This window comes from Streptomyces sp. NPDC012825 (genome assembly GCF_042900925.1).
Classification (GTDB): domain Bacteria; phylum Actinomycetota; class Actinomycetes; order Streptomycetales; family Streptomycetaceae; genus Streptomyces.
Map to the genome: position 1 here is coordinate 663,208 of NZ_JBIBBZ010000001.1, position 419,589 is coordinate 1,082,796.

Below are 419,589 nucleotides of genomic sequence, written 5' to 3' on the forward strand. Positions count from 1 at the left end.
GCTGCTGGCGACGGACATGGGCAGCACGATCGCCAACACGTTCAAGGCGAAGATCGAGAGCGTCATCAAGTGACATTTCGCCTTCACGGCGATTCAGGGCAGGCCGCACCGCTGTACATCGCAGCGGTGGTCGGCCTGCTCTTTCTCGCGTTGATGTTCTTCGCTTTCGGGCAGGCGGACATCAGGCGCAACGAGACACAGACGGCCGCGGACGCCGCGGCGCTGGCTGCTGCCATGGATTCCCGGGACGGGCTGGAGGAAGACCTCCACCTGAACGTTCTCGACCCGGACTGGCTCAAGAATCTCGTCAATGGGGTCGTACGGAGCCCGGAAGCCGGGTGTGCCAAGGCCTCGCGCTTTGCCGCGGAGAACGACGCCCAGAATATTGGCTGTGCCCCTCTCGCGGACGGGCGCTGGGGCGTCACGGTAAAGGTCAAGTCGGAGAAACCGGTGGGCAAAAGCATCGTCGAGGGGACCGAGGGCCAGCATGCGGAGGCCACGGCGACAGCCGTGGTCGAGTCCCGGTGCGTCTTCGAGCCCAATGAGCCCACCGAGAAACCTCCTACGGGCGGCGAGGACGAGGACCCCGAGGAGGAAGAAGAGAAGCCTTCTCCGGGCCAGTTCTCCTGTGACGGCGAGAAGTGGGTCATCGACCCGATGAGACTGGACCTCCTTCCGGACATGGCGGACCTGTTCGACGTCCGTCTGGCCGAGGACTGACCGCGAACGAACGCAAAGGAATCACCACTCATGAGCATTCGGCATGTGAGGACGACGCGCCGCGCCGGCGCCGCCGCCCTGTTGGCGGCGGCCCTGACCTTCTCGCTCGCGGCCTGCGGAGGCCAGGACGGAAAGGGACAGGAAAAGGAGAACTCCTCCTCGGCTTCGACCCCCGGGAAGGAGCAGCCGACCAAGAGTGACGAGGGCAAGACCTATCCGGACACCAGCACGGTCCTTGCCACCTTCAAGGGGGAGAAAAGCCTTGAGATGGTGGTCTACGAAGCGAAGCGTGACTCCGGCGGCTTCCTCACGATTACCGGGGAGTTCAAGAACACTGGTGGGGCGGACTACAGCACGCCTGTTCAGTGGAACGGCCCGGAGCAGGAGGTTGCTATGACAGGTAGCTCCCTCGCGGCGATGACCCTGACGGACGCCAAGGGGAAGAAGCGCTACTACGTACTGCGTGACACGGACAACCGTCCGCTGACCACCACGAAGTACTCCTCACCGATCAAGGCCGGGAGCTCGCTCCCCTTCTTCGCCCAGTTCCCGTCCCCCCCGAACACCACCACCGAAGTCGGCCTCACCTTCCCCGGTTTCACCACCGGCACGATTGAGATCTCCTGATGACCGTGACCCTGACCCGTAGCCGGCGGACCGCCGCGCGCGCGGCCGGTGTCGCTCTCACCGGAACGCTCGCGTTCGGTCTCTTCACGCCGTCCGCGGCGGCGGACGACAACCCGTACCCGTCGGCGTCCAGCGTGCCCAGCGTGGAGATCGACGCGAACGACCCCGATCTCAAGATCCCCGACGGCGCCCGGCTCGCCCCGCCCAAGGTGCTCGACATCAAGTCCATCGTCGAGGACCTGGAGGGCACCGAGCGCCGCGAGGACACGAACACGGACATCAAGTTCGCGCTCCAGGCGGAGGTCCTCTTCGGCAAGGACAGCGCGAAGCTGTCCGCCGTCGCCAACGCGCGCATCGCCGCCATCGCCGCCGAGATCAGGAAGCAGGACGCCAAGAGGGTCCGTGTCTTCGGCTTCACCGACGACCTCGGTTCCTCGGCCCACGGCGACGTGCTCTCCAAGCAGCGTGCCCAGGCCGTGCACACCGTCCTCGAACAGCAGCTCGCCGCCGCGGGGATCACGTACGAGATCCGTGGCTACGGCGAGCAGTACCCGATCGCCAGCAACAGCACGGAGGAGGGCCGCAAGAAGAACCGCCGTGTGGAGGTCTCCTTCCTGCGCGCCCAGGGCTCATAGCCGTAACCCCGTACGAGCGGGGCCGCACCGGAACGACCCCGGTGCGGCCCCGCCGGCCGGCTCACACGGAGAGCGTGAGCCGGACTCCGGGCTCCAGCCCCCAGCGCGCCATCGCCCCGGCCTCCGCCTCCAGCACGTGCCGGGCCCGCAGACTGATCCGCCCCATGCGGCCCGGCTTCATCGTCTTCACGGCGACGACCCTCAACTTCCGGTCCAGATAGGCGACGTCGATCGCGAAGCGCATCCGGAAGGTGTGCACACCGTTGCACGGGGTGATCAGCAGCGCCCCCTCGACGCCGTCCCGCCCGAGCAGCCCGCGACGCCGGGCTCCGTACGAGGCGGCCACCTCCAGGGGTATCGCCCCGTCCCGGCCCGGGACCTCCAAAGTGCCTCTGCCGTCACGCCATTTCCCCATGACCCGAGACCGTAGCGCCCCCACCCCGGCCCCGCGCCGGTTGCCCCGCATCACCCCACCTCGTGCCCCACCCCACCATCCACCCCAGAACAGTGGGCCCCTGGGCCCATGCCCGGTGCCCGCGTTCCCCCTAGGGTCGACCCCGTGGACGTCACGCTGATCGCCCTCGCCGCCCTGTGGGGCGCCGCCACCGGCCTGCTCGTGCCGCGCGCCGCGTACCGGCTCTCCGTGGAACCCGAGGAGGCGTGGCGCGACGCCTGCCCGCAGGGCCACGCCCTGTCGGGCCCGGCCCGTGGCTGGCTCGGTGGAACGCGGTGCCGGGCGTGCGCATCAACCGTTCCGGCCGCGACCGCCCCGCCCCGCACTACCCCGCCCCATACCGCCCCACCCCGCCCCACGCCGCCTCACACCGCCCCACCCCGTACCGCCCCACCCCGCCCCGTCCCGCTCCGCCCCGCGCCCGCCGTCCCGCTCGTCCTCGCCGCGGCCTGTGCCGCGCTCGCCGCGTCGGCCGGATTCCGGCCGGAACTGGGGGTGTGGTTGCTCTGCGCGCCCTTCGCCGCACTCCTCGCCACGGTCGACCTGCGCGTCCACCGGCTGCCCGACCAGCTCACGCTGTCGCTCGCCGTACTGGTCCCCCTGCTGCTCGGGGCGGCCGCGCCGCTGCCCGGCGCGGCGGGCTCGTTCGGGCACGCGCTGCTCGGCGGACTCGTGCTCGGCGCCGCGTACTTCCTGCTCTTCGTGATCAACCCGAACGGCCTGGGCTTCGGCGACGTCAAGCTCGCGCTCCCGCTGGGCGCCCTCCTCGGCTGGTACGGCTGGACCGTCCTCTTCGCGGGCGCCTTCGCCGGGTTCCTGCTGGGCGGGGCGTACGGGCTCGGTCTCGTCCTGTTCCGCGGGGCGGACCGCAAGTCCGCGATCCCGTTCGGGCCGTTCATGATCGGCGGCGCCCTGCTCGGCCTGCTGCTGGGAGCGCCGGCCGCGGCCCCCGTCTAGGGCCTGTCCGGCGGATCAGGCCCCAGGACCACCCACCCGCACACATGCCCGACGATCCACGAAAGAGGGGCACTTCACCCCCTTCGGGAAAAACCTCGCGAAAGGCGTTTCCAGGAAAGCGTAAAAGCGGCGGGACGCGGGCGCCCGGCAGGAGCATTCTGAACAGATGACGACGACGCCGAGCGTGACGCCGGGTGTGCAGTTGGTCAGTGACCTCGTCGCCCGGATCCCGGAGTTCCGTGAGGCCTACGAGACCCATGTGCTGCACCAGGGCGGTGTGTTGCCGCACGTGTTCTTCTGGGAGGTCGTCCAGGACACCGTCCGCTCCTTCCTCGGCGAGGACCCGGCAGCGCCCGACTGGCGCCGCACGCTCGCCTTCCTGGAGGAGGAGAGCCGGCGCGGGGTCCTCGGGGTCGACGAGGTCATCGTCACCTCCTTCCTGGGCGACCTGCCCTCCCCGCACGAGCCCGGACACGCCCTCGTCCACCGGCTCGGCCCCGTCATGGCCGGCAGGTTCGCCCGCATGAGACCCCTCGGCTGACCGCCCGCGACTCCGCCGCCCCCTCTCCCCCTCCTCCCAACAACCCCTGTTTCCAAAGGGTTTGGGTATCGTTCCGTGGACACGCCAGGGGTGACACGCTCCGGCGTGGACCGGGGGCGAGGGGGCGGGGGGAAGCGTGCTGAGTGACGAGGACGTCCTGGCGGCCGTGCGGCGCCGTCTCCAGGAGCGCGGGAAGGCCGGGCGGGCGCTCCCGGAGGGAGCGGACATCACCCGGCACCTCCTGCTCGCGGGGAAGGTCCTGCGCTGCGTGGAGACCCGCACGGAGAAGGAGCGGTTCCACCGGGGCTTCATCGACCTGTCGGACCGGCCGGTGTACGCCTCCGGCCTCCAGTGGCACCGGATACCGCCGCCCGAGGACCCCACGATCGGGACGACCCTGAGACTGGTGCGGCGCGGTTCGGTGGAAGACCGGACCTGCGACTGCGGCAACGGCCTGGTGGCCTGCGAGCGCTGCAAGGGGGACGGCGAGCTGTCGTGCGCCCCGGCCAGGGCCTGCGGAGAGTGCCACGGGATCGCCGCCTGCCTGTGGTGCGACGGCACCGGTCGCCGCAGCCGCCGGCCGCACGACCGGGGGACCGCGGGTCACGCGGGCAGGGAGGGACGCGTCACGTGCGGCCGGTGCGGCACCAGGGAAGCGGCGTGCGCCGGATGCGGCGGACGCGGCAGGACCACCTGCACCCGGTGCGGCGGGTCGGGGTCCCGCGCCTGCCCCGACTGCGACCGGGCGGGCACCGTGCCCCACCGGCGCTGCGGCGGCACCGCGAGGACCGTGACGTGGACCGAGGGCGTCGTCACCCGGCGCCCGGTCGTCGAGAAGGTCGCCGTCTCCTCTCCCGCCCTGCCGTACGGGGCGTGGAGGAGCGCCCGCGGACACGGAGACTGGACCGACGTCCGCGTGGTCGGTCGGCGGGATTCCCTGGCCCGCGACGTCGACCGGGAGGTGGCCGGGATCCTGGAGCCGCTGCTCCTCCCGCGCGAGGGGGAGGTGGGCCGCCGGATCACCCTGCGCCACCTCTCCCTGGCACGCGTCACCCTGGCCTCGCACCCCCACCGGGTGTTCTTCGTCGTCCCCGCCCCCGAGGGACCGCACGTCGCCGTGTGGCCCTCCGGGAAGCGGGTCCGGCTGATCGCCGCCGTCGCGTCGGCGGCCCTGCTGGCCCTCGTCGTCGTGTACCGCCTCCTGGCCTGAGCCCGGACCGACCGGGAACGTTCCGCCCGGACCCGCCCGCGATAATCGAACGCATGCCCCCACCCCGTCCCGGCCGCCCCGACCGTCCCGCCCTCCTCGCCCTCGGCGGCTACGCCGCCACCCGGGTGATCGGTCTCGTCGTCCTCGCGATCTCCGCCGCCGCGGCCGGCGAGGACGGGCTGCACCGGCTCAAGGGCCGCTGGGACTCCGTCTGGTACGTGCGGATCGCCGAGCACGGCTACGGGTACGAGACCGTCCTCCCCAACGGCGACGTCCACTCCGACCTGGCCTTCTTCCCGCTCCTCCCGGCCCTGGAGCGCGGCCTCTCCGCCGTCCTCCCCCTCGACGCCGCCGGTGCCGGGCTCCTCGTCTCCTGGACCGCCGGCCTCGTCGCGGCCCTGGGCGTCTTCCGGTGCGGCGCCCACGCCTTCGGGCCGAGGACCGGGGTCGTGCTCGCCGTCCTGTGGGGCGTGTACCCGACCGCGTTCGTCCAGTCCATGGCGTACACGGAGACCCTCTTCACCGCCCTCGCCGCCTGGTCCCTGTACGCGGTCCTGCGCGACCGCTGGATCCTCGCCGGCCTCCTCTGCGCCGCCGCCGGGCTCACCCGCCCCACCGCCGCCGCCCTGATCGCCGCCCTCGGCGTCACCGCCCTCGCCGCCCTCGTACGGGACCGCCGCCTGCCCGCCCGCACGGTGGCCGGCGTGCTGATCGCGCCCCTGGGCTGGCTCGGGTACGTCGTCCACGTCGGTGTACGGGAGGGCAGCCCCACCGCCTACTTCGAGGTCCAGGCCGCCTGGGGCAACTCCATCGACGGCGGCCTCGCGCTCGCCCGGTTCGTCGTGGGCCTGCCCTGGCCCGCCGCCCTCGGCCTGGCCGCCGCGCTCGCCCTGCTCGCCCGGCTCGTCGTCCTGTGCGTACGGCAGCGGCAGCCCCTGCCCCTGCTCGTGTACACGATCGGCGTCGTCCTGGTCTCCCTCGTCGGCGCCGCCTACTTCGGCTCACGGCCGCGTCTGATGATGCCCGCCTTCGGGCTGCTGCTCCCGCCCGCCGCCGCCCTCGCGCGCCTCCGGCCCCGCACCGCCGTCCCGGTCCTCGCCGGCCTCGCCCTCGCCTCCGCCGTGTACGGGGCCTTCACCCTGCTCGGGTCGGGCCCGCCCTGAGGCCGGCCTCCCCGCGTACGCGTACCCCCCGCGTCAACGTCACGCCCCCGCCCCCGCGTCCCCCCTGGGAGGGACGGAACCCCGCCGCCACGCCGGGGCGTAAACCCGCCACGGGGCCCCGCGGCCCTTGTCCCGCCCGGGATCCGAGGGATTCCGGGCGGGGCTTCGGACGTGCGTGGCGCGCGGGACGACTAATGAAGGGTTATGGTGGAAACCCCCCCTCGGGCCGGTCCGTATCCCCCCCACGGACCGGCCCGTTTTCTTTCCGGGGGAAGCTCCGGGCGTCAGCCCCGGCCGGCCCAGATGTTCGTGCCCGCCGTGTCCACCGCGAACGAGTCGATCTCCGTCAGCTCCTCGTCCGTCAGGGGAGCGCCGGCGAGCGCGGCCACGTTCTCCTCCAGCTGGGCGACGCTGGACGCGCCGATCAGGGCCGAGGTCATCCGCGGGTCCCGCAGCACCCACGACAGCGCGAGCTGCGCCAGGGACTGGCCGCGCCGCTCCGCGATGTCCGCGAGGCCGCGCAGGCGCCGCAGCACCTCGCCGGAGAGCAGGTTCGGGTCGAGGGACTTGCCCTGGGTGGCCCGGGACCCCTCGGGGATGCCCTTCAGGTACTTGTTGGTGAGCAGGCCCTGCGCCAGCGGCACGAAGGAGATGCAGCCCATGCCGGCCGCCTCCAGGGTGTCGAGGAGGCCGTCCTCCTCGGTCCAGCGGTTGATCATCGAGTACGAGGGCTGGTGGATCAGGGCCGGGACGCCCATCTCCCTCAGGATCCGCGCGGCCTCGGCGGTCTGCTCACTGGTGTACGAGGAGACGCCGACGTACAGCGCCTTGCCCTGCTGGACGGCGGAGGCCAGGGCCCCCATCGTCTCCTCCAGGGGGGTCTCCGGGTCGAAGCGGTGCGAGTAGAAGATGTCGACGTGATCGAGGCCCATCCGGTCCAGGGAGGCGTCGAGCGAGGACAGCAGGTACTTGCGGGAGCCCCACTCGCCGTACGGCCCCGGGTGCATCAGATAGCCGGCCTTGGTCGAGACGACCAGTTCGTCCCGGTAGGGGGCGAAGTCCTGGGCGAAGAGCTTGCCGAAGTTCAGCTCGGCCGAGCCGGGCGGCGGCCCGTAGTTGTTCGCCAGGTCGAAGTGGGTGACGCCCAGGTCGAAGGCACGGCGCAGGATCGCGCGCTGGGAGTCCAGCGTGCGGTCGTCGCCGAAGTTGTGCCAGAGGCCGAGCGAGACCGCCGGCAGCTTCAGGCCGCTGCGGCCCGTGCGGCGGTACTCCATGGTGTCGTAACGGTCCGCGGCGGCGCGGTACAGGGAGGAATCAGTCACGTATCTCTGCTTATCACGGACTTGTGACCGTCCCGGGCTGGGAGCCCGCAGTCCCGGCGCAGTACTGTGGCCGCCTGCGGACCGCCGATGCCTGGGGTCCGTCGCTGCACAGAGGGGTAAAGAACGGTGAACCTGCGCGACCTGGTGTACGGGCTCTACGCACGCCGGGTGGAGGGCCGTCTCGACCACGCCCAGGTGCCCAAGCACATCGGGGTCATCCTCGACGGGAACCGGCGCTGGGCCAAGGCGTCCGGCGGGACCCCCGAGCAGGGACACAAGGCGGGCGCGGACAAGATCCAGGAGCTGCTCGGCTGGTGCGCCGAGACCGACGTCGAGGTCGTCACGCTCTGGATGCTCTCCACGGACAACCTGAACCGGCCCGAGGAGCAGCTCGTCCCGCTGCTCGGGATCATCGAGAACGCCGTGCGCGCGCTGGCCGCCGACGGGCGCTGGCGGGTCCACCACGCCGGCACGATGGACCTGCTGCCCGCCCGCACCCAGTCCGTGCTCAAGGAGGCCCAGGAGGCCACCCGGGGCAACACGGGGATACTCGTGAACGTCGCCGTGGGCTACGGCGGGCGCCAGGAGATCGCCGACGCGGTCCGCTCGCTGCTCCTGGAGCACGCCGAGCGCGGCACCAGCTTCGAGGAGCTCGCCGAGATCGTCGACGTCGAGCACATCTCGGAGCACCTCTACACGCGCGGCCAGCCCGACCCCGACCTGGTGATCCGCACCAGCGGCGAGCAGCGGCTCTCCGGGTTCATGCTCTGGCAGAGCGCCCACTCGGAGTACTACTTCTGCGAGGTCCACTGGCCGGCCTTCCGCAAGGTCGACTTCCTGCGGGCCCTGCGCGACTACGCCGCCCGGCACCGGCGCTACGGGACCTGACGCACCACCCGGCACCCCGGTCGGAACCGATCACCTCGTGTTCACGAACACGTCGTCATATGCCATGGCATGGCCGAGGTCGTTCGAGGGCATATCCCTGGTGAAGTGAGCGGCACGGAGACCGCCACCCGGGAGGCCCCTTGCACCAGGACGACCGTGCGGGACACGCACGGGAGAAGCGGAGGGCCGTGGTTCGGCCCGTGCATCGTGGCCCGAACCCGGTCCCATCCCGCAGCGACACCGGTTCCGTCGCGCCCCGACCTCGCAAGGGTCTTCAGAGGGGGTCTGTCCTTCCGTGGTGACCAGCACGAAGCGCCGCCTTTCCGACCGGCGCACCTATGTTCTCGACACCAGCGTCCTGCTGGCCGACCCCAACGCCGTGTCCCGTTTCGAGGAGCACGAAGTGGTGCTCCCGATCGTCGTGGTCACGGAGCTGGAGGCCAAGCGGCACCATCCGGAGCTCGGCTACTTCGCCCGGCAGGCCCTGCGCCTGCTCGACGACTTCCGGGTCCGGTACGGACGCCTCGACGCCCCGCTCCCCGTCGGGGACCTGGGCGGCACCCTGCGTGTCGAACTCAACCACTCCGATCCCGGCGTCCTGCCCGCCGGCTACCGGTTGGGGGACAACGACTCACGGATCCTCGCGGTCGCGCGCAACCTCCAGGCCGAGGGGTACGACGTCACGGTCGTCTCCAAGGACCTGCCGCTGCGCATCAAGGCCTCCTCGGTCGGGCTCCTCGCCGAGGAGTACCGGGCCGAGCTCGCCATCACGGACGCCAACGGCTGGACCGGGATGTCCGACCTCGCCCTCTCCGCCGACCAGGTGGACCTGCTCTACGACCAGGAGACGCTGTACGTGCCGGAGGCCGCCGAGCTCCCGGTCCACACGGGCCTGGTGCTCCAGTCCGAGCGCGGCAAGGCGCTCGGCCGGGTCACCGCCGAGGGGAACGTACGGCTCGTCCGGGGCGACCGGGAGGCCTTCGGGCTGCGCGGCCGCAGCGCCGAGCAGCGGATCGCGCTCGACCTGCTCCTCGACCCGGACGTCGGCATCATCTCCATGGGCGGCCGGGCCGGCACCGGCAAGTCCGCGCTGGCCCTCTGCGCGGGCCTGGAGGCGGTCCTGGAGCGCCGCCAGCACCAGAAGGTGATGGTCTTCCGTCCGCTGTACGCGGTCGGCGGCCAGGAGCTCGGCTACCTGCCGGGCAGCGAGGCCGAGAAGATGAGCCCGTGGGCGCAGGCCGTCTTCGACACGCTGTCCTCGGTCGCGAGCCGCGAGGTCGTCGAGGAGGTGCTCGGCCGGGGGATGCTGGAGGTCCTGCCGCTCACCCACATCCGGGGCCGCTCCCTCCACGACGCCTTCGTCATCGTGGACGAGGCCCAGTCCCTGGAGCGGAACGTCCTGCTGACCGTTCTGTCCCGGATCGGGGCGAATTCGCGGGTCGTGCTCACCCATGACGTCGCCCAGCGCGACAACCTCCGGGTGGGCCGGTACGACGGAGTCGTCGCCGTGGTCGAGAAACTGAAGGGGCATCCGCTCTTCGCCCACGTCACCCTCACCCGATCCGAGCGCTCCCCGATCGCCGCGCTCGTGACGGAGATGCTGGAGGACGTTCAGATCTGACCGTTTCGTACGTTTCCGTACGCGTACGGCAGTTGGCGCCGCCCGGTGGAGCGCAGGAGCTTAGCCGGGCGGCGCCGCCGTGTCCGCCACATCCGGCAAAACACCTGCCCCTTTCGCGATGTGAGCTTTCACACGCAACACAGAATTGCCTTGCGGCATCACCGTCCGGCAGAGTCTTGCTTCCGTCAGGCCCCGCATACGGCACCCGTGCACCCTCTGGGGAGCGCACCACGACAACTCAACAGCCGTCCGCCGTATGCCGCCCACAGCACCACGGGCCCGTGTCTCCTGTGACCCCGTACGTCGGAGACCAGTGCCAGGGGCAAGATTTCGCCCGCGTGGTCACCTGTGCGGACGATGCTGGAAGGAAACCGTGTGAGCCGGATCTCGGTCCGGGGATTCGCGGTGGCTTCGGCCACTGCGGTCACCACCGTCGGCGCCGTCGTCGGCGTCGCCTCGGGCAACGCCGCGCAGCCCGCCGACGACAACTTCGAGGCCACCGCCGCCGACACCACGCTGCTCGCGGACATCCCCGCGGGCGAGCAGGCGCAGGTGCAGGTCTCGTCCCTCGCGGAGCAGGCCTCCGTCCAGGCCGCCGCCGCCGACACGGCCGCGAAGAAGTCCGCGGAGGAGGCGGCCCGCGTCCGCGCCGCCAAGGACGCCGAGGCCAAGAAGGAAGCGGCCGTCAAGGCCGAGGAGGAGGCCAGGGCCAAGGCCCGGGCCGAGAAGGAGCGCAAGGAGAAGGAGGAGGCCGAGCGCGCCAGCCGGTCCGCCGCCCGCGACATCGCCTCCTTCGCCGCCCAGGGCTCCTACACCGTCGCCGAGGTCAAGGCGATCGCCCGCCAGATCGTGCCGGCCGCGCAGTTCCAGTGCTTCAGCAACATCGTGGACCACGAGTCCAGCTGGAACTACCGCGCCACCAACGCCTCCTCGGGCGCCTACGGTCTCGTCCAGGCCCTGCCGGGCCACAAGATGAGCTCGGCCGGGGCCGACTGGCAGACCAACCCCGCCACCCAGATCAAGTGGGGCCTCAACTACATGGACGACCGCTACGGCAGCCCGTGCGGTGCCTGGTCCTTCTGGCAGGCCAACCGCTGGTACTAGTACCGGCCGTCCCGCCCCGGGAGCCCCCCACCGTTCCGCGGTGGGGGGCTCCCGTGCGTGGACGTGTAGGTTCGGGGTCCACGGGCACCCGGGAACAACCGGGAAGAGCGGGCGGGGGAAGAGGGAAGAACATGTCGAGAGTGCCAGGGTGGCTGAACCGGCTGGGGGAGGGCCTGAGCCGTGCCGGCCGGCGCCTCGACGAGCGACGGGCCGAGGCGGAGCGGGACGACGCGCTCGACCTGCCGTACGGAGGACCCGACGGCCGTCCCCGCACGGCCGCCCCCGCACGGTCCGGGGTCGACCCGGACACCGCCGCGCCCCTCCCCGACGCGGAGGACGGCGCGTCCGAGGAGCCCGGTCTCTCCGTCCCCGCGCCCCCCTCGTACGCGCCGGCCGTCGCCGCGCCGCCCGACCCCTCCGCCGCGATCCCCTGGGGCATGCGCGTGGCCGCCGAGGCGGGCTGGCGCCTGCTCGTCCTCGCCGGGACGGTCTGGGTCCTGATGAAGGTGATCAGCTCCGTACAGCTGGTCGTCCTCGCGTTCGTCGCCGCGCTCCTCGTCACCGCCCTGCTCCAGCCCACCGTGGCCATGCTGCGCCGCAGGGGCCTGCCCCGGGGCCTCGCCACCGCCGTCACCGCCATCTCCGGCTTCGTCGTGATGGGCCTGGTCGGCTGGTTCGTGGTCTGGCAGGTCATGGACAACATCGACAACCTGTCCGACCAGGTCAAGGACGGCATCGAGGAGCTCAAGCGCTGGCTCCTCAACAGCCCCTTCCACGTGACCGAGCAGCAGATCAACGGCATCGCCAAGAACCTCAGCGACTCCGTCGGCACCAACGCCGAACAGATCACCCAGGTCGGCCTCCAGGGCGTCACGGTCGTCGTCGAGACGATGACCGGCATCCTCCTCGCCATGTTCTCGACGCTCTTCCTGCTGTACGACGGCAAGAAGGTCTGGGAGTGGACGCTCAAGCTGGTGCCCGCCCAGGCCCGCCCCGGCGTCGCGGGCGCCGGGCCGCGCGCCTGGCGCACCCTCACCGCCTACGTGCGGGGCACGGTCCTCGTCGCCCTCATCGACGCCGTCTTCATCGGCATCGGCCTCTACTTCCTCGACGTGCCGATGGCCGTGCCGCTCGCCGTCTTCATCTTCCTCTTCGCCTTCATCCCGATGGTCGGCGCCGTGGTCTCCGGCGCCCTCGCGGTCGTCGTCGCCCTCGTCACCAACGGGGTGTTCACCGCCCTCATGGTGCTCGTCGTCGTCCTCGCCGTGCAGCAGATCGAGGGCCACGTCCTCCAGCCGTTCATCCTCGGCCGCGCCGTGCGGGTCCACCCGCTGGCCGTCGTCCTCGCGGTCGCCGCCGGCGGCCTGACCGCCGGCATCGGCGGCGCCGTCGTCGCCGTCCCGCTGGTCGCCGTCACCAACACGGCGGTCGGCTACCTGCGCGCGTACAGCACCGAACAGGCCCTGCGCAGCACACCGGAGCCGCGCGGGGCGACCGCGTACGAAGTGGCCCCGACGCCGGCCCCCGGCTCGGCGCAGGGCAAGGGGGAGGACATGTGATATCGGAACCGGAGCTGGTGGGCGGTGCGGACTTCCAGAGGTCCGAGGTGCTCACCGAGGCCCCGCCGCCCCGGCCGCCCCGGACCCGCCGCCCCTGGCTGTGGGCGCTCGGCGGCGCGGTCGCGGCCTCGGCGGTCTGGGGCGGCGGGCTCTCCGCGCACGACCGGGGGAGGCCGGTGGCGGGGCCGGACCTCGGCGGGTACGAGGAGGTGGACGACCTCTGCGAGAAGGCGAAGCTGAAGGCGCTCGCCGGGGCCCTGGGCAGACGGACCGGCAACGGAGAGGCGCCGGTGATGGACGAACCGGCGCTGCACCGCCGGTCCTGCTCGGTGGCCTTCGGTCCGGTGGAGACGGGACACCACGGCAGCGTCTCGTACACCCTGCACAAGGTGACGGACCCGGGGCCGGAGTTCGGGGCGTGGGGGAAGTACGACGATCTCGCCACCCCGGTCGAAGGAGTCGGCGAGAAGGCGCTCTTCGACGACCGCGGGGGCGAGGGCGGTGAACTCAGGGTGCTCGACGGGCAGGTCGAGATCGAGCTGCGCCTCTACCGGCAGTACGTCACCGACGAGAACGGCGACGTGATCCAGGAGGCCGAGCCGGCCGACCTCTCCGGGATCGACGTCCTCATGACCCAGGACGTGCTCGCCCTGATGGCCGAGCTGAAGAGATAGACGACCGAAGGGCCCCGGGGCGGAAAGCCCCGGGGCCCTTCTCGTGCGCGACGACGGTCAGGCCTGCTCGGCGAGGACCGCTTCCGCGTCGAGGGTCGCGCCGACCGCCTGGATCACGGCGGCGATCTTCACGGCCTCCTGGATGGTGGCGCGGTCGAGACCGGACTGGCGCAGGACCTGCTCGTGCGAGTCCAGGCACTGGCCGCAGCCGTTGATCGCGGAGACGGCCAGCGACCACAGCTCGAAGTCGACCTTCTCCACGCCCGGGTTGCCGATGACGTTCATCCGCAGACCGGCGCGCAGCGTCCCGTACTCGGGGTCCGACAGGAGGTGCCGGGTCCGGTAGAAGACGTTGTTCATCGCCATGATCGCGGCGGCGGACTTGGCGGCCTGGTACGCCTCGGGCTTCAGGTTCTCCCGGGCCTCCGGCTCCAGCTCCCGGAGCACCTTCGGCGAGCGCGAGGCGATCGCGCAGGCCAGGACGGTGCCCCACAGCTGCTGCTGCGGGAGGTCGCTGTTGCCGATGACCGAGCCCAGGTTGAGCTTCAGGTCCTTGGCGTAGTCCGGCACGGCTGCCTTGAGTTCATCGAGAGCCATGGCGGATCACTCGCCCGAGAGGAGCTTGACGGGGTCGAGCGTGGTCTCGCCCTTGCTCCAGTTGCACGGGCACAGCTCGTCGGTCTGCAGGGCGTCCAGCACCCGCAGGACCTCCTTGGGGTTACGGCCGACGGAGCCGGCGGTCACCATGGTGAACTGGATCTCGTTGTTCGGGTCCACGATGAAGACGGCGCGCTGGGCGAAGCCGTCCTCGCCCTCGACGCCGCAGTCGCGCATCAGGTCGTGCTTGGAGTCCGCGAGCATCGGGAAGGGCAGGTCGCGCAGGTCGTCGTGGTCCTTGCGCCAGGCGTGGTGCACGAACTCGGAGTCGCCGGAGACGCCGAGGATCTGGGCGTCGCGGTCCGCGAACTCGTCGTTCAGCTTGCCGAACGCGGCGATCTCGGTCGGGCAGACGAAGGTGAAGTCCTTCGGCCAGAAGAACACCACGCGCCACTTGCCCTCGTAGGACTTGTGGTCGATCTGCTCGAACTCCTTGCCGCTCTCCAGCGACACGCAGGCGGTCAGGTCGTAGGTGGGGAACTGGTCACCGACAGTGAGCACGCGCTCTCCTTGCAGCAGGGAAGCGTCCTTTTTGGGGGGCTTCCGTGGGGGTTGGACGGATCGCCAGCATGGCACGGAGTGCATTGATCAGTGAAATAGCTAGAGTGGGTCGGGTTGATCGAAGGTGGTTATCAGTGGCATCCCCGTACAGCCCCCCGCACGGCCCGCACCGCACCAAGCAGCCGAGCCTCTCCCAGCTCAGAGCGTTCACGGCGGTCGCCGAGCATCTGCACTTCCGCGACGCGGCGGCCTCCATCGGCATGAGCCAGCCCGCCCTCTCGGGCGCGGTTTCGGCACTCGAAGAGGCACTCGGTGTCCAGCTCCTCGAGCGTACGACGCGGAAGGTGCTGCTCTCGCCCGCGGGGGAGCGGCTCGCGGCCCGCGCGCGGACGGTCCTCGACGCGGTGGCCGAGCTGATGGAGGAGGCGGAGGCGGCCCGCGCCCCGTTCACCGGGGTGCTGCGGCTCGGGGTGATCCCGACCGTCGCCCCCTATCTGCTGCCCACCGTCCTGCGCCTGGCCCACCGGCGCTACCCGGACCTCGACCTCCAGGTCCACGAGGAGCAGACCTCCTCGCTCCTGGAGGGGCTCGCGGCCGGACGGCTCGACCTGCTGCTGCTCGCCGTGCCGCTCGGGGTGCCGGGTGTCACCGAACTCCCCCTGTTCGACGAGGACTTCGTCCTGGTCACCCCGGCCGGGCATCCGCTGGCCGGGCGGGAGGACATCCCGCGCGAGGAGCTCAAGGAGCTGCGGCTGCTCCTCCTGGACGAGGGGCACTGCCTGCGCGACCAGGCCCTCGACATCTGCCGCGAGGCCGGGCGCTCGGACGGCGCCGAGGTCACCACCACCGCGGCCGGCCTCGCCACCCTGGTCCAGCTCGTCGCCGGGGGGCTCGGCGTGACCCTGCTGCCGCGCACCGCCGTCACGGTCGAGACCGCCCGCAACTCCGCCCTGTGGACCGGTCTCTTCGCCGAACCGGCCCCCTCGCGCCGGATCGCCCTCGCGATGCGGACGGGCGCGGCCCGGCAGGCCGAGTTCCAGGAGCTGGCGGAGGCGCTGCGGGGGGCGATGAGGGGACTGTCGGTACGGGTGGTGGGCGACGGCTCCTGAGACCCCCCGGTGTCAGGAACCGCCGCCCGCTTCCCCGTGCGCCCGGCCCGTATCCGTACACACGGCCTACGGGTTACTCCGTGCGCAGCCCGTCCGTGCGCATCAGCCGCCACAGGGCCGGCATGCTCAGCAGCGTCACCAGCGCGATCAAAGCGGTGCCGATGCCGAGGACGGGCAGGAACACCCACCAGTCCTGGACCCGTTGCCCGCCCATCCTCAGCAGGACGACCCCGAGGCCGAGCCCGCCGGCCACGGCGAGGGCCAGGCCGAGGGCGATCGGCACCGCCGTCTGCCACAGCACCGACAGGGCCAGGGTGGAGCGCCGGGTGCCGAAGGCGACGAGCGAGGAGAGCAGCCGCTTGCGGTCCCTGAGCTGCTCCAGGGTCGTGACCAGGAGCGAGGCCGCCACCAGGAGCATGGTCAGGGTGGAGCCGACGAGGATGCCGGTGCGGACGCTGGAGAAGGCCGCGTCGCGCTCGGTGTCCTCGACGTCCTTCACCCAGGCGGTCGGGTCGATCGCCGCCGCCGTGTTCCGCACGCGGTCGGCGGCGTCGGGTACGGCGGGGTCGAGCCGGATCATGTTCTGCGCGGAGGACTCGCCGAGCCGAGCGGTGTCGATCGCCGACGGGGTGGCGAGGACGCCGTACTGGTACATGCCCGTCGGGTCGGGGCGGGAGTCCACGACCTTCGCGTCGGCGGGGAGCCTCCACAGCGGCAGCGGCTTCCGTTCGCCCTCCGGCGGGTGCGGGTCGCGCAGGGCGACCGTGGCGCCCGCCCGCGCGACCCGGGTGGTCCGCGCGTCGTCCACGCTGCCCTGCGCGCCGTGGGCGAGGGCGACGAAGACGTCGCCGTCCCGGCAGGAGGGCAGGGTGGCGAACTCCCGGAGGGAGGAGCAGTCGCCGATCCTGAGCGAGGTCATCGGGGCGAAGTCCCCGCCCTTCTCCAGCGGGCCGGGCCGCCACACGTGCGACTCGATGACGGACATCGCCTCGGCGACGCCCTCGGTCCGCGCGAAGCGGGCGCTGATGTCGCGGGCCTCGTCGACGGTCCTGTCGCGGAACCCGGCGGCGATCCGGGTGCGGGACGAGTCCGCGCCGGTCGGCAGCGTGAAGTCCTTCTCCATCGCCTGGAAGAGCATCTGGAGCGCGATGGCGCCGGTGGCCGCGACGACGACGCCGCTGACCGCGCGGGCCGCCGTGCCGCTGCTCAGCTGGAGCCTGCGGACGGCGAGCTGCCAGGCCACGGGACCGCCGCGCAGCCGCTTCACCCCGGCCTCGACCAGCCACGGCAGGAGGGTGGTCAGGCCGATCAGGAAGAGGACGGTGCCGGCCACGACGGGCACGGTGTCGATGCCGGTCCCGGTCACCGGGACCCGGCCCGTGAGCGGGACGAGCAGGGCGGCGCCGGCCGCGAGGAGCAGCAGCCGCCACCCCAGCCGGCGGCGGCGCGGCGCGGCGGACCGGACGACGCCGAGCGGCTCGATCGTCACCCCGCGCAGCGCGACGAGGGTGACCACGACCGAGGCGACCGGGACGGCGGCGAGGGCGAGGGCGGCGAGCGCGGGCATCGGCACGACGTCGGAGGGGAAGGCGTTGACGTCCCAGACGGTGAAGGAGCCGGCGAACCGCCGGGCGACGGCGAAGAGTCCGGCGCCGACCAGGAGGCCGAGGAACGCGCCCGCGAGGGACTCGCCGGCCGCGATCCGCCGGGTCGTGGCGGCGTCCGCGCCGACCAGCCGGAGCGCCGCGAGTCTCCGGTCGCGCTGCTCGCCGCCGAAGCGGACGGCGGTCGCGACGAAGACGAGCACGGGCAGGAGCAGGACGACGCAGGCGACGACCACGAGGAGGACGAGGAAGGCGTTCATCGGCTCCTCGGGCACCGACCAGCCGAAGCGCTCGCCGCGCCCGTCGGGCTCGCCGGTGTCGAGGAAGTCGACGTGGGCGACGTACCGCAGGTCGGCCGGGCCGATGAGCCCGTCCTTGCCGAGGGTGCCGGCCACCTCGTAGGGGAGCCGTTCCCCGAGCAGGGCGCCCTCGGGGGAGTCGAGCAGCTCGCGGAGCGCGGGGGAGACCAGCATCTCGCCGGTCCGGGGGAACGCGGTCGCGCCCGGGGGGACCGGGGGCGCGTCGCCGTCGGGCTGCAGCAGCAGTCCGGAGACGACGTCGTCCCGGTAGGTGGTGGGCCGGTCGAAGTAGCGAAAGGTGTGGGGTCCGGGGGCGGTGACCTCCCGGCTCCCGTCGACGGCGCGGACCGACTCCCGCACCTCCCGCTGGAAGAGCATGTTCGGCAGGGAGGCGGCGAGCAGCAGCAGCGCCACGCCGAAGCCGACGCCGGTCGCGGTCAGCAGGGTGCGCAGGAGGCCGGGACGGCCGCCGGTGACGGCGAACCGGGCGCCGAGCGCCAGGTCGCGGACCCGGGCGGGGAGCCTCATGCCGCCCACTCCGCGTCCCGCACCCGGCCGTCGCGCACGACGATCTCGCGGTCCGCGTAGGCGGCGACCCTGGCCTCGTGGGTGACGAGGACGACGGCGGCGCCGGTGTCCCGGGAGGTCTCGGTGAGCAGGTTCATGACCCGCTCGCCGTTGAGGGAGTCGAGGGCGCCGGTCGGCTCGTCGGCGAAGATCACCCGGGGGGCGGTGACGAGCGCGCGGGCGACGGCGACGCGCTGGCCCTGGCCGCCGGATATCTCGCCGGGGCGCTTGGCCGCGACGGCGTCGACCTCCAGGCGGGCGAGCCACTCGGCGGCCCTGGCCTCGGCGGCCTTCCGCTTCTCGCCGTCGAGGCGGAGCGGGAGGGCCACGTTCTCCACGCAGGTCAGCTCGGGGACGAGCTGACCGAACTGGAAGACGAAGCCGAAGTCGGTGCGGCGCAGGGCGCTGCGCTCGCGGTCGGAGAGCGCGGTGAGCTCGCGCCCGTCGTAGACGACGGTGCCGGCGTCGGGGCGGACGATCCCGGCCAGGCAGTGCAGCAGCGTGGACTTGCCGGAGCCGGAGGGGCCCATGACGGCGACGACCTCGCCGGCCCGCAGCGAGAAGTCGGCGCCCGCGAGCGCCGGGGTCGGCCCGTAGGCCTTGTCGAGGCCGGTCGCCCCGAGGAGCGGTACGGAGGTCACGGGCGGGTCCTCCCGTCCGCGCGGTCCCGGGGGTGCGCGGTCATCGGCGGATCTCCTCGGCGAGCCGGTCGAGCCGGGCGGCGGTCAGTTCCAGCCAGCGCAGGTCCGCCTCCAGGTGGAAGAGGGCGTGGTCGCAGATGAGCTGGTCGGCGAGGTCGCCGTCCCTCTTGCGCCGGGTGAGCTCGCGCATCAGGCGCAGGTGCTCGGCGCGCTGGGCGTCGAGGATCCCGTCGGCCCCGCGCCCGGTCAGCAGGGCGAGGACGACCTTGGTGTAGAGCGTGGACTGGAGGTACGGCTCCGGCTTCTCGGGGGTGGCGAGCCACCGGGCGACGTCGGTGACGCCGGCCTCGGTGACGGCGTACCGCTTCCGCTCGGGGCCGCCGCCCGCCTCGACGCCGTCGACGACCACGAGGCCGTTCCTCAGGAGCCGGGACATGGTCGAGTAGACCTGGCCGTAGTGGAGCGGCCGGTCGTGGCCGAATCTCTCGTCGAAGGCGCGCTTGAGGTCGTAGCCGTGGCGCGGGCCGGACTCCAGGAGTCCGAGGAGGGTGTGACCGATGGACATGCGATCACTGTACACGGCGTGTATACGCACGATGTATAGCGCGCCGACGGCAAGTGGAATGCACCCTTCAGGCAACCGTTCGATGGATTTGCGCGTCGGTTCCTCTGGACGCGGGTGCTCATTCTCACGTCCCAAAAAGACGTGATCGGTCTCCTTTGTCCGTCCTGTCGGTGTTAGCTTGCTGAGCTGATCCGGCGCGCGCGGGTATACGCCGGAGTGCCGGGACACACGACGAGCGGAGCGACGGTACACATGGGCCGACCTGACACGGGCAAGGCGAAGAAGAGCGGCATACGCCGCCTCTTCTCCTGGAAGAAGCTCCTGGGCACCTTCTTCGTGTGCTGCCTGATCGGCATGGGCGCCCTGTACGTCGTCTACCTCCTGGTCCCGGTGCCGACGGCCAACGCCGAAGCGACGATGCAGAGCAACATCTACAAGTACTCCAACGGCAAGATCCTCGCCCGCACCGGCGAGATCAACCGCGAGATCGTCGGCCTCGACAAGATCCCCGAGAAGGTCCAGCAGGCGTTCGTCGCCGCCGAGAACAAGAGCTTCTACCGGGACAACGGCGTCGACATCAAGGGCACCACCCGCGCCGCCTGGTCCACCGTCACCGGCAAGGGCAAACAGGGCGGTTCGACCATCACCCAGCAGTACGTCAAGAACTACTACCTGAGCCAGGACCAGACGGCGACCCGCAAGCTCAAGGAAATGGTCATCGCGCTCAAGGTCGACGAGAACATGAGCAAGAACGAGATCCTCGCCGGCTACATGAACACCAGCTACTACGGGCGCAGCGCCTACGGCGTCCAGGCCGCCGCCCGCTCGTACTACGGCGTCGACGCCTCCCGGCTCACCACCGCCCAGGGCGCCTACCTCGCCTCCCTGCTCCAGGCCCCCAACCAGTACGACTGGACCTCCGCGAACGCCACCGGCCGCAGGCTCGTCGAGGAGCGCTGGAACTACGTCCTCGACAACATGGTCGAGGAGGGCTGGCTCTCGTCGTCCGAGCGCGCCGGCATGAATTTCCCCGTGCCGCAGAAGCCCAGGCCCCTGCCCGGCATGGAGGGCCAGACCGGCTACATCGTCGAGGCCGCCAACCAGGAGCTGATGCGCCGGGGCGTCAGCGAGGAGGACATCAGGGCCGGCGGCTGGACGATCACCCTCGGCATCGACGAGAAGAAGCAGAAGGCCCTCGTCGCCGCCGTGAACGAGGAACTGGAGTCCGAGCTCGACCGCAAGGGCGACGAGAAGCACGCCGTCGTCCAGGCCGGCGCCACCTCCGTCGACCCGAAGACCGGCGCGGTCGTCGCGATGTACGGCGGCGTCGGCGCCACCGAGCACTGGATCTCCAACGCGACCCGCCGCGACTACCAGCCCGCCTCCACCTTCAAGCCGATCGTCCTCGCCTCCGCCGTCGAGAACGACTCGGAGACCCAGGACGGGCGGCGGATCGGCCTCGGCACGGTCTACGACGGCACCAGCAAGCGCAAGGTCGTGGGCAGCGACATCCCCTTCAGTCCGGAGAACGAGAGCGACCGGAGCTACGGCCCCGTCACCGTCCAGAAGGCCACCAACAGCTCGATCAACTCGGTCTACGCCCAGATGATCGTCGACGTCGGCCCGGCCAAGGTGAAGAGGACCGCCCTGGCCCTCGGCATGAAGGACGGCGAGGACTTCCCCGAGGCCCCCGCCATCTCCCTCGGCGTCATGAACGCCTCGACCCTGGACATGGCCGGCGTCTACGCCACGCTCGACAACCACGGCAAGCTGGTCACCCCGACCCTGGTGAAGTCCGCCGAGCACCGGGACCGCACGGTCCGGTCCTCGAACCCGATCGGCGAGCAGGTCATCACCCGCGAGGCCGCCGACACCGCCACCAAGGCCATGACGGGCGTCGTGCGCAGCGGCTCCGGCACCCGCGCCGCCGGGAACTACGCGGCCGCCGGCAAGACCGGCACCTCCGAGAACAACCGCTCCGCCTGGTTCGTCGGCTACACCCCCGAACTCGTCACCGCCGTCGCCCTCTTCGGCGAGGACGCCAAGGGCGAACAGGTCACCCTGACCAACACCATCAACGAGGGCCGCGCCAACGGCGGCGGCAAGCCCGCCCTGATCTGGGGCGAGTACACGGACCGCGCCCTGAACGGCGGCTCCGACGCGCAGTTCGACCTGGAGACCGACAGGACGGACTGGACCGAGCCGGACCCGGAGCCCACCACGACCACCGAGGCGCCCGAGAAGCCGACGGAGGAGCCGACCACGGCCACGCCGAGCGCCACGCCCACGCCGACGACCGAGCCCGCCACCACGCCGCCGACCCGGACGACCGACCCGGCCACCACCTCGCCGACGCCCACCGAGGAGCCGACGACGGAGGAGCCGTCCCCGCCGCCCTCGATCGACCCGCCCGACGGCGGCGGCACCGACCCCGGACCGGGCGAGGACGAGACCGGCAGGCCCGTCCGCCCGACGGCGGAGCGGTAGCCGTACGGAGCAGCACGGAGACGCGCGGAAGGCCGGACCCCTCGCCGGGGTCCGGCCTTCCGTACGTCCGGGGCGGCCCGCTCAGGTACGGGTCGCCAGCTCGAACCAGACCACCTTGCCGCCCGAGAGCCGGGTCGCCCCCCAGCGCCGGGCCAGCCGGTTCACCAGGAAGAGGCCGCGCCCGCCCTCGTCCGTGTCCCGCGCCCGCCGCTGCCGGGGCAGCTGCGGGGAGTCGTCGCCGACCTCGCAGCGCAGCACGTCCGTACGGAGCAGCCGCAGGGTCACCGGCCGCTCCGCGTACCGCACGGCGTTCGTCACGACCTCGCTGATCAGCAGCTCCACCGAGTCCGTGAGGTCCTCCAGGTCCCAGCGGGCCAGCGCCCGCCGGGCGAGCCGCCGGGCACGGCCCGGGGCCGCGTCCTCCGGATCCAGGAACCAGTACGCCACGTCGCTCGGCGCGATCCCGTCGAACCGGGCCGCGAGCAGCGCGATGTCGTCGTCCCGGTCGCCCGGACCCAGCATGTCCAGGACGTCGTCGCAGAGCGCCTCCAGCGGGGGCGAGTGGTCGGGCCCGGTCAGCTGCGCGGTCGCCGCCAGGCGCTCCCGCAACTGCTCGATCCCCGTCCACACGTCCCGCAGCCGCGACTCCACCAGGCCGTCGGTGTAGAGCAGCAGCGTGGCACCGGCCGGGGCGTCCAGCTCGACCGCCTCGAAGTCCACCCCGCCCACCCCGATCGGGGCGCCCGGCGGCACCCGCAGGACCTCCGCGCGCCCGCCCAGGTGGAGCAGTATCGGCGGCGGATGGCCGGCGTTCGCCACCGTGATCCGGTGCGAGACCGGGTCGTACACCGCGTACAGGCAGGTGGCCATCCGGTTCTCGCCGAGCCGCTGCGCCTGCTCGTCCAGGTGGTGCAGGACCTCCTGCGGCGGCAGGTCGAGCCCGGCCAGGGTCTGCGCGGTGGTGCGCAGCTGGCCCATGATCGCCGCCGACGTCATGGAGTGGCCCATGACGTCGCCCACGACCAGGGCGACCCGGCTGCCGGGCAGCGGGATCGCGTCGTACCAGTCGCCGCCCACCCGGGCCGTCTCGGCCGCCGGCAGGTAGCGCGAGGCGAGCCGGACCCCGGTCGGCTGCGGCAGCGAGTCCGGCAGCATCGTCCGCTGGAGCTCGTCCGCGATGTACGCCTCCCGGCCGTACAGGACGGCCTTGTCGATGCCGAGCGCGGTGTGCGTGGCCAGCTGCGCCGCCACCAGCAGGTCGTTCGGCTCGAAACCGGCCCGCTCCGGACGGCGCAGGAACACGGCCGCGCCGATCACCCGGCGCCGGCCGCGCAGCGGAGCCAGTATCGCCCGCAGCCCGCCGGGCAGCGGACGGTCCGTGCCGAGCAGCTCGGTCAGCGCCTCCCGGGCGGCGGCGGAGTCGCCGAAGACCGGCCGCACCCCGCGCAGCACCTCGGCGAGCGCCCCTCCGGACCGCACCTCGCAGAGTTCGGCCGCGGGGGTCGGATCCGGTTCGGGCACGAGGACGAGCTCCTCGGACTCCGGGTCCGTTAACCGCAGCCGGTCCGTCCGGCGCAGCCGCAGCACGAACGGCGCCACCGGCCGCTCGTCGCCCACCGGCAGGGGATCGCGCAGATAGACCAGGATCTCGTCGGAGAAGGTCGGCACGGTCGCCCGGCACAGGCCGAGCACGATCTCGTCCAGGTCGATGCCGCGGGCGATGCGGCGGGTCGCCGCCCCGACAAACCGCAGCCGCTCGCCCTCGCGCCGCACCGAGGTGCCCCCGCCGCCGGACGGCTGCGGGGAGACGGCGACGGCCACGGCGCCCGGGCCACCGGCCCCGAGGGGCGCGGCGGGCGCCGCCGGGGACTCCGTACCGGGAACCGGCGACCCGCCCGGCTGCGCGGGCACGTCGGGCAGGCCGGCCGCCGCCTCCTGGCGGGGGCGCGCGCGTTCCTGCGACCGGGCAGCCGGGGGCCGGCGGCCTTCGTGGGAGGTGGGATGCTCCGTCACGCGTGGGATTCCGTCCGTCCGGGCCGGTGGTGCGATGCACTCGCTCTTCTCGCCGATGCCGCGCCTCCGACGGGGATAAACCCCTCGTACGCAGCGGATGCGGACGCTCCGCGAGTCGCGGCGACGACGGGAGTGGGAACACCCGGGCGGACGTCCGGCACTGCTCTCCCCCTCGTGGGCGACTGGCGGTCAGTTCCAGTGTGCTGTTCGGTCGCTGACGTACTGTTCGGTAGGTCCGACGTGCCGCTCGTTCCGTCTCCGACGTGCGGAGGACGATCCTACGTTTGAACCCCGGGGGTGCATCAAGGGTCTCACGGCCCGGTGTGCGCCGGGGTGCGGTCCCAGTCCGCCGGCAGGTCCGGAACCCGCCACGCCGGATCGGGCCGCCAGTGCTCCCAGCCGTCCGAGAACGGCGCCCCCCACGCCCGGATCCGCTCCACCGCGAGCCGCCCGGCGGCCCGCACCTCCGCCGCCTGCTCCGGGCCCATCAGACCGGACCGCCCGGCCTGCGCGAACTCGTCCTCGTCCCGCCACAGCCAGCTGCGGTCGGGGTAGACGGAGATGTCGAGGAAGTGGTCCTCGGAGTCGACGCCGCCGGACCAGCGGGTCCGCGGCTCCTCCAGGTTCACGTACCAGCTCCGGAAGCGCCAGCCGCGCTCCCAGAACAGCCATACCGACCACGGCTCGCCGGGCCGGGCCAGCTTCAGGACTCCGCTGCCCGCCCAGCGGGCCCGCTCGGTGGTCCGGGGGGCGGTGTAGCGGGTGGCGAGCGGCTCGTCGTGCACGGAGGTGCCGTCGGCGAGCACGGGCCGGACGCACTCGGTGCCGGGCGCCATCCAGACCGCGAGCAGCTCGGGCGTGTCCCGGACGACCGTCACCGGCCGGCAGATGTGCACGGCCCCGGTGCCGTTGCCGCGGTAGCGCCAGAGGACGTGGTCCCCCGGCGCCCAGTGCTGAGAGGCGTCCGATCCTGTCATGCGCAGATCTTAGGGGCGCGCTCCCACGACCGCTGCGGCGCGGGTCACGGACGAGCCGGTGCCCGGGTGATCACGGGTGCGTCATCCGCAGCACGTCCAGCGCCTCGTCCAGCTGTTCCACCGTGAGGTCGCCCCGCTCGACGTAGCCGGACTCCAGGACCACCTCGCGGATGGTCTTCCGCTCCGCGAGGGACCTCTTGGCGACCTTGGCCGCCTCCTCGTAGCCGATGTACTTGTTCAGCGGGGTCACCACGGACGGCGAGGACTCGGCGTACTCGCGGGCGCGTTCGACGTTGGCCGTGATCCCGTCGACCGTGCGGTCCGCGAGCAGCCGGGAGGCGTTGGCCAGAAGCCGTACGGACTCCAGCAGGTTCTTGGCCATCACCGGCAGCATCACGTTGAGCTCGAAGTTCCCCGCCGCGCCCGCCACCGCGACCGTGGTGTCGTTTCCGGTCACCTGCGCGGCGACCATCAGGACCGCCTCGGGGATCACCGGGTTCACCTTGCCCGGCATGATCGAGGAGCCGGGCTGGAGGTCCGGGAGGTTGATCTCGGCCAGGCCCGTGCGCGGCCCGCTGGCCATCCAGCGCAGATCGTTGGAGATCTTGGTGAGGGAGACGGCGATGGTCCTGAGCTGCCCGGACGTCTCCACCAGGCCGTCGCGGGCGCCCTGCGCCTCGAAGTGGTCGCGGGCCTCGGTCAGCGGCAGTCCGGTGGTCCGGGCGACCTCCGCGATGACGGCGGCCGAGAAGCCGGCCGGGGTGTTGATGCCGGTGCCCACCGCTGTGCCGCCGAGGGGGAGTTCCGCGAGCCGGAGGAGCGCGCCGCGCAGCCGCTCGACCCCGTACCTCACCTGGGCCGCGTAGCCGCCGAACTCCTGGCCGAGGGTGACCGGGGTGGCGTCCATCAGATGCGTGCGGCCCGACTTCACGACCTTCGCGAATTCGGCCGATTTTCGCTCCAGGGCGGCGGCCAGGTGCTCCAGGGCGGGGATCAGGTCGTGGGCGACGGCGCCGGTCGCCGCGATGTGGATGGAGGACGGGAAGACGTCGTTGGAGGACTGCGAGGCGTTCACGTGGTCGTTGGGGTGCACCTCCCGGCCCTCCGGGAGCCGCTCGGTGGCGAGGGTGGCGATCACCTCGTTGGCGTTCATGTTGGACGAGGTGCCCGAGCCGGTCTGGAAGACGTCCACGGGGAAGTGCTCGTCCCAGCGCCCCTCCGCGACCTCCTCCGCCGCCGCGGCGATCGCCTCCGCGCGGTCCGCGTCGATCACCCCGAGCCGGGCGTTGACCTGGGCGGCGGCGGCCTTGATCCGGGCCAGGGCCTCGATGTGGGCGCGCTCCAGGCGCTGGCCCGAGACCGGGAAGTTCTCCACCGCCCGCTGGGTCTGGGCCCGCCACTTGGCGTGCGCGGGGACCCGCACCTCGCCCATGGAGTCGTGCTCGATCCGGAAGTCCCCGGCCTTCTCGCTGTCGTTCATCTTCTTCAACCTCCCGTAAAAGGTGAGCAGTTGTCTTGTTCGATGTATTCCCAAGGCGCGTACCGGCCAGTAAAAACCGTGGGTAACCCCACTTCCAGGAGGCGCAATGACGCGCACCAGGTACAGGTTCCGCAGGGCCGCCGCAGCCGTCGCCACGGCCGCCGCGCTCCTCGGAACGATGATCGCGGCCACCGCCCCCGCCGGCGCGGCCGACACGACGGCCACCGCCGCCACCGCTTCCGTACCCCTCCCGCCCGCCCTGGAGGCGATCCGGGCGGCCGAGGCCACCAAGATCTACGGAAGCCCCGAGGAACGCCCGCTCGACCGGCGCAGGACCGGCCTGATCTCGCTCGGCGACAGCGAGATCTCCGGCGAGGGCGTCGGCAGCTACGAGTCCCCGACCAACGGCCCGGACAACTGGTGCCACCGCTCGCCCGAGGCCGCCGTCCACCGCACCGGAATCCCCGCGGACCTCACGTTCAACGTCTCCTGCTCCGGCGCGTACACCGGAAACATCAGGATCGGCGGCACCCCGCAGTACGCCGACGAACTCGTCCAGAGCGACAGCCTCGCCATCAAGGCCCGCAACACCCGCATCAAGATGGTCCTGCTCGTCGCCGGGGCCAACGACGACCTCCAGTTCGGCCCCGTCATGACCGACTGCGTCACCCGCTACCTGCTCAGCCAGGGCACCTGCGAGCCCAAGTACGCCCCCGGCTGGCAGGCCCGCGTCGACGCGCTCGTCCCCAAGGTCGAGCAGACCGTCCGCGACCTCAGGGCCGTCATGCGCGACGCCGGATACGCCGACGGCGACTACAGGCTCGTCCTCATGGGCTACCCGAGCCCGATCGGACCCGACTTCCGCGACAACCCGAACTTCCCCGGCAAGCTGGCCTGCGGCGGCCTGGGCTACGACTCCGACACCGTCTGGGGCCGCGACACCGCCGTCCCCGCCTTCGAGCGCGGCATGCGGAAGGCCGCCGCCTCCACCGGCGCCACCTACCTCGACAACTCCCGCCTCTTCCACGGCCACGAGGTCTGCACGGAGGACCCCTGGGCCCGGGGCCTCTACATCGACCTCTCCAAGCCCGGCCTCCCGGACGAGAACTCGGTCCGGCAGTCCTTCCACCCCAACGCGCGCGGGCACGCGGCCTTCGCCTCCTGCCTCACCCAGCTCCACGCCTCGGGCCTGCGCGAGGCGAGCTGCGCCGACGTGAACTCCACCGGGAGGCCCACCCTCTTCCCGCTCGCCTGGGACGACGCCTACCGCCCGCTGAGGAACCAGGCGACCGGCAACTGCCTGGACGTCGACGCCGCGAGCAGCGCCAACGGCACCAGGGTCCTCGGCTGGGACTGCCACGACGGGCGGAACCAGACCTGGTGGTACGACTCCACCCGGCAGACCGTCCACACCGGCCTCACCCAGGACCGCTGCCTGGACGTGCCCGACCTCCAGTACCGCGCCGGCACGGGCCTGGTCCTCTGGAACTGCCACGGCGGCGCCAACCAGAGGTTCGTCCGCGACGGCGCCACCCTCCGGCCCGCCGCCGCGACCGGCATGTGCCTCACCCAGGGCGCGGCGAAGGAGCAGATCAGGCTCCGGGCCTGCGACGGCTCCGCGAACCAGAAGTTCGCGTAGCTCCCCTTCCGCGGGGAGGGCCGTGGTCCCCGTCCGGTACGGGACGGGGGCCACGGCCGCGGCTCAGGGCGCCTTCAGGGTCGTACGGGCCAGCTCGTACGCCGGGAGCATCGCCCGGTGCTCCTCGGTGTCCAGTCCGCCGAGGTGGACGACGACCACCCCCTCCGGGGTGGCGACGGCGAAGGCGCGCTCCTCCTTCTCCTCGTCGAGGAGTGCGCTCCGCACCGTGTAGGTCGCCTCGACGGCGGGCAGCGCGCCCGCCGTCGTCTCCCGGTACGAGACGCCCGAGGCCTTCTTCTCCGCCTTCACGAAGCCTTCGAGCGCGGCCCGCGCGGGCGAGGGGGCGGAGCCCTTCTCCGCCGTCCACACCCGCAGGAAGCCGAGGTGCCCGGCCGGCTTGGCGTCCACCTCGCAGCGGGCGGTGGCCGGGCCCTGGCGGGTGAGCGCCGCGAACTCGGGGTCCTCGGGGTTCCTGATCGCCTTCGGCTCCCAGGCCTTCGCGAGGGAGAAGGAGACCGGCAGCGCGCAGGCCGTCCCCGGCCCGCCGAGGGAGGCCGCCGCGACGGGCGCGTCCGGCGCCCCGGTGGCCGACGGCGTCCCGGTGGCCGGGGGCTTCGTGCCGGCGGGCCGGTCGGGCACGGCCACCGTCACGGGGCCGCCGCAGCCGGTCAGCAGCGGCCCCGCAGCGAGGAGTACGGGGAGCAGGACCCGTATCGGAAGTCTCATGATCGGCAGACTAGCCCCGGCCCCGCCCCGCGCGGACGTCAGGAGAGCTTGCCGCCGTAGTCCGGGAGCTTGAAGGCGCGCTCGGCGTGGCCGCCGACCAGGTCGGTGGTGTTGTTGCCGATGTTCGCGATGATCGTGTAGCCCTTGGCCTCGATCTCCGCGCGCTTCTCCGTCTTGTACGCGCCGACCCCGGCGAACAGGTCGGGCAGCGAGCGCACGTACAGGCCGTCGACCGGGTAACCGGCCTTCTTCAGGTTCCAGTCGGTGAGGGAGTGGACGATCCCGGGGCGGGCGGTGACGAAGAAGACGTCCACCCCGCGCGCGTGGGCGTCCCGGGCGAGGTCGCGGACCTCGGGGACGGCCGGGGTGGGCAGCTCCCAGAACGGGTGGAAGTCCGTCTCCAGGGAGCTGTTGTCGATGTCGAGGACGAGGGCCTGCTTCTCGCGCCCGGCGTCCTTCGCGCGCTCCTCGACGTACGGACGTGCCTCGGCGACGACGGCCGCCACGTCACGGCGCCAGGTGCCGTGGTCGACGCCGGCGAGCGCGGCGGTCGACACCACGTGGCCGTCCGGGTCGGAGGCGACGGAGGCGGTGGCCGCGGAGGCGGCGGGCGCGGGCCCGACGACGAGGAGGGCGGAGAGGGCGAGCGCGGCGGTGGAACCGGCGGCGGCACGCCGGTGGAGGGGGGTGGAGGGCATGGGGGGCTCCCGAGAGGTCGACCGACTCAGTGGTTGACATGCTCACGGCCCATACTGACGGGTAGGCGACGGGAGGGCTACCGGTCGGTAGCGGGTTTCTGAGCACCCGTGGCCGAAGGGCGGGTTCCACTTCCGGCGGGGCGACGCGCGGGCGCGCGCGGAGTGCCGTACGGGGTGACGTGCGTCCCGTTGTGGACGCGGACCGGCCCGCCGGATGATCGGAGGACCGAACCGGAGGGAGCGCCATGCGGTACGCCGAGGAGCCGAGCGCACACTGTGACATCCACGTCGGGGCGGCCGTGCCGCGGGTCTGGGAGCTGGTGACCGACATCCTGCTGCCCGTCAGGTTCAGCCCGGAACTGTGCCGCGCCGCCTGGCTCGACGGGGCGGAAGGGCCCCGGGTGGGCGCGCGCTTCGAGGGCCACAACCACCACCGGCTGCTCGGCGAGTGGCGGACCGTCTCCCACGTCACCGAGCTGGACGGTACGGGCGAGCGGCGGGTGTTCGCCTGGGCGGTCACGGACGCCGACGGCCGCTACGGCGGCCCGGCCCCGGACCCGGCGCGGCCCATGGCGGCCTGGCGCTACGAACTCGCGCCCGGGGCCGGCGGCACCCGGCTCCGCCAGTCGGTCCGCCTCGGCCCGGCCCGCAGCGGCGTCTCCCTGGCCCTCGACCGGTGGCCGGACCGCGAGGAGCGGATCGTCGCCGCCCGCGTCGAGGAGCTGCGGGCGGGGATGGAGGCGACCCTCGCGGGCATCAAGTCCCTCGCCGAGAGGGGCGCGTGACCCCTTCCGTACGGGAAGAGCCCCCGCCCCGGTGACGGCCGGGGGCGGGGGCTCTTCGGCGCACTGCCGCGGGATCAGGCCAGACCGGGACCGCGCACCGGGATGTGCGTGAACGTCGGCTCCGGCGCCGGATTCTGGAAGAAGTCGTTCCCCTTGTCGTCGACGACGATGAACGCCGGGAAGTCCTCGACCTCGATCCTCCAGACCGCCTCCATGCCGAGCTCCTCGTACTCGACGACCTCGACCTTCTTGATGCAGTCCTGCGCCAGGCGCGCCGCCGGGCCGCCGATCGAGCCGAGGTAGAAGCCGCCGTGGCTGCCGCACGCGTCCGTGACCTGCTTGGAGCGGTTGCCCTTGGCCAGCATGACCTTCGAGCCGCCCGCCGCCTGGAACTGCTCCACGTACGAGTCCATGCGGCCGGCCGTCGTCGGGCCGAAGGACCCGGAGGCGTACCCCTCGGGGGTCTTCGCCGGGCCCGCGTAGTACACCGGGTGGTCCTTCAGGTACTGCGGCATCTCCTCGCCCGCGTCCAGGCGCTCCTTGATCTTGGCGTGCGCGATGTCGCGCGCCACGACCAGCGGGCCGGTCAGCGAGAGGCGGGTCTTGACCGGGTACTTGGTCAGCTCGGCGAGGATCTCGTCCATCGGCTGGTTGAGGTCGATCCGCACGACGTCGGAGGCCTCGTCGAGGTGCTCGTCGGTGGTCTCCGGCAGGAACCGCGCCGGGTCCGTCTCCAGCTGCTCCAGGAAGACGCCCTCGGCGGTGATCTTCGCGACGGCCTGGCGGTCGGCCGAGCAGGAGACGGCGATGGCGACGGGCAGCGAGGCGCCGTGGCGCGGCAGGCGCACCACGCGCACGTCGTGGCAGAAGTACTTGCCGCCGAACTGCGCCCCGATGCCGATCCGCTGCGTCAGCTCGAAGACCTTCTCCTCCAGCTCCTTGTCGCGGAAGCCGTGGCCGGTCTCGGCCGAGCCCTCGGTGGGCAGCTCGTCCAGGTAGTGCGCGGAGGCGTACTTCGCGGTCTTCAGGGCGAACTCGGCGCTGGTGCCGCCGACGACGATCGCCAGGTGGTACGGCGGGCAGGCGGCCGTGCCGAGCGAACGGATCTTCTCCTCCAGGAACTTCATCATGGAGGCCTCGTTGAGGACCGCCTTGGTCTCCTGGTAGAGGAACGACTTGTTGGCCGAGCCGCCGCCCTTGGCCATGAAGAGGAACTTGTACGCGCCGCCGTCGGTCGCGTACAGCTCGATCTGCGCGGGCAGGTTCGAGCCGGTGTTCTTCTCCTCCCACATGGTCACCGGGGCCATCTGCGAGTACCGCAGGTTGAGCTTGGTGTACGCGTCGTAGACGCCCTTGGACAGGGCCTCCTCGTCGCGGCCGGAGGTCAGCACGTTCTGGCCGCGCTTGCCCATGACGATCGCGGTGCCGGTGTCCTGGCACATGGGGAGGACGCCGGCGGCGGCGATGTTCGCGTTCTTGAGGAGGTCGAGCGCGACGAACTTGTCGTTGGCCGACGCCTCCGGGTCGTCGATGATCCGGCGCAGCTGGGCCAGGTGGGCCGGGCGCAGGAAGTGCTGGATGTCGTGGATCGCCTCGGCGGCCAGCCGCCGCAGCGCCTCGGGCTCGACCTTGAGGAACGTACGCCCGTCGGCCTCGAAGGTGGAGACGCCTTCGGCGGTCACCAGGCGGTAGGGCGTGGTGTCCTCTCCCAGGGGGAGCAGATCGGAGTACGAAAACTCTGGCATGACGGCGGTCATTCCTCACTCGGCGGGCGGCGGCGCCGCCTCCGTTGGCAACGCGCCCTCCAGCGTAGAACGCGCCCGTTCCGACGAGCCTGTGAGGTAAGGCTCACTTGGATCCGGCCGTGTCCCGCCGCGGCTTCGTCCACAGGTCCCGGCCCGCCCCCTGGTCGCGATCTATCGCGTTTCGCTAGGCTGGCTCCGTGGACCTCGAAAAGCAGCCCGAACCCGAGAAGCAGCCGCAGCCGCAGCGGTCGGCCGCCCCCGCCGAGACCGCCCCCGCGGCGCCCGCCTTCGCCGATCCGCAGGGCTCGCTGCGGGCCTCGGACGCGGACCGGGACCGGATCGCCGACATCCTCGGCGAGGCCCTGGCCGAGGGCAGGCTGGACGCCGAGGAGCACTCGGACCGGATCGACGCGGTCTACCGGGCCAAGACGGTCGGGGAGCTGGAGCCGATCGTCCGCGACCTGCCGGCCGCCCGGACCTCCCGGCCCGCGCCCGACCCGGCCTACGCCTACGGGCCCGACGACCGGGACGGCCCCCCGGAGAACCTCGTCGCGGTCTTCTCCAGCACCACCCGCAAGGGCCGCTGGCGGGTGAGCCGCCGGACGAACGCCTTCGCGCTCTTCGGCAACATCGAGATCGACCTGACCGAGGCGATCTTCGCCCAGCGCCTGACCACCATCAACGCCACCTCGATCTTCGGCAACGTCGAGGTGCGGGTCCCGGAGAACATCAGCCTGCGCGGCAACGGCAGCGGGGTCTTCGGGAACTTCGAGGTCGTGACCCTGGAGGGCGTCGACCCGCAGGCCCCGGTCGTCGTCATCAACGGCTACTCGGTCTTCGGGAACGTCGAGGCGCGGCCCAAGCGCGGCAAGTGGATCACGGACCTCCAGGGCAGGATGCGCAAACACCTCGGCCACTGACGGGCGTTCGCGGGCGGCGGGGCGCTCCGGGGCGGATGACCGGAATCCGCCGCCGGCCCTCCGCAGTCCGGAACGGCACGGCACCCAGTGCATAGGCGCGCGCACAGCGGGTAAGGCTCGTGGCATCGCCTCTCGCTCGCGAAGCCGTCGTCAGTCGTCAGGAGTAGACCGTGCTGCAACTGCCGCATCAGCCCCTCCAGGCCGTCGCCGTCCCCCCCGCCCGCACCCCGGCCCGGGAGGACGCGGGCGGCCCGTGGCACGCGGAGGCGGTGTGCCGTCGTGACGAGGCGGGACTCTTCTTCGCCCCCTCCAAGGAGCCGACGGCCGCGCGCCTCGCCCGCGAGGAGGCCGCCAAGCAGGTCTGCGCGCGCTGCCCGGTGATGGTGGAGTGCCGCGAGCACGCACTGCTCCAGCCCGAGCCGTACGGGGTGTGGGGCGGGCTCACGGCGGCGGAGCGCCGCGTCGTCCTCGCCCGGCGCCGGCGGCGCGAGGTGGAGCTGAGGAAGGCCGCCGCGACGGAGCGGATCGCCCAGGCGGGCTGACGCGAGGAGCGGAGCCGGGCGCCGGGCGGGACAGCAGGACCGGAGCCGGGCACGGAGACCTCCGCCGGTCCGTACGGGAAGGGGCGCCCCCACCGCACATGGGGGCGCCCCTCTTCGTACCGTCCGCGGGTCCGGCCCGCCCGGTCCCGGCCTACTTGGCGCGGTCGAAGTCGATCTTGCTGTACGCGCGCAGCTTCGAGAGCCGGTGCGTGGAGTCGATCTGGCGGATCGTGCCGGACTTCGAGCGCATGACGAGGGACTGCGTGGTCGCCGTCTCGGCGCGGTAGCGCACCCCGCGCAGCAGCTCGCCGTCGGTGATGCCGGTCGCGACGAAGAAGACGTTGTCGCCGCTGACCAGGTCGTCCGTGGAGAGCACCCGGTCCAGGTCGTGGCCCGCGTCGAGGGCCTTCTGGCGCTCGGCGTCGTCCTTCGGCCACAGCTTGCCCTGGATCACGCCGCCGAGGCACTTGATCGCGCAGGCGGAGATGATGCCCTCGGGGGTGCCGCCGATGCCCATGAGCATGTCGACGCCGGTGCCCTCGCGGACGGCCATGATCGAACCGGCGACGTCGCCGTCCGAGATGAACTTGATCCGGGCCCCGGTCTCGCGGATCTCCTTGACGATGCCCTCGTGGCGGGGGCGGTCCAGGATGACGACCGTGATGTCCTCGGGCGAGGAGTTCTTCGCCTTGGCGACCCGGCGGATGTTGACCGAGACGGGGGCGTTGATGTCGACGAAGTCGGCGGCCTCCGGGCCGGTGACCAGCTTGTCCATGTAGAAGACCGCGGACGGGTCGAACATGGTGCCGCGGTCGGCGGCGGCCAGGACGGCGATCGCGTTCGGCATGCCCTTGGCGTTGAGCGTGGTGCCGTCGATCGGGTCGACGGCGATGTCGACCTCGGCGCCGGTGCCGTCGCCGACCCGCTCGCCGTTGAAGAGCATCGGGGCTTCGTCCTTCTCGCCCTCGCCGATGACGACGACGCCGTCCATCGAGACGGTGGAGATCAGGGTCCGCATGGCGTTGACCGCCGCGCCGTCCGCGCCGATCTTGTCGCCCCGGCCGACCCAGCGTCCGGCGGCCATGGCGGCGGCCTCGGTGACGCGCACCAGTTCGAGGGCGAGGTTGCGGTCGGGGGCCTCGGGAGAGACCTCCAGCTCGGGCGGGAGGGTGTGCTCGGTCATCGGGGCGCACCTTTCTGTACGGCGACGGCCGCAAAATAAGAGGGTCCCGTGACTCTATCGTCAGGTCGACAAAATGAGCAGAGGGGCCCACGTATGAGCACGGGACCGTGATGCGACCATGGGGGGCGTGGCAGGTATGCGAGGCAGGCAGACGGTACGCGGGATGTTCCAGTCCCTCGGTGTGATCATGGTCGCCGCGGGCGTGATGTATCTCTTCATCCCGCACGACGAGCACGCGGACCCGGTGAAGGCGAAGGACTACCGGGTCGAGCTCCTGACGGCCCAGCGGGCGGCGCCGTATCCGGTGCTGGCGCCCGAGGGCCTCGAGAAGGGCTGGAAGGCGACGGTCGTCTCGTACAAGCGGGAGGACGCCGACGCCTGGCAGCTCGGCTTCCTCTCCCCGGACACCCAGTACGTGGCGATCCACCAGTCGACGGCGGAGCCCCGCGAGTTCGTGCCCGACGTGACGCGGAAGGCGAAGGACACCGGGAGGACCCAGACGGTGGACGGCGTGGTCTGGCACCGCTGGGAGGGGCCGAAGTACGACGCGCTCGTGCGGACGGAGGGCGGCGCGACGACGGTGGTGACCGGCACGGCGTCCTTCGAGCGGCTGGCCGAGATGGCGGGCTCGCTCCGGTCGTCGCAGAAGGCCTGAGGGGCACGCGACGGCGTACGGGAAGGGCCCCGCACTCCACGAGTGCGGGGCCCTTCCCGTGCCCGTACGGGCCGTGGTCACCGGTCTCAGACGGTGGTGACGACCTCGTCGAAGGAGAGGCGCGGGGAGCGCGGGAACCAGGCGTCCTCGCCCGGCCTGCCGATGTTGACGACCATCAGCGGGGTGTGGTCGGCGTCGAGGAACTCCTTCTGGACGCCGGCGAAGTCCAGGCCGGTCATCGGGCCGGCGGCCAGGCCGGCGGCGCGGACGCCGACGATGAAGTACGCGGCCTGGAGGGCGGCGTTCAGCACGGCGGACTGCTCGCGGACGGGGCGCTCGGCGAAGAACATGTCCTTGGCCTGCGGGAAGTGCGGGAGCAGGGCCGGCAGGTCCTCGTGGAACTCGTTGTCCGCGGAGAGGATCGCGACGAGCGGGGCGGCGGCGGTCTTCGGCCGGTTGCCCTCGGCCATGTGCTTGACCAGGCGCTCGCGGGCCTCGGGGGAGCGGACCAGGGTGATGCGCAGCGGGGTCTGGTTGAAGGCGGTGGGGCCGTACTTCACCAGGTCGTAGATCGCCTGCACCTGCTCGTCGGTCACCGGCTCGTCGGTGAACGTGTTGGCGGTGCGGGCCTCGCGGAAGAGGAGGTCCTGGGCGGCGGGATCAAGGGCGAGAGACATGCTGCGTACCTTCCGGACTGCACAAAACTGCACAAGGTGGGGGCCGCCCGTGCGGAGTTCGAGCGACGTCCTCGACAGTACGCCTCCGATTGGTGAAAATTCAACTATCCAATTCGGATAGTGATCCGCTTCACTCGTGAGTCTACGCCGGGACGGCCGCGCCCCGGAAGGTCACTCCTCGTTCGGGCCTTCCTCGCCGTCCGCGTCCGCCGCGAGCGCGGCGTCCAGGCGGGCCCGGGCGCCCTCCAGACGGAGCCGGCACACCTTCGCCAGCTCCTCGCCCCGCTCCCAGAGGGCGAGGGAGTCCTCCAGGGTGGTCCCGCCCGCCTCCAGCCGCCGGACGACCTCGATCAGCTCGTCCCGCGCCTGCTCGTACCCGAGCGCCGCCCCGTCCGCGCCCTTGTCCGTGTTCGTAGCCGCTGCCATGTCCGTCCTTCCGTCGTTCCGTCGTTCCGTCGTTCCGTCGAGGTGATGGGGTGGTCGGTGACGAGGCCTCCGGGGGCCGCTCAGCCGGCGTCCGCCACGCGCCGCACCGCGAACTCGCCCTCCGCGACCCGGGCCCGCAGCTCCTCGTCCCCGGCGACCTCGCCGGGGGAGCGGACCACCGTCCCGTCCGCCCGCTGGAGCACCGCGTACCCCCGCTCCAGGGTCGCGGCGGGCGACAGCGCCCGGACCCGCGCCCGGGTGTGCGAGAGCTCCGAGTCGGCCCGGTCGAGGAGGTGGCCGAGCACCCGCCGGCTCCGGGCGAGCAGCGCGGACACCTCGTCCTCGCGCACCTCGACCATGCGCACCGGCTGCTCCATGACGGGCCGCGCGAGCGCGTGCGCCAGACCGCGCTCCTCCCGGTCCAGGAGCCCCTGCACGGTCCGCAGCGCCCGGTCCCGCAGACCGCGCACCCGGTCGAGCTCCTCGCCGACGTCCGGGACGACCTTCTTGGCCGCGTCCGTCGGCGTCGAGGCCCGCAGGTCGGCCACCAGGTCGAGCAGGGGCGAGTCCGGCTCGTGCCCGATCGCGGAGACCACCGGCGTACGGCAGTCGGCCACGGTCCGGACGAGCTGCTCGTCCGAGAACGGCAGCAGGTCCTCGACGCTGCCGCCGCCCCGGGCCACGACGATCACGTCCACGTCCTCGTCCGCGTCGAGCTCCCGGACCGCCCGGACGACCTGCGGGACGGCCTTCACGCCCTGCACCGCGACGTTCCGCACCTCGAAGGCGACGGCGGGCCAGCGGCGGCGCGCGTTCTCCAGGACGTCCCGCTCCGCCGCCGACGCCCGGCCGCAGACCAGACCGATCCGGCGCGGCAGGAACGGCAGCGGCTTCTTCCGGTCGAGCGCGAACAGCCCCTCGGCCGCCAGGGACCGCTTCAGCTGCTCCAGGCGGGCGAGCAGCTCCCCGATCCCGACCGGCTTGATCTCGGCGGCCCGCAGCGACAGCTGACCGCGCGGCGCGTACCACTCGGGCTTGGCGTGCACGACGACCCTCGCGCCCTCCGACACGAGGTCCGCGACCGCGTCGAAGACCTGCCGGTAGCAGGTGACGCCGATCGAGACGTCGTGCGAGGGGTCCCGCAGCGTCAGGAAGACGACCCCGGCACCGGGACGCCGCGACAGCTGCGTGATCTGCCCCTCGACCCAGATCGCCCCGAGCCGGTCGATCCATCCCCCGATCATCCGGGAGACCTCACCGACGGGCAGCGGCGTTTCGGCGGACGTAGTCAGAGCCATGGACCGAGCGTAACGGCGCGGTACGACAACGTCAGGACGGCGTACGGCGGCGGCCCGGGCGCGGGGAGGGGCCCCGGGCCGGGCGCGGGGGCGGGCCCCGGGTCCCGTACGGCCCCGCCCGTGCTCACCGCGTCCGCGACGCCCCCTGGACGGCCAGCACCACCAGGCCGACGCCCAGCCAGACCACGCCCACCACCTGGGCCGCCGCCGAGGCCTCGACGATCACCGCGACCAGGATCGCCGCGCCGACGACCGGCGCCACCACGTGCTTCAGCACGTTCGGCGGCCCCTCCCCCCGACGGACGGCGAACCAGCCCACCACGCTCGCGTGCAGCAGGACGAAGGCGGTGAGCGCGCCGATGTCGACCACCGACACCAGGTGGTCCAGGCCGTCGTCCCGCCGCGCCGCCCACACCGCCGCGACCATCGTCACGGCGGCGGACACCAGCAGCGCCACGCGCGGCACGCCGCCGTCCGTACGGGCGAGCAGGTGCGGCAGCCGCCGGTCGCGGCCCATCGCGAAGAGCAACCGTCCGCCGGCCGCCTGTCCCGCGAGCGCCGCGAAGGCCGCGCCGATCGCCTTGGAGGCGGCCACCAGGTCGTGCAGCCAGCCGCCGACCGAGGCGTCCACGGCGTCGTAGAAGGCGGAGCCCTGCTTGCCGGGGTCGGCGGCGAGCTCGGCGGACGAGACCGGTTCGAGCAGCGCCACCAGCCAGGTCTGCGCCACGAAGAGCGTGCCCGCGAGCGCCAGGCAGAACAGCAGCGCCCGCGCCACCTTCGCCGAACCCCCGGTGACCTCCTCCGCGAAGGAGGCGATCGCGTCGAAGCCCAGGTAGGAGAGGACGGCGACCGAGACCGCGCCGATCACCGCCGCGAGCGAGAACGACGCGTCACCGGTCAGCGGCGACCACCAGTCCCGCTGCGCCCCGTCCCGTACGAGCACCACCGCGGCCGACGCGACGAAGACGAGGAGCACGGCGATCTCCAGGGCGAGCACCGCGAAGCCGACGCGGGCCGCCGCCCGCACCCCCCACAGGTTGAGCAGGGTGGTGAGGACCACGGCGATCCCGGTCCACACCCACCGGTCGACCTCCGGGACGAGCGCCTCCATGGCGATGCCCGCGAAGAGGTAGGCGACGGCGGGGATCAGCAGGTAGTCGAGCATCGCCATCCACCCGGCGACGAAGCCCGGCCCCTCCCCGAGGCCCTTGCGCGCGTACGTGAAGACGGAGCCGGCCTGCGGCGCGACCCGCACCATCTGGGCGTAGCTGAACGCCGTGAACGCCATGGCGACCGTCGCCACCACGTACACGAGCGCGACCGCGCCGTGCGACCTGGCGTCGAGCGTCCCGAAGACGCCGACCGGAGCCATGGGCGCGATGAAGAGCAGCCCGTAGACGACCAGGTCGCGGAACCCGAGGTTCCGCCGGAGCCCCGTGTGGTCCGCACCGCCGCCACCGTCGCCGTTCCCGCCCGCCGCCACCTGCGATTCCTCGGCCATGAGGCCAGTTTCGGCCACGGGGGCGGTCGAATCGCCGAACGACGCGGCGGTACGGCCGGGCGGGGCACGGCACCGGCGCGGAGACCGACCGCACGCCCGCCGACACGGGAGGGCGGAGGCGCGGCCTTACGATGGGACGCATGACTGCAACGCCCGCGTCGACGCCCGATCCCGCCCCCGCGACGAACCGCCCGAAGCGTGTCCTGCTCGCCGCTCCCCGCGGCTACTGCGCGGGCGTGGACCGTGCCGTGATCGCGGTGGAGAAGGCCCTGGAGCAGTACGGGGCCCCGATCTACGTCCGGCACGAGATCGTCCACAACAAGTACGTCGTCCAGACCCTGGAGCGGAAGGGCGCGATCTTCGTCGACCAGGCGACCGAGGTGCCGCCGGGCAACATCGTGATGTTCTCCGCGCACGGCGTCGCCCCGACCGTCCACGAGGAGGCCCGGCAGGGCCGGCTCGCGACCATCGACGCCACCTGCCCGCTGGTCACCAAGGTCCACAAGGAGGCCGTCCGGTTCGCCAGGGAGGACTTCGACATCCTCCTCATCGGCCACGAGGGCCACGAGGAGGTCATCGGCACCTCCGGCGAGGCCCCGGACCACATCCAGCTGGTCGACGGCCCCGAGGACGTCGCCAAGATCGAGGTCCGCGACCCCTCCCGGGTCGTCTGGCTCTCCCAGACCACGCTGTCGGTGGACGAGACGATGGAGACGGTCGACGCGCTGAAGGAGAAGTTCCCGCAGCTGATCTCCCCGCCGTCCGACGACATCTGCTACGCCACGCAGAACCGCCAGACCGCGATCAAGGAGCTGGCCGGCCAGGCCGACCTCGTGATCGTCGTCGGCTCGAAGAACTCCTCCAACTCGATCCGCATGGTCGAGGTCGCCAAGCAGGCCGGCGTGCCCGCCGCGTACCTCGTGGACTTCGCGAGCGAGATCGACGAGGCCTGGCTGGAGGGCGTGACCAGCGTCGGCCTCTCCTCCGGCGCCTCCGTCCCGGACGTCCTGGTGCAGGAGGTCCTGGAGTGGCTGGCCGAGCGGGGGTACGCGGACGTCGAGATCGTCAAGACGGCCGACGAGTCCCTGACCTTCTCGCTCCCCAAGGAGCTCCGCGACAAGGACCTGCGGGCCGTGGCCGAGAGGCTCGGCGCGGGCGCGGCGGCCTCCGGGGAGTGACGGCCGGACCGGCCGGGTGTGGCCCGGTCGGGGAGTAACCCGGCGCCCCAGCCCTTACGGTGGGTCCATGAACGTCTTCGGAGTGGACATCGGCGGCTCGGGCATCAAGGGCGCTCCCGTGGACCTGGAGCGCGGCACGCTCACCGAGGAGCGCCACAAGGTACTGACCCCGCAGCCCGCCACACCCGACGGTGTGGCGGGCTGCGTCGCGGAGGTCGTGGCGCACTTCGGCTGGACGGGCCCGGTGGGGGTGACCTTCCCGGGCGTGGTGACGGGCTCCACGATCCGTACGGCGGCCAACGTGGACAAGTCCTGGATCGACGTCGACGCGGGCGCGCTGATCGGCGAACGGATCGGGGGCCTCCCCGTGACCGTCCTGAACGACGCGGACGCGGCGGGGGTCGCGGAGATGACCTTCGGCGCGGGCCGGGGCCGCAGGGGCACGGTGATCATGCTGACCCTCGGCACGGGCATCGGCTCGGCCCTGTTCGTCGACGGCCGGCTCGTCCCGAACACGGAGCTGGGTCATCTGGAGCTCAAGGGTCACGACGCGGAGAAGCGGGCCTCGACGAAGGCCAAGGAGGACGAGGACCTCAGCTGGGAGCACTGGGCGACCCACCGGGTGCAGAAGTACCTGGCGCACGTGGAGATGCTGTTCTCGCCGGAGCTCTTCATCATCGGCGGCGGCGTCAGCCGCAAGGCGGACAAGTTCCTGCCGCTGATCGAGGGGATCCGGGCGGAGATCGTCCCGGCGGAGCTCCAGAACAACGCGGGGATCGTGGGGGCGGCGATGGCGGCGGCCGGGGAGTGAGGGAAGGGGCCCGGGGCCCGGGGGCTCACCGGGCCTTGGCGGCCTTGGCTGCGGCCTTGGCGGCCTTGGAGCTTTTGACGACGGGGGCGGCGGACCCGGTGGTCCCGGTGGTGGCGGTCCGGTTCCGCTGCTGCCGCCGTCCCGTGTCCCGCACCTTCCGGACGACGGCGACGAGGCCGGCGACCAGGGTGCCGCCGTACAGCCACCCGGCGTGCACGGCGAGGGCGGTCACGACGGCCATGGCCTGACCGCCGAGACCGCCGGTGCCGCCCGCGACGGGGACGACGCCGACGGCGAAGGCGATGGGGACGCCGATGGGGGCGGCGACCAGGTCGGCGGTACGGACCCAGAGCGCGGTCAGGGCGCTGACCGGCAGGAACAGCAGCCCGTAGACGACGGGGGAGCCGTCGAGGAGCAGCAGGTCGAGGACGCCGATCGCCAGCATGACGGCGGAGGCGAAGAGCCCGGCGCCGAGCCCGGTGAGACGGGGCGCGGGCAGCCGCCGCAGGGCGAGGACGACGGGGGGCACGGGCCGGCCGCCGGGCCGCCGGGCGGGGGCGGACCCCGGAGCGCGGCCGGGGGCGCGGCCGGGAACGCCGGGCGCGGCGGCCCGCTCGACGCGGGCGCCGCCGGGGGTCCGCCCGGTTCTGCCGGTCACGCGGTGCACGGCGGCGCCCTCCACGGACGGGCCGGAGGGCGCGGCGGGCGGCGGGGCGGCGGCCGGCGAACCGGACTTTCTCGGCCGCCGACGCCCCTGAGGCTGACTTGTCCTGTGCTGCTCCACCCGACCAACGTAGGTCGGGAAGGGGCGGGAACCGGGTCCGGGACACGCCCTTTGGGTGACCTTGCCCCCGAGATCGACCGAAGGTCGGCGTCACTGGCCGGTTCGGCCCGCCCGTAAACTGGGGGATCGGCCCACCATCCACACTTCAGGAAGTCGCCACCGTGTCGCTCACGATCGGAATCGTCGGTCTGCCGAATGTCGGCAAGTCGACCCTGTTCAACGCCCTGACCAAGAACGACGTGCTGGCGGCCAACTACCCGTTCGCCACGATCGAGCCCAACGTGGGCGTCGTCGGCGTCCCCGACGCCCGTCTGACCAAGCTCGCGGAGATCTTCAACTCGCAGCGCGTCCTCCCGGCGACGGTCGACTTCGTCGACATCGCGGGCATCGTGCGCGGCGCGAGCGAGGGCGAGGGCCTGGGCAACAAGTTCCTGGCGAACATCCGCGAGTCGGACGCGATCTGCCAGGTCATCCGCGCCTTCAAGGACGAGAACGTCGTGCACGTCGACGGCAAGGTCTCGCCGAAGGACGACATCGAGACGATCAACACGGAGCTGATCCTCGCGGACCTCCAGACGATCGAGAAGGTGCTGCCGCGCCTCCAGAAGGAGTCCCGGATCAAGAAGGACGTGGCGCCGAAGGTCGCCGCGGTCGAGGCGGCGCAGGCGATCCTGGAGAAGGGCGACACCCTCTTCTCGCAGGGCATCGTGCAGGGCTCGGAGAAGGCGGAGCTCCTCCACGACCTGCACCTGCTCACCACGAAGCCGTTCCTCTACGTCTTCAACGTGGACGAGGACGAGCTGACCGACGACGCCTTCAAGGCCGAGCAGAGCGCCCTGGTCGCCCCGGCGGAGGCGATCTTCCTGAACGCCAAGCTGGAGCAGGACCTCGCCGAGCTCGACGAGGAGGACGCCATGGAGCTCCTCCAGTCCGTCGGTGCCGAGGAGCCCGGCCTCGCCACCCTCGCCCGCGTCGGCTTCGACACCCTCGGCCTCCAGACCTACCTGACGGCCGGCCCCAAGGAGTCCCGCGCCTGGACGATCAAGAAGGGCGCCACGGCTCCCGAGGCGGCCGGCGTCATCCACACCGACTTCCAGAAGGGCTTCATCAAGGCCGAGGTCATCTCCTTCACCGACCTCGTCGAAACGGGCTCGGTCGCCGACGCCCGCGCGGCGGGCAAGGCGCGCATGGAGGGCAAGGAGTATGTGATGCAGGACGGGGACGTGGTGGAGTTCCGGTTCAACGTCTGACACGTCCGGCGGAAGGCCGTCCGACCTGCGAGGGAGTGGGTCGGGCGGCCTTTGTGATCCGTACGGAGACCATGGCGGCTTGAAACTCGCCCCCGGTACGTGAAAGCCGCTGGTGGTGCCGGCGGATCTTCGGCCGAGGCCCCCCGTGGGGCATGCTGTCGCGGTGAGTGAATCCTCGGACAGGTGACAGGTTTGGCTGAACGGTCTGGACCCGCGTGGAAAGGCGGCGGCCGAGTCGCTGCGTGCCCGATTCGAAGCACTGGGCACAGCCGATACCGGTGACTGGGCCAAGCCGGAGATCTGTGAGGAACTTCCACACCTCGCGCGGTTCATGTTGCTGCGAAGTCGGATCCGTCCGTTCGGTCCGCAGGGCAGCGGTGAGCAGCCGACGCATGCCCGTGAGGAAGTCCTGGGCAGGGCTCCGTCGCAGGTCAGGGCCGGTCTGCGGGTCGAAGCGTTCGGGCGGGTCTTCCTGGCACACCCGTGCCAGGCATCTTCGTGGCACCCGGGAAGCGGTGACACACGAGCCGGTGCGCGTGAAGCTGAGGTCCGCCGTCGTGCGCCGGACCCCTTTCCCCGGCCGCCCGGCACCCACGAACACGAACTCGCAGGAGAGAGCATGCGCGCATCGCCGCCCTCCACGGAACGGACGGACCTCCGGCGGTCCGAGGGGGGCTTCGGGGAGGCCGTTCGGCTCACCGTGCCCGTCGCCATGGCGTACATCCCGCTGGGAGTGGCGTTCGGCGTGCTGCTGACCGCGAGCGGCATCAACTGGTACTGGGCTCCGCTCTCCACCCTGCTGATCTACGCGGGATCCATGGAGTTCCTCGCCGTCGGCTTCATGGTGGCCGGACTGCCGCTCTACCAGGTCGCGTTCACCACGCTGGTCGTGAACTTCCGGCACGTCTTCTACGGCCTGTCCTTCCCCATCGACCGGCTGCGCGGACGGGCCCGGAAGGCGTACGGCGTCTTCGCCCTGACCGACGAGACGTACGGCATCACCTCCGCGGGCCCCGGCACGCACCTCACCGGCCGGCAGATCACCGTCCTCCAAGTGGTCAGCCACGTCTGGTGGTTCCTCGGCGCGCTGCTCGGCGCCCTGCTCGGCCAGGTGATCCCGGAGAGCGTCAAGGGCTTCGACTTCGCCCTCACCGCCATGTTCCTGACCCTCGCGGTCAACGCGGTGCGCGCCCGCAGGAGCGCGACCCTCGTCCTGCTCGCCCTGGGCGCCGGGGTGGTCGGCCACCTCGTGGACCGGTACGTGATCGGGGAGTCGTTCCTCGTCGTCAGCCTGCTGCTCTACGTCGCCGTCGTCAGCGCCACGTACCGGAAGGACGGGAGCGGGGGCGCCGAAGAGAACGAGGAGAACGAGGAGAACGAGGAGTGCGTGAAGTGAACATCCTCTCCGACGCGCACACGTTCGCCGTCGTCGGCGTGATCGCCCTGGTGACCCTGGCCCTCCGGGCCGCCCCGTTCGTCGTCCTGGGCAAGTCGGCCGCGAACGGCTACCTGCGCCACCTCGGCGAGAAGATGCCGACCGGGGTGATGGTCCTCCTCGTGATGTACACCCTCGAGGACCTCGACGTGACCGTCCACCCCTTCGGGCTGCCGAAGCTGGTCCCGCTCGCCCTGGCGGCGGTCATGTACGTGAAGACGGACAACGCCCTGCTGTCGATCGGCGGCGGTGTCGCGCTGCACATGGTTCTCGTCAACGGGCTGGTCTGACCCGGGGGCAGCCCTGCCCGGCCTCCACCCACCGTCCGCCCGTTGGACGCGCGTTGCGCCGTCGTGGTCCGTGTCCGACACTGCCGTGCGGCGCGGACGAACGGCATCGGCCGGGGTGCGCCGCCAGACGGGGCGGCGACTCGTACGTCCCGGGGCCGCGAACGCCGGCGAGGCCGGTCCGCACCGCCCTGTGCGGCGCCGCGACGTGTGGGGGAGCTGTCCACGTGCTGACTCCGTTCGGTCTCACGGAAGGGGCCGACCGGCTCTACCGGTTCGTCCTCGCCCGGCCGGGGTGCGACGCGGCGGGGGCCGCGGGGGAGTTCGACGGTTCGGCGCACGCGCTGGACGAGGCGCTCCAGGAGCTGACGCGGCGGGAACTGCTCCTCTCGGACGGGCCGGACCACACCCGGCTGTACGTCGTGAACCCCAAGACCGCCCTGGACACGCTGCTCGCCTTTCAGCAGGCCGAGATAGCCGAACGGAACCGCACGCTGGCCCGCAGCCAGGCCGCCGCCGAGATGCTGCTCGCCCAGTACGCCGCGCGGCACGGCGGCGACGAGGAGCCGGAGGTCGAGCAGCTCCGCGGCGTCGAGGCGGTACGGGCCCGGATGACCGACCTGGTGCCCACCATGCGCGAGGAGTCCCTGGCCTTCGTGCCCGGCGGCGCCCAGACCCCGGAGGTCCTCGCGGCGAGCGAGGCGACCAGCGCGGAGCCGCTGGCGCGCGGGGTGCGGATGCGCTCGGTGTACCTGGACTCGATCCGCAACGCCCCGGGCACCCTGGAGCACGCCCGGTGGCTCACCGAACGCGGCGCGGAGGTCCGCACCGTACCGGCACTGCCCATGCGCCTGTGGATCAAGGACCAGGAACTGGCGATGGTGCCGATCGACCCGGCCGACAGCGCGGCGGGCGCGGTGCTGCTGCGCCAGCCCGGCGCGGTGGCGGCGTTCCTCGCGCTGTTCGAGGCGGTGTGGGCGTCGGCGGTCCCGTTCGGCGAGGCCCCCCGGCGCAGCCTGGAGGACCCCGGCTCGCAGCCCCGCGAGCTGCTGCGCCTCCTGGCCCGTGGTTACACGGACGAGGCCGCGGCCCGCCGCCTGGGCATCTCCCTGCGCAGCGAACGGCGCCTCATCTCGGAGCTGATGGAGAGACTGGGCGCCCGGAGCCGCTTCCAGCTGGGCCAGCGCGCGGTCGAGAGCGGTTACATCTGACTACCCCTGTACTCCCGCATGCCTGTACGTCCTCCGCCCCGTTTCCGCCCGTCCCCGCTGTCGTGGGCCGGTGGGAGAATGCGGGGACGGTGAAGGGGGCGGGGCGCGTGGGGCGTGGTGAGCGGGACGCGATCGCGCGGGGGACGCGGCTGTGCGAGGCGGCGCGGGCGGTGGTCGGGGATCACCGCGGGGCCGTCGAGGCGGTGCGCGCGGCGCTGGAGCCGCTCCACGACGCGGAGGTCGCGCGGGAGCTCGCCGCCCTGCCGGCGGCCCGGATCCAGGACGCCACCGAGGGCCGGGTGCGCCTGGGGGACGTCGAGAGGAGCGGCCTGACCACGGTCGGGCAGGTCCTCGAAGCGGGGCCGTACCGGCTGCGGCAGATCCCCGGCGTCGGCCGGCACACCGCCGACCGGATCCTCGCCGCCGCCCGCCGCCTCGCCGACGCGGTGCACGAGACCGTCGCCGTCCACATCGACGTGGACCGGCCAGAACCGCGCACCACCGCGCTCGTGGCCGCCCTGCACGTCCTCGTGGAGGCGGGCCCGGAGGCGCGGCGTGCCGCCGACACGGCCGCCGGTCTCGTGGCGCGGCTCGGCCCGCTGATCGAGGACGCCCGGCCCGCCGCCGGGCGGTTCGGGATGCTCCTGACCGGCCGGGAGGGGAGGGCCCGCGCGCTGGCGGCGGTCGGGGAACTCCGGTCGGCGGTGGCGGAGGCGGACCGGGCGGGGACGCCCGGACTGCTCGCCCAGGCCTCCGTCGACCTGCTCCGGGGGCCCGCGAGCGACGCCGCCGCCTGGGTCGACTTCGAGCTGCGCTCCGCCGAGTACTACGGCCTGCTCGCCGAGCTCTCCGAACGGGCGCCCGACCCGGCCGCCTCCGAGGGCTTCCTGCCGGACGAGATCGCCGAGCGGGTGCGGGCCCAGCGCCTCGACGACTCCCACCGGCGCGTCTCGCTGCGCGGCTACCAGGCCTTCGGCGCGCGGTTCGTCCTCGCCCGGCGCCGGGTGATCCTCGGCGACGAGATGGGGCTCGGCAAGACCGTCCAGGCCGTCGCCGTCCTGGCGCACCTGGCCGCCGGGGGCCGGACCCGGTTCCTGGTCGTCTGCCCGGCGAGCGTCCTGGTCAACTGGACGCGCGAGGTCGCGGCCCGCAGCGCCCTGCACACCGTGCTCCTCCACGGACCCGACCGGCACGAGGCGTTCGCCCACTGGAAGGAGTACGGCGGGGTCGGGGTGACCACCTTCGACGCGCTGCGCGGCTTCCCCGTCCCGGACGCCGACGAGGTCGGGATGCTCGTCGTCGACGAGGCCCACGCCGTCAAGAACCCGAAGACCCTCAGGTCCCGGGCGGTCGCCGCCTGGGCCGAACGCTGCGAGCGGGTCCTCCTCATGACCGGCACCCCGATGGAGAACCGCGTCTCCGAGTTCCGCAACCTCGTCCGCGTCCTCGACCCCGCGCTCGCCGACTCCCTAGAGGAGCGGGCCCCCGGAGAGCGCGACGTCCCCGGCGAGCACGCCGTCCCCGGCGCCCCCGCCGGCTCGGTCGCCTTCCGCCGGGCCGTCGCCCCCGTCTACCTGCGCCGCAACCAGGCCGACGTCCTCACCGAACTGCCCAGCCTCCAGCACACGGACGAGTGGGAGGAGCCGAGCCCGTCGGACGAGGACGCCTACCGCGAGGCGGTGCGCGCCGGGAACTTCATGGCCATGCGCAGAGCGGCGTACGCGCACCCCGAGAAGTCGGCCAAAATGGAGCGGCTCCGGGAGATCGTCCGCGAGGCCGCCGAGAACGGGCGGAAAACGGTCGTCTTCTCCGACTTCCGGGACGTCCTGGGCGCGGTGGCGGACGCGCTCGCCGCCGACGCGCCGCACGGCGCCCCCGTGTTCGGGCCGCTCACCGGGAGCGTCGCGCCCGACCGGCGCCAGCGGGTCGTCGACGACTTCACGGCCGCCCCCGGACCGGCCGTGCTCCTCGCGCAGATCCGGGCCGCGGGCATCGGCCTCAACCTCCAGGCCGCCTCCGTCGTGGTCCTCTGCGAGCCCCAGGTCACACCGGCCGTCGAGCACCAGGCCGTGGCCCGCGCCCACCGCATGGGCCAGGTCAGGCCGGTCCGCGTGCACCGGCTCCTCACCACCGGCGGGATCGACGAGCGCCTGGTGCGGATCCTGGCGAACAAGACCCGGCTCTTCGACGCGTACGCCCGCCGCAGCGCCGTGGCGGAGGCCACCCCGGACGCGGTCGACGCGGCGGACAGCGGGATCGCCCGCCGGATCGTCGAGGAGGAGCAGACCCGCCTCGGGACGGGCGACGGCACCGGGGCGGGCGAGGGCGCCGGTGCGGAGAAGAGTGCCGGGGCGGGTGACGGCACCGAAGCGGACCACGGCACCGAAGCAGACGACGGCACCGAGACGGGCGACGACACCGAGACGGACGCCGGCGCCGGTGCGACGCGCCCGCTCACCCCCTGAACACCAGGCGAACCGCCGTACACCCCCTGTGGGAAACACCACGTCCGGATTCGGCCGCCCCGGGCGGTACGGGGCAACTCCGCGTCGCGGACGACCCTCTTCCCCCACGTATCCTCGACTGCCGGGGAAAACGGGGGTGCGGGAACGCGGAGGTGCGAAGGTGGAGTTCCGGCTGCTCGGCTCCGTCGCGATGGTGACGGAGGACGGGGACGTGGCCCTGGGACCCGCCAAGCGGTCCAGCCTCCTCGCCATGCTCCTGCTGCGCCCCAACAGCGCGGTGAACGTGGGGCAGTTGACCGACGCCCTGTGGGAGGAGGAGCCGCCCACCCACGCCAAGACCGTCCTCCAGGGGCACGTCTCGCGGCTGCGGGCCCTGCTCGCGGAGCACGGGGCCGAGGCGTACGGGGTCGAGCTCGCCACCCAGGGCTCGGCGTACGTGCTGCGGATGCCCGAGTCGCTGGTGGACGTGCACCGGTTCGAGGAGCTCGTGGGGCTCGCCGGGGTGCAGCGGCAGCCCGCCGACGCGGTCCGGATGCTGCGGGAGGCGCTGTCGTACTGGCAGGGGCCCGCGCTCACCGGAACCGTCCACAGCCGCCCCCTGGAGGCCGCCGCCACCGGGCTCGAAGAGCTGCGGCTCGCCACCGTGGAGGCGCTGGCGCAGGCGTACGGGCAGCTCGGCGAGCACGCCAGGGCCGCCGCCGTCCTGCGCACCGAGGCCGTCGCCCACCCCCTGCGCGAGTCCCTCGCGGCCGCCCTGATGCTGGCCCTCGGCCGCTCCGGGCGCCAGTCGGACGCGATCGACTGGTACCACCGCACCCGGCGGCTGCTCGCCGAGGAGCTCGGCGTCGACCCCGGCGAGACGCTCGCCGAGGCGTACGCGACGCTGCTCCGTTCCGCGGAGCCCGCCCCCGTGGCCCGGCCCGTCGCCCCGCCCGCCGAGGTCCCGGCGCCGGAGGGCCTGCCCCGGCCGCCGCGCGGCTTCACCGGACGCGGCGCCGAACTGGCCGCGCTAGACCGGGCGGTACGGGGCGGGGACGGACCCGTCTGCCTCGTCACCGGCCCCGCGGGCGTCGGCAAGACCGCCTTCGCCGTCCACTGGGCGTACGAGCGGCGCGCCGACTTCCCCGACGGGCGGCTCTTCGCCGACCTGAAGGGCTTCAGCGAGACCCCCGCGCCCGAGACCGCGGGCGTCCTGCGCGAGTTCCTGCTCGCGCTCGGCGTCCCGGACCGGCGGATCCCGGAGGGCGTCGAGGCGCGGGGCGCCCTCTTCCGCTCCCTCACCGCCGGACGCCGGCTGCTCGTCGTCCTCGACAACGCCCGCTCCTCCGGGCAGGTCAGACCGCTGCTGCCGGGCGGCGACCACTGCGCCACCCTCGTCACCAGCCGCGACCGGCTCGGCGGCCTCGTCGCCTCCGACGCCGCCCGGCCGGTGCCGCTCGGCCACCTGCCGGAGGCCGACGCCGCCGCCCTGCTCGCCACCGTCCTCGGCGAGGACCGGGTCGCGGCCGAGCCCGCCGCCGCCGCGCGGCTCGCCGGACTCTGCGACGGGCTGCCGCTCGCGCTGCGGGTGACGGCGGCCCGGCTCGCCGAGCGGCCCGCCTGGACCCTCGACGCGATGGTCGGTGAACTCGCCGACGAACAGGGGCGGTTGACCCTGCTCGACATCGAGGACCGGGGGGTCTCCGCCGCGCTGCGCCTCACCGTGCAGCAGCTCCCCGACTCCGCCGCCCGGCTGTTCCGCGCGCTCGGCCTGCACACCGGCGCCGACCTGGACCGGTTCGCGGCGGGCGCGCTCGCCGGGACCTCGCCCGCGCAGGCCTCCGCCGACCTGGACCGGCTCGCCGCCGCGCACCTGCTCACCGAGGCCGTCCCCGGCCGCTGGACCCCGCACGACCTCGTACGCCTCTACGCCCGCCACCTCGCCCCGCGGGCCGACCCCGAGGGGCTGCCCCGCCTCCTCGACCACTACCTCTACACCGGCCTCGCGGCCGACGCCGCCGCCGAACCGGGCTCCCAGCCCTGCTACGCGCTGCCCGCCGACGCCCGACGCCCCGCCGCCACCAGGGAGTTCGAGGACCGTACGGCGGCCCTGGACTGGTACGCGGCCGAGCGCGCCGCCCTGGAGGGCGCGGTCGCCGCCGCGGCCGCCCTCGGCCTGCACGACCGGGCCTGGCGGCTCGCCCTGGTGCAGTGGCCGCTGATGCTCGTGCGGATCGGGGACGGCTGGACCCCGCTCCTGGAGGCCGGACTCGCCTCCGCCCGGCAGGCCGGCGACGTCGACGCCCAGTCCCGGACCCGGGCGCTGCTCGGCTGGATCCTGCACGCGGAGGGCCGGAACGCCGAGGCGCTCGTCCACCTGGAGAAGGCACCCGGCCTGGCCGCCCGCGCGGGCGACCCGATCAGCGAGGCCATCGCCCACGTCAACCACGCCGCCGTCCTGGACGCCACCGGGGAGCACGAGCGGGCCGGACTGCTCATGCTGCACGCGGTCTCGCTCGCCGACCGCACGGGCCACCCCTCCACCCAGGTCCTCGCCCTCCAGCACCTGGCGGGCCACTGCCTGAAGGCCCAGGAGTACGAGGCGGCCCTCGCGCACATCCTGCGCGCGGAGGGACTGGCCGCCCCCGACGCGGTGGTCGTACGGGCCGAGCTCCAGAGCGCCCGGGGCGAGGCGCTGGCCGGGATCGGGCGCCTCGAAGAGGCCACCGACCAGCTGGAACGCGCGATCGTGTCCTTCGAGAAGGCCGGTTTCCCGGAGGGTTCGGCGCGGGCCGCGGCCCGCCTCTCGCGCCTGTCAGCGGATCGTTAGCGGCACGCAAGCGGGACGGCAGTACGGGACGGGAAGCTGGATGCAGCACCGATCGACGAACCGGTGCGCACGCACCGAAAGGGTGCACCGGCGCGGGAGCACGTACCGCGCGCCGACCGACCGCTTCCCGGGGGAGAACCACCATGCGTCACCACCGCAAGAACACCGTCCTGGCCGTCGCCGCCGTCGCCGCCCTCTCACTGGGCCTGACCGCCTGCGGCGGCTCCGACACCGGCGCCAAGGACGCCGGGAGCGCGGACTCCGCCCCGCGGGCCGCCGCCGGCGCGGGCGACGCCGGGACCTCCGCCGAGGGCGACCCGACCAGCCCGACCGGCGGCTCCACGTCCGGCGGCTCCACGTCCGGGGACTCCACGTCCGGCGGGGCCACCGCCGGCGGTTCCACGGGCGGCGGCAAGGGCACGACCGCGTCCACCGCCTCCACCGCCTCCACCGGCTCCACCACCGGCGGCAAGACCGCCGCCCAGGCTCCGGCCTGCGCCCACGGCGACGTCAGGATCACGGCGGCGAAGGCGGACGAGGTCCCGACCGAGCACATCGTCCTCACCGCCACCAACGTCTCCGGCCGCACCTGCACCCTGCTGAAGCACCCGCTGCTCGCCTTCGGCCCGATCCAGACGGCCAAGGACGTCCCGGCCGTCGCGAAGAGCAGGCCGGCCGTGCCGATCGTGGTGAAGAACGGCGAGCCCGCCTACGCCAACGTGCGGATCTCCCTCGGCGGCGTCCACGAGGACAACAAGGTGGTGAAGGAGTTCACCGTGAACCTCTTCGCCTCCGACGGCCCGGCCGAGGGCAGCATCGTCGTCAAGGCCCCGGCCGGCGGCCTCGCGGTCGACGAGGCCGTGGCGAAGACCGGCTACTGGACCTACGAGCTGCGCAACGGCGCCGACGACTTCTGACCGGCGCGGGGCCCGGGACTCTCGGAGCACCGGGCCCGTCTTCGCCCCCGCCCCGCACAGCGGCACCACCGTGAGCCCGGGGCGCGGCGGGGCCGCGCCGAGGAACTGGGTGCCGTCCCCGAGGGTCACCTCGGGTGCGCACGGCATCGGAGGCGGCGCCTCCGCGTAACGCCACAAGGAATTCACACGTGACGCGAGTGACGGGAGGGAGACCGGCCCGCTCGCGAAGTCCAGGTCCCGCGGGCCCCGGCACCGCGGACAACGCCAGGTGAGCGCGGACACCGGCGAGGAGACACGGCGGCGGGGGCACGCGCAGGCGGTCATGGGCTCCGGGACGGCAGCCGTGTGGCGCGGACGTCACGGGACGGCGGACACCCTTGTGCGATTCCTATGGATCGGCCAACCTTTCGCTCGACAGCCGGACATGCGAAACGGCGCGGACGCCTCATGCCGTCTTGTCATGTACCTGTCGCACCCCCACAGCAGCGCACCACCAATGAGGAGGACCCCTCACATGTCAGTGATGCGTGACTCACGTCGCAGAATCGCCACCGCCGCCGCCGTGGCCGTCGCCGCCCTCACCCTCGGCCCGCTCTCCGCCCTCCCGGCCACCGCCGCCCCGGCCGCCCCGGAAGGCGTCGTCGAGAACGCCGGGGCCGAGGGAACCGTCCCGGGCAGCTACATCGTCACCCTCGACGAGTCCGCCCCGGCGGAGAGCGCAGAGGGCCGCGCGATCCCCGCCAGGTTCGGCGCGAAGATCAAGCGCACGTACACCTCGGCGGTCAACGGCTACGCGATCGAGCTCTCCGAGGCGCAGGCGAAGAAGCTCGCGGCCGACCCGGCCGTCCGGTCCGTCGTCCAGGACCGCGTCTTCACCGTCGACGCGACGCAGCCCTCCCCGCCGTCCTGGGGCCTCGACCGGATCGACCAGAAGGCCCTCCCGCTGAACCAGGGCTACACCTACCCGGACGGCGCGGGCCAGGGCGTCACGGCGTACATCATCGACACCGGCGTCCGCATCAGCCACGGCGACTTCGGCGGCCGCGCCTTCAACGGCTTCGACGCCATCGACAACGACAACGTCTCCCAGGACGGCCACGGCCACGGCACCCACGTCGCCGGCACCGTCGCGGGCACCTCGTACGGCGTCGCCAAGAAGGCGAAGATCGTCGGCGTCCGCGTCCTCAACAACCAGGGCTCCGGCACCACCGCCCAGGTCGTCGCCGGCATCGACTGGGTGACGCAGAACGCCGTCAAGCCGGCCGTCGCCAACATGAGCCTCGGCGGCGGCGTCGACTCCGTCCTCGACGAGGCCGTCCGCAGGTCGATCGCCTCCGGCATCACCTACGCGGTCGCGGCGGGCAACGACGGCGCCAACGCCTCCAACTACTCGCCGGCGCGCGTCGCGGAGGCCATCACGGTCGGCGCCACCACCAACACCGACGCCCGCGCCAGCTACTCCAACTACGGTTCGGTCCTGGACCTCTTCGCGCCGGGCTCCTCCATCACCTCGTCCTGGAACACCGGTGACTCCGCCACCAACACCATCTCCGGCACGTCGATGGCGACCCCGCACGTCGCCGGCGCCGCCGCGCTCCACCTCGCCGCCAACCCGACGGCGACCCCGGCCCAGGTCTCCGCGGCCCTGACGACCGCCGCCACCCCGAACGTCGTCACCAACCCGGGCACCGGCTCCCCGAACAGGCTCCTGTACGTCGGTGACGGCGGCACCACCCCGCCGCCCCCCGGCAAGAACTTCGAGAACACCACGGACCACGCCGTCGCCGACAACGCGACCGCCGAGTCCCCGATCGCCGTCACCGGCGTCACCGGCAACGCCCCCGCCACCCTCAAGGTGCCGGTGAACATCGTCCACACCTACGTCGGCGACCTCCAGGTCCAGCTGATCGCCCCCGACGGCTCGGCGTACACGCTGAAGGCCTTCGGCACCGGCGGCAGCGCGGACAACATCAACACCACGTACACCGTGAACGCCTCCTCGGAGGTCGCCAACGGCACCTGGAAGCTGCGGGTCACGGACAACGCGACCTACGACACCGGGAAGATCGACTCCTGGGGTCTGCAGTTCTGACCCGAGCACCGCATGACGGGGGGCGGTCGCCTGCGGGCGGCCGCCCCTCCCGCCGTGCGGCGGCCGTTCCCCCGCCCGCCGTGCGGCCGCCCCTCCCGCCCCGCAAACACGCGCGACGGCCCCCCGCCCGACCGCGTACGATGCGCGCTCGTTCGTCTGTTCGCATCACCGCCCCGCAGGAGCAACCAGCCGTGGACCCGACCCAGCCGGCCCCGCCGCCCCCGCCGTCCCCCGGGGGTCCGCAGCCGCAGGGGTGGCCCGCCCCGGGCCCGTACACCTCCCCGGGCATGCCGTACGCGGCCGGCCCTTACGGCCCGCCCGGCGGCCCCGGCCCCGGTCCCTACGGGCAGCCCCCGCGGACCACCAACGGACTCGCCGTCGGCTCCCTCGTCTCCGGCATCGTCTGCTGCCTCCCGCCCCTCGGCCTGATCCTGGGCCTCGTGGCCCTCCCGCAGATCAGGAAGAGGGGCCAGGCGGGCAAGGGGTTCGCGATCGCGGGCATCGCGCTCTCCGTCCTCAGCTGCCTGCTCCTCGTCCTCGGCCTGGTGACCGGCGGCTTCTCCTCGGCGTGGGGCGGCTTCAAGGAGGGCTTCGACGAGGCCTCCCGCTCCAAGTCCCCGTTCTCGCTGCGCACCGGCCAGTGCTTCACCGACCACGGCAAGCGGAAGGACTACACGACGGAGGTCACCGTCGTCGACTGCGCGCGCCCGCACGACGGCGAGGTCACCGGCGGCTTCGAGCTGGCCGGCTTCGACGCGTGGCCCGGCGAGGACGCGATCGACGCGATCGCGAAGCAGCGCTGCGAGGCGGCCAACCTGGCGTACGCCATGGACACCTGGGCGATCCCGCAGGACGTCTGGCTCTTCTACTACCTGCCCAGCGACCGGAGCTGGAAGCTCGGCGACCGGACCGTGACCTGCGCGCTCGCCACCGAGAAGAAACCGTTCAGCGGCTCGCTGCGCTCCGACGCCACGACCCTGAGCGGCGACCAGACGTACTTCCTGAACTCCGTGAACCCGATCGAGACGGCCGTCCACCGGGAGCCGGACCCCGAGGAGGAGGACTTCGAGGCCGACAGGGCCTGGGCCGGCAGGGTCCTGACGGCGATCGAGGTGGCGCACACGGGCCTCGGACGGCGCTCCTGGCCCGGCATCTCCGCGGAGCCGGTCGCGGCGTTCCGGAAGGACCTCGCCGAGGCCTCGAAGCGGTGGCGCGAGCTGGCGACGGCGACCGACGCCGACGCGTACTGGGAGGCGTACGACGCGGCCTGCGACTCCCTGCCCGGCAGTGCGGGCGCGCGGGCCGCGCTCGGTCTGACGGTCACCCCGCCGGGGGGCCCGGACACCTCGGCCTGAGACGCGGTCCGCGCGTCCGCCCTTCCGCGCCCGGCCGCCGTTCGACGGCCGGGCACGGAAGGGGCGGGGGTCAGCGCCGGGTCAGGCCCCGGTCGACGGCGGTGATCAGCTCGCCGTCCGGGGTGTCCCCGTCGAGGGACCAGACCATCGCGCCGCCGAGACCGTTCTTCCGGACGTAGGCCGCCTTGGTGCGCAGCACGGTGGGGTCGTCGTAGGTCCACAGGGTGGTGCCGTCGAAGAGCCAGGCGTGCCCGTTCCGCTCGCCCCGGTGGAGCTCGTACGTCCCCGACTCCGCGAGCCGCTTCAGGAACTTGTAGTCCTCGGAGCCCGCCGTCCAGGTGGCGGGGGCGGGACCGGTCGCGGGCCTGCCGAGGCCGTCGCCGCCGCCGGTCACGCCGGTCCAGCCCTGGCCGTAGAAGGGCATGCCGACCACGAGCTTGCGGGCGGGGGCGCCGCGCCGCAGCCAGGCCTTCACGGTCTGGTCGACGCTGAAGTCGTCCTTCGCGTACAGCGCGGACTGCTGGGCCGTCCTCGCCTCGCCGGAGACGTGGAAGTCGTAGCCCTGGAGGTTCACGAAGTCGAAGTCCCGCATGATCTTCGCGACCTCGAAGCCCGCGTCGATCTTGGCGGGGGCGGTGGGCACGTACGCGCTCAGCTCGTAGTGCCTCCGCTTCTTCAGCGAGCGCCCGTACGCGTCGAGCTGGACGCGGAACTCCCGTACGAGCTTGGTGAAGTTGGGCTTGTCCTCGGGACGGATCACGTTCCCCGGGGCGCCGTCCGAGCCGGGCCACTCCCAGTCGAGGTCGACGCCGTCGAAGATCCCGGCGGCCGCCCCGGCGCCGCCCCGGGCGCCGTCCACGGGGAGGTTCCCCTTGATGTACGTGTCGACGCAGGAGGCGACGAGGGCCTTGCGGCCGGCGTCCGTGCGCACCGCGTCGGAGAAGTGCGCGGAGCCGCTCCAGCCGCCCAGCGAGATCATGACCTTGAGGCCGGGGTGCTTCGCCTTCAGCTCGCGCAGCTCGTTGAAGTTCCCGGCCAGGCGCTGGTCGGCGGTGTCGCCGGCGCCGTCCACGGAGGTCGCGGCGTCGACGGGGCGCACGTAGTCGGCCCAGGGGTCGGAGCCGGGGGCGTTGCCCATGAGGCACTTGCCGTCCGCGCCGATCACGCCGAAGGCGTAGTTGATGTGGCTGAGCTTGGCGGCCGTGCCGCTCGTGTCCAGGTCCTTGACCTGGAAGTTCCTTCCGTAGACGCCCCATTGGGTGAAGTAGCCGATCCGCTTGAGGTCCTGCCCGTGGGCGGGCCGGTGGGCGGATCCGCGCGGGGCCTGGTGCGCGTCGGCGGCGGGGGCCGGGGTGGCGAGGAGACCGAGGGTGACGGCGGTGGCCGCGCCGAAGGTCAGCTTGGTCATGGCTCTGGGACGCATGGGCTCATTCCTGTACGGGGCGGGATGGAGCGTGCGGTGGAGCGGGGAGGACGCGCGGGGCGCGCAGGCAGGAACGTATTGGTCTGTACCAATACGGGTCAAGGGGTCCGGCCGCATCCGCCGGAGGGTGACCGCGCGTAGAACGGGTGACGGCCAGGCGTTCATCACTTCGAGTGAAACCCTGGCCCACGCTTGCGGTCCGCCACCCACGGTTGCCAGTCTGTAGCTGACAGTCAACCTGAGGGGAGCGTCCAGTGACGTTCGGTGAGCAGCCCGCCTACCTGCGCGTGGCGGGCGATCTGCGGGAGAAGATCGCCAACGGCTCGCTTCCGCCCCATACCCGCCTTCCCTCGCAGGCACGCATCCGCGAGGAGTACGGGGTGTCGGACACCGTCGCACTGGAGGCCCGCAAGGTACTGATGGCCGAGGGGCTCGTGGAGGGCCGCTCGGGCTCGGGGACGTACGTGCGGGAGCGCCCGGTGCCGCGCCGGATCGCCCGCTCGGGCTACCGCCCGGCCTCCGGTGCCAGCCCCTTCCGGCAGGAGCAGGCGGCCGAAGGGGCCCGCGGCACCTGGGAGTCGAACAGCGGGCAGGAGTCCGCGAGCGCGGAGGTGGCCGAGCGGCTCGGCATCGAGCCGGGGGAGCGGGTGATGCGCACGCGGTACGTGTACCGGGACGGCGGCGAGCCCATGATGGTCTCCACCTCCTGGGAGCCCCTCGCCGTCACCGGCCGGACACCGGTCATGCTGCCCGAGGAGGGGCCCCTGGGCGGCTGCGGGGTCGTCGAGCGGATGGCCGCCATCGACGTCGTCGTGGACAACGTGGTGGAGGAGGTCGGCGCCCGCCCCGGCCTCGCCGAGGAACTCCTGGCGCTCGGCGGGGTGCCGGGCCACGTGGTGATGGTGGTGGAGCGCACCTACTACGCCTCGGGCCGGGCCGTCGAGACGGCGGACGTCGTGGTCCCGGCCGACCGCTACCGGATCGCGTACCACCTGCCGGTGAGATGAGGCGGGGCGGAACGAGGCGGGGCGAGGGGGCGACCCCGGACGGCGGCCGTCGCGTCCGTTCGGCGGAGCCCCGCGTCCGCCCGGCGTGACCGCGAGTTAACGGCGCGTCAGGCCGCGTAACCCCCCGGCAACCGCGCGCCGACCCCGGCCGTCACGACCGGCTCCTACCTTCCTCGTCCGTACCCGCATCCGGCCGGACGACAGGAACCCCCATGACGGACACGGTCACCACGCCCGCCCCCCTCCCGGACCCGGCCGAGGCGCCGGGGGAGGCCCCGCCGTCCCGCGGCGCGCCCCGCCGCGGCTACGCGAAACTCGCCGCGGACGAGAGCCGCGAGGACTACTCGCTGCGCTACGCCCCGCACTCCTTCCGCCGCTGGTCCCCCGCCACCGTCGCGGGCACCGCCCTCGGCGGCATCGCCTACCTCGCCGACTTCGCGATCGGCGCCTCGATCGTGTTCACCTACGGCTTCGGCAGCGGCCTCGCCTCGATCCTCACCGCCGCCGCCCTCATCTTCCTCACCGGCATCCCCATCGCCCGCGCCTGCGCGACGTACGGCCTGGACATGGACCTCGTCACGCGCGGCGCCGGCTTCGGCTACTTCGGCTCCACCCTCACCTCGCTCATCTACGCCTCCTTCACCTTCATCTTCTTCGCGCTCGAAGGCTCGATCATGGCCCAGGCCATGCACCAGGCCGTGGGCCTGCCGGTCGAGATCGGCTACCTGGTCACGACCCTGATCGTCATCCCGATCGTCTTCCGCGGCATGGGCGCCCTCGCCAAGGTGCAGGCCTGGACCCAGCCGGTCTGGATCGTCGGCATGGTGCTGCCCTTCGTCGTCCTCGCCTTCGAGGCCCCCGGCGCCTGGGGCGCCTTCACCTCCTTCGGCGGCACGGAGGGCGCCGGTGCGGGCTTCTCCTGGATCGGCTTCGGGCTCGGCACCGGCGTCGCGCTCTCCCTGATCGCCCAGATCGGCGAACAGGCCGACTACCTGCGCTTCATGCCCGCGAAGACGGAGGCGAACAGACGCCGCTGGAACCTCGCCGTACTCGCCGCCGGACCCGGCTGGGTCGTCATCGGCGCCGCCAAGCAGCTCGGCGGCGCCCTCCTCGCCTTCGTCGCCCTGGAGGCCGTCGGCAAGACCCACGCCCTGGAGCCGATCGCCCCCCAGATCGAGGCGCTCAAGCCCTGGCTCGGCACGTTCGCCCTGCCCGCCGCCGCGCTCTTCGTGATCGTCTCCCAGGTCAAGATCAACGTCACCAACGCCTACAGCGGCTCGCTGTCCTGGTCGAACTTCTTCTCCCGCGTCACCCACCGCCACCCCGGCCGCGTCTGGTACATCTTCCTCAACCTCGCCATCGCGCTGACGCTGATGGAGATGAACATGTTCGCGGCCCTGAACAAGCTGCTCGGGTTCTACTCCAACGTCGGCATCGCCTGGATCGCGGCCGTCGCCGCCGACCTCGTCGTCAACAAGCGGCTCGGCTGGAGCCCGCCGTACATCGAGTTCAAGCGCGCCTACCTGTACGCGGTGAACCCGGCGGGCTTCGGCGCCATGGTGATCGCCTCCGTCGTCTCGATCCTCGCCTTCTTCGGGCTCTTCGGCACCTACGCGCAGGCGTTCTCCACCTTCGTCGCCGCCGGTCTCGCGCTCGTCCTCTGCCCGCTGATCGCGTGGGCCACCCGGGGCCGTTACTACCTGGCCCGCCCCAACACGGTGAACGGTCCCGGCGCCGAGATGCCCGACGAGCGGGCGACCCATACCTGCGCGGTGTGCGAGACGGCCTACGAGCTGCCCGACATCGCCGACTGCCCCGTCCAGGCGGGACCGATCTGCTCCCTCTGCTGCTCGCTCGACGCCGCGTGCGGAGACGTCTGCAAGGACCCCGGGGGCGCGGGCGCCCCCGTCCTGATGCCGGTGCCCGCCGTCCCGAAGGCGGTGTCCGGCGCTCCGGGGACGGTATTCGGCGCCCCGGAGGCGGTACCCCGCGTTCCGGGTGCGGTGCCCGGGGCCTGACTTCGGCCTCCCTCCGTCGGTAACCGGCCGAACCGTGCCTCTTTGTGCAAACCCGTATCCGCTGTGTGAAGGTCAGGCGTAAGCTCCGGCATATGCGGATTGCGGTTTCCCGGAGATCCACGACGACGACCGGACCGGCGGAGGGAGAAGCTCGATGACCGACAGCGGCCCTGTCCTCCCCTGGCTCGTCATCCGGCAGGACGACAACGGCAACCGCTACCGGGTGGGGCGGTACGCGACCCGGGACGAGGCGCAGAAGATGGCGGACACCCTCGACGACCGCGGCCACAAGCAGCTCTACTGGGTCGAGCGCGTCGGCAGCCCGGCCCTCTGAGCCCCCGCCCGCGGACCCCGGGGCGCGGGCTACGCTCGCGCCCATGACGGAACGCACCACCGGACCCGCCACGTCCCGCGACTCCCGCCCCGGGGGCGCCCCCGACCGCCACCCCGTCCCCGTGGTCGTCGTCGCCGGCGCCCTCTACGACCGGGGGCGCCTGCTCGCCGCCCGGCGCAGCGCCCCCGCCGACCTCGCCGGCCGCTGGGAACTGCCCGGCGGCAAGGTCGAACCGGGCGAGGGGCCGGAGGAGGCCCTGGTCAGGGAACTCCGGGAGGAGCTCGGCGTGGAGGTCGAGCCGGGGGAGCGCATCCCCGGCGAATGGCCGCTGAAGCCCGGGTACGTCCTGCGGGTGTGGACCGCCCGTCTCCTCTCCGGCGAGCCGCGCCCTTTGGAGGACCACGACGAACTGCGCTGGCTGACCCGGCCGGAGGTCGACTCGGTCGACTGGCTCGACCAGGACCGCCCCGCCGTCGCCGAGGCCGCGCGGAGACTCCCGGAGCGCTGAGGCTTCCGGAGCGCCGAGGCCCCCCGGTCGGCCCCTTCTCGCCGGTGCGCCCTCCGGCGATACGCTCCCCGGCCGCGCGCCCTCCGGTGGCGCGTACGCCCGGCTCCCTACGCCGTTCGTGCCACCGTGCGCCGGTGACCGCCCCCGGCGGGATAACTTGTCCCGAATGGTGGGTATGTCCTCATTGGTACCTCGTGAGGGGACGTGGGCCTTCCTGCTGACGCACGGCTGGGGAAGTGATCGGGTGTGATCTACACCGACGGCGACCGCGCCGAGTGGGACTTCCCGGCCGAGGCGAACGCCGTGCGCATCGCCCGCCACGCGGTGCGCGAGACCCTCCGCTCCTGGGAACTCGACGGTCTCCTCGGCGACGTGACCGTCCTGCTGGTCAGCGAGCTGGTGACCAACTCCCTGCGGTACGCCTCCGGCCCCATCGGGGTCCGCCTGGTCCGCGTCCATCCGGACGGCGCCGACCCGGCACGGGCGTCGGCCCTGCTCGTGGAGGTCTCCGATCCGCTTCCGGATCCGCCGACCGCGAAGGCCCCCGGACCCGACGACGAAGGGGGCCGCGGCCTGGGCCTCGTGGCCTGCGCCGCGCGCCGCTGGGGGATCCGCGGCGGGACGGCCGGCAAAACCGTATGGTTCGAGCTGGCTCTCCCTGGTGAGTAAAGAGGGTGGGACGACGATCACCGGTACTCGGCACGGAACGAACGAGACCACCCTGTGATCGTGAACGTCGTGCCGTCCGGGCCTGCCGTACTGAATACTGCGGGCATGGCCGGTCCGGTGCGGTGAGCTGGAGGGGACGGTCGCGTGAGCGAGATACCTGAGACGTCGAGCGGTGGCGTCGTGTGGCAGAGCAGCCCGCCCGGATCCATCTACGACTACATCCGGGTGGCCTCCTTCTCGATCGGGCCCGACGGGCTCGTCGAGCAGTGGAGCCGGAGGGCCGTGGACCTCTTCGGCGTCACCGCCGAGGAGGCCAGGGGCAAGGACCCGGTGGAGGTCTTCATCCCCGCCGACCTGCGCGAGCGCGGGCACCGGCGGGTCAGGGAGATCCTCGACGGCAAGGAGTGGACGGGCCTGGTCCCCTTCCGCGTCCCCGGCGAGGAACAGCCCCACGGCATGGCCGAGATGTACGTCATGCCGACCGAGACCGAGACCGGCGAACGGGCCGCGCTGTGCATCGTCGTCGACGTGCGCGCCCTCCGCCGCATCGAGACCGACCTCGCCGCCTCACAGGCGATATTCGGCCAATCCCCGTTCGGCTTCCTCCTCTTCGACACCGACCTCACCGTGCGGCGGGCCAACCGGCGCTTCGCCACCGTCTTCGGCGGCGAGGCCGACGACCACCGGGGCCGCACCGTCCACGACTACCTGGGCCACGCCGAGGCCGAGCGGATGACCACCGCCCTCCGGAAGGTCCTGGAGACCGGCGAGTCCGTCACCGATCTGAGGATCCTCGGCGCCGCCCCCGGCGCCAGGGACCGCCGTCACTGGTCCATCAACCTCTACCGCGTGCACAGCGGCTCCGGCCGCCCGATCGGCGTCGCGGGCCTCGGCATCGACGTCACCCGCCGCCACAACGCGGCCAGGGAGGCCGCCAGCGCCCGCCGCAACCTCGCCCTCCTCAACCAGGCCGGCGCCCGCATCGGCAACTCCCTCGACCTGGAGGCCACCGCCCGCGAACTCCTCGACGTCGCCGTCCCCGGCTTCTGCGACCTCGCCTCCGTCGACCTCTACCAGGGCCTCCTGACCGGCGACGAGGCGCCGCCGGGCCGGTGGGGCAGCTCCCACGACGTCGGCTACGGAGCCGGCAGCGCCGAACTGCGCCGGGTCGCCTCCGCCAGCGCCGTCTCCGACACCCCCCGCAGGACCGACGGGGGACGCGCCCCGGACCCCGACCGTCCGGAAACCGACCCCATCGAGGTCGGCGCCGTCCACCGCTACCCCTTCAACTCCCCGTACGCCGGGGCCCTGCGCACCGGCCGGATCCGCACCGTGCGGGGCGACGACGGCGACCTCGCCCGGCACACCCTGGTCGTCCCCATGACCGCCCACGACACCGTCGTCGGCCTCGTGCAGTTCTCCCGCGCCAAGGGCAGCGAACCCTTCGGGGAGCGCGACCGGGCCCTCGCCGCCGAACTCGCCTCCCGGGCCGCCGTCTGCATCGACAACGCCCGCCTCTACCGCCGCGAGCACGAACGGGCCCTGATCCTCCAGCGCAGCCTGCTCCCGCCCGGCGACCCCGAGGCCGCGGGACTCGACATCGCCTGTCGCTACCTGCCCGGCACCGACGCCACCGAGGTCGGCGGCGACTGGTTCGACGTCATCGAACTCCCCGGCCACCGCACCGCCCTCGTCATCGGCGACGTCATGGGCCGCGGCCTGCGCGCCGCCGTCGCCATGGGCGAACTGCGCACCGCCGTGCGGACCCTCGCCCAGCTCGACCTGGAACCGGCCGAGGTCCTCTCCCACCTGGACGAGATCGCCCGCGGCCTCGGCGCCCCCATCGGCACCCAGCAGTCCCGCGCGCACAAGAACCGCGGCCCCGAACTCTCCGAGGTCTACCTCGCCACCTGCGTCTACGCCGTCTACGACCCGGTCACCCGCCGCTGCACCTTCGCCAACGCCGGCCACCTCCCGCCGGTGCTCGTCCCGCCCGGCGAGGAGGCCCGGCTGCTCGACGTACCCCCCGGGATGCCGCTCGGGGTCGGCGGCGAGCCCTTCGAGGAGGTCGAGGTCGAGATCCCCGAGGGCGCCCTCCTCGCCCTCTACACCGACGGCCTCGTGGAGTCCCGCGACCACCCCCTGGACGAGGGCCTCAGCGCCTTCCGGCGCGCCCTCACCGACCCGTCCCGCCCCCTGGAGGACGTCTGCGACCGGGTCCTCACCAGCCTGAACACCGGGCACGGCGAGGACGACATCGCCCTCCTCATGGCCCGGATCCAGGGACTGCCCGGCGAGGCCGTCGGCGACTGGCGGCTGCCCAGGGAGCCCCGCTCGGTCGGCCGGGCCCGCGAACTCGCCCGCGCCCAGCTCGCCGCCTGGGACCTCGAACCGCTCGTCGACACCGTCGAACTGCTCGTCAGCGAACTCGTCACCAACGCCCTGCGCTACGGCGAGGGGGAGATCCGGCTGCGCCTGCTGCGCGACCGCACCCTCGTCTGCGAGGTCTGGGACGCGGGCCTGGTCCAGCCGCGCCGCCGCCGGGCCAAGGACACCGACGAGGGCGGCCGCGGACTCCAGCTCGTCGGCCTGCTCAGCTCCTCCTGGGGCTCGCGCCGCACCCCGCGCGGCAAGACCGTCTGGTTCGAACTGGCCCTGCCGGACGGGGAGGGGACGGCGGAACCCACGGTGGAGCAACTGCTCAGCATGTTCTGAGCGGTACGGGTACGGGGGCGGCGCCCGGTCACTTCTTGAGCGCGGCCAGCCGGGCCTCGATCTCGGCGTCGTCCCCGAGCGCGTCCAGCTGCTCGAACTGCGCGTCCAGGGAGGAGGCCGCCAGCTCCTGCTTGCCGAGGGCCCGCGCCTCCTCCCGGCGCACCTTGTCCTCGAAGCGGCTCAGCTCGCTGGTCGGGTCGAGCACGTCGACGCTCTTCACGGCGTCCGTCATCGTGTTTTGCGCCTGCGCCGACTTCGCGCGGGCCACCAGCTCGTCGCGCTTCGCCTCCAGCTCGCCGAGCTTGGCCCTCATCCGGTCGAGGCCGGTCCTCAGCTTCGCCACCACCTCGGTCTGCGCGGCGATCGTCGGCTCCGCCGTCCGCGCCTCCTTCTCCGACTGGAGCTGGCGGCCGAGGGCCACCTTCGCCAGGTTGTCGAAGCGGTCCGCCTCCGCCGCCCGCCCGCCGCCCCGCAGCTCGTCCGCCTTCCGGCTGGCGGCGAGCGCCTTGCCGCCCCACTCCTTCGCCGCCTCCACGTCCTCCCGGTGGTCCTGCTCCATCAGCCGGAGGTTGCCGATGGTCGCGGCCACCGCCTCCTCCGCGTCCGCGATGTTGTTCGCGTAGTCGCGGATCAGCTGGTCCAGCATCTTCCGCGGGTCCTCCGCCTGGTCCAGCAGGGCGTTGATGTTGGCCTTCGCCAGCTGGGTGACCCGGCCGAGGACGGTCTGCTTGCTCATGGGGCTTCTCCTTGGATCGTCGAGGGGACGGACGGGAAGGGTGCGGGGACGGCCCGGCGTCAGAAGCGCCCGCCGCCGCCCAGCCGGCCGCGCGTGCCGCTGCCGCCGAAGCTGCCGGGCCCGCCGCCGAAGCCTCCGCCCCCGAACCCCCCGCCTCCGCCCCCGAACCCTCCGCGCCCGCCGCCCCCGCCGAAGAGGCCGCCGAGGATGATGCCGCCGAGCACCGCGCCGCCGAGCCCGCCGCCGGAGCCTCCTCCCGCCCCCGGCATCCCGCCCGTGCCGGCCGGGTTCCCGTAGGCGCGGACGTCCCGCTCGGCGAGGTCCTGCGCCTGCCGGGCGAGCGCGTCCGCCTGCTTGGCCTCCGCGAGGGCGGACCGCGGGTCGTCGCCGTCCGCGAGGAACTGCGCCCTCTCCCAGCGGCGCCCGGCCTCGGCCAGCCGCGTCCGGGCCTCGCTGCCCACCGCGCCCCGGTGGGTGGTGACGTAGTCGGACGCCGCCCCGATCGCCGAACGGGCCGTCAGCATCGCCTGGTCGAGGAGCGCGCGGGCGCGCCGTACGCCCGACTCGCGCTCCCGTGCGCCCTCCAGGGCCTCGTCGAGGACCGCGTCTGCCTCCTCGACCCGGCGCAGGGCGCCGATCGGGTCGTACCGCCCGGCCTCCACGCTCCGCCGCACCTCGGCCACCACCGCCTCGGCGCGGGCGATCCGGCCCTGGAGGTCGGCCGTGGACACCCCGGCGGCGGTTCCCTTCAGGAGGCCCCGGGCGTCCGCGAGGTCCGCGTCCGTCTCCGCGAGCACCCCCGGCAGCCGGCCCACGGCCTCGGCCAGCTCCCGCGCCCGCCGGTCCACCGCCTCGATCAGCCGGGCCGCCTGGTCCACGGCCCCCTCGGCGGCCCGTACGTGCACGGCCGCCCCGCCGTTGTCACCGGCGTCGATCCGCCGCCGCGCCTCCTCGACCCGGTCCTCCGCGAAGGCCAGCCGGTCCTTCGCCTGCGCGACGTCACCGGCGACGGGCGAGGCCGCCGTCTCCGCGTACCGCTCGCGCATGGCGGTCAGCGCCGCCTCGGCCGTGCCCGTCCGGGCCGTCTGCTCCCGGAGCGCGGCCCCGACCGCGGCCAGCGCCCCGGGGGCGTTCCGCTCCAGGGCGCGGAGCCGGTCGAAGGACTCGGTCTCGGCGTCGAGCCGCGCGTCCGCCTCCCCGCAGCGGCGCAGGATCTCCTCCAGCATCGACCGGCGGGTCGCGTCGTCCTCGGGGAAGGCGTCGTCGAGCTTCTGCCGCAGCCGGAACGACGCCGTCAGCTGCTCCTGGGCGAAGGCGACGGCCTCGGTGAAGGGCCGTACCGCCTCCTCGCCGAACTGCGCCGACGCGAAGCCCAGCTCCTCCTGGCTGGTGCGGACGGCGTCGTCGGCGGCGACCAGGGTCCGGCGGGCCTCCCCGTCCAGCTCGTCCAGGCCCGGCGGCGCGGGCTCCTCCGGCGGCCCCCAGCCCTGTCCGTTCGCGGGGGTGGTGCGGGTCCCGGTCCGCCGGCGCCGCTTGGCGTACGCGTAGGCCGCCACCGCCCCGGCGCCGCCGACGAGCACCACGGGCAGGATCAGGTCGGAGCCGGAGGGGCCGTCGCCGGCCGCGCCGCCGGGGTCGGCGGGTCCGGGGGTGATCGGTGGAGCGGTGACGGGCCGGCCCGCGAGGACGGCGCCGTAGCCGTCCGCCGCGCCGACGGCGGCGCCGGCCCAGTCGTTCTGCCGCAGCGCCGGTTCGATCGCGGTCCGCGCGACCTCGTCGAGCCGCGCCTGCGTGAGACCGGAGCCGGGGTCGGCGGAGTAGCCGTACTGCCGGTCGTGGGTGGCGACGGCGAGCAGGAGGTCGTCGGCGCCGAAGCCGTTGCGCTCGGCGGTGGCGTCGGCCCAGCTCTGGCCCGGGCGCCCGGAGAAGTCCCGTACGTAGACGACGAAGAGCTGGACGCGCTCCTGCTCGTAGAGCCGGTCGAGGGCCTGCTCCACGGAGGCGCGGCGGTCGCCCAGCGCGCCCACCCGGTCGGTGATCTGCCCGTCCCGGGACAGGACGACGGGGTCGTCGGCACGGGCGCCGTGTGCGGCGGGGACGACGAGCCACCACGCCGCCACCAGGACCGCGAGAAGGAATCGGGCGGCTGTTCGCGTCACAAACGTGAGGCTATGGCCGGGTATGTCCGCCCGCGACCGGACCGGGACCGTCCGGAGGTCGCCCGCACTCGGCCGCCGGGCCGTTGCCCGGGCCGCCCGTTGGGCCGCCCGAGTGGTGTTTTCCGGCCATGCCGCCGTGTCGGTATGGCCGGATTCCCTTCTTCCCTTTCAGTGGATGAGCAGTAGGTGTGATCATCCCCAAATGGAATGAATCCGGACGAAGGGGTACAAGACATGTCCCAGATCGGCACCCCTCACGGGGGGACATGCCCCACGAGCCCCCGCACCCGGACGCTCCGCACCGTCGCCACCCTCACCAGCGCCGTCCTCGCCGTCTCCGTCCTCGCCGGATGCAGCGCGGACGACGAGGCCGACGGAACCCCGGTCGCGGCCCAGGACAACGCGCCCGCCCCGCGCGACCGGGTCGCCGACGGAGGCACCCTGCGCTGGGCCGTCGACGCGGCCCCCGCCACCCTCAACGCCTTCCAGGCCGACGCGGACGCCGCCACCTCCCGCATCGCCGGAGCCGTCCTCCCCGCCCTCTACACCCTCGACCAGCGGGGCCGGCCGCAGCGGAACCCCGACTACCTGGAGTCCGCGCAGGTCATCGAGACCGAGCCCAAGCAGGTCGTCCTCTACAAGCTCAACCAGCAGGCCGTGTGGAGCGACGGGCGCGAGATCGGGGCCCCCGACTTCGTCGCCCAGTGGCGGGCCCTGAGCGGCCGCGACACCGCGTACTGGACCGCCCGGAACTCCGGCTACGAGCGGATCGAGAAGATCGAGCGGGGCAAGAACGACCTGGAGGTGCGGGTCACCTTCGCCAAGCCCTACGCCGACTGGCAGTCCCTCTTCACCCCTCTCTACCCGAAGCAGGTGATGGGGTCGCCGGACGCCTTCAACGACGGCGCGCGCACCACGCTCAAGGCCACCGCGGGACCGTTCCTGCTGAAGTCGGTCGGCGCCGAGGGCGGGGACGTCACCCTCGTCCGCAACCCCCGCTGGTGGGGGCAGCCCGCCAAGCTCGACACCGTCGTCCTCAAGGCCGTCCCCCGGGCCGACCGGGCGGAGGCCCTCGCCGCGGGCACGCTCGACCTGGCCGAGATCGACCGCTCCACGGCCGAGCGGATCTCCCTGGCGGTCCGCGACGCCCGCGCCGGACGGAACGGCGCCCAGGCCGCCCTCGCCCACGGCCCCGGCTCCTCGATCACCCCCGCCAAGGCCCTGAAGTCCTGGGCCCTCGCCCACGGATCCGACGAGGAGAAGGCCGAGGAGGTACGGGCCGCCCGCGAGGAGAACCAGGAGGCGATCGCCCGGTACGCGAGCGCGCAGGACACCCTGGCGAAGTACGTGGTCCGCAAGTCCCTGGAGCCCGCCTACACCCAGCTCTCGCTGAACGGCGAGTCCGGACCGCTCTCCGACGAGCGGGTGCGGCGCGCGGTGGCCCGCGCCATCGACCGCCGGGAACTGGCCGAATCCGTACTCAAGCCCCTCGGCCTCCCGGCGGAGCCCCCCGGCAGCCACCTGGCGCTCGCCGGCCAGGCGGCGTACAAGGACGGCAGCGACGCCCTCGGCGGCCAGGACACCCAGGAGGCGCGGGCGCTCCTCGCCGACGCCGGCTGGGTCCCCGGCGGGGCCGAACAGCCCGCCGGCACCAAGGCGGGCAGCGAGGCGGAGAAGGAGACGGGAGAGAAGGAGACGGGGGCGAAGGCCGAGGAGGCCGGGAAGCCCGAGAAGCCCGAGAAGCCCGAGAAGGGCACCCCGACCGCCGACGCCGAGAAGCCCGCCGGCGCAGAGAAGGGCGACGACGCCAAGAAGAGCGACGACGCCTCCGGGGACACCCCCTCCGACGAGGGCCTCTACATCGTCGGCGACGACAAGCCGGGCGAGCGCCGGGCCGTCCCCGCCCCCATCGCCCCCGCCCCCGTCGCCGGCGGCCCCGTGAGCGGTGTCCACGTCCTCGCCCCGGCCTCCGCCGCCGCCCGCCAGAGCGCCGCCCTCCGGGCCCGCGCCGAAGCCCTCGACACCCGCGCCGAAGCCCCCGGCGTCCCCGACGCCCGCGCCGAGGCCCTCGCCCGGGCCGAGGCGCTCGACACCGGTACGGGCGCCGCCGCCCGGCAGGCCGCCCGGCCCGACCGGGGGGTGGCCGGGGCCTACGCCCCGCGCGGCACCGCCGCGCCCGCCGCCGTCCCCGACGCGAACCAGACCCTCGGCAAGGACGGCAAGGCGCTCAGCCTCCGCTTCGTCCTGCCGTCCGGACCGGGCTCCGAGCCGCTGCGGACGGTGGGGGACCGGATCGTCCGGATGCTCGACGCGGTCGGGATCCGCACCGAGGTCGCCAAGGTCTCCGACGAGAGCTTCTTCAAGGACCACATCGCCTCGGGCGACTACGACCTGGCCCTCTACTCCTGGCCCGCCTCCGCCTTCCCCGCGACCGACGCCCGGCCGATCTTCGCCAAGCCCGAGCCGGCCTCGGACGGCTCGCTCATGGTCGAGCAGAACTACTCCCGGGTCGGCACCGACCGCATCGACCAGCTCTTCGACCAGGCGGCGGGCACGCTCGACGAGGAGGAGGCCCTGGAGCTGGTGCGCCAGGCCGACGCCCGGATCTGGGCCGCGGCCGGTTCCATCCCCCTCTACCAGCGCCCGCAGCTCGTCGCCGCCAGGGCCGATCTGGTGAACGCGGGGGCCTGGGGCTTCGCCGCCCCCCGCTACCAGGACATCGGCTTCGGGAAGAAGGAGACCCCCAAGGGACCCGAGGGGACCCGCTAGGGCCTGTCCGGCGGATCACGGCCGGAAGCGCGGCACGAAACCGCCGAAACTCCTGAAAGCACTGAAAGCGCAGGTCACAACCTCAGAACCAGCTCAACTTCCTTGCCCGCCGGTCACCCCGGCGGGCAGGATCGCGTCGGCCCCTTGACCCGGCCGCACGACCTTCCCCACACCCTTGAAACCTCCCAGTAGACCCTCTCGGATCCCGGGCGGGGAAGCCTCTTGCGCGGCAGCCCCGTACCATGGGAGACAGCCGTGGCGCGTCCGCCCGGCGGGCGTAAGAGGAACTGACGCCGATTCCCACGATCCGAGAGAAGCGCAAGCCACCCATGCCCACGCGCCACGACATCCGCAACGTCGCCATCGTCGCCCACGTCGACCACGGCAAGACGACCATCGTCGACGCCATGCTCAAGCAGGCCGGTGCCTTCGCCGCCCACCAGCAGCTCGACGACCGCATGATGGACTCGAACGACCTGGAGCGTGAGAAGGGCATCACGATCCTCGCCAAGAACACGGCGGTGAAGTACCACCCCAAGGACGGCGGGGCCCCGATCACGATCAACATCATCGACACCCCCGGCCACGCCGACTTCGGCGGCGAGGTCGAGCGCGGTCTGTCGATGGTGGACGCGGTCGTCCTCCTCGTGGACGCCTCCGAGGGCCCGCTCCCGCAGACCCGCTTCGTGCTGCGCAAGGCGCTCCAGCAGCGCAAGCCCGTCATCCTCTGCATCAACAAGACGGACCGCCCGGACTCCCGGATCGACGAGGTCGTCAACGAGACCTACGACCTGTTCCTGGACCTGGACGCGGACGAGGACCAGATCGAGTTCCCGATCGTCTACGCCTGCGGCCGTGACGGCGTCGCCTCGCTGACCAAGCCGGAGAACGGCACGGTCCCCGCGGACAGCGACAACCTGGAGCCGTTCTTCTCCGCCATCCTGGAGCACGTCCCGGCCCCGGTGTACGACGAGGAGGCCCCGCTCCAGGCCCACGTCACCAACCTGGACGCCGACAACTTCCTCGGCCGCATCGCGCTGCTCCGCGTCGAGCAGGGCGAGCTGCGCAAGGGCCAGACGGTCGCGTGGATCAAGCGGGACGGCACGATCTCCAACGTCCGCATCACCGAGCTGATGATGACCGAGGCGCTCACCCGCAAGCCGGCCGAGGTCGCCGGCCCCGGTGACATCTGCGCCGTCGCCGGCATCCCCGACATCATGATCGGCGAGACCCTGGCCGACCCGGAGAACCCGATCGCGCTGCCGCTGATCACGGTCGACCAGCCGGCCATCTCCATGACCATCGGCACCAACACCTCGCCGCTCGTCGGCCGCGGCGGCACGGGCAAGGGCGCGGACGCCAAGTCCGCGGTCAAGCAGCGCAAGGTCACCGCCCGCCAGGTCAAGGACCGTCTGGACCGCGAGCTCATCGGCAACGTCTCGCTCCGCGTCCTCGACACCGAGCGCCCGGACGCCTGGGAGGTCCAGGGCCGCGGTGAGCTCGCGCTCGCCATCCTGGTCGAGCAGATGCGCCGCGAGGGCTTCGAGCTGACCATCGGCAAGCCGCAGGTCGTCACGAAGCTCGTCGACGGCAAGGTCCACGAGCCCGTCGAGCGCCTCACGGTCGACGTCCCCGAGGAGCACATGGGCGCGGTCACGCAGCTCATGGGCGTCCGCAAGGGCCGCATGGACAACATGTCGAACCACGGCTCCGGCTGGGTCCGCATGGAGTTCGTCGTCCCGTCCCGCGGCCTCATCGGCTTCCGTACGGAGTTCCTCACCAACACCCGCGGCACGGGCATCGCCCACTCGATCCACGAGGGCCACGAGCCGTGGTTCGGCACGCTGACGACCCGTAACAACGGTTCGCTCGTCGCCGACCGCGCCGGCGCCGTCACCGCCTTCGCGATGACCAACCTCCAGGAGCGCGGCGTCCTGTTCACCGACCCCGGCACCGAGGTGTACGAGGGCATGATCGTCGGCGAGAACTCGCGCTCCGACGACATGGACGTGAACATCACCAAGGAGAAGAAGCTCACCAACATGCGCTCCTCCTCGGCCGACTCCTTCGAGGCGATCGTCCCGCCGCGCAAGCTCTCCCTGGAGCAGTCCCTGGAGTTCTGCCGCGACGACGAGTGCGTCGAGGTGACCCCGGAGGCCGTGCGCATCCGCAAGGTGATCCTGGACCAGAACGCGCGTGGCCGCGCGTCCTCCCGCGCCAAGAACGGCTGATCCGCCAAGAACGGCTGATCCGGGACCGGTTGGACCGGTCCCGTCCGTACGACCCGAGCCCCGTCGTGACACCGGCGGGGCTCAGTCGTGCCCTCCGCCGGACGGGCCGCCCGGGAGCGTCGTGGAAGGTGTCCTCCGGGCCCCGCCGTCAAGTCGTATTCAGCGACCCCGCGTCCGGATAGCGGTCATCGCTCTCCGGAACGTGTATTAACAGTCCGTTTCGGGGGTGTCTGTCTGGACTCATTTTGTCCGGATTTCGGTACCTCGGGGTGGGGTGATGTTGTCAAAACGAGACCACTTAAGTGTGGTTTACGGCCCGGACGTACTTAATAGTTGGCTCCATTGAGCTCGGGTCAATGGGTCACGCACTGTGGGGAGTGCCGACTCACGAGCACACTCGGGGCACTTGAGTGCATAGCCGTCAGGGGTGTCGGCGAAACTCGGAGTGCCCCTCTTGTAGTGACAAAGTGGACTCATGAGGAGGAACCCATGCGCGGTGCCAAGAGCGCCAAGTGGGTAACGGGCGCGATCATCGTCGCCCTGGCTGCGACCGCCTGTGGCGGGGGTAACGGCGGCGGTAGCGACGCCAAGGGCGAGGTTGACCCGAACGGGATCTTCTCGGTCGAGGTCGGCGAGCCGGAGAAGCTCCTGCACCCGGCCGACACGATGGAGTCCAACGGCTCGATCGTTCTCTCCGGTCTGTTCTCGCAGCTCGTGGACTACACCGCCGACGGCAAGCTCACCATGGTGAACGCCGAGTCGGTCGAGTCCAAGGACAGCAAGCTCTGGACCGTCAAGCTCAAGAAGGGCTGGACCTTCCACGACGGCACCCCGGTGACCGCCAAGTCCTACGTGGACGCGTGGAACTGGGCCGCCAACGTCAACAACCAGCAGGGCAACGCCTCCTGGTTCTCCGACATCAAGGGCTCCGAGGCCCTGCTGCCGGAGAAGGAGGGCGCCAAGCCCACCGCCGACAAGCTCACCGGTCTGAAGGTCGTCGACGAGAACACCTTCACCATCGAGCTCAAGGGCCCGGTCCCGTACTTCGCCTACAAGCTCGGCTACGAGGTCTTCTCGCCGCTGCCGGCGTCCTTCTACAAGGACCCCAAGGCCGCGGGTCTGAAGCCGGTCGGCAACGGTCCCTACAAGTTCGAGAGCTGGGACCGCAAGAAGCAGATCAAGATCGTCCGGTACGACGGCTACAAGGGCGACAACAAGGCGAAGAACGGCGGTGTGGTCTTCAAGAACTACACCGGCCTGGAGCCCGCCTACGAGGACCTGAAGTCCGGCAACCTCGACGTCCTCCGTCAGGTCGGCCCGAAGGACCTCCCGGTCTACCACGACGACCTCGGCGACCGTGCCGTGGACGCCGACCAGTCGGCGATCCAGTCCATCGCGGTCGCGTTCTACGCCGACCAGTGGAAGAAGCCGAAGAAGGTCGACCCGAAGGTCGTCCAGGGCCTGTCGATGGCGATCGACCGCGCCACCATCACGAAGACCGTGCTCCAGGGCACCCGTGAGCCGGCGACCGGCTGGGTCGCCAAGGGCGTCCTCGGCTTCCAGGCGAACGCGGCGGGCGACGTCACCAAGTTCGACCCGGCCAAGGCCAAGGAGCTCATCAAGGCCGGCGGCGGCGTCCCCGGCAACAAGATCTCCATCCAGTTCAACGCCGACGGCGGCCACAAGGAGTGGGTGGACGCGGTCTGCAACAGCATCACCCAGTCGACCGGCGTGCAGTGCGTCGGCGACAGCAAGGCGGACTTCCAGGCGGACCTCGCGGCCCGCAAGTCGAAGCAGGTCAAGTCCCTGTACCGCGCGGCCTGGACGCTCGACTACCCGGTGAACGCCAACTTCCTCCGTGACCTGTTCCAGACGGGCGCGTCCGGCAACCAGGGCGACTTCAGCAACCCGGCGCTCGACGCGAAGATCAAGGCGGCCGACTCCGCGGCCTCCCTCGACGAGTCCGTGAAGGCCTACCAGGAGGTGGAGAAGGAGCTCGTCAACCTGATGCCCTCCATCCCGCTCTGGTACTACAAGGTCAACGCGGGCTACTCGGAGAACGTGAACGGCGTCCGCTACGCGCAGGACGGCGACCCGATCCTCGAAGAGATCACCGTCAACAAGAAGTAATCGCCCAAGCGTAGTCCGCCAGCCGCGAGGCGAGGGGCCGGAGCCGGGCACACACCGCCCGCCCGGCCCCCCGCACCGGCGATACGCAGTGGCTGGGGGGCCCTTCCACGGCACCCGCGCACCCACCGGGAGCGCGGCCGCCGGGGGAGGGCTCCGTAGTGCTGCGGCTGTCACATCTCAACGGAGGCATGATGGGGCGCTATGTCGTACGACGACTGCTCCAGATGATCCCGGTATTCATCGGGACGACCCTGCTGATCTTCCTCATGGTCTACAGCCTGCCCGGCGACCCCGTGGCGGGTCTGTTCGGGGACAAGGCCGCCAACCCGGCGACCGTGGCCAAGATCAGACACGAACTGGGGCTGGATCAGCCGATCCTGCAGCAGTACGCCAATTACATGTGGAACATCGTCGCCCACTTCGACTTCGGCAACCAGATCCGCAACGGTCGCCCGGTCACCGAGGTGCTGGGCGACGCGTTCCCGGTCACGCTGCAGCTCGCGGCCCTGGCCTTCGCCTTCGAGCTGATCTTCGGCCTCACCCTCGGTGTCGTCGCGGGTCTGCGCGCCGGCCGCCTGGCGGACAACGTCATCCTGATCTTCACCCTGTTGATCATCTCGGTGCCGGTCTTCGTCCTGGCCTTCATCATCAAGATGGTCTTCGCCTTCCAGCTCGGCTGGATCGCGCCGAACGTGAGCAACGACCAGCTGCTCTCCGAGATGATCGCCCCCGCGATCGTCCTCGGCAGCCTGTCGCTCGCCTACGTGGCCCGTCTGACCCGTACCTCCATGGCGGAGAACCTGCGCGCGGACTACATGCGCACGGCCGTGGCCAAGGGGCTGCCGAAGCGCCGGATCATCGGCGTGCACCTGATGCGCAACTCGATGATCCCGGTCGTCACCTTCCTCGGCACCGACATCGGTGCCCTGATGGGCGGCGCGGTCGTCACCGAGGGCATCTTCAACGTCAAGGGTGTCGGTGGCGTCATCTACGAGTCGATCATCCGCCGCGAAGGCACCACTCTCGTCGGCCTCGTGACGGTCCTGGTCCTCGTCTACCTGGCCACCAGCCTGCTCATCGACCTGCTGTACGCGGTTCTGGACCCGAGGATCCGTTATGCCTGACGTGACCAAGACCGTCGACACCGCCGTCGAGGACGCCGTCGCACCGCCCTCCGCCGCGGAGCCGGCCAAGGGTGCCGGTCCCGCCAAGGAGAAGGCCCGCAGCCTCTGGGGCGACGCCTGGGCCGACCTGCGCCGCAACCCGTACTTCCTGGTCTCCTCGGTGCTGATCCTCATCCTGCTGATCATCACCGCCTTCCCCGGCTGGTTCACGGGGGCCTCGCCCACCAGGGGCGACCTCGTCAACCACTACCTGGGCAAGCCCGAGCTCGGGAAGATCGGCTCCGAGGGCTGGCTGGGCTACGACGGCCAGGGCCGCTCGGTGTACTCCCGGCTGATCCACGGCACCCGTGCCTCGGTCATCGTGGGCGTCTGCGTCACCGCGATCGTCACCCTCATCGGTGGCATCATGGGCATGATCGCCGGCTACTTCGGCGGTGTCGTCGACGCGCTGCTCTCCCGGCTCACCGACATCTTCTTCGGCATCCCGTTCCTGCTCGGCGCCATGGTCGTCCTGCAGTCCTTCACCGAGCGCACCGTGTGGGTCGTGGTCTTCGCCCTCGCGTTCCTCGGCTGGACCCAGATCACCCGCGTCATGCGCGGTGCCGTGATCACGGTCAAGCAGGCGGACTACGTCCACGCGGCGAAGGCGCTCGGCGCGGGCACCGGCAGGATCCTCTTCCGGCACATCCTGCCCAACGCCATGGCCCCGGTGATCGTCGTCGCCACCATCGCGCTCGGCGGCTACATCTCCGCCGAGGCGACCCTCTCGTACCTGGGCCTGGGCCTGTCCGCGCCCACCATCTCGTGGGGTGTCGACATCTCCGCCGGTGTCCAGCAGATCCGTACGGCGCAGCACATCCTGCTGTACCCGTCGATCATGCTGAGCCTCACCGTTCTGGCGTTCATCATGCTCGGCGAAGCCGTCCGCAACGCCCTCGACCCCAAGCTGCGCTGAGGAGGGCGTAAAAGATGAGCATCATCGACAAGACCGCGGCCGTCCCCGCGCCGCGCGACGGGGCCGGCACCGGCCCGCTGCTCGAAGTCCGCGACCTGCACGTGGAGTTCCACACCCGTGACGGTGTGGCCAAGGCGGTCAACGGCGTCAACTACTCGGTGAACGCCGGCGAGACCCTCGCCGTCCTCGGCGAGTCCGGCTCCGGCAAGTCCGTCACCGCGCAGGCCATCATGGGCATCCTCGACATGCCCCCCGGCAAGATCCCCAAGGGCGAGATCCTCTTCCGCGGCCAGGACATGCTGAAGATGGCCGAGGAGGAGCGCCGGAAGATCCGCGGCCGCAAGATCGCGATGATCTTCCAGGACGCGCTGTCCTCCCTGAACCCGGTCCTCAACGTCGGCTACCAGCTCGGCGAGATGTTCCGGGTCCACCAGGGCCTGTCCAAGAAGGACGCGAAGCTCAAGGCCATCGAGCTGATGGACAAGGTCAAGATCCCGGCCGCCAAGGCCCGGGTCTCCGACTACCCCCACCAGTTCTCCGGCGGCATGCGCCAGCGCATCATGATCGCCATGGCGCTCGCCCTGGAGCCGGACCTGATCATCGCCGACGAGCCCACCACGGCTCTCGACGTGACCGTCCAGGCCCAGGTCATGGACCTCCTCGCGGAGCTCCAGCAGGAATACAACATGGGCCTGATCCTGATCACCCACGACCTCGGCGTCGTCGCCGACGTCGCGGACAAGATCGCCGTGATGTACGCCGGCCGGATCGTCGAGCAGGCGCCCGTGCACGAGCTGTACAAGCGCCCGGCCCACCCGTACACCCGCGGTCTCCTCGACTCGATCCCGCGCCTGGACCAGAAGGGCCAGGAGCTCTACGCGATCAAGGGCCTGCCGCCCAACCTGCTCCGCGTGCCCACCGGCTGCGCCTTCAACCCGCGCTGCCCCAGGGCCGAGGACATCTGCCGCACGGAGATCCCGGCCCTGGTGCCGGTCACCGAGCAGGACGGCACGGACCTTCCGGGCCGCAAGAGCGCCTGCCACTTCTGGAAGGAGACGATCCATGGCTGACCTCAGCAAGAACGAAGAGGCCGTGGCCGCCGCCAACGAAGAGGCCCTGGTCGCCGCCATCGACGCCCCCGTGGGCCGCGGCGAGCCGATCCTCCAGGTGCGCGGTCTGAAGAAGCACTTCCCGCTGACGCAGGGCATCCTCTTCAAGAAGCAGGTCGGCGCGGTCAAGGCCGTGGACGGGGTCTCCTTCGACCTCTACCAGGGCGAGACCCTCGGCATCGTGGGCGAGTCCGGCTGCGGCAAGTCCACGGTCGCCAAGCTCCTGATGAACCTGGAGCGGGCCACCGCGGGAGAGGTCTTCTACAAGGGCCAGGACATCACCAAGCTGTCCGGGCGCGCCCTGAAGGCGGTCCGGCGCAACATCCAGATGGTGTTCCAGGACCCGTACACCTCGCTCAACCCGCGCATGACGGTCGGCGACATCATCGGCGAGCCCTTCGACATCCACCCCGAGGTGGCCCCGAAGGGCGACCGGCGCCGCAAGGTGCAGGAGCTCCTGGACGTCGTCGGTCTGAACCCGGAGTACATCAACCGCTACCCGCACCAGTTCTCCGGCGGACAGCGCCAGCGCATCGGCATCGCCCGCGGCCTGGCGCTCAACCCCGAGATCATCATCTGCGACGAGCCGGTCTCGGCCCTGGACGTCTCCGTCCAGGCCCAGGTCATCAACCTGATGGAGAAGCTCCAGGACGAGTTCAACCTCTCCTACCTCTTCATCGCGCACGACCTGTCGATCGTCCGGCACATCTCGGACCGCGTCGGCGTCATGTACCTCGGCAAGATGGCCGAGATCGGTACGGACGCGGAGATCTACGAGCACCCGACGCACCCGTACACCCAGGCGCTGCTCTCCGCGGTGCCGGTGCCGGACCCGGAGGCCCGCGCGCACCGCGAGCGGATCATCCTCACCGGTGACGTGCCCTCGCCGGCGAACCCGCCGTCGGGCTGCAGCTTCCGCACCCGCTGCTGGAAGGCGCAGGAGCGCTGCGCCCAGGAGGTGCCGCTCCTCGCGGTGCCGACCGCGTTCCAGGGCCAGGACACCCCGGCCGCCCACTTCTCGGCGTGCCACTTCGCCGAGGAGAAGCAGGTCGTCCCGGCGCACTGACACCCCACGCGGTTCCGCACGGCCGGCTCCCGGCGCCCCACGGCGCCGGGAGCCGGCCGTTCTCGTGCGCCCCCGCCGTCGCACTGATGGGCGCCGACAACATGCAGGCCTCCTGATGCAGGGTGATATTGGGTCTCTCAGTGCGAATCGGGACATACGGGAGGCACTCCATGCGCGGAGCCACGCACGCCAAGTGGGCCGCTCTGGCCACCGCCGTCGCCCTCGCGGCGACCGCCTGCGGAGGCGGCGGCGACAACGGCGGCGGGGCCGACGGCGTCGTGTCCTCCTCGTGGGGCGACCCGCAGAACCCGCTGGAGCCCGCCAACACCAACGAGGTCCAGGGCGGCAAGGTCCTGGACATGATCTTCCGGGGCCTCAAGCGCTACGACCCCAAGACCGGCGAGGCCAAGGACATGCTCGCCGAGAAGATCGAGACCACCGACTCGACCAACTTCACCGTCACCGTCAAGGACGGCTGGACCTTCTCCAACGGCGAGAAGGTCACCGCCAAGTCCTTCGTCGACGCCTGGAACTACGGCGCCCACCTGAAGAACAACCAGAAGAACGCCTACTTCTTCGGCCAGATCGAGGGCTACGACCAGGTCCACCCCGAGAAGGGCGAGCCCACCGCCGAGACCATGTCCGGCCTCAAGGTCACCGGCGACCGCACCTTCACGGTCAAGCTCACCCAGAAGTTCTCCACCTGGCCCGTCACCCTCGGCTACGCGGCTTTCGCCCCGCTGCCCCAGACCTTCTTCAGCGACCACGCCGGCTGGCTCTCGAAGCCCGTCGGCAACGGCCCGTACAACATCGACTCCTACTCCAAGGGGTCCCAGATGGTCCTGAAGAAGTGGGACGCCTACCCCGGACCCGACAAGGCGCAGAACGGCGGCGTGACCCTCAAGGTCTACACCGACAACAACACCGCCTACACCGACCTGATCGCCGGCAACCTCGACCTCGTCGACGACGTCCCCGCCGCCCAGCTCAAGAACGTCGAGGCCGACCTCGGCGACCGGTACATCAACGTGCCCGCCGGCATCATCCAGACCCTCTCCTTCCCGTTCTACGACGCGAACTGGAACAAGCCGAACCAGGCGAAGCTCCGCCAGGGCCTGTCACGGGCGATCGACCGCGACCAGATCACCGAGACGATCTTCCAGAAGACCCGCACCCCCGCCGTCGACTGGACCTCGCCCGTCCTCGGCGAGGACGGCGGCTACAAGGACGTCTGCGGCGACCTCTGCACGTACGACGCCGCCGAGGCGAAGAAGCTGGTCGCCGAGGGCGGCGGCATCCCCGGCGGCACCATGAAGATCTCGTACAACGCCGACACCGGCAGCCACAAGGAGTGGGTGGACGCGGTCTGCAACTCCATCAACCGCGCCCTCGGCAACGACCGCGCCTGCGTCGGCAACCCCGTCGGCACCTTCGCCGACTACCGCAACCAGGTCACCACGCAGAAGCTCACCGGCCCGTTCCGCGCCGGCTGGCAGATGGACTACCCGCTCATCCAGAACTTCCTCCAGCCGCTGTACTACACCAACGCCTCGTCCAACGACGGCAAGTGGACGAACCCCGAGTTCGACAAGCTGGTGAACCAGGCCAACGCCGAGGCCGACACCGCCAAGGCCGTCGGACTCTTCCAGCAGGCCGAGGAAGTCCTCCGCGACGACATGGGCGCCATCCCGCTCTGGTACCAGAACGGCAGCGCCGGCTACTCGGAGCGCGTGAGCAACGTGACCCTGAACCCCTTCAGCGTCCCGGTCTACGACCAGATCAAGGTCGACTGACGCGCGGAGGGTGTCCGACGGCGCACGGCCCGGCCCGCGGACCCCCGCGCCGGGCCGTACGCCTTCCTCCCCTCCGAAGCACGTCCGCACCGGAGCCAACCCCCGGAGTCCCTCATGGGTCGATACGTGATCCGGCGACTGCTGCAGATGATCCCGGTCTTCTTCGGCGCCACGCTGCTGATCTTCCTGATGGTGAACGTGATGGGCGACCCCGTCGCCGGACTGTGCGGCGACCGCCAGTGCGACCCGGCGACCGCCGCCCAGCTCAAGAAGGAGTTCGGCCTCGACAAGCCGGTCTGGCAGCAGTACCTGACCTACATGGGCAACGTCTTCACCGGCGACTTCGGCACGGCCTTCAACGGCCAGGAGGTCACCGAGCTGATGGCCAACGCCTTCCCGGTCACCATCCGCCTCACCATCGTCGCGATCCTCTTCGAGATCGTCATCGGCATCAGCCTCGGCGTCCTCACCGGCCTCAAGCGCGGCCGGCCCGTCGACACCACCGTGCTGCTGCTCACCCTGGTCGTCATCTCCGTCCCGACCTTCGTCACCGGCCTGCTCGTCCAGCTCCTCTTCGGCGTCAAGTGGAAGTGGATCGACCCCTCGGTCTCCTCCGCCGCACCCTTCGACGAACTGATCGTCCCCGGCCTGGTCCTCGCCTCCGTGTCGCTCGCCTACGTCACCCGGCTCACCCGGACCTCGATCGCCGAGAACAAGCGCGCCGACTACGTCCGCACCGCCGTCGCCAAGGGCCTGCCCCGCCGCCGGGTCATCACCCGGCACCTGCTGCGCAACAGCCTCATCCCCGTGGTCACCTTCATCGGCACCGACATCGGCGCCCTCATGGGCGGCGCCATCGTCACCGAGCGGATCTTCAACATCCACGGGGTCGGCTACCAGCTCTACCAGGGCATCCTGCGCCAGAACACCCAGACCGTGGTCGGCTTCGTGACCGTCCTCGTCCTGGTCTTCCTGGTGGCCAACCTGCTCGTCGACCTCCTGTACGCCGTCCTTGACCCGAGGATCCGCTATGCCTGAGATGCCCGAGCACCACGACGAGGGGTCGGCCATCGCCTCGACCGGGGCCGGAGGCGCCACCGACCTCGCCATGTCCGAGGCCGAGACCCTGGAACAGGGTCGATCAGCCGCCTCCGGCGGACGGGTCCCCGGCGGACCCGACGGCATCGGGCCCGACAGGAAGGCCCGCTCCCTCTGGTCCGACGCCTGGCACGACCTGCGCCGGAACCCGATCTTCATCGTCTCCGGCCTGATCATCCTCTTCCTGGTGGTCATCGCCATCTGGCCGCAGCTCATCGCGAGCGGCAACCCGCTCGACTGCGACCTCTCCAAGGCCCAGGAGGGCTCCCAGCCCGGCCACCCCTTCGGCTTCAACGGCCAGGGCTGCGACGTCTACACCCGTACGGTCTACGGGGCCAGGGCCTCCATCCAGGTCGGCGTCCTCGCCACCCTCGGCGTCACCCTCCTCGGCTCGGTCCTCGGCGGCCTCGCCGGCTTCTACGGCGGCGCCTGGGACGGCTTCCTCTCCCGGATCACCGACATCTTCTTCGCCATCCCCGTCGTCCTCGGCGGCCTGGTCCTCCTCTCCGTCGTCAGCAACAACAGCGTCTGGCCCGTCATCGGCTTCATGGTGCTGCTCGGCTGGCCGCAGATCTCCCGCATCGCCCGCGGCTCCGTCATCACCGCCAAGCAGAACGACTACGTCCAGGCCGCCCGCGCGCTCGGCGCCTCCAACTCCCGGATGCTGCTCCGGCACATCACGCCCAACGCCGTGGCCCCCGTGATCGTCGTCGCCACCATCGCCCTCGGCACGTACATCTCCCTGGAGGCCACGCTCTCCTTCCTCGGCGTCGGCCTCAAGCCCCCCACCGTCTCCTGGGGCATCGACATCTCCTCGGCCTCGCAGTACATCCGCAACGCCCCGCACATGCTGCTCTGGCCGGCCGGCGCGCTCGCCGTCACGGTGCTCGCCTTCATCATGCTCGGCGACGCCGTCCGCGACGCCCTCGACCCCAAGCTGAGGTAGGGATCCATGCTGCTCGAAGTACGCGACCTGCACGTGGAGTTCCACACCCGCGACGGGGTGGCCAAGGCGGTCAACGGCGTCGACTACTCCGTCGACGCGGGGGAGACCCTCGCCGTCCTCGGCGAGTCCGGCTCCGGCAAGTCCGTCACCGCCCAGGCCGTCATGGGCATCCTCGACATCCCCCCGGGGAGGATCACGCAGGGCGAGATCCTCTTCCAGGGCCAGGACCTCCTGAAGCTCAAGGAGGACGAGCGGCGCAAGGTCCGGGGCGCCCGGATGGCGATGGTCTTCCAGGACGCGCTGTCCTCCCTCAACCCCGTCCTCAGCGTCGGCGACCAGCTCGGCGAGATGTTCCAGGTCCACCAGGGCATGTCCCGCAAGGACTCCAGGACCAAGGCCGTCGAGCTGATGGACCGGGTCCGCATCCCCGCCGCCAAGGAACGCGTCGGCCAGTACCCCCACCAGTTCTCCGGCGGCATGCGCCAGCGCGTCATGATCGCCATGGCGCTCGCCCTCGAACCCGAGCTGATCATCGCCGACGAGCCCACCACCGCCCTCGACGTCACCGTCCAGGCCCAGGTCATGGACCTCCTCGCCGAGCTCCGGCGCGAGCTGAACATGGGCCTCATCCTCATCACCCACGACCTCGGCGTCGTCGCCGACGTGGCCGACAAGATCGCCGTCATGTACGCGGGCCGGATCGTCGAACAGGCCCCCGTCCACGAGATCTACAAGGCCCCCGCCCACCCCTACACCAAGGGCCTCCTCGAATCGATCCCGCGCCTGGACCAGAAGGGCCAGGAGCTCTACGCGATCAAGGGCCTGCCGCCCAACCTGCTGCACATCCCGCCCGGCTGCGCCTTCAACCCGCGCTGCCCGATGGCCCAGGACGTCTGCCGGACCGACGAGCCCCCGCTGTACGAGGTGACCGAGTCCCCGGTGCCGCGCGCCAGCGCCTGCCACTTCTGGAAGGAGTGCCTCCATGGCTGAGGCGATTCTCGAAGTCCGGGACCTCCACAAGCACTACCCGCTCACCCAGGGCGTCCTCCTCAAGAAGCAGGTCGGCGCCGTCAGGGCCGTCGACGGCGTCGACTTCGACCTCGTCGCCGGCGAGACCCTCGGCATCGTCGGCGAGTCCGGCTGCGGCAAGTCGACCGTCGCGAAGATGCTGGTCAACCTGGAACGGCCCACCTCCGGCACCATCCGCTACAAGGGCGAGGACATCACCAAGCTCTCCGCGCGCGCCCTGAAGGCGGTCCGGCGCAACATCCAGATGGTCTTCCAGGACCCGTACACCTCGCTCAACCCGCGCATGACCGTCGGCGACATCATCGGCGAGCCGTACGAGATCCACCCCGAGGTGGCGCCCAAGGGCGACCGGCGCCGCAAGGTCCAGGACCTCCTGGACGTCGTCGGCCTCAACCCCGAGTACATCAACCGCTACCCGCACCAGTTCTCCGGCGGCCAGCGCCAGCGCATCGGCATCGCCCGCGGCCTCGCCCTCCAGCCCGAGGTCATCGTCGCGGACGAACCGGTCTCGGCCCTCGACGTCTCCGTCCAGGCCCAGGTCGTCAACCTGATGGAGAGGCTCCAGGACGAGTTCTCCCTGTCGTACGTGTTCATCGCCCACGACCTGTCCATCGTGCGGCACATCTCCGACCGGGTCGGCGTCATGTACCTCGGCCGGATCGTCGAGATCGGCACCGACGCGCAGATCTACGACCACCCCACCCATCCCTACACGCAGGCGCTGCTCTCCGCCGTCCCCGTCCCCGACCCCGGGGCGCGCGCCCACCGCGAGCGGATCATCCTCACCGGAGACGTGCCCTCCCCGGCCAACATCCCCTCCGGCTGCCGCTTCCGCACCCGCTGCTGGAAGGCGCGGGAGCGCTGTGCCCAGGAGGTCCCCCTCCTGGCGGTCCCGGCCGTCTTCCGCCTCACCGACGGCCCGGCCCGCCACGACTCGGCCTGCCACTTCGCGGAGGAGAAGCACGTGGTGGCGGAGGAGCACCGGGCGGTCCTGGAGAAGCCGGAGAGCGGCGCCGGGACCCCGCCCCCGAGCGGAAGTCACCTCCTCCGCCCGGACGAGAACCCGCCCCCCGGCGCCCCTTAACACCGGGGCAACCCGCCCGACTCGGCTCCGATATACGGACGCGCCAGGCTGCACACCGTACGGCCGTGCGGGTGCCGTGGGCCGGCCGGAGCACGCCATGCGCTCCGGCCGGCCGCCCGCCCCCGCCGGTGGCTCAGGGGCGTTCGAGGCCGAGGGACCGCCTCAGGAAGTCCACCTGGAGCAGGAGCAGGTTCTCCGCCACCTGTTCCTGCGGCGTCATGTGCGTGACCCCCGACAGCGGCAGCACCTCGTGCGGCCGGCCCGCCGCGAGCAGCGCGGAGGAGAGCCGCAGTGCGTGCCCCACCACCACGTTGTCGTCCGCGAGCCCGTGCACGACCATCATCGGCCGCACCGGCACCTCCGGCGACGACAGCCCGTCGTCGGTGAGCAGCGACTGCGCCGCGTACACCTCCGGGTCGTCCTGCGGGGTGCCGAGGTACCGCTCCGTGTAGTGCGTGTCGTACAGCCGCCAGTCCGTCACCGGCGCCCCGACGACGGCCGCGTGGAAGACGTCCGGCCGCCGCAGCACCGCCCGCGCCGCCAGGTAGCCGCCGTACGACCAGCCCCGGACCGCCACCCGCCCCAGGTCGAGCGGGAAGCGCCCGGCGAGCGCGTGCAGCGCCTCCACCTGGTCGTCGAGCGTCGGCGTCAGGTCGCGCAGGATCGCCTTCTCCCAGGCGGGGGAGCGGCCCGGCGTGCCGCGCCCGTCCGCCACGACCACCGCGAAGCCCTGGTCGGCGAACCACTGGGACGTCAGGTGCGGGTTGTGCGCGGCGGTCACCCGCTGCCCGTGCGGGCCGCCGTACGGGTCCATCAGGACCGGCAGCGGCCCGTCGTCCTCCGCGTACCCCGAGGGCAGGAGCACCGCGCACGGGATCCGCCGGGCCCCGGCCTCCGTGAGCCGGGGCCGGGCGGTGATCACCGGCCGCTGCGCGTACGAGGCGACCGTCGCGACCCGTTCGCCGTCCCGCAGCACCCGCGCCGTGCTCCCCGGCTCCTCCGGGCGCGCCGACACCAGGACGGTCACCGCTCCCGCGCGCACCGCGCCGTGCACGCCCACGCCCCCGGAGAGCCGCTCGGCGCCCTCCTCCGTCACCCGGTAGACGTGGACCTCGCCGGTCTCCGGCGCCCGCGCCGCGGCGCCCGCCGAGGCCGACACGAGCACGTCGCCGGGGCCGACGTCGAGCACCGCCCGGACGTGCAGCCGCCCGTCGGTGAGGACCCGGTCCCCGACGGCCAGGACCCGCGCCCCGCCGTCGCCCGTGTCCACGTCCGAGCCCCCGTCCGCGACGTCCGCGATCCGTACGAGCCGCCCGTCCGCGCTCCACGCCGGCACCCCCGGAAGCAGCTCCAGCCACGCCGGGTCCTCCTCCACGAGCACGGTCGAGACCGCCCCGGTCGCCGGGTCCACCGCCAGGTGCGCCTGCTCCCGCTGCCCCCGCGTCTGGACGAGCAGCAGCGGAGCCCCGGCCGCCGACCAGTGCGCCCGCGCCAGGTACGGGTACCGCTCCCGGTCCCACTCCACCTCGGTGCGCGACCCGTCGAGGCCCAGGACGAACAGCCGCACCTCCGCGTTGTCCGTCCCCGCCGCCGGGTACCCCACCCGCTGCGGCTCCCGCTCCGGGTGCGCCGGGTCCGCGATCCACCAGGACCGCACCGCCCGGTCGTCCACCCGCGCCACGAGCAGCCGGTCCGAGTCCGGGGACCACCAGTGGCCGCGGTACCGCCCCATCTCCTCCGAGGCGATGAATTCGGCCAATCCGTAGGAGACGTGCGGGCCCTCCGGAACGGCCAGCGCCCGGTCGTCCGCGCCGTCCGCGCCCACCACCCGCAGCGCGCCCTCCGCGACGTACGCCACGAGCCGCCCGTCCGGCGAGGGACGCGGGTCGATCACCGGGCCCGGCACCGGCAGCTCCCGCGCCGTCCCGGCCCGCAGCTCCGCCGCGAACAGCCGCCCCGACAGGGCGAACGCCGCCAACTCCACGGCCCCGTCCACCGCGTACGCCACGATCCCGGCCGAGCCCTCCCGGCTCCGCTCCCGGCGCGCCCGCTCCTGCGGGGACAACTCCTCCTCCGCGCCCGCGAGCAGCACCTCCGGGTCGGCGGCCACGCGCTCCGCGGGAGCGCCGTCCCGGGGCAGGTCGAGCACCCAGAGCCGGTGCGAACGGTCCGTGCCGGAGGCGGACCTGACGAACACCACGCGCTCCCCGTCCGGGGAGACCGAGAAACCGCGCGGGACCCCCAGGCCGAACCGCTGGGTCCTGGCGTGCTGGCGGGGGAAGGAGAGCCCGGCCGAGGGTGGGGCCGGCTGCTGTCGAGACGAGGTCATGAGGCCGAAACTAGCGCTGTGCGCCCCCCTCGTGCCTCCGTCCGCCGATCGATGCGATGGCACGGATAGTTATGATCCGTAGCGCTGGGTGGGTAGGCATCCGTCTGGCACATGCGTTCTGCTCCTTGCCGGAACCGCCTGGAACAAACCGACCGAAGAAGTCCGACCGAAGAAGTGTGGAGGTGAACCGCCGTGGCACTCTCGATCTCCGTGGTGGTGCTGCTGGCGATCGTCGTCTTCCTTCTGATCCGGAAATCCGGGTTGAAGGCGGGACACGCGGCGATCTGTGCGCTCCTGGGCTTCTACCTGGCGAGCTCGTCCATCGCCCCGTCCATCAGCACCCTCACGACGAACGTGGCGGGCATGATCGGCGGCCTCAAGTTCTGAGCCTCCCGCGTGCGGCGGTCCTCCTCCCGGTCCGGCGTCCCGGGGTCTCGTAGGGTGGGGGCATGTCCGATCTCCCCGCCCGCCGTCTGCTGCTGGTGCACGCGCACCCGGACGACGAGTCGATCAACAACGGCGTCACCATGGTCAGGTACGCGGCCGAGGGCGCCCTCGTCACCCTCGTCACCTGCACGCTCGGCGAGGAGGGCGAGGTCATCCCGCCCGGCCTCGCCCACCTGGCCCCGGACCGCGAGGACCGGCTCGGCCCGCACCGCGTCGGCGAACTCGCCGCCGCGATGGCCGAGCTGGGCGTCACCGACCACCGCTTCCTCGGCGGCCCGGGACGCTTCCGCGACTCGGGGATGATGGGCGTCGAGCAGAACGGTCGGGAAGGCGCCTTCTGGAACACGGACGTCGACGCCGCCGCCCCGCACCTCGTCGAGGTGATCCGCGAGACCCGCCCGCAGGTCCTGGTCACCTACGACCCCGACGGCGGCTACGGCCACCCCGACCACATCCAGGCCCACCGGGTCGCCACCCGCGCCGCCGAACTGGCCGCCGACCCGGCCTTCCGCCCCGACCTCGGCCCGGCCCACACGATCGCCAAGGTGTACTGGAACCGCGTCCCGCGCCCCGTCGTCGAGGCCGGCTTCGCCCGGCTGCGCGCCGAGGGCTCCGCCTTCCCGGCGGTCGCGGAGACCGACGACGTACCCGGTGTCGTCGACGAGGACCGGATCACCGCCGAGATCGCCGCGACCCCGGAGCAGGCGGCCCGCAAGCGCGCCGCGATGGCCGCGCACGCCACCCAAGTCGCGGTCGACGGGCCCTTCTTCGCCCTCTCCAACGACCTGGGGCAGCCGATCCTCACCACCGAGTACTACGAGCTGGTCCGGGGCGTCCACGGCGCCCCCGAGGGCGAGCGCGAGACGGACCTCTTCGCGGGGGTGACCGCGTGAGCCCCTCCCCGCCGAACCCGCCCCGGCGCGAGCGCGCGTCCTCCTCGGGCCGCCCCGCCGCCACGGGCGGACCCCCGCGGTCCGGCTCCGGGCGGTCCGGCTCCGCGTCGCTGGGTTCCGGATCGTCCGGTTCTTCCCGGCCCGGGACCGGATCCGGCTCCGGATCCGACGGCTTCATCGTCTCCCGCAACGCCCGGTACGCCCTGTACGTCCTCCTGCTCGTCCTCGGCGCCCTCGTCGGGGCCGCCGGGGCCCTCGTCCAGGCCGCCTGGCTCCCCGCCGGCCTGCTCCTCGCGCTCCTCGCCACCGCCGGCCTCTTCTACGGCGGCCTGCGCGCCACCGGCACCCAGATCGGCGTGGCCGCGGCGGGCGGCGGCTGGCTCCTCGCCGTCGTCCTGCTCAGCTTCGGACGTCCCGAGGGCGACGGGGTGTTCGGCGGGGGCGTCGGCGAGCTTCTCTTCCTCTTCGGGGGCATGGGCGTCGCTGTGATGTGCGCCACGCTGTCCCGGCTGCCGCGACCGCCCCGGTGAGCAGGAGGACTTGAGGCCGGGACGTCCCGACTTGAGCCGGATTGCCCGTCGTCGGGGGCCCGGGGGTCGGGTGCGCGACGGCGGCGGCCAGTATGGTGGTGCGCGCCGCCGAACCGCCCGGGACACACGAGCATCAGCAAGAGCGGGCGGTGGAGCCAACCGGGAGATCCTGCTTTGAGTCGTGAAACTGGTCGAGAGACTGACAGTTCGTCCTCCGGCGCCCAGGGGCGCGGTGGAGCCGCATACCCCTCGGGTACCCCGCCGTACGGATCCCGCCAGTATCCGTCGCTCCACCCCACGCAGGACGCGCCGGAGGAGACCGGCGCCGCGTCCGCACCGCCGGAGGAGCCCAAGACCGAGACGACGCTGACGACCCGGATCCGGATCAACATCCCGGGTTCGCGTCCGATCCCGCCGGTCGTGGTCCGCAAGACGGTCAACGAGGCGCCCGCCCCGGAGGCCGAGCCGGAGCCCGCCCCCGCCGTGGAGCCGGAGCCCGAGCCGGTGGCGGCCCCGGAGCCGCCGACGGCCGAGGAGACCGGCCCGAAGGCGAAGGAGCCGAGCGACTGGTTCGCGCCGCGCAAGGCCGGGGCCCCCGCGCCCGCCCCCGCGCCGTCCCCGGCCCCCGCGCCGGGCCCGAAGCGCACGGCGCCCGGCCCGGACGCCCCGGGCACGGGCTTCGCGGGCTCCGCGACCTCGGGCGTCCCGACGGTCGGCGGCGCCCCGTCGAGCCGCCCGGTCACCCCGGCCGGCCCCGTCCCGGGCAACCCGCTGTACGAGACCGGCACGCCGGCGAGCGGCACGCCGCAGTACGACGGGACCCCGGCGGCAGGTGTCCCGCGGTACGACGGGACCCCGGCCGGCGGCACGCCGCTGTACGACGGGACGCCCACGGGTGGCACGCCGCTGTACGACGGGACCCCGGCCGGCGGCACCCCCGCCCACCCGGGTCCGGCGGCGCCGACCGGTCCGACCACCGGCCCGGCCACCGGCATCGCCTCGCTCGGCGGCCCCGGCACCGGCCCCGTCGGCGCGGGCCAGGGCCCCTTCCAGGGCCCGGGACAGGCACAGGGCCGGGTCCAGGGCCAGGGACAGATGCAGGGACCGATCCAGGGCCAGGGACCGATCCAGGGCCAGGGACCGATCCAGGGCCAGGGGCAGGCGCAGGGCCGGGGACCGGCCCAGGGCGCCGGCTCCCCGTTCCCCGGCGGCGCCCCCCGCATGTCCGACGACACCGCGATCCTGACGCCCCAGCAGCCCGCCCCGGCGCCCGGCCCCCGCCGTGGTCCCGGCCAGGGCGGTCCGGCGGCCGGGGGTGCGGGCCACGTCTCCGGCGACACGCTCACCAGCGGCATCCCCGTGGTCCCGCCGACGGCGGCCCGCCCGAACCCCGCCCCGCGCACCGAGGAGCGGCCGGCCCCGCCCCCCGCCCCGGCCGCGCGCCAGGCGCCCCCGGCCGGCCGGGCCCCGGCGAAGAAGGGCCGCTCCAAGCTGGTCCTCGTCGGCGCCGGAGTCGTCGGCCTCCTCGGCGTCGCCTACGGCGCGGGGCTGCTGCTCAACCACTCCGACGTCCCCAAGGGCACCACGGTGCTCGGCGTGGACATCGGCGGCGGCACGAAGGAGGAGGGCGTCAACAAGCTGGAGGCGACGCTCGGCAAGCGCGCCCACGCCCCGCTCCAGCTCTCCGTCGGCGGCAAGAAGGTCCAGCTGTCCCCGGACAAGGCCGGTCTGTCCCTCGACAGCCAGGAGACCGTCCGCGGCGCCGCCGGCAGCGACTACAACCCCGTCTCGGTCATCGGCTCCCTCTTCGGCGGCGAGCGGGTCGCCAAGCCGGTCTTCCCGGTCGACGAGGAGAAGCTGGCCGTCGCCCTGACCGACCTGGCGGGCACCTCCGGCTCCGCGACCGAGGGCACGATCCTCTTCGCGCCGGACAAGGTGACCCCGGTCGAGGGCAAGCCCGGCAAGGGCCTGGACGTCCGGCGCTCGATCTACTCGGTCCGGGACGCCTTCCGCGCCCAGGTCGAGACGGGGCAGTCCAAGCTGGTCGAGCTGCCGGTGACGACCCGTCGGCCGACGGTCACCAAGGCCGAGCTGGACCGGGCGATGAAGGAGTTCGCGGAGCCCGCGATGTCCGACCGGATCACGATCAGGGCGGGCGGCAAGGAGATCCAGTTCGGCCCGGCGCGGTCGCTGCCGCAGATCCTCTCCATGAAGGCCGTCGACGGCCGGCTGGTCGAGGTCTACGACAAGAAGGCGATCGAGCGGCTCCTGGACGGCGCCTTCGAGGGCGTCATGATCACCAAGGGCGACGGCACCAAGCACGAGGTCTCCGCCGACGACGTGGCCTTCGTGATGCGCGACGCGCTGATGGGCAAGACGCCGGCCGAGCGCACGAAGACGATCGACCTGTCCGGCGAGGGCTGACGGCCCCGGGGAACGAACGGACACGGGGGCGGGTGGTCGAACGACCACCCGCCCCCGCCGTACACCCCCTAGTTCAGCCGCGCCCGCGCCGCGAGGGCCCGCCGCCGGATGGTGGTCGCCGCCTCCGGGTCCACCGCGTCCATCACCCGCGCGTACGCCTCCATCTCCACCGCGCCCGTCAGGAAGTCCCCGCGCCGGACGAGCAGCTCGGCGCGCTCGTAGCGGAGCCTCGCCGGGTGGGAGGGGAGGAGCAGGGCGAGTTCCACCGCCCACAGGGCGACGCCGGAGCGCTCGGGGCGGGAGGACGCCCAGGCGCGGATGTTGTTGAGGACGCGCAGCACGATCGCCCCGGGCTCGGCCGGCCGGAGCATCGAGCGGTCGAGCGCCTCGCCGGTCGCGCTCGCCACCAGGAGCTCGGCGTCCGCGCCCGTCATGGCGCGCCCGCCCGCGAACGGGTCCACGAGGTCCAGGTCGGCCGGGTCGCCGAAGCCGACGACGAAGTGGCCGGGCAGCCCGAGCCCGTACACGGGCGCCCCGGCCCGGCGGGCGACCTCCATCCAGACGACCGAGAGCAGGATCGGCAGCCCGCGACGGCGCCGGAGCACCTCGTGGAGCAGCGAGGACTCCAGGCGCTGGTAGTCGGCGGGCACGCCCTCGAACCCCTCGCGGCGGCCCAGGAGCGCGGCGAGGGCGGCGGCCCAGCCGCCGGTGAAGCGAGTGGCGTACGGGACGAGCCCGGCGAGGCGGTCGAGCTCGATCTCGGCCGCGTCGAGGTCGTGGCGGGTGACGGAGGGGTCGGCCACCGCCCCGATGAGCAGACAGAGCCGCGCGAGATCGGGCCGCTCGCCCCGCGCCTCCTCCGCGAACTCCCGCCGCCAGTCGGGCGACCCGGGGAACTCGGGGGACCCGCTCGCCGAGCGGCCCTCCGAGCCGCCCGCCGAACCGTCCGCCGAGCCGCTCTTCGGTCTGTCCGTCGAGCCGCCCTCCGGAGCGGGCTCCGGGCCGCGCTCCGACCCAGGCTCCGGACCGCCCTCCGGGCCGCACCCCGACCCGTCCTCCGGAGCAGGTTCCGACCCGCCCCCCGGATCGCCGTGAGGTCCTTCCTCCGTCACGCCTCCGCCCATCGGTAGTGGTGGTAGTGGTGGTGGGGCGCGAAGCCCATCCCGTCGTACAGCGTCCGCGCGCCGTCGTTGTCCGCCTCCACCTGGAGCCAGGCCGCCGACGCGCCCTCGTCGAGGGCCCGGCGGGCGAGCGCGGTCATCACGGACGTGGCCAGGCCCCGGCGCCGGTGGGCCGGGTCGACCTCGACGGCCATGAAGCCGGCCCAGCGCCCGTCGACGACGCAGCGGCCGATGGCCGCCGGCATCCCGTCCGTGCCCGCCACGGACGCGAACCACACGCCCGGGCCGGAGGCGAGGACCGCCCGCACCGCCGGACCCGGCTCCTCGAAGCGCCGGTACCGGCGCAGCCACGCCTCGTCGGCGGTGCGGGAGAGACGGACGGCGGAGACGTCGGCGTCCAGGTCCCCGATCGGGGCGAGCGCCGCGATCCGCACCTCGGCGGACACCTCCCGCCGCCAGCCGAGCCGTTCGAGCTCGGCGCAGAGCAGCTCCTGGGTGCCCTCGGCGCCTGTCGCGGCCTGGACGTACGCGGGCAGCTTCCGGTCCGCGTACCACTCCCGCGCGTACGCCAGCGCCCCGGCGACCGGCAGCCCCGGATCACCGAGCGGCAGCACGGAGTTGGCCCTCCGGGTGAACCCGTCGGAGGCCCGCAGCGTCCAGCCCCCCAGCGCCTCGCTCTCGACCGGCTCCCACGCGCGCGCGGTGGCCCGCGCCAGCTCCGGGAAGGTGGCCGACGGGCCCCGCCGGCGGGCCGGGGCGGCGGGCACGACCTTCCCCGCGACCAGGGAGGATTCCGCGATCCGGACGGTATCTCCGCTCCTTCGTGTGATCAGCAGCACGCCGTCGTCCCATGATGTGAGAACCCCGACCGCGTCGGTGAACATGCCGCCCGCCTCGCCCGAGTCGGTCACGCACCGAACGGAGACACGTTTTCCCACGTCAGCGCTGGTGACACGGATCTCAAGGCGTCCGCCGCCGGTGAATTCCACTGCTTCTCCACCCCTCCTGTTCGGATCGCCCCCGAGAACGGAGATACTAGGTGCGGGCATCGACGACGCCGCGCTCCCGCGCAGACCAGCCCTATCGAGGAGGAACGACAGCGTGACCTACGTCATCGCGCAGCCTTGTGTCGACGTGAAGGACAAGGCGTGCATCGAGGAGTGCCCCGTCGACTGCATCTACGAGGGCAAGCGGTCCTTGTACATCCACCCGGACGAATGCGTCGACTGCGGGGCCTGTGAGCCGGTCTGCCCGGTCGAGGCGATCTTCTACGAGGACGACACCCCGGAGGAGTGGAAGGACTACTACAAGGCGAACGTCGAGTTCTTCGACGAGCTCGGTTCGCCCGGTGGCGCCTCCAAGCTCGGCGAGATCGAGCGGGACCACCCCTTCATCGCCGCCCTGCCGCCGCAGAACGGCTGATCGACCGCATCCGGTCCCGCACGGCGTTCGACGCCGTGCGGGGCCGACGCGTTTCCCGAGACGGCCGGTCCGAGTCCGTCGATCCGTACGCACTGGTACGAGGAAGTGAGCCAACCCGTGAGCGCAGTCTCTTCGCGCCTCCCCGTCTTCCCCTGGGACAAGCTGGAGCCGTACAAGAAGACGGCCCTGGCGCACCCGGACGGGATCGTGGACCTGTCCGTCGGCACCCCCGTCGACCCGGTCCCCGCCGTGGTCCAGGAGGCCCTGGTGGCGGCGGCGGACTCGCCGGGCTATCCGACGGTGTGGGGGACCCCGGAGCTGCGGGACGCGCTCACCGGCTGGTGCGAGCGGCGCCTCGGCGCGGTCGGGTTCGCCCACGAGAACGTGCTCCCGGTGGTCGGCTCCAAGGAGCTGGTGGCCTGGCTGCCGACGCAGCTCGGGCTCGGCGCCGGGGACGCGGTCGCCCACCCGCGGCTCGCCTACCCGACGTACGAGGTCGGCGCGCGGCTCTGCGGCGCGACCCCCGTCGTGTACGACGACCCGACCGGGCTGGACCCGGCCGGCCTGAAGCTGCTCTGGCTCAACTCCCCGTCCAACCCCACCGGGAAGGTCCTCCCGAAGGAGGAGCTGACCCGGATCGTGGCCTGGGCGCGCGAGCACGGCGTCCTGGTCTTCTCCGACGAGTGCTACCTGGAGCTGGGCTGGGAGGCCGACCCGGTCTCCGTGCTGCACCCGGACGTCAACGGCGGTTCGTACGAGGGGATCGTCGCCGTCCACTCGCTCTCCAAGCGCTCCAACCTGGCCGGTTACCGGGCCGCGTTCGTCGCGGGCGACCCGGACGTGCTCGGCGAGCTGCTCCGGATCCGCAAGCACGGCGGCATGATGACCGCGACCCCGGTGCAGGCCGCGACGGTCGCGGCGCTCGGCGACGACGCGCACGTGGCCGAGCAGCGCGAGCGGTACGCGGCCCGGCGGGCGGCGCTGCGGACGGCCCTGGAGGCGCACGGCTTCCGGATCGAGCACAGCGAGGCCAGCCTGTACCTGTGGGCGACCCGGGACGAGCCCTGCTGGGAGACGGTGGCGTACCTGGCGGAGAAGGGCGTCCTGGTGGCGCCCGGCGACTTCTACGGCGAGGCCGGGGAGCGGTTCGTACGGGTGGCGTTCACCGCGACGGACGAGCGGGTCGAGGCGGCCGTCAAGCGCCTGGGCTGACCCGGTACGCACACGGAAGGGCCCGGGGAGCGGTACGCGCTCCCCGGGCCCTTCCGGCGTTCCGTGCGGAGGTCAGCCGCCGAGGGGCAGGCCGCCCAGGGTCTGGCCGGTCGGCAGGCCGCCGAGGCCGCCGCCCAGGGCGCCGCCGGTCGGGCCCTCGGCGCTCTCGGCGGCCGCGCCGGCCGCCTTGCCGACGACCTCGCCCGCCGCGCCGCCGGCGGTGTCGCCGGCGACCTTCTCGGCGACCGGGCCGGCGGCCTCGCCGGCCTGGCCGACGACGCCGGAGGTGGACCGCGAGGCGCCGTCGAGGGTGGTGCCCGCTTCGGCGACGTCCACGGCCGTCAGGCTGCCGAGGGCGCCGGTCGGCGCGAGGCTGTGGTCGAGGGCGCTCGCGGAGCCGGCCGCACCGACCACGGGGGCTGCTCCGGCCGCGAGGAGGAGGGCGGCGCGGGCGATCCGGCGGGTCAGGGGGAGGGACATGGTGCTCCTTCGACGAGGTGCGACGTGTGCGTTCGGACGCAGTGACAACCGGCCCCGGGGCGGGGGAGGTTGCGGCGGTCGAAGGTAAAGAATTGGCAACGCGTCGTAGGGGCGGGCGGGGAGCAAAGCGGACGAACACGTCATTGCGCAGGTCCCTGCCGAACCGTCACTCCCCTTGCGCCACAAGGGAAACGGGGGCCCCGGAGAACCGTCCCGAAGCCCCGCCGGACTCCTCGCGCCCCGGCCCGGGACCGTGCCACGGGCGAGTGACGGGGAGAACGGCTGTGCAGCGGGGTTTTCGCTACTCCGCCAGCCGCACGCGGACGGACGCGCCGTCCGCCGCCGGGGCGCCCGAGACCTCCGACCAGCCGCCGAGGGCCTCGCCCGCGCGCCAGACCCGGTCCCGGTAGGAGACCTCCGCGATGCGCAGGGACTCCGACCGGGCCACCGCCCACTGCGCCAGCTCCCAGCCGCGCCGCTCGTCCGCGCCGGACCCCGCGCCCGCCACCGGCCGCACCGGCACCACGAGGACCGTCGGCCCCGGCCCCGGCGCCGACCGGCCCGCGCCCGGACCGCCGGCCACCGCCGTCGGGGCCGCCCTCTCGCCGAAGGCCCGTACCAGCTCCGCGCGCACCCGCCGGGGATCGCCCGGACGGCCCTTCTCCGGGTTCGCCGTGCAGGAGAGCCCGGCCGGCGTCCGGCCCGTCAGGGCCGCGGCGAGCAGCGCGGCGTCCGGCTCGTGCTTCGCGTACGCCTGCGGGAAGCCGCTCTTCTGCACCTTCTGCGCTGCCACCGTCAGCGGCAGCCGCGAGTACCCCGGGACCTTCTCCAGGCCCTCGTAGAACCTCCCCGCCGAGTACACCGGGTCCATGATCTGCGCCGGAGTGCCCCAGCCCATCGAAGGGCGCTGCTGGAAGAGGCCGAGCGAGTCCCGGTCGCCGTGCCGGATGTTCCGCAGCGCCGACTCCTGGAGCGCCGTCGCCAGCGCGATCGTCACCGCCCGCTCCGGCAGCCCCCGGGTGGTGCCCACGGCCGAGATCGTCGCCGCGTTGGACGCCTGGTCCGGGGTGAACTCGTACCGGTGGTCGCCGCTGCCCACGGCGCACCGGGGAGTGCCCTTGCTGCCCGTCACCTGGTGGAGGCCGACGTACGAGGCGAGGCCGATGAGCACGGCGAAGGCGACCCCGGAACGGGCGAGGCGGCCACGGCGGGCGGGACGGATGGGCTCGGACACGGGGCCCACCGTACTGGAGGCCGGGTTAGGGTCGGCATATGGCTGACATCACCCCGCTCGACGCCCTCCTCGACCTGTCCCAGGACGGGGCCGCCCTCACCGCCGCCCTCGTCGACCTCCCGTCCGTCAGCGGGACCGAGAAGCCGCTCGCCGACGCGGTCGAGCGGGCCCTGCGCGCCCTGCCGCACCTCACCGTCGACCGGTACGGCAACAACGTCGTCGCCCGCACGACGCTCGGCCGCGCGGAGCGGGTCGTCCTCGCCGGCCACATCGACACCGTCCCCATCGCGGACAACGTGCCCTCGCGCCTCGACGAGGACGGCGTCCTGTGGGGCTGCGGCACCTCCGACATGAAGTCCGGCGTCGCCGTGCAGCTCCGGATCGCCGCCACCGTCCCCGAGCCCAACCGCGACCTCACCTTCGTCTTCTACGACAACGAGGAGGTCGCCGCCGACCTCAACGGCCTCGGGAAGATCGCCGCCGCGCACCCGGAGTGGCTGGAGGGCGACTTCGCGGTCCTCCTCGAACCCTCCGACGGCCAGGTCGAGGGCGGCTGCCAGGGCACCCTCCGCGTCGTCCTGCACACCGCCGGCGAGCGCGCCCACTCCGCCCGCTCCTGGATGGGCTCCAACGCCGTCCACGCCGCCGCCCCCATCCTCGCCCGCCTCGCCGCGTACGAGCCGCGCAAGCCGGTCATCGACGGCCTGGAGTACCACGAGGGCCTCAACGCCGTGGCGATCCAGGGCGGCGTCGCCACCAACGTCATCCCCGACGCCTGCACGGTCACCGTCAACTACCGGTACGCGCCCGACCGCTCCCCGGCCGAGGCCCTGGCCCACGTCCGCGAGGTCTTCGCCGACTGCGACATCGCCGAGCTGGTCGTGGACGACGAGAGCCCCGGCGCCCTGCCCGGCCTCTCCCACCCCGCCGCGGAGGCCTTCATGAAGGCCGTCGGCGGCAGCGCGCACCCCAAGTTCGGCTGGACCGACGTCTCCCGCTTCAGCGCCCTCGGCGTCCCCGCCGTCAACTACGGACCCGGCGATCCCATGTACGCGCACAAGCGGGACGAGCACGTCGTCGTCGAGCGGATCCACCACTGCGAGGCCCGGCTCCGCGACTGGCTGACCGCCCGACTTCCGTAATTTCGCGTTTCGTCACCTGTGTCGTCCTACCCTGACCGGACCAGAAGATCAGTTGGCGGTCCACGGCGGACCGCCGAGCGGCGGAGGGAGCAGGCCATGGGCATTCCCGAGGGAGTGGCGAAGCCCGAGGAGCAGCGTCAGGGCCCGGTGCTCAGGCGCAGGGACCAGGTCCAGCCGGGCACGGCGGACCAGCGGCTGCTCGACACGGAGGGCGACTCGGAGTGGGTGCACACCGACCCCTGGCGCGTCATGCGCATCCAGTCCGAGTTCGTCGAGGGGTTCGGCGCCCTCGCCGAACTGCCGAGCGCGATCAGCGTCTTCGGTTCGGCGCGCACCAAGCCGGACTCGCCCGAGTACGAGGCGGGCGTGCGGCTCGGCCGGGCGCTGGTCGAGGCGGGCTTCGCGGTCATCACGGGCGGCGGCCCCGGCGCCATGGAGGCGGCCAACAAGGGGGCCAGCGAGGCCAAGGGCGTCTCGGTGGGACTCGGCATCGAGCTCCCCTTCGAGCAGGGCCTCAACCCGTACGTCGACATCGGCATGAACTTCCGGTACTTCTTCGTCCGGAAGACGATGTTCGTGAAGTACGCCCAGGGGTTCGTCGTCCTGCCCGGCGGGCTCGGCACCCTGGACGAGCTCTTCGAGGCGCTCACCCTGGTGCAGACCCGCAAGGTCACCCGCTTTCCGATCGTCCTGTTCGGGACGGAGTACTGGAAGGGCCTCGTCGACTGGCTGCGCGACTCGGTCGTCGCGGGCGGCAAGGCCGCGGAGCAGGACCTGCTGCTCTTCCACGTCACGGACGACGTGGAGGAGGCGGTGGCGCTGGTGAGCAAGGAGACCGGCAAGTAGGAACCCGGCCGGTGGGGGCGCCGGGCCCCGGCGCCCCCACCCGCGTCCTACGCGAGCCCGCGCCGCGCCACGGCCGGCGGGCGGTGGCCGGCGATCGACGCCACCATGTCCAGGACCTGCTTCGTCTCCGCGACCTCGTGCACCCGGTAGACCCGGGCCCCCAGCCACGCGGACACCGCCGTCGTCGCCAGCGTGCCGAGCAGCCGCTCCCGCACCGGGCGGTCGAGCGTCTCGCCCACGAAGTCCTTGTTCGACAGGGACACGAGCACCGGCCAGCCGGTCTCCGCCATCTCACCGAGCCGCCGGGTCGCCTCCAGGCTGTGCCGGGTGTTCTTCCCGAAGTCGTGCCCCGGGTCGATCATGATCCCGTCCCGGCGCACCCCCAGCGCGGCCGCCCGCTCCGCGAGCCCCACCGTCACCCGGAGGACGTCGGCCATCACGTCCTCGTACTCCACCCGGTGCGGCCGGGTCCGCGGCTCCGCGCCCCCCGCGTGGGTGCAGACGAGCCCCGCCCCGTACGTCGCCGCCACCTCCGCGAGCCGCGGATCGACCCCGCCCCACGCGTCGTTCAGGACGTCCGCCCCGGCCTCGCAGACCGCCTCGCCGACCTCCGCCCGCCAGGTGTCCACGCTGATCACCACGTCCGGGTGGCGCCTGCGGACCTCGGCGACGAAACCGACCGTGCGCCGCGCCTCCTCCTCGGCCGTCACCTCCTCGCCGGGACCGGCCTTCACCCCGCCGATGTCGACGATCGCCGCCCCCTCGGCCACGGCCCGCTCGACCCGGGCGAGCGCGGGTTCGTCCAGGAAGGTCGAGCCCCGGTCGTAGAAGGAGTCCGGGGTCCGGTTCACGATCGCCATCACCACCGGCTCGTGCGGCCCGAATTCACGCCGTCCCAAGCGCAGCATCCCTTGTGCCCTCCCTCGCGTCCGTTCGCCTGCGACCCTAACCGTCGGTGACGCATGGCACGATCGGCACCGGACGGTTTCCACTCCGGGAAGAGGCACGCGGGTGTTCTGGTTTCTGCTCATCACGATGGTCGTGGTCGTCGCCGCGGTGACCCTGGCCGTGGTCGGCGGCGGGGAGAGCGAGGTGCTCCCCGAGGCGGCGCCCGAGCAGCTCGTCGACCCCCTGCCGGCCGCCCGGCCGGTCGACCGCGCCGACGTCGAGGCGCTCCGCCTCCCGGTCGCCGTCCGGGGCTACCGGATGGCGGACGTGGACGACGTCCTGGTCCGCCTCGGCGCGGAACTCGCCGAACGGGACGCCCGGATCGCCGAGCTGGAGGAGGCGCTCACGGGCGGGGGAGGGGGCCCGGGTCCCGGCCCGGCCTTGGGCTCCGGACCCGGTTTCGGCCCGGCCCCGGGCTCCGGCCCCGCCCCCGGTTCCGGTTCCGCCCCCGTTCCCGGTTCCGGCGACGCCGAGGACGGCCGCTCGTGACCGCCGGCGGCACGCTCACCGGCCCGGACGGCCTCGCGCGCTGTCCCTGGGGCCTGTCGACCGAGGACTACGTGGCGTACCACGACGAGGAGTGGGGCCGCCCGGTCCACGGCGACGACGCGCTCTTCGAGCGGCTCTGCCTGGAGGCCTTCCAGTCGGGCCTGTCCTGGATCACGATCCTGCGCCGCCGCGAGGGCTTCCGGCGCGCCTTCGCGGATTTCGGGATCGCCGCCGTCGCCGCCTTCGGCGACGCGGACCGCGAGCGGCTCCTCCTGGACGCGGGCATCATCCGCAACCGGGCCAAGATCGACGCCACCCTCGCCAACGCGAAGCTGCTCGCCGGCTGGGAGCCGGGCGAACTCGACGCCCTGATCTGGTCGCACGCCCCCGACCCGGCGACCCGCCCGGTCCCGCGCACCCTCGCCGACGTCCCGGCGGTCACCGACGAGTCCACGGCCCTCTCCAAGGCCCTCAAGAAGCGCGGCGTCCGCTTCGTCGGCCCCACCACGGCCTACGCCCTCATGCAGGCCTGCGGCCTCGTCGACGACCACCTGGAGGGGTGCGCGGCCCGGGGCGGCCGCGCGACCGCCCCGGTGAAGGCCCCGGTGGAGACCGTCTAGCGGCCCAGGTACCTCGGCTTCTCCTTGGCGACGAAGGCGCGGACCGCGATGGTGTGGTCCTCCGACGCGCCCGCCAGGGTCTGGAGCTCCTCCTCCTTGTCCAGGGCCTCGGAGAGCGAGCGGCCGGTGCCGTACGCCAGGGACTCCTTCAGGGCCGCGTACGCCACCGTCGGGCCGTCCGCGAGGGCGCGGGCCGTCCTCGCGGCCTCGGCGGCGAGGTCGGCGGCCGGGACGAGGCGGTTCGCGATGCCCAGCTCGTACGCCTCGCGCGCGCCGACCGAGCGCGGGAAGAGCAGCAGGTCGGAGGCGCGGCTCGCGCCGATCAGGCGCGGCAGCGTCCAGGACACGCCCGAGTCGGCGGTGAGCGCCACGCCCGCGAAGGAGGTGTTGAAGGAGGCCGTCTCCGCGACCACCCGGTAGTCCGCCGCGAGCGCGAAGCCGAAGCCGGCCCCCGCCGCGACCCCGTTCACGCCCGCGACCACCGGCTTCCGCATTCCGGCGAACGCCCTGACGATCGGGTTGTAGTGGTCGCGGACCGTGTTCATGGTGTCGCGCGTGCCGGACTCCTGGTCCGCCAGGAGCAGCCCCACGTGCTCCTTCAGGTCCTGCCCGACGCAGAACGCCCGGTCCCCGGCCGCCGTGAGCAGCACCGCCCGTACGGCGGGGTCCGACGCGGCCGTCTCCGCCGCGTCCCGGAGCGCGACCTTGGTGGCCACGTTCAGGGCGTTCATGGCCTCGGGCCGGTTGAGGGTGATGGTGGCGAGCCCGTCGCTCACCTCGTACAGCACCGTGTCGGCCATGGGTTTCCTCCGCCTCGTCGCGTGGTTGACCAGCACAGCATGGCGGAGATCACCCCCGTCGCACATGTGAGCTGCGTCAAAGAACAGGGGTGTCCGGACGGACTCCGGGCGGCGAAGTATCGCAGGCCGACCGCCGAAATGTGGGGTTATGAGAGAGCGCGTTGCGCAAGCGATGCCATTCGATGTTGGTCATCGGGTCCTGCCATGCGGGATAATGACCTGGAAGCAATGTGTTCGAAGCCGGTCACGCGTGCTCCACACCAAGGAGCTGCCCGGTTGTCGATGGGCTGGTTTCAGGAAGGGGAACAAGCATGGCGGCCATGAAGCCGCGGACGGGTGACGGCCCGCTCGAGGTGACCAAGGAGGGGCGGGGCATCGTCATGCGCGTTCCGCTCGAAGGCGGCGGTCGGCTTGTCGTCGAGCTGACCCCGGACGAGGCCGAGGCGCTGGGCGACGCCCTCAAGAAGGTCGTCGGCTGACCCTCTTCTCCAGGATTTCCACCGCCGCCCCGGTACGGCCCGCCGCACCGGGGCGGCGGTGTCTCCGGAGGCCGTACGGCTCCGTCACCGGCGGGGCCGGTCAGCCGCGGCGCACCGCGCACAGCAGTCCGTCGCCCACCGGCAGCAGCGAGGCCACCAGGGCCTGGCTCTCCCGCACCGTCCGGAGCAGCTCCCGGACCCGCTGGACCTCCGCCGGCTGCGCCGACGAGTCGATCGTCCGCCCGTCCGCGAAGACGCCCTCGAAGCAGACCAGACCCCCAGGTCGCAGCAGGCGCAACGATTCAGCGAGGTAGTCCAGGTACTCGAGCCGGTCGCCGTCGCAGAACACGAGGTCGTACCCGCCGTCCGCGAGCCGGGGGAGCACGTCCAGGGCGCGGCCGGGGATGAACCGGGCCCGGTTTCCCGCGAAGCCCGCCGCCCGGAAGGCCGTCTTGGCCAGCTGCTGCCGCTCCGGCTGGAGGTCCACCGTCGTCAGGACCCCGTCCGGCCGCATCCCGAGCAGCAGGTAGATGCCCGACACGCCCGTACCGGTACCGATCTCCGCCACCGCCTTGGCGTCCGCCGTCGCGGCGAGCAGGCGCAGCGCCCCGCCGGTGCCCGGCGACACCGAGGGGAGCCCTGCCTCGTCGGCCCGCTCACGGGCCCAGCGCAGTGCTTCGTCCTCGGCGACAAAGGCGTCGGCGAACGCCCAGCTCGTCTGCCGGTTGGCGGTAATGGCCCTCTCCTGTCCCCTTAGTTGACGCAACGGTGACTGTATCCGCTGCCGCCGGGAACCCGCAGATGGGACCGGGCGTTCACCTGGGGAGGGACGCGACGGAGGCAGCCGGGCGAGCCGGTTCCAAATTCGCGTAAAGATTCTTATCCGGAACTAACGGGCGAGGTGGCTATGGTAGGGGCTCCACTGGACACCACCAGAGCCGACAGGGGAGGTGCGGCTGCGCCTGGGGATCGGGGAGGAGCGCTTCGGCGTCTTCTCAGGTCGGCGGGTGAGCCGAAATCCGTGACCGACACCGCTGACCGTTCCCGCACCGCGGACTCCGCACCCACCACGGCGAGCTTCGCATCGGATGCGGAATCGCAGGCGTGGACCCCTCCCACCTGGGAGGAGATCGTCAGCACGCACAGTGGCCGGGTCTACCGCCTCGCCTACCGCCTCACGGGCAACCAGCACGACGCCGAGGACCTGACCCAGGAGGTCTTCGTCCGCGTCTTCCGCTCGCTGTCGACGTACACGCCGGGCACCTTCGAGGGCTGGCTCCACCGCATCACCACCAACCTCTTCCTCGACATGGTCCGCCGCAAGCAGCGCATCCGCTTCGACGCGCTCGCCGACGACGCCGCCGAGCGGCTCCCCAGCCGCGAGCCCTCGCCGCAGCAGGCCTTCAACGACACGCACTTCGACGCCGACGTGCAGCAGGCCCTCGACACCCTCGCGCCCGAGTTCCGCGCGGCCGTCGTCCTCTGCGACATCGAAGGACTGTCGTACGAGGAGATCGCGGCGACCCTCGGCGTGAAGCTCGGCACCGTCCGCAGCCGGATCCACCGCGGGCGCTCCCACCTGCGCAAGGCGCTCAAGCACCGCTCGCCGGAGGCCCGGGCGGAGCGTGCGTTCGCCTCCGTCGGATGGGAGGCGGGCACAGCGTGAGCGGCACACTCCCCACGTCACCGACCCCCGCGGAGCACCACCTCGGGGACCGGCTCGCCGCGCTCGTCGACGGCGAGCTGGGCCACGACGCCCGTGAGCGGGTCCTCGCCCACCTGGCGACCTGCGCCCGCTGCAAGGCCGAGGCCGACGCGCAGCGCACCCTCAAGAGCGTCTTCGCCTCCTCCGCGCCCCCGCCGCCCTCCGAGGGCCTCCTCGCGCGCCTCCAGGGCCTTCCCGGAAGCCCCGGCGAACCGCCGGGGGATCCGGGGGGCTTCGGGGGGCCGGGAGGCCTCAGGGGTTCCGGGGGCCCCAAAAGCCCCTTCGAGGAACTCCTCGGCACCCGGGGGGTGAAGTCGGACGGCTTCGCCACGGCGGTCGTCACCCCGCGCCCCGGGGGACCCGCCACGGGCTTCCGCATACACGAGGTCGGTGACCGCTCCCCGGGCTCCGGCGGACGCGGCCGGCGCTTCGCCTTCGCGGCCGCCAGCGCCGTCTCGTTCGCGGCCATCGCGCTCGGCGGCACGCTGCCGCTGGACGCGTCGGTGAGCGCGGCCGGGCGCGGCTCCCAGGGCACGGGCAGCGCGGTCACCCCGCTCCGCACCACCACCGCGGGCGGCGGCACCGGCACGCCCTTCGCGCGCGGCGCGCGCTCCGGGGAACGCACGGGCGCCCAGGCGGTCGTCGCCGCCCAGCCGCTCGCCGCGATCACCCCGGCGACGGTTCCGCAGGGTCCGGTGACGGCGCTGGTGCCGTTGACGGCCGTGCACTCCTTCGTCCCGCCCCGGGCGGCCGTGGGCCTCTCGTACCCGCCTTCCCGCCCCGTACTCCCTCTCTTCTCCCCGTTCGTCCGGCCGTCGGGCCCGGTCCTCCCGTCGGCCCCGGCCCCCGGGCCCGGTCCGGGGCCGACGACCGCACCGCTCGGCTCCCCCCGTTGACCCGCGACCTGGTTGAATCCAGGGACAGTGGCGCCCGACCCAGGGGCGCGGACGGGTCAGCGGTTGCGGGGAGAGCATGAACAACGGGAAGCCGAACTGGTGGAGCCGTCCTTCGAGCACACCGGAGACGGCGCGGATACCCGCGCCGTCTCCGTCCGGTGAGGGCGACGGCGACTTCCCCCTGCCCGCACCGCAACCGCCCGCGCTCCCGGAGCCGCCCGCCACCGCCCCGCTCGACGCGGCCCCGGCCGCCGCGCAGGCCCCGTCGCGGACCGCCGAGCCCGCCGGAACGGGCACCCGGGACTCCGAGCAGGCCGGGACCGGCCCTCAGGGCTCCCCACCGGACGCCGAGGCCGACTCCCAGGACCCCGCGCCCTCCGTCGTCCTCACCAAGGGCGAGCCGCAGGACCGGGCCCCGGACCAGGTCCCGTCCCCGGACCACGTCCCGCACCCGGCCCCGGACCACGTCCCGGACCACGCCCCGGCCCCCGCGCCGCAGGCACAGGCCCCGGCCGCCGCCCGGCCGCTGCACGCCCCCGACGAGTACCGGACGCCGCCCTACGGCGAGCCCGGACCGTGGGCGCCCGCGCCGCCCGTACAGCGGCCCCCGGCCCCCGTACCGCCCCAGCAGGGCCCCGTACCGCCGCACCCGCGGGGTCCCGCGCCCTGGGGGCAGTACGACCCCTGGGGCGTCGGCGGGCCCGTGCCCGCGCCCGCGCCCGCCAAGAGGTCCCGCAAGGGGCTCGCCGTGGCGGGGGCGCTCGTCTTCGCCCTGATCACCGGCGTCATCGGCGGCGGGATCGGCGCGTACGTCGAGCGCAACGGCGGCATCGCCGCCGTCGAACTGCCCCAGGCCGACGCCGAGAACACCGGCCGCGCCCCCGACAGCGTGGCCGGGATCGCCGCCAGCGCCCTGCCCGGCGTGGTCACCCTGCACGTCAAGGGCAGCGGCTCGGCCGGCACCGGCACCGGCTTCGTCCTGGACACCCGGGGCCACATCCTCACCAACAACCACGTCGTGGACGGCGCCCGGTCCTCCGCGGACATCTCGGTGACCTTCTCCAGCGGCGAGACCGCCCGCGCCAGGCTCGTCGGCAAGGACACCGGCTACGACCTGGCCGTCGTCCAGGTCACCGGCGTCTCCGGCCTCAAGGCCCTGCCGCTCGGCAACTCCGACAACGTGCGCGTCGGCGACCCCGTCGTCGCCATCGGCGCCCCCTTCGACCTCTCCAACACCGTGACCTCCGGCATCATCAGCGCCAAGGAGCGCCCGATCACCGCCGGCGGCGAGAAGGGCGACGGCAGCGACATCAGCTACGTCGACGCGCTCCAGACCGACGCCCCCATCAACCCCGGCAACTCCGGCGGCCCGCTCCTCGACTCCAGGGCCCGGGTCATCGGCATCAACAGCGCGATCCGCGCGGCCGGCGGCTCCGGCGACGGCGAGGGCGACGGCGCGAGCCAGCCCGGCTCCATCGGCCTCGGCTTCGCCATACCGATCAACCAGGGCAAGCGGGTCGCCGAGGAGCTCATCAACACCGGCAGGGCGACCCACCCCGTCATAGGCGTGAGCCTCGACATGCAGTACAACGGCGACGGCGCTCGCGTCGGCGAGAAGGGCAAGGACGGCACCGCCTCCGTCACGCCCGGCGGCCCGGCCGCCAAGGCGGGGCTCCGGCCCGGCGACGTCATCACCAAGGTCGACGGCCAGCGGGTGCACAACGGCGAGGAGCTCATCGTGAAGATCCGCGCCCACCGCCCGGGCGACCGCCTGGAGCTCACTCTGAGCCGCGACGGCAAAGAGCTGACAAAGACGTTGACGCTCGGTTCCTCGCAGGGCACCTGAGCGCCATGCGGCGGACACCGCGAGGTACCCGCCCGGCAGTTTCGGCGGGTACCGTGGAGCGGGCCCCGGACCGGCGTGAAGGAGCTACTAGGTGTTCAGCGACATAGGCGCACTCGAGCTGGTGACGCTCGTGGTCCTCGCCGTGCTCGTCTTCGGGCCGGACAAGCTCCCGAAGGTGATCCAGGACGTCTCGCGCTTCATCCGGAAGGTCCGCGAGTTCTCCGACGGCGCGAAGAACGACATCCGCAGCGAGCTGGGACCCGAGTTCAAGGACTTCGAGTTCGAGGACCTCAACCCCAAGACGTTCCTCCGCAAGCAGCTGGAGAGCAACGAGGACCTCAGGGAGCTCAAGGACCTGCGCGGCACCTTCGACCTCAAGAAGGAGATCAACGAGGTCGCCGACGCGGTCCACGGCCGCGAGACCCTGCCCGCCGTCAACGGCTCGGCCACCGGCGCGGCGCCGGTCGACGGCTCCCCGGCGGGCACCCCCGACCTGCTCAGGAAGCGGGACGAGCCGGGCGCCGGCGAGCGCCCTCCGTACGACTCCGACGCGACCTGACGACGGGCTGGTCACCGCCCCGGCGCGTCCCGGTGGCTATCCTCGCTCTGTTGACGGAACGAGGAGGCGGCCGAGATGGAGACCACGAGCCGGGTGGAGGGCACGCCCGTGGCCCGGCGGACCGACGAGGGCTACCTGCGGGCGCCCTTCGCCTGGTACGGCCTCGACGAGGCGTTCACCGGGCCGCGCCGGCTGATGCAGGTCGGCACGGCGGCGGACGGCAGTGTGCAGCACGGATCGACCGGGCACGGTGACGTGCCGTCGATAAAGTCGGACGCGAGCGGCGCGGAGAAGGAGCGTTTCGCCGTCGTCGTGACGGTCGCGGCGAGCCCCGTCCGGCGGACCGGCGACGGGACGGGCGTCCTCGACGCCACCACGGTCTCCTCCGCCGCCTGGCTGGCCGGCTCCGGACTGCTCGTCCACACCTGGCCGGCCTCGCTCGACCACGTGACCCGGGACAACTGGCTGGACCAGCAGACCGAGACGGCCTTCGAGCTCGCCGACGACCTCGACGGGCCCGCCTGGACGACGCTCTCGCTGCCCGTGGACGGGGTGCCGGTGCCGTTCCACTACCGCGAGTCCGAGTTCGGCTGGGTCCTGGCCGGCTCGGCGGCGGGCGTGCACCTGGGGGCGTACGGGCGGGGGATGAGCGCGTACGGGCTCGGGTTCGCGCAGATCAAGGACCTCGACGCATACGCCTGAGGACGGCGGAAGGGCGCCCCGGCGGACCGGGGCGCCCTTCTTCGTGGTCCGCTCAGAACTTGTTGCGCGGCGTGATGCCCAGGCTCATGCCCGACAGGCCGCGCTGACGGCCGCCCAGCTTGCCCGCGATCGCGCGGAGCGCCGCGCCCGCCGGGGAGTCCGGGTCGGACAGGACGACCGGCTTCCCGTCGTCACCGCCCTCGCGCAGCCGCACGTCGATCGGGATCGAGCCGAGGACCGGGACCGTCGCGCCCGTGGTCTGCGTCAGACCGTCCGCGACCCTCTGGCCGCCGCCGGTGCCGAACACGTCCACCATCTCGTCGCAGTGCGGACACGGCAGGCCCGCCATGTTCTCCACGACGCCGACGATCTTCTGGTGCGTCTGGACGGCGATCGAGCCGGCCCGCTCGGCGACCTCGGCCGCCGCCTGCTGCGGGGTCGTGACGACCAGGATCTCCGCGTTCGGCACGAGCTGCGCGACCGAGATCGCGATGTCGCCGGTGCCCGGGGGCAGGTCGAGCAGGAGGACGTCCAGGTCGCCCCAGTACACGTCCGCGAGGAACTGCTGGAGCGCGCGGTGCAGCATCGGGCCGCGCCACACCACCGGCGCGTTGCCCGGGGTGAACATGCCGATCGAGATGACCTTCACGCCGTTCGCCGACGGCGGCATGATCATGTTCTCGACCTGGGTCGGACGCCCGTCCGCGCCCAGCATCCGGGGCACGCTGTGGCCGTAGATGTCGGCGTCCACGACACCGACCTTCAGCCCGTCGGCGGCCATCGCGGCCGCCAGGTTCACGGTCACGGAGGACTTGCCGACACCGCCCTTGCCGGACGCCACCGCGTACACCCGGGTCAGCGAGCCGGGCTTCGCGAAGGGCACCTCGCGCTCGGCGCCCGAGCCGCGCAGCGCCGCCGCCAGCTCCTTGCGCTGCTCGTCGCCCATCACGTCGAGCGACACGTCGACGGCGGTGACGCCCTCGACCCGGGACACGGCCTCGGTCACCCGCTGGGTGATGGTGTCGCGCATGGGGCAGCCGGCGACGGTCAGGTAGACCGTGACGGCGACCCTGCCGTCCGGTTCGATCTCCACCGACTTGACCATGCCGAGTTCAGTGATCGGCTTGTTGATCTCAGGGTCGTTCACCGTCGCCAGTGCTTCGAGCACCGCGTCTTCCGTAGCCATACCGACGATGGTACGGCGCCGACCACCGGCCCGTGGAAGGGCTGTCAACGGTCGGGTACGTCACTTCCCCCGGCGCTGCCGGACGGGAAGGGGTTCCGGCGCTCCTCCATCTCCTTGAGGAGGTCCTGGAGCTCCGAGCGGATCCAGTCGCGCGTGGCGACCTCGCCGAGGCCCATGCGCAGCGCCGCGATCTCCCGCGTCAGGTACTCGGTGTCCGCGATCGACCGCTCGTTCTGCTTCCGGTCCTGTTCGAGGTTGACCCGGTCCCGGTCGTCCTGCCGGTTCTGCGCGAGCAGGATCAGCGGGGCCGCGTACGAGGCCTGGAGGGACAGCGCGAGCGTCAGGAAGATGAACGGGTACTCGTCGAACTTCAGCGGCCCCGGCGCGAAGATGTTCCACAGCACCCAGACGACGATCGTCAGCGTCATCCAGACCAGGAACCTGCCCGTCCCCAGGAAGCGGGCGATCCGCTCCGAGAGGCGCCCGAAGGCCTCCGGGTCGTACTCCGGCAGCAGTCTGGCCCGACGCTCCCTCGGCAGGTCCAGCCGGATCCGGGGCACGGCCCGCTCGCGCTCCCGGTCCTGCGTGCGTTCAGCGGCCATGCCCCGCCCCCTCCTCCTCGTGGAACTCGGTCTCGCGCCAGTCGTCCGGCAGCAGGTGGTCCAGCACGTCGTCGACGGTCACCGCGCCGAGCAGGGAGCCGCTCTCGTCCACGACGGGCGCGGCGACCATGTTGTACGCGGCGAGGTAGCTGGTGACGGCCGGCAGCGGGGTGTCCGGGCCGAGCGGCGGCAGGTCGCTGTCCACGATCGAGCTGACCAGGGTGAACGGCGGGTCCCGGAGGAGCCGCTGGAAGTGCACCGTGCCCAGGTACTTCCCGGTCGGCGTCTCGTCCGGCGGCCGGCACACGTACACCTGCGCGGCGAGCGCCGGGGACAGGTCCTGCTGGCGGACCCGGGCCAGCGCGTCCGCGACGGTCGCGTCCGGCCGCAGCACGATCGGCTCCGTCGTCATCAGACCGCCCGCCGTGCGCTCCTCGTACGCCAGGAGGCGGCGCACGTCCGCCGCGTCGTCCGGCCGCATCAGGGTCAGCAGCCGCTCCTGCTCCTCCTCGGGCAGCTCGGACAGCAGGTCGGCCGCGTCGTCCGGGTCCATCGCCTCCAGGACGTCGGCCGCGCGCTCCTCCTTCAGCTTGCCGAGGATCTCGATCTGGTCGTCCTCGGGCAGCTCCTCCAGGACGTCCGCGAGCCGGTCGTCGTCGAGGGCCGCGGCCACCTCGGCGCGCCGCTTGGGGGAGAGGTGGTGCAGCGCGTTGGCCAGGTCGGCCGGGCGCAGCTTCTCGAAGGTGGCGAGGAGGTTCTCGGCGCCCTGGCCGTGCTCCTCCAGGGAGAAGCCGGTGACGGCCGACCACTCGACGGTCAGCGTCTCGCCCCGGCGGCTCAGCACCCCGCCCTTGCCCTTGCGGACGAAGACCTTGTCGATCTCCCAGTCGCGGCGGGCGGGCAGCTGCTGGATGGCGACGTCGAGGACGGTGACCTCCTCGCCCTCCCGCCCTTCGCTCCCCACGAGCCGCACCCGCCGGTCCAGGAGCTCGCCGAGGACGAGCCGCTCGGTGGGGCGCTGCTCGAAGCGGCGCATGTTGACCACGCCGGTGGTGATGACCTGCCCGGACTCGACGCCGGTGATCCGGGTCATGGGCACGAAGACCCGGCGGCGGCTGAGCACCTCCACGACCATGCCGAGCAGGCGCGGCGGGCGGCGGCCGACCCGGAGCATGGCCACCAGGTCGCTGACCCGGCCGACCTGGTCGCCGACGGGGTCGAAGACGGGGACCCCCGCCAGGTGGGAGACGAAGATCCGGGGGGCGCCTGCCGCCATGCCACGCGCCTCCTCGGTGCCGCACGATTCGAGTCCTCGCAGCGCCCCGCCGGTGATCGCGGAGCTCTACCGGTTCAGGCTAGCCCGTGCCGTTCCGACCCGCTTCGGCAGTGCCTCCGTACGGCTGCCTGCGGGGGCCGCCGGCCGGCCCGGGTACGCTGCGGTCTGCTGTTACCCCGGTACCGGAGCCGGAACCCCCGGTACCGGCAGCGGCACCGGACCCCGCCCCTCCGCCCGGCCGGGGCCCGGCGCCCGTACGCCCGCACGATCACGAGAGGCAGCGCAGATGACCGTCCGCACCCCGGCATCGCGTATCCGCGGGGCCGTCGTGCCCCTGGCGCTCTGCGCCGGACTGACGGCGGGGCTCACGGCCTGCGCCGCCGACCCGGACGAGGGGACCAACGGGGTCGGGAGGCTCGCCGCCCCCGACATCGAGCGCGAGGCGCGGACGGTGGCGGACCGGGCGAGGGCGGTGCGCCTGGCCGGCACCCTGGTCAGCAAGGGGGGCACCTTCAAGCTCAACATGCGCCTCAAGCGGGACGGCGCCAGCGGCTCGGTGACGACGCGGAACGGCACCTTCGAGCTGACGCGGGTCGGCGACACGCTCTACCTGAAGGCCGACGCCGGCTTCTGGTCCCACGACAAGGGCGACGACGAGCCGACGCGGGCGGACGTCGAGGCCGCCGAGAAGCTCGACGGCAAGTACGTGAAGGTGCCGCAGGACGACCCCTCGTACAAGCAGCTGCGCGGCTTCACCGACATGCGGCCGCTGCTCGACGGCCTCATCGGACTGCACGGCGAGAAGGTCAAGGGCGACCGCACGCGGATCGGCGCGGTCCGCACGATCAAGGTCAAGGGCGGCGCGGGGGGCGAGGGCGGCGTCCTCGACGTGTCCCTGGACGGCTCCCCGTACCCCGTGCAGTTCGCGCGCGGCGGCGGCGGGGGCGTGGTGACGCTCTCCGACTGGAACAAGGACTTCCCGCTGGCCGCGCCGACGAAGGACGAGACCGTGGACTACGGCAAGCAGCTCCCCCGCACCTGAGGAGCTCCTGCTCAGCGGCGCTTGCGGCGCTTCAGGAGCAGGCGCGGGAGCGCGGCCGGCACGGGACGGCGGGTCGTCGCCGCCGTGGGCAGCGGTACGGCCGCCAGCGAGCCGTCCGGCAGCTCCGCGGCGACCTCGCGCGGGTCGAGCCGCACCACCCGGCACTCGCGCGCCCAGCGCTCCGGCATCGCCTCGCCGTCGGGCGCGTTGAGCCGCTTGCCCTTCAGCTCGGCGACGGCCGCGTCCCACTCCTCCGTACCGGCGGGCAGCTCGCGCACGGCGGCCGTCCAGGCGACGATCCGGCCGCCCTTGTCCTTGCTGCGGACGGTCACCTCGGCCGTCCCGCCGTCCACCAGGCCCGGCAGCGGCTGCTCACCGGGGCCGTCGCCGACGACGAGCGCGGCGCCGTCGTGCCAGACGTGCCAGAGCGCGCGGGCGGGCCCGGTGCCGCGCACCCACACCAGGCCGGACTTCTTGGTGGCCTCCTCGACGAGGGCGGGCCCGAGCGACTGATCGGTCATGCCCGCAGCCTATCCACCCGGGCCGCCGCTACAGCCAGCCGTTGCGCTTGAGGGTGCGGTGGATGGTGAGGCAGACCACGACGATGCCGGTGAGCACCATCGGGTAGCCGTACCTCCAGTGCAGCTCCGGCATGTGGTCGAAGTTCATGCCGTACACCCCGCAGACCGCCGTGGGGACGGCGACGATCGCCGCCCACGAGGTGATCTTGCGCATGTCCTCGTTCTGCGCGACGGTCGCCTGCGCCAGGTTGGCCTGGAGGATCGAGTTGAGCAGCTCGTCGAAGCCGACGACCTGCTCCTGGACGCGGGCGAGGTGGTCCGCGACGTCCCGGAAGTACTTCTGGATGTCCGGGTCCACGAGCCGCATCGGCCGCTCGCTGAGCAGCTGCATCGGCCGCAGGAGCGGGGTGACGGCCCGCTTGAACTCCAGGACCTCGCGCTTGAGCTGGTAGATCCGGCCGGTGTCCGTACCGCGCGTGGAGCCCTTCACGGCCGGCGAGAAGACGTCGATCTCCAGCTGGTCGATGTCCAGCTCGACGGAGTCGGCGACCGCGATGTAGCCGTCGACGACGTGGTCCGCGATGGCGTGCAGGACGGCCGAGGGGCCCTTGGAGAGCAGCTCGGGCTCGCCCTGGAGGCGGTGGCGGAGGTTGCGCAGGGAGCCCTGGCCGCCGTGCCGGACGGTGATGACGAAGTCGGGGCCGGTGAAGCACATGACCTCGCCCGTCTCGACGACCTCGCTGGTCGCGGTGAGCTCGGTGTGCTCGACGTAGTGGATCGTCTTGAAGACGGTGAAGAGGGTGTCGTCGTACCGCTCCAGCTTGGGCCGCTGGTGGGCGTGGACGGCGTCCTCGACGGCGAGCGGGTGCAGCCCGAACTCGGCGGCGATCCCGGCGAATTCGGCCTCGGTCGGCTCGTGCAGGCCGATCCAGGCGAAGCCGCCCTTCTCCCGTACGCGCCGCATCGCGCCGCGCGGGGTGAGGCACTCGTCGTCCTCGACCCGGCGCCCGTCGCGGTAGACGGCGCAGTCGACGACGGCGGTGGACGCCGAGTGGTCGCGGGTGGGGTCGTACGCGGTGTACGTGGTGGGGGTCTTGCGCAGGGGGTGCCGCAGGCTCGGACGGACGGCGGCACGCAGGTCACGGATCATCGACATGGGCATGCTCCTTCACGGAGAGGCCGTCGGCGAGCGTGGCACAGCCCGGAATGGGGACGTGGAGCTACGTCGTCCACAAAGCGGGCGGCACCGGGGGATCGCGGTGACGGCGTTCGCTACAGACATTCGCTACGGACAAGCGAGGGCGAAATGCTCTTCCGTCGTGCGAGATGCCGGAGAAGGGGGTCGCGCGGTCCGTGCGGATCGGGGGATCGCACGGTCCTGGAGTCGCGTACCCGGGATCACCGGGAGGAAAAGCGCACCGGGCTCGGGTGCGGGGCGGAAGAGCCGCTGGTACTGCCCGACCGACTTCGGTCCATCGCAGCCCCACCTCCTCCGGCCGGTCCCCCGTGGGGGATGACGTGTGACGAGTGGTCGGGGATCCAACGCTCCCGGCCAGCGGCCAAGACTATCAGCCGACAGAGGGTCAATCCCTTTCTTTGCCCGTTCCATACGCGCTTTATGCTCAACTCATGGGAGAAGTTCTTGCTCTGGTCGAGGCCCGGTTGCGCACGGCCCTCGGGGAACCGGACGCGCGCGCCGCGGTGACGTTTCTCGGCACGGACCGGATCGAGGTGCTCCGCTTCGTCGACGGCGATCTCGTGCGGTACGCGACCCTCGGGATGTCCGCGCAGCCGATGGCCGATCCGACCGCCGTGCTCGCCGATCCGGTGAAGGGCCCGCGCGCGGAACTCGTCCTCACCGTACGGGCCGGCTCGGCCGACACCGACAAGGTGCTGCGCCCGCTCGCCGTGCTCGCCGCCGCCCCGCAGGTCGAGGGCGTGGTGGTGGCCCCCGGTGCCTCGCTCGACGTGGGCGAGCCGCTCTGGCCGGGCGCTCCCTTCAGCTCGGTGCTCGTCGCCGAGTCGGGCGGCTTGGTGGAGGACCTGGAGCTGGACGGGCCCCTGGATCCGGTGCGGTTCCTGCCGCTGCTGCCGATGACCCCGAACGAGGCGGCGTGGAAGCGGGTGCACGGGGCGCAGGCCCTGGAGGAGCGCTGGCTGGGGCGGGGGACGGACCTGCGCGATCCCCTGCGCAGGTCCGTGGAGCTGGACTGAGGAGCTGGACGCGAGGGAGCCCCTCGCGCGGCAACCCCGGTCCTCCGTCCGCCGGTTGGCGGCGGCGTCCGGGGCACCCTCCCGCCCGTACGGCCGTATGGATGTAAATGACACCTATACGGGGAGGTGATGTGCGGGTATAGCGGAAGGGATGTGCGAGTGGGCGGCCCGTGTCGGACGGGTGATCGTTCGGGGTCGTCCTTGACGCGGGACGGAAGGGGTAGGACCGTTGAGCCCTATGAGGGGCGAACCCAGTTGTCCGAAGTGCGGTGGCCGGGTCAGAGCGCCCGGCCTCTTCGCCGACTCCTGGCAGTGTGACGTGCACGGCTCGGTGCACCCGCTCCAGCCCGTCGTCCCGCCCAGCGTCGAGGCCCTCGGCGTCGTGGTGCACCGCTCCCGGGTGCCCGTGTGGATGCCGTGGCCCCTGCCCGTCGGCTGGCTCTTCACCGGGGTCGCGTACGCGGGCGACGACCGCAGCGGCGGGCGCGCGACCGCCGTCGCCTGCTCCGGTCCCGGCCCGCTCGGCGGCATCGGGGAGCTGCTCCTGGTCGCCGAGGAGCTCGGCGTCGGCCTCGGCGCCCGGTACGCCGGCATCGACGGGCTCGACCCCGGCTCCGGCATGGCCATCGAGAAGCCGCCCCAGACGAAGGTGCTCGCCGCCGGGCGCCCCACCCCGCTCTGGCACGTCAACGGCGCCCCGCACGACCGCGCGGTCTTCGCGGGCGAGGCGCGCGGCCTGTGGCTGTGGGCGATCGTCTGGCCCGAGCAGTCGGGCCTCCTGATGTACGACGAGCTGGTCCTGACGGACCTGCGGGACGCCGGCGCCGAGGTCGAACTGCTGCCGTGCGGGGCGCTCACGCCGAGACTGCTGGGCTGAGGCGGTAGGGCCGGTGGCCTTGTGGGGCCGGTGGCTCTCCCGGGCTTGCGGCCTTTCCGGGCCGGTGGCTCTCCCGGGCTTGCGGCCCTGCCGGGCCGGTGGCCTTTCCGGGTCGATCGCCTGCCGTCCCGCGCTTGCGGCCCTGCCGCCCCGAGGCGTCGCCGGCCCACGCCTGTCGAGTCGGGGTCGTCGCGCCCAGGCCCCTCCGGCGGGTCGCGGTCCGGAGCGCGACCCGCCTCCGTCCCCGCCGCGCCCCCGGGACCGGCGCGTTCCTTCCGTACGGCGTGTTCGATTCGCCCGTTATGCTGGAGCGTCCCCCGTCCGCCCGAGCCCCCGGAGTACCGCGTCGTGCGCATCGATCTGCACACCCACTCCACGGCCTCCGACGGCACGGACTCCCCGGCCGAACTCGTCCGGAACGCGGCCGCCGCCGGGCTCGACGTCGTCGCCCTCACGGATCACGACACCACCCGCGGCCACGCCGAGGCGGTCGCCGCCCTGCCCGAGGGGCTGACCCTCGTCACCGGGGCCGAACTTTCCTGCCGGCTCGACGGCATCGGCCTGCACATGCTCGCGTACCTCTTCGACTCGGAGGAGCCCGCGCTCCTCGCCGAGCGCGAACTCGTCCGCGACGACCGCGTGCCCCGCGCCCGCGCCATGGTCGACAAGCTCCGGGACCTCGGCGTCCCCGTCACCTGGGAGCAGGTCGCCCGGATCGCCGGCGACGGCTCCGTGGGCCGCCCGCACGTCGCCGAGGCGCTCGTCGAACTCGGGGTCGTGCCCGACGTGTCCGGCGCCTTCACGCCCGAGTGGCTCGCCGACGGCGGCCGGGCGCACGTCGGCAAGCACGAGCTGGACCCCGTCGAGGCGATCCGCCTCGTCAAGGCGGCCGGCGGCGTCACCGTCTTCGCGCACCCCCTCGCCGTCAAGCGCGGCCGGGTGCTCCCGGAGGCCGCGATCGCCCGGCTCGCCGAAGCCGGTCTCGACGGCATCGAGGTCGACCACATGGACCACGACGAGGCGACGCGGGCGCGGCTGCGCGGCCTCGCGAAGGAGCTCGGTCTGCTGACCACCGGCTCCAGCGACTACCACGGCAGCCGCAAGACCTGCCGCCTCGGCGAGTACACCACCGACCCCGAGATCTACGGCGAGATCACCCGCCGCGCGGCGGGGGCCTTCCCGGTCCCCGGCGCCGGGGGACCCGTCACCGCCTAGGCCCCGGGCCTCCGGCCCCGTACCCGCACGGAACCCGCGCGCCCGCGCGCGTCCGCGCGCGTCCGCGCGGTCCGTTCCGCGGCGCCGTCCGCAGGCCTCCCCGCTCCGGGTCCACCCCCGCACGGCCGCGCGCCGTGCGCGGGGCGGCACTCCTCCTGCCCCGGTGACGGAATCCAACGTTCCGGATCCCGTGGGCGACACCCCGCCGTTCCACCTCTCCCGCAAGGCACCCCACCGTGTTCGACGTCGCCGTCTTCGGCTCGCTGTTCCTGACCCTCTTCGTGATCATGGATCCCCCCGGGATCACCCCGATCTTCCTCGCCCTCACCTCCGGCCGCGCCGCCAAGATGCAGCGCCGGATGGCCTGGCAGGCCGTCGCCGTCGCCTTCGGCGTCATCACCGTCTTCGGCATCCTGGGCCAGCAGATCCTGGCGTACCTGCACGTCTCCGTCCCCGCCCTGATGATCGCGGGCGGACTGCTCCTGCTGCTCATCGCGCTCGACCTGCTCACCGGCAAGACCGACGAGCCCAAGCAGACCAAGGACGTCAACGTCGCCCTCGTCCCGCTCGGCATGCCGCTGCTCGCCGGGCCCGGCGCGATCGTCTCGGTCATCCTCGCCGTGCAGCACGCCGACGGCGCGGCCGCGCAGGTCTCCGTCTGGGCCGCCATCGCCGCCATGCACGTCGTCCTCTGGCTGACCATGCGGTACTCGCTCGTGATCATCCGGATCATCAAGGACGGCGGCGTGGTCCTGGTGACCCGGCTGGCCGGCATGATGCTCTCCGCCATCGCGGTGCAGCAGATCATCAACGGCGTCACCCAGGTGATCCGGGGGTCCTGAGCCCTCTCGGACGGGTCCGGACGCCACTGCGCCCCCGTACGGATTCCGCTGTCGCGGAGTCCGTGCGGGGGCGCGGTGCGTGGGGTGGACCGGGCCTGTTACGAGGCCGAGGTCTCGGCGGGGCGGATCCAGATGCGCTGGCCGATCGAGGCGGCCTGCTGCACGATCCGATTGACGGAGGCGGCGTCCACGACCGTCCGGTCGACGGGCGTGCCGTCGACGTCGTCGAGTCGCAGGATTTCGAAGCGCACGGGCTTCTCCCTTCGTCTGAGTTGATCCTCCTGGTGGAGAACTGCGTTACGTACCTCTACAACGACATGCATCCTGCAAACATTCCTTACGCTAAGGAAAATTTTCGGATGACTAAATACTGGCGAGTAAGGGGGTGTGGCGGCCGAACCGGCGGCGGCGGACAATGAGCCGCGTATGAACGACGCAGACACCACTCAGGTGACCGAGACCGACACCCGCCTGCGCGCACTCGACGCACGCCTGGAACGCACCAACGAGCTCCTCCGGCGGATGCTGGCCGAGGTCGCCAAGACCCCTTCCACCCACGCCATCTTCGTCGACGCGGGTTACGTCCATGCTGCGGCCGGGTTGCTGGTCGTCGGCACCGAGGACCGGCGCTCCTTCGACCTCGACGCGGAAGGGCTCATCGAGGCCTTCATCGACAAGGCCCGCACGATCTTCGCGGACAGCCGGCTGCTCCGCGTCTACTGGTACGACGGCGCCCGCCGCCGCATCCACACCCCCGAGCAGCAGGCCATCGCCGAGCTGCCCGACGTCAAGGTCCGCCTCGGCAACCTCAACGCCAACAACCAGCAGAAGGGCGTCGACTCCCTCATCCGCACGGACCTGGAGTCCCTCGCCCGCCACCGCGCCATCAGCGACGCCGCCCTCGTCGGCGGCGACGAGGACCTCGTCTCCGCCGTCGAGGCCGCCCAGGGCTACGGCGCCCGCGTCCACCTCTGGGGCATCGAGGCCGCCGAGGGCCGCAACCAGGCCGAGGCCCTCCTCTGGGAGGTCGACAGCCAGCGCACCTTCGACCTGGACTTCTGCCGCCCGTACGTCACCCGCCGCCCCGTCACCACGTACGAGAACGAGGGCGAGCCGCCGCCCTCCCGCGAGGAGGTGCGCTTCGTCGGCGCGCAGATCGCGGCGACCTGGCTCGCCGAGCGCGGCCGGGACCGGCTCGCCGAGCTCCTGCCCGGCGCGCCCTACCTGCCCGGGACGGTCGACCAGGACCTGCTGGTCGAGGCGGAGCGCCTGCTGAGCCGCTCCCTGCGCGGCCACGCCGCGCTCCGGCGCTCCCTGCGGGACGGCTTCTGGCAGCACCTCAAGGCGCAGTACTGACCTCCGGGGGCGCGACCGCGCGCTCCCAGAAGCCGAGGAGGCGGGCCGTCAGCTCCTCGGGGTGCGACACGTTGGGGGAGTGGCCCGCGCCCGCCACCACCGTGTGGTGCGCGCCGGTGCGGGCCGCCGCCGCGGCGAGGTCCACCGTCGACCAGACCATCTCGTCCGTCCCGTACGCGAAGTGCAGCGGCGTCCGCAGCGCGAGCAGCTCCTCCGTACCGTCCCGGCGGTCGAGCAGCAGCCGCCCGGCGCCCCTCAGCTGGGCGATCCGGGTGCGCGTCCAGCGCCGCAGCAGGAAGTCCGCGAGCCCCGGCACGTCGGACGTGTCCGGCTCCTCGCCCCGGCTGTCCAGCCAGCACATCGCCCGCCACACCCGCTCCTTCGACAGCACCGCGAGCCCGGCCCGCAGCGCCCGCACCCGGATCCGCTGCGGCCGGGAGACCCGGCCGACGCCCGACGAGAGCAGGGTGAGCGAACGGAAGGCGTCCGGCGCGACCGCCACCGCGGCCCGGGCCACCAGCCCGCCGAACGAGTGGCCCACCAGGTGCACGGGTCCGTCCCCGAGCGCCGCGGCCTGCGCCACCGCGTCGAGCGCGAGCGCCCGGCGGCGGTAGGCGGCCCGGCCACGGGGGCCCGGGGAGTCGTACTGCCCGCGCCCGTCCACGGCCACGGCCCGGTACCCGGCCCCGGTCAGCGGCCCCAGGAGGGCCAGGAAGTCCTCCTTGCTGCCGGTGTACCCCGGCAGCAGCAGCACCGTGCCCCGCCGTCGCCCCTCGGGCTCCGCGTCGAGCACGGCGAACGGCCCGCGCACGGTGTCGAGACGGCGGGCGCGGGTGCGGGGCGGCAGGACCAGGGACCTGGGCTTACTCATACCGGGACTGTAGTCCGGGGGCGGCGGGACGGCGCGGCCCGGGGAACACCGCCGCGGCCCGCCCCCGGGAAGGGGACGGGCCGCGGCGGTGGTACGGGACGGGCTCAGCTCTCGGCCGGGGCCGCCGTCTTCTTGGTGGTGCGGCGGCGCGGAGCCGCCTTCTTCGGTTCCTCGGCCACGGCCTCGGCCGCCGGCTCCGCGACGGCCTTCTTCACCGTACGGCGACGGGCCGGAGCCTTCGGCGCCTGCGGCTCGGAGGCCTCGGGCGCCTCGGCGGCGACCGCCTTCTTGGCCGCGCGGCGACGGGGAGCCTTCGGGGCCTCCTCGGCGACGGGGGCGGCCTCGGCGACGGGGGCGGCCTCGGCGACGGCCTCGGCCACCGGCTCGGCCACGGCCTTCTTCGCCGTGCGGCGACGCGGGGCGGCCTTCTTGGGGGCCTCCTCGGCGACCGGCTCGGCGACCGGCTCCGCGACGGGAGCGGCGGCCTTCTCGGCGGAGACCTCGGCCACCGGCTCGACGGCCGGGGCGGTGGCCTTGCGGACGGCACGGCGGCGGCGCGGGGCGGGCTCGGGAGCCTCCTCGGCCACCGGCGCCGGGGTCGCGGCCGGTACGACGATGATCGCGGCCTCGGCGGACGCCGGGGAACCGGCGGCCCGGCTGGCGGCGCGGCGGCGGCGCGGGGCCGGCGCCTCCTCGACGGCCGGAGCCGCGACCGGCTCGGCCACCGGCTCGGCGGCCGGGGTCTCGGCGGTCACCGGCGAACCGGCGGGCCTCCGGGCCGTACGGCGGCGACGCGGGGCCGGAACCTCGGCCGGGGCCTCGGCGGCGACGGGCTCGGCCACCGGGGCGGCGACGGGCTCGACGGTCCGGACGGCCGTCCCGACGGCCTCGGGGGCCTGCGGGGCCTCGACGGCCTTGTCGGCCGCACGGCGGCGCGGGGCCCGCTTCGGCTCCTCGGCCTTCGGCGCCGCGACGGCGACCGGCTCCTCGGCCTTCGGCGCCGCGACGGCCGACTGCGCCCGCAGGGCGGCCGCGGCGGTCTCGGGCGTCTGGAAGGAGACGGTCTCCTCGACCGGGCGCACCCGGGCACGGCGCCGGCGCACGACCGGAGCGGGCTCCTGGACGGCGGGGGCCGCGGGCGTACGGACCGCCGGAGCGGACTGGACGGCCCGGACCGCCTCCGGGCGGGCGGCGCGGGTACGGCGACGGGGGGCCTTCGGCTCCTCCTCGGCCCTCGGGGCCTCGGCCTTCCGCTCCTCGGCCTTCGGGGTCTCGGCCTCGGGCGTCTCGGTGACGGCCGGAGCCGGGGCCTCGGTCTTCGGCGTCTCGACGGCCCTCGGCGCCTCGGCGACGGCGACCGGAGCCGCCTGGGCGACCGGAGCCGTCCGCTCGACCGGCGCGGCGCCCTGGACGCCGACCCGGGTGCGACGGCGGCGGCGCGGAGTGCGCGGACCGGACTCGGTCCGGGCCTCGTCACCGTCACCCGCCGGCACGGCGACCGGAGCCGTCCGGGCGGACCGCTCGGCACGCTCCGGCGCCGCCGGGGCGTCGACGGCGTCGTCGCCGCCGCGGGTGCGCCGGCGCTGGCGCGGGGTCCGGGTGCGCTCCGGGCGCTCCTCGGTCCGCTCCGCCGCCTTCGGGCCGCGGCCACGGCGCCCGCCGGGCTCGCCCAGGTCCTCCAGCTCCTCCGCGCCCAGACCCGCGCGGGTCCGCTCGGTGCGGGGCAGGATGCCCTTGGTGCCCGCCGGGATGTCCAGCTCCTCGTACAGGTGCGGGGAGCTGGAGTAGGTCTCGACCGGCTCGTGGAAGTCCAGGCCGAGCGCCTTGTTGATCAGCTGCCAGCGCGGGATGTCGTCCCAGTCGACCAGGGTCACCGCCGTACCCTTCGCGCCCGCGCGGCCGGTGCGGCCCACACGGTGGAGGAACGTCTTCTCGTCCTCCGGCGACTGGTAGTTGATGACGTGGGTGACGCCCTCGACGTCGATGCCGCGCGCGGCGACGTCGGTGCAGACGAGCACGTCGACCTTGCCGTTGCGGAAGGCGCGCAGCGCCTGCTCGCGGGCGCCCTGGCCCAGGTCGCCGTGGACGGCGCCGGAGGCGAAGCCGCGGCGCTCCAGCTGCTCGGCGATGTCGGCCGCCGTGCGCTTCGTACGGCAGAAGATCATCGCGAGCCCGCGGCCGTTGGCCTGCAGGATGCGGGAGACCATCTCCGGCTTGTCCATCGAGTGCGCGCGGAAGACGTGCTGCTTGATGTTGGCGACGGTGACGCCCTCGCCGTCGGGCGAGGTGGCGCGGATGTGCGTCGGCTGCGACATGTAGCGGCGGGCCAGGCCGATGACCGCGCCCGGCATGGTGGCCGAGAACAGCATGGTCTGGCGCTTCGCCGGAAGCATGTTCATGATCTTCTCGACGTCGGGCAGGAAGCCCAGGTCGAGCATCTCGTCGGCCTCGTCCAGGACGAGGACCCGGACGTGGGAGAGGTCGAGCTTGCGCTGGCCGGCCAGGTCGAGCAGGCGGCCGGGGGTGCCGACGACCACGTCGACGCCCTTCTGGAGCGCCTCGACCTGCGGCTCGTACGCCCGGCCGCCGTAGATGGCGAGCACGCGCACGTTGCGCACCTTGCCGGCGGTCAGCAGGTCGTTGGTGACCTGGGTGCACAGCTCGCGGGTGGGCACGACGACGAGCGCCTGCGGGGCGTCGGTCAGCTGCTCGGGCTTCGCCCGGCCGGCCTCGACGTCCATGGGGACGGTCACCCGCTCCAGGATCGGCAGGCCGAAGCCGAGGGTCTTGCCCGTGCCGGTCTTGGCCTGGCCGATGACGTCGGTGCCGGTGAGGGCGACCGGGAGGGTCATCTCCTGGATGGGGAAGGGGTTCACGATGCCGACGGCCTCCAGGGCCTCGGCCGTCTCGGGAAGGATTCCGAGCTCTCGGAAAGTCGTAGTCAGGGTGCTGCCTCTTCTGTGAGACGCGGCGCGAGGCGAACGAAGGGGGTCGTACCGTGCCGGATCACCGTCGGCGCGATCGGGAAGACCGCCGCCGGGTGGCACGGGACCACTGCCGTCGCTCGAGCGTCGTACCGCTGAGGGTGACCCTTCCGCGGGTCCGCCGGAAGGGCTGTCGGGCCGGAGCCGATCGGGCCACCGACCGGGCATCCTCATTCATGAGTCGGCCCACCGGATACGTCCGAACGTACGAAAGCATGTCCGCATACTCGGCAGGCGCCTTACCACTGTACCCCGGAATCGCGCATGTGTGTCGGGGGAAAACGTGATGAGGGCACGGTCACACTGACTGACCAGGACCTTCCCGGGCCCTACGGGCGGGCTATTGTGCGCTCCATGGAGACGCCTGACAACGCCACACCCACCGGGATCGCCGCCGAGGACTGGGCGACGGCATCCGCCGAGCCGCAGTACCGAGCCGCCGTGATCGACCTCCTCGGCGCCCTCGCCTACGGGGAGCTGGCGGCCTTCGAGCGGCTCGCCGAGGACGCCAAGCTGGCGCCGACCCTCGCGGACAAGGCGGAGCTGGCGAAGATGGCCTCGGCCGAGTTCCACCACTTCGAGCAGCTCCGGAACCGCCTCGCGGCCGTCGACGCGGAGCCGACGGCGGCCATGGAGCCCTTCGCGAAGGCGCTCGACGACTTCCACCGCCAGACCGCGCCGTCGGACTGGCTGGAGGGCCTGGTCAAGGCGTACGTGGGCGACTCGATCGCCAGCGACTTCTACCGGGAGGTCGCGGCCCGGCTCGACTCCGACACGCGCGGCCTGGTGCTCTCCGTGCTCGACGACACCGGCCACGGCAACTTCGCCGTGGAGAAGGTCCGCGCCGCGATCGACGCCGACCCGCGCGTCGGCGGCCGGCTCGCGCTCTGGGCGCGCCGGCTGATGGGCGAGGCGCTCTCCCAGGCCCAGCGCGTGGTGGCCGAGCGGGACGCGCTCTCCACCATGCTGGTCGGCGGCGTCGCGGACGGCTTCGACCTCGCGGAGGTCGGCCGGATGTTCTCCCGGATCACCGAGGCGCACACCAAGCGGATGGCCGCGCTGGGCCTCGCCGCCTGATCGTGCGGGGCGGCGGCGCTCAGACCGTCGCTGATCGGCGCAGTCGGTGCGCGGCGCGGGGGCGGGGGCGGACCAGGAGCGACAGCACGACCGCCGCCACCGCCACGGCGCCCACCAGGGTCGCGAAGGGGTGACCGGGGCCGAGCGCCCCGTGGGTGACGAACGCGCCGAACACCCCGCCGAGCACGCCGGTGACGAGGACGAGCCCCCGGCCGGGGAGGCGATCGGGCAGCCGGTGCACGGCGGCCCACGCCAGGACGAGACCGAACAGGGCGGAGCCGAGGGCTTCCAGGTACATCGGGGGATCACCTCGCGAGGGGTGCGGGGCGGGTGGTGCGGTCGAGGTCGTACCTACCCGTGGCGTTCGGCGCGCAATCCTCCCGTACCACCCGACGTGGGCATACGGGCACACGGACACACGGAAGGGCCCGGCGGACCGAGGACGGTCCGCCGGGCCCTTCCCGTCACTCCCGGGCTCAGATCGCGCCGAACCCCACGCGGCGGACGGCGGGCTCGCCGAGCTCCACGTACGCGATCCTGTCGGCCGGAACGAGGACCTTGCGGCCCTTCTCGTCCGAGAGGCTGAGCAGCTGCGTCTTGCCGGCCAGCGCGTCGGCAACCGCGCGCTCGACCTCCTCGGCGGACTGCCCGCTCTCCAGAACGATCTCCCGGGGCGCATGCTGCACGCCGATCTTGACCTCCACGGCTATGTCCCTCCGAACGGTCAGCGTTGCGCGATTCATCCGCGCCGTACGCTGCACACATTAGCCCGGTGAGGGGAGGCGCACGGTGCGGTCGCCGCACGCCAGGAGCGAACACGCGCCGGGAGGCGGGGTCAGTGGCCCTCGGCGCTCAGCAGGCCGTCGGCCGGGTGGAGCGGGAAGCCCGCGATGCCGCGCCAGGCGAGCGAGGTGAGCAGCTCCACCGCCTTGTCGCGGGGGATGGGGGACTCGCTCGACAGCCAGTAGCGGGCCACGACCTGGGAGACGCCGCCGAGGCCCACGGCGAGCAGCATCGACTCGTCCTTGGACAGGCCGGTGTCCTCGGCGATCACCTGGGAGATCGCCTCGGCGCACTGGAGGCTGACCCGGTCCACGCGCTCGCGCACGGCCGGCTCGTTGGTCAGGTCCGACTCGAAGACCAGCCGGAACGCGCCGCCCTCGTCCTCGACGTAGGCGAAGTACGCGTCCATGGTCGCCGCGACCCGGAGCTTGTTGTCCGTCGTGGAGGCCAGGGCGGTGCGCACCGCCAGGAGGAGGGACTCGCAGTGCTGGTCCAGGAGGGCCAGGTAGAGCTCCAGCTTCCCCGGGAAGTGCTGGTACAGCACCGGCTTGCTGACGCCCGCCCGCTCGGCGATGTCGTCCATGGCGGCGGAGTGGTACCCCTGGGCGACGAAGACCTCCTGGGCCGCGCCGAGCAGCTGGTTCCGTCGGGCACGTCGCGGCAGGCGCGTGCCCCGAGGGCGTGCTGCCTCTGTCTGCTCGATGGCGCTCACGCGGCCTCCCAAGTTTCGATCCATGCGCGCTGTAGCGACGCGCCGCCATCGTACTTTTGGGTAACCCGGCTGTGCGCGGTGCGGACGCAGAATTTCACGGACCGGACACCGGGGTCGACAGCCGGTTCAGGATTGAACCGAACGAATCGGTGACGCGGGCGGTCCGGCGACGGCCGCCTCCGTGTCCGTACGCGCTTCCGCCCGGGTGTGCGTCCGGGCGTTTCAGCGGTAGTCGTCCTCGTCCAGGGCGACGACGCGGGCCTGCTCGGACGCGTCGGCCTCGTTCGCCGACTCGCGCTCGACGTGGGTCAGCGGCTCGTCCTCGCTCGGCCGGAGCTCGGTGTGCTGCTCGGCGGCGTCGGCCTCCGGCGTCTCCTCGTGCAACTCGACGACCTCCTCCTCGGCGAACGTGTCCGGCTCGGTCGGATCGACAGTCATGCGGCTCCCTCCGGTAGACGGATCGAGGTCCTGCCCCACGGCTTCCCTTCGAGCCTAGGAGTACACGCGCCCCGCCGCACACGGACTTGTGACCGCACCCACACGCGGGGGCGCGTGATCGTCTCGTAATATTGCGGCCATGTCCTCGACCGAGCTGCCGGAAACCCGGACCGCCGCCGCACCACCCGCGTCGCGGTCCCGCACCGTACGGGTCGCCGACGGCGAGGAGCTCCGCTCCGTCGCCCTGCCCGGCCTCGGCCTGATCGTCCGCGCCCGGCCCGGCAACCGGCCGGGACTGCCGCCCGCGCTGTACGTCCACGGCCTCGGCGGCTCCTCGCAGAACTGGTCCGCCCTGATGCCGCTGCTCGCGGACACGGTCGACGGCGAGGCCGTCGACCTGCCCGGCTTCGGCGTCTCCCCGCCGCCCGCGGACGGCGACTACTCGGTCACCGGGCACGCCCGCGCCGTCATCCGGCTCCTCGACTCCGAGCGGCGCGGACCGGTCCACCTCTTCGGCAACTCGCTGGGCGGCGCCGTCGCCACCCGCGTCGCCGCCGTCCGGCCCGACCTGGTCCGCACCCTCACCCTGATCTCGCCGGCCCTGCCCGAGCTGCGCGCCCAGCGCAGCGCCTGGCCCACCGCGCTGCTCGCGCTGCCCGGCGTCTCCTCCTTCTTCGCCCGGCTCACCCGGGACTGGACGGCCGAGCAGCGGGTCCGCGGGGTCATGGCGCTCTGTTACGGCGACCCCGGCCAGGTGACCGACGAGGGCTTCCTGCACGCGGTCGAGGAGATGGAGCGGCGCCTGGAGCTCCCGTACTTCTGGGACGCGATGGCCCGCTCCTCGCGCGGCATCGTCGACGCGTACACCCTCGGCGGGCAGCACGGGCTGTGGCGGCAGGCCGAGCGGGTCCTCGCCCCGACGCTGCTGGTCTACGGCGCGCGCGACCGGCTCGTCTCGTTCCGGATGGCCCGGAGGGCGGCCACCGCCTTCCGCGGCTCGCGCCTGCTGACCCTGCCCGACGCGGGGCACGTGGCGATGATGGAGTACCCCGAGACGGTCGCCCAGGCCGTCCGGGAACTGATCGCCGATCACGGCGGGAGCTGATCCGGGGCGTGGGACGACACAGCCGCAAGGGCGCCGCGCCCTCACCGGCCGACACCGGCCGGGCGCGGGACGAGGGGCAGCGGGGACGGACCGGGGCGGAGCCGGACGCGACCGGACCGGCCCCCGGCACGGGCCGCCGCCGCAGGACCGCGGCCGCGACCGACGAAGGACAGGACCCGACGGGCACACCGGCCGCCGGGACACCGGTGTGCGGATCGCCTCCGTACGGTGCTTCCGCACGGGGGCCCGCGGCGTACGGCACGCCGACGCACGGGACTCCCGCGCACGGAACCCCGGCGCACGGTACGCCCGCCCACGGCACACCCGCGCGAGGCGTCCCGGTCCACAAGACCTCCGCGCAGGGGACTCCGGCTCACGGGACCCCGGCACATGGAACCCCCGCCCACGGCACCCCCGTTCGCCGGGCGGGTGCCGTGCGCGGTGGGCATCCGCAGCACGAAGAGGGTGGGGCGCGTCCCGCTCCGTACGGCGGTCGGCGCGGTCGGACGCTGACCGCCGAGCCCGAACGGGCCGACGAGCAGGAGCCGTTCGTCCCCGGGCCCCGTCACGAGGACGGGCCCGGAGCCGAGGGCGCGGCCGGCCGGGGCGGACTCGGCCGCACCCTCACCGGGGTCGCGGCCGCCGCCGTCGCCACCGTCCTCGCCGTCGTCGTCGCCGGACAGGTCACCGACAGGGACGTGCCCGCGCTCACCCCGCGCGCCGCCGGGGAACCGGCCGAGCGGACCGTGGACGACTCCTCCGCCTCCCGCTCCGAGGGCCGGACCACCCCGACGCTCCCCGCGCTCCCCGCGCTGCCCTCGAAGGCCCCGGCGCCCACGTACGAGCAGCTGATGACCCGGCAGTTCCCCATCGACCCCCGGCTGAAGGGGGCCGGCGCCTTCGAGGCCGTCCGGGGCTTCCAGAAGGCGCCCGGGAAGGGGCGGCTCGTCCGCTACCGCGTCGACGTCGAGAAGGGGATCGGGCTCGACCCGGAGCTCTTCGCCGACGCCGTGCAGAAGACCCTCAACGACCCGCGCAGCTGGGCCGGCGACGGCGCGATGACGTTCGAGCGGATCGCCGCCGGGGAGGCGGAGTTCGTCATCACGCTCGCCAGCCCCGGCACCACCGCCGACTGGTGCCGCAAGTCCGGGCTCGACACGACGGTCGACAACGTGTCCTGCGACTCCGCCTCCACGGAGCGCGTGATGATCAACGCGTTCCGCTGGGCCAGGGGCTCCAGCACCTTCGGGCCCAAGGCCATGCACGCCTACCGCCAGATGCTCATCAACCACGAGGTCGGCCACCGCCTCGGGCACAACCACGTGTCCTGCCGCACCCCCGGCGCGCTCGCCCCCGTGATGCAGCAGCAGACCAAGTCCCTGGACATCGACGGCATTCGCTGCCGACCCAACCCGTGGGTGTACCCCGGGAGTTGAGACACCCCCCGGTCGGCGGCCGCCCCATGGTCGATCACATGCCGAGACGCTTGTCTCAAAAGCAGTGCGAAACGCGTTGACATCGCTCGCGTGTTCGTCCATATTTCTCGGCATGTCGACCCGTCACGCCGTCTCCGAGTGCGCCGCCATCGAGCTGGCGCTCATCGGCGTGTCCGGACATGCAGTGTCCGACGTTCTCTGTCGCTGACCGCTGCCCGAGCGCAGATCGGCCCCTTCGCGTCTCCCCGCACCGGCCGATGCCCTTCCGCGCCCGGGCTCCCGTCCCCGTGGGCGCGGCTCCCCCCTGTGTCAGGAACGCTCGGCGACTTCCCGTGAACGCCGTCTCTCGCCGCTGCCCGCGTGGAACTCCCTTTCCCGTCACCGCAGTTGTTCCGAGAGGTCTTTCCCGATGCGTCAACCGTCCGTCATTTCCCGCCGCGTGGCAGCGGCCGCCGTCAGTGTCGTCCTGGCCTCGGGCGCCGCCGCCTGCGCGGGACCCGAGGACGCCGGCGCCGGGAACGGCACCTCCGGCAAGGGCTCGGCCGCACCGAAGAAGGGCGGCACGCTCACCGTCCTCAACGCCGAGGCCCAGACCGACTTCGACCCCGCCCGCCTCTACACCTCCGGCGGCGGCAACGTCCCCTCCCTCGTCTTCCGCACGCTCACCACCCGCAACCGCGAGGCGGGCGCCGCCGGCACCCAGGTCGTCCCCGACCTGGCCACCGACACCGGCCGTCCCAACAAGGACGCCACCGAGTGGACGTACACCCTCAAGGACGGGCTGAAGTTCGAGGACGGCACGCCCATCACCAGCGCCGACGTCAAGTACGGCATCGAGCGCTCCTTCGCCGCCGAGCTCTCCGGCGGCGCCCCCTATCTGCGTGACTGGCTGGTCGGCGGCGACACCTACCAGGGCCCCTACAAGGACCCCGAGGGCCTCGCGTCGATCGTCACCCCCGACCCGAAGACCATCGTCTTCAAGCTGAGGAAGCCCGAGGGCGAGTTCCCCTTCGTCGCCACCCAGACGCAGTTCGCCCCCGTCCCCAAGGCCAAGGACAAGGGCGCGAAGTACGAGGAGCACCCCGTCTCCTCCGGTCCGTACAAGGTCGTCGAGAACGAGAACGACGGCGAGCGGCTCGTCCTGGAGCGCAACGAGCACTGGGACCCCGGGACCGACGAGGAGCGCAAGGCCTACCCGGACAAGATCGACGTCCGGTCCGGGCTCGACGAGGCCGTCATCAACCAGCGCCTCGCCGCCTCCTCCGGCGCCGACGCCGCCGCCGTCACCACCGACACCAACCTGGGCCCCGCCGAACTCGCCCAGATCGGCTCCGACAAGGCGCTCGCCGCCCGCGTCGGCACCGGCCACTTCGGCTTCACCAACTACATCGCCTTCAACCCGAAGGTGAAGCCCTTCGACAACCCGAAGGTCCGCCAGGCCGTCGCGTACGCGGTCAACCGCACCAGCGTCGTCAACGCCGCCGGCGGCTCCTCGCTCGCCGAGCCCGCCACCACCTTCCTGCCCGAGCAGAAGGCCTTCGGCTTCACGCCGTACGACCACTTCCCGGCCGGGAAGACGGGCGACCCGGAGAAGGCGAAGCAGCTGCTCAAGGAGGCCGGTTTCCCCAAGGGGCTCACCGTCACCCTGCTGCACTCCACCGCCCAGAACCGGGCTACCAGCCCCGAGATCGCCACCGCCGTCCAGGAGGCCCTCGGCAAGGCGGGCATCACCGTCGAGCTCGACGGCCAGGAGCCCAACTCCTTCAACGAGAAGCGCTGGAGCGTCAAGGACGCCCCCGGCTTCTTCCTCTCCCGCTGGGGCGCCGACTGGCCGGCCGGCGGCCCGTTCCTCGCGCCGATCTTCGACGGGCGCCAGATCGTCACCAACGGCTCCAACTACAACCACGCGCAGCTCGACGACCCGGCGGTCAACAAGGAGATCGACGAGATCAACAAGCTGACCGACCTGAAGGCCGCCGCCCCGCGCTGGGGCGCCCTCGACCGGAAGATCGGCGAGCAGGCGCTCGACGTGCCGCTCTTCCACCCGGTCTACAAGCGCCTCGTCGGCAAGGACGTCAAGAACGTCGTCATCAGCGACTGGACCGGAGTCCTCGACGTCTCGCAGGTCGCGGTCAAGTGACCACCCCGACCGACGCGCCGGCGCCCGTGGCGGGAATCCCCGCCACGGGCGCCGCCCGGCAGGTGTGGCGCCGGCTGCGCACCCGCCCGGCCGCCCTCGCCTCCCTCGCCGTCCTGCTCCTGCTCGTCCTCCTCGCCCTCGCCGCGCCGCTGCTCGCCGCCCTGGAGGGCCAGGACGCGTACGCGTACCACGACGACCTCGTGGACTCGGCGCGCGGCGGCGTCCCGTACGGCTCCTTCGGCGGCGCGAGCGCCGACCACTGGCTCGGCGTCGAACCGGGCACCGGCCGCGACCTGTTCGTCCGGCTCCTGTACGGCGCCCGGATCTCGCTGCTCGTCGGCATCGGCGCCACCGCCGTCCAGATCCTGATCGGCGTCCTCGTCGGCCTCGCCGCCGGACTCGGCAACCGCTGGGTCGACACCGTCCTCGGCCGCGCCACCGACGTCCTCGTCGCCCTCCCGATGCTGGTCCTCGCCATCTCGCTGACCGCCGTCGTCCCCCGCGACTTCCCCCGGCCGCTGCTCCTGATCCTCGTCATCGGGTTCCTCGGCTGGGCCGGCACCTCCCGGATCGTGCGCGCCCAGACGCTCACCCTCAAGAGCCTCGACTTCGTCGCCGCCTCCCGCCTCGCCGGCTCCGGACGGTGGCGGACCGCACGCCGGGAGCTGCTGCCCTCGCTCGCCGCCCCCGTCATCACCTACGCGGCGATCCTCGTCCCCACCAACATCGTCGTCGAGGCGTCCCTCTCCTTCCTCGGCGTCGGCGTCACCCCGCCCACCCCGTCCTGGGGACAGATGCTGTCGACCGCGCAGACCTGGTTCCGCGCCGACCCGGCGTACGTCCTGCTGCCCGCCGGACTGCTCTTCACCACCGTGCTCGCCTCCACCGTCCTCGGCGACGCGGTCCGCACGGCCCTCGACCCGCGCGAGGCGAGCCGGCTGCGCGTGGGCACCCGTAAGGAGTCCTCCCGATGACCCGCTTCGTCCTCAAGCGGCTCGCGGGTGCCGCGCTCGTCCTCCTGGCGCTCTCGGTCCTCGTGTACGCGCTCTTCTACGTGGCCCCCGGCGACCCCGCCCGGCTGGCCTGCGGCGAGCGCTGCAACCCCCAGCAGATCGCCCAGGTGCGCGAGCAACTCGGCCTGGATCAGAGCGTGTTCGCGCAGTACCTGCACTTCCTCCAGGGCGTGTTCACCGGTCGCGACTACTCCACCGGGACCTCCGTCGTGCACTGCGACGCGCCCTGCCTCGGCCTGTCGTACCAGAGCGACCAGCAGGTCACCCGGCTCGTCCTGGAGCGCCTGCCCGCCACCGCCTCCCTCGCCCTCGGCGCCATGGTCGTCTGGCTCCTCGTCGGCGTCGGCACCGGACTGCTCTCGGCGCTGCGCCGGGGCGGCATCACCGAGCGCGTCCTCACCGTGCTCACCCTCGCCGGCACCGGCACGCCCGTCTTCATCCTGGGCCTGCTCCTCCTCATGGCCGTCTGCGCCCACCTCCGGTGGCTGCCCTTCCCCAGCTACGTGCCGCTGGGCGAGGACCCCGAGCAGTGGGCCTGGAACATGCTGCTGCCCTGGATCACCCTCGGCTTCTTCGAATCCGCCAAGTACGCCCGCCTCACCCGCGCCTCCACCCTGGAGACGCTCGCCGAGGACCACATCCGGACCTTCCGCGCCTACGGGGTGGGGGAGCGGTCCGTCGTCACCCGGCACGCCCTGCGCGGCGCCGTCCCGCCGGTGATCGCGATCAGCGCCGTCGACCTCGGCTCGATGTTCGGCGGGGCCGTGCTCACCGAGTCCCTCTTCGGCATCCCCGGCCTCGGCAAGACCCTCATCGACGGGGTCCGCCAGATCGACCTGCCCGTGGTGGTCGGCGTGGTCATGGTGATGGGCACGGCCGTCGTCCTCGCCAACGTCCTCGCGGACCTGCTGTACGCGGCCGCCGACCGAAGGGTGGTCCTGACGTGACGACCGCGACCGCTTCCGGACCGGCCCCGTCCGCGACCGAAGCCCCTCTGGTCGACGTGCGGGACCTGTCCGTCTCGTTCGACCGCGACGGCGGCTCCGTACGCGCCGTCGACGGGCTCTCCCTCACCCTCGCCGAGGGCCGCGCGCTCGCCCTCGTCGGGGAGTCCGGCAGCGGCAAGTCCACCGTCGCCGGCGCCCTCCTCGGCCTCCACCGGGGAACCGGCGCGCGGGTCACCGGCTCCGTGCGCGTCGGCGGCATCGACGTCGCCACCGCCGGCCCCGGCGACCTGCGGCGCCTGCGCGGCGGCGTCGCCGCCATGGTCTTCCAGGACCCGCTGTCCTCCCTCGACCCCTACTACGCCGTCGGCGACCAGATCGCCGAGGTGTACCGGATCCACGCCGGGGGCTCGCGGAAGGCCGCCCGCGCCCGCGCCGTGGACGTCCTCGACCGGGTCGGCATCCCCGACGCGGCCCGCCGCTCCCGCGCCCGCCCGCACGAGTTCAGCGGCGGCATGCGGCAGCGCGCCCTCATCGCGATGGCCCTCGCCTGCGAGCCCCGGCTCCTCGTCGCCGACGAGCCGACCACCGCCCTCGACGTCACCGTGCAGGCCCAGATCCTCGACCTGCTGCACGAGCTGCGCCGCGAGACCGGCACCGCGCTGCTCCTGGTCACCCACGACGTGGGCGTGGCCGCCGAGAGCGTCGACGAGGTGCTCGTCATGCGCGACGGGCGCGAGGTCGAGCGCGGCCCCGTCGCCGGCCTCCTGGGCGCGCCCTCGGAGCCGTACACGCGGAAGCTGCTCTCCGCCGTGCCCCGGCTCGACGGGCCGCTCAGGGAACCGTCGCGGGAGCGGGAGGTGCTCCTCGAAGCGGACGGTCTGCGGCGGGAGTTCGGGCGCGGCAGGCGGGCCGTGACCGCCGTCGACGACATCTCCCTCACCGTCCGCGCGGGCGAGACCCTCGGCGTCGTCGGGGAGTCCGGCAGCGGCAAGACCACCCTCGGCCGGATGCTGGTCCGGCTCCTCGACCCGACCGCCGGCCGGCTGCGCTACCGGGGCGCGGAGATCGGCGCCCTGCCGGAGCGGGAGCTGCGCCCGTACCGCCGCGAGCTCCAGATGGTCTTCCAGGACCCCGTCGCCTCCCTCAACCCGCGCCGCTCCGTCGGCGAGTCGATCGCCGACCCGCTCCGGACGGCGGGGGAGCGCGACGAGCGGCGGATCCGGGACCGGGTGCGGGAGCTGCTCGACCGGGTGGGGCTCGACCCCGACCGGTACGAGGCCCATCCGCACGAGTTCAGCGGCGGCCAGCGCCAGCGCGTCGGCATCGCCCGCGCCCTCGCCGCCGAGCCCCGCCTGATCGTCTGCGACGAACCCGTCTCCGCGCTCGACGTCACCACCCAGGCCCAGGTGACCGCGCTGCTCGCCGAGCTCCAGGCCGAACTCGGCCTCGGACTCGTCTTCGTCGCCCACGACCTCGCGGTCGTCCGCCGGGTCAGCGACCGGGTCGCCGTCATGCGCGGCGGCCGGATCGTCGAACAGGGCACGGTCGAGGAGGTGTACGGGACGCCCCGGGACCCGTACACCCGGCAGCTGCTCGCCGCCGTCCCCTCGCTCGACCCGGTCCTCGCGGCGGCGCGCCGGGAACAGCGCCGCGAGCGGCTAGGGAAGCAGGGCCAGGAGCTGGCCGTCGCCTGACCCTCCGTGATCGTTCCGCCGCATACCGCGACAGAACGCGACCGGGGGGGGAAAGTTACGAGCATTCACCCCTTCCGGTGGTGCGACGGACAACCGTCCGTCGCGCCACCGACTTCTTTGTTTACGTTCTTCCCGCTGGGAGTCACCGGACCAACGGTGGCCGCCGTCAAGGGAGATCGGGGGTGCGCTCGTGCGGATCGGACTGCTCACGGAGGGTGTCCACCCGTACGCCACCGGTGAGTCCGGGGTCTGGTGCGAGCGGCTCGTGCGCGGTCTCGCACAGCACCGGTTCGACCTGTACGCCGTCGGCCGCCCGTCCCCCGCCGGCGCCCCTCCGCCGCTGCCCCCCAACGCCCGGCTCGTCCGCGCCGCCGACCCCGGGGACGCCTCCGCCGGTCTCCTCGAACGGGCCGCGTCCGGCACGGCCCGTGCCGCCCGCCGCGCCTACGGCCGCCGTGACCGACACCGCTTCACCGGGGCGTACGAGCGCCTCGCCACCGGCCTCTGCGCGGAGGAGGGCGCCGCCGACGGCACGGACGCCTTCGCCGAGGGGCTCTACGCGCTCGCCGAACTCGCCCGCGAGCGCGGCGGACTGCCCGGCGCGCTCCGCTCCGACGACGCCGTCCGCGCCCTCGAAGCCGCCTGCCGCGCGCCCGGCGCGCGCCGGGGCGCGGCCGCCGCCGGACTCCCCGACCACCTCGCCCTCGCCGAGCACCTGGAGCGGGTCCTGCGCCCCCTCTCCCTCGACTGGTACGAGGAGGACGCCCTCGGCGCGGCCGACCTCTGCCACGCCGCCGCCGGAGGCACCACCGCCCTCCCCGGACTCCTGGCCGCACACTTCTTCGGGACCCCGCTCCTGGTCACCGAGTACGGCGTCCCGCTCCGCGCCCACTACCTCTCGGCCGCCGGCGCCGACCGCTCCGCACCCCTGCGCGCCCTGCTCGCCTCCCTCCACGGGCGGCTCACCGCCGAGGTCTACCGGCGGGCCGCCCTGCTCACCCCCGGCAACGCCCACACCCGCCGCTGGCAGGAGAAGTGCGGCGCCGACCGGGACCGCGTCCGCACCGTCCACCCCGGCATGGCGGCCGGCCGCTTCGACGGGGTCGGCGAGGACGAGGAGAGCGGCGACCCCACCACCCTGGTCTGGGTCGGCCGCGCCGAACCCGCCAAGGACCTCGTCGCCCTGCTGCACGCCTTCGCCGACCTCAGGGCCCGGCAGCCCGACGCCCGGCTGCGGATCGTCACCGTCCCCGCGCGGGACCCGGGCGCCGAGGCGTACCTCGCCCACTGCGAGGCGTTCGCCGCGCAGCTCTTCCCCGACGAGGCCGCCGGGGCGCACGCCGTCGGCGAGAACCCCGTCTCCTTCGAGGAGCTCGGCGGCCCGGAGGCGCCCACCCTGGAGGAGACGTACGCCTCCGCCGCGGTCGTCGTGCTCTCCAGCGTCGTCGAGGGCTTCCCGGCCGGTCTCGTCGAGGCGATGTTCTGCGCGCGGGCCACCGTCTCGACCGACGTCGGCGCGGTCGTCGAGATCATCGGCGGCACCGGGCTCGTCGTGCCCCCGCGCAACCCCCGGGCGCTCGCCGACGCCTGCCTCGCGCTGCTGCGCGACCCCGGGCGCCGGCACCGGCTCGGCGCCGCCGCCCGCGCCCGCGCGCTCGAACTCTTCACCGTCGAACAGAACCTGGCCGCCTTCCGCGGCATCTACCTCGAACTCCTCTCCCGCGCGCCGGTGCGCCACCGCCCCGGCGACGGAGCCCTCTTCGCCCACCCCGCCGAGGCGCACGTGCCGGGCAGCTGGCACCCCGGGGCCGTGACCGCGGGAGCCCCCGATGCCTGAAGGAGACGACCCCATGCGCGGCTCCGCCGCCCCGCCGAGCCCCGGAGCCCGGGACGCCCGGGCCGAGATCCTCCTCGGCGCGCCCGCCCTCACGGCGGGCACCGTCGAGGACCCCCCGTCCGGGATAGTCCGGGCCCCGGGGGCGGCCACGGCGACACCCCTGCGGCCCGACCCGACCGCCCCCGCCCCCCGAGAGGACCGGGAGGAACGGTCCGCCGAACCGCCGCGGCCCCCGACCGGGCACGGGAACGAGCACGCGCACGAGCACGCGTACGGGAACGAAGGCGCGTACGAGCACGCGCACGGGCCGTCGGTGGACCGGGACGCGCCGGACGCCGCCCCGGACACGGCGCCCGTGCCCGAGGCGGCCGCTCCCACCCCCCGCCCCCGGCACGGCACCGCCGACCCCGTGCGCGTGCTCGTGCACCGGCACCGGGAGCTGTGCGAACGGGCCGTCGACGCCCTCGAAGTGGCCGCCGGACTCGAAGCGCGGGGATTCACCGACCGGACCGCCGCGCGCTACCGGCACCGGGACGTGTTCTCGCTCGCCGAGGAGCTGTACGCACGCGTGCCGCGCGGCACGGAGGAGACGGGGGCCGCCGCCGGGGCCCGGCCCGAACCCGTCGCCCCCTGGGCGCTCGCCGTCCTCGCGCCCGGCGCCGCCGCCGCGCTCGCCGGGCTCGGCCTCGCCCTCACCCACGGGCCCGTGCGCGCCGCCGTCGGCGCCGCCGGGGCCCTCGGTCTCGGCGGGGCGCTGCTCCTCGCCGTCCGGCGCGGCCCCCTCCGCGCGCCCGGCGGGCGGACCGCGCCCGCCGCCCGACTCTGGACCCTCTGGCTCCTGGCGTACGCGGCCGGCGGTGACGGACTCCTCGCGGAGGCGCTCACCGGCGGCCCCGACGGGGCCTGGGACCTCACCCCGGGGCCCCTCCTCGGTCTCGCGCTCGCCGTCGCCCCCGCCGCCTGGTGCGCCCACCTCTTCGCCCGTCGGGCCCGCCGCCGGATCGCCGGCAGCCGGGGCCTCGCCGACTTCGCCGCCGCCGTCCGGCCGCTGCTCCTCGGCACCCTGACCCTCCAACTCCTCGCCCTCACCGCCCTCCTCGTCCCCACCGGGGCCGGCCCCGGGGCCCTCGCCCTCGGCGCGCTCCTCCTGCTCGCCCGCCTCCTCACCGTCCACGGCCACCCCGAGACGGCCTCGGCCGCCCTCGCCGCGGCCTGCGCCGCCGAGGCGCTCGCCCTCGCGAGCGTCCTCTCCTCCCGCCTCCCCGCCCCCGGCTTCGACGCGCTCGCCGTCCCGGTGCGCACCCTCGTCGACGCCTGGGGTCCCGGGGCCGTCCCCACCCTCGTCTGCGGCGCCGCCGCGCTCGGCCTCCTGGCCCACGCGACCGGCTCCCTCACCCGGGCCTCGGCCCACGCCGCCCCGTGAACCCCCCGCGCACCCGCGGAGCCGACACCGCGGGCGCACCCCGCCACCCCTCTCATCACCCCGCAAGGAGAACGAAGACCATGACCCCGCAATCCCGAGAAACGGCCGGTCGGCACGAAGGGGCCGCGCGATGAGGGTCCTCCTGCTCGGAGCCAACGGCTTCATCGGCCGCTTCGTCGCCGACCGGCTGCTCGCCGACCCGGCCGTCCACCTCACCGCCCTGGGCCGGGGCGACGACGCCGACGTGCGGTTCGACCTCGCGTCCGGCAGCCCCGGCGCGCTCACCCGCTTCCTCGACGCCGTCCACCCCGGAGTCGTCGTCAACTGCGCCGGCGCCACCCGCGGCGGCGCCCGCGACCTGACCCGGCACAACACCGTCGCCGTCGCCACCGTCTGCGAGGCCCTGCGCCGCAGCGGCTGCGGCGCCCGGCTCGTCCAGGTCGGCTGCGCCTCGGAGTACGGGCCGAGCCAGCCCGGCTCCTCCACCGCCGAGGACGCCGTGCCCCGCCCCGGCGGCCCGTACGGCGTGTCCAAGCTGGCCGCGACCGAACTCGTCCTCGGCTCGGGCCTCGACGCCGTCGTCCTGCGGGTCTTCTCGCCCGTGGGCCCCGGCACCCCCGCCGGCTCCCCGCTCGGCCGCCTCGCCGAGGCGATGCGCCGGGCCATGCAGGCGGGGGACGGCGAGCTCAAGCTCAGCGGCCTCGGCGTGCAGCGGGACTTCGTCGACGTGCGGGACGTGGCCCGGGCCGTCCACGCGGCCTCGCTCTCCGCCGCCCAGGGCGTCGTCAACATCGGCACCGGCCGCGCGGTCCGGCTCCGCGACGCCGCCGCCGTCCTGGCCCGGGTCGCCGGCTACTCCGGCAACCTCAACGAGCTGGACGCCCCGCACGGCATCCCGCAGCGTCCGATGATCGGCGCCCCCCGCACCGAGGGGACCATCGCCGACCAGCTCGCCTCCGCCCCCTACCCGTACCCCGACGGCTGCGGGCCCTGGCAGCAGGCCGACGTGCGCACCGCCCGCGACCGGCTCGGCTGGCGGCCCCGGATCAACCTGGAGGAGTCGCTCGCCGACATCTGGATGGAGGCGGCGTGTCGCATCTGACGGGCGCCACGGCCACCGGAGCGGTCCAGGCCCTGGGGGTGGGCGTCCCCGGCTACGCCCACCCGCTGCTCGCCCCCGTCGAGTGGGCCGAGCTGACCCGCCCCGGCACCCCCCTGCACTGGGCCGTGCTCAACGTCGCGGACGGGCCGGGCAGCCGCCCCGACCCGCACTGCCTGGAGGCGGCCGGGAAGCTCCGCAACGCCGGGGTCAGGGTCCTCGGGCACCTGGACGCCGCCCGCGGCTCCCGGCCCTTCGGGGAACTCGTCACGGACGCCCACCGCTTCCTCGACTGGTACCGGGTGGACGGCTACTACCTGGACCGCTGCCCCGCCGACCGGGCCGACCTGGCCGGGGTGCGGCGGGTCTGCGCGACCCTGGAGGCCGTCCTCGGCGGCGAGGCCCACCTCGTCCTCGGCCACGGCACCCACCCCCACCCCGGGTACGCCGAGGCCGCCGACCAGTTGGTGACCTTCTCCGGGGCCTGGACGGACTACCGCTGGTCGCAGGTGGCCGAGTGGACCGCCGCGTACACGGAGGCGAAGTTCGTCCACCTCGTGCACGGCGTCCCGCGGACCCACCTCGACGAGGCCCTGCGGATCGCCCGCTGGCAGGGCGCCGGGACGATCTTCTTCACCGACCGTCCCGGCCGCTCGGAACAAAACGACCCATTCCACTCGCTGCCCGGCTACTGGGACGAAATCGTCTCGCGGATCGGACCGGGTGTCTCGGAATGAGAAGGGGCGTGGCAGTGTTACGGGGAGAACAACCGTACTGACATACCGACCACCGGAGTCCCCGTGTCGCTGCCACCCCTGGTCGAGCCGGCCGCCGAGCTCACCGTAGACGAGGTCCGCAGGTACTCCCGCCACCTGATCATCCCGGACGTCGGGATGGACGGGCAGAAGCGGCTGAAGAACGCCAAGGTGCTGTGCGTCGGCGCCGGCGGCCTCGGCTCGCCGGCGCTGATGTACCTGGCCGCCGCCGGCGTGGGCACGCTCGGCATCGTGGAGTTCGACGAGGTCGACGAGTCGAACCTCCAGCGCCAGATCATCCACAGCCAGGCCGACATCGGCCGCTCCAAGGCCGCCTCGGCGCGGGACAGCGTGCTCGGCATCAACCCGTACGTGAACGTGGTCCTGCACGAGGAGCGGCTGGAAGCCGAGAACGTGCTGGAGATCTTCGGCCAGTACGACCTGATCGTCGACGGCACGGACAACTTCGCGACCCGCTACCTGGTGAACGACGCCTGCGTGCTGCTGAACAAGCCGTACGTGTGGGGCTCGATCTACCGCTTCGACGGCCAGGCCTCGGTCTTCTGGTCCGAGTACGGCCCCTGCTACCGCTGCCTCTACCCGGAGCCCCCGCCGCCGGGCATGGTCCCGTCCTGCGCCGAGGGCGGCGTCCTGGGCGTGCTCTGCGCGTCCATCGGCTCCATCCAGGTCACCGAGGCCATCAAGGTCCTCGCCGGCGTGGGCGACCCGCTGGTCGGCCGCCTGATGATCTACGACGCCCTGGAGATGCAGTACCGCCAGGTCAAGGTCCGCAAGGACCCGAACTGCGCGGTCTGCGGCGAGAACCCGACCGTCACCGAGCTCATCGACTACGAGGCCTTCTGCGGCGTCGTGTCCGAGGAGGCCCAGGAGGCGGCGGCCGGCGCGACGATCACTCCCAAGCAGCTCAAGGAGTGGATCGACGACGGCGAGAACATCGACATCATCGACGTCCGCGAGCCGAACGAGTACGAGATCGTCTCGATCCCCGGCGCCCGCCTGGTCCCCAAGAACGAGTTCCTGATGGGCACCGCCCTCCAGGACCTCCCGCAGGACCGGCGGATCGTCCTGCACTGCAAGACGGGCGTCCGCAGTGCGGAGGTCCTCGCCGTGCTCAAGTCCGCGGGCTTCGCGGACGCGGTGCACGTCGGCGGCGGCGTGATCGGCTGGGTCCACCAGATCGAGCCCGAGAAGCCGGTCTACTAGGCGGATCCGCGCGGCCGGACACGGCAGCGGCCGGGGGCCGTCGACCAGGAGGATCCTCCTGGTCGACGGCCCCTTCGGCATTTCCGGACGGGGCGGCGCGAGAATTCCCGGGTTTGAGCCGGAGGATCCGAGAGAGACGGAGTGCAGGGCCGGTCGGACAGCCGGACCCGATGACCCCGGAAATCGCATTCGTTTCAGGAGGATTCTCGTGACCACCCCCGAAAACAACGTGTGGAACTACGGATCCGCCTCCGGCTACGACGCGGGAACGGACCTGACGGACTACCGCGTCGAGGCGACCGACGGCCACATCGGGAAGGTCGACAAGCACTCCAACGACGTCGACTCGCAGTACCTCGTGGTCGACACCGGTGTCTGGATCTTCGGCAAGGAGGTCCTGCTGCCGGCGGGCACGGTGAAGCACATCGACACGGCCAACAAGACCGTGTACGTCGCCCGCACGAAGGACGAGATCAAGAGCGCCCCCGAGTTCGACAAGGAAAAGCACCTCGGCAACCCGGGCTACCACGACGAGGTGGGCGGCTACTACCACGGCCACGGTCCGCGGATCTGACCCCCGGGCCCGAGGCCCGCATTTCCCCGGAATGCCTGCCGGCCGGAAACCGTGACGGTTTCCGGCCGGTGGGCATCGTGCTTTTCGAGATCTTTTTCGGCGGGCGCTTCGCGGTCCCCTATTTGCAGACGGTCCCGGACTTCGGCACCGTCCCGTCGAGCAGGTACGCGTCCACCGCCTTCTTCACGCACGCGCTGCCGCCGTTGTAGGCGCCGTGCCCCTCGCCCTCGTACGTCAGCTCCACGCCGACGCCCTTGCCGAGCGCGTTCACCATGGCCCGGGCGCCCTCGTACGGCGTGGCCGGGTCGCCGGTGTTGCCGACCACCAGGACCGGCGCCGAGCCGGGCGCGGAGACGTCCGGGTGCTCCCAGGCGCCCGGCACCGGCCACTGCGAGCAGCCCGCGAGCGACCAGCCCATGAAGTCGCCGAAGACGGGGGAGGCCTCACGGAACCCGCCGAGCCGCTCCTTCGCCTGGCCGAGGGTGTAGCGCTCCTTGAAGTCCACGCAGTTAATGGCGGCGTTGGCGGCCTGGATGTTGCTGTACGAGCCGTTCTGGCTCCGCCCGTTCATCGAGTCGGAGAGGGAGAGGAGCAGCGCCCCGTCGCCGCCGTCGGCCGCGTCGAGCCCCTGCTCCAGATAGGTCCAGAACTCCTTCGAGTACAGGGCCTGCGCGATGCCGTTGGTGGCCTGCGTCTGGGTCAGCTCGCGGTCCCCGATGCCGGGGATCGGCTTCTTGTCGAGGGACGCCAGGAGGTCGGTGACGAAGGTCTCGATCTCGGCGACGCTGGAGCCGGGCAGCGTGCACTCGTCGCCCCGGTCCACGCAGTCCTGGGCGAAGTTGTCCAGGGCCAGCTGGAAGCCCTTCGCCTGGCCGAGGGCGCCCTCCTCGACACCCGCCTCCGGGTCGACGACGGCGTCGAAGACGGCCCGGCCGACGTTCTTCGGGAAGAGGTGGGCGTAGACCCCGCCCAGCTCCGTGCCGTACGAGATGCCGAAGTAGTGCAGCTTCCCGTCGCCGAGGACCTGGCGCATCAGGTCCATGTCCCGGGCGGCGTTCTCGGTGCCGACGTGCGGCAGGGAGGGGCCCGAGTCCTTCTCGCAGCCGCCCGCGTACCTCTTCTGCGCGTCGGACAGCGTCCGCTCCTCGGCCGTGTCGTCGGGCGTGAAGTCGAGGGCGTAGTACGCGTCGAGCTCCTTGTCGCCGAGGCACTCGACGGGGTCGCTGCGGCCCACCCCGCGCGGGTCGAAGGAGACCAGGTCGTAGCGGCCGCGCAGGGTCTCGTAGTCCTCGGCGAAGCCGGGCAGACCGGTGACGCCGGAGCCGCCGGGGCCGCCGAAGTTGAAGACGAGCGAGCCGATCCGGCGCGAGGCGTCCCGGGCGCGGGCCCGGATGAGGGCCAGCTCGATGGTCTCGCCCCCCGGCTCCGCCCAGTCGAGCGGCGTCTGGAGGAAGGAGCACTCCCAGGCGCCGCCGCCGGGCAGCGCGGACGGCGCGGGCCCGCCGCCCTCGGCCGCGGACGGCGGTGGACAGGGCGCCCAGGAAAGCTTCTGCGCCGTCAGCGCGGGACGCCCGCTGGGCCCCGACTCCTTCGGCGGCTCCGTGGCGTCGCTCCCGCCGTCCGAGCACCCGGCGGCGAGCAGCACGGCGGAGACGGCGAGCAGAGCGGCGCGGTGGGCTGCGGAGGTCGGCATGGATCCATGGTGGGCCGTCGGCCGCGCGTTCGCGCGGGAGGGGAGCCAAGCGGGTGGTCCGGGCGTGTCGGACCGTCCGCCGCGGCCCCTACAGCTCCTCGCGCTTCGTCAGCCAGTTGAAGCAGAGCCAGCCCGGCAGGACCGGCAGCCACAGGGTGAGCAGGCGGTAGAGGAGCACCGCCGGGGTCGCCACCTCGATCGGGAGGTGCCCCACCGTCACCAGACCGCCGATCAGCGCGCCCTCGACCGCGCCGACACCGCCCGGCGTCGGCGCCGCCGAGCCGAGCGCGTTGCCCGCGAGGAAGACGACGGCCACGCTCGCGTAGCTGATCGACTGGCTGTCGTGGCCGAAGGCCCGGATCGAGGCGTCCAGGCAGAGCACGAACGCGCCCGTCAGCAGCAGCATCCCGCTGATGCCGGTCAGCAGCTTCACCGGCCGCTGGAGCACGTCCAGCATGCGCGGCACCACGCCCGCGAAGAGCGAGCGCAGCCGGGTCGACACGAACTTGCGCATGAACGGGATCGCCGTCACCACCAGGACGAGCACCGCGACCGTGAGCAGTCCGGCGATGACCGTCCTCGACGGGGTGAAGGACCGCGACTTCTCCGTCCCCGTCAGATAGCCGAAGGCCAGCAGGAGCAGGATGTGCGCCCCGAGCCCGAAGAGCTGCGAGGCGCCGACGCTGGCCACCGCGAGCCCCGGGCGGACTCCCGACCGCTGGAGGAAGCGGGTGTTCAGGGCGACGCCGCCGACCGCCGCCGGGGCGACGATCTTCACGAACGAGCCGGCGATCTGCGCGACCACCGTCCGCCAGAACCCGACCCGCTCGGGCACGAAGCCCAGCAGGCTCATCGCCGCCGCGACGTAGCTCAGCGCCGAGAACAGCACCGCCGCCGCCACCCACCGCCAGTCCGCCTGGCTGATCGTCGACAGCGGGGTGCTGGCGATCTGCGAGAGCAGGAAGTACGCGGCGACCGCGCCCGCGATCAGGCTGACCAGGGTCCGCGGCTTGATCCGCTCCAGGCGCACCGGCTCCACCGGGGCCTGCGGGCGGATCAGGAGCACCTGCTGCCGGATCTGGGCGAGCAGGTCCTCCTCGCGGGCCTCGTCCAGGGCCGTGTCCAGGGCCCGCTTCTCGGCCTTCTTGTCCGCCTTCTTCTCGGCCTTCTCGGCCTTGGCACCGGCCTTGGCCCCCGCTTTGGCTCCGGCCTTGGTCCCGGCCTTGGCACCTGCTCCGGCACCCGCCTTGCTCCCGGCCGCGGCCCCGGCCCCGGGCGCGGTCAGCACGGCCGTGTCGTCCACGACCGTGCCGTCCGCGAGGGCGGCGGCCTCGGCCTTGGCGAGCTCCCGCTCGCGCTTGGCCGCCGCGGAGGCCTCCAGGACGGCCTCCCGCTCCCGCGCCGACCGCTCCCGCGCCAGCCTCCGCAGCGTCGCGCGCGTGGAGCGGCTCAGCGCGATCGGCTGGAGCAGCGGCAGACAGTTCGCGACGGTGTCCGGGCCGAGCACCTCGACGGCCGCGGCGACCGCCCGCTCGGCCCCGACCCGCAGGCCGAGGGTGGTGAGCAGCTGCGCGACGTCCATCCGCAGGACCAGGTCGCCGGCCGCGATCTCGCCGCCCCGCAGATCGGTGAGGACCACCCTGCCGGAACGATCCACCAGAATGGCGTCCCCGGTGAGCCTGCGGTGCGCGATCCGGCGCGACTGGAGCGCCTTGACCTGCCACCAGGCGCTGCGGACCAGGTCGTCGGTGATCTCGTGGTCGTCCAGCGCGTCCAGGCTCCGGCCGCCGATGTGCTCGTACACGAGCATCACGGCGTCCGGGCCGAGCTCCGAGGTGGCGATCAGCTTCGGCGCGTTCGCCCCGGCGGCGATCGCCGCGTACGCGAGGAGCGCCTCCTGCTCCAGGGCCTGGCGCAGCGAGACGATGGAGCGGCGGGTGGTGATCGTCCGCAGGCTGATCCGCCGCCACGCGCGGTAGAAGAAGCCGTGCGCCTGCTGTTCCCGGTCGACGACGGTGACGTCGAGCGGCGGGCCGTCCTCCAGGGTCACGATGTACCGGCGGCCCCGGTCCCCGCTGTCGACGGCGTCGGGCACGCCCTCCGCGCGCAGCGCCGTCACCGGCCGGAAGCCGACCCGGCGCAGACCGGCGAGCAGGGTCTGCCCGGTGGGCCGCACGTTCGGGGAGCCGACCGCGTACAGCGTGCCGTACGCCACCGTCCAGCCGATGAGGACGGTCAGGACGATCGAGAGCGCCGTGGTGTACCCGGCCACCAGCATCGTGAACGCGTCGAGCAGCAGCACCGCCCAGAGCGACACCCGCCAGCGGGGCCTGCGGGCCATCCCGACCGCGGTCATGTACGCGATCACCGGGGCGAGGTAGTTGTGCACCGGGTCGGTCAGGCCGCCCCCGGACTGCGGCTGGGTCAGCGCGTCCCGGATCGCGCCGGGCGCGGCCTCGGCGACCCAGAGGTCGGTGGCGAGGGTGACGCCGTGCGCGAGGACGGCGGCGAGGACGCCGTCCGCGATCCGCAGCCCGTCGCGCTTGACCAGCCGCTCGATGGCGAAGGCGACCGGGACGAGGAGGACGGCGATGGAGGAGACGAGGCCGGCGATCTTGACGAAGAGGTCGGGGGCGCCGCCGGCGCCCGCGTTGATGTCCTTCTCCAGGCCGGAGGTGGTGAAGTGGGCGAACGCGGCGACGGCCAGCACGAGCCCGATCGCGAGCAGGCCGCCCAGCAGCCGCATCAGGTCGGAGGGCCGGTGGACCCGGGCCGCGAGCAGCGGCTCGTCGCCGGAGACCCGCTCGGGCACGTCGGCCCTGCCCTCCCCGGGAGACTGCCTGTCCTGCCCCATCACCCTGTCCGTCCCTGCCCGCGCGCCGTGTCGCTCTCGTTCTCGTTCCCGTACGCGTTCTTCCGCGTGTCGCTCTTGTCGCTCTTGTCGCTCTTGATCTCGTATCACCAGTCACCGCCCGCACGATGGTGGCACGAAGAGCCCCCGGACGGAGGCATCAGGGCCATGTCGGTGGAGTGAGGCAGGATGGGGTGGACGGGCCCGGAGGGGCCCGTGGGACGGGACGGACGAGGCGGGAGGGGCCCGTGGGGGAGGCCGGAGAGGTGCCGGAGGGGACGGCCGGGGAGCTGCCCGCGTACGCGGAGCGGGTGCTCGACGTCGCGGACGCGATCCCGCCGGGCCGCGTGATGAGCTACGGCGACATCGCCGAGTGGCTGGGCGAGGGCGGGCCGCGCCAGGTCGGCCGGGTGATGGCCCTGTACGGCGGGGCGGCGCCCTGGTGGCGCGTGGTCCGCGCGGACGGCACGCTGCTGCCCGGCGCCGAGCTCCGGGCCCTCGCCCACTACCGCGAGGAGGGCACACCGCTGCGGCAGGCGGGCCCGGCGTCCGAGGGGCACGTGCCCAGGGTCGACATGCGGCGGGCACGCTGGGACGGGGTGCCGGTCCCGGGTGCGGAGGCCGGGGCGGACGACGGGACGGACGCCGGTGCGGGTCCCGGCGGGGGTGCCGGAACTCACACGTGAGGCCATCGGCCCAGGAGGCGCGGGCCGGGCGGCGCGGACGGGCCATGCGGGGTGCGGGAAGCGGTGCGGAGTACGGCTCGCCGCCGCCCGGCTTCGCGTAACGTCGTCGTTCGCGTCTTCCGGGGCGGCCACGGCACACGGCCGCCTCACCCGCACCACCACACCCACCAGGACCGGCGATCCACGTGAGCTCCTCCTCCACCACCCGGCGTACGCCGCCGCACCAGGGACAGCCGCACCCGGGTCCGGGGCGGCAGCGGACCCCGGGCGCGTACCGACTGGTGCGCACCGCGCCGGCCCCGCTGGATCCCCCTCGACTGGACGCGACCCAGCGGGAAGTGGTTGAGCACGACGGCGGACCGCTCCTCGTCCTCGCCGGACCCGGCACCGGCAAGACGACCACCCTGGTCGAGGCGGTCGCGGCCCGCGTGGAGAAGGGCGCCGACCCCGAGCGCCTCCTCGTCCTCACCTTCAGCCGCAGGGCCGCCGTCGAACTCCGCGACCGGATGGCGGCCCGGCTCGGCGGCCGCCGCCCCCCGCAGGCGACGACCTTCCACTCGTACTGCTACGCCCTGATCCGCGCCCACCAGGACGCCGGGCTCTTCGCGGAACCGCTCCGGCTGCTCTCCGGACCCGAACAGGACCTCGCGGTGCGCGAGCTGCTCGCCGGTCAGATCGACCTGGAGAAGAGCGGCCTCGGCGGCATCCGCTGGCCCGACGAACTGCGCGCCTGCCTCACCACCCGGGGCTTCGCCGACGAGGTCCGGGCCGTCCTCGCGCGCTCGCGGGAGCTGGGCCTCGAACCGGACGCGCTCGCCCGCTTCGCCGACCGGGTCGGCCGCCCCGACTGGAAGGCGGCGGCCGGCTTCCTCGCCGAGTACCTCGACGTCCTCGACCTCCAGGGCGTCCTCGACTACACGGAGCTGGTCCACCGGGCCGTGCTGCTCGCCGGGAGCGTCACCCTGCCCCGGTACGACGCGGTGTACGTCGACGAGTACCAGGACACCGACCCGGCGCAGGTCCGGCTCCTCCACGTGCTCGCGGGCGGCGGCCGGAGCACGGTCGTCGCCTTCGGCGACCCGGACCAGTCCATCTACGCGTTCCGGGGCGCCGACGTGAACGGCATCCTCGACTTCCCCGACTCCTTCGGCGGCGCCGGGATCCGCGCCCTCGGCACCTCCCGGCGCTCCGGCGCGCGGCTCCTCGCCGCGACCCGGGAGCTCGCCCGGCGGATGCCCGTGCCCCGGCTCCCCGCCGACCGGGTCCGCGCCCACCGGGAGCTGACGGCGGTACGGGACGGGGGCCTGGCGGAGGCGTACACCTACCCGACGGCCTCGGCGGAGTCCGAGAACATCGCCGACCTGCTGCGCCGCGCGCACCTGGAGGACGGCGTCCCCTGGCAGGACATGGCCGTCCTCACCCGCGCCGGCGCCTCCCTGCCCGCCCTGCGCCGCGCCCTCACCTCGGCGGGCGTCCCGGTCGAGACGGACGCGGCGGACACCCCCCTCCGCCACGAACCGGCGGTGGCACCCCTGCTGCTCGCCCTCCGGGCGGTGTCGGGGGCGGGGGCGCCTGCCGGGGCGGGGACGCAAGGCCCGGGAGCCGACGCCACCGCGGAGTCCGTACAGGGCGATTCACCCGTAGACGCCTTGGATGTCCCCCTTGTGGGGGACTCCGGAGGTGACGCGGCTCCGGACGGGATCGGATCTGACGGGTCGTCAGGCAGGCGTGCGGGCGCAGGTGCAGACGCAGGTACAGGCGCAGACGCAGGTACGGGCGCAGGTGCAGGCGCTGACACCGGCGCCGCTCCCGGCCGCCACGGCGACGGCGGGTGGCTCGACACCGAGACCGCGCTCGCGCTGCTCGCCTCGCCGCTCGCAGGGGTCGACCCGGCCGACCTGCGCCGCCTCGGGCGGGCCCTGCGCGACGAGGAGCGGGCCGCCGGGAACAAGGTGCCGCCGCCCTCCGACGTGCTGCTCGCCCGCGCGCTCGCCGAGCCCGAGCGGCTCGTCGCGCACGACCCCGCGCACACCCACGGCGTGCAGCGGCTCGGCCGGCTCCTCCGGGACACCCGGACGCTGCTCGCCGCCGGCGGCACCGCCGAGGAGGCCCTCTGGGAACTCTGGAAGGGCACCCCCTGGTCCGGCCGCCTGGAGCGCGCGGCCCTGCGCGGCGGTCCCGCCGGGCGGAACGCCGACCGCGACCTCGACGCCGTCTGCGCCCTCTTCGAGACCGCCGCCCGCGCCGAGGAGCGCGTCGGCGGCCGGGGCGTCGTCAACTTCCTCGAGGAACTCGACGCCCAGGACATCGCCGCCGACACCCTCACCCGCCGCCACACCCGCCCGGACGCCGTCCGCCTCATGACCGCGCACCGCTCCAAGGGCCTGGAGTGGGGCCTCGTCGTCGTCGCCGGGGTCCAGGAGGGCCTCTGGCCCGACCTGCGCCGCCGCGGCTCCCTCCTCGAAGCCGACCGCATCGGCCGCGACGGCCTGGCCGAGCCCCTCACCCCCGGCGCTCTCCTCGCCGAGGAGCGCCGCCTCTTCTACGTCGCCGCCACGCGCGCGCGTGACCGGCTCGTCGTCACCGCCGTGAAGGCCGCCGCCGAGGACGGGGACCAGCCGTCCCGCTTCCTCACCGAGTTCGGCGCCGAACCGAAGGACGTGCCCGGCCGTCCCCGCCGCCCCCTCGTGGTCTCCGCCCTGGTCGCCGAGCTGCGCGCCACCACCGTCGACCCGGACGCCTCGCCCGCGCTCCGCGACGCCGCCGCCCACCGCCTCGCCCGGCTCGCCGCCCTCACCGACGACGAAGGCCAGCCGCTGGTCCCGGCCGCGCACCCGGACCGCTGGTGGGGCCTGTTCGAGCCGACCCGCGCCACGACCCCGCTCCGCGACCGCGACCGGCCCGTCGCGCTCTCGCCCAGCTCCCTCGACAACCTCGTCAGCACCTGCTCCCTCCAGTGGTTCCTGGGCCGCGAGGTCAAGGCCGACGCCCCCGCCACCGCCGCCCAGGGCTTCGGCAACGTCGTCCACGTCCTCGCCGACGAGGTCGCCTCCGGCCGCACCCCCGCCGACCTCGACGTCCTCATGGCCCGCCTGGACTCCGTCTGGGACGCCCTCGCCTTCGACGCCCCCTGGAAGTCGGCCCAGGAGAAGCAGAACGCGCGCGCGGCGCTCGAACGCTTCCTGAGCTGGCACGTCATGGACCGTGCCGGCCGCACCCCCGCCGCCTCCGAGCACGACTTCGACGTGACCCTGGAGGCGGGGGAGTACGAGGTCCGCATCAGGGGCTCCATGGACCGCGTCGAGACCGACGCGCAGGGCCGCGCCTACGTCGTCGACTTCAAGACCGGCAAGTCGGCCCCCACCCGGGACGAGGTCGCCCGCCACCCGCAGCTCGCCGTCTACCAGCTCGCCGTTCGCGAGGGCGCCCTCGACGAGGTCCTCGACGGACGCCGCCCGGAGCCGGGCGGCGCCGAACTCGTCCAACTGCGGCAGGCCGCACCGAAGAAGGAGGGCGGCGACGCCCTGCCGAAGGTCCAGGCCCAGGAGCCCCTGTCCGGGGAGTGGGTCGGGGAGCTGCTCGCCGGCGCCGCCGGCCGGGTCCTCGACGAGCGCTTCACCCCCACCACCGGCCAGCACTGCGCGACCTGCTCCTTCCGCGCCTCGTGCAGCGCCAGGCCGGAGGGCCGGCACGTCATCGAGTAGCGGGGCCCGGCCCGGCGAGCGGCCACGCGCGTGACGTCCCACCGCCACCGGCGACCTGCCACGCGCACGCGCGCGTGACGCCCCGTGGGAAAGAGAGTTCGGTCACGCGCGCGCGGGCCCCGTCCCCGGAACTCCCGGTGGAGAAGGGCCGGGACGCCCGGCCCGGGAGCCCGCACCCGGACCGCGCTGTCCGACCGCCCCGCTAGCCTCTTCCGGTGACCGCACGCATCGCCGACCCCGAGGAGCTCAAGGAGCTGCTCGGCATCCCGTTCACCCCGGAGCAGACGGCCTGCATCACCGCGCCGCTCGCCCCGCAGGTCGTCGTGGCCGGCGCCGGCTCCGGCAAGACGACGGTGATGGCCGCCCGCGTGGTCTGGCTCGTCGGCACGGGACAGGTCGCCCCCGAGCAGGTCCTCGGCCTCACCTTCACCAACAAGGCCGCCGGCGAACTCGCCGAGCGCGTCCGCACCGCCCTCGTCCGCGCCGGCGTCACCGACCCCGACGTCGTCGACCCCGACAATCCACCGGGCGAGCCCCGCATCTCCACCTACCACGCCTTCGCCGGGCAGCTCCTCACCGACCACGGCCTCCGCATCGGCCTGGAGCCCACCTCCCGGCTCCTCGCCGACGCCACCCGCTACCAGCTCGCCGCGCGCGTGCTCCGGGAGGCCCCCGGCCCGTACCCGGCGCTCACCCGCTCCTTCCCGACCCTCATCACCGACCTGCTCGCCCTCGACGCCGAGCTGGCCGAGCACCTCGTCCCGCCCGACCGGCTCCGCGCGTACGACTCCGACCTGCTCACGACCCTCGCCGGGGCCAGGCTCGGCAACGCCGAGCTGCGCAAGGTCCCCGAGGCCGCCGCCGCCCGCCGCGAACTCCTCGACCTCGTCGTCCGCTACCGCGCCGCCAAGCGCTCCCGCGACCTGCTCGACTTCGGCGACCAGATCGCCCGCTCCGCCGAACTCGCCACCACCCGGCCCGAGGTCGGCACGATCCTGCGCGACGAGTTCCGGGTCGTCCTCCTCGACGAGTACCAGGACACCTCCGTCGCCCAGCGGCTGCTGCTCTCCGGCCTCTTCGGTCAGGGCACCGGGCACGCCGTGACCGCCGTCGGCGACCCCTGCCAGGCCATCTACGGCTGGCGCGGCGCCTCCGTCGCCAACCTGGACGACTTCCCCGAGCACTTCCCCCACCGCGACGGCAGCCCCGCGAGCCGCTACGCGCTCTCCGAGAACCGGCGCAGCGGCGGCCGCCTCCTCGACCTCGCCAACGGCCTCGCCGCCCCCCTGCGCGCCATGCACGCGGGCGTGGAGGCGCTGCGGCCCGCGCCCGGCGCCGAGAACGACGGCACCGTGCGGATCGCCCTGCTGTCCACCCACGCCGAGGAGATCGACTGGCTCGCGGACTCCCTCGCCCACCTCGTCCGCACCGGCCGCGAGCCCGGCGAGATCGCCGTCCTGTGCCGCACCGCCACCGACTTCCCCGCGATCCACGCGGCGCTCGTCGCCCGGGACGTGCCCGTCGAGGTCGTCGGCCTCTCCGGCCTCCTCCACCTGCCCGAGATCGCCGACCTCGTCGCCGTCTGCGAGGTCCTCCAGGACCCGGGCGCCAACGCCTCCCTGGTACGGCTCCTCACCGGACCCCGCTGGCGGATCGGCCCCCGCGACCTCGCCCTCCTCGGCCGCCGCGCCCGCCTCCTGGTCCACCGGGGGAGCGAGGAGACCGACCCCGAGCAGCGGCTCGCCGCCGCCGTCGAGGGCGTCGACCCGGCCGAGGTGATCTCCCTCGCCGACGCGCTCGACACCTTCCTCGACTCCGGCGGCACCCCCGACGACGGCCTCGCGTTCTCCGCCGAGGCCAGGGTCCGCTTCGCCCGCCTCGCCGCCGAACTGCGCTCCCTGCGCACCTCGCTCGCCGACCCCCTCATGGACGTGCTGCACCGGGTCCTCACCACGACCGGCCTGGAGGTCGAGCTCTCCGCCTCCCCGCACGCCCTCGCCGCCCGCCGCCGCGAGACCCTCGGCCACTTCCTCGACGTCGCCGCCGGCTTCGCCTCCCTCGACGGCGAGGCCACCCTCCTCGCCTTCCTCGGCTTCCTGCGCACGGCCGTCCAGTTCGAGAAGGGCCTCGACAGCGCCCTGCCCGGCGGCGAGAACACCGTCAAGGTCCTCACCGCCCACAAGTCCAAGGGCCTGGAGTGGGACGTCGTCGCCGTCCCCGGCCTGGTCGCCGGCCAGTTCCCCAGCGCACGCGCGCGCGAGGCCTGGACCTCCCAGCCGCAGGTCCTCCCGCACGCCCTGCGCGGCGACGCCGCCACGCTCCCGGCGATCGACACCTGGGACGCCAAGTCCCTCGCCGCCTTCAAGACCGACATGCGCGAACACCAGCACACCGAGGAACTGCGCCTGGGATACGTCACCTTCACCCGCCCCCGCTCCCTCCTCCTCGGCTCCGGCCACTGGTGGGGCCCGAGCCAGAAGAAGCCCCGCGGCCCCTCGGACTTCCTCCTGGACCTGTACGAGCACTGCGCGGCCGGCCACGGCGAGATCGAGGCCTGGGCGGACGAGCCGGAGGAGGACGCGGAGAACCCGACCCTGGCGTCCGCCGACCGGGACGAGGCGTGGCCGCTGCCGCTGGACCGGGAGTCCTTCGAGCGCCGCCGGAAAGCCGCCGCGCTCGTCCGGGACCGGTTGTGGACGGTCGTTCCGCAGGGGGGAGCGGAGGAGCACCACCCCACGAGCGCGGCACCCGACCCCCGGGACCCGCACCCCGAGGACCTCTGGCCGGACGAGGAGGAGCCCGTCTGGGACGAGGACGAGGAGTCCCTCCCCGAGGACACCCACACGGACGCGGTCCCGGCGCCGCGGAACCCGGAGCCGGGGGAGCCCGGGGCGACCGGGGCCCCGGAGCCGGGGGAGCCGGAGGCACCCGGAGCACCCGAGGCACCCGGAGCACCCGAGGCACCCGAGGCACCCGAAGGATCAGGCGCCCCGGAAGACCCCGACGCCCCGGAGCGCCCCGGCACCCTCACCCCCGAGGACGCCAGGACCATCGCCTCCTGGGACCGCGACCTCACCTCCCTCACCACCGAGCTCCGCCGCGCCCGCGCCACCACCCGGGACGTCCTGCTGCCCGCGTACCTCTCCGCCTCCCAGGTGCTCCACCTCGCCGCCGACCCCGACGGCTTCGCGCGCGAGCTGGCCCGGCCCCTGCCCAAGCCGCCGCAGCCCGCCGCCCGCCGGGGCACCCGCTTCCACGCGTGGGTGGAGTCCCGCCACGAGGAGCTGCCGCTGCCGTTCCTCGGCCCGGAGGAGCTGCCGGGCGGCGAGGAGTTCGCGGGCGAGCCCGAGATCCTCGACGAACGGGACCTGGAGGAGCTGAAGGAGGCCTTCGCCCGCACCCCGTACGCCCGCCGCACCCCGTACCGCGTCGAGGTCCCCGTCCACCTCACCCTCGCGGGCCGGGTCGTCCGGGGCCGGATCGACGCCGTCTACCGGGACCCGGAGACCGGCGCGTACGAGATCGTCGACTGGAAGACCAGCCGGACCCGCAGCGCCGACCCGCTCCAGCTCGCGATCTACCGGCTCGCCTGGGCCGAGCAGCACGGCCTCGCGCCCGAGGAGGTGGCCGCCGCCTTCGTGTACGTCCGTACGGGCGAGGTCGCCCGGCCCGCCCGGCTGCCCGGCCGGACCGGCCTGGAGGCGATCCTGCTGGGCGGGGCACCCCCGGACGCCGGATAGGCTCGTATGCATGAGCGAGACCCCGGACAGCGCCGTCCACGCAGTGCGCGCGTACATCGAGCGGCACCGCGCCGCCTTCCTCGACGACCTCGCCGAGTGGCTGCGCGTCCCGTCCGTCTCGGCGCAGCCGGAGCGGGCCGACGACGTGCGGCGCAGCGCCGACTGGCTCGCCGCCAAGCTCACGGAGACCGGGTTCACGACGGTCGAGGTCTGGGAGACCGCCGGCGCCCCCGCCGTGTTCGCGGAGTGGCCCTCGGACGACCCGGACGCCCCGACCGTCCTCGTCTACGGCCACCACGACGTGCAGCCCGCCGCCCGCGAGGACGGATGGCACACGGACCCGTTCGAGCCGACCGTGGTCGACGGCCGGATGTACGCGCGCGGGGCGGCCGACGACAAGGGCCAGGTGTTCTTCCACACCCTCGGCGTCCGCGCCCACCTCGCCGCCACCGGCCGCACGGCCCCCGCCGTCCACCTCAAGCTCCTGATCGAGGGCGAGGAGGAGTCCGGCTCCCCGCACTTCCGCGAACTGGTCGAGGCCCGCGCCGGACGGCTCGCCGCCGACGCCGTGATCGTCTCCGACACCGGCATGTGGTCCGAGACCACCCCCACCGTCTGCACCGGCATGCGCGGGGTCGCGGACTGCGAGATCGAGCTGTACGGCCCCGACCAGGACATCCACTCCGGCTCCTTCGGCGGCGCCGTGCCGAACCCGGCCACCGTCGCCGGCCGGATCGTCGCCGCCCTCCACGACGCCGACGAGCGCGTGGCGGTCCCCGGCTTCTACGACGGGGTCACCGAGCTGACCGACACCGAGCGGGCCCTCGTCGCCGAGCTGCCCTTCGACGAGGCGGCCTGGCTGCGCACCGCCAAGTCGCACGGCACCCTGGGCGAGGCCGGCTTCTCCACCCTGGAGCGGGTCTGGGCCCGCCCCACCGCCGAGGTCAACGGCATCGGCGGCGGCTACCAGGGCCCCGGCGGCAAGACGATCGTCCCCGCCTCCGCCCACCTCAAGCTCTCCTTCCGGCTCGTCGCCGGCCAGGACCCGGCCAGGATCCAGCTCGCGGTACGGGACTGGCTCGCCGGACTCGTCCCGGCCGGGATCCGGTACGAGATCGTCTTCGGCGCCCCGACCCGCCCCTGCCTCACCCCCCTCGGCCACCCCGCCCTGAAGGCGGTGGCCGGGGCCATGAGCCGGGCCTTCGACGGCGCCGAGGTCCGCTACACCCGCGAGGGCGGCTCGGGTCCGGCCGCCGACCTCCAGGACGTCCTGGGGGCACCCGTCCTGTTCCTCGGCATCTCCGTCCCGTCCGACGGCTGGCACGCCCCGAACGAGAAGGTCGAGCTCGACCTCCTCATGAAGGGCGTCGAGACGACCGCTCATCTCTGGGGCGACCTGCCCGCCGCCCTCCGGGCCGCCGAGCGCTGAACCCACCACACCGAACCGGGGGAGTTGGAAGCAACCTGTGAGCACCTTGAAGAACGCGCCGGCCCCGAACAACCCGCCGGCCCCGGAGAACACCCCGGCGCCCGGGTCCGAGCCCGCGACGGGGCCCACGCCCGGGTCCGAGCCCGTGACCGCGCCCGAGACCGGCTCCACGCCCACGCCCGGGTCCGAGCCCGCGACGGGGTCCACGCCCACGCCCGGGTTCGCCCCCGCGGACCGCCCGATCTCGCTCACCGCCCCGAGCGGCATCGACCGCGCCGCCCACCACCGCCTCGACGAGGCGTGGCTCGCGGCGGCCTGGAGCCACCCCACGACCCGGGTCTTCGTGGTCTCCGGCGGCCAGGTGCTGATCGACGACCGGCCCGACGGCACCACCGAACTCGTCATGACCCCGGCGTTCGAGGCCCCGGTCACCGAGACCCACCGCTACTTCCTCGGCACGGACGCCGACGGGGTGTCCTACTTCGCGCTCCAGAAGGACACCCTGCCCGGCCGCATGGACCAGTCCGCCCGCCCCGCGGGGCTGCGGGAGGCCGGGCTGCTGCTCTCCGACCGGGACACCGCCCTGATGGTGCACGCCGTGGCCCTGGAGAACTGGCAGCGCCTCCACCGCTTCTGCTCGCGCTGCGGCGAGCGCACGGTCATCGCCGCGGCCGGGCACATCCGCCGCTGCCAGGCCTGCGGCGCCGAGCACTACCCGCGCACCGACCCCGCGGTGATCATGCTCGTCACGGACGAGCACGACCGGGCCCTGCTCGGCCGCCAGGTCCACTGGCCGGAGGGCCGCTTCTCGACCCTCGCCGGCTTCGTCGAGCCGGGCGAGTCCATCGAGCAGTCCGTGGTCCGCGAGGTCTTCGAGGAGGCGGGCGTCACGGTCGGCGAGGTCGAGTACGTCGCCAGCCAGCCGTGGCCCTTCCCGTCCAGCCTGATGCTGGGCTTCTTCGCCCGCGCCACCTCCTCGGAGATCACCGTGGACGGCGAGGAGATCCACGAGGCCCGCTGGTTCTCCCGCGAGGAACTGGCCGCGGCCTTCGAGACCGGCGAGGTCCTCCCCCCGTACGGCATCTCGATCGCCTCCCGCCTGATCGAGCGCTGGTACGGCAGGCCGCTCCCGAAGCCGGGCGACGTGATCTGACCGGCAGGAGCCGGCCCGATCCCCGGGGCGCCCTTCCTCTCCGCCCCCTCGGAACGCGAGAACGCCCCCTCCGGTCGGACATGACCGAAGGGGGCGCGGCGACCACGGCGGTCTCAGCGACCGCGGCGACCACGGCGGTCTCAGCGACCGCGGCGACCACGGCGGTCTCAGCGACCGCGGTGACCGAAAATCGCTCAGACGCCGATCTTCTGCTTGACCTGCGCGAGGCTGGGGTTCGTCAGGGTGGAGCCGTCCGGGAAGAGCACGGTCGGCACCGTCTGGTTGCCGCCGTTGGCCTTCTCGACGAACGCCGCCGAGTCCGGGTCCTGCTCGATGTTGATCTCCGTGTACGCGATGCCCTCGCGTTCCATCTGGCTCTTCAGCCGACGGCAGTAGCCGCACCACGTGGTGCTGTACATCGTCACAGTGCCCTGCATGGCCAGGCGCTCCTCTGCTTCTTCGCTCGCGTTCGCGGACGGGTCCGAGAAGGAGAACGTACGCCCTGCCCGTCCCATTCCCGGAACCGGTTCCGGACGCGGTTCGCCGCCCCGGAATTCGTATGACCGGCGTCTCCCGCCTGTGGACAACCCGCCGCACCCACCCCACGGGACCTGGCAGCATGGCGGGGTGACAGCAGCAACGCACTCCACTCTCTTCCCCCAGGTGCCGGAGACGGCCGACGCGGTGCTCGACGGGCTCGACCCCGAGCAGCGCGAGGTCGCGCTCGCCCTGAGCGGCCCGGTGTGCGTCCTTGCGGGAGCCGGCACGGGCAAGACGCGGGCCATCACGCACAGGATCGCGTACGGGGTCCGGGCGGGCGTGCTCCAGCCCGCCGGCGTCCTCGCCGTCACCTTCACCAACCGCGCCGCGGGCGAGATGCGCGGCCGGCTCCGGCAGCTCGGCGCGGGCGGCGTCCAGGCCCGCACCTTCCACTCCGCGGCCCTCCGCCAGCTCCAGTTCTTCTGGCCGAAAGCGGTCGGTGGCGAGCTGCCCCGGCTCCTGGAGCGCAAGGTCCAGCTGGTCGCCGAGGCCGCGGCCCGCTGCCGGATCCGGCTCGACCGGAACGAGCTGCGGGACGTCACCGGCGAGATCGAGTGGGCCAAGGTCACCCAGACCGTCCCCGCCGACTATCCGGCGGTCGTCGCCAAGGCCCTGAGGGACGCCCCCCGCGACCCGGCGGAGATCGGCCAGATCTACGCCACGTACGAGCAGCTGAAGCGCGACCGCTCGGTGATCGACTTCGAGGACGTGCTGCTCCTCACCGTCGGCATCCTCCAGGACCGGCACGACATCGCCGACCAGGTCCGCCGCCAGTACCAGCACTTCGTGGTCGACGAGTACCAGGACGTCTCCCCGCTCCAGCAGCGGCTGCTCGACCTGTGGGTCGGCGACCGGGACAACCTCTGCGTGGTCGGCGACGCCGGCCAGACGATCTACTCCTTCACCGGCGCCACCCCCGACCACCTGCTGAACTTCCGCGCCCGGCACCCCGGCGCCACCGTGGTCAAACTGGTCCGTGACTACCGTTCCACCCCCCAGGTCGTCCACCTGGCCAACGGACTGCTCTCCCAGGCCCGCGGCCGGGCCGTCGAGCACCGCCTGGAGCTGGTCTCCCAGCGCGACCCCGGCCCCGAGCCGGTCTACGCGGAGTACGCCGACGAGCCCGCCGAGGCCGAGGGCACCGCCCGCCGCGTCCGCGACCTGATCGCCGCCGGCGTCCCGGCCGGCGAGATCGCCGTCCTCTACCGGATCAACGCCCAGTCCGAGGTCTACGAGCAGGCCCTCGCCGACGTCGGGGTGCCCTACCAGCTCCGCGGCGCCGAGCGCTTCTTCGAGCGCCAGGAGGTGCGGGAGGCGGGCATCGCCCTGCGCGGCGCGGCCCGCGCCGGGGGCAACGACTCCCTCCTCGACGACGCCGAGGGCCTGCCCGCGCAGGTCAGGGCGGTCCTCTCCACCAAGGGCTGGACCACCGAGCCGCCCGCCGGCTCCGGCGCCGTCCGCGACCGCTGGGAGTCCCTCGCCGCCCTCGTCCGGCTCGCCGAGGACTTCGTCCGCGCCAGGCCCGGCGCCACCCTCTCCGACCTGGTCGCCGAACTCGACGAGCGGGCCGCCGCCCAGCACGCCCCGACCGTCCAGGGCGTCACCCTCGCCTCGCTGCACGCGGCCAAGGGCCTCGAATGGGACGCCGTCTTCCTCGTCGGCCTCACCGAGGGCATGATGCCGATCACCTACGCCAAGACCGACGAGCAGGTCGAGGAGGAGCGGCGCCTGCTGTACGTGGGCGTCACCCGCGCCCGGGTCCACCTCACGCTCTCCTGGGCCCTCTCCCGCTCCCCGGGCGGCCGGCCCTCCCGGCGCCCCACCCGCTTCCTCAAGGGCCTGCGCCCCGGTTCCGGCTCCCTCGGCGCCGCCGGCCACGGCGGAGGTCCGGGCTCCGTCGAGCGGAGGAGCGCCACCGCCCGGCGCGGGCCGCGCGGCCCCGTCCGCTGCCGGGTCTGCGGCACGACCCTGACCGAGGCGGGCGCGATGAAGCTGATGCGCTGCGAGGACTGCCCCTCGGACATGGACGAGGGACTGTACGAGCGGCTCCGCGACTGGCGCGCCGAGCGGGCGCGGGAGCTCGGTCAGCCCGCCTATTGCGTCTTCACCGACAAGACGCTCATGGCGATCGCCGAGCGGGTCCCCGGCACCGGCGGAGAGCTCGCCTCGATCGCCGGCGTCGGCACCCGCAAGCTGAACCGCTTCGGAGCCGACGTCCTGGCCATCTGCGCAGGTGAGGAGGGAGGGACGGAGGCCGACGGGGTCTGAGGAAAACTCGTCGGAAAAATAGTTTGCGCCCGCCCCGTCAAGCCCCATAAGTTCTTAACCACGGAAACGGCGGCTTCTTTGAAGCCCCGGCTTCGTGCTGTACTTGTCCAAATAAACATGAGGGTCCGGCTCGCACCCGAGCCCTCCGAGACGCCGAGAGGAGGCGATTCCAGTGATCAGCTACACCATTCAGACCAGCACCGCCAGCTTCGTCAGCACCGCCAAAATGACCGATCGCTCGGTCGTCTCCGCCTGCTCGCTCGGCCTCTCCGCCTCGGCGTTCATCGGCACCGGTCTGCCTACCACCGGTCTCTCCGGCCTCGGCATGCCCGCCGCCGTAGAGCTTCGGGCCTCCGTGGCCCCGCGCAATGAGCGACCGACCGAGGCACTGGAAGCAGGAGCAGCAGGCAAGGCCAAGGCCTATGCCTTTGCGGCGACCAGTGCCGGCACCCAGCAGCAGACGACGCACCACACGATGTGGGCCTTCCGTGGGCTCGAACCCTGGAGTGATCCAGCCTGATCCAGGATCAGGCAGGCGCCTTCAGGGCCGCGGAACCCCACCCGGGATCCGCGGCCCTTCTGTTTGTCCCCGAACAGGGACGACAGGGAGAAGGGGCCTCGGGACAGAAACACCCGGTACCAGCCGAAATCCCGGCCAACAGGCCGGAACGACCAGACGAGGAAAGAACACCGTGCAACTCGAAGCGCACGCCCCGTCCGTACCGCCTTCCGACTCGATCCCCCAGCCCGGCCTCACGGAGGACCCCGCTTTGACCCCCCTCGCCCCCCTCACCGCGCTCACCGCGCTCACCGCGCTCGACGACGCCATCGAGAACCTCGGCGTTCCCGTCCCCTGCCGCTCCTACGACCCCGAGGTCTTCTTCGCGGAGTCCCCGGCCGACGTGGAGTACGCGAAGTCCCTCTGCCGGACCTGTCCGCTCATGGCCGCCTGCCTCGCCGGCGCCAAGGAGCGGCGCGAGCCGTGGGGTGTCTGGGGCGGTGAGCTCTTCGTCCAGGGCGTGGTCGTCGCCCGCAAGCGGCCGCGTGGCCGTCCGCGCAAGAACCCGGTCGCGGCATGAACGCCACCGGAACCATCGACCGCCCCCACACGCACGATCCCCAGAAGCAGGCCCCGATGACCTCTTCCACCAGCGAGCCCGCGGGCTCCGCGACCTCAGTCTTCTCCCCCGCCGCCGCGCCCGTGGCGCGTCAGAACAGGACCCGTGAAATGCAACTCATCCCAGAAGCCCTGGCTCGTGCCCATATGCACGACCGACAGCGTGAGGCCGAAGCGGAACGCCAGGCCGTGCGCCTGGTCGCCGCCCGGCGCATGCAGCGCCGCGCCGAGCGCGTCTCGCTGCGCGCCCGCCGCGCGCTCGCCATGGCCGTCATGCACTGAGAACCCGCGCCCTCCGGGGCGCCGTCGCGGGGGCCGGTCCGTCGGGACCGGCCCCCGCGGTGCGTTGCGCGGGACCGCGGACGCCCCGCCGGGCTATCGTCGCGAGGGTGAACGACGCCGGTGCCCCCGAGGAGCCCCTCACCTGCGCGCGCTGCGGCAGGACCGCCGACACCCTGCCACTGACCTGGACCTGCTCCGTGGAGGACGGGCGACGGGTGTACTTCTGCGAGGACTGCTCCCGGGACAACCTCCGCGCCATCGAGGGCAGGCTCGACTCCTCCTGGTGGTGACGGTTCCTAGTCCGCCTCCGGCTCCGGCTTCGCATCCGGTTCCTAGTCCGCCTCCGGCTCCGGCTCCGGCTCCGGCTTCGCATCCGGTTCCGTCTCCGTCTCCGGCTGTGCGAAGCCCGGGAGCCACTCGCTCAGTTCGTCGCGCAGGCGGACCGCCGCGTTCAGCTGGCACAGCACCCCGATGGTGCTCAGCGTCACCCGGTGTATCAGCAGGTACGAGGGCGGCAGGTTCAGCTGCTTGCCCAACTGGTGCGCGGGGGAGCGGGGATCGGCGATGCGCGCCGCCTGGGCGCGCATCCAGGAGCGGGTGAAGACGAAGGTCTCCGCCTCGGCCGGCTCGATGATCGGCACCAGGTACTCCAGGACCGCGTCCGGGTCGAGCGAGACGGTCTCCTTGACGAAACCCTCCGCGCGCAGCAGGTCGTAGACCGCCTCGGCCTCACCGGCGAGCGTCATCCGCAGACAGGTGCCGATCACCTCGGGCAGCCCGCCCGGCAGCCGGTCCACGGTGCCGAAGTCGAGGACGCCGAGCCGCCAGCCCTCCGGCCCCTCGTCCTCCCCGGCCCCGGGCAGCAGCCGGAAGTTCCCCGGGTGCGGATCGGCGTGCAGCAGACCGGTGCGCGCCGGGCCGGAGAAGAGGAAGCGGGCGAGGAGCTGGCCCGCCCGGTCCCGCTGCTCACGGGTGCCGTCCGCGATCACCTCCGCGAGCGGAAGGCCCTCCATCCACTCGGTCACCAGGATCTGTTCCGACTGGTGCACCACCGCCGGGACCACCACGTCCGGGTCGTCCGCGAACTCCTCCGCGTGCTTCCGCTGGGCCGCCGCCTCCAAGCCGTAGTCCAGCTCCTCGGAGACCCGGTCCCGCATCTCGGTGATCAGCGGCTTGATGTCCATGCCCGGGATCAGGGGACCGAGCAGCCGGGCGAAACGGCTCAGCTGCGTCAGGTCCGAGAGCAGCGCCTCCCCGGCGCCCGGGTACTGCACCTTGACCGCGACCTCGCGCCCGTCGTGCCACACGGCCCGGTGCACCTGCCCGATCGAGGCCGCGGCCGCCGGTTTGTCCTCGAACTCCAGGAACAGCCCGCGCCAGTCGGCGCCCAGACGCTCCTCCAGGACCGCGTGCACCGTCCGCGTCGGCATCGGCGGCGCCGCGTCCTGCAGCTTCGTCAGGGCCGCCCGGTACGGTCCGGCGACCTCCTCCGGCAGGGCCGACTCGAAGACGGAGAGGGCCTGCCCGAACTTCATGGCCCCTCCCTTCAACTCGCCGAGCACCTTGAAGAGTTGATCGGCCGTGCGCTGCTGGAGCTCGCGGGCGACGATCTCCGCGGACCTGCCGCCGATCCGCTTGCCCAGGCCCCAGGTGGCCCGGCCCGCGAAGCCCAGGGGCAACGCGGCCAACTTGGCGGTCCGGGTGACCGCCTTCCGGGGAAGATCAGACATGCGCCCCTCCAAAACCCAGACTGCCGTGTCGCGCGGGACCGTTACCCCGCCATTGTGTCGTGCGCGTCCTCCGCTGCCGAGGCGCGCTCCCCCTTCCCTCCGTGAGCGGCCCCGCAGGGGCAGGCCGGATGGGGTCTCAGCCGCTCCGCCCGCCACTCCAGGAACGGCAGCGACGCCTCCCAGCGGGTGCCCGTGCTGGCCGGCAGGTCCCCGTCCAGAAAGGCGAGGGCGTGCGCGGCGGCCAGCCCCGCCACCGCGGTGGCCAGCCCCAGGTCGCAGGCCGGCAGCGGATGCGGGGCGCCGGAGCGCCACTGGGCGAGCAGCCGGGGCCGGACCGGCTCACGGTCCGTCCGCTCCTCCTGGAGACAGCGGGCGCAGGCCGTGCCGCCCGGCAGCACGAGCGGGCCGACCGTCCCCGTCGCCTCGACGACCCCGGCGTACAGATGGGGGGTGCCGGTGGAGATCCACGGCTCGGCCGGGAGGGGATCGGGGACGTAGGCGCCGAGCCCGTCCCGGGGCGTCACCACCACGAGTGAAAGCCCGACCCCACCGCTTCCTTCACCCGCGGCACCGTTTCCCGCGCCGGCCCCACCGCTCGCTTCACCCGCGCCACCGTTTCCCGAGCCGGGCCGACCGTTCCTTCCGCGCGGCCCGCCCCGTGACCACTGGCCGACCAGGCGTCGGGCGGCCGTCGCCCGGCGCTCGCCGACGGCCTCGGCCGGCAGGCCGCCCGGTGCCGTCTCCCAGGGTTCGACCCGGCCGGAGTCCAGCACCTCGACCCGGCCCACGCCCGCCGCGGCGAGCAGGGCCGCCACCGTCGCCCCCACCCGCCCCGCGCCCCGGACCTGGACGCGCAGGGCCCGGCGGGCCCTCAGGACCCCCGCCGCCCGCTCCGGCTCGGGATGGACCACGGACAGGGAGGCCAGGTCGGCCCGGAGCGGATCGAGGGCCCTGCCCGCCGCTCCGGAGGCCGGTCCCGCCCTCCCGGGCCGCCCCGTCGTGGAATCCGTGAGCAGCCCGGCCGACTCCAGATGCCCGAGGAGCACCTCCAGGCGTCCGTCCGGCAGACCGAGCGTCCGCGCCTCGGCCCGCAGCAGCTCGACCCCGCGCGTCCCGTCGAGCAGCCCGAGTACCGCCTCCGTCTCCGGACCGACCGGGTCGAGCACCACGGCGTGGGCCGGAGTGACCCCGAACTGGACGCACCGCAGACTCCGCCAGGCCCGCCGCAGCGCCGGTTTCACCATCGGATGCATTTCCCGCCCCCGTCCGCCCTACGTCATGATCCACATGCCGCGATCCAGACACCGCGATCCGGACGCCGTGATCCGCATTCATGATCGACAACGGCTTTTCCGTCGTCCACGAGTGAGAATGCCCAGAAGCTCCGACCGGTGCAGAAAGTTGTCCACAGGCCGGGGGATTAGTCATTCAAATGGGGCGCGGTCCGGCCGGACCGTTCCCGGAACCGCCCGGGCAACGGGTAACGTCGTGGCCGTGCCCGCCGACCCACGACGCAGCGTGACCAGCAAGCAGCCCCACGACGCCGGGACGAGCGCGGTCGAGGTACGCAGGAGCGCGCGGCGGAGCAGGACCGTTTCGGCCTACCGCGAGGGCGACCGGACCGTCGTGCTCATCCCCGCCCGCATGTCGGAGGCGGAGGAGCGGCGCTGGGTCGGCGTCATGCTGGACAAGCTCGCCGCCAAGGAGAACCGGGGCGTCCTCGGCGACCGCGAACTCGCCGAACGGGCCCGACGCCTCTCCGACCAGTACTTCGACGGCCGGGCCCGCCCCGCCTCGGTCCGCTGGGTGACCAACCAGAACACCCGCTGGGGCTCCTGCACCCCCTCCGAGGGCAGCATCCGCCTCTCCCACCGGCTCCGGGGCATGCCCGAGTACGTCGTCGACTACGTCCTCCTGCACGAGCTGGCCCATCTGCTCGTCCCCGGCCACGGCCCCCGCTTCTGGCGGCTCCTGGAGTCCTACCCCCGCACCGAACGGGCCCGGGGCTACCTGGAGGGAGTGGCCGCCGCCGAACGCCTCCCGAACCTTTCGAACCGCCCGGACCGCCCGGACCGTCCGGACGACCCGGACTGCCCGAGCGATCCGGACGCTCGCGAGGAGTGACGGCGCCGCCACGCCACGGGGCGCGGATTTCCCGATTCCGTACCGAAAACGACCTGGCCTGTCTCAATGTCGTACGCAGCGGTTAGCCTGGCGCGAGCATTCGCCATTCGGGATGGGGGACGGTCGTTACGCATGGCCAGGGAATTCCAACGCGGCCACAAGGCCAAGATCAGTGATCTGACCGCGGGGACCGATCTGTACGTGGGCGTGCAGATCGCGGCGCCCGGACTGACTTTCGACATCAGTTGCTTCGGCCTCGACGCCGACGAGCGGCTCTCGGACGACCGCTACTTCGTCTTCTTCAACCAGCCGAAGTCGCCCGAGGAGTCCATCCAGCTCCTCGGCGCCCAGGCCGGTGACACCGAGTCCTTCCGCGTCACCCTCGACCGCGTCCCCGCGCACATCCACAAGCTGTCCTTCACCGCCACGATCGACGGCGACGGCCAGATGTCCCAGATCGGCCCCGGCCACCTGCGGATCGTGGCGGGCGGCGAGGAGGTCGCCCGGTACGCGTTCACCGGCGCGGAGTTCTCCACCGAGCGCGCGGTGATGCTCGGCGACTTCTACCTCAAGGACGTCTGGCGGTTCGCCGCCGTCGGCCAGGGCTTCGACGGAGGCCTGGAGGCGCTCCTGCGGAACTTCGGCGGCGAGGTCGCCGAGGAGGAGCCCGCCGCCCCGCAGCAGCAGGCGGCCGCCCCCGGCTTCGCCCCGCCGCCCCAGGCCGCGGCGCCCCCGGCCTTCGGCGCCCCCGCCGCCCCGGCTCCGGCCCCGGCGCCCGCGTTCGGCGCCCCGGCGGCCCCGCCCGCCCCGGCCCCCGCGCCCGTCCCCCCGGCCCCGCCGGTCCACACGGCGCCCACGATGGTCGCGCCCATGGCCCCGGCCCCCGTGCCCCCGCCGGCCCCGGCCCCCGCGCCGTACGGATACCCCCAGCCGCCCCAGCACGGGCAGGTGCCGGGCCAGTACCCCGGCCAGGGCCAGCCGCCGCAGTCCCCGCCGTACGGCCAGACTCCGCCTCCGTACGGGCAGACGCCCCCCTACGGGCAGACCCCGCCCCCGTACGGCCAGCAGCACGCGGGCGTGCCCCAGGGCGTCCCCGCCGCCGGCGCGGGCCTCGCCGCCGCGCTCGCGCCGTACAAGGAGACCGCCACCGGCTCCCGCTGGACCCCGCAGAACCAGCAGCTCATGCGGGTCGACCTCGCCATGGGCGGCACGCCCGTCCTGGCCCGGCAGGGCTCCATGGTCATGTACCAGGGCAAGGTCGACTTCGGCTACAAGGGCGCGGGCTTCGCCGGCCGGATCGTCGGCAACGCCACCGGCCAGGAGATGCAGCTGATGCGCTGCACCGGCCGCGGCCAGGTCTTCCTCGCCGAGGAGGGCGCCCAGCTGCACCCGATCGAGCTCCAGGGCGACGGCATCTGCGTCTCCGCCGAGAACGTCCTCGCGTTCGACGAGACCCTCCAGTACGAGGTCCGCCGCATCGAGGGCCACGGCATCCCCGGCGGCGCCCTGTTCACCATGCAGTTCCAGGGCAGCGGCACGGTCGTCGTAAAGACCCGCGGCATCCCCGTGGTCCTCCCGGTCACACCCACGACCTTCGCCGACTGCAACGCCGTCGTCGCCTGGTCGTCCGCGTCCCAGGTCGTCCTCTCCAGCCAGGTGCGCCTGCGCCGCAACGCCTACCCGGGCCACAGCGGAGAGACCGTGAACCTGCAGTTCCGGGGCGCCCCCGGCAACTTCGTCGTCGTCCAGCCCTACGAGGTCTGAGGGAGCCCGAAGCCATGAACCAGCAACTCGCGGGCTACGCCCCGACCCCCGTCGCGGCCCGGATGGAGAACCACGGCAGCACCATGCTCAAGGTCGCCATGGCGACCGGCCAGGACCTTTACGCCCGGACCGGCTCGATGGTCGCCTACGAGGGCTTCATCACCTACGAGCCCAACCCGCCCGCCGTCCGTCAGTACGCACAGCAGTGGGTCACGGGCGAGGGCGCGCCGATCATGAAGTGCTCCGGCGACGGACTGCTCTACCTCGCCGACTACGGCGCCGACGTCGTCGTGATCAACCTCGACAACGACTCCCTGTCGGTCAACGGCACCAACCTCCTCGCCTTCGACGCCCACCTCCAGTGGGGCGTCGAGCGGGTCAAGGGCCTCGCCAAGTTCGCCGGCCAGGGCCTGTTCAACGTGACGATCTCCGGCACCGGCTGGGTCGCGCTGACCTCGCGCGGCACCCCGATCGTCGTCGACTGCGGCCGCGGCGAGGACGAGACGTACGTCGACCCCGACGCGCTCGTCGCCTGGTCGCCCGCGCTCAAGGTCAAGGGCAAGCGCAGCTTCAAGGCCTCCTCCCTCATCGGACGGGGCAGCGGCGAGGCGTACCAGATGGCCTTCTCGGGCCAGGGCATCGTCGTCGTACAGCCGAGCGAGGACAGCACCGACCGCCTGCGGGTCCGGGGCTGAGGGGGAGCGAGAACACACCATGCAGAGCCCGCTTTTCAACCACGCCGAACAGCAGAGCCAGGAGCGGTACGTCATCCAGAACCCGCAGCTCCTGCGGGTCAGCCTGACCGGGCAGGACGACGTCCTCGCCCGCAAGGGCGCCATGGTCGCCTACCAGGGGCTCATCGACTTCGACGGTGAGTACCAGACGGCGAACCAGCGCAGGGCCCGCGCCCGCACCGGTGAGGGCCTCGACCTGATGCGCTGCTCCGGGCAGGGCACGGTCTACTTCGCCAACCTCGCCCAGCACGTCCACGTCGTGGAGGTCGAGCAGGAGGGCCTCACCGTCGACAGCGCCTACGTCCTGGCGCTCGACTCGACCCTCCACACCGAGGTCATCGCCGTCGACAGCCAGTACGGCATCTCCGGCTCCGGCAAGTACCAGCTCAACATCTCCGGCCGCGGCAAGGTCGCCCTGATGACCTCGGGGCAGCCGCTGATGATGCAGGTCACGCCCGACAAGTACGTCAGCGTCGACGCGGACGCGATCGTCGCCTGGTCCACCGGACTGCGCGTCCAGATGCAGGCGCAGACGCACAACTCCAGCGTCCGCCGCCGACGCGGCGACACCGGCGAGGGCTGGGAGCTCAGCTTCCTCGGACAGGGCTTCGCCCTCGTCCAGCCCAGCGAGGTCATGCCCCCGCAGCACGCGGCCGTCGGCCAGGGCATCGCCGCCCAGTACGGCGCCGGACAGCACGGCGCCCACGGCCAGAACCAGACCAACGCCTGGAACTAGGCAGGGGTACGGAGAAGGGGGCGGGCGCCACGACCGGCGCCCGCCCCCTTCCGCCGTCCTCACAGCCGCGCCAGCGTGCCCTCCAGGAGGCGGACCACCGAGGTGTCCGCCACGCCCGCCACGTCCTCGTACGCGAACCAGCGCAGGTCGAGCGACTCCTCGCTGATCCGCTCCACCGCCTCGGCCGGTGCCAGGGCCGCGTACTGCACGTCCAGGTGCCAGTGGCAGGGCGCCGGGATCGGATGCCGGTCGAGCCGCACCGGGCCGCCCGGCAGCAGCACGAGCCCCGGGATCCCGGACTCCTCCGTCGCCTCCCGCAGCGCGGCGGCCTCGACCGTCGCGTCGCCCGGCTCGCAGTGGCCGCCCATCTGCAACCACATGCCCAGCTTCTTGTGCAGGGTCAGCAGGACCCTGCCCCGCACGGGGTCGACCACCAGCGCGCTGGACGTCAGGTGTCCGGCCGAGCAGGGCTTGTACATGCCGTCCGGGTGCGCGTCCAGGTGGTCCAGATAGACCTGCCGCAGCTCCTCCTGGCCCCCGTACTCCTTCAGTACGAGGACCGCGTCGTCGTGCAGGGTCACTCCTTGCCGTCCCCGCCGCCGGCCCCGCCCTTGTTCCCGTCCTCGTCCCCGTCCTTCGGGGCGCCGCCCTTCGCCGCCTCGCCGAGCATCTTGTCCAGCTCGGAGAAGTCGAGGTGCTCGCGGTGCACGAAGCCGTCCGGGTCGTCCAGGTCGGTCGCCGTCGGCAGCATGTCCGGGTGCTCCCACAGACCGTCCCGGCCGTCGACCCCGCGCGCGTCGGTGAGCGAGGCCCACAGGCGCGCCGCGTCCCGCAGCCGCCGCGGACGCAGTTCGAGACCGATCAGGGTCGCGAAGGTCTGCTCGGCGGGGCCGCCCGAGGCCCGGCGCCGGCGCAGCGTCTCGCGCAGCGCGTCCGCCGAGGTCAGACGCGACTTGGCGGCCTCGTGGACCACCGCGTCCACCCAGCCCTCGACCAGCGCGAGCGCCGTCTCCAGACGGGCCAGGGCCGCCTTCTGCTCCGGGGTGTCCTCCGGCTGGAACATGCCCTGCTGGAGCGCCTCCTGAAGCTGCTCGGGGTGCGTCGGGTCGAGCTGGCCCACCGCCTCCTCCAGCTTCGAGGTGTCGACCTTGATCCCGCGCGCGTACCCCTCGACCGCGCCGAACAGGTGCGCCCGCAGCCACGGCACGTGCGCGAAGAGGCGCTGGTGGGCCGCCTCGCGCAGCGCCAGGTAGAGCCGCACCTCGTCCGAGGGCACGCCCAGGTCCTTGCCGAAGGCCTCGATGTTCAGCGGCAGCAGCGCGGCGCGCCCGGCCGGGCCCAGCGGCAGGCCGACGTCGGTCGAGCCGACGACCTCACCGGCGAGCGCGCCCACGGCCTGCCCGATCTGCTGGCCGAACATGGCGCCGCCCATGGAGCGCATCATGCCGATCAGCGGGCCCGCCATGGCCTGCATCTCCTCCGGCAGGACGTCGCCCATCGCCGTGCCGACCCGCTCGGCGACCGGGTCCACGAGCTGCTGCCACGCCGGCAGCGTCGCCTCGACCCACTCGGCGCGGCTCCACGCCACGGCGACGTTCGCACCCGAGGGCAGCGAGGTCGCCTGGTCCAGCCACAGGTCGGCCAGGCGCAGGGCCTCCTGGACCGCGGACTTCTCGGCCGGGCCCACGCTGGCGTCCTTGGTGCCGTCGGACGTGCCCTGGGCGACCACCTGGCGCGCGATCTGCTTGGCCATGTCCCAGTTCACGGGACCGCCCTCGTAGCTCAGCATCTGCCCGAGCTGCTGGAAGGCCGCGCCCAGGTCGTTGGGGTTCAGCGAACCGAACATCGCCGCGAACGGATTGTCCGCGCCTCCCGGGCCGCCCGGCCCGCCCATGCCCGGCAGTGCGCCGAAACCGAACGGGTTCGCCCCGAACGGGTTGCCGCCCTGGCCACCGGACCCCTGGCCACCTCCGGCGGGGTCCTTCTTCTTGCCCTCGTCGCCGTCCTCCGGCTCCTCCGGCGGAAGGCCGAATCCGAATGGGGTGTCACTCACAGGTTTCCTCGGCTCGTAGGGCCGCCGGCCTCCTGCCGACGGCGACTGCCCGACCAGAGCCTGCCCACGACAGGCTCCGCACACCACCAGCGTAGACATCCGGGCCGGAAACGGGCTCGGTGCTCCGCCGGGGCGTGCCCTGCGGCAGGATGGACGCCACCTGGTCCGTACGCCGTGCGGCATACGTACTGAAGACAACCGCTGGAGACGCCCGGTGAGTTCCCCAGATCCACAGGTTCGCGGAGCGCGAAACCACTCGGCCCGGTCCACCGCGCGCGGCCCCGTCGTCGCGGTCACCGGCGCCGCTTCCGGCATCGGTGACCTGCTGACCAGGCGCCTCGCCGCCTCCGAGGAGGTCAAGCGGGTCGTCGCCATCGACGAGCGCCGGGGCGAGGTCCCCGAGGCGCAGTGGCACGTCCTCGACGTGCGCGATCCGGCCATCGCCGAGAAGCTGCGCGGCGCCGACGTCGTCGTGCACCTCGCCGTCGACCTCGACCTGGAGACCGACCCCGCGGCCCGGACGGCCTACAACGTGCGCGGCACGCAGACCGTCCTGACCGCCGCCGCGGCCGCCGGCGTCCACCGGGTGGTGCTCTGCACCTCCGCGATGGTCTACGGCGCCCTGCCCGACAACGACATCCCGCTCTCCGAGGACGCCGAGCTGAAGGCCACGGCGGAGGCCACCGGCGTCGGCGACCTGCTGGAGATCGAGCGCCTGGGCCGCCGGGCGCCCCGCGCGCACCCCGGCCTCCACGTCACCGTGGTCCGCCCGGCCGTCCTCGTCGGCGGTACGGACACGGCGCTGACCCGCTACTTCGAGTCGCCCCGGCTGCTCGTCGTCGCCGGATCCCGGCCCACCTGGCAGTTCTGCCACGTCGAGGACCTGGTGAGCGCCCTGGAGTACGCGGCCCTGGGGAAGGTCGACGGGGAGTTCGCGGTCGGCTGCGAGGGCTGGCTGGAGCAGGAGGAGGTCGAGGAGCTCTCCGGGATCCGGCGCATGGAGCTGCCCTCCGCCGTCGCCCTCGGCACGGCTGCCCGCCTCCACCGGATCGGCCTCACCCCGTCCCCGGCGGGCGACCTCGCGTACACCATGCACCCCTGGGTGGTGAGCGTCGGACGCCTGCACGACGCCGGCTGGCGGCCGAAGTGGACGAACGAGGAGGTCCTCGCCGCGCTCCTGGAGGAGGTCGAGGGCCGCCACACGGTCGCCGGGCGCCGCCTGGGCCGCAAGGACGCGACGGCGGCCGGCGCGGCCGGCGCGACGGTGGCGCTGCTCGGCACGGCGGCGCTCGTACGGCAGATGCGGAAGCGGCGCGGGATCTGACCCCTTTCGTCCCCGCCGTGCGGCCGACTGTAGGACCCTCCTACGGAGGGTCCGGAGCGCCGGTCGAAACCTCTCTTCCGGGTTGTCGGCGGCGTACGGCACGATGGGGACATGGCACTGACGTTTGACCACCCCGGCGAGCGGGCCGCGGCCGACCCCATCAAGCTCCTCGCGATCCGGGAGACCCCGCTCTCCGTCGACGAGGTCTTCCGGGCGGTCGGGGACGACGCCTCCGGCGGCACGACCCTCTTCGTCGGCACCGTGCGCAACCACGACGGCGGCGCGGACGTCGACGCGCTCGGCTACTCCTGCCACCCCACGGCCGGGGCGGAGCTGCGCCGCGTCGCCGAGAAGGTCGTCGCGAACCACCCGGTCCGCGCCCTGGCCGCCGTCCACCGCGTGGGCGACCTGGCGGTCGGCGACATCGCGGTCGTCGTGGCCGTCTCCTGCCCCCACCGCGCGGAGGCCTTCCAGGCCTGCCGCATGCTGATCGACGACCTCAAGCACGAAGTACCCATTTGGAAGCACCAGAGCTTCTCGGACGGAACCGAGGAGTGGGTCGGTGCCTGCTAGGGAGGGCGGGGAGGCAAGGCGACGCGCCGACACGGCGTAGCCGAACGCCCGATTTGCGTAACCGACCCCCGCGCGCGAGCGTTGACGGCACGGATGAAACAGTCTGCTGATCAACTCACTGGGGATGGGAGGTCGGAATGGCGGCGCTGGCCTGGTTGCTGATTCCGCTTTTCGCAGTCGTCGGCGCGGCGATATGGGGAAGCTGGGCTTCGAGGAACAAGACCATAGGCGACGTGGCCGAACTCGCCGGCTACGCCCGCTTCCGCGACGCGATGGAACGCGCCCATCCCACACGCGCCGAATCCGCGCTCGCCGAACCCGCTCCCCACGAGCGCGAACCGGCCGCCGCGGCCACCGCCGTCACCCCGTCCTCCTCCGGCTGACACGGCTGTCACGGGCCGCCTCGTACGGACCCGCCCCGGGGGTGCGCCCACAGGCGAGTCCCGTACTGTCGTTCCATGCCACGCCGCACCGCGACGATGCTCGCCTCCACCCTGGTCCTGATCTGCCTGCTCATCGCCGGCGTTCTGATCCCGGTGCCGTACGCGGAGATGAGCCCCGGACCGACGGTCAACACCCTCGGTGAGGCCAGGGGGGAGCCCGTGCTCCAGATCTCCGGGCGCAAGACGTACCCGACCGACGGCCACCTCAACATGACGACGGTCCGCGTCACCAGCGCGGACTACAGGATGAACGCCGTCGAGGCCGTCTACGGATGGCTCGCCCACGACAACGTGGTGGTGCCGCACGACACGCTCTACCCGGACGGCAAGACCGAGGAGCAGTCGAGCCAGGAGAACGCCGAGGAGTTCAGCCAGTCCCAGGAGAGCGCCAAGGTCGCGGCCCTCGGCGAGCTGGGCGTCCCGGTGGTCTCCCGGGTCGTCGTCGGCACGGTGGTCAAGGGCGCCCCCGCCGAGGGCAAGCTGCACGCCGGGGACGTCATCAAGGCCGTCGACGGAGTGCCGATCACCGAGCAGAGCGCCGTCGCCGCGCAGGTGACGAAGCGGAAGCCCGGCCAGAAGGTCGAGTTCACGATCGTCCCCGCCAAGGAGGCGGCCGCCGCCGAGAAGGCGGGCAAGGAGCCGACCGTCACGCGGAAGGTGGTCATCACGACCACCACCTCCGAGGAGGGCGACCGGGCCGTCGTCGGCATCCAGGCCGGCACCGACCACGTCTTCCCGTTCACGATCGACATCAAGCTGGCCGACGTCGGCGGCCCCAGCGCCGGGCTGATGTTCGCGCTCGGCATCGTCGACAAGCTCACCCCGGACAGCCTCACGGGCGGCCGGTTCATCGCCGGCACCGGCACCATCGACGACAAGGGCGAGGTCGGCCCGATCGGCGGCATCGAGATGAAGCTGGTCGGCGCGCGCGACGCGGGCGCGGAGTACTTCCTCACCCCGGCCGACAACTGCGCCGCGGCGGCCTCCGACACCCCCGACGGCCTCACCCTCGTCAAGGTGGACACCATCGACGACGCCACGAAGTCCCTGGAGAAGCTCCGCAAGGGCGACACGGCGTCCCTGCCGCGCTGCGCGAAGGGCTGAGACCACGCGGAAGCCGAGGGGGCGCCCGACCGGACCGGTCGGGCGCCCCCTCGGCTTCCGCGTGGGTCCTCAGCTCTCGAAGGTGGCCGCGAGCGCCTCGGCGAGGCCCGGCACCAGGTCCGGTCCGGTCAGGACCTCCGTCGGCGAGTCCTTCTCGCGCAGCCGGATCGCCGCCTCGCGCGCCCCGCCCCGCAGCACCGCCACGGTCATCCGGACCTCCTGGCGGTCGGGGTGCCCGGCCACCCACTTGGCGAGCTGCTTCTCGCTCAGCCCCTGCGGCACCTGGGCCTCCGCCGACGGGGGCAGCATGAGCCGCTCCACCGTCATGGCGCAGCCGGTGACGGCGTCGGGCCAGGCGATCGTGCCGAGGAACTCGTCGAGCGGCTTCCCGCGCGGCAGCTTGTCCTGCTCGATCGGGGTGTAGGAGGCGGCCTCGTCGCCCAGGCCGAGCTGGGAGGCGAGCTTGGGTTCCCGGGCGCGCAGCCGGGCGGTGTCGACCAGGGCGAACAGGCGGGCGGGCTGGTCCCAGCCGAGACCCGACGCGTACTCGTCGATCTCGAGAACCGCGCGGGTGAGGGGGCTCGCGGCCATCGCCGGGCCGGAGGGGGAAACGTTGGACATGACCAATATCCTGCCTCCTCTTTCCCCGAAGCCGGGAACTAGGTAAAGCCTCGGTAAGTTGCATCAGTGGGCCCTACGATCGCGGGGCCTGCTTTCGGACCCACCAGCAGCATCGACACGCATCGACACCGAGACGCATCAACATCGAGGGGCGCACGTTGGCTTTCCAGATGCCGGACCGCGGCGGAGGCCCGTCAGGGCCAAGGATGAGAGTCGGCCGGCCGTCCCGGCGGGCCCGTACCCTGCTCATGACACTCGGGGTACTGGCCGTCCTGGCCATGGCGTTCGTGATGTTCGCCGGGTTCTGGACGGACTGGCTCTGGTACCGCTCGGTCCACTACTCCTCCGTGTTCACCACCACCCTGTGGACCAAGATCGGCCTCTTCGCGGTCTTCGGCCTCCTGATGGGGCTCGCCGTCGGCCTCAACATCTGGCTGGCGTACCGGCTGCGGCCGCCGCTCAGCGCGATGTCGCTCGAGCAGCAGAGCCTCGACCGGTACCGGATGGGCCTCGCCCCCTTCAAGAAGTGGGTGCTGCTCGCGGTCACGGCCCTGGTGGCCCTGATCGCCGGCGCCTCCGCCTCCGGCCAGTGGCGCACCTGGCTGATGTGGGTCAACGGCGTGAAGTTCGGCCAGAAGGACCCGCAGTTCGGGCTCGACGTGGCGTTCTACGCCTTCGACCTGCCCTGGTACCGCTTCCTCCTCGCGTTCGGCTTCGCCGCCGCCGTCATCTCGCTGATCGCCGCCGCGCTCACGCACTACCTGTACGGCGGACTGCGGATCACCAGCCCGGGCGCCCGCGCCACCGCCGCGGCCACGGGCCACCTCTCGGTGCTGCTCGGCGTCTTCGTGTCGCTGAAGGCCGTGGCGTACTGGCTCGACCGGTACGGCCTGGCCGTGAAGTCCAGCGACTTCAAGGCCACCGGCAACTGGACGGGCCTGCGGTACGTCGACGCCAACGCCTACCTGCCGGCGAAGACCATCCTCTTCTGCATCGCCGCGATCTGCGCCGTGCTGTTCTTCGCGACGCTCTGGCGCCGCACCTGGCAGCTGCCGGTGATCGGCTTCGGCCTGATGGTGCTCTCCGCGGTCCTGATCGGCGGCCTGTACCCGGCGATCGTGCAGAAGTTCCAGGTCCAGCCGAACGAGCAGGCCAAGGAAGCGCCGTACATCCAGAAGAACATCGACGCGACCCGCAAGGCGTACGCGATCGACGGGACGAAGCCGGAGAACTACTCGGGCAAGTCGACGGTCAAGGCCAAGGACAGGCTGCGGGCCGACGCCGACACGGCGGCGAGCTACCGCCTCCTCGACCCGAACATCGTCTCGCCCACGTTCCAGCAGCTGGAGCAGAAGCGGAAGTACTACCAGTTCCCGACCACCCTGGACGTGGACCGCTACCAGGGCAAGGACACCGTCATCGGTCTCCGCGAGCTCAACATCCGCGGCATCCCGAAGCGGAACTGGATCAACGACCACTTCACCTACACCCACGGCTACGGCGCGATCATGGCCGCGGGCACGCAGACGGACGCCAACGGCTCCCCGGTCTTCACCGAGTCCGGCCTGCCGACCACCGGTCAGCTCCCGAAGTACGAGCAGCGGATCTACTACGGCGAGAAGACCGACCAGTACTCGATCGTGGGCGGGCCCCAGCGGGAGCTCGACTACGAGGAGAACGGCGAGAAGACCACCAGCTACAAGGAGAAGAGCGGCGTCAGCCTCTCCAGCACCTTCAACCGCGCCGCGTACGCGGTGGCCTTCAGCGAGCCGCAGATCCTCTACTCGGGGGCCATCGGCGACGGTTCGCGGATCCTCTACAACCGCACGCCCAAGGACCGCGTCGAGGCGGTCGCGCCCTGGCTGACCATCGACGGCGACGCCTACCCGGCGGTCGTCGACGGCCGGATCCAGTGGATCATCGACGCGTACACGACGACCAACGGCTACCCGTACGCCTCGCGCACCACGCTCGGCGACACCACGGCCGACTCGCTGACCGTCGGCAACCAGCAGCGCACGGTCGTCGCCCAGCAGAACCAGGTCAACTACATCCGCAACTCGGTGAAGGCCACCGTCGACGCCTACGACGGCACGGTGAAGCTCTACCAGTGGGACACCGGGGACCCGGTCCTCAAGACCTGGATGAAGGCCTTCCCGGACACGGTCAAGGCGAAGTCCGAGATCGAGCCCGACCTCCTGGAGCACCTGCGCTACCCGCAGGACATGTTCAAGGTCCAGCGCGAGCTGCTGACCCGCTACCACGTCACCGACCCGGCCCAGTTCTACAGCGGCTCGGACGCCTGGCAGGTGCCGGACGACCCGACCAACAAGGAGGGCAACGCGGTCCCGCCGTACTACCTGAGCATGAAGATGCCCGGGGACACGGAGCAGCGCTTCTCGCTGACGACGACGTTCACGCCGAACGGGCGGCCCAACCTGGGCGGCTTCATGGCGGTCGACGCCGACGCCACCAGCGAGGAGTACGGCCGGCTGAGGCTGCTGAGGGTCACCCAGGACGTGCCGGGCCCGGCCCAGGTGCAGAGCAAGCTCAACGGCCTGCCGTCCGTGGCCCAGTTCGTCCGGGACATGAGGGGCGCCGACTCCGACATCCAGTACGGCAACCTGCTGACCGTGCCGCTCGACGGCGGGTTCCTGTACGTGGAGCCGGTGTACGCCCAGGGACGGAACGCGCTCTACCCGCTCCTGAAGAAGGTCGCGGTCTCGTACGTGGACGCGGACCAGCCCGAGGGCGACACGACCAAGGACACCACGGTGTTCGAGGACAACCTCACCAAGGCGCTCAACGCGGTCTTCGGGGTGGACGCGCCGACGCAGCCGACGCCGGAGCAGCCGGGCACCACGCCTCCGCCGCCGACGTCGAACGACGAGGCGCTGAAGCAGGCGATCGCCGACGCCCAGAAGGCGTACGACGCGGGCGAGGCGGCCCTGCAGAAGGGCGACTGGACCGCGTACGGCAAGGCGCAGGAGGACCTCCAGGCGGCCCTCGTGAAGGCCGCCGACGCCGGGGCGAAGCTCAAGACCCCGGGAGCAGGCGGTTGACCTGAGGTTTTCCACCTCCGCGTCGTGATACTGTTACGTCACCGACGCGGGGTGGAGCAGCTCGGTAGCTCGCTGGGCTCATAACCCAGAGGTCGCAGGTTCAAATCCTGTCCCCGCTACTCTGTGGCAAACGAGGGCCCGGATCCATAAGGATCCGGGCCTTTGTCGTGTGTCGGCGTGCCAGGGGGTACGGAAGAGCGGTAGGGAAGGGGCGAGTTGGCGTGAGTCGTGTTTGACTTGTCTCTCTGTGGGCATGTCGACAAAACGCTGAGTTACCTCACTGGCTGCGATTTACCAGGTGTGCTCGGGTGGCGGGTGGTGCGACGATGGTATTTATGGGGGACAGGGCAACTCTGTTGGAAACAGGGCGGTTTGTGCAGCGGCATGCCAGGAATGCCGCGGACGAGATCATCGAGGCGGTGGGGGTCGCCGACGCGGTCCTCGGCACCACGGCCGTGGCCGATGCCGACACCGAGAACGAGACCGAGACCGAGGCCCGGCACCGCCGTGCCGCCGAGCGCGGCGACCTCGCCTCGATGAGCGCCCTCGGCGCCATGCTGCTGCGCCGCGGCGACCTCGACGGCGCCGAGCCCCATCTGCGCGCCGCCACCGCCGAGGGGGACCGGGCCGCCGCCAACAACCTGGGCGTCCTGCTGCACCAGCGCGGCTACGCCGACGAGGCCGCCGGCTGGTGGCGGGTCGCCGCCGTCGCCGGCTCCGCCCCCGCCGCCCACGCGCTCGGCCGCCACCACCGCGAGCGCGGCGACGAGCCCGCCGCCGAGTACTGGCTGCGCCAGGCCGCCGAGCAGGGCCACGCCCTCGGCGCGTACGCCCTCGCCGACCTCCTGGAGCACCGCGGCGACGTCGGCGCCGAGCGCTGGCTGCGCGCCGCCGCCGAGCAGGGGCACCGCGAGGCCGCCTACCGGCTCGCCATGGCCCTGGAGCGGCGCGCCACCGACACGCCCCGCGGCCCGCACGCCACCGGTACCCGGCTTCCGGTCCCCGGCGCGGCCAGGAACGCGGCCAGGAGCGCCGCCGGGGTGTCCCCCGGCGTCCTGCCGGGCGGTCCGGCCGGTCCGGCCGTCGAGCCCGTGGGGGAACTCGCGGAGGCCGAGCAGTGGTTCCGGCAGGCCGCCGCGCGCGGCCACCGGCGGGCCGCGCTCCACCTCGGCGCCATCCTGGAGCAGCGCGGCGAGCTGAAGGAGGCCGGCCGCTGGTACCTCAGCTCCGCCAAGGAGGGCGAGGCCAGGGCCGCCTGCGCGCTCGGCTTCCTGCTGCGCGACGCGGGCGACGAGGAGAGCGCCGCCGTGTGGTGGCTGCGCGCCGCCCAGGACGGCGACGGCAACGCCGCCAACGCCCTGGGGGCCCTGCACGCGGCCCGGGGCGAGCAGCAGACCGCCGAGCGCTGGTACCGGGCCGCCACGGACGCCGGCGACGTCAACGGCGCCTACAACCTCGGGCTGCTCTGCGCCGCCCAGGACCGCATCCCGCAGGCCGAGCAGTGGTACCGGCGGGCCGCCTACGCGGGCCACCGCGAGGCCGCCAACGCGCTCGCCGTGCTGCTCCTCCAGGCCGGCGACGCGAACGGCGCCGAGCCCTGGTTCTCCAAGGCCGCCGAGGCCGGCAGCGTGGACGCCGCCTTCAACCTGGGCATCCTGCACGCCGGCCGCGGCGACGACCGCACGGCCCTCGTCTGGTACGAGCGGGCCGCCGCCGCCGGGCACACCGAGGCCGCCCTCCAGGTCGGCATCGCCGCCCTGCGCGACGGCGACGAGCTGACCGCCGAGCGGCACCTGCGGTGCGCGGCGGGCGGCGGCAGCGCCGAGGCCGCCTTCCGGCTCGCCTCGGTGCTCGACGCGCGCCGCCCCGAGCCCGGCCCCGCCGTGCTCGGCGCGTCCCGCGAGGAGAAGAGCGAGTGCGAGGAGTGGTACGAGCGGGCCGCCCGGCAGGGCCACCGGCGCGCCCAGGTGCGGGTCGGGATGCTCGCCGCCGCACGCGGTGACCTGGCGGAGGCCGACCGCTGGTACCGCGAGGCGGCCGAGGCGGGCAGCCGCAACGGCGCCTTCAACCTTGGCCTGCTCCTCGCCCGCGAGGGCAGCGAGCGCGAGGCCTCCCTCTGGTGGACCCGGGCCGCCCGGGCCGGCCACGGCCGCGCCGCGCTCCGGCTCGCGCTGCTCGCGGCGCGCCGGGGCGAGCTCACCGAGGGGCGCCGCTGGTGCGCCCACGCGGTGGAGCTGGGCCCCGCGGAGGTCGCCGAGCGGGCGGCGCGGCTGAGCGAGGCGCTGCACCAGGAGCTCACGGCGTGACGGCCGGGCCGGGCGCGGCTGGTGTTAACGGATTTGCGCCGGTGACGAAGGACCCGTAAGGTTGGGTTCACCGACGCGGGGTGGAGCAGCTCGGTAGCTCGCTGGGCTCATAACCCAGAGGTCGCAGGTTCAAATCCTGTCCCCGCTACTCAGTAGCAAACGAAGGCCCGGATCCGATGCACTCGGATCCGGGCCTTCGTCGTACCGGTGCACGGCCGTACCGGTGCGCGAAGAAGGGCCCCCGCCGGAGCGTGGGCCCTTTCCGTGCGTCTCAGGCCGTCGTGGCGCAGCTCGGGCAGATGCCCCGGTACGTGACCTCGACCTCGGAGATCGTGAAGCCGAAGCGCTCGCCGTCCGGCAGGTCCGCCAGGGGGTCGCCGCCCGGGTGCACGTCGCGGATCGCGCCGCACCGGCCGCAGACCAGGTGCTGGTGCGGGCGGTGGGCGTTCGGGTCGTACCGCTTGGCGCGTCCGTCGGTGGCCACCTCGATGACCTCGCCGAGGGTGACCATCTCGCCCAGCGTGTTGTAGACGGTGGCGCGCGAGATCTCGGGCAGCCGCGTCACGGCACGCGCGTGGACCTCGTCGGCGGTCAGGTGCACGTGGTCCCCGTCGAGGACTTCGGCCACGACGCGCCGCTGTGCGGTCATGCGCCAGCCGCGTCCGCGCAGTCGTTCCAACAGGTCGCTCATGAGGGTCAGCCTAACAGTCGGTGACAAGATCGCGAACAAGTGTGACTTTGGATCTGAGCTTGACTTGGACTTTGTCCAATGTAGGATCGTGCTCGGCACTGGCCGCGGCCCACGAGGGGCGGGCCGGAGACAGGACACAGGCATGACGCAGGAGGCGCACGTGACGCAGGGACCGCTCACCACGGAGGCCGGGGCTCCGGTCGCCGACAACCAGAACAGCGAGACCGCGGGCGTCGGCGGGCCGGTCCTCGTCCAGGACCAGCACCTCCTGGAGAAGCTCGCCCGCTTCAACCGCGAGCGCATCCCGGAGCGCGTGGTCCACGCGCGCGGGGCGGGCGCCTACGGCACCTTCACCGTGACCCGCGACGTCTCGCGGTGGACGCGCGCCGCCTTCCTCTCCGAGGTCGGCAAGGAGACCGAGACCTTCCTGCGCTTCTCCACTGTCGCGGGCAGCCTCGGCGCGGCCGACGCGGTCCGCGACCCGCGCGGCTGGGCGCTGAAGTTCTACACCGAGGAGGGCAACTACGACCTCGTCGGCAACAACACCCCGGTGTTCTTCGTCAGGGACGCCGTCAAGTTCCCCGACTTCATCCACACCCAGAAGCGCGACCCGTACACCGGCTCCCAGGAGGCGGACAACGTCTGGGACTTCTGGGGCCTCTCCCCGGAGTCGACGCACCAGGTCACCTGGCTCTTCGGCGACCGCGGCATCCCCGCCTCGTACCGCCGCATGAACGGCTACGGCTCGCACACGTACCAGTGGAACAACGAGGCCGGCGAGGTCTTCTGGGTCAAGTACCACTTCAAGACCGACCAGGGCATCAAGAACCTCACGCAGGCCGAGGCCAACCGGCTCGCCGGCGAGGACCCCGACTCGCACCAGCGCGACCTGCGCGAGGCCATCGAGCGCGGCGACTTCCCGAGCTGGACCGTGCAGGTCCAGATCATGCCCGCGGCCGAGGCGGCGGCCTACCGCTTCAACCCGTTCGACCTCACCAAGGTGTGGCCGCACGCGGACTACCCGCCGATCGAGATCGGCAAGCTGGAGCTCAACCGCAACCCGGAGAACGTCTTCGCCGAGGTCGAGCAGTCGATCTTCAGCCCCGCGCACTTCGTGCCGGGCATCGGCCCGTCCCCCGACAAGATGCTCCAGGGCCGCCTCTTCGCCTACGGCGACGCCCACCGCTACCGGGTCGGCGTCAACGCCGACCACCTGCCGGTGAACCGCCCGCGCGCCACCGAGGCGCGCACGCACGGGCGCGACGGCCTCCTCTACGACGGGCGCCACGGCGGCGCGAAGAACTACGAGCCGAACAGCTTCGGCGGTCCGCACCAGACCGGCCGTCCGCTGTGGCAGCCGGTCCCGGTGGCGGGCGTCACCGGCGACCACGCCGCCCCGCTCCACGCCGAGGACGACGACTTCACGCAGGCGGGCGACCTCTACCGCCTGATGTCCGAGGACGAGAAGGGCCGCCTCGTGGAGAACCTGGCGGGCTTCATCGCCAAGGTCTCGCGGGACGACATCGCCGAGCGGGCGATCGACAACTTCCGCAAGGCGGACGGTGACTTCGGCAAGCGGCTGGAGACCGCGGTCCAGGCCCTGCGCGGCTGACGGCGGCCTGCCGAGGAGAGGGGGCCGGTCCCGCCCGTACGCGTACGGGCGGGACCGGCCCTCGCGCACGTGCTCAGGCGGCGGCGGCACCGGCGCTGTGCACCGGGATCCAGCAGCGGACGATGTCGCGCACGGAGACGATCCCGACCGGCCCGTGGTCGTCCAGGACGACCAGGTGGCGGAAGCCGCCGCGGGTCATGGCCTCGGCCGCCTCCGCCAGGGTCCAGGTGGGCGCGGCGAAGACGACGTCCCGGGTGGTGTGGGCGTCGGCGGTCTCGTGGTCGGGGTCGCGGTCGGCGCCGACGGCGTCGAGGATGTCGCGCTCGGTGAGGATGCCGATGCCGCCGGAATCCCCGTCCTGGACGACGGCGGCGCCGACGCGGCGCGCCGACATCAGTCGTGCCGCCTGGCGGAGGGTGTGGGCCGGGCCGATGGTGAGGGTCACGGGACTCATGGCGTCGCGGACGAGCATGGAAGGGACCACCTCCGGTTCGAGAACTTTTTCACAAGTTCACAAGTGGGGGGAGTCTCAGAGTGGCACCGGGGGAGGAGGCCGACAAGGGGGCGCGCGAAGCGTCCCCGGGAGCGCCCGGCGCGCCCGGGGCCCCCTGAGGGCCGGTCAGCCCTCCCCGGCCTCCCGCTGGTTCAGGTACGCGAGCAGTTCGCCGTGGAGCAGCCCGTTGGACGCCGCCGCGTTCCCGCTGTGCGGCCCGTGCCGCCCGTCCAGACCCGTGTACGTGCCGCCGGCCTCCTGGACCACGATCGACACCGCCGCCATGTCCCACAGCGACAGCTCCGGCTCCGCGCAGATGTCCACGGAGCCCTCCGCGACCATCATGTACGGCCAGAAGTCGCCGTACGCCCGCGTCCGCCAGCACGCGCGCGTGAGGTCGAGGAAGCCGTCGAGGCGGCCCCGCTCCTCCCAGCCGCTCAGCGAGGAGTACGCGAACGAGGCGTCCGTCAGGGAGGCGACCTTCGAGACCCCGATCCGGGTCGCCGAGGCCAGGCTGCGGCCCGTGTACGCCCCGAGGCCCTTCGCCGCCCACCAGCGGCGGCCCAGCGCCGGGGCCGACACCACCCCCACCACCGGCTGGAACCCGGTCTCCCCGGCCTCCATCAGCGCGATCAGGGTCGCCCAGACCGGCACCCCGCGCACGTAGTTCTTCGTCCCGTCGATCGGGTCGATCACCCAGCGGCGCGGACCCGAGCCCTCCACGCCGTACTCCTCGCCCAGGATCGCGTCGCGCGGCCTGGCCCGCTGGAGCTGACCGCGGATCAGCTCCTCCGCCGCCTTGTCGGCCTCGCTCACCGGAGTCATGTCCGGCTTCGTCTCGACCTTCAGGTCGAGCGCCTGGAAGCGGTCCATGGTGGCCGCGTCGGCGGCATCGGCGAGGACGTGGGCGAGACGCAGGTCATCGTGGTAATCGGCCATGGTCGGCACTCTATCCCCGGGTGATCGCGGCCGGCCGAACCGTCCGCGGACGCCCGGCTCCTTGACAGGGCGCGCACGCCTGTCGACGCTGTGTACGGGACCGCGCACGGAACGTGCCGGTCCCGCACCGAAACGTACGGCCCGGGAGGCGCCGATGCCGACTGCCCGCGAGGCCCTGCTCGACGCGGCGCTCGCCGCGCTCACGCACCGGCCGTGGTCCGCCGTGCGGATGGCCGACCTCGCCGCCGCCGCCCTGGTCTCCCGGCAGACCCTCTACAACGAGTTCGGCAGCAAGGACGGGCTCGCCCGCGCGCTCGTGCGCAGGGAGGCCGACGCCTACCTCCAGGGCGCCCGGAAGCTGCTCGCCGCCCCGGGCCCGCCCGGCCGGACCCTCGCCGCCCTCACCGAGTGGATCGTGGTCCGGGCCGCCGCCCGGCCGGTCCTGCGGGCCCTGCTCACCGGCGCCTGGGACGCGCGGCTCCCGGCGCCCCGCCCGGCCCGGCCGGGCGCCCGGCCCGCGGCCGTCCCCGCCCAGCGCCGCGCCGACGCCGGGCCGCCCGCGCCGGGGGAGCTGGTGGCGGCCGTCGTGGCCTGCGCGGACGAACGGTGGGCGGCCGGCTGCGAACTCGCCGTCAGGATCGCGCTCAGCCACGTCGTCGCGCCCCCGGTGCCCGGCGGGACGGGCGAGGGGACCCGGCGCGCGGGAGGTCAGTGCGCGGAGCCGGAGAGCTGGAGCCCGATGACGCCCGCGATCACCAGGGTGATCGAGACGATCTTGAGCGCGGAGACCGCGTCCCCCAGGAAGACCATGCCGTAGATCGCGGTCCCGGCCGCGCCGATCCCCGTCCACACCGCGTACGCCGGACCCACGTCGAGCTTCCGCAGCGCCAGCGTGAGCAGACCGAAACTGCCCAGGGCGAAGGACGCGAAGGCGATCGTCGGCCACAGGCGCGTGAACCCGTGCGAGAGCTTGAGGCAGACCGCGAAGCCCGTTTCCAGGAACCCGGCCACCACCACCAGCAGCCACGCCATCGTCAGTGCCTCCCACGCCGTCGGTGACCGCTTCGTCGCACTCGGTGCGATTATGCACTTACCCGTACCGAACGGACGCAAAGGCGGCGCGGCTCAGTCCCCCTCGCGTCGCTCCCTGGCCGCCAGGAGCCGCCGCAGCGAGACGAGGCGCGCCGGATCGGCGTGCCCCTCCGCCACGTACGCGTCGAGGGCGCAGTCCGGCTCGTCGTGGCTGCACGCGCGCGGGCAGTTCTCCGTACCCGGCACGAGGTCGGGGAAGGCGAGGATCACCCGGGCCGGGTCGACGTGGTTCAGGCCGAAGGAGCGCACGCCCGGGGTGTCGATCACCCAGCCGCCCTCCTCGTCGTCGAGCGGCAGGGCGAGCGCCGACGTCGTGGTGTGCCGGCCGCGGCCCGTGACCGCGTTCACCACACCGGTGGTGCGCCGCCGCTCCGGCGGCACCAGGGCGTTGACGAGGGTCGTCTTGCCGACGCCGGAGTGCCCCACGAACGCGGTGGTCCGGCCCTTGAGGTGCTCGCGCACCCGCTCGGCGGCGGCCCCGTCGACGAACTCGTCCCGGGTGGTCACCACGTACGGCACGCCCAGCGCCCCGTACATCTCCAGGAGCGCGTCCGGCGACGCCAGGTCCGACTTGGTGAGGACGAGCAGCGGGGAGAGGCCGCCGTCGTACGCGGCGACCAGACAGCGGTCGATCAGCCGGGGCCGCGGCTCGGGGTCGGCGAGCGCGGTGACGATCGCCAGCTGGTCGGCGTTGGCCACGACCACCCGCTCGTACGGGTCGTCGTCGTCGGCCGTGCGGCGGAGCACCGAGGAGCGCTCCCCGATCCGTACGATCCGGGCCAGCGTGTCCTTCTCGCCGGAGAGGTCGCCGACGATCGAGACCCGGTCGCCGACCACGGCGGCCTTGCGGCCCAGCTCGCGCGCCTTCATCGTCGTCACGGTCCGGTCGCCGACCAGACAGGTCAGCCGGCCCCGGTCGACGGTGAGGACCATGCCCTCGACGGCGTCCTCGTGCTTCGGCCGGATGCTGGTCCGGGGACGGGTCCCCTTGCGGTTGGGCCGCTGGCGGATGTCGTCCTCGTCGGTGTGCTTGCCGTAACGCCGCATCGCTCAGACCCCGAGCATTTCGGTCCACATCGTCGGGAAGTCGGGCAAGGTCTTGGCCGTCGTCGCCACGTCCTCGATCTCCACGCCCTCGACCGCCAGGCCGATGACCGCGCCCGCCGTCGCCATCCGGTGGTCGTGGTACGTGCGGAAGACACCGCCGTGCAGCGGGCGCGGGCGGATGTGCAGACCGTCCTCGGTCTCCGTCACGTCCCCGCCCAGCTCGTTGATCTCCTTGGTGAGCGCCGCGAGCCGGTCCGTCTCGTGCAGCCGCAGATGGGCGACCCCGCGCAGGGTGGACGGGGAGTCGGCGAGGGCCGCGACCGCCGCGATGCCCGGGGTCAGCTCGCCGACCTCGCCGAGATCCACGTCGATGCCGTGGATCCGGCCCGTGCCGGTGAAGGTCAGACCCCTCTCCGTCAGCTCGCAGGAACCACCCATCCCGGTGAAGATCTCCCGCAGCGCGTCACCGGGCTGGGTGGTCCGCGCGGGCCAGTCCGGGACCGTCACCCGGCCGCCGGTCACCAGGGCGGCCGCCAGGAACGGCTGCGCGTTCGACAGGTCGGGCTCCACGACCAGGTCCCGGCCGCGCAGCGCGGAGGGCGTCACCCGCCACACGTCCGGCTCGCCGCCGTGCTCCGGCTCGTCGACCCGGGCGCCGACCGCGCGCAGCATGTCGACCGTCATCCGGATGTGCGGCATCGAGGGCAGCCGCGACCCCACGTGCCGCACCTCCACGCCCTGGTTGAAGCGCGGCGCGGAGAGCAGCAGGGCGCTGACGAACTGGGAGGACGAGGAGGCGTCGATCTCGACCGTGCCGCCGTCCAGACCTCCCGTGCCGTGCACGGTCATCGGCAGCGCGCCCCGGCCCTCGTCGTCGATCCGGGCGCCGAGCACGCGCAGCGCGTCGATCACGCCGTGCAGCGGACGCTCGTGGGAGCGGGGGTCGCCGTCGAAGCGCACCGGCCCCTCGGCGAGCGCCGCGACCGGCGGCAGGAAGCGCATGACCGTGCCGGCGTTGCCGACGTCGACGGCCGCGGGGCCGCGCAGCGGCGCGGGGATGATCCGCCAGGCCTCGCCGGACCCGTCGGGACCCACGCCCTCGTCGATCCGCACGCCGAGGGTGCGGAGCGCCTCGGCCATCAGGAGGGTGTCCCGGGAGCGCAGCGGGCGGCGCAGCCAGCCGGGCTCGGCGGCGAGCGCGGCGAGGACCAGGGCACGGTTCGTGACCGACTTCGACCCGGGCACGGTGACGGTCGCGTCGACGGCGCCGCGCGCGTACGGAGCGGGCCAGAGGTCGGTGGACGGGTCGGTGTGCGGGGAAGCTGCTGCGGTCATGCCCTCACTGTACGGGGGAGTCAGAAGCCCAGGAGCCAGCGCCCGCCGCCGATCAGACAGCAGATCGACACCGTGTGGAAGAAGACCAGCCACACCCCGGCGGGCACGTGGGTGAGCCGCGCGAGCTGGTCCGCGTCCGAGTCCGGGGTGCCGCCCCGGCGCCGCTTCGCCTGGAGCTCGAAGGCCGGCCGGACACCGCCCAGAAGGAGGAACCAGACCGCCGCGCAGGCGAAGGTCCCCTGCACGTCGGGACCGGTGAACAGGGAGACGAGGAGGAACGCGGCGCCCGTCGACAGGACGGTGAGGATCCCGTACGCGTTGCGGACCATCACCAGCATCGCGAGGAGCAGCGCGGTCGCCGCCCACAGCAGCAGCGTGGTCCGGTGGGTGCCGAGCAGGGCCGCGCCGCCGAGGCCGAGCAGCGGGGCCGCCGGATAGCCGGCGGCCAGGGTGAGGACTATCCCGAGACCGGTCGGGCGGCCCCTCGACACGGTCAGGCCGCTGGTGTCCGAGTGCAGCCGGATCGCTTCGAGGCGGCGGCCGGTGGCCAGGGCGACGATGCCGTGCCCGCCCTCGTGGGCGATGGTGATCGCGTTGCGGGCCGGCAGCCAGAGCCGCCGGAACAGCACCAGGGAGAGCGCGCAGCCGGCGGTGAACCAGACGATCCACTCGTCCGGGGCGGGCTGGGTGCCGAGGACGTCGTTCATTCGGCGGAAGGCTCCTCGGTCGCGGGCGGGATCGTGGCAGTGTGGCACGTATGTGCGGACGCTTTGCATCGAGTCGACGGCCCGAGGACCTCGTGGAGACCTTCGGGGTGGAGCAGTGGGACCCGGAGGAGACCCTGGCCCCCGACTGGAACGTGGCCCCCACCAAACGGGTCTGGGCCGTTCTGGAGCGTCCTCTGAAGGACGCGGATTCCAAGGAGCCGGTTCGCCAGCTCCGCACCCTGAAGTGGGGACTCGTCCCGTCCTGGTCGAAGAACCCGGACGGCGCCGCCCGGATGATCAACGCACGGGCCGAGACCCTCCACGAGAAGCCCTCCTTCAAGCGGGCCTTCGCCTCCCGCCGGTGCGTCATTCCCGCCGACGGCTACTACGAATGGGTGACCGGGACGGCGGAGCGGGACCTGGAGGTCGAGGGGAAGAAGAAGCGGCCGCGGAAGCAGCCGTACTTCGTGACCCCGGCGGACGGCTCGGTCTTCGCGATGGCGGGCCTGTACGAGTTCTGGCGCGACCGGACCCTCCCCGACGACCACCCCTCCTCCTGGTGGGTCACCTGCTCGGTGATCACCACGGAGGCGGAGACCGGACCGCTGGGCGCGGCCCCGGCCGAGGGCCCCCGCTCGCTCGCCGACATCCACCCCCGGATGCCGCTGATGCTGACGGAGGACCGCTGGGACGCCTGGCTCACCCCGGAGAACACCGACCTCGAAGAGCTGCGCGGACTGCTCTCCCCGCCGCCGGAGGGCCTGATGCGGGCCTACCCGGTGCCGACGGCCGTCAGCAACGTCCGCAACAACGGGCCCGAACTCCTGACGGAGCTGGAGGGCCCGGAGGAGGGCACGCTCTTCTGAACCGCCGTCCGCGCGGCAAGATGAGGGCGTGACCGATGAAGCGACCGACGGAGCGACGCGCCGCGAGACCGTCCCCACCGACGCCGGGGACGCCCGCGTCACCTGGTACGAGCCGGACGCGGGCCCGGAGCCGTGGACCGTCCTCGCCCTCGGCCACGGCGCCGGCGGCGGGATCGGGGCCCGCGACCTCCGGGCCCTGGCCGGGGCCCTGCCCGCCCGGGGCGTGACCGTCGCCCTCGTCGAACAGCCCTGGCGGGTCGCTGGCAAGAAGCTCGCACCCGCCCCGAAGACCCTCGACACCGCCTGGCGAGGCCTCTGGCCCGCCCTCGCGAAGCCCGGCCTCCCCGTGGTCGCGGGCGGCCGCAGCGCCGGCGCCCGGGTCGCCTGCCGCACCGGCCGCGACCTCGGCGCGACGGCCGTCCTCGCGCTGAGCTTCCCCCTGCACCCGCCGGGGAAGCCGGAGAGGTCCCGCGCCGGCGAACTCCTCGGCACCGGCCTGCCCACCCTCGTGGTCCAGGGCGGCAACGACCCCTTCGGCCGCCCCGAGGAGTTCCCGGACGGCCCGTACCGCCTCGTCGAGGTCCCGTACGGGGACCACGGCTTCGCGCTGCCCAAGCGCGCCCCCCTCGGCGGGGACGAGGCGCTCGGGCTCCTCGTGGACGGCGTCGCCGAGTGGCTCGACACCCTGCGCTGACGCCTCGTCCGCCACGCCCCCGCGCCGGGAATGCCGGACGGGTGGACGCTGTTGTTCCGTACGTCGTACGACAGCAGACAAGAGCAGGGAGAGGAAGTCCGTCGCATGGGTTCGACCATCTGCCCGGAGCGCGCGCAGGGCGCTGACCTCGACTGGACGGTGCTGCCCGCGCCCAAGGGCGCCTCGATTCGGGCGGCGGGCGGAGCGGTTCCTCGTCTATCCTCCGAAACGAGCGGGTCCGCCCCCGGGCTCGCCACCACGCTGGAGGAGGTGGGTCCGGTCACTGGGACCGACACAGGGACCGACGACGGCCCCGAGGAGACGACCGAGGAGCGCAACGCGCGCTTCGAGCGGGACGCCCTCGGCTACCTCGACCAGATGTACTCGGCCGCGCTGCGCATGACGCGCAACCCCGCGGACGCGGAGGACCTGGTGCAGGAGACCTACGCCAAGGCGTACGGGTCCTTCCACCAGTTCCGCGAGGGCACGAACCTCAAGGCGTGGATGTACCGCATCCTCACCAACACCTTCATCAACTCGTACCGCAAGAAGCAGCGCGAACCCCAGCGCAGCGCCGCCGAGGAGATCGAGGACTGGCAGCTCGCCCGCGCCGAGTCGCACATGTCGACCGGCCTGCGCTCCGCCGAGTCCCAGGCCCTCGACCACCTTCCCGACTCCGACGTGAAGGAAGCGCTGCAGGCGATCCCCGAGGAGTTCCGCATCGCCGTCTACCTCGCCGATGTCGAGGGCTTTGCGTACAAGGAGATCGCGGACATCATGGGGACACCCATCGGTACGGTGATGTCCCGGCTGCACCGGGGCCGCCGCCAGCTGCGCGGCATGCTCGAGGACTACGCCCGCGACCGCGGGCTGGTTCCCGCGGGCGCCGGAGAGTCGTCGAACGATCTGAAAGGCTCGGGCTCATGAGCTGCGGAGAGCCGCACGAGACGGACTGCTCGGAGGTCCTGGACCATCTCTACGAGTTCCTCGACCACGAGATGCCCGACAGCGACTGCACCAAGTTCGAGGTGCACTTCGAGGAGTGCTCCCCGTGCCTGGAGAAGTACGGCCTGGAGCAGGCCGTGAAGAAGCTCGTCAAGCGCTGCTGCGGCAGTGACGACGTCCCCACCGACCTGCGGGCCAAGGTCATGGGCCGGATCGAGCTGATCCGCGCCGGGCAGCTGGACCCCGAGCAGTCCGAGCAGCTCGGACAGGACGAGCGGGCCGGGCAGGACGAGCGACCCGGCAGGTCCGGGCAGGACGTCACGGCGAGCGCGCCCGCGACGCCCGCCCCGCAGGAGTAGCACCCGCCCCGTACCCCGGCCGGAGGCCGCCGCGACACGATCGCGGCGGCCTCCGGCGTAAGCCGGCCTGTATCACCCGATGGTGCGAATCGGTCCCGGCGCGCCGTCGCGGGCCGCCCGACTCGCTAGCGTGACGGGGATGACGGGTGTGAAGGTCGTCCCCCCGGCGGCCCGCGTGTACATCGGCTGCGCCCTGCTCGCCGCGGGCGCGTGCGTCCTGCCCGCGCTGCGCCCCGGCGCGCCCTGGACGACGATCGCGCTCCTCGCCGCCCTGTACGCGCTCTGCGAGCTGCCCGCCCGCTGCCCCCTCACGAGCCGCGCGCTCGGCGGCTCCGTCCCCCTGGGCACCGGCTCCTTCTTCCCCGTCCTCCTCGCCGCCGCGCTGCTCCTGCCGCCCGCCGCCGCCGCGCTCACCGCCGTGCCCGGCAGCCTCCTGGCCCGTGTCGAGGAGCCCCCGGCCGCGCCGCGCCGCGCCTGGCGGGCCGCCGCCGCGGCCCTCGCCGTCTGGGCCGCCGCCCACGCCGCCGGGGCCCTGGGCGGCCCGGCCGCCCTCGGACACGGCCGGGGCGCCCCCGACCTCCCGTACGCGCTGCTGCCCGCCGGCGTCGCCTCCCTCGTCCTCTGCCTGGTCCTCACCGCCCTCGACGGCGGCATCCGCGCCACCGTCGGCGGACTGCCCGCGCGGGCCGCCTGGCGCGGACAGTTCGGCCGGGCGCTCGCCCCGCACACCGTGCACGGTCTCGCCGGCCTGATGATGGCCGTCCTGTGGCGCAGCGCGTACGGGCCGGTCGCGGGGCTCTTCGTGCTCCTGCCCATGTACATCTCCTGCTGGGTCTTCGCCCAGTACCACCGCGAACACGCCGCCCACCGGGCCACCATCCGCGCCCTCGTCCAGGCCGTCGACATCAAGGACCGCTACACCCGGGGCCACAGCGAGCGCGTCGGCCACGCCTCCGTCCTCATCGCCCGCGAACTCGGCATGCCCGAGGACCGGCTCGACGCCGTCCGCTTCGCCGGCATCCTGCACGACGTGGGGAAGCTGGGCGTGCCCACCCGGGTGCTCCGCAAGGACGGGCCCCTCACCCCCGAGGAGCGCCGGGTCATCGAACTGCACCCCGAGTACGGACACGAGATCGTCCGGGGCATCGGGTTCCTCGGCGAGGCCCGGTCCGCGATCCTCCACCACCACGAACGCATGGACGGCAGCGGCTACCCCTACGGGCTGCGCGGGGAGCAGATCCCCGAGTTCGCCCGGATGGTCGCCGTCGCCGACGCCTTCGACGCCATGACCTCCAACCGCTCCTACAGCCGGGCCCGGCCGGTGCCGGTCGCCGTCGCCGAACTGGAGCGGTGCGCCGGCGCCCACTTCGACCCCCGGATGGTCGGCGCCCTGGTCCGGGCCCTGGACCGGTACGGCTGGCGGCCCGCCGTCACCGCCGACGAGACCCCGCCCGGCGGGACCGTCCCCAGGGCCCGGGAGGCGTCCACCCCGTCCTCCACCCCGTCCGGGGAGCGTCCATGAGGCCCGGCGCGGTCCTCGACCTCTTCCGGAGAGCGTCCGTGAGGCCCGATACGGTCCTCCGCCTCCTCCGGAGAGCACGCGTGAGACCCCCTGCCGTCCTCCGCCCCCTCCTTCGGGGAGGGCGCGTGAGGGCCGGCACCGTGACCGTCGGCGCCGTCCGCGCGGCCGCCCTGCTCCTCGGTCTCACCGCCCTCGGCGCCACCCTCCGGCACGGCGTCGAGCAGCCCGGCAACGCCCTCGCCTTCGGCACCCTCGTCGCCCTCGGCGAACTGGCCCGCTGGGGCGCCGCCCCCGGCGAGCGGGAACCCGCGCCGCTCGCCGCCGCCGGAGCCCTCGCGTACGCCCTGCTCGGGCAGAGCGCCGGGAACGCCACCACCCACGGCGTCCTCCAGACCGTCGCCGTCGTCAGCGCCGCGGGCCTCGCCGGGATCCTCCCCCACCTCGCCCGGGGCCGCGGCCCGGACCCCGACCACCTCGCCCGCCGCGTCCTCGCCGTCGGCTTCGCCGCGCTCTGCTTCCAGCCCCTCTACAACTCCGGCGCCGTCGTCCGGCACCTCGGCGAGGGCCCCCCGTACGCCCTCTTCCTCGGGCTCCTGCTCGTCCTCACCGCCCTGTGCGACGCCGTCCTCGCCGCCCTCGTGCTCCACGCCCGCACGGTCCCCCGTAGCGCCCTGCGGCGCACGGGAGGTACCCCCATCCCGTACGGACCCCTCCTCCGCGACGAGCTGCGCGCCCTCCTCGGCATCGGCTCCGCCGTCTGCGCCACCGGCGCGGTCATGGCCCTCGGCGTCGCCGCCGCCGGGCTGTGGGCCCTGCCCGTGCTCGCCGTCCCCCTCCTGCTCACCCAGGTCTCCCACCGGCGGTACGAGGCCGTGCGCACCGTCAACCGGCAGACCATCGCCTCCCTCGCGCGGGCGACCGAGGTCGCCGGCTGCACCCCGCCCGGCCACGCCCGCCGGGTCGCCGTCCTCAGCGCGGCCGTCGGACGCGAGCTGGGCCTCTCCGGGGCCGAGCTGACCGTCCTCGAACACGCGGCGCTCATGCACGACATCGGCCAACTCTCCCTGGCCGACCCGGTCGAGGGCGGCGCCACCGCCCTCCTGCCGGCCGAGGAGCAGCGCCGGATCGCCCTCCTGGGCGGCGAGGTCGTCCGCAGGACCGGGGTCCCGCCGGCCGTCGCCGTGATCGTCGAGCGGCAGGCCGACCCGTACCGCGAGCAGCCGCTGCCCGCCCGGATCGTCCGGACCGTGAACGCCTACGACGACCTGACGAGTGCCGGGCCGGGAACCGGGGCAGGAGGGGGAGCGGGAGCCGCGCTCGACGCCCTGGAGCGGCTCCGGCTCGGCACCGCCCGCGACCACCACCCGGACGTGGTCGAGTGCCTGGCCAGGGTCCTGGCCCGGGGCGGGACCCCGGGATGACCCCGGTCGTCCCTGGGTAACCCATGGGTAATGAGCGCGCGTCCGACCGGGCATGGTTGGATGCGAACAAGAGGGTGAAGCGACCGGCAGGCGGGAATCGTGAAGATCTTCGGGAAGGTACGGCATCGGCCCTCCGCCTCGTGGCGGCAGGCCACCGACCGCGCGTTCACGCTGATCGGCGACGGCCGGTACGAGGACGCGGGCGCGCTCCTGACGCGCGCGGCGGACCTGGAGCCCTGGCTCTCCGAGTCCTGGTTCAACCTGGCGCTGCTGCACAAGTTCCGGCACGACTGGGAGCAGGCCCGCGCCGCCGGGCTGCGCGCGGTCGCCCTGCTCGACAAGGAGACCGGCGCTCCCGACTGGTGGAACGTCGGCATCGCCGCCACCGCGCTCCAGGACTGGCCGCTGGCCCGCCGCGCCTGGCAGGCGTACGGACTGCGGGTGCCCGGGGCCGCCTCCGGCACGGGCGAGCCCGCCGGCATGGACCTGGGCAGCGCCGCCGTCCGGCTCTCGCCCGAGGGCGAGGCCGAGGTCGTGTGGGGCCGCCGGCTCGACCCGGCCCGGATGGAGGTCCTCTCCATCCCGCTGCCGTCCTCCGGGCGCCGCTGGGGCGAGGTCGTCCTCCACGACGGCGTGCCGAACGGCGAGCGGACCACCACCGCCGGGCCCTCCTACCCGGTCTTCGACGAGATCGAGCTGTGGGCGCCCTCGCCCGTCCCCACCTGGGTGGTCCTCCTGGAGGCCGCCACCGAGGCCGACCGGGACGCCCTGGAGCAGCTGGCCGCGGAGGCGGGCTTCGCCGCCGAGGACTGGTCGTCCTCCGTGCGGCTGCTCTGCCGCGCCTGTTCGGAGTCGACCATGCCGAGCGCCGAGGGCGAGGGCGAGCACTCCGACCCGCACGACCACAGCGAGCCGGGTCACCCCGGGCCGCTCGGCCACCGCTCGCCCGGCGAGCTGTGGGTGCCGGAGCGGGAGTGCGGCATCGCGGCCCCGGCCGGGCTCGTGCGCGGGCTCCTCGACGGCTGGGTGGCGGACAGCCCGGACAGCCGCGAGTGGCGGGATCTCGAAGAGGTCTGCTGAGCGGGTCCCGCCCTTCCCCGTAGGCTGTCCTCCGACGGAATCGGGTTTTCAGGAAGGCGCGGCCGGACATGGCGCAGCAGGAGACGGACGAGCAGACGCAGATCAACGACGGCTTCGTCGTGGACACGGAGGACTGCGAGGCGCGCGAACTCGCCCACCGTGAACGCGGCAAGGCCCGACCGATCACGGTCGTCGGCAACCCCGTGCTGCACAGGGAGTGCAAGGACGTCACCGCGTTCGACGACGAGCTCGCGGCCCTGATCGACGACATGTTCGCCAGCCAGAAGGCCGCCGAGGGCGTGGGCCTGGCCGCGAACCAGATCGGCGTGGACCTCAAGGTCTTCGTCTACGACTGCCCGGACGACGAGGGCGTCCGGCACACCGGCGTCGTGATCAACCCGGTCCTCCAGGAGCTCCCGGCGGACCGCCGCGTCCTGGACGAGTCCAACGAGGGCTGCCTCTCCGTGCCGACCGCCTACGCCGAGCTGGCCCGCCCGGACTACGCCGAGGTCCACGGCCGGGACGCGCAGGGCAACCCGATCAAGGTGCGCGGCACCGGCTACTTCGCCCGCTGCCTCCAGCACGAGACGGACCACCTGTACGGCCGCCTCTACATCGACCGCCTCTCCAAGCGTGACCGCAAGGACGCCCTGCGCCAGATGGAGGAGGGCACCCCGCGCTACGAGACGGTCCCGAACGACTGATCCACGTACGTCCTAGAAGTCCTCGTCCAGGTCCACCGAGCCCTCGACCGCCACCTGGTAGGCGGACGGGCGGCGCTCGAAGAAGTTGGTCAGTTCCTGGACGCCCTGGAGCTCCATGAAGGAGAACGGGTTCTCCGAGCCGTACACCGGGGCGAACCCGAGGCGCTGGAGGCGCTGGTCGGCGACGCACTGGAGGTACTCGCGCATCGACTCGGTGTTCATGCCCGGCAGGCCGTCGCCGCACAGGTCGCGGCCGAACTGGAGCTCCGCCTCCACGGCCTCCCGCAGCATGTCGGTGACCTGCCGCTGGAGCTCGTCGTCGAAGAGGTCCGGCTCCTCCTTGCGGACGGTGTCCACGACCTCGAAGGCGAAGTTCATGTGCATCGTCTCGTCGCGGAAGACCCAGTTGGTACCGGTCGCCAGGCCGTGCAGCAGGCCCCGGGACCGGAACCAGTACACGTAGGCGAAGGCGCCGTAGAAGAACAGGCCCTCGATGCAGGCGGCGAAGCAGATCAGGTTCAGCAGGAAGCGGCGGCGGTCGGCCTTGGTCTCCAGGCGCTCGATCTTCTCGACCGAGTCCATCCAGCGGAAGCAGAACTGCGCCTTCTCGCGGATGGAGGGGATCTCCTCGACGGCGTCGAACGCGGCGGCGCGGTCGTCCGGGTCGGGCAGGTAGGTGTCGAGCAGCGTCAGGTAGAACTGGACGTGCACGGCCTCCTCGAAGAGCTGCCGCGAGAGGTAGAGGCGCGCTTCGGGGGAGTTGATGTGCTTGTAGAGCGTCAGGACCAGGTTGTTCGACACGATCGAGTCGCCCGTCGCGAAGAAGGCGACCAGGCGGCCGATCATGTGCTGCTCACCGGGGGTGAGCTTGGCGAGGTCGGCGACGTCCGAGTGGAGGTCGACCTCCTCGACGGTCCAGGTGTTCTTGATGGCGTCCCGGTAGCGCTCGTAGAAGTCCGGGTAGCGCATGGGACGGAGGGTGAGTTCGAAGCCCGGGTCGAGGAGGTTCTTGGAGTCAGGGGTGTCGGCACGCAGTGCCGTCGTTGAGGGGCGGCGGTCGGGCGACGGGAGGGCGGAGCTCATTACTGGCAGGCCTCGCAGGACTCGGGGTTTTCCAGGGAGCAGGCGACCGCGTCGGGGTCGGCGGCCTGCTGGACGGGGATGGGCGCGGCGGCGGCCGTCGACGCCTGGGCGGCGCGGGCGATCCGGGTGGCCGGGCGGGAGCGCAGGTAGTACGTCGTCTTCAGGCCCTGCTTCCAGGCGTACGCGTACATCGACGACAGCTTGCCGATGGTGGGCGTCTCCAGGAACAGGTTCAGCGACTGCGACTGGTCCAGGAACGGGGTGCGGGCGGCGGCCATGTCGATCAGGCCGCGCTGCGGGATCTCCCAGGCCGTGCGGTACAGGTCGCGCACCTCGGCCGGCACCCAGGTGAAGCCCTGCACCGAGCCGTTGGAGTCGCGCAGCGCCTCGCGGGTCTGCGCGTCCCACACGCCGAGCCTCTTCAGCTCGTCGACCAGGTACGAGTTGACCTGGAGGAACTCGCCCGACAGCGTCTCGCGCTTGAACAGGTTGGAGACCTGCGGCTCGATGCACTCGTACACGCCGGCGATCGAGGCGATCGTCGCGGTCGGCGCGATGGCGAGGAGGAGGCTGTTGCGCATGCCGACGGCGGCGATCCGCTCGCGCAGGGCCGTCCAGCGCTCCGGCCAGTTCGGCTCGACGTCGTAGTGGTCGGGGTGCAGCACGCCACGGGCCGCGCGGGTCTTCTCCCAGGCCGGGAGCGGGCCGTTGCGCTCGGCCAGGTCGGCGGAGGCCTCGTACGCGGCCAGCATGATCCGCTCGGCGATGCGGGTGGAGAGCGCCCGTGCCTCGGGGGAGTCGAAGGGCAGCTTCAGCTGGAAGAAGACGTCCTGGAGGCCCATGGCGCCCAGACCGACCGGACGCCAGCGGGAGTTGGAGCGGCCCGCCTGCTCGGTCGGGTAGAAGTTGATGTCCACGACCCGGTCGAGGAAGGTGACGGCCGTGCGGACGGTCGCGTCCAGACGCTCCCAGTCGATGTCCGAACCGACCACGAACGCGCCGAGGTTGACCGAGCCCAGGTTGCAGACCGCGGTCTCGCCGTCGTCGGTGACCTCCAGGATCTCGGTGCAGAGGTTGGAGGAGTGGACGGTGTGGCCGGGCTCGGCGGTCTGGTTGGCCGTCCGGTTGGAGGCGTCCTTGAAGGTCATCCAGCCGTTGCCGGTCTGGGCCAGGGTCCGCATCATCCGGCCGTACAGGTCGCGGGCCGGCATCGTCTTGCGGGCCAGGCCGGCCGCCTCGGCCCCGCGGTAGGCGGCGTCGAACTCGTCGCCCCACAGGTCCACCAGCTCGGGCACGTCCGAGGGGGAGAACAGCGACCAGTCGGCGTCGGCGTTCACGCGGCGCATGAACTCGTCCGGGATCCAGTGCGCCAGGTTCAGGTTGTGCGTGCGGCGCTGGTCCTCGCCCGTGTTGTCGCGGAGCTCCAGGAACTCCTCGATGTCCGCGTGCCAGGTCTCCAGGTAGACGGCGGCGGCGCCCTTGCGGCGGCCGCCCTGGTTCACGGCGGCGACGGAGGCGTCGAGGGTCTTCAGGAACGGCACGATGCCGTTGGAGTGCCCGTTGGTGCCCCGGATCAGCGAACCGCGGGCGCGGATGCGGGAGTACGAGAGGCCGATGCCGCCCGCGTGCTTGGAGAGGCGCGCGACCTGGTGGTAGCGGTCGTAGATGGAGTCCAGCTCGTCCTGCGGGGAGTCCAGGAGGTAGCAGGAGGACATCTGCGGGTGGCGGGTGCCGGAGTTGAAGAGCGTGGGGGAGGACGGCAGGTAGTCCAGCCGGCTCATCAGGCCGTACAGCGCGGTCACTTCGTCGAGCGCGCGGACGCTCTCGTCCTCGGCCAGGCCGCAGGCGACGCGCAGCATGAAGTGCTGCGGGGTCTCGATCACCTTGCGGGTGATCGGGTGGCGCAGCAGGTAGCGCGAGTAGAGGGTCCGCAGGCCGAAGTAGCCGAAGCGGTCGTCGCCGGCCCGGTCGATCGTGGCGTCGAGGCGGTCGGCGTGCAGTGCGGCGAACCCGGCGGTGCGGTCGGCGATCAGGCCCTCGCGGTGGCCGACGGCCACCGAGGAGGAGAAGTTCACCGAGCCCTGGGAGGCGGCCTCGTCCGCGATGGTGATCGTGAGGAGCCGGGCGGCGAGCCGGGAGTACGCCGGGTCCTCGGCGATCAGTCCGGCGGCCGCCTCGGTGGCCAGCTCGCGCAGCTCCGCCTCGTCCGCGGCGGCGCTACGGCCGCGGAGCGCGGCGGCGGCGACCTTGCCGGGGTCGGTGTCGGGGAGATCGGCGGTGAGGTCGGTCAGGGTCCGCAGCAGTACGGTCCCGGGGCCGTCGCTCTCGACCGCGGAAGCCTCGGCCGAAGCCGGATCGGCGGGCGCGATGGTCACGTGGGGGCTCTCCCTCGCTCGGCTCGGGGCCTCGGCGGGGGAAGGGCGGACGGGCGGGCGTCCACGCACGACGCACCGCGTCCACCGGCCCACTCCGCGAGGCCCGGACGTCTGTGGCACCCGGAACGGAAGGACCGGGCGCACCGTCGGCAGGTGTTCGGACTCACCTCGGACGAAACCGCACGAAGTACACCGTTGCGGGACAGTTCCGGATTCGCGCCGGATTCCCCTGCGTCGACAGCGAGGACGAGCATACATGTGGGGGGTGCCGCTCATGGCACCCCCCACATGTTGTGTCGCCCCCCGGAGGGGAGTTGGGCTCAGAACTCCAGGGAATAGGTGCGCAGAGAGTGATCGGGGATCGGCTCCCAGTCCCGGTGCGGAGTGCGGACGAAGCCCGTCCGCTCGTAGAGCCGGTGCGCCGCGACCATCCCGGCGGCCGTGGAGAGCACGATCCGGGCGCATCCCGGGAGGGCCCGGGCCCGGTCGACGCAGGTCCGTACGAGCGCTTCCCCGACGCCCCGGCCGCGGGCCTCCCGGGCGACCACGAGCATCCGGAACTCGGCCTCGCCGGGCACGGCGATGTCGGCCCACGGGGTGCCGCCCCGGGCGAACGTCACGCCGCCGATGATCCGGCCCGCCGCGTCCCGGGTGTCCTCCGCGACGAGGACCTCGCTCTCGCGGGCCCGCCGCGCGGTGTCCCGCAGCACCCCCAGATAGAAGTCGTCGGCCCCGTGTGCCAGCAGTCCGTCGTCCAGATAGGTGCGCCCGGTCAGTTCGCCGAGCACCTCGTACTCCTCGGGCCGTACCGCCCTGATCGTGAAGTCCATGGGGGAAGTGTGCCCGCCGGGGACGCGGCGGGGCCCGGGACCTCCTGGTGGAGGACCCGGGCCCTTTTCCGTGCGGGTGGCGTCAGTGGGTGGGCGCGGTGACCTTCTCCATCTCGACCTGTACGCCGGGGTCGCCGGCGTCGGCCGTGTAGTCCGACGGGGAGGTCTCGTCGATGCCCTCGGGGGCCTTGAGGGCCTTGAGGACGAAGGTGAGGACGACGGTGACCACGACGTTGAGGACGAAGGCGGTGAGACCGATGTAGCCGATCTCGCCGATGCCGGGGATCTCGGCGGAGGAGCCGCCGAAGTGCTTCTGGGTCGGGCTGGCGACGCCGTAGGCGGCGAGCGTGCCGTAGGCCATGCCGACCGCCCAGCCGGCGAGCAGCGCCCAGCGGTGGAACCAGCGGGTGAACAGGCCGCCGACCAGGGCCGGGAAGGTCTGGAGGATCCAGATGCCGCCCAGGAGCTGGAAGTTGATGGCGACCGTCTTGTCCATGGTGAGGACGAAGGCGAGGGCGCCGACCTTCACCAGGAGCGAGACGATCTTGGAGACCTTGGTCTCCTGCGCCGGGGTCGCGTCCTTCTTGATGAAGTCCTTGTAGATGTTCCTCGTGAAGAGGTTGGCCGCGGCGATGGACATGATCGCGGCCGGGACGAGCGCGCCGATGCCGATCGCGGCGAACGCGACGCCCGCGAACCAGTCCGGGAACATGGTCTCGAAGAGCTGCGGGATGGCGAGCTGGCCGTTCTTCACCTGGATCCCGGCGGCGATCGCCATGAAGCCCAGCAGCGCGAGCAGGCCCAGCATCAGCGAGTACAGCGGCAGGATCGTGGTGTTGCGGCGGATGACCTCGCGGCTCCGGGACGACAGCGTCGCCGTGATGGAGTGCGGGTACATGAAGAGCGCGAGCGCCGAGCCGAGCGCGAGCGTCGCGTACGTCCACTGGCCGGCCTCGCCGGGCACGAGCGCGCCGCGCGGCTTTCCGGTCGCCGGGTTGGTCTGCGCGTACGCCTCGCCCGCCTTGGCGAAGATCTCGTCGAAGCCGCCCAGCTTGATCGGGATGTAGATGATCGCCACCGCGATGACGATGTAGATCAGGGTGTCCTTGACGAAGGCGATGAGCGCGGGGGCGCGCAGGCCCGAGGAGTACGTGTAGGCCGCGAGGACGCCGAAGGCGATGAGCAGCGGCAGGTCCTTGACGAACCAGTGCGTGGTCTCGCCGCCGCCGACGCCCATCACGTCCAGGACGGCCTGGATGCCGACCAGCTGGAGCGCGATGTACGGCATGGTGGCGAGGATGCCAGTGACCGCCACCGCCAGCGACAGGGCCTTGGAGCCGAAGCGGCCCCGGACGAAGTCGGAGGTGGTCACGTACCCGTGCTTGTGCGAGACCGACCACAGGCGGGGCAGGAAGGTGAAGATCAGCGGGTAGACCAGAATCGTGTACGGCACCGCGAAGAAGCCCGCCGCGCCCGCCGCGTAGATGGCCGCCGGGACGGCGACGAAGGTGTACGCGGTGTAGAGGTCGCCGCCGAGCAGGAACCAGGTCACCCAGGTGCCGAAGGACCGGCCGCCCAGGCCCCACTCGTCGAGACTCTGCTCGTTCTCGGCCTTGCGCCAGCGCGCGGCCAGGAAGCCCATGACCGTCACGGCCACGAAGAAGAAGACGAAGACGCCCAGCGCCACGCCGTTCACGCCGTCCTTCATCGCGCGTCACCCCCCTTGCGGGACCGCTGGTCCCGCTGCCACAGCTTGTACGCGATCATGGTGAGCGCGGTGGAGACCAGCACCCAGAGCATCTGGTACCAGTAGAAGAAGGGGATGCCGGCGAAGAGGGGCTCGACCTTCGCGTAGGAGCCCACCCAGAGCATCGCCGCGAACGGGGCGACGAGACAGAGCGCGATCACCACCCGCGCGGGGGTGATGGTCGGTTGTTTCCCTTGTGTCACTTCTGACATGGCGATTCCGTCCCCTCACTGATCACCTCGGTAATGCTGGGGAAATCTAGGGGACGCGTCCGTCTCATGGAACCCCCGTCCGCATAACGGATGTGTTTTGTCGGAAGCGGTCCTCCTCGGTCGCCCGCGGCGCCGCCGGGCGGGAATACGACATTCCCGGAAACGCGAAACGGCCGCACCCGCCGGGGGGTACGGCCGTCGCGCGCGATTCCGCGCGGTCGCTCAGTCGTGGGGGCGCCGGAGACGGGCCACGAACTTGTACCGGTCGCCGCGGTAGACGGACCGCACCCACTCCACCGGCTCGCCCTGCGCGTCCAGCGAGTGGCGGGAGAGCATCAGCATCGGCAGGCCCACGTCCGTACCGAGCAGTCCGGCCTCGCGCGGGGTGGCGAGGGAGGTCTCGATGGTCTCCTCGGCCTCGGCGAGGTGCACGTCGTAGACCTCGGCGAGGGCGGTGTAGAGCGAGGTGTACTTGACGAGCGAGCGGCGCAGGGCCGGGAAGCGCTTCGCCGACAGATGGGTGGTCTCGATCGCCATCGGCTCCCCGCTGGCGAGCCGCAGGCGCTCGATGCGGAGCACCCGGCCGCCGGCCGAGATGTCGAGCAGCCCGGCGAGGGTGTCGTCGGCGGTGACGTAGCCGATGTCGAGGAGCTGCGAGGTGGGCTCCAGGCCCTGGGCGCGCATGTCCTCGGTGTACGAGGTGAGTTGCAGCGCCTGGGAGACCTTGGGCTTGGCGACGAAGGTGCCCTTGCCCTGGATGCGCTCCAGGCGTCCCTCGACGACCAGCTCCTGGAGGGCCTGGCGCACGGTGGTGCGGGAGGTGTCGAACTCGGCGGCCAGCGTCCGCTCCGGCGGGACCGGCGTGCCGGGCGGCAGGGTCTCGGTCATGTCGAGCAAGTGCCGCTTCAGCCGGTAGTACTTGGGCACGCGCGCGGTACGGGTGGGCGTCCCGCTCTCTGTCTCCGTGCTGCCCGCGTCCGTGGCCATGGCCTGCCTTCCCGACTCCTGTGCTGTTGCCGTCACCGGCTCCTCCGTCTGTCGCGGCTCACATGGTGGCACGCTTCGGTGCCGCCACGGTTTCTCCTGCCGATCCGTGCCGCTTCGGTGGGGCGTGGGTGAGGCGTCGGCGAGGAGGAGACGTCCCCCTGCTTCTTATACACCGTGATATCCCCCGTTGGTCTAGGCCATTCCGGTCGAGAGGTGAGAGGCTTCTTCCGGCGGAACGGAGGGGATCCTGCGGTCCGCCGGGGCGCGCGCGGCGTGTTCGGGAGGGCGGCGACTGGCGTGAATCCGGCGGTCGTGGCCGGACCTCGACCAGGTGTCGGTCCGATAACGGACGCCCATACCCGTCTTGCGCACCCTTGACACCCAAAAAGGTCTAGGCCAAGCTCCGAGTACTGGTCTAAACCATTAAAGACCAGGTCCCAGCCCCACGAGCATTACCCGACGTATGTCTTCGCGCGGTGGGCAGGGGGGTTGCAGGCATCCCTGAGGAGGGTGGCGTGAAGCGCAAGCTCATCGCGGCGATCGGCGTCGCGGGCATGATGGTCTCCATCGCTGCATGTGGTTCCGACAGCGACAAGGCCGACGACGGCGGCAAGGGCACGGCCGGGGGCGACAAGACCCTGACCGTCTGGGTGATGGACGGTTCCGCCCCGGACGCCTGGATGACCGAGCTGAACAAGGCCTTCGAGGCCAAGCACCCGGGCGTCAAGGTCAAGGTCGAGAAGCAGGTCTGGAACGGCATCCAGGAGAAGGTCACCACCGCCCTCTCCGAGGACACCCCGCCGGACGTCCTGGAGCTCGGCAACACCCAGACCGCCGGTTACGCGGTCACCGGTGGCCTCGCCGACCTGACCGCCGACAAGGCCACGCTCGGCTACGACGGCTGGAACAAGGGCATGGTCGCCTCCAACGAGTTGGACGGCAAGCTCTACTCCGCCCCGTGGTACGCCGCCAGCCGTGTCGTCATCTACGACAAGGCCGCCTACAAGAAGGCCGGCGTCACCCCGCCGAAGACCCGCGCCGAGTGGATCGCGGGCCTGAAGAAGCTCAAGGCCGCCGACCCGAAGTCGCAGGCGATCTACCTGCCCGGCCAGTCCTGGTACGTCCTCGCCGGCCTCATCTGGGACGAGGGCAGCGACCTCGCGGTCAAGGACGGCGACAAGTGGAAGGGCAACCTGTCCTCCCCCGAGGCCGTCAACGCCATGAACTTCTACAAGGAGCTGGCGTCCTACTCCACCGCTCCGAAGGACAAGGACGAGGCGACCCCGCAGCAGTCCACCGACGTCGTTCCCAAGGGCGGCGTGTCGTCCTGGATCGGTCTCGGCTGGGAGGCCGGCGGCGCGATCGACGCCATCAAGAAGGCCGGCAAGACGGCCGACTTCGGCTACTTCCCGATCCCGGGCAAGACGGCCGACAAGCCGGGCTCCGTCTTCCTCGGCGGCTCCAACCTCGCCATCGCCGAGCGCTCCCAGAACAAGGAGCTCGCGAAGGAGTGGCTGGCCCTCGCCGCCGGCAAGGAGTACATGACGAAGTACGCCGCCGCCACCGAGGGCGCGCTGCTTCCGAACACCGACGCCGCGCAGTTCAAGCCGGCCGCCAGCTCCTTCGCCGAGGCCATGGCCGCCTCCTCCGTCTCCGGCAAGGTCACCCCGGTGACCCCGGGCTGGGCGAACGTCGAGACCGCCCCCAACCCGATCAAGGACTACATGAGCAAGGTCCTGAAGGGCGAGGACGCCAAGGCCGCCGCCGAGGCCGCCGACAAGGTCATCAACGAGCGCATCAACCAGCAGTGATCCGCGACCCCGGTGGTGCGGCCGTGCGACACCGGCCGCACCACCGGGGTTCCGCAGCGACCAGTGGCCCGCTCCCCAGGGCCGCGACCCGGTGGGCGCGGGAGCCCCAAGACCGCGAGGAATAAGACCATGACCGTGGACTCCCCGGGGACGGCGGCCGCCGTCACCCAGGACGCGCCCGGAAGGGCGGCAGGGACGTCTCAGACTCCCCCGCCGGCCTCTTCCGGCCCGAAGGAAGTCCTTCAGCCCTCGCGCGGGAGACGCTCCCTCCCCAGCGGGCTGCTGCCGTACCTGCTCGTCGCACCGGCCCTGCTCACGATGGCCGGACTGCTCCTCTACCCGCTGATCCGCAATGTGATCCTCTCCTTCCAGTCGCTCAACCGGAAGGAGTTCATCACCCGCGAGACGGTGTGGACGGGCTTCGACAACTACACCAACCTGCTGGGCGACTCGCAGTTCTGGACCGTCGCCCTCCGCTCCGCCGTCTTCACCGCCGTCAACGTCGTGCTCATCATGGTCATAGGCACCGGCATCGGCCTGCTCCTCGACCGCCTGGGCAAGAAGATGCGGCTGGTGCTCTCGCTGTCCCTCGTCCTCGCGTGGGCCATGCCGATCGTCGCCTCCGTGACCGTCTTCCGCTGGCTCTTCGACGAGCAGTTCGGCGTCGCCAACTGGATGATGCGCACGCTCGGCTTCTCCGGCTACGAGCAGCACAACTGGTTCGAGACCGGCTTCTCGACCCTCACCATCTCCCTGATCCTGCTGGTATGGGGCTCCATCCCCTTCGTCGCCCTCAACATGTACGCCGCCCTGACGACCGTCGGCACCGAGCTGTACGAGGCGGCCAAGATGGACGGCGCGAGCGGCTGGCGGACCTTCTGGGCCGTGGTCTTCCCGAACCTGAAGTCCTTCTTCATGATCACCACGTTCCTGGAGATCATCTGGATCTTCAAGGCGTTCACGCAGGTCTACGCGATGAACCTGGGCGGCCCCAACCGCGCCTCGGAGACCCTCCCCGTCTTCGCCTACATCGAGGGCGTCGGCCAGTTCCACTACGGCGTCGCCGCGGCCATCTCGGTCCTCACGATCGTGATGCTCGTCGCGATCATGTCCTTCTACTTCCGCCTGATCCTGAAGGAGGAGGACGAGCTGTGAGCGCCACCGCCCCCGCCCCCGCCCCGCAGAACGCCGCCGCCCCGCTGGGCGTCCCGGCCTCCGCCCCGCAGAAGCTGCGCACCCGCAAGAAGCTCACGGCCGGCGCGGTCGTCAAGAACGTCACCGCGCTCGTCGTCGCGGCCGTCTTCGTCTTCCCCGTCTACTGGATGTTCTCGTCCTCGCTGAAGCCGCAGCACGAGATCCTGACGAAGGACCCGGTCTTCCTCTTCAAGCCGACCCTGGAGAACTACGGCACCTCCACCGGCGTCGACCTGTTCTGGACCTACGTCCGCAACAGCCTCACCGTCACCCTCGGCGCCGTGCTCCTCGCCCTCCTGGTCGCCCTCGCCGCGAGCTTCGCGCTCGCCAGGATGAGGTTCAGGGGCCGCAAGGGCATCATCCTCGTCGTGATGATGGCGCAGATGGCCCCCTGGGAGGTCATGGTCATCGCGATGTACATGATCTCGCGCGAGAACGACCTGCTGAACAGCATCCCGATGCTCACCGCGATCTACTTCGTGATGGTCCTGCCCTTCACCATCTGGACCCTGCGCGGCTTCATCGCCGCCGTCCCGGTGGAGCTGGAGGAGGCCGCCCAGATCGACGGCTGCACCCGCGGCCAGGCGTTCCGCAAGGTCATCTTCCCGCTGCTCGCCCCGGGTCTGATGTCGACCTCGATCTTCGGCTTCATCACGGCCTGGAACGAGTTCGCGATGATCCTCATGCTCAACAAGGACCGGGAGTCGCAGACCCTGACCCGCTGGCTGACCGAGTTCCAGACCGCCTTCGGCAGTGACTGGGGCGCCACCATGGCCGCCTCGACCCTCTTCGCGCTCCCCGTGCTGATCGTCTTCATCTTCGTCCAGCGCAAGGCCGTCGGCGGCATGACCGCCGGCGCGGTGAAGGGATAACGGATCCCCATGACGACACTGGTACACGGCTCGGACACCCTGACCCGCGACGCGCTCACGGTCCTCCAGCCCGGCTTCGTCGGCACCACCGCCCCCGACTGGCTGCTCCGCCGCATCGGCGAGGGCCTGTCGTCGGTCGGCCTCTTCGGCCGGAACATCGTCACCCCCGAGCAGCTCACCGCGCTCACCGCGCAGCTGAGGGCCGAGCGGGACGACGTCCTCGTCGCCATCGACGAGGAGGGCGGCGACGTCACCCGCCTGGAGGTCAAGCAGGGCTCGTCCTTCCCCGGCAACTACGCCCTCGGCAGCGTCGACGACGTCGAGCTCACCCGGGCCGTGGCCCGCGAGCTCGGCCGCCGGCTGGCGCGGTGCGGGGTGGACCTCAACTGGGCCCCCTCCGCCGACGTCAACTCCAACGCCGAGAACCCGGTCATCGGCGTCCGGTCCTTCGGGCCGGACCCGGACCTGGTCGCCCGGCACACCGTGGCGTACGTCGACGGCCTCCAGGGCGTCGGGGTCGCGGCCTGCACGAAGCACTTCCCCGGGCACGGCGACACCAACGTCGACTCGCACGACGCGCTGCCCCGTATCGATGTGGACCTCGCCACACTGCACGCTCGTGAGCTGGTGCCTTTCCGCGCGGCCGTCGCCGCGGGTACCAAAGCGGTCATGAGCGCGCATATCCTTCTGTCCGCGCTCGACCCGCACCGTCCGGCCACCCTGAGCCCCCAGATCCTCACCGGTCTGCTGCGCCAGGAGCTGGGCTTCGAGGGGCTGATCGTCACCGACGGCATGGAGATGCAGGCCGTCTCGGCGACGTACGGCATCGAGCGCGGATCCGTCCTCGCCATCGCCGCGGGCGCCGACGCCATCTGCGTCGGCGGCGGGCTGTGCGACGAGGACACCGTGCTGCGACTGCGCGACGCGCTCGTCAACGCGGTGCGGACCGGTGAACTGCCCGAGGAGCGGCTGGCCGACGCCGCGGCGCGCGTGCGCGCCCTGGCGACCTGGACCCAGGCGCACCGGGCCAGGGGGGCTTCGGTGCCGGGCGCGGCAGTGCAGGAGGGGACCGCGCCCGGCGCCGAGATCGGTCTCGTCGCCGCCCGCCGGGCCCTGCGGGTGACCCGCGGGGAGCGTCCGTACACCCCGATCACCGGCGCCCCCTACGTGGCCGCCTTCACCCCGGTCGCGAACTTCGCCGTCGGCGACGAGACCCCCTGGGGGATCGCCGCGGAGCTGGAGCGCCTGCTGCCCGGCACGGAGACCGGCTCGTACGACGAGACCTCCGCGGACTCCGTCCTCGCCGCCGCCGGGGAGCGACGCGTCGTGGCGGTCGTACGGGACCTCCACCGGCACCAGTGGATGATCCGGGCCCTCGACGGCCTGCTCGCGGCCCGCCCCGACACCGTCGTGGTCGAGATGGGCCTCAACGAGGCGGAGCCCCGCGGGGCCCTGCACATCGCCACGCACGGCGCGGCCCGGGTCTGCGGCCGAGCCGCCGCCGAGGCCGTCGTCGGAACCGGCGCCTGACGGCCGCCCGTACGCCTCGTACGGGAAGGGGCCCGGCACCCGTCTTCGGGTGCCGGGCCCCTTCGCGCCGTCGCCGGGGGTTCGGGGCGGTTCAGATGCCCTGCCAGGCGGGCTTGGCGGCGAAGGTGTGGCGGAAGTAGTCCGCGAGCTTCAGCTTGGAGGCGGCGGCCTCGTCCACGACGACCGTGGCGTGCGGGTGCAGCTGGAGCGCGGAGGCCGGCACGAGCGCCGCCACCGGGCCCTCGACGGTCTGCGCCACGGCCTCGGCCTTGCCCTCGCCGGTGGCGAGCAGCACCAGGTGGCGGGCCTCCAGGATGGTGCCGATGCCCTGGGTGATGACGTGGTGCGGCACCTGCTCGATGTCGTCGTCGAAGAAGCGCGCGTTGTCCACCCGGGTCTGCTCGGTGAGCGTCTTGATCCGGGTCCGGGAGGCGAGCGAGGAGCACGGCTCGTTGAAGCCGATGTGCCCGTCGGTGCCGATGCCGAGGATCTGCAGGTCCACGCCGCCGGCGTCGCGCAGGGCCCGGTCGTAGTCCTCGCAGGCCGCCTGCACGTCCTCGGCGGAGCCGTCGGGGCCCATGAAGGCCTCGGGGGAGAGCCCGAGCGGCTCGACGACCTGCCGGAGCACGGTGGAGCGGTACGACTCCGGGTGCCCGGCGGGAAGGCCGACGTACTCGTCCAGCTGGGCGATCCGGGCCCGCGAGGCGTCCACCGACCCGGCCCGGACCCGGGCGGTCAGGGCGTCGTAGATGGGCAGCGGAGTCGAGCCGGTGGCCACGCCGAGCAGCGCGTCGGGCTTGCGGCGCAGGAGGTCGGCGATGCCGTCCGCGATGAGCTCTCCGCCCGCCTCGGCGTCCTTGACGATGACAACTTCCACGCTGTGCCTGCCGATCTGGTGAGGGGCTGGGAAGGGGTCCGGTGGTATAGACCAATCTAGGGTCAAATCTAGCAGAGGAGAGGCTCCCCTCCCATGCCGTTCCGCCCCCCGGACGGCCCCGCTCCCATCGTCTGCCGCCCCTGCCCCCTCAGCCACTCGGGCCCCGGGCGCGCGGCCCGGGGGAGCGGGTCGTGCCCCGAGGCGGGTGGGGAAGGACGGGCCGCTCCCGTGCCCGCGACGGGGTGACGGCGGAGGGGCTCGCGGCCGTGGCGGAGGCGGCGATGCGCGCCTGGCCGACGGAGAGGGCGGGGGAGAAGGGAGAAGCGGGGGAGCAGGGCCCGGGCGGGGGAGCAGTACCTCGGCGGCGGTCCCGGCGCCGTCCCGGCGAGGGGCCCGGAAACACCCGCGGGCCGCGGCGCCCGGCGGGACCCTCAGCCCGCCCGGCACCGCAGCCCGGAGTTGCTCGGCCGGGGGTGTGCGGTCCCTCGGCCGTGTGGGAGGTCTCGACGCAGTCAGGGCAGAGAGCGTCGGGTACCTCGTTCCACCCTCCTGTGCGGGGAGGATGGAGGCTCGTTGCGTTCATTGTGGACTAGACCATTCTTGTCTGTCCATCCACGGGAACGCGGTCCTTCTCGGCCCATACTCCAACACGCGGCCCCGGAGATCCAGGTTCACCGCCCCTGAATTCCGCGGGTACGCTCGCACCGTGCCCTCCATGAACGACCTCGTACGCCAGCACACCGCCCTGAGCGACTCCGACCTCGAGTGGCTCCACCTGCTGGTGTCGGAGTGGCAGCTGCTCTCCGACCTCTCCTTCGCCGACCTCGTCCTCTGGGTCCCCACCCTCGACGGCACGCGGTACGTCTCCGTCGCGCAGATGCGGCCGAACACCGGTCCCACCTCCTACCAGGACGACATGGTCGGCCACCTGGTCCCGCGCGGCCGGCGCCCGCTGCTCGACGCCGCCCTCGACGAGGGGCGGATCGTGCGCGAGGGCGACCCGGAGTGGCGCGAGGAGGTCCCGGTGCGGGTCGAGTCGATCCCGGTGCGGCGCGAGGGCCGGGTCCTCGGCGTCATCGCCCGCAACACCAACCTGCTGACCGTCCGCACCCCCTCCCGCCTGGAGCTCACCTACCTCCAGTCGGCCTCCGACCTCGCCCAGATGATCGCCGCCGGAACGTTTCCCTTCTCCGGCGAGCAGGTCGACATGGACTCCTCGCCCCGTGCCGGCGACGGCCTCGTCCGCCTGGACGCGGAGGGTGTCGTCCAGTACGCCTCGCCCAACGCCCTCTCCGCCTACCACCGCCTCGGCCTCGCCGCCGACCTCGTCGGCCAGCACCTCGGCCAGATCACCGCCGAACTCGCGCCCTCGCGCGGCCCGGTGGACGAGGCCCTGGTCACCCTGGCCTCCGGCTACGCGCCGCGCGAGTTCGAGGTCGAGGGCAACGGCGGGGTGATCCAGCTGCGGGCGATCCCGCTCAAGCCCAAGGGCACCCGCATCGGTTCGCTCGTCCTGCTCCGGGACGTCACCGAACTGCGCCGCCGGGAGCGCGAGTTGATCACCAAGGACGCCACCATCCGGGAGATCCACCACCGGGTGAAGAACAACCTCCAGACGGTGGCCGCCCTGCTCCGCCTCCAGGCCCGCCGAATGGACTCCGACCGGGGCCGCGAGGCCCTCAACGAGGCCGTGCGGCGCGTCGGTTCGATCGCCATCGTCCATGAGACGCTGTCCCAGAACCTGGACGAGCGGGTGGAGTTCGACGAGATCGCCGACCGCGTCATCGCGATGGTCGCCGAGATCTCTCCGGGCAAGGTCACCTGCCGGCGCAACGGCCGCTTCGGGATCCTCGACGCCGAGGTCGCCACCCCGCTCTCCATGGTCCTGACCGAGGTCCTGCAGAACGCCCTGGAGCACGCCTTCGCGCAGGGGGAGCAGGGTACGGTCGAGGTCTCCGCCGTCCGCGGCGAGGCCCGGACCGACGCCCGTCTCCTCATCACGGTCAAGGACGACGGCTGCGGCCTGCCCGAGGGCTTCGACCCGCAGCGGGCCGGAAACCTCGGCCTTCAGATCGTACGGACCCTGGTGGAGGGGGAGTTGGGCGGAACCTTCGACATGCTGCCGGGCGACGGGCGCGGCACGAAGGTGGTCCTCGACATTCCCGTACAGCCCCAGAAGTGATCTCTCCGCCGGAACGCCGCCGGAACGCCGGCGGAGCACGCGGGGGACATGGCAGCGAGCCCCGGACCGAAGGAAATCGGTCCGGGGCTCGAATGCTGTGGGTTACTGCTGCGCGCTGCGACTCGAGGGCGGTGATTGCACACGCGATGTGTGCGCCGCTCGCCTGAGGCTGTAAGTGGGGCGTCAGGCGCTGGCGTTGCGCGCCCGGTTGCGAGCGGCACGGCGCTTCATCGCGCGGCGCTCGTCCTCGCTGAGGCCACCCCAGACGCCGGAGTCCTGGCCGGACTCGAGCGCCCACTGCAGGCACTGCTCCATGACGGGGCAGCGGCGGCAGACGGCCTTGGCTTCCTCGATCTGCAGCAGCGCAGGACCGGTGTTGCCGATGGGGAAGAACAGCTCGGGGTCTTCCTCACGACAAACGGCGTTGTGACGCCAGTCCATGGCTGCTACCTCTCTTGGTATTACGTGCAGGTTGCTTGTGAATGTGAACGCTTTCACGAATCCCTCCGCAAGGGAAGGGCCGACTGCCAGATGAACTGGTGTGGTCCTTGGACTGAGGAGGGGTTCTGGCTTTCAGTGGAGGCCGGTCTTGCGGGCCGTCCCGATCGCCAAGAAGAGACTCGCAAACCTCGGCAGCGGATACAACCCCTTCTGGAAAGTTTTTTTTGATTCCTCGGTGTCGGCTAGGTCACAGCCGTACTTCTTAGGGGTGGATGCGCGCCTAAACGTTCGAGTGAAAGGACTTTGGCCCCTTCCACTCACACAATCACACGCAGTGCACGGCGAACGCCTGTGAACGTCACGCTCGTACGCAGTCCGAGGTGGTCTCCGTCCATCTGGAGGGGGAGAGGGACCTTCGAATGCAAGGTGAAGTCGGTCAGATCGTGCAGGGAAACCGCGTGCCTGCCGCGCGGCCCGCGCTCCGGGGACGAAGTGAGCAACTGGGTGGCATACCGGGCGACCGCGGGGGTAGAGAGACGCCTCAGCCCGAGCACGTCCAGCGCGGTCTCGAAGGAGGCCTCCGGGGACGCGTACACGGGACGATTGCCCAGGTAGGTCCAGGGAGAGGTGTTGCAGATTATGGAGAGGACCAGGTCCTCGACCGGCTCCGCGCCCGGGCGCTCCAGGGTGATGGTGCCGTGTCGGCGGTTCGTCTCCCCCAGGAACTGGCGCACCACCTGGCGCAGATAGAGGGCGTGCGTGGATCTCTTCCCGCGCTCCCGCTGCTGTTCGACCCGGCCGATGACGCTCGCGTCGAAACCGAGGCCGGCGCAGAAGGTGAACCAGCGGGACGGCACCGACTCGTCCTCCGTGCCCGGCGTCCCGGAGGCGAGACCGAGGCTCACCGTGCGTGTCCGCTCCTCACGCAGCGCGTCGAGCAGGGCGCCGGTCGCCTCCACGGCGTCGTTCGGCAGTCCGAGGGCACGGGCGAAGACGTTGGTCGACCCGCCGGGGACGATCGCGAGGTCCGGCAGCCGGTCCGGATCGGGCCCGCCGTGCAGCAGGCCGTTGACCACCTCGTTGACCGTGCCGTCCCCGCCGAGGGCCACGACCAGGTCGACGTTCCCGCCCTCGGCGGCCCGTCGTCCCAGGTCATGCGCGTGTCCGCGGTACTCGGTGGTGACCGCCTCCAGCTTCATCTCGCTGGCGAGCGCGTGGATGAGGACGTCACGGGTGCGGGCACTGGTGGTGGTGGCTGCCGGGTTGACCACGAGAAGTGCGCGCATGGTCGCCAGCGTACCTACCCGGCGGTACCGGGCCCAGTCCGGTCCATTTCCCGGCATCCGACCCGGTTCGCCCGACAGGGCGGCACCTGGCCGAGTCCGGCCCCGACCCCGTCCACCCGGCGGCGCCCGGTCCGACCCGCCCCCGCCGTCGCGTCGGCCGGGCCGACCGCCCCCGGCCCCGGCGGTCCCGGAGGCCTCACCGTTACCCTGCCTTCCATGAGCAGTGCGGAGCAGACCCCCGTCAGCAGCGGTACGGAGCAGACCCCCCGTCCCACCCGTCTCGCCGCCGCGGCGGCCGTGGCCGGCATCGAGGCGCTCGGACTCGTCGCCGGGGGTGTGTACATGCTGGTGGACGCCCTGACCGGAACGTCCGGCGACCTCACCGGTGCGGTGACGGGCGCCGTGACGCTCGTCGTGCTCGGCCTGATCCCGCTGGCCGCCGCCCGCGGCCTGTGGCTGCGCCGCTCCTGGAGCCGAGGCCCGGCCGTCGTCATGCAGATCCTGGCCCTGCCGGTCGCCTGGCAGATGCTCCAGGCGAACAGCGCGATGATCCCGGCGGGCGCCGTCCTCGGCGTCCTGGCCGTCACCGGGCTCGTCCTCCTCGTGAACCCGGCCACGACCGCGGCGCTCGGCATCCGGCGCCCCGGCCAGGACACCCCGTGAACGTCGTTCTGCGAAACAGGCGGAGCCGGGTCCTACTCCTCCACCAGGAGCTTCTCCCGCAGCTGGGCGAGCGTCCGGGCGAGCAGCCGGGAGACGTGCATCTGCGAGATGCCCACCTCCTGCGCGATCTGCGACTGGGTCATGTTCCCGAAGAAGCGAAGCAGCAGGATCCGCTTCTCCCGGGGCGGCAGGTCCTCCAGGAGCGGCTTGAGCGACTCGCGGTACTCGACCCCCTCCAGGGCCTCGTCCTCCGCGCCCAGCGTGTCCGCCACCGCCGGCGACTCGTCGTCGGTGTCCGGGACGTCCAGGGAGAGCGTCGAGTAGGCGTTCGCCGACTCCAGGCCCTCCAGGACCTCCTCCTCCGAGATCCCTAGCCGCTCGGCCAGCTCGTGCACGGTCGGGGAGCGGCCGTGCTGCTGGGAGAGTTCCGCCGTCGCCGTGGTCAGCGAGAGCCGCAGCTCCTGGAGCCGGCGGGGCACCCGCACCGCCCAGCCCTTGTCCCGGAAGTGGCGCTTGATCTCGCCGACGACCGTGGGGGTCGCGTACGTCGAGAACTCGACCCCGCGCTCCGGGTCGAACCGGTCCACCGACTTGATCAGGCCGATCGTCGCCACCTGCGTCAGGTCGTCCAGCGGCTCGCCGCGGTTGCGGAAGCGCCGGGCCAGGTGCTCCACCAGTGGCAGGTGCATCCGCACCAGCCGGTTGCGCAGCTCCGCCTTCTCGGGGGAGCCCTCCGGCAGCTCGCGCAGCTCGACGAAGAGGGCGCGGGCGCCGTTCCGGTCGTGCGGGACCGGGACGGGGAGAGGCTCCGGCGCCTCGTCGGCACCGTCGCCGCCCCGGACCCCGGCCTCGGCCTGGTCACCGGCCTCGGCCTTGCCCTCGTCCCCGCCCTTGTCCTCGCCTTCAGTCCCGGTCCCGGTCCCGGCCTCGGACCCGCCCCCGGCTCCGGCCTTTCCGGACCCGTCGACCCGGTCGATCCCGCCGGCCCCGTCGGCATCGGGCCTCCGGACCCCGGGAGGCCGGGCGGGGCCCTCGGGGGCGCCCGGGGTCCCGCCGCCCTCGTGCTGCTGCTCGTGCTCGCTCATCTGGTCCGCCCGCTCCGTAGCGACCTCATGCGGCCGCGCCTTCTGCCCGGGGATGCCGGCCGTCGCGTCCCCGCTCCTCACGCCGGGCCTGGCCCCGCGCCGCGCTGTTTGTACAGGCTGATCGAGACCGTGCGGTCGTCGGCCACCGACGACTCCACCTTCCCGGCCAGCGCCGACAGCACCGTCCAGGCGAAGGTGTCCCGTTCGGGAGCGCGGCCGTCCGTCGTCGGAGCGGAGACCGTCACGTCCAGCGAGTCGTCGACCAGCCGGAAGACACAGCTGAGGACGGACCCCGGTACGGCCTGCTGGAGCAGGATGGCGCAGGCCTCGTCGACCGCGATCCGCAAGTCCTCGATCTCGTCGAGGGTGAAGTCCAAGCGCGCCGCGAGGCCGGCCGTGGCCGTACGCAGCACGGACAGATAGGCACCCGCAGCGGGCAGCCGGACTTCCACGAAGTCCTGGGTCCCGGGCTCGCCTGCGATCTGGGACACCCTCACCTCCAAGGTGGCACAAACTCGTTCGGGGCCCGGGGGAGAGGCCCCCGAACCGGGCGGTACGCAGGGAACTGCGCAGTCCGCCGTGACGCTATCGCGATCCTTCCCGCCGTGTCGCCGTGCGTTCCCCGACCCCTCGTCACGGCCCGTCACCCATGGTAGGCCCATGGATGCGGACGGTGGACGGAGGCCTGTGGACAACGGAACCGAGCGACCGGCGGAGGGGTGACGTACCCAAGCGGGAGCCCGTCGAACCGCGCGCCGTGGAACCGTCAGACGATCGCACCGTCCACGAAGCACCAGCGCCACCGCTCGCCCGGCTCGAAGGTCCGCATCACCGGGTGCCCGGTCGAGGAGAAGTGCGCCGTCGCGTGGCGTCCCGCCGAGGAGTCGCAGCAGCCCACGTGCCCGCAGGTCAGGCAGAGCCGCAGCTGGACCGGATGCGTACCGTCCGCCAGGCACTCGGGACAGGTGTCGGCCAGCGGCGCCGGTTCGGGGCGCGGCATTTCGGCAAGGTGCGGGCACTCGCTCATGATGGCCAGGTTACGTTGCGGTACGGGACGAGAGGGTGGGCGGACGGCATGGACGCGCTGCAACTGGTGGGGCTGGTGGCGGCGAGCGCCGCGATCGCGGGCGCGGCCCGCCGGACACCGGTGCCCGCCCCGCTGCTCCTGGTCGCCGCCGGCCTCGTCGCCTCGTACGTCCCGGGCGTCCCCGACTACACGCTCGACCCGCACATCGTGCTGCCGCTGATCCTGCCCCCGCTCCTCTACACGGCCGCCGTCGACTCCTCCTACCTCGACCTGCGGGCCAACGCCCGGCCCGTCGCCCTGCTCTCCGTCGGGTACGTCCTCTTCGCCACCGTGGCCGTCGGCTGGCTCGCGTACGTCCTCGTGCCCGACCTGCCGCTCACCGCAGCCCTCGTGCTCGGCGCGGTGATCGCCCCGCCGGACGCGGTCGCCGCCACCGCCATCGCCCGCAGACTGGGCCTGCCGAACCGGATCACCACGATCCTCCAGGGCGAGTCCCTGGTGAACGACGCGACCGCGATCACCGCCTACAAGGTCGCCCTCGCGGCGGCCGTCGGGGAGGGCGTCAGCTGGGCCGGCGGGGTGGGCGAGTTCGCGCTCGCGGCCGTCGGAGGCATCGGCGTCGGCCTGGTCCTCATGGTCCCCATCCACTGGCTCCGCCTCCACCTGCGGGACTCCCTGCTCCAGAACACCCTCTCCCTCCTCATCCCCTTCGTCGCCTACGCGGCCGCCGAGGAGGTCGGCGCCTCCGGGGTCCTCGCCGTCGTCGTGGTCGGCCTCTTCCTCGGTCACCGCGCCTGGCAGGTCGACTTCGCGACGCGGCTCCAGGAGGAGGCAGTCCGGAAGATGGTCGCCTTCGTCCTGGAGTCCGCCGTCTTCGCCCTGATCGGCCTCCAGCTCCCGTACGTCGTCCAGGGTCTCGGCCGGTACGGCGTCGGCGAGGCGGCCGGGTACGCGGTCGGCGTCTTCGTCGCCGTCGTCCTCGTCCGCTTCGTCTGGGTCTACCCGGCGACCTTCCTGCCCCGGTGGCTCTCCGCCCGCGTCCGGGAGCGGGAGCCGGGGGTGGACTGGAAGGCACCGCTCGTCGTCGGCTGGGCCGGCATGCGCGGAGTGGTCTCGCTCGCCATCGCCTTCTCCATCCCCGTCGTCGCCGACGGCGAGGAGTTCCCGGCCCGCAACCTCGTCCTCTTCCTCACCTTCACCACCGTGATCGGCACCCTGGTGGTGCAGGGGCTCACCCTGCCGCCCCTCATCCGGCTCCTGAAGCTCCCCGGGCGCGACCGGTACGCCGAGACGCTGGCCGAGGCACAGGCGCAGAGCGAGGCCTCGCGGGCCGCCGAGGAACACCTCGACGCGCTCCTCGCGGACGAGCGCAACGCCCTGCCGCAGCCCCTCGCCGACCGGCTGCGCACCGTCCTCGAACGGCGCCGCAACGCGGTCTGGGAGCGGCTCGGCTCGGTCAACGAGACCACCGGGGAGACCGCCGACGACACCTACCGGCGCCTCTCGCGGGAGATGATCGACGCCGAGCGGGAGGTCTTCGTGCGGCTCCGCGACGCGCGCCGGATCGACGACGAGATGATGCGCGCCCTGCTCCGCCGCCTCGACCTGGAGGAGGCGGCCGCCTACCGCGAGGAGACGGACGGCTGAACCCCGTCCGGGGCGCCCGTGACCACCGCCGCGATCCGGGTGCCCGCGGGGAACGCGCCCTCCTCCGCCAGGGTCACGAGCCCATGCAGCATTTTGGCCACATACAGTCGCTCGATGGCGAGTTCATGCCGTTCTTCGAAATCCCGTGTGAACGCCTCCAGAGCCGGGGACACGCGCGCGTAGCCCCCGCCGTGGAAGCGCTCGTCCAGGGACCAGTCGCCGCGCGGGCCGCCGAACGCCGCCTCCTGGAGGGCACGGACCTCCCCGCCCAGGAAGCCCCCCTTGAGGACCGGGAAGCCGAGGGCCCGCTGCCCGGGGGCGAGACCGGCCGCGAGACCGGCCAGGGTGCCGCCCGTGCCGCAGGCCACGGCGACCGCGTCCGCCGTCCCCGCGAGCTCCCGGCCCAGCTCCGCGCAGCCGTGCGCGGCGAGCGCGTTGCTGCCGCCCTCCGGGACGACGTACGCGCCCGCGGGGGCGCGCTCCAGGAGCGCCGCGAGGACGGCGGGGTCGTCCTTCGCGCGGTACGTGGCCCGGTCCACGAACTCCAGACGCATCCCGTCCGCCGCGCACCGCGCCAGGGAGGGGTTGAGCGGGCGTCCGGCCAGCTCGTCGCCCCGGACCACCCCGACCGTGGGGAAGCCGAGCAGCCGGCCGGCCGCGGCCGTCGCCCGCAGGTGGTTGGAGTACGCCCCGCCGAAGGTGAGCACGGGCCGCCCGGCCGCCGCCTCCAGGTTGAGCGCGAGCTTGCGCCACTTGTTGCCCGGCAGGTCGGGGTGGATGAGGTCCTCGCGCTTCAGGAGCAGGGCGAGGCCGCGCCGGGCGAAACGTTCGTCCTCCACCGGCTCCAGGGGCGAGGGGAGCCGGGGCCGCAGCCGGGAGAGGTCGAACGCGTTCACCCGGCCATTGTGTCGCCCCGGCCCTCCGCCCCCGCCGCCCGGCCCCGTCCGCCCCGGCTACCGCGTCACCGCATCCGCTCGGCGATCCGCTCCCGCATGGAGGCCATCGTGAAGCCTCTGGGATCCGACTTCCCCGGTTGCCACTCCAGGTGGCCGATGACCGACCGGTGCGTCCAGCCGTGCACCCGGCACACAGCCGCGGCCGCCTTCGCGACGGCCTCCAGCTGGACTTTCGGCCACGGGTCCACGCCGTCCCCGAGGTTCTCGCACTCGAAGCCGTAGAAGTGCCGGTTGCCGTCCGTGGTGGCCTCGTTGTCGGGCGGCAGACCCCGTTCGGCGATGACCGCCCGGAGCACCTCGTCGTCGCCGAGCCCGGCGTGGTTGGCGCGCCCGTAGCCGACGAGGTGGACCCTGCCGTCCTTGGCGATCACGCCGTGGCAGAGCGGCCCCGGCAGGCCCGCGTAGCCGTCCCGGCAGATGCGGACGGTGCCGGCGGTGCCCCGGGTCACGGTGTGGTGGATCATCACGCCGTGCACCGGGCCCCAGGGGCCCTTGTGGTTGCGGTTGTGGGTGGACCAGTCGCCGACCTGGACGACCGTGAGGCCCTCGTCGCGCAGCGCGGTGAGGAACCTGTTCGCGGACATGGGGGCAGCCATGACGACTCCTTCCGGGGGACGGGATGGACCTCCGGAGTACCGGAGCGCGTCGCTCCGCCGCCATCCGTTCGGACCGTGTGCGAGCGGATCCGGACAGGAGGGCGCCGGGGCTCGACCGTGCGGCTGGAAAACCGGTGACATGCCTCGAAGATCTTCGAACAGTCCCACTCGATTGTGTAATGGCGCCGACACGCTGCGTACTGAAAGGCTTCTCACGCAACTCAGTCATACGAGAGGGAGTTCCATGTCCGTAGGTTCGGTTGGCGACGAGGTCCGCGCGGAGCAGCAGGCGCCGCAGCAGAGTCTCGGCACCGCCGCCGCGCGGAACCTCGCCACGACCACCAAGTCGGCCCCGCAGATGCAGGAGATCACCTCCCGGTGGCTGCTGCGCGCGCTGCCGTGGGTCCAGGTGCAGGGCGGCACGTACCGGGTGAACCGGAGGCTCAGCTACTCCGTGGGGGACGGGCGCGTCACCTTCGTCCAGACGGGCCAGCACGTCGCGGTGATCCCCGCCGAACTCGGCGAACTCCCCGCCCTGCGCGGCTACGAGGACGAGGACGCGCTGTCCGAGCTCGCGTCCCGCTGCACCCAGCGGGAGTACGCGGCGGGCGAGATCCTCGCCGTCGCGGGCACCCCCACCGACCGGGTGTACCTCCTCGCCCACGGCCGGATCGAGCAGATCGGCGAGGGACCGTACGGCGACGAGGCCGTCCTCGGCGTCCTCGCCGACGGCGCCTACCTCGGCGACTCCTCCCTGATCCGCGAGGACGCCACCTGGGAGTGGACCGCCAGGGCCGCCACCGCCTGCACGGTCCTGGAGCTCACCCGGGCCGACGTGCGGAACCTCGCGGACCGGGCCGGCTCGCTCGCCACCCACCTCGCGACCGTCGCCGCCCTGCCCGAGCAGCGCACCAACAAGTACGGCGAGGCCGCCATCGACCTCTCCGCCGGCCACGTCGGCGAGGCCGTCGTACCGCACACGTACGTCGACTACGACGCCTCGCCCCGCGAGTACGAACTGAGCGTCGCCCAGACGGTCCTGAAGGTCCACAGCCGCGTCGCCGACCTCTACAACCAGCCGATGAACCAGACCGAGCAGCAGTTGCGGCTCACGGTCGAGGCGCTCCGCGAGCGCCAGGAGCACGAGCTCGTCAACAACAAGGAGTTCGGCCTCCTCTCCAACTGCGACTACGAGCAGCGGATCCAGCCCCACGACGGCGTTCCCGGCCCGGACGACATGGACGAGCTGCTCTCCCGCCGCCGGGGCTCCAAGCTCTTCCTCGCCCACCCGCGCGCCATCGCCGCCTTCGGCCGCGAGCTCAACAAGCGCGGTCTGGTGCCCGAGACCATCGACGTCAACGGCAACCGCATCCCGACCTGGCGCGGCGTGCCGATCTACCCGTGCAACAAGATCCCGGTCTCGGACGCCCGCACCACCTCGATCATCTGCATGCGCACCGGCGAGGCCGACCAGGGCGTGATCGGCCTGCACCAGACCGGCATCCCCGACGAGATCGAGCCCAGCCTCTCCGTGCGCTTCATGGGCATCGACGAGCAGGCGATCATCTCCTACCTGGTCACCGCCTACTACTCGGCGGCGGTCCTCGTCCCGGACGCGCTCGGCGTCCTGGAGAACGTCGAGGTCAGCCGCTGGCGCTGAGTCCGCGACGCCCGGGGGCGGGGGAGTGGACCCTCCCGCCCCCGGGCGTCCCCGGCCCGCCGCGGCGGACCACCGCCGCACAGGACGCGAAGGAAGTGACCGTGACCATGACCAGCGCGGACGCCGCCACCGGCGGCCAGGGGGCCGCGGCGCTCCTGGACCGGACGCGGACGGCCGTCCAGCCCCAGCTCCGCTCGACCGTCGAGACCCTGCCCGGTTCCATACGCCGGGTGGCGATGTACCACTTCGGCTGGGAGCACGCCGACGGCTCCCCGGCCGCCGGGCAGGCGGGCAAGGCCGTCCGCCCCGCCCTCGTCCTCGCCGCGGCCCGCGCGCTCGGCGCCGAGGAGGCCCGCGCCGTGAAGGCCGCGGCCGCGGTGGAGCTCGCGCACAACTTCACCCTGCTCCACGACGACATCGTCGACGGGGACCCGACCCGGCGCCACCGGCCCACCGCCTGGAAGGTCTTCGGCGTCCCGGACGCGCTGATGGCGGGCGACGCGATGAGCGCGCTCGCCCTGCGGCTGCTCGCCGAGGACCCGCACCCCGCGTCGGCGGCCGCCTCCGCGCGTCTCGCCGCCTGCGTCATCGAGCTCTGCGCGGGACAGCAGGCGGACTGCGCCTTCGAGCGGCGCGGCCCGCGCGAGGTCTCCCTCGACGAGTGCACGGCCATGGCGACCGCCAAGACCGGCGCGCTGCTCGGCTGCGCCTGCGCCCTCGGCGCGCTCTACGCGGGCGCGGGCGGGGAAGAGGTCGCGGCGATGGACGCCTTCGGCCGGGAGGCGGGCCTCGCCTTCCAGCTGATCGACGACCTCATCGGCATCTGGGGGGACCCGGAGCGCACGGGCAAGCCGGCCGGGGCCGACCTGGCCGCCCGCAAGAAGTCGCTGCCCGTGGTGGCGGCGCTCACCTCCGGGACCCCGGCGGGGGAGGAGCTGGCCGAGCTGTACTCCCGTCCGGCCCTCGACGCGGCGGGGGTGCGGGCGGCGGCGGACGCGGTGGAGCGGGCCGGCGGGCGCGACTGGGCGCAGGCCCAGGCGGCCGAGCGCATGGGCCGTGCCGTCGAGTACCTGGCGCGGGCGGTCCCGGACCCGGTGGCCGCGGGGGACCTGCTCGCCCTGGCGGAGTTCGTCACCCGGCGCACGCGCTGAGCCCCGCTCCGGCGCAGGGGCCTCCGGCTCCGGAGGGGGTCAGACCTCGGGGACGACGCGGTTGACCACGGTCTCGATCAGGTCGTCCAGGTCCCGCTCGCCGTGGAGGCCGGGGACGGTGAAGTGGTCGAGCAGCAGCCCGGTGAGGGCGAAGTAGAGCAGCCGGACCGTGTCCGCGTCCCCGGGCATCCCGGAGTCCAGGTGCAGCCGGACGTTCTCGTCCAGGTCGGAGCGGAGCACCCTGGTGAGCTGCGTCCGCAGCTCCGGGCGGCGCACGGCCTCCAGGCGCAGTTCGAAGAGCCCCAGGTAGCAGGTGCGCTCGGCCGCCATGCGCCGGGCGAGCCGGCGCATCAGCTCGACCATCAGCTCCCTGCTGGGCGCGGGCCGCATGGCGGTGCCGATGGCGCCGGGCTCCGGGGTGAGCCGTACGAAGATCCGGTCGCCGACCTGGGAGAGCAGCTGGTCCCGGTCGGTGAAGTAGTTGGACGAGGTGCCCGTGGGGACCCCGGCCCGGGCGTCGACCGCCCGGAAGGTCAGACCGCGGGCGCCTTCGTCCGCCAGTACCTCGATCGCCGCGTCGAGCAGGGCCGTACGGCGTTCCGGGTTTCTCGCCACGTGGGGCTCCCTCCGTGCTGAGCGCGTTCGCCCCGACGACAGGGCTTGCGCAACCACTACAGGTGAAGCACTATAACTGTCGTGGTTGCGGAAGCGGCCACGTCCGAGCCCCCGAAGGAAGAGGACCGGTTTGCGCAAGCTCACCTACTACATCGCCTGCACCATCGACGGCTTCATCGGCGACCCCGAGGGCGACGCCACCTCCATGTTCAAGTACACCGACGGGGAGTACGCCCGGTGGATGGGGGCCGAGTACCCGGAGACGATCCCCACGCAGGGCCGGGAGCATTTCGGCATCGACGGCCCCAACAAGCACTTCGACACCGTGATCCAGGGGGCGGGGTCGTACCGGCTCGCCCTGGACATCGGGGTCACCAGCCCCTACAACCACCTGCGCGAACTCGTCGCCACCCGCTCCCTGGCCGAGTCGCCCCATCCGAACGTCGAGCTGATCTCCGACGACCTCGTCGGCCGCGTCCGCGCACTCAAGGCCGAGGACGGCCCGCTGGACATCTGGCTCTGCGGCGGCTCCACCGTCGCCGGCGAACTCGTCGACGAGATCGACGAACTGATCATCAAGACCTACCCGCAGGTGTACGGCACCGGCATGCCGATGTTCGGCGCCGGTTTCGAACCCCGGGACTTCGAGCTGGAGGACGTCCGCGCCTTCGACAACGGCGTGCTCGTCCGCCGGTACTCCAGGAAGCGGTAGCGCCCGCGTACGGAGGCGTGCGTGGCCGCGGCGTCCTACCCTGGAGGCATGGGTGACGAGGCGTCCCGCACGACACGGGACCCGCTGGCCGAGCGCCCCTGCCCGGCCTGCGGCGGACCGCGAGCCGTACTGGCCACCCGGCACAAGGTCCTCGGGGCCTGGGTGCCGGAGTGGGAGGTGCAGCCCTGCCGCGATCCGGAGTGTCCGCTCCACGAGGAGCGCGGGGCGACCGGGGAGGACGGGGCGACCGGGGAGGGCGAGGGCCGCGCGGGCGCGGAAGCCGCGACACCGCACGCGACCGGCAAGGACGGCGAGATCGGGAGAAGTCCGGCTCCTGGGTGACCGGACGCGCGGGGGAGCCGGTCGTGCCGCTACAGTCCGCGCATGTCATCGGAGTCGACAGAAGTCTGGACCGGCTGGTACCGGGACCGCAGCGGCGCGGAAGCGATCGTCATCACGGCCGACGGGCGCCGCGTCGCCGCCCGGATCAGGGGGACCGAGTACGCGGGCGAGGGCTTCGCCGCACTCGCCGCCGCCGACGGCCGGATCCTCACCGGATGCGTCCTGGAGTGGGACCTTCCGCTCCCCGTCGTCGTGGACGGCGCCTCCCAGCGGGCCACGCTGAGCTGTCTGCTGACGCTCGGCGAGCGGCCCGACCTCAGCCTGACGCTGCACTACGGCGGCGCCGCCTTCGAGGCGTGCGTCGCGGGTGGCGACTTCGAGGGGGCCCTCGACCGGGTCCGGCGCCAGCTGCCGCCCGGCACGGACTTCGGCCGCGGCCTCCTCCAGCCGGCCTGACGGGCCGGAGGCCCCGGGGCGGGACCCCGGGGAACGAGGACGGCGGCGCCCGGGGAGGGACGCCGCCGCCGTATCCGTACCCGCCTCGTCAGCTCTTGAAGGCCGAGGCGAGGCCGTAGCGCCACAACTGGTCGACGCGCGACCGCTCCTGCGCGTTCGGCTGGGCGTTCTGGCAGGACGTGCCGGGGCCGCCGCCCGACATCAGCTCGCTGCACGGACCGCTGTAGTGGTCCGGGAGGCCGAGGACGTGCCCGGTCTCGTGGGCGGTCACCCGGGTGGAGTTGTACTGCTGGTTCTGCCGGTAGTCGAGGAAGATGTAGCCGCTGCCGTGACCGTTGGTGCTGGCGTACGAGCCGCGGGAGTCGTTGCCCTCGTAGTACTGGAAGTCGGGGTTGCTGCCTTCGACGAGACGGACGTTCACCACCGAGCTGTTCCATATCTGGGTCGAGCGGGCGATCTGGGTGCGGAAGGTCGGCGCGTTGGCGGCGCTGTAGACGACGGTCACGGCGGTCGCGCCGGGGACGGCGGCCCGCTTCTTCGCCACCGACTTCACGACGGCCTCGAAGAAGGCCTGGTTGGCCTTGGCCTCCTCGGCCGAACCGGCGTACGCCACGGCGGCGTTGCCGGCGGACACGGCCCGGTCGTCGGGCGCGGCGGCGGCCGGGGCCGTGCCGAGGGAGGCGGCGAGGCCGACGCCGAGGACGGAGGTCAACGCGGAGGTGAGGACCTTGGGACGACGCATGGGGGGCTCCTCCTGGTGTGGGGTTGGGGAGAGTCTGGAGGGAGCCGGGACGCGCGGGGATGATGTCAACCGCCGATAGCCCCGCCGCATCACCCCTCTCCGCCCCGCCAACGACCTTGGAATGAAAGGCGATCGAGGGGTTCCGGGTATCTGGTGCGTCTCAGGGAGCCGCCCTACCCTCGGGGCATGGAGCTGGAGGTGAGACATCTGCGCGCGCTCTGCGCCATCGCGGACGCGGGCAGCCTGCACAAGGCGGCACGGCAACTGGGCATGAGCCAGCCCTCGTTGACCACTCAGCTGCGCCGGATCGAGAACTCCCTGGGCGCCGAGCTCTTCTCGCGCGGCCGCACCGGCTGCCGCCCCACCCCGCTCGGCCGCTCGCTGCTCAACCGGGCCCGCCCCCTGGTCGCGGACATGGCCGCGCTCGTCACCGAGACCCGGGCCGCGGCCGCCCGCGCCGGCGGCCCCGGGCTCCGCGTCGGCTCCACCGCCAGCCGGGCGCTCCCGGGCTGGCTGCGCCGGCTCCGCCAGCGGCTGCCCGGCACCGAGGTCGGCCTGCGGGTGGACGTCTCCGCCCACGCGCTGCTCCGCATGGTCGCCGCCGGCCAGCTCGACGTGGCCTTCGTGCACGAGGTGGAGGGCTGTCCCCTACGGGTCCCCGAGGGCCTCACGGGCCGGGTCCTGGTCGCCCGCGAACCCCAGTTCGTCTCCATGGCCCGCGACCACCCGGCCGCCGCCCGGCCCGTCGTGGACCTCGCCGACCTCGCCGACGACCACTGGATGGTCGACCCGACCGTGGACGGCGAGTGGGACGGCCTGCGCCGGGTCCTGCACGCCGCCGGCATCGACCCGCCGCTGCTGCACGGCGACTACCACACGGCCGCCTCGCTCATCGCCCTCGGCGAGGCCGTCGCCCCCTGCCAGCCGACCTCGGGCCCGCGCGAGGACATGGCCGTCCGCCCCCTGCGCGGCGACCCCCTGGCCGTCCGCCTCCTGCTGTACGCCCGCCCGGGCGTCCCCCTGGACACCCTGTACGCGGAACTCGCCGCCGCCTACCGCGAGGCGGCCCTGCGCGCGGCCCCGTACCGCGAGTGGTTACGGGGCCAGGGGACGGCGGCGGACCTGTCGGTGGGCCCGTGCCTGACGGCGGTGTGAGCGACGGGACCCGGAACGCCCGAAGGGGCACGACCGGCGAACGGTCGTGCCCCTTCGGAGCGGGGACGGAAGGTCAGGCCTTCTTGGTCTCCTAGTAATGGGCTGGGTCGGTGACCTGCGGGGATCTTCCCTGTGGGGCGCTGACCTGGCCTTTTGCTGATGGCTGGCGATGGGGTGCGACGGTCTTGATCGGGCGTCCTGCGGACTGTGTGCGGACTGCGCGGGCCCGAGCGAGGCCGCCACTGCGTTCCGCATGGCCCATCGGCGGGGAAGCCCTCCGTCGCCTACCGGTCTACCGTCCGGTGTTCCCCCCAGCGCAGCCCGATGCAGGAGACGGATTTGACGGGCCCTGCCCGGCGGCTTCCATCACGAGCTCGGCGGTTTGCTCGCGGATGGTGAAATCAACCAGGAGGCGCTTACGGTCCCGTCCGGTTCCCAACCGTATCCTTCTAGTTGTTCTGCCTCCTTATGGCGGCCCAAAGAGTTCAGTACACGTGCTGCACAACCAATTCGTTCGCGCGATGTGTCGATGGTGCTGATTGATCGAAGCCATGTGAGAACTTCGGACGTCTGATTGGTGCGCAGCTGGAGCGTCACGGCCCTGGAGGCCCCGCCTTCTTTGCCGTTTTCTGCGCTCTGCTTGAACCAGGAAAGCGCTTCTTTGGAACGCTCTTTTCTTTCTAGGAGGCAGGCCACATCAAATTGGGCTCGCGATACTCCAATGATTGCTAGTGGAAGCAGTAGTTCAATTGCCTCATCGTCCTTATGCTCTTGATGTAGGAGCTCCGCGAGCTCGCAGGTCACCCGAGGGTTCCCTGCTGAATGAGCATGTAGGAAGTCGATGGCTGTGGAACCCCGCCCCAGGGCGCGCATTAGTTCAGAGTATTCTTTAGATGCCGATTCATTGCCGTTTTCGATCATCTCCTCCAATAGTGCCGCACACTCATCTCCGCGTTGATCTCTGAGCATAATCCGCTTCAGTGCTAGAGGGGCTAGGTGTGCCCCCACGCCGTTTGTTCGCCCCAACTCCTTGAGATATTCGAGTGCGGATTCCATCCCGCCAGATGCTAGCCTTTCGTTTATTAGCTCGTACATGGAGTAGAAGTTTCCCTTGCGTGCGGATTCCTCGAGTACTTTCAGGCCCTTTGCTGGCCGCCCATAGGTGATGAGGAGTCTACCCAGTTCGTGTGCGGGGCTATTCTTTTCGCACCAGGCCAGGACTGATTCGTCGGAGGTATGGTGCCCGACTTCGTCTAGCGCTTGCTGAAACCACTCGTCAGGATCTCCGTCGTACTCCCACTCCGTCATGTAATTTTTGCAGTCGCTGAGCGCGAAGATGTCGCCATCACGGGCCGCGCGCATCCAGTACCGTTTGGCGGATTCCCAGTCTGCTTCCTCGCGGGAAACCAAAGTCTGTGCGGCAAATTTGAGTGCATGGCTGGCTCCGAGAGAGTACGCTTTTTCGTGCCATTCGACGGCTTCCTGTGCCCTATCTCTAATTGCAAAGAAGTCGGCGATCTCGAGAGCTGCATCACTGCTTCCGGCGTCAGCCGACTTTTTGTAGAATTCGACGGCTGTTCGGTAGAAGCAATGAGATTCCGCCGATCTTCCGATTCCCAAGGCTTCGGTCGGGGATGCGTGGTGCATCAAGAGGTCCCATAGTCCCGGCGGAGGTGCTGCTCGGTGCTGGTTTGCTCGCCCCAGCTGATCCAAGGGATCTGCTAGGCGATAGCGCACCGACTTCTCCGCCTTCCCTTTGTGTCGCGGCCTGATGCGTGTCAATGGACCGCGGATCCCACGTTGAGGTTTCGCCGCGTAGGCCAGGGCATCTTCCAGCCAGTCGTCGGGGAGGTGGTCGAATTGAAGGTCCGTCAGATATTCGTAAGCGGCAGCTTCGATCAGCTCCAACGGTAGGTGTTCACCAAATCCAAGGCGGCGGATATCAATCGCTGCGTCGATTACAGCCCTGGCCGGAGGTGGTGCTGTCTGGTAGCGCTGAATCAGTTCCGGCACTCCTGCCAGATACTGGGTCACCTGGAGTTGCTCCGCGTGTTCCAGAGCCTGAGCGATGCGGGCATCGCGCGCAGCAGCCTCTTTGAGGTTGTCCAAGTCGCCTGATTCGAAGGTGACCGGAACTCGCACGGAGCTCCCGTTCAGGATGTGTCGGGCATGAGGGTGTGAATCTCTGTGACCGTCAGCCGGTTCTGATGTCAACTGCTCCCAGTACTTGGGCCAGAGCGTTACCAGTATCAGGACGGGATGCCGCTCGGGCGAGTGCACGATCCGCCGAAGTGCAGCCGCTACTCGCTCGCCCTCTGCCGGATCGGCAGTGAGGAGGAAGCGCTGGGCTTCGTTCAGCCACACCACCGTGTACGGACCGATCTTCTCTAGCTCCACTGCTAGATCGCCGTGCGGGGCTGAGTCCAGCGCTTGCCAGAGACGCCAGTTTGAAGGCAGGTGCTGAATCGCCTCCCAGAGGGTTCGGGTCTTTCCTGTTGAGGACTCGCCTACAAGCGTGATGATCACGCTCTGATCCGAAAGCGTGCGATCGACCCTCTCTCGCACCTGCCGGTCATGATCGCGCACCACGTAGGTCGGCAGTGCTGGCGCATTCTTGTCTTCGGCGATGGTGATGGATTGGTGCACTTCGAGGGCATAGGGGTCGAGCTCGCTCAGGGGCTTGCCCGGCGGCTCGGCGAGCAGCGCCTTCACCCACGCTGTCCGGACGCGTTCAATCGTGTCTGTGGCGTCCCAGCGGGCCTCGCGGGCGAGGACCGCAGCGACGGAGACAACATTCGCTTGTTGTGGAGGAAATTCGCTCGAGCCGATGATCCTGTGCACGGTGTCCTTCGAAGGGGAGCCGGGGAACAGTTCATCGGGGTCGGCGGCGATCAGATCGGCGATCCGTGCCACTGGAGGAGTTCTGGCTTCCACGTAGAGGCGGTAGAGGAGCAACTTCAGTTCACGTAACGGACCTGGTGCGACTCGTGGGGGTGGAATCCGTCGCTGCCCACCGCCGCTCGACCCGCCGTACCCTCCGCTGTCTCGGCTCATCGCACCATCATCTCGCCTCTGCCTCGCCCGGGCAGGGCTTCTCCAAGACGGAACTCCCTCTGTGTACCTCGCCGTCGCAACTCATCGTGTGTCCTCTGAAGCCGCGCAGATTAGAACGCGATCGGGCAGGAGACGCCCGGCGGACACTCACTAGGAGACGTAGGTGCGTGACAAGAAGCAGGGCGAGTGCAGGGTTCGTGGCGGCCAGCAGCCGGTTCGTCCCGAACGAAGCAGTGTGCTGGATGCGGCAATCAGCGGTGCTGTGACCGCCCTTGCGAGCGGGCTCGTAGGCTTCCTCGTGGAAGCGGTGAGGGGCGTGCTGGGGTAATAAACAACCGCGAGCCCTGGGGCGGAGCTGTCCCCACTTCTAGCGGCGCTGGCCCCGAATCTCGATAGCCAGGGCGCCGAGGGCTTCCTTCTCGGGGCCGTAGATGGTGCGGATGTTGGTGAGTTGCTGGTCGCGGGTGGCGGTCGGGTTGACGTTGGACGGACCCTCGCCGTCGAGGAGGGCCTCGAAGTTGGGGTACTCGGCGACCCGGAGGACTTCGACGTCGCAGGTCTCGTCGGTGTCCTTGATGCGGAAGCGGATGGTGTCGCCGGCGGCGAGGTCCGCGAGGTGCGGGTACTTGACCCGCACCTCGATGGTCTTGGTGCCCGCAGCGACGGGTTCGAAGTACTGGCGGTAGAGGTTGAGCTCGCGGACGCGAGTGGTGCGGTCGGTCATCGGGAGGGGACGCTCCTGAGGGGGTGATTAGGGCGGCTGACCCTCGGCAGCCGAGGATGATTAGCGGAGTGCCTCTATTGCCAGCCGTCGAGCGAGACTTCCGGGCCGCCCGCGAGGTACTGCTGAAGAGCGCTTGAGGTGGTGTCCACGAAGTTCTCGGGAATGGCGTCGGCGTCGACCCAGCGGACCTGGGAGTGCTTGCGGGGTTCGCGGTTCTCGGGTTCGCCGGTCCATTCGTGGGCGGCGAACACGACCGTGAGGAAGCCGTTGGGGGCTTCGACGCCCCAGGCGCCGTGAATGATGTGGGCGACCTTGAGGGACTCGGGCTTCACGGTGAGGCCGGTCTCCTCGTAGAGCTCGCGGACTGCGGTCTCGGTGATTGGTTCACCCGGTTCGCTCTTGCCGACGGGGAGGTCCCACATGCCCTGGGCGAACTTGGCGTTTTCGCTGCGCTGGAGGAGGACGACGCGGTTGGTGGCCTTGTCGTGGACGATTACGGCGGCGACCAGCAGGGTCATGGATTCCAGGGCTGGCTTGAGAGCCTTCGGCTGGTCGTTGGTCTGCTGGGGCACGGTGTTCCCTTCGGCGGGCGGGTTGTTGGGCATGTTAGGCGAGGGCCTCGCGGGCGCGGCGTGCTAGATCGGCGGCGCCGGGGACGCAGCGGCGCTGGTAGACCGCGAGAGTAGAGCGGATCGACGTGATCGCCTTGCGGGTGCGGTCGGAGGTCATGCCCTCCATGAGGACCAGGGCCTGGGTCCAGGCGGCGACGGCCTCGTCGGCGCGGGCTTGGGCGGCGAGGCTGTCGCCGAGGTCGGCGTGGGTGAGGGCGTGGACGCGCTTGTACTTCTCGGGGTCCCAGCGGGTGAGGGCGTCCCGGTGCTGTTGTTCGGTGCCGATGTGGTCGGCGAGGTCGGTCAGGGTGCGGGCGGTGTGGCTGGCCACGGTGCCGGCGGCTGGGCCGCTTACGCGGGAATAGCTGGGCTGAGGGCCGTCGTCCCGTAGGAGGGCGTCTTCAGCGGCGAGGAGCGCTCGTGCGGCCGACGGGTTCTCGTTCGTGGCGGCGTAGGCGCGGGCATGGGTGATGTAGAGGAGGGCCTCGGTTTGGCCGTCGACGTGGCCCAGACCGCGCCGCAGGGCGCCTTCGACGAGGTCAACGCAGTGGTGGGGCTGCTTGAGGCTCAGGGCCTGGTGGGCGAGGGCGCGCATCATCCAGGCGGCGTGGCCGTGGGGATCGGCTTCGCAGGCGAGCTTGTAGCCGACCTGGTAGTAGCGCTGGGCAGCGCCTTCCTGGCCGAGGTCGTGGTGCTTCCACCCTGCGAGGTAGGCGAGTTCGGCGACGGCGCCGAAGGCGGCCCGGCGTAAGGCTTCGCTGGGGAAGCGTCCGCGCAGCATGGGGGCGGCGGTGTCGGCGAGGTACGCGGTGACGGTGGTCAGGCCGTGCCCGCCGCCAAGTCGTTCGTCGGCGGCGCTGAAGGCAGCGGTGATCTGGCGTACGACGTCCACGTCCTCTGCGCCGACCAGGGACGTGCCGGTGCGGGCACGGAGCACGCGGGTGGTGGCCTCGTGGTCGTATCCGAGCGGCATGGCGACGCCGGCGGTGGTGAAGGCCGCGATGGCGAGGAAGCGGCGGCGCTCGACGTCGGCACGACCCAGGTCGGTGACTGCGAGGACGGGGTCGGCTTCCGCTGGCGCTTCGTCATCGCTGGACTGGAGGCCGATCTCGGTCTGGGTGACCGTGCGCCCCGCTCGGCGGGACAGCGCCTCGGCCAAGTACTGGCCTACCCGGCCCGACGGGGCGCGGGTGCCGTTCACCCAGTGCGAGACGGCCGACTTGTTGGTCTGGAGGATCTCGCCGTTCTCGGCGGCGATGCGCCGCACGTCTCTGGCAAGGGCCTCGTAGGTGCAGCCGACCGCGCCGATGACGTCGCGCAGAGGGAAGTTGGGTTCTCGCTGCGCCGCCACGACCGCCTCCGCCCTGGAGCTGTAAACCGCGTATACCGCTTCAACTGCCTTCCACCGTACCCACTGAGCGTGACCACCGGTTCACTTATCGGCAGCCGCCCGGAACGGCGCGACCGTGATCCAGGCTCCCCCTTGGTCCGGGCGGCACCCCGAAGTTCCGTACGCCCACACCGGGCTCGGGCATTCCTGTGCCCGGACCCGGCCGATCAGAGACGGAGACACGGTGACCACCATCGACACCACGGCCATCACGGTCGAACTGCCCGAGGCGTTCGATCCGCGCTGGAGCCGCCTGCCCGGCATCCAGGTCGACGGCCGGCGCATCACGATCGACCCGGCCGAGTACTTCTTCCGCTTCGAGTCCAACACCTGGCTCGTCGCCGGCTGGGAACTGGTCAAGGCCCAGCTCCTGGACGTGGACGAGACGACCGAGAGCGCGGTCGAGCAGCTCGCGCTCGACTTCATCAAGCAGCACAGCGAGTCCACCTCCGACGCCGCCCGCGTCCTGACCACCGCGTACGAGGTGTACGCCTACCTCTTCCGCGACGAGCACCTGGCCGGCCTCGGCCTGCCGCAGATCACCGCCGACCACCTGCGGATGCTCCGCGAGGCCGCCACGCTCATGGCGCTCAACAAGGTCGAGCTGGACGGGCACATCTCCAACGTCGGTCCGTGCTGGTTCTTCCCCGCCGCCACCTCCGTCGTCTTCGACCTGGACGACGAGACGGGCGGGATGCTCGACGAGGTCTACCACGGCGGCTGGTTCAACGAGCACCGCCGGATCGAGTCCATCAAGGCCCACACGGCGCTCGGCGGCCGACTCGTGCACGGCTGCCAGTCCGTGCCGGACCAGTCCGGCGGCGTGGTCGCGTCCTACGGTGCCTCGATGGCCAACTTCCGTGACGACCTGGCCGCGTTCAAGGCGGGCTGGATCGAGCAGGTCTACGCCCACCGCGTGAACCCCGCCGCGTAACCCCACCCGATCAGGCTCCGGGGCGGGCCAGCATCCCTCGCCCGCCCCGGACGCCACCACCCCTCCCCGGAGCCCCACGTGACCACGAACTCCAGCGCCGAACTCCTCGACAACCTGCTCACCGCGACCGGCCAGACCACCGCCGTACGGGAGGAGGTACGCGTGTGGTCCATGTCCGGAGTCGAGCGCGTCACCTTCCCCGACGGCTCCACCGCCGTCTTCAAGTACGCCAAGAAGCCCTTCGACAGCGAGGACCAGGCCCTCCACCTGGCCCACACCCTCGGCGTACCCGTCCCCCAAGTCCACGCCTCCGCCGTCCTGGACGGATGGCTCGGCATGCTCATGGAGGACCTCGGACCGTCCGCCCGCGAGGCCGACGACCTCGACGGCGTCGCCGCGGCCGTGGTCCTGCACGGCACCCGTACGGCTCCGCCCTTGCCCGTTCTCGACCAGAACCGACTGCGCACGCTGCCCGCCCGGGCGCTGGAGCATCTCGAACGGCTGCGCAAGGCCGACCGGTGGCAGGACGCCGACGACGTCGAGGACGCGCTCGACCGTATCGCCCAGGCCGCTGAGGCCCGCTCGGCCGGAGCGACACTGGAACCGTTCGGCTGGGTGCACTCCGAATTCCACCCCACCAGCCTCCACATCGGAGAGCACGGCTGGCGGCTGCTCGACTTCGCCCGCGCCTTCACCGGCCCCGGCCTGCTCGACCTCGCCAGCTGGCACGGCACCATCGAGCCCCCGCACCCCGTCCGCCTGCGCGTCTTCCTGGAGCAGTACGTCACCGCCGGCGGCACACCCGACGCCCTCGCCCCACGCGGCGGGCTCACCGCCGAGAACTGGGCCCTGGGCTGGCACCGCATGTGGGCCGTCGAATGGTTCATGGAACAGTCCATCCACTGGATCAACGACCCGGCCACCGACCCCGCCTACCTCAAGGCCGTCCGCCGCCACCTCACCGACGTCCTCCACCTCCTGGAGGTCTAACGTGCTCGCCCAGGCATCCCCCTGGCACGCCCACGCCTCCCAGCGCACCGCCGCCGGACCCGCCGAACCCCTCTCCGTACCCGCCCGGATGGAATGGACCACGAGACCCGGCCAAGGTCCCGGAGCCGACGTCCTTGGCCCCGACCTGCGCGGCAAACGACTCCTGGAACTCGGCTGCGGCCCCGGCCACAACGCCGCCCACCTCGCCACCCGCCACGGCGCCCACGTCACCGGCGTCGACCTGGTCGGCCTCCAGGTCCGCCGCGCCCGCTCCTACTACGGACGGCTGAACAACCTCACCTTCGTCGCCGGCCACGCCCTGCACTACCTGCACGCATCCGACGAGCAGTTCGACGCGACCTACTCCGTCTTCGGCGCCGTCGGCCTCGTTGCCCCCGAGCTCCTGCTCCCGGCCATCGCCCAGCGCCTTACGCCCGGCCGGGTGCTCGCCTTCTCCGTCCCGCACCCGCAGCGTGGCGGCCGCAGCCCCTCGGGCGACGACCGGCCTCGTCGCGACCACGTCACTCTTCCCGATCGCACCCGGCTCCCCATTGCTCGCTGGGAGTTCTCCACGGACCGGTGGGAGAGGCACCTCAGCCGGGCGGGCTTCTGGCTCACTTCGGCCCAGGAGTTTCACGACCCCCGCATGGGCCACTGGCCCACCACCCTGCTGATCCGCGCCCGCAAGCTCTGACCAGCCATTCGCCCCGGCTTCCCCCTGGAGGAACCGATGCGCCCGCCCTACCTGCTCCTCGACATCGATGGCGTCCTCATTCCCTTCCCCGACGCAGCGGGCTCGGCCCCGGCCACCCACGCCCGCCACGATGTCGTCCCCGCCGGCCGCAGCGCCGCCAACCCGGTCACCGTCTGGCTCAACCCCGACCACGGCCGCCTTCTCATGGACGTGATCCGCACCGGCCTGGTCACTCCCGTCTGGTGCACCAGCTGGCGCCAGGACGCCACCACCCTCATCGGGCCCCTTCTCGACCTCCCGGCCCTGCCGCACGTCGACCTGCCACGTCCCCAGATCACCACCAGCCACCCCAACGGCTACCTCTGGAAGCGCGACCACGTCGACGCCTGGCTGGGCGACGCCCCCGCCGTCTGGATGGACGACGACTTCACCAGCCTCGACCACGCCTGGGCGGCGGAGCGCACCGCCAAGGGAACGCCGACTCTCCTCGTTCAACCCGACCCGCACCTCGGGTTGCAGCCCGAGCACCTGACTGAGGTCACGACGTGGGTCGCGCAGTTACCCGTAGCCCGAGCCGCCTGACGACTGTTGCCCTCGCTGCCATGGACAGCGAGGGCAACAGGGTGCGTAACGGGCGGCCCGAACCGACCTCGACTGGTGGGCTAGCGTATTCGGTCCTCCTCGTCATGAGTCACGCCACGTCAGGCCGTCGACTCGTTGAGGCGGTACTCCTCGGAGGGCATCGAGTCCCATTCGGTATTCGCGCCGTCGCGCGTCACCATGAACAACGGGCGCGATCGGAGGACCGGCCCGACTAGTTGCCCGCGCATGACAACCCCGGGATCATCCGGTCCTGCGTAGCCCTCGGGCGTGTAGCGGAAGTACACGTCCATTGCCTCGGCATACGCGATTGCGTCGCTCTCCAGCTCCGACAGGTCTCGCCCGACCAGCGGGATTCCGTCGTATGCGACCTGGGGACCGTACACGGCGTCGGCAGCGATGCAGAACAGCCCCACATCCCGGCTCACATAGGCCGTGACGGCAGACGGAGAAGGAGCCGCCCCGTGACGGTGGACCTCGACCTTCCAGGTCGGCGAGAAAATCGCGTGGTGCGGTGCACAATCGCTGACCCTCGTCTGGCCAAGTGTCTCAGCCGCCTCGACCACTTCGTCGACGGTCATACCGAACCGGAGCGGTCCCACGCCGACAGCCTGCGCATAGGACCACTCGTCCCGTCCGGCGACTCCGAAATCGGCTTCGGCCTTGAACGCCATAGTTGCCCCTCTAGAGACACCTGAGAACTCACCGGCGCCCATCATGCCAATCGGCGACCAGCAGACTGCCGGGTGCGGCCGAGCGCGAGGCCCGCAAGCCCGTCGAGCTGCCGCACATGGTCACCCACGACCTGCGGCACTTCTACGCCTCCGCGCTCATCGCCGGCGGCGCGAGCGTCAAGCAGGTCCAGCTCGTCCTCGGGCACGCGTCCGCCGTCATCACGCTGCGGATCTACGCGCACCTGTGGCCGGGGGAAGAAGACCGCACCCGGGCCGTCATGGACGCCGTGCTCGGCGGCCTGCGGACCGGGTGCGGACAGCTAAGCGGCGCGACCCGCGAAAGTGCAGGTCAGGCCGCCTAGAAGGAGATCAGGCCTTCTTCGTCTCCCAGAAGATGCGGTCGATCTCGGCGATGAGCTCCAGCGCCTTCTCGCCCGTCTTCGGGTCCGTCGACGCCTTGGCGGCCGAGAGGGCCTTCAGGGTGTCGTTGACCAGCTGGTTGAGCTCGGGGTACTTCTCGAAGTGCGGGGCCTTGAAGTAGTCGCTCCAGAGCACCGAGACGTGGTGCTTGGCGAGCTCCGCGCGCTGCTCCTTGATGACCGTGGCGCGGGCCCGGAAGTGCGGGTCCTCGTTGGCCTGGTACTTCTCCTGGACAGCCTTGACGGACTCGGCCTCGATGCGGGCCTGGGCCGGGTCGTACACGCCGCACGGGAGGTCGCAGTGGGCGCTGACCTTCACCTTGGGGGCAAACAGGCGGGAGAGCATTGAGCCGTCCTTCCTCGTGATCGTCTTCTCAGGTGGGACATTACTCGGTGAGAAGGGCGTTTTCGCGGGCGCCCCCTGGGGCTTAGGTCAAAAGTCCAGGGTCACCATGGGACTCGTGTACGAGTGGACGAGTGGATCGAAGGGCTCGTGCGCGGGCGGATCGGGAGGTGCCGGATGAGCGGGTCGGGGCGGGAACGGGCGGGGGAGGCCGGTGCTCCGTTCGGGATCGCCGAGGTGACGGGCGTGTCGATGGTGCCCACGCTGCTGCACGGGGACCGGCTGCTCGTGCACTACGGCGGGCGGCTGCGGCCCGGGAGCGTGGCCGTGCTGCGCCATCCGCTCCAGCAGGACCTGCTCGTCGTGAAGCGTCTGGTCGAGCGGCGCGACGGCGGCTGGTGGGTGCTCGGCGACAACCCGGACGCCGAGGGGGACAGCCGGGTCTTCGGAGCCGTACCGCCCGAACTCGTGCTCGGGCGGGTCCGGGCGCGGTACCGGCCGGTGACGCCCGGGCGTCAGCGCTCGGCCGGGGTGGTGCTCTCCTGGCTCGTCTCGTGCGTCAGGCCCGTGCGGTCCGTGTGCTCGGCCTCCAGGCGCTTGCGGGCCCGGTAGGCGGCCACGTTGGCGCGGGTCGCGCAGCGGTCCGAGCAGTAGCGGCGGGAGCGGTTGGTGGAGGTGTCCAGGTAGGCGTTGCGGCACGGCGGCGCCTGGCACAGGCCGAGCCGGTCCGCGCCGAACTCGGTCAGGTGGAAGGCGAGGCCCATCGCGCAGATGGCCGCGTACCCCGTCGTCGCGTTCGAGGAGTGGTCCGCGAGGTGCATGTGCCAGCGGGGGCGGCCCTCCTCGTCCAGGACGTCGTGGCCCGAGATCTGGGGGCTGACCGGGAACTCCAGGAGCAGGGAGTTCAGGAGGTCCACGGCGCCCGTGTGGTCGCCCTCGTCGGCCGCGGTGAAGACCGCCCGCAGCCGGGTCCGGATCGCGCGGAAGCGGGGCAGGTCCGCCTCGGTGACCCGCCGGGCCATCTGGGAGGCCGAGCCGAAGAGCTCCCGCACCACCTCGACCGAGGTGAGGGAGTCCTTGCCACGGGCCGGTTCCTCGGTGTTGACCAGACGCACGGCGAAATCCGAGTAATGGGCCAGTTCCACTTGTAGTCCTTACTTCGGCGGGCTAGTGTCTCGGTCGAAGGGGGTAACGGCTGTTTCCCCTTCGAGGGTATTACGAAGTGGGGAGGGCGCGACGATGACCGGAACCGACTGGGCGGCCTGGCAGCAGAGCTGGGACCGTCAGCAGGAGTGGTACATGCCGGACCGCGAGGAGCGGTTCCGCGTGATGCTCGACATGGTCGAGGCGCTGGTGGGGCCGGAGCCCCGCGTCCTCGACCTCGCGTGCGGTACGGGAAGTATCACGGATCGGCTCCTCAAGAGGTTCCCGAAGGCGACCAGTACCGGTGTCGATCTGGACCCCGCGCTGCTCGCCATCGCCGAGGGGTACTTCGCCGGGGACGAGCGCGTCGCCTTCGTGACCGCCGACCTCAAGGACCCCGCCTGGACCGCGGACCTGCCGTACGACGCGTACGATGCCGTCCTCACCGCCACCGCCCTGCACTGGCTCCACGCCGAGCCCCTCACCGCGCTCTACGGGCAGCTCGCCGGGCTCGTCCGGGACGGCGGGGTCCTCATGAACGCCGATCACATGGTCGACGGGACCACTCCCCGGATCAACGCCGCCGAGCGGGCCCGGCGACACGCCCGGATGGACCGGGAGAAGGCCGCCGGGGTCCTCGACTGGGCCGACTGGTGGGCCCTCGCCGCGAAGGACCCCGTCCTCGCCGGACCCACCGCCCGCCGCTTCGAGATCTACGGCGAGCACGCCGACGGCGACACGCCCTCCCCGGGCTGGCACGCCGACACCCTGCGCGCCGCCGGCTTCGGCGAGGCCCGGCCCGTCTGGGCCTCGCCCTCCGACACCCTGCTCCTCGCCGTGAAGTAGCCGGGGCGGAGACGGACGAAGGGGCGGTACGGGAGATCCCCGTACCGCCCCTTCCCGTGCGTCCTACAGCACCTTGGACAGGAACGCCTTCGTCCGGTCGTGCTGCGGGTTGCCCAGGACGTCGCGCGGGTTGCCCGACTCGACCACCACGCCGCCGTCCATGAAGACCAGCGAGTCGCCGACCTCGCGGGCGAAGCCCATCTCGTGCGTGACGACGACCATCGTCATGCCCGACTCGGCCAGGTCCCGCATGACGTCGAGGACGTCACCCACCAGCTCCGGGTCGAGCGCCGAGGTCGGCTCGTCGAAGAGCATCAGCTTCGGCTCCATCGCCAGCGCGCGGGCGATCGCCACGCGCTGCTGCTGGCCGCCGGAGAGCTGCGAGGGGTAGTTGCCCATCTTGTCCCGCAGGCCGACCCGGTCGAGCAGGCGCTCGGCGCGCTCGCGCGCCACCGCCTTCGTCTCGCCCTTCACCTGGACGGGCGCCTCCATGACGTTGGCCAGGGCCGTCATGTGCGGGAAGAGGTTGAAGCGCTGGAAGACCATGCCGATGTCGCGGCGCTGGAGCGCGACCTCGCTGTCCTTCAGCTCGTAGAGCTTGTCGCCCTTCTGGCGGTAGCCCACCAGGTGCCCGTCGACCGAGAGCCGGCCGGCGTCGATGCGCTCCAGGTGGTTGATGCAGCGCAGGAAGGTCGACTTGCCGGAGCCGGACGGGCCGACCAGGCAGAAGACCTCGCCGTTGCGGACCTCCAGGTCGATGCCGCGGAGGATGTGGGCGGCGCCGTAGGACTTGTGGACGCCCTCCGCCTTGACCATGGGCTCGCCGGTCATCCGGACACCGCCGATCGCTTGAAGGTGCTCAGGTTCGCCTTGACCCGCTGCCAGGGGGTGGGCGGCAGGTTGCGGGTCGAACCGCGGGAGAAGCGGCGCTCCAGGTAGTACTGGCCGACGCTGAACACGCTGGTCAGGGCCAGGTACCAGATGGAGGCGACGAACAGCATCTCCATCACGGCGCCGGCCGTGTTGCCGATGTTCGACGAGGCCCGCAGGAGTTCGGTGTACTGCACGGCCGAGACCAGCGACGAGGTCTTCAGCATGTTGATGAACTCGTTGCCCGTCGGCGGCACGATCACCCGCATGGCCTGCGGGAGGACGATCCGCCCCATGGTCTTCGTCTGGGACATGCCGAGCGCGTGCGCCGCCTCGGTCTGGCCCTCGTCGACCGACTGGATGCCGGCCCGGACGATCTCCGCCATGTAGGCGCCCTCGTTCAGGCCGAGACCGAGCAGGGCCACCATGAACGGCGTCATGACGTCCACGGTCTCGTTCTTGTAGATCGGCCCGAGGTCGATGTACTGGAAGATCAGCGACAGGTTGAACCAGACGAGCAGCTGCACGTAGACCGGCGTGCCGCGGAAGAACCAGATGTAGAGCCAGGCCACCGCGCCGGTGACCGGGTTCTTGGAGAGCCGCATCACGGCGAAGAGGACGCCGAGGACGAGGCCGAGCGCCATCGAGGCGACGCTGATGAGGATGGTGTTCCACAGGCCGCTGATGATCGACGGATCGAACACCTTGTCCCACACCGTGTCCCAGATGATGTTGCCCTGGGAGAAGGCGTAGACCAGCCAGCCGAGGAGGACCACGACCACCACGGCGCTGACCCAGCGGCCGTAGTGCCGTACGGGGACGGCCTTGATCGCCTCGTACGGGGCGGACCCCGAGGGGCCGGACCCGGCCGGAGCGGCGGCCGGGTCCTTGTGGATCTTGTCAGTCATGACGACTGCCCTTCAGTGGTGCGACGAGGTCACTTGCCGGCGTTGACGGTGGCCGACGTGACCGCGCTGTCCTCGACGTCCCACTTCTTCAGGACCTCGGCATAGGAGCCGTCCTTGATGATGGCGTCGAGCGCTTCCTTGACGGCGTCGCGCAGCTGGGTCTCGTCCTTGGAGACGCCGATGCCGAAGAGGCCGACGTCGCTCTGGCTGCCGACGACCTCGAAGTCGTTGCCGCCGCCCGAGGTCTTCGCGATGTACGCGGCCACCGGGTAGTCGTTCAGGTCGGCGACCGCGCCGCCGGCCTTGACGCGGGTCTGCGCCTCGGCGTCGGTGTCGAAGGCCTGGATGGTCAGCTTCTTGGCGCCGCACTTGGTGGCCTGCGCCTTGAAGGTGTCCTCGTAGATCGTGCCGCGCTGGACGGCCACGGTCTTGCCGCAGAGGTCGTCGAGCGAGTTGATGCCCTGCGGGTTGCCCTTCTTGACCAGGAGGGAGACGCCGGAGCTGAAGTAGTCGACGAAGTCGATGCCCTTGCCGATCTTCTTCCCGTTGTCGTCCAGGCCCTCCTGGCGCTTCTTGTTGTCCGTCATCGAGGACATGATCAGGTCCTGGCGACCGCTGTAGATCGAGGTGATCAGGCCGTCGAAGGTGCCCGAGACGAAGTCCAGCCTGACGCCCAGCTGCTTGCTGAGGGCCTGCGCGATGTCGGGGTCGACGCCGACGATCTTGCCGCCCTCGGTGAACTCCATGGGGGCGTACGAGGCGTCCGTGCCGACCTTGATGACGCCGGACTTCTGGATGTCGGCCGGGAGCTTCGAGAAGAGCGGCGCGGTGGTGGCGGGCTTCTGGGAGGACGAGGTGCCCTCCGCCGAGCCGCCCTCGGTCTGGTCGCCACAGGCGGTCAGCAGCATGGAGCCGGCGACCGCGATGGCGGCGACCGCGGCAAGACGGGAGGTGCGGGTCTTGGCGGCGGTCGTACAGCGCGTGGAGCGTGCGGTCATGGTCGGGTTCCTCCGGCGTATCAGGGAGATGCCAGGTGGCCACGTACGCATCTTCGAGTGTCGCGGCCTCGTGTGATTACGGCATCTTGCCATTCGGACTGCCTCAAACCGACGGCCACGGATGTCAAAATCGGGTAACGGGTGACCCGTGAATCACGACAGACCGCTCCATCAAGGCCGGACCTTCTGCGGAATCCCTTCCCCGTCACCGAAAAATATCCGGTTGATCTCGCCATTCGGACGACACCAAGGGTGCCAATCAGGTGCCCTGGGCACCTATACGGACATCGTGTGACGTGTCATCACCCGTACGTGCCCGGATGCTCTCGGTATGAGTCGTGTCACCGAACGGTCATGGACTCGTCTGCGGTGCCGTCCGTCCGGTAAGAAGGATCCTTACACCCCTCATCCGGGGCTCAGGGCGCGTTGTGCGGCGCGCCCGAGCGGCTGCCCGACAAGGCGGCCGCGGTGCCTCCCCACCCCTCCTCAACCGGGAGCGGCCACCCTCAAATGAAACAGACTCAAGGGGTCAACCCAATGGCAGCGGAGATCGTCAACCCTCGAAACGACAGCGGTACGGAGGCTCCCGAGGAGCCCTTCGACCCTGTCTTCGCCCTCCACCGGGGCGGCAAGATGGCCGTGCAGGCCACCGTCCCCGTCCGGGACAAGGACGACCTGTCCCTCGCGTACACGCCCGGCGTCGCCAAGGTGTGCACCGCGATCGCCGAGCAGCCCGAGCTGGTCAACGACTACACCTGGAAGTCCCAGGTCGTCGCGGTCGTGACCGACGGCACGGCGGTGCTCGGCCTCGGCGACATCGGCCCGGAGGCCTCCCTCCCGGTCATGGAGGGGAAGGCCATCCTCTTCAAGCAGTTCGGCGGCGTGGACGCGGTCCCGATCGCCCTCGCCACCACCGACGCCGACGAGATCGTCGAGACCGTCGTCCGGCTCGCCCCCTCCTTCGGCGGCGTGAACCTGGAGGACATCTCGGCCCCGCGGTGCTTCGAGATCGAGCGCAAGCTCCAGGAGCGCCTCGACATCCCGGTCTTCCACGACGACCAGCACGGCACCGCGATCGTCACGCTCGCGGCCCTGCGCAACGCGGCGAAGCTGACCGACCGGAACCTCGGCAACCTGCGCGCGGTCATCTCCGGCGCCGGCGCGGCCGGAGTCGCGATCGCGAAGTTCCTCCTGGAGGCCGGCCTCGGCGACGTCGCCGTCGCCGACCGCAAGGGCATCGTCAGCCGCGACCGCGAGGACCTCACGGACGTCAAGCGCGAGCTGGCCGAGATCACCAACAAGGCCGGTCTGACCGGCTCCCTGGAGAGCGCCCTCGCCGGCGCCGACGTCTTCATCGGCGTCTCCGGAGGTACGGTCCCCGAGGCGGCCGTCGCCGCCATGGCCCCGAACGCCTTCGTGTTCGCGATGGCCAACCCGAATCCCGAGGTCCACCCCGACGTCGCGCACAAGTACGCGGCCGTCGTGGCGACCGGCCGTTCGGACTACCCGAACCAGATCAACAACGTCCTCGCGTTCCCCGGCATCTTCGCCGGCGCGCTCCAGGTCCGGGCCTCCCGGATCACCGAGGGCATGAAGATCGCCGCGGCCAACGCGCTCGCGGACGTGGTCGGCGACCAGCTCGCCGCCGACTACGTGATCCCATCGCCGTTCGACGAGCGGGTCGCCCCGGCCGTCACGGCCGCGGTCGCCGCCGCCGCCCGCGCCGAGGGCGTCGCCCGCCGCTGACGCGCCTCCGGTAACGCCGAAGGGCCCCGTTCCGCACGCCGGGACGGGGCCCTTCGGCGTACGGGGAGGGGGGTGCGGGGCTTGTACGGGCGCGTCCCGGTGGGTTCGGTGGCTCGTACGGGAACGGGCCGGGGGTCCGGTGGCCCGTAGGGGAACGGGGCCGGGGTTCCGGTGACCCGTACGGGAACGGGCCGGGGGTCCCGTGGCGCGTACGGGAACGGTCCCGGTGTCCAGGAATCGCCGGGCGACACGGGTCACACCGGGGTGTGGTTCCCCCGCCCGCCCGCGCGCCCTAGGGTCGGGGCCATGTTCGCTGCCTACGCCGCCCGAATCGACCGTGACCAGCCGCTGAACGGCCTCGAGTTGGGCGAACGCCCCGAACCCGAGGCGCGGGCCGGATGGACCACCGTGACCGTCAAGGCCGCCTCGCTCAACCACCACGACCTGTGGTCGCTGCGCGGAGTGGGCCTGCCCGAGGAGAAGCTGCCGATGATCCTCGGCTGCGACGCCGCCGGGATCGACGAGGACGGCAACGAGGTCGTCCTCCACTCCGTGATCGGCCAGACGGGTCACGGAGTCGGCCCGGACGAACCCCGCTCCATCCTCACCGAGCGCTACCAGGGCACCTTCGCCGAGCGCGTCACCGTGCCCCGCTGGAACGTGCTGCCCAAGCCGAAGGAGCTCTCCTTCGAGGAGGCCGCCTGCCTGCCCACCGCATGGCTGACCGCGTACCGCATGCTCTTCACCAACGCCGGCGTACGCCCCGGGGACTCGGTCCTCGTGCAGGGCGCCGGCGGCGGCGTGGCCACCGCCGCGATCGCCCTCGGCAAGGCGGCCGGCCTGCGGGTCTTCGCCACCAGCCGCGACGAGGAGAAGCGCAAGCGGGCCGTCGAACTGGGCGCCGTCGAGGCGTACGAGCCGGGCGCGCGGCTCCCGGGGCGCGTGGACGCGGTCATCGAGACCGTGGGCGCCGCGACCTGGTCCCACTCGGTCAAGTCGCTGCGGCCGGGCGGCACGCTCGTCATCTCGGGCGCCACCAGCGGCGACCGCCCCTCGCACGCCGAGCTGACCCGGATCTTCTTCCTGGAGCTGAAGGTCGTCGGCTCCACGATGGGCTCCAAGGACGAGCTGGAGGACCTGCTGTCCTTCTGCGCGGCCACCGGCGTCCGGCCGGTCGTCGACGAGGTCCTGCCGCTCGACCGGGCGCGGGAGGGCTTCGAGAAGATGGCCGCCGGCGACCTCTTCGGAAAGATCGTCCTGACGACCTCCTGACGACCCCTTGATGACTCGTCAGTCATGCTGATGGGATCTCCGGCACGCGCACCCCGAAGACACCGTCGTGCCGGAGGTCCTCCATGCCGCGAACCACCCCGCGAACCACCTGGCGAACCGCTCTGCTCACGAGCGCCGTCGTCGCCGCCCTGCTCGCCCCGACAGCCGCCCGCGCGGAGACCGGGGGCGGGGCCGGACGCACGGGCACCGGCATCCCCGCCCTCACCGACGAGCACGGCCGCGTCCTCACCCTGCGCGGCTGGAACGTCGAGGACAAGGCGAACCGGGGCGACGCCGCCCTCTCCGCCGTCACCGAGAAGCACTTCCGCGACATGCGGGCCAAGGGCTTCAACTTCGCCCGCCTCCTGGTCTTCTGGGACGACCTGGAGCCCCGCCCCGGCCGGTACAGCCAGGCCTACCTGCGGAAGATCGAACGGATCCTGGACTGGGCGGAGAAGCACGGTGTCAAGGTCCTCCTCGACGCCCACCAGGACGTCTTCGGGCCCGCGTTCGGCCACCGGGGCATCCCCGCGTGGGCGACCAGGACCGACGGGCTGCCCTTCACCCCGCGCCCGGACGACTGGTTCTCCGAGTACTTCGAGCCCGCCGTCCAGCGGGCCTTCACCCACCTGTACGAGGACGAGGACCTGAGGCGCGCCCAGGCCCGCATGTGGCGGGTGCTCGCCGACCGCTTCGACGACCACCCGGCCGTCCTCGGCTACGACCTGATCAACGAGCCGATGGGGGAGGTCCGGGAGGGCGAGGACCTGGCGACGGCGGCCCGGCGCATCGAACGGGACCAGCTCACCCCGCTCTACAACCGGCTCGCCGACGCCGTCCGCTCGGTCGACCGGGACGCCTGGCTCTTCGTCGAACCGACCCCCGTCGTCGGCGAGGGCGTGCCCACCGGGCTCGGCCGGATCCACGACCCGAAGGTCGTCTACGCCCCGCACTTCTACAACACCGGCATGGAGGCGGGCGCCGACTACGACCCGGCCGCCGGCTGGATCGAGAGCTACGAACGGGCCGTCACCCTCTATCCCGAGCGGTACGGGGTGCCCGTGGTGGTGGGGGAGTGGGGCCCGCTCAACAACTCCCTCCCGAACATGAACCGCTTCTACCGCGACGCCATGTCCTCCCTCGGCCGCTACGGCTCCGGCTGGGCCGGTTACGTGTGGTGCTACGGCGGGGGCTACTGCGCGGTCGACGGCACCGGCGCCTTCCGCACCAACAAGGAGCTGACCGCCGAGCCGTACGCGGAGGCGGTCGCGGGCCGGGTCCGCTCCGCCGCGTACGACCCCGGGACCGGGGTCTACCGCCTCTCGTACGACGCCGCCGGGCGCCGGGGCCCCCGGGTCACCGAGCTCTCCCTGCCGCCCGGCGACTGGCGGGTGACGGCCCGGGGCGCGGCCCTCGTCCTCCGCGAGGCCCGGGGCAGGGCCCGGGTCCTCGCGGCCCCGGGCGCCCGGGTGACGGTCACGGTCACCCGCCGCTGACGCACCCGGGCCGCGTCGTCCCTCCGCTCACGCCTTCCGCTCGGGGTGCAGCAGGTCCGTGATGCGGTGGGCCGCCGTCGCGAGGTGGCGGCGGGTCTCGGTCAGCTGCTCCCGGGTCACCCCGTGGTCGCGGGCGGCGTCCCGGATCTCGTCGCGGAAGCGGTCGAGGAGCCGGTCGAGGTCGCGGGCCGGATCGCCCCAACCCTCCACGTCCCGCGCCCACTCCGGCGCCCCGTCGGCCGGCACCTCGTCGGCCGGGATTCCGTCGGCCGGGGACGCCGAGAACGGCGGCTCCCGGTCGGCGGCGCCGGCGGCCTTCGGGTGGGTCGTGCCCGTCACCAGGTCCCCGAGCTGGGCCGTGATGCCGGAGATCCCCTCCCAGACCCCCTTGGGCCAGTCGCCCCGCGCGAAGCGGTCCTGGACCTCCTCCTGGACCTGCTGGGCGATCCGCTGGAACTCCTTCGCCTGGCGGCGCGCCGACCGGGCCTCCGCGCGGGCCTCGCGGGCCTGCTGCTTCCACTCCTGCCCGACCCGGCGCAGCTCCTCCTTGGCGTCGGCGAACGAGGGGGACTCCGCCGTCCGGGTCCGGCCCGCCGCCGCGCGCATCTCGCTGCGGACCCGGCCGGCCGCGCCGCGCACGTCGTCGCGGATCTCCGCCGCCAGCTCCGACACCGACTCGCGGATCTCCCGCTCCAGGTCGTCCAGCTCGGCGCCGCGCCCGGCCAGTTCGGCGCGGCCCGCGTCGGTGATCGAGTAGACCTTCCGGCCCCCCTCGCTGGCGTGGGTGACGAGTCCCTCGGCCTCCAGCTTGGCCAGGCGGGGGTAGACCGTGCCGGCCGAGGGCGCGTAGAGGCCCTGGAAGCGCTCCTCCAGGAGTCTGATCACCTCGTAGCCGTGGCGCGGGGCCTCGTCGAGCAGCTTGAGCAGATAGAGGCGCAGGCGGCCGTGGGCGAAGACGGGCGGCATGTCAGAGCACCTTTCCGGTCGCGGAGGGGGCGGGGGAGGGGCCGGCGCCGGTGTCCTCGTCCGCCTCGGGGCGGCGGAGCAGGGCGATGGAGCCGGAGACGGTGGTGGCCCTGAGCGTGCCGCGGCCCGGGCCGAGGGTGCCGGTGACGGTCCTGGCGCCCCACTGGCCCCCCACCCGCAGGTCCTCGAAGGCGTTCGACACGGAGCCGCTCGTGGTGCTCGCCTCGACCCGGGCATCGGCCGGGTGCGGGAGCCGGATGGCGACCTCGCCGGAGACGCTGGTGAGCCGGATGTCGGCGGGCGGGCCCTCGGGACCGGCCGGGGCGAGGTCGACGACCATGTCGCCGCTGACCGTCTCGGCCCGCACGGAGACGCCGGCGCCCTCGATCACCGTCACGTCCCCGGTCATCGAGTTGACCCGCAGGGCGCCCGTGACCGACTGGGCCTCCAGGCTCCCCGAGACGCTCTCGGCGCGGACCGGGCCGGAGAGCCCCAGAAGGGTGGTGTCGCCGCTGACGCCGCGCACCTCCGTACGCCCCCTGACGCCGGAGACGACGGCCTCGGCGCCGACCACGCCCACCTCGACGTCGGCCCCCGCGGGGACGGCGACGGAGACGACGGCCCGGCGCCGGTACTCCTTGCGGTCGAACAGCTTGAGGACGTGCTTCCACTGGAGGTCCTCGTAGCCCACGGTCAGGGTGGAGCCCTCCTGCGACACGATCAGCGGCGGGCCCTCGATCTCGGAGATCTCCACGCGGGCGGAACTCTCGTCCGTCCCCACCACGTTCACCGTGCCGTTGACGACGCGGATCCGCAGGCGCGTCACGGGGTCGGCCGGTGCCAGTTTCGTCGGCTCGGCGACGGACCACTCTGCCATGGTGCTGACCTCCCGTATCGGCAACGCAACATATCGCGTCTCTCGCAGAACACGATATATCGCGGTCCGATGAAGTCAACCCCGACTCTTCCCTGAGAAGCGAGGTGCGAACGCCCCCTTATCTGGACAAATTGGCCTAGCGTAGGGCCATGAACGCGACATCCGGACCGAACCCCGTCGGGGCGCTGCTGCTCTGCCGCGCCGAACTCCCCGCGGTCCGGCCGCCCGCCCGACTGCTCGGGGAACACCTGCTCCTCGCCCCCGCCGGCACCGGCTGGAGCGTCCTCGTACCGGAGGGGAAGCCCTGGCTCCACGGCGGGGAACCCGTCGAACAGGTCGTCACCGGCTGGGCCACCGCCCTCGCCGTCTCCGCCGCCACCTGGCCCGTCGTCGCACTGTGGTGGGACCGCGACCGGGCCGGACTCACCCTCGCCGCCGGCTTCCGCCGCACGGTCGGCTACACCTGGCTCGCGGACGGCACCCCCGTCGGCGAGGACGAGGCCATGCGCACCTTCGCCGCCCGGCTCGCCCTCGACCCCGTCCTCGACGTGCAGGCCCTCGAACCGCTCACCGGGCCCGACCCGGAGGCCGACGCCCACAGCCGGCTCGTCGGGATCGTCGCGGTCCTCGCCCGCGCCGGTCTCGCCCTGCCCACCGGCCTCACCCCCGGCGACAACGCCGACCGGCTCCGCTCCGTCGCCCTCGCACAGGGCGCCGAACAGATCGAACGGACCGGCTGGCGGGACGCCGTGCGCGCCGAGCTCGACGTGGTGGAGGAGGGGCCCCTCGGCCCGTACGTGCGCGGCACGCGGGCGCGTGTCCTGGCCGGGGCGCAGCTCGCGGCGGGGGTGCCGCTGCTGCTCTGGGGCGCCGGCCGGCGCAGCGGCGGCTGGGCGACCGCCGGGGCCCTGCTCGTCGCGCACGGCGCGCTCGGACTCGCCTACGACCGGCTGCGGGAGCGGTGACCGTACGCCCGGAGCGTCGTCCTACTCGTCCTCGTCCTCGTCGTCCAGCCGGGCCAGCCAGGTCGCGAGGCGCTCGACCGGCACCTCGAAGTCGGGGTTGAGGTCGACGAACGTCCGCAGCTGCTCGGCGAGCCACTCGAAGGTGACCTCCTCCTCGCCGCGCCGCTTCTCCAGTTCCTCGATGCCACGGTCGGTGAAGTACATGCGATCAGGATAGGCCGTGTCCCCCGCGCCCCCGCCGCCCGCCCGGGCCCGGGGAACGCCGGAGGCCCGGCACCCCTGGTGGGGTGCCGGGCCTCCGCCCGTCACGCGCGCGCGGTACGGGATCAGGCGTCGAAGACCTCGTTGACCAGCTGCTGCTGCTCCGCCTGGTGGCGCTTGGCCGAGCCGACCGCCGGGGAGGAGGAGTGCGGACGCGAGATCCGGCGCAGGCGCTCGCCCGCCGGGATGTCCGCGCCGACCGCCAGGTCGAGGTGGTCGATCAGGTTGAGCGCGATGAACGGCCAGGCACCCTGGTTCGCCGGCTCCTCCTGGGCCCACAGGTACTTCTCGGCGTTCGGGTACTTGGCGATCTCGGCCTGGAGCTCGGCACCCGGCAGCGGGTACAGGCGCTCCACCCGGATGATCGCCGTGTCCGTGACGCCGCGCTTCTGCCGCTCGGCCTCCAGGTCGTAGTAGACCTTGCCCGCGCAGAAGACGACCTTGCGGACGTCGGCCGGGGCGACCGTCTCGTCGCCGATCACCGGGCGGAAGCCGCCGGTGGTGAACTCCTCCACCTTGGACGCCGCGGCCTTCAGACGCAGCATCGACTTCGGGGTGAAGACGATGAGCGGCTTGTGGTGCGGGTTGTGCACCTGCCAGCGCAGGAGGTGGAAGTAGTTCGACGGCAGCGTCGGCATGGCGACCGTCATGTTGTCCTGGGCGCACATCTGGAGGAAGCGCTCCGGGCGCGCGGACGAGTGGTCCGGGCCCTGGCCCTCGTAGCCGTGCGGCAGGAGCAGCGTGACGCCGGAGGTCTGGCCCCACTTCTGCTCGGCCGAGGAGATGAACTCGTCGACGACGGTCTGCGCGCCGTTGACGAAGTCGCCGAACTGGGCCTCCCAGACCACCAGGGCGTCCGGACGGGCCAGCGAGTAGCCGTACTCGAAGCCCATCGCCGCGTACTCGCTGAGCAGCGAGTCGTAGACGTTGTAGTGGGCCTGGTCCTCGGCCAGGTAGAGCAGCGGGGTGTAGTCCTCGCCGGTCTCCTGGTCCACCAGGACCGCGTGGCGCTGGCCGAAGGTGCCGCGGCGGGAGTCCTGGCCGGAGAGCCGGACCGGGGTGCCCTCCATCAGCAGGGAGCCGATGGCGAGGGTCTCGCCGAAGCCCCAGTCGATGGTGCCGTCGTCGATGGACGCGGTGCGGCGCTGCATCTGCGGCAGCAGACGCGGGTGGACCGTGATCCGGTCCGGGACGTTGACCTGGGACTCGGCGATCCGCTTCACGACCTCCTGGGAGACCGCGGTGGTGACGGCGACCGGGAACTCGGCCTGGGCGTCCGGGACGTGCACCGAGGACGACGTGGCGGTGGTGGCCTCGCGGACCTCCGCGAACACCTTCTCCAGCTGGCCCTGGAAGTCCTGGAGCGACTGCTCCGCCTCTTCGAGGGTGATGTCCCCGCGACCGATGAGCGACTCGGTGTACAGCTTGCGCACCGAACGCTTCTTGTCGATCAGGTTGTACATCTGCGGGTTGGTGAACGAGGGGTTGTCGCCCTCGTTGTGACCGCGGCGGCGGTAGCAGATGAGGTCGATCACGACGTCCTTGTTGAACGTCTGGCGGAACTCGAAGGCGAGCCGCGCGACGCGGACCACGGCCTCCGGGTCGTCGCCGTTCACGTGGAAGATCGGCGCCTCGATCATGCGGGCCACGTCGGTCGCGTACATCGAGGAACGCGAGGACTCCGGGGCGGCGGTGAAGCCGACCTGGTTGTTGATGACGACGTGGACCGTGCCGCCGGTGCGGTAGCCCCGCAGCTGCGACATGTTCAGCGTCTCGGCGACGACGCCCTGGCCGGCGAAGGCCGCGTCGCCGTGGAGGGCGATCGGCAGGACGGTGAAGTCCGTGCCGCCCTTGTTGATGACGTCCTGCTTGGCGCGGACGACACCCTCCAGGACCGGGTCGACCGCCTCCAGGTGCGAGGGGTTGGCGGTGAGCGAGACCTTGATCTGCTCGCCGTCCAGACCGGTGAAGGTGCCCTCGGCGCCCAGGTGGTACTTGACGTCGCCGGAGCCGTGCATCGACTTCGGGTCGAGGTTGCCCTCGAACTCGCGGAAGATCTGCGCGTACGACTTGCCGACGATGTTCGCCAGGACGTTCAGGCGGCCGCGGTGGGCCATGCCGATGACGACCTCGTCGAGGCGCGACTCGGCGGCCGAGTCGATGACCGCGTCGAGCAGCGGGATGACGGACTCGCCGCCCTCCAGGGAGAAGCGCTTCTGGCCGACGTACTTCGTCTGCAGGAAGGTCTCGAAGGCCTCGGCCGCGTTCAGGCGGCGCAGGATCCGCAGCTGCTCCTCGCGCTCCACGCGGGAGTGCGGGCGCTCGACGCGGTCCTGGATCCACTTGCGCTGCTTCGGGTCCTGGATGTGCATGAACTCGACGCCGGTGGTGCGGCAGTACGAGTCGCGCAGCACGCCGAGGATGTCGCGGAGCTTCATCATCGACTTGCCGGCGAAGCCGCCGACCGCGAACTCGCGCTCCAGGTCCCACAGGGTGAGGCCGTGCTCGGTGATGTCCAGGTCGGGGTGCTTGCGCTGCTTGTACTCCAGCGGGTCGGTGTCGGCCATGACGTGGCCGCGGACCCGGTAGGAGTGGATCAGCTCGAAGACGCGCGCGGCCTTGGTGACGTCGTCGTCGTGGGAGGCGTCGATGTCGCGGAGCCAGCGGACCGGCTCGTAGGGGATGCGCAGGGCCTTGAAGATCTCGTCGTAGAAGCCCTCCTCGCCGAGGAGCAGGTTCGCGACGATCCGCAGGAACTCGCCGGAGGCGGCGCCCTGGATGACCCGGTGGTCGTAGGTCGAGGTCAGGGTCATGACCTTCGAGATGCCCAGCTTGTTCAGGGTGTCCTGGGAGGTGCCCTGGAACTCGGCCGGGTAGTCCATCGAACCGACGCCCATGATGACCGACTGACCGGGCATCAGGCGCGGCACGGAGTGGACCGTGCCGAGGCCGCCGGGGTTGGTCAGGGAGACGGTGACGCCGGAGAAGTCCTCCATCGTCAGCTTGCCCACGCGGGCGCGCTTGACGATGTCCTCGTACGCCTGCCAGAACTCGAAGAAGTTGAGCGTCTCGGCCTTCTTGATGCCCGCGACGACGAGCTGGCGGTCGCCGTTGGGCTTCACCAGGTCGATCGCGAGGCCGAAGTTCACGTGCTCCGGCTTGACCAGGGTCGGCTTGCCGTCCTTCTCCGCGAAGGAGTGGTTCATGGCCGGCATGGCCTTGATGGCCTGCACCATCGCGTAGCCGATGAGGTGGGTGAAGGAGATCTTCCCGCCCCGGGCGCGCTTCAGGTGGTTGTTGATCACGATCCGGTTGTCGAAGAGCAGCTTCACCGGGACGGCGCGGACGGACGTGGCCGTCGGCACCTCCAGGGAGGCGTTCATGTTCTTCGCGACCGCGGCGGCGGGGCCGCGCAGCGTGATCAGCTCGGGGCCGGCCGGGGCCTCGGAGGCCGGAGCGGCCTTCTCGGCGGCGGGCTTCGCGGCGGCCGGCCCGGCCTGGGCGGCCGGCTTGGCCGCAGGAGCCGCGGGGGCCGCCTTCGCCGGGGCCGGGGCGGCAGCGGCCGGAGCCGGCTTCTGGGCGGCGGGAGCCGGAGCAGGGGCGGGCACGGAGGCCGGAGCGGCAGACGCGGCCTGTGCGGGGCCCGTCTGCGTCGCGGCGGGAGCGCTCGGCGTGCTCTGCGGGCTCTGAGTGGGCGCCGGGGCGGCCGGGGTCTCCGACGCTCCGGGCTTGTAGTCGGCGAAGAAGTCCCACCAGGCACGATCGACCGAATTCGGGTCCTGGAGGTACTGCTGGTAGATCTCGTCGACGAGCCACTCATTGGCACCGAAGGCGGTCGCAGGGTTCTGGCCCTGCCCGTCTTGGTCGGTCGGGGAGCTCGGGGTACTGGGGGACTGAGACGACACGGCGGCAACCGCCCTCTTCCGCTTCACAAGGTGATGGACAGCGGAAATAAAGGCTACGCCTGTCCGGCCGGGAGGTGCAGGCCGGGCACTCCAACGTCGCGCAAGTCACACTTGACGCGGTGTTTCGGAGCCGTGAATGGCGGGAAACAACCGTGGTTTCGCTGGTGTGAGGGTACGGAGAAGCATCGGCACGGCCCTCTTCGGCCGCACCCCTGATCGCTCCCCGCTCACGTGCGCGCAGCTCCTGCCCACGTACACGCAGAACGTGTTCTTCCGGTTCGAACCCTACGTCAATCCGATGGTGGACGACTGCCCGGAAGAGTGACTCTGATGCGGCAGCCGCGTGATGATTCGGCCACACCGATCTCGCCGCCGTGCAGATCGACGGCCCAGCGGGCGATCGCGAGCCCGAGCCCCGTCCCGCCGTCGCTGCCCGGACCCCGCCGGCGCGAGGCCGAACCCCGGTTGAACCGCTGGAACACCTTGTGCCGCTCCGACTCCGGGATGCCGGGGCCCTCGTCCTCGACCTCCAGCTCGAGGGAGTCCGGGTACGGGCCGCGCCGGGCCCGCACGGTGACCCGGCCGTGCGGCGGGGAGTGCTTCACCGCGTTGTCGATCAGGTTCGCCATCACCTGGTGCAGCCGCTCCACGTCCGCGTGGGCGACCAGCTCGGGAGGCGACACGTCCAGGTGCAGGTGCACGTCCGTACGGTTGTGCAGGCCCGAGGTGGACGACAGGCCGCGCTGGGACGCGGCGAGGTTCGCCTCCCGCAGGACCCCCGAGAGGTACGGCCAGACCTCGAAACGGCTGCCCCGCAGGGCCACGACACCGTTGTCGAGGCGTGACAGGTCGAGGAGCGTCTCCACGAGCCGGCCCAGCCGCTCGGTCTGCTTCAGGGCCGACCGCATCGTCTCGGGATCGGCCTGCGACACCCCGTCCACGACGTTCTCCAGAACGGCCCGCAGCGCGGCGATCGGGGTCCGCAGCTCGTGCGAGACGTTGGCCACCAGTTCCTTGCGGTGCCGGTCCACGGCCTCCAGGTCGTCCGCCATGCGGTTGATGGTCGAGGCGAGGTCGCCCAGCTCGTCCCGCCGGTCCGCGCCCCGGACCCGGCGGCTGAGGTCGCCGCGCGAGATCGCCCCGGCCACCGTGGTCATCTCGTCCAGCGGCGCGGTCAGGGACTGCGCCACGAACTGGGTGATGAGCAGGGTCGCGATCATCGCGAAGATCGTGATGTACCGGAACTCGGTGGACGTGCGGATCGCCACCAGGGCGAGGCAGGAGGTCAGCAGGACCGCCCCGACGACGAGCGCGCCGAGCTTGGTCTTGACGGAGACCGCGATACGGCGCCGGCGCCTGCAACGGGGTCGGCCGGGGCCGTCGGCTCCGCCGGGGCCGTCGGGCCCGCCGGGGCCCATCGGCTCTCCCGGCCTCCCCGGTCCTCCCGGCTCTCCCGGCCTTCCCCCCTCGTCCGGCCCTCCGGGCCTGCGGGGGCTCATGGCGCCGGGGTCTCCAGCGCGTAGCCGACGCCGTGGACCGTGCGGATCCGCTCGGCTCCGATCTTCCGGCGCAGCGCCTTGATGTGGCTGTCCACGGTCCGGGTGCCCGAGGCGTCCGCCCAGTCCCACACCTCGGCGAGCAGCTGTTCGCGGGAGAGGACCGCGCGGGGGGTGCTCGCCAGACAGACGAGGAGGTCGAACTCGGTCGGGGTCAGGTGCACGTCCTCGGTCCGGACCCGGACCCGCCGCTGGGCGTGGTCGATCTCCAGCTCGCCCAGGCGCAGGATGCCGCTGCGCGGGGTGACCGCCGCCAGCGCGGCCCGCTCGACCCGGCGCAGGAGCACGTGCACCCGGGCGGCCAGCTCGCGCATCGAGAACGGCTTCGTCATGTAGTCGTCCGCGCCGACGCCGAGGCCGACCAGCATGTCGGTCTCGTCGTCGCGGGCGGTCAGCATGAGGACCGGGACGGGCCGCTGCGCCTGGACCCGGCGGCACACCTCCAGGCCGTCGAAGCCGGGCAGCATGATGTCCAGGACCATCAGGTCGGGCTGCCAGGCCTCGGCCGCGTCCACGGCGGCGGGACCGTCGGTGGCGGTCTGCACGAGGAAGCCCTCGGCGCGCAGCCGGGCGGAGATCGCCTCGACGATCGTGGCGTCGTCCTCGACCACCAGGACGCGCCGCTGGGCCCCCGGAGTGGCCGCCGCACCGTGGTGAGTGGTGTGTGTCTGCTCCATTGCCCCGCCTCGCGTCGCCGATGTCGGTGCAGCAGCCTAGAGGTACCGGTGGTGTCCCGGCTATCCAGGAGTCAGCCGGGGCGGACCGCGAGGTGGACCGCGTCCGGGACGCCCCGGGCAACGGGCACCTCTTCCGTCCGTACCCCGCTGAATCCGGCATTCCGCAGGGTTGCTTCGAAATCCGCGGAGGGCCGCGCGGACCACACGGCGAGGACCCCGCCGGGGTTCAGGCGGGCGGCGCAGGCCGCCAACCCCCGGGCGGAGTAAAGGGATTGGTTGTCCTCGGTGACGGTCCAGTCGGGGCCGTTGTCGATGTCGAGGCAGAGGGCGTCGTAGGTGTCGGCGGAGGTGTGGACGTGCTCGACCAGGTCCGTGTGCAGGATCACGGTCCGGGGGTCGGCGAGCGCGGCGCCCGAGAGCGCGGCGAGCGGGCCGCGCCGGTGCCAGTCGATGATCGCCTCCTCGCGCTCGGCGACCACGATCCGGCCCCAGCGGGGGTCGGCGGCGGCGTGCGCGAGGGAGAAGCCGACGCCGAGCCCGCCGACGAGGACGGAGGCGCCGGCCCGGCGCTCCTCGGGGAGCGCGGCGAGGGCCGCGTCGATCAGGAGCCGCTCGGAGCGCCCGTCGGAGGTGTCCATCAGGAAGGTGCCGTTGGCGATGATCTCGTAGTGCTCGTCACGGCGCCGCAGGACGACCTCTCCGTGGGGGCCTTCGCGTCGGTCGAGGGTCACGGGTCCTGACATCGCCGGTCGCTCCGCTCTCGTCGTCTCGTCGGGTGCTTCCCGCCATCCTCGTCGGACGGCGGTGACGAGGACAAACCCGTTACGGGAACGGGCAGTCGTGCCCCGGGCCCCCTCCCGGGAGGCCCCTCCCGGACCCCCCTCGTCCGGCCCCACCGCGGCACCGCCCCGACCCCGGGAGGCCACGGGCCGGGCACCCGGGGCGACGTCGGAGGCGTCCGGAACCCCTCGCGAGGGGTCCCCTCCGGTTCGCGGCGCGGGACCCCGCCGGTCGGGACGGTCTCAGGGGCTCGTGGGCGGGCCGCCCTCCGGGAGGGCGGCGAAGACGCGCCGCAGGGCGGGCGGGCGGTCGCCGTCGCCCGTGACGACCACGCGGTGGCGGTAGGTCACCTCGTACTGGAAGCCGTCGGCGATCGGCCGTCCGGTCGGCCGCGCCGGGACGAGGGCGAACGCGGGGTCCTCCAGGGCCGCGCGCAGCTCGGCGGCCTCGGCGGCGGTCTGCCGGCCGGTCCGGGGCGGCTTGCCGCCGGAGTGGACCGTCCATTCGCCGTCGCGGTGGACGACGAGCCGGTTCCGCACCCCGGCGAAACCACCGGTGACGACCACCTGGACGAGGACCTCACCGGGCCGGGGGTCCTGCCGGGTGGCGTCCGGAGCGGTGGGGGAGGCGGGGGTGCCCGGTGGGGTGGCGGGGCCGGGAGTGCCCGGCGTGATCGACCCGGTCGTGGGGCCGGGGGTGTCCGGTCCGGTCGTGGTGTCAGGGGTGCCCGGTCCGGTCGTGGACCCGGGGGCGCCCGGCGCCGGAGGGGCCCCGGTCCCCGCGTCCGCCCCGCAGCCGGCCGCGCCGCCCGCGAGGGCCGCCGCGAGCAGTACGGCCCCGCATCGCCTTCCCCACACGCCTCTCCTCATGGGAGGAGCATGCCCGGCGGGGCGGCCCGGCGCAGCCGGACTGCCGGATTCCGCCGCTGTCCGGGGTCGGAGCGTCCGAGGTGTCCGGGGTGTTCCGGGGCGTCCGGGCGTCCCGGCGTCCAGAGCCCCCGAAGCTCAAGCCTCCCCCCGTACGATCCCGGTCAGCGGCCCCCGGTGTTCCCAGTCCAGTGCTTCGTAGAGCTGTCGGCCGTCCCTGGTCGCGGCGAGGATTCCGGTCGCGGCGCCCGTCTGGGCGGCGGCGGCCTCCAGGGTGAGCACGACGTTCGCGCCGAGGCCCCGGCGCCGGTGCGCCGCGTCCGTCTCGATCTGGTCGGCGACGGCGGTGGCGCCGGTCGGGGCGATCTGCCCCCGGGCGGCGAGGGTGCCGTCCGGGGCGAGGATCCGGACCCGGACGACGCCGTCCCGGGCCTCGACGGTCCGGGCGTACCCCTCGGGCGGCGCGGGGCGGACGCCGGGGTCCAGGCGCTTGACCATCATGAAGCCGGGGTCGTCGGGGATCGTCCACCCCTCGGTGATCCACGGCGCCACCTCCTCGGCGTCCGCCATCACCTTGAGCCAGCTGTACGGCTCGGTGAGCCGCTCGCAGAGGGCGCCGACGGTGGCCGCGTCGGGCGCGGGCAGCACGTGCCGCAGGACGTGCCGGGGGAGGCCCACGTCGATCCGGTACCCCCAGGGCCGGCCGACGGCGGCGGGGGTGCCCCGGGAGACGGTCCAGCCCTTCACCCATGCCGATGTAATAGCTCGTATGTCCATGAGAGTATTACATCGGCCGTTCGGGGGTGGCGGGGGTGTGATCGCTCAGAGCGAACAGGCGTCCGGGAACATTCATGGGCTCACAAGCATTGAGTCGGTACAGCTCAACTTGACTGCCGAAGGGGAGATCATGGCTTCTGAGTCCATGGCGTCCGCGCCGCTCGCTCTGCCTGTGCTGCCGCTCGACGACGAGGTCGTGCTGCCCGGAATGGTGGTGCCGCTGGACCTGTCCGACAACGACGTACGGGCCGCCGTCGAGGCCGCCCAGGCCGCCGCACGGCCCGGAGAGGGCAAGCCGCGGGTGCTGCTCGTGCCCCGGGTCGACGGCACCTACGCCGGGACCGGCGTCCTCGGGACCGTCGAGCAGGTGGGACGCCTGTCCGACGGCGACCCGGGCGCGCTCGTGCGCGGCCGCGGCCGTGTCCGCATCGGTGCCGGTACGACCGGCCCCGGCGCCGCCCTGTGGGTCGAGGGCACCGCCGTCGAGGAGACCCTGCCCGACCCGCTGCCCGGCTCCGTGACCGAGCTGGTCAAGGAGTACAAGGCGCTGGCCACCAGCTGGCTCAAGAAGCGCGGCGCCTGGCAGGTCGTCGACCGCGTCCAGCAGATCGACGGCGTCGGCGCCCTCGCCGACAACTCCGGGTACTCGCCCTTCCTGACCGTCGCCCAGCGCGTCGAACTCCTGGAGACCGCCGACCCGGTCGCCCGGCTCCGCCTGGCCACCGCCCAGCTCCGCGAGCACCTCGCCGAGCAGGAGGTCGCCGAGACCATCGCCAAGGACGTCCAGGAGGGCGTCGACAAGCAGCAGCGCGAGTTCCTGCTCCGCCGCCAGCTCGAAGCCGTCCGCAAGGAGCTGCGCGAGCTCAACGGCGAGTCGGAGGGCGACGAGTCCGACGACTACCGCGCCCGCGTGGAGGCCGCCGACCTGCCCGAGAAGGTGCGGGAGGCCGCCCTCAAGGAGGTCGAGAAGCTGGAGCGCTCCAGCGACCAGTCCCCGGAGGGCTCCTGGATCCGCACCTGGCTCGACACGATCCTCGAACTGCCCTGGAACGAGCGGACCGAGGACCGCTACGACATCCGGGGCGCCCGCGCGGTGCTCGACGCCGAGCACGCGGGCCTGGACGACGTGAAGGAGCGGATCACCGAGTACCTGGCGGTGCGCAAGCGGCGCGCCGACCGCGGTCTCGGCGTGGTCGGCGGACGCCGGGGCGGGGCCGTCCTCGCCCTCGTCGGCCCGCCCGGCGTCGGCAAGACCTCCCTCGGCGAGTCCGTCGCCCACGCGATGGGCCGCGAGTTCGTCCGGGTCGCCCTCGGCGGCGTCCGCGACGAGGCGGAGATCCGCGGCCACCGCCGCACCTACGTCGGCGCCCTGCCCGGCCGGATCGTCCGCGCGATCAAGGAGGCCGGGTCCATGAACCCGGTGGTCCTGCTCGACGAGATCGACAAGGTCGGCTCCGACTTCCGCGGCGACCCCGCGGCGGCGCTCCTCGAAGTCCTCGACCCGGCGCAGAACCACACCTTCCGCGACCACTACCTGGAGGTCGAGCTCGACCTCTCCGACGTGGTCTTCCTGGCCACCGCGAACGTCCTGGAGTCCATCCCGGAGGCCCTCCTCGACCGCATGGAACTGGTGCGGCTCGACGGCTACACCGAGGACGAGAAGGTCGTCATCGCCCGCGACCACCTGCTGCCCCGGCAGCTGGAGCGGGCCGGTCTGGAGCCCGGCGAGGTCGTCCTGGAGGAGGCGTCGCTGCGGAAGCTGGCCGGCGAGTACACCCGCGAGGCGGGCGTGCGCACCCTGGAGCGGTCGGTCTCCCGGCTGCTGCGGAAGGTCGCGGCCCAGCACGAACTGGGCGACCGCGAGCTGCCGTTCACGGTCCGCCCGGAGGACCTGCGGGAGCTGATCGGGCGTCCGCACCACGTGCCCGAGTCGGCGCAGGACCCGGCCGAGCGCCGGACGTCCGTGCCGGGCGTCGCCACCGGCCTCGCCGTGACCGGCGCGGGCGGTGACGTCCTCTTCGTGGAGGCCTCCCTGGCCGACCCGGAGACCGGCGCCGCCGGCCTCACCCTCACCGGCCAGCTGGGCGACGTGATGAAGGAGTCGGCGCAGATCGCGCTCTCCTTCCTCCGCTCGCACGGCGCGGAGCTGGAGCTGCCGGTCACCGGCCTCAAGGACCGGGGCGTGCACATCCACTTCCCGGCGGGCGCGGTCCCCAAGGACGGGCCGAGCGCGGGCGTCACCATGACGACCGCCCTCGCCTCCCTGCTGAGCGGCCGGCTCGTCCGCACGGACGTGGCCATGACGGGCGAGGTCTCCCTCACCGGCCGGGTCCTGCCGATCGGCGGCGTGAAGCAGAAGCTGCTCGCCGCGCACCGGGCGGGCATCACCACGGTCGTGATCCCCAAGCGGAACGAGGCCGACCTGGACGACGTCCCGGCCGAGATCCTGGAGAAGCTGGAGGTCCACCCGGTGACGGACGTCCGGCAGGTCCTGGAGATCGCCCTCGCCCCGGCGGAGGTGCCGGTGGGCGCGGCGGCGTAACCCCTCGTCAGGAGCGGGGCGTTCCCTCGGGGACGCCCCGCTCCGGCACGTCCGCGCACCGGCCCGGGGGCGGGTCCGCGGTGTCGGTCCCGGCTGTCATGATCGTACGCATGAACGAAGACGCCTTCTGGGCTCTCATCGACGAGTTGAGCAGCCGCCCCGGCACCCGGGACGAGCGGCTGGAGTGGCTGGAGGGGGAGCTGCTGCGGCGCCCGGCCGACGAGAGCGTGGCGTTCCAGGTGCGCCTGGAGAAGGCGTGCGGGGCGGCCGACACGCACGCGCTGTGGAGGGCGGCGGACCGGATCGAGGGCGGCAACTGCACGGACGACGGCTTCCACTGCTTCACGCTCTGGCTGGTGGGCCAGGGGCGGAAGGCGTACGAGGCGGTGCTCGCCGACCCGGACGCGCTGGCCGACCTGCCCGAGGTGCGGGCGCTCGCGGGACGGCACCACGACGACTGGGACGACGACGAGTGGCCCGAGTGGGAGGAGCTCGACTACGTCGCCCAGGACGCGTACGACGAGCTGACCGGCCAGGAGGACGACGACGGGGAGGAGTTCCTCGACGCGGTCGAAGAGGCCGAGGAAGCCGAAGAGGACGAAGGGGCGGGCGGGGAAGAGGGGGAAGAGGGCGAGGAGCGCGGGGCGTCCGGGCCGGAGGGGTTGGCCCCGCCCCGGCTCACCGCCCTCTTCCCGCTCGGGCCGTCCGGCTCCTGAGGAGCGTCCCGCCGGCCCGGCACCGGCCGGCGGGACGCTCCCCGGGCGCCGCCCGGCCCCGTCGGGCCGGGCCGCGCCACCGGTGACGCGTGGGGGTGCGTCAGGAGCCGGACGTGGTCCGGCGGCGGCCCAGGAGCAGGCTGCCCGCCGCGAAGGCGGCGAGGGCGCCCGCGCCCGCGAGGGCCGGCGTCAGGGGGGAGGAGGTCCCGGCGGCCTCGGCGGAGAGCGCCGGGGGCCGCTCGTCGCCGCCGTGGCCCGCGTGGCTCACGGTGGACAGGGCGGCGCCCGCCGCGATCTTCGCCTCGGTCGGGGCCTGCGCCTTCGTGCCGGTCGCCGCGGCCGTCCGGGCCGTACCGCCGAAGGTGACGTCCGAGCAGCTGTAGAAGGCCTCGGGGCTGTCGCTGCGCTGCCACACCTTGTAGACGATGTGGCGGCCGGTGCGGGCCGGCAGGGTGCCGGTGAAGTCGTAGTAGCCGTCGGTGGCGGTGCGGGTGGTGTGGTACACCGCGACCGGTGTGGCGTCCAGGTCCGACCACTTCAGGGGCTGGGTCGGGTCGAAGCCGGCCCTGGTGATGTAGACCGTCATGGTGCCCGAGTGGGCCGCCGTCGCCCGGACCTTGAAGTCGAACGACCCGGCGGCGACCGCCGTCGCCGGCCAGTCGGTGCGCGCCCAGTCCAGGGCCCGGTACTTCTCGCGGTTCGCCGAGCAGAGCTTCCCGTCCGGGATGAGGGTCCGGTGCTGCCCGTCCGCGTTGGCGATGTTGACCTCGTTCCAGTCGTAGAGCGGCTGGGTGCCGGAGTCGGCGACGAGGTCCTTGCACACCTGTGACCTGGGCGTCTCGGGGCCCTCGGCGTAACAGGCGGCCACCCGGCTCACCGGGTTGAAGACGGCCCCGTGGGCACTGGCCGCCGTGGGGGTGAGGCCGACGAGCGCGGCGGCGGACAGGGCCGCGGCGCCGGCGGCGGTACGGCGGACGGAGGGCAGGGAGGGCATGCGGGGGCTCTCTCTCGTGCGTGGGGGGAGTACGGAACGAGCAACGCGCGCGGGACGCACGGAAGTTGAAACCCGGGCGACCGCCGTAGAGCCTCGCATTGGTCCATACCAATGAGCAAGGGGGTGGAGGAAAAAGACGGCGGAAAGCGGGAGGGGGAAGGCCGGAGCGGCCCCCGGGAGCGCGCCGCGCGCTCCCGGGGGCCGCCGGGAAGAAGGGGTGACGGGGAGGGGCGTCAGCCGTTCGCGAGCGCCTGCACGCGCGAGAGGTCCCCGTTGAAGTGGTTGTGGTCGCCGACCGTCGGGCCGGAGGAGGTGTACTGCCACATCGTGTAGTACGCCCAGCCGGCCGGGAGTTCGCCCACGGTGGAGGCGTACCGCGCGACCCACAGCGGGTTGGTGGCGCCGAAGCCCGAGTAGTTGCCGGTGCACTGGGTCCACCAGCTCGTCGCCGTGTAGATGACGGCGTCCCGCCCGGTCCGGGTCTTGTACCGGTTCAGGAAGTCGCGGATCCAGGCCACCATCCCGGCCTGGGTCTTGCCGTAGCAGGTCGCGCCGTACGGGTTCCACTCGATGTCGAGCACGCCCGGCAGGGTCCTGCCGTCCTTCGACCAGCCGCCGCCGTTGTCGACGAAGTAGTCGGCCTGGGCCGCGCCGGTCGTCGTGTCCGGGGTGGCGAAGTGGTACGAGCCCCGGATCATGCCGACGTTGTACGAGCCGGTGTACTGCTGCGCGAAGGAGGTGTTCTTGTAGTACGTGCCCTCCGTGGCCTTGACGTAGGCCCACCGGACACCGCTGTTCCACAGCGTGGACCAGGCGACGTTCCCCTGGTGGCTGGAGACGTCCACGCCCTCCGTCTGGACCGCCTGGACCGACGCGCCGCCGGACGCGTCGCCGCGCCCGTCGTGCGCGAGGACGCCCGCGCCCATGTGGGCGGTGCCGCGGGCGGGCGCCTGCCGGGCGCCCGCGTCCGGCGCGGCACCGGCGGGGCCGGCGAGGGGGAGGAGGAGTGCCAGGGCCGCCAGGGCGGCGCCGGCGAGGGTCGTTCCGGATCTGTGCACACGCATCGCGTGCCTCCGAAAGGCTCGTGGGGAGAGGGATGACATGTTGTGGTGTGGACATGTCAGATGTGTTGGGGGAGACGACGCTACGCACGTAGACCCGCCGGTGGAAGAGGGCCCGGCCGCCGCCGTTGGTCTATGCCTGCGAAATACTGGAAGAGCTGCGGAAACGGCCGCGACGGGAAGAAACTTTCAGCGGCCGAAAGACCACCGGTGCGGCGGAGGCGCGCCACCGGGGAACGCGTGGGAGGCGCTGACGTGCACGGAAGCGGTACGGGACGTGAGGGCGGGGTGGCCCCGGTGGCTCCCGGCGCGGGCGGGGGCGCCCCGCGGGTCCCCGGTGAGGGTGAAGTCCTTCCGCGGGTCCCTGGTGAGGACGGGACCACCCCGGCGGCCCCCGGTGGGGGTGGAGGCGCCACGCGGGCCCCCGGCGAGGGCGGAGTCATTCCGTCGGCCCCCGGCGTGGGCGGTGCCGTCCCGCCCGTTCCCGGTGAGGACGGGATCGTCCCGGCGGCCCCCGGTGAGGGAGGGTTCGTTCCGTCCGTCCCCGTGGACCGCGAGTTCCTCGCCCTCGAACGCGAGCTGGCCGTCTTCCTGCGCCGCGCCCGCGCCCAGTCCGGCGAGATGGCCCGCGAGGTCCACCCCGAGCTGGAGCCCGCCGCCTACGGCCTCTTCGTGCGCCTCGACGACGCCGGACCCCAGCGGGCCACCGAACTCGCCGGGTACTTCGGCGTCGGCAAGGCGACCATGAGCCGCCAGCTCCGGGCCCTGGAGGACCTCGGGCTCGTCGCCCGCGACCCCGACCCCGCCGACGGCCGCGCCTCCCTCGTCCGCCTCACCGAGGAGGGCCGGAACCGCTTCCGCCGCGTCCGCGACGCCCGGCGCGAGCGCTACGTCCGCAAGCTCGCCGACTGGGACCGCGCGGAGGTCGCCGAGCTGGCCCGGCTCCTGAACCACTTCAACGTACGGTCGGAGGGCTGAGGGGTCCGCAGCCCGGAATCCCCTACGCCCCCGGCTCCACGTACGCCGCCGTCGCGTCGTCGTGCAGTTTCCAGCGCCGTACGCCCCCCGCCGCCGCGTCCGCGGTCTCCCGCTCCCGCACCCGCCGGAGCAGGCCGAGCGCGCCCTCCGTGCGCAGGACGCCGAGGCAGTCCGCCCAGTCGCCCGCGCCGAACAGGTCCACCCAGCGGCTCGCCCCGTCCGTGAGCGCCGCCAGGGCCCGCACCTCCGCGCGCGGGACCGTCCCGGTCACCGCCAGCCCCGCGACCGCCGGATCGGCCGCAGCCGTGAAGAAGCCGCCCTCCCGGTTCCGCAGCCGGTCCGTCGCCGCCACGGACCGCAGCACCTCGGCCGGCACCCGGTCGAGCCGGTCGTCCAGGACCGCCCGCACCGCCCCGTCCGGCCCCTCCAGGAGGAGGACCGAGTCGGAGAGGACGAGGTGCTCGACCACCGCCCCGTCCCAGCGGGCGAGCACCACGGTCGCCTGGGGCGTGCGTACGTGAGAAAGGTCACAGGTCCCTCGATGGGCTTCCGCGGTGCGCCGGATTGCCGCGGAGAGGATCTCGGACAGGGACATGTCCGGACGGGAAGCGGACAGTTCGGTCAAAGCCCCGCCGAGGCGGGCGGTGAACCACGGCACCCCGTGCACACAGCCGTCGTCGCCGACGGGCGGCGTCACGCCGTCGAGGAGGACCAGCGTCCCCCTGCCCCCCGCCGCGGACAGGACGGTGGTCACCCAGTCCTCATTGGGGCGTTCGGGGCTGCCGGGGAGGGAGGCGACGTCGCTGCGCATGGGCCCAGTGTGCCCGGGTCCGCACCCGGTCCCACCGAACCCTTCACCGGACCCGCGGAGGACGCGAAAAGGCCTGTACCAACGGGACGGACGCGACCGGAGGAGCGGAACGGACGCCACCGCGGAGCTGCGGGCGGGCATCCTGCCAAAGCCCGCGCGGAAGATCCAACCGGGGCCGCTCCAGGGCCCCGGGACCCCGTCCGGGGAAGTTGTTCGCCAACTCCGGAGTGTTGTTCACTCGTTCGGGTGGCGGAGCGGCCGATGCCCGTCCCCTTCCCGGAAGCGCTGGAATGGTCGGAAGCCGTATCGGGGGTGGGGGCGCTCCATGTGACCGGCCGTCACCTCTGCTTTGTGGCTGGACGAGTCAAGAATGCGAGCACCGGTGCAGATGAAGCGGCCTCGGAGCAAGAACGGCACGCGGAGCCAGGGCCCCGGTGTCCCGCCGGCCCAGGACGGCACCGCCGCGGCCCCCGCCGGAGGCACGGCCGCCGACCACGCCCGGACCCCGTCGTCCGCCCCGACGCAGCCGTCCGCCCCCGCCGGCGGCACGCCCGCCCCGGCCGGCCGCGCCAAGCGCGTCCGCAACCGCCTCGTCGTCGGCGTCGCCCTCGTGGGCGTCACCGTCCTCGCCGCCGGCGCCCCCGCGATCCTCACCGCCTCCGCCGGGCTCACCGACTCCCAGCGCCTGGTCACCCTCGCCGAACTCGACCGGCAGGCCGTCACCCTCGCCCACTCCCTCGCCGACGAGCGCGACGAGGTCGTCGCGTACATCGCCGCCGGCCGCGACGCCCAGACCGGCGACGCGAAGAAGAAGCGCCGGGTCACCCCCGTGCGCTCCGCCCGCGTCGACCGGCAGATCGACGAGATCCGCCCCGCCGCCTCCCCCGAGCTCCGCCGCGACCTCGCCGGCGTCCCCTCCGTCCGCCGCGCCGCCCTCACCGGCGAGGGCACGGCCCTGGAGGCCCACAAGGCGTACTCCGACGTCATCGACAAGCTCCAGGCCCTCGCCGACGAGCTGGCCGACCGCACCCCGGCCCGCGCCGCCGACCCCTCGCTCACCGGGGCCACCCGCGCCCCCGCCGCCCTCGGCCGCGCCGTCGAACAGGCCTCCGCCACCCGGGGCCTGCTCCTCGCCGCGCTCGCCGTGCCGCAGCCCGAGCCCACCGGCGAGTTCCGCTACGACGCCACGACCGGCACCTACGTCCCCGAGGAGCCGAAGGGCGCGGAGGAGGCCGACCGGACCCGCGACCGCCTCACCGCCGCCGCCCAGCAGGCCCGCGTCCGCGAACTCGCCGCCCTCGGCGACTTCGACCAGGCCGCCGGGGCCGCCGCCCGCGACTCCCTCGCCGGCACCGTCACCGGACCCGACGTCAAGAGCGCCGAACGCTCCCTCGCCTCCCTCACCGACCAGCCCCGGCTGACCGAGGCCGAGCGCGGGACCGACCCGGCCGCCCTGGAGGCCGCGCTCTCCGCCCGCGTCGAGCAGATGCGCGGCGTCGAGTCCACCCTCGCCGCCCAGCGCGTCGCACGCCTCTCCGCGCTCCGCGACGACGACGTCACCGCCCTCGAACTGCGCCTCGCCTTCCTCGGCGGCTGTTTCCTCCTCGCCGTCGGCGTCTCCACCTACGTCGCCCGCAGCCTCACCCGGCCGCTCGCCGTGCTCCGCATCGGCGCCGCCCGGCTCGCCGCCGCCCCCGACCCGGCCGCCGAGGAACCGGTCCGCTTCACCGGCCGCAACGACGAGTTCGCGCAGACCGTCCGCTCCCTCAACACCCTGCACGGCAAGCTCGCCGGGCTCGCCGCGCGCACCGGGCACCTCACCGCCGAGCGGGCCGGCCTGGCCGCCGGCAAGGAGGCCCTCGCCGCCGAGCTCGCCGCCCAGCGCGCCGAGCTCCAGGGACAGGTCGCCCTCCTCACCGCCGACCTCGAAAAGCTCCGCGGCACCGTCCGGCACACCTTCGTCAACCTCTCCCTGCGCAACCTCGGCCTCGTCGAGCGGCAGCTCGGCGTCATCGAGAAGCTGGAGGAGCGCGAGCAGGACCCGGACCGCCTCGGCACCCTCTTCAAGCTCGACCACATGGCGACCGTCATGCGCCGCCACAGCGAGAACCTCCTCGTCCTCGCCGGCCACGAGCACGTCCACGGCCACGCCGGGGCCGTCCCGCTGGTCGACGTGCTGCGCGCCGCCGTCAGCGAGATCGAGCGGTACGAGCGGGTCACCATCCAGTCCCTGCCGCCGCACGCCCAGGTCGCCGGCTTCGCCGCGGACGACCTGAGCCACCTGGTCGCGGAGCTCCTGGAGAACGCCACCTCCTTCTCGCCGCCCGACGCCGAGGTCCAGCTCTCCGGCTGGCTCCTGGAGACCGGCGAGGTGATGCTCTCCGTGCAGGACGCGGGCATCGGCGTCACCCCCGCCCGCCTCGCCGAGCTGAACGCCCGCCTGGCCGAGGCCGACCCCGACGCCTTCGGGGGCGAGGGGCTCGGCATGCGGGTCGTCGCCCTGCTCGCCGCCCGCCACGGCGTCCGCGTCGAACTGCGCGAGCAGCAGCCGGGCGGCACGGCGGCCGTCGTGGTCCTGCCGCTGCCCCTGCTGCCCACCGCCCCGCCGGCCGCCGTGACGGAGCCCGTACGGGTCGCGGGCACGGCCCCCGCGATCCAGCTGCCCGGCTCGGTCGCGGAGGCCAACTCCAACACCCTGCCCTCCCGCACCCGCGACCCCCTGGTGGAGGCGGCGGAACGCGCGCTCGCGGAGGCGGAGCCCTCCGGGGGGCGGCCGGAGGAGCCGCACGGACCGGAAGGCACGGCGGAGGAGCCGCACGAGCCGCACCAGCCGGAGGAGCCGCACCAGCCGCAGGCCGTCTCCGGGGAGCCGTACGACTCGGAAGCGCGCCGGGCGGTGCGCGAGCCGTACGCCCCCGAGCCGGAGCCCGCGCCCTCGGAGTCGTACGAGCGTGAAGAGGCCCCCGCCCCGCTGTCCGTCTCCGAGACCACGCTCCAGGTCCGGCTGCCCGTCCCGCCGCAGGAGCCGGACGCCCACGAGCGCGCCGCCGACGAGGACACCGGCACCGGTGCCGGGACCGCCGCCGGACCCGACGCCGTCCGCCCCGTCCCGGCGGAGCCCGCCGCCCCCGAACCGGCCGCCGACCAGCCGCCGGTTCCCGGGCCGCGCCCCGCGCAGTGGGAGCGGATCACCGACAAGGGCCTGCCCAAGCGCACCCCCCAGGTGGTGCGCCAGGCCGGACCCGCCGCCGCTCCCCGCCGGGGCGGCGTGGACGCCGAGGCCCTGCGCCGCAGGCTCGGCGGCTTCCACCGGGGCGCCGAGGCCGGCCGCCGGGACGTGGAGGCCGAGATGGGCACGACGGGGACGGACACCACGGGGATAGCGAACGCAAGGACTGCACGTACAGAGGAGAAGACGGGGGACACAGTCGAGGAGGCACGCAGTTGACCGCGACGGGAACGTTCGGACTGAGTACGGAAGCCCGCAACCTGCAATGGCTGCTGGGGAATCTGGTCGAGGAGGTGCCGGGGGTCCGCTCGGTGGCCGTAGTGTCCTCGGACGGCCTGATGCTGCTGTCCTCCGACCCGGAGACCCAGCAGGACACCCCGGACGCCGACGAGGCCGGCCGCCCCGCGGGGCCGCGCGGCTCCAGCGCCGACCTGGCCACCATCGTCTCCGGCATCGGCAGCCTCACCGTCGGCGCCGCGCGCCTGATGGACGGCGGCGGGGTCAAGCAGACCATGGTCGCGATGGACGAGGGCAGCGTCTTCGTCATGTCGATCAGCGACGGCTCGCTGCTCGGCGTGCACGCCACGCCCGACTGCGACATGAGCGTCGTGGCGTACCACATGGCGCTCTTCGTGGGCCGCGCCGGACACGTCCTCACCCCCGAGGTCCGCAGCGAGCTGCGCAAGACGCTGGAGGGCCCCCGGTGACGGCCGTGTCCTCGGCGGCGCCGGCCCCGCACGCCTTCAAGCTGCCGGTACGCGGAGAGGGGCGCCGCCCCGCGCGCGTGCGCCCCTACTCGCTGACCGGCGGCCGGACCCGCTTCGGCCACGTCCTGCTCGTCGAGACCTTCGTGGCGGCGCTCGAAGCGCCCGCCGCCCGCAAGGTCCTGACGGACGGCGGGCCCGGCGCCCGCGGTCTGATGCCGGAGATGCGGGCCATCGTCGAGATCTGCCGCCGGATGCGGACGGTGGCGGAGATCTCGGCGCTCCTCAAGATGCCGTTGGGGGTCGTCCGGGTGCTGCTCAGCGACCTGGCCGACCAGGGAAAGATCCGTGTGTACGGGACCGGTCACGGCACCGGCCAGCCCGACCGCGCGCTCCTCGAAAGGGTGCTGAGTGGACTCCGTCGTCTCTGACGCCTCCGCCGTCTCCGGGACCGTCCCCGGAGGCGTCGCCGAAGCCGCCCCCGAAACACGGGCGGCCGTCGGCATCCCCGCGCAGCCCCGCCCGGATCCGCTCGCACCGGACACCGAGGACGGCGCGCAGGACTGGCAGCTCGACCACAGCAAGGCCCCGACGGCGACGAAGATCGTCGTCGCGGGCGGGTTCGGCGTGGGCAAGACCACCTTCGTCCGCGCGGTCTCGGAGATCACCCCGCTCCAGACCGAGGCCCTCATGACCCGGGCGAGCGAGGAGACCGACGACCTCACCGCCACGCCGGACAAGCTCACCACCACGGTGGCGATGGACTTCGGCCGGATCACGCTCGACAACGACCTGGTGCTCTACGTCTTCGGCACGCCGGGACAGCAGCGCTTCTGGTTCATGTGGGACGACCTGGTGCGCGGCGCGATCGGCGCGATCGTGCTCGCCGACACCCGGCGGCTCACCGACTGCTTCCCGGCCCTCGACTACTTCGAGAGCTGCGGACTCCCGTACATCGTGGCGGTCAACCACTTCGAGGGCAGCGAGTCGTTCGAGGCGGAGGACGTCAGGGAGGCGCTGACCGTGCCCCCGCACGTCCCCGTGGTGATCATGGACGCGCGCAAGCGCTACAGCGTCGTCGAGACCCTGCTGGCCATGGTCGCGCACGCCCTGGACGCCACCCCCGAATAGCCCGCCCCCTCACGCACGCCACGCCAGGAGCACCACCCATGCGGAAGATACTCATAGTCGGGGCCGGACAGTCCGGCCTCCAGCTCGCCCTCGGACTGCAGTCGCGGGGGTACGAGGTCACCCTCATGTCGAACCGGACGGCGGACGAGATCCGCGCCGGCCGGGTCATGTCCACCCAGTGCATGTTCGACACCGCCCTCCAGCACGAGCGGGACCTCGGACTCAACTTCTGGGAGACCCAGGCCCCCCGGATCGAGGGCCTCGGCGTCTCGGTCGCGGGCCCCGACTCCTCCCGCCTCATCGACTGGGTCGGCAGGCTCGACGGGTACGCCCAGTCCGTCGACCAGCGGGTGAAGATGGCCGGCTGGATGGAGACCTTCGCCCAGCGCGGCGGCCAGCTCGTCATCCACGGCGCGGCCGTCGGCGACCTCGACTACTTCTCCCGCAACTACGACCTGGTGCTCGTCGCGGCCGGCAAGGGCGAGCTGGTCTCCATGTTCGAGCGGGACGCCTCCCGCTCCCCGTACACCGAGCCGCAGCGGGCGCTCGCCGTCGCGTACGTCCACGGCCTCGGCCCGCGCCCCGAGCACCCGGACTTCGACGCGGTCCGCTGCAACGTCGTCCCGGGCGTCGGCGAGCTCTTCGTCATGCCGACCCTCACCACCGGCGGCCGCGCCGACATCCTCTTCTGGGAGGGGATCCCCGGCGGCCCGCTCGACGTCTTCAAGGGCGTCAAGGACCCCTCGGAGCACCTGGCGCTGACGCTGGAGCTGATGGAGCGCTTCACGCCGTGGGAGTACGCGCGGGCCACCAGGGTCGAACTGACCGACGCGGGCGGCACCCTCGCCGGCCGCTACGCCCCGACCGTCCGCAACCCGATCGGCCGGCTCCCCGGCGGCGGCCTGGTCCTCGGCGTCGCGGACGTCGTCGTCGCCAACGACCCGGTCACGGGCCAGGGCTCCAACTCGGCCTCCAAGTGCGCGGCGGCGTACCTCGCGTCGATCGTCGAACAGGGCGACGGCCCCTTCGACGAGGCCTGGATGCGCGCCACCTTCGACCGCTACTGGCAGACGGCCCGGCACGTCACCAAGTGGACGAACGCCATGCTGTCCCCGCCCCCGGAGCACGTCCTGAACCTCCTCGGCGCGGCCGGCCAACTCCAGCCCGCCGCCGACCGCTTCGCCAACGGCTTCGACGACCCCTCCGACTTCGAGAACTTCTTCTACGACCCGGAGAAGACGGGCGCGTACCTGGCTTCGCTGACGCGGGGCTGACGGAAGGACGGACCGGCCGCCGCCACGACCGCCGAAAACCGGTCGTGGCGGCGGCCCGTTCCGTTCGATCATGTGGGCATGTCCCTCTCCGACACCCTCGCCCGCGTGGACGCGGACCTGGCCGCCGGTCGTGTGCCGATGGCGCGGCAGCGGCTGCGCGGGCTCGTCTCGTCCTTTCCGTACGACCTGACCCTGCGCCGCCGGCTCGCCGAGGTGTACCGGCTGTACGGGGACGCGGCGGAGGCCGGGCGCTGGATGTACCTCGAAGAGGACCGGCGGGAGGACGAGACGGCCGCGTTCGAGGAGCGGTACGGGTCCGCCGCGCGGCGGATGAAGGCTCTCGCCTGGTGGGGGCCCGAGGCGCTGGCCGCCACGGCCTTCGCCGAGGGGCGGCTCGCGGCGGTGCGGACGGCTCGCGCCGGGGAGCTGGGGCGACCGGTCGACTGGGACGATCCCGCCTCGTACGAGGAGCGCTGGGACGAGGGGCTCCCGCCGGACGAGCGGAGCTGGACGCTCGCCGGTGTGCTCGTGGGCGGCGCCTGTGTCGTGGGGGTCCTCCTCAACCTGGGGGTCTGGGTGGTCGGGCTCGTCGCGATCGCCGACTGAGCCGTTCAGGCGCGGTCGAAGCCCTCGTCCTCGCCCGCTCTCGCGTCCTCCGGAAGGTTCGGTGGCGTGTACGAGGTCAGGGCCGTGCCGGCCGGGTCCGGGCGTACGGCTCCGAGCAGGGGGTTCGCCGCGATCGGGGAGACCTTCACCTTCGCGCCGGGGCGCGGTGCCTGGACCACCAGGCCCTCGCCGAGGTAGACCGCCACGTGCGTGGCGCCCGGGAAGTAGACCACCAGGTCCCCGGGGCGCAGTTCCGCGAGGGACACCCGGGGGAGCGTCGCCCACTGTTCCTGGCTGGTGCGGGGGATCTCGCGGCCCGCCGCCGCCCACGCCCGCTGCGTCAGTCCCGAGCAGTCGTACGCGTCCGGGCCCTCGGCCCCCCACTCGTACGGTTTGCCGATCTGCCCCACCGCGAACCGCAGGGCCTCCGCGCCCGCCCGGGACGGGGTGCGCGGGCCGTCCAGGACTCCGGAGCCCAGCAGTTCGCTCTGCGCTCCCGCGGTCTGTGTCCGCTCCAGCTCCGTGAGCCGGGTGAGCTGGGCCGGGGAGAGGCCGGCGAGCGTCTTCTCGACCTCCTTCAGTCTCGTCCGGACCTCGTCGCGCCGGGTGCGCTGTTCGGCGGCCAGGCGTCGCTGTTGGTCCACGGCCTTGCGGGAGGCACCCGCGAGGGCGTCGGCCCGCCGGGCGGCCCCCGCGAGCCGGGAGACGGCGCCGGCCCGGTCCCGCCCCTCCCGGGCCGCCAGCCGCTCCCGGTCCATGGCCGTCCGCGGGTCCGGGGCGAAGAGCACGTCCAGGTACGAGGAGAGCTCCGACCTTCCCCGGTACTGCTCCCGGGCGATCCGCCCGGCCTCGGCGCGCTCCCGGTCGAGGGCCGCCCGCGCGGCGGTGAGCCGGGTCGCGAGCCCCTTCGCGTCGGCGGTCCGGAGCTTCAGGGCCTCCTCGGCCGCGTTGTACCGCTCGGTCGCCTCCTCGGCCTGCCGGTAGAGGGCGCGCAGGCGGGTGAGCAGGCCGGTGACCGAGGTTCCGCCGGGGGGTGCGAGGGCGGCCGCGTCGTCGGGGTCCGTGTCTTCCGGGGCGGCCGGAGGGGGCGGAGTGGTCGGTGCCGTCGGTGCGGGGGTGTCGGGGGCCTGCGGGTCCACCGGGCCCACCGGCTCCCGTTCCGGGTCCGGCCGGGCGACCGGAGGCTCCGGGGGCGGGTCCGCCGGGGCGGCGCCCGCCGGGAACGGTCCCGTGAGCGCCGCCAGCGCGGCGAGCGCTCCCGTGCAGACCGTGCGCAGCAGTCCTCGTGACACGTCACCACCTCCACGGGGATGATGACGGTTCAATTCGTGCGATTACCGCATGAAAGGGGGCGAGTCCGGTGTCCTCACCCGGTCGGACTCATCCGGTCGGACTCATCCGGTCGGACCAGGGTCCCCGGACCTCCCGTCCGGCTTCGACCACGGCCACCGCAGCTCGCGTCGCTCCCGGCCCCCGGGGGCGTACTCGTACACCCAGCCGCGCTGGAGGCCGAGCCGCTTCGTGTACCCGGCGGGCTCGCGCCGGTAGGCGTACACCGTCGGCGGGTTCCCGTCGTGCGCCGGGACCGGGACCTCGTACCACTTCGGCGGGTGGCCCGTCGGGCCGAGGAGGATCGGCAGGACCCGGCCGTCCAGGGGCCCGCCGCGGAAGGGGGTGTTCTCGCTTCTCACCCCTCCAGTCTCCCCCGCCGCCCCCGTCCCCGGCTCACAGCAGGTGCGCGGCCTCGCTCACCACCGGGATCGCCCGGCGGGCCAGGTCCGCCACCGGCCCCTCGGACGTCTCCTGGGCGAGCAGCCGCCGGACGACCCCCATCGTCTCCTCGTCGCCCGCCGCCGTCGCGGTGAGCAGGGCGACCAGGTGGTCCACCATCCAGTCGCGCAGCTCCGCCGCCGGCGGCTGCTTCTCCTCGCCCAGCCAGATGAGCGAGGCGGCCTCCACGGCGGCGATCCACGTCCGCACCAGCATCCCGAGCCGGAGGCCCGGCCGCTCCACCTCCAGGTGGAGGAGGATCTGCTCGGCGGCGGCCCGCCGCACCTCGTCCACGATCGCGGTGGTCTGCGGGGTCTCGACGACGCTGCCGCCGCGCAGCAGGGCACTGAATCCCGCGTCGTACTCGTCGACGAAGGCCAGGTAGCGGTCGAGCACCCGGCCGAGCCGCTCCGTGGGCGGCCCGTCGAGCGGCTCGGCGAAGCAGCGGTTCAGGGCGTCGGCGGAGGAGCGCAGGGCGGCCTCGTACAACTGCTGCTTGCCGCCCGGGAAGTAGCGGTAGACGAGGGGCCGCGAGACGCCGGCCGCCTCGGCGACGTCGTCGAGCGAGACGTCCTCCGGCGTCCGGTGGGCGAAGAGCCCCAGGGCCGCTTCGAGGAGCTGGCCGCGCCGCTCCTCGACGCTGAGCCTGCGGTAGGCGGGCGTGGCGGGACTCGTCATGCTCCGCAGCGTAACCGCGCGCCCTTCCGGCCGGGAGCGCGGTCCGATTCCCTCACGCCGGCGACCCCGGCGCCCGCCCGCACGGCCTCCCGCCCCCGGCGCGGCTCCGTACGACCGACCCCCCTCGGACTCCGTACGAGTTATTGACGGGTCGTCAACAGCGTGTGAGCCTGCTGGGACCGGACCCGAGCCAGGTCGGAAGAAGGAGTACGTCCATGTCGACGCACGACCTCTACGCGAACGCCCCCGACGGAGCCGTCTGGGACGTGCCGGCCGCCGGCGCCGCCCGCTTCTCCTGGGACTACGACGACGGCCGCGACCGCCTCCTCGCCCTCTACCAGAAGGGCAAGGACAAGCAGTGGGACGGCGCCACCCGCATCGACTGGGACCTGGAGGTCGACCCGTACGACCCGCTCGGCACCCCGGACGAGGCCCTGGACCTGTACGGCACCCGGTACTGGGACCGGATGACGGAGAAGGACAGGGGCGAGCTGCGCCGCCACTACTCCTCCTGGCAGTTCAGCCAGTTCCTCCACGGCGAGCAGGGCGCCATGATCTGCGCCGCCCGGATCGTCGAGTCCGTCCCCGACCTCGACGCCAAGTTCTACTCGGCCACCCAGACCATGGACGAGGCCCGGCACGCCGAGATCTACGGCCGCTTCCTCCACGAGAAGGTCGGGATGCTCTACCCGATCGACGACAACCTCAAGGGCCTCCTCGACGACACCCTGCGCGACTCCCGCTGGGACATGCCCTACCTCGGCATGCAGGTCCTCATCGAGGGCCTCGCCCTCGCCGCCTTCGGCATGATCCGCGACACCACCGACAAGCCGCTGCCGAAGCAGATCCTCGCGTACGTGATGCAGGACGAGGCCCGGCACGTGGCCTTCGGCCGGATGGCCCTGCGCGACCACTACCGGCAGCTCTCGGACGCCGAACTCCGCGAGCGCGAGGAGTTCGTCATCGAGGGCTGCCACCTGATGCGCGACCGGCTGCGCGCCACCGACGTCCTGGTGAACTTCGGCGTCCCGCGCAAGGAGGCCGCGGAGCTGACCGAGCGCAGCGAGTTCCTCCGGCTCTTCCGCAAGCTGCTCTTCGGCCGGATCGTCCCCTGCGTCAAGGACATCGGCCTGTGGGGGCCGCGCCTCCAGAAGGCCTACCTGGACATGGGCGTCTTCGACCTCGGCGACTCCAACCTGGACCTGCTGATGGCCCAGGACGAGGAGGTGGCGGAACGCCTCGACGCGGAGCGCTTCGCGCGGGAGGAGCGGGACCGGGTGGCGGAGGTGGCGGGGGCGATCGAGGCGGGGGCGGAGTAGGGACCTCAGGGGGCGGGCGGACGTAGCTTCCCGGGCCGGGTGGACGTAGCTTCCCGGGCGGGCCGGGTGGACGTAGCTTCCCGGGCGGGCCGGGTGGAGGGGCGGCCGCGTGAAGGCCCCGCCGCCTACCCCCTCCCCTCCGTCTCCAGCCGCAGCGCCTCCTCCATCACCGCCTTCGCGACCGGCGCCGCGCTCCCGCCCCCGCTGATGTCCGTGCGGGAGGCCTCCGCGTCCTCGACGACCACCGCCACCGCCACCGCCGGCCGGGCGGAGCCCTCGCCCTGCGCCCAGGCGATGAACCAGGCGTACGGGGTGCCGGTGTTGCCGAAGCCGTGCTGGGCCGTGCCGGTCTTGCCGCCGACCCGGGCCCCCGGGATCGCCGCGTTCGTCCCCGTCCCCTCCTCCACGGCCCGCACCATCAGTTCCTGGAGCCGGAGCGCCGTCGAGGGGTTCATCGCCTGCCGGTGGCTCCGGCGGGCGGTCCGCTCCACGGTCGCGCCGCCGGAGGTCGTCGTGCGGTCGACGAGGTGCGGGCGGGCGATCTCCCCGTTGTTGGCGACCGCCGCCGCCACCATCGCCATCTGGAGCGGGGTCGCCGTCGTGTCGAACTGCCCGATCGACGACAGGGCCAGCTGGTCCGGGCTCATCTCCCGGTCGAAGGTGGACCTCGCCACCCACGACGGCACCCGGAGCGCCGTGTCGTTGAAGCCGAACCGCTCCACCGCGTCGACCATCCCCGTCAGGCCCACCTCCACCCCGAGCCCGGCCATCACCGTGTTGCACGACCACTGGAGGGCGTACGCGAGGGAGGCGTCGCCGCACCCCTTCGCCTCGTTCGGCAGCACCTGCCGGGTGCCGGGCAGCACGAACGGGTCCGGGGTGTCCGTCGGCGCGTCCACGTCCCGCACCACACCCGCGTCCAGGGCCGCCGCGGCCGTCACGATCTTGAACGTGGAGCCCGGCGGGTACGCCTGCCGCAGCGCCCGGTTCAGCATCGGCCGGCCCGGCGCCGAGTTCAGCCGCTTCCAGGCCTCCGCGACCCCCGGGCCCGTCCCGGACAGCACCCCCGGGTCGTACGAGGGCGAGCTGACGAGCGCCAGGATCCGGCCGGTGGCCGGCTCGACCGCCACCACCGCGCCCCGCTTCCCGGCCAGCCCCCGGAAGGCGATCTCCTGCATCGACGCCCGGATCGTGGTGAGCACGTCGCCGCCGGGCTCCCGGCCCCGGGTGAGACCGTTCAGGAACGGCAGCGGCGCCAGCATCGGGTCCGTGCCCGCGAGGACCGCGTCCTCGGCGCCCTCGACGAGCGTCGTGCCGTACGTCTGGGAGGCGTAGCCGGTCAGCGGCGCGTACAACGGCCCCTGTCGGTAGGTCCGTTCCCAGCGCAGCTGCTGTCCGCTGTCCCGGGAGCCCGTCACCGGCCTCCCGTCGACGACGATCTCGCCGCGCGGCTGCGCGTACCGGCCGATCGCGATCCGACGGTTGGCCGGATCGTCGTTCAGGGACCCGGCCTCGACGACCATCACGCGGCCCGCGTTCACGAGCAGCGCGGCCAGGAGCAGGAGGCAGAGCGCGGCGGCGCGCCGGATGTGGCGGGTCACCGGGCCGCCCCGGGGGCGTACGCGGTCGCGGGGCCGGTCACGCGGCGCCCTCCTTGACCCGCACGGGCTCCCCGGCGCCGGCCGGCTCCGGTCGCGGGGCGCGCGCCGAGTCGCTGACCCGGACGAGGAGGGCGACGATCACCCAGTTGGTCACTACGGACGAACCTCCCTGGGCCAGGAACGGCATCGCCATACCGGTCAGCGGGATGAGCCCCATCACCCCGCCCGCGATCACGAAGACCTGGAGCGCCACGATCGAGGCGAGCCCGATCGCGAGGAGCCGCCCGAAGGGGTCGCGCAGCAGGAGGCCGGCGCGGTAGCCACGGCCGACGAACAGCGCGTACAGCAGGAAGAGCGCGGACAGGCCGACGAGTCCCAGCTCCTCGCCGGCCGTCGCCAGGATGAAGTCGGACTTGGCGGCGAAGCCGATGAGCACGGAGTGGCCGAGGCCGAGCCCGGTGCCGAGCATCCCGCCGGCCGCGAAGGCGAACAGGGACTGGGCGAGCTGCCCCGGCCCCTCGCCCGCCCGGATCGAGGCGAAGGGGTCGAGCCAGTCCTGCACCCGGCCGTGGACGTGCGGTTCGAGCGAGCCGACCAGGAAGGCGCCTGCGGAGGCGAGCACCAGGCCGACCGCGACCCAGCCGGTCCGGCCGGTCGCCACGTACAGCATGATCACGAAGAGGCCGAAGAAGAGCAGTGAGGTGCCGAGGTCCCGCTCCAGGACGAGGACGCCGACGCTCAGCAGCCAGATCGCCACCACGGGCCCGAGGACCCGCCCCGGGGGGAGCTGGATCCGCCAGATCCGGCGGCCGGTGTACGCGAGGGCGTTGCGGTTGGCGGCGAGGTACGCGGCGAAGAAGACCGCGAGCAGGATCTTGGCGAACTCGCCCGGCTGGAAGGAGAGCCCGCCGAGCCTGATCCAGATCCTGGCGCCGTTCACGGCGGGGAAGAAGATCGGAAGGAGCATCAGGCCGAGGGCGGCGGCCACGCAGACGTACGCGTACCCCTGGAGGGTGCGGTGGTCGCGCAGCAGCAGCACCACCAGGATGAAGAGCGTCACCCCGAGCGCCGACCAGACCAGCTGGGTGGCCGCCGCCCGGTCGTACGGCGTCTCCAGGTCGAGCCGGTGGATCAGGGCCAGGCCCAGGCCGTTGAGCAGGACGGCGATCGGCAGCAGCAGCGGATCGGCGTACGGGGCGCCGAAGCGGACCGCGAGGTGGGCGACGAGCGCGAGCAGGCCGAGCCCGGCCCCGTAGCGGGCGGCGTCCGGCGGTACGGCGCCGCCGCGGGCGAGACCGACCGCGGCGTAGCCGTAGACGGAGATGAGGACGGCGCAGACGAGGAGGGAGAGTTCCACGCCGCGGCGCTTCGGGACGCGTACGCCGGGCGGGGGCGCGTCCGCTCGCGGTGCGGTCATGGGCGCAACGTAGCAAGCGGTATGCGCTATGTCCCTTTTGTGTGACGGTGTGCCGTGTGATGGTGTGCCGCGTTCCGGCGTGCCGCCGCGCTCCTTCGACGGCCTCCCGGCTCTCTGCGGCCCTTCTCCTCAGCCGTTCTCCTCCGGTGGGGGATTCGGCGAGGAATTCGGCGAGGGATCCGACAAGGGTCCGGGCAGGGGCTCGTACGCGGGGAGCCGCAGCCGGGCCTCGGCACCCCCGCCGGGCGCCCCGGCGAAGGTCAGCTCGGCGCCGATCACCTCCGCCTGCCCCGCCGCGATGGTGAGCCCCAGCCCGTGCCCCTTGCTCCCGCTCTCGGTGCGGAACCGCTGCGGCCCGGACTCCAGCAGGTACGCCGGGTACCCCGGCCCGTGGTCCCGCACGGTCACCACGGGCCCGTCCACCGTGACCACGACCGGGGGCGCCCCGTGCTTGTGCGCGTTGGCCACCAGGTTGCCGAGGACCCGCTCCAGACGCCGCCGGTCCGTCTCCACGGTGGCGTCCCGGACGATCCGCACCTCCGTCTCCGTGCCCGAGGCACGGACCACGCGTTCGGCCAGCGGGGCCAGTTCGTGCGCCGCCAGGTCCACGGTCTCGTTGCGGGCGTCGAGCCGCGAGATCTCCAGCAGGTCCTCGGTGAGCCCGCGCATCGCCCGCACCCGGTCCCGTACGAGCTCCGAGGGGCGTCCCTCGGGCAGCAGTTCGGCGGCGGCCGTGAGCCCGGTCAGGGGGGTGCGCAGCTCGTGCGCCACGTCGGCGGTGAACCGCTGCTCGCTCTGCAGCTTCCGCTGGAGCGAGGAGGCCATGGTGTCGAGCGCGCCGGAGACGGTCGCCACCTCGTCCTGGGGCCGAGTGGGGTCCTTCGTCCTCGGGTCGTCCACGCGCGCGTCGAGGTCGCCGGCGCTGATCCGGCGGGCCACCCGCGCGGTGAGGTGGAGCCGGCGCGTGACCCGGGTGACGGCGAAGACGCCCACGAGCAGGGTCGCCCCGATCGCCAGGACGGAGGAGCCGAGCAGCGAACGGCCGAGCGCGTCGATCGTCTCGGCGCTCTGCGAGTGGTCGAGGCGCACGGCGAGGGCCCGGCCGTCGGCGGGGCCCGCCGCCCACATCGCCGGCCGGCCCCCGCGGTCGGCGACCACCGTGCCGCGCTCGCCGCGCAGGGCGAGCGCCCGCAGGGGGGCCGGGAGGCCGGGCGGGTCGACGCCCGCGAACCGGGGGAGCGGCTCGCCCTCCTCGTACAGGTCGGTGACCTCGCCGAGCCGGACCAGCGCCTTCTCCCGGGCGTCGTCCACGGTCTGCCGGGTCACGGACACGTGGACGAGGGCGCCGAGCAGCGCGGCGAGGGCGCAGCACATCACCGCGATGAACACGGCGGCCTTCCAGGTGAGCGTCGCGGTCCAGGCGGGCCGCCGGAACACCCTCACGGGGCCTCCTCCGGAGGGGGTACGGGGAGCGCGGGGGGTACGGGGGAAGGCGCCGGGCCCGCGCCGGAGGGCCGGCTGCCCGGCGGTCGGCCCTCCGGCGGCCCGCCGGGCGGTCTCGCCCGGACGATCTCGTCCCGGGTGGGCAGCATGCTGCCCTGCCGCTCGTCCCAGGACCAGGCGGTGCGGTACTCGTACCCGGGGATGCCGGCCGAACCGACCCGCATGATCAGGTCCCGGCCGGCCAGCTCCACGCTGATGACCTGGTCGACGGTGGACATGATCCGGGTCAGCCCGCCCTCCTCGGCGCGGTAGACCCGTACGGCGACCTGCTGCTCGGGCATCCGGATCCCGACGATCAGCTCCTCCCGGCCGTCGCCGGTGAGGTCGCGGTAGTACGGCCGCATGACCGGACAGGCGGCGGGCGCGCGCACGCAGGCCTCGACCGCCCGGGCGGTCTCCTCGTACAGCCCGTCCGCGCCGCTGCGCGCGTCGGGACGGGCGCGCACCTCGGCGCGGACGACCTCCACCGCGTCGGCGGAGCGGACGTCGCCGCCGGTCACCCGGATCCCGGGGACGCGCTGGATGTCGGACTCGCCGTAGTCGATCGGCGGATTCGTGGCGGGCGGCAGGTCGGGCCAGAGCCGTACGGGTCCCACGGCGGGGCTCGTGGGTCCGGCGCTCTCCAGGCCGCCCGTACCGGCGCTGCCGCACCCGGCGAGCGCGAGGACGCCCAGGGCGCCGACGGCGGCGTGCACTCCGCGCGGTCCCACGTGGCCACCTGCTCCTCGGTCGTCGACGGGCTGCTCCCCCCTAGACCTTATGCGGAACACCTTGTGGAGGTTATGGAGGCCGAAGTCCCTTTTGCCCCTCCGGCCCGGCGAGGGCCTCGCGGGCACCCCTCAGTACGCCCCCCGCTCCATCCGGGCGAGGGCGGCCCGGCACAGGGTGAGGAGCTTCTCGTCGAGGTGGACGTCGTGCGAGCCCGAGGCGCCCTCGCGGGCGTTGTGGCGGCGTCCGCGGGTCAGCTCGGTGAGGACGGCCGACCGGGCCGAGGCGGCGGCGGGGCCCATCTCCGCCAGGCACTCCGCGATGTCCACGCGCGCGTGCCGGTTCTCCTCCCAGACGGCGAGCAGCACCGGGAGGGTCTCCGCCGTCTCGCCGGTCGTCCGCCACAGGGCCGCGGCGGCGCGGACCCGCACCCACGGGTCCCGCGAGGCGAGGGCAGGCCGCAGGGCCGGGGCCGCCGGGGCGGCGGCGGGACCGATCTCGCCGAGGACCCGGGCGGCGGCGCACCGGTCCGCGTCCGGCACGCCCGGCCGCAGCCACCGCTCCAGGACCGGCAGCACCTCCGCCGCGTCCTCCTCCGCCGCCCACAGGGCGCGCGCCGCCGCCGTGGAGACGGCGGCCGAACCGTCGGCCAGGAGCTCCCGCAGCTCCGGCACGGCCTCCCGGGCGGCGGGCCCGAAGGCCGCGAGGGTGCGCAGGGCGGCCTCCCGCACCCGGTCGCGCCGGTTCGCGGGCGCGCCGCGCAGCACCCGCAGCACCTCGGGGAGGGCCTGGGCGCCCCGCACGGCGGCCAGGGCGTGGAGCAGCGGGGCCGCCCGGTCGTACAGCCGCTCGTCCAGCCCGACCCGGGCGAGCCGGCGCCGGAGCGCGGGGGCGAGCGTCGCCGCCGAGGGCCCGAGGCCGTCCGTGGCGTACAGCAGCTCCCGCCGCACCTCGTCCTCCTCCAGGGCGCGGGCGAGCAGCGGCACCGCGCGGATGTCCCCGGCGCGGGCGAGGGCGATCAGCGCCCCGTCCCGGCCGGACCGCCCGACGGCGCCGTACCCGCCGGCCGGTCCCGGGGGAGCGGCGGCCAGGCGCGCCACGAGCGCGTCGGCGGCGGGCGCGCCCAGCTCGAAGAGCCGCTCCAGGAAGGAGGTGGCGGCCTCCCGGAGCCGGGGCTCGGGATCGTGGAGCTGGTCGCCGACGAGCCGGACGACCTCCTCGTACCGCCCGCGCCAGACCCGTATCAGACTTCCGCACAGCCAGATCGCGTCCGAACGCTGTCCCCAGTCGGGGCTGCAGAGCTGGGCGAGGACCAGCGCGATCCGGTCGTCGACGCGGTCGTCGAGCGCGGTGTGCAGCGTCCGCAGCAGCTCCTCGGTCCAGGGGGCCGGCCGTCCGGCCGCGTGCTCCTCCAGGAGCTCCCGCACCTGCCCGATGAGCGTCGGGGCCGCGCCCCGGGGGGTGCCGGACCCCGTCCCTGCGGTGGACGCGGTCCTGATCTCCTCCAGCAGCGCCGTCACCCACGGCACGACGTCGTCGGGGATCTCGCCCGGCGCGCAGCGCGCCCGCTGCGCGAGGGCCGCGAGCCGGAGCCCCGGGTCCTGCGCGGCCCGGGCCAGCCAGCCGAGCCAGTCGACGGTCTCGGCGCGCAGCGACGCGTGCCGCAGGGCGAGCTGCCCGACGGCGGCCACGAGGGCGAGCCGCACCTCGGTGTCCCGCTCGACGGTGAGCCGCTCCCGCAGCAGGGTCAGCACCCGGGCGGGCTCGGGGTGCAGCGAGGCGAGCGCGCACGGCGCGGCGAGCCGCACCTCGGGGTCGGGGTCCGTGACGAGGCCGAGGAAGACGTCGGCCCCGGCGGCGATGGCGGCGGCGGCCATGGCGTAATTGGCGGCGGGAATGAACTCGCCGTTCTCGCCCGGGTGTTCGCCCATCTCCTCCTCCTCCTCGCCGTCCAGCTCGATCCCGCCGATGCTGGTGAGGAGTTCGACGAGGGGGCCCCGGTCCTGGACGCCGGGGTCGGCGACGAGTTCGAGGAGGAAGGGGATGCAGGCGAGGGTCGAGTCGTAGACGTCGCCCTGGTGGTGCACCGCCCCGTACATGCCGTCGAGGGCCGTCTCCCGCTCGGCGGGATCGGCGGAGGCGAGTCCGCGGAGCAGCTCCGGCACGTCGTCCGCGGGGCCGTACGCATGCCCCAGCGAGGCCCAGTCGACCTCCTCGATCCCCGTCAGCATGGCCATGCCGCCTTCCCCGTGAGCGCTGTACCAGGCAGCAAGTGTGCACCACAGGACGGACAACGAGGCCGTACCGCCGACACCCGCCCCGCGAGGGGCCCGCCTTCCGGTCTCTTTGCGCCATGTACGCTGCGGAACAAGGCAGTTGCCCTGTGTGCCCGCCTCTCCGGCCCCACCGCCCGCCTCCCGGGCGCGGCTTCCTCCCCACCTCTCCGACCGGACCGCCGTCACCCGCGCGGACGGCCGGTGTCCACGACCCGCGGCGCGCGGGGCGGTGCCGGGAACCCTCCGTACCGCTCCATACGTGGCGCGATGTCGTCCCTGACGGAAACGGGCCCTCGGCACCGGACGGAGAACGGCCGCACGCCCGGCGACCGGCCGCCGTCGGACGGCTGTTCGGCGGCCGTTCGGCCGAAGTGGCGCGGTCCCGGCGGAAGTTCACTTGACTCGCTCTCCGCGGGACGGGTCATGATCGGACCATGACTTCCGCATCCTTCGACCCCAGGGCACTCCTCGCCGAGAGCCGCCTCGGCGTCCTCGCGACCATCAAGGCGGACGGGCGTCCGCAGCTGTCCCCCGTCCAGCCCTCCTACGACGGGTCGGCGGGCGTCATCCGCGTGTCGACCACCGCCGGCGCGGCCAAGGCGGCGAACCTGCGGCGGGACCCCCGGGCCACCCTCGAGGTCACCGGCCCCGACGGCATGACCTGGGCCACCGCCGAGGGCGTCGCCACCCTCACCGGACCGGGGACCGACCCCCACGGGCCGGAGGTCGAGGCGCTGGTGGACTACTACCGGGCCGCCGCCGGCGAACACCCGGACTGGGACGAGTACCGGGCGGCGATGGTCTCCGACCGCCGGGTGCTCATCACCATGACCGTCGACCACGTGTACGGCGCCGACATCCGCTGACGGGGTACGGCGGGTACGGCGGGTACGGCGGGACTGCGGCCGCCCGGGAACGGCGTACCCCTCGGCACGGCCCCGCACGGCCCCGCACGGCCCCGCGCCGCTCAGCCGGCGCGGGCCGGCAGCAGGCCGCGGACGAGCTCGGTCACCTCTTCGGCGTGGGCGTCGAGGAAGAAGTGGCCGCCGGGGAAGACGTGCGTCCGGAAGGCGCCCGAGGTGTGCTCGCCCCAGGCCCCGACCTCCTCGACGGTCGCCTCGCGGTCCCCGTCGCCCGCCAGGCCGACGACCGGGCAGGTCAGCGGCCGGCCGGCGGTGTCCTCGTACGAGGCGAGGGCGCGGTAGTCCCCGCGCAGCGCGGGCAGGACCAGCTCCAGCAGCTCGGGCTCGTCGAACACCGCGCTGTCCGTCCCGCCCAACCTCTTGACTCGGTCCACGAGTTCGGCGTCATCGAGCGGCGCGGGCCGGTCCCGCCACCGGGCGGCGGCGGGCGCGCGGCGCCCCGACACGACCAGGAGGTCCGGCTCGCCGCCGGGCAGCCGGGCCAGTCGCACGGCGACCTCGTACGCCAGGGAGGCCCCCATGCTGTGCCCGAGCAGCGCCCGGGGACGGCCGTCCGGCGGGCCCAGCGCCTCCGCGATCAGATCGGCGAGGCGGTGGAGGTCCTCCACCGGCGCCTCGCGCAGCCGGTCGAGGCGCCCCGGGTACTGCACGGCCGACACGTCGACGGCGGGGGTGAGCGCCAGGGCGAGGGGCCGCCAGTAGGCGGCGGAACCCCCGGCGTGGGGGAAGCACACCAGCTCACCCCCCGCACCGCCTCCGGCCGGCGCCCCCGCCCCCACCGGGAACCGCCGCAGCCAGACGTCACGCGTCCGTCCCATCCCGCCCCACCCCACCGCACTCCGAGCACCCCCGGCCACCCCGGCCGCCGACAAGGCATCGTAGGAGCACTCCGACCGGGACGTCCCCCGAACCGGCCGGTGCCGCACACTCCGGGATACTCCGGTCATGGACACGGCGAACGGCGGCCCGGAGCTCGATCCGCGATGGGCCGCTCCGGACGACAACGTGTGCGGCGTGCTGCACGGTTGCCGTGACGCCTCCGTCGTGGCCGCCCGCTTCGTCGGCGCGGGATGGAGTTCCCGCTCGTCGTCCTGGCACGGCTACGAGCTGGAGACCGACTGGTGCCGGATCGAGGTCGAGCCGGCCGGCGAGCGGGACGTCCTGCTCAACGGCGTCGTCGACCCCGACCGCGTCGACGAGTTGGGACGGCTCCTCGACCGGCTCGGGCTCCCCTGCGAGCTGGAATTCGAGGACGGGGACGACACCTTGCTGTGCGAGAGTCGGGGCCGACCGTCCGGGTGAACAGGGGGAGGGCGTTCCGATGGAACCGCTCGTGCACGTGACCGCCGACGATCCGCGCTTCGGCGCGGTGGCCATCGCACTCGACCACGCGGCCGGGACACTGACCGTGAGCGGCGGCGGACTGCCCACGGTCGAGGTGCGCCGTGCCCCCGGAACGCCCCCGGAGAGCCACATGCCGATCGGCACCCGCGACCCCGAGCGGCTCACCCTGACCGTCGACGGCGCCGAGGAGACCCTGCGCCCCGCCAAGGGGTTCCTGACCCGGCGCTCGTACCGGGTGGAGGCCGTCTCCGCGACGCGGGGGCACACGTACCTGCTGGTGCCGGACTCCCTCGGCACCAGCGGACTGCTGCGGGACGGCCGGCGGCTCGGCGTCTTCACGTCGTCCGGCGACGGGCACGTGTCGGCCGACTGGGACACGGCGGACTGGGACACGGCGGACGCCTCCGGCCCCTCCCCGGAGCCGTACGACGCGTCCCTGGGCTACGCCCTGGCCGCCGCCTTCGGCACGGGCGCCGAACCGATGTGGAGACTCACCCTGGACGCCGTCCTCGACCTGTGGCCGTGACCACGGTCGCGGAGGACCCGTGCGGACGGGTCTGCCCGCGCTGACGAACCGGGCCGCCGGGACGGAGCGAGCCCGGTGTCCACCAGCGACACCGACGGCACCGGCCGCCCGGCACCGCGCACGGCGATGGGCGTACGGCGGCCGGGACACCGTGGTGTGTGTCACTGTCCGCACGGCACGCGCGCCCGTACGGCGCGAAAGCGCGCGGGCGCGGTGGTGCCGGACGGGGAACGGGCTCGGTACGGAGGGAGGGGGCCCGTACCAGCGAAGAGACGCGTCGCCGCCCGCCCGGGCCGGCGGCGGCCGGGCCGACGACCGGGGCCGGACGGGGCGACGGCCGGTGGACCGGCCCCCCGGATCGACCCAGGAGCCGTAGGTGTCGCTTGGGATATATTCGCCGACCAGCACCAGAGTCGGTGTGCCGGTAGGGGAGAGAGCGTCGCGTGCAGGTCGTAGATGTAGCCCAAAGGACGTCGGCGGCTCCCGGACCGCCCAACGTTCCCGCGTCACCCGGCGCCCCCGCGTCGGGGGCCGCGCCCAAGGGCGCGGGGATGCGGCTGGACATCCAGGGCCTCCGCGCCGTCGCGGTGGGCCTCGTGGTGCTGTCGCACGCGGGCGTCGACCGGCTGGCCGGCGGCTACGTCGGTGTGGACGTGTTCTTCGTCATCTCCGGCTTCCTGATCACCTCGCTGATGCTTCGCGAGGTCGAGTCGACCGGCCGAATATCACTGCGGCGGTTCTACGCCCGGCGGGCCCTGCGCCTGCTTCCGGCGTCCACCGTGGTGGTCCTGGCCACCCTGGCCGGCGCCTGGCTCTGCCTCGGACCGCTGCGATTCGTCGAGTACACCGAGGACGCCTTCGCGAGCGCCCTCTACTTCGTGAACCTGCACCTGGCGGACGCCGGGACCCAGTACCTCAACGCCGACGCCCCGCCCTCCCCGTTCCAGCACTTCTGGTCGCTGGCCGTGGAGGAGCAGTTCTACCTGGTGTGGCCGGTGCTGATGCTCCTGGTCGTGCGCTGGCTGGCACGCCGCCGGCTGGCCCTCGCCGTCCTGCTCGCCGCCGTCTGCGCAGGATCGTTCCTCCTCAATCTGGACTGGATCGAGACGTCCTCCTCCTGGGCGTACTTCGGATCCCCCGCCCGTGCGTGGGAGCTCGGGGCCGGCGCCCTGCTCGCGCTGGCGGCCAACCGGATCGCCCGACTGCCCGGCCCGGTGGCGGCGCTGCTCGGATGGACGGGCCTGGCGGCGATCGCGTACGCGGCGCTGGCCTTCGACGAGTCCACGCCCTTCCCCGGCTGGTACGCCGTGGTGCCGGTGTTCGGCGCGGTGGCCGTACTGGCGGCGGGCATGAAGGACGGCGGACCGCGGTACGGCGCCGTCGCGCTGCTGGGCCTGAGGCCCGCGGTGTGGATCGGAGGGCTCTCGTACAGCTGGTACCTCTGGCACTGGCCGCTCATCGTGATCCTGCCCGCGGAGCTCGGTGAGGACCGGATCCTGGTCAAGATCCTCGCGGCGGTCCTCGCGCTGAACCTGGCCTGGCTGACCCTGAGGTTCGTGGAGGACCCGGTCCGGTTCCACCGCGCCTTCAAGGGCCCGTCGTGGCGGGGCCTGTCGCTCGGGCTCGCGCTGTCGGTGGGATCGGCGGTGATCGCCCTGCTCGCCGCCCAGATCCCGCTGAAGATCGCCACCGGCCCCGACGGCCCCGACCTGCGGCAGGCGCTCGCCGCGGCGGAGCAGCCGGAGCGGGCGCTGGCCGAACTGCTGGACACCGCGCCCACCGAGCTCCCCGGCAACCTGAACCCGAGGATCGACCAGATCACCGTCGCCCCGGACTCGCCGTTCCTGAACGGCTGTCACGCCTCGCCCGACACGGTGGAACCGAAGACGCCCTGTGAATACGGCGACAAGGACGGCGACCGGCTGGTCGTCCTCTTCGGCGACTCGCACATGACGCAGTGGCTCCCCGCCATGCAGGCGCTGGCCGACAAGTACCACTGGCGGCTCGCGTCCCTCACCAAGGCGCACTGCAAGCCGGGCAAGGTCACCACGGTCCACGTCGGCCGCGGCGGTCCGTACGAACAGTGCAACCAGTGGCGTGCCAAGGCCGTCGAGTACATCGCCTCCCTCGAGCCCGACCTGGTCCTCACGTCCTTCGCGGTGCACAACCCGCTGTACGACACCAAGCTGGACCAGCGGACCGAGTGGACCCGCGGGCTCGTCGAGGGCTACGAGGACCTGCGGAAGAGCGGCACGCGCGTGGCGGCGCTGACGGACGTCCCGTACCTGGCGCAGCACGCCCTCGACTGCGCCATCGGCCACCCGCTCGACCTCCCGGCCTGCGAGCGCACCACCAAGGACGCGGACCCCGCCCCGCTCGTCACCCAGGCCGTCCGGGACGCCGGGAAGAAGACCGGCGTCGACGTCATCGAGACACGCCCCTGGCTCTGCTCCTCGAACGGGAAGTGCCCCCTGGTGGTGGGCGACACCCTGGTCTACCGCGACCGGCACCACATCTCCGAGGGCTTCGCCCTCAAACTCGCCCCGGTCCTCGAACGAACCCTGGCCGACCACTACGGACCGGAACTGGGCCTGAACGACTGACCCGAAACCGGCGACCGCACGACAGCCGGGCCGGCCTTCGGGCCGGCCCGGTGGCATGTCGTCGCCGGGAACCCCTCGAAGCGCCTGTTTCAACGGAAACACGAAGCCTTCGACATCGCGGACCGCTGCGTCCCGGCCGGCAACGGCGTGGAGGTACTGCTGAGCCGGTACGCGAAGTGCCTCGACGACCGCCGGGCTCTTACCAACAGGCGCATCGACGTACTCCTGAACAAGTACGACCGAGTGTCCGTCACATTTTCCGTGAGCGTCCCACAGATGTCCCGCGCGGGCCGGTTTCGAGAGGTCTGGAACGCCTCGCCCGGTAGGCGGGTTGAGGTGGAAGCGCAGGTCGCAGGCGTTTCGATGAGCGAAAGCCGTGAAGTGCAACGGCCACACGGGCCGTGTGCGTTCCGGCATCGAAAAAGAAGCCTCTGACCTGCATTTCTTCAGGTCAGAGGCTTCTCTGGCACTTCTCGCGAAGTGCCCCCGGCAGGATTCGAACCTGCGCACACGGCTCCGGAGGCCGTTGCTCTATCCCCTGAGCTACGGGGGCGTCCGCCGTGTTCGGCGGCGACGGGTAGAACCCTACCAGCTCCCGGGGCGTGCCTGTGAACAGGTATTTCCGGGGTGTCACCGGGGGTCGTGTCCCCCGCACGGGTCAGAAGTGGGTAAAAGCCGGACGCGGTCGTCGGGGGCGGCCTACTCTCGTTCGTGTGTCAGGCGCGTCCGGCCGGGTGCTCGTTGTCGACGACAACAAGGTGATCCGGCAGTTGATCAGGGTCAATCTCGAACTCGAGGGGTTCGAGGTCGTGACCGCGGCCGATGGTGCCGAGTGTCTGGATGTCGTGCATCGGGTTCGGCCCGATGTCGTCACCCTCGACGTCGTCATGCCCCGTCTCGACGGGATCAGGACGGCCGAGCGGCTGCGGGCCGACCCGCGGACCCGCGATCTGCCGGTGGCCATCATCAGCGCCTGCGGCGAGGTCGCCGACGGGGCCGTCCCCGGGGTCGACGCCTTCCTCGCCAAGCCCTTCGAACCCGCCGAGCTCGTCCGTGTCGTACGGCAGCTGATGCGCCGCGAGCGGCGGGAGCGTCCCGACGCGGCCGGGCCGGACACCGGAGAGGAACCGGCCGCGGTCCGCGGGGCGAAGCCGGTCGCCGTGGCCGACGCGCCCCAGGACGGGTTCCGTGAGAGGGCCCCGGAGGGGGACTGGGACGGCGCCCGCGACAGCCTTCGTGACGGTGCCCGCGACGGTCTTCTCGGTGGTGCCGTCGAAGGGCTCGGCGAGCCCCTTTCCGACTGATTCCCCACCCCGGGACACGGCGCGCGACCGTACCCCGTTGCCCGCATGGCGAAACCGGTTCGCGTCGGTACCCCCCTCCTCCCCTACGCTTGTCCCGTGACCCCCGCGGACCTCTCCCTCACCGTGCTGCACGCCGTGCGCCGCGCGGTCGACGACGGTGCTCTGCGGGTCGACGTGCCTTCCCGGGCGAAGGTCGAGCGGGCCCGGCCCGGAGGAGCGGGGGAGTACGCCAGCAACATCGCCCTCGCCCTCGCCCGGCCCGCCGGGCGCAGCGCCCTCGACGTCGCCGGGATCCTCGAAGAGCGGCTCCGCGGCGTTCCCGGGCTCCGGGCCGTCGAGATCACCGGGCCCGGGTTCCTGAACTTCACCCTGCGGGGCGACGGCGACGCCGATCTCGTACGGGAGATCCTGGCCGCCGGGACGTCGTACGGGCACGGTGCCGCCCTCGCCGGGACCGTCGTCCGTCTCGCCGGGAGCGACGAGCCCCGTGCCGTCGTCGTGGTCGAGACCCTCGGCCGGCTGCTGCGTTCCCAGGGCGCCGACGTCGAGGTCGGCGCGGACGGGGGCGAGCGGGTTCACGTGCATCCCGGGATGTGCGATCCCGGCGGCGACGCCGTCCGGTGGGCCTTCCTGCGGGCCGCCCCCCACGACCGGCCCCTCGACCCCGCCCTCTTCCTCGTCCCGCACGAGCGCAACCCGCTCTTCCGCGTCCGGTACGCGTACTCCCGCACCCGCCGGCTGCTCGTCAACGCACGGCAGCTCGGGTTCTCCCCCGAACAGGGGGAGTGCGACGACCCCCTACTCCCCGCGCTCCTCCGCGACCACCCCCTCGCGCTCCTCTCCGCCGCCCGCCACCGCGCCCCCGACCGGGTCGCCCGGCACCTCGAAGCCGTTGCCGACGCCTTGCTCGCGTTCCAGCACACCGTCCTGCCCCTCGGCGACGAGAAACCCTCGGCCGCCCACCGCTCCCGGCTCGCGCTCGCCGAAGCCGCCGGGACGGTGCTCGCCGGTGGCCTCTCCGTGCTCGGCATCAGCGCACCCGATCGGATCTGAAAGAGCAGACGCAGACATGAGCCGTTCCGCCCACCCCGCAGGGCCCCGCCACGCCGACGTCCTCCCCGAGGGCCACTACTCCGCCCCGCCCGCCGACCTCAACGCCCTCGACCCCAAGGTGTGGTCCCGGACCGTCGGGAGGGACGAGCGCGGGGTCGCCACCGTCGGCGGGATCAGCGTGACCGACCTCGCCGAGGAGTTCGGCACCCCCGCCTACTTCCTCGACGAGACCGACTTCCGTACCCGCTGCCGCGCCTGGGCCGAGGCCTTCGGGCCGGACGCCGACGTCTTCTACGCCGGAAAGGCCTTCCTCTCCCGTGCCGTCGTGCGCTGGCTCGAGGAGGAGGGGCTCAACCTCGACGTGTGCTCCGGCGGCGAGCTCACCACCGCCCTCTCCGCCGGCATGCCCGCCGAGCGCATCGCCTTCCACGGCAACAACAAGAGCGAGGAGGAGATCGAGAAGGCCGTGCGCGCCGGCGTCGGGCGGATCGTGCTCGACTCCTTCCAGGAGATCGTCCGCGTCGCGCACGTCGCGCAGTCCCTCGGCAAGCGCCAGCGCGTGCAGATCCGCGTCACCGTCGGCGTCGAGGCCCACACCCACGAGTTCATCGCCACCGCCCACGAGGACCAGAAGTTCGGCATCGCCCTCGCCGGCGGGCAGGCCGCCGAGGCCGTGCGCCGGGCGCTGAAGCTCGACGGGCTCGAACTCGTCGGCGTCCACTCGCACATCGGCTCGCAGATCTTCGACATGGCCGGCTTCGAGGTCTCCGCCCGCCGCGTCGTCCAGCTCCTCACCGAGGTGCGCGACGAGCACGGCGTCGAGCTGCCCGAGATCGACCTCGGCGGCGGCCTCGGCATCGCGTACACCTCCGAGGACGACCCGCGCGAGCCGCACGAGATCGCCAAGGCGCTCCACGAGATCGTGGGGAGGGAGTGCGAGGCCGCCGGGCTGCGGACCCCCCGCATCTCCGTCGAGCCCGGGCGGGCCATCGTCGGCCCCACCGCCTTCACCCTCTACCGGGTCGGCACGATCAAGCCGCTCGACGGGCTGCGGACGTACGTGAGCGTCGACGGCGGCATGTCGGACAACATCCGCACCGCCCTGTACGACGCCGAGTACAGCGTCGCCCTCGTCTCCCGGACCAGCGACGCCGAGCCGATGCTCTCCCGCGTCGTCGGCAAGCACTGCGAGAGCGGCGACATCGTCGTACGGGACGCCTTCCTGCCCTCCGACCTGGCGCCCGGCGACCTCCTCGCCGTGCCGGCCACCGGCGCGTACTGCCGCTCCATGGCCAGCAACTACAACCACGCGCTCCGCCCGCCCGTCGTCGCCGTCCGCGACGGCGAGGCGCGTGTCATCGTCCGCCGCGAGACGGAGGAAGATCTCCTGCGTCTGGACGTCGGGTGATGAAATAGTCGGGTGATGGAATCGATGTCTCACGATCCGGACGAGGGGCGGAAACCCCCGTCCGGTGAGTGAGACTGGTCCTCACCGTAGGGACCGTAGAGATACGAACGTAGAAATACGAAGTAGTACGAGAAACGAGGTCGGATGATGCGTACGCGTCCGCTGAAGGTGGCGCTGCTGGGCTGTGGAGTGGTCGGCTCAGAGGTGGCGCGCATCATGACGACGCACGCCGACGACCTCGCCGCGCGCATCGGCGCCCCGGTCGAGCTCGCCGGCGTGGCGGTCCGCCGGCCCGACAAGGTCCGCGAGGGCATCGCCCCGGAGCTGATCACCACCGACGCCACCGCCCTGGTCGAACGGGGTGACATCGACGTGGTCGTCGAGGTCATCGGCGGCGTCGAGCCGGCCCGCACCCTCATCACCACCGCCTTCGAGCACGGCTCCTCCGTCGTCTCCGCCAACAAGGCGCTGCTCGCCCAGGACGGCGCGGCCCTCTACGAGGCCGCCGGGCGGCACGGCCAGGACCTGTACTACGAGGCGGCCGTCGCCGGCGCCATCCCGCTGATCCGCCCGCTGCGCGAGTCCCTCGCCGGCGACAAGATCAACCGGGTGATGGGCATCGTCAACGGCACGACGAACTTCATCCTCGACAAGATGGACACCTCCGGCGCCGGCTACTCCGAGGCGCTCGACGAGGCCACCGCCCTCGGGTACGCCGAGGCCGACCCGACCGCCGACGTCGAGGGCTTCGACGCCGCCGCCAAGGCCGCCATCCTCGCCGGGATCGCCTTCCACACGCGCGTGCGCCTCGACGACGTCTACCGCGAGGGCATGACCGAGGTCACCGCCGCCGACTTCGCCTCCGCCAAGGAGATGGGCTGCACCATCAAGCTGCTCGCCATCTGCGAGCGGGCCGCCGACGGCGGGTCCGTCACCGCGCGCGTGCACCCCGCGATGATCCCGCTCAGCCACCCGCTGGCCTCCGTCCGCGAGGCGTACAACGCGGTCTTCGTCGAGGCGGAGGCCGCCGGGCGGCTCATGTTCTACGGCCCCGGCGCCGGCGGTTCGCCGACCGCCTCGGCCGTGCTCGGCGACCTCGTCGCCGTGTGCCGCAACAAGCTCAACGAGGCCAACGGCCCCGGGGAGTCCGCGTACACCCAGCTGCCCGTCAGCTCCATGGGCGAGGTCGTCACGCGGTACCACATCAGTCTCGACGTGGCCGACAAACCGGGCGTCCTCGCCCAGGTCGCGACGGTCTTCGCCGAGCACGGCGTATCCATCGACACGGTGCGCCAGCACGGTCGACAGGACGGAGACGGCGAGGCCTCCCTCGTCGTCGTCACCCACCGCGCGCCCGACGCCGCCCTCTCCGGGACCGTCGAGGCGCTGCGCAAGCTCGACACCGTGCGCGGTGTCGCCAGCATCATGCGTGTTGAAGGGGAGTAAGGACCCATGACCAGCAAGGGCACCCACCAGTGGCGCGGCATCATCGAGGAGTACCGGGACCGCCTTCCGGTCACGGACGCGACGCCGGTCGTCACGCTCCGTGAGGGCGGTACGCCGCTCGTTCCGGCTCAGGTCCTCTCCGAGCGCACGGGCTGCGAGGTGCACCTCAAGGTCGAGGGCGCCAACCCCACCGGCTCCTTCAAGGACCGGGGCATGACCATGGCCATCACCCGGGCCAAGGAGGAGGGCGCGCAGGCCGTCATCTGCGCCTCCACCGGCAACACCTCCGCCTCCGCCGCCGCCTACGCGGTGCGCGCCGGCATGGTGTCCGCCGTCCTCGTGCCCCAGGGCAAGATCGCGCTCGGCAAGATGGGCCAGGCCCTCGTGCACGGCGCGAAGATCCTCCAGGTCGACGGCAACTTCGACGACTGCCTCACCCTGGCCCGCTCCCTCTCCGAGAACTACCCGGTGGCGCTGGTCAATTCGGTCAACCCGGTCCGCATCGAGGGCCAGAAGACCGCCGCGTTCGAGATCGTGGACATGCTGGGCGACGCCCCCGACATCCACGTCCTGCCGGTCGGCAACGCGGGCAACATCACCGCGTACTGGAAGGGGTACCGCGAGTACGCCGAGGACGGCCTCGCCACCCGCCGCCCCCGCATGTGGGGCTTCCAGGCCTCCGGTTCCGCCCCGCTCGTGCGCGGCGAGGTCGTCAAGGACCCGTCGACGATCGCCACCGCGATCCGCATCGGCAACCCGGCCTCGTGGGACTACGCGATCGCCGCGCGCGACGACTCGGGCGGCTTCATCGACGAGGTGACGGACCGTGAGATCCTGCGCGCCTACCGCCTGTTGGCCGCGCAGGAGGGCGTCTTCGTCGAGCCCGCCTCGGCCGCCTCGGTCGCCGGTCTGCTGAAGGCCGCCGAGCAGGGCAAGGTCGACCCCGGTCAGCGGATCGTCTGCACCGTCACCGGCAACGGCCTCAAGGACCCCGACTGGGCCGTCGCCGGCGCGCCGCAGCCGGTCACCGTCCCGGTCGACGCCGCGGCCGCCGCCGAGCGCCTCGGCCTGGCCTGATCCCCCTGCCTCCCGTACGGGGGCGTCTCCTTCGCCGGAGCGTCCCCCGTACGGGAAGGCGCGCTGATCGAAACCCGATCAGGAACGCACAGAGGGGCACAGGTTGGCCCGCGACACGCATCGTGCGCCTCCTGTGCGCCCTATGTCGCCGCAGAACCTTCCTTCGATAGGCTGTACCGACCCGCCCCGACGCATATGCGCGGTGTTGTTGCCGTTGTCGCCCCCCGTGGCCGAAACGGCCCGCCGGGTCCCGGCGTACTTCTCTTGAAATACCCGTTGAAATACCCGTTGTCGCAATCAAGGAGAGTCATCGAGCGATGGCCGGTCCAGCGTTCCGCGCCGCCGCCGTACGGGTGCGCGTCCCCGCCACCAGCGCCAACCTCGGCCCGGGCTTCGACGCCTTCGGCCTGTCGCTGGGGCTCTACGACGACGTGGTCGTCCGGGTCGCCGACTCCGGGCTGCACGTCGACATCGCCGGAGAGGGCGCCGAGACGCTCCCGCGCGACGAGAGCCACCTGCTCGTACGCTCCCTGCGCACGGCCTTCGACCTGCTCGGCGGGCAGCCGCGCGGCCTGGAGGTCGTCTGTGCCAACCGCATCCCGCACGGACGCGGCCTCGGCTCCTCCTCCGCCGCCATCTGCGCCGGCATCGTCGCCGCCCGCGCCGTGACCATAGGCGGTGACGCGAAGCTCGACGAGGCCGCCCTCCTGGAGCTGGCCACCGAGATCGAGGGCCACCCCGACAACGTCGCCGCCTGTCTCCTCGGCGGATTCACCCTCGCCTGGACCGAGTCCGGCGCCGCGCGGGCCATCAGGATGGACCCCTCCGATTCCATCGTTCCGGTGGTTTTCGTCCCCGGGAAGCCCGTACTGACCGAGACCGCCCGCGGCCTCCTGCCGCGCACCGTCCCGCACGTGGACGCCGCCGCCAACGCCGGCCGCGCCGCCCTCCTCGTCGAGGCCCTCACCCGCCGCCCCGAACTGCTGCTCGCGGCCACCGAGGACCGGCTGCACCAGGAGTACCGCGCCCCCGCGATGCCCGAGAGCGTCGCCCTGGTGCACCGGCTGCGCGCGGACGGCGTCCCCGCGGTCGTCTCCGGCGCGGGCCCCACGGTGCTCGCCCTCGCGGAGCGGGGGACCGCCGACAAGGTCGCCCTGCTCGCGGGCGAGGGATGGGCCGCGAACCGGCTCGACCTCGACGCGTCCGGCGCGTGCGTCCTGCCGCTGGCGCCCTAGGTGACCGGGCCGGGGCGCCGGGCGGCGCCCCGGACGGGAGATTGCCGGTGAGGGAGAGGGGGAATGTTTGTTGGAGCCGGTAGTGTTAATCTCAAGTCTGCACCCGACCTCTTTGTGGAGCGGTGCGGAGTGTCCCCTCAGGGACCACCCATTCTTCCGGGAGCCTCCCCAACTGCCTGAGCAGCCCGCCTGAGCAGTTTCGAGCACGCTCCGGAACCGGCACGACACCCCTCGCTCTTCTCCGTGAGGGCCGAGCAGGGGGCCTCGGGCCGGACCCACAGCACGTTCCTCTCTTCCGCCGCACCCGGCGGGACCACCGCCCCGGACTCGGTCCACACACCAGGACCCTGCCGGACAGCACAACCGGTCGCCGAGCCAGATGGCCGACGTCCGCTCCAGGGAAGGACCCTTCGTGAGCGACACCACCGATCTGATGGGCGTGACTGCCGACAACAGTGTCGACAACGCCGCGCCCGCCGCAGGTGCTGCCACCGGCGGCACCGCACGGCGCCGCCGCTCCGGCACCGGCCTCGAGGGCATGGTCCTGGCCGAGCTGCAGCAGGTCGCGTCCGGCCTCGGCATCAGGGGCACCGCGCGCATGCGCAAGAGCCAGCTGATCGAGGTCATCAAGGAGGCGCAGGCCGGCGGGGGCTCCGCCGCCCCGGCCAAGACCGCCGACGCCGCCGAGACCAAGCCGAAGCGCCGCGCCACCTCCAAGGCCCGTACGGGCGAGACCGCCGTCGAGTCGGCCGTCGAGGCCGCCGCCAAGGCGGAGCCGGTCGAGAAGATCGCCGGCCAGCAGCAGATCGACATCCCGGGCCAGCCCTCGCCCAAGACCCCGTCGGAGCAGGGCGCCGGCGACGACCAGCCGGCCGGTGAGCGCCGCCGTCGCCGCGCCACCGCCCCCGCCGGTTCGCCGGACGCCGCGACCGCGGGCGAGACCGCGCAGGCCGTCAGGACCGAGGCCCGTACGGAAGCCCGTACCGAGGCCCGCGAGGGCAGGGCCGAGGCGCAGACCGACACCCGGACCGACGGCGCCGCCGACGGCGCCGAGGGCCGCGGCCGCCGGGACCGCGGTGACCGCCGCGACCGCCGGGACCGCCAGCGCGACCGCAAGGGCGACGACCAGCAGGGCGGCGGCGGCCAGGGCGGCCAGCGCAAGGACCGTCAGGACCGCCAGGAGCGCCAGGGTCAGGGCCAGGGCGGCGGCCAGGGCCAGCAGGGCGGCCAGCAGGCCGGTCCGCAGGACGACTACGACGACGAGGGCGGCCGCCGGGGCCGTCGCGGCCGCTACCGCGACCGCCGCGGGCGCCGCGGCCGCGACGACTTCCAGGCCGGCGAGCCGCAGGTCGCGGACGACGACGTCCTGATCCCCGTCGCGGGCATCCTCGACATCCTCGACAACTACGCGTTCATCCGGACCTCCGGCTACCTGCCCGGCCCGAACGACGTGTACGTCTCCCTCGCCCAGGTCCGCAAGAACGGCCTGCGCAAGGGCGACCACGTCACCGGTGCCGTGCGCCAGCCGAAGGAGGGCGAGCGCCGCGAGAAGTTCAACGCGCTGGTCCGTCTGGACTCCGCGAACGGCATGGCCGCCGACTCCGGCCGCGGCCGCCCGGAGTTCAACAAGCTGACCCCGCTCTACCCGCAGGACCGGCTCCGCCTGGAGACCGACCCGGGCGTGCTGACCACGCGGATCATCGACCTCGTCGCACCGATCGGCAAGGGCCAGCGCGGTCTGATCGTGGCCCCGCCGAAGACCGGCAAGACCATGATCATGCAGGCCATCGCCAACGCGATCACGGTCAACAACCCCGAGTGCCACCTGATGGTCGTCCTGGTCGACGAGCGTCCGGAAGAGGTCACCGACATGCAGCGGTCGGTCAAGGGCGAGGTCATCTCCTCGACCTTCGACCGTCCGGCCGAGGACCACACCACCGTCGCCGAGCTGGCCATCGAGCGCGCCAAGCGCCTCGTGGAGCTGGGGCACGACGTGGTCGTCCTGCTCGACTCGATCACCCGTCTGGGCCGCGCGTACAACCTCGCCGCCCCGGCCTCCGGCCGCATCCTGTCCGGTGGTGTCGACTCGACCGCGCTCTACCCGCCGAAGCGCTTCTTCGGCGCCGCGCGCAACATCGAGGACGGCGGCTCGCTGACCATCCTGGCCACCGCGCTGGTCGACACCGGCTCGCGCATGGACGAGGTGATCTTCGAGGAGTTCAAGGGCACCGGCAACATGGAGCTCAAGCTCGACCGGAAGCTCGCCGACAAGCGCATCTTCCCGGCCGTCGACGTCGACGCCTCGGGCACGCGCAAGGAGGAGATCCTCCTCGGCAGCGACGAGCTCGCCGTCACCTGGAAGCTGCGCCGCGTGCTGCACGCGCTCGACCAGCAGCAGGCGATCGAGCTGCTCCTCGACAAGATGAAGCAGACGAAGTCGAACGGCGAGTTCCTCCTCCAGATCCAGAAGACCACCCCCGGAGCGAACAACAACGACTGACGCGGTCCGCGAGACCCACGTCACACGGCGGGGACGGACCCCGGTCCGTCCCCGCCGTGACCTGCGCCGACCACCGCGCCCACCGTGTCCGCACGGTGGGCGCGTCGTCTTTTCCCATCCGAAGCCCGCGGATCCGCGCGCAACCCTTTCGGACGCACCGCCGTCACAGAAGGTGAATCCAGGGCCGAAGGACGGGCGATGACCGAGCAGACGAACAGCGGCCGACGCCGCAAGGTGACGTTCCTCCTCACGGGGACCCTCGTGGTCCTCCTCCTCGGCGGGGCCGGAGCCGGCTACGCCTCCTACCTGAAACTCGACCACAACATCCAGGGCGTCGACATCAACGCCCAGCTCGGCCCCCAGCGCCCCGCCGACGTCGACGACGGCTCCCTGGACATCCTCGTCCTCGGCTCCGACTCGCGCTCCGGCGACAACGGCGCCTACGGCAAGGACGAGGGCGGCGCCCGCTCCGACACCGCGATGGTCGTCCACGTCCACCAGGGCCACAAGAAGGCGAGCGTCGTCTCCATACCCCGCGACACCCTCGTCACGAGACCGGACTGCACCGACGCCCACGGCGCCGACGTCCCCGGCCGGCGCCGCGCCATGTTCAACACGGCGTACGAGGCCGGCGGCCCCGCCTGCGCCGTGAAGACCGTCGAGACGCTGTCCGGCATCCGCATGGACCACTACGTCGAGGTCGACTTCACCGGCTTCAAGAAGCTCATAGACGAGCTCGGCGGCGTCGAGATCACCACCACCGCGCCCATCCGGGACGGCAAGAGCCACCTCGACCTCGCGCCGGGCACCCACACCCTCGACGGCGAGCAGTCCCTCGGCCTCGTCCGCACCCGCAAGAGCGTCGGCGACGGCAGCGACCTCGGCCGCATCCAGCTCCAGCAGGCCTTCATGAAGGCCTTCGTCGAGCAGGTCGGGGACGTCGGGGTCCTGAGCGACCCCTCGAAGCTCCTGGGCCTCGCCGACGCCGCCACCAAGGCCATCACCCCCGACTCCGAACTCGACTCGGTCCAGGAGCTGATGGGCTTCGCCGGAGGCCTCTCCGGCATCGAGGCCCGGAACGTCCACATGGTCACCCTGCCCGTCGCGTACGACCGGATCGACCCCAACCGGGTCGTCCCCCTGGAGAAGCAGTCCGGGCAGGTCTGGGAGGCCCTCAAAGACGACCTGCCCGTCCCCGCCTCCGCGACGAAGGACACGGCCACCGGGGCGGCCGGCGGCATCGTGGGGTAGGCCGGGAATACCTCGGGCCCGACCCCGGTTTGGGAGATGCGGCCGGTCCTGGCAGACTGGTACGTCGGCCCCGGTTCACGCATGCCGCAACCCGCGGTAGCGACCCGGTGCCCTCCCGAACATAGGAGACACCTTGAAGCGCGAGATCCACCCCGAGTACGTCGAGACCCAGGTCAGCTGCACCTGTGGCGCGTCGTTCACCACCCGCAGCACCCTCGCCGACGGCACCATCCGTGCCGAGGTCTGCTCCGAGTGCCACCCGTTCTACACGGGCAAGCAGAAGATCCTCGACACCGGCGGCCGCGTCGCCCGCTTCGAGGCCCGCTTCGGCAAGGCCGCCGGCTCCGCCAGCAAGTAGCGAGCCCCTGCGCCGGTCCACGGTCGCCCCGCGCGGGTGGCCGGGACCGGCGCTTTGGCGTCCCCGTAGCAACTGACGAAAACCAGGAGCCCCCGATGTTCGAGGCGGTCGAGGAACTGGTCGGCGAGCACGCCGACCTCGAGAAGAAGCTGGCGGACCCCTCGGTCCACGCCGACCAGGCGAACGCGCGCAGGCTGAACAAGCGCTACGCCGAGCTGACCCCGATCGTCGGCACCTACCGCTCCTGGAAGCAGACCGGTGACGACATCGAGACCGCCCGCGAGCTGGCGCACGACGACCCCGACTTCGCCGCCGAGGTCAAGCAGCTGGAGAAGGACCGGGAGGAGCTGACCGACAGGCTCCGCCTGCTCCTCGTCCCGCGCGACCCCAGCGACGACAAGGACGTCATCCTGGAGATCAAGGCCGGCGCCGGCGGCGACGAGTCCGCGCTCTTCGCCGGCGACCTGCTCCGCATGTACCTCCGGTACGCCGAGCGCGTCGGCTGGAAGACCGAGATCATCGACGCCACCGAGTCCGAGCTGGGCGGCTACAAGGACGTCCAGGTCGCCGTGAAGACCAAGGGCGGCAACGGCGCCACCGAGCCCGGCCAGGGCGTCTGGGCCCGCCTCAAGTACGAGGGCGGGGTGCACCGCGTCCAGCGCGTGCCCGCCACCGAGTCCCAGGGCCGCATCCACACCTCCGCCGCCGGCGTGCTCGTCACGCCCGAGGCCGAGGAGGTCGAGGTCGAGGTCCACGCCAACGACCTGCGCATCGACGTCTACCGCTCGTCCGGCCCCGGCGGCCAGTCGGTCAACACCACCGACTCCGCCGTCCGCATCACCCACCTGCCGACCGGCATCGTCGCCTCCTGCCAGAACGAGAAGAGCCAGCTCCAGAACAAGGAGCAGGCCATGCGCATCCTGCGCTCCCGGCTCCTCGCCGCCGCCCAGGAGAAGGCCGAGGCCGAGGCCGCCGACGCCCGCCGCAGCCAGGTCCGCACCGTCGACCGCTCCGAGAAGATCCGGACGTACAACTTCCCGGAGAACCGCCTCTCGGACCACCGCGTCGGCTTCAAGGCGTACAACCTGGACCAGGTGCTCGACGGCGAACTGGACGCGGTGATCCAGGCCTGCGTCGACGCCGACTCGGCGGCGAAGCTCGCCGCGGCGTAAGGCACCCGCAAGGCCGTACGGAGTCCCGGAGCCGCCCGGGACCCCGTGCGGCTTCCCCCAAGCCCCACCCCGCACCACGGAGGACCAGCGTGCAGTCACTTTCTGGGGGGCGACCCCCAGGCCCCCGCAGTCTGCTGCTTGCCGAGGTGGCCCAGGCCACCCAGCGGCTGGCCGACGCCGGCGTCCCCTCCCCGCGCTTCGACGCCGAGGAGCTCGCCGCGTTCGTGCACGGCGTCAAGCGGGGGGAGCTGCACAACGTCAAGGACGCGGACTTCGACGCCCGCTACTGGGAGACGGTCGCCCGCCGCGAGGCCCGCGAACCCCTCCAGCACATCACCGGACGGGCCTTCTTCCGCTACCTGGAGCTCCAGGTGGGCCCCGGCGTCTTCGTGCCGCGCCCCGAGACCGAGTCGGTCGTCGGCTGGGCCATAGACGCCGTGCGCGCCATGGACGTCGTCGAGCCGCTCATCGTCGACCTGTGCACCGGCTCCGGGGCCATCGCCCTCGCCATGGCCCAGGAGGTGCCGCGCTCCCGCGTGCACGCCGTCGAGCTCTCCGACGACGCCCTCGTCTGGACCCGGAAGAACGCCGAGGGCTCCCGCGTCACCGTCCACCGGGGCAACGCGCTGACCGCCCTGCCCGACCTGGACGGCCAGGTCGACCTGGTCATCTCCAACCCGCCGTACATCCCGCTCACCGAGTGGGAGTACGTGGCGCCCGAGGCCCGCGACCACGACCCGGAGATGGCCCTCTTCTCCGGCGAGGACGGCCTCGACACCATCCGCGGCATCGAGCGCACCGCCCACCGCCTGCTCCGCCCCGGCGGCCTCGTCGTCATCGAGCACGCGGACACCCAGGGCGGCCAGGTGCCGTGGATCTTCAACGAGGAGGCCGGCTGGGCGGACGCCGCCGACCACCCCGACCTGAACAACCGGCCGCGCTTCGCGACCGCCCGCAAGGCGATGCCGTGAGCGGCACGACCAGCATGACGAACCACGCGTACGAGGAGGCCGGGAACTGATGGCACGGCGATACGACTGCAACGAGGCGACCGACCGACTGACGGGCCTGCGCGAGGCCGCGTCCGCCGTCCGCCGGGGCGAGCTGGTCGTGCTGCCCACCGACACCGTGTACGGGATCGGGGCGGACGCCTTCAGCAGCGAGGCCGTGGCCGACCTGCTGGCCGCCAAGGGGCGCGGCCGCAACATGCCCACGCCCGTGCTCATCGGCTCCCCGAACACCCTCCACGGCCTGGTCACCGACTTCTCCGAGCAGGCCTGGGAGCTCGTCGACGCCTTCTGGCCCGGCGCGCTCACCCTGGTCGCCCGGCACCAGCCGTCCCTCCAGTGGGACCTCGGCGACACCCGGGGCACCGTCGCCGTCCGGATGCCGCTGCACCCGGTCGCGATCGAGCTGCTCACCGAGGTCGGCCCGATGGCCGTCTCCTCGGCCAACCTCACCGGCCACCCGTCGCCGGAGGACTGCGACGCCGCGCAGAACATGCTCGGCGACTCCGTCTCCGTCTACCTCGACGGCGGCCCGACGCCCGGGAACGTCCCCTCGTCCATCGTCGACGTGACCGGCCCGGTGCCGGTGCTGCTGCGGCAGGGAGCGCTCTCCGCGGAGGAGCTCCGGAAGGTCGTACCCGACCTCGAGGTGGCCAGTTGACCGCCCCTGAGGGGCGTGGCATAGCGGGGCACGACGACAGCGACACCTTCCGCATCCTCCACGTCAGCACCGGCAACGTCTGCCGCTCGCCGATCACCGAGCGGCTGACCCGCCACGCCCTGTGCGACCGGCTCGGGGACCCCCTCGGCGGCGGCCTGATCGTGGAGAGCGCGGGCACCTGGGGCCACGAGGGCGCCCCGATGGAGGCCAACGCGGAACTCGTCCTCGCCGACTTCGGCGCGGACCACACCGGCTTCGTGGGCCGCGAGCTCCTCGACGAGCACGTCATCCGCGCCGACCTCGTCCTGACGGCGACCCGGGACCACCGGGCGCAGGTCATCTCGATGGGCCACTCGGCGGGGCTGCGCACCTTCACCCTGAAGGAGTTCACCCGCCTGGTCCGCGCCATCGACCCGGCCACGCTCCCGGACCCCCGCGACGAGGGCATGGTCGAACGCGCCCGCGCCCTGGTCCGCGCGGCCGCGGCTCTACGCGGGTGGCTCCTGGCCCCGTCCCCGGACGCGGACGAGGTCAACGACCCGTACGGCGCCCCCATCACGTTCTTCCGCTCGATCGGCGACGAGATCAACCAGGCGCTGGACCCGGTGGTGACGGCGCTGACGGGGGTGACGGCGCGGCGCTGACTCCCGGCGGGCGAGGTGGGGGGTGGTTTGTCTACATTGGTGCTGACACCCCTCCACGCCCGGAGTCAGCCATGCCGGTCACCGCGCCCTCCGACGACGCCCTCGACGTCCTGCGCCGGCAGGACCCGGAGGTCGCCGACGTGCTGGTCGGCGAGGAGCGGCGGCAGGCCGACGGTCTCCAGCTGAGCGCGGCGGAGAACTTCACCTCGCCCGCCGTCCTCGCCGCCCTCGGCTCCCGACTCGCCGACAAGTACGCCGAGGGCTACCCCGGCGCCCGGCACCACGGCGGCTGCGAGTACGCCGACGCCGCCGAGCGGATCGCCGTGCAGCGGGCCACCGCGCTCTTCGGAGCCGACCACGCGAACGTCCAGGCCCACTCCGGCTCCTCGGCCGTCCTGGCGGCGTACGCGGCCCTTCTCAGGCCCGGTGACACGGTCCTCGCCATGGGCCTGGAGCACGGCGGGCACCTCACCCACGGTTCGCCCGCCAACTTCTCCGGCCGCTGGTTCGACTTCGTCCCCTACGGCGTCGACGCCGAGACCGGGCTCGTCGACTACGAGCAGGTCGCCGCCCTCGCCCGCCACCACCGCCCCAAGGCGATCGTCTGCGGCTCCATCGCCCACCCCCGCCACCTCGACCACGCCCTCTTCCGCGAGATCGCCGACGAGACCGGCGCCTACCTGATCGCCGACGCGGCCCACGGCATCGGCCTGGTCGCCGGGGGAGCGGCCCCGAGCCCCGTCCCGTACGCCGACGTCGTCTGCGCCACCACCCACAAGGTGCTGCGCGGCCCGCGCGGCGGGATGATCCTGTGCGGGGAGGAACTCGCGGGCCGGATCGACCGGGCGGTGTTCCCGTTCAGCCAGGGCGGCGCCCAGATGCACACGATCGCGGCCAAGGCCGTGGCCTTCGGCGAGGCCGGGACGCCCGCGTTCACCGCGTACGCCCACCGGGTGGTCGAGCACGCCCGGGTGCTGGCCGCCGCCCTCGCCGCCGAGGGCTTCGCGGTGACCACCGGCGGCACCGACACCCACCTCGTCACCGCCGACCCCGCCCCCCTCGGCGTCGACGGGCGCACCGCGCGCGCCCGGCTCGCCGCCGCCGGCATCGTGCTCGACGCCTGCGCCCTGCCGCACGGGGAGGGGCGCGGGATCCGGCTCGGCACGGCCGCCGTCACCACCCAGGGCATGGGCACCCCCGAAATGGCCGGGATCGCCGGTCTGTTCACGGCCGCGCTCCGCGCCGACCCCGGGGAGACGGCCCGGGTACGGGCGGACGTACGCGCGCTGACCGGCCGGTTTCCGCCGTACGCGCACTGAGCGGAACTCCGGCGCAACCGTCCGGACGGCCCGCGTGTCTCTGAGCACATGGACGGCACGGCTAGGGTGTGGGGCTGAGATGGCCAGCGATTCCTGTGGGGCAGCCCGTGCGTGATTACCTGCTGACGCTCTGCGTCACGGCCGCGGTGACCTACCTGCTCACCGGTCCGGTGCGCAAGTTCGCCATCGCGACCGGGGCGATGCCGGAGATCCGCGCCCGCGACGTGCACCGAGAACCGACTCCGCGGCTCGGTGGCATCGCCATGTTCTTCGGCCTGTGCGCGGGCCTGCTCGTCGCCGCCCACCTGCAGAACCTCGGCAGCGTCTTCGAGTTGTCCAACGAGCCCCGCGCGCTGCTCTCCGGCGCCGCGCTGATCTGGCTGATCGGCGTCCTGGACGACAAGTTCGAGCTCGACGCGCTCATCAAGCTGGGTGCGCAGATGATCTCGGCGGGCGTGATGGTCGCGCAGGGCCTGACGATCCTGTGGCTGCCGATCCCCGGCATCGGCACGGTCGCCCTCACCCCCGGGCAGGGCACGCTCCTCACGGTCGCCCTGGTGGTCCTCACCATCAACGCGGTGAACTTCGTCGACGGCCTCGACGGCCTCGCCGCCGGCATGGTCTGCATCGCCGCCGCGGCCTTCTTCCTGTACGCCTACCGCCTCTGGTACGGCTACACGATCGAGGCCGCCGCCCCCGCGACCCTCTTCGCCGCCATCCTCATGGGCATGTGCCTGGGCTTCCTGCCGCACAACATGCACCCGGCGCGGATCTTCATGGGCGACTCCGGCTCGATGCTGATCGGCCTGATCCTGGCGGCCTCCGCCATCTCGATCACCGGCCAGGTCGACCCGGACATCCTGCGGCTCTTCGAGGGCTCGACCCGTGAGGCCACCCACGCCGCCCTGCCCGTCTTCATCCCGCTCCTGCTGCCGCTGACGATCATCGCGATCCCGATGGCGGACCTGGTCCTGGCGATCGTGCGCCGCACCTGGAAGGGCCAGTCGCCGTTCGCGGCCGACCGCGGCCACCTGCACCACCGGCTCCTGGAGATCGGGCACTCGCACAGCCGCGCGGTGCTGATCATGTACTTCTGGTCGGCCCTGATCGCCTTCGGGACGCTGGCGTACTCGGTCCACTCGACCTCGATGTGGATCGTCCTCGGGGTCGTCGCGCTCAGCGCGATCGGCCTGGTGCTGCTCCTGCTGCCGCGGTTCAGGCCGCGCGCGCCCCGCTGGGCCGAGTCCGTGGTGCCGCCCCGCTACCGGCGGCGCAAGCCGGCCCCCGCCGCGGAGGCGGAGCCGGAGACGGCCCCCGGGACGGCCGCGGAGCCGGCCGCGGTACGGGAGGACGAGCGGGTCCCGGTGCCCGCCGGCATCAACGGCGCCACCGCCATCGGCAACCGCGCGCGCTTCACCGACCGGCGGAAGGCCGGAACGCCGAGTTGACGAAAGCCGCGGCGGCGGCCATTACCAGACAAGACGCCCCGCCGTCGTGCACACACGCGCGGTGTAACCCTCATGTGTGACAACTGGCACACCTTATGGGTAAAGACCTATTCAAATAGTTTGTGATACCGTTCACGAGACCCGGCGACAGTGCCGAAAGACCGTAGTGCGACGGTCCGTTGGCCCCGAGACCCACCTCGGACCGGGCTTACGCTCGTCCATGACGACACCATCGCCCCCTCCATCAAGCGGAGACACCGCCATGCCGTCCAACGACGCACGCATCCTGCTGCACGCCGCCGTACCCACCGCTGCCGTCGGCGCCATCGCCACGGTCGTCGGCGGGGTGGTCGCCGGTGGCGAGGGTGCGCTCGGCGCTGTCGCCGGCACGCTGGTCGTGGTCCTCTTCATGGGCATCGGGCTGGTGGTCCTCCAGCGGACGGCGAAGTCCCTGCCGCACCTGTTCCAGGCCATGGGGCTCTTGCTCTACGTGGCCCAGCTGCTGCTGCTCTTCACTTTCCTGGCCCTGTTCAAGAACACCACGCTGTTCGACTTCAAGGCCTTCGCCTTCACCCTGCTCGCGACGACCGTGGTGTGGGTCGGGGCACAGGCGCGGGCCTACATGAAGGCCAAGATCATGTATGTCGAGCCCGAGAAGTCGGGGTCGAAGTCGTGAAGGGTAGGGCCGGGATAAAGCCGCCTTCGGCTTCCTGCTATCGTCCGGTGCCAACTGCGGCACTGCGGGCGCGGGCATCCGAGACGCCTGTCCCAGCGCGAGGCTCGATGCCTGACCGCCGCCCCCTTATCCGTAAGACCAGTCCAGTGCCGACCCGCGGCTGCGTGCCGCGCCGACACAACGAGGTTGCCGTACCTATGCGCCACGCTGAAGGAGCCCGCGGTGAGTGCTGACCAGACGCTTGCCTTCGACCCGGATTGCCACATCTTCACCGGATGTGGCTTCCCGGCGCCGGGCCTGCACACGTTCATGTACGAGCCCATCTTCTCCGTGGGCGGTTTCGACTTCACCAAGCCGATGCTGCTCGCGATCCTGGGTTCGATCGTGGTCGTCGGGTTCTTCTGGGCCGCCTTCAACAAGCCCAAGCTGATCCCCGGCAAGCTCCAGATGGTCGGCGAGGCCGGATACGACTTCGTGCGTCGCGGCATCGTCTACGAGATCATCGGCAAGAAGGACGGCGAGAAGTACGTCCCCTTCATGGTGTCGCTGTTCTTCTTCGTCTGGATCATGAACCTCTGGTCGATCGTTCCGCTCGCCCAGTTCCCGGTCACCTCGCTGATCGCCTTCCCGGCCGGTCTCGCGCTGATCGTGTACGTCATGTGGATCTCGCTCACCTTCAAGAAGCACGGCTTCGTGGGCGGCTGGAAGAACATCGTCGGCTACGACAAGTCGCTCGGCGCGATCCTCCCGATGGTCGTCGTCCTCGAGTTCTTCTCGAACCTCCTCATCCGGCCCTTCACGCACGCGGTCCGACTGTTCGCGAACATGTTCGCCGGTCACCTGCTCATCGTGATGTTCTCCCTGGCCACCTGGTACCTCATGAACGGCCTGGGCTTCGTCTACGCCGGCGCCTCGTTCGTGATGGTCCTCGTGATGACCGCCTTCGAGCTCTTCATCCAGGCCGTCCAGGCGTACGTCTTCGTGCTCCTGGCCTGCAGCTACGTCCAGGGCGCGCTCTCCGAGCACCACTGAGTCCGGCCCTGACCCGGCAGCACACCCCCAACCAACAGTCGTCCGGTGGCCAACCCCCACCGGGTCCTTGAAAGAGAAGGAAGAACCGGCATGTCCGCTCTCGAGACTCTCGCCGCCGTCAACGGAAACGTCGCCTCCATCGGCTACGGCCTCGCGGCCATCGGCCCCGGCGTCGGCGTCGGCATCATCTTCGGTAACGGCACCCAGGCCCTCGCCCGTCAGCCCGAGGCTGCCGGCCTGATCCGTACCAACCAGATCATGGGTTTCGCCTTCTGTGAGGCGCTCGCCCTCATCGGCATCGTCATGGGCTTCGTCTACAAGTAAGCCGGACCGACAGCCCCACTTTTACGGAAGGCACTGATGTGAACGCTCTGCTTCTTGCGGCAGCGGCGGAGGAGCAGCCTCCGCTCATCCCGCATCTCGACGAGCTCGTCATCGGCCTGATCGCCTTCGTCATCGTCTTCGGGTTCCTCGCCAAGAAGCTCCTCCCGAACATCAACAAGGTTCTGGACGAGCGCCGCGAGGCCATCGAGGGTGGCATCGAGAAGGCCGAGTCGGCCCAGATCGAGGCTCAGAGTGTGCTGGAGCAGTACAAGGCCCAGCTCGCCGAGGCCCGCCACGAGGCCGCGCGTCTTCGCCAGGAGGCGACGGAGCAGGGCACCGCGATCATCCAGGAGATGAAGGCGGAGGGCCAGCGCCAGCGCGAGGAGATCATCGCGGCCGGCCACACGCAGATCGAGGCGGACCGCAAGGCCGCGTCGGCGTCGCTGCGCCAGGACGTGGGCAAGCTCGCCACCGATCTGGCCGGCAAGCTGGTCGGCGAGTCCCTCCAGGACACCGCCCGCCAGAGCCGCACGATCGACCGCTTCCTCGACGAGCTCGAGGAGAAGGCAGAGGCCGTCCGATGAACGGAGCGAGCCGTGAGGCACTGGCCGCCGCACGCGGGTCCCTCGACGCGCTGACCGACAACACCCCGGTCGACGCGACGAGGCTCGCGAACGAGCTCGCCGCCGTCACCGCGCTGCTCGACCGCGAGGTGTCGCTGCGCAGGGTCCTGACCGACCCCGCCCAGCCGGGTGAGGCCAAGGCCGCACTCGCGCAGCGACTCCTGACCGGTCAGGTGGGCGGCGAGACCGCCGACCTGGTCTCCGGGATGGTCCGTTCCCGCTGGTCGCGCTCGCGCGACCTGGTCGACGCGACCGAGGAGCTGGCGAACACCGCCGACCTCACCGCGGCGCAGAAGGCGGGCGCGCTCGACGACGTCGAGGACGAGCTGTTCCGCTTCGCCCGGATCGTGTCCTCCAGCAACGAGCTCCGCTCGGCGCTGACGGACAAGGCCGCCACGGGCACCGCCAAGAGCACGCTGCTCCGCAGCCTGCTGGGCGGCAAGGTCCACGCGACCACCGAGCGCCTGGTCGTCCGTCTGGTGACCCAGCCCCGGGGACGTAGCCTGGAAGCGGGACTCGAGTCCCTGTCCAAGCTCGCCGCGGCGCGCCGGGACCGGATGGTCGCGGTCGTCACCTCGGCGGTGCCGCTGTCGGACCGGCAGAAGCAGCGCCTCGGTGCCGTCCTCGCCAAGCTGTACGGCCGCGAGATGCACCTGAACCTGGACGTGGACCCCGCGGTCCTCGGCGGGATCACGGTGCGGGTCGGCGACGAGGTCATCAACGGCACCATCGCGGAGCGCCTCGACGAGGCGACCCGTCGACTGGCCGGCTGACGCGGTCACCACAGCAGAACAGCATCACAGCATCACCAGCGGCCCGGTTGGGCCGTGCAGAGATTGCAGAAGATTCCTGGGGGTCGGCCCCCAGACCCCTTAAGAAACTTCGGGCCCAACAAGGAGAGCAGGGAACCCAGATGGCGGAGCTCACGATCCGGCCGGAGGAGATCCGGGACGCACTGGAGAACTTCGTCCAGTCGTACCAGCCGGACGCGGCCTCGCGCGAGGAGGTCGGCACGGTCAGCCTGGCCGGCGACGGCATCGCGAAGGTCGAGGGTCTTCCCTCGGCCATGGCGAACGAGCTGCTGAAGTTCGAGGACGGCACCCTCGGTCTCGCGCTGAACCTCGAAGAGCGCGAGATCGGTGCGATCGTCCTCGGCGAGTTCAGCGGCATCGAGGAGGGACAGTCGGTGCAGCGCACCGGCGAGGTCCTCTCCGTCGGTGTCGGCGAGGGATACCTCGGCCGCGTTGTCGACCCGCTCGGCAACCCGATCGACGGTCTCGGCGAGATCGCGACCGAGGGCCGCCGCGCCCTCGAGCTGCAGGCCCCGGGCGTGATGGCCCGTAAGTCGGTGCACGAGCCGATGGAGACCGGCTACAAGGCCGTCGACGCCATGACGCCGGTCGGCCGCGGTCAGCGCCAGCTGATCATCGGCGACCGTCAGACCGGCAAGACCGCGCTGTGCGTCGACACGATCATCAACCAGCGCGACAACTGGCGCTCGGGCGACGTGAACAAGCAGGTCCGCTGCATCTACGTCGCCGTCGGCCAGAAGGGCTCGACCATCGCGTCCGTCCGCGGCGCCCTGGAAGAGGCCGGCGCGCTCGAGTACACGACGATCGTCGCCGCCCCGGCGTCCGACCCGGCCGGCTTCAAGTACCTGGCGCCGTACACCGGTTCCGCCATCGGTCAGCACTGGATGTACCAGGGCAAGCACGTCCTGATCGTCTTCGACGACCTGTCGAAGCAGGCCGACGCCTACCGCGCCGTGTCGCTGCTGCTGCGCCGCCCGCCGGGCCGTGAGGCCTACCCGGGTGACGTCTTCTACCTGCACTCGCGTCTCCTGGAGCGCTGCGCGAAGCTCTCGGACGAGCTGGGTGCCGGCTCGATGACCGGTCTGCCGATCGTCGAGACGAAGGCCAACGACGTCTCGGCGTTCATCCCGACCAACGTCATCTCCATCACCGACGGCCAGTGCTTCCTGGAGTCCGACCTGTTCAACGCCGGCCAGCGCCCGGCCCTGAACGTCGGTATCTCGGTCTCCCGAGTCGGTGGCTCCGCCCAGCACCCGGCGATGAAGCAGATCGCCGGCCGCCTCCGCGTGGACCTCGCCCAGTTCCGCGAGCTGGAGGCCTTCGCGGCCTTCGGTTCCGACCTGGACGCGGCCTCGAAGGCGCAGCTGGAGCGCGGTCAGCGGATGGTCGAGCTGCTCAAGCAGGCTCAGTACCAGCCGATGCCCACGGAGAACCAGGTCGTCTCGGTCTGGGCCGGCACCACCGGCAAGATGGACGACGTCCCGGTCGCCGACATCCGTCGCTTCGAGGCCGAGCTCCTGGCGTACCTGCGCCAGAACCACTCCGGTCTCATGACCTCCATCCGCGAGGGCAAGAAGATGTCCGACGACACCCTGACGGCCGTCGCCGACGCCATCGCGGAGTTCAAGAAGCAGTTCGAGACCTCTGACGGCAAGCTGCTCGGCGAGGACGCCCCTGCCGCCGTCAACGTCTCGAAGTGACGACGGAAGGGACCTGACTCATGGGAGCGCAGCTCCGGGTCTACAAGCGTCGCATCAAATCCGTCACCGCGACGAAGAAGATCACCAAGGCGATGGAGATGATCGCCGCCTCGCGTGTCGTCAAGGCGCAGCGCAAGGTGCAGGCGTCGACTCCGTACGCGACCGAGCTCACCCGCGCGGTCACGGCGGTGGCCACGGGTGCGAACGACAAGCACCCGCTGACCACCGAGTCGGAGAACCCGAGCCGTGCCGCGGTCCTGCTCCTCTCGAGCGACCGCGGTCTGGCCGGCGCCTTCAACTCCAACGCCATCAAGGCGGCGGAGAAGCTCATCAAGGAGCTGGAGGGCAAGGGCCGCGCGGTCGACGTCTACGTCGTCGGCCGCCGCGGTGTCGCGCACTTCAACTTCCGTGAGCGGAAGCTGAGCGACACGTGGACCGGCTTCACGGACGAGCCCACGTACGCGGACGCCAAGAAGATCGCGGCTCCGCTGATCAAGGCGATCGAGAAGGACACGGCCGAGGGCGGTGTGGACGAGCTCCACATCATCTACACCGAGTTCGTCTCGATGATGACCCAGACGGCCATCGAGGCCCGGCTGCTGCCCCTCAGCCTCGACGAGGTGGCGAAGGAGGCCGGCGAGACGGACACCCTCCGTCCGCTGTACGACTTCGAGCCGTCGGCGGAGGACGTCCTCGACGCCCTCCTGCCGCGCTACGTCGAGAGCCGGATCTACAACGCGCTGCTCCAGTCGGCCGCCTCCAAGCACGCCGCCACGCGCCGCGCGATGAAGTCGGCGACCGACAACGCGGGAGACCTGATCAACAACCTCTCCCGACTTGCCAACGCGGCCCGCCAGGCCGAAATCACCCAGGAAATCAGCGAGATCGTCGGTGGCACCGCAGCCCTGGCCGACGCGACCGCGGGGAGTGACAAGTAATGACGACCACTGTTGAGACGGCCGCCGCCACGGGCCGCGTCGCCCGGGTCATCGGCCCGGTCGTCGACGTGGAGTTCCCCGTCGACGCGATGCCGGAGATCTACAACGCCCTGCACGTCCAGGTCGCCGACCCGGCCGAGGAGGGCAAGCTCAAGACGCTGACCCTCGAGGTCGCGCAGCACCTCGGTGAGGGCCTCGTCCGCACCATCTCGATGCAGCCCACCGACGGCCTGGTCCGCCAGGCCCCCGTGGTCGACACCGGCGACGGCATCACCGTGCCCGTCGGCGACGTCACCAAGGGTCGCGTGTTCAACACGCTGGGTCAGATCCTGAACGAGCCCGAGGCCGAGTCCGAGGTCGGTGAGCGCTGGTCCATCCACCGCAAGGCCCCGGCGTTCGCGGACCTCGAGTCGAAGACCGAGATGTTCGAGACCGGCCTGAAGGTCGTCGACCTCCTCACCCCGTACGTCAAGGGTGGAAAGATCGGTCTGTTCGGTGGCGCCGGTGTCGGCAAGACCGTTCTGATCCAGGAAATGATCATGCGTGTGGCCAAGCTGCACGAGGGCGTTTCCGTCTTCGCCGGTGTCGGCGAGCGCACGCGTGAGGGCAACGACCTCATCGCGGAGATGGAGGAGTCCGGCGTTCTGGACAAGACCGCCCTGGTCTTCGGCCAGATGGACGAGCCCCCGGGCACCCGTCTGCGCGTGGCCCTCGCCGGTCTGACCATGGCGGAGTACTTCCGCGATGTGCAGAAGCAGGACGTGCTGTTCTTCATCGACAACATCTTCCGCTTCACCCAGGCCGGTTCCGAGGTCTCGACCCTGCTCGGCCGCATGCCCTCCGCGGTGGGCTACCAGCCGAACCTGGCCGACGAGATGGGTCTCCTCCAGGAACGCATCACCTCGACCCGTGGTCACTCGATCACCTCGATGCAGGCGATCTACGTCCCCGCCGACGACCTCACCGACCCGGCGCCGGCGACCACCTTCGCCCACCTCGACGCGACGACGGTTCTCTCCCGTCCGATCTCCGAGAAGGGCATCTACCCGGCCGTGGACCCGCTGGACTCCACGTCCCGGATCCTGGACCCGCGCTACATCGCGCAGGAGCACTACGACGCCGCCACGCGCGTCAAGGGGATCCTGCAGAAGTACAAGGACCTCCAGGACATCATCGCGATCCTCGGCATCGACGAGCTCAGCGAGGAGGACAAGCTCGTCGTCCACCGCGCGCGCCGCGTCGAGCGCTTCCTGTCGCAGAACACCCACGCCGCCAAGCAGTTCACCGGTGTGGACGGTTCGGACGTTCCGCTCGACGAGTCGATCGCCGCGTTCAACGCGATCTGCGACGGTGAGTTCGACCACTTCCCGGAGCAGGCCTTCTTCATGTGTGGTGGTCTCGAGGACCTCAAGAAGAACGCCAAGGAGCTCGGCGTCTCCTGAGCCCCGTGCTCGCCTCGAGGGGGGCGGGATCCGTCCCGCCCCCCTCTCCACGCCCCTTAGAATCGACCCCAACACCCGGCACGACCGCCGGGTGGTGACCCGAGGAGCCACCCTTGGCCGCTGAGCTGCACGTCGAGCTGGTCGCCGCGGACCGGAGTGTCTGGTCCGGCGAGGCCACCCTGGTCATCGCGCGTACCACCTCCGGCGACATCGGCGTCATGCCCGGCCACCAGCCGCTGCTCGGTGTGCTGGAGTCGGGCCCGGTGACCATCCGTACGAGCGAGGGCGAGACCGTCGTCGCCGCCGTCCACGGCGGATTCATCTCGTTCGCCGACGACAAGCTGTCCCTGCTCGCGGAGGTCTGCGAGCTGGCGGACGAGATCGACGCCCAGCGCGCCGAGCGCGCCCTGGAGCGCGCGAAGTCGGACTCCGACGCCGCCGCCGAGCGGCGCGCCGATGTCCGGCTGCGCGCGGTGGCGGGCCGCTGACGGTCCGCGCGGAGTAGTGCCCTCAGCCGCGGCACGGCTGGAATTTTCCAGACCGTGCCGCGGCTGAGGCGATGCAGGTGCAGGTTGTATTCGGTTCGGCCGGCTGGTCCGGCTACGGGACGCGGCGAGGAGGTCGGTGAAGATGTTCCTCGCTCTGCTCGTGTGCGGCCTGGTCGTCGCACTGGTGGTGATCGGGCTCTTCGTCTTCGGCTTGCGCCGGAGACTGATCCAGAAGGCCGGGGGGACGTTCGACTGTTCCCTGCGCTGGAACGTTCCCGACGAGCCGGATCCGGCCGGCAAGGGCTGGGTGTACGGCGTCGCCCGCTACAGCGGTGACGAGATCGCCTGGTTCCGCGTCTTCTCGTACGCGCCCCGCCCGCGCCGGGTCCTGGAGCGCTCCTCCATCGTGGCCCTGGAGCGCCGGACGCCGGCGGGCGAGGAGGAGCTCGCGCTGCTCTCGGACGCGGTGATCCAGCCCTGCATGTACGAGGGCGTCCGCCTGGAGCTCGCGATGAGCGAGGACGCCCGGACGGGCTTCATGGCCTGGCTGGAGGCGGCGCCTCCCGGGCAACGGGTGAATGTCGCCTGAATTCCTTGCCCGTCGAACGGGGGTCCCCCGGACGAAGTCCGGGGGAGGGTGAACGTCGCGTAGGCCTGTGACACGACGGAAGCGGGGGACGGCGTGCTGCGCCGTCCCCCGCTTCTTCGTTCCCTCGTGGGCTAGCTCAGGCCGCTGTTGATCGCGCCGACCAGCTCGCCGTTGGTGGTGTCACCGCTGAACTCCCAGAAGAAGGCTCCGCCCAGGCCCTGGGACTTGGCCCAGGACATCTTGGACGTGACCGTGGCCGGGGTGTCGTAGCTCCACCAGTTGGTGCCGCAGTGGGCGTACGCGGTGCCGGCGATGGTGCCGGTGACCGGGCAGGAGTTCTTGAGGACCTTGTAGTCCTCGATGCCCGCCTCGTACGTGCCGGGCGCCGCGCCGGTCGCCGTGCCGCCGGGGGCGGACTGGGTGACGCCGGTCCAGCCGCGTCCGTAGAAGCCGATGCCGAGCAGCAGCTTGCTGGCCGGGACGCCCTTCGCCTTGAACTTGGCGATCGCGTCGGCGGAGTTGAAGCCCGCCTGCGGGATGCCGGCGTACGAGGTCAGCGGGGAGTGCGGGGCGGTCGGGCCCTTGGCCTCCCAGGCGCCGAAGAAGTCGTACGTCATGACGTTGAGCCAGTCGTAGTACGGGGCGGCGCCGCCGTAGTCGGCGGCGTCGATCTTGCCGCCCGCGGAGCCGTCGGCCGTGACGGCCGCGGTGACCAGGTTGTTGGCGCCGAACTTGGCGCGCATGGCCTGCATCATGTTCTTGAAGGCCGCCGGGCCGCTGGTGTCACAGGTCAGACCGCAGGCGTTGGGGTACTCCCAGTCCAGGTCGATGCCGTCGAAGACGTCGGCCCAGCGCGGGTCCTCGACCAGGTCGTAGCAGGACTGGGCGAAGGCGGCCGGGTTCTGCGCGGCCTGGCCGAAGCCGCCGGACCAGGTCCAGCCGCCGAAGGACCAGAGGACCTTGATGTTCGGGTAGGCCTTCTTCAGCTTGCGGAGCTGGTTGAAGTTGCCGCGCAGCGGCTGGTCCCAGGTGTCGGCGACGCCGTCGACCGACTGGTCGGCGGTGTAGGCCTTGTCGTAGTCGGCGTAGGAGTCGCCGATGGTGCACTTGCCGCCCTGGACGTTGCCGAAGGCGTAGTTGATGTGGGTGATCTTCGACGCGGAGCCCGAGGTCACGATGTTCTTCACGTGGTAGTTGCGCCCGTAGACGCCCCAGTTGGTGAAGTAGCCCAGCTTGACCGCGTTCGGAGGCGGCGGGACGTCCGGGCCGCCGGTGGTGCGGACCGAGACGGGGCCGGCGGCGGGGCCGGTCTGGTCGATGGTGTCGCGGGCGACGACCGTGTAGCTGTAGTCGGTGCCGGCGGTCAGGCCCGTGTCGGTGTGGGTGAGGGCCGTGGTGGTGGCGACCTTCGTGCCGTTGCGCAGCACGTCGTAGTTCTTGACGCCCTTGTCGTCGGTGGCCGCAGTCCAGGTGAGCTTCACCGAGGTGTTGGTGACGTTCGAGGCGACCGGGGTGCCGGGTGCGGAGGGGGCCTTGTCGCCCGGCTCGGGCTGGGTGGAGCCGTCGCACGGGGCGCCGTTGATCTTACAGCCGCTGGGCGCGCCGGAACCCGCGCCGTTGTAGCCGAAGGAAAGGGAGGCGCCGGGGGCCAGGGTGCCGTTCCAGCCGACGTTCTTGGCGGTCCAGTGGGTGCCGGAGCTGGTGACGGAGGCGTCCCACGCGGAGGTGACCGAGGTGCCGGTGGGGTAGTCCCACTCGACGGTCCAGGAGGTCAGGGTGGTGGTGCCGGTGTTCTTGATGGTCCAGCTGGCGCCGAAGCCGGAGCCCCAGTCCTGGGTCTTGGTGTAGGTGGCCGTGGCCGAGGTGGCCGCTTCGGCGGGGGTGGCGAGGCCGACCATGGCGGCCAGCGGCAGGACGAGGGCGGTCAGACCGGCAGCGGCCCGGTGTCTGAACCCTGCTCTGCGCGTCGGTGCTTGAGTGCTCAACGGTGCTCCTCAAGTTGCGGACGGGGTGGGGGTGGTCCGTGGAGATGCGCGCGCCCCGCGAGCGTAGGAAGGTCTGGACCAATCGTCAAGAGGTCCAGACCAAAGTCGGCGTGCTCTCCTACACGCCCAACTCCTGTGCGAGCACCGCCGCTTGGACCCGGCTCCGCAGCCCCAGCTTCCCGAGCACCTTGCTGACGTGCGTCTTCACCGTCGCCTCCGCCATGTCGAGCCGTACTGCGACCTCCGCGTTCGACAGGCCCCGGCCGAGCGCCGACAGGACCTCGCGCTCCCGGGGCGTCAGGGCGTCCAGGACGGCGGGGTCCGTCCCCCGCTCCGCCGGGGAGGGCCGTCCGGACGCGGCGAACTCCGCGATGAGCCGCCGCGTCACCGCCGGGGCGATCAGCCCCTCGCCGCGCGCCACCGTCCGTACCGCCTCGATCAGTTCCCGGGCGTCCGCGTTCTTCAGGAGGAAGCCCGCGGCCCCCGCCCGCAGCGCCCCGAAGACGTACGCGTCCAGGTCGAAGGTGGTCAGGACGAGCACGTCCGCGAGGCCCTCCGCGACCACGATCCCGGTCGCCGTCACCCCGTCCATCCGGGGCATCTGCACGTCCATCAGGACCAGGTCGGGGCGCAGCTCGCGCGCCAGCTCCACCGCCCGCTCCCCGTCGGCCGCCTCCCCGACCACCTCGACGTCCGGCGCGCTGCCCAGGATGAGCACCAGCCCCGCCCGCACCGCGCTCTGGTCCTCGGCGACCACCACCCGCACCGTCATGCCCGCTCCCCGGCGACTGCCGTCCACGTCGTCATGCCTCTCCCTCGGCGACCGCCGTCCGCACCGTCACGCGCCCGCTTCCCGTCGGCTTCCGGTCGCGTCCTCACGCGCGGCCCTCGTCGCTCGCGTCCACGGGCAGCTCGGCCCGTACCCGCCACCGTCTCCGTCCCCCGCCGTCCGTCACCGGGCCCGCCTCGAAGGCCCCGCCGAGCAGGGCCGTCCGCTCCCGCATCCCCACCAGGCCCGCCCCCGAGCCGGGCGCGGTCGGCCCCGGACGCTCCCCGTGCGGACTGGTCACCTCGACCGCGAGGGCGCCCGGTTCCCGGGCGAGGAGCACCCGGACCTCGCCCGGCGCCGCGTGCTTGAGCGCGTTCGTCAGCGACTCCTGCACGATCCTGTACGCCGCCAGCTCCACCGGCGCGGGGAGCCCCGGCCCCTCCTCCCGGGTGTCGTCGAGGACGAAGGACAGACCGCTCGCCCCGCCGTTCGCCCCGGCCCGGGCGACCAGCGCGTCCAGGGCGGCGAGCGTCGGCGCGGCCGCCGGCTCCGCCCCCTCGCCGCTCTCCCGCAGCAGCCCGATGAGCCGGCGCATCTCCGACAGGCCCGCCACGCTGTTCTCCCGGATCACGGTCAGCGCCCGCAGGGTCGTGTCCGGCTCGTCGAGCGAGAGCGCGGCGGTCGAGTGGATCGCGATCGCGGACAGGTGGTTGGCGACCACGTCGTGCAGCTCCCTCGCCATCCGGGCCCGCTCCGCCGCCACCGCCTGCGTCCGGTCCATCTCGGCGAGCAGCGCCGTCTGTTCGGCCCGCAGCCGGGCCGCCTCCGCCGCCTCCCGGTGGTTGCGCACGGCGGCGCCGGTCAGGGCGGGCATGAAGGAGACCATGCCCGTGAGCACCCCGACGACCAGGGCGATCGCGTTCTGCCACCAGACGAGGAAGCCGACGGTCACCGCGACCGTGACCAGCCCGGTCGAGTACGGGATCCGGCGCGCGGAGGCGGGGTTCCCGTACACGACGGCCGCGTAGACCACGTCCGTGAACATCAGGATCGTGACCAGGTTCCCGTGGGTGAACTGGTCGGCGACGACCGCGGCCGTGGCGGCGGTCAGCGCCGTCCGCGGCAGCGTCCGGCGCATCACCTCCGCCGCGGCCGTCACCGCGAGCGGGATCAGCGGCGCCCACGGCTGCCCCAAGAGGCGGCCGTCCGTCGTGTAGAGGCCGAAGGACCACAGGAGCAGCCCGCAGGCGAGCCCCAGGGAGCCCATGAGCAGGTCGAAGCGGTGCGGGCGGAGGAGCGTCACCGGGAGGCGGGGCGTCACGTACTCATCCAACACGGCCGTACTCGCCCGGGCCTCCTCGTCCGGGCCGATCCGCCCCTCCGTCGAAGGATGTAGACGGGATTCGTCACCGGCGACGACGAAACCGGCCCGGGCCGGCGGGACGCTGAGGGGAACCGAAAGGGGAACCCTCGTGATCGTCACGCTGATCGTCGTCTGCGAGGTCGGCTTCTGGGTCCTGCTGGCCGCCGGTCTCGCCGTCCGCTACCTGCTGAGGATGCCCCGGACGGGCCTGGCCCTGCTCCTGTGCGAACCGCTTCTGGAGGTCCTGCTCCTCGCCGTCACCGCGATCGACCTCGAGAACGGCGCGGACCCCGGTTGGCGGCACGGCCTCGCCGCCCTGTACATCGGCTACACCGTCGGCCACGGCCACCGGACCGTGAAGTGGCTCGACGGCCACGCCGCCCACCGCCTCGGCGGCGCCCCGCCGCCCCCGAAGCCCCCGCGGTACGGCATGGCCCGCGCCCGCCACGAGGGCGCGGTCTGGCTCGGCTCGGTGACCGCCGCCGCCGTCGCCTCGGTCCTGCTGCTCCTGGCGACCTGGTACGTCGGCGACGACGGGAACACCGAGAGCCTGCGCGGCTGGATCCTCGTCGCCTGGCGGGCGGCCGGCATCCACGGCCTGATCGCGCTCAGCTACGCGCTCTGGCCGAAGAAGGCCCCGCCGGAAGCCCGGGAGAAGTCCCCGGAGGAAACCCCGGAGAAGGCCCCCGAGCAGGCCTCAGCGGTCCCCGCCCGGGACCCAGAGGACGTCCCCGACCTCCTTGTTGGCCGTGCGCGCGAGGATGAAGAGCAGGTCCGATAGCCGGTTGAGGTACGTGGCGGTCAGCGGGTTCATCGTCTCGCCGTGCACCTCCAGGGCCGCCCAGGTGGAGCGCTCCGCCCGCCGGACCACCGTGCACGCCTGGTGCAGCAGCGCCGCCCCGGGCGTGCCGCCCGGCAGGATGAAGGAGCGCAGCTTCTCCAGCTCCTCCAGGAAGCGGTCGCAGTCGGCCTCCAGCTTGTCGACGTAGGACTGCTCCACCCGCAGCGGCGGGTACTCCGGGTCCTCCACGACGGGGGTGGAGAGGTCCGCGCCGACGTCGAAGAGGTCGTTCTGGACGCGGACCAGGACCTTCACGACCTCCTCGTCGAGCTTCCCGAGGGCGATCGCCGTACCGATCACGGCGTTCGCCTCGTTGGCGTCGGCGTAGGCCGAGATCCGCAGATCCGTCTTGGCGGTCCGGCTCATGTCGCCGAGCGCCGTGGTGCCCTTGTCGCCGGTACGGGTGTAGATGCGCGTCAGATTGACCATGCCGCCAGCGTAGTCAGGCGCCCGCGCTCCGGAACGCCCGTGTGCCGATCGTCACCGCGGGCCGCACCAGGTCATGACGTACGCCGTACGAGTCCGCACGGCCGCGCCCGCCGCCTGTCGCGAGTGTGACGTCCGTCAAAGAGGGCGTGACGCGCATTACTTAGCGGTCACATGGCGGCCCCGGACCGCTAATCTCCGCCGGAGAGCCAGAAGTGAACAGGCGTGGAGGGGTGGAACATCGTGGCCAGGAAGCTCGCCGTCATCGGGGCCGGACTCATGGGGTCCGGCATCGCGCAGGTCTCGGCACAGGCGGGCTGGGACGTCGTCCTGCGGGACGTCACCGACGCCGCCCTGACCCGCGGCACCGACGGCATCCGAGCGTCGTACGAGCGCTTCGTCGCCAAGGGCACGCTGGACGCCGCCGACGCGGAGGCCGCGTTCGGGCGGATCACCGCCACCACCGAGCTCGAGGCCGTCGCGGACGCCGACGTGATCGTCGAGGCCGTCTTCGAGGACCTCGACGTCAAGCACGAGATCTTCCGCTCGCTCGACAAGGTCGCCAAGGACGGCGCCGTCCTCGCCTCCAACACCTCCGCGATCCCGATCACCAAGATCGCCGCGGTGACCGCGCGCCCCGAGGCCGTCGTCGGCACCCACTTCTTCTCCCCGGTCCCGATGATGCGGCTCTGCGAACTGGTGCGCGGCTACAAGACCAGCGACGCCACCCTCGCCGCCGCCCGCGAGTTCGCCGAGTCCGTCGGCAAGACCTGCATCGTCGTCAACCGCGACGTCGCCGGCTTCGTCACCACCCGGCTCATCGCCGCCCTCGTCGTCGAGGCCGCCAAGCTCCAGGAGTCGGGCGTCGCCACCGCCGAGGACATCGACACCGCCTGCAAGCTCGGCTTCGGCCACGCCATGGGCCCGCTCGCCACCGCCGACCTCACCGGCATCGACATCCTGGTGAACGCGGCGAACAACATCTACACCGAGTCCCAGGACGAGAAGTTCGCGCCGCCGGAGCTGATGCGCCGGATGGTGGACGCGGGTGACATCGGCCGCAAGAGCGGGCAGGGCTACTACACGTACTGAGCGGTCGGGGCTGTCGGGGCCTCCATTCGTACGGGCACACGGGCCCACGGAGCGGGTGCCGGCCCCGGCCCGCCCGCCCCGCCTCACTCCGTGGGGTGAATTTCGGTACCGGATCGCTGACAAGGCGCAACGCTTCTGCCGACGCGGCAGTCAGTTGTTGCGAAGACGGAGCACTCTCGGGGAGCGCATATGCACATCAGGGGCGACCACGTCGAGCTGGTCGTCGGGGGCCGCCTCGACGTCCGCAGCGCGGCGGACGCCCGTACGGTCCTGCACTCGGCCGTCGACGACGGAGTCGGCGACCTGGTGCTCGACCTGACAGGGCTCGACTCCTGGGACGCGACCGGGCTCGGCGTCATCATGGGCGCCCACCGGCGGGCCGGCCGCTGCGGCCGGCGCCTGGTCCTGCGCGGGGTGCCGCCCCAGATGCAGCGCCTCCTCGTCGCCACCCGGCTGCACCGCATCCTCGCCATCGAGGGCGGCCTCGCCCTGGAGTCGCTGCCCCGGGTCTGACGCCCCGCTCCCCGGGGAAGACCCCGGGCGGACCGGCGAACCGGACCGGCGGCGCGAACCGGGCGTCACGCCCGATCCTCACGAGACCATGACGTCTTGGTCTCGGGTCCACCCCGACTGTTCCCGGCCGTCCGGCCACGGTCTAGGGTTTCGGCCGTCCGCACATTGGCCGTCCGCACGAGGACGCGACCCACCCGGCGGGCCCGCACACCGCTTCTTGGGGGCTAGGACCATGGACCCGATCAACCCTGGGTCGCAGGAGTACGGTCACGACACCGAGGGCGAGGAGGCCCGCCAGGGCCGTGGCGTGCCCGCACCCGCGTCCACGCCCGCGCGTGCCCGCGTCGTCCGGCTCGTCTCCGGCGGCCTCCTCCTCACCGTCAACCCCGTCGACGGCAGCGAGATCGAACCCTGCCCGCCCGGATACGAGCCGGAGGCGCCCCGCCCCCGCACCCCCGAGGAGCGCGCCGAGGCCGCCCGCGCCGCCGCCCCGCCCGTACCGCCCGGCCCGGCGGCCCCCGCCCTGCCGCTGCTCGAACGCCGGGAGGAGCGCGAGCGGCTCGTCGCGATCCTCGGCCGGGGCCGCTCCGCCCGGCTGCTCGGCGTCCCCGGCTCCGGCCGCACCGCCCTCCTCGACGCGGTCGCCGCCGACTGCGCCGGCCTCGCCCCCGACGGCGTCGTCCGCCTCTCCGGCCGCCACCGCACCGCCGGCGAACTCCTCCACGAGCTCTTCACCGCCGTCCGGCACGCCCCCGGCCACCGCCCCGACCGGCCCGAACTCCTCGAACGGCTCCGCGACGTCGGCGCCGTGGTCGTCGTCGACGACCTGGAGTTCGGCGGCGCCGCCCTCGACGAACTCCTCGCCGCCGCCCCCGAGTGCGCCTTTCTGCTCGCCGTCACCCCCGACACCCCCGCGCCCTCGGCCGGCGCCCACCTGGAGGAGGTCCTCCTCGCCGGCCTCGGCCGCGGCGCCGCCCTCGAACTCCTGGAGAGCGCCGTCGGCCGCACCCTCACCGACGAGGAGGCCAACTGGGCCGGCGACCTGTGGTTCGAGTCCGAGGGCCTGCCCCTCCGCTTCGTCCAGGCCGGCGCCCTGCTCCGCCAGCGCGACCGACTGCGCGTCACCCCCGCCGAGTTCGACGCCTTCGGCGCCCTCGAAGAGGCCTTCGGGCCCACCGACCCCGAAGCGGCGGCGAAGGCCGCGGCCGCCGCCTTCGACGGCGTCACCGACCCCGACGTCGAACTGCGCGAGATACCCCTGCCCAGCCTCGGCGAGGGCGCCGCCCCCGCCGCCCTCCTCGCCTCCCGGCTCAGCCGCTCCGCCCAGACCGCCCTGCGCTTCGCCGTCGCCCTCGGCGGCGAGGTCCCGCACCAGGCCCACCTGCCGGCCCTGGTCGGCGACACCCGCGCCGACGCCGCCCTCGGCGAACTCCTGGCCTGCGGCCTGCTCTCCCCGTCCGGCCCCCGCCACCGGCTCGCCGCCGGGGTCCTCACCCAGCTCCTCGCCCAGGGGTACGAGCACGAGGCCGCCGACCGCGCCCACACCGCCGCCCAGCACTACGCCTGGTGGGCCGCCCACCCCTCCGTCACCCCCGAGCGGGCCGCCGCCGAGGCCGACGCCCTGCTCGCCGCCCTCACCCCCCTCCTCTCCGCCCCCGGCAACGCCCACGGCACCGCCGGCAGCACCACCGGCGGCACCGCTCACGGCGACGGTGCCGAGACCGCCGCCGAGTACCGGGCCACCGCCGTCCTCCTCGCCCGCGCCGCCGCCCCCGCCTTCGCCGCCGGACTCCACTGGGGTGCCTGGGAGCGGACCCTGCGCGCCGGACAGGAGGCCGCCCGGCTGACCGGGGACGTCGCGGAGGAGGCCTACTTCCACCACGAACTCGGCGTCCTCGCGATCTGCGCGGGCAACCTGGAGCGGGCCCGCGCCGAACTGGAGGCCTCCATCGGCATGCGCGGGGTGCTCGCCGACAAGCGCGGCACCGTCGCCGGCCGCCGGGCGCTCGCCCTCGTCGCCGACCTCTCCCGGGAGCACACCGCCCCGGCCGCGCTCCGCGCCGAGGAACCCCTCTCCCCGCCGCGCGGCACCCCGGCCGCCCGCCCCGCCGCCCTCCCGGGCCCGGAGCCGGTCACGGCCCCGCTGCCCGGCGGCCCCGTACGCGGCCCGGCCCCCGCCTTCCCCGGCTTCTCCGCCTCCGCCTCCGCCGGCAAGGGCCCGGCACCCGCCGCGCGCCCCGAACCCGCCCGGGGCGACGGCCGCCCCGGCCTCGGGGCCGGCATCCTCCACGGCGCCCGCCGCAACCTCGTCGCCGTCGGCGCGGGCGCACTCCTCGTCGCCGTCCTCGGCACCGTCGTGACCCTCGGCGCCACCTCCGGCAACGGCGAGGACCCGGCCCCGCAGCGCGTCACCTCCGACAGCACCCCCACCCAGGGCGTCCCCGACGACGAGACCGACGCCGGCGAGACGCCCGAGGACGCCGCACCGGGGGAGACGGAAGCGCCCGCCGGCTCCGGCGCCCCGAGCCCCGCCGGCTCCGGCGACGCCCCGCCGCCCTCCTCCACGAGCCCCGGCGCCACCGACGGCCCGTCCTCCTCCTCGCCGTCCTCGGACGGCCCGTCGTCCACGACGTCCCCGACGGAGACGGCACGGCCCACCGCCCCGTCGACGGGGCCGACCACGACGGGCGGCCCGCGTCCGACGACGACGTCCCCGGAGCCGAGTTCCTCCACGCCGTCGACGCCGACCGGGCCCCCGTCGGAGTCGCCGAGCGACACCCCGTCCGAGAGCCCCAGCCCCTCCACCACGGCCAGCTCCCCGGCGGAGGGGGACGACGACCCCAGCAACTCCGCCTCCGCCCCCCTCGGCGGCCCGCCCGCCCCCGCGGACTCCACCGCCACGGGGACTCCCGCCTGACTCCGTGACGGCATGAGGACGGAGACGGGGCCGGCCCCCGGGTGCGGTGAACACACCCGGGGGCCGGCCCCGTCTCCGTACCGCCGCTCCTAGAACAGGCGCAGCTTGTCGTCCTCGATGCCGCGCAGGGCGTTGTAGTCGAGGACCACGCAGCCGATGCCGCGGTCCGTCGCGAGGACCCGCGCCTGCGGCTTGATCTCCTGCGCCGCGAAGACGCCCCTCACCGGCGCCAGGTGCGGGTCGCGGTTGAGCAGTTCCAGGTAGCGGGTCAGCTGCTCGACGCCGTCGATCTCGCCGCGCCGCTTGATCTCCACCGCGACCGTCGCGCCGTCCGAGTCCCGGCACAGGATGTCCACGGGGCCGATCGCGGTCGGGTACTCGCGGCGGATCAGGGAGTAGCCCTCGCCGAGGGTCTCGATGCGGTCGGCGAGCAGCTCCTGGAGGTGCGCCTCCACTCCGTCCTTGATGAGGCCCGGGTCCACGCCCAGCTCGTGCGAGGAGTCGTGGAGGATCTCCTCCATCGTGATGATCAGTTTCTCGCCCGCTTTGTTGATCACGGTCCAGACGCCGGCCTCGGCGTCGGCACCCTCCTTGAGGGTGCACGGCGGGGACATCCAGTTGAGCGGTTTGTACGCCCGGTCGTCCGCGTGGATGGAGACGCTGCCGTCTGCCTTGACCAGGATGAGACGGGGCGCGGAGGGCAGGTGGGCGGTGAGCCGGCCCGCGTAGTCGACGGAACAGCGGGCGATGACGAGACGCATGGTCGGCAACGCTACAAGACGGGCGCTCCTCCGCGCGATCCGGGCGGTGGCCGGACCCCGGACAGGGATCTTCATGAGCCGAACACCCGTCGGTTATCAGCCGGTTGTGTTCCCCGTCTTCTGGTGCGGTCAGGACTGCGCGCTTACCGTGGAAGCCGGAGGTCGTCGTCCGTGCACGCTGCGTGCGCGCGGCCCGGTCTTCGCCCCTGCCCGCAAGACCCCGTCCGCGGGGTCGAGAGGAGAACCCATGTCGCTCGACGTCTCACCGGCACTGTTGGAACAGGCCGAGCGAGGCGAGGTCGACGAAGCCGACTTCGTCGACTGCGTCCGGACCTCCCTGCCCTACGCATGGGAGATGATCAGCTCTCTGGTGGCCCAGCTGAAGGTCGACGGCGGAGAGTTCGCCGACAACCAGACGCCGCCGCCGAACGAGCAGGCACGCGGCCAGCTGCTGCGCGCACTCGCGAGCGACGCCATTCGCGGCGCCCTGCAGCGGCACTTCGGCGTGCGTCTCGCCTTCCAGAACTGCCACCGGGTGGCGGTCTTCCCGCTGGACCCGGCGGTGGACGACCGGCTCGCCCGCTTCACCTCCGTCCGGGGACAGCTCCTGAACCAGTCCCCGGAACTGCGCGACTGCTGAAACCTGCTGCTGCCGCTCCCCGTCGCGGGAGAAGGGGGCCGGTGCGCGTCGACGCGCACCGGCGCGAAGGGATGCCGGAGCGGCAGCACGGTCACCGGACGGGCGGAACCGCGCCGCCTCACACCAGGAGCGGCAGGACCTCCGCACCGAGGCGCCGGACGTTCTCCTCGGTCGCCGCGAGGTCGCCCGACCCCTCGGCGAGCAGGGCGAAGCGCGTGATGCCCGTGCGCTCCGCCGTCGCCGCCAGCCGGTCCGCCGCGACCCGGGGCGTGCCCACCGGGTGCAGCCCGCACAGCAGCTCCGTGTACGCCACGGGGTCCCGCATCGACCGGTGCCGGCCGTCCACCGTCACATGGGCGTCGAGCCCCTGCCTCAGCCAGCCGGGCATCGTCTTCACCAGCGCCTCGACCGCGTCCTCGCGCCGGTCCGCCAGCTGGGCCACGCCCGCCGACACGTGGTGGGAGCCGATCCGGGCGGTCTCCTCCGGGTCCCGCCCGGACTCCCGCGACCAGCGCGCCCAGGCCGCGACCATCTCGGCCTTGTCCTCGTCGCCGCAGTGCATCCCGAGCAGCATCGGCAGCCCGCGCTCGGCCGCCAGCCGCACGCTCTTCGGCGAGGTGCACGCCACCACCACCTCCGGGGCCGCGTCCCCGCCGATCAGCTCGTCCGGCCGGGGCACCACCGGCACCTCCCGGAAGGAGAACCGTTCCCCCTCGGCGCCGACGCGCGGCTCGGTCAGCCAGCGCAGCAGCAGGTCGAGCGAGGCGGGGAACCCCTCCTCGTACGCCTCCAGGCCCGCGCCGAACACCTCCAGGTCGACCCACGGCCCGCCCCGGCCCACCCCGAGGGTGAACCTGCCGCCCGAGGTGAGGTGCAGCAGCGCCGCCTGCTCGCCCAGGGCGACCGGGTGGACGGTCGGCAGCACGCTCACCGCCGTGCCGACCCGCAGCCGCCGGGTGCGGCCGAGGAGCAGCGCCGCCAGGGTCACGGCCGAGGGACAGACCCCGTACGGCACGAAGTGGTGCTCGGCGAGCCAGGCGGAGTCGAGCCCCGCCTCCTCGGCCACCTCGGCGGTCCGCACCGCACGGTGCAGCGCCTCACTCTGTCCCTGGCCCGGGAACTGGGCGGCCAGAACGAACGTACCCACGCGCATCGCCTTGTGCCTCCTTGCGGCCGACGCGGATCTCCCCCTCGTACTGGCACCAACGCCTGACACGTGCCAAAGGCAACGGCCGTTCATGAAGTTCCTGCGATTTTCGACCGGGCCCCGGTCCACCGGGCCCGGGGCACCGCGTGGCGGCCCGTAGGCTGGAGGGAACCGTCCGTGTTCCCCGATCCCGTGAGGTGTGCCCGTGTCCCCGCGTCACAACCGCGCCCGAGGCCGCGAGAAGCCCGCGTCGCAGGACGACCACGGCGACCGGTACGGCGGGGCGCAGCGCACCGAGAGCTGGCAGGGCGAGGAGTGGTGCGTCCGCCTCGTCGCCGGGGCCAGCACGCCCGGCAAGCGCTACCGCTGCCCGGGCTGCGACCAGGAGATCCCGTCCGGCGCCCCGCACGTGGTCGCCTGGCCGGAGTACGGGGGAGTGGACGACCGGCGCCACTGGCACAAGGCCTGCTGGAACGCGAAGGACCGCCGCACCAGCCGGGTGCAGCGGTCCCGCAACGCGCCGAGGTACTGAAGGGGCGTCCGCCTACACGTCCCGGCTGTTCAGCAGGGCGTAGGCGCCGGCGAGCGCCACCGCCGCCGTGCCGCCCATGATCAGCAGCGGCTCCCAGCCCGCCGGGCCGTCCTCGCCGAACGGCGGCCGCGAGCTGTACAGCGCGATCATCTGCGAGGGGATCGCATACGTGAACAGCCACGTCTGCACGGACTTCAGCGCCTCGGAGAACATGAACAGGGCCGCCACGAGCGGCAGGAGCAGCAGGCCGATCATCACCGTGATCGCGCCCGCCGAGTGCCGGACGACCGTGCCGATCGCCAGCGACAGCAGGCCGAGCACGGCCAGGTAGGCGCCCGCGCCGACCGTCGAGCGCAGCCACTCGCCCCCGGTCGGCTCCGCCGCGTCCACCATGGCGACCTGCGCGAGCGCGACCAGCGTCGCCACCACCGTGGTGACCGTGAAGACCAGCAGGAAGAAGACGATCGCCTTCGCCGTCAGGACCCGGGCCCGGCTCGGGCAGGCCGTCAGCGTCGTGCGGATCATGCCCGTGCCGTACTCGGACGCGATCGTGAGCACCCCGAGCGTGATCACGCAGATCGACGCCGGCAGCATCCCGAAGAAACCGAAGGCGAGCGCCGTCTCGTCGCCCATCTGCTCCTCGGAGGCCGAGGCGATGGCCGCCACGCCCAGGCCGATGGTCAGCATCAGCAGGATCATGACGCCGAGCGTCCACACCGTCGAGCGCACCGAGCGGATCTTCGTCCACTCGGAGGCGAGGGCGTCCCCGAGGTGCGCCCGGCGGACCGGGATGGGGGAGACGTAGGCGTGCGGCGCCGGGGCGTGCCGCGGGTGGGCGGGGGCGGTCATCGGGCGTCCTCGGGTGTGTCGCTCGGCTGGGGGGTGACCGGCGGGGCGTACGGGCCGGGCGCGGGCGCGTGGCCGGGTGCGCCGGGCGCCTGCGGCGCCGCCGTGGCGTACGGGTTCTGTCCGGGCGGCGGCGGGGCGTACCAGCCCTGCTGCGGCACGTCCTGGGCCACCGGCCGCGGCGGCACCCCGTACCCCGGCTGTCCGGGCTGGAGCGGCGGCTGGAGGTGGGCCAGCCGGTCGTCGGTGGAGCGGTAGTCCACGGCGCCCTGCGTCAGGCGCATGTACGCCTCCTCCAGGGACGCCTGGTGCGGGGACAGCTCCCAGAGCCGTACGTCCGCGCCGTGCGCCAGGTCGCTGATCCTCGGCAGCGGCAGGCCCGTCACCCGCAGCGCCCCGTCCGGCTCGGAGAGGACCTGGCCGCCGGCCTCCGTCAGGACCGTCGTCAGCTTCTCGCGCTGCGCCGGCTCGGTCCCCGGCGTCCGCACCCGGGCGAAGTCGGCGGAGTTCGCCGAGATGAAGTCCTTGACGCTCATGTCCGCGAGCAGCTGCCCCCGGCCGATCACGATCAGGTGGTCGGCCGTCAGCGCCATCTCGCTCATGAGGTGGCTGGAGACGAAGACCGTCCGGCCCTCCGCGGCCAGCTTCTTCATCAGGTTCCGCACCCAGAGGATGCCCTCGGGGTCCAGACCGTTGACGGGCTCGTCGAAGAGCAGCACCTGCGGGTCGCCGAGGAGCGCCGCCGCGATGCCGAGCCGCTGGCCCATGCCGAGCGAGAAGCCCTTCGAGCGCCGCTTGGCCACGTCCTGGAGGCCGACCACGCCGAGGACCTCGTCGACCCGCTGCGCCGGGATGCCGGCGAGCTGGGCGAGCGAGAGGAGGTGGCTGCGCGCGCTCCGGCCGCCGTGCACGGCCTTGGCGTCGAGGAGCGCGCCCACCTGCCGGGGCGCGTTCGGCAGCTGCCGGAAGGGGTGGCCGCCGATCGTCACATGGCCCGCGGAGGGTTGGTCGAGCCCGAGGATCATCCGCATCGTCGTCGACTTCCCGGAGCCGTTGGGCCCCAGGAAGCCGGTCACCACGCCGGGCCTCACCCGGAAGGAAAGGTCGTACACGGCCGTCTTGGCGCCGTAGCGCTTCGTCAGGCCGACTGCCTCGATCATTCTGCAGCCCCATCGACAGGTCGGTCGCATCCGTGCCGGGGCGCGGCGTCCGTCGGCCGGAGCCCCCCGTATGAGCTAGGAGCTTATCCAGCCGTTGACGGTTCCGGCGAAAAGCGGGGGGAACGGACCGGGGATCAGGCGTCCCGCCTCCGCATCACCAGGTAGCCGCCGAGCAGCGCCGCCGCCACCCAGAGCAGCATGATCCCGAGCCCGCCCCACGGGCCGTACGGGGCCTTGTCCGAGCCCAGGGCGCCCGGCACGACCTGCATGACCTTCGATCCGGCCTGGTCCGGGAAGTAGCGGGCCACCTCCTTGGCCTTCGGCACGATCACCAGGATCCGGGAGACCAGCAGGAAGAAGGGCACCAGGATGCCGAGCGAGAGCATCGACGAGCGCAGCATCGCCGCCACCCCCATGGAGAAGACCGAGATCAGCCCCATGTAGAGCCCGCCGCCGATCACCGCCCGCAGCACGTTGTCCGCGCCGATCGTCGTCCGGTGCTCGCCGAGCAGCGCCTGCCCCAGGAAGAAGGCGAGGAAGCTCGTCGCCAGGCTCACCAGGAGCGCGAGCGCGCCCGCCACCGCGATCTTCGAGAAGAGGAAGGTCCCCCGCCGCGGCACGGCCGCCAGCGAGGTGCGGATCATGCCGGAGGAGTACTCGGTCCCCACCACCAGGACCCCGAAGATCACCATCGCCAGCTGGCCCAGGATCATCCCGGAGAAGCTGACCGCGGTCGGGTCGAAGGTGAGCCGTTCGGCCTCGCTCAGGCTGTCGAAGCCGCTCGCCGTGAGCGCGGACAGACCCGCGCCCGTCCCCACCGTGACGAGCAGCGCGCTCGCCAGCGTCCAGACGGTCGACGACACCGTCCGGATCTTGGTCCACTCGGAGCGGAGGACCGCGGATGCCACTGCCATCGTTCAGGCTCCCTCGGAGGTCGGGCCCCACCGGGGGCCGGGCGCCGCGACGCCGCCGTGTACGTCGCCGCCGTGGACGTCGGTGCCGTGCGCGTGGTACTCCACCGCGCCCGCCGTCATCCGCATGAAGGCCTCTTCGAGCGAGGCGCGCTGGGAGCTCAGCTCGTGCAGCACGAGCCCGTTCTCCGCCGCCAGCTCGCCCAGCTCCTCCGTCGTCGCCCCGTCCACCTCCAGGGCGCCGCCGTCCGCCTCGGCCACGACGAAGCCGTGGGCGCGCAGCACGTCCCGCAGCCGCTCCCGCCGCGGCGAACGCAGCCGCGCATAACTCCGCGAATTCCGCTGGATGAAATCCGCCATCGACGTGTCGGCCAGCAGCTTTCCCTGTCCGATCACGATCAGGTGATCCGCCGTCAGCGCCATTTCACTCATCAGATGGCTGGAAACGAAGATCGTCCGGCCTTCGGCCGCCAACGTCTTCATGAGATTGCGGATCCAGTGAATTCCCTCGGGGTCCAGACCATTGACGGGTTCGTCGAACATCAGGATCTCGGGATCACCGAGGAGCGCCGAGGCGATGCCGAGCCGCTGCCCCATGCCGAGGGAGAAACCCTTCGACTTCTTCCGCGCGACCGGCGTCAGACCCACCAGGGCGAGCACCTCGTCCACCCGGCTCGCCGGGATGCGGTTCGACTGCGCCAGGCAGAGCAGGTTGTCGTACGCCGAACGGCCGCCGTGCATCGCCTTGGCGTCGAGCAGCGCCCCGATGTGCTTCAGCGGCTCGCGCAGCTCCCGGTAGTGCCGGCCGTCGATCCGGACCGTCCCGCTCGTCGGGTTGTCCAGGTCCAGCATCATCCGCATCGTCGTCGACTTGCCCGCCCCGTTCGGCCCGAGGAAGCCGGTCACCACGCCCGGCCGCACCCGGAAGGAGAGGTGGTCGACCGCGGTCTTCGTCCCGTAACGCTTGGTCAGGCCCTCCAGCTCGATCATGCGTCCAAGCTAAGGGCGCGCAAAACCCCCCGCCACCGGAGTGACGGGGGGTTCCGCGAGACGTCGCCGGGCCGTCGCCCGGACGCCCGTTACCGCGTCTGCTGGGCCGGGACGCCGCTCTGGCGCTCGTCGTCGATCGGGGAGCCGGCCGCCGCCACCGCGGCACCGGTCAGCGTCGCCAGCATCTCGCGGACGTTGGTCAGCTGCGCGTTGATCGAGTCCCGGCGGTTCGTCAGGGCCGCCAGCTCGCGCTCCGATTCGCTGCGGATGCGGTCGGCCTTGGCGTTCGCGTCGGCCACGATGTCCTCGGCCTGGCGCTGCGCGGTCTCCACCGTCTGGCGGGCCCGGCGCTCCGCGTCCGTACGCAGCTTCTCGGCCTCCAGGCGGAGCTGCTCGGCCCGGTGCTCGATCTCCGCCAGGCGCTTCTCGGCCTTTGCCTGACGCGAGGCCAGGTCCCGCTCCGACTGCTCCCGGCGCTTCGCCAGGTTGGTCTCGAAGTCCGCGGCGGCCTGGGCGGCCTTGGCACGGGTCTCCTCGAAGAGGGCGTCCGCCTCCTCGCGCTTCGACTGCGCGTCCTTCTGCGCCTCGGCGCGCAGCGAGTTGGCCTCGCCCTGCGCCTTCTCGACGATCCGGACGCCCTCGTCCTCGGCCTTGGCCTTGCGGTCGGCCGCGAACGACTCCGCGTCGTTGCGCACCTGCTGGGCGGCCGACTCGGCCAGCTCGCGGTGCTGCTCGGCGGCGCGACGGGCCTCCTCACGCAGGTCCTTCGCCTCCTCCTCGGCGAGCCGGAGGATCTTCTCGACCCGGGCGCCGAGCCCCGCGTACGACGGCTCGGCGTCGGTGACCTGTGCCTGGGCGTTCTGCGTCTCGAGGTGGAGCTCCTCGATGCGCTTCTCCAGAGAGGTGATGCGCGAAAGAGCACTGTCGCGGTCGGCCACGAGCTTGGTAATGCGGTCGTCCACCTGACCGCGGTCGTAACCGCGCCGCACGAGCTCGAAGCCGAAGGGGGAGGAAGTGTCGCTCATGGGGTTCCTGTCGAATGAGACCGGTGAGGTGTTAGAGGGAATCCTAGGGGCCGAAGCGGCGTGTCATCGAGCGTATGCCTGTTTGGCCGGGAGAATGTCCAGCCTTTTGAGTGGCTACCCGTCCTGGGACTTGCCACTCGTCCGGGTGGAACCGGCCGAGGCCCCCGCCCTGGTGCCCGCCGACCCGGAGGACTTCCCACCGCCCGGGGTCTCGAAAGACTCCAACGCCTCCAGGACGTCCTGGACACGGGAGATCTCGGTGTTGATGTCCTTGCGCCGGCGCACGAGCACCTCCAGCTCGCGCTTGCCCTCCGCGATCGTCTCCGCCGCCTCGGCCTCCGCCTCGGCCCTGATCCGCTCGGCCTCCGCCTTGATCGCCTCGGCCTCCGCGACGAGCGACGCCTTCTTCTGCCCGGCCTCCTTGAGGAGCGCGTCGGCCTTCCGGACCGCGGCGATCCGGACCTTGCTCGCCTCCGAACTCGCCTCGGAGAGCGTCTCCTTCGCCTTCTCCTCGGCCTCGGCGCGCTGCTCCGTCGCCGCCTTCACCAGCTTGTCGACCCGCTCGCCGGCCGTCCTCATCTGCTCGGCCGTCTCGCGCCGCGCCCGCTCGTGCAGCTCCTCGATCTCGCCCTCGATCCGGCCCCGCAGCTCCTCGGCCCGCTCCCTTATGGCCGTCGCGTCGCTGCGCGCCCCGACCAGGAGCTCGTCCGCGTCCGTACGGGCCTTCTCCACCAGGGAGTTGCCCTCGACGGTCGCCCCGGCGACGATCCGCTCGGCCTCCTTGCGGGCCGCGCCGACCATCAGGTCCGCCTGCGACTCGGCCTCGGTGGTGGCGCGCAGCGCCTCCTCCTGTGCCTTGGCGACGAGCTGGTCCGCCTGCTCGGCCGCGTCCGAACGCTTCTTGGCCCCGGCCTCCCGCGCCTCGTCCAGGAGCCGGTCCGCCTCCTCGCGGGCCTCCGCGCGCATCCGCTCGGCCGCCGCCTCGGCGTCCGCCTTCAGGCGCTCCGAACCGGTGCGGATCTCCTCGGCCTCCCGCCGCGCGGAGCCGAGCGCGGCCTCCGCCTCGGCGCGCGCCTCCGCCACGACCGACTCGGCCAGTTCGGCCGCCTCGCGGGTGAGGCGCTCGGCCTCGCCCGTGGCCTCGGCGACGAGCGCGTCGGCCTGCTCGGCGGCGTCACTGCGCCGCTTGTCGGCGGCCCTGCGGGCCTCGTCGAGGACCTGCTCGCCGTCCGCGAGCGCGGCGGCCCGCAGCGCCTGGGCGTGTGCCTCGCCGTCGGTCCTGATCTGCTCGGCCTCGGCGCGGATGCGCAGGGCGTCCTGCTCCGTCGTCTCCATGAGCTCGACCGCCTCGGCGGTGAGCCGCTCGGCCCCGGCCGTCGCCTCCGCGGTGACCCGCTCGGCCAGTTCGGCCGCCTCGCGGGTGAGGCGCTCGGCCTCGCCCGTGGCCTCGGCGACGAGCGCGTCGGCCTGCTCGGCGGCGTCACTGCGCCGCTTGTCGGCGGCCCTGCGGGCCTCGTCGAGGACCTGCTCGCCGTCCGCGAGCGCGGCGGCCCGCAGCGCCTCCGCGTGCGCCTCGCCGTCCGCCCTCACCCGCTCGGCCTCGGCCCGCAGGCGCTGCGCGTCCTGCTCGGCCGTCTCCATGAGCTCGACCGCCTCGGCGGTGAGCCGGTCCGCCTCGGCCCGCGCCTCGCCGACCACCGTCTCGGCCCGCTCCGCGGCCTCCGAACGGATCCGGTTCGCGTCGTCCCGGGCGTCCGCCCGCGTGCGCGCCGCGTCCTGCTCGGCCGAGGCGAGCGCGTCCGTCACCTCGGTCCGCACCCGCTGCGCGTACTCGGCGGTGTCCGACCGCAGCTTCTCCGACTCGGCGAGCGCGTCCGTGACCGTCCGCTCGGCCAGCGCCTTCGCGGCCTCGGACTCCTCCTGGGCACGCGCCCGCGTGCGGGCCGCGTCCTCGGTCGCCCGCTCCCGCTCCTCGTACGCGTCGGCGCGGACCCGGTCCGCCTCCTCCCGGGCCTCGGTGCGGGTCCGCTCGGCCGCGTGCTCGGCCGCCGACCGCAGTCCGGCGATCTCCTCCTCGGCCTGCTCGCGCAGACCGGCCACCGAGTCCCGCACCTCCTGGGCGGTCCGCTCGGCCGCCGCGACCATCTCGGTCGCCCGCGCGTCCGCCTCCTCGACCAGGCGCTGCGCCTCGGCCTGCGCGTCCTCGACCCGCTTGCGGGCGGCGGCGAGCAGCTCCTCGGACTGCGCCCGGGCCAGCTCGCGCTCCCGGCCGGCCTCGGAACGGGCCGACTCCAGCGTCTCCTCGGCCTCCCGGCGGCGCCGGACGGCCTCCTCCTGCGCGGCGGCCAGCGCCTCGGCGGCCTCGGCGGCCACCCGCTCGGCGGCGGCCGCGGCCTCCGCCCGCACCCGGTCGGCGGTCTCCTGGGCCTCCGACCGCAGCCGCTCGGCCTCGTCGGACGCCTCGGTGCGCAGCCGTACGGCCGAGGCCTCGGCCTCGGCGCGCGCGGCGCCCGCGTCCGACGCCGCCTCGGTCCGCAGCCGCTGGGCCTCCTGCTCGGCCTGCTCCCGGAGCGCACGGATGCGCTCGGCGGCCTCGGTCCGCAGCCGCTCCGTCTCCTCGGCGGCCTCGCGCCGGATCCGCTCGCCCTCGGCGCGCGCGTCGGCCAGCTCCTCCCCGGCGGCCGCCACCTTCGCCCCGGCCTCGGTGTGCAGCCGGGTCAGCTCCTCGGCGGCTTCCACGCGCCGCGCCTCGGCGGCCCGCTCGGCGTCCGCGCGCAGCGTCGCCGCGGCCTCCTCGGCCGCGGTCCGCACCGACTCGGCCTGCTCCTCGGCCTCGGCGCGCAGCCGCTCGGCCTCGGCGCGGGTGCGCTCCAGGGTCTCCTCGGCCTGGGCCCGGAGCGTCTGGGCGCGCTCCATCGCCTCGGACTTGACCTTCTCGCTCTCCGCGCCGGCCTTCGTCCGCAGTTCCTCGGCGTCCTTACGGGCCTTGGACAGCAGCTCCTCGGCGGTCCCGGCCGCCTCCTCGATCTGCTGGAGGGCCTCGCGGCGCGCCTCGCCGCGGATCCGCTCGCCCTCGTCGACGGCCTCGCCGCGCAGCTGCTCGGCCTCGCCGCGCAGCCGCCGCGCCTCCTCCTGGAGCTCGACGGTCTTGGCGCGGTACTCCTTGGTGTCGTCCTTGGCCGAACCGAGCAGCTCGTCCGCCTGCTCCCCGGCCCGGGCGCGCAGCCGGTCGGCCTCGGTCTCGGCCTCGCGGCGGACCCGCTCGGCCTCCTCGGCGGCCTTGCGGGTGGTCTCCCGGGCGTCCTCGGACGCCTTGGTGAGGATCTCCTCGGCGCTCCGGGCGGCCTTGGCGAGCGCGGCGGCGGAGTCCTCGGCGGCGGCCGTACGGGCCTTCTCGGAGGCCTCCGCGACCAGCTTCTCGGCCTCGGCGGTCGCCTCGCGCAGCTTCTCCTCGGCCTCCGCCTTGAGGGTCTCGGCCTCCTTGGTGGCCTCGCCGACGAGCCGGGCGATCTCCGCCTTGGCCGTACGGGTGCGCTGCTCGTTGACCGACTCGGCGGAGGACAGCTGCCGGGCGGCGGCCTCCTTGGCCTCGGTGAGCGCCTTCTCGGCCTCGGCGCGGGAGGTCCTGAGCCTCTCCTCGGCCTCCTCCATCCGCTGCTCGGCGGCGCGGGACAGCTCGGTGGCCCGGCGGCGGGCCTGGTCGGTCTCGGCGGCGGTGGAGGAGCGGAGCTGCTCGGCGTGGCTGGTGGCCTCCTGCGCCTGCCCCGCGGCGTTGGCGAGGAGCCGCTCGGCGTCCTTGCGGGCGCGCAGCAGGATCGCCTCGGCCTCGGCACGGGCGGCCTCCGCCTCGGCGCCGACGCGGCGGCCGGTCTCCTCGGCGAGCCGGGTGGCCTCGGCGCGGGCGGTGGCGAGCGCCTGCTCGGCCTCCGCGCGGGACTCCTCCATCAGCCGGCGGGCCTGGGACTCCGTACGGGCGCGCAGCTGCTCGGCCCAGGCCACGTTCTCGTTGACGTGCGCCTCGACGGTCTGGCGGCGCTCGTTCAGCTCCTGGTCGAGCTGCTGGCGGCGCTGGACGGCCTCGTTGTGCAGCTCGGCCTGGAGCCGCGCCTGGTGCTCGGCGTGCTCCTGGAGGATGCGCTGGGTCTGGGCGCGGGCCTCGCGCAGCTCGCGCTCGGCGTCCTGGCGGAGCTGCTCGGCCTGCGCCTGGGCGTTGCGCAGCATCTGCTCGGCCTGGTAGCCGATGTCGGCGCTGTCGTACGCGGGCCGGGACGCGATGGTGCGGCGCGCCTCGTGGAGCTTGGCGCGCAAGACCTCGACCTGGTAACCGAGGTCCTCGGCGTGCTGGACGGCCTTCTCGCGCTCGGTCTTCAGCCGGTCCATCTCGGCTTCGAACCGGGCGAGATGGTCGTCTTCAGCTCGGTGGCTCTCCTGGCGTTCGTAGCCCCGCACTGCGCGGTCCATCCTTCCCCGAGCTCTCAACGCGTTCGAGCAGGGAAGACCCCAACCCTGGTCGCAACACTCACGAGCGCCGTCCCCTCGGCCGGGGACGGGCCCCCGGGGAATCGTGGCAGATCGGACGACCCCGACATCCCGACTTGGGTGCCACGCGGAGCGGCCCCGACCGGCCCCGGCCCGGAGCCGCCCACTCTACCGGGCCGGGAATCCGGAGGTCAGTGCTCCGCTGAGGAGTGGTCAGCCGACGGCTCGGCCGAGGTGACCAGTTCCGTGAGGACGCCGTGGCAGTCCTTGGGGTGCAGGAAGGTGATCCGGGAGCCCATGGAGCCGGTCCGCGGCTCGTCGTAGAGGACCCGGACGCCCTTGCCGCGGATGGCGTCGGCGTCGCCGTCGACGTCGGCGGTGCCGAAGGCGATGTGGTGCACCCCCTCGCCGTTCTTGGCGAGCCACTTGCCCACCGCCGAGTCCTCCCGGGTCGGCTCCAGGAGCTGGAGGTAGGAGGCCCCGCCGTCCGAGGTGTCGTTGATCTTGAGCATGGCCTCGCGGACGCCCTGCTCCTCGTTGACCTCGGTGTGGAAGACCTCGAAGCCGTAGGTCGCGCGGTAGAACTCGACGGTGGCGTCGAGGTTGGAACAGGCGATCCCGATGTGGTCGATTCGCGTCAGCATGGCTCCAGTGCAACCCCGGCGGGGTGGTTACGCAACGTGCGCGCCGTCACACCGTCGGGCCGATGACCGGGCGCCGCGCGCCTCAGTACATTGGCGGTAAACCCTCGTTCACTTCTCATCCCAAGGGGCCGTGCCTCATGTCTGGAACGACCGGTACCACCTCAGTGATCGTCGCGGGCGCCCGCACGCCCATGGGTCGCCTGCTCGGCTCGCTCAAGTCCTTCTCGGGCGCCGAGCTCGGCGGCTTCGCCATCAAGGCCGCCCTCGACCGGGCCGGCATCGGCGGCGACCAGGTGCAGTACGTGATCATGGGCCAGGTGCTCCAGGCGGGTGCCGGTCAGATCCCCGCCCGCCAGGCCGCCGTCAAGGCCGGCATCCCGATGAACGTCCCGGCCCTCACCGTCAACAAGGTGTGCCTCTCCGGGCTCGACGCCATCGCCCTGGCCGACCAGCTGATCCGCGCCGGCGAGTTCGACGTGGTCGTCGCCGGCGGCCAGGAGTCGATGACCAACGCCCCGCACCTGCTCCCGAAGTCCCGCGAGGGCTTCAAGTACGGCGCGATCGAGATGCTCGACGCCATGGCGCACGACGGCCTCACCGACTCCTTCGAGGGCATCGCCATGGGCGAGTCCACCGAGCGGCACAACACCCGCCTGGGCATCGAGCGCCCCGCGCAGGACGAGATCGCGGCCCTCTCGCACCAGCGCGCCGCCGCCGCCCAGAAGAACGGCGTCTTCGAGGCCGAGATCACCCCGGTCGAGATCCCGCAGCGCAAGGGCGACCCGGTGATCTTCGCCAAGGACGAGGGCATCCGCGCCGAGACCACCGCCGAGTCCCTCGGCAAGCTCCGCCCGGCCTTCACCAAGGACGGCACGATCACCGCCGGCACCTCCTCGCAGATCTCCGACGGCGCCGCCGCCGTCGTCGTGATGAGCAAGGCCAAGGCCCAGGAGCTGGGTCTGGAGTGGATCGCGGAGATCGGCGCCCACGGCAACGTGGCCGGTCCGGACAACTCCCTCCAGTCGCAGCCGTCCAACGCGATCCTGCACGCCCTCAAGAAGGAGGGCCTGAGCGTCGACGACCTCGACCTGATCGAGATCAACGAGGCCTTCGCCGCGGTCGCCGTCCAGTCGATGAAGGACCTCGGCATCACCACCGACAAGGTGAACGTCAACGGCGGTGCCATCGCGCTCGGCCACCCGATCGGCATGTCCGGCGCCCGGCTCGTGCTCCACCTCGCCCTGGAGCTCAAGCGGCGCGGCGGCGGCGTCGGCGCGGCGGCCCTGTGCGGCGGCGGCGGCCAGGGCGACGCCCTGATCGTCCGTGTTCCCGGCGTCTCCGGCGTCTCCGGCAAGTAAGCACCCAGGCAAGGAGTTCCGCACATGGTGGACGTCCCCGCACTCGTCGCCCAGGCGCGCGAGGGCAGGCCCCGGGCCGTGGCCCGGCTGATCTCGCTCGTGGAGGGGGCGTCCCCGCAGCTGCGCGAGGTGATGGCGGCGCTGGCGCCGCTCACCGGCGGCGCGTACGTGGTGGGCCTGACCGGCTCGCCCGGCGTCGGCAAGTCCACCTCGACGTCCGCGCTCGTCACCGCCTACCGGCGGGCGGGGAAGCGGGTCGGCGTCCTGGCCGTCGACCCGTCCTCCCCGTTCAGCGGCGGGGCGCTGCTCGGCGACCGGGTCCGGATGTCGGACCACGCCTCCGACCCGGGCGTCTACATCCGCTCCATGGCCACCCGCGGCCACCTGGGCGGTCTCGCCTGGTCCGCCCCGCAGGCCATCCGCGTCCTGGACGCGGCCGGCTGCGAGGTGATCCTCGTGGAGACCGTCGGCGTCGGGCAGTCGGAGGTGGAGATCGCCTCCCAGGCCGACACCTCCGTGGTCCTGCTCGCCCCGGGCATGGGCGACGGCATCCAGGCCGCGAAGGCGGGCATCCTGGAGATCGGCGACGTGTACGTGGTGAACAAGGCCGACCGGGACGGCGCGGACGCCACGGCCCGCGAGCTCAACCACATGCTGGGCCTCGGCGAGGCGCGCGGCCCGGGCGACTGGCGGCCGCCGATCGTCAAGACGGTCGCGGCCCGCGGCGAGGGCGTCGACGAGGTCGTGGAGGCCCTGGAGAAGCACCGCGCCTGGATGGAGGAGCACGGGGTCCTGGCGGAGCGCCGCCGGGCCCGCGCGTCGCGCGAGGTCGAGACCATCGCGGTCACGGCCCTGCGCGAGCGGATCGGGGACCTGCGCGGCGACCGGCGGCTCGACGCGCTCGCGGAGCGGATCACGGCCGGCGGCCTCGACCCGTACGCGGCCGCCGACGAGCTGGTGGCGGAGCTGACGGGCAACTGAGCGGCACGCACGAGGAAGGGCCTCCCCGGGTCGCCGGGGAGGCCCTTTCGCGTACGGCCGGGTGCTACGGCTTGCCGCGCCGTCCGCGCAGCTGCTCCGCGATCGGCTTCAGGGACTCGTGGAGGTCGCCGAGCGCCTCCGGGGTGAGCTGGTCGATGAAGTGCCTGCGCACCGAGTCGACGTGGTGCGGGGCGACCTTGCGCATGGTCTCCATGCCCTGGTCGGTGAGGACGGCGTACAGGCCGCGCCGGTCGGACTCGCAGTTCTCGCGCCGGACCAGGCCGGCGTTCTCCATCCGGGTGATCTGGTGGGAGAGGCGGCTCTTCGACTGGAGGGTGGCCGCGGCGAGGTCGCTCATGCGCAGCCGGCGCTCGGCCGACTCCGAGAGGTTCACCAGGATCTCGTAGTCGTTCATCGTCAGGCCGAAGGGCTGGAGGTCCTTCTCCAACTGGTGCGTCAGCATCCTCTGGACGTCCAGGAAGGTGCGCCAGGCACACTGCTCGCCGTCGGTGAGCCACGGGGTGGCCGTCTCGGTCTCCATATGTGGATTCTACCTAAGAAGTTGAATTCTTGACGAAGTCTGGGAGCGTGACGCCGCGCACCCGGGGCCCCACCCGGCCGCCGTCCCCGCCGCACCACCGGCGCAGACGTTCGAGGGCGTCACACTCCGCAGACTACCGCTCACAGCCCGAAGCGACGCTGGAGGTCCCCCAGCTGGCCGGGAAGACGCGGTACCGAGGCCTGCTGCCCGTGGCCTGAACCGTACCCGCCGTGACCGCCCGGGACACCCGCCTGGGCCGGGGGCGCGCCGGTGTCCCGCTCCGCCATCAGCAGCTCCGTGGACTGGAGCAGCACCGTGCCCGCCCCCACGAACTCGAACTGGTGCTCCTCGCCCGAGGTGCCGCCCAGGCCCGTCAGGGCCCGTACGCCGCCCATCACGCCCGTCAGGTAGCCGTGGTCGTAGTGGTGGCAGGGCGAGGGGCAGTCCGCCCAGCCGACCAGCGCCTGCGGGTCCACCCGCAGCGGCGGCTCCATGAAGACCACCGGACCGTTCGACGCGGCCACGAACCTGCCCGTCCCGATCAGCGTCACGAAGCCCGGCACGATCGACTGCTTCAGCGCCAGGGTCGGCTGGTAGGCCAGCAGGTTCCCGGACCGGATCGTCAGGTTGCCCTCGTCCAGGTCGAAGGAGTTCACGTCGAAGGCCCGGTCCGCGAGCAGCATCTTGCCGCTGCCCTCCGCCACCACCCAGTCGCTCGCGTGCAGCGGCGAGTGGAAGGACGTCCGCACCAGCCGGTCGAGCCGCCCGTGCCCGATGCCGTTGAACTCGATCCGCCCGTAGTAGGCGATCATCTTGCCCTTCTGGAGGAACCACTGGGATCCCTTCAGCTCGACGCAAAATGTGTACGGATTGACGTTGTCGTCCGACGGCAGGGTGTGCGGGTCGTGGATGACAGGGGTGCTCACAGCTTCTCCTCCGAGGCCTGGACGTACACCGCGCCGCTGCCGCTCAGCTCCAGCTGGAACGCCTCGCCCGAGCCGCGCCCCACCATGTCGCGCCAGCCGAGCGCGGTGGAGAGCTTGTTGCGCACGTCGCCGTGGTGGGCCACGTACGCCTGCGGGTCGACGTGGACCGGGCGGCCCGGGACGATCGGCAGCTCGATCACGCCGCCGTGCGCCATCACGGCCACCGAGCCGTGGCCCTTCAGGGTGGTGGTGAAGAGGCCCTGGCCGGTCACCTGGCCGCGGACCATGCCCATGACCCCGCCCTGCGAGCCCATGAACATCGTGCCCTGCTCCAGCGTCCCGTCGAAGGCGAGCAGCCGGTCGGCCTCCACGTACAGGGTGTCGCCCGTCAGCGCGATCACCTGGATGTGGTGGCCGCCGTGCCCGAACATCACCGTGCCGCTGCCCTCCACCGTCATCAGCGGGGTCGCCTCGCCGGCCACCCGGCGGCCGATCATCGACATCAGGCCGCCCTGGCCGCCCGCCGTGTTCGGCGTGAAAGTGACGTCGCCCCGGTACGCCAGCATCGCGCCGCGCTGGCTGAACAGCCGCTGCCCCGGGACGACGGTCGCCTCGACCATCTTCGAGTTGATCTCGCGGAACGGCATCAGACGTCGCCCCCGATCGTGTTCCGCTCGCTGGGCTGGACGTACACCAGGCCGTCCCCCTCGAAGCGGATCTGGAAGGCCTCGCCGCCGCCCTCGCCCAGGAAGGTGCGGAAGGTCACACCCGACTGGAAGTGCTGCTGGAGGTTGCCCTGGTGGGCTATGTACGCGCCGGGGTCGACCTGGAGCGGGTACTGCGGGGTCACCCGCAGCACCACCGCCGGGCCGTCCGACATGAGCGCCGCCTGGCCCGTCCCCTCCACCGTCGTGGTGAAGAGGCCGTTGCCGGTGGCCCCGCCGCGCAGGCCCGTGAAGGTGGTGCCGGTGCGCAGCCCCGCGTCGGCGCAGAGCAGGTTGCTCGCCTCCACCCACAGCTTGTCGCCGTGCAGGGAGACGAGGTTGATCTCGGAGGCCCGGTCGGCGAACCAGCAGGTCCCCTGCCCGCGGACCTCCATCACCTCCATCTGCTCACCCGTGAGCCGGCGGGTCACCATGCCGCGCAGGCCCTCACCGCCGCCGCTCATCTTCTTGAACGCCATCTGGCCGTCGTAGGCGACCATCGAGCCGTTCTTCGCCTTCACGGCGTCGCCGGTCAGGGAGACGGCGAGCACCTTGCTGCCTTGCAGTCGGAACGTTGCCACGGCCCGAAGGTACTGGGGACCCGCCTAAAGGAACAGCAAAGTCGCCGTGCACAATGGACGGGCCCTTGTGCATCCGTTCACAAGATCGCGTCACGAGATCGCGTCACAAGACCGAACGAAGGTGATCCCCTCCGTGGACATCAAGACCGCCTCCTCCCTCCACCGGCTCCGGCTCGTCTCCGCGCCGGAGGCCGTCTCGTTCCTGCTCCTGCTCGTCTGCTCGGTGCTCAAGCGGACGACGGAGTTCAACGCGGTGCCGGTCATGGGAGCGATCCACGGCATCCTGTTCGTCCTGTACGTCCTCTTCTGGCTGGACGCCTGGAACCGGACCAGGTGGAGCTTCGGGACCGCCGCCCTGTACTTCGTCCTCTCGGTCCTGCCCCTGGGCGGCTTCTACGCCGAGCGGAAGCTGAAGCGCGAGGCCGAGGACGCGGTCATCGCGTCCCGCGCCCGCCGCGAGGGCACGGTGAACGCGTGATCGTCGCCTTCTCCGTCACCCCCCTCGGCGTGGGCGAGGACGTCGGCGAGTACGTCGCCGACGCCGTCCGGGTCGTCCGGGAGTCCGGCCTGCCGAACCGCACCGACGCGATGTTCACCTCGATCGAGGGCGACTGGGACGAGGTCATGGACGTCGTCAAGCGCGCCGTCGCCGCCGTCGAGGCCCGCGCGCCCCGCGTCTCCCTCGTCCTCAAGGCCGACGTCCGCCCCGGCGTGACGGACGGCCTGAGCAGCAAGGTCGCCACCGTCGAGCGGCACCTGGAGGGCTGAGCGCCCCCGTTCCCGTACGAAGCCCCCGCCCCGGGTCCTCCGGGCGGGGGCTTCTCCGCACCGTCCCGGGGCGGGGGTCACCCCGCCCCGGGCTGCGACACCGCGAGCCCCAGCGGGGTCCGCTCGTACAGCACCTGGTGGCCGTAGCGCCGGGAGGCGAGCAGTCCCGCGTCCCGCAGCACCGCCAGGTGCGCGGAGACGGTGGAGGGCGCCCGGCCGAGGAGGTGGGCGAGGGCCGTGGTCCCCATCGGCTCCGTCAGGGCGCACAGCACGTCCGCCCGCACCGGGCCGAGCAGCCGCCCCAGGGCCTCCGGGGTGCGGTCCCGGGCGTCCGTCCACAGCCCGCCGATCCCGCGCGCCGGGTACACCACCGTCGGCTGCCACGGCGGGTCGAACCCGCTCACCACCTCGGGCCAGGTGAACACCGACGGCATCAGGACGAGCCCCTGACCGTCCAGCGGCCGCACGTGCTCCCCGTGGTGGTCCACCCGGAGCGTGGCCGTCTCCGCCGCCCACTCGAAGGACGGGTGCAGCTCGCCCAGGAGCCGTTCGAGCCCGCCCTCCGCGAGCCGCCGCGAGTGGTACGCCACGTCCGCCTCCAGGAGCGCCCGCAGCCGCGGCCAGTCGGGCGCGACCAGCGCCTCCCACGCGGCCCGCAGCAGCTCGGCGAGCCGCTCCGCCGCGCCGGCCGGGTCCGCGAGCATCCGCCGCCCCTCCTCGGTCTCCACCGCCCCCGGGGTCGCGGCGAGCGCCCGCTCGAAGTCGTGCAGGACGAGCGCCGGATCGGTCCTCCGTACGGCCTCGATCTCCTCCTCGAAGGAGGCGGCGGGTCCCAGCGGCGGCGGGTACAGGAAGTCCGGGCTGTGCCCGCGCGCCGGCATCAGCAGGTGCAGCGGCCCCAGGTCGAGTTCCCGCGCGGCGCCCGCGATCCGCCGCATCCAGGGCAGGTGGTACCCCTGCTGCCGGGGCCGCGCGAGGACCCGCACGGCGGAGTGCGTCTCCCACAGCGGCGAGACGGCGAACCGGATCCGCAGCGGATCGGCCTCCCCGAAACGCAGGTGGTACGGCACGTCCCCTCCGGAAGATTCGCCTGGACCCGAAAGTCTAGGCGTCCCGGCCCCCCGACGGCAGGCTGCGCCCATGCCGAAACCCGACGCCCCGGACACCCAGGACACCCCAGGCCCTTCCGCGCCGACGGGGAAGTCCGCGCTCCTGTCGGCGGGGGAGCCGCCCCCGCCCGCCCACCGGCCGGAGGCCGCCCCCGGGCCCCCGCCCGCTCCCGACGGCGGTCCGGCCCCGAGGAGCGACGCGTCCGGCCCCGGCTACTCGGCCGTCTTCCGGGTGCGGGAGTTCCGGTTCGTGTTCGTGGCGCACCTGTTCTCCCTCCTCGGGGTCGTCGTCAGCGAGCTCGCGCTGACCGTGCTCGTCTACGACCTCACCCGCTCCCCGCTCCTCTCCTCCCTCACCTTCGCCCTCGGCTTCCTCCCCTACCTGCTCGGCGGCACCCTCCTCGCCGGTCTCACCGACCGCCTCCCGCCCCGCCGGATCCTCGTCGGCTGCGACCTCGTCTGCGCCGCCTGCGTCGTCCTGATGACCGTCCCCGCCACCCCCGTCGCCGCCCTGCTCGCGCTGCGCTGCGCCGTCGCCGTCGTCTCGCCCGTCTTCCACGGCACCCGTACGGCGACCCTCGCCGACGTCCTCGGCGAGGGCGACCTCTTCGTGCTCGGCCGCTCCCTCCTGAGGATCGTCTCCCAGAGCGCCCTGCTCGCCGGGTTCGCCGCCGGCGGCGTCCTGCTCACCGTCGTCCCGCCGCGCGGCGCCCTCGTCGTCACCGCCGCCACCTTCCTCGCCTCGGCGCTGCTGCTCCGCCTCGGCACCGTCCGCCGCCCCGCCCGGGGCGCCGGGGACACGGCGGGCGGCCTCGCCGGCACCTGGGCCGTCCTCCGCGACCGGCGCGTGCGCGCCCTCATGGTGATGTTCTGGGTGCCGCCGCTCTTCGCCGTCGTACCGGAGGCGCTCGCCGCCCCCTACGCCGACGAGATCGGCGTCTCCACCGCCGCCCTCGGCCTCCTCATGTGCGCGCTGCCCGTCGGCACCGTCACGGGCGAGCTGCTCGCCGGCTCCCTCCTCTCCGCCGCGGCCCGCTCCCGGATCGTGGTGCCGCTCGCCGTCACCGGCGTCCTGCCCTACCTGCTGTACGCCGTCGAGCCCGGCGTCGTCCTCGCGGCCGCCGCGCTCTTCCTGGCCGGCGCCACCGGCGCGTACACCCTCGGCCTCGACGCCCGGTTCGTCGCCGCCGTGCCCGAGGAGCGGCGGGGGAGGGCCATGACCCTGATGACGGCGGGCATGATGACCGTCCAGGGCGTCGGGATGGCGGGGGCCGGGCTCGCGGCCGAGTTCCTGCCCGTGCACACGGTCGTCGCGGGCACCGGGATCGTCGGCACGCTCTGCCTCCTCGCCGCCGCCGCGGAACTGCGGGCGGCCGGGGCGACCGAGGGACGAGACGGGGCTGACCGCCATGTTCCCCATGGGTAAGGTCGACGCGTGCCGAAGCCGCTCAGTCTCCCCTTCGACCCCATCGCCCGCGCCGACGAACTCTGGCAGAAACGCTGGGGCCCGGTCCCCTCGATGGCCGCGATCACCTCGATCATGCGCGCCCACCAGATCCTCCTCGCGGAGGTCGACGCCGTCGTCAAGCCGTACGGCCTGACCTTCGCGCGCTACGAGGCCCTGGTCCTGCTCACCTTCTCCAAGGAGGGCGAGCTGCCGATGTCGAAGATCGGCGAGCGGCTGATGGTGCACCCCACCTCGGTGACGAACACGGTCGACCGGCTCGTGCGGTCCGGCCTCGTCGCCAAGCGCCCCAACCCCAACGACGGCCGCGGCACCCTCGCCACCATCACCGCCAAGGGGCGCGAGGTGGTCGAGGCCGCGACCCGCGACCTGATGGAGATGGACTTCGGCCTCGGCGCGTACGACGCCGAGGAGTGCGCCGAGATCTTCGCGATGCTCCGCCCGCTCAGGGTGGCGGCGGACGACTTCGACGAGGCCTGACCCGCGCGAAGATCGCCCGGAACGTGCGGTTACGCTCGACGGCATGAAATCCAGCGTGCTGACCCGCTACCGCGTCATGGCGTACGTGACCGCGGTCATGCTCCTCATCCTGTGCGCGTGCATGGTGGCCAAGTACGGCTTCCACACGGGCGAGGACCTCACCTTCGCGGTCTCCCAGGCCCACGGCGTCCTCTACATCGTCTACCTGGTCTTCGCCTTCGACCTGGGTTCCAAGGCGCGCTGGCCGTTCGGGAAGCTGCTGTGGGTGCTGGTCTCCGGGACCATCCCGTTCGCCGCCTTCTTCGTCGAGCGCAAGGTCGTCCGCGAGACGCTTCCGCTGGTCAGCGGCGCGCAGCCGGCTCCCGCCAAGGTCTGACACCCCCCCCCGCGCCACACCGGCGCGGGGTCTGCCATCGACATTTACTAGGACGTCCTAGTAAATTCGGAGCATGGACGCTGACGCCATCGAGGAAGGCCGCCGTCGCTGGCAGGCCCGTTACGACAAGGCCCGCAAGCGGGACGCCGACTTCACCACGCTCTCCGGCGACGCCGTCGAGCCCGTCTACGGGCCCCGGCCCGGGGACGCCTACGAGGGGTTCGAGCGCATCGGCTGGCCCGGTGAGTACCCCTTCACCCGGGGACTGCACCCCACCGGCTACCGCGGCCGGACCTGGACCATCCGCCAGTTCGCCGGCTTCGGCAACGCCGAGCAGACCAACGAGCGGTACAAGATGATCCTGGCCGCCGGCGGCGGCGGCCTCTCCGTCGCCTTCGACATGCCCACCCTCATGGGCCGCGACTCCGACGACCCCCGCTCCCTCGGCGAGGTCGGCCACTGCGGCGTCGCCATCGACTCCGCCGCCGACATGGAGGTCCTCTTCAGGGACATCCCGCTCGGCGACGTCACGACGTCCATGACGATCTCCGGGCCCGCCGTCCCGGCCTTCTGCATGTACCTCGTCGCCGCCGAGCGCCAGGGCGTCGACCCGGCCGTGCTCAACGGCACGCTCCAGACCGACATCTTCAAGGAGTACATCGCGCAGAAGGAGTGGCTCTTCGAGCCCGAGCCCCACCTGCGCCTCATCGGCGACCTCATGGAGCACTGCGCGGCGAAGATCCCCGCGTACAAGCCGCTCTCCGTCTCCGGCTACCACATCCGCGAGGCCGGGGCGACGGCCGCGCAGGAGCTGGCGTACACCCTCGCCGACGGCTTCGGCTACGTGGAGCTCGGCCTCTCCCGCGGCCTGGACGTCGACGTCTTCGCCCCCGGCCTCTCCTTCTTCTTCGACGCCCACCTCGACTTCTTCGAGGAGATCGCCAAGTTCCGCGCCGCCCGCCGGATCTGGGCCCGCTGGATGAAGGAGGTGTACGGCGCGAAGACCGACAAGGCGCAGTGGCTCCGCTTCCACACCCAGACCGCCGGCGTCTCCCTCACCGCCCAGCAGCCGTACAACAACGTCGTGCGGACCGCGGTCGAGGCCCTCTCCGCCGTCCTCGGCGGCACCAACTCCCTCCACACCAACGCCCTCGACGAGACCCTCGCGCTCCCCAGCGAGCAGGCCGCCGAGATCGCGCTGCGCACCCAGCAGGTGCTCATGGAGGAGACCGGCGTCGCCAACGTCGCGGACCCGCTGGGCGGTTCCTGGTACGTCGAGCAGCTCACCGACCGCATCGAGGCCGACGCCGAGCGGATCTTCGACCAGATCAAGGAGCGCGGTCGCCGTGCCCACCCGGACGGGCGGCACCCGATCGGCCCGATCACCTCCGGCATCCTGCGCGGCATCGAGGACGGCTGGTTCACCGGCGAGATCGCCGAGTCCGCCTTCGCGTACCAGCGCTCCCTGGAGAAGGGCGACAAGCGGGTCGTCGGCGTCAACGTCCACCACGGCTCCGTCACCGGCGACCTGGAGATCCTGCGGGTCAGCCACGAGGTCGAGCGGGAGCAGGTCCGCATCCTCGGCGAGCGCAAGGCGCGCCGGGACGACGCCAAGGTCCGCGCCTCGCTCGACGCGATGCTGACCGCCGCCCGCGACGGCTCGAACATGATCGCCCCCATGCTGGAGGCCGTCCGCGCCGAGGCCACCCTCGGCGAGATCTGCGACGCCCTGCGCGACGAGTGGGGCGTCTACACGGAGCCCCCGGGCTTCTGACGAGCACCCGGCACACGCGTGAGGGGCGTTACGGGACTTCCCGTACCGCCCCTCACGCGTCCCGTGTTCCGGCCGCCGCCGCCGCGCCCAGGCCTCCCACCAGGAGGGCCGACAGGCGCGCCACCCACGGCCCGTCCACCGGCTCGGCGCTGACCAGGGCGCGGTGCACGACCGCGCCCGCGATCACGTCGAAGATCAGGTCGTCGGTGGCGTCGGCGGTGGACGGGCCGCGGTCCACGGGGAGTTCGCCGCGCCGCTGCGCCCGCGTCCGGCCCTCCAGGACCAGCCGCTTCTGGCGCTCGACGATGGAGGCGCGGATGCGCTCGCGCAGCGGCTCGTCCCGGGTCGACTCGGCGACCACCGCCATCAGGGCCGTCTTGGTCTCGGGGCGTTCGAGGAGCGCCGCGAATTGGAGCACCACGTGCTCGATGTCGGCCCGGAGCGAACCCAGGTCGGGGAGTTCGAGCTCGTCGAAGAGGACGGCGACCGCGTCCACCACCAGCTCGCTCTTGCTGGCCCAGCGGCGGTAGAGGGTCGTCTTCGCGACGCCGGCACGGCCGGCGACGTCCCCCATCGTGAGCTTGGACCAGCCCAGCTCGACCAGGGCCGCGCGGGTCGCCTCCAGGATGGCCGTGTCGGCCTCGGTGGAGCGGGGACGCCCGGTACGGCTGCTGCGGGGGTTGGCGCGGCTGTGCATGGACGACGACCATACCCGCCGGTAGGTACGGCGCCAGAGGCCCGCGATGTGAGGCAGTTCACCGTACGGATCGACCGTGCGCCCTCCCGCCGCCTCCGTCCCGGAAGTTACGCTACGACTCGTAGCGAAAGGCATTGAGCGGCCTGAGCGACAACCACGGCGCCGGGTGGGGACCCGGCGCGAACCCGACAACAGAAGACGGGCAACCGTGTCGCCCACGCGTCTCGCACACCGGCGGGAGGCGGGTGGACGGCGCGGTTCGGCCACGGCTTAACGGTTACGCGCGCGGAAGGGGGAGGATGTAGCCATGCAGCCCCGAAACATGTCCATGAGCGGCGTCGTCGACCTCGCCGCGGTGAAGGCGGCCGGAGAGGCCAAGGCGAAGGCGGAGCAGGCGCGCGCCGAAGCCGCCCGGCAGGGCGGAACGGCCGCCGTGCCCCCGTCCGCCCTGGTGATCGACGTCGACGAGGCGGGCTTCGAGCGCGATGTGCTCCAGCGTTCCGCCGAGGTCCCGGTCGTCCTCGACTTCTGGGCCGAGTGGTGCGAGCCCTGCAAGCAGCTCGGCCCCCTCCTGGAGCGGCTCGCCGTCGAGTACAACGGCCGCTTCCTGCTCGCGAAGATCGACGTCGACGCCAACCAGATGCTGATGCAGCAGTTCGGCATCCAGGGAATTCCGGCCGTTTTCGCGGTGGTCGCCGGCCAGGCGCTGCCGCTCTTCCAGGGCGCGGTGCCCGAGGCCCAGATCCGCGAGACCCTCGACCAGCTGATCGCGGTCGGCGAGGAGCGCTTCGGCCTCACCGGGATCGTCGTGGACGCGGGCGCCGACGGCCCGGCCCCCGCCGCGCGCCCGGTCGGCCCGTACGACTCCCTCCTCGAAGCGGCCATGGTCGCGCTCGACGCGGGCGACCTGTCCGGTGCCGTCCAGGCGTACAAGAACGTGCTCGCCGACGACCCGGCCCACCCGGAGGCCAAGCTCGGCCTCGCGCAGGCCGAGCTCCTGGCCCGCGTGGGGGACCTGGACCCGGGCGCCGTCCGCAGGAACGCCGCCGACGACCCGGCCGACGTCACCGCGCAGCTCGCCGCCGCCGACCTCGATCTGGCGGGCGGCCACGTGGAGGACGCCTTCGGGCGCCTGGTGGAGACCGTGCGCCGCACGGCGGGTGAGGACCGGGACGCGGCGCGGCTGCGGCTCCTGGAGCTGTTCGAGGTGATCGGCGCCGACGACCCGCGGGTGACGGCGGCCCGGCAGGCCTTGGCCCGCGTGCTGTTCTGAGGCGTTCCGAAGCCCCGTTCCGTGCGCCGGATCGTCCGGTGATTTGGCAGCGGAGTGACAAACGGCGGCCGCGCTTTACCAAAACTTGGTAATCGCGGCCGCTGTTACTTGCAGTAAATCGAACCCGGCGTTCTGCCCGGATTCATCCGTCGATCTCCCGACATTCCCCACCCTTCGAACGCACCCAGTGTGCCTGTTCGGTCCCGTCTCGCCACGACGCGGTTATCCACCCGTTACTAGCCAGTAACGAACCCCCTTGTGCGGGCGCCCGGAATGGACCACGATCGGCCACGCTCGGTCCGAACCGCACGACTCCGGCAACCAACCGGGGCCGCGGGGAGGGTCCCCACCGGGTGGACCGGCGCTCCGGCGCCGGTCGCGGACAGGGGGGTTCCCGCTCTCACCGAACGGGGCCTGTCCGACCGGGCCACGCGCACCGCGCGGCCCGTGGTTGTCGCTCGGGGGTGATCGCCGGTGATGCGGAGGCGTACTGCGCCGTTCGCCGTCCCGGCGCTCTCCTTCCCGAGGACGTAGCTCTTCTCCCATCGCAGAACGGGCCCACGCCCCTTCTGGAGATGTACGTCCGAGAAGGAGGATTCTCATGAAGTCCCAGGTTCGTGGCGGGACCAGATGGAAGCGTTTCGCCGTCGTCATGGTGCCCAGCGTGGCGGCGACGGCAGCGATCGGCGTCGGACTGGCGCAGGGCGCGCTCGCGGCGTCGTTCGCGATCTCCGGCCAGGAGTTCAAGGTCAAGGCGAAGCAGCTCGAGGGCTGGGACTTCGTCCAGTACGGCAGTTACGTCAAGGGCAAGGACCTCAAGGGCCAGAACCTCTCCGCGCCTGTCGCCGTCTCGGGCTTCTCCAAGGCATACATCACCAACATGTGCCAGTCCGTCGTGACCCCTGAGGTTCCGTTCGTCGGCCCGGTCTCTCTGCAGCTCACGGCCGGTACCGAGTTCGAGAAGTCCGGCAAGGAGGAGGACAAGGTCTACGCCGAGGGCATCTACCTTGATGTCTCCGACCTGAAGGCGGACGCCGCGTTCACCAACATCGACATCGGCGTCGCCGCCGGCGCGCTCAACGCCGAGAACAAGGGCAAGCCCGGCATCCAGCCCGGCACCGAGGAGAGGGCGCACCCGTACGGCTTCGGACAGCGTGCCGAGCACGCGGTGCTGTCGAACGTGGAGCAGAAGGCGTGGGCGACCACCGCCGCCACCTTCAAGCTTCCCGACCTGAAGCTGTCGCTGCACCGCGGCGTCAAGGAGTGCTTCGCCGGCTAGCACCGGCCCGGCGGGCGGGGGCGTCCCGTACGGCCCCGCCCGCACGGCCGCGTACCCGCGGCTCCATCTCTCTCAGTAATTCTTCTCAGCAAGACCGCTTCCAGGGAGCTGTTTCCATGAGCGCCGAGTCCACTGCTTCCCGCGAAGTCCCCCAGGAGAACCGGTTCAAGGTCTGGCGGCAGACCCGGCCCTTCTGGGCGGGACTGTTCACCCTCCTCGGCGGCGTGCCGATCGCCTACCTCCCTTACGGCGACATGCGTCTCGGGAACATGACCCTCGCCATGGCGACGACCGCCGGAGCGGGCGCGCTGATCATCGGCGTCCTGCTCGTCACGCTCGGACTGACGATGTGGTTCCAGCCCATCGTCCGGGTGTTCGCGGGCGTCGCGGCGATCATCCTGGCGCTCGTCTCCCTCCCGGTGTCGAACTTCGGTGGCCTGGTCATCGGGTTCCTGCTCTCCCTGATCGGCGGTGCCATGTCCATCTCCTGGGCACCCGCGCCCCCGGTCGAGGAGACGGAGGACGGCGGCGAACCGGAGGTCTCCGCGGAGGCCGGAGCCGTGCTGACGGCCGGTCTGCCGGAGCAGCGCGGGCCGGAGCACCACGCGACCGACAAGACGATCGACGCCAACGGCGGGAGGAACAGTGCGGGGTGACGAGACCCAGCCGGCGCTCGCGAAGGGCGGACCGCGGCACGCGGCCCCACGCAAGTCGCTGCTGAACAGGATCCAGGGCCCCGCGGGCAAGGCGATGGCGCTGGCCGCCATGCCGACCGCGGTGTTCGTGGGCATGGGCCTCACGCCCAAGATCGCCCTCGCCGACGACAAGGACGTCCCCTTCGCCCCCGGCCCCTGCGTGACGCGCTCGGACGAGCCGACGCCGGAGGCCTCGGAGACGGAGAAGGAGACGGCGAAGCCGACGGCCACCCCCTCGGCGACCGCGACCACGTCCCCCTCGGCGACTCCCTCCGGCACCCCTTCCGCCACCGCGACGCCGACGCCGACCGCGACGGCGACCGGACGGGCGGCCACGCCGGGGACGGGGACCACCACGGCCCCGGAGCCCGCCGCCACCCCGACCTCGACGGCCGCGCCCACGCCGACGAAGTCGAAGAACCCGCTGGACCCGCTGGGTCTGGGCGACGCCCTGAAGGACATCTTCGACGGCCTGGGCCCGAAGCCGACGGCCACACCCACCGCGACGGCCACCGTGACGGCCACACCCACGACGGTGCCGACGACCCCGGCCCCGACCGCCTCCGCCAAGACCGCCGCGCCGAAGGCCACCGAGGCGCCGAAGCCGACCGCCGACCCGGCGGCCGAGCGGACGAAGGCCGCGATCCGCGAGGCGGCCGAGAAGGCCGGTGCCGAGGTCGAGGAGCTGCCGGAGAGCGCGCGGGGCCTCGACGCCAAGAAGGACGAGGACATACCCGAGGGCGCCAAGCCCCGTGTCCCGTGCCCCGTGCACGACGAGGCGGCGCTCGCGGCCGCGGAACTGGAGCCCGGCATCCCGCTGCTCCCGGACGAGCCGTGGCGCCTGGAGAGCACGCTGCTCACGCTGAACGGTCTGAAGTACCACGGCATCGTCGAGGTGAAGACCTACGGCGGCAAGATCAAGAAGGCGCTGAAGTTCACCGCGACCACGGTGAAGATCAAGGACCTGCACCAGATGACGGTGCACTCCGAGGGACGCACGGCCCACGTCCGCTCCGACAGGGGTAAGGAGTCGACCATCACCGAGGGCACGGTCACGATGTACACGGAGGAGCTGAAGGGCAACATCTTCGGCCTCCCCTTCGCCCGGATCACCTTCAGCCCGGAGACCCCGCCCCCGCTGAACGTCCCGCTCGTCTGGTTCAGCGACGTGGAGCTCAAGCAGGCCGGCCAGTTCGGCGGCACCCTCAGGATCCCGGGCCTGCGCAACACGATCGAGCCGAGCTGACCCCCGTACCACTCCGGGAGCCGCACAAGGCGAAGCCCCCGTCCGCTTCGGACGGGGGCTTCGTCGTGCGTCGGGCGCGTCAGGCGCGCTCGCCGCCACCGAGGTGGTGGACCCGGACCATGTTCGTGGTGCCCGGGACGCCGGGGGGCGAGCCGGCCGTGATGACCATGGTGTCGCCCTCGTTGTAGCGCTGGAGCTTGAGGAGTTCGGCGTCCACGAGGTCGACCATCGCGTCGGTGTTGTCCACGTGCGGGACGACGAAGGACTCGACGCCCCAGCTCAGGGTGAGCTGGTTGCGGGTGTTCTCGTCCGTGGTGAAGGCGAGGATCGGCTGCTGGACGCGGTAGCGGGAGAGGCGGCGGGCCGTGTCGCCGGACTGGGTGAAGGCGACCAGGGCCTGGCCGTCCAGGAAGTCCGCGATCTCGCAGGCCGCGCGGGCGACCGAACCGCCCTGGGTGCGCGGCTTCTTGCCCTGGACCAGGGGCTGGAGGCCCTTGGAGAGCAGCTCCTCCTCGGCCGCCGTGACGATCTTCGACATCGTCTTGACGGTCTCGATCGGGTACGCGCCGACGGAGGACTCGGCCGACAGCATGACCGCGTCCGCGCCGTCCAGGATCGCGTTGGCGACGTCGCTCGCCTCGGCGCGGGTCGGACGCGAGTTGGTGATCATCGACTCCATCATCTGGGTGGCGACGATGACCGGCTTGGCGTTCCGGCGGCAGAGCTCCACCAGGCGCTTCTGCACCATCGGGACCTTCTCCAGCGGGTACTCCACGGCGAGGTCGCCGCGCGCCACCATGACCGCGTCGAACGCGGCGACGACGTCGGCCATGTTCTCGACGGCCTGCGGCTTCTCCACCTTGGCGATGACGGGGACCCGGCGGCCCTCCTCGTCCATCACCTTGTGGACGTCCTTGACGTCGTTGGCGTCGCGGACGAACGACAGGGCGACCATGTCGCAGCCCATCCGCAGGGCGAAGCGCAGGTCGTCGACGTCCTTCTCGGACAGGGCCGGGACGTTGACGGCCGCGCCGGGCAGGTTGATGCCCTTGTGGTCCGAGACGACGCCGCCCTCGATGACGATGGTCCGGACCCGGGGGCCCTCGACCTCGGTCACCCGCAGCTCGACGTTGCCGTCGTTGATGAGGATCTGGTCACCCTTGGAGACGTCGCCGGGCAGACCCTTGTAGGTGGTGCCGCAGATCGACTTGTCGCCCGGGACGTCCTCGGTGGTGATGACGAACTCGTCACCGCGCACCAGCTCGACCGGGCCCTCGGCGAAGGTCTCGAGGCGGATCTTCGGGCCCTGGAGGTCGGCGAGGACGCCGACGGCGCGCCCGGTGTCCGCGGAGACCTGCCGGACGCGGTCGTACCGCTCCTGGTGTTCTGCCTGGGAGCCGTGGCTGAAGTTGAATCGGGCCACGTTCATGCCGGCCTCGATGAGAGCCTTCAGCTGCTCATACGAGTCGACGGCGGGGCCCAGCGTGCAGACGATTTTGGAACGGCGCATGAGGCGGATCCTATCGGTTTGTTTCACTGCGGAATATTCCGACTGGCGGAAAGTACAAATGGGCGGGCGGCCGCTCAAGCGATCACTCGTTCGAGCCTTCCGCCTCCCGTACGAGCGCGTCCCCCGCCGACGCCTCCTCCACGCGCGGACCCCGTACGAGCGCGTAGCTCTGGCGCGCGATCTCCAGCTCCTCGTCCGTCGGCACCACGGCGACCGTCACCCGCGCGTACTCCGGCGAGATGACCCGCGCCTCGTCCGAGCGCACGGCGTTCAGCTCCGCGTCCACCGCGAGCCCCAGCTCCTCCAGGCCCGCGATCGCCGCCTGCCGCACCGGCGCCGCGTTCTCGCCGACCCCCGCCGTGAACGCCACCGCGTCCACCCGGCCGAGCACCGCGTAGTACGCGCCGATGTACTTCTTCAGGCGGTGGACGTAGACGTCGAAGGCGAGCGCCGCCCGCTCGTCGCCCTCGTCGATCCGGCGGCGGATCTCCCGCATGTCGTTGTCGCCGCAGAGTCCCACCAGCCCGGACCGCTTGTTCAGCAGGACGTCGATCTCGTCCGCCGACATCCCCGCCACCCGCCGCAGGTGGAAGGTGACCGCCGGGTCGATGTCGCCCGACCGGGTCCCCATGACCAGCCCCTCCAGGGGCGTCAGGCCCATCGAGGTGTCCACGCACCGGCCGCCCCGCACCGCCGAGGCGGACGCCCCGTTCCCCAGGTGCAGCACGATCACGTTCACCTCCTCCGGCTCCTTGCCGAGCAGCCGCGCCGTCTCCCGCGAGACGTACGCGTGCGAGGTGCCGTGGAAGCCGTACCGCCGGATCCGGTGCGCGTCGGCGGTCTCCACGTCGATCGCGTACCGGGCCGCGGCCTCCGGCATCGTGGTGTGGAAGGCGGTGTCGAAGACCGCCACCTGCGGCAGGTCGGGCCGCAGCACCATGGCCGTACGGATGCCGATGAGGTTCGCCGGGTTGTGCAGCGGCGCCACCGGGACGAGCCGCTCGATCTCCGCCAGCACCTCGCCGTTCACGACCGTCGGCTCGGTGAACTTCAGCCCGCCGTGCACCACCCGGTGCCCGATCGCGGCCAGTTCGGGCGAGTCCAGGCCCAGACCGTCCGCCGCCAGCTCCCCGGCGACCGTCTTCAGGGCGGCCGAGTGGTCGGAGATAGGGCCGTCCTTCTCGCGCCGGCCCCCGTCCCCCTCCCGGAGCGGGGTGTGCACGATCCGCGAGGTCTCCTCGCCGATCCGCTCCACGAGCCCCTGCGCCAGACGGCTGCCGTCGCGCATGTCGATGAGCTGGTACTTCAGGGACGAGGAACCGGAGTTGAGAACCAGTACACGCGTGGGCGCGGTCATGCGGGGAGCTCCTGACCCTGGGACTGGATCGCCGTGATGGCGACCGTGTTGACGATGTCGCTGACGAGCGCGCCGCGCGAGAGGTCGTTCACGGGCTTGCGCAGGCCCTGGAGCACCGGGCCGACGGCCACGGCGCCGGCCGAACGCTGCACGGCCTTGTACGTGTTGTTGCCGGTGTTCAGGTCGGGGAAGATCAGTACCGACGCCTGCCCCGCCACCTCCGAACCCGGCAGCTTCGTCGCCGCCACCGAGGGCTCCACGGCCGCGTCGTACTGGATGGGCCCCTCGATCCGCAGTTCCGGATGCGCCTCCCGGACCAGCTTGGTCGCCTCCCGCACCTTGTCGACGTCGGCGCCGGAGCCCGAGGTGCCCGTGGAGTACGAGAGCATCGCGATCCGCGGCTCCACGCCGAACCGGGCCGCGGTGGCCGCCGACTGGACGGCGATGTCCGCGAGCTGCTCGGCGTCCGGGTCCGGGTTGACCGCGCAGTCGCCGTACACGAGGACCTTGTCCGCCAGGCACATGAAGAAGACCGACGAGACGATCGACGCCTCCGGCTTCGTCTTGATGATCTCGAAGGCCGGGCGGATCGTCGCGGCCGTGGAGTGCACCGAGCCCGACACCATCCCGTCGGCCAGGCCCTCCTGGACCATCAGGGTGCCGAAGTAGTTCACGTCCGACACCACGTCGTACGCCAGCTCCACGGTCACGCCCTTGTGGGCGCGCAGCGCCGCGTACTTCTCCGCGAACGAGTCCCGCAGCTCCGAGGTGCGCGGGTCGATCAGCTGCGTGTCGCGCAGGTCCACGCTCAGGTCGGCGGCCTTCTTGCGGATGGTCTCCACGTCCCCGAGCAGGGTCAGGTCGCACACGTCCCGGCGCAGCAGCACGTCGGCCGCGCGCAGGACCCGCTCCTCCGTGCCCTCCGGGAGCACCACCCGGCGCCGGTCGGCCCGCGCCTGTTCGAGCAGCTCGTGCTCGAACATCATCGGGGTGACCCGGCCGCTGCGGGCCACCGAGATCCGCTTGAGCAGGTCGGCGGTGTCCACGTGCCGTTCGAACAGGCCGAGCGCGGTCTCCGCCTTGCGTGGCGTGGCCGCGTTCATCTTCCCTTCCAGGGCGAAGAGTTCGGTGGCCGTCGGGAAGCTGTTCCCGGCGACCGAGACCACCGGGGTGCCGGGCGCGAGCCGGGCCGCCAGGGTCAGGATCTCCTCGCTGGGCCGCTCGTTCAGGGTCAGCACCACCCCGGCGATCGGCGGGGTGCCGGCCGAGTGCGCGGCGAGCGCGCCGACGACCAGGTCGGCCCGGTCCCCGGGGGTGACGACCAGGCAGCCGGGCGTCAGGGCGTTCAGGAAGTTCGGCAGCATGGCGCCGCCGAAGACGAAGTCCAGGGCGTCCCGGGCCAGCCCGGCGTCGTCCCCGAGGACGACGGTGGCGCCGAGCGCGTGGGTGATCTGGGCGACGGTCGGCGCGGACAGGGCCGGCTCGTCCGGCAGGACGTAGCAGGGCACCGGCAGCCGGGCCGCGAGCCGCTCCGCGATGGCCTCCCGGTCCTCGGCCGCGACCCGGTTGACCACCATCGCGAGCACGTCGCAGCCGAGCCCGTCGTACGCCCGGAAGGCGTTGCGCGCCTCGGCCCGCACGGACTCCGCCGACTGGCCCTTGCCACCGACCACCGGGATGACGGAGGCGCCGAACTCGTTGGCGAGCCGGGCGTTGATCGCCAGCTCGTCGGGGAGCTGGGTGGCGGCGAAGTCGGTGCCCAGGACGAGGACGACCTCGTAGTCGCGGGCGACGGCGTGGAAGCGTTCGACGAGCCGGGAGACCAGCTCGTCGGTGCCCCGCTCGGCCTGGAGGGCGGACGCCTCCTGGTAGTCCATGCCGTAGACCGTCGCGGCGTCCTGCGAGAGCCGGTAGCGGGCGCGCAGCAGGTCGAAGAGCCGGTCCGGTCCGTCGTGCACCAGTGGCCGGAACACCCCCACCCGGTCCACCTGGCGGGTGAGGAGCTCCATGACTCCCAGCTCGACGACCTGGCGGCCGTCCCCGCGGTCGATCCCGGTCACGTACACGCTGCGCGTCACGCCGTGGTCTCCTGTCCAGTCCTGCGGAGGGGCCCGGGCGGTGCCCCAGCTCCGCCTTCCCGGCCCGTACGTCCATCAAAAGGGCTCGGAAAGCCCCGATAGGGCGGCATTACCCCCTTGACAATACCCCTGGCGGTGGTTAAGTCGCCCGCCGGACGAAGGGCCCGGAACTCCGGGCCGGAGGGGTGGCGGGAGCGACTCCGGGGAGGCGCTGAAAGGGTCCTGAGAAGGCCGACAGAGGGGTGGCAGAAGGTCGGCGGAAGGCCGTCGGAGGGCCCGGTGGGAAGGACGCGCGGAACGGCGACGAGCGCACCCCCCAGGCCCGGCGTGTGAGAATTGCCCTGGCTCATACGGACCGCGACCGAGCAGGAGACACAGCACGATGCGCATCGGAGTTCTCACCGCAGGCGGCGACTGCCCCGGCCTGAACGCAGTGATCCGGTCGGTCGTGCACCGGGCGATGACCGGCCACGGAGACGAGGTCATCGGCTTCGAGGACGGCTTCAAGGGCCTCCTCGACGGCCATTTCCGGCCGCTCGACCTCAACGCCGTCAGCGGCATCCTGGCCCGCGGCGGCACCATCCTCGGCTCGGCCCGCCTGGAGCGGAACCGGCTGCGCGAGGCCGCCGAGTCCGCCGCCGACCTGGCCCACCAGTACGGCATCGACGTCCTCATCCCGATCGGCGGCGAGGGCACCCTGACCGCCGCCCGGATGCTCTCCGACGCGGGCATGCCCGTCGTCGGCGTCCCGAAGACCATCGACAACGACATCTCCTCCACGGACCGCACCTTCGGCTTCGACACCGCCGTCGGCGTCGCCACCGAGGCCATGGACCGCCTCAAGACCACCGCCGAGTCCCACCAGCGCGTGATGGTCGTCGAGGTGATGGGCCGCCACGCCGGCTGGATCGCCCTGGAGTCCGGCATGGCCGGCGGCGCGCACGGCATCTGCCTCCCCGAGCGCCCCTTCGCGGTCGACGACCTCGTCAAGATGGTCGAGGAGCGCTTCGCGCGCGGCAAGAAGTTCGCCGTCATCTGCGTCGCCGAGGGCGCGCACCCGGCCGAGGGCTCCATGGAGTACGCCAAGGGCGAGATCGACCAGTTCGGCCACGAGCGCTTCCAGGGCATCGGCACCCAGCTCGCCGTCGAGCTGGAGCGGCGCCTCGGCAAGGAGGCCCGCCCCGTCATCCTCGGCCACGTCCAGCGCGGCGGCACCCCGACCGCGTACGACCGGGTGCTCGCGACCCGCTTCGGCTGGCACGCGGTGGAGGCGGCGCACCGCGGCGACTTCGGCCGGATGACGGCGCTGCGCGGCACGAACATCGAGATGGTGCCGCTCGCGGAGGCGGTGACCCGGCTCAAGAGGGTCCCGGCGGACCGCATGCGCGAGGCGGAGTCGGTCTTCTAGAGCCGGTACGTCGGTAAGCGGCCCCGGAAATGCCGGATTCCGCTCTTGAGCCGGAGCGCGGGATCAACAAGGCTGGGGCCGTCCCGGACGCGTCCCGACCCCGTCCGCCCGTCCGGGGGAAGGGGGAGGCGCGGATGACGCCGGGGGAGCACGCCCCTGACCCGCGGGGCGCCCGGAGCCCGGCCGAGTTCCTCGCACGCCTCCGGGAGCTCAAGGACTGGTCCGGTCTGACGTGCCGCGAACTCTCGGCGCGGGCGGAGGCGCGCGGGGACGTCCTGACCCGCTCCACGGTGGCGAACATGCTGTCCCGTACGACCCTGCCCCGCGAGGAACTCCTGACCGCCTTCGTCCGCGCGTGCGGGGCCGGCCCGGCCGCGCCGGAGCGATGGCGGTCGGTACGGAGGGAACTGGCGGGGCGGCGGGGGGACGGGGTGGAGACCCCGGAGACGGCTACGGAGACGGGCACGGACCCGGAGACGGCGCGCGAGGAGCTTCCCACCCTCGAAGGCAGCCCGGAAGGCAGCCCCGAAGGCAGCCCGGAAGGCAGCCCGGAAGGCATCCCCGAAGACGCCCCGCCCGTCTGGCCCGTCGCCCCCGTCGACGAACCGCCGGGCCCCGGCCCCGGTCCCGGGGCCGGGTTCCGAATACGCCGCCTCCTCGTCCCGCTGGTCGCGGTCGCCGCCCTCGTGTTCGCCGGCGTCAGCGTCGTCGCCTTCCTGCGGGACGGCCACACCGGGCACCCGCCCCGCACCCCCACCGCCCCCGCCGCGGGCGACGTGCGCATCCGGGTCGTCGGCACCGACCTCTGCCTCGGCGAGCGGCGCGGCACCCGGACCGGCCAGGTCCACCAGGTGCCGTGCGCCGCCGCGGACGTCCCGCTGTACGCGCTCGTGGAGAGGGGCGACGGCCGGTGGCGGATCGCCTCCGACCACCCCGACCACGGCGCCGGCTGCTCCGGGATCCCCGCCGGCGGGCGCGTGCCGGACGCGCCGTACGAGGACTCCGCGTGCGGCGACCCCACCCGGATCGAGGAGTTCACCCTGGAGCCGTACGGCCTCCCCGTACGGGGCTACCGGATCGTCCCGGCCGGCTTCGCGACCCCCGGCCGCTGCGTCACCGTCGTCGGCGACCGCACGGCCGCCTGGTCCCGCCTCGCCCAGGCTCCCTGCGCACCGGACGCCGCGGGCCAGCTCTTCGACTTCGACCGCCGGAACTAGACCGCCGCCGGCTCCACCAGACGGGCCCGCAGTTCCCCCACCACCGCCGGGTCCAGGCCGACGTGACCGGTGGCGTACCCGTACACCGACCCGTACCGCGCCCGCAGGTCCGCCAGGAAGAGGCGGGCGACCTCGGCGGGGGCGCGGCCGTAGCCGGGCCACCGGAGTTCGCGGCCGGGGTGGGCCGCGCGCCAGTCGGCGACCAGGCGCTCCGTGGCCCGTTCGGTGAGGGCGAAGTCCGCGAGGACCTCCTCGTCGGGGACCTCCAGGAGCGCGAGGAGGACCGCCGCGAGCAGACCCGTACGGTCCTTCCCCGAGGCGCAGTGGAAGACGAGCGGTCCGTCGGCGGCGGCGATGACCTCCAGGGCCGTGCGGAGTTCCGCGGCCCCGTCCTCGGCGACCTCGGCGAACCGGTCGGCGAGGTACCGCCACGGGTCGAGGGCGGGGTCGATCTCCGCCTGGTCGTACGGGCGGTGCTCGATCGAGAGGTTGTGCCAGGAGACGCCCTCGGTCTCCGGCAGACGGCCCTTGGCCGCGATCTCCCACGGGTGACGCAGGTCGATCACCGTGGCCACGCGCAGCGCCCGGAAGCGTTCCAGGTCCGCCGGGCCGGCGTCCGCGAGCCTGCCGAGGGAGTCGGAGCGGTAGAGGGTCTCCCACCGCACGGTCCCGCCGCCGACGGTCCGACAGCCGCCCAGGTCACGGAAGTTGTGGAGCCGTTCGAAGGGTATGTGTCGTCTCACGGGCCCAATGTACGGCGCGGGCCCGCGACTTCGGGCCGCCACCGGGGATCACGGTCCGACGGCCGCCCAGAAGTGGCCGACGACCTCGTCCAGGTACGCGCGGCCCTCGTCGCCCGTGGTCCCCGAGGCGCCCCAGCTGCTGACCGCCGCCATCCGGGCGTGGTACTCCGTGTGCAGCCGCTGGAGCGCCGACTCCACGGTCCGCCTGGGCAGCGGCACCGTCCGCACCACCGGCTTCACGTACGCCTGCCAGCGGGTGGTGACCGCGTCGCGCAGCAGCTCGGCGAGGCGCTCGTCGCCGCCGGTCGCGGTGATCAGGGCGCGCGGGCCGAGGCCGAGGACCTCCGCGAGGGCGGCCGTCTGGCGTTCGGTGCCGCGCCAGCGCCCCTCGTCCTCCATCCGCTGGTACGCGGCGGCCGAGAGCCCCACCCGCCGCGCCAGCTCCTCGGGGGCGAGCCCGCGCGCCACCCGGTGCTCGCGCAGGGTGGAGGCGGCGGCGATCAGCTCGGCGGGGGAGCACCACAGGACGCCCGCGAGGGCGGTGAGCTCCTGCTCGCTGGGGACGGCCCGGCCGCGTTCCCAGGCGAGGACGGTCTCGGGGGTGGCGAAGACGCCGTACTGCGCCCGCAGGCCGTACGCGACGTGGCCGTGGGCCATGCCGAGGCCCTCGCGCAGGCGGCGCGCGGCCTGGGCGTCGAAGGGAGGGGAGGGTTGGTGCACGCGGCAACCGTAGGTGCGGAGGGTGACGGGTGGATACGGTGCGTTCCCCCAAGGCCAAAGGTTCGTAGGAACGTGTGAACCGTCCGGTAACACCGTTTTGCCTGTTCAGTGACCGCGCCCGGGCCCCTCCAGCCAGCGGTACTGGAGTTCGGGCCGTCCGATCTGCCCGTACTGCGGCGCCCGCACGGCCCGGCCCTCGGTGACGAGGTGCTCCAGGTAGCGGCGCGCGGTGATCCGGGAGATCCCGACGGCCGCCCCCGCCTCGGCGGCGGTGAGCCCGTCCGGGGCGGCCCGCAGGGTGCGGGTGACCGCCTCCAGGGTGGGGGCGCTCAGGCCCTTGGGGAGCGCGGCGGGGTGCGGGGCCCGCAGCGCGGCGAGCGCCCGGTCCACCTCGTCCTGCCCGGAGGCCTCCCCGGCGGCCGCCCGGAACTCGGCGTACCGGACGAGACGGTCCCTGAGGGTCGCGAAGGCGAAGGGCTTGAGCACGTACTGGACGACCCCGAGGGAGACGCCCTCCCGCACGACCGCCAGGTCCCGGGCGGAGGTGACCGCGATGACGTCGGCGGCGTGCCCGGCGGCGCGCAGCGCCCGCAGGAGCTGGAGGCCGTGGCCGTCGGGCAGGTACAGGTCGAGCAGGATCAGGTCGACCGGCGTCCGGTCCAGCACCCGCACGGCGGCGGCCCGCGAGTGGGCGACCCCGACGACGGTGAAGCCCTCGACACGCCCGGCGTAGAGTGCGTGCGCGTCGGCGGCCACGGGATCGTCCTCGACGACCAGCACCCGGAGGGGAGCGCCGCTCACGACACCACCTCGACCCCGGCGCCGTCGCCGCCCCTCGCGCGGACGACCTTGTCCGTACGGGAGGACCCGTGCGGGTCCGGGGTGGCGTCCGGACCCTGAGCGCCGCTCGTGTCCGGGGTCCCGTTCGCGCCTGGAGAGCCGCCCGCCCCGGAGCCGCTCCCCTCCCGCGCCGCGGGCACCGCCCCCCGCAGCGGCAGTCGTACCGTGAACTCCGCTCCGCCCCCCTCCGCGTCCGTGAGGGTCAGCGTGCCCGAGGCGCGGGAGATCGCCTGGCGGACCAGGGCCAGGCCGAGGCCGCGGCCCGGGCCCCGGGTGGACCAGCCGCGGCCGAGGACCGCGTCCCGGTCGGCCGGGCGGACGCCGGGGCCGCTGTCCGAGACCCGGAGCAGCAGCTCGCCGTCCCCCGCGCGGGCCGCGACCGCGACCGTCACGCGCGCGTGCGGGGTCCCGCCCGCCGCCTCCACCGCGTTGTCGATCAGGTTGCCGAGGATCGTCACCAGGTCCCGGGCGGGCAGCGCCGCCGGCACCCGGCCGTCGTCGATGCGGCTGTCCTCGGTGAGGACCAGCTCCACGCCCCGCTCGTTGGCCTGCGCCGCCTTGCCGAGCAGCAGCGCGGCGAGGACGGGTTCGCCGACCGCGTCCACGACCCTGTCGGTGAGCGCCTGCGCCAGCTCCAGTTCCGCCGTCGCGAACTCCACCGCCTCCGTCACCCGGCCCAGTTCGATGAGCGAGACGACCGTGTGCAGCCGGTTCGCCGCCTCGTGCGCCTGCGAGCGCAGCGCCTCCGTGAAGCCCCGCTCGGAGTCCAGCTCGCCCGACAGGGCCTGGAGTTCCGTGCGGTCCCGCAGCGTGACGACGGTGCCGCGCCGCTCCCCGCCCACCACCGGGCGGGTGTTGACGACGAGGACCCGGTCGTCCGTCAGGTGCGTCTCGTCCACGCGCGGCTCCGAGGCGAGCAGCGCGCCCGTCAGCGGCGCGGGCAGGCCGAGGTCCGCCGCCGGACGGCCCACGACCCCCTCGTCGAGCCCGAGCAGCTCCCGCGCCCCGTCGTTGATCAGGGCGATCCGCCGCCGTCCGTCGAGCATCACGAGCCCCTCCCGCACGGCGTGCAGCGCGGCCTCGTGGTAGTCGTGCATCCGGCTCAGCTCGGTCGCGTTCATGCCGTGGGTGTGGCGGCGCAGGCGCGCGTTCACGACGTACGTCCCCGCCCCGCCGAGCGCGAGCGCCGCGCCCGCCATGCCGAGCAGGGCGGTCACCTGCTCCCGTACCTGCGCGCTGATCCGCTCGATCGTGATGCCCGCGCTGACCAGGGCGATCACCCGCCCGTCGGCGTCGAGGACGGGCGCGACCGTCCGCACGGAGGGGCCGAGGACCCCCAGGTGCGTCTCGGAGTAGACCTTCCCCCGCCGGGCCTGCTCGATGTGCCCGAGGTACGTGCGCCCGATCTGGTCCGGCTCCGGGTGCGTCCAGCGGGTGCCGTCCGGGGCCATGACCACCACGAAGGCGACGTCCGCGTGGCGGCGCAGCGACTCGGCGTACGGCTGGAGCGCCGCCGACGGGTCGGCCGAGCGGGCGGCGGCGGCCACGGACGGCGAGTCGGCCACGGCCGCGGCGGTGGCCGTGGCCTGGCGCCGCGCCGTCTCCTCGGCCTGCGCCCGGTCCGTGAGGTAGGCGAAGACCGCGCACCCCGCCACGACGACGGCCACGAGCACGACCTGCATCGCGAAGAGCTGACCGGCCAGGCTGCGGGGGCGGGGGAGCCGGGAGAGCCGGGGGAGGGGCACACGCATGCGGGTAAGTGTGCACGTCCGGACGCCCGGGGCGGCGCCACGGCCCCGCCCGGTCCTCCACCCCCGTCGTTTCGGTCGTGACCGAAAAGCACGCAACCGTGACCCGGGTCACAGGCTGGTGGATAGTCGCGGAGGTCCACCGGGACGCGGACGCCCGGGGGACACCCACCAGCACGAGGAGGACCCCCGTGGCCGCACGCCGGGACCGTACCCACTATCTGTATCTGGCCGTCATCGGCGCCGTACTGCTCGGCATCGCGGTCGGCTTCCTGGCGCCGGGCGTCGCCGTCGAGCTCAAGCCGCTCGGCACCGGCTTCGTGAACCTGATCAAGATGATGATCTCCCCGATCATCTTCTGCACGATCGTGCTCGGCGTCGGCTCGGTCCGGAAGGCCGCGAAGGTCGGGGCCGTCGGCGGCCTCGCCCTCGGCTACTTCCTGCTCATGTCGACGGTGGCGCTCGCGATCGGCCTGCTCGTCGGCAACCTCCTGGAGCCCGGCTCCGGCCTCCACCTCACCAAGGAGGTCGCGGAGGTCGGCGCCGAGCAGGCGGAGGGCGCGAGCGAGTCCACGGCCGACTTCCTCCTCGGGATCGTCCCGACCACCCTCGTCTCCGCCTTCACCGAGGGCGAGGTCCTCCAGACCCTCCTGGTCGCCCTCCTCGCGGGCTTCGCGCTCCAGGCGATGGGCGCGGCCGGGGAGCCGGTGCTCCGGGGGATCGGGCACATCCAGCGGCTGGTCTTCCGCATCCTCGCCATGATCATGTGGGCCGCCCCCGTCGGCGCGTTCGGCGCCATCGCGGCCGTCGTCGGCGCGACCGGCGCGGACGCCCTGAAGTCCCTCGCCGTCATCATGATCGGCTTCTACCTGACCTGCGGACTCTTCGTCTTCGTCGTGCTCGGCGCGATCCTGCGGCTGGTCGCCGGGATCAACATCTGGGCCCTCCTGAAGTACCTGGGCCGCGAGTTCCTGCTGATCCTCTCCACCTCCTCGTCCGAGTCGGCGCTGCCCCGGCTCATCGCGAAGATGGAGCACCTGGGCGTCTCCAAACCGGTCGTCGGCATCACCGTGCCGACCGGCTACTCCTTCAACCTCGACGGCACCGCGATCTACCTCACGATGGCCTCGCTCTTCGTCGCCGAGGCGATGGGCGACCCGCTGTCGATCGGCGAGCAGGTCTCCCTCCTCGTCTTCATGATCATCGCCTCGAAGGGCGCGGCGGGCGTCACCGGCGCGGGCCTCGCCACCCTCGCGGGCGGCCTCCAGTCGCACCGGCCCGAACTGGTCGACGGGGTGGGCCTGATCGTCGGCATCGACCGCTTCATGAGCGAGGCGCGCGCCCTCACCAACTTCGCGGGCAACGCCGTCGCCACGGTCCTCGTCGGCACGTGGACGAAGGAGATCGACAGGGCGCGGGTGACCGAGGTGCTCGCCGGCCGGATCCCCTTCGACGAGAAGACCCTCGTCGACGACCACGCCCCGACCCCGGTCCCGGACCAGCGGGCGGACGGGGAGGGCGAGAAGACCCCGGCGGCGGTCTGAGTCCTCCGCCCCGCCAAGAGCCCCCCGGGTCCCGGGCCTTGAGCCGGGTCCGGGCCCCGGGAACGGGAGGACCCCGGCCGCCGCGCGCGACCGGGGACCTCCCGTTCACCCCCGTACCGCCGACTCACTCCCGTTCCCCCGTTCCCCCGTTCCCCCGTTCCCCCGTTGACCCGTCCCCCGTTCACCCCCGTACCGCCAGCTCCGTCAGTTCCTCCTCCGTCAGGACGAGCCCGGCCGCGGCCGCCGAGTCCCGGGCCGTCTCCGGGCGGCTCGCCCCCGGGATCGGCAGGACGGTCTCCGAGAGCGAGAGCAGCCAGGCGAGCGCCACCCGCTGCGGACTCGTCCCGCGCGCCCGGGCCACCCGGTGGAACGCCCCGAACTCCGGGTCCTCCTCCAGCGCGGACGTCCCGTCCAGGGAGCTGCGCGAGATCCCGCCCAGCGGGCTCCACGGCAGGAAGGCGAGGCCGAGCTCCGCGCAGAGCCGCAGCTCCGCCTCACTGTCCCGCACGGCCGGGGAGTACCGGTTCTGCACGGAGACGAGCCGGTCGCCCAGGACCTCCCGGGCCAGCAGGATCTGCCCGGTGTCCACGTTCGAGACCCCGGCCAGCCGGACCGTGCCCGCGTCCAGCAACTCCCGTACCGCGCCGAGCGATTCGGCGTACGGGACGGCCGGGTCCGGCTTGTGGAGCTGGTACAGGCCGATCGCGTCGCCGCCGAGCCGCCGGGCCGAGGCCTCCGCCGCCCGCCGCAGGTGTCCGGGCCGGCCGTCCACGGTCCAGCCGCCGTCCGCCGTCCGCCCGCGCCCGCCCTTCGTCGCCACCAGCACCCCGTCCGTACGACCGCCGTACGAGGCCAGGGCCCGGGCCACGAGGAGTTCGCCCTCGCCCGGCTCCCCGCCCGGCGGGTGGTACGAGTCGGCGGTGTCGAGCAGGGTCACGCCCGCGTCCAGGGCCGCGTGCACCGTGGCGACGGCCCGCGCCCCGTCGGGCCGCCCCTCGATGGAGAGCGGCATCGTGCCGAGCCCGACCGCCCCGACGCGTACGTCCCCCAGCGTCCGGAACGACATCACCGCCCCGCCCCGGCGGTCCCGGCCGCCCGGACCGCCTCGGAGACGGCCCGCGCGAGCCACTCCGAGGAGTGCGTGAAGGAGTAACCGAGTTCGGTGGCACGGGAGTTGTCCATCCCGTAGGAACGGGAGAAGGAGAACGGCGAGACCCCCTCCGCCTCAGCCTCCCCGGCCTCCACCTTCCCGGTCTCCACCTCCCGGAACACCGTCCGGCCGCCCACCTGCCGCTCGATCTCCGCGCAGAGGTCGGCGGTGTGGAGCGGGCCGTGGGAGTGCGCGTTCACCGGACCGGTGAAGTCCGCCTCCACCGCCCAGGCGAGGAACGCGGCGATCTCCTCCACGTACACGTAGGTCGCCGGACGGTTCACCGCCGGCACCGCGATCGGCTCGCCGTCCCGGACGCGCCGCACGTAGTGGTCGAGCCGGCCCGTGAAGTCGTCGTCGCCGCCGAGGACGTGCGCCACCCGCACCGAGGCCCACGCGAACGGCGCCCCGGCCGCGAACACCGCCTCGGCCTGCCGCTTGCCCTCCCCGTAGTGGGCGTCGCGGTACTCCGGATCGTCCCAGGGCGCACCCGTGTCGACGCCGACCGACGCCAGGTCGAGGGCGGTCTCCGGAAGCGGTACGGGCGAGTCCTCGTCCCCGTACACCTCCACCGTCGATGTCATCACATAGCGCCGGACGCGCCCCGCGAAGACCCGCCGGGCGGTCTCCGCCTGGCGCGGGGTGTAGCAGACCTGGTCGAGGACGACGTCGAAGGAGCGGCCCGCGAGCACGGATTCGAGCGCGGCCCCGTCGTCGCGGTCGGCCACGAGGTGTTCGGTCCCCTCCGAAGGCGCCCCGGAGGAACCCCGGTTGAGCACCGTGACGCGATGCCCGGATTCCCGCAGAAGGGCGATGACCCGCTTGCCGAAATAACGGCTTCCGCCGATGACCAGAACGTCCATGAATTCCCACTCCCTTGCCTCTGCCGACAAGTGTTACGTTGGGCGTTCGCCGTCTGAAGGGGGAAACATGGGCGTCTCGGCCGCCACGCCGAAAGAACCGCGGAGTCTGCGGGCCGTCGCCGACGAAACCTCGGCGGCCCCTTACGCGGCTTTCGACCCCATCGACCGGCAGATACTGGACCTCCTCCAGACCGACGGCCGGATCAAGCTCAGCGAGCTCGGCCGCCGCGTCCGGCTGAGCCCGGCGGCCGTCTCCGAACGGGTCCGCCGCCTGGAGGAGAGCGGCGCGGTCACCGGTTACGGCGCCAGGGTCTCCCCGGCCCGCCTCGGCTACGGCATCCAGGCCTTCATCCGCGTGAACCCGCACGGCGGCTACACCCTCAAGCACCCCCGCACCCTCGAACTGCTCGCCCGCCCCGAGGTCCTGGAGGTCCACCACGTGGTGGGCGAGGACTGCTGGATCCTCAAGGTCGCCGTCACCGACACCGTCCACCTCGAAGACGTCCTGGAACAGACCTCGCTCCTCGGCCGCACCACGACCTCGATCGTGCTCTCCTCCCCGGTGAAGGGGAAGCCGCTGCTGCCGCCGGACCGGAAACACCCCTGACGCCCGCCGCGGCCGGCCGACCGCAGGCCCTTGCCTTGACGCCGACGTCAAGGCCTACGGTCGGGGACATGCGCATCGGAGAGCTGGCCGAGCGGGCCGGGACCACCACGCGGACCCTGCGGTACTACGAGTCGCGCGGTCTCCTGACCGCCCGGCGCACGGACCGGGGGCACCGCACGTACGACGAGGACGACCTGCGGCTCCTCCAGCAGATCAGGACCCTTCAGGACTTCGGGTTCGAGCTGGAGGAGACGCGGCCGTTCGTCGACTGCCTGCGCGCGGGGCACCCGGCGGGGGACGCGTGCCCCGCGTCGATCGCCGTCTACCGGCGCAAGGTCGCCGAGCTGGACGGACTGATCGAACAGCTCCGGGCGGTACGCGCCCAGGTGGGCGCCCAGCTGCTGCGGGCCGAGGCGGAACTGCCGCACGGCCCGCGGCCCCGGTGCGAACTGGCCACGGACACGGAGGAGTGAGGGACATGACGACGAACACACAGGGCGTGACCGAGGTGACGGACGCGGACTTCGACACGGAGGTACTGGCCTCCGGGCTGCCGGTCCTGGTGAAGTTCACCGCCGAGTGGTGCGGCCCGTGCCGGCAGCTGGGACCGGTGCTCGGCGCGCTCGCCGAGGAGGAGGCCGCCCGCCTCCGGATCGTCGAGATCGACGTGGACCGCAACCCGGGGGCCGCGGTGCGGTACGGGGTGCTCGCCACCCCGACCCTCATGGTCTTCCGGGCCGGCGGGCCCGTGAAGTCCCTGGTGGGCGCCCGCCCGAAGCGCCGCCTCCTGGAGGAGCTGGAGGACGTGCTGGCCTAGGCCCTGCCGGGCCGGACCCGGCTTCCCGCAGTGCATACAGAAATACCCCGACTAGAATTGACAGTCGGGGTATTGCCTCGCGTATATTCATGGATTCCGTGTCTATGTGCAGCAGCAGCACGGAGAAGTTCACTAAACGCACTGTATCGCGCCGGGAGTCGAATTGTCAACCGAGGAATTTCGGAACGAACAACAATTCATCACCGATCTCTACGCCCGACTCGACGACCTGAGGGACCAGGCCGAGGCCGCCGTCGACCGTGCCCTGCGCACCCCCGGCACCGGCGGCAACCAGGGCCGGCTCGAACGGGACGTGATGGTCGCCGAGCAGTCCGGGCTGCTCGCCGCGCTCAACGCGGGGGAGGGCGGGCTCTGCTTCGGCCGGCTCGTCTTCCGCGACGGCCGCGACCACCACATCGGACGGCTCGGCATCCGCGAGGACGACCCGAACCGCACCCCCCTCGTCGTCGACTGGCGCGCCGAGGTCGCCCGCCCCTTCTACCTCGCCACCGGGTACGAGCCGATGGGCCTCTCCCGCCGCCGCCACATCGGCACCACCGGCCGCACGGTCACCGCCCTCCACGACGAGGTCCTCGACCTCGCCGACGCCACCCGCACCGGCCACGAGAGCCGCGACGCCGACGAGGTGCTGCTCGCCTCGCTCGACGCCGCCCGCACCGGCCGCATGCACGACATCGTGCAGACCATCCAGGCCGAGCAGGACGCCATCATCCGCTCCCCGCACCGCGGCGTCCTCGTCGTCGAGGGCGGCCCCGGCACCGGCAAGACCGCCGTCGCCCTGCACCGCGCCGCGTACCTCCTCTACGCCCACCGCGAGCAGCTCGCCCGCCGGGCCGTCCTCATCGTCGGCCCCAACCCCGCCTTCCTCGGCTACATCGGCAACGTGCTGCCCTCCCTCGGCGAGACCGGAGTCCTCCTCGCCACCCCCGCCGAGCTCTTCCCCGGCGTCCGCGCCACCGGCACCGACACCCCCCGCGCCGCCGCCGTCAAGGGCTCCGCCGCCATGGCCGACGCCCTCGCCGCCGCCGTACGGGACCGCCAGCGGGTCCCCGAGCGCGGCGAACCCCTCGTCGTCCCGCACGACGACGGCGACCTGGTCGTCGACTGGGACATGGCCCTGGAGGCCCGCCACAAGGCCCGCGAGACCGCCCTCCCGCACAACCTCGCCCGCCCCTACTTCGTCTTCCGGATCCTCGACGCCCTCGCCGAGCAGCTCGCCGACCGCATCGGCGCCGACCCCTACGGCGGCCCCAACTTCCTCGGCCCCGACGACATCGCCCTGCTCGCCAAGGGCATCGCCGCCAACCCCGAGGTGTACGCGGCCCTCGACACCCTCTGGCCCGCCCTCACCCCGCGGGAGTTCCTCGCCGACTACCTCGCCGACCCCGCCCACCTGCCCGACGCCGACGCCGCCGCGATCCGGCGCGAGGACGGCGAGTGGACCCCCGCCGACGTGCCCCTCCTCGACGAGGCCGCCGAACTCCTCGGCCACGACGACTCGGCCGCCCTCGCCGCCGAGGAGGCCGAGCGGCAGAAGCGGATCCAGTACGCGCAAGGCGTCCTCGACGTCTCCTACGCCTCCCGCACCTACGAGTTCGAGGACAAGGAGGAGCGGGACAAGGACGCCTCCGAGGTCCTCTCCGCCCACGACGTCATCGACGCCGAGCGGTTCGCCGAGCGGCACGAGGAGGCCGACCACCGCACCGCCGCCGAGCGGGCCGCCGCCGACCGCACCTGGGCCTTCGGGCACATCATCGTGGACGAGGCCCAGGAGCTCTCCGCGATGGCCTGGCGGCTCCTCATGCGCCGCAGCCCCAGCCGCTCCATGACCCTGGTCGGCGACCCCGCCCAGACCGGCGACCCGGCCGGCGTCGGCGCCTGGCGGGACATCCTCGGCCCGTACGTGGAGGACCGCTGGGAGCTGGTCCGGCTCGGCGTCAACTACCGCACCCCCGCCGAGATCATGGCCGTCGCCGCCGAGGTCCGGCGCGAGGCCGACCCCGGCTTCGAGCCGCCCGGCTCGGTCCGCTCCACCGGGGTCGAGCCCTGGGACCGCACGGTCGAGGACCCGGTGAAGGAGGCCGCCGACGCGGTCGCCGCCGAGCGGCGCCCCGACGGGCGGCTCGCCGTGATCGCCCCGCCGGAGCTGCACCCCGCCCTGGCCGGCGCCCTCCCGGACGCCGGCCGCGGCCCGGCCCCCGACCTCACCCGGCCGGTGGTCCTGCTCGACCCCCGGCAGGCCAAGGGCCTGGAGTTCGACACGGTCCTCGTCGTCGACCCGGACGGCATCCGGGCCGGCGCCCCGCACGGCGTGAACGACCTGTACGTGGCGCTGACCCGGGCCACCCAGCGACTCGGCGTGATCAGGCCGGCCGGGTCCTCAGCGGCGTCGTGACCTTCAAGCCGGCCTGAGCCACACCGTCGCCAGCGGCGGCAGCGTCGTCCGCACGCTGGACGAACGCCCGTGCCACGGCACCGACTCGGTCTTCACCGGGTCGGCGCCGACCACGTCCGAGCCCCCGTACCGGGCCGCGTCCGTGTTCAGCACCTCCGTCCAGGCCGCGAAGGTGTCCGGCACCCCGAGCCGGTAGTCGTGCCGCACCACCGGCGAGAAGTTCGACACGGCGAGCAGCGGCGAGCCGAGGCCGTCGAAGCGCAGGAACGCGAAGACGTTGTCGTCGGCCGCGTCCCCGACCACCCACTCGAACCCCTCGGGCGAGGTGTCCCGCTCCCACAGCGACGGCGACGCCGTGTAGACCGTGTTCAGGTCGCGGACCAGGTTCTGCACGCCCCGGTGGTCGGCCGCCGCGCCGTACGCCGGGTCGAGCAGCCACCAGTCCGGGCCCTGGTCCGCCGACCACTCCCCGCCCTGCGCGAACTCCTGCCCCATGTACAGGAGTTGCTTGCCGGGGTGGGCCCACATGAAGCCCAGGTAGGCGCGGTGGTTGGCCCGCTGCTGCCACCAGTCGCCCGGCATCTTCGACACCAGCGACCGCTTGCCGTGCACCACCTCGTCGTGCGAGATCGGCAGGATGTAGTTCTCGCTGTACGCGTACACCATCGAGAACGTCATCTCGTCGTGGTGGTACTTCCGGTGCACCGGCTCCTTCTGCACGTACTCCAGGGAGTCGTGCATCCAGCCCATGTTCCACTTCATGCCGAAGCCGAGGCCGCCGAAGCCGCCCGGACCCACCTGGTCCGTCGGCCGCGTCACCCCGTCCCATGCCGTGGACTCCTCCGCGAAGGTCACGATCCCCGGGCAGCGCCGGTACACGGTCGCGTTCATCTCCTGGAGGAACGCCACCGCGTCCGGGTTCTCCCGGCCCCCGAACTCGTTCGGCACCCACTCGCCGTGCTCGCGCGAGTAGTCCAGGTAGAGCATGGAGGCGACCGCGTCCACGCGCAGGCCGTCGATGTGGAACTCCTGGCACCAGTAGACGGCGTTGGCGACGAGGAAGTTCCGCACCTCCTTGCGGCCGTAGTCGAACTCCAGCGTCCCCCAGTCCGGGTGGTGCGACCGGCGCGGGTCCTCGTGCTCGTACAGGGGCCGCCCGTCGAACTCCGCGAGCGCCCAGTCGTCCTTCGGGAAGTGCGCCGGGACCCAGTCCATCAGGACCCCGATCCCCGCCCGGTGCAGCGCGTCCACCAGGTACTTGAAGTCGTCCGGGGTGCCCAGCCGGGCCGTCGGCGCGTAGAAGCCGGTCACCTGGTAGCCCCACGAGCCGCCGAAGGGGTGCTCGGCGACCGGCATGAACTCCACGTGCGTGAAGCCGAGGTCGCGCACGTACGCGGGCAGCTGCTCGGCCAGCTCGCGGTAGGTGAGCCCCGGCCGCCAGGACGCCAGGTGCACCTCGTACACCGAGAGCGGGGCCTCGTGCGCCGGGCGGGCGCCCCGCCGCTCCATCCACTCGCCGTCGCTCCACGCGTGGTGCGACTCGGTGACGATCGACGCGGTGTTCGGCGGGCACTCGGTCCGCCGGGCCATCGGGTCCGCCCGCAGCGTGTGCGAGCCGTCGGGCCGGGTGATGTCGTACTTGTAGACCGTGCCCTCGCCGAGGCCGGGCACGAACAGCTCCCACACGCCCGTCGAGCCGAGCGAGCGCATCGGCAGGCCCGTACCCCAGCACGTGAACCCGCCGGTGAGCCGCACCCCGCGCGCGTTCGGCGCCCAGACCGCGAAGCGGGTGCCGGCCACGCCCTCGTGCGTCATGATCCGGGAGCCGAGGGCCGTCCACAGCTCCTCGTGCCGGCCCTCCCCGATCAGGTGCAGGTCGAGGTCGCCGAGCGAGGGCAGGAAGCGGTACGGGTCCTGCACCTCCAGTTCGGGCCCTTCGTCGTAGCGGACCCGCAGCTCGTACGCCGGCACCTTCCGCAGCAGCGGCAGCAGGCCGGAGAAGAGGCCGTCCCCGTCGTCGTGGAGCACGACCCGGCGCCCCCTGGTGACGACGGCGACCTCCCGGGCGAACGGGCGCAGCACCCGCACGACCACCCCGCCGCGCACCGGGTGCGCGCCGAGCACCCCGTGCGGGTCGTGGTGCTCCCCGGCGAGCAGCCGGGCCCGGTCGCCCGGGTCGAGCGGGGGTGCCTTCCGCACGGCGGGCCGCTCCGGCGCCGGCCCCTTCCGCACGGCGAGCAGGTCCGCCGCGGACGCCTTCCTGGCAGTGGCCGCCGCGGGTGCCTTCTTGGCAGTGGACGTCTTTCCTGCGGATCGGGCGGTCACGGGGATGCCTCCTGGAGGACGGGGAAGGGAGAGGGGGGATTCGGGGGGAACACGCCTGTGGAACGGGCCGCGGGCACGCCGGGACACTCGGCCGAACGGGGCCGGTGGGGGTTCCCGCGGGTGGGAGGGGGCCCGGAGGACGGGCCCGCTGCTCCGAACGGGGTACTCACGGGATCGCCGCCAGACGCTCGATCGCCGCCATCGGCACCGGCAGCCAGTCAGGCCGGTGCCGCGCCTCGTACACGACCTCGTACACCGCCTTGTCGGTCTCGTAGGCGCGCAGGAGCGCCGGGTCCGAGCGCGGGTCGGCGCCCGCCGCCTCCGCGTAGCCGGTGCAGAAGGCGTCGCGGCAGCGGGCCGCCCAGTCGGCGTTCCAAGGCCGGTGGGTGCGGGCCGCGTAGTCGAAGGAGCGGAGCATCCCGGCGACGTCGCGGACCGTGGGCTGCGGGCTGCGCCGCTCGTCCAGCGGCTTCGCGGGCTCGCCCTCGAAGTCGATGACCGCCCAGGCCCCGTCGGAGCCCCGCAGGGTCTGCCCGAGGTGCAGGTCGCCGTGGATGCGCTGGAGGGCGCCCGCTTCGGCGGCGCCGCTCGCCGCCGCGAAGACGGCCCGCAGCCCCGGCACGTGCGGCAGCAGCGCGGGCACGGCCTGCGCCGCCGCGTGCAGCCGCCGGTCCATCGCGTCGGCGAGCAGCTCGGCCTCGGCCTTGCCGAGCCGCCGCGTCGGCAGCGCCCCGGCGAGCGCCAGGTGCACCTCGGCCGTGGCGCGGCCCAGCGCCCGCGCCTCGGCGGTGAACTCCCGCCCCTCGGCCAGCGCGTCGAGCGCGAGCCGCCAGCCGTCCCGGGAGTCCCGCAGATATGGCTGGAGGACGCCGAGGGTCGCGGCCCCCGACTCGAACCAGGCGACCGGCGCGGGCACCCGGGCGCAGCCGGCCCGGCTGAGCGCGAGCGGCAGCTCCAGGTCGGGGTTGGCGCCCGGACTGACCCGGCGGAAGATCTTCAGGATGTACGCGTCCCCGTAGACGAGCGAGGAGTTGGACTGCTCGGCGTCGAGCACGCGGGGCGCGAGCGCGGCCGGCAGGGCGGTGGTGGCGTGGAAGCGCAGCGGGCCGGTCCGGCCCGGGGTGCGCAGCCGCTCGTAGAGGAGGCCGGCGAGCCGCGGGTCGCGCAGCCCCTCGTAGACGGCCCGCCCGGCGAACGGCCCCTGCCGGATCCGCCCGATCAGGGCGGGGGCGAGGCGGGGCGGCAGCTGGGCCCGTACGCCCAGGAGCAGTTGGTAGCAGTCGGAGGGCGAACCGGACGGGCGGCCCGGCTGTTCGACCCGTACGAGCAGATGGAGGAGGCCGGGCCCCGGGCCGTCCAGCGGCAGCAGCTCGGTGGCTGCTTCCAGTGTGAATCCGGTGACCCGGCGGCCCTTGCCCGCGAACCAGCGCTGCCGTGGCAGCCATTCGTGGAGCAGGGGGGCGAGGGACGGAAGGAGGGCGTCCGGGGCCCGGGTGTCGGATGCGGTCTCCGGCATGGCATCGCGTCCTTTCCCCGGGGCGCGCAGTTGACTTTCGTATACGTTCAAATGCGCAGAGTGTCCCGGATGGAGGCTTGAAGTGTCCGGAAGTGCGGGACGTGTCGGAAAGGGAAGATCCGTATGGGCCCGGGAAGAAGGCCCGTATGGACCTGAATCGTGCTGTCGTTCACAGTGCCCCCGGCGGGACGGGCGAAACCGCCCCGCCGCGGACGTGGCCGAACCGCCGCGGTCTCAGGCCTTCTTGAGGCGGAACCAGTAGAACCCGTGTCCCGCGAGGGTCAGGAGGTACGGGAGTTGCCCGATGGCAGGAAACTTCACGCCACCGATCAGCTCCATGGGGTGCAGACCGGCGAAGCGCCGCAGGTCCAGCTCGGTCGGCTGCGCGAACCGCGAGAAGTTGTTCACGCACAGCACCAGGTCGTCGCCGTCCTCGCGCAGGAACGCGAGCACCGCCGGGTTCGACGCGGGAAGCTCCGTGTACGTCCCCGTGCCGAAGGCCCGGTTCTGCTTGCGGATCTCGATCATCCGCTTCGTCCAGTGCAGCAGCGACGACGGCGAGGCCATCCCCGACTCCACGTTGGTCACCTGGTAGCCGTGGACCGGGTCCATGATGGCCGGAAGGTAGAGCCTGCCCGGGTCGCAGGAGGAGAAGCCGGCGTTCCGGTCGGGCGTCCACTGCATCGGGGTGCGCACCCCGTCCCGGTCGCCCAGCCAGATGTTGTCGCCCATGCCGATCTCGTCGCCGTAGTACAGCACCGGCGAGCCGGGCAGCGAGAAGAGCAGCGCGGTGAACAGCTCCATCTGGTTGCGGTCGTTGTCCAGGAGCGGGGCGAGTCGGCGCCGGATGCCGATGTTGGCCCGCATCCGAGGGTCCTTGGCGTACTCGGCGTACATGTAGTCGCGCTCTTCGTCCGTGACCATCTCGAGCGTCAGCTCGTCGTGGTTGCGCAGGAAGATGCCCCACTGGCAGCCGGACGGGATCGCCGGCGTCTTCGCCAGGATCTCCGAGACCGGGTAGCGGGACTCGCGCCGCACGGCCATGAAGATCCGCGGCATGACCGGGAAGTGGAAGGCCATGTGGCACTCGTCGCCGCCCGACCGGAAGTCGCCGAAGTAGTCGACGACGTCCTCCGGCCACTGGTTGGCCTCGGCGAGCAGCACCGTGTCCGGGTAGTGCTCGTCGATCTCCTTGCGGACCCGCTTCAGGAAGGCGTGGGTGGCCGGGAGGTTCTCGCAGTTGGTGCCCTCCTCCTGGTACAGGTACGGCACCGCGTCGAGCCGGAAGCCGTCGATCCCCAGGTCCAGCCAGAACTTCAGCGCGGACAGGATCTCCTTCTGCACCGCAGGGTTCTCGTAGTTGAGGTCCGGCTGGTGCGAGAAGAACCGGTGCCAGTAGTACTGCTTGCGCACCGGGTCGAAGGTCCAGTTGGAGGTCTCCGTGTCGACGAAGATGATCCGGGCGTCCGGGTACTGCTTGTCGTCGTCGGCCCAGACGTAGTAGTCGCCGTACGGCCCGTCCGGATCGCGCCGCGACTCCTGGAACCACGTGTGCTGGTCGCTGGTGTGGTTCATGACGAAGTCGATGACCACGCGCATGCCGCGCTGGTGCGCCGCGTCCACGAACTCCACGAAGTCGGCGAGGTCGCCGAACTCCGGGAGCACGGACGTGTAGTCGGCTACGTCGTAACCACCGTCGCGCAGCGGGGACTTGAAGAACGGCGGCAGCCAGAGGCAGTCCACGCCCAGCCACTGGAGGTAGTCCAGCTTGGACGTGATGCCCTTGAGGTCGCCGACGCCGTCGCCGTTGCTGTCCTGGAAGGAGCGGACGAGGACCTCGTAGAAGACGGCCCGCTTGAACCAGTCGGGATCGCGGTCCTTGGCGGGGGTGTCCTCGAACTTGTCGGGGACGGGCTCGTTGACAGTCATGAGGTGGGTGACCCTCCGGTCTGCGGGGACGGTCGCAGGGCCAGTACGTGCGCGGGCGCGACGCCCGGTTCCAGGCGCACGTAGTTGGACCTGCCCCAGTGATAGGTCTCGCCGGTGAGCTCGTCGCGCACCGGTGCGGTCTCGTGCCAGTCGAGGCCGAGTTCCGGCATGTTCAACGAGACCGTCGCCTCCTGGGTGTGGTGCGGGTCGAGGTTGACGACCACCAGAACGGTGTTCGAACCGGAGCGCTTGCTGTACGCGATCACCTGCGGGTTGTCCGCCTCGTGGAAGGTCAGGTTCCGCAGCCGGCGCAGGGCCGGGTGACGGCGCCTGATCCGGTTCAGGGCGGTGATCAGCGGGGTGATCGTCCTGCCCGCGCGCTCCGCCGACTCCCAGTCACGGGGCCGGAGTTCGTACTTCTCCGAGTCCAGGTACTCCTCGCTGCCCGCCCGCACCGGGGTGTTCTCGCACAGCTCGTACCCGGCGTACATGCCCCAGGACGGCGAGAGCGTCGCCGCGAGCACCGCCCGCGCCTCGAACGCCGGCCGGCCGCCCTCCTGGAGGTAGCCGGGCAGGATGTCCGGGGTGTTCACCCAGAAGTTCGGCCGCATCTGCGCGGCCGTCTCCCGGGACAGCTCCGTCAGGTACTCCGTCAGCTCCTGCTTGGTGTTCCGCCAGGTGAAGTACGTGTACGACTGCTGGAAGCCGACCGCGCCCAGGGTCCGCATCATCGCGGGCCGCGTGAACGCCTCCGCCAGGAAGACCACGTCCGGGTCGGCCCCGTTGATCTCCCCGATCACCCGCTCCCAGAACACCACCGGCTTGGTGTGCGGGTTGTCGACGCGGAAGATCCGGATCCCGTGGTCCATCCAGTGCCGCAGCACCCGCACGGTCTCCTCGACGATCCCGTCCATGTCCTTGTCGAACGCGATGGGATAGATGTCCTGGTACTTCTTCGGCGGGTTCTCCGCGTACGCGATCGAGCCGTCGGGACGGTGGTGGAACCACTCCGGGTGCTTCTCCACCCACGGGTGGTCCGGCGAGCACTGGAGCGCGAAGTCGAGCGCGATCTCCAGGCGCAGCTCCCGGGCCCGCGCCACGAAGGCGTCGAAGTCCTCGAAGGTGCCCAGGTCCGGGTGGAGCGCGTCGTGCCCGCCCTCCGGCGAACCGATCGCCCACGGCACGCCCACGTCGTTCGGCGACGCCGACAGGGAGTTGTTGGGGCCCTTGCGGTGGGTCTCGCCGATCGGGTGCACCGGCGGCAGGTACACCACGTCGAAGCCCATCGCCGCCACCGCCGGCAGCCGCTCGGCGGCCGTGCGGAAATCGCCCGGAACCATGCGCCCGTCGATTCTCCGCGCCCCCTCCGAGCGCGGGAAGAACTCGTACCACGAGCCGTACAGGGCCCGCTCCCGCTCCACCCGGAGGGGGAACTTCGGTGAGGAGGTGAGGAGTTCGCGCAGCGGGTGCCGGTCCAGGACCTCCGTCACCCGGGGGGCGAGGGCCGCCGCGAGCCGCACGGCGGCGGGGCGGGACGGGTCGCGCAGCGTGTCCGCCACCGCGAGCACGGCCTCCCGGCCGCCGCCCTTCTTCGGAACGCCCTTCGCGGCCCGCTCGTGCAGCTCGGCCCCCTCGGCGAGGACCGGCTCGGAGTCGATCCCGGCCGGGATCTTGATCTTCGCCGCGTGGCGCCAGGTGGCGATCGGGTCGCTCCAGGCCTCGACGGCGTACGTCCAGGAGCCCTCGACGTCCGGGGTGACCTCGGCCCCCCACCGGTCGGTGCCCGGGGCCAGTTCGCGCATCGGGATCCAGGGGCCGGGCCGGCCCGACGGGCCGCGCAGCACGACGTTGGCGGCGACCGCGTCGTGTCCCTCGCGGAAGACGGTCGCCGTCACCTCGAAGGTCTCTCCGGCCACCGCCTTCGCGGGGCGCCGGCCGCAGTCGACCAGTGGGCGGACGTCCAGTACGGGAATGCGTCCCATGAGCGGATTCACAGCATCACCTGACGGGTTACGGGGGTGCGGGTGGTGGTGCGCTCTTTCTAGCTCCGCCGACGGCCGGCGGGTCGGGGGCGTGCCCTCTCCCGTCCGCGTTCACCCGGACGGTCGATCGACGGGGGTGAAAGGGGGTCAGGAACGGGCACGCGCCGGGCGTTACCGGAGGAGCCTTCCCATGGTGCACCCTCGGGCAATCCGGCGCTTTGTTAACTACCGGGTCGTAGCAAATCGGGCCAGTACTGAAGTCGGACACGAAGCCGTCACCACCCCTGTGGCCACAGGAGGTTGCTCCCGACCGTCCCGTCACAGAGCTGTCCGTACCCGTCGGTTCCCGTTGCTCCGAACCGGTCGGGGCTACCATCGGAGCGGCATGCCGGACACACAGCGTGGTGCGTCCGCTCCGGTCCGTACTCGCCTGCGAAGGTGGAACACGTGAAGGCAATCCGTCGATTCACCGTGCGTCCCGTCCTCCCCGACACCCTTCGACCCCTCGCCGACCTGGCGCGCAACCTGCGCTGGTCCTGGCACGAACCCACCCGGGCCCTCTTCGACTCCCTCGGCACCCCCGGGCCGGGCGCCCCGCCCGGCACCGACCCCGTCAGGATCCTCGGCGCCCTCGAAGCCCCCCGGCTCGCCGCGCTCGCCGCCGACCAGGACTTCCTGGCCCGGCTCCGCGCCGCCGCCGACGACCTCGACGCCTATCTGCACGCCCCCCGCTGGTACCAGGAGCAGTCCGGCGACCTGCCCGCCGCCGTCGCCTACTTCTCGCCCGAGTTCGGCGTCGCCGCGGCCCTGCCCCAGTACTCCGGCGGCCTCGGCATCCTCGCCGGCGACCACCTCAAGGCCGCCAGCGACCTCGGCGTCCCCCTGATCGGCGTCGGACTGCTCTACCGGCACGGCTACTTCCGCCAGTCCCTCGGCAGGGACGGCTGGCAGCAGGAGCAGTACCCCGTCCTCGACCCCGGCGAGCTGCCCGTCACCCTGCTCCGCGAGCCCGACGGCACCCCCGCCCGCGTCACCCTCGCCCTGCCCGGCGGCCGCAGCCTGCACGCCCACCTGTGGACCGCCCAGGTCGGCCGCGTCCCGCTGCTCATGCTCGACTCCGACGTGGAGGAGAACGCCCCCGGCGAGCGCGGCGTCACCGACCGCCTCTACGGCGGCGGCAGCGAGCACCGGCTTCTCCAGGAGATGCTCCTCGGCATCGGCGGCGTCCGCGCCGTCCGCACGTACACCCGGCTCACCGGCCACCCCGTCCCCGAGGTCTTCCACACCAACGAGGGCCACGCCGGCTTCCTCGGCCTCGAACGCATCCGTGAACTCCAGGGCGAGGGGCTCGACTTCGACAGCGCCCTGGAGTCCGTCCGGGCCGGCACCGTCTTCACCACCCACACCCCCGTCGCGGCCGGCATCGACCGCTTCGACCGCGCCCTGGTCGCCCGCCACCTCGGCGAGGACGGCGCCCTGCCCGGCGTCGACACCGGCCGCGTCCTCGCCCTCGGCGACGAGACCCCCCTCGGCGGCGAACCCGGCGTCTTCAACATGGCCGCCATGGGCCTGCGCCTCGCCCAGCGCGCCAACGGCGTCTCCACCCTCCACGGCGCCGTCAGCCGCGCCATGTTCGCCGGACTATGGCCGGGATTCGACCCCGGAGAAGTACCCATCACGTCCATCACCAACGGCGTCCACGCCCCCACCTGGGTCGCCCCCGAGGTCGGCCCGCTCGGCCCCGACGCGAGCGACCGGGAGCTGTGGGACCTGCGCCGCACCCTGCGCGAACGGCTCGTCGCCGACGTACGGGAACGGCTGCGGGCCTCCTGGCGGCAGCGCGGCGCGGCCGCCGCCGAACTCGGCTGGACCGAGTCCGTCCTCGACCCCGACGTCCTCACCATCGGCTTCGCCCGTCGCGTCCCCTCGTACAAGCGGCTCACCCTGATGCTGCGCGACAAGGACCGGCTGCGGTCGCTGCTGCTCCACCCCGAGCGGCCCGTGCAGCTCGTCGTCGCCGGCAAGGCCCACCCCGCCGACGACGGCGGCAAGCGGCTCGTGCAGGAACTCGTCCGCTTCGCCGACGACCCCCGGGTCCGGCACCGGATCGTCTTCCTGCCCGACTACGGCATGGCGATGGCCCGCGGCCTCTACCCCGGCTGCGACGTCTGGCTCAACAACCCCCTGCGCCCCCTGGAGGCCTGCGGCACCAGTGGCATGAAGGCCGCCCTCAACGGCTGCCTCAACCTCTCCGTCCTCGACGGCTGGTGGGACGAGTGGTTCGAGCCCGACTTCGGCTGGGCCATCCCCACCGCCGACGGCGCGGCCGCCGCCGACGAGGAGCGCCGCGACGACCTGGAGGCCGCCGCCCTCTACGAGCTGATCGAGCGCCGGGTCGCCCCCCGCTTCTACGACCGCGGCCCCGACGGCGTCCCGGCCGCCTGGACGGCGATGGTCCGGCGCACCCTCGCCGACCTCGGGCCCCGGGTCCTCGCCGACCGCATGGTCCGCGAGTACGTCGAGCGGCTCTACGCCCCCGCCGCCTCCGCCCGCCGGGCGCTCACCCCGGCCCGGGCCCGCGAGCTCGCCGCCTGGAAGGCCCGGGTCCGGGAGGCCTGGCCCGAGGTGACCGTCGACCGCGTCGAGGTCGGCGACGGCCTCGCGGACGACGCGACCGACGCGGAGCTGGGCGCCACCCCGGTCGTCCGGGTCCGCGTCGCCCTCGGCGCGCTCGCTCCCGACGACGTCGAGGTCCAGGCCGTCACCGGCCGGGTCGACGCCGACGACACCCTCACCGCCACCCGCACGGTCGCCCTCAAACCGGCGGGCGGCCCCGACCTGGAAGGCCGCCTCCCCTACGCGGGCACCCTGGAACTCGACCGCACCGGCTCCTTCGGCTGCACGGTCCGCGTCCTGCCCACCCACCCCCTCCTCGCCCACCCCTCCGAACTGGGCCTGACGGCCCTGCCGGAGGAGACGACGGGGGAGGGGGCGGGGGTGCTGCTGCGGTAGGGGCCCGGCGGGTGTCCTGAACCGTGGTGCCTCGCTCCCGGGGCGCCACGGTTCTCAGGACCCGCCTCCGGACGGCTCCGTCACGGTGAGCCTGTCGGGGTCCTCGGCTTCCCAGAAGGCGCCACCGCCCGCGACGGGACGCAGGACGTAGATCGACCCCTTCCGGACGTCGGTCACGATGGCCTTCCTGCCGGTGGCCTCGTCGCGTACCCGATCGCCCACCCAGGGCTTTCCGTCCTTCACGCCGTTTCCTCCTCCAACTCGGCCCAGACCTGTTTGCCCCAGCGGTACAGCTCGGTGCCCCACTGCTCCGTCAGCGCGTCGACCAGCACCAGTCCCCGTCCCCGGAGCTGGTCGCCGTTGGAGTCCGTCCGCAGCACGGGAACGGTCTTGGAGCGGTCGACCACGCCCACACGGACCCTGTTCGCCGAGGGTCGGGAGACGAGCACCCGGATCGACGGAAGCCGACCGTGGTCGACCGCGTTGGAGACCAGTTCGGTCACCACGAGGGTGGCGTCGTCGATCAGCGACTCCAGGCCCCAGACGGTCAGCGCCGCACGAACCAGCCTGCGAGCGGCTACCGCGCTCTGCGGTTCACGCGGAAGGGTCTGGGAGTACCCGGGGTGCCCTGTGGGGCGAGACGTGGCAGTCACAGTCATCAGGACCTCGATGGGGTGGGGGAACCGCTCGTGGCCTTCCCCGAGCGGCTACGGCCTTGCCCCAGTGAACGACCGGCCGGTCTCTGACAGGAGGAAAAATTCCGTGAGTGTGGCTCCGGGCCGACCGGAAGAACCAGCTGGCCCCATCTCCGGCAGCGGGAAGCGTTGGAGGCGGTGTTCGGCTGCACCGCCGAGGAACTGGGTTTCAGTCCACCGACGAGAAGACGCCCTTCGACACCCCCGGAGGACCCTGTGGACCGCAGGAATTTCCTGGCCGGAGCCGGCGGCACGACGGTCGCAGTCGTCGCCCCCTTCTTGGGCGCCCCTCCACAGGTCGGCACCTCCGACGTCATCCGGCTCCGCAGCGGACTGGACGCCCTGATGGCCCTGGACGACACCAAGGGCGGCCACGAAGGACTGGAGAGAGCCGCGCTCGCCGGAGCCGCCGAAGCCCTGGAGAAGCAGAAGCTCGGGGCCACCCAGCGCATCCGCCGGAGGCTCTTCTCCGTGGCCGCCGACTACACCGCCACAGCGGCCTGGAGCGCCCTGGACGCACGCAAAGGGGATCGGGCGTACGCCCTTCTGGGGAAGGCCCTGTATTTAGCCGGGATGGCCCAGGACCCCGTCGCGGAGTTTCGGGTCTGGAACTCGTACGCGACGTTGGCCCACCAGCGTGGCGAGCACACGCAGGCCGTGGACTCCGCCATGGCGGCCCAGACCACGAGGATCACCAGGCGTGACCCGCTCTTCGCCTCCCTGGCCCACGCCCGCACCGCCATCGGCCACGCGAATCATGACCGCCAAGCCGCCCTGCGCTCCCTCGGCCACGCCCAGGAGGTGTTGGGCAAAGCGGCCCTGGCCGATCCCCGGCCGAGCTGGGTGGCCTTCTACGGACCGGCCGAACTGAGGGCCATCACCGCCATCGTCCGGGACCGCATCGGAGACTCCGCAGAAGCCGAGACCGCCTCCCATCGGGCCCTTGCCTCGATCCCCCGGCAGTTCCGCCGCAACCGCGCGCTGGCCACGGCGCGGCTCGCGCTGGCCCAGGTCCACCAGGGCGACATCGACCAGGCCTGCTTCACCGCCTCGACCGCGTTCGAGCTGATGACGGGGGATCCGATCCCCGGACGGATGCGCTCCCTCCTCGGAGATTTCTACCGGGACTTGATCACGCTCGCGCCGGATGCCACCGTCGCTCAGGAGTGGGGAGACCGATACCGATCCGAATGAAGCCGAGCGTGAGCGCCACCGAGCTGGATGTCCGGCACTACACCCATGACGATCTGGCCGAGATCCGGCAGACGATCATCGACATCCACGCCGACGCCTACGCCGACGCGATGGACTTCGAGTTCAACCAGCGCTTTCCGTGGTTCGTCGACCACTGGGGAGGCAACCCCGGCTTCTCCTGCATGATCGCGTACGACGGCGACGAGGCGGTGGGCTTCGCTTACGGAGCCCCGTCCACCGCACACCGCGAGTGGTGGCGCGAGCACCTCGACCCGGCACCGGAGAAGGACCGCACCTTCTCCTTCTCCGAGCTGGCGGTCCGGACGAAGTACCGAGGGACCGGGACCGCCGAGTGGCTCACCAGGGAACTGCTCGACAGCCGGGACGAGGACCTCGCCGTCCTCCTGGTCGACACGGAGCACCCGCGAGTACAGGCCCTGTACGAATCCTGGGGCTTCCGCAAGGTGGGCGAACGGCAGCCCTTCCCGGACTCCCCGGTCTACGCCGTCATGCTGGCCGAACTTCCCTTGGAACCGAGAGGAGCCGACGGTACGGTGGCCGAACCCATCGAGCCTGTATGACCTGGAGACCTTCATGGCTGGTCAGCCCGTCGAGGCACACTTCACCGAAGACGTCACGCTGCCCGACGGCCGAAGGATCCGCGTCAGCGCCTATCCGGACGGAAGCATCCGCTTCCACGTGGACGGTCTGCCTTACGTCCTGACCGAGGCGTACCTCGCCGGTGACCCCGGGAGGGATCGGGCGGTCATGAAGATCTCACCCGGGAAGCAGGGCAGTAGCGCCTCTCACAACTATGTGGAGTGGCTGGAGTCCAAGAAGCAGGACTGAGGACTGTCCCGCACACGTTGGGCAGGCCGCACCTGGGCGAGAGAGGTGTACCCGCGAGGCCCCGGCGCAGCGGCTGTGGCAGCCTGCCGGCATGTCATGGGAGCTGAGAGAACATGCGGGCCGTCACTACGCCGTCTTGTTCCACTACGCCTTGCCCGACGACGCCTGAGCCGTGGAATTGAGCGAGGCCCGGTCTATGTCGGTCGGCTGCGGCACAGAGCTGACTCACCTTCCCGGTCCTGCCTGCCTGGTGGCGCTCGTTCCGGACGAGAACCCGAATCGGGAACCGGCCTTCCGCGTCTACAGCCCTGACGAGCGCGTGGTGCCCTACGAGATCATGAGCTGGTTCATGGAACAGGTTGTCGACCAGGGCGAACGCTGTCGCGTCGCGTTCGAGCAAAAAAATCCTGAAACAGCGCAATGACCATGCAGTGACTGATGTGATCACGGCGTCGAAACGTTCCTGGGCAGCCTTGTTCAGCGCCCGTGGTAGTTCGGAATCCGATCCCTGCGTTACGAAACGAGGGTGCAGGCCCGGTTCACAAAGATCTCGCCCAGTAGGTGGAAATCCCGCGGTTCAGTCGATCGAGCGGATCAGAGGTCGGGGCAAGGGTGCGTACGCACGGCTCGGGTGATCTTCTTGCCGGTCTCAGGAGTGGCAATGTCGGGGAGCCGGGAACTGATGGTGAACCGCTCCAGCGAGGTCTGTGCGAGCTTGTCCTCGTCCTTGGTGTTCTTGAGGGAGCCACACTGATTGATGCCTCGGCTCACGGCTTGGTCTTCCTTGCCGGGCTTGATGATGCGGGTGTCGATGGTGTTGAACGCGTCGAGGTAGGCCTGCCTGGCTGTGGCAGTCGGCTCAGGTGGAAGGCCGGCGGCTGCACGGGCGCTGGCGCGGGTTTCAGGGCCGGGGGAGGGTTCGGCCGTGGTCGGGACGGGAGCAGTGGCCGGACGCTCAGGCTTGAGCGTGGTGCCACAGGCGGTCAAGGCGAGGACAAGAGCTGCAGTGACTACGAGCCCGGCGGTGATGTTCTTGCGCATCGGTTCAGCGCGTCAGGGCGTAGGCAGGTCGCAGGGGGTTGTGATCACCTTGTGGCAGCGGCGATGTATCCCCCTGGGGCATTGCCGAGGCGGGGGCTGCGCCCGTTGCGCGCGTCACCGGCTACGGGCGCCATCTCCCCTACTGCTTGGGGACGGTCCACTCGACAGGGTTGGCGCTGAGGGTCTCAGGGGCGTACACGACTCGTTCCGGCCAGATGTTGTTCATGACCGGGAACGGGATCTTTCCCTTGACGCAGCGCCCGTTCTTGACGGGCTGGTCCATGGGGAATTCGGGCTTCGGAAGGTCCCCGCCCGTGGATCCGGTGACCTTGACGACGGTGCCGTCCGTGTACGCGAGAGACCAAGGGAACTGGGAGACGGTAAATGTGTCACCGCTGACGCTGCACACCTTGGCCTCAACCGTGGCCCACACGTCTCCGCCCTGGGTGGCGGGGTCCGGGGGCTGGGGGCCCTTGGCCGGCTGGGTGTACGCGAGGGCGGCGACGGTGAAGGCGGCGTCATCGGTTGTGACCTTCGCGGTCTCACCGACCTCGTACGTGGTGTCCGTCGGAGTGGGACTAGAAGGGTTGCTGGTCGTGGCTACGGGCTCGGGACTGCTGCTCGTCTTGCTGACCGCCGGAGCGGCCGGTTCATTGCCACCGCAGGCGGTGAGGGCGAAGAGGAGGCCGGCAGCAAGCGTGCTGGTGAATCTGCGCATCGAGTCAGCCTGCCGGGCTGTATGCAGACAGTGGAGAGGAGTGATCATCTTGTGACCGCCGGACTGTTTCACGGCTTCGGACCGACAGGTCTGGCGTTCGAAGTTCGGAGCTACGGCCGACTCGTCTCCCGTGCATGTGGTGGCGTGCGGCCGGTGGTTTCGGCTCAGGGCACCTCGGCCTTGTCGGCGAGGCGCCCGGACGTGAAGCACAGCCGGTACACCGGGAGCGCGGCGAGCAGGGTCGTCCGGTAGTAGCGGCACTCGTCCGTGCCCGGCGGTTCGGCGGGGGCGTCGTGCGGCGGGCCGTCCAGGGGGCGGGCGGGTAGGTCCTCGGCGGCCTCCTCGTACGGCTGGCCGATGCGCAGGCGGGCGTACTCCTCCGGTTCCAGGTACGAGCGGTGCTGGGTCCACAGGGCGACCCCGCTCATCAGCAGGCCGAGTGCGGTGAGCAGGGCCAGGGGGATCCAGATCGCCTGTGCGAGGCCCCGGCGCACCTTCCGGCGGGCCCGGTCCAGTTCCCGTGCCGACGTGGGGGCGGTGGGCGGGGACGGTGGGGGGTTGCGGGGCAGGACGGCCTCCAGAGTGAAACCGCCGTCCGCCGCCGTTCCGTGCGTCAGCGTGCCGCCCGCCAGGCGGACCCGCTCGTCGAGGGCGACGAGGCCGGTGCCGCCGGAGGGGAGGGGCGGAGCCGTGGTTCCGGGGCCGTTGAGGACGTGGACCCGTACGGCCCCTTCGTACGGCTCCGGGGCGATCGTGACCGAGACCGGCGCGCCCGGCGCGTGTTTGGCCGCGTTGGTCAGGCCCTCCTGCACGACCCGGTGCAGGGCGGGGCCCGCCATCCCCGGGAGGGTGGGCACGGGGACCGTGGCGAGCGTGACGGACAGGCCCGACGCGCGGGCGCGGGCCACCAGGTCCTCCACGGTCTCGCCGGGCGGGGTCGTCGGCGCCGCCGCGTCGTCCTCGCGCAGCACGCCGATGACGTCCCGCAGCCGGGCCGTCGCGTCCGCCGCCGCGCGCCGCAGCTCGCCCGCCGCCCGCTGCTGGTCCGGGCCGAGCCCCGGATCCACCTCCAGGACGCCCGCGCGGACCGCGATCAGGGCCAGGTCGTGGCCGAGGGAGTCGTGCATGTCGCCCGCGATCCGGGACCGCTCCCGCAGCCGCTCCCGGTCCGCGACGGCCGCCTGCTCCCGCTCCATCCGGTCCGCCAGCTCCCATCCGCTGCGCACCAGCCGGTCGTACTGGCGTACGTAACGGCCGATCAGCCAGGGCGCCACGACCGCCAGGGCCAGCGCGAGCAGCAGCGTGAACCACTGGCCCAGGGGCGTGCCCGTGACCGTCGTCAGGAGCAGTCCGGCCGCCGCGACCGCGGCGAACAGCCACAGCGCCCCGCGCGTCCGTTCCTGCCGCCGCCCCGCGAGATAACCGAAGGCCACCAGGGCCGGGCCGTACGAGGGGGTGAACAGCTCCGGGGTGACGGTCAGGCTCGCTGCGACCACCAGCGCGAGCGGTACCGGCGGCCACCGCCGGCTCACCGCGACACAGCCGCCGAGGACCGTCACTCCCAGGGCGACCAGGGGCCAGGAACCGCCGTCGTTCGGATCCGACCTCCACAGGACCGGGACGCAGAGCAGGAGCCAGAGGGCCGCGTCGAAGGCGTGCTCGCGGGCGGGCCGCTGGAAGTGCCGTCGGATGGGTCGTCGGGTGTGCTCACTCATCGGGGACCAGGCCCGCCTCGTGCGCCAGGACCGCGAGCTGGACCCGGTTGCGCAGGCCGAGCCGGCCCAGGACCGCGCTCACGTGCGCCTTGACCGTGCCCTCGGCGACGTGCATGCGGTCGGCGATCTCCTGGTTCGGGAGCCCGGCGCCGAGGAGGGCCACGACCTCCCGCTCCCGGCCGGTCAGCGCCTCCAGGCGGGTCCGCGCCTCGGCGGCGCGGGTGAACCGCTCGCCGCCCAGGGTGTCGATGACCCGGCGGGCGACCGCCGGGGAGAGCGCGGCGCCGCCGCCGGCCACCGCCCGTACCCCGGCGATCAGTTCGCGCGGGTCCCCGGACTTCAGCAGGAAGCCGCCGACGCCCGAGCCGAGCGCCCGCGCGATGTGGGCGTCCTCGGAGAAGGTGGTGAGCATGACGACGGCCGCGCCCGGCACGGCCCCGCGCAGTTCCTCGGCGGCGGCGAGCCCGTCGAGCCGGGGCATCCGGATGTCGAGCAGGACGACGTCCGGCCGGTGCTCGCGGGCGAGCTCGACGGCCTCGTGCCCGTCGCCCGCCTCCGCCACCACCTCGATCCCGGGGTCGGTGGCGAGGATGGCCCGCACCCCGGCCCTGATCATCGTCTCGTCGTCGGCCAGCAGCACCCTGATCACGCGTTCCACTCCGGGGGAGACGCGCGGACGCCCCGGGGCGTTGCCCCGGGGCGTCCGTCACCTGGTTCCGGCCCTACAGGGCCGGCCTTGCAGAACCGGCCTTACGGGAAGGTCAGCTTGAAGCCGTTGATGTAGCCGGTGTCGGCCGAGGCCTTGTCCTGGACGCGGAGCTTCCAGGCACCGTTGGCGACCTCGGTGGAGGCGTTGACGGTGAAGGTCTGGACGATGTTGTCGGCGCTGCCGCCGGAGCGGTTGCTCAGGCTGTAGACCGAGCCGTCGGGGGCGACGAGGTCGACCACGAGGTCGCCGCGGTAGGTGTGGACGATGTCCACGCCGACCGAGAGGTTGCTCGGGGCGTTGCCGGTGACGCCGGTGACGTTGACCGTCGAGGTGACCGCGGCGCCGTTGTCCGGGATGGACACGTCGGCGGTGTTCTCGAAGACCTTGCCACCGGGGTTGCCGCCGCCGGGCCGGGCGCCGACGTTGATCGCGGCCCAGGCGTTCTCGACGGCCGTCACCTCGGGGCTGGTGGCGCCGTAGAGCGCCTTGGCCACGTCGACCGTGCCCGTGCGGGCGGCGGCGTAGTTGGTGTTCGAGCTGAACTTGGTGGTGAGCGCCTTGAACCAGATCAGCGCCGCCTTGTCCCGGCCGATGCCCGTGACGGGCAGGCCGTCCGAGGTCGGCGAGTCGTAGCTCACGCCGTTGATCGTCTTGGTGCCGCTGCCCTCGGAGAGCAGGTAGAACCAGTGGTTCGCCGGGCCCGAGGAGTAGTGGACGTCGATCGAGCCGATGCCCGAGTACCAGGCGTCCTTGGACGAGCCGTCCTTGCTCGGCTTGTCCATGTAGCGCAGCGGGGTGCCGTTGCCGCGGATGTCGATCTTCTCGCCGACCAGGTAGTCGCCCTGGTCCTGGGCGTTGTTGGCGTAGAACTCGACGGCCGCCGCGAAGATGTCCGAGGTGGCCTCGTTGAGGCCGCCGGACTCGCCGCTGTAGACCAGGCCGGCGGTGTTGGAGGTGACGCCGTGCGTCATCTCGTGCGCGGCCACGTCGATCGAGGTCAGCGGCTTGGTGTTGCCCGCGCCGTCGCCGTACGTCATGCAGAAGCAGGAGTCCTGCCAGAAGGCGTTGACGTACGCGTTGCCGTAGTGGACCCGGGAGTACGCGCCGACGCCGTCACCGCGGATGCCGGTGCGGCCGTGCACGTTCTTGTAGTAGTCCCAGGTGAGCGCGGCGCCGTAGTGGGCGTCGGCGCCCGCGGTCTCCTTGTTGGACGGGCTGCCGTTGCCCCACACGTCGGTGCTGTTGGTGAACAGCGTTCCCGTGCCCGAGCTGCCGCCGTTGAGGTTGTACGTCTTGTGGTTGCCGCGGCCCGTGTCCGTCAGCGAGTACGAGGGCGCGGTGCCGAGCGTCACCTGGCCGCTGTACTGCGTGTTGCCGGTGCCGGTCTCGACGGCCTGCCACTCGTAGAGCTTCGCGCCCGACTTGGCGTCGGTGACGACGTGCAGCTCGTTCGGGGTGCCGTCGTGCTGGAGGCCGCCGACGACGGTCTCGTACGCGAGGACCGGGGTGCCCCCGGCGAGCCAGACGACCTTGCGCGGGGCGCGGCTGGCGGCGGTCTTCTCGGAGCCGTCCGCCCGGGCGAGGCCGACGGCCTGCTTCTCGGCGGCCGCCGGGGCGACCGTGGCGGCCGTGTCGACGTTCTTCAGCTCCGCGCGGACCGCCTTGGTGACGCTCTGCCGGGCGCCGGCCTTCGACTCCTCGACGATCAGGTCGCCGCCGAGCACGGGCAGGCCCTCGTAGGTCCGCTCGTAGCGGGTGTGGGTCGTGCCGTCGCGGTCCTGCACGACGTCGCGGACGACCAGCTTCTCCTGGGCGCCGAGGCCGAGGGACTTGGCCGTGGCGGCCTTGTCGGCGTCGGCCGCCTTGATCAGCGCGGTGCGCTGGGCGGGGGTGAGGTCGGCCGGGAGCTTGCCCGGGTTCGCCGACGTGCCCTGCTGGGCCTTGGGAGCGACGCCGAACGGGGTGTCCGCCGCGGTGGCGGCGCCCGTCTGGACGCCCACGGCGATCATGGCGGCGGCGGCTATCAGGGCACCGGTCGCGGTGGCGCGGCGGCTGGGCGTGGATCTCACGCGGACTCCTTTTGCGAGGGGGGTACCGGCGGGCTTGGGTGAGTCCGTCGGGCAGAGCAAGGAGAGCGGTTGAGCACGTTCGGTGGAACTCGTACGGATGGCGCCGTGAACTTTCGTTCGGAGAGCCGGGGAGAGAGTGACAGGGATGACGGGGACCTGTCAGGAGTGCGGCTGGAAGTTGGCCAGAAATCGTCCGCTGCTGGTACGGGCGCGTTCGTTAAGCGGACGTTTCGCGGGGTGCGGGGGCGGTGTGGGGCGTTGTTCGGCCAGGAGTGCGTTTTTGCCCGTGGGGGTTGGGCGGTGGGGCGTACTCCGGTTTTTCGGGGGCGGAGGGCCGTCCCGGGCGCCGCGTGCGGGACCGCAGGATTTACGGCGCACACGGGTCCCGGCGGAGTGACCGGTTCTCGTGCGCCCCGTATCGCGCTCGACGTCCCGGACGCGACCCCCCACGGCCCCCACCCCCGTGCGCTGTCCTTCTCAGCCCGCCAGGCTGTCCCGCCACGCCCGGTGCAGGCCCGCGTAGTGGCCGTCTCCCGTCACCAGGGCGGACGGAGGGCCGTCCTCGACGATCCGGCCCGACTCCATCACCAGGACCCGGTCCGCCACCTCGACCGTCGACAGGCGGTGGGCGACGACCAGCGCCGTACGGCCCTTCAGGACCGTGTCCATGGCCCGCTGGACCGCCCGTTCACCGGGGACGTCGAGCGAGCTCGTCGCCTCGTCCAGGATCAGGACCGCCGGGTCCGCGAGGAGGGCGCGGGCGAAGGCGACCAGCTGGCGCTGGCCCGCCGAGATGCGGCCGCCCCGCTTGCGCACGTCCGTGTCGTAGCCGTCCGGGAGAGCCGCGACGAAGTCGTGGGCCCCGATGGCCTTCGCCGCCTCCTCGATCTCGGCGCGGGTCGCGTCCGGGCGGCCGATCGCGATGTTCTCCGCCACCGTGCCCGAGAAGAGGAACGCCTCCTGGGTGACCATGACGACTCCGCGGCGGAGATCGGGGGTGGTGAGATCGCGGAGGTCCACGCCGTCCAGGAGGACCCGGCCCTCCGTCGGGTCGTAGAAGCGCGCCAGCAGTTTCGCCAGGGTCGACTTCCCCGCGCCCGTCGCCCCCACCACGGCCACCGTCTGGCCGGCCGGGATCCTCAGGTCGAAGGCGGGCAGGACCTCGCCCCCCGTGCGGTACGCGAACCCCACGCCGTCGAAGACCACCTCGCGGCCGGGAGCGCCGGCGCGGCGGGGGAGTTCGAGGGGCGTCGTCGTCTCCGGGACGCCCGGCTCCTGGGCCAGGAGGCCCGCGATCTTGGCGAGGGACGCCGCCGCCGACTCGTACGAGTTGAGGAACATGCCCAGCCGGTCGATCGGGTCGTACAGGCGCCGCATGTAGAGCACCGCCGCCGCCAGGACGCCCAGTTCCAGCGAGCCCTCCGCCACTCGGTACGCGCCCCAGAGGCACATTCCGGCCACCGCCGTGTTCGCGACGAGGCGCGAACCGACCACGTAGCGGGCCATCTCCAGGAGCGCGTCGCCGTTGCTCCGTTCGTGACGGTGGTTGAGGGCGTCGAACTCCGTGTCGTTGGCCTCTTCCCGGCGGAACGCCCTGACCGGCCGGATGCCGTTCATCGTCTCCGCGAACTTCACGATCACGCCCGCGATCGCGGTGGACCGCTCGCCGTACACCCGGCCCGCGCGGCGGCGGTAGAGCCGCACCAGGAGGCAGAGGGGGAGGAAGGACGCCGTGGCCACCGCGCCGACGCCCGGGTCCAGCCAGAGCAGGACGAGGGTGATCGAGACGAAGGAGAGGACGACGCCGATCAGCTCCTGGAGGCCCTCCGAGAGCAGTTCGCGCAGCGACTCCACGTCCGTGGTGGAGCGGGAGATCAGCCGGCCCGAGGTGTAGCGCTCGTGGAAGTCGACGCTGAGCAGCTGCGCGTGGCGGAAGATCCGGCCGCGCAGGTCGAGCAGGACGTCCTGGTTGATCCGGGCCGCTCCCCGGACGAAGGCGTACTGGAGGAGGCCCGAGAGGGCCGCGCAGAGGAGGTAGCCGAGGCCCACGGCGACCACCGGGCCGTGGTCGCCCGCCCGGAAGGCCGGAACGCCGCGGTCGATGGCGTACGCGACGAGCAGCGGGCCCGCCTGGACCGCGGCCTCCTTGACCAGGAGGACGAGCGCGGCGACCGCGACCCGCGCGCGGTGCGCGGACAGGAGGGAGCGCAGCAGGGCGCCCGTCGCCCCCGGGGGAGCGGGCAGGTCGTCGCGGTCGAAGGGGTCCGGCTCGTCCGGTGCGGGGACGGGCGGCTTCGTGAGCGTGGTGTCCGTCATCGCCGTTCCTTCTCGCCCGACATCAGCCAGGCGTACTCCTCGCTGCTCCGCAGCAGTTCCTGGTGGGTGCCCACGGCCGCGATCCGGCCCCCGGACAGCAGCGCGACCCGGTCGGCCAGCATCACCGTCGACGGACGGTGCGCCACCACCAGGGCCGTCGTCTCCCGCAGCACCTCCCGCAGGGCCGCCTCCACCCGCGCCTCCGTGTGCACGTCGAGAGCCGAGAGGGGGTCGTCCAGGACCAGGAAGCGGGGGCGGCCGACCACCGCGCGGGCCAGGGCGAGCCGCTGCCGCTGGCCGCCCGACAGGCTCAGGCCCTGCTCGCCGACCCGGGTCGCGGCGGCCTCGGGCAGCCGGTCCACGAAGCCGTCCGCCTGGGCCACGGCGAGGGCGCGCCGCAGCTCCGGCCCGCCGGCCCCCTCCCCGGCTCCCATCAGGACGTTCTCGCCGACGGAGGCGGAGAACAGGGTGGGTTCCTCGAAGGCCACCGACACCAGGGAGCGCAGCCGCCGCCGCTCCATCAGCGCGACGTCCTCGCCGTCCAGGAGGATCCGGCCGCCCGTCGTCTCGTGCAGGCGCGGTACGAGGGCGGTGAGCGTCGTCTTCCCGGAGCCCGTGCCGCCGACCAGGGCCAGCGTCTCGCCGGGGCGGATGTGCAGGTCGACGCCGTCCAGGACCGGCGGGGCGTCCTCCGGGGCGTCCGGGTAGCGGAAGGTGACGTTCTCGAAGCGGACCCCGTCCGGGCCGGCGGCCCGCGGGGCCCGGGGGGCGGCCGTGTCCGGTTCCTCCTCGGCGTCCATCACCTCGAAGTACCGCTCCGTCGCCGTCGCCGCCTCCTGGCTCATCGCCAGGAGGAAGCCGATCGACTCCACCGGCCAGCGCAGCGCGAGCGCCGTCGACAGGAACGCGACGAGCGTGCCCGCCGACAGGTCCCCGTCCGCGACCCGCACCGTGCCGAGGACGAGCGCCGCCCCGATGGCCAGTTCCGGTACGACGGTGATGACCGCCCAGATCGCGGCGAGCAGCCGGGCCTTGACCAGCTCCGTGCCCCGCAGCCGCTCGGAGAGCTCGCGGAAGGCCCGCGCCTGGCTGCGGTGCCGGCCGAAGCCCTTGACGATCCGGATGCCGAGGACGCTCTCCTCCACGACCGTCGTCAGATCGCCCACCTGGTCCTGGGCCCGGCGCGCCACCCGGCCGTACCGGCCCTCGAAGAGCGAGCAGACGACCACGAGCGGCAGCACCGGGGTCAGCAGCACCAGGCCGAGGGACCAGTCCTGGGAGAGCAGCAGCACGTATCCGGCGAGGATCGTCACGCCGTTGACCAGGAGGAAGGTCAGCGGGAAGGCGAGGAACATCCGCACCAGCATCAGATCGGTCGTCCCGCGCGACAGGAGCTGACCCGACGCCCACCGGTCGTGGAAGGCGATCGGCAGCCGCTGGAGCCTGCCGTACAGGTCCGACCGCATCCGCGCCTCCACCCCGGCGAGCGGCCGCGCCACCAGCCAGCGCCGGAAGCCGAAGAGCACCGCCTCCGTGATCCCGAGCAGCAGCAGGTACAGCGCCCCGAGCCACACGCCCCCGGGGTCCCGGTCCGCGACGGGCCCGTCCACCAGCCACTTCAGGACGAGGGGGATGACGAGCGACAGACAGGAGGCGACGACCGCGACGAGGGCGGCCGTGAACAGCCGCCCCCGCACGGGCCGTACGTACGGCCACAGACGGAGCAGGACGCGCACCGCCGACCGGTCGGGGGCGCTTGCTGGGGGTACGGGGTTCTCGGGCATCAGGTCCGACCTTACGGTTCGCCACTGACACCGCCCACCCGGTTTTCCGGCCGCGCCCCGGGCTTCGCTCCGGACCGCTTCCGGCCGCGTCTCGGGCTTCGCTCCGGACCGCTTCCGGCCGCGCCTCCGGACCGTTTCCCGGAACCGCCTTGACCGGACGAAGCCGCAGGCCGGAGACTTGCCCGGCCCCGCACCGGGGTGTGCACGGAGGGGACCGCATGACCACGCTCGACACCTATGAGACCCGCTGCGAACAGCTCTTCCTGGCGGGCGGCAACGCGGCCGTGCGCCGGGCCGCGCAGGAGGGGCTCGAAGCCCTCGGCCCGCAGGCCGACCTCTACTGCTGGCTCGCCCTCGGGCACGCCGCCGAGGACGAGGACGACCACGACGACCTCGCCGAGGAGGCCTTCCGCGCCGGTCTCGCCCTCGACCGCGACCACCTCGGGCTCCTCGCCGGCTACGCCGAGCTGTGCCTGCGCGCCGACGGGTTCGAGCACCCCGGCCGCGCCGGCCGCGCCGTCGCCCTCTCCCGGCGCCTGAAGGAACTGGCCCCCGACTCCGCCGAGGCCGACCGGCTCGCCGCCGCCGAGCGCTGGGCCCGCCGGGGCTACTGGGAGGACCTGCGGACGGCCGCCGTCGAGGGGAGGCTCGCCGCCGGGCGGACGCAGGAGCAGGCCCGGGCCCTCGCCGACGACCTCGCCGACGGCGCCGCCGCCGTCCGCGCCGCCGAGGCCGCCGACCCCACCGACCGCGCGGCGGCCGTGCGGGCCGCGACCGCCGAGGCGCTCGCGGGCCCCCGGAACGCGCCGGTGCGCTTCCTCGGGCGTCACCGCGGGGCGATCTGGGTGCTCTCCGGCTGCCTCGCCCTGGTCACCAACCAACTGCTCCGGCAGGCGGGGATCGCCGGGGCCTTCAGCCCGTGGGGCTACCTCTGGCTGCTGCCGGTCCTCCTCGTCGACCGCCGCTTCGCCGCCGTGCGCAGGGAGGCCGAGGCCCGGTACGTGACCCGGCTCGAAACGACGCTCGCCGGCCGGGACTGAGCCGTACCGGGCGTCCGCCGTCGCCCCCGGACACGACCGGGGGATCCCGGGCCGCCCCTGAGCGGCCGGATCCCCTTCGCGTTCCCCCCACTTCGCGTTCCCCTACTTCGACACCCGCAGCAGCACCACCGACCGGGCCCCCACCGCGAGCGTCTCCCCGCCCCGGTGGACCGTGCCCGGTGGCGCGGACTGGTCCTCGCGGGCGGTGTCCACGACCAGTTCGTACGTCTCCGCCCAGGGCGGGCCCGGCAGCCGGAAGTCCAGCGGGCGGTGGTCGGCGTGCAGGACGGCGAGGAAGCTGTCGTCGGTGATCCGCTCGCCCCGGGCGTCCCGGCCCGGGATGTCCCGGCCCGACAGGTAGAGGCCGAGCGTGCCCGTCCGCGCGTACCAGTCGCCCTCCGTCATCTCCGCCCCCTCGGCCGTGAACCAGGCCAGGTCCCGCAGCCCGTCCGCGCGCTGCGGCCGGCCGGAGAAGAAGGCCCGGCGGCGCAGCACCGGATGCCGGTGGCGCAGCGCGAGCAGCCGCCGGGACAGGGCGAGGAGCTGGGCCCGGCCCGGGTCCTCCGGCAGCGACCAGTCGAGCCAGCCGATCTCGTTGTCCTGGCAGTACGCGTTGTTGTTGCCGCCCTGGGTGCGGCCCATCTCGTCGCCGGAGACCAGCATCGGCACCCCGGTCGACAGGAGCAGGGTGGTGAGCAGGTTGCGCTGCTGGCGCAGCCGCAGCGCCCCGATCTCCGGGTCGTCGGTCTCGCCCTCCGCGCCGCAGTTCCAGGAGCGGTTGTCGTGGGTGCCGTCCCGGTTGCCCTCGCCGTTGGCCTCGTTGTGCTTCCGCTCGTACGTGACGAGGTCCCGCAGGGTGAAGCCGTCGTGGGCGGTGACGAAGTTGACCGAGGCGTACGGCCGGCGCCCGCCCCAGGCGTACAGGTCGCTGGAGCCGGAAAGGCGGTAGCCGAGGTCCCGCACGTCCGGCAGCGCCCCGCGCCAGAAGTCCCGCACCGCGTCCCGGTAGCGGTCGTTCCACTCGGTCCACAGCGGCGGGAAGGCCCCCACCTGGTAGCCGCCGTTGCCCACGTCCCAGGGCTCCGCGATCAGCTTCACCCGGCGCAGGACCGGGTCCTGGGCGATGACCGCGAGGAAGGGGGAGAGCATGTCGACGTCGTGGAAGGAGCGGGCGAGGGCCGCCGCCAGGTCGAAGCGGAAGCCGTCCACCCCCATCTCGGTCACCCAGTAGCGCAGGCTGTCGGTGATGAGCCGCAGCACCTGCGGCTGCACCACGTGCAGGGTGTTGCCGCAGCCCGTGTAGTCGGCGTACCGGCGGGCGTCGGACTGGAGCCGGTAGTAGCCCCGGTTGTCGATGCCCTTCAGGGAGAGCGTCGGGCCCAGCTCGCCCGCCTCCGCCGTGTGGTTGTAGACCACGTCGAGGATGACCTCGATCCCGGCCGCGTGCAGTGCCCGCACCATCCCCTTGAACTCGCCGACCTGCTGGCCGGCCGTCCCCGAGGAGGAATAGCCGGCGTGCGGCGCGAAGTAGCCGACGGAGTTGTACCCCCAGTAGTTGCGCAGGCCCCGCCGCAGCAGGTGGTCCTCGTGCGCGAACTGGTGCACCGGCAGCAGCTCCACCGCCGTCACCCCGAGCCGTACGAGGTGGTCGACGGCCGCCGGGTGCGCGAGGCCCGCGTACGTGCCGCGCAGGTGCTCCGGGATGCCCGGGTGCAGCCGGGTGAAGCCCTTGACGTGCACCTCGTAGATGACCGAGTCCTGCCAGGGCGTCTTGGGCCGGCGGTCGTCGGACCAGTCGTCGTCGTCGTGGACGACGACCCCCTTCGGGACGTGCGGGGCGGAGTCCCGCTCGTCGCGGACGGTGTCCGCCACGTGCTGCTGCGGCCAGTCCCGCACGTGCCCGTACACCTCGGGCGGAAGGGAGAACTCGCCGTCCACGGCCCGCGCGTACGGGTCGAGGAGCAGCTTCGCCGGGTTCCACCGGGCGCCCGTCCACGGGTCCCAGCGGCCGTGCACCCGGTAGCCGTACCGCTGCCCCGGGCCGATCCCGGGCACGAAGCCGTGCCAGATCTCGTGGGTCAGCTCGGTCAGCGGCAGCCGCCGCTCCCTCCCGTCCCCGTCGAACAGGCACAGTTCGACGGCCTCCGCCCCGCCCGCCCACAGGGCGAAGTTGGTGCCCGCGACCCCGCCGGGTCCGACCCGGCAGCGGGCGCCGAGGGGCGTCGGCGCCCCCGGCCACACGGGCGGTCCCGCCCGCTCCAGGGCATGCTGCTGTACCGCCTCCTGCTCGGCTGCGCTCGCCACCGTCCGGCCTCCCGCGGCTCCGTCGGGCCCGCGCCCGGGGACCGGCGGCGTCCCTGCCGCCGGTCCCCGGGCGCGGTTTCTCCTCCTGTTCTTCCCGTACGGCCGTGCTCCCAACATGACCCGCACGCACGTTTCCCCTGGAGGGTGGCCGTCGTTGGGCCGGGCGTGAGATCTGTATGGAGACGGGCGGCGCACGCCCTCGCGGTGGCGGGACTGGTGGCGGGCCTCGCGGGCTGCACCGGAACGGACGGCGGCAGGGGCATCGACCTCTCCCTGCCGGGCAAGGCACGGGCCCCCGGTGACGTCATCCGGGTCACCCCGGAGGACGGCAGCCGCGCGGTCCCGACCGGGCAGGCGGTCGAGGTGGGGGTGGACGGCGGGCGGCTCGAACGGGTGACCGTCGCCCGGATCGAGGACGGCCGGCGGACCGAGGTCGCCGGGGAGATCTCCGCCGACGGGCTGCGCTGGCGGCCCCCGGCCGGCCACCGGCTCGCGCCGGCCGCCAAGTACAGCGTGGACGCCGTCGCCCTCGACGCGCACGGGCGGCGCTCGGCCCGCCACACCACCTTCAGCACCGTGGTGCCCGAGTCCCGCTTCATCGGATACTTCAAGCCGGAGAACCGCTCCACGGTCGGCACCGGCATGATCGTCTCCTTCACCTTCAGCCGGCCCGTCGAGAACCGGGCCGCGGTCGAGCGCGCCGTCCGGATCACCTCCGACCCGCCGGTCGAGGTCGTCGGCCACTGGTTCGGCGGGGAGCGGCTCGACTTCCGCCCCGAGCGGTACTGGGCCGCCGGCACCCGGGTCACCGTCGACATCGGCCTGCGGGACGTCGAGGGGGCGCCCGGCGTGTACGGCGTCCAGCGCAAGAGGATCGGCTTCACCGTCGGCCGCTCCCAGGTCTCCGTCGTGGACGCCGCCGCTCACACCATGGAGGTCCGCAGGGACGGCGAGGTCCTGGCCACCCTGCCGATCACGGCGGGAGCGCCGAAGACCACCACGTACAACGGGAAGATGGTCGTCACCGAGCTGTACGACGTGACGCGGATGAACGGCGCCACGGTCGGCTTCGGCGGCGAGTACGACATCAAGGACGTGCCGCACGCGATGCGGCTCACCGAGTCCGGGACCTTCCTGCACGGCAACTACTGGGCCCCGCCCGAGACCTTCGGCACCGCCAACGTCAGCCACGGCTGCGTGGGGCTCCGGGACGAGAAGGGCGGCAGCGAGCGGTCGCCCGCAGGCTGGTTCTTCGACCGGACCCTGATCGGCGACGTGGTGGAGGTGGTCAACTCCCGCGACCGGAAGGTCGCTCCCGACAACGGTCTCGGCGGCTGGAACACGGACTGGAAGAGCTGGAAGACCGGTTCCGCGCTCCGCTGACCCCGCCCTTCCCCGTCACCCCCGTCGTCCCCCGCCCCTCCCGCCGCTTCGGTCGTCATAGCACGTCGATCGGGACGGAACGGTGACATGCGCGAGGATCTTTCGTGTCCTGCGGTGTGATTATCTAGCGCCGTGTGCGCGAGTGGATGCGCGCGGGGGTGGGGCCGCGGCGGTGCCGGGCCGTGCGAGGGGAGAAGACCACAGTGAACGGGCAGCCGATATCGGGGGCGTCGGTAGGGACCACGGGGCGGGGCCGGCGACGCGGGGGCGTCCGGCTCCAGGCCCTGGCGGCGGGGGCGCTGCTCCTGGTGCTCACCGCCTGCGGCGGCGGCGGGGAGGCCACCGGCGGAGCGAAGGGCCCGGAGGCCCAGAACGCCGGCAGGCAGGAGAACGCGGCCTCCCGGGCCGTCGTGACGATCCTTCCGAAGGACGGCGCCGACTCGGTCGCCACCAGCGGCGCCCTCAAGGTGACCGCCCAGGAGGGCAGGCTGACCACGGTCACGGTCGCCGACTCCAAGGGCACCGCGGTCGAGGGCGAGATCGCGAAGGACGGCGCCAGCTGGCAGCCCACCGCCCACCTGGCCGGGGGCACCCAGTACAAGGTCCACGCCGTCGCCAAGGACGCCGAGGGCCGTGAGTCGGCGAAGGACACCACCTTCACCACCCTGGTCCCGAAGAACACCTTCATCGGCCACTACACGCCGGAGGACGGCTCGACCGTCGGCGTCGGCATGCCGGTCTCCATCAACTTCACCCGGGGCATCACCGACCCCGAGGCCGTCGAGAAGGCCATCGAGGTGACGGCCGTGCCGTCCGTCCCGATCGAGGCCCACTGGTTCGGCAACGACCGCCTGGACTTCCGCCCCGAGCAGTACTGGGCCGCCGGCACCAAGGTGACGGTCCATCTGAACCTGGACGGCGTCGAGGGCCGCCCCGGTGTGTACGGCAAGCAGAAGAAGACCGTCGGCTTCACCATCGGCCGCCGTCAGGTCTCCACCGTCGACGCCGAGGCGAAGACCATGAAGGTCGAGCGCGACGGGAAGATCGTCAAGACGCTGCCGATCACCGCGGGCGCGCCGTCCACGACCACGTACAACGGTCAGATGGTCATCAGCGAGAAGTACGAGGTGACCCGGATGAACGGCGCCACGGTCGGCTTCGGCGGCGAGTACGACATCAAGGACGTGCCGCACGCGATGCGCCTGTCCACCTCGGGCACCTTCGTGCACGGCAACTACTGGGCCCCGAAGAGCACCTTCGGCTCGGAGAACGTCAGCCACGGCTGCGTCGGCCTCCAGGACGCCCGGGGCGCGGGGGACGCCTCGACCCCGGCGGCCTGGTTCTACGACAGCTCGATCATCGGTGACGTGGTCGTCGTGAAGAACTCCAAGGACAAGCAGATCAAGCCGGACAACGGCCTCAACGGCTGGAACATGCCGTGGTCGGAGTGGATCGCCTAGGCGTTCCGGAGCTTTTCGGCGGGGCCCGGTGCTGTGAGCAACAGCACCGGGCCCGTCGTCGTTGACGGCCCCTAACCTTCTCCCATGACTGTGAACCTCGAAGTCGCCGAAGGCGTCGGCACGATCCGCCTCGACCGCCCCCCGATGAACGCCCTGGACGTCGCCACCCAGGACCGGCTGCGCGAGCTCGCCCAGGAGGCGACCGACCGCGACGACGTGCGGGCCGTGGTCCTCTACGGCGGCGAGAAGGTGTTCGCGGCCGGCGCGGACATCAAGGAGATGCAGGTCATGGACCACGTGGCCATGGTCAAGCGCTCGCGCGCCCTCCAGGACGCCTTCACCGCCGTCGCCCGCATCCCCAAGCCGGTCGTCGCCGCCGTCACCGGCTATGCCCTCGGCGGCGGCTGCGAGCTGGCGCTCTGCGCCGACTTCCGGATCGCCGCCGACAACGCCAGGCTCGGCCAGCCGGAGATCCTGCTCGGCCTGATCCCGGGCGCGGGCGGCACCCAGCGCCTCTCCCGCCTCGTCGGCCCCTCCAAGGCCAAGGACCTCATCTTCACCGGCCGGATGGTGAAGGCGGACGAGGCCCTGTCCCTCGGCCTGGTCGACCGGGTCGTCCCGGCCGCCGAGGTGTACGAGCAGGCGCATGCGTGGGCCGCGAAGCTGGCGCAGGGTCCCGCCGTCGCCCTGCGGGCCGCGAAGGAGGCGATCGACCAGGGCCTGGAGACCGACATCGACACCGGTCTGGCCGTCGAGCGCACCTGGTTCGCCGCCCTGTTCGCCACCGAGGACCGCGAGCGCGGGATGCGCAGCTTCGCCGAGGAGGGCCCGGGGAAGGCGAAATTCGGCTGAGCTGACCGAAAGGGGTACGGCGGACGTCGGCCAGGTGTCCGTAAGGCGCCTGCCCGGGGCCCGTGGGGGGCCGATTCCGGCGGAACGGCCCCCGCGGGCCGCCCCGTCCGGCCATGATGGGGGGCATGGCGGGCCTGGAGGGTAGGGAACAACCACGGCAGCGCGCGAGCGCCGCCGCGGCGCGGTGGTCACTGGCCGCGGACGACGAACAGGCCGCCGAGGCAGTGGAGTTGTACGGCAATCCGGCCGAGGACGACGTGCGGCTGCCGTCCCGCCCCGAGTCCGCGTGGGTGGCCCGCCGGCTCACGCAGCACGTCGTGATGCGCCAGTGGGGGCTGGGGCCGCAGCTCGCCGAGCACGCGGTCCTCCTGGTCTCGGAGCTGGTGGGGAACGCCGTCCGGCACACCGGCGCCCGGGTCTTCGCGCTGCGGTTGCAGCGGCGCCGGGGCTCGATCCGGGTCGAGGTGCGCGACCCCTCGCGCGGGCTGCCCTGTCTGCTGCCGGTGCACGAGCTGGACACGAGCGGCCGGGGGCTCTTCCTGGTCGACAAGCTGGCGGACCGGTGGGGCGTGGACCTGGCCCCGCGCGGCAAGACGACCTGGTTCGAGATGCGGGTCGCGGACCGCCCCTGACCCCGCCCCGGACGCACGGAAGCCCCCGTGCGCCGTGGTGGGGCGAGCTGGGGGCTTCCGTGTGATGCGCCGTGGACGGGGGGGTGTATCCACGGCCGCTGTGTCGACCTGGCCCGGGTCAATGGAGGTCGTGTCGACGACTATGACAGACGAGCACCCCCATCGCCAAAAACCCTTACCGGGATCAAACCGGGCGAACCTGAACACTTTAACTGTGAATCGTTGGTGACATGTGGCACCCGCCTTGTAAACAGTGAATGACTATGCGATTCGCTGTTTGTTTCCTGGGGTCGTCCGCATGTCGGACGGCTGACGAAGGGCCGCGGGCGTCCCGGTCGGCGGCCCCCGTCGGCCCACCGGGCCGGGGCGGCTAATCTGACCCCCGTCAGACAGGCACCATGAAGGGGCGGAAACAGTGGCGGACATCGAGTCGGCACGCACGGCATTCAACCGGTACGACGTGGACGGGGACGGCTTCATCACCGCCGCGGAGTACAAGAGCGTGATGGCGCAGCTGGGCGACTTCCACGTCACCGAGACGGTCGCCGAGGCGCTCATCAAGCAGCGCGACGACAACGGCGACGGCCGGCTGTCGTGGGACGAGTTCTGGTCGCACCTCAGCAAGGCCTGACCCGCCCGCCCGGACGGGCCGCGCGACCGTGGTCGCCGCCCGTCCGGGGCGCGGCGTCGTCTTCCGCAAGCCGTGCTTCTCTCAGCCCACGCTCCAGCGGATCATCCAGGCCTCGTTCTGGATGGAGATGACGTGCTCGCACTTCGAGACGAAGGACTCCGCGCTTTCGCCGGGGCGCGAGGGGTCTGCCGTCCGCCGGTCGAGAAGCCGCTCCAGTTCCTCGGCGGTACGCAGGAACTCCAGGTGCTGGTAGGTGTACCGCCGCGCTGTCGCATGCGCGGTCACCGCGATGGAGACGGAAGCGATCACACCGGTCCAGGCCGCGAGACCGCCGATCGCGAAGGCCCCGGCCGCCGCGGCCACCAGGGCGCCCGCGGCGCCGAAGACGAGTTCCGTCTTCGCGAAGAACTCCACCCTGCTCCGCATCCACGCGGCTCTGGGACGGTAGTACGAGTCGATCTGACGGCGCAGGCGTCGGTCGACGTAGGTGTCCAGGTCGACCACGGGCGGCAGAGGGCGCACCTCGGCGGAGATCCCGTCGGTGTGCCGCACGAGATCGGTGGCGTCCACGCGGAAGCTGTGGGCGCGTTCCGCCAGCAGTACCGCGCCGCTCGCCCTTTCCGCGTAGGGGCCCACGCCGGCGAGGCAGGCGTAGACCTCGCCCTTGAGCGCCTCGGACACGGCCCGCGTGCGAATCCAGTCGCTCATGGGGCCGGGACCACCCCGGTGGGCCAGCAGGGGGGAAAGGCCGGCGGCGAGGGCGGCGACGAAGGCCAGTACCGCGCCCAGCCGGGGGTTCCAGTCCATAACCTGCGCGGATGCGGCTCCCAGTACGGCCGCCGCGACCACCAGGACCAGGGCCCTCGAACGTGCGGTCTCGACCGATGCCTTGAGCCGGTTCGCGCTCTGGGACCAGATGCTCTGCTGGTCCCAGACCTTTCGTATGGTCGCGTTCTCCTGCGTCGTCGTCACGATGAGATTCTGACGGCTCCTCACCTTTCGCGTCACTCCTTCGGCGCCGGACGCCGTCTCTCGCGGGCGCGCCTTCCACGGCGTACGGGGCGCGGGTGGGCCCCGGCCCGAGAACGGCGCCCGGGCCGAGCGGCGGGAAAGCTCCGGCGGAGCCGCTCCGCGCACCAGTCTCGCCCCATCGCCTGACAGACGGGCCCGGGAGGGGCAGACTGCACTGCACGTTCGTCGCTTCGGGGAGACCGTGTGAGTCGTTTTCCATTACGTTCGCGTCTGGTCGCGGGTGCCGTCGGCACGGCATGGGTGATGACGGCGTGCGGCGGCCCGGTCGGTGACGACCGGGGAAGCGGGGACCGCCCGGCCGGAGGTACGGCGCGAACGGTGCCCCGGGCCGGCGCCACCTCCCCGGCACCGGCGGCGCCCGTGTCGCCGGAGCCCACGGCGACGTCTGGCCAGGAGCTGGCGACCTACCCCTTCGATTTCCCGCCGCACCTCGTGTCGGACGGCCGTACGCTGGCGGTCTTCGACTCCCCGGCGGGAGGCGGCCATCGGCTGGATCTGTTCGACCTGCGCAGCGGACGGAAGACGAACACGCTCGCTCTGGAGACGTCCGACCAGTGGAAGAACGCGTGTGCGCTCACGCTCGTTCCGCAGGAACGGGGGGGACACTCGCTCATCGTCTCCACGAGCGTCGTGGCGCGGCCGGCCGAGGGGATCCATCCCGCACGGGGCACCCTCTCTCTGCGCGCCCACGACGCGGTGACCGGATCCTTGCTGTGGAAGAAGGACGTGGAGAGGGACAGCACGCAGTGGGGGAGCAGCTGCGAGGGCGCGACCACCACGGAGCTCACCCTGTCCGCCACCTCCGACGGGACTCACGCCCTCCTCTCTCCGGGTCTGAAGACCTACCTCGTCCGGCTCGCCGACGGTGTCACGCGACAGGTTCCGGAAGAGACGGTCGTCCTGGACCGCTGGCTCGGCCTGCCCCGCGGGAGTTCCTCCGACACCGGCGCGGTCTCCGTGGACATCCAGGCGCCCGCCACCGGCAGGAAGCTCGGAACCGTCGCCGAGCCGGTCACGGCGGACAGCGAGGACCTCGGGAAGACCACCGCCCACCGAGGGATCCTGATCGCCCTCGACAGCGAGGACGCCCAGGGGGAGAACGCCATGAGGGGGTACTCCCTCCCCTCGGGGAAGCCCGTCTGGTCCCTGCGGCATTCGGACACCGGACACGACGACTGGGTCACCATGGACCTGGACCCGGCCACGGGGACCGCCATCGTTCACGACAACGGTGGAGGCTCGCTCGGCGCGCTCGCGGCCGTCGACACGGCGTCCGGAAAGCTGCGGTGGAAGATCGACGGGTCGGACGACTTCTGCGGGATCGCGGATGGTCGCGTCTACCTCCGGGCCAACGATCAACTGGCCGTTCTCGACGCGACGTCCAAGCGGCAGGTGCGCTTCGACGCCCAGGACACCGAATGTCCGGACGTCCTCCCCGGAGTGCTGAGGTACACCGACGAGGAACAGCAGGACACCACCGCCACGTACCAGTACAGGATCGCGATCCCATGACCTTTGAGACAACCGACTACTTCATCAGCTACACCGGTGCCGACAAGAACTGGGCCGCGTGGACGAACGACGTCCTCGAAGGCGCCGGCTACCGCACGGTCGTCCAGCTACTGGACTTCACCGCCGGCGGGAACTTCGTCACGGACATGGACGACGCCCTGCGCAGCGCCCGGCGGATCATCCTGATCCTCACTCCCGCCTTCCTGGAGTCCGGGATGACGAAAGCCGAATGGACCACCGTGTTCCGCAAGGATCCGGACGGCTCCCGTCGCCTGATCGTCCCCGTGATGGTGAAGCCCACGGAGGTCGAGGGACTCCTCGGCCCCCGGACGAGGATCTCGCTGGTCGGCCTGGACGAGGACACCGCCCGCGGCAGGCTCCTCGACGGCTTGCGCCCCGCCCGCTCCCGTCCCCGCCCTCCCGCCCCCTTCCCGGGTGCCGGATGACCGTCGACTTCTTCATCTCCTACGCCGACGAGGACCTCACGTGGGCCGAATGGATCGGCTGGCAGCTCGAGAACGAGGGATACACGGTCCGGCTGGGTGCCTGGGACCATGAGACCCCCGGAGACAACAGCGTCCTGGCCCGTGACCGGGACCTGCGAGCGGCGAAACGCCTGATCGCCGTCGTCTCGACCTCCTACCACTTCTCTTCGCGCGGCGGCGCGGAGTGGTCGTCCTTCGCTCGCGACGACCCGTCCGGCGAAGGGCTCACCGTGCTTCCCGTGGAGGTCGAGCCGACGTCGACCGGAGCCCTGTTGGGCAACCTCACCCCTGTGGTCCTGCACGGTCTGCCCGAGGCGCGCGCCGCTGCCGTACTCAAACGGGCCGTCACCCACACGCGCCTCAAGCCCTCGCAGCGCCCGGGGTTCCCCGGGCGCGGGGCGCCGCGCTTTCCCCGCCGCGCCACCCCGGCCGGCATGCGCGGCGACACGAAGTTCCTCCTGGGCCTGCTGGTGCTGGACACCCTGGGGTTCCTGTACGGCGCCGCCGCCTACAACGGCGACGGAGGGAGCGGGGACCTGAAGCGGGCCGTCATCGCGCTCGTGATGCTCGTGTTCACCGTCGCCACTCTCAAACGGTGGTTCGCACGCCGCTTCTGACCCGGGGCGGGCCCCGGACTACTCGACCGGGGGCAGGACGCGGATCAGCGCGTCGTCGTCGGAGTAGTAGGAGTACTCGCCGAGCGGCTGTCCGCAGTCGGTCCGATCGGGGGTGTAGGCCAGCTGGCGGCCTGTTCGGGGATCGATCACCACCAGCTGGTTGTTCGTCTCGACCGCGACACCGGCGGAATTCGCCGTGCAGACTTCGAGGTCGGGAATCTCCCACAGCTTTTTCCCGTCACTCAGGGAAAGGCCCAGTTCTTTCTGCGGCTCCTCGGGGGCGACGCCTTTCGCGTCGGCCGCCGCCAGGTCGGGAAAGATCACCACGCCGGCGTCCTCGACGAGCGTCACCTTCTCACTGATCGGCCCCGAGTACGAGACTCCCTTGATCTCCCAGTTCACCTTTCCGGTCGCCAGTGACCGGGACTGCAGTGCGTAGGAGAGCGGGTCTCCGGACATGCGGCGGGCAATGAAGAGGGTGGACCCGTCGGAGGACGTGGCGAACTTGCCGGGCACATCGGAAAGGGCGCCGATGACGTCGTGCTCCGGAAAGGAGAAAAGTGTCCGTCCAGTCGCCGGGTCGGTGACCGGTACCGATTTCATCCCGTTGAGACAATTGGCGCATACGCCGTCGAACACCAGGATGTGATTTCCCACGGCGCGGGGGACGATCCCGTCACCGAGGGCGCGGGACGTGCCGTCGGTCAGGTCGATGACCCACTGGCTGAACGCGAGCCACTTCTCGTCCCTGGTGACGGTGGCCTCCTGGGGATCCTGGCAGCTGAGGGCTTCCTCGGAGTCCGCGACGAGCGGCTTGCTCCAGCGCTGTTCGTACGTCTTGGCGTCCGTGGCGACGATCGACAGGGTCCACGTCTCCGGCGCCAGTCCGGCGGCCGGTTTCTCCGTGACCCTGCCCCAGATCAGCGATCCGGACTCGGGCGACGAGTCGACGACCGCGAGAATGCAACCGCCTTCGAATCCCGCGATGCCGGAACGCGCGATTTCCGTTCCGTTCGCCGCGTGGGTGATGACGCTTTCCTCGCCGACGGTCACGAAGAACTCGGAGTTCGAATGAAAGCTATTCACGTCGTCGATCGTGGCGGATTTCGTGAACAGCTTCTCGTTCGGATCGCTCGAACCGGATGAATTCTTCTTTTCGTCCGGGGTTTCTTTTGAAGAGGAAGCCTCCGGTGACGGGGGAGGATTCTTGCCGTCCCCTTGCGGGGCGCAGGCCACTAGCAGGAACAATGCCGACAGCACGGCAGGAAAAATCCTTTTGTATGCCACAGTGCGACCGTACCAGCGCGCGTACGAAGGTGTCCCGGGAACCGCGAAACGGTGACGAGGCCGGTGGGACCTCAGCACTCGATGATGTTCACCGCGAGCCCGCCCCGCGCCGTCTCCTTGTACTTCACGCTCATGTCGGCGCCCGTCTCCTTCATGGTCTTGATGACCTTGTCGAGGGAGACCAGGTGGCTGCCGTCGCCGCGCATCGACATCTTCGCGGCCGTGACCGCCTTGACCGCCGCCATGCCGTTGCGCTCGATGCAGGGGATCTGGACCAGGCCGCCGACCGGGTCGCAGGTCAGGCCCAGGTTGTGCTCCATGCCGATCTCGGCGGCGTTCTCTACCTGCTCCGGGGAGCCGCCCAGGACCTCGGCGAGGGCGCCGGCCGCCATCGAGCAGGCCGAGCCGACCTCGCCCTGGCAGCCGACCTCGGCGCCGGAGATCGAGGCGTTCTCCTTGAAGAGCATGCCGACCGCGCCGGCCGCGAGGAGGAAGCGGACCACGCCGTCCTCGTCCGCGCCGGGGACGAAGTTCATGTAGTAGTGCAGGACGGCGGGGATGATGCCGGCCGCGCCGTTCGTCGGGGCCGTGACCACCCGCCCGCCCGCCGCGTTCTCCTCGTTCACCGCCATCGCGTACAGGGTGATCCACTCCATGGCGTGCGCCTCCGGGTTCCCCTCGGAGCGCAGCTTGCGGGCGGAGTTCGCGGCGCGGCGGCGGACCTTCAGGCCGCCGGGCAGGATGCCCTCGCGGGACATGCCGCGCGAGACGCAGGACTGCATGACCCGCCAGATCTCCAGCAGGCCCGCCCGGATCTCGTCCTCGGTGCGCCAGGCCTTCTCGTTCTCCAGCATCATCGCGGAGATCGACAGGCCGGTCTCCTTCGCGAGGCGGAGCAGCTCGTCGCCGGTGCGGAAGGGGTACTTCAGGACCGTGTCGTCCGGGACGATCGGGTTCTCGCCGGCCACCGCGTCCTCGTCGACCACGAAGCCGCCGCCGACCGAGTAGTACGTCTTCTCCAGGACGAGCCCGCCCTCCGCGTCGTACGCGAAGACCGTCATGCCGTTGGCGTGGTACGGGAGCGCCTTGCGCCGGTGCAGGACCAGGTCGGCGTCGAAGTCGAAGGGGATCTCGTGGGCGCCGAGCAGGTTGATCCGGCCGCTCGCCTTGATCCGCTCGAACTCCTCGTCCGCGTGCTCCACGTCGACCGTGCGGGGCGAGTTCCCCTCCAGGCCGAGCAGGACGGCCTTGGGGGTGCCGTGGCCGTGGCCGGTGGCGCCGAGGGAGCCGTACAGCTCCGCCCGCACCTTCGCGGTGTGGGCCAGCAGGCCCTCGTTCTTCAGGCGGCGGGCGAACATCCGGGCCGCGCGCATGGGGCCCACCGTGTGGGAGCTCGACGGACCGATGCCGATCGAGAACAGGTCGAAGACCGAGATGGCCACGGGATGACTCCTTGTGGGGGGCTGGACGTCGTTGTCTGCCGGGGTGGTGCAGAGAGCGCGTGGGCGGGGGACATGGATCGGGGCACCGCGCCCGTTGTTCCAGTGTGCGCGGTGCCCCGGATGTCCGTACGAACAAAAGCGTACGAAATTACTAAGGTGTCACTTCAGGCCGGGGTACAGCGGGTGCTTGTCCGCGAGGGCGGTCACCCGGGCCTTGAGGGCCTCGGCCTTCTCGGCGTCGAAGCCCGGCTTGAGGGTCTCGGCGATGACGTCCGCGACCTCGCGGAAGTCCTCGGCCCCGAAACCGCGGGTCGCGAGCGCCGGCGTGCCGATGCGCAGGCCGGAGGTGACCATCGGGGGACGCGGGTCGTTCGGGACCGCGTTCCGGTTGACCGTGATGCCGACCTCGTGGAGGCGGTCCTCGGCCTGCTGGCCGTCCAGCTCCGACTCCCGCAGGTCGACCAGGAGCAGGTGCACGTCCGTGCCGCCGGACAGGACCGAGACGCCGTGGGCGGTCACGTCGTCCCGCACCAGGCGCTCGGCGATGATCCGGGCGCCCTCCAGGGTGCGCTCCTGGCGCTCCTTGAACTCCTCCGAGGCCGCGACCTTGAAGGAGACGGCCTTGGCCGCGATCACGTGCTCCAGGGGGCCGCCCTGGAAGCCCGGGAAGACGGAGGAGTTCAGCTTCTTCGCGAACTCCTTCTTCGCCAGGATGATGCCGCCGCGCGGGCCGCCGAGCGTCTTGTGCGTGGTGGAGGTCACCACGTCCGCGTGCTCGACCGGGTTCGGGTGCAGACCGGCGGCGACCAGGCCCGCGAAGTGGGCCATGTCGACCCACAGGCGGGCGCCGACCTCGTCCGCGATCCGGCGGAACTCCGCGAAGTCCAGCTGGCGCGGGTACGCCGACCAGCCCGCGATGATCACCTTCGGGCGGTGCTCCTTGGCGAGGCTCTCGACCTCGGCCATGTCGACCAGACCGGCCCCGTCCACGTGGTACGCGACCACGTTGAACTGCTTGCCGGAGAAGTTCAGGCGCATGCCGTGGGTGAGGTGGCCGCCGTGCGCCAGGTCCAGGCCCAGGATCGTGTCGCCCGGCTGGGCGATCGCGAAGAGGGCGGCCTGGTTCGCGGAGGCGCCGGAGTGCGGCTGGACGTTGGCGTACTCGGCGCCGAACAGGTCCTTGAGCCGGTCGATCGCGATCTGCTCGGCCACGTCGACGTGCTCGCAGCCGCCGTAGTAGCGGCGGCCCGGGTAGCCCTCGGCGTACTTGTTGGTGAGGACGGAGCCCTGGGCCTCCATGACCGCGACCGGAGCGAAGTTCTCCGAGGCGATCATCTCGAGGGTGGACTGCTGACGGCGGAGCTCGGCGTCGACGGCGGCGGCGACGTCGGGGTCCAGCTCGTGGAGGGGAGTGTTCAGAAGCGACATGAATCGATCCCTAAGGGGTTTCGGGCCCGGTCTCAGTTCCCGGCGGAGAACGCGGCGTACTCGTCGGCGGTGAGCAGGTCGTCCGGCTCACCTGCGACGCGCACCTTGAACAGCCAGCCACCCTCGAACGGAGCCGTGTTCACCAGGGACGGGTCGTCCACCACGTCCTGGTTGGAGGCGACGACCTCGCCCGAGACTGGGGAGTAGAGGTCGCTCACGGACTTCGTCGACTCCAGCTCACCGCAGGTCTCGCCCGCGGTGACGGTGTCGCCGACCTCGGGGAGCTGGGCGTAGACGACGTCACCGAGCGCGTTGGCCGCGAACTCCGTGATGCCGACGGTCGCGACGCCTTCCTCGGCGTCCGACAGCCACTCGTGCTCCTTGGTGTACCGCAGCTGCTGGGGGTTGCTCATGACCTGATTCTCCTGGATCGGGGGAGTGCTGATGAACGTCGGTCTTGCGGGGTGAGACGCCTGGTGGGACGAACGCGTCACTTCTGGCGCTTGTAGAACGGCAGCGCCACGACCTCGTACGGCTCGTGCGTGCCCCGTATGTCCACGCCCACACCCGGGGTGCCGGGCTCCGCGTGCGCCGCGTCCACGTACGCCATCGCGATCGGCTTCCCGAGCGTCGGGGACGGGGCGCCGGAGGTGACCTCGCCGACGACCTCGCCGTCCTTGACGACGGAGAACCCGGCGCGCGGGACCCGACGGCCCTCGGCGACCAGGCCGACCAGCCTGCGCGGCGGGGCGGTCTCGGCGCGCTCGGCGGCCTTCTCCAGGGCCTCGCGGCCGACGAAGCGGCCCTCGTTGGTCGTCTTCTCGAACTTCACGACCCGGCCGAGACCGGCGTCGAAGGGGGTCAGGGAGGTGGTCAGCTCGTGGCCGTACAGCGGCATGCCCGCCTCCAGGCGGAGCGTGTCGCGGCAGGACAGGCCGCAGGGGATCAGGCCGACGCCCTCACCCGCCCCGGTCAGCGCCCTCCACACGCCCTCGGCGTGCTCCGGCCTCAGGAAGAGCTCGAAGCCGTCCTCGCCGGTGTAGCCGGTGCGGGCGATCAGCGCGGGCACGCCCGCGACCGTGCCCGGCAGGCCGGCGTAGTACTTCAGGCCGTCCAGGTCGGCGTCGGTGACCGACTTCAGGATGCCGGGGGACTCCGGGCCCTGAACCGCGATCAGGGCGTACGCGTCGCGGTCGTCGCGGACCTCGGCGTCGAAGCCGGCCGCGCGCTCGGTGAGGGCGTCCAGGACGATCTGGGCGTTGGAGGCGTTGGCCACCACCATGTACTCGGTCTCGCCCAGGCGGTAGACGATCAGGTCGTCCAGGATGCCGCCGTCCTCGCGACAGATCATCGTGTACCGGGCGCGGCCGGTGCCCACCGTGGAGATGTTGCCGACCAGGGCGAAGTCGAGCAGCTCGACGGCCTGTGGCCCGGTGACGGTGATCTCGCCCATGTGGGAGAGGTCGAAGAGGCCGGCCCGGGTGCGGACGGCGTTGTGCTCGTCGCGCTCGCTGCCGTACCGCAGGGGCATGTCCCAGCCCGCGAAGTCGGTCATGGTCGCGCCCAGGGAACGATGCAGGGCATCGAGGGCGGTGAGGCGGGGGGCGGTGGTCATGGGGTGGCTCCCGGGTCCCAAGGGCGTTCGGTGACGAAGACATGACGGGCGAGGACGTCCTCCCCATCTGTCATGGAACCTGAGAGGTTCACCGGGGGCATCTCGTCACCGAGAGCCCGGCTTGCACCTTGGGTGGGGACACGACGGTGTCCCGCTTTTCAGATCTGCCTCATCCACGCGGTACGGGGCCTGAGAGATTCAAGGGAGGGTCTTGCTCCTTCGGCGCCCGGACGCACTCCGTGGTGACCCACTTCGTGGCCGGAACTCTCCCGCGCGGATTCGAACGGCCGGTATGCGGTTGTGGCAGGCGACCGTGGGCGCCTGGCGCGCACATCATTGCACGCGGTGTCGGCACGGCAAATCACTTGTGTCCCATTACCGTTTCTTTACACTTCTTGGGAAGGGTCTCCCGAGACCCGTCAGGGGGAGCAGCGATGACGATCCAGCACACCGGCGCCTATGCGACGGGCACCGGCATACCGTCCCCACGGGCCCGCGCCCGGACCCGGGGACGGGGCCGGCTCCTGCGGGACCTGCGCGGGCGCGGCGGCCGGGGCCCCCGCGCCCTCGCCTTCGCGGCCGGGGACCTCGTGGTCGTCTCCGGGCTGCCCGGCAGCGGCAAGTCCACCCTCATGAAGCGGACCGCCGGGGACCGGGGCGTCGACTCCCAGGACGCCCGGGAGCGCTGGGAGGCCCGGATGCCCCGCCGCCTGCCGTACGCCCTCTACCGCCCCCTGGTCCGGATCGCGCACTACGCCGGGCTGCGCCGCGCCCTGCGCTCCGGCGCGAGCGTGGTCGTGCACGACTGCGGCACCCAGTCCTGGGTGCGCGGCTGGCTCGCCCGCGAGGCCCGCCGGCGGGGGAGCGAGCTGCACCTGGTCCTCCTCGACGTCACCCCGGACACCGCCAGGGCCGGGCAGCACGCCCGCGGCCGGGGCGTCTCCGCGTACGCCTTCGCCCGGCACCGCCGCGCGGTCGGGCGGCTGCTGCGGGCCGCCGGGACCGGCCGGCTCCCGCACGGCTGCGCCTCGGCGACCCTGCTCGACCGGGACGCCGCCGACACCCTCCGGACGATCACCTTCGGGGAGGCGGTCTGACCCCTCTCGTCGCGCGTCCGGGGCGCCCGTACCCCTCCCTTCCGGCCACGGCGGCGCCGGGGCGGCGTTAGGGTGCTGCGGGGCGGCCGGGTACGGCAGGCCGGGCGGGAAGGGGAACGGGACCGTGGACGTGACGTGGCCGGGCAACGAGCTCGAAGAGGTGCTTGCCGCCTCGCTCGGCGATCCCGGGGCGGGGGCCCGCCTCCTGGAGGTGCTGGGCCGCAGCCCGGTCTGGGTCCCCCTGCCCAACGGCGGCGGTCCCGACAGCCCCGACCTGGACCTCGCCACCATGGAGATCGAGGGCGCGGCCTACGTCCCCGTCTTCAGCTCCGAGCAGCAGCTCCGCGCCTGCGCCGGCGACCACATGTCCTTCGCCGTCGCCCCCGCCCGCGACTTCGCCCGCGGCCTGCCCCCGCAGCTCGGCATCGCCGTGAACCCCGGCGGCACCGTCGGCGTCCCGCTGCCCCCGCCCGCCGTCGCCGAGCTCTGCCGCGCCGGCCGGACCCCGCTCGACGGCCCCGCGTCCGGCGGCCGCGTCCGGCTCTTCGAGCCCGACTGGCAGGACGACCCCGTCGACTTCCTCGCCGCCGCCTCCGCCGAGTTCGAGGCCACCGGCGTCGTCGCCAGCGCCCGCCGCGCCCTCGCCAGCGTCGAGGGCACCGAACCGGCCCTCTTCATCGGCGTCCGGCTCTCCCACTGGGAGGGCGCCGACCGCACCGCCCCCCTGGACGCCCTCGGCCGGGCCCTCGGCCGCGTCGAGGTCGCCTGGCCGGTCAACCTCATCCTGCTCGACATGGCGCAGGACCCGGTGGGCGACTGGATGGTGGAGCGGGTCCGCCCCTTCTACCAGCGCGCCGCCGTGTGAGCGGCACCCTGTTTAAGCTGAACTGATTTCGACGGAACCGGTTCGACGGACCGGTTCGACGGCCGCACCTGACCCGGTGGCCGGACAGACGTGGTGGACGGAAGAGGGGCGGGACCCAGGGTGAGCGCGTCAGGCATCGCTCCGACCGGGCAGGTCGAGCACATGCTGGGCCAGGTGGCACCCGGACGCTACGACGCGTACGAGCGGCTGCTGCACGCCCTCGCCGACGGCGAGCTGCGGATGCTGCTCTGGCAGGGCGCGCCCGGCTCGCCCGACGCCCAGTACGGGAACATGGAGGTCGACGGCTTCGGCTACGCCCCCTGCGTCACCTCCGACCAGGAGCTCGCCGCCTCCGGCTGGAACCGCGCCCACGAACTCGTCACCGGCCGCGAGATCGCCCGCGCCCTCTACCCGGACCGCTGGGGCGTCTGGTTGAATCCGCACGCTCCCGGCGGCGGCGTCGGCATCCCCTGGGCCGACCTGCGCCGGATCGCCACCGGTCTCGACCGGATGCCCGCCGGGCCGCTGCGCGTCACCGAGCCCGCCCTGGAGATCCCGCAGTTCTACGCCCTGATCACGCAGAACGCGCACCGCACCCCGGCCGTCCGGGCGCTGCGGCGCGGCTGGGTGCAGCCCGCGCTCGGCTCCCCGTACCTCGTCATCGGGCTCGACCTGTACGACACCTCCCCGGCGGCCGTCGACACGGTGCGGTCGATGATGCGCCAGTCCATCGGCTCCGTCCCCGACGGGCTGCCCGTCTCGACGGTCGCCCTCTCCGACGCGTACGACCCGGTGGCGCTCTGGCTGCGGGCGAACGCGCGCCCCTTCTACGACCGCGAGGCGCACGCGGGGCGCGGCGCGGCCCCGGCCCCCGCCCCCGGGTACGGCTACCCGCCGGCGGCGCCGTCCGGATACTGAGACGCCTCCGGTTCCCCGTCCGTCCCGCCGGTCCCGTCGGAAGCCTTCGTTCGCCCCAATTGAAGAGGTCGAAGGACCAGTTGGGCGACATGTCCGATTGGGGGGAAGAGGGCCCGAGATGGTCCGCTCACACCCGCGTGACGTCCGGATAACGGAAGTCGTAGCACCGCATCACGTTTGAGCAACCATTCCCCGTCAGGGCTGGCGGGTGATCGCGAGCGCGTTGAAGACTCCCCGGAACACCGGGTGTTCCGCTCCTTTCGAGCAGGTACCCGGCAGGTTGTTCCACCGAGCCGCTACCCGCGGCGGGCAAGGGCCGGCTACCGGCGGCCGAGAGGGGTCCTCACCACGATGACGGCACCACTGCACGAGACCAGTGCGGGCGCGTCGACCGCCACCGTCGACGGCGTGCCCGCCGATCCCGGTTCCTCCGGCACCCCCGGCGCCTCCGACAAGGGGATCCAGGGCCGTTCGCCCTGGAAGATCGCCTGGACCCGCCTCAAGCGCGACAAGCTCGCCCTCGCCGGCGCCTGCGTCGTCGTCTTCCTCGTCCTGGTCGCGATCTTCGCGCCGGTCATCGTCGGTCTCCTCGGCCACCCGCCGGACGAGTTCCACGAGGACCAGATCGACCCGCTCTTCGGCACCCCGATCGGCTCCTGGGGCGGCATCAGCTCCGACTTCCTCCTCGGGGTCGAGCCGGTCAACGGCCGCGACGTCTTCAGCCGCATCGTCTACGGCGCCCGGATCTCGCTGCTCGTCGCCTTCCTGGCGGCGGTCTTCGCGGTCCTCCTCGGCACCGTCCTCGGCATCGTCGCGGGCTACTTCGGCGGCTGGATCGACGCGGCCCTCAGCCGGGTCATGGACGTCATGCTCGCCTTCCCGCAGCTGCTCTTCACGATCGCGCTGGTCTCGGTGCTGCCCAACGAGCTCCTGGGCCTCAACGGCTCGGGCGTTCGCATCGCCGCCCTGGTGGTGGTGATCGGCTTCTTCGGCTGGCCGTACGTCGGCCGGATCGTCCGCGGCCAGACCCTGTCGCTGCGCAACCGCGAGTACGTGGAGGCCGCCCAGAGCCTGGGCGCCGGCCGGTTCTACATCCTCCGCAAGGAGCTCCTGCCCAACCTGGTCGCCCCGATCATGGTCTACGCGACCCTCATGATCCCGACCAACATCCTCACCGAAGCGGCGCTCAGCTTCCTCGGCGCGGGCGTGAAGCCCCCCACCGCCTCCTGGGGGCAGATGCTGTCGACGGCCATCACGACCTATGAGGCGGATCCCCTGTTCATGGTGATCCCGGGCCTCGCCATCTTCATCACCGTCCTGGCGTTCAACCTCTTCGGCGACGGCGTGCGTGACGCGCTCGACCCGAAGGGCTCCCGCTGACCGTTCGCCGACGATCCGCAAGACCCGCCCCTGCCGCTGGCGACAGGAGGCCCATCCCCACCGGCGGACCGCTGTGACGGCCGCCACTATCCCGGAGGTTGCGAGACCCATGACCCTGATGAGCTCTCAGAGGCGCAGGATCGCCGCGGGCGCGCTGCTCGCGGCGGCCACGATGGTCGTCACCACGGCCTGTGGCGGTGGCAGCGGCGACAGCGGAAAGGGCGGCGCTCCCGGTTTCAACGCCGGTGTGAACAAGGTCGCCAACGCGTCCGACAAGAAGGGCGGCGAGCTGAAGTTCATCGGCTCGCAGGACGCCGACTTCTGGGACCCGCAGCGCGGTTACTACGGCTTCATGTGGGACTTCGCCCGCTACTACACCCGCCAGCTGGTCACCTTCAAGGCCGAGCCGGGCGCCGCCTCCACCGAGCTGGTCTCCGACCTCGCCACCGACACCGGCAAGGTCTCGCCCGACGGCCTCACCTACACCTTCACCCTGAAGGACGGGGTCACCTGGGAGGACGGCAAGCCGATCACCTCCAAGGACATCAAGTACGGCATCGAGCGCATCTGGGCCCAGGACGTCCTCTCCGGCGGCCCGATCTACCTCCAGCAGGTCCTCGACCCGAAGAACGAGTACAAGGGTCCCTACAAGGACACTGCCGCGGACAAGCTCGGCCTCAAGGCGATCGAGACCCCGGACGACAAGACCATCGTCTTCAAGCTGCCGGTCGCCAACGGCGACTTCCTGCAGATGCTGGCGATGCCCGCGGCCTCCCCGGTCCGCCAGGACAAGGACACCAAGGCCAAGTACACCCTCAAGCCGTTCTCCTCCGGCCCGTACAAGTGGGAGTCCTACACTCCCAACAAGTCGCTCAAGCTCGTCCGCAACGACAAGTGGGACGCCAAGTCCGACACCGTCCGCAAGGCCCTGCCGGACAAGATCAGCGTCACGTTCACCACGAACGCCGACGACATGGACAACCGCCTGATCGAGGGCGAGTACGACCTCGACATCAACGCGACCGGTGTCGGCACCGCCGCCCGCCAGAAGGTGCTCCAGCAGCACAAGGGCAACGTCGACAACCCGCAGACGGGCTTCATCCGCTACGCCGTCTTCCCGCAGACGGTCATCCCCGAGATCGAGTGCCGCAAGGCCATCATCTACGCGGCCGACACCAAGTCCCTGCAGACCGCCCGCGGCGGCCCGCAGGCCGGTGGCGACATCGCCACCAACATGCTGCCCCCGGCGATCAAGGGCGCCGACCCGAAGGCCGACCCGTACGGCAAGCTTGCCGGAGCGCCGGACCTCGCCAAGGCGAAGGAAGCACTCAAGAAGTGCGGCAAGCCGAACGGCTTCAAGACCACGATCGCGGTCCGCAACAACAAGAAGATCGAGATCGCGACCGCCGAGTCCCTCCAGCAGTCGCTGAAGGCCGTCGGCATCGAGGCCCAGATCGACCAGTTCGACGGCGCCCAGACCTCGGGCATCATCGGTTCGCCGAAGGTGGTCAAGGAGAAGGGCTACGGCATCATCATCATGGGCTGGGGCGCCGACTTCCCGTCGGGCCAGGGCTTCCTCCAGCCGCTGGTCGACGGCCGCTTCATCCTCCAGAGCGGCAACAACAACTTCTCCGAGCTGAACGACAAGGCCGTCAACGGCCTGTTCGACCAGGCGCTGAAGGAGACCGACCCGGCCAAGGCCGGCGAGCTCTACAAGCAGATCAACACGAAGGTGTCGGAGGCCGCGGTCTACCTGCCCTTCACCCACGAGAAGAACATCATCTGGCGCAGCTCCCGGCTGACCAACGTCTACACGGCGGACGCCTACAACGGCCGCTACGACTACGCGTCGCTCGGCGTCGTCAAGTAATCCGACCCGCTCCACCGGCGCACCACCCGCCGCCAGGTCCGAAGGGCAGGTGATGGCCGAGCGCGGCGGCCGGGGGGCCCCCGGGGGGGCCCCCCCCCCCCCCCCGCCCCCCCCCCGCGTTGCTTAAAAATACCCCCACGAGTGGGGGGGGGAGGGGTTCGGGTCGGACTACACGAGGGGGCGCGCAGCAAAATAATA

General features: G+C 72.6%; 373 protein-coding genes, 3 tRNA genes, 2 pseudogenes and 2 riboswitches (1 of these 380 only partly in view). Of the genes and pseudogenes, 225 read left to right on the forward strand and 153 right to left on the reverse strand.

Features of this window, described 5'->3' with window-relative positions; genetic code table 11:
• The 4 genes in view from ACFY7E_RS03315 to ACFY7E_RS03330 are tightly spaced (at most 30 nt apart) and all read left to right on the forward strand, a layout consistent with a single transcriptional unit that may run on beyond the window.
• Positions 1-73, forward strand: the end of a protein-coding gene (locus ACFY7E_RS03315) for a hypothetical protein (RefSeq protein WP_389480178.1). The gene continues 158 nt to the left of window position 1, outside the view; 73 of the gene's 231 nt are visible here — the last part of the coding sequence; the start codon falls outside the window, past its left edge; the stop codon is at positions 71-73.
• Positions 70-720: a pilus assembly protein TadG-related protein gene (locus ACFY7E_RS03320; RefSeq protein ID WP_389480181.1), complete on the forward strand. Its 651-nt coding sequence runs from the start codon at positions 70-72 to the stop codon at positions 718-720. The genes ACFY7E_RS03315 and ACFY7E_RS03320 overlap by 4 nt, the downstream gene beginning before the upstream one ends.
• A gap of 30 nt (positions 721-750) precedes the next feature.
• On the forward strand, positions 751-1,347 hold the full coding sequence (locus tag ACFY7E_RS03325; protein WP_389480183.1) for a hypothetical protein: 597 nt from the start codon (positions 751-753) through the stop codon (positions 1,345-1,347).
• Entirely contained in the window at positions 1,347-1,982 is a 636-nt protein-coding gene (locus ACFY7E_RS03330) for an OmpA family protein (RefSeq protein ID WP_389480186.1), read from the forward strand. The genes ACFY7E_RS03325 and ACFY7E_RS03330 overlap by 1 nt, the downstream gene beginning before the upstream one ends.
• Before the next feature lie 61 nt (positions 1,983-2,043).
• Here ACFY7E_RS03330 and ACFY7E_RS03335 read toward each other — a convergent pair whose 3' ends face one another.
• Complete coding sequence (locus ACFY7E_RS03335; RefSeq protein ID WP_389480189.1) at positions 2,044-2,397, reverse strand: DUF192 domain-containing protein; 354 nt, start codon at positions 2,395-2,397, stop codon at positions 2,044-2,046.
• 144 nt (positions 2,398-2,541) lie between these two features.
• Between ACFY7E_RS03335 and ACFY7E_RS03340 the strand changes: the two genes are divergently transcribed.
• The 4 genes from ACFY7E_RS03340 to ACFY7E_RS03355 all read left to right on the forward strand — a co-directional run bounded on the left by ACFY7E_RS03340 (position 2,542) and on the right by ACFY7E_RS03355 (position 6,307).
• On the forward strand, positions 2,542-3,393 hold the full coding sequence (locus ACFY7E_RS03340) for a prepilin peptidase (protein WP_389480192.1): 852 nt from the start codon (positions 2,542-2,544) through the stop codon (positions 3,391-3,393).
• A 166-nt stretch (positions 3,394-3,559) separates the two neighbouring features.
• Positions 3,560-3,934 (forward strand): hypothetical protein, encoded by a 375-nt coding sequence (locus ACFY7E_RS03345; RefSeq protein ID WP_383438459.1) that lies wholly within the window; start codon positions 3,560-3,562, stop codon positions 3,932-3,934.
• 136 nt (positions 3,935-4,070) lie between these two features.
• Positions 4,071-5,144: a hypothetical protein gene (locus ACFY7E_RS03350; RefSeq protein WP_389480195.1), complete on the forward strand. Its 1,074-nt coding sequence runs from the start codon at positions 4,071-4,073 to the stop codon at positions 5,142-5,144.
• Between the two features lie 53 nt (positions 5,145-5,197).
• Positions 5,198-6,307 carry a glycosyltransferase family 39 protein gene (locus tag ACFY7E_RS03355; RefSeq protein ID WP_389480198.1) on the forward strand — a complete coding sequence of 370 codons (1,110 nt, stop codon included), beginning with the start codon at positions 5,198-5,200 and terminating at the stop codon, positions 6,305-6,307.
• A 284-nt stretch (positions 6,308-6,591) separates the two neighbouring features.
• On the opposite strand, the gene mgrA is transcribed toward ACFY7E_RS03355, so the two are convergent.
• The gene (mgrA, locus tag ACFY7E_RS03360) at positions 6,592-7,629 is read right to left on the reverse strand and encodes an L-glyceraldehyde 3-phosphate reductase (protein ID WP_389480201.1); all 1,038 of its coding nucleotides are present in this window, start codon (positions 7,627-7,629) and stop codon (positions 6,592-6,594) included.
• A 126-nt stretch (positions 7,630-7,755) separates the two neighbouring features.
• On the opposite strand from mgrA, the gene ACFY7E_RS03365 reads away from it, so the two are divergent.
• The 5 genes from ACFY7E_RS03365 (at position 7,756) to ACFY7E_RS03385 (ending at position 13,475) form a co-directional block, all read left to right on the forward strand.
• Positions 7,756-8,517: an isoprenyl transferase gene (locus tag ACFY7E_RS03365; protein WP_389480204.1), complete on the forward strand. Its 762-nt coding sequence runs from the start codon at positions 7,756-7,758 to the stop codon at positions 8,515-8,517.
• A gap of 295 nt (positions 8,518-8,812) precedes the next feature.
• Positions 8,813-10,138 (forward strand): PhoH family protein, encoded by a 1,326-nt coding sequence (locus ACFY7E_RS03370; RefSeq protein WP_125663299.1) that lies wholly within the window; start codon positions 8,813-8,815, stop codon positions 10,136-10,138.
• 357 nt (positions 10,139-10,495) lie between these two features.
• On the forward strand, positions 10,496-11,242 hold the full coding sequence (locus tag ACFY7E_RS03375) for a transglycosylase SLT domain-containing protein (RefSeq protein ID WP_389480208.1): 747 nt from the start codon (positions 10,496-10,498) through the stop codon (positions 11,240-11,242).
• Between the two features lie 131 nt (positions 11,243-11,373).
• Complete coding sequence (locus tag ACFY7E_RS03380) at positions 11,374-12,801, forward strand: AI-2E family transporter (protein ID WP_389480211.1); 1,428 nt, start codon at positions 11,374-11,376, stop codon at positions 12,799-12,801.
• Positions 12,798-13,475, forward strand: coding sequence for a hypothetical protein (locus ACFY7E_RS03385; protein ID WP_389480214.1), 678 nt, complete (start codon positions 12,798-12,800; stop codon positions 13,473-13,475). The genes ACFY7E_RS03380 and ACFY7E_RS03385 overlap by 4 nt, the downstream gene beginning before the upstream one ends.
• Before the next feature lie 57 nt (positions 13,476-13,532).
• On the opposite strand, the gene ACFY7E_RS03390 is transcribed toward ACFY7E_RS03385, so the two are convergent.
• Positions 13,533-14,072 carry an alkyl hydroperoxide reductase gene (locus ACFY7E_RS03390; RefSeq protein ID WP_383438435.1) on the reverse strand — a complete coding sequence of 180 codons (540 nt, stop codon included), beginning with the start codon at positions 14,070-14,072 and terminating at the stop codon, positions 13,533-13,535.
• Between the two features lie 6 nt (positions 14,073-14,078).
• Positions 14,079-14,633: a peroxiredoxin gene (locus ACFY7E_RS03395; RefSeq protein ID WP_062752446.1), complete on the reverse strand. Its 555-nt coding sequence runs from the start codon at positions 14,631-14,633 to the stop codon at positions 14,079-14,081.
• 134 nt (positions 14,634-14,767) lie between these two features.
• Between ACFY7E_RS03395 and ACFY7E_RS03400 the strand changes: the two genes are divergently transcribed.
• Entirely contained in the window at positions 14,768-15,742 is a 975-nt protein-coding gene (locus ACFY7E_RS03400) for a LysR substrate-binding domain-containing protein (RefSeq protein WP_389480218.1), read from the forward strand.
• A gap of 73 nt (positions 15,743-15,815) precedes the next feature.
• Here the strand turns inward: ACFY7E_RS03400 and ACFY7E_RS03405 are convergent, their stop codons facing one another.
• From ACFY7E_RS03405 to ACFY7E_RS03415, 3 genes are read right to left on the reverse strand one after another with little or no spacing between them, the layout of a single operon-like run.
• Positions 15,816-18,173, reverse strand: a complete 2,358-nt coding sequence (locus ACFY7E_RS03405; RefSeq protein WP_389480221.1) for an FtsX-like permease family protein — start codon at positions 18,171-18,173, stop codon at positions 15,816-15,818.
• Positions 18,170-18,853, reverse strand: coding sequence for an ABC transporter ATP-binding protein (locus tag ACFY7E_RS03410; RefSeq protein ID WP_389480224.1), 684 nt, complete (start codon positions 18,851-18,853; stop codon positions 18,170-18,172). The genes ACFY7E_RS03405 and ACFY7E_RS03410 overlap by 4 nt, the downstream gene beginning before the upstream one ends.
• Positions 18,854-18,893: 40 nt before the next feature.
• The gene (locus ACFY7E_RS03415; RefSeq protein WP_389480227.1) at positions 18,894-19,418 is read right to left on the reverse strand and encodes a PadR family transcriptional regulator; all 525 of its coding nucleotides are present in this window, start codon (positions 19,416-19,418) and stop codon (positions 18,894-18,896) included.
• Between the two features lie 252 nt (positions 19,419-19,670).
• Here ACFY7E_RS03415 and ACFY7E_RS03420 point away from each other — a divergent pair, with 252 nt between their 5' ends.
• Complete coding sequence (locus ACFY7E_RS03420) at positions 19,671-21,905, forward strand: transglycosylase domain-containing protein (protein ID WP_389480230.1); 2,235 nt, start codon at positions 19,671-19,673, stop codon at positions 21,903-21,905.
• Between the two features lie 81 nt (positions 21,906-21,986).
• On the opposite strand, the gene ACFY7E_RS03425 is transcribed toward ACFY7E_RS03420, so the two are convergent.
• The 3 genes from ACFY7E_RS03425 to ACFY7E_RS03435 form a co-directional block, all read right to left on the reverse strand.
• On the reverse strand, positions 21,987-23,918 hold the full coding sequence (locus tag ACFY7E_RS03425) for a SpoIIE family protein phosphatase (protein ID WP_389480233.1): 1,932 nt from the start codon (positions 23,916-23,918) through the stop codon (positions 21,987-21,989).
• A gap of 311 nt (positions 23,919-24,229) precedes the next feature.
• A complete protein-coding gene (locus tag ACFY7E_RS03430) occupies positions 24,230-24,895 on the reverse strand; it encodes a DUF402 domain-containing protein (RefSeq protein WP_389480236.1) in 666 nt (221 codons plus the stop codon).
• Positions 24,896-24,965: 70 nt separating this feature from the next.
• Positions 24,966-26,375: a class II fumarate hydratase gene (locus tag ACFY7E_RS03435; RefSeq protein ID WP_389480239.1), complete on the reverse strand. Its 1,410-nt coding sequence runs from the start codon at positions 26,373-26,375 to the stop codon at positions 24,966-24,968.
• A 106-nt stretch (positions 26,376-26,481) separates the two neighbouring features.
• Here ACFY7E_RS03435 and ACFY7E_RS03440 point away from each other — a divergent pair, with 106 nt between their 5' ends.
• Positions 26,482-28,014, forward strand: a complete 1,533-nt coding sequence (locus ACFY7E_RS03440) for a ricin-type beta-trefoil lectin domain protein (RefSeq protein WP_389480242.1) — start codon at positions 26,482-26,484, stop codon at positions 28,012-28,014.
• Positions 28,015-28,077: 63 nt separating this feature from the next.
• Here the strand turns inward: ACFY7E_RS03440 and ACFY7E_RS03445 are convergent, their stop codons facing one another.
• Both ACFY7E_RS03445 and ACFY7E_RS03450 read right to left on the reverse strand, forming a co-directional pair.
• Positions 28,078-28,740, reverse strand: a complete 663-nt coding sequence (locus ACFY7E_RS03445; protein ID WP_389480245.1) for a lipoprotein — start codon at positions 28,738-28,740, stop codon at positions 28,078-28,080.
• A 38-nt stretch (positions 28,741-28,778) separates the two neighbouring features.
• Positions 28,779-29,438 carry an HAD family acid phosphatase gene (locus tag ACFY7E_RS03450; protein ID WP_389480247.1) on the reverse strand — a complete coding sequence of 220 codons (660 nt, stop codon included), beginning with the start codon at positions 29,436-29,438 and terminating at the stop codon, positions 28,779-28,781.
• 245 nt (positions 29,439-29,683) lie between these two features.
• Here ACFY7E_RS03450 and ACFY7E_RS03455 point away from each other — a divergent pair, with 245 nt between their 5' ends.
• Positions 29,684-30,223: an SRPBCC family protein gene (locus ACFY7E_RS03455; protein ID WP_389480250.1), complete on the forward strand. Its 540-nt coding sequence runs from the start codon at positions 29,684-29,686 to the stop codon at positions 30,221-30,223.
• Between the two features lie 74 nt (positions 30,224-30,297).
• Here the strand turns inward: ACFY7E_RS03455 and ACFY7E_RS03460 are convergent, their stop codons facing one another.
• Positions 30,298-31,968, reverse strand: a complete 1,671-nt coding sequence (locus ACFY7E_RS03460; RefSeq protein ID WP_389480253.1) for a fumarate hydratase — start codon at positions 31,966-31,968, stop codon at positions 30,298-30,300.
• A gap of 197 nt (positions 31,969-32,165) precedes the next feature.
• Here ACFY7E_RS03460 and ACFY7E_RS03465 point away from each other — a divergent pair, with 197 nt between their 5' ends.
• Both ACFY7E_RS03465 and ACFY7E_RS03470 read left to right on the forward strand, forming a co-directional pair.
• Positions 32,166-32,888 (forward strand): DUF1707 domain-containing protein, encoded by a 723-nt coding sequence (locus ACFY7E_RS03465; protein WP_389480257.1) that lies wholly within the window; start codon positions 32,166-32,168, stop codon positions 32,886-32,888.
• Positions 32,889-33,058: 170 nt separating this feature from the next.
• A complete protein-coding gene (locus ACFY7E_RS03470) occupies positions 33,059-33,430 on the forward strand; it encodes a WhiB family transcriptional regulator (RefSeq protein WP_383447107.1) in 372 nt (123 codons plus the stop codon).
• Positions 33,431-33,581: 151 nt separating this feature from the next.
• Here ACFY7E_RS03470 and glpX read toward each other — a convergent pair whose 3' ends face one another.
• Entirely contained in the window at positions 33,582-34,613 is a 1,032-nt protein-coding gene (glpX, locus tag ACFY7E_RS03475) for a class II fructose-bisphosphatase (RefSeq protein WP_121832572.1), read from the reverse strand.
• 118 nt (positions 34,614-34,731) lie between these two features.
• Between glpX and ACFY7E_RS03480 the strand changes: the two genes are divergently transcribed.
• Positions 34,732-35,268, forward strand: a complete 537-nt coding sequence (locus tag ACFY7E_RS03480) for a DUF4245 domain-containing protein (RefSeq protein ID WP_383447111.1) — start codon at positions 34,732-34,734, stop codon at positions 35,266-35,268.
• Positions 35,269-35,354: 86 nt separating this feature from the next.
• Here the strand turns inward: ACFY7E_RS03480 and ACFY7E_RS03485 are convergent, their stop codons facing one another.
• The 4 genes from ACFY7E_RS03485 to ACFY7E_RS03500 all read right to left on the reverse strand — a co-directional run bounded on the left by ACFY7E_RS03485 (position 35,355) and on the right by ACFY7E_RS03500 (position 39,170).
• Positions 35,355-35,945, reverse strand: a complete 591-nt coding sequence (locus ACFY7E_RS03485) for a malonic semialdehyde reductase (RefSeq protein WP_389480262.1) — start codon at positions 35,943-35,945, stop codon at positions 35,355-35,357.
• Positions 35,946-36,116: 171 nt separating this feature from the next.
• On the reverse strand, positions 36,117-36,371 hold the full coding sequence (locus ACFY7E_RS03490; protein WP_389480265.1) for an exodeoxyribonuclease VII small subunit: 255 nt from the start codon (positions 36,369-36,371) through the stop codon (positions 36,117-36,119).
• Between the two features lie 80 nt (positions 36,372-36,451).
• Positions 36,452-37,669, reverse strand: coding sequence for an exodeoxyribonuclease VII large subunit (xseA, locus tag ACFY7E_RS03495; protein ID WP_389480268.1), 1,218 nt, complete (start codon positions 37,667-37,669; stop codon positions 36,452-36,454).
• Positions 37,670-37,793: 124 nt separating this feature from the next.
• Positions 37,794-39,170, reverse strand: a complete 1,377-nt coding sequence (locus ACFY7E_RS03500; RefSeq protein WP_389480271.1) for an APC family permease — start codon at positions 39,168-39,170, stop codon at positions 37,794-37,796.
• A 131-nt stretch (positions 39,171-39,301) separates the two neighbouring features.
• On the opposite strand from ACFY7E_RS03500, the gene ACFY7E_RS03505 reads away from it, so the two are divergent.
• Positions 39,302-40,348, forward strand: coding sequence for a 4-hydroxy-3-methylbut-2-enyl diphosphate reductase (locus tag ACFY7E_RS03505; protein WP_389480274.1), 1,047 nt, complete (start codon positions 39,302-39,304; stop codon positions 40,346-40,348).
• A 67-nt stretch (positions 40,349-40,415) separates the two neighbouring features.
• Entirely contained in the window at positions 40,416-41,159 is a 744-nt protein-coding gene (gene ppgK, locus ACFY7E_RS03510) for a polyphosphate--glucose phosphotransferase (protein WP_389480277.1), read from the forward strand.
• Positions 41,160-41,184: 25 nt separating this feature from the next.
• On the opposite strand, the gene ACFY7E_RS03515 is transcribed toward ppgK, so the two are convergent.
• Positions 41,185-41,943: a DUF6542 domain-containing protein gene (locus ACFY7E_RS03515; RefSeq protein ID WP_389480280.1), complete on the reverse strand. Its 759-nt coding sequence runs from the start codon at positions 41,941-41,943 to the stop codon at positions 41,185-41,187.
• Between the two features lie 161 nt (positions 41,944-42,104).
• Here ACFY7E_RS03515 and ychF point away from each other — a divergent pair, with 161 nt between their 5' ends.
• The 9 genes from ychF (at position 42,105) to ACFY7E_RS03560 (ending at position 55,764) form a co-directional block, all read left to right on the forward strand.
• A complete protein-coding gene (ychF, locus tag ACFY7E_RS03520) occupies positions 42,105-43,193 on the forward strand; it encodes a redox-regulated ATPase YchF (RefSeq protein WP_389480282.1) in 1,089 nt (362 codons plus the stop codon).
• A gap of 619 nt (positions 43,194-43,812) precedes the next feature.
• Positions 43,813-44,589, forward strand: coding sequence for an AzlC family ABC transporter permease (locus ACFY7E_RS03525; protein ID WP_389480284.1), 777 nt, complete (start codon positions 43,813-43,815; stop codon positions 44,587-44,589).
• Positions 44,577-44,918: a branched-chain amino acid transporter permease gene (locus ACFY7E_RS03530; RefSeq protein WP_389480287.1), complete on the forward strand. Its 342-nt coding sequence runs from the start codon at positions 44,577-44,579 to the stop codon at positions 44,916-44,918. The genes ACFY7E_RS03525 and ACFY7E_RS03530 overlap by 13 nt, the downstream gene beginning before the upstream one ends.
• 224 nt (positions 44,919-45,142) lie before the next feature.
• Complete coding sequence (locus tag ACFY7E_RS03535; protein WP_389480290.1) at positions 45,143-46,126, forward strand: DUF6879 family protein; 984 nt, start codon at positions 45,143-45,145, stop codon at positions 46,124-46,126.
• A gap of 107 nt (positions 46,127-46,233) precedes the next feature.
• Positions 46,234-48,591 (forward strand): DEAD/DEAH box helicase, encoded by a 2,358-nt coding sequence (locus tag ACFY7E_RS03540; protein ID WP_389480292.1) that lies wholly within the window; start codon positions 46,234-46,236, stop codon positions 48,589-48,591.
• Between the two features lie 160 nt (positions 48,592-48,751).
• Positions 48,752-51,400, forward strand: a complete 2,649-nt coding sequence (locus ACFY7E_RS03545; protein ID WP_389480295.1) for a BTAD domain-containing putative transcriptional regulator — start codon at positions 48,752-48,754, stop codon at positions 51,398-51,400.
• A 143-nt stretch (positions 51,401-51,543) separates the two neighbouring features.
• Entirely contained in the window at positions 51,544-52,317 is a 774-nt protein-coding gene (locus tag ACFY7E_RS03550) for a DUF4232 domain-containing protein (protein WP_389480297.1), read from the forward strand.
• Positions 52,318-52,831: 514 nt separating this feature from the next.
• A complete protein-coding gene (locus ACFY7E_RS03555) occupies positions 52,832-54,409 on the forward strand; it encodes a S8 family serine peptidase (RefSeq protein WP_389480300.1) in 1,578 nt (525 codons plus the stop codon).
• Positions 54,410-54,600: 191 nt separating this feature from the next.
• Positions 54,601-55,764, forward strand: coding sequence for a DUF4190 domain-containing protein (locus tag ACFY7E_RS03560; protein ID WP_389480303.1), 1,164 nt, complete (start codon positions 54,601-54,603; stop codon positions 55,762-55,764).
• A gap of 70 nt (positions 55,765-55,834) precedes the next feature.
• Here the strand turns inward: ACFY7E_RS03560 and ACFY7E_RS03565 are convergent, their stop codons facing one another.
• On the reverse strand, positions 55,835-57,187 hold the full coding sequence (locus ACFY7E_RS03565) for a glycoside hydrolase family 18 protein (protein ID WP_389480306.1): 1,353 nt from the start codon (positions 57,185-57,187) through the stop codon (positions 55,835-55,837).
• Between the two features lie 254 nt (positions 57,188-57,441).
• Here ACFY7E_RS03565 and ACFY7E_RS03570 point away from each other — a divergent pair, with 254 nt between their 5' ends.
• The 6 genes from ACFY7E_RS03570 to ACFY7E_RS03595 all read left to right on the forward strand — a co-directional run bounded on the left by ACFY7E_RS03570 (position 57,442) and on the right by ACFY7E_RS03595 (position 64,438).
• On the forward strand, positions 57,442-58,194 hold the full coding sequence (locus ACFY7E_RS03570; protein ID WP_389480309.1) for a GntR family transcriptional regulator: 753 nt from the start codon (positions 57,442-57,444) through the stop codon (positions 58,192-58,194).
• Positions 58,195-58,406: 212 nt separating this feature from the next.
• Positions 58,407-60,212, forward strand: a complete 1,806-nt coding sequence (locus ACFY7E_RS03575) for a purine-cytosine permease family protein (protein ID WP_389480311.1) — start codon at positions 58,407-58,409, stop codon at positions 60,210-60,212.
• Positions 60,213-60,366: 154 nt separating this feature from the next.
• Entirely contained in the window at positions 60,367-60,546 is a 180-nt protein-coding gene (locus ACFY7E_RS03580; protein WP_383436626.1) for an SPOR domain-containing protein, read from the forward strand.
• Between the two features lie 43 nt (positions 60,547-60,589).
• Positions 60,590-61,054, forward strand: coding sequence for a (deoxy)nucleoside triphosphate pyrophosphohydrolase (locus tag ACFY7E_RS03585; RefSeq protein ID WP_389480313.1), 465 nt, complete (start codon positions 60,590-60,592; stop codon positions 61,052-61,054).
• Positions 61,055-61,300: 246 nt separating this feature from the next.
• Positions 61,301-61,723 (forward strand): ATP-binding protein, encoded by a 423-nt coding sequence (locus tag ACFY7E_RS03590; protein WP_389480315.1) that lies wholly within the window; start codon positions 61,301-61,303, stop codon positions 61,721-61,723.
• 144 nt (positions 61,724-61,867) lie between these two features.
• Entirely contained in the window at positions 61,868-64,438 is a 2,571-nt protein-coding gene (locus tag ACFY7E_RS03595; RefSeq protein WP_389480317.1) for a SpoIIE family protein phosphatase, read from the forward strand.
• Between the two features lie 28 nt (positions 64,439-64,466).
• On the opposite strand, the gene ACFY7E_RS03600 is transcribed toward ACFY7E_RS03595, so the two are convergent.
• Both ACFY7E_RS03600 and ACFY7E_RS03605 read right to left on the reverse strand, forming a co-directional pair.
• A complete protein-coding gene (locus tag ACFY7E_RS03600; RefSeq protein ID WP_389480319.1) occupies positions 64,467-65,174 on the reverse strand; it encodes a PspA/IM30 family protein in 708 nt (235 codons plus the stop codon).
• A 59-nt stretch (positions 65,175-65,233) separates the two neighbouring features.
• Positions 65,234-67,333 (reverse strand): TPM domain-containing protein, encoded by a 2,100-nt coding sequence (locus ACFY7E_RS03605; RefSeq protein ID WP_389480321.1) that lies wholly within the window; start codon positions 67,331-67,333, stop codon positions 65,234-65,236.
• A 234-nt stretch (positions 67,334-67,567) separates the two neighbouring features.
• Here ACFY7E_RS03605 and ACFY7E_RS03610 point away from each other — a divergent pair, with 234 nt between their 5' ends.
• From ACFY7E_RS03610 to ACFY7E_RS03665, 12 genes are all read left to right on the forward strand, one after another.
• A complete protein-coding gene (locus tag ACFY7E_RS03610; RefSeq protein ID WP_389480323.1) occupies positions 67,568-70,102 on the forward strand; it encodes an ABC transporter family substrate-binding protein in 2,535 nt (844 codons plus the stop codon).
• Positions 70,103-70,431: 329 nt separating this feature from the next.
• On the forward strand, positions 70,432-72,333 hold the full coding sequence (typA, locus tag ACFY7E_RS03615; protein WP_355967926.1) for a translational GTPase TypA: 1,902 nt from the start codon (positions 70,432-70,434) through the stop codon (positions 72,331-72,333).
• A gap of 489 nt (positions 72,334-72,822) precedes the next feature.
• On the forward strand, positions 72,823-74,463 hold the full coding sequence (locus ACFY7E_RS03620) for an ABC transporter substrate-binding protein (protein WP_389480325.1): 1,641 nt from the start codon (positions 72,823-72,825) through the stop codon (positions 74,461-74,463).
• Between the two features lie 191 nt (positions 74,464-74,654).
• Positions 74,655-75,587 carry an ABC transporter permease gene (locus tag ACFY7E_RS03625; RefSeq protein ID WP_389481028.1) on the forward strand — a complete coding sequence of 311 codons (933 nt, stop codon included), beginning with the start codon at positions 74,655-74,657 and terminating at the stop codon, positions 75,585-75,587.
• On the forward strand, positions 75,580-76,542 hold the full coding sequence (locus ACFY7E_RS03630; protein ID WP_389480327.1) for an ABC transporter permease: 963 nt from the start codon (positions 75,580-75,582) through the stop codon (positions 76,540-76,542). Before ACFY7E_RS03625 ends, ACFY7E_RS03630 begins: the two co-directional genes overlap by 8 nt.
• Positions 76,543-76,556: 14 nt before the next feature.
• Positions 76,557-77,612: an ABC transporter ATP-binding protein gene (locus ACFY7E_RS03635; protein ID WP_389480329.1), complete on the forward strand. Its 1,056-nt coding sequence runs from the start codon at positions 76,557-76,559 to the stop codon at positions 77,610-77,612.
• Positions 77,605-78,717, forward strand: coding sequence for an ABC transporter ATP-binding protein (locus ACFY7E_RS03640; protein ID WP_389480331.1), 1,113 nt, complete (start codon positions 77,605-77,607; stop codon positions 78,715-78,717). The genes ACFY7E_RS03635 and ACFY7E_RS03640 overlap by 8 nt, the downstream gene beginning before the upstream one ends.
• A 170-nt stretch (positions 78,718-78,887) precedes the next feature.
• Entirely contained in the window at positions 78,888-80,510 is a 1,623-nt protein-coding gene (locus tag ACFY7E_RS03645; protein WP_389480333.1) for an ABC transporter substrate-binding protein, read from the forward strand.
• A gap of 114 nt (positions 80,511-80,624) precedes the next feature.
• Complete coding sequence (locus tag ACFY7E_RS03650; RefSeq protein WP_383447566.1) at positions 80,625-81,548, forward strand: ABC transporter permease; 924 nt, start codon at positions 80,625-80,627, stop codon at positions 81,546-81,548.
• Positions 81,541-82,554, forward strand: coding sequence for an ABC transporter permease (locus tag ACFY7E_RS03655; protein WP_389480335.1), 1,014 nt, complete (start codon positions 81,541-81,543; stop codon positions 82,552-82,554). The genes ACFY7E_RS03650 and ACFY7E_RS03655 overlap by 8 nt, the downstream gene beginning before the upstream one ends.
• Before the next feature lie 6 nt (positions 82,555-82,560).
• On the forward strand, positions 82,561-83,544 hold the full coding sequence (locus ACFY7E_RS03660) for an ABC transporter ATP-binding protein (RefSeq protein ID WP_389480337.1): 984 nt from the start codon (positions 82,561-82,563) through the stop codon (positions 83,542-83,544).
• A complete protein-coding gene (locus ACFY7E_RS03665; RefSeq protein WP_389480340.1) occupies positions 83,537-84,667 on the forward strand; it encodes an ABC transporter ATP-binding protein in 1,131 nt (376 codons plus the stop codon). The genes ACFY7E_RS03660 and ACFY7E_RS03665 overlap by 8 nt, the downstream gene beginning before the upstream one ends.
• A 133-nt stretch (positions 84,668-84,800) precedes the next feature.
• On the opposite strand, the gene ACFY7E_RS03670 is transcribed toward ACFY7E_RS03665, so the two are convergent.
• Positions 84,801-86,996 carry a prolyl oligopeptidase family serine peptidase gene (locus ACFY7E_RS03670; protein ID WP_389480342.1) on the reverse strand — a complete coding sequence of 732 codons (2,196 nt, stop codon included), beginning with the start codon at positions 86,994-86,996 and terminating at the stop codon, positions 84,801-84,803.
• Positions 86,997-87,188: 192 nt separating this feature from the next.
• Between ACFY7E_RS03670 and ACFY7E_RS03675 the strand changes: the two genes are divergently transcribed.
• The 4 genes from ACFY7E_RS03675 to ACFY7E_RS03690 all read left to right on the forward strand — a co-directional run bounded on the left by ACFY7E_RS03675 (position 87,189) and on the right by ACFY7E_RS03690 (position 91,290).
• A complete protein-coding gene (locus ACFY7E_RS03675) occupies positions 87,189-87,383 on the forward strand; it encodes a hypothetical protein (RefSeq protein ID WP_053640878.1) in 195 nt (64 codons plus the stop codon).
• 62 nt (positions 87,384-87,445) lie between these two features.
• Positions 87,446-88,336 carry an N-acetyl-1-D-myo-inositol-2-amino-2-deoxy-alpha-D-glucopyranoside deacetylase gene (gene mshB, locus ACFY7E_RS03680; protein WP_389480344.1) on the forward strand — a complete coding sequence of 297 codons (891 nt, stop codon included), beginning with the start codon at positions 87,446-87,448 and terminating at the stop codon, positions 88,334-88,336.
• A gap of 176 nt (positions 88,337-88,512) precedes the next feature.
• Positions 88,513-88,866, forward strand: a complete 354-nt coding sequence (locus ACFY7E_RS03685) for a DUF6113 family protein (RefSeq protein WP_389481030.1) — start codon at positions 88,513-88,515, stop codon at positions 88,864-88,866.
• 420 nt (positions 88,867-89,286) lie between these two features.
• Positions 89,287-91,290, forward strand: coding sequence for a hypothetical protein (locus ACFY7E_RS03690; RefSeq protein WP_389480346.1), 2,004 nt, complete (start codon positions 89,287-89,289; stop codon positions 91,288-91,290).
• Positions 91,291-91,358: 68 nt separating this feature from the next.
• Here the strand turns inward: ACFY7E_RS03690 and ACFY7E_RS03695 are convergent, their stop codons facing one another.
• On the reverse strand, positions 91,359-92,402 hold the full coding sequence (locus ACFY7E_RS03695) for a tetratricopeptide repeat protein (protein ID WP_389480348.1): 1,044 nt from the start codon (positions 92,400-92,402) through the stop codon (positions 91,359-91,361).
• Positions 92,399-93,400 carry a GNAT family N-acetyltransferase gene (locus ACFY7E_RS03700; protein WP_389480350.1) on the reverse strand — a complete coding sequence of 334 codons (1,002 nt, stop codon included), beginning with the start codon at positions 93,398-93,400 and terminating at the stop codon, positions 92,399-92,401. Before ACFY7E_RS03700 ends, ACFY7E_RS03695 begins: the two co-directional genes overlap by 4 nt.
• A gap of 112 nt (positions 93,401-93,512) precedes the next feature.
• On the opposite strand from ACFY7E_RS03700, the gene fdxA reads away from it, so the two are divergent.
• Positions 93,513-93,833, forward strand: a complete 321-nt coding sequence (gene fdxA / locus ACFY7E_RS03705) for a ferredoxin (RefSeq protein WP_015035968.1) — start codon at positions 93,513-93,515, stop codon at positions 93,831-93,833.
• A 117-nt stretch (positions 93,834-93,950) separates the two neighbouring features.
• A complete protein-coding gene (locus ACFY7E_RS03710) occupies positions 93,951-95,045 on the forward strand; it encodes a bifunctional succinyldiaminopimelate transaminase/glutamate-prephenate aminotransferase (RefSeq protein WP_389480353.1) in 1,095 nt (364 codons plus the stop codon).
• 72 nt (positions 95,046-95,117) lie between these two features.
• Here the strand turns inward: ACFY7E_RS03710 and ACFY7E_RS03715 are convergent, their stop codons facing one another.
• A complete protein-coding gene (locus ACFY7E_RS03715; protein ID WP_389480355.1) occupies positions 95,118-95,525 on the reverse strand; it encodes an ATP-binding protein in 408 nt (135 codons plus the stop codon).
• 301 nt (positions 95,526-95,826) lie between these two features.
• Positions 95,827-96,768 carry a hypothetical protein gene (locus ACFY7E_RS03720; RefSeq protein WP_389480357.1) on the reverse strand — a complete coding sequence of 314 codons (942 nt, stop codon included), beginning with the start codon at positions 96,766-96,768 and terminating at the stop codon, positions 95,827-95,829.
• A 29-nt stretch (positions 96,769-96,797) separates the two neighbouring features.
• Here ACFY7E_RS03720 and dapE point away from each other — a divergent pair, with 29 nt between their 5' ends.
• Positions 96,798-97,901, forward strand: a complete 1,104-nt coding sequence (gene dapE, locus ACFY7E_RS03725; RefSeq protein WP_389480359.1) for a succinyl-diaminopimelate desuccinylase — start codon at positions 96,798-96,800, stop codon at positions 97,899-97,901.
• A 96-nt stretch (positions 97,902-97,997) separates the two neighbouring features.
• The gene (locus ACFY7E_RS03730; RefSeq protein ID WP_389480361.1) at positions 97,998-98,747 is read left to right on the forward strand and encodes a TIGR00730 family Rossman fold protein; all 750 of its coding nucleotides are present in this window, start codon (positions 97,998-98,000) and stop codon (positions 98,745-98,747) included.
• Between the two features lie 47 nt (positions 98,748-98,794).
• On the opposite strand, the gene folP is transcribed toward ACFY7E_RS03730, so the two are convergent.
• Positions 98,795-99,655 carry a dihydropteroate synthase gene (folP, locus tag ACFY7E_RS03735; RefSeq protein ID WP_389480363.1) on the reverse strand — a complete coding sequence of 287 codons (861 nt, stop codon included), beginning with the start codon at positions 99,653-99,655 and terminating at the stop codon, positions 98,795-98,797.
• A gap of 103 nt (positions 99,656-99,758) precedes the next feature.
• Here folP and ACFY7E_RS03740 point away from each other — a divergent pair, with 103 nt between their 5' ends.
• Together ACFY7E_RS03740 and ACFY7E_RS03745 are read left to right on the forward strand one after the other, a co-directional pair.
• On the forward strand, positions 99,759-100,184 hold the full coding sequence (locus tag ACFY7E_RS03740; RefSeq protein WP_389480365.1) for a hypothetical protein: 426 nt from the start codon (positions 99,759-99,761) through the stop codon (positions 100,182-100,184).
• Positions 100,181-100,804, forward strand: a complete 624-nt coding sequence (locus ACFY7E_RS03745; RefSeq protein WP_389480367.1) for a DNA-3-methyladenine glycosylase I — start codon at positions 100,181-100,183, stop codon at positions 100,802-100,804. Before ACFY7E_RS03740 ends, ACFY7E_RS03745 begins: the two co-directional genes overlap by 4 nt.
• On the opposite strand, the gene ACFY7E_RS03750 is transcribed toward ACFY7E_RS03745, so the two are convergent.
• Positions 100,801-101,604 (reverse strand): enoyl-CoA hydratase/isomerase family protein, encoded by an 804-nt coding sequence (locus tag ACFY7E_RS03750; RefSeq protein WP_389480369.1) that lies wholly within the window; start codon positions 101,602-101,604, stop codon positions 100,801-100,803. The genes ACFY7E_RS03745 and ACFY7E_RS03750 overlap by 4 nt on opposite strands.
• Positions 101,605-101,915: 311 nt before the next feature.
• Between ACFY7E_RS03750 and ACFY7E_RS03755 the strand changes: the two genes are divergently transcribed.
• Positions 101,916-102,083: a DUF3117 domain-containing protein gene (locus tag ACFY7E_RS03755; RefSeq protein WP_009997451.1), complete on the forward strand. Its 168-nt coding sequence runs from the start codon at positions 101,916-101,918 to the stop codon at positions 102,081-102,083.
• 100 nt (positions 102,084-102,183) lie between these two features.
• Here ACFY7E_RS03755 and ACFY7E_RS03760 read toward each other — a convergent pair whose 3' ends face one another.
• Positions 102,184-102,849: an O-methyltransferase gene (locus ACFY7E_RS03760; RefSeq protein WP_389480371.1), complete on the reverse strand. Its 666-nt coding sequence runs from the start codon at positions 102,847-102,849 to the stop codon at positions 102,184-102,186.
• 141 nt (positions 102,850-102,990) lie between these two features.
• On the opposite strand from ACFY7E_RS03760, the gene sigE reads away from it, so the two are divergent.
• The 5 genes from sigE to ACFY7E_RS03785 all read left to right on the forward strand — a co-directional run bounded on the left by sigE (position 102,991) and on the right by ACFY7E_RS03785 (position 107,791).
• On the forward strand, positions 102,991-103,749 hold the full coding sequence (sigE, locus tag ACFY7E_RS03765; RefSeq protein WP_389480373.1) for an RNA polymerase sigma factor SigE: 759 nt from the start codon (positions 102,991-102,993) through the stop codon (positions 103,747-103,749).
• On the forward strand, positions 103,746-104,684 hold the full coding sequence (locus ACFY7E_RS03770) for an anti-sigma factor family protein (protein ID WP_389480375.1): 939 nt from the start codon (positions 103,746-103,748) through the stop codon (positions 104,682-104,684). Before sigE ends, ACFY7E_RS03770 begins: the two co-directional genes overlap by 4 nt.
• A 76-nt stretch (positions 104,685-104,760) precedes the next feature.
• Positions 104,761-106,530, forward strand: a complete 1,770-nt coding sequence (locus tag ACFY7E_RS03775; protein ID WP_389480377.1) for a trypsin-like peptidase domain-containing protein — start codon at positions 104,761-104,763, stop codon at positions 106,528-106,530.
• A gap of 91 nt (positions 106,531-106,621) precedes the next feature.
• A complete protein-coding gene (locus ACFY7E_RS03780) occupies positions 106,622-107,089 on the forward strand; it encodes a sec-independent translocase (RefSeq protein WP_389480379.1) in 468 nt (155 codons plus the stop codon).
• A 75-nt stretch (positions 107,090-107,164) separates the two neighbouring features.
• Positions 107,165-107,791: a hypothetical protein gene (locus ACFY7E_RS03785; protein ID WP_389480381.1), complete on the forward strand. Its 627-nt coding sequence runs from the start codon at positions 107,165-107,167 to the stop codon at positions 107,789-107,791.
• Positions 107,792-107,843: 52 nt separating this feature from the next.
• On the opposite strand, the gene ACFY7E_RS03790 is transcribed toward ACFY7E_RS03785, so the two are convergent.
• The 3 genes from ACFY7E_RS03790 to ACFY7E_RS03800 are packed head-to-tail and all read right to left on the reverse strand — an operon-like array spanning position 107,844 to position 110,855.
• Positions 107,844-108,977 (reverse strand): Mrp/NBP35 family ATP-binding protein, encoded by a 1,134-nt coding sequence (locus ACFY7E_RS03790; RefSeq protein WP_389480384.1) that lies wholly within the window; start codon positions 108,975-108,977, stop codon positions 107,844-107,846.
• Positions 108,978-109,021: 44 nt separating this feature from the next.
• Positions 109,022-109,579: a DUF1003 domain-containing protein gene (locus tag ACFY7E_RS03795; protein WP_389480386.1), complete on the reverse strand. Its 558-nt coding sequence runs from the start codon at positions 109,577-109,579 to the stop codon at positions 109,022-109,024.
• Positions 109,569-110,855, reverse strand: coding sequence for a magnesium transporter MgtE N-terminal domain-containing protein (locus tag ACFY7E_RS03800; protein ID WP_389480389.1), 1,287 nt, complete (start codon positions 110,853-110,855; stop codon positions 109,569-109,571). Before ACFY7E_RS03800 ends, ACFY7E_RS03795 begins: the two co-directional genes overlap by 11 nt.
• Positions 110,856-111,141: 286 nt before the next feature.
• On the opposite strand from ACFY7E_RS03800, the gene ACFY7E_RS03805 reads away from it, so the two are divergent.
• A complete protein-coding gene (locus ACFY7E_RS03805) occupies positions 111,142-111,897 on the forward strand; it encodes a hypothetical protein (RefSeq protein ID WP_383441049.1) in 756 nt (251 codons plus the stop codon).
• A gap of 11 nt (positions 111,898-111,908) precedes the next feature.
• On the opposite strand, the gene ACFY7E_RS03810 is transcribed toward ACFY7E_RS03805, so the two are convergent.
• Both ACFY7E_RS03810 and ACFY7E_RS03815 read right to left on the reverse strand, forming a co-directional pair.
• Positions 111,909-112,418: a hypothetical protein gene (locus ACFY7E_RS03810; RefSeq protein WP_389480391.1), complete on the reverse strand. Its 510-nt coding sequence runs from the start codon at positions 112,416-112,418 to the stop codon at positions 111,909-111,911.
• Between the two features lie 28 nt (positions 112,419-112,446).
• Positions 112,447-113,574: a magnesium and cobalt transport protein CorA gene (locus ACFY7E_RS03815; RefSeq protein ID WP_383441053.1), complete on the reverse strand. Its 1,128-nt coding sequence runs from the start codon at positions 113,572-113,574 to the stop codon at positions 112,447-112,449.
• 473 nt (positions 113,575-114,047) lie between these two features.
• Between ACFY7E_RS03815 and ACFY7E_RS03820 the strand changes: the two genes are divergently transcribed.
• The 4 genes from ACFY7E_RS03820 (at position 114,048) to ACFY7E_RS03835 (ending at position 117,566) form a co-directional block, all read left to right on the forward strand.
• Positions 114,048-114,632 carry a suppressor of fused domain protein gene (locus ACFY7E_RS03820; RefSeq protein WP_389480394.1) on the forward strand — a complete coding sequence of 195 codons (585 nt, stop codon included), beginning with the start codon at positions 114,048-114,050 and terminating at the stop codon, positions 114,630-114,632.
• 238 nt (positions 114,633-114,870) lie between these two features.
• Positions 114,871-115,509, forward strand: coding sequence for a DUF6758 family protein (locus ACFY7E_RS03825; protein WP_389480396.1), 639 nt, complete (start codon positions 114,871-114,873; stop codon positions 115,507-115,509).
• Between the two features lie 348 nt (positions 115,510-115,857).
• Positions 115,858-116,724 (forward strand): PHP domain-containing protein, encoded by an 867-nt coding sequence (locus ACFY7E_RS03830; protein WP_389480398.1) that lies wholly within the window; start codon positions 115,858-115,860, stop codon positions 116,722-116,724.
• Between the two features lie 236 nt (positions 116,725-116,960).
• Entirely contained in the window at positions 116,961-117,566 is a 606-nt protein-coding gene (locus ACFY7E_RS03835; RefSeq protein ID WP_389480400.1) for a MarC family protein, read from the forward strand.
• A gap of 98 nt (positions 117,567-117,664) precedes the next feature.
• Here the strand turns inward: ACFY7E_RS03835 and ACFY7E_RS03840 are convergent, their stop codons facing one another.
• The gene (locus tag ACFY7E_RS03840; RefSeq protein WP_104860408.1) at positions 117,665-117,817 is read right to left on the reverse strand and encodes a hypothetical protein; all 153 of its coding nucleotides are present in this window, start codon (positions 117,815-117,817) and stop codon (positions 117,665-117,667) included.
• 175 nt (positions 117,818-117,992) lie between these two features.
• Here ACFY7E_RS03840 and ACFY7E_RS03845 point away from each other — a divergent pair, with 175 nt between their 5' ends.
• Positions 117,993-118,922 (forward strand): NYN domain-containing protein, encoded by a 930-nt coding sequence (locus tag ACFY7E_RS03845; protein WP_383441063.1) that lies wholly within the window; start codon positions 117,993-117,995, stop codon positions 118,920-118,922.
• Here ACFY7E_RS03845 and ACFY7E_RS03850 read toward each other — a convergent pair.
• Both ACFY7E_RS03850 and ACFY7E_RS03855 read right to left on the reverse strand, forming a co-directional pair.
• Entirely contained in the window at positions 118,906-119,793 is an 888-nt protein-coding gene (locus ACFY7E_RS03850; RefSeq protein ID WP_389480403.1) for an alpha/beta fold hydrolase, read from the reverse strand. The two genes, ACFY7E_RS03845 and ACFY7E_RS03850, sit on opposite strands and share 17 nt — an antisense overlap.
• A 104-nt stretch (positions 119,794-119,897) precedes the next feature.
• Positions 119,898-122,645 carry a DEAD/DEAH box helicase gene (locus ACFY7E_RS03855; protein ID WP_389481032.1) on the reverse strand — a complete coding sequence of 916 codons (2,748 nt, stop codon included), beginning with the start codon at positions 122,643-122,645 and terminating at the stop codon, positions 119,898-119,900.
• 486 nt (positions 122,646-123,131) lie between these two features.
• Here ACFY7E_RS03855 and ACFY7E_RS03860 point away from each other — a divergent pair, with 486 nt between their 5' ends.
• Entirely contained in the window at positions 123,132-123,854 is a 723-nt protein-coding gene (locus ACFY7E_RS03860) for a ferritin-like fold-containing protein (RefSeq protein WP_024759557.1), read from the forward strand.
• A gap of 19 nt (positions 123,855-123,873) precedes the next feature.
• Here ACFY7E_RS03860 and ACFY7E_RS03865 read toward each other — a convergent pair whose 3' ends face one another.
• From ACFY7E_RS03865 to ACFY7E_RS03880, 4 genes are all read right to left on the reverse strand, one after another.
• A complete protein-coding gene (locus tag ACFY7E_RS03865) occupies positions 123,874-124,152 on the reverse strand; it encodes a hypothetical protein (RefSeq protein ID WP_389480406.1) in 279 nt (92 codons plus the stop codon).
• A 178-nt stretch (positions 124,153-124,330) separates the two neighbouring features.
• Positions 124,331-124,558: a DUF3107 domain-containing protein gene (locus ACFY7E_RS03870; protein ID WP_389480408.1), complete on the reverse strand. Its 228-nt coding sequence runs from the start codon at positions 124,556-124,558 to the stop codon at positions 124,331-124,333.
• A gap of 131 nt (positions 124,559-124,689) precedes the next feature.
• Positions 124,690-125,349: a TetR/AcrR family transcriptional regulator gene (locus ACFY7E_RS03875; protein WP_383445816.1), complete on the reverse strand. Its 660-nt coding sequence runs from the start codon at positions 125,347-125,349 to the stop codon at positions 124,690-124,692.
• Positions 125,350-125,571: 222 nt separating this feature from the next.
• Positions 125,572-125,787: a hypothetical protein gene (locus ACFY7E_RS03880; protein ID WP_389480411.1), complete on the reverse strand. Its 216-nt coding sequence runs from the start codon at positions 125,785-125,787 to the stop codon at positions 125,572-125,574.
• 139 nt (positions 125,788-125,926) lie between these two features.
• Here ACFY7E_RS03880 and ACFY7E_RS03885 point away from each other — a divergent pair, with 139 nt between their 5' ends.
• From ACFY7E_RS03885 to ACFY7E_RS03945, 13 genes are all read left to right on the forward strand, one after another.
• A complete protein-coding gene (locus tag ACFY7E_RS03885) occupies positions 125,927-126,892 on the forward strand; it encodes an alpha/beta fold hydrolase (protein ID WP_389480414.1) in 966 nt (321 codons plus the stop codon).
• Between the two features lie 8 nt (positions 126,893-126,900).
• On the forward strand, positions 126,901-128,328 hold the full coding sequence (locus ACFY7E_RS03890) for a DUF3152 domain-containing protein (RefSeq protein WP_389480417.1): 1,428 nt from the start codon (positions 126,901-126,903) through the stop codon (positions 128,326-128,328).
• Between the two features lie 112 nt (positions 128,329-128,440).
• Positions 128,441-128,536: an Ms4533A family Cys-rich leader peptide gene (locus ACFY7E_RS03895; RefSeq protein WP_324610424.1), complete on the forward strand. Its 96-nt coding sequence runs from the start codon at positions 128,441-128,443 to the stop codon at positions 128,534-128,536.
• A 201-nt stretch (positions 128,537-128,737) separates the two neighbouring features.
• Positions 128,738-130,468: an ABC transporter substrate-binding protein gene (locus ACFY7E_RS03900; RefSeq protein WP_389480420.1), complete on the forward strand. Its 1,731-nt coding sequence runs from the start codon at positions 128,738-128,740 to the stop codon at positions 130,466-130,468.
• Complete coding sequence (locus tag ACFY7E_RS03905) at positions 130,465-131,442, forward strand: ABC transporter permease (RefSeq protein ID WP_389480423.1); 978 nt, start codon at positions 130,465-130,467, stop codon at positions 131,440-131,442. The genes ACFY7E_RS03900 and ACFY7E_RS03905 overlap by 4 nt, the downstream gene beginning before the upstream one ends.
• Positions 131,439-132,428 (forward strand): ABC transporter permease, encoded by a 990-nt coding sequence (locus ACFY7E_RS03910; RefSeq protein ID WP_389480425.1) that lies wholly within the window; start codon positions 131,439-131,441, stop codon positions 132,426-132,428. The genes ACFY7E_RS03905 and ACFY7E_RS03910 overlap by 4 nt, the downstream gene beginning before the upstream one ends.
• Positions 132,425-134,122, forward strand: coding sequence for a dipeptide ABC transporter ATP-binding protein (locus ACFY7E_RS03915; protein WP_389480427.1), 1,698 nt, complete (start codon positions 132,425-132,427; stop codon positions 134,120-134,122). The genes ACFY7E_RS03910 and ACFY7E_RS03915 overlap by 4 nt, the downstream gene beginning before the upstream one ends.
• Before the next feature lie 190 nt (positions 134,123-134,312).
• Entirely contained in the window at positions 134,313-135,959 is a 1,647-nt protein-coding gene (locus tag ACFY7E_RS03920) for a glycosyltransferase (protein ID WP_389480429.1), read from the forward strand.
• Positions 135,952-137,382, forward strand: coding sequence for a hypothetical protein (locus ACFY7E_RS03925; RefSeq protein WP_389480431.1), 1,431 nt, complete (start codon positions 135,952-135,954; stop codon positions 137,380-137,382). Before ACFY7E_RS03920 ends, ACFY7E_RS03925 begins: the two co-directional genes overlap by 8 nt.
• Before the next feature lie 130 nt (positions 137,383-137,512).
• Complete coding sequence (locus ACFY7E_RS03930) at positions 137,513-138,484, forward strand: NAD(P)-dependent oxidoreductase (protein ID WP_125665393.1); 972 nt, start codon at positions 137,513-137,515, stop codon at positions 138,482-138,484.
• Complete coding sequence (locus ACFY7E_RS03935; RefSeq protein WP_389480434.1) at positions 138,472-139,218, forward strand: spherulation-specific family 4 protein; 747 nt, start codon at positions 138,472-138,474, stop codon at positions 139,216-139,218. The genes ACFY7E_RS03930 and ACFY7E_RS03935 overlap by 13 nt, the downstream gene beginning before the upstream one ends.
• Positions 139,219-139,281: 63 nt before the next feature.
• Positions 139,282-140,460, forward strand: a complete 1,179-nt coding sequence (gene moeZ, locus ACFY7E_RS03940; RefSeq protein WP_389480437.1) for an adenylyltransferase/sulfurtransferase MoeZ — start codon at positions 139,282-139,284, stop codon at positions 140,458-140,460.
• 208 nt (positions 140,461-140,668) lie between these two features.
• Positions 140,669-141,034, forward strand: a complete 366-nt coding sequence (locus ACFY7E_RS03945) for a PRC-barrel domain-containing protein (RefSeq protein ID WP_389480440.1) — start codon at positions 140,669-140,671, stop codon at positions 141,032-141,034.
• A 118-nt stretch (positions 141,035-141,152) separates the two neighbouring features.
• Here the strand turns inward: ACFY7E_RS03945 and ACFY7E_RS03950 are convergent, their stop codons facing one another.
• Both ACFY7E_RS03950 and ACFY7E_RS03955 read right to left on the reverse strand, forming a co-directional pair.
• Positions 141,153-142,727, reverse strand: coding sequence for an alpha/beta hydrolase (locus tag ACFY7E_RS03950; RefSeq protein ID WP_389480442.1), 1,575 nt, complete (start codon positions 142,725-142,727; stop codon positions 141,153-141,155).
• Positions 142,728-142,815: 88 nt separating this feature from the next.
• Positions 142,816-145,581: a lysylphosphatidylglycerol synthase domain-containing protein gene (locus ACFY7E_RS03955; RefSeq protein WP_389480444.1), complete on the reverse strand. Its 2,766-nt coding sequence runs from the start codon at positions 145,579-145,581 to the stop codon at positions 142,816-142,818.
• 245 nt (positions 145,582-145,826) lie between these two features.
• On the opposite strand from ACFY7E_RS03955, the gene ACFY7E_RS03960 reads away from it, so the two are divergent.
• The 5 genes from ACFY7E_RS03960 to nudC all read left to right on the forward strand — a co-directional run bounded on the left by ACFY7E_RS03960 (position 145,827) and on the right by nudC (position 156,290).
• Positions 145,827-146,264, forward strand: a complete 438-nt coding sequence (locus ACFY7E_RS03960; protein WP_389480446.1) for an MGMT family protein — start codon at positions 145,827-145,829, stop codon at positions 146,262-146,264.
• 185 nt (positions 146,265-146,449) lie between these two features.
• Positions 146,450-149,968, forward strand: a complete 3,519-nt coding sequence (locus ACFY7E_RS03965; RefSeq protein ID WP_389480449.1) for an ATP-dependent helicase — start codon at positions 146,450-146,452, stop codon at positions 149,966-149,968.
• A gap of 215 nt (positions 149,969-150,183) precedes the next feature.
• Positions 150,184-153,708, forward strand: coding sequence for a UvrD-helicase domain-containing protein (locus ACFY7E_RS03970; protein ID WP_389480451.1), 3,525 nt, complete (start codon positions 150,184-150,186; stop codon positions 153,706-153,708).
• Positions 153,709-153,718: 10 nt separating this feature from the next.
• Positions 153,719-155,137 (forward strand): dipeptidase, encoded by a 1,419-nt coding sequence (locus ACFY7E_RS03975; protein ID WP_389480453.1) that lies wholly within the window; start codon positions 153,719-153,721, stop codon positions 155,135-155,137.
• A gap of 241 nt (positions 155,138-155,378) precedes the next feature.
• Positions 155,379-156,290: an NAD(+) diphosphatase gene (nudC, locus tag ACFY7E_RS03980; protein WP_389481035.1), complete on the forward strand. Its 912-nt coding sequence runs from the start codon at positions 155,379-155,381 to the stop codon at positions 156,288-156,290.
• A 194-nt stretch (positions 156,291-156,484) separates the two neighbouring features.
• Here the strand turns inward: nudC and ACFY7E_RS03985 are convergent, their stop codons facing one another.
• Positions 156,485-156,727, reverse strand: coding sequence for a mycoredoxin (locus tag ACFY7E_RS03985; protein ID WP_382872906.1), 243 nt, complete (start codon positions 156,725-156,727; stop codon positions 156,485-156,487).
• Between the two features lie 190 nt (positions 156,728-156,917).
• Between ACFY7E_RS03985 and ACFY7E_RS03990 the strand changes: the two genes are divergently transcribed.
• The 5 genes from ACFY7E_RS03990 (at position 156,918) to ACFY7E_RS04010 (ending at position 160,787) form a co-directional block, all read left to right on the forward strand.
• Positions 156,918-159,098: an ATP-dependent DNA helicase UvrD2 gene (locus tag ACFY7E_RS03990; protein ID WP_389480455.1), complete on the forward strand. Its 2,181-nt coding sequence runs from the start codon at positions 156,918-156,920 to the stop codon at positions 159,096-159,098.
• A gap of 172 nt (positions 159,099-159,270) precedes the next feature.
• Entirely contained in the window at positions 159,271-159,618 is a 348-nt protein-coding gene (locus ACFY7E_RS03995) for a hypothetical protein (protein ID WP_383440867.1), read from the forward strand.
• Positions 159,619-159,790: 172 nt separating this feature from the next.
• A complete protein-coding gene (locus ACFY7E_RS04000) occupies positions 159,791-160,177 on the forward strand; it encodes a WhiB family transcriptional regulator (protein ID WP_389480458.1) in 387 nt (128 codons plus the stop codon).
• Complete coding sequence (locus ACFY7E_RS04005; protein WP_383440871.1) at positions 160,174-160,497, forward strand: hypothetical protein; 324 nt, start codon at positions 160,174-160,176, stop codon at positions 160,495-160,497. Before ACFY7E_RS04000 ends, ACFY7E_RS04005 begins: the two co-directional genes overlap by 4 nt.
• Positions 160,498-160,604: 107 nt before the next feature.
• Positions 160,605-160,787 (forward strand): hypothetical protein, encoded by a 183-nt coding sequence (locus tag ACFY7E_RS04010; protein WP_383440873.1) that lies wholly within the window; start codon positions 160,605-160,607, stop codon positions 160,785-160,787.
• 42 nt (positions 160,788-160,829) lie between these two features.
• On the opposite strand, the gene ACFY7E_RS04015 is transcribed toward ACFY7E_RS04010, so the two are convergent.
• Together ACFY7E_RS04015 and ACFY7E_RS04020 are read right to left on the reverse strand one after the other, a co-directional pair.
• Positions 160,830-162,227, reverse strand: coding sequence for an ABC1 kinase family protein (locus ACFY7E_RS04015; RefSeq protein WP_389480462.1), 1,398 nt, complete (start codon positions 162,225-162,227; stop codon positions 160,830-160,832).
• A gap of 41 nt (positions 162,228-162,268) precedes the next feature.
• Positions 162,269-163,480 (reverse strand): TOMM precursor leader peptide-binding protein, encoded by a 1,212-nt coding sequence (locus ACFY7E_RS04020; protein WP_389480465.1) that lies wholly within the window; start codon positions 163,478-163,480, stop codon positions 162,269-162,271.
• A gap of 241 nt (positions 163,481-163,721) precedes the next feature.
• On the opposite strand from ACFY7E_RS04020, the gene ACFY7E_RS04025 reads away from it, so the two are divergent.
• From ACFY7E_RS04025 to ACFY7E_RS04040, 4 genes are all read left to right on the forward strand, one after another.
• Entirely contained in the window at positions 163,722-164,351 is a 630-nt protein-coding gene (locus ACFY7E_RS04025) for a M48 family metallopeptidase (RefSeq protein ID WP_389480468.1), read from the forward strand.
• 132 nt (positions 164,352-164,483) lie between these two features.
• Positions 164,484-166,115: a TerD family protein gene (locus ACFY7E_RS04030; protein ID WP_389480470.1), complete on the forward strand. Its 1,632-nt coding sequence runs from the start codon at positions 164,484-164,486 to the stop codon at positions 166,113-166,115.
• A gap of 14 nt (positions 166,116-166,129) precedes the next feature.
• Positions 166,130-166,810: an AIM24 family protein gene (locus ACFY7E_RS04035; RefSeq protein WP_389480472.1), complete on the forward strand. Its 681-nt coding sequence runs from the start codon at positions 166,130-166,132 to the stop codon at positions 166,808-166,810.
• 19 nt (positions 166,811-166,829) lie between these two features.
• Complete coding sequence (locus tag ACFY7E_RS04040) at positions 166,830-167,585, forward strand: AIM24 family protein (protein WP_389480474.1); 756 nt, start codon at positions 166,830-166,832, stop codon at positions 167,583-167,585.
• Between the two features lie 59 nt (positions 167,586-167,644).
• Here ACFY7E_RS04040 and ACFY7E_RS04045 read toward each other — a convergent pair whose 3' ends face one another.
• Both ACFY7E_RS04045 and ACFY7E_RS04050 read right to left on the reverse strand, forming a co-directional pair.
• Positions 167,645-168,166: an NUDIX hydrolase gene (locus ACFY7E_RS04045; protein WP_389480476.1), complete on the reverse strand. Its 522-nt coding sequence runs from the start codon at positions 168,164-168,166 to the stop codon at positions 167,645-167,647.
• The gene (locus ACFY7E_RS04050; protein ID WP_389480479.1) at positions 168,163-169,638 is read right to left on the reverse strand and encodes a zinc-dependent metalloprotease; all 1,476 of its coding nucleotides are present in this window, start codon (positions 169,636-169,638) and stop codon (positions 168,163-168,165) included. Before ACFY7E_RS04050 ends, ACFY7E_RS04045 begins: the two co-directional genes overlap by 4 nt.
• A gap of 214 nt (positions 169,639-169,852) precedes the next feature.
• On the opposite strand from ACFY7E_RS04050, the gene ACFY7E_RS04055 reads away from it, so the two are divergent.
• From ACFY7E_RS04055 to ACFY7E_RS04070, 4 genes are all read left to right on the forward strand, one after another.
• Positions 169,853-170,962, forward strand: coding sequence for an SDR family oxidoreductase (locus ACFY7E_RS04055; RefSeq protein WP_389480481.1), 1,110 nt, complete (start codon positions 169,853-169,855; stop codon positions 170,960-170,962).
• A gap of 111 nt (positions 170,963-171,073) precedes the next feature.
• Entirely contained in the window at positions 171,074-171,535 is a 462-nt protein-coding gene (locus ACFY7E_RS04060) for a molybdenum cofactor biosynthesis protein MoaE (RefSeq protein WP_389480483.1), read from the forward strand.
• A gap of 233 nt (positions 171,536-171,768) precedes the next feature.
• Positions 171,769-171,918 (forward strand): hypothetical protein, encoded by a 150-nt coding sequence (locus ACFY7E_RS04065; protein WP_389481071.1) that lies wholly within the window; start codon positions 171,769-171,771, stop codon positions 171,916-171,918.
• 75 nt (positions 171,919-171,993) lie between these two features.
• Entirely contained in the window at positions 171,994-173,082 is a 1,089-nt protein-coding gene (locus tag ACFY7E_RS04070; protein WP_389480485.1) for a PDZ domain-containing protein, read from the forward strand.
• Between the two features lie 69 nt (positions 173,083-173,151).
• Here the strand turns inward: ACFY7E_RS04070 and ACFY7E_RS04075 are convergent, their stop codons facing one another.
• Positions 173,152-173,703: a PPA1309 family protein gene (locus tag ACFY7E_RS04075; protein ID WP_389480487.1), complete on the reverse strand. Its 552-nt coding sequence runs from the start codon at positions 173,701-173,703 to the stop codon at positions 173,152-173,154.
• A 170-nt stretch (positions 173,704-173,873) separates the two neighbouring features.
• Between ACFY7E_RS04075 and ACFY7E_RS04080 the strand changes: the two genes are divergently transcribed.
• The 4 genes from ACFY7E_RS04080 (at position 173,874) to ACFY7E_RS04095 (ending at position 179,219) form a co-directional block, all read left to right on the forward strand.
• On the forward strand, positions 173,874-176,765 hold the full coding sequence (locus tag ACFY7E_RS04080; RefSeq protein ID WP_389481037.1) for a UPF0182 family protein: 2,892 nt from the start codon (positions 173,874-173,876) through the stop codon (positions 176,763-176,765).
• 45 nt (positions 176,766-176,810) lie between these two features.
• Positions 176,811-176,884 (forward strand) — tRNA-Met (locus ACFY7E_RS04085).
• A 207-nt stretch (positions 176,885-177,091) separates the two neighbouring features.
• Positions 177,092-179,071 (forward strand): tetratricopeptide repeat protein, encoded by a 1,980-nt coding sequence (locus tag ACFY7E_RS04090; RefSeq protein WP_389480490.1) that lies wholly within the window; start codon positions 177,092-177,094, stop codon positions 179,069-179,071.
• A gap of 74 nt (positions 179,072-179,145) precedes the next feature.
• A tRNA-Met gene (locus ACFY7E_RS04095) sits at positions 179,146-179,219 on the forward strand.
• 123 nt (positions 179,220-179,342) lie between these two features.
• Here ACFY7E_RS04095 and ACFY7E_RS04100 read toward each other — a convergent pair.
• Positions 179,343-179,762: a Fur family transcriptional regulator gene (locus tag ACFY7E_RS04100; protein WP_383448358.1), complete on the reverse strand. Its 420-nt coding sequence runs from the start codon at positions 179,760-179,762 to the stop codon at positions 179,343-179,345.
• 142 nt (positions 179,763-179,904) lie between these two features.
• On the opposite strand from ACFY7E_RS04100, the gene ACFY7E_RS04105 reads away from it, so the two are divergent.
• Entirely contained in the window at positions 179,905-181,374 is a 1,470-nt protein-coding gene (locus ACFY7E_RS04105) for a catalase (RefSeq protein ID WP_389480493.1), read from the forward strand.
• Positions 181,375-181,447: 73 nt separating this feature from the next.
• Here ACFY7E_RS04105 and ACFY7E_RS04110 read toward each other — a convergent pair whose 3' ends face one another.
• Positions 181,448-181,846, reverse strand: a complete 399-nt coding sequence (locus ACFY7E_RS04110; protein WP_389480496.1) for a cyclic nucleotide-binding/CBS domain-containing protein — start codon at positions 181,844-181,846, stop codon at positions 181,448-181,450.
• Positions 181,847-181,993: 147 nt separating this feature from the next.
• On the reverse strand, positions 181,994-182,806 hold the full coding sequence (gene hisN, locus ACFY7E_RS04115) for a histidinol-phosphatase (protein ID WP_389480499.1): 813 nt from the start codon (positions 182,804-182,806) through the stop codon (positions 181,994-181,996).
• 154 nt (positions 182,807-182,960) lie between these two features.
• On the opposite strand from hisN, the gene ACFY7E_RS04120 reads away from it, so the two are divergent.
• Entirely contained in the window at positions 182,961-183,623 is a 663-nt protein-coding gene (locus ACFY7E_RS04120) for a TetR/AcrR family transcriptional regulator (RefSeq protein ID WP_389480501.1), read from the forward strand.
• Here ACFY7E_RS04120 and ACFY7E_RS04125 read toward each other — a convergent pair.
• The 4 genes from ACFY7E_RS04125 to ACFY7E_RS04140 all read right to left on the reverse strand — a co-directional run bounded on the left by ACFY7E_RS04125 (position 183,515) and on the right by ACFY7E_RS04140 (position 186,987).
• Positions 183,515-183,838, reverse strand: coding sequence for a DMT family transporter (locus ACFY7E_RS04125; protein ID WP_389480503.1), 324 nt, complete (start codon positions 183,836-183,838; stop codon positions 183,515-183,517). The genes ACFY7E_RS04120 and ACFY7E_RS04125 overlap by 109 nt on opposite strands.
• Positions 183,839-183,931: 93 nt before the next feature.
• Positions 183,932-184,945, reverse strand: a complete 1,014-nt coding sequence (rsgA, locus tag ACFY7E_RS04130; protein ID WP_389480506.1) for a ribosome small subunit-dependent GTPase A — start codon at positions 184,943-184,945, stop codon at positions 183,932-183,934.
• Positions 184,946-184,948: 3 nt separating this feature from the next.
• Positions 184,949-186,280 (reverse strand): 3-phosphoshikimate 1-carboxyvinyltransferase, encoded by a 1,332-nt coding sequence (gene aroA / locus ACFY7E_RS04135; protein WP_389480508.1) that lies wholly within the window; start codon positions 186,278-186,280, stop codon positions 184,949-184,951.
• Positions 186,281-186,300: 20 nt separating this feature from the next.
• Entirely contained in the window at positions 186,301-186,987 is a 687-nt protein-coding gene (locus ACFY7E_RS04140) for a M50 family metallopeptidase (protein WP_389480510.1), read from the reverse strand.
• 50 nt (positions 186,988-187,037) lie between these two features.
• Here ACFY7E_RS04140 and ACFY7E_RS04145 point away from each other — a divergent pair, with 50 nt between their 5' ends.
• From ACFY7E_RS04145 to def, 8 genes are all read left to right on the forward strand, one after another.
• Entirely contained in the window at positions 187,038-187,853 is an 816-nt protein-coding gene (locus ACFY7E_RS04145; RefSeq protein ID WP_389480512.1) for an SOS response-associated peptidase, read from the forward strand.
• Between the two features lie 28 nt (positions 187,854-187,881).
• On the forward strand, positions 187,882-188,547 hold the full coding sequence (locus ACFY7E_RS04150; RefSeq protein WP_389480515.1) for an alpha/beta family hydrolase: 666 nt from the start codon (positions 187,882-187,884) through the stop codon (positions 188,545-188,547).
• 270 nt (positions 188,548-188,817) lie between these two features.
• The gene (locus ACFY7E_RS04155; protein WP_383446679.1) at positions 188,818-189,474 is read left to right on the forward strand and encodes a sigma-70 family RNA polymerase sigma factor; all 657 of its coding nucleotides are present in this window, start codon (positions 188,818-188,820) and stop codon (positions 189,472-189,474) included.
• Positions 189,471-189,851 (forward strand): mycothiol system anti-sigma-R factor, encoded by a 381-nt coding sequence (gene rsrA, locus ACFY7E_RS04160; protein ID WP_389480517.1) that lies wholly within the window; start codon positions 189,471-189,473, stop codon positions 189,849-189,851. The genes ACFY7E_RS04155 and rsrA overlap by 4 nt, the downstream gene beginning before the upstream one ends.
• Before the next feature lie 148 nt (positions 189,852-189,999).
• On the forward strand, positions 190,000-191,373 hold the full coding sequence (locus ACFY7E_RS04165) for an HD-GYP domain-containing protein (RefSeq protein ID WP_389481039.1): 1,374 nt from the start codon (positions 190,000-190,002) through the stop codon (positions 191,371-191,373).
• 125 nt (positions 191,374-191,498) lie between these two features.
• A complete protein-coding gene (locus ACFY7E_RS04170) occupies positions 191,499-192,794 on the forward strand; it encodes an HD-GYP domain-containing protein (RefSeq protein ID WP_389480519.1) in 1,296 nt (431 codons plus the stop codon).
• A gap of 99 nt (positions 192,795-192,893) precedes the next feature.
• Positions 192,894-193,874 carry a hypothetical protein gene (locus tag ACFY7E_RS04175; RefSeq protein WP_125658568.1) on the forward strand — a complete coding sequence of 327 codons (981 nt, stop codon included), beginning with the start codon at positions 192,894-192,896 and terminating at the stop codon, positions 193,872-193,874.
• Positions 193,875-193,942: 68 nt separating this feature from the next.
• Positions 193,943-194,578 (forward strand): peptide deformylase, encoded by a 636-nt coding sequence (gene def, locus ACFY7E_RS04180; RefSeq protein WP_383446519.1) that lies wholly within the window; start codon positions 193,943-193,945, stop codon positions 194,576-194,578.
• A gap of 12 nt (positions 194,579-194,590) precedes the next feature.
• On the opposite strand, the gene ACFY7E_RS04185 is transcribed toward def, so the two are convergent.
• The 6 genes from ACFY7E_RS04185 to ACFY7E_RS04210 all read right to left on the reverse strand — a co-directional run bounded on the left by ACFY7E_RS04185 (position 194,591) and on the right by ACFY7E_RS04210 (position 201,812).
• A complete protein-coding gene (locus ACFY7E_RS04185; protein ID WP_389480522.1) occupies positions 194,591-195,661 on the reverse strand; it encodes a ribonucleotide-diphosphate reductase subunit beta in 1,071 nt (356 codons plus the stop codon).
• The gene (locus tag ACFY7E_RS04190) at positions 195,661-198,036 is read right to left on the reverse strand and encodes a ribonucleoside-diphosphate reductase subunit alpha (protein ID WP_389480524.1); all 2,376 of its coding nucleotides are present in this window, start codon (positions 198,034-198,036) and stop codon (positions 195,661-195,663) included. The genes ACFY7E_RS04185 and ACFY7E_RS04190 overlap by 1 nt, the downstream gene beginning before the upstream one ends.
• 130 nt (positions 198,037-198,166) lie before the next feature.
• Positions 198,167-198,307: riboswitch (cobalamin riboswitch) on the reverse strand.
• A gap of 49 nt (positions 198,308-198,356) precedes the next feature.
• Positions 198,357-198,866: a GNAT family N-acetyltransferase gene (locus ACFY7E_RS04195; RefSeq protein ID WP_389480526.1), complete on the reverse strand. Its 510-nt coding sequence runs from the start codon at positions 198,864-198,866 to the stop codon at positions 198,357-198,359.
• A gap of 82 nt (positions 198,867-198,948) precedes the next feature.
• Complete coding sequence (mctP, locus tag ACFY7E_RS04200; protein ID WP_389480529.1) at positions 198,949-200,574, reverse strand: monocarboxylate uptake permease MctP; 1,626 nt, start codon at positions 200,572-200,574, stop codon at positions 198,949-198,951.
• Entirely contained in the window at positions 200,571-200,825 is a 255-nt protein-coding gene (locus ACFY7E_RS04205) for a DUF3311 domain-containing protein (protein ID WP_389480532.1), read from the reverse strand. Before ACFY7E_RS04205 ends, mctP begins: the two co-directional genes overlap by 4 nt.
• 222 nt (positions 200,826-201,047) lie before the next feature.
• Positions 201,048-201,812 (reverse strand): GntR family transcriptional regulator, encoded by a 765-nt coding sequence (locus ACFY7E_RS04210; protein ID WP_125658612.1) that lies wholly within the window; start codon positions 201,810-201,812, stop codon positions 201,048-201,050.
• 515 nt (positions 201,813-202,327) lie between these two features.
• Between ACFY7E_RS04210 and ACFY7E_RS04215 the strand changes: the two genes are divergently transcribed.
• The 4 genes from ACFY7E_RS04215 to ACFY7E_RS04230 all read left to right on the forward strand — a co-directional run bounded on the left by ACFY7E_RS04215 (position 202,328) and on the right by ACFY7E_RS04230 (position 207,219).
• Positions 202,328-203,623 (forward strand): extracellular solute-binding protein, encoded by a 1,296-nt coding sequence (locus ACFY7E_RS04215; RefSeq protein ID WP_389480534.1) that lies wholly within the window; start codon positions 202,328-202,330, stop codon positions 203,621-203,623.
• Positions 203,624-203,752: 129 nt separating this feature from the next.
• Complete coding sequence (locus tag ACFY7E_RS04220; protein WP_365541263.1) at positions 203,753-204,778, forward strand: sugar ABC transporter permease; 1,026 nt, start codon at positions 203,753-203,755, stop codon at positions 204,776-204,778.
• Between the two features lie 74 nt (positions 204,779-204,852).
• A complete protein-coding gene (locus tag ACFY7E_RS04225) occupies positions 204,853-205,689 on the forward strand; it encodes a carbohydrate ABC transporter permease (protein ID WP_389481041.1) in 837 nt (278 codons plus the stop codon).
• Between the two features lie 9 nt (positions 205,690-205,698).
• Complete coding sequence (locus tag ACFY7E_RS04230) at positions 205,699-207,219, forward strand: glycoside hydrolase family 3 protein (RefSeq protein ID WP_389480537.1); 1,521 nt, start codon at positions 205,699-205,701, stop codon at positions 207,217-207,219.
• 91 nt (positions 207,220-207,310) lie between these two features.
• On the opposite strand, the gene nagB is transcribed toward ACFY7E_RS04230, so the two are convergent.
• Positions 207,311-208,096, reverse strand: coding sequence for a glucosamine-6-phosphate deaminase (gene nagB, locus ACFY7E_RS04235; RefSeq protein WP_383437157.1), 786 nt, complete (start codon positions 208,094-208,096; stop codon positions 207,311-207,313).
• A 715-nt stretch (positions 208,097-208,811) separates the two neighbouring features.
• Between nagB and ACFY7E_RS04240 the strand changes: the two genes are divergently transcribed.
• A complete protein-coding gene (locus tag ACFY7E_RS04240; RefSeq protein WP_383437160.1) occupies positions 208,812-210,278 on the forward strand; it encodes a sensor histidine kinase in 1,467 nt (488 codons plus the stop codon).
• A 183-nt stretch (positions 210,279-210,461) separates the two neighbouring features.
• On the opposite strand, the gene ACFY7E_RS04245 is transcribed toward ACFY7E_RS04240, so the two are convergent.
• The gene (locus tag ACFY7E_RS04245; RefSeq protein ID WP_003953983.1) at positions 210,462-210,719 is read right to left on the reverse strand and encodes a WhiB family transcriptional regulator; all 258 of its coding nucleotides are present in this window, start codon (positions 210,717-210,719) and stop codon (positions 210,462-210,464) included.
• Between the two features lie 317 nt (positions 210,720-211,036).
• On the reverse strand, positions 211,037-212,005 hold the full coding sequence (locus ACFY7E_RS04250; RefSeq protein WP_389480539.1) for a diacylglycerol/lipid kinase family protein: 969 nt from the start codon (positions 212,003-212,005) through the stop codon (positions 211,037-211,039).
• 216 nt (positions 212,006-212,221) lie between these two features.
• Between ACFY7E_RS04250 and ACFY7E_RS04255 the strand changes: the two genes are divergently transcribed.
• Positions 212,222-212,668, forward strand: a complete 447-nt coding sequence (locus tag ACFY7E_RS04255) for a hypothetical protein (protein ID WP_389480541.1) — start codon at positions 212,222-212,224, stop codon at positions 212,666-212,668.
• A gap of 32 nt (positions 212,669-212,700) precedes the next feature.
• Here the strand turns inward: ACFY7E_RS04255 and ACFY7E_RS04260 are convergent, their stop codons facing one another.
• The 3 genes from ACFY7E_RS04260 to ACFY7E_RS04270 form a co-directional block, all read right to left on the reverse strand.
• Complete coding sequence (locus tag ACFY7E_RS04260) at positions 212,701-213,753, reverse strand: RNA polymerase sigma factor SigF (RefSeq protein ID WP_389480543.1); 1,053 nt, start codon at positions 213,751-213,753, stop codon at positions 212,701-212,703.
• 77 nt (positions 213,754-213,830) lie between these two features.
• Positions 213,831-214,244: an anti-sigma regulatory factor gene (locus tag ACFY7E_RS04265; protein ID WP_019889334.1), complete on the reverse strand. Its 414-nt coding sequence runs from the start codon at positions 214,242-214,244 to the stop codon at positions 213,831-213,833.
• A 275-nt stretch (positions 214,245-214,519) separates the two neighbouring features.
• Positions 214,520-214,780 carry a UBP-type zinc finger domain-containing protein gene (locus ACFY7E_RS04270; protein WP_389480545.1) on the reverse strand — a complete coding sequence of 87 codons (261 nt, stop codon included), beginning with the start codon at positions 214,778-214,780 and terminating at the stop codon, positions 214,520-214,522.
• Positions 214,781-214,828: 48 nt separating this feature from the next.
• Between ACFY7E_RS04270 and ACFY7E_RS04275 the strand changes: the two genes are divergently transcribed.
• A complete protein-coding gene (locus ACFY7E_RS04275; RefSeq protein WP_389480547.1) occupies positions 214,829-216,427 on the forward strand; it encodes a Na+/H+ antiporter in 1,599 nt (532 codons plus the stop codon).
• Here ACFY7E_RS04275 and ACFY7E_RS04280 read toward each other — a convergent pair.
• Both ACFY7E_RS04280 and ACFY7E_RS04285 read right to left on the reverse strand, forming a co-directional pair.
• Positions 216,403-217,323 (reverse strand): 1-aminocyclopropane-1-carboxylate deaminase/D-cysteine desulfhydrase, encoded by a 921-nt coding sequence (locus ACFY7E_RS04280; RefSeq protein ID WP_389480549.1) that lies wholly within the window; start codon positions 217,321-217,323, stop codon positions 216,403-216,405. The genes ACFY7E_RS04275 and ACFY7E_RS04280 overlap by 25 nt on opposite strands.
• A gap of 65 nt (positions 217,324-217,388) precedes the next feature.
• Positions 217,389-217,979 carry an N-acetylmuramoyl-L-alanine amidase gene (locus ACFY7E_RS04285; RefSeq protein WP_389480552.1) on the reverse strand — a complete coding sequence of 197 codons (591 nt, stop codon included), beginning with the start codon at positions 217,977-217,979 and terminating at the stop codon, positions 217,389-217,391.
• Between the two features lie 244 nt (positions 217,980-218,223).
• Between ACFY7E_RS04285 and ACFY7E_RS04290 the strand changes: the two genes are divergently transcribed.
• Together ACFY7E_RS04290 and ACFY7E_RS04295 are read left to right on the forward strand one after the other, a co-directional pair.
• Positions 218,224-219,639: a family 2B encapsulin nanocompartment shell protein gene (locus ACFY7E_RS04290; protein ID WP_389480554.1), complete on the forward strand. Its 1,416-nt coding sequence runs from the start codon at positions 218,224-218,226 to the stop codon at positions 219,637-219,639.
• A gap of 107 nt (positions 219,640-219,746) precedes the next feature.
• The gene (locus ACFY7E_RS04295; RefSeq protein ID WP_389481044.1) at positions 219,747-220,790 is read left to right on the forward strand and encodes a family 2 encapsulin nanocompartment cargo protein polyprenyl transferase; all 1,044 of its coding nucleotides are present in this window, start codon (positions 219,747-219,749) and stop codon (positions 220,788-220,790) included.
• A 39-nt stretch (positions 220,791-220,829) separates the two neighbouring features.
• Here the strand turns inward: ACFY7E_RS04295 and ACFY7E_RS04300 are convergent, their stop codons facing one another.
• Complete coding sequence (locus ACFY7E_RS04300) at positions 220,830-221,405, reverse strand: TetR/AcrR family transcriptional regulator (protein WP_389480556.1); 576 nt, start codon at positions 221,403-221,405, stop codon at positions 220,830-220,832.
• Positions 221,406-221,535: 130 nt separating this feature from the next.
• Between ACFY7E_RS04300 and ACFY7E_RS04305 the strand changes: the two genes are divergently transcribed.
• The 3 genes from ACFY7E_RS04305 to ACFY7E_RS04315 are packed head-to-tail and all read left to right on the forward strand — an operon-like array spanning position 221,536 to position 222,915.
• A complete protein-coding gene (locus tag ACFY7E_RS04305; RefSeq protein WP_389480558.1) occupies positions 221,536-222,117 on the forward strand; it encodes a dihydrofolate reductase family protein in 582 nt (193 codons plus the stop codon).
• A 48-nt stretch (positions 222,118-222,165) separates the two neighbouring features.
• Positions 222,166-222,459: a hypothetical protein gene (locus ACFY7E_RS04310; RefSeq protein WP_389480560.1), complete on the forward strand. Its 294-nt coding sequence runs from the start codon at positions 222,166-222,168 to the stop codon at positions 222,457-222,459.
• A 42-nt stretch (positions 222,460-222,501) separates the two neighbouring features.
• A complete protein-coding gene (locus tag ACFY7E_RS04315) occupies positions 222,502-222,915 on the forward strand; it encodes a DUF6304 family protein (RefSeq protein WP_383437193.1) in 414 nt (137 codons plus the stop codon).
• 88 nt (positions 222,916-223,003) lie between these two features.
• On the opposite strand, the gene snpA is transcribed toward ACFY7E_RS04315, so the two are convergent.
• Entirely contained in the window at positions 223,004-223,657 is a 654-nt protein-coding gene (gene snpA / locus ACFY7E_RS04320) for a snapalysin (RefSeq protein ID WP_389480563.1), read from the reverse strand.
• Between the two features lie 186 nt (positions 223,658-223,843).
• Between snpA and ACFY7E_RS04325 the strand changes: the two genes are divergently transcribed.
• Positions 223,844-224,812, forward strand: a complete 969-nt coding sequence (locus ACFY7E_RS04325) for a LysR substrate-binding domain-containing protein (protein ID WP_383437199.1) — start codon at positions 223,844-223,846, stop codon at positions 224,810-224,812.
• A 366-nt stretch (positions 224,813-225,178) separates the two neighbouring features.
• Here the strand turns inward: ACFY7E_RS04325 and ACFY7E_RS04330 are convergent, their stop codons facing one another.
• On the reverse strand, positions 225,179-227,725 hold the full coding sequence (locus ACFY7E_RS04330; RefSeq protein WP_389480565.1) for a hypothetical protein: 2,547 nt from the start codon (positions 227,723-227,725) through the stop codon (positions 225,179-225,181).
• A gap of 304 nt (positions 227,726-228,029) precedes the next feature.
• On the opposite strand from ACFY7E_RS04330, the gene ACFY7E_RS04335 reads away from it, so the two are divergent.
• On the forward strand, positions 228,030-228,194 hold the full coding sequence (locus ACFY7E_RS04335; protein WP_389480568.1) for a hypothetical protein: 165 nt from the start codon (positions 228,030-228,032) through the stop codon (positions 228,192-228,194).
• Positions 228,195-228,233: 39 nt separating this feature from the next.
• Here the strand turns inward: ACFY7E_RS04335 and ACFY7E_RS04340 are convergent, their stop codons facing one another.
• The 3 genes from ACFY7E_RS04340 to ACFY7E_RS04350 all read right to left on the reverse strand — a co-directional run bounded on the left by ACFY7E_RS04340 (position 228,234) and on the right by ACFY7E_RS04350 (position 230,552).
• Entirely contained in the window at positions 228,234-228,590 is a 357-nt protein-coding gene (locus ACFY7E_RS04340) for an ASCH domain-containing protein (protein WP_389480570.1), read from the reverse strand.
• Positions 228,591-228,664: 74 nt separating this feature from the next.
• Positions 228,665-229,195 carry an NUDIX domain-containing protein gene (locus ACFY7E_RS04345; protein ID WP_389480572.1) on the reverse strand — a complete coding sequence of 177 codons (531 nt, stop codon included), beginning with the start codon at positions 229,193-229,195 and terminating at the stop codon, positions 228,665-228,667.
• A gap of 1 nt (position 229,196) precedes the next feature.
• Entirely contained in the window at positions 229,197-230,552 is a 1,356-nt protein-coding gene (locus tag ACFY7E_RS04350) for a tetratricopeptide repeat protein (protein WP_389480574.1), read from the reverse strand.
• A gap of 223 nt (positions 230,553-230,775) precedes the next feature.
• Between ACFY7E_RS04350 and ACFY7E_RS04355 the strand changes: the two genes are divergently transcribed.
• From ACFY7E_RS04355 to ACFY7E_RS04370, 4 genes are all read left to right on the forward strand, one after another.
• Positions 230,776-231,525, forward strand: coding sequence for a hypothetical protein (locus ACFY7E_RS04355; protein ID WP_389480576.1), 750 nt, complete (start codon positions 230,776-230,778; stop codon positions 231,523-231,525).
• A 78-nt stretch (positions 231,526-231,603) separates the two neighbouring features.
• A complete protein-coding gene (locus ACFY7E_RS04360) occupies positions 231,604-232,515 on the forward strand; it encodes a phosphotransferase family protein (RefSeq protein ID WP_389480578.1) in 912 nt (303 codons plus the stop codon).
• A gap of 1 nt (position 232,516) precedes the next feature.
• Complete coding sequence (locus ACFY7E_RS04365) at positions 232,517-233,209, forward strand: class I SAM-dependent methyltransferase (protein ID WP_389480581.1); 693 nt, start codon at positions 232,517-232,519, stop codon at positions 233,207-233,209.
• A gap of 36 nt (positions 233,210-233,245) precedes the next feature.
• Positions 233,246-233,791: an HAD domain-containing protein gene (locus ACFY7E_RS04370; protein WP_389480583.1), complete on the forward strand. Its 546-nt coding sequence runs from the start codon at positions 233,246-233,248 to the stop codon at positions 233,789-233,791.
• Positions 233,792-233,910: 119 nt separating this feature from the next.
• Here the strand turns inward: ACFY7E_RS04370 and ACFY7E_RS04375 are convergent, their stop codons facing one another.
• Entirely contained in the window at positions 233,911-234,483 is a 573-nt protein-coding gene (locus ACFY7E_RS04375; protein ID WP_389480586.1) for a hypothetical protein, read from the reverse strand.
• Between the two features lie 74 nt (positions 234,484-234,557).
• Between ACFY7E_RS04375 and ACFY7E_RS04380 the strand changes: the two are divergent.
• Positions 234,558-234,845: pseudogene (locus ACFY7E_RS04380) on the forward strand (tyrosine-type recombinase/integrase); the annotation flags it as partial.
• Between the two features lie 7 nt (positions 234,846-234,852).
• On the opposite strand, the gene sodN reads toward ACFY7E_RS04380, so the two are convergent.
• Positions 234,853-235,248, reverse strand: a complete 396-nt coding sequence (gene sodN, locus ACFY7E_RS04385) for a superoxide dismutase, Ni (protein ID WP_030207400.1) — start codon at positions 235,246-235,248, stop codon at positions 234,853-234,855.
• 174 nt (positions 235,249-235,422) lie between these two features.
• On the opposite strand from sodN, the gene sodX reads away from it, so the two are divergent.
• Entirely contained in the window at positions 235,423-235,857 is a 435-nt protein-coding gene (gene sodX, locus ACFY7E_RS04390; RefSeq protein WP_389480588.1) for a nickel-type superoxide dismutase maturation protease, read from the forward strand.
• Here sodX and ACFY7E_RS04395 read toward each other — a convergent pair.
• Positions 235,761-236,390, reverse strand: a complete 630-nt coding sequence (locus ACFY7E_RS04395; RefSeq protein WP_389480590.1) for a CGNR zinc finger domain-containing protein — start codon at positions 236,388-236,390, stop codon at positions 235,761-235,763. The two genes, sodX and ACFY7E_RS04395, sit on opposite strands and share 97 nt — an antisense overlap.
• 94 nt (positions 236,391-236,484) lie before the next feature.
• On the opposite strand from ACFY7E_RS04395, the gene ACFY7E_RS04400 reads away from it, so the two are divergent.
• Entirely contained in the window at positions 236,485-237,234 is a 750-nt protein-coding gene (locus tag ACFY7E_RS04400; protein WP_389480592.1) for a class I SAM-dependent methyltransferase, read from the forward strand.
• A 63-nt stretch (positions 237,235-237,297) separates the two neighbouring features.
• Here the strand turns inward: ACFY7E_RS04400 and ACFY7E_RS04405 are convergent, their stop codons facing one another.
• The 3 genes from ACFY7E_RS04405 to ACFY7E_RS04415 are packed head-to-tail and all read right to left on the reverse strand — an operon-like array spanning position 237,298 to position 240,010.
• On the reverse strand, positions 237,298-238,065 hold the full coding sequence (locus ACFY7E_RS04405) for an amino acid ABC transporter ATP-binding protein (protein WP_125662824.1): 768 nt from the start codon (positions 238,063-238,065) through the stop codon (positions 237,298-237,300).
• Positions 238,062-239,012 (reverse strand): amino acid ABC transporter permease, encoded by a 951-nt coding sequence (locus tag ACFY7E_RS04410; RefSeq protein WP_389480594.1) that lies wholly within the window; start codon positions 239,010-239,012, stop codon positions 238,062-238,064. Before ACFY7E_RS04410 ends, ACFY7E_RS04405 begins: the two co-directional genes overlap by 4 nt.
• A gap of 29 nt (positions 239,013-239,041) precedes the next feature.
• Entirely contained in the window at positions 239,042-240,010 is a 969-nt protein-coding gene (locus ACFY7E_RS04415) for an ABC transporter substrate-binding protein (RefSeq protein WP_389480597.1), read from the reverse strand.
• 537 nt (positions 240,011-240,547) lie between these two features.
• Between ACFY7E_RS04415 and ACFY7E_RS04420 the strand changes: the two genes are divergently transcribed.
• The 3 genes from ACFY7E_RS04420 (at position 240,548) to ACFY7E_RS04430 (ending at position 244,524) form a co-directional block, all read left to right on the forward strand.
• A complete protein-coding gene (locus ACFY7E_RS04420) occupies positions 240,548-241,756 on the forward strand; it encodes an NADP-dependent malic enzyme (protein ID WP_389480599.1) in 1,209 nt (402 codons plus the stop codon).
• Positions 241,757-242,062: 306 nt separating this feature from the next.
• On the forward strand, positions 242,063-243,028 hold the full coding sequence (locus tag ACFY7E_RS04425; protein WP_389480601.1) for a zinc-binding dehydrogenase: 966 nt from the start codon (positions 242,063-242,065) through the stop codon (positions 243,026-243,028).
• Positions 243,029-243,111: 83 nt separating this feature from the next.
• Positions 243,112-244,524 carry a cellulase family glycosylhydrolase gene (locus tag ACFY7E_RS04430; protein ID WP_389480604.1) on the forward strand — a complete coding sequence of 471 codons (1,413 nt, stop codon included), beginning with the start codon at positions 243,112-243,114 and terminating at the stop codon, positions 244,522-244,524.
• A gap of 27 nt (positions 244,525-244,551) precedes the next feature.
• Here ACFY7E_RS04430 and ACFY7E_RS04435 read toward each other — a convergent pair whose 3' ends face one another.
• Both ACFY7E_RS04435 and ACFY7E_RS04440 read right to left on the reverse strand, forming a co-directional pair.
• On the reverse strand, positions 244,552-245,490 hold the full coding sequence (locus ACFY7E_RS04435; RefSeq protein ID WP_389480606.1) for a helix-turn-helix transcriptional regulator: 939 nt from the start codon (positions 245,488-245,490) through the stop codon (positions 244,552-244,554).
• Position 245,491: 1 nt separating this feature from the next.
• A complete protein-coding gene (locus tag ACFY7E_RS04440) occupies positions 245,492-246,367 on the reverse strand; it encodes a DUF4097 domain-containing protein (protein WP_389480608.1) in 876 nt (291 codons plus the stop codon).
• 149 nt (positions 246,368-246,516) lie between these two features.
• Here ACFY7E_RS04440 and ACFY7E_RS04445 point away from each other — a divergent pair, with 149 nt between their 5' ends.
• The gene (locus tag ACFY7E_RS04445) at positions 246,517-247,332 is read left to right on the forward strand and encodes a hypothetical protein (protein ID WP_389480610.1); all 816 of its coding nucleotides are present in this window, start codon (positions 246,517-246,519) and stop codon (positions 247,330-247,332) included.
• Positions 247,333-247,353: 21 nt separating this feature from the next.
• Here the strand turns inward: ACFY7E_RS04445 and ACFY7E_RS04450 are convergent, their stop codons facing one another.
• From ACFY7E_RS04450 to ACFY7E_RS04480, 7 genes are all read right to left on the reverse strand, one after another.
• Positions 247,354-247,536, reverse strand: a complete 183-nt coding sequence (locus ACFY7E_RS04450; RefSeq protein ID WP_003961784.1) for a DUF6104 family protein — start codon at positions 247,534-247,536, stop codon at positions 247,354-247,356.
• Between the two features lie 122 nt (positions 247,537-247,658).
• Positions 247,659-251,498, reverse strand: a complete 3,840-nt coding sequence (locus tag ACFY7E_RS04455) for a multifunctional oxoglutarate decarboxylase/oxoglutarate dehydrogenase thiamine pyrophosphate-binding subunit/dihydrolipoyllysine-residue succinyltransferase subunit (protein WP_389480612.1) — start codon at positions 251,496-251,498, stop codon at positions 247,659-247,661.
• Positions 251,499-251,788: 290 nt separating this feature from the next.
• Positions 251,789-252,916 (reverse strand): ATP-binding protein, encoded by a 1,128-nt coding sequence (locus tag ACFY7E_RS04460; protein WP_389480615.1) that lies wholly within the window; start codon positions 252,914-252,916, stop codon positions 251,789-251,791.
• 77 nt (positions 252,917-252,993) lie between these two features.
• On the reverse strand, positions 252,994-253,731 hold the full coding sequence (locus tag ACFY7E_RS04465; protein ID WP_062752240.1) for a response regulator transcription factor: 738 nt from the start codon (positions 253,729-253,731) through the stop codon (positions 252,994-252,996).
• Between the two features lie 71 nt (positions 253,732-253,802).
• Complete coding sequence (locus tag ACFY7E_RS04470; protein WP_389480618.1) at positions 253,803-254,474, reverse strand: spermidine synthase; 672 nt, start codon at positions 254,472-254,474, stop codon at positions 253,803-253,805.
• A 279-nt stretch (positions 254,475-254,753) separates the two neighbouring features.
• Complete coding sequence (locus tag ACFY7E_RS04475) at positions 254,754-255,368, reverse strand: hypothetical protein (RefSeq protein WP_389480621.1); 615 nt, start codon at positions 255,366-255,368, stop codon at positions 254,754-254,756.
• Between the two features lie 147 nt (positions 255,369-255,515).
• On the reverse strand, positions 255,516-256,154 hold the full coding sequence (locus ACFY7E_RS04480; protein WP_389480624.1) for a GNAT family N-acetyltransferase: 639 nt from the start codon (positions 256,152-256,154) through the stop codon (positions 255,516-255,518).
• 130 nt (positions 256,155-256,284) lie between these two features.
• Between ACFY7E_RS04480 and lon the strand changes: the two genes are divergently transcribed.
• Positions 256,285-258,696 carry an endopeptidase La gene (gene lon, locus ACFY7E_RS04485; protein WP_389480626.1) on the forward strand — a complete coding sequence of 804 codons (2,412 nt, stop codon included), beginning with the start codon at positions 256,285-256,287 and terminating at the stop codon, positions 258,694-258,696.
• 110 nt (positions 258,697-258,806) lie between these two features.
• The gene (locus ACFY7E_RS04490; RefSeq protein WP_389480629.1) at positions 258,807-259,412 is read left to right on the forward strand and encodes a DUF4240 domain-containing protein; all 606 of its coding nucleotides are present in this window, start codon (positions 258,807-258,809) and stop codon (positions 259,410-259,412) included.
• Positions 259,413-259,512: 100 nt separating this feature from the next.
• On the opposite strand, the gene ACFY7E_RS04495 is transcribed toward ACFY7E_RS04490, so the two are convergent.
• Together ACFY7E_RS04495 and ACFY7E_RS04500 are read right to left on the reverse strand one after the other, a co-directional pair.
• Entirely contained in the window at positions 259,513-260,406 is an 894-nt protein-coding gene (locus ACFY7E_RS04495) for a lytic polysaccharide monooxygenase (RefSeq protein ID WP_389480632.1), read from the reverse strand.
• 233 nt (positions 260,407-260,639) lie between these two features.
• Positions 260,640-261,470, reverse strand: coding sequence for a lysozyme (locus tag ACFY7E_RS04500; protein ID WP_389480635.1), 831 nt, complete (start codon positions 261,468-261,470; stop codon positions 260,640-260,642).
• 543 nt (positions 261,471-262,013) lie between these two features.
• Here ACFY7E_RS04500 and ACFY7E_RS04505 point away from each other — a divergent pair.
• Entirely contained in the window at positions 262,014-262,445 is a 432-nt protein-coding gene (locus ACFY7E_RS04505; protein WP_030218967.1) for a MarR family winged helix-turn-helix transcriptional regulator, read from the forward strand.
• Between the two features lie 22 nt (positions 262,446-262,467).
• Here the strand turns inward: ACFY7E_RS04505 and ACFY7E_RS04510 are convergent, their stop codons facing one another.
• The gene (locus ACFY7E_RS04510) at positions 262,468-263,256 is read right to left on the reverse strand and encodes a hypothetical protein (RefSeq protein WP_389480638.1); all 789 of its coding nucleotides are present in this window, start codon (positions 263,254-263,256) and stop codon (positions 262,468-262,470) included.
• Between the two features lie 370 nt (positions 263,257-263,626).
• Between ACFY7E_RS04510 and ACFY7E_RS04515 the strand changes: the two genes are divergently transcribed.
• The 6 genes from ACFY7E_RS04515 (at position 263,627) to ACFY7E_RS04540 (ending at position 270,200) form a co-directional block, all read left to right on the forward strand.
• A complete protein-coding gene (locus tag ACFY7E_RS04515) occupies positions 263,627-266,704 on the forward strand; it encodes a nitrate- and nitrite sensing domain-containing protein (protein WP_389480640.1) in 3,078 nt (1,025 codons plus the stop codon).
• Positions 266,701-267,192, forward strand: coding sequence for a roadblock/LC7 domain-containing protein (locus tag ACFY7E_RS04520; RefSeq protein ID WP_389480643.1), 492 nt, complete (start codon positions 266,701-266,703; stop codon positions 267,190-267,192). Before ACFY7E_RS04515 ends, ACFY7E_RS04520 begins: the two co-directional genes overlap by 4 nt.
• Before the next feature lie 5 nt (positions 267,193-267,197).
• Entirely contained in the window at positions 267,198-267,620 is a 423-nt protein-coding gene (locus ACFY7E_RS04525) for a DUF742 domain-containing protein (protein WP_389481047.1), read from the forward strand.
• Complete coding sequence (locus ACFY7E_RS04530; protein ID WP_389480646.1) at positions 267,601-268,320, forward strand: ATP/GTP-binding protein; 720 nt, start codon at positions 267,601-267,603, stop codon at positions 268,318-268,320. The genes ACFY7E_RS04525 and ACFY7E_RS04530 overlap by 20 nt, the downstream gene beginning before the upstream one ends.
• A gap of 38 nt (positions 268,321-268,358) precedes the next feature.
• Positions 268,359-269,594 (forward strand): styrene monooxygenase/indole monooxygenase family protein, encoded by a 1,236-nt coding sequence (locus ACFY7E_RS04535; protein WP_389480648.1) that lies wholly within the window; start codon positions 268,359-268,361, stop codon positions 269,592-269,594.
• Positions 269,595-269,672: 78 nt separating this feature from the next.
• Positions 269,673-270,200, forward strand: coding sequence for a DUF6584 family protein (locus tag ACFY7E_RS04540; protein ID WP_389480650.1), 528 nt, complete (start codon positions 269,673-269,675; stop codon positions 270,198-270,200).
• A gap of 5 nt (positions 270,201-270,205) precedes the next feature.
• Here the strand turns inward: ACFY7E_RS04540 and ACFY7E_RS04545 are convergent, their stop codons facing one another.
• The 3 genes from ACFY7E_RS04545 to ACFY7E_RS04555 form a co-directional block, all read right to left on the reverse strand.
• Entirely contained in the window at positions 270,206-271,492 is a 1,287-nt protein-coding gene (locus ACFY7E_RS04545; RefSeq protein ID WP_389480652.1) for an NlpC/P60 family protein, read from the reverse strand.
• Between the two features lie 102 nt (positions 271,493-271,594).
• Positions 271,595-271,891 carry a hypothetical protein gene (locus tag ACFY7E_RS04550; protein WP_389480653.1) on the reverse strand — a complete coding sequence of 99 codons (297 nt, stop codon included), beginning with the start codon at positions 271,889-271,891 and terminating at the stop codon, positions 271,595-271,597.
• Between the two features lie 34 nt (positions 271,892-271,925).
• Positions 271,926-272,648, reverse strand: a complete 723-nt coding sequence (locus ACFY7E_RS04555) for a TetR/AcrR family transcriptional regulator (RefSeq protein ID WP_389480655.1) — start codon at positions 272,646-272,648, stop codon at positions 271,926-271,928.
• Between the two features lie 215 nt (positions 272,649-272,863).
• On the opposite strand from ACFY7E_RS04555, the gene ACFY7E_RS04560 reads away from it, so the two are divergent.
• Positions 272,864-273,967 (forward strand): ferritin-like domain-containing protein, encoded by a 1,104-nt coding sequence (locus ACFY7E_RS04560; protein WP_389480657.1) that lies wholly within the window; start codon positions 272,864-272,866, stop codon positions 273,965-273,967.
• Between the two features lie 125 nt (positions 273,968-274,092).
• Here ACFY7E_RS04560 and ACFY7E_RS04565 read toward each other — a convergent pair whose 3' ends face one another.
• The 5 genes from ACFY7E_RS04565 to ACFY7E_RS04585 all read right to left on the reverse strand — a co-directional run bounded on the left by ACFY7E_RS04565 (position 274,093) and on the right by ACFY7E_RS04585 (position 281,427).
• Entirely contained in the window at positions 274,093-275,568 is a 1,476-nt protein-coding gene (locus ACFY7E_RS04565; protein WP_389480660.1) for a penicillin-binding transpeptidase domain-containing protein, read from the reverse strand.
• Positions 275,569-275,605: 37 nt separating this feature from the next.
• Complete coding sequence (locus ACFY7E_RS04570; protein ID WP_389480663.1) at positions 275,606-276,985, reverse strand: FtsW/RodA/SpoVE family cell cycle protein; 1,380 nt, start codon at positions 276,983-276,985, stop codon at positions 275,606-275,608.
• Positions 276,986-277,114: 129 nt separating this feature from the next.
• The gene (locus tag ACFY7E_RS04575) at positions 277,115-278,428 is read right to left on the reverse strand and encodes an ATP-binding protein (protein WP_389480666.1); all 1,314 of its coding nucleotides are present in this window, start codon (positions 278,426-278,428) and stop codon (positions 277,115-277,117) included.
• Entirely contained in the window at positions 278,425-279,198 is a 774-nt protein-coding gene (locus tag ACFY7E_RS04580; protein WP_389480669.1) for a hypothetical protein, read from the reverse strand. The genes ACFY7E_RS04575 and ACFY7E_RS04580 overlap by 4 nt, the downstream gene beginning before the upstream one ends.
• 129 nt (positions 279,199-279,327) lie before the next feature.
• Complete coding sequence (locus ACFY7E_RS04585) at positions 279,328-281,427, reverse strand: PBS lyase (RefSeq protein ID WP_389481049.1); 2,100 nt, start codon at positions 281,425-281,427, stop codon at positions 279,328-279,330.
• Between the two features lie 479 nt (positions 281,428-281,906).
• Here ACFY7E_RS04585 and ACFY7E_RS04590 point away from each other — a divergent pair, with 479 nt between their 5' ends.
• Positions 281,907-282,338 (forward strand): PPOX class F420-dependent oxidoreductase, encoded by a 432-nt coding sequence (locus tag ACFY7E_RS04590; RefSeq protein WP_383444876.1) that lies wholly within the window; start codon positions 281,907-281,909, stop codon positions 282,336-282,338.
• Between the two features lie 101 nt (positions 282,339-282,439).
• Here ACFY7E_RS04590 and ACFY7E_RS04595 read toward each other — a convergent pair whose 3' ends face one another.
• On the reverse strand, positions 282,440-283,213 hold the full coding sequence (locus ACFY7E_RS04595; protein ID WP_389480672.1) for a thioesterase II family protein: 774 nt from the start codon (positions 283,211-283,213) through the stop codon (positions 282,440-282,442).
• A 127-nt stretch (positions 283,214-283,340) separates the two neighbouring features.
• Here ACFY7E_RS04595 and ACFY7E_RS04600 point away from each other — a divergent pair, with 127 nt between their 5' ends.
• The 3 genes from ACFY7E_RS04600 to ACFY7E_RS04610 all read left to right on the forward strand — a co-directional run bounded on the left by ACFY7E_RS04600 (position 283,341) and on the right by ACFY7E_RS04610 (position 286,868).
• Complete coding sequence (locus tag ACFY7E_RS04600; RefSeq protein ID WP_389480674.1) at positions 283,341-283,697, forward strand: hypothetical protein; 357 nt, start codon at positions 283,341-283,343, stop codon at positions 283,695-283,697.
• A gap of 19 nt (positions 283,698-283,716) precedes the next feature.
• Complete coding sequence (locus tag ACFY7E_RS04605; RefSeq protein ID WP_389480676.1) at positions 283,717-284,265, forward strand: hypothetical protein; 549 nt, start codon at positions 283,717-283,719, stop codon at positions 284,263-284,265.
• Between the two features lie 551 nt (positions 284,266-284,816).
• On the forward strand, positions 284,817-286,868 hold the full coding sequence (locus tag ACFY7E_RS04610; RefSeq protein WP_389480679.1) for an acyltransferase family protein: 2,052 nt from the start codon (positions 284,817-284,819) through the stop codon (positions 286,866-286,868).
• 481 nt (positions 286,869-287,349) lie between these two features.
• Here ACFY7E_RS04610 and ACFY7E_RS04615 read toward each other — a convergent pair.
• Positions 287,350-287,421 (reverse strand) — tRNA-Arg (locus tag ACFY7E_RS04615).
• A gap of 111 nt (positions 287,422-287,532) precedes the next feature.
• On the opposite strand from ACFY7E_RS04615, the pseudogene ACFY7E_RS04620 reads away from it, so the two are divergent.
• The 25 genes and pseudogenes from ACFY7E_RS04620 to ACFY7E_RS04740 form a co-directional block, all read left to right on the forward strand.
• Positions 287,533-287,950: pseudogene (locus ACFY7E_RS04620) on the forward strand (response regulator); the annotation flags it as partial.
• A 318-nt stretch (positions 287,951-288,268) separates the two neighbouring features.
• Positions 288,269-289,225: an ArgS-related anticodon-binding protein NrtL gene (gene nrtL, locus ACFY7E_RS04625; protein WP_389480682.1), complete on the forward strand. Its 957-nt coding sequence runs from the start codon at positions 288,269-288,271 to the stop codon at positions 289,223-289,225.
• A 16-nt stretch (positions 289,226-289,241) separates the two neighbouring features.
• Positions 289,242-290,633 (forward strand): diaminopimelate decarboxylase, encoded by a 1,392-nt coding sequence (gene lysA / locus ACFY7E_RS04630; RefSeq protein ID WP_389480684.1) that lies wholly within the window; start codon positions 289,242-289,244, stop codon positions 290,631-290,633.
• Between the two features lie 147 nt (positions 290,634-290,780).
• Entirely contained in the window at positions 290,781-292,079 is a 1,299-nt protein-coding gene (locus tag ACFY7E_RS04635) for a homoserine dehydrogenase (RefSeq protein ID WP_389481051.1), read from the forward strand.
• 6 nt (positions 292,080-292,085) lie between these two features.
• Entirely contained in the window at positions 292,086-293,156 is a 1,071-nt protein-coding gene (thrC, locus tag ACFY7E_RS04640; RefSeq protein WP_389480685.1) for a threonine synthase, read from the forward strand.
• Positions 293,157-293,473: 317 nt separating this feature from the next.
• Positions 293,474-294,391, forward strand: a complete 918-nt coding sequence (thrB, locus tag ACFY7E_RS04645) for a homoserine kinase (RefSeq protein ID WP_383440606.1) — start codon at positions 293,474-293,476, stop codon at positions 294,389-294,391.
• Positions 294,392-294,803: 412 nt separating this feature from the next.
• Complete coding sequence (gene rho / locus ACFY7E_RS04650) at positions 294,804-296,891, forward strand: transcription termination factor Rho (RefSeq protein ID WP_389480690.1); 2,088 nt, start codon at positions 294,804-294,806, stop codon at positions 296,889-296,891.
• A 198-nt stretch (positions 296,892-297,089) separates the two neighbouring features.
• The gene (locus ACFY7E_RS04655; RefSeq protein WP_389480692.1) at positions 297,090-298,142 is read left to right on the forward strand and encodes an LCP family protein; all 1,053 of its coding nucleotides are present in this window, start codon (positions 297,090-297,092) and stop codon (positions 298,140-298,142) included.
• 133 nt (positions 298,143-298,275) lie between these two features.
• On the forward strand, positions 298,276-298,500 hold the full coding sequence (gene rpmE / locus ACFY7E_RS04660; protein WP_383440614.1) for a 50S ribosomal protein L31: 225 nt from the start codon (positions 298,276-298,278) through the stop codon (positions 298,498-298,500).
• A 95-nt stretch (positions 298,501-298,595) separates the two neighbouring features.
• Positions 298,596-299,672 carry a peptide chain release factor 1 gene (prfA, locus tag ACFY7E_RS04665; RefSeq protein WP_389480694.1) on the forward strand — a complete coding sequence of 359 codons (1,077 nt, stop codon included), beginning with the start codon at positions 298,596-298,598 and terminating at the stop codon, positions 299,670-299,672.
• An 89-nt stretch (positions 299,673-299,761) separates the two neighbouring features.
• Complete coding sequence (gene prmC, locus ACFY7E_RS04670; RefSeq protein WP_389480696.1) at positions 299,762-300,643, forward strand: peptide chain release factor N(5)-glutamine methyltransferase; 882 nt, start codon at positions 299,762-299,764, stop codon at positions 300,641-300,643.
• Between the two features lie 49 nt (positions 300,644-300,692).
• Positions 300,693-301,340 carry an L-threonylcarbamoyladenylate synthase gene (locus ACFY7E_RS04675; protein ID WP_053648610.1) on the forward strand — a complete coding sequence of 216 codons (648 nt, stop codon included), beginning with the start codon at positions 300,693-300,695 and terminating at the stop codon, positions 301,338-301,340.
• The gene (locus ACFY7E_RS04680) at positions 301,337-301,984 is read left to right on the forward strand and encodes a low molecular weight phosphatase family protein (RefSeq protein ID WP_053648608.1); all 648 of its coding nucleotides are present in this window, start codon (positions 301,337-301,339) and stop codon (positions 301,982-301,984) included. The genes ACFY7E_RS04675 and ACFY7E_RS04680 overlap by 4 nt, the downstream gene beginning before the upstream one ends.
• Positions 301,985-302,055: 71 nt before the next feature.
• The gene (glyA, locus tag ACFY7E_RS04685; RefSeq protein ID WP_389480703.1) at positions 302,056-303,303 is read left to right on the forward strand and encodes a serine hydroxymethyltransferase; all 1,248 of its coding nucleotides are present in this window, start codon (positions 302,056-302,058) and stop codon (positions 303,301-303,303) included.
• A 107-nt stretch (positions 303,304-303,410) separates the two neighbouring features.
• Positions 303,411-304,751, forward strand: coding sequence for an MraY family glycosyltransferase (locus ACFY7E_RS04690; protein WP_389480706.1), 1,341 nt, complete (start codon positions 303,411-303,413; stop codon positions 304,749-304,751).
• 262 nt (positions 304,752-305,013) lie between these two features.
• Positions 305,014-305,427 (forward strand): hypothetical protein, encoded by a 414-nt coding sequence (locus ACFY7E_RS04695; protein ID WP_383440632.1) that lies wholly within the window; start codon positions 305,014-305,016, stop codon positions 305,425-305,427.
• Positions 305,428-305,649: 222 nt separating this feature from the next.
• Positions 305,650-306,459, forward strand: a complete 810-nt coding sequence (atpB, locus tag ACFY7E_RS04700; protein ID WP_356542736.1) for a F0F1 ATP synthase subunit A — start codon at positions 305,650-305,652, stop codon at positions 306,457-306,459.
• Positions 306,460-306,549: 90 nt separating this feature from the next.
• The gene (gene atpE, locus ACFY7E_RS04705) at positions 306,550-306,783 is read left to right on the forward strand and encodes an ATP synthase F0 subunit C (RefSeq protein ID WP_010474382.1); all 234 of its coding nucleotides are present in this window, start codon (positions 306,550-306,552) and stop codon (positions 306,781-306,783) included.
• 38 nt (positions 306,784-306,821) lie between these two features.
• Complete coding sequence (locus ACFY7E_RS04710) at positions 306,822-307,367, forward strand: F0F1 ATP synthase subunit B (protein ID WP_383440635.1); 546 nt, start codon at positions 306,822-306,824, stop codon at positions 307,365-307,367.
• Positions 307,364-308,179, forward strand: a complete 816-nt coding sequence (locus ACFY7E_RS04715) for a F0F1 ATP synthase subunit delta (protein ID WP_383440638.1) — start codon at positions 307,364-307,366, stop codon at positions 308,177-308,179. Before ACFY7E_RS04710 ends, ACFY7E_RS04715 begins: the two co-directional genes overlap by 4 nt.
• A 140-nt stretch (positions 308,180-308,319) precedes the next feature.
• On the forward strand, positions 308,320-309,918 hold the full coding sequence (gene atpA / locus ACFY7E_RS04720; protein WP_383440641.1) for a F0F1 ATP synthase subunit alpha: 1,599 nt from the start codon (positions 308,320-308,322) through the stop codon (positions 309,916-309,918).
• A 20-nt stretch (positions 309,919-309,938) separates the two neighbouring features.
• The gene (locus tag ACFY7E_RS04725) at positions 309,939-310,856 is read left to right on the forward strand and encodes a F0F1 ATP synthase subunit gamma (RefSeq protein ID WP_383440644.1); all 918 of its coding nucleotides are present in this window, start codon (positions 309,939-309,941) and stop codon (positions 310,854-310,856) included.
• Positions 310,856-312,298: a F0F1 ATP synthase subunit beta gene (gene atpD, locus ACFY7E_RS04730; protein ID WP_383440647.1), complete on the forward strand. Its 1,443-nt coding sequence runs from the start codon at positions 310,856-310,858 to the stop codon at positions 312,296-312,298. Before ACFY7E_RS04725 ends, atpD begins: the two co-directional genes overlap by 1 nt.
• Before the next feature lie 113 nt (positions 312,299-312,411).
• Positions 312,412-312,786, forward strand: coding sequence for a F0F1 ATP synthase subunit epsilon (locus tag ACFY7E_RS04735; RefSeq protein ID WP_356542744.1), 375 nt, complete (start codon positions 312,412-312,414; stop codon positions 312,784-312,786).
• Between the two features lie 142 nt (positions 312,787-312,928).
• A complete protein-coding gene (locus tag ACFY7E_RS04740) occupies positions 312,929-313,375 on the forward strand; it encodes a DUF2550 domain-containing protein (protein WP_366371956.1) in 447 nt (148 codons plus the stop codon).
• Positions 313,376-313,506: 131 nt separating this feature from the next.
• Here ACFY7E_RS04740 and ACFY7E_RS04745 read toward each other — a convergent pair whose 3' ends face one another.
• The 3 genes from ACFY7E_RS04745 to ACFY7E_RS04755 form a co-directional block, all read right to left on the reverse strand.
• Positions 313,507-315,273: a glycosyl hydrolase family 18 protein gene (locus ACFY7E_RS04745; protein ID WP_389481054.1), complete on the reverse strand. Its 1,767-nt coding sequence runs from the start codon at positions 315,271-315,273 to the stop codon at positions 313,507-313,509.
• A 205-nt stretch (positions 315,274-315,478) separates the two neighbouring features.
• Entirely contained in the window at positions 315,479-316,132 is a 654-nt protein-coding gene (locus ACFY7E_RS04750; protein ID WP_383445353.1) for a response regulator, read from the reverse strand.
• Positions 316,133-316,235: 103 nt separating this feature from the next.
• On the reverse strand, positions 316,236-317,396 hold the full coding sequence (locus tag ACFY7E_RS04755; protein ID WP_389481056.1) for a sensor histidine kinase: 1,161 nt from the start codon (positions 317,394-317,396) through the stop codon (positions 316,236-316,238).
• Between the two features lie 205 nt (positions 317,397-317,601).
• Here ACFY7E_RS04755 and ACFY7E_RS04760 point away from each other — a divergent pair, with 205 nt between their 5' ends.
• Entirely contained in the window at positions 317,602-318,273 is a 672-nt protein-coding gene (locus tag ACFY7E_RS04760; RefSeq protein WP_389480712.1) for a hypothetical protein, read from the forward strand.
• Here the strand turns inward: ACFY7E_RS04760 and ACFY7E_RS04765 are convergent.
• The gene (locus ACFY7E_RS04765; protein ID WP_389480714.1) at positions 318,190-318,762 is read right to left on the reverse strand and encodes a cob(I)yrinic acid a,c-diamide adenosyltransferase; all 573 of its coding nucleotides are present in this window, start codon (positions 318,760-318,762) and stop codon (positions 318,190-318,192) included. The genes ACFY7E_RS04760 and ACFY7E_RS04765 overlap by 84 nt on opposite strands.
• 240 nt (positions 318,763-319,002) lie before the next feature.
• Here ACFY7E_RS04765 and ACFY7E_RS04770 point away from each other — a divergent pair, with 240 nt between their 5' ends.
• The 3 genes from ACFY7E_RS04770 (at position 319,003) to ACFY7E_RS04780 (ending at position 323,281) form a co-directional block, all read left to right on the forward strand.
• Complete coding sequence (locus ACFY7E_RS04770; protein ID WP_389481058.1) at positions 319,003-319,851, forward strand: 3-hydroxyacyl-CoA dehydrogenase family protein; 849 nt, start codon at positions 319,003-319,005, stop codon at positions 319,849-319,851.
• A gap of 189 nt (positions 319,852-320,040) precedes the next feature.
• Positions 320,041-320,364, forward strand: coding sequence for an STAS domain-containing protein (locus tag ACFY7E_RS04775; protein WP_030210572.1), 324 nt, complete (start codon positions 320,041-320,043; stop codon positions 320,362-320,364).
• A gap of 232 nt (positions 320,365-320,596) precedes the next feature.
• A complete protein-coding gene (locus tag ACFY7E_RS04780) occupies positions 320,597-323,281 on the forward strand; it encodes an ATP-binding protein (RefSeq protein WP_389480716.1) in 2,685 nt (894 codons plus the stop codon).
• A gap of 89 nt (positions 323,282-323,370) precedes the next feature.
• Here the strand turns inward: ACFY7E_RS04780 and nucS are convergent, their stop codons facing one another.
• Positions 323,371-324,042, reverse strand: coding sequence for an endonuclease NucS (gene nucS, locus ACFY7E_RS04785; RefSeq protein ID WP_383446548.1), 672 nt, complete (start codon positions 324,040-324,042; stop codon positions 323,371-323,373).
• Positions 324,043-324,289: 247 nt separating this feature from the next.
• Here nucS and ACFY7E_RS04790 point away from each other — a divergent pair, with 247 nt between their 5' ends.
• Positions 324,290-324,682 carry an SCO5389 family protein gene (locus tag ACFY7E_RS04790; protein ID WP_383177249.1) on the forward strand — a complete coding sequence of 131 codons (393 nt, stop codon included), beginning with the start codon at positions 324,290-324,292 and terminating at the stop codon, positions 324,680-324,682.
• Positions 324,683-324,800: 118 nt separating this feature from the next.
• On the opposite strand, the gene ACFY7E_RS04795 is transcribed toward ACFY7E_RS04790, so the two are convergent.
• Positions 324,801-325,835 (reverse strand): LLM class flavin-dependent oxidoreductase, encoded by a 1,035-nt coding sequence (locus tag ACFY7E_RS04795; protein ID WP_389480719.1) that lies wholly within the window; start codon positions 325,833-325,835, stop codon positions 324,801-324,803.
• 199 nt (positions 325,836-326,034) lie between these two features.
• Between ACFY7E_RS04795 and ACFY7E_RS04800 the strand changes: the two genes are divergently transcribed.
• The gene (locus ACFY7E_RS04800; protein ID WP_389480721.1) at positions 326,035-326,361 is read left to right on the forward strand and encodes an ATP/GTP-binding protein; all 327 of its coding nucleotides are present in this window, start codon (positions 326,035-326,037) and stop codon (positions 326,359-326,361) included.
• Positions 326,362-326,373: 12 nt separating this feature from the next.
• On the opposite strand, the gene ACFY7E_RS04805 is transcribed toward ACFY7E_RS04800, so the two are convergent.
• From ACFY7E_RS04805 to mce, 7 genes are all read right to left on the reverse strand, one after another.
• Positions 326,374-327,210 carry an ABC transporter permease subunit gene (locus tag ACFY7E_RS04805; RefSeq protein ID WP_389480723.1) on the reverse strand — a complete coding sequence of 279 codons (837 nt, stop codon included), beginning with the start codon at positions 327,208-327,210 and terminating at the stop codon, positions 326,374-326,376.
• Entirely contained in the window at positions 327,207-328,367 is a 1,161-nt protein-coding gene (locus tag ACFY7E_RS04810; protein WP_389480726.1) for an ATP-binding cassette domain-containing protein, read from the reverse strand. Before ACFY7E_RS04810 ends, ACFY7E_RS04805 begins: the two co-directional genes overlap by 4 nt.
• A gap of 134 nt (positions 328,368-328,501) precedes the next feature.
• Positions 328,502-329,281 carry an ABC transporter permease gene (locus tag ACFY7E_RS04815; RefSeq protein WP_389480729.1) on the reverse strand — a complete coding sequence of 260 codons (780 nt, stop codon included), beginning with the start codon at positions 329,279-329,281 and terminating at the stop codon, positions 328,502-328,504.
• A 3-nt stretch (positions 329,282-329,284) separates the two neighbouring features.
• Complete coding sequence (locus ACFY7E_RS04820) at positions 329,285-330,268, reverse strand: ABC transporter ATP-binding protein (RefSeq protein ID WP_389480731.1); 984 nt, start codon at positions 330,266-330,268, stop codon at positions 329,285-329,287.
• A gap of 89 nt (positions 330,269-330,357) precedes the next feature.
• The gene (locus ACFY7E_RS04825) at positions 330,358-331,293 is read right to left on the reverse strand and encodes a cellulose-binding protein (RefSeq protein WP_383446567.1); all 936 of its coding nucleotides are present in this window, start codon (positions 331,291-331,293) and stop codon (positions 330,358-330,360) included.
• 114 nt (positions 331,294-331,407) lie between these two features.
• The gene (gene scy, locus ACFY7E_RS04830; protein WP_389481060.1) at positions 331,408-335,742 is read right to left on the reverse strand and encodes a polarized growth protein Scy; all 4,335 of its coding nucleotides are present in this window, start codon (positions 335,740-335,742) and stop codon (positions 331,408-331,410) included.
• Positions 335,743-335,963: 221 nt separating this feature from the next.
• Complete coding sequence (mce, locus tag ACFY7E_RS04835) at positions 335,964-336,416, reverse strand: methylmalonyl-CoA epimerase (RefSeq protein ID WP_389480733.1); 453 nt, start codon at positions 336,414-336,416, stop codon at positions 335,964-335,966.
• Positions 336,417-336,553: 137 nt separating this feature from the next.
• Here mce and ACFY7E_RS04840 point away from each other — a divergent pair, with 137 nt between their 5' ends.
• Both ACFY7E_RS04840 and meaB read left to right on the forward strand, forming a co-directional pair.
• On the forward strand, positions 336,554-337,774 hold the full coding sequence (locus tag ACFY7E_RS04840; RefSeq protein ID WP_389480736.1) for an acetyl-CoA C-acetyltransferase: 1,221 nt from the start codon (positions 336,554-336,556) through the stop codon (positions 337,772-337,774).
• A 24-nt stretch (positions 337,775-337,798) separates the two neighbouring features.
• Positions 337,799-338,755: a methylmalonyl Co-A mutase-associated GTPase MeaB gene (meaB, locus tag ACFY7E_RS04845; protein ID WP_383443834.1), complete on the forward strand. Its 957-nt coding sequence runs from the start codon at positions 337,799-337,801 to the stop codon at positions 338,753-338,755.
• A gap of 64 nt (positions 338,756-338,819) precedes the next feature.
• Here meaB and ACFY7E_RS04850 read toward each other — a convergent pair whose 3' ends face one another.
• The 4 genes from ACFY7E_RS04850 to ACFY7E_RS04865 all read right to left on the reverse strand — a co-directional run bounded on the left by ACFY7E_RS04850 (position 338,820) and on the right by ACFY7E_RS04865 (position 341,507).
• Positions 338,820-339,296, reverse strand: a complete 477-nt coding sequence (locus tag ACFY7E_RS04850) for a MarR family winged helix-turn-helix transcriptional regulator (protein ID WP_383443831.1) — start codon at positions 339,294-339,296, stop codon at positions 338,820-338,822.
• 140 nt (positions 339,297-339,436) lie between these two features.
• Complete coding sequence (locus tag ACFY7E_RS04855; RefSeq protein WP_389480740.1) at positions 339,437-340,222, reverse strand: AIM24 family protein; 786 nt, start codon at positions 340,220-340,222, stop codon at positions 339,437-339,439.
• Positions 340,219-340,869 (reverse strand): AIM24 family protein, encoded by a 651-nt coding sequence (locus tag ACFY7E_RS04860; RefSeq protein ID WP_109185396.1) that lies wholly within the window; start codon positions 340,867-340,869, stop codon positions 340,219-340,221. The genes ACFY7E_RS04855 and ACFY7E_RS04860 overlap by 4 nt, the downstream gene beginning before the upstream one ends.
• Positions 340,869-341,507, reverse strand: coding sequence for an AIM24 family protein (locus ACFY7E_RS04865; RefSeq protein ID WP_383443823.1), 639 nt, complete (start codon positions 341,505-341,507; stop codon positions 340,869-340,871). The genes ACFY7E_RS04860 and ACFY7E_RS04865 overlap by 1 nt, the downstream gene beginning before the upstream one ends.
• Before the next feature lie 133 nt (positions 341,508-341,640).
• Here ACFY7E_RS04865 and ACFY7E_RS04870 point away from each other — a divergent pair, with 133 nt between their 5' ends.
• Both ACFY7E_RS04870 and ACFY7E_RS04875 read left to right on the forward strand, forming a co-directional pair.
• Positions 341,641-341,985, forward strand: a complete 345-nt coding sequence (locus tag ACFY7E_RS04870; protein ID WP_383443820.1) for a DUF3817 domain-containing protein — start codon at positions 341,641-341,643, stop codon at positions 341,983-341,985.
• Positions 341,982-342,275: an MTH1187 family thiamine-binding protein gene (locus ACFY7E_RS04875; RefSeq protein WP_383443817.1), complete on the forward strand. Its 294-nt coding sequence runs from the start codon at positions 341,982-341,984 to the stop codon at positions 342,273-342,275. Before ACFY7E_RS04870 ends, ACFY7E_RS04875 begins: the two co-directional genes overlap by 4 nt.
• Positions 342,276-342,352: 77 nt before the next feature.
• On the opposite strand, the gene ACFY7E_RS04880 is transcribed toward ACFY7E_RS04875, so the two are convergent.
• Positions 342,353-343,345 carry a DUF5937 family protein gene (locus ACFY7E_RS04880; protein WP_389480744.1) on the reverse strand — a complete coding sequence of 331 codons (993 nt, stop codon included), beginning with the start codon at positions 343,343-343,345 and terminating at the stop codon, positions 342,353-342,355.
• Between the two features lie 70 nt (positions 343,346-343,415).
• Here ACFY7E_RS04880 and ACFY7E_RS04885 point away from each other — a divergent pair, with 70 nt between their 5' ends.
• From ACFY7E_RS04885 to ACFY7E_RS04900, 4 genes are all read left to right on the forward strand, one after another.
• The gene (locus ACFY7E_RS04885) at positions 343,416-344,810 is read left to right on the forward strand and encodes an MFS transporter (RefSeq protein ID WP_389480746.1); all 1,395 of its coding nucleotides are present in this window, start codon (positions 343,416-343,418) and stop codon (positions 344,808-344,810) included.
• 9 nt (positions 344,811-344,819) lie between these two features.
• Positions 344,820-345,329: a MarR family winged helix-turn-helix transcriptional regulator gene (locus ACFY7E_RS04890; protein ID WP_383443808.1), complete on the forward strand. Its 510-nt coding sequence runs from the start codon at positions 344,820-344,822 to the stop codon at positions 345,327-345,329.
• A 43-nt stretch (positions 345,330-345,372) separates the two neighbouring features.
• Complete coding sequence (locus ACFY7E_RS04895; protein ID WP_389480748.1) at positions 345,373-345,705, forward strand: DUF3817 domain-containing protein; 333 nt, start codon at positions 345,373-345,375, stop codon at positions 345,703-345,705.
• 73 nt (positions 345,706-345,778) lie between these two features.
• Positions 345,779-347,479 (forward strand): methylmalonyl-CoA mutase, encoded by a 1,701-nt coding sequence (locus tag ACFY7E_RS04900; protein WP_389480750.1) that lies wholly within the window; start codon positions 345,779-345,781, stop codon positions 347,477-347,479.
• Between the two features lie 52 nt (positions 347,480-347,531).
• Here the strand turns inward: ACFY7E_RS04900 and ACFY7E_RS04905 are convergent, their stop codons facing one another.
• Positions 347,532-348,176: a TetR/AcrR family transcriptional regulator gene (locus ACFY7E_RS04905; protein ID WP_389480753.1), complete on the reverse strand. Its 645-nt coding sequence runs from the start codon at positions 348,174-348,176 to the stop codon at positions 347,532-347,534.
• A 307-nt stretch (positions 348,177-348,483) separates the two neighbouring features.
• On the opposite strand from ACFY7E_RS04905, the gene ACFY7E_RS04910 reads away from it, so the two are divergent.
• The 4 genes from ACFY7E_RS04910 (at position 348,484) to ACFY7E_RS04925 (ending at position 352,669) form a co-directional block, all read left to right on the forward strand.
• Positions 348,484-349,449, forward strand: a complete 966-nt coding sequence (locus tag ACFY7E_RS04910; protein WP_389480756.1) for a tetratricopeptide repeat protein — start codon at positions 348,484-348,486, stop codon at positions 349,447-349,449.
• Positions 349,450-350,050: 601 nt separating this feature from the next.
• A complete protein-coding gene (locus ACFY7E_RS04915) occupies positions 350,051-350,728 on the forward strand; it encodes a DUF6230 family protein (protein WP_389480758.1) in 678 nt (225 codons plus the stop codon).
• Positions 350,729-350,844: 116 nt separating this feature from the next.
• Positions 350,845-351,384: a DUF6114 domain-containing protein gene (locus ACFY7E_RS04920; RefSeq protein WP_389480761.1), complete on the forward strand. Its 540-nt coding sequence runs from the start codon at positions 350,845-350,847 to the stop codon at positions 351,382-351,384.
• Entirely contained in the window at positions 351,374-352,669 is a 1,296-nt protein-coding gene (locus tag ACFY7E_RS04925; RefSeq protein ID WP_389480763.1) for a hypothetical protein, read from the forward strand. The genes ACFY7E_RS04920 and ACFY7E_RS04925 overlap by 11 nt, the downstream gene beginning before the upstream one ends.
• Positions 352,670-352,748: 79 nt before the next feature.
• Here ACFY7E_RS04925 and pyk read toward each other — a convergent pair whose 3' ends face one another.
• From pyk to pta, 3 genes are all read right to left on the reverse strand, one after another.
• A complete protein-coding gene (gene pyk, locus ACFY7E_RS04930; RefSeq protein WP_389480765.1) occupies positions 352,749-354,179 on the reverse strand; it encodes a pyruvate kinase in 1,431 nt (476 codons plus the stop codon).
• An 82-nt stretch (positions 354,180-354,261) separates the two neighbouring features.
• A complete protein-coding gene (locus ACFY7E_RS04935; RefSeq protein WP_383444618.1) occupies positions 354,262-355,536 on the reverse strand; it encodes an acetate kinase in 1,275 nt (424 codons plus the stop codon).
• Entirely contained in the window at positions 355,533-357,614 is a 2,082-nt protein-coding gene (gene pta / locus ACFY7E_RS04940; protein ID WP_389480767.1) for a phosphate acetyltransferase, read from the reverse strand. The genes ACFY7E_RS04935 and pta overlap by 4 nt, the downstream gene beginning before the upstream one ends.
• A gap of 382 nt (positions 357,615-357,996) precedes the next feature.
• On the opposite strand from pta, the gene ACFY7E_RS04945 reads away from it, so the two are divergent.
• The gene (locus ACFY7E_RS04945; RefSeq protein WP_389480769.1) at positions 357,997-359,022 is read left to right on the forward strand and encodes an ATP-dependent 6-phosphofructokinase; all 1,026 of its coding nucleotides are present in this window, start codon (positions 357,997-357,999) and stop codon (positions 359,020-359,022) included.
• Between the two features lie 134 nt (positions 359,023-359,156).
• Positions 359,157-360,239: a helix-turn-helix domain-containing protein gene (locus tag ACFY7E_RS04950; RefSeq protein WP_389480771.1), complete on the forward strand. Its 1,083-nt coding sequence runs from the start codon at positions 359,157-359,159 to the stop codon at positions 360,237-360,239.
• Here the strand turns inward: ACFY7E_RS04950 and ACFY7E_RS04955 are convergent.
• From ACFY7E_RS04955 to ACFY7E_RS04970, 4 genes are all read right to left on the reverse strand, one after another.
• Positions 360,236-360,982, reverse strand: coding sequence for a tyrosine-protein phosphatase (locus ACFY7E_RS04955; RefSeq protein ID WP_389480775.1), 747 nt, complete (start codon positions 360,980-360,982; stop codon positions 360,236-360,238). The two genes, ACFY7E_RS04950 and ACFY7E_RS04955, sit on opposite strands and share 4 nt — an antisense overlap.
• A gap of 48 nt (positions 360,983-361,030) precedes the next feature.
• Positions 361,031-361,639 carry a helix-turn-helix domain-containing protein gene (locus ACFY7E_RS04960; protein WP_389481062.1) on the reverse strand — a complete coding sequence of 203 codons (609 nt, stop codon included), beginning with the start codon at positions 361,637-361,639 and terminating at the stop codon, positions 361,031-361,033.
• Positions 361,640-361,807: 168 nt separating this feature from the next.
• Positions 361,808-362,503: a response regulator gene (locus ACFY7E_RS04965; protein WP_383444634.1), complete on the reverse strand. Its 696-nt coding sequence runs from the start codon at positions 362,501-362,503 to the stop codon at positions 361,808-361,810.
• A complete protein-coding gene (locus ACFY7E_RS04970; protein ID WP_389480778.1) occupies positions 362,500-364,293 on the reverse strand; it encodes an ATP-binding protein in 1,794 nt (597 codons plus the stop codon). The genes ACFY7E_RS04965 and ACFY7E_RS04970 overlap by 4 nt, the downstream gene beginning before the upstream one ends.
• Positions 364,294-364,481: 188 nt before the next feature.
• Here ACFY7E_RS04970 and ACFY7E_RS04975 point away from each other — a divergent pair, with 188 nt between their 5' ends.
• Complete coding sequence (locus ACFY7E_RS04975; RefSeq protein WP_389480780.1) at positions 364,482-365,834, forward strand: cation:dicarboxylate symporter family transporter; 1,353 nt, start codon at positions 364,482-364,484, stop codon at positions 365,832-365,834.
• 181 nt (positions 365,835-366,015) lie between these two features.
• On the opposite strand, the gene ACFY7E_RS04980 is transcribed toward ACFY7E_RS04975, so the two are convergent.
• Entirely contained in the window at positions 366,016-366,900 is an 885-nt protein-coding gene (locus ACFY7E_RS04980) for an aldo/keto reductase (RefSeq protein ID WP_389480783.1), read from the reverse strand.
• Positions 366,900-367,847 carry an NAD-dependent epimerase/dehydratase family protein gene (locus ACFY7E_RS04985; protein ID WP_389480785.1) on the reverse strand — a complete coding sequence of 316 codons (948 nt, stop codon included), beginning with the start codon at positions 367,845-367,847 and terminating at the stop codon, positions 366,900-366,902. The genes ACFY7E_RS04980 and ACFY7E_RS04985 overlap by 1 nt, the downstream gene beginning before the upstream one ends.
• A gap of 67 nt (positions 367,848-367,914) precedes the next feature.
• Between ACFY7E_RS04985 and ACFY7E_RS04990 the strand changes: the two genes are divergently transcribed.
• The 4 genes from ACFY7E_RS04990 (at position 367,915) to ACFY7E_RS05005 (ending at position 371,687) form a co-directional block, all read left to right on the forward strand.
• Positions 367,915-368,454, forward strand: coding sequence for an Lrp/AsnC family transcriptional regulator (locus ACFY7E_RS04990; protein WP_389480787.1), 540 nt, complete (start codon positions 367,915-367,917; stop codon positions 368,452-368,454).
• A 68-nt stretch (positions 368,455-368,522) separates the two neighbouring features.
• Entirely contained in the window at positions 368,523-368,927 is a 405-nt protein-coding gene (locus ACFY7E_RS04995) for a MerR family transcriptional regulator (RefSeq protein WP_389480790.1), read from the forward strand.
• A 5-nt stretch (positions 368,928-368,932) separates the two neighbouring features.
• A complete protein-coding gene (locus tag ACFY7E_RS05000; protein ID WP_389480792.1) occupies positions 368,933-369,271 on the forward strand; it encodes a thioredoxin family protein in 339 nt (112 codons plus the stop codon).
• 163 nt (positions 369,272-369,434) lie between these two features.
• Positions 369,435-371,687 carry a HelD family protein gene (locus ACFY7E_RS05005; RefSeq protein ID WP_389480795.1) on the forward strand — a complete coding sequence of 751 codons (2,253 nt, stop codon included), beginning with the start codon at positions 369,435-369,437 and terminating at the stop codon, positions 371,685-371,687.
• A 3-nt stretch (positions 371,688-371,690) separates the two neighbouring features.
• Here the strand turns inward: ACFY7E_RS05005 and glgB are convergent, their stop codons facing one another.
• From glgB to ACFY7E_RS05025, 4 genes are all read right to left on the reverse strand, one after another.
• A complete protein-coding gene (gene glgB, locus ACFY7E_RS05010; RefSeq protein ID WP_389480797.1) occupies positions 371,691-374,012 on the reverse strand; it encodes a 1,4-alpha-glucan branching enzyme in 2,322 nt (773 codons plus the stop codon).
• Positions 374,013-374,178: 166 nt separating this feature from the next.
• A complete protein-coding gene (locus ACFY7E_RS05015) occupies positions 374,179-375,528 on the reverse strand; it encodes a maltokinase (RefSeq protein WP_389480799.1) in 1,350 nt (449 codons plus the stop codon).
• 234 nt (positions 375,529-375,762) lie between these two features.
• Positions 375,763-377,457: a maltose alpha-D-glucosyltransferase gene (treS, locus tag ACFY7E_RS05020; RefSeq protein WP_389480802.1), complete on the reverse strand. Its 1,695-nt coding sequence runs from the start codon at positions 377,455-377,457 to the stop codon at positions 375,763-375,765.
• A complete protein-coding gene (locus ACFY7E_RS05025; protein WP_389480804.1) occupies positions 377,454-379,439 on the reverse strand; it encodes an alpha-1,4-glucan--maltose-1-phosphate maltosyltransferase in 1,986 nt (661 codons plus the stop codon). The genes treS and ACFY7E_RS05025 overlap by 4 nt, the downstream gene beginning before the upstream one ends.
• Before the next feature lie 447 nt (positions 379,440-379,886).
• On the opposite strand from ACFY7E_RS05025, the gene glgP reads away from it, so the two are divergent.
• Positions 379,887-382,451 carry an alpha-glucan family phosphorylase gene (gene glgP / locus ACFY7E_RS05030; RefSeq protein ID WP_389480807.1) on the forward strand — a complete coding sequence of 855 codons (2,565 nt, stop codon included), beginning with the start codon at positions 379,887-379,889 and terminating at the stop codon, positions 382,449-382,451.
• A 54-nt stretch (positions 382,452-382,505) separates the two neighbouring features.
• Here the strand turns inward: glgP and ACFY7E_RS05035 are convergent, their stop codons facing one another.
• Both ACFY7E_RS05035 and ACFY7E_RS05040 read right to left on the reverse strand, forming a co-directional pair.
• Positions 382,506-382,694: a hypothetical protein gene (locus ACFY7E_RS05035; protein WP_389480810.1), complete on the reverse strand. Its 189-nt coding sequence runs from the start codon at positions 382,692-382,694 to the stop codon at positions 382,506-382,508.
• Complete coding sequence (locus ACFY7E_RS05040; RefSeq protein WP_389480812.1) at positions 382,691-383,110, reverse strand: ATP-binding protein; 420 nt, start codon at positions 383,108-383,110, stop codon at positions 382,691-382,693. Before ACFY7E_RS05040 ends, ACFY7E_RS05035 begins: the two co-directional genes overlap by 4 nt.
• 252 nt (positions 383,111-383,362) lie before the next feature.
• Here ACFY7E_RS05040 and ACFY7E_RS05045 point away from each other — a divergent pair, with 252 nt between their 5' ends.
• The 4 genes from ACFY7E_RS05045 (at position 383,363) to ACFY7E_RS05060 (ending at position 385,613) form a co-directional block, all read left to right on the forward strand.
• On the forward strand, positions 383,363-384,340 hold the full coding sequence (locus ACFY7E_RS05045) for a hypothetical protein (protein ID WP_389480814.1): 978 nt from the start codon (positions 383,363-383,365) through the stop codon (positions 384,338-384,340).
• Positions 384,337-384,921: a GNAT family N-acetyltransferase gene (locus tag ACFY7E_RS05050; RefSeq protein ID WP_389480817.1), complete on the forward strand. Its 585-nt coding sequence runs from the start codon at positions 384,337-384,339 to the stop codon at positions 384,919-384,921. Before ACFY7E_RS05045 ends, ACFY7E_RS05050 begins: the two co-directional genes overlap by 4 nt.
• 13 nt (positions 384,922-384,934) lie before the next feature.
• A complete protein-coding gene (locus tag ACFY7E_RS05055) occupies positions 384,935-385,189 on the forward strand; it encodes a hypothetical protein (RefSeq protein ID WP_389480819.1) in 255 nt (84 codons plus the stop codon).
• A gap of 172 nt (positions 385,190-385,361) precedes the next feature.
• A complete protein-coding gene (locus tag ACFY7E_RS05060) occupies positions 385,362-385,613 on the forward strand; it encodes a hypothetical protein (protein ID WP_389480820.1) in 252 nt (83 codons plus the stop codon).
• A gap of 170 nt (positions 385,614-385,783) precedes the next feature.
• Here the strand turns inward: ACFY7E_RS05060 and ACFY7E_RS05065 are convergent, their stop codons facing one another.
• The 7 genes from ACFY7E_RS05065 to ACFY7E_RS05095 all read right to left on the reverse strand — a co-directional run bounded on the left by ACFY7E_RS05065 (position 385,784) and on the right by ACFY7E_RS05095 (position 395,541).
• Complete coding sequence (locus ACFY7E_RS05065) at positions 385,784-386,230, reverse strand: hypothetical protein (RefSeq protein ID WP_389480822.1); 447 nt, start codon at positions 386,228-386,230, stop codon at positions 385,784-385,786.
• Positions 386,231-386,369: 139 nt separating this feature from the next.
• Positions 386,370-386,948 carry a DUF4352 domain-containing protein gene (locus ACFY7E_RS05070; protein WP_389480823.1) on the reverse strand — a complete coding sequence of 193 codons (579 nt, stop codon included), beginning with the start codon at positions 386,946-386,948 and terminating at the stop codon, positions 386,370-386,372.
• A 164-nt stretch (positions 386,949-387,112) separates the two neighbouring features.
• A complete protein-coding gene (locus ACFY7E_RS05075) occupies positions 387,113-388,663 on the reverse strand; it encodes a sensor histidine kinase (protein WP_389480825.1) in 1,551 nt (516 codons plus the stop codon).
• Positions 388,656-389,312: a response regulator gene (locus ACFY7E_RS05080; RefSeq protein WP_389480828.1), complete on the reverse strand. Its 657-nt coding sequence runs from the start codon at positions 389,310-389,312 to the stop codon at positions 388,656-388,658. Before ACFY7E_RS05080 ends, ACFY7E_RS05075 begins: the two co-directional genes overlap by 8 nt.
• Before the next feature lie 101 nt (positions 389,313-389,413).
• A complete protein-coding gene (locus tag ACFY7E_RS05085; protein ID WP_389480830.1) occupies positions 389,414-391,441 on the reverse strand; it encodes a M4 family metallopeptidase in 2,028 nt (675 codons plus the stop codon).
• A gap of 477 nt (positions 391,442-391,918) precedes the next feature.
• Positions 391,919-393,757 (reverse strand): ABC transporter ATP-binding protein, encoded by a 1,839-nt coding sequence (locus ACFY7E_RS05090; protein ID WP_389480832.1) that lies wholly within the window; start codon positions 393,755-393,757, stop codon positions 391,919-391,921.
• Entirely contained in the window at positions 393,754-395,541 is a 1,788-nt protein-coding gene (locus ACFY7E_RS05095) for an ABC transporter ATP-binding protein (protein WP_389480834.1), read from the reverse strand. Before ACFY7E_RS05095 ends, ACFY7E_RS05090 begins: the two co-directional genes overlap by 4 nt.
• A 218-nt stretch (positions 395,542-395,759) precedes the next feature.
• Here ACFY7E_RS05095 and ACFY7E_RS05100 point away from each other — a divergent pair, with 218 nt between their 5' ends.
• Positions 395,760-396,581, forward strand: coding sequence for a hypothetical protein (locus ACFY7E_RS05100; protein ID WP_389480837.1), 822 nt, complete (start codon positions 395,760-395,762; stop codon positions 396,579-396,581).
• 102 nt (positions 396,582-396,683) lie between these two features.
• On the opposite strand, the gene glgX is transcribed toward ACFY7E_RS05100, so the two are convergent.
• Positions 396,684-398,885: a glycogen debranching protein GlgX gene (glgX, locus tag ACFY7E_RS05105; RefSeq protein WP_389480839.1), complete on the reverse strand. Its 2,202-nt coding sequence runs from the start codon at positions 398,883-398,885 to the stop codon at positions 396,684-396,686.
• A gap of 165 nt (positions 398,886-399,050) precedes the next feature.
• Here glgX and ACFY7E_RS05110 point away from each other — a divergent pair, with 165 nt between their 5' ends.
• The 5 genes from ACFY7E_RS05110 (at position 399,051) to ACFY7E_RS05130 (ending at position 403,843) form a co-directional block, all read left to right on the forward strand.
• The gene (locus ACFY7E_RS05110; protein WP_389480841.1) at positions 399,051-400,268 is read left to right on the forward strand and encodes an Ig-like domain-containing protein; all 1,218 of its coding nucleotides are present in this window, start codon (positions 399,051-399,053) and stop codon (positions 400,266-400,268) included.
• A gap of 203 nt (positions 400,269-400,471) precedes the next feature.
• Positions 400,472-401,728, forward strand: coding sequence for an Ig-like domain-containing protein (locus ACFY7E_RS05115; protein ID WP_389480843.1), 1,257 nt, complete (start codon positions 400,472-400,474; stop codon positions 401,726-401,728).
• An 84-nt stretch (positions 401,729-401,812) separates the two neighbouring features.
• Positions 401,813-402,580 (forward strand): enoyl-CoA hydratase/isomerase family protein, encoded by a 768-nt coding sequence (locus tag ACFY7E_RS05120; protein ID WP_389480846.1) that lies wholly within the window; start codon positions 401,813-401,815, stop codon positions 402,578-402,580.
• A gap of 125 nt (positions 402,581-402,705) precedes the next feature.
• Complete coding sequence (locus tag ACFY7E_RS05125) at positions 402,706-403,212, forward strand: ATP-binding protein (RefSeq protein ID WP_383444857.1); 507 nt, start codon at positions 402,706-402,708, stop codon at positions 403,210-403,212.
• Between the two features lie 415 nt (positions 403,213-403,627).
• Complete coding sequence (locus ACFY7E_RS05130; RefSeq protein ID WP_351895805.1) at positions 403,628-403,843, forward strand: EF-hand domain-containing protein; 216 nt, start codon at positions 403,628-403,630, stop codon at positions 403,841-403,843.
• An 81-nt stretch (positions 403,844-403,924) separates the two neighbouring features.
• Here the strand turns inward: ACFY7E_RS05130 and ACFY7E_RS05135 are convergent, their stop codons facing one another.
• Positions 403,925-404,815 carry a DUF4231 domain-containing protein gene (locus tag ACFY7E_RS05135; protein WP_389480849.1) on the reverse strand — a complete coding sequence of 297 codons (891 nt, stop codon included), beginning with the start codon at positions 404,813-404,815 and terminating at the stop codon, positions 403,925-403,927.
• 378 nt (positions 404,816-405,193) lie between these two features.
• Between ACFY7E_RS05135 and ACFY7E_RS05140 the strand changes: the two genes are divergently transcribed.
• The 3 genes from ACFY7E_RS05140 to ACFY7E_RS05150 are packed head-to-tail and all read left to right on the forward strand — an operon-like array spanning position 405,194 to position 407,489.
• Positions 405,194-406,387, forward strand: coding sequence for a PQQ-binding-like beta-propeller repeat protein (locus ACFY7E_RS05140; protein WP_389480851.1), 1,194 nt, complete (start codon positions 405,194-405,196; stop codon positions 406,385-406,387).
• Positions 406,384-406,833 carry a toll/interleukin-1 receptor domain-containing protein gene (locus ACFY7E_RS05145; protein WP_389480854.1) on the forward strand — a complete coding sequence of 150 codons (450 nt, stop codon included), beginning with the start codon at positions 406,384-406,386 and terminating at the stop codon, positions 406,831-406,833. Before ACFY7E_RS05140 ends, ACFY7E_RS05145 begins: the two co-directional genes overlap by 4 nt.
• Positions 406,830-407,489 (forward strand): toll/interleukin-1 receptor domain-containing protein, encoded by a 660-nt coding sequence (locus tag ACFY7E_RS05150; protein ID WP_389480856.1) that lies wholly within the window; start codon positions 406,830-406,832, stop codon positions 407,487-407,489. Before ACFY7E_RS05145 ends, ACFY7E_RS05150 begins: the two co-directional genes overlap by 4 nt.
• Positions 407,490-407,507: 18 nt before the next feature.
• Here ACFY7E_RS05150 and ACFY7E_RS05155 read toward each other — a convergent pair whose 3' ends face one another.
• From ACFY7E_RS05155 to gcvT, 5 genes are all read right to left on the reverse strand, one after another.
• Positions 407,508-408,749, reverse strand: coding sequence for a hypothetical protein (locus ACFY7E_RS05155; protein WP_389480858.1), 1,242 nt, complete (start codon positions 408,747-408,749; stop codon positions 407,508-407,510).
• 98 nt (positions 408,750-408,847) lie between these two features.
• Positions 408,848-410,218, reverse strand: coding sequence for an L-serine ammonia-lyase (locus ACFY7E_RS05160; protein ID WP_389480861.1), 1,371 nt, complete (start codon positions 410,216-410,218; stop codon positions 408,848-408,850).
• Positions 410,219-410,377: 159 nt separating this feature from the next.
• A complete protein-coding gene (gene glyA, locus ACFY7E_RS05165) occupies positions 410,378-411,646 on the reverse strand; it encodes a serine hydroxymethyltransferase (RefSeq protein WP_389480863.1) in 1,269 nt (422 codons plus the stop codon).
• 32 nt (positions 411,647-411,678) lie between these two features.
• Positions 411,679-412,059, reverse strand: a complete 381-nt coding sequence (gcvH, locus tag ACFY7E_RS05170; RefSeq protein WP_389480866.1) for a glycine cleavage system protein GcvH — start codon at positions 412,057-412,059, stop codon at positions 411,679-411,681.
• A 77-nt stretch (positions 412,060-412,136) separates the two neighbouring features.
• A complete protein-coding gene (gcvT, locus tag ACFY7E_RS05175) occupies positions 412,137-413,261 on the reverse strand; it encodes a glycine cleavage system aminomethyltransferase GcvT (RefSeq protein WP_389480868.1) in 1,125 nt (374 codons plus the stop codon).
• Between the two features lie 168 nt (positions 413,262-413,429).
• Positions 413,430-413,543, reverse strand: a riboswitch (glycine riboswitch).
• 152 nt (positions 413,544-413,695) lie between these two features.
• Between gcvT and ACFY7E_RS05180 the strand changes: the two genes are divergently transcribed.
• The 5 genes from ACFY7E_RS05180 to ACFY7E_RS05200 all read left to right on the forward strand — a co-directional run bounded on the left by ACFY7E_RS05180 (position 413,696) and on the right by ACFY7E_RS05200 (position 419,391).
• The gene (locus ACFY7E_RS05180; RefSeq protein WP_389480871.1) at positions 413,696-414,358 is read left to right on the forward strand and encodes an AAA family ATPase; all 663 of its coding nucleotides are present in this window, start codon (positions 413,696-413,698) and stop codon (positions 414,356-414,358) included.
• A gap of 124 nt (positions 414,359-414,482) precedes the next feature.
• The gene (locus tag ACFY7E_RS05185) at positions 414,483-415,223 is read left to right on the forward strand and encodes an enhanced serine sensitivity protein SseB (protein ID WP_383444838.1); all 741 of its coding nucleotides are present in this window, start codon (positions 414,483-414,485) and stop codon (positions 415,221-415,223) included.
• A gap of 120 nt (positions 415,224-415,343) precedes the next feature.
• Entirely contained in the window at positions 415,344-416,141 is a 798-nt protein-coding gene (locus ACFY7E_RS05190; protein WP_389480873.1) for an enhanced serine sensitivity protein SseB C-terminal domain-containing protein, read from the forward strand.
• Positions 416,142-416,492: 351 nt separating this feature from the next.
• Positions 416,493-417,521 (forward strand): ABC transporter permease, encoded by a 1,029-nt coding sequence (locus ACFY7E_RS05195; protein ID WP_389480875.1) that lies wholly within the window; start codon positions 416,493-416,495, stop codon positions 417,519-417,521.
• 109 nt (positions 417,522-417,630) lie between these two features.
• Positions 417,631-419,391, forward strand: coding sequence for an ABC transporter substrate-binding protein (locus tag ACFY7E_RS05200; protein ID WP_389480876.1), 1,761 nt, complete (start codon positions 417,631-417,633; stop codon positions 419,389-419,391).
• Positions 419,392-419,589 lie beyond the last annotated feature (198 nt).

What these genes read in the sequence shown, in the direction of transcription:
- ACFY7E_RS03325 (WP_389480183.1), top strand. Translation starts at nt 751, where the DNA reads ATGAGCATTCGGCATGTGAGGACGACGCGCCGCGCCGGCGCCGCCGCC.
- ACFY7E_RS03330 (WP_389480186.1), top strand. Translation starts at nt 1,347, where the DNA reads ATGACCGTGACCCTGACCCGTAGCCGGCGGACCGCCGCGCGCGCGGCC.
- ACFY7E_RS03335 (WP_389480189.1), bottom strand. Translation starts at nt 2,397, where the DNA reads ATGGGGAAATGGCGTGACGGCAGAGGCACTTTGGAGGTCCCGGGCCGG.
- ACFY7E_RS03345 (WP_383438459.1), top strand. Translation starts at nt 3,560, where the DNA reads ATGACGACGACGCCGAGCGTGACGCCGGGTGTGCAGTTGGTCAGTGAC.
- ACFY7E_RS03355 (WP_389480198.1), top strand. Translation starts at nt 5,198, where the DNA reads ATGCCCCCACCCCGTCCCGGCCGCCCCGACCGTCCCGCCCTCCTCGCC.
- ACFY7E_RS03375 (WP_389480208.1), top strand. Translation starts at nt 10,496, where the DNA reads ATGCTGGAAGGAAACCGTGTGAGCCGGATCTCGGTCCGGGGATTCGCG.
- ACFY7E_RS03380 (WP_389480211.1), top strand. Translation starts at nt 11,374, where the DNA reads ATGTCGAGAGTGCCAGGGTGGCTGAACCGGCTGGGGGAGGGCCTGAGC.
- ACFY7E_RS03390 (WP_383438435.1), bottom strand. Translation starts at nt 14,072, where the DNA reads ATGGCTCTCGATGAACTCAAGGCAGCCGTGCCGGACTACGCCAAGGAC.
- ACFY7E_RS03405 (WP_389480221.1), bottom strand. Translation starts at nt 18,173, where the DNA reads ATGAGGCTCCCCGCCCGGGTCCGCGACCTGGCGCTCGGCGCCCGGTTC.
- ACFY7E_RS03415 (WP_389480227.1), bottom strand. Translation starts at nt 19,418, where the DNA reads ATGTCCATCGGTCACACCCTCCTCGGACTCCTGGAGTCCGGCCCGCGC.
- ACFY7E_RS03420 (WP_389480230.1), top strand. Translation starts at nt 19,671, where the DNA reads ATGGGCCGACCTGACACGGGCAAGGCGAAGAAGAGCGGCATACGCCGC.
- ACFY7E_RS03430 (WP_389480236.1), bottom strand. Translation starts at nt 24,895, where the DNA reads ATGACAGGATCGGACGCCTCTCAGCACTGGGCGCCGGGGGACCACGTC.
- ACFY7E_RS03435 (WP_389480239.1), bottom strand. Translation starts at nt 26,375, where the DNA reads ATGAACGACAGCGAGAAGGCCGGGGACTTCCGGATCGAGCACGACTCC.
- ACFY7E_RS03440 (WP_389480242.1), top strand. Translation starts at nt 26,482, where the DNA reads ATGACGCGCACCAGGTACAGGTTCCGCAGGGCCGCCGCAGCCGTCGCC.
- ACFY7E_RS03445 (WP_389480245.1), bottom strand. Translation starts at nt 28,740, where the DNA reads ATGAGACTTCCGATACGGGTCCTGCTCCCCGTACTCCTCGCTGCGGGG.
- ACFY7E_RS03450 (WP_389480247.1), bottom strand. Translation starts at nt 29,438, where the DNA reads ATGCCCTCCACCCCCCTCCACCGGCGTGCCGCCGCCGGTTCCACCGCC.
- ACFY7E_RS03455 (WP_389480250.1), top strand. Translation starts at nt 29,684, where the DNA reads ATGCGGTACGCCGAGGAGCCGAGCGCACACTGTGACATCCACGTCGGG.
- ACFY7E_RS03460 (WP_389480253.1), bottom strand. Translation starts at nt 31,968, where the DNA reads ATGCCAGAGTTTTCGTACTCCGATCTGCTCCCCCTGGGAGAGGACACC.
- glpX (WP_121832572.1), bottom strand. Translation starts at nt 34,613, where the DNA reads ATGACCGAGCACACCCTCCCGCCCGAGCTGGAGGTCTCTCCCGAGGCC.
- ACFY7E_RS03480 (WP_383447111.1), top strand. Translation starts at nt 34,732, where the DNA reads ATGGGGGGCGTGGCAGGTATGCGAGGCAGGCAGACGGTACGCGGGATG.
- ACFY7E_RS03485 (WP_389480262.1), bottom strand. Translation starts at nt 35,945, where the DNA reads ATGTCTCTCGCCCTTGATCCCGCCGCCCAGGACCTCCTCTTCCGCGAG.
- ACFY7E_RS03490 (WP_389480265.1), bottom strand. Translation starts at nt 36,371, where the DNA reads ATGGCAGCGGCTACGAACACGGACAAGGGCGCGGACGGGGCGGCGCTC.
- xseA (WP_389480268.1), bottom strand. Translation starts at nt 37,669, where the DNA reads ATGGCTCTGACTACGTCCGCCGAAACGCCGCTGCCCGTCGGTGAGGTC.
- ACFY7E_RS03500 (WP_389480271.1), bottom strand. Translation starts at nt 39,170, where the DNA reads ATGGCCGAGGAATCGCAGGTGGCGGCGGGCGGGAACGGCGACGGTGGC.
- ACFY7E_RS03505 (WP_389480274.1), top strand. Translation starts at nt 39,302, where the DNA reads ATGGGACGCATGACTGCAACGCCCGCGTCGACGCCCGATCCCGCCCCC.
- ppgK (WP_389480277.1), top strand. Translation starts at nt 40,416, where the DNA reads ATGAACGTCTTCGGAGTGGACATCGGCGGCTCGGGCATCAAGGGCGCT.
- ACFY7E_RS03525 (WP_389480284.1), top strand. Translation starts at nt 43,813, where the DNA reads ATGCGCGCATCGCCGCCCTCCACGGAACGGACGGACCTCCGGCGGTCC.
- ACFY7E_RS03550 (WP_389480297.1), top strand. Translation starts at nt 51,544, where the DNA reads ATGCGTCACCACCGCAAGAACACCGTCCTGGCCGTCGCCGCCGTCGCC.
- ACFY7E_RS03555 (WP_389480300.1), top strand. Translation starts at nt 52,832, where the DNA reads ATGTCAGTGATGCGTGACTCACGTCGCAGAATCGCCACCGCCGCCGCC.
- ACFY7E_RS03565 (WP_389480306.1), bottom strand. Translation starts at nt 57,187, where the DNA reads ATGCGTCCCAGAGCCATGACCAAGCTGACCTTCGGCGCGGCCACCGCC.
- ACFY7E_RS03575 (WP_389480311.1), top strand. Translation starts at nt 58,407, where the DNA reads ATGACGGACACGGTCACCACGCCCGCCCCCCTCCCGGACCCGGCCGAG.
- ACFY7E_RS03580 (WP_383436626.1), top strand. Translation starts at nt 60,367, where the DNA reads ATGACCGACAGCGGCCCTGTCCTCCCCTGGCTCGTCATCCGGCAGGAC.
- ACFY7E_RS03585 (WP_389480313.1), top strand. Translation starts at nt 60,590, where the DNA reads ATGACGGAACGCACCACCGGACCCGCCACGTCCCGCGACTCCCGCCCC.
- ACFY7E_RS03600 (WP_389480319.1), bottom strand. Translation starts at nt 65,174, where the DNA reads ATGAGCAAGCAGACCGTCCTCGGCCGGGTCACCCAGCTGGCGAAGGCC.
- ACFY7E_RS03610 (WP_389480323.1), top strand. Translation starts at nt 67,568, where the DNA reads ATGTCCCAGATCGGCACCCCTCACGGGGGGACATGCCCCACGAGCCCC.
- typA (WP_355967926.1), top strand. Translation starts at nt 70,432, where the DNA reads ATGCCCACGCGCCACGACATCCGCAACGTCGCCATCGTCGCCCACGTC.
- ACFY7E_RS03620 (WP_389480325.1), top strand. Translation starts at nt 72,823, where the DNA reads ATGCGCGGTGCCAAGAGCGCCAAGTGGGTAACGGGCGCGATCATCGTC.
- ACFY7E_RS03625 (WP_389481028.1), top strand. Translation starts at nt 74,655, where the DNA reads ATGGGGCGCTATGTCGTACGACGACTGCTCCAGATGATCCCGGTATTC.
- ACFY7E_RS03630 (WP_389480327.1), top strand. Translation starts at nt 75,580, where the DNA reads ATGCCTGACGTGACCAAGACCGTCGACACCGCCGTCGAGGACGCCGTC.
- ACFY7E_RS03635 (WP_389480329.1), top strand. Translation starts at nt 76,557, where the DNA reads ATGAGCATCATCGACAAGACCGCGGCCGTCCCCGCGCCGCGCGACGGG.
- ACFY7E_RS03640 (WP_389480331.1), top strand. Translation starts at nt 77,605, where the DNA reads ATGGCTGACCTCAGCAAGAACGAAGAGGCCGTGGCCGCCGCCAACGAA.
- ACFY7E_RS03645 (WP_389480333.1), top strand. Translation starts at nt 78,888, where the DNA reads ATGCGCGGAGCCACGCACGCCAAGTGGGCCGCTCTGGCCACCGCCGTC.
- ACFY7E_RS03650 (WP_383447566.1), top strand. Translation starts at nt 80,625, where the DNA reads ATGGGTCGATACGTGATCCGGCGACTGCTGCAGATGATCCCGGTCTTC.
- ACFY7E_RS03655 (WP_389480335.1), top strand. Translation starts at nt 81,541, where the DNA reads ATGCCTGAGATGCCCGAGCACCACGACGAGGGGTCGGCCATCGCCTCG.
- ACFY7E_RS03660 (WP_389480337.1), top strand. Translation starts at nt 82,561, where the DNA reads ATGCTGCTCGAAGTACGCGACCTGCACGTGGAGTTCCACACCCGCGAC.
- ACFY7E_RS03665 (WP_389480340.1), top strand. Translation starts at nt 83,537, where the DNA reads ATGGCTGAGGCGATTCTCGAAGTCCGGGACCTCCACAAGCACTACCCG.
- ACFY7E_RS03670 (WP_389480342.1), bottom strand. Translation starts at nt 86,996, where the DNA reads ATGACCTCGTCTCGACAGCAGCCGGCCCCACCCTCGGCCGGGCTCTCC.
- mshB (WP_389480344.1), top strand. Translation starts at nt 87,446, where the DNA reads ATGTCCGATCTCCCCGCCCGCCGTCTGCTGCTGGTGCACGCGCACCCG.
- ACFY7E_RS03715 (WP_389480355.1), bottom strand. Translation starts at nt 95,525, where the DNA reads ATGTCCCTCCCCCTGACCCGCCGGATCGCCCGCGCCGCCCTCCTCCTC.
- dapE (WP_389480359.1), top strand. Translation starts at nt 96,798, where the DNA reads ATGGCTGACATCACCCCGCTCGACGCCCTCCTCGACCTGTCCCAGGAC.
- ACFY7E_RS03730 (WP_389480361.1), top strand. Translation starts at nt 97,998, where the DNA reads ATGGGCATTCCCGAGGGAGTGGCGAAGCCCGAGGAGCAGCGTCAGGGC.
- folP (WP_389480363.1), bottom strand. Translation starts at nt 99,655, where the DNA reads ATGCTGCGCTTGGGACGGCGTGAATTCGGGCCGCACGAGCCGGTGGTG.
- ACFY7E_RS03750 (WP_389480369.1), bottom strand. Translation starts at nt 101,604, where the DNA reads ATGGCCGACACGGTGCTGTACGAGGTGAGCGACGGGCTCGCCACCATC.
- ACFY7E_RS03755 (WP_009997451.1), top strand. Translation starts at nt 101,916, where the DNA reads ATGGCGGCCATGAAGCCGCGGACGGGTGACGGCCCGCTCGAGGTGACC.
- sigE (WP_389480373.1), top strand. Translation starts at nt 102,991, where the DNA reads ATGGTAGGGGCTCCACTGGACACCACCAGAGCCGACAGGGGAGGTGCG.
- ACFY7E_RS03775 (WP_389480377.1), top strand. Translation starts at nt 104,761, where the DNA reads ATGAACAACGGGAAGCCGAACTGGTGGAGCCGTCCTTCGAGCACACCG.
- ACFY7E_RS03785 (WP_389480381.1), top strand. Translation starts at nt 107,165, where the DNA reads ATGGAGACCACGAGCCGGGTGGAGGGCACGCCCGTGGCCCGGCGGACC.
- ACFY7E_RS03790 (WP_389480384.1), bottom strand. Translation starts at nt 108,977, where the DNA reads ATGGCTACGGAAGACGCGGTGCTCGAAGCACTGGCGACGGTGAACGAC.
- ACFY7E_RS03795 (WP_389480386.1), bottom strand. Translation starts at nt 109,579, where the DNA reads ATGGCCGCTGAACGCACGCAGGACCGGGAGCGCGAGCGGGCCGTGCCC.
- ACFY7E_RS03800 (WP_389480389.1), bottom strand. Translation starts at nt 110,855, where the DNA reads ATGGCGGCAGGCGCCCCCCGGATCTTCGTCTCCCACCTGGCGGGGGTC.
- ACFY7E_RS03805 (WP_383441049.1), top strand. Translation starts at nt 111,142, where the DNA reads ATGACCGTCCGCACCCCGGCATCGCGTATCCGCGGGGCCGTCGTGCCC.
- ACFY7E_RS03810 (WP_389480391.1), bottom strand. Translation starts at nt 112,418, where the DNA reads ATGACCGATCAGTCGCTCGGGCCCGCCCTCGTCGAGGAGGCCACCAAG.
- ACFY7E_RS03815 (WP_383441053.1), bottom strand. Translation starts at nt 113,574, where the DNA reads ATGTCGATGATCCGTGACCTGCGTGCCGCCGTCCGTCCGAGCCTGCGG.
- ACFY7E_RS03820 (WP_389480394.1), top strand. Translation starts at nt 114,048, where the DNA reads ATGGGAGAAGTTCTTGCTCTGGTCGAGGCCCGGTTGCGCACGGCCCTC.
- ACFY7E_RS03825 (WP_389480396.1), top strand. Translation starts at nt 114,871, where the DNA reads ATGAGGGGCGAACCCAGTTGTCCGAAGTGCGGTGGCCGGGTCAGAGCG.
- ACFY7E_RS03845 (WP_383441063.1), top strand. Translation starts at nt 117,993, where the DNA reads ATGAACGACGCAGACACCACTCAGGTGACCGAGACCGACACCCGCCTG.
- ACFY7E_RS03850 (WP_389480403.1), bottom strand. Translation starts at nt 119,793, where the DNA reads ATGAGTAAGCCCAGGTCCCTGGTCCTGCCGCCCCGCACCCGCGCCCGC.
- ACFY7E_RS03855 (WP_389481032.1), bottom strand. Translation starts at nt 122,645, where the DNA reads ATGACCCTCCCGGTCGCCCTCACCGGCACCGACGTCATCGGCCAGGCC.
- ACFY7E_RS03860 (WP_024759557.1), top strand. Translation starts at nt 123,132, where the DNA reads ATGGAGACGCCTGACAACGCCACACCCACCGGGATCGCCGCCGAGGAC.
- ACFY7E_RS03865 (WP_389480406.1), bottom strand. Translation starts at nt 124,152, where the DNA reads ATGTACCTGGAAGCCCTCGGCTCCGCCCTGTTCGGTCTCGTCCTGGCG.
- ACFY7E_RS03880 (WP_389480411.1), bottom strand. Translation starts at nt 125,787, where the DNA reads ATGACTGTCGATCCGACCGAGCCGGACACGTTCGCCGAGGAGGAGGTC.
- ACFY7E_RS03885 (WP_389480414.1), top strand. Translation starts at nt 125,927, where the DNA reads ATGTCCTCGACCGAGCTGCCGGAAACCCGGACCGCCGCCGCACCACCC.
- ACFY7E_RS03895 (WP_324610424.1), top strand. Translation starts at nt 128,441, where the DNA reads ATGTCGACCCGTCACGCCGTCTCCGAGTGCGCCGCCATCGAGCTGGCG.
- ACFY7E_RS03900 (WP_389480420.1), top strand. Translation starts at nt 128,738, where the DNA reads ATGCGTCAACCGTCCGTCATTTCCCGCCGCGTGGCAGCGGCCGCCGTC.
- ACFY7E_RS03910 (WP_389480425.1), top strand. Translation starts at nt 131,439, where the DNA reads ATGACCCGCTTCGTCCTCAAGCGGCTCGCGGGTGCCGCGCTCGTCCTC.
- ACFY7E_RS03925 (WP_389480431.1), top strand. Translation starts at nt 135,952, where the DNA reads ATGCCTGAAGGAGACGACCCCATGCGCGGCTCCGCCGCCCCGCCGAGC.
- ACFY7E_RS03930 (WP_125665393.1), top strand. Translation starts at nt 137,513, where the DNA reads ATGAGGGTCCTCCTGCTCGGAGCCAACGGCTTCATCGGCCGCTTCGTC.
- ACFY7E_RS03950 (WP_389480442.1), bottom strand. Translation starts at nt 142,727, where the DNA reads ATGCCGACCTCCGCAGCCCACCGCGCCGCTCTGCTCGCCGTCTCCGCC.
- ACFY7E_RS03955 (WP_389480444.1), bottom strand. Translation starts at nt 145,581, where the DNA reads ATGGGGCAGGACAGGCAGTCTCCCGGGGAGGGCAGGGCCGACGTGCCC.
- ACFY7E_RS03975 (WP_389480453.1), top strand. Translation starts at nt 153,719, where the DNA reads ATGAGCGAGACCCCGGACAGCGCCGTCCACGCAGTGCGCGCGTACATC.
- ACFY7E_RS03985 (WP_382872906.1), bottom strand. Translation starts at nt 156,727, where the DNA reads ATGCAGGGCACTGTGACGATGTACAGCACCACGTGGTGCGGCTACTGC.
- ACFY7E_RS04005 (WP_383440871.1), top strand. Translation starts at nt 160,174, where the DNA reads ATGAACGCCACCGGAACCATCGACCGCCCCCACACGCACGATCCCCAG.
- ACFY7E_RS04015 (WP_389480462.1), bottom strand. Translation starts at nt 162,227, where the DNA reads ATGTCTGATCTTCCCCGGAAGGCGGTCACCCGGACCGCCAAGTTGGCC.
- ACFY7E_RS04020 (WP_389480465.1), bottom strand. Translation starts at nt 163,480, where the DNA reads ATGCATCCGATGGTGAAACCGGCGCTGCGGCGGGCCTGGCGGAGTCTG.
- ACFY7E_RS04030 (WP_389480470.1), top strand. Translation starts at nt 164,484, where the DNA reads ATGGCCAGGGAATTCCAACGCGGCCACAAGGCCAAGATCAGTGATCTG.
- ACFY7E_RS04035 (WP_389480472.1), top strand. Translation starts at nt 166,130, where the DNA reads ATGAACCAGCAACTCGCGGGCTACGCCCCGACCCCCGTCGCGGCCCGG.
- ACFY7E_RS04040 (WP_389480474.1), top strand. Translation starts at nt 166,830, where the DNA reads ATGCAGAGCCCGCTTTTCAACCACGCCGAACAGCAGAGCCAGGAGCGG.
- ACFY7E_RS04060 (WP_389480483.1), top strand. Translation starts at nt 171,074, where the DNA reads ATGGCACTGACGTTTGACCACCCCGGCGAGCGGGCCGCGGCCGACCCC.
- ACFY7E_RS04070 (WP_389480485.1), top strand. Translation starts at nt 171,994, where the DNA reads ATGCCACGCCGCACCGCGACGATGCTCGCCTCCACCCTGGTCCTGATC.
- ACFY7E_RS04075 (WP_389480487.1), bottom strand. Translation starts at nt 173,703, where the DNA reads ATGTCCAACGTTTCCCCCTCCGGCCCGGCGATGGCCGCGAGCCCCCTC.
- ACFY7E_RS04080 (WP_389481037.1), top strand. Translation starts at nt 173,874, where the DNA reads ATGCCGGACCGCGGCGGAGGCCCGTCAGGGCCAAGGATGAGAGTCGGC.
- ACFY7E_RS04090 (WP_389480490.1), top strand. Translation starts at nt 177,092, where the DNA reads ATGGTATTTATGGGGGACAGGGCAACTCTGTTGGAAACAGGGCGGTTT.
- ACFY7E_RS04100 (WP_383448358.1), bottom strand. Translation starts at nt 179,762, where the DNA reads ATGAGCGACCTGTTGGAACGACTGCGCGGACGCGGCTGGCGCATGACC.
- ACFY7E_RS04105 (WP_389480493.1), top strand. Translation starts at nt 179,905, where the DNA reads ATGACGCAGGAGGCGCACGTGACGCAGGGACCGCTCACCACGGAGGCC.
- ACFY7E_RS04110 (WP_389480496.1), bottom strand. Translation starts at nt 181,846, where the DNA reads ATGCTCGTCCGCGACGCCATGAGTCCCGTGACCCTCACCATCGGCCCG.
- hisN (WP_389480499.1), bottom strand. Translation starts at nt 182,806, where the DNA reads ATGGCCGATTACCACGATGACCTGCGTCTCGCCCACGTCCTCGCCGAT.
- ACFY7E_RS04120 (WP_389480501.1), top strand. Translation starts at nt 182,961, where the DNA reads ATGCCGACTGCCCGCGAGGCCCTGCTCGACGCGGCGCTCGCCGCGCTC.
- ACFY7E_RS04125 (WP_389480503.1), bottom strand. Translation starts at nt 183,838, where the DNA reads ATGGCGTGGCTGCTGGTGGTGGTGGCCGGGTTCCTGGAAACGGGCTTC.
- rsgA (WP_389480506.1), bottom strand. Translation starts at nt 184,945, where the DNA reads ATGCGGCGTTACGGCAAGCACACCGACGAGGACGACATCCGCCAGCGG.
- aroA (WP_389480508.1), bottom strand. Translation starts at nt 186,280, where the DNA reads ATGACCGCAGCAGCTTCCCCGCACACCGACCCGTCCACCGACCTCTGG.
- ACFY7E_RS04140 (WP_389480510.1), bottom strand. Translation starts at nt 186,987, where the DNA reads ATGAACGACGTCCTCGGCACCCAGCCCGCCCCGGACGAGTGGATCGTC.
- ACFY7E_RS04145 (WP_389480512.1), top strand. Translation starts at nt 187,038, where the DNA reads ATGTGCGGACGCTTTGCATCGAGTCGACGGCCCGAGGACCTCGTGGAG.
- rsrA (WP_389480517.1), top strand. Translation starts at nt 189,471, where the DNA reads ATGAGCTGCGGAGAGCCGCACGAGACGGACTGCTCGGAGGTCCTGGAC.
- def (WP_383446519.1), top strand. Translation starts at nt 193,943, where the DNA reads ATGGCGCAGCAGGAGACGGACGAGCAGACGCAGATCAACGACGGCTTC.
- ACFY7E_RS04185 (WP_389480522.1), bottom strand. Translation starts at nt 195,661, where the DNA reads ATGAGCTCCGCCCTCCCGTCGCCCGACCGCCGCCCCTCAACGACGGCA.
- ACFY7E_RS04195 (WP_389480526.1), bottom strand. Translation starts at nt 198,866, where the DNA reads ATGGACTTCACGATCAGGGCGGTACGGCCCGAGGAGTACGAGGTGCTC.
- mctP (WP_389480529.1), bottom strand. Translation starts at nt 200,574, where the DNA reads ATGAAGGACGGCGTGAACGGCGTGGCGCTGGGCGTCTTCGTCTTCTTC.
- ACFY7E_RS04205 (WP_389480532.1), bottom strand. Translation starts at nt 200,825, where the DNA reads ATGTCAGAAGTGACACAAGGGAAACAACCGACCATCACCCCCGCGCGG.
- ACFY7E_RS04210 (WP_125658612.1), bottom strand. Translation starts at nt 201,812, where the DNA reads ATGGCCACGGACGCGGGCAGCACGGAGACAGAGAGCGGGACGCCCACC.
- ACFY7E_RS04220 (WP_365541263.1), top strand. Translation starts at nt 203,753, where the DNA reads ATGACCGTGGACTCCCCGGGGACGGCGGCCGCCGTCACCCAGGACGCG.
- ACFY7E_RS04230 (WP_389480537.1), top strand. Translation starts at nt 205,699, where the DNA reads ATGACGACACTGGTACACGGCTCGGACACCCTGACCCGCGACGCGCTC.
- ACFY7E_RS04240 (WP_383437160.1), top strand. Translation starts at nt 208,812, where the DNA reads ATGAACGACCTCGTACGCCAGCACACCGCCCTGAGCGACTCCGACCTC.
- ACFY7E_RS04245 (WP_003953983.1), bottom strand. Translation starts at nt 210,719, where the DNA reads ATGGACTGGCGTCACAACGCCGTTTGTCGTGAGGAAGACCCCGAGCTG.
- ACFY7E_RS04250 (WP_389480539.1), bottom strand. Translation starts at nt 212,005, where the DNA reads ATGCGCGCACTTCTCGTGGTCAACCCGGCAGCCACCACCACCAGTGCC.
- ACFY7E_RS04255 (WP_389480541.1), top strand. Translation starts at nt 212,222, where the DNA reads ATGAGCAGTGCGGAGCAGACCCCCGTCAGCAGCGGTACGGAGCAGACC.
- ACFY7E_RS04260 (WP_389480543.1), bottom strand. Translation starts at nt 213,753, where the DNA reads ATGAGCGAGCACGAGCAGCAGCACGAGGGCGGCGGGACCCCGGGCGCC.
- ACFY7E_RS04270 (WP_389480545.1), bottom strand. Translation starts at nt 214,780, where the DNA reads ATGAGCGAGTGCCCGCACCTTGCCGAAATGCCGCGCCCCGAACCGGCG.
- ACFY7E_RS04275 (WP_389480547.1), top strand. Translation starts at nt 214,829, where the DNA reads ATGGACGCGCTGCAACTGGTGGGGCTGGTGGCGGCGAGCGCCGCGATC.
- ACFY7E_RS04285 (WP_389480552.1), bottom strand. Translation starts at nt 217,979, where the DNA reads ATGGCTGCCCCCATGTCCGCGAACAGGTTCCTCACCGCGCTGCGCGAC.
- ACFY7E_RS04290 (WP_389480554.1), top strand. Translation starts at nt 218,224, where the DNA reads ATGTCCGTAGGTTCGGTTGGCGACGAGGTCCGCGCGGAGCAGCAGGCG.
- ACFY7E_RS04295 (WP_389481044.1), top strand. Translation starts at nt 219,747, where the DNA reads ATGACCAGCGCGGACGCCGCCACCGGCGGCCAGGGGGCCGCGGCGCTC.
- ACFY7E_RS04310 (WP_389480560.1), top strand. Translation starts at nt 222,166, where the DNA reads ATGGGTGACGAGGCGTCCCGCACGACACGGGACCCGCTGGCCGAGCGC.
- ACFY7E_RS04315 (WP_383437193.1), top strand. Translation starts at nt 222,502, where the DNA reads ATGTCATCGGAGTCGACAGAAGTCTGGACCGGCTGGTACCGGGACCGC.
- snpA (WP_389480563.1), bottom strand. Translation starts at nt 223,657, where the DNA reads ATGCGTCGTCCCAAGGTCCTCACCTCCGCGTTGACCTCCGTCCTCGGC.
- ACFY7E_RS04325 (WP_383437199.1), top strand. Translation starts at nt 223,844, where the DNA reads ATGGAGCTGGAGGTGAGACATCTGCGCGCGCTCTGCGCCATCGCGGAC.
- ACFY7E_RS04340 (WP_389480570.1), bottom strand. Translation starts at nt 228,590, where the DNA reads ATGACCGACCGCACCACTCGCGTCCGCGAGCTCAACCTCTACCGCCAG.
- ACFY7E_RS04345 (WP_389480572.1), bottom strand. Translation starts at nt 229,195, where the DNA reads ATGCCCAACAACCCGCCCGCCGAAGGGAACACCGTGCCCCAGCAGACC.
- ACFY7E_RS04370 (WP_389480583.1), top strand. Translation starts at nt 233,246, where the DNA reads ATGCGCCCGCCCTACCTGCTCCTCGACATCGATGGCGTCCTCATTCCC.
- ACFY7E_RS04375 (WP_389480586.1), bottom strand. Translation starts at nt 234,483, where the DNA reads ATGGCGTTCAAGGCCGAAGCCGATTTCGGAGTCGCCGGACGGGACGAG.
- sodN (WP_030207400.1), bottom strand. Translation starts at nt 235,248, where the DNA reads ATGCTCTCCCGCCTGTTTGCCCCCAAGGTGAAGGTCAGCGCCCACTGC.
- sodX (WP_389480588.1), top strand. Translation starts at nt 235,423, where the DNA reads ATGAGCGGGTCGGGGCGGGAACGGGCGGGGGAGGCCGGTGCTCCGTTC.
- ACFY7E_RS04400 (WP_389480592.1), top strand. Translation starts at nt 236,485, where the DNA reads ATGACCGGAACCGACTGGGCGGCCTGGCAGCAGAGCTGGGACCGTCAG.
- ACFY7E_RS04405 (WP_125662824.1), bottom strand. Translation starts at nt 238,065, where the DNA reads ATGACCGGCGAGCCCATGGTCAAGGCGGAGGGCGTCCACAAGTCCTAC.
- ACFY7E_RS04410 (WP_389480594.1), bottom strand. Translation starts at nt 239,012, where the DNA reads ATGACTGACAAGATCCACAAGGACCCGGCCGCCGCTCCGGCCGGGTCC.
- ACFY7E_RS04415 (WP_389480597.1), bottom strand. Translation starts at nt 240,010, where the DNA reads ATGACCGCACGCTCCACGCGCTGTACGACCGCCGCCAAGACCCGCACC.
- ACFY7E_RS04420 (WP_389480599.1), top strand. Translation starts at nt 240,548, where the DNA reads ATGGCAGCGGAGATCGTCAACCCTCGAAACGACAGCGGTACGGAGGCT.
- ACFY7E_RS04425 (WP_389480601.1), top strand. Translation starts at nt 242,063, where the DNA reads ATGTTCGCTGCCTACGCCGCCCGAATCGACCGTGACCAGCCGCTGAAC.
- ACFY7E_RS04430 (WP_389480604.1), top strand. Translation starts at nt 243,112, where the DNA reads ATGCCGCGAACCACCCCGCGAACCACCTGGCGAACCGCTCTGCTCACG.
- ACFY7E_RS04435 (WP_389480606.1), bottom strand. Translation starts at nt 245,490, where the DNA reads ATGCCGCCCGTCTTCGCCCACGGCCGCCTGCGCCTCTATCTGCTCAAG.
- ACFY7E_RS04440 (WP_389480608.1), bottom strand. Translation starts at nt 246,367, where the DNA reads ATGGCAGAGTGGTCCGTCGCCGAGCCGACGAAACTGGCACCGGCCGAC.
- ACFY7E_RS04445 (WP_389480610.1), top strand. Translation starts at nt 246,517, where the DNA reads ATGAACGCGACATCCGGACCGAACCCCGTCGGGGCGCTGCTGCTCTGC.
- ACFY7E_RS04450 (WP_003961784.1), bottom strand. Translation starts at nt 247,536, where the DNA reads ATGTACTTCACCGACCGTGGCATCGAGGAACTGGAGAAGCGGCGCGGC.
- ACFY7E_RS04460 (WP_389480615.1), bottom strand. Translation starts at nt 252,916, where the DNA reads ATGGGCCCCGGCGGGCCCGACGGCCCCGGCGGAGCCGACGGCCCCGGC.
- ACFY7E_RS04465 (WP_062752240.1), bottom strand. Translation starts at nt 253,731, where the DNA reads ATGGAGCAGACACACACCACTCACCACGGTGCGGCGGCCACTCCGGGG.
- ACFY7E_RS04470 (WP_389480618.1), bottom strand. Translation starts at nt 254,474, where the DNA reads ATGTCAGGACCCGTGACCCTCGACCGACGCGAAGGCCCCCACGGAGAG.
- ACFY7E_RS04480 (WP_389480624.1), bottom strand. Translation starts at nt 256,154, where the DNA reads ATGGACATACGAGCTATTACATCGGCATGGGTGAAGGGCTGGACCGTC.
- lon (WP_389480626.1), top strand. Translation starts at nt 256,285, where the DNA reads ATGGCTTCTGAGTCCATGGCGTCCGCGCCGCTCGCTCTGCCTGTGCTG.
- ACFY7E_RS04490 (WP_389480629.1), top strand. Translation starts at nt 258,807, where the DNA reads ATGAACGAAGACGCCTTCTGGGCTCTCATCGACGAGTTGAGCAGCCGC.
- ACFY7E_RS04495 (WP_389480632.1), bottom strand. Translation starts at nt 260,406, where the DNA reads ATGCCCTCCCTGCCCTCCGTCCGCCGTACCGCCGCCGGCGCCGCGGCC.
- ACFY7E_RS04500 (WP_389480635.1), bottom strand. Translation starts at nt 261,470, where the DNA reads ATGCGTGTGCACAGATCCGGAACGACCCTCGCCGGCGCCGCCCTGGCG.
- ACFY7E_RS04510 (WP_389480638.1), bottom strand. Translation starts at nt 263,256, where the DNA reads ATGCGCAGCGACGTCGCCTCCCTCCCCGGCAGCCCCGAACGCCCCAAT.
- ACFY7E_RS04515 (WP_389480640.1), top strand. Translation starts at nt 263,627, where the DNA reads ATGCGAGCACCGGTGCAGATGAAGCGGCCTCGGAGCAAGAACGGCACG.
- ACFY7E_RS04535 (WP_389480648.1), top strand. Translation starts at nt 268,359, where the DNA reads ATGCGGAAGATACTCATAGTCGGGGCCGGACAGTCCGGCCTCCAGCTC.
- ACFY7E_RS04540 (WP_389480650.1), top strand. Translation starts at nt 269,673, where the DNA reads ATGTCCCTCTCCGACACCCTCGCCCGCGTGGACGCGGACCTGGCCGCC.
- ACFY7E_RS04555 (WP_389480655.1), bottom strand. Translation starts at nt 272,648, where the DNA reads ATGACGAGTCCCGCCACGCCCGCCTACCGCAGGCTCAGCGTCGAGGAG.
- ACFY7E_RS04560 (WP_389480657.1), top strand. Translation starts at nt 272,864, where the DNA reads ATGTCGACGCACGACCTCTACGCGAACGCCCCCGACGGAGCCGTCTGG.
- ACFY7E_RS04570 (WP_389480663.1), bottom strand. Translation starts at nt 276,985, where the DNA reads ATGACCGCACCGCGAGCGGACGCGCCCCCGCCCGGCGTACGCGTCCCG.
- ACFY7E_RS04585 (WP_389481049.1), bottom strand. Translation starts at nt 281,427, where the DNA reads ATGCTGACGGGGATCGAGGAGGTCGACTGGGCCTCGCTGGGGCATGCG.
- ACFY7E_RS04590 (WP_383444876.1), top strand. Translation starts at nt 281,907, where the DNA reads ATGACTTCCGCATCCTTCGACCCCAGGGCACTCCTCGCCGAGAGCCGC.
- ACFY7E_RS04595 (WP_389480672.1), bottom strand. Translation starts at nt 283,213, where the DNA reads ATGGGACGGACGCGTGACGTCTGGCTGCGGCGGTTCCCGGTGGGGGCG.
- ACFY7E_RS04600 (WP_389480674.1), top strand. Translation starts at nt 283,341, where the DNA reads ATGGACACGGCGAACGGCGGCCCGGAGCTCGATCCGCGATGGGCCGCT.
- ACFY7E_RS04605 (WP_389480676.1), top strand. Translation starts at nt 283,717, where the DNA reads ATGGAACCGCTCGTGCACGTGACCGCCGACGATCCGCGCTTCGGCGCG.
- ACFY7E_RS04610 (WP_389480679.1), top strand. Translation starts at nt 284,817, where the DNA reads ATGCGGCTGGACATCCAGGGCCTCCGCGCCGTCGCGGTGGGCCTCGTG.
- lysA (WP_389480684.1), top strand. Translation starts at nt 289,242, where the DNA reads ATGAGCCGTTCCGCCCACCCCGCAGGGCCCCGCCACGCCGACGTCCTC.
- ACFY7E_RS04635 (WP_389481051.1), top strand. Translation starts at nt 290,781, where the DNA reads ATGCGTACGCGTCCGCTGAAGGTGGCGCTGCTGGGCTGTGGAGTGGTC.
- thrC (WP_389480685.1), top strand. Translation starts at nt 292,086, where the DNA reads ATGACCAGCAAGGGCACCCACCAGTGGCGCGGCATCATCGAGGAGTAC.
- thrB (WP_383440606.1), top strand. Translation starts at nt 293,474, where the DNA reads ATGGCCGGTCCAGCGTTCCGCGCCGCCGCCGTACGGGTGCGCGTCCCC.
- ACFY7E_RS04655 (WP_389480692.1), top strand. Translation starts at nt 297,090, where the DNA reads ATGACCGAGCAGACGAACAGCGGCCGACGCCGCAAGGTGACGTTCCTC.
- prfA (WP_389480694.1), top strand. Translation starts at nt 298,596, where the DNA reads ATGTTCGAGGCGGTCGAGGAACTGGTCGGCGAGCACGCCGACCTCGAG.
- ACFY7E_RS04675 (WP_053648610.1), top strand. Translation starts at nt 300,693, where the DNA reads ATGGCACGGCGATACGACTGCAACGAGGCGACCGACCGACTGACGGGC.
- glyA (WP_389480703.1), top strand. Translation starts at nt 302,056, where the DNA reads ATGCCGGTCACCGCGCCCTCCGACGACGCCCTCGACGTCCTGCGCCGG.
- ACFY7E_RS04695 (WP_383440632.1), top strand. Translation starts at nt 305,014, where the DNA reads ATGCCGTCCAACGACGCACGCATCCTGCTGCACGCCGCCGTACCCACC.
- atpE (WP_010474382.1), top strand. Translation starts at nt 306,550, where the DNA reads ATGTCCGCTCTCGAGACTCTCGCCGCCGTCAACGGAAACGTCGCCTCC.
- ACFY7E_RS04715 (WP_383440638.1), top strand. Translation starts at nt 307,364, where the DNA reads ATGAACGGAGCGAGCCGTGAGGCACTGGCCGCCGCACGCGGGTCCCTC.
- atpA (WP_383440641.1), top strand. Translation starts at nt 308,320, where the DNA reads ATGGCGGAGCTCACGATCCGGCCGGAGGAGATCCGGGACGCACTGGAG.
- ACFY7E_RS04725 (WP_383440644.1), top strand. Translation starts at nt 309,939, where the DNA reads ATGGGAGCGCAGCTCCGGGTCTACAAGCGTCGCATCAAATCCGTCACC.
- atpD (WP_383440647.1), top strand. Translation starts at nt 310,856, where the DNA reads ATGACGACCACTGTTGAGACGGCCGCCGCCACGGGCCGCGTCGCCCGG.
- ACFY7E_RS04740 (WP_366371956.1), top strand. Translation starts at nt 312,929, where the DNA reads ATGTTCCTCGCTCTGCTCGTGTGCGGCCTGGTCGTCGCACTGGTGGTG.
- ACFY7E_RS04745 (WP_389481054.1), bottom strand. Translation starts at nt 315,273, where the DNA reads ATGGTCGGCCTCGCCACCCCCGCCGAAGCGGCCACCTCGGCCACGGCC.
- ACFY7E_RS04750 (WP_383445353.1), bottom strand. Translation starts at nt 316,132, where the DNA reads ATGACGGTGCGGGTGGTGGTCGCCGAGGACCAGAGCGCGGTGCGGGCG.
- ACFY7E_RS04755 (WP_389481056.1), bottom strand. Translation starts at nt 317,396, where the DNA reads ATGGGCTCCCTGGGGCTCGCCTGCGGGCTGCTCCTGTGGTCCTTCGGC.
- ACFY7E_RS04765 (WP_389480714.1), bottom strand. Translation starts at nt 318,762, where the DNA reads ATGGTCAATCTGACGCGCATCTACACCCGTACCGGCGACAAGGGCACC.
- ACFY7E_RS04775 (WP_030210572.1), top strand. Translation starts at nt 320,041, where the DNA reads ATGCACATCAGGGGCGACCACGTCGAGCTGGTCGTCGGGGGCCGCCTC.
- ACFY7E_RS04780 (WP_389480716.1), top strand. Translation starts at nt 320,597, where the DNA reads ATGGACCCGATCAACCCTGGGTCGCAGGAGTACGGTCACGACACCGAG.
- nucS (WP_383446548.1), bottom strand. Translation starts at nt 324,042, where the DNA reads ATGCGTCTCGTCATCGCCCGCTGTTCCGTCGACTACGCGGGCCGGCTC.
- ACFY7E_RS04790 (WP_383177249.1), top strand. Translation starts at nt 324,290, where the DNA reads ATGTCGCTCGACGTCTCACCGGCACTGTTGGAACAGGCCGAGCGAGGC.
- ACFY7E_RS04795 (WP_389480719.1), bottom strand. Translation starts at nt 325,835, where the DNA reads ATGCGCGTGGGTACGTTCGTTCTGGCCGCCCAGTTCCCGGGCCAGGGA.
- ACFY7E_RS04805 (WP_389480723.1), bottom strand. Translation starts at nt 327,210, where the DNA reads ATGACCGCCCCCGCCCACCCGCGGCACGCCCCGGCGCCGCACGCCTAC.
- ACFY7E_RS04810 (WP_389480726.1), bottom strand. Translation starts at nt 328,367, where the DNA reads ATGATCGAGGCAGTCGGCCTGACGAAGCGCTACGGCGCCAAGACGGCC.
- ACFY7E_RS04815 (WP_389480729.1), bottom strand. Translation starts at nt 329,281, where the DNA reads ATGGCAGTGGCATCCGCGGTCCTCCGCTCCGAGTGGACCAAGATCCGG.
- ACFY7E_RS04820 (WP_389480731.1), bottom strand. Translation starts at nt 330,268, where the DNA reads ATGATCGAGCTGGAGGGCCTGACCAAGCGTTACGGGACGAAGACCGCG.
- ACFY7E_RS04825 (WP_383446567.1), bottom strand. Translation starts at nt 331,293, where the DNA reads ATGAGCGACACTTCCTCCCCCTTCGGCTTCGAGCTCGTGCGGCGCGGT.
- mce (WP_389480733.1), bottom strand. Translation starts at nt 336,416, where the DNA reads ATGCTGACGCGAATCGACCACATCGGGATCGCCTGTTCCAACCTCGAC.
- ACFY7E_RS04840 (WP_389480736.1), top strand. Translation starts at nt 336,554, where the DNA reads ATGTCTGGAACGACCGGTACCACCTCAGTGATCGTCGCGGGCGCCCGC.
- meaB (WP_383443834.1), top strand. Translation starts at nt 337,799, where the DNA reads ATGGTGGACGTCCCCGCACTCGTCGCCCAGGCGCGCGAGGGCAGGCCC.
- ACFY7E_RS04850 (WP_383443831.1), bottom strand. Translation starts at nt 339,296, where the DNA reads ATGGAGACCGAGACGGCCACCCCGTGGCTCACCGACGGCGAGCAGTGT.
- ACFY7E_RS04860 (WP_109185396.1), bottom strand. Translation starts at nt 340,869, where the DNA reads ATGCCGTTCCGCGAGATCAACTCGAAGATGGTCGAGGCGACCGTCGTC.
- ACFY7E_RS04885 (WP_389480746.1), top strand. Translation starts at nt 343,416, where the DNA reads ATGCCGAAACCCGACGCCCCGGACACCCAGGACACCCCAGGCCCTTCC.
- ACFY7E_RS04895 (WP_389480748.1), top strand. Translation starts at nt 345,373, where the DNA reads ATGAAATCCAGCGTGCTGACCCGCTACCGCGTCATGGCGTACGTGACC.
- ACFY7E_RS04900 (WP_389480750.1), top strand. Translation starts at nt 345,779, where the DNA reads ATGGACGCTGACGCCATCGAGGAAGGCCGCCGTCGCTGGCAGGCCCGT.
- ACFY7E_RS04905 (WP_389480753.1), bottom strand. Translation starts at nt 348,176, where the DNA reads ATGCACAGCCGCGCCAACCCCCGCAGCAGCCGTACCGGGCGTCCCCGC.
- ACFY7E_RS04910 (WP_389480756.1), top strand. Translation starts at nt 348,484, where the DNA reads ATGCAGCCCCGAAACATGTCCATGAGCGGCGTCGTCGACCTCGCCGCG.
- ACFY7E_RS04915 (WP_389480758.1), top strand. Translation starts at nt 350,051, where the DNA reads ATGAAGTCCCAGGTTCGTGGCGGGACCAGATGGAAGCGTTTCGCCGTC.
- ACFY7E_RS04920 (WP_389480761.1), top strand. Translation starts at nt 350,845, where the DNA reads ATGAGCGCCGAGTCCACTGCTTCCCGCGAAGTCCCCCAGGAGAACCGG.
- pyk (WP_389480765.1), bottom strand. Translation starts at nt 354,179, where the DNA reads ATGCGCCGTTCCAAAATCGTCTGCACGCTGGGCCCCGCCGTCGACTCG.
- ACFY7E_RS04935 (WP_383444618.1), bottom strand. Translation starts at nt 355,536, where the DNA reads ATGACCGCGCCCACGCGTGTACTGGTTCTCAACTCCGGTTCCTCGTCC.
- ACFY7E_RS04945 (WP_389480769.1), top strand. Translation starts at nt 357,997, where the DNA reads ATGCGCATCGGAGTTCTCACCGCAGGCGGCGACTGCCCCGGCCTGAAC.
- ACFY7E_RS04950 (WP_389480771.1), top strand. Translation starts at nt 359,157, where the DNA reads ATGACGCCGGGGGAGCACGCCCCTGACCCGCGGGGCGCCCGGAGCCCG.
- ACFY7E_RS04960 (WP_389481062.1), bottom strand. Translation starts at nt 361,639, where the DNA reads ATGGCCCACGGCCACGTCGCGTACGGCCTGCGGGCGCAGTACGGCGTC.
- ACFY7E_RS04970 (WP_389480778.1), bottom strand. Translation starts at nt 364,293, where the DNA reads ATGCGTGTGCCCCTCCCCCGGCTCTCCCGGCTCCCCCGCCCCCGCAGC.
- ACFY7E_RS04980 (WP_389480783.1), bottom strand. Translation starts at nt 366,900, where the DNA reads ATGTCGTTCCGGACGCTGGGGGACGTACGCGTCGGGGCGGTCGGGCTC.
- ACFY7E_RS04985 (WP_389480785.1), bottom strand. Translation starts at nt 367,847, where the DNA reads ATGGACGTTCTGGTCATCGGCGGAAGCCGTTATTTCGGCAAGCGGGTC.
- ACFY7E_RS04990 (WP_389480787.1), top strand. Translation starts at nt 367,915, where the DNA reads ATGGGCGTCTCGGCCGCCACGCCGAAAGAACCGCGGAGTCTGCGGGCC.
- ACFY7E_RS04995 (WP_389480790.1), top strand. Translation starts at nt 368,523, where the DNA reads ATGCGCATCGGAGAGCTGGCCGAGCGGGCCGGGACCACCACGCGGACC.
- ACFY7E_RS05000 (WP_389480792.1), top strand. Translation starts at nt 368,933, where the DNA reads ATGACGACGAACACACAGGGCGTGACCGAGGTGACGGACGCGGACTTC.
- ACFY7E_RS05015 (WP_389480799.1), bottom strand. Translation starts at nt 375,528, where the DNA reads ATGCCGGAGACCGCATCCGACACCCGGGCCCCGGACGCCCTCCTTCCG.
- treS (WP_389480802.1), bottom strand. Translation starts at nt 377,457, where the DNA reads ATGACTGTCAACGAGCCCGTCCCCGACAAGTTCGAGGACACCCCCGCC.
- ACFY7E_RS05025 (WP_389480804.1), bottom strand. Translation starts at nt 379,439, where the DNA reads ATGGGACGCATTCCCGTACTGGACGTCCGCCCACTGGTCGACTGCGGC.
- ACFY7E_RS05040 (WP_389480812.1), bottom strand. Translation starts at nt 383,110, where the DNA reads ATGACTGTGACTGCCACGTCTCGCCCCACAGGGCACCCCGGGTACTCC.
- ACFY7E_RS05050 (WP_389480817.1), top strand. Translation starts at nt 384,337, where the DNA reads ATGAAGCCGAGCGTGAGCGCCACCGAGCTGGATGTCCGGCACTACACC.
- ACFY7E_RS05055 (WP_389480819.1), top strand. Translation starts at nt 384,935, where the DNA reads ATGGCTGGTCAGCCCGTCGAGGCACACTTCACCGAAGACGTCACGCTG.
- ACFY7E_RS05065 (WP_389480822.1), bottom strand. Translation starts at nt 386,230, where the DNA reads ATGCGCAAGAACATCACCGCCGGGCTCGTAGTCACTGCAGCTCTTGTC.
- ACFY7E_RS05070 (WP_389480823.1), bottom strand. Translation starts at nt 386,948, where the DNA reads ATGCGCAGATTCACCAGCACGCTTGCTGCCGGCCTCCTCTTCGCCCTC.
- ACFY7E_RS05075 (WP_389480825.1), bottom strand. Translation starts at nt 388,663, where the DNA reads ATGAGTGAGCACACCCGACGACCCATCCGACGGCACTTCCAGCGGCCC.
- ACFY7E_RS05090 (WP_389480832.1), bottom strand. Translation starts at nt 393,757, where the DNA reads ATGACGGACACCACGCTCACGAAGCCGCCCGTCCCCGCACCGGACGAG.
- ACFY7E_RS05095 (WP_389480834.1), bottom strand. Translation starts at nt 395,541, where the DNA reads ATGCCCGAGAACCCCGTACCCCCAGCAAGCGCCCCCGACCGGTCGGCG.
- ACFY7E_RS05100 (WP_389480837.1), top strand. Translation starts at nt 395,760, where the DNA reads ATGACCACGCTCGACACCTATGAGACCCGCTGCGAACAGCTCTTCCTG.
- ACFY7E_RS05120 (WP_389480846.1), top strand. Translation starts at nt 401,813, where the DNA reads ATGACTGTGAACCTCGAAGTCGCCGAAGGCGTCGGCACGATCCGCCTC.
- ACFY7E_RS05125 (WP_383444857.1), top strand. Translation starts at nt 402,706, where the DNA reads ATGGCGGGCCTGGAGGGTAGGGAACAACCACGGCAGCGCGCGAGCGCC.
- ACFY7E_RS05145 (WP_389480854.1), top strand. Translation starts at nt 406,384, where the DNA reads ATGACCTTTGAGACAACCGACTACTTCATCAGCTACACCGGTGCCGAC.
- ACFY7E_RS05150 (WP_389480856.1), top strand. Translation starts at nt 406,830, where the DNA reads ATGACCGTCGACTTCTTCATCTCCTACGCCGACGAGGACCTCACGTGG.
- glyA (WP_389480863.1), bottom strand. Translation starts at nt 411,646, where the DNA reads ATGTCGCTTCTGAACACTCCCCTCCACGAGCTGGACCCCGACGTCGCC.
- gcvH (WP_389480866.1), bottom strand. Translation starts at nt 412,059, where the DNA reads ATGAGCAACCCCCAGCAGCTGCGGTACACCAAGGAGCACGAGTGGCTG.
- gcvT (WP_389480868.1), bottom strand. Translation starts at nt 413,261, where the DNA reads ATGACCACCGCCCCCCGCCTCACCGCCCTCGATGCCCTGCATCGTTCC.
- ACFY7E_RS05180 (WP_389480871.1), top strand. Translation starts at nt 413,696, where the DNA reads ATGACGATCCAGCACACCGGCGCCTATGCGACGGGCACCGGCATACCG.
- ACFY7E_RS05195 (WP_389480875.1), top strand. Translation starts at nt 416,493, where the DNA reads ATGACGGCACCACTGCACGAGACCAGTGCGGGCGCGTCGACCGCCACC.
- ACFY7E_RS05200 (WP_389480876.1), top strand. Translation starts at nt 417,631, where the DNA reads ATGACCCTGATGAGCTCTCAGAGGCGCAGGATCGCCGCGGGCGCGCTG.